Below are 461,373 nucleotides of genomic sequence, written 5' to 3'. Positions count from 1 at the left end.
GCGACCTATCGCAGGCAGGACGGCGTAGTCGTCTCCTCCTTCGATCACAAGGCATTGGCGAGGCTCAAGCAGGCAGCGCCGTCGCTGCGAATCGGTCTGCTGTATGCGGCTGACTTCCGGCGTCATTCCCTGATCGCGACTTCGTTCGGGAGCGAGGTATACTCGCTGCATCCTGACCATCGATGGCTAGGGGACGAAGATATTGCAGACGCGATGCGCGCGGGCTTAAGGGTGTACCCGTACACGGTGAATGGCAAGGCGGAATGGGACGCATTGATCGCAGCGGAGGTATCCGGCATTATTACGGATTATCCCGGCAGATTGAGGGCGGTTCGAGATAGGGCGTTATGAGCGGACGGGCTGTTTTTTGAGCAGGCGAAAGAGACCTTGAGGGGCTTGCCCCCCAAGGTCTCTTTTCGCCCTTAGGCGGTTGCTATGGCGACGATGACGCGGCCGCGCATCTCGCCGCGCAGGATGGCGCGAAGCGCGCCCGGCAGCTCCTCGAGCGTCGCTTCGCGCGCGATCGCGTCCAGCAGCCCGGCGGGCTTCAGATCGCCGGCCATCCGCTCCCAGACGCGCAGCCGCTCGGGCATCGGGCAGAGCACCGAATCGATGCCGAGCAGCCTCACGCCGCGCAGGATGAACGGATAGACGTTCGCGGCGAAGTCCGCGCCGCCCGTGAATCCGCTCAGCGCGACGCCGCCGCCGTAGCGGACCGTGCCGAGCACGTCGCGCAGCGCCGGGCCGCCGACGGGGTCGACGACGCCGGCCCAGCGCTCGCGCGCGATCGCCTTGCCTTCCGGCATGCGCAGCGCCTCCGGCGGCAGGAGCTCGCTCGCGCCGAGCCCCCGCAGGAACGCCTGCGCCTCGGCGTCGGCCTTGCGCGAGCTGGCCGCCACCTCGTATCCGAGGCCGGCGAGCATCGAGACCGCGACGCTGCCGACGCCGCCGGTGGCGCCCGTCACCAGCACGGGGCCTTGTCCGGGCGCGAGGCCGGCCTCCTCCAGGCGAAGGACCGACAGCGCGGCCGTGAATCCGGCCGTGCCGAACGCCATCGCCTCCTGGGCGGCGAGGCCGGCGGGCAGCGGGACGACCCAGTCGGCCGGCACCTGCGCGAACTCGGCGTAGCCGCCGTCCGCGGATACGCCGAGGCCGAAGCCGGTGACGAGCACCGGATCTCCTTCGCGGAATCGCGCGTCCTTCGAAGCTGCGACCGTGCCGGCAAGGTCGATGCCCGGCACGTGCGGATAGCGCTTCACCACGTTGCCGCGCGGGCTGACCGCGAGGGCGTCCTTGAAGTTCACGCTGGAGTACGAGACCCGAATGCGCACATCGCCGTCCTGAAGGGGCGGTATTTCTAATCGTTCGACCGAAGAAAGTACCTCTTCGCCGCTTAATCTCGCTACCAAAGCCCGATATTGCTCCATATCGCATGCCTCCCCCGGCGGTGATGGCACGGCCATTCCCGCGCTTCGCTGCAAGCGCAAGACCGTATTCCTTCATTTTAACCGCTCGGGAACAGGTTGCAATGGCATTGCGGCGCCGGCGCACGGCGCTAACGCCGCTCCGCTAACCCCGATCCGCCGGCTTGAGCAGCGCCTCTATCCGCCGTGCGAACTCTTCCTCGCCGAGCGCCCCGAGCGCTTCGTCCGCGACGACGCCTTGGGCATCGATGAACAGCGTCGTCGGGATCGGACGGATGCGGTACAGCTCTCCCACGGTGCCCAGGCGGTCAAGCAGCACGGGAAACGCGAAGCGTTGATCGGAGGCGAAAGACCTCGCGGCGGATTCGTCGTCGGAGGCGGTCAGATTGACGGCCACGACGGTCGCTTTGTCTTTGTACTGCGCTGCGGTCTTGACGAGGGCAGAGGCCTCCGCTCTGCACGGACCGCACCAGGAAGCCCAAAAGTTCAGGACGACGGGCTTGCCCCGATAGTCGGACAAGGAATGCGTGACGCCGTCCAAGCCTTCGAGCGAGAAGTCCGGGGCCATGGCCAGAAGCTTTGGCGCCGCGGGACGGGCCGAGAGCGAGACGTTGCGAACGACAGCCGCTGCGCTGACTTGCTCGTTCTGTACGGACGACTCGCGGCTCTGCGCAGCTTGCGCGGGTCCGCGGTGAAATAGCAGCAATCCAATCGCAGCCGTCACGAAGACGGCGAGCATCACCCAATCGCGTATCACTGGCTTTTGCACGTTCGGCCCTGCCTCCCATTGTCATTATCAAAGAAACGTCCTTGGTCACGAAGCAGAAAGAGCGTCTCATTAGTCAATATGTCCGCTTCCCAGGCCGACAATCCCTCAACGGTTTGTTAGAGGCACAGGACGCTTCAAGCCCCGTCGGGTTAGGAATGCTTTATTCCGATGGCCCCGATCGATATTCTTCGCTTGACTTCGCGGCCTACGGCTCCTAAACTTTAATCTCATCAAACGGAAAAACCCGAAAGAAGGAATCATTCATGGCATCCACCGTATCGACGCGCGCCGAGCCGGGCAGCGCCCGCGACGCCTCTCTCGCCGTCATGCCCGTGCTGCTCTGCATCAGCTTCGTTCATATGATGAACGATTCGATGCAAGCGGTCGTACCCGCGATGTTCACCGTTCTCGAAAAGTCGCTGAGCCTGTCGTTCGCCCAAGTGGGCTGGATTACGTTCGCGCTCAATATGACGTCGTCGGTCATGCAGCCGGTCGTCGGATCCTATACGGATAAGACCGCGCGGCCTTACCTGCTGCCGCTCGGCATGTGCCTCAGCCTGATCGGCATGGTCGGCATTGCCTTCGCGCCCGCGTTCTGGAGCGTGCTGCTCGCGGTCATGTTTATCGGTCTCGGGTCGTCCATCTTCCACCCCGAAGGCTCGCGCGTCGTCTACTTCGCGGCGGGCGGCAAGCGGGGACTGGCCCAATCGATCTACCAGGTCGGGGGCAACGCCGGCAGCTCGCTCGCGCCGCTCATGGCCGCGGCGATCTTTATCCCCTTCGGTCAGCACGGCGCGATCTGGGGGACGCTGTTCGCGGCATTCGCCATCGCGGCCTTGCTGTGGCTGACGCCATGGTACAAGGGACAGCTGAACGCTTGGCGGGAGAAAAGCGAGGCGGCCACCGCGAAGCGCAAAGCCGGAGCGGCGGGCGTCGCCGAGCTGACCAACCATCCGCGGGCGCTGTTCGCCATGACGCTGCTCGTCTTCATCGTTTTCGGCCGCTCCTGGTATCATTCGGGCATCAGCGGGTTTTACCAGTTTTACCTGATCGATCACTACGGCTTGTCCAAGTCGTCCGCCCAGATCCCGCTGTTCCTGTTCCTCGCTGCCGGCGTGGCGGGCACCTTCTTCGGCGGCGTCATGGCGGACCGGATCGGGCTGAAAAAAATGATCGTGCTCTCGATCGTGGGCGCGCTGCCTTTCTCGCTTGCGCTGCCGTACGTGCCGTTGTGGGCCGTCTATCCGGTCATCGCGATCATGGGCTTCATCCTGCTGTCCGGCTTCTCCGTCGCCGTCGTCTACGCGCAGCACCTGCTGCCCACCAAGGTCGGCATGGCCTCCGGCCTCACGACCGGCCTCGCCTTCGGCATGGGCGCCATCGGCGCGGTCGTGCTCGGCAAAGCCGCCGACGTCTACGGCATGTCCGAGGTCATGCGCACGATCGGCGTCCTGCCGCTCGTCGGCTTCCTCGCCATGCTGCTGCCGTCCGACCGCAAGCGAGCCGCTTAGTTATATAGATTGCGGGCACCTTCGTCTTCGCCGATTAGCGGAGAGAGGGTGCCTCTTTGCGTTCGCATGCTATTTGCGTCCCCACCTGCCTCGCCATAGTGGAAAAAAGCTCAGCTATCGCACCCGTAAACCGCCATCTGCTCCGCCATAACGGAAGAAAGTTCCCCTATCGCACCCGCAAGCCGCCTTCTGCTCCGCCATAACGGAAGAAAGTTACGCTAACGCACCCGCAAGCCGCCTTCTGCCCCGCCATAACGGAAGAAAGTTCCGCTATCGCACCCGCAAGCCGCCTTCTGTCCCACCATAACGGAAAAAAGCTCCGCTATCGCACCCGCAAGCCGCCATTTGCTCCGCCATAACGGAAGAAAGCTCCGCTAACGCACCCGCAAGCCGCCATTTGCTCCGCCATAACGGAAGAAAGCTCCGCTAACGCACCCGCAAGCCGCCATTTGCTCCGCCATAACGGAAGAAAGCTCCGCTAACGCACCCGCAAGCCGCCTTCTGCTCCGCCATAAAGGAAGAAAGTTCCGCTAACGCACCCGCAAGCCGCCTTCTGCTCCGCCATAAAGGAAGAAAGTTCCGCTATCGCACCCGTAAGCCGCCATCCGCCCCGTCATAACGGAAAAAGGTTCCGTTATCGCAATGACGGGAGCAGAGGCGAGACAGGAATCGTAGCGGGGTGGGACCGCATACTGAGATTCTTCCTGTGCGAAGGGGATATCGTTCAAATGCGTCAAAATAACCGGCAAGCCGCCGCAGCCGACGAATTTCCCACCAAGACTGCGCCTGGAAGTGGGCCATCCGTCGCTTCATCCGTCGCCGAAGGTAGAATTTCGTGCACGCGGGGAGGAATTCCGTTCGATGTCTCGCGACGGCTGTCGCGAACGCAAAGACCGTTTTGTATCCCCTTACATAGGCCGCGCTATATACAATAAGAAGCGTAGAAGAGAGGGAAGGGCTCCCGCAGTTGTCGCATGGAAAACGATTTCCACCCATCCGTGAGCCGCAACGCAGCCCTCGCGCCTCGCAAGCTTGTCGGCCGTCAAGGTTGACGCCGCAGGCGGCGCCTCGCCACCCAGAAGGAGGAATCTTATGAATTCGGCTGCCGGCACCTCGCAGCATCCTCAGACCGTCGCCCAGCCAGCCGCACGAAGACGAGGCATCACGGAACGTTACAGATTGTTTTTGTATGCGCTTCCCTTCCTTGTACTCGTGTTCGTTTTCAGCTATATGCCGCTGTACGGCTGGATTTACTCGCTTTACAATTATCGCCCGGGCTTCAAGCTGAGCGACACGCCGTTCGTCGGCCTGCAGTGGTTCCGCTCGATCTTCGCCAACCCGACGCAGACCCAAGAGGTGCTGCGCGTCATGAAGAACACCATCGCCATGAGCACCCTCGGGATCGTGACCTCGGTACTGCCGGTCGCCTTCGCGATCCTGCTGTCCGAGATCCGGTCGATGCGCTTCAAGAAAACGGTGCAGATTCTGACGACGCTGCCTAACTTCATCAGTTGGGTGCTCGTCTATGCAATCGCCTTCATGATGTTCAACGTGGACAACGGCCTCATCAACCGGCTCTTCATCGAGCTCGGCCTCCAGGACCGCGGTTTCAACTACTTGGCGAACGATAGTCACACCTGGCTCGCCATGATTCTGTGGGCTACCTGGAAGGGACTCGGATGGGGCGCGATCATGTACATCGCCGCGATCACCGGGATCGACCAGGAGCAGTACGACGCGGCCAAGGTCGACGGCGCAGGACGGTTCCGCCAAATGTGGAATATCACGGTGCCTGGCATCATGCCGACGTACTTCGTGCTGCTGCTGCTCTCGATCGCCAACTTCATCAACAACGGGATGGAGCAGTATTTCGTCTTCCAGAACCCGATCAACAAAGACCATATCGAGGTGCTCGACCTCTACGTCTACAATACGGGCATGCTGGGCACTAACTTCTCGTTCGCGACGGCCGTCAGCATGCTGAAGTCGATCATCAGCATCGGGCTGCTGTTCTTCGCCAACCGGCTGTCGAAGTGGGTCCGCGGCGAATCGATCATCTAAGCAAAGGAGGAGCCGAACTTGAAGATCCGCAGCTCGACCGGGGACAAAGTATTTCACACGTTCAACTATCTGGCCTTCGCCATCTTCACGCTGCTGTGCCTGTTCCCGTTCTACTATCTGTTCATTAACACGATCAGCAGCAACGATTTGAGCTCGAGAGGGCTCGTGATGTGGTACCCGAAGGAGATTCACTTCAACAACTACATCCAGGTGCTGAAGCTTAAAGGGCTGTCCCAGGCCGCACTCGTCTCCGTCGGACGAACGGTTATCGGAACCGTCGCGACGGTAGCGGGCTCCGCGTTCCTCGGCTACATCTTCACCAAGCGCAAGATGTGGGCGCGCACGTTCTGGTACCGGTTCATCATGATCACGATGTACTTCAACGCGGGCATCATTCCGTGGTACGTCATCATGCTGAAGCTGCACATGACGAACAACTTCATGGCTTACATTTTGCCGATGATCGTCTCGCCGTTCTACGTGATCCTGGTTAAAACGTTCGTCGAGTCGCTGCCCGACGTGCTGCAGGAATCGGCCGAGATCGACGGCGCGGGGACGATGACGCTGTTCTTCCGCATCATCATGCCGCTCATCATGCCGATCGCCGCCACCATCGCCATCTTCGCCGCCGTGACGCAGTGGAATTCGTTTATCGACACCGTGTTCCTGATGACGAACCAGAAGTACTATACGCTTCAATTCGTGCTCTACAAGTACCTGAACGAATCCAACTCGCTCGCGGCCATCATCCGCAGCAGCGGGGGGAGCGGCGAACGTCGACCTGTCCAAGATGCAAACGGCGACCTCGATCCGCACGACCGTCTCGATGATCGTCGTCATCCCCATTTTGTTCGTGTATCCGTTCTTCCAGCGTTTCTTCGTCAAAGGCATCATGATCGGCGCAGTCAAGGGCTGAGGAGCGAATGACGGCTCCCAGCCCCCCGGCGGGCCCATTTAAGGAGGTGAGTCCGGAGCCCGCGATGTGACCGGAACGACAGACCGCTCCACGTTAAGCCGCGATACCAATAGCTATCAATCAAAGGGAGGACTACCCCGTGGTTCAGATGAAAAAGAAAAAAGCGCTAACCGCATCCGTCGCCGTCCTGCTCGCGACGAGCCTCGCAGCCTGCTCCGGCGGCAACAGCAACAACAACGCTTCGCCGTCCCCCGCGCCGTCCGGCTCGGCATCGTCAGGCGCTTCTGCAAGCGCTTCCGCATCGAGCGCGCCTCAGCGCGACGACTATAAGATCGACGTGTTCTCGATGTTGTCCAACTTCTCGGGCGAGCAGCAAGGCTGGTTCGCCAAGGTCGTCAAGGACAAGTTCAACCTCGACCTCAACATTATCTCCTCGAACCTCGAGGGCGGCGGCGACGTGAAGTTCTCCGCGATGATGTCCGCGGGCAGCCTGGGCGACCTGGTCGTATTCGGCGACGACGGCCAAAAGTATCAGGATGCGATCAAGGCGGGCATGCTGCTCGACTGGACGAAGGACGGCATGCTGGACAAGTACGGCCAGAACCTTCTGAAGTATGCGCCCAAAGCGATCGAGAAAAACAAGGTCAACTTCGGCGGCGGCTCCAAGGTATACGGCATCGGCTTTGAAGTCGGCGAGGGCGAGGGCCCGTCCGAAGGCAAGGACATGACCTACAACCCGAACCTGCGCTTCGACCTGTACCAGAAGGCCGGCAGCCCTAAGATTACGAAGATGGAAGACTACCTTCCCGTGCTCAAGAAGATGCAGGAGCTTGAACCGAAGAGCGATTCGGGCAAGCCGACCTACGCCTTCTCAATGTGGCAGGATTGGGACGGCAATATGATGATGAACACGAAGGCATGGGCGGGGCTGAACGGCTTCGACGAGGGCGATGGCTTTAACCCCGGCGGCTTCACGCTGATCTCGGCTGACAAGAACGAAGTACAGGGCGTCCTCGACGAAGACGGCTTCTACATGCGCGGCCTGAAGCTGTATTTCGACGCGAACCAGATGGGGCTCGTCGATCCCGACTCCATGACGCAGAAGTTCGACGACGTCGTCAACAAGATGACGGACGGCCAGCTCCTGTTCACCTGGTTCCCGTGGCTCAACACGTACAATACGCCTGAGCGTCTGGCGGAAGGCAAGGGCTTCGCGCTCGTGCCGTTCGAAGAGGAGCGCACCTTCTCCTACGGCTACAATCCGTACGGCGGCAACCGCATCTGGGCGATCGGCGCAAAGGCGAAGCATCCGGAGCGCGTGCTCGAGTTCATCGACTGGCTGTACAGCCCGGAAGGCACGATGGTCGCGAACTACGGACCCGAAGGTATGGCCTGGAAGCTTGAAGGCGGCAAGCCGGTGCTGACGGACTTCGGCAAGCAGGCGTTCCCGTCCAATCCGACGCAGGTGCCTGACGAATACGGCGGCGGTACTTGGAAGGACGGCATGAACCAGATCAACAACTCGACGCTCAAGCTGACGAGCATCAACCCGGAGACCGGCGATCCGTACGACTACACACTGTGGACATCGACGCTGTCGCAGGCGCCGAACAAGCTGGAGGAAAACTGGCGGGCGGCGATGGGCGGCGCGACGAGCGCCAAGGAATACCTGCAGAAGAACGACATGATCGCGATCAACAAGCAGATCTTCACCGGCACCGCGCCGGAAGTCATCTCCGACGACCTGTCGCAGAAGCAAGGTCAAGTCGCGCAGGTCATCAAGCAGTACTCCTGGAAGATGGTGTTCGCGAAAAACCAGGCCGAGTTCGACAAGCTGAAGAAGGAAATGATCACGAAAGCCAAAGGTCTCGGCTACGACGACGTCTACAACTGGAACAAGGCGCAAAACGAAAAGGTATTCGAGTACCGCGCCAAGTAAAAAATAAAGCCGCAGCCGCTTGAAGCTTATCGCCGCCCTCGTTCGAGGACGGCGGTAAGCTTTTCCGGCATTGCGGCGAGGAAAAGGCTTCCGCTGTCGGGAAGCCCCGCAATTTGTTAAACTAGAAAGCGTATACAGGGGCGGCGAGCCCGACGCGACGAGAGGGGATGCACGCAACTGTTTCTGTCACGATACCTGAAGATGCCTCATCCCTTCAAGTCCGGCACCCTGAGGCGGACGCTCGTCATCTACTTGCTGATCGCCTGCCTGTTTCCGCCGATCCTGTTTTCCGCCTATACGTATTCGTCGCTTCACTCCATCTTGACCGGCAAGATTCGCAGCGGCATCGACGCCAGCCTGAAGCAGGAAGCGACGGGGATGGAGAACATGCTGAACGACCTGGACTTCGTCTCCAAGCAGTTCGCGCTGGACGGGCGGCTGGCCGAGCTGGTCAATCGTTATCTTAAGACGAGCAAGACCTATGACAAGGCGGAGATCAAGCAAGATATCGAAGACAGCCTGAACCTGGTCAACTTCACGAGTCCGAACGTGGGACTAACCGTATACTACATGCCGAAGGCCGCGGATCCGGTGCTGTTCAACAATTTGCCGGTAGCGGACGGCTTCTCGATCGACAACCTGCCGCCGTTCGTGCAGTACAAGGGCGCCGTTTTCCACGGACCGCACCGGACGCAATACAAGAACAGCGACAATACCGTCATCTCGTCCCTGCGCGTCGTGCGCACGGAGCAGCAGACGCCGGTTTACATTTACCTGGAGTCGAACTACAATTTGTTCCGCAAGATCCTGAACAGCGCGCTTTACGGCATGAAGGTATCGCATTACGTATTCGACGAAGAAGGCGACGCGCTGTTCGCGGACGACGGCGAGCCCCCCGCTCGATCCGAAGCAGCTGCGCTACGAAGAGATCGCCGCCTCCGGCGGCGGGCCCTATCGGGGCTATTATCTGTTCGGCTACGAGAGCCCGCAGGGCTGGAAGCTGATGACGGCCGTCAGCAAAAACGAATTCAATCGGGAGATCAACGACTGGTTCCGGCGGCTGGCGCTCTTGTTCGCCTTCGCTTTCGGCTTCGCGATCATGCTCGCGACGCTCGTCTGGCGCAAGGTATACGGCTCGATCCGCAAGGTGAACCGAGAGATCGTCCGCATGACCCGGGATCGGGAAGCGCCGGTCCAATATATGAAGGTGGAAGAGTTCGATCAGCTCCTCGGCAGCTTCCAGGACATGAAGACGACGGTCAACGGGCTGATCAGCGAGATCGGCCACAACGAACGGGCCAAGTATCAATTGGAGACGGAAAAGCTGCTGAGCCAGATCAACCCGCATTTTCTCCATAACACGCTCAACACGGTGCAGTGGGTCGCCAGAGCGGGCGGCCAGGAGGAGATCGACCGGATCGTGACGCTGCTCGTTCAGGTGCTTCAGTACAACATGGGTAAAAACAGCTTGATCGTCAACGTCGGGCAGGAGCTCGAGGCGCTGCGCCATTATATCGAGCTGCAGAGCTATCGCTACGAGGACGAGCTCACCTTCAGCATCGACGTGGAGCCCGGCACGGAGTCGGTCGCGATGCCGCGCTTCCTGCTGCAGCCGCTCGTGGAGAACGCGATCTACCATGGGCAAAGCGAGGAAGGCGGGGAGATCCGCGTCGTCGTCGAGCGGCAGCCGGACGCACCGGGCATGCTGACGCTCCGGGTGACGGACAACGGGCCGGGCATGAACGAGGAGACGCTCGCCGGGCTGCTCGAGGACGAGGGCGCTTCCCGCGGAGGGATGGGCATCGGCCTCAAGTACGTCAAGCGGCTGCTCGAGAGCTACTACGGCAGCGGCGACCTGCTGCGCATCCGCAGCGCGCCGGGAGAGGGCACGACGCTGTCCGTGCACATACCGATTCGAAGCGAGGTGGAGCTCTATGATCAAAGCGCTGGTCGTTGACGACGAGAAAAGGGTGCGCCGGGGATTCATCGCGCTGGCGGACTGGTCCGCTTACGGCATCTCGATCGTCGGCGAGGCGAAGGACGGGGCGTCCGCGCTGGCGCTGCTCGGCGAGCGCGAGGTCGACATGATGTTCGTCGATATCGGCATGCCCGGCATGTCCGGCTTCGAGCTGATCGACCAGGCCCGGAGCCGGTATCCGAAGACGAAGGCCGTCATCCTGACCTGCTACCACGAGTTCGACTACGTGCAGGAGGCGCTTCGGCTCGGCGCGATCGACTACATCGTCAAGACGCTGCTCAACAAGAGCAACGTGGACGAGACGCTGAACCGCATCGTGAAGCGGTTCGAATGGGAGCGGCGCCATACGGCCGGAGGCGCGCAGCGGCCGTTCGAGGCCGCGATGGTGCTGGCGCCCAAAGGACGCGCGGCGAGGGACGAGGCGCCTCCGGCAAGCCTGGCGGCCGAGAGCAAACCGCGCCGCCTTGAAGGCGGGCTGTGGATCTGGACCGCGGAGGCGAATCAGGCCGAGGCTTGGCTGCGCGAGCTGCCGGCGCACGTCGCGGGCAGATGGCACGCGGCGCTCGTGACGGCGGGCGCGGACGACCGCGTCTCGGCGCGGGAGGCGGAGCGCGCGATCGCCGAGCGGCTGCCGGTCCATCTGTTCTACCGTGGGAGCGGCGAAGCCGGCGAACGCGCGATCGCGCTGGGCGAGCTCAAGGCGGAAGCGGGACCGACGCCGGCGGAGCTGGACGCGGCGTTCAAGGATTGGTCCGAGTGCCGCTGGCTGCTGTACGGCGAGGACTGGCGCAAGTTCGCCGCGCAGGTCGAGCAGTGGCAGGTCGACCCGGGCCGCCTGCAGGACTGGTTCCGAACGCTTGCGGCAGAGTGGGCGCCGTACCTGGGATGGCGCGGCGATGCGGGAGATCATGCCGGGCTGGCGGACACCCTCGGGGACCCGGGAGAGCTGTACGATTGGAAGCAGTGGAAAAGCTGGCTGTCCGCCGCCGCGCTCCTCACCCAGCAGCGGCTGGCCGAGCTGTCGCTGTCGCGGGAGGTGTTCGGCAGCCTCATTCGCGCCGTGCTCTATATGAAGGGCCATGCCGGCCAAGACCTGAACCAGGACGAGGTGGCCCGGCGCATCGGCATGAGCCGCAGCTACTTCAGCCAGTGCTTCAAGAAGTTCGCGTCGGGCGAAGCGTTCGGCGACGCGCTCCGCAAGCTGCGGCTGGCCGCGGCGAAGGAGCTTCTGATCGGGACGGACCTGCCGATCCGCGACATCGCGGGCCGGGTCGGCTTCGAGGACGACAAATACTTCAGCCGCCTTTTCCGCGACCGTACGGGGCTCCTCCCGTCCGAATACCGGAGCGCGGGCCAGGAGCTGCAGCACCAAGGAGGCAGGCCGTGAACGCCGACGCGAATACGCATAACAAGGTTCGCTTCGCCGGTGAGGGCCGGGAGGGCGTTCGCGCCGCCGGATCTCCCGGGATCATGGCAGCATCGAAGATCGCCTGCGCGCTGGCGATCTTCGCGCTGACGTTGACCGGTTGCTTTGGCGGTGGCGGCAGCAAGGCCAAGGACGCCGCCAGCGCGAGCGTCGATCCGGCAGACCGGCAGGCGTTTGCCAAGTACGATACGCCGGTCACGCTGCGCATCCCGCATCAATACTCGGATATCGCCCTGCCCGAAGGGGATACGAGCGAGAACAACTTCGTAAGCCGCTATCTCGGCGAACAGACGGGCATCTCGATCAAATACGCATGGGAGACGCCAAGCGGGGTACAGTATGCGGCCACGATGAACTACGCCATCCGCAGCGGAGACTTGCCGGACGCCTTCGTCGTCGACCGGCAGCAGTTCCGGGAATTGAAGGAGGCCGGCGAGCTGGCCGATCTAACGGATACGTACGGCCAGTATGCGTCCACGCTCGTGAAGTCGATCTATGACGCGACCGGCGGCAAGGCGCTACAGGAGGCGTCGATCGACGGCCGCTTGTACGGGCTGCCGAACGTCGCGATCGAGGCGGACGCGCCGACGTACCTGTGGGTGCGCCAGGACTGGCTGGACAAGCTGGGACTCGCGCCGCCGAAGACGTTGGACGATATCGCCGAGATCGCGAGGGCGTTCCGGCAGAGCGATCCGGATGGCAACGGCAAAGACGATACGGTCGGCATCCCGGTCGATCGCGGCATGGTCTACGGGGAGAAGACCGGCAATAACGGTCTGAACGGCGTCTTCGCGGCGTTCGGCGCCTATCCGCGCAAGTGGATCGCGGGCTCGGACGGAAGGCCCGTGTACGGATCGGTCCAGCGCGAAGCCAAAGAGGCGCTCAAGCTGCTCGCGCAGTGGTACAAGGAGGGCGTGCTGGACCAGCAATTCATGCTGCGGCAGGATTCGCAAGACCTGGAGGCGGATAACAAGGCGGGCATCTTTTTTTGGACCTTGGTGGGCGCCTTATTATCCGTTGTCCAAGTCGATCGCGCAGGATACGAAGGCGGATTGGCGGGTTTACGCCGTGCCGCTGGACGAGGCGGGGCGGTTCAACGTGAGCGAGTCGCCGGTCACCGATCGCTATCTGGTCGTCCGCAAGGGTTACGAGCATCCCGAAGCCGCGCTTAAGCTGCTGAACGTATTCACGCGGATTGAGCGCAATCAGGATCCGGGCGCGAAAGACTTGCTGGCGGCGACCGAGCAGCTCGATACGCAGCTGCGCAATTATTATCCGTTCGACCTGCTGCTCGACTATCCGGATGCGATCGCCCAGCGGCACGACCGTCTGGCGAAGGCGCTGGCCGGCGAGCTCGATCCCGAACGGCTCGACCAGGAGACGAAGCGTCTGTATGACGATTCGCTGACCGAGCGGGAGTATCCGCGCAAAAACCTGGACGCCTGGGCAGGCTCGACGGCTTATCAGCTGTGGGGCGGCGTCGGGAGGGCGGAGACGGTCAAGGTCGAGAGCGTCTTCGCGGATCCGCCGCCGTCGCTCGCGACGATGTGGACGAACTTGCAGAGCCTCGAGACGGAGACGTACGCGAAGATCATCACGGGAGAGCTGCCCCTGTCGGCGTTCGACGATTACGCGCAGCGCTGGCACGCGGAGGGCGGCGACAAGATGACCGAGGCGGTGCGGGAGGCCTCGGCCGGGTCGAAGTAAAAGCCGCCCGAAGGCGGCGCGAACCACTAACCATTCATCCGCGAGGCAAGCTTCCGCAGCGCGGCCGACGGCTCGGCGTCCAATTCGGCGCCGAGCCTTTCCGCGTATTGCGTATAGTGCCGGTGGAAGAGGGCCGATTCGCCGAGCTCGGCCATCAGGCCAAGCAACGCTTCGTTCATTTCTTCGTCGAGCGGGGACTCGGACAAGTAGGCGAACATAAGCGACTTGGCTAGCGAAGGATCGCTTTTCTGCAGCTTGGCGGCCAACCTCCGCGTTAGCGCGGCCTGCTGCGATGCAACCTCGACAGCGAGGCCCGCGCTCCAGGCGTAATCCTTGCCGGCGAATAAATCCCCCCTTGATCAGCATGAGCGCCCGTTCGTGTTCTTCTCGGTCGACCGCAAACGCATCCGGCTCGCTTCTCCCATATTCCCTCAGCAGTTGCAGGTCCGAGAGCCCGGCCTGCGCGCGGAAGCGGTATCCCTGATTGCCGTGCGCGAGCTCGATGTCGACGCCGGCGCCCTTGAGCGACTTTTTGAGCCGGTAAACGGTATTGTGCAAATTGTGCAGCGCCCGCTCCTCGTCCAGCTCCGGCCATAGCAAATCGGCTAGCTGCCATTTCCCGTGCAGCCGGTCAGGATAGGCGAGCAGGTAGGCGAACAGCTCCTCCGTCTTGCGGGTAGGCCAGCTCATCGGGCTCCCGTCGGCGCTGCGCGTCTCGAACGTGCCCAGACAGCGTACCGCGGGGGCCATCCCCGAGAGAGCGGCCGGCTTCAGCGCCGAACGAATCTCCTGATTGCGACCGAAGCGAAGGGCGACGCGCGCCAGGGCGTCGGGCGTCACCGGCTTCAGCAGGTAATCGACGGCGCTGACCCGGAAGGCTTCGACCGCGTATGCCGGATAAGCCGTCGTAAAGGCGATCTGCAGCTCCCCGTCGATCGCCTTGAGTTTTTCCGCCAGCTCGATGCCGCCCATTTTGGGCATCTCGACGTCGAGGAACGCGGCGTCCGGCCTCGTGTCCGCGAACCGTTCGAGCGCTTCGAACGGGCTCGCATAAGCGCCGGCGAGCTCCAGCATGGGGTGGCGTCCGACGAGCAAGGTCATCAGCTCCAGCGTCGGTTTTTCGTCTTCGACGACGATGACGCGTATCATCGGCTATCCACTCCTCTTTCGGCAAAAACAAAGTGACCGTCGTTCCTTGCTCGAGCTTCGATTCGATCAGCAGGCTCGTGCCCGCCATGGCGGCCAGACGCCGCCGGACGTTCGCGATGCCGATGCCCGCGCCCTCCGGCGCGTCGCCCGTGCGAAGCCGGTACAGCAGGTCGTCCGCCATGCCGACGCCGTCGTCCGCGATCTCGCAGCGGATGTAGCCGTCGCCGTCCGCGATCGCGAGCGTCACCGTTCCGGGACCGTCCTTGTCGAACAAGCCGTGCCGAATGGCATTCTCGACGAACGGCTGTATCGCAAGCGAGGGGATCAGCTCCGTCTCGAGCCCCGGATCGCACAGGAGACGGAAGTTCAGGCGCTCTCCGAAGCGGGCCCGCTCGATCTCGACGTAGGCGCCGATCAGCTCCAGCTCGATGCCGAGCGGCACGTCCGCCGTTCGCTGGTCCCGCTGGAACACGATGCGCAGATAGCGGCTGAGCATCGAGAGCAGGTGGGCGGCTTTTTCGCCGTCCGTATAGCAAAAGGAGACGATGCTGCTGATCGCATTGTACAAAAAGTGCGGCTTGATCTGCGCCTGCAGGAAGGCGATCTCGCTGCGCAGCGCCCGGTCCATCGACTGCTTCATGGACAGCAGCGTACGAACGCGCGCCGCCAGCGTTCGCGGATCGAAGGGCTTCGCGATAAAGTCGTTGCCGCCCGCGCGGAAGCACAGCTCGATATCGTGCAGGGAATCCTTCGCGGTCGCGAACAGCACGGGCAGCTCCATGGCCGGGAACCGCTCCCGGACGATCCGGCAGAGCTCGAGCCCCGACATTTCCGGCATCATCACGTCGAGTATCATCAGGTCCACGCGCTCCGCCCGCTCCAGCTTGGTTAGCGCTTCGCTTGCCGAGAGCGCGGCCAGCACGTTGTATTGCTCGCCGAGCAGGTTGAGCAGCACCCTCACGTTGGACGGCTCGTCGTCGACGATGAGCACGGTCTGCGTCCGCCGGCCGTCTACGAGGTCGAGCGTCGCCGGCGCGAAGCGAACGGGCGGCTCCGCCGCGGCCGCCGCCTCGGTCGCCGCGCCGTCCGTCGCCTCCGACGCTGCGGCGGCCGGCAGCGTAAACGACATCCGCGTACCCTGCCCGGGCGCGGACTTTTCTACCCCAATCGTCCCGCCCATGCGCTCGATGAGCTGGCGGCTGATATAGAGGCCGAGCCCCATGCCGGTGTAGCCGTCGTGGCTCGGCGCCGGCTCTCCCTGCTCGAAGTAACCGAAGATCGCCTCGTGATTCTCTTTCGGAATGCCGACCCCCGTGTCCTCCACCCACACATTGACCAGCTCGCCTTCCGCTGCAGCGCCGATCTCGATTCGACCCTGCCGCGTGTGCTTGATCGCGTTGTGGATCAGGTTATACAGCACCTGACGCACCCGATTCTCGTCGGCCTGCACGCAGGTGCCCGGCGGAATGGCGTTGTCCCAGCGCACGTCCTTGCCGGCGAGCTCGTATTCCAGCACCTGATAGGCCGTGCGCGCGGCGACTCTCAGATCGAGCACGGTCCTTTTCAGCTGGAAGTCGCCGTGCTTGAGCCGCACGACGTCGACCAGATCGTTCACGAGGCTCGCCAGCTTCGTGGACGTGTCCTGAATCAGCGACAGCTCGCCGCGCTGCCGGTCCGTGAGCCCGCCCGCCTTGCCGTCCAGCAAGTAGGCCGTCATGTTCTGGATGCCGTGCAGCGGCGTCTTCAGCTCGTGCGAGGTCTGGGCCAGAAATTCGTCCTTGAGCTTGTCCCGCAGGATCAACTGCTCCGTTAGTTGCTCGGTGCGTCCCGTGGCATGGACGAGGCGAAGCGCGAGCAGCGCGTTCATGAACGAGATGACCGAGAGAAAGGAGATTCGGCGAATGAGATCGGTTTCCAGCAGGCCGAGCGCGTAGAACAGGCCGGACACCTCGATTGCGACGATCGACAGGATCATGCCGGCGAGCAGCGCGGTCTCCTTGCGGTCCAATTGTCCTTTCTTTCGGAAAAGATGCCTTATCGTCCGGTACAGAAAATAGGATACGAGCAGCAGTACGTAGCTCCATGGCCAGTTGCCGGCGTAGGAAAACAAACTCCAGGGCAGTGCGAGAACGGCGAGGATCGCTAGCGCGAGCGGCGCCGATGCGATCGCCAGCTGTCTTCGCGGCAGCAGTCTGTGGTCCAGGGAGTGGAGGAACAAGCCGAGCACGACGATATTGCCGAAGCCGCCGACGCTGTATATTTTGCGCGATGCTTCGTAGGGGAAGCCCGGAAACAGCTGGAGCGCTAATTTGTCCCCGTCCATCATGATTAAGGCGAGCAATGTCAGAAAGAAGAGTGCGCTGTACAGATAAGCCCTGTCCTTCGGCCGCAGCGCGTAGATGTTCAGGTGGTATCCCGCGAACAGCAGGAGGATAAAGAGGCCCGAAATTTCTACGGCGAATTGGATGTGGCCTTGGAATTGCATCGCGTCCTGAAGGCCGAGCTGCATGTCTTCGAAGCCGCCCTTGGACTTATAGCTGTCGTTGGCCACCTGAAGAACCACGTCCAGCACGCGCGCCTCGGTCCGGATGAACGTCGTGTACGGCTTGTTGCCCGTCACGTAAGTGTGCGTATCCGCTGAAGGGACGCCGCCGCTGCCGACGAGCTCGCCGTTCACGTACAGCCGATGCGCCCGATTCACGTTGGATACCCGAATGCCGTACCCGCTCTCCGTTCCGCCCAGCAGCACCTTCAGCCTGTAGGTGCCAAGCCGCGCTCCGCTTGCCGCATCCGGCGCCTTGCCGCCTCCCCAAGCGTTCGGAATGCGGATAAAAGTATCCGGACGTGCAGCAGAAGCGCCTGTCAGGTCATCAGGCGTCAGCAGCCGGTCCGCGTAATAGGCCCATTCCCCGTCGAGGTTGACGAGTCCGCGCGCGCCCATATTCCAACCGCTGAGGTCGATCGTCCCGCGGACGGCCTCCGGCGCATCCCGGTTCGGCACCGTGTATTGATACATCCAAGTCAAAATGGCGAAGGACAGCAGCGGAATGATCGTCATTCCCAGCGTAATATAGAAGATTTTCTTTCCCGCGCCCGCTTCCCCGCGCCTCATCGTCATCCCGTCCTCGCCCCGCTCCACTCGTCTACCCGATAGCTTACAAGCCTGCGCTCTCAAAACGCTCTCAACGCTATTATGGCAAATCTCTCGTTCTTTTGGGAGCGATTTGTGAGCGGCCGGTGCTATCTTCGACAAATGCAGACAAAAGTCCGAATCGGACGAAGAGGAGAGATCGGTTCATGAAAGGTAAGAAGAGATTCCGGCCGCTGTTCGCGGGCCTTGCGCTTGCGCTGCTCTTGCAGCCTGCGGCTGGATGGGGGGCGGCGAAGAAGGCCTCGGCTTCGTCCGTCCGGGCGTGGCAGGACGTCGGCGGCGCGTTGCCCGTTGATAGCCCGCGAAGCTACAAACTGGCCGCTTCAGAACGCGGGCCGTACATGTCGTACTTGACGTCCGGCGACGGCTTGGCGGTCTATCAACTGGCAGGCGGGAGCTGGGAGCTTGCTAGCCAAGATACGTATGCGCTTGAAAATGTATGGGACTACGATCTGTTCGTCACCGCCAGGGGCAGGCCGTATATCGCATACGAGGATCGCGCCGACGGCAACAAGATCGCCGTCGCGTCGCCGGACGGCAGCGGCGCCTGGCAGAAGCTCGGGGGAACGATCCCGCAAGGCGCCTCCGATTCGCCGCCCGGCATCGCGATCGATTCGCAAAGGGGCGTCAGCATCGTATACAGCGACAAGAACAATGGCGGAGCGGCAACCGTGCGCAAAATGGAAGACGGCGTCTGGAGCGAGCCCGAAGTCTTATCGGGCAACAACGGCTTCCGTCCCGCGATCGCGATCGATCAGTCCGATCGGACGTTCGTCGTCTACGGCAACGGCGCCAGCGCATACTACGAGCCGGTCGTCAAGTCCCGAGAAGCGAACGAGCCGTGGAGCTCATTCGGACTATCTACGTACATCATCGGAAATTATTACGCGTTGAAGCCGGCTCCACATGGCGAATTGTACTTGTACTACAACGGGGGCAACGGCACCAACAACAAAAACTACGTGTGGAAATGGGCCCAAGCCGAAGGGTGGAGCCTGATCGGCCAATTCGATGGATTCTTCGGCGCGATGGACATCGACCCCACGGACGGCAGGCCCGTCGTCGCGTATCGGGATACGTACGATCCCGGAGGAAGCGTGCAAGTCGTCAAGTGGAACGGCTCGGAATGGTCGGACCTAGGCGCGCCGTCGCTGCAGGACTATTCCTGGTATATGCCGTTGTCGGTCGCCATCGGCCCGGACGGAACGCCCTACGTGGCCTATGTATCGGCAGACAACAAGCTCCGCGTCATCGGATACATGGATACGACGCCGCCGTTGATCATCGGCACGTTGCCTGCGGACGGCAGCGAGAACTCCACAGCGCCTGACGCGCTGAAGCTGACTTTCGACGAAGCGGTTAGGTCCGTCGAAGGGAAATCGATCCGGGTCTATGCCAAAAAAGGGAGCGGCCCCGACACGCTGTTCGCCGAGATGGATGCATCCGAGGCTGCGATCGACGGTGTAACAGCGACGATAAACTTGTCGGGCCGGCTGCCTGTCCAGTCAACCGTCTATGTATTAGTCGATCCGGGCGCGTTCGAGGATCTGTCGGGGAATCCCTTTGCGGGATACGTCGATGACCAGGACTGGCGCTTCGATACGGCGGCCGCAACGGCACCCGAGGCGCCGGCGTTAAGCGTCGCGCATGTCGGGGACACGCAGGCAGAGATCCAATTCCTGCCGGGCGACGACGGCGGCAGCCCGATCACCGGGTACGTCGTGACGGTCATGCTCCCCGATCAGAATGACCAGATCTTTAAGACCGTGGAAGGCGAAGGAAGCCCGATCGTCGTCACCGGACTGACCAACGGGTATGCGTACACGTTTAAAGTACAGGCGAAAAACGCATTGGGCTTGTCGGATTACTCGCTGCCGTCGGCACGGGCGGTGGCGAGCGGCAAGCCGGAGCCGCCCTTTGTATCGGCGAATCCGCTGGACGGCGGGGCGAGCGTGGATGTGCTGCCCAGCTGGAACAACGGGGCGAAGGTCACGCGCTATCAGATCACCGTATACGACGAGACCGGCGGGTATATCAGAGACCTTTATATTGACCCTGACGGCGAAGGTGATTTTCAGCCTGCTATCGTTGACGGGCTGACGAACGGGACAGCCTACAAGTTTTCCGCCAAGGCGTTGAACGCCAACGGCTGGTCCGCCGAATCAGGCTTGTCGGATCCGGTCGTCCCGCTGGGCAGGCCGGGGCTTCCGCGCAGCGTGACAGCATTGCCGGGCAATGGGAACGCCACGGTCACGTTCGAAGCGCCCGAGGCGGACGGGGGCACGCCGATCGTGGCTTACCGAATCCGCGCGTTGAAGGAAGGCGTGGAGATCTCTGCGAGAACCCTCGCGCCGGACAAACGTTCGGGCACGATCGGCGGACTGGAAAAGGCCGTTTCCTATACGATTGAGGTGGCTGCCGGAAATGACATCGGCTTGTCAGCCTTTGCCTCAGCCGCGCCCGTCGTGCCGTACGGCGCGCCCGATGCGCCCACGGCGTTGATCGCGGTTGCCGGCAACGGCTCCGCGGACATCAGCTTCGTTCCCGGACAGCTGTATGGAGGAACGCAGGTAAGCTACGAGGTCGCCGCCTGGGACGGCAGCGAGCAAGCCGGCAGGGCGACTGGCGAGTCGAGCCCGATCGTCGTGCCGAATCTGATTAACGGGCACAACTACACGTTTACCGTTAAAGCGCTGACGGAATACGGCGAGTCGGCGTCGTCGGCGCCTTCGAACGCGGTCACGCCGGCGGCGCCGGTCGTGCCGGATACGTCTACGGTGCCGGATGCGCCGACCGGGGTCATCGCATCGGCGGGCGACGCGTCGGCGACGGTGACGTTCGCCGCGCCTTCGAACGACGGCGGCAGGCCGATCACGGGCTACAAGGCGACCGCGTGGTCGAACGGCACGGAAGCGAAGACGGTCGAGAGCGAAGGCAAGGTCGCCGACGGCAAGATCGCCGTCGCCGTGACGGGGCTCGCGAACGGCACGGCGTACACGTTCACGGTGAAGGCCTTGAACGCGAAGGGAGCATCGCAGCCTTCAGCCGCCTCCAACGCCGTTACGCCCGCAAGCGCATCGATTGGCGGAGACGGCGGGGGCTCCGGGCCTGGCTCCGGTCGGGGCTCCAGCCCGGGCCCAAGCCCGGGCCCAAGCCCGAGCCCAAGTCCGAGCCCAAGCCCAAGCCCGAGCCCGAGCCCAAGCCCTGGACCTGGTCAAACAAGCGGAGACCTGGCGGACAAGGGGATCGCATACATCGGCGGCTATCCCGGAGGCCTTTTCAAACCGAATGCCGGCCTCACTCGGGCAGAGATGGCCGTCATTTTAACGAAGCTGTTCGGCAACGTCGATACCGGCGCCGAAGCGCATTTCCAAGACGTCCCTCAGACGCATTGGGCATCGCAGGCAATTGCCCAAGCTGCGAACCGCGGTTGGATGAGCGGCTACCCTGACGGGAAATTCCAGCCGGACGCTGCGCTTACCAGGGCGGAGATGGCCGTGCTCCTGCATAAGCTTGGAATGAAGACCGCGCAGCAGGCCGGTACCGGCTTCACGGATATTCAAGGCCACTGGGCAGAATCCGCGATCGTTCAAGCGCAAGCCTCGGGCATCATCGGGGGCTATGCGGACGGCCGGTTCCGCCCGGACAGGCCGCTGACGCGCGCGGAGGCGGTCACGATTTTGAACAAGGTGCTTGGACGTCAAGTCGATCGATCGCCCAAGCCGCTTTATACCGACGTTTCCGAGGAACATTGGGCATATGGCGCGATCCAGGCCGCATCCCGTACCGAATAGGCACGACCATATCGTTTTATGGCACTCGATCTTCATTGCCCGCATGCGGTCGATGAAGATCTTCTTTTCAAGAGACAGCTTGCACCCGATGCGCTATACTGTGTTAATATGCGAGTACGCCGGATGGAGGTGTGTTTATGGCAATCGATAAATGCGGAGGCGTGGCGACGCCGAGATGGTTCGGTTACGCGCTGCAGTCCCTCGTTTACTTGGCCCATCACGCCGACCGGGACGATCGCTGTCCGAGCGGCGAGATCGCGGGGAATTGCGCTACGGAGGCGACGCTTATGCGGCGAATCCTCTCGCGCCTTGCCAGGGCGCAGATCGTGGGAGCGCGCGAGGGCAGAGAAGGCGGATACTTCCTGCTCAAGCCGCCCGAGGCGATCACGCTTGGCGAGGTGTACCGGGCGCTCGAGATCGCGGAGCCGCTGCACAGCGGCATGCTGGACAGCGCCGACGACTGCACCGCGCTCGGTTCGGGCATGAAGGAGGCGTTCGGCGACGTGATTCGCGAGACCGAGCGCAGGATGATGGAGGTGCTCGACGGCCGCACGATCGCGGACATGATCGGGCAGGTATTCGGGCAGAAGGTTTAAATACGCGGGCGGCGGCGTCGCCCTTTATATTGGCTGCCGACGTCAGGATGCGCGGCTATTATCGGTCTGAGCGGTCGGGCCGATTTTATTTTTTGACGGCGAAGAACGGCATACGCTCGAGCCGGGCGACGCAGGATCGGCGCGCAGGTGATATCGGACGCGTTGACGGACGCGCCCATTAAAGACAAGTCCGACCGCTTCGGTTATACTGGCAGAAGACGGCAGAATCGGGCGCTCCGGCATGCGTGCCGGGGCATTTGTCCGGACGGGCGGCCCGCGCGTTCTGACCGTGCGCATGCACAGAAGCCGGCGGGAGGTCGATGGGATTGTTGAAGGGGATTCCGGCGATATTGTCGCCAGAGCTGCTTAAGATTCTGATGGAAATGGGGCACGGCGACGAGATCGTGCTCGGCGACGGGAACTTCCCTGCGGCCAGCCACGCGCAGCGTCTCGTGCGCTGCGACGGCCACGGCGTTCCCGAGCTGCTCGACGCGGTGCTCAAGCTGATGCCGCTCGACCAGTACTCGGCGCGGCCGGCCGCGCTCATGCAGATCGTGCCCGGCGATACGGCAGAGACGCCGATCTGGGGCCGGTACGGCGAGATTATCCGCGAGCGGACCGGTCTGACGGAGCCGTTCGAGGAAGTCGAGCGGTTCGCTTTTTACGAGCGGGCGAAGCAAGCGTACGCGGTCGTGGCGACGGGCGAGAGCGCCTTGTACGCCAACATCATTCTCAAAAAAAGGCGTCATCGCGGCCGAATAGGCCGTCGGAGGGAACGTCGAGCCCGAAAAGCCGGATATGCTCTCCTTTGCGCACGCGGTGCGAGGAGAAGATATCCGGCTTTTGGCGAATAAGCGAAGGAGCGTGGTCTCGCGTGGCGAAGGAGCCGCATCTTCATGAACTGATAACGCTCAAGACCATCGCAGAGAAGCTTAATCAAATGAACGAGCTGCAGCCGCTGCTCGGCGAGGTGCTGGAGAGCCTGCTGGCGCTCACGGGTCTCACGACCGGCTGGATCTACGTCGAATCCGGTCCCCGCCAATTCAGGCTCGCGGCGGATCGACGGCTGCCGCAGGCGCTGTCGCTCGACGACAAGCTGCCGATGCAGGGCAACTATTGCTGGTGCCTGAAGCGTTACGCGGCGGATGAACTGCCGGGCGCCGTTAACATTTTAAGCTGCAAACGGATCGAGATGGCGATCAGGGATTCGACGGGAGATACGGAAGGCATCACGCATCACGCCACCGTGCCGCTTCGCGCCGGATCCCGGCAGTTCGGCGTGCTGAATGTCGCCGCTCCCGGCAAGACGCGGTTCGACGACGAGGAGCTGGCGCTGCTCGAATCGGTCGCCTACCAGATCGGCAGCGCCGTCGAACGCGTGCAGCTGTACGAAGCGGAGCGTCGCCGGTCCGCGCACTTCGCCCAGCTCGGCGAGCTGGGCAGGGCGATCGCCGCGGCGGAGGGGGGAGCGCTCCGGGACGCCGCTCGCGACGCGGATCGTGGAGGAACTCGGAACGCGCTTCGAATGGCCGTACGTCGCCATGATCGGCCTGGAAGGAGCTGACATGCGCATGCGGGCCGTCTTCGAGGCGGGCCGCGCTAGGGAACAGTCGGACGTTCTGCCCGCGCATACGGCCGAGATGTTCCGCGGCGGCATGGCGAGGCACAGATACGGTCTGGGCTCCGGCTGCGCGCCCGAGCTGCGCGGCACGCCATTGAGCTTGCCGGGCGAGCCGGAGGTGCGGGCCGCGTTTATCGTTCCGTTCGCCTACGCGGACGATACGTTCGGCTTGATCCTGGTCTGTTCATTGCCGGGAGCGGAGTTGGGCAAAGTCGACGTCGAAGTGCTCGAAGCGCTGTCCGAGCAGATCGCAGCGGCCTTCGTAAGCGAGCGGGATGAGGAGAGCCGCAGAGAGCTCGCCCGTTTGGAGGAGCGCAACCGGCTTGCCCGGGATCTGCACGACTCGGTCACGCAAATGCTTTTCTCCCTGTCGATGACGGCCAAGGGCGTGGAGGCGCAGCTCGCCGCCGGAGAGCTGGACGCCGCAAGGGACAACGTGGGCGACATGCGCACGCTCTCGCAAACCGCGCTTAAGGAGATGCGTACGCTCATTCGCCAGCTGCGTCCGTCCGACCTGGAAGAAGGCGTGCTGCAGGCGCTCGCGGTCTATGCGGGCCGTATCGGACTGCGCGTGCGGACGCGCCAATCCGGCTCGGTCAGACGGCTGCCGGACGGGATGGAAGAGGCGCTCCGCGGCATCGGACAAGAGGCGCTGAACAACATCGTCAAGCACGCCGGCGTCCGCGAGGCCACGATCGAGCTGGATCTGCGGAGCGGGGAGGTCTCGCTGCGCATCGCGGACGGCGGACGGGGCATGGAGGCCCGGCAGAGGAGCGGGAGCGACGACGGGGTGCCGGCAGACGGGCATTCGATCGGACTCGCCACCATGCGCGAGCGATGCGAAGCGTTTGGGGGCAAGCTGCATATTTACGGCGGAGACGGTCTCGGGACGACCGTCGAAGCGATCTTGCCGATAAAGGAGTTCAGGACTTGAGTATCCGAATACTGCTTGCGGACGACCATGCCGTCGTTCGTCGCGGCTTGCATGTCATGCTGTCCACCCAAGGCGGCCTTGAATTGGTCGGCGAAGCCTCGAACGGCATCGAGACGCTGGAGCTGGCGGAGCGGCTGGCGCCCGACATAATCCTTATGGACCTGCAGATGCCGGTGTTGGACGGACTCGCTACGATGGAGCGGCTGCGGGATAACGGGTCGCAGGCGAAGGTCATCGTGCTGACGTCTTACGCCGATCAGGACCACGTACTGCCTGCCGTTCGCGCGGGCGCGCGCGGCTACCTGCTCAAGGACGTCGAACCGGAGGATCTCATCCGGGCGATCAGGCGCGTGCACGAAGGCAAGATCGAGCTGCATTCCGAGATCGCCGGGCAGCTCCTTGAGCTGGTGACGGCCGCAGATCATCCGGCGGTTGAGCCGCAATTGCCGGCAGCCAAGCCTGGCGCCTCGCCCTTCGGCGAGCTGACCAGGCGAGAGCGCGAGGTGCTGGAGCTGCTCGCTTCCGGCAAGAACAACAAGGAGATCGCCGCCGCCTTGTACATCTCGGAGAAGACGGTCAAGACGCACGTCAGCCACGTCCTGGATAAACTTGGCGTGCCGGACCGGACGCAGGCCGCCCTGCTCGCCGTGAAGCACGGTCAATAGCGTCGCCGAATCGGGCTTCTCATCCTTTAGTCGCAAAAATAGTCGCAAAAAAAACTCAGCCCTCGGCTGAGTTTTTTGCGTTGTACGCCCAGCATGGGCGTCATCTTTAGGGTGAAAGTCCCGAACGGGGGCTGGCGAGCGCCTACCGTAGCCAAGGGCAAGGGTGTCCGTCGCGAGGCGGAATCTGAAGGAAGCCGGAGGCAAATGCACGGGCCAAGGTATACGAACTGGATTCGAGGCAGGGTTAGCCGGATGAGTTGTCAACACACAACGAAATCCAAAGCCGCCAAGGGCTAACCCTGTAAACTCCAGTGGTCGCGGGCAGACAGATGGCGTTCTTATCTGGGGAGGCCTGCGGGATGAAAAAAAAAAAAAAGCGAAGTCATTTCGTAACCGCAACCGGGAGGTTGCGCTGAACCCGCAGGAGTCAGCAGAGGCCATAGTACGCAGACTGTTGCAACAGCTGCGGAAGGGCCGAACCGAAAGGAGAGAGGAAACCGATGCGTTCGCGCGATGAGCAACGACAGCCGAATATCCCGCAAGGGAGCTTGCTGCAAAGAGAAGCGGTGAAGCCGCAAGGGTATGCAGGAGCGCCGAGTTCATCGCCGGCACAAGTCGCCCCTTCCTCTCGCAAAGCCAGTAACGACTTGCTGGAGCGGATGCTCGAGGGCGCAAACCTGAGGGACGCGTACAAGCGAGTGGTCCAAAACGGAGGAGCGCCCGGTGTGGACGGTGTAACGGTAGCGCAGCTACAAGCTTACCTGAAAACGCACTGGGAGTCGGTGAAGACCGAACTCCTCGCGGGAACCTACAGACCTGCGCCCGTCAGACGGGTGGAAATCCCCAAACCCGGAGGCGGCGTACGGCTGCTTGGCATCCCGACCGTGATGGACCGACTGCTACAGCAAGCGCTTCTGCAAGTGATGAATCCGATTTTCGATGCCGAATTCTCTCCAAGCAGCTACGGCTTTCGGCCAGGCAAGCGTGCGCACGATGCGGTGCGGCAGGCTCAATCCTACATCCAGAGCGGACTGCGCTGGGTCGTAGACATGGACCTGGAGAAGTTCTTTGACCGGGTGAACCACGACATGCTCATGGCCAGAGTGGCACGTAAGGTGACGGACCAACGCGTCCTGAAGCTGGTTCGCGCCTATCTGAATGCCGGCGTCATGGAGAACGGGGTTTGCCAGCGAACGGAGGAAGGGACGCCGCAAGGCGGACCGCTTAGTCCACTACTGGCAAACATCCTGTTGGACGACCTGGACAAGGAGTTAACGCGCAGAGGACTGCACTTCGTCCGCTATGCGGACGATTGCAACATCTTCGTAGCCAGCAAACGCGCCGGAGAACGCGTCATGGGGTCGGTGGTTCGCTTTGTAGAAGGAAAGCTAAGACTGAAAGTGAACCGGGAAAAGAGTGCGGTAGCCAGACCGCGGGAGCGAAAGTTTCTAGGATTTAGCTTCATGAACAACCGGCAAGCGACGATTCGATTGGCACCAAAGACGATTTCTCGGTTCAAGGACAAGGTCCGGGAACTGACGAACCGTACGAAGTCTATGCCAATGGAGGAACGGATAAACCGGCTAAACCGCTATACGATGGGGTGGCTGGGCTACTTCCGGATGGCTGCTGCGAAGAAACACCTCGAGCAATTCGATGGCTGGATTCGTAGACGGCTGCGCATGTGCCTGTGGAAGCAATGGAAGCGAGTGCGAACGCGCATCCGCGAACTAAGAGCGCTGAATGTACGGGAGTGGGCCTGTTATGTCATGGCCAACTCCCGGCGCGGCCCTTGGGAAATGTCCCGGAACATAAACAACGCCCTTCCGACCTCCTACTGGGAGGCAAAAGGGCTGAAAAGTCTGCTTACTCGTTACAAGGAGCCTTGTTAACCTTTTGGAACCGCCGTATGCGGACCCGCATGTACGGTGGTGTGAGAGGACGGAGGCTAGCCGCCTCCTCCTACTCGATTGCATTTCCGTCTTTTCGCCGACGAGGCCGGCGCGCAAGCAGGCTACAATGAAGACATCCCTTAAGAGACGGAAGGATGATCGAGGATGAACATCGCCATTATCGCAGGCAGCAACAGGCAAGATTCGAACAGTACGCGTCTGGCGCGTTATGTAGAAGAAGTCATCGCACAGCAAGGACATACGGTGTCCTTTTTCGATCCGAAACAGACGCCGCTGCCGTTTTTCTCGACCGATGAAGACTTTGCGGGGCATTCCGGCCTGGCGGCGCTCAGGCAAGCGGTATCCGATGCGGACGCCATCGTCCTGTCCACGCCCGAGTATCACGGCGCGGTATCGGGCGTGCTCAAGAACGCGCTCGACTTTCTGGGGCAGCCGCACTTCGAGGGCAAAACGGTACTCAGCATGAGCTCCGCCGGAGGCGCGGTGGGCATCGGTTCGCTGCATCAGCTGCATGCGATCGTTCGCTCGCTGCACGGCGTGAACTGCCCCGAGTGGATCTCCGTTTCTGGATTCCAGCGCGACCTGCCTTGGGGCGACGACAAGGACACGGAGTCCGGCAGAAAGCTCGAGACCCGAATCCGCGTCGCCGTGAACGCCTTCCTCGGCATGGCGGCGCGATTGAGCGCGCGCGATTCCGGGCGGACGGCGTGACGCTTAACGGATCGTCCCGCGCCAAACAGACCGTTTCCTCGCCGCAACGGTCTGCTTTTCATAGGAACGACATTCAAGCGACCGGCGCTTTAAGCCGACCGAAGCCGCTTGAAAAACGCGGCGATCGCGGTCTCCGCGGCGCCCATGACGGCTGAGCGGTCTCCGAGCTCGGCGAAGAGCAGCCGGATGCCGCGCAGGTGGAAGTTCAGCGCGCGGGCTTCGGTCGTCCGGCTCATCGCCTCCTCGAGCCAAGGCCGCGCGCGGCTCATCGTGTTGCCGATGACGACGGCTTCAGGATTAAAGACGTTAACGATGTTGGCGACCCCGACGCCGAGCGACTCGCCGATGCCGGCGAACAGCGCGCGCGCCTCTTCGTCGCCGCCTTCGGCAAGCGCGAGGAGGCTGTCGAGCGTACCCTCGCCGATGCCGGCCTCCGCCGCGCGGGCGAGCAGCGCCTGTTCCGAGGCGTACAGCTCCCAGCATCCCCGGTTGCCGCAGCGGCACGGCGGGCCGCTGGCTTCGATGGACAAATGCCCGAGTTCCCCCCGAAAAGCCCGCCGCTCCCTTATAAAGCTCCTTTTGCAAAATAAGCCCGGTCCCGATGCCCATGCCGACGCTCACGTAGATCATGCTGCCGATGCCGCGTCCGCTGCCGAATTTGCGCTCGCCGATGGCGCCGACGTTCGCTTCGTTGTCGATGAGGACGGGAATGCCGAAGGCGCGGTTCAGCGCGTCCTGCAATGGAACGTCGCGCCAGCCGAGGTTGGGCGCGTACAGCACGGCCCCGCCCCGGTCCACGAGCCCGGGCACGCCGACGCCGATGCCGACGACGCCGAACGCGCTCTCCGGCGCCTCGTCCGCGAGCGCCTGGATAAAGGGCCGCAAAATGCCGAATACTTCATCCGGCGATGTCTTGGCCAGCCGCGCCGTACGTTCGACCGCGACGCCGCCACGCAGATCCGTCAGCACGCCGCGCACGTAGTTGACGCCGAGATCGACGCCGACGGCGTAGCCCGACTCCGCCACGAATTCGAGCAGGACCGGCTTGCGGCCGCCGCTGGATTGACCGGTCCCGATCTCGCGGACCAGGCCGCTGTCGATCAGATCCTGGACGAGGCTGGACACGGTCGCCTTGTTCAGGCCGGTGAGCGCGGAAATATCCGCTCGGGAGAGCGGAGCGCCCTGCAGCACCGACTCGAGCACGATGGCGGTATTCATTCTTTTGATAAGCGCTTGATCTCCGGTCGGGCTCTTCATGCTGGATGCGGCTCCTTCGCGTCGGGGCGTGGGTTCGTTCGGTTCGTTCTTTCGTCCCATTAATCGTTAACGACATCATAGCACAAAACTTAGTTTATCCAATAGACAAACTAAGTTTCGAATGCTATGCTTAACTCAGCTTGTAACCGAATTCAACAACCCTACATCCTTAAGGAGGCATTCCGTTATTATGAGCCTGTTTTCGAATGTGCCGCAGATCAAGTACGAGGGCCGCAAATCCGACAATCCGTTCGCATTCAAACACTATAACGCCACCGAGGTCGTCCTCGGCAAGACGATGGAGGAGCACCTGCGCTTCGCCGTCGCCTACTGGCACACGTTCAACGCCAACGGCACCGACCCGTTCGGCGCCGGCACGGCGGTCCGCAGCTGGGACTCGCTGTCCCCGCTCGATCGGGCCAAGGTTCGCGTCGAAGCGAACTTCGAGCTGCTCGAGAAGCTGGGCGTGCCGTTCTACGCGTTCCACGACGCCGACATCGCGCCTGAAGGCGCTACGCTCGCCGAGACGAACAAGAACATCGACATCATCGTCGCCAAGCTGAAGGAGTTCCAGCAGTCCACCGGCAAGAAGCTGCTCTGGAACACGGCCAACCTGTTCACGAATCCGCGCTACGTATTCGGCGCCGCGACGAGCAACAATGCGGAAGTGTTCGCGTACTCCGCGGCGACGATCAAGAAGATGCTCGAAGTCGGCAAAGAGCTGAACGGGGAAAACTACGTTTTCTGGGGCGGCCGCGAAGGCTACGAGTCGCTGCTGAACACGGATATGGGCCTCGAGCTGGACAACCTGGCCCGCATGCTGCACATGGCCGTCGACTACGCCAAGGAGATCGGGTTCGGCGCGCAATTCCTCATCGAGCCGAAGCCGAAGGAGCCGACCAAGCACCAGTACGACTTCGACTCCGCGACGACGCTCAGCTTCCTGCGCAAGTACGGCCTGAAGGACCACTTCAAGCTGAACATCGAAGCGAACCACGCGACGCTGGCCGGCCACACGTTCGAGCACGAGCTCCGCGTCGCCCGCCTGGACGGCGCGCTCGGCTCGATCGACGCCAACCAAGGCGACTACCTGCTCGGCTGGGACACGGATGAGTTCCCGACCGATCTGTACTCGACGACGCTGGCCATGTTCGAAATTCTCAAAAACGAAGGCGGCATCGGCAAGGGCGGCGTCAACTTCGACGCCAAGGTTCGCCGGACTTCCTTCGAGGACGACGATCTGTTCTTCGCGCACATCGCGGGCATGGATTCGTTCGCGCACGGCCTGAAAGCCGCCGCCAAGCTGATCGAGAACAAGACGCTGGACGCCATCGTCGACGGCCGCTACGCCAGCTTCGGCGAAGGCATCGGCGCCGAGATCGTCGCGGGCAAGCATACGCTTGCATCGCTAGAAGCCTACGTGCTGAGCGGACAGAAGCCGATCGTGAACCGTTCCGGCCGTCTGGAACAGATTCGCCAAGCCGTGAACGAGGTTATTTTCAGCGTATAAAGCTTGCAAAGCTTATAAGTCGACCGAAGGAGACGGGCCTACATGAACTATGTCATCGGCATCGATCTCGGCACGAGCGCCGTCAAGGCGCTCCTCGTCGGGCAGGACGGAGCGGTGGCGGCCGAAGCTTCCCGCGAATATCCGCTGTATCACGAGCGCTCGGGCTGGAGCGAGCAGGATCCGGAGGATTGGGTCCGCGCGACGATCGAAGTATTGAAGGAACTCGGGGAAAAGACGGCGGCAGCGGGCGGCGGCATCGACGGCATCAGCTTCTCCGGCCAGATGCACGGCCTCGTGCTGCTGGACGGGAACCGCAAGCCGCTGCGCAGGGCGATCCTCTGGAACGACACGCGCACGACGGCGCAATGCCGCGAGATCGAGCGCAAGCTCGGCGATTCGCTGCTTCGCCTTACCCGCAATCCGGCGCTCGAAGGCTTTACGCTCCCCAAGCTGCTGTGGGTGCGCGAGCATGAGCCGGAGCTGTACGACAAGGCAGAATCGTTTCTGCTGCCCAAGGATTACGTGCGCTATCGCCTGACCGGCGCCGTGCATATGGATCTGTCCGACGCTGCGGGCACGCTGATGCTGGACGTCGCGGGCCGCGTCTGGAGCCAAGAGGTATTGGCTGCGTTCGGCATCCCGGCCTCGTTCTGCCCGCCGCTCGTCGAGTCGGTCGCCGAGACGGGAACGCTGTCCGACGCGGCGGCGCGCGAGACGGGCCTGCCGGCTTCGACGCGCGTGTTCGCCGGCGGCGCGGACAACGCCTGCGGCGCGATCGGCGCGGGCATCCTGAAGCCCGGCCTCACGCTGTGCAGCATCGGCACGTCCGGTGTCGTGCTCACGCACGAGCCGGACGCGTCGGCCGATTATGCGGGCAAGGTGCACTTCTTTAACCACGGCAAGCCCGGCGCGTTTTACGCGATGGGCGTGACGCTGGCGGCGGGCTACTCCTTGAGCTGGTTCCGCAATACGTTCGCAGCGGGCGAGCCCTACGAGCGGCTGCTCGCGGGCATCGGCGACATCGCGCCGGGAGCCGGCGGACTGCTGTACACGCCGTACCTGGTCGGCGAACGGACGCCGCATGCCGATGCGGTTATCCGGGCGAGCTTCGTCGGCGTCGACGGCTCGCACACGAAGACGCATTTTGCGCGCGCGGTGCTCGAAGGCATCACGTTCTCGCTGAACGAGTCCGTCGACGTTTTCCGCCAAGCCGGCAAATCGGTGACGAAGGTCGTCTCCATCGGCGGCGGCGCGAAAAATCCCGACTGGCTGCAAATGCAGGCGGACGTGTTCGATGCGGAAGTCGTCCGGCTCGAGAGCGAGCAGGGACCTGGTCTCGGCGCGGCGATGCTGGCGGCGACCGGCGCCGGCTGGTACGGCAGCCTGGAGGCATGCGCGGACGCGTTCGTCAAGCACGCGGCAACGTACGTGCCGGACGCGGCGCGTGCGCGGCGCTACGGCGAGCTGTTCGGCGTCTATCGGGACGTGTACGCCGCGACGAAGCCGCTGAACGAAGCGCTGCAGCCTTTTCGAACCTAAGGCTGCGGTGATAAGATAGACGGGAGGAGCTTGTCTTCGCGGACGGGTCGCCTCCCTATAGTGAGAGAGCCCCTCGTATTTTCCGGCCGGTAACCGGATGAGGGGCTTTTTTGACGCGGCTCCGCTCAGGGCGAATTCGAGCAGGAGATGCGCAACTCTCTGCCGTGCCGCCCCGTAGTAGTTTTAAAAGGATTGCGGAGGTGGGGGCCGATGACCGGCGAAAATTGGCTGATGCGCGCCGCGATCAGCGCGGCGGGGTACGAGCAAGGCAAGGCCGTGCTTCGCGACGTGGCGATCGAGGTGAAGCCTGGGGAGCGCGTCGGCCTGCTCGGGCCGAACGGCGCGGGCAAGAGCACGGTGATGAAGGGATTGCTCGGCCAGCTTCCATATTGGGTGGCCGACGTCGAATGGAGAGGGACTTCGGGCGCGAAAAGCGAGGCGCCGGGCGGCGCCATGAACCGCAGGCTCGCTTATATACCCGAGCAGCCGATTCTCTACGAGCGCTTCACGCTGTGGGAGCATCTGCAGCTGGCCGCCGCGGTCTGCGGCATCTCCGAGGAGCGGCTCGCGGAACGGGCACGGGGGCTGCTGGCCAGATTCCGGCTGGAGCGCGTGAAGGACGATTACCCGATCAAATTTTCAAAGGGCATGCAGCAAAAAACGATGCTCGTCGCCGCCTTCTTGCTGGAGCCGAGCGTGTATCTGGTGGACGAGCCGTTCATCGGCCTCGATCCCGCCGCGGTCATGGAGCTGCTGGAGGCGCTCGACGAGGAGCGTGCCAGGGGCGCGGGCGTGCTGCTCACGACGCATGTCCTGGACTCGGCGGAGCGGTTGTGCGACCGGTTCGTGCTCGTGCACGAAGGCGGTGCGGCGGCGTCGGGGACGGTCGCCGACATCCGAGCGGCGGCGGGCATGCCCGACGGTACGCCGTTGTTCGATTGTTTCCATCGGCTGACCCGTGCTGCCGCGGCGGAGGGGCCATGAAGCCGGAGGGCGACAGGGTCGGTCGACTGCGCGGAAAAAGCGGGCCGCTGCGGCTGATCTGCATGCGCTGCGGCGCCTTTTGGCTCAAATCAATTCGCGCTTGGCGGCTCACGCTCGACTGGACCGTGCTGCTTTATATCGTCTTGCCTGGACTGTGGATCGCCGGAGGAATGTACCAGGATCTGCTTCGGCATCCGCCGGATTGGATCGGTCGCTTACCCGGGCAGATGCCTGTCGCGATCTTGGCGATCCTTATGGTGCGCGGCAGGCTGAGAACGTTCGCCGAACATGGAGACGGATTGTTCCTGCGCGCGAGCGGCGGATGGGTGAGAATGATGACGAAGGCGGGCCTTGCTTACACGTTGGCAGCGCGACTGGCCGTGTCGGCAGCGGGTGCCGGATTCATGCTGCCGCTGATGTCCCGCGCGACAGGGTGGAGCTTCGAAGAGGGCGCCGCGCTCGCGTTGTCCGCCGGTCTGATGGGCTTCGTCTGGACGCTCGTCCGCGACGCGGCCGAACGCAGATTGCAAGGCGTGCGGCGCTTGCTGGCCGTATACGGCTTGCGTGCGGCGTTCATCGCCGGGTGGGTGCCCGCTGCGGCATGGATGATGATCGGGGACGAGCCGCTGCCGGCCGCGACGGTGATCGGCGCGTTGATCGTGGGAGGCGCTTGGCTCGGCTGGCGGCGCCTTCATCGCACGGGCACTTTTACGCAAGAGCTCGAGGCGGAGCAGCGGGCCTACGGAGACAACGTGGGCTGGGTGCTCAAGGAGACGGAGCAAGCGAAAAGGCCGCCCGCCGGTCGCCGGCCTTGGGTGCTGCGCAAGCCGCGTCCGTTGCTGAAGCGCCGCGACGAGGCCGCCCGGATCGCCGAGCTGTGGCTGCGCGCCATGCTGCGGGAGTCTGAATGGATGCGATTGTTGCTTCAATTCGCCTCGCTTGGCATGGCGGCGATCTGGCTGTCTCCGCTCTGGCTGGCGGCGATCGCTTGGCTCGGCATGTGTACGCTGCTGCTGTTGTGGCTGAACGGCTTGTGGGGCAAGTGGGAAACGGAGCGTTATATGGCGTTGTACGATTGGCGTCGGGAACTCCGGAGCGAAGCGCGGGAAATCGGACGATCGCTGATTCTTCGTCCGGTTGCTCTGACATGGTGCGCGATTCTCGGCTTGCATGCCGGATGGACGTACGGCGGATTATGGTGGCTCGAGGTCGCGCTGCTGCCTGCAGCCGGCTACCTGCTGCTGAGCCGCATCAATCGCGCGGCTTCGTCCATGTTGGCGGCTCGCAGGGCGGGCCGAGGACGGCCGGATGCCGAAGAGAGTGAATGAGGCTACATGATCGCGGCCGCGGGCGGATATGCTACAGACATTCCAATCCGCTAACCGAGAAGAGGCGATTCTGATGGCTTACAGAGCACTGATGTTTCAGTTTCCGGACGAAGACAGCGCGCACAAGGCATGCGGGACGCTGGATGAGCTGGGGTACGAACCGCAGCCGCACGGCGTCGGCCGGCTACACATTCACGTCGACGGGGAAAATCTCGCGAGCGCGCTGGAAATCGCCCAGAGCCACGGCGGCGAGCTGTTGTCCGAAGCGCCGGCCGACGACGCAGATTTGGCGGCGACCGCATACGCGCTGGACGAGCTGCAGATTCCCGCGCACACCGTGAACGAGGACTGGGATCCGACCTACTTCGGCATCGAACCGGACGCGGCCGTCGCGGCGAATCGGGCCCAAGGCGATACGGCAGGCGGCAGCGCGGCGGACGACGGCAGCTACAATCATTTTGAAGCGTACTAGGGTGACAATGTGTTGCAAATGCATGCCTGTGTGCAGCAAGGGGAAGGTTGGCGACTAGGCGTTTGCTAGCAGGGGAAAGTTTCCGCTGTCGCACCGCGGAGCCGATTCGGGAGCGGCAATAGCGGAAAAAAGTTCCGCTATCGTGCCGCAGACCCGCCTCGCGAGCGGCAATAGCGGAAAAAGGTTCCGCTATCGTGCCGAAGACCCGCCTCGCGAGATGACGTAAAGTAGTTTGTGTACCAGGTTTTGGAGCCTAGCCAGGCAACAAAAAAGTAGGGTATCCTCGGGACTGCGACATCACCAAGGAGGAACCCTACTCGATGACTACTATACCCGAAAACCTGCTGTCTGATCTATTTGAAAATGTTGTCACTCAGTTTGTAAAAGCCAATCTGGAATCCATCATGAAGGCGGAAATTAAGCACTTCATGGAGGACGAGCAGGAAGGCCAGCGCAATAGCCGTAACGGCTACTACAAACGCAGCCTTCACACGAAGTACGGACACATTGAGGATCTCGAAGTGCCACGGGATCGCAATGGCCAGTTTCAGACGCATGTGTTCGAGCCATACCAGCGCCGCGACGGATGGCTGGAGGAAGCCGTGATCCAGATGTACAAAGGCGGTATGGGGACCCGAGACGTGGCGCGCTTTATCGAGGGCATGTTCGGCAGCCACTATTCGCCTACAACCGTCAGCAACATTACGGCAACCGTGCTTGAAGACATTCAGGCCTGGCAGCAGCGTCCGCTGCAAAAGCGTTACGCCGTCATCTACTTGGACGGCCTCTATGTGAAGCTCAAACGCAGCACCGTGAGCGGCGAAGTCATTTACTTTGCCATGGGCGTCGACGAGGACGGACGCCGTCAGATCCTCGGCTTTTACGTCGGTGGCCAGGAGAGCTCAAACGGCTGGCGCGAGGTACTTAAGGATCTGTACAACCGCGGCGCCACCGAGGTGCTGCTCGGCGTTTTTGACGGCTTGTCGGGGCTCGAGGAAGCCTTCCGCGAGACCTATCCGAAGGCCGACGTGCAGCACTGCGTCGTGCACAAGGTTCGAGCCACTTTCCCCAAGATCCGCGTCCAGCACCGAGCGGATGTGATTGCTGATCTCAAGACCATCTACACGGCTGCGGACTACGATGTGGCGCTCGCTGCCTTCGACACCGTAACCGCCAAATGGGGAAAGCTGTACCCCAAAGAAATGAAAGCGTGGAAGGAGCAGTTGCCGACGCTGCTTACGTTCTACAAATATCCGTCCTTAATCAAGGACGCCATCTACACCTCCAATCCAATCGAGCGGATGAACAAAGAAATCCGAAAACGTCTTAAACCGATGAACAGTTTGACCAACATGGACGCTGCCGAAAGATCTCGAAGCCGCAGACTACAACGAACGCTTCGAGAACCGCGTCATCCGTGGCTTTGGCGATTCTGTTGTAAAGAAAAAACTCGCTGAGATGTTTGAGGAACGGTACCCTGCTGATGCAAAGGCAATGGCGGAATAGAACTCCCGCGCCTTCGCTTGAGCTACGCTCCCCAACTTCACGACATCTGGTTGCCCATAACGATGAGATACCTTACTTACACAAACTTCTTGACGCTACCCCTCGCGAGCGGCAATAGCGGAAAAAAGTTCCGCTGTCGCACCGCGGAGCGAATCGGGAGCGGCAATAGCGGAAAAAAGTTCCGCTATCGCGCCGCAAAACCGCTCGCGAGCGCCGTTAGCGGAAAAAAGTTCCGCTATCGCGCCACAATGCCGCTCGCGAGCGCCGTTAGCGGAAAAAGGTTCCGCTATCGTGCCGAAGACCCGCCTCGCGAGCGCCAATAGCGGAAAAAAGATCCGCTATTGCGCCGCAGACCCGCCTCGCGAGCGGCAATAGCGGAAAAAAGTTCCGCTGTCGCACCGCGGAGCGAATCGGGAGCGGCAATAGCGGAAAAAAGTTCCGCTATCGCGCCGCAAAACCGCTCGCGAGCGCCGTTAGCGGAAAAAAGATCCGCTATCGCGCGCCTGTGGCGATGCTCGGGAGGCGGACCTGCAGGCCTAATGCTCGTCAACGGCAGCCTCCGCATGCAGGGCGGCGTTCAATCCGGCCACATAGCCGGTGGAGAATGCCGCCGTAATATTATAGCCGCCGGTGTAGCCGTGAATGTCCAGGACTTCGCCGGCGAAAAACAAGCCTTGCATGAGCTTCGACTGCATCGTCTTCGGATCGATCTCCTTCAGGCTGACGCCGCCGCCGGTCACGAACGCTTCCTCGATGGACAGCGTGCCGTCGACGTCGACGGGGAATGACTTCAGCAGGCCGGACAGGTTCTGCCAGGCCTGCTTCGGAATGTTGGCGTGCGTCGTATCGCCGTCCAGCCCCGCCCGTTCGAGCAAGAGCGGCAGAAGGCGTTCGGCGGCGACGCCTTTTAATATGTTTTTAACCGCCTTCTTGGGCTCGGCCTTCGCCAAAGCGTACGTATCGTCGTACACTTCCGCCGCGCTCTTGTCCGGGAACAGGTCGAGCGTGAGCCGAACCGGCCCGCCCCCGGTCTTTTTGCGCTGCTTCACGACGAATTGGCTGCAGCGGAGCGCGATCGGCCCCGACAGGCCGAAGTGCGTGAAGATCATGTCTCCGCGGTGCGCGACGAGCGGCTTGCCCTTGTCGCCCCACGCCGTCAGCGTGACGTCTCGCAGCGACAAGCCCTGCAGCTCGCGGCTGCGGATGAACGGCTCCGATGAAGTCAGCGGCACCTCGGTCGGGAATAGCTCGGATATCGTATGGCCCGCCTGCTCGGCCCATGCGTATCCGTCGCCGGTCGATCCCGTGTGCGGAACCGACTTGCCGCCGACCGCCACGATAACGGATGACGCTGCGAATTCGCGACCGTCCGCAAGCCTTACGCCCGTTACGCTGCCGTTATCGTACAGCACCTCGGCCACCGGCGCGTGGGTCTCGATCCGCACGCCTTGTTCCCGGACTTTGCGCACGAGCGCGTCCACGACGGTCTTGGCTTTGTCGGATACGGGAAACATCCGCCCGTTGTCCTCCTCCTTCAGCCTGATTCCCATTCCTTCGAAGAAGGCGGCGATATCGCGGTTGCCGAAGACGGATAACGCAGAGTACAGAAATCTCCCGTTGCCCGGGATATGCCGGATGAGCTCGTCGGTTTCCTTGGCATTCGTGACATTGCACCGGCCTCCGCCGGAGATGCCGAGCTTGCGCCCGAGCTTGTCTCCCTTGTCGAGCAGCAGGACGCTGGCGCCCGACCTGCTGGCGGCGATTCCGGCCATCAAGCCTGCGGACCCCCCCGCCGATAATAATGATGTTATAATGATCTTCCATTCGGTTATTTAATTTATACTCCACGTGCTCGTTCCTCTCCGTTTGATCACCGCAAGCAATGCACGATATATAGTCTAAACTATATTCCTATTATTGTAAGCGGAATGTTTATATGTTTTAATCAGAATGAATTGTTTAAGTATAAAGGACGATCGTGCGGGGGGATCCCTTTGGTCAACAACCTGCTTCTCCAGGTTCTTATCGCCCTGCTGCCTGTCGGAACCTTTCAGGTCTGGTTCTCGCGCCAACGCCAGCTGCGACATTCCCGCCTCTTCATCGGCATCGTCAGCGGACTTTGCATGCTGCTCGGACATGTCTATATGATACAAAATGGTCCGGTTATCCTCGATCTAGGCTTTGTCGCCGTCATTACCGCATCGTTGTACGGCGGATTTCCGTTTGCGGTCGTACTCAGCGCAGGTTTTCTGGCACTGAAGATTCCCGGCGAGGAGCCGGCCGAAATCGCCGGATTTTTCGTCTTTTTTCTCGTCTATCTCCTTATCCTTTACAAGGTTTCCCGGACCTTCCGGCTCAAGGGCCGCGTCGCAAAGATGCGGAGCGTCGCTATCTTGTGGGCTGTCGCCACTTTATCTTTTTTTAATCCCCGCGGTCACGTCGGCCTTGGACGGCAGCGTAACGCCGGACTCGCAGTTTTTCATGGCTTGCGCCGCGTATTCGATCGCATTCATCCTCATCACGCATCTATCCGTTTACTTCATCGAGATCGCCTACGAGCGGGTCAGCCTGCAATCGCAGCTGCTCGATTTGACCCGTCAATATAAACTCGAATCGATCCGCATGCGCCGATTTCTCGATATGGTGCCCCTCGCGGTCATTTTTATCGATGCCAAGGGCATTATCACGCACGTGAACGAGATCGCGCTGGAGATGGGCAAGCATTCCGCCGGCAATGTCGTAGGCCTGCATTACACCGAATTGGCCCGACTCACGGGACTGGATGCAACCGCCTCCATTATTCAGCTTGTCCTGAACAAAGGGGAGCGCGTGTCTTCGGAGATGTTCAAAATTCAAGGGCGAACGATGCTCGCGACAGCTTGCGCCGTCAACGAATCCGGAACCAGGGGGATACCCGAGGGCGTCGTCTACATCGCGCAGGACGTGACGGATACGCAGCGGCTCAAGGACGAGCTGGATAAAATGGAGCGGCTAAGCTTGGTCGGACAAATGGCGGCCAGCATCACGCACGAGATTCGCAATCCGATGGCGGTTATCCGGGGATTCGTCCAGCTGCTCAACGAGCGCAGTCCCTCGGAGCAGCGTTCTTATTTCCGCATCGTCATGGAGGAGCTAGACCGGGCCAACGCGATCATCAACGACTTTTTGTCGCTGGCGCAAAATCGCATCGTGGAAAAGGAAACGAGCAGCCTTCAGTCGGTGTTGAAGGACATGCTGCCGCTCATCTGGGCGGACGCCAACCTGCGCGGGCAATCCGTGGAGCTCGACCTGTGCGAGGAACAGGACGTGCTGGAGCTCAACGGCAAAGAGATCAAGCAGCTCATCCTGAACCTGGCGCGCAACGGCCTCGAGGCGATGGACGAGAAAGGGGTGCTCCGGATCGAGACGCGCGATCTGGAGGACCGGGTACAGCTGTACGTATCGGATACGGGCAACGGCATACCCCCGGAAAAGGTCGAGCGTCTGTTCGAGCCGTTCTATACGACGAAGGAGCAAGGAACCGGCCTCGGACTCGCGCTCTGCCTCAGCATCGCCGAACGTCATGAAGGGCGTATCGAGGTGCAGTCGAAGGTGGGCGAAGGAACGACGTTTATCGTTACTTTTTGCAAGAGCGGCTACGCGTGCTGGGTCGCCGCCGAATAAGCGGGCCATCCGCGGCTTACACTACCTCCGATCACATCATAAGACGCGGGAGGAGGGATAGCGATGGCCAAGCAGCCCAAGCAAAATGGACGCGCCGACGCGCCGGCTTCTTCGAAGGGCAAAGAGGACGCGTCTCCGCTGTCCGAGGGATACGACAAGAAGCTCGACGGTCCCAACCGTCCTTCGACTTAAGCGCATGAATCGCGGCGGGTCCGGCGCATGCCGGGCTCGTGCCGCTTTTGACGGTTCGCGCATGGCCGCGCTATAATAAGGTAAGCGGTTTGCCCGCCGAATAGCGATTCTATCGAAAGCGAGGGATAGACATGTCGATGTCATTCGAACGATATATGCTGGACATGGTCCAACCGATGCGCGACGACCTGACCCGGATCGGCATCACGGAGCTCAGGACGCCGGAGGAAGTCGAGCAGGCGCTGCCGGACAGCAAGGGCACGACGCTCGTCGTCATCAATTCCGTATGCGGCTGCGCGGCAGGCCAGGCGCGCCCGGGCGTAGCGGAGGCGCTTCGCCATGAAGTGCTGCCGGATCACCTGTACACCGTGTTCGCGGGACAGGACAAGGAAGCGACCGCGAAGGCCAGAGAGTACTTCGCGCCGTATCCGCCGTCTTCGCCTTCCATCGCGCTGCTCAAGGACGGAGAGCTCGTGCACTTCATCGAACGCCATCAGATCGAGAACCGCAGCGCGGAAGATATCGCCGCGGATCTGACCGACGCTTTCGACCGTTTCTGCCGCTGACATGAGCGCCGCCGCGGATGACTTTGCGCATCCGCGGTTTTTTCGTATGACGACGACGGCAGGCCGAGCTTGTTTCACGCGAGCCCGGGCCGTCTTACATAACTAAAGGAACCTATAGAATGGAGGCGTTCGTATGAGTTTGCAGCAGGACATCATCTCGCTCCTCGGCGTGAAGCCGTCGATCGACCCGGAAGGCGAGATCGCGAAGCGAGTCGGCTTTTTGAAGGAGTACGTGAAAAAAGCAGGCGCGTCCGGCTTGCTGATCGCGATCAGCGGCGGCGTGGACAGCGCGGTGGCGACAGGTCTGTGCAAGCGCGCGACGGACGAGCTGACCGCGGAGACGGGCAAGGAATACATGACGCTGGGCGTGTTCCAGCCGTACGGGCAGCAGGAAGACATCGCGCACAGCTACGCCGTGGCCGAAGCGTTCGATCTCAAGCATAAGGTCGAGACGAACATCGAGGAAGCGGTGGACGAGATCTCGCTCGAGACGGAGCATGCGTTCAAATCGCTGGGCATGTCCCGTCATATCAGCCGCGGCGGCAAGGGCAACGTCAAGGCGCGCACGCGCATGGTCGTGCAGTATGCGCTGGCGTTCGACCTTAATCTGCTGGTCGTCGGCACGGACCATGCGTCCGAAGCGTTGACCGGCTTCTATACCAAATGGGGCGACGGCGCGGTGGATATCACCCCGCTGAGCTCGCTGAACAAGCGTCAGGTTCGCCAGGTGGCGCGGGCGCTCGGCGTGCCGGCCGAGGTCGTGGACAAGGCGCCGACGGCCGGCCTGTGGGCGGGCCAGACCGACGAGGCCGAGCTGGGCGTGAGCTACGACGACAACAGCGACTACCTCGAAGGCAAGACGATCCCCGACGCCGCGCGGGAGATTCTGGAGAAGCATTATCAGCGCACGCAGCACAAGCGTCAAGCGATCCCGGGCATTTAAGCAAGGATGATCGAGGGGATCGGGATCGACGTCGTCGAGATGGAGCGGATGGCCAAGCTGCTCGCGGGAGATACCGGGGGCAGATTCGCGGCGCGCGTGCTCACGAACGGCGAGCTGGAGCGGTACGCGCAGATGCAGCCGCGCCGAGCGGTCGAATTCGCCGCCGGCCGGTTCGCGGCCAAGGAAGCGGTCGTCAAGGCGCTCGGCTGCGGCATCGGCAGCTGCGTCGGATTCCGCGATATCGAGGTGCTGCCCGACGAGCGCGGACGGCCGTCTTGCCGGCTATCGCCCGAGGCATGGTCGCGGCTGGGGATGGCCGAGACGGCCTATCGCGTGCACGTGGCGATTACGCATGAACGGCGGCTCGCGGCTGCGACGGCTACGCTGGAGCGAATCGAATAAGGCAAGCCGAGCCCGGTCCTCGTTGACCGGGCTCGGCTTATTATGATTTTGCCCGCTAGATTGCGATAAATGAATGGGTCCTGAGAGAATATTCAATAAATTAAAATAATTTGGGTAAATGACCAGATAAATACCAGGACGATTGTTCCTGGCAGTTGTATGATGTGAGAGAGAAGCGAATCAATGCAAGCCGGCCAGCCAAGAGGCGAGCTTGTCGATCTCCTGCGCGGTCAGGCGATCCTTCAGCGCAGGCATCCTTTCGCCTCCGTTCGCGATCTGCGCGGCGATCTGCGCCTCCGTCAGGCGGGAGCCGACGGACCGAAGATCCGTCGCCGGCCCCATCATGCCCTCAAGGCCGCCGCCGTGGCAGGAGATGCAGTTGCTGCGATACAGCGCGATCGTATCCGCCGGGCCGGCAGGCGCCGTCGGTTTGGCGTTTTCTGCGGACTTGTCTTTGCCGCAAGCCGCCGTCAGCAGCAGCGTTCCAGTCAGGGCAAGCGCTGCGGCGATCCGCAGTCCGCGGCGCGCAAAGGCATATTTTTGCAAATTTACCCGACTCCCAATGTTAAGTATAATAAATAAAACCTACTAGACATCTTAAGACAAGCTTCCTGGAGTGCAAATGATGACCATACGCTATTTTAACATATTAATGAATCATCTCGAAAAGATGCAGTTCGAGGTCGCCGCCGCCTCTTTCGAGGAACATGCGGGCGTAGAGGAGGGACGGCCGGAGGTTTACGACTGCAATCGTGCGCTGCTCGTGACCGGCGGCAGCGGCCTGCTGCACATGGACGACCGGTCTTTTTCTATGGGCGCGGGGACGTTCAGCTTCTTGCTGGCGGGCAACGCGCATTGGATCGAGCCGAGCCCCGGCGAGACTTTGTCGTATTGGTGGTGCCACTTCCGCGCGAGCTATACGGACCGGGCGCTCTACCAAGCGATCGGCATGCCCGAACACGTGACCATCCCCGACCCGAGCGAAGCGATCGCGATGTTCGCCCGAATCCGGGGCAGCCTGCTCTCGCCGCAGCCTTCGGCGAGGCTTCGGATCAAGACTTCTTTTATGGAGCTCATCGGCATTTATATCGACTACTTCGTCGCCGATTCCGCGCGGCGGGCGTCGCTTTCCCCGGAGTTCGAAAAGCTGGAGATCGTGCTGAGCTACGTGGACGAGCATCTGGCCGACACGATTACCGTCGAGCATTTGGCGGGACTCATTTATTTGCACCCGAACTATTTTATCGTTTTCTTCAAAGGATTGATGGGCTGCTCGCCGATACAATACGTGAACCAGCGAAGGCTGGAGGTCGCCCGGACGCTGCTCGCGGATCCATCGTACAACGTTTCGGACGCCGCGGCGCGCATCGGCATGAAGATCTATTACTTCTCCAGAATGTTTAAGGCCTACACAGGACTTACCCCGAGCCGTTATAAAAAGCTGGTGCTGGGACTCGGCGCAACCGGAGCCAAAAACGACGAGGGCGGCTCCGAATCGCAAAAGAAGGGAGGATCGGAGGCTTGAACGAACGCGAGATCAAATCGTTTTTCAGCGGCGAACTGCTGCAGTGGTACAAGCAGGCGAAACGGGACCTGCCCTGGCGGCGCAGCAGGGATCCGTACCACATCTGGGTGTCGGAGATCATGCTCCAACAGACGCGCGTCGATACGGTCATCCCTTACTTCACTCGATTTATGGCCAAGTTCCCGACGGTGACGGCGCTGGCCGAGGCGCCCGAGGAGGAAGTGATCAAGGCGTGGGAGGGGCTGGGCTATTACTCCCGCGCCCGCAATCTGCAGGCCGCGGCGCGCGAGATCGCGGAAAATCACGGCGGCAGGCTGCCCGACGACAAGAGCGTCGTAGCGGGCCTGAAGGGCGTCGGCCCCTATACGTCGGGCGCGATCCTCAGCATCGCCTTCGGCAGGCCCGAGCCGGCGGTGGACGGCAACGTCATGCGCGTGTTGTCGCGCTACTTTTGCATCGACGAGGATATCGCCAAGCCGGCCACGCGCATCGGCATGGAGGGCCTCGCACGGGAGCTCATCCCGGAAGGGGAGGCTTCCGACTTCAACCAGGCGCTCATGGAGCTAGGGGCGCTCATCTGCACGCCGAAGTCGCCGAGCTGCCTGCCGTGCCCGGTCATGGCGCATTGCCAGGGACGGCTGGCCGGCCGCGAGACCGAGCTGCCGGTCAAGAGCAAGGCGAAGCCGCCCCGGCCGGAGCATCGCCTCGCGGCGCTCCTGCAGGACGCGGAGGGCCGCGTGCTCGTGCGCCAGCGGCCGGAGAGCGGCCTGCTCGCGCGCATGTGGGAGCTGCCGCACGTGGCGGCGCCCGAGCGAGGCGTCTGGGACTCGGCCTCGGAGGGAAGCGCGCTGCTCGCGGCATCGATGCATGCCGAAGGGCTCGCCGGCGTCCGCGCCGAATCGCTGCGCCACGTCGCCGACGCGGAGCATGTGTTCACGCACCTGCACTGGCATTTGCGCGTGCTAGGCGCCGGCGGCGGACAGGGACGCGATGCTGAAGCGGCGGTAGCGGCAGAGGCGGTAGTAGCGGCAGCAGCGGCGGAAGCGGCGGCCGAAGACCAGGCCGGCTATCGGATCAATGCCAGCGCCTCGCTGCCGACGGGCTATCGCTGGATCGACGCGGCAGACTTCGAGCGCCTCGCCTGGCCTAACGTATTCAGCAAGCTGCTGAGCGCGCACTTTAGCGGCACGTTATACGAAATCGCGCCGAAGCGCTGACGCTTGTCCGATCGGATCGGACCCTGGGTCCCGCACAACCGCTGCGCTAGGCGCCAGGTTCGCAAGCCGCGCGGCAAAAAGTCAGACCGCACGCAAAAAAGCCAGCGCCGCATGAAGCATGAATTGAGCTGCACCCCTTAGAATGGACATTGAGAAAAACCCTCTCAATGACGATCTATTCTAGGGGGGTGCTTTCGTTATGGCGAAAAAAGGGCAGAAGTTGCTTACTTACAGTTTTGAAATGAAAAAGAGAGCCGTGGAAATGCGACTTCAAGGAATGACGAAGCAGCAAGTGGCCGACAAGCTGGGGATCGTTGATTTAGATCGTTTAAAAGTATGGTTGAGACGTTATAAGCAGATGGGCGAGTTTGGGCTTATGGATGGGCGTGGGAAACGGAAGCAATACAGTGATGAGGAGCGTTACGTCAAGCGATTGGAAATGGAGAATGCTGTCCTAAAAAAGTGGTTGGCCATTACGAAGGCGGAGGTGTATCAGAGAAATACCGGCTCGTCCATGAATTGCGTGGAAGCTTCAGCGTTACAGCGCTTTGTAAAGAAGTAGGCGTCTCGCGGAGCGGTTATTACGACTACCTGGACCGGATGAACGAGGATAAGGACGCGGAATCTAAGGCGCTTATCCAGAAGACTTACACGCGTTACAACGGCATTTACGGCTACCGGCAAGTGCAGCTTTTCCTACATCAGGACCACGGTGTATGGATGAATCATAAGAAGGTATTGCGACTGATGCAAGAAATTGGGTTGAGCGCTAGAATACGCCGAAAGTACCGTCACCACGCGCGTACTTGGAACACGGGCGACCGCGTCGTGAAAAACGTCTTAGCGCGCAAATTCGAAGCGGATGCACCGAATCAAAAGTGGGTAACCGACGTCACCCAATACCGCGTAGGAAACGAATGGCTATATTTGTCCGCTATTAAAGATTTGTATGACAACTCCATTGTGGCGTACCACATGAGTGAGCGCAATGACCTAGAACTTGTGCTCACGACCTTTAAGAAGGCCTTTAAAGGGAAGAAGGACGTGGCCGGAATGGTCGTTCACAGCGACCAAGGATCCCAGTACACGTCCTACAAATACCACGACATGCTGCCAAAGGTTGGCGCCCAAATCAGCATGTCTCGCCGAGGCAATTGTTATGACAACGCCTCAATGGAGAGCTTCTTCTCCCATTTGAAGACAGAAGCACTCTATCCTTATCATATTCGATCCGTTCAAGAAGCACAAAGACGAATTAAAGCTTATATTCATTTTTATAACAACCGTCGACCGCAAAGAAAACTAAACAAGCTGACCCCGGCTCAATACCGGAACCAGCTTGTGGGGTAGGGCTTTTCTTACATGTCCGCTAAATGGGGTCTTGACCAAATCGGCACTGGCTTTTTTCGTAAGGAAAATTACTTGGCAGCGTCGTAACGCTTGCCGACTTCTTCCCAGTTGACGACGTTCCAGAACGCGCCGATGTAGTCCGGACGCTTGTTCTGGTACTTCAGGTAGTAAGCGTGCTCCCATACGTCGAGGCCGAGGATCGGCGTCTCGCCTTCGAAGATCGGGCTGTCTTGGTTCGGAAGGCTGTATACCTTCAGCTTGCCGTCCTTGCCGACGACCAGGAACGCCCAGCCGGAGCCGAAGCGGGTCGTAGCCGCGGCAGCGAACGTTTCCTTGAACTTTTCGAAGCCGCCGAGCTCGCTGTCGATCGCTGCAGCCAGCGCGCCCGTTGGAGCGCCGCCGGCGTTCGGGCCGATCGTTTCCCAGAAGAGGGAGTGGTTGGCGTGGCCGCCGCCGTTGTTGCGAACGGCAGTGCGGATGGACTCCGGTACGGCGTTCAGGTCGGAGATCAGGTCGTTCAGGCTCTTGTCCGCCAGTTCAGGAGCGGATTCGAGGGCTTTGTTCAGGTTCGTTACGTAAGTATTGTGATGGCGGTCGTGGTGGATCTCCATCGTGAGCGCGTCGATATGCGGCTCGAGTGCATCGTTGGAGTAAGGAAGAGCGGGCAATACGTGTGCCATAATGGAACAGCCTCCTTAGATTATGAATCTGGTGGAAATCTACTTCTGTATTATCCCCGATTTTAAATACTAAATCAACATGGGTGTTTAGAAAGTCTCCGGTCCGGTTCGTACGGCGGCTCCATCAGCATGGGCATTTTTGCCTGGTTTAATCCGGTTAAATTTATCCATCCTCTCATACCTTAGCCATTGTTTGCATATTCTTTAAGTAGTGCCAGCAATACCATAGCTTTTTAAATGAAACCCGATTTAAGCTCATATTCGGCGAAATTCGGCAATAATTTAGATAAATTCATATGTAAACGCTTCAAATAAAGCGTTTACACGCTAATGCGAGCCGAATCTCCGAAATTATTTATGCGATATTCCTAAAATAGCATGAAATTATCACGAATTTGTCGTAATATAAAAAGACGTTAAAGCGATGTTCACAATTTAGCCTCTACTTTAACTGAATCCGGGGAGACAGGCATATGCAGATTCGGACTTTTCAATTGTCGGATTATCGTTCCGTATCCGAGCTTCTGAAGGTAGCTCTGTCGGAGGAATGCTGTGAAGAGACCATGTCGGCTTTGTCCCGCCAATTGTCCTGGGACAGCGAGCTCGTGCTCGTGGCGCAGCGGGACGGCGAGATTGCGGGCATCATGATCGGCACGATCGATCACAGCAAAGGTTATGTATACCGCGTCGCCGTACATCCGGATCTCCGCCGCCAAGGCGTAGGCCGCGCGCTCGTCACCGCCATGAACGCGCGATTCCGCCAGCGGAACGTCCTGAAGGTGTTTGTCGCGGCGGACAAGCACAACGAAATGCTGCTTCCGTTCTACCAATCCTTGAGCGAAGAGATGCTCGATCTCGTGACGCCGCAGCGTCCGCTGTCCATCGTAGCAGGCTGAACGCCCATCGCAAGGTCCCTCGCTAGACGGCTTTACAATCAGGAGAGCATATCTTACGTGTCGACAGGCGCCGAAAATCGGTTGCTTTTGGCCATAAGATATGCTTTTCTTATATTATCTTAAATGGTTCTACGGCAGGGGGGCTTGGCATGGAGCGCATCGGCGGCTTAATATCTACATCTATATACGAGAGCTGTACGATCAAGAGCTTTAAGCACAACGGCTCGCTCCACCGCATGTGGCTCGAGAACTGGAAGGTCCCGGAGGACAGGCTTCATCCCGCGCATCGGGACGCGGGCATCATGGTATACGTGAACGATCATACGCCGATTCGCGAAGCCGACGGCAAAGAATGGATCAGCCGGGTGCCGGCCGTTTCTTTTTTTCTGCCGGGCGAATGGTTTAACGTGGTCGCGCTGCTGGAGGACCGGGGCGTGCGATATTATTGCAACGTGGCGTCTCCGCCCTATCGTTACAACAATGTGCTGACCTATATCGACTACGACTTGGACGTCGTGCTCCTGCCCGGCGGTTCGGTGCTGGACCTTGACCGGGACGAATACGACAAGCATAAGGAAGAATACCGCTACAGCGCATCCGTTCGCGGGCAAGTGGAGGATGGGCTGCGCGCGCTGCATGAGCGCGTGGCGACGTTCGGGCAGCCGTTCGGCGACGAGGAAGCCAGACGTTATTATCGCGAGTGGAGAGACAGCCCCCAGGCGAAGGAGAATGAGCCGTACCCATGAAGCAGACATCGAGCATTCCGCAGCCTGGCAGATCCCGCTCGGTCAAGCCCCAATCCGTCTGGCGGCGCGAGCTGTGGGAGTGGCTGCGCGCCCTGGGCATCGCCTTTACGATCGTCATTCTGTTGTGGGCTTTTGTGTTCCGGCTGTCGACGGTCAAAGGGGGAGTCGATGGAGCCTACGCTCTACGAGCACGAGTGGCTGTTCGTCAACAAGGTCGCGTACGAGCTTGGCACGCCGAAGGCGGGCGATGTCGTCATCCTGAAGGATCCGAGCGAGGGGCCGGACAAGAAGAAGTTTCTCGTCAAGCGGATCATCGGCGTGCCGGGCGATACGATCGAGGGCAGGGGCGGTCAGCTGTACGTGAACGGAGAGCTGCGCGTCGAGCCGTATACCGATAGCCCGATCGAGGACGGGGACTTCGGACCGGTTAAGGTCGAAGACGGGAAATACTTTATTATGGGAGACAATCGCCGTCTTGGCGCGAGCAAGGACAGCCGGACCTTCGGAGAAGTGCCGAAGTCGCTGCTGCTCGGGCGGACGGAATTCATCATGTGGCCGATTGTGCGCTGGAAGAGCCTGTAGCGCGAGGAGGGAGATCTGACGTTGGATAACAAGGGTGTCGCGACGCCTAGCCGCAGCCCCGAATATTGGTCGTCATTGAAAAGGGATATGCTCGCGGCGGCGAAGTCGCTCGGCATCGACCGGATCGGCGTGACGTCGGCCGAGCCTTTCCCGGAGCTGCGGGAGAGGCTCGTCTTGCATCGGGCGCTCGGCTACGAGTCGGGCTTCGAGGAGCCTGATCTGGACAAGCGGACGCAGCCGTCCCTGTCGTTCGAGGCGCCCCGCTCGATCGTCGCGATCGCGGTCGCCTATCCGTCGAAGCTGAAAAACCCGCCCGTTTCCGAGCCGGGTGCCCGACGCGGCATCCTGTCCCGCTCGGCATGGGGCGAGGACTATCATCGCGTGCTCGGCAGGCGGCTCGAACGGCTGGCCGAATGGCTGGCGGAAAGGGCGCCGGAGCTTCGGTGGCTGTCCATGGTCGATACCGGCGCGCTCTCCGACCGGGCGGTCGCCGAGCGCGCGGGCATCGGTTGGAGCGGCAAAAACTGCATGATCATGAACGATGAGCTCGGGTCGTGGATGTACCTCGGCGAGATGATCACGAATTTGCCGCTGCCGCCGGACGCGCCGCTCCTGGACCAGTGCGGGGACTGCACGATTTGCATCGATGCCTGTCCGACGGGCGCGCTGGTCGGTCCCGGACAGCTGAACGCGCAAAAATGCATTTCTTACCTGACCCAGAGCAAGGGACTGCTCGACGAGGACGCCATGGTCAAAATGGGCAATCGGCTCTACGGCTGTGACACCTGCCAGATCGTATGCCCGATCAACCGGGGCATCGATTCCCGTCATCAGCCGGAGACGCTGCCGGATCCGGACGTGGCGAAGCCGTTGCTACGCCCGCTGCTGCAGATGGGCAACCGCGAATTCAAAGAGACGTTCGGCGCGAGCAGCGCGGCCTGGCGCGGACGCAAGCCGATCCAGCGCAATGCGCTGATCGGGCTCGGCAACTTCCGCGACGAGGCGTCCGCCGGGGACGTCGCCCGCGTGCTGCGCGAGGATCCGCGCTTCGAGCTGCGCGCGACGGCGGCCTGGGCGCTCGGACGCATCCGCGGCGACGTCGCGCAGGCGGCTCTCGCCGAGGCGGCCGAAGCCGACGCGGACGAGCGCGTCCGCGAGGCGGCGAGCCGCGCCTTGGCCGCGCTCGCCGAGCCGGCGCCGAAGCGGGGCGGCGTCCGGGATTGAAGACCGCAGATGACGGACGACTTGTCGCCGGCTGCGGTCTTCCTCATTCGCTCGCATTTTCACTTTTTTTATACGTACAAGCGCTTGCAAGGTAATCTTTATTTGCTATAACCGAGGGCCGACGGCTAATATATTCATATAGGAAGAAAATCCAGCCTATTACGTCAGGCGCATCCACGGGAGAGCATGAGATATGAAGCTGGTTGACATCGATAACCTCGAACCGGGGCAGCTGCTCGGCAGGACGCTCTTTTCGGAAAACGGCACCGTGCTTCTGTCGGCGGGCGTTCAGCTGACCGTATTCATGATCAGCACGCTCCGCAGGCTCGGGGTGCCGATGGTCTATATCTCGGAGCCGGGCGAGCAGCAGATCCCGCTGGACGAGGTGCTGACCGAGCAGACGAAGCAGGCGGTCATCGCGCAGATGTCCGCCACCTTTAACGCGCTGCGATCCGGCAAGGAATTCAGCGCGAGGGCGATCAGCCTGTCCGTCGATCAACTGATGGACGACGTGCTGCGCAATCAGAACGTGCTCGTCCAGCTGTCGGACATTCGTACCGCGGACAACGCGTTGTACATGCACAGCATGAACGTCTGCATGATGGCGACGATGGTCGGCGTCAACATGGGGTTCAACATGCTGCAGCTGAAGGAACTCGCGATCGGGGCGCTTCTGCACGACATCGGCAAGCTTGGGGCGACAGGCGCGGAGGAAGGGCGTACGCACCACGCATGGCGGGGCTTCGAGCTGCTCAAGCTGAAGCGCGAGTACAGCCTGTTGACCGCCCACGTCGCTTTTCAGCACCACGAGGCGCCGGACGGGAGCGGCCAGCCCCGCGGCTTGTCCGGCGAGGAGATCCATGCGTATGCCAAGATCACCGCGGTCGCCAATATGTACGACAATCTCGTGCACGGGACGGCCGCGCTTCCCCGCCTGCAGCCGCACGAGGCGATCGAGAGACTGCACGCGCTGTCCGACACGGCGCTCGACCGCGAGATTCTCATCGAATTTCTGAAAATCGTGTCCGTCTATCCGAACGGCGTCTCGGTCAGGCTCTCCAACCGGCTGATCGGCATCGTCGTGGCGCAGCACAGGGGACTGCCCGGCAGGCCGATCGTCCGCGTCATCGCCCGGGAGGGCGAATCTTCGGCGGCGCGCGAGCTCGATCTGGCCAGGCTGCCGACGCTGTTCATCGACGCGGTCATTAATTGAGCTTGCACGCTGGCGGGTCTTAGCTGCCGCGGGCCGCAAGCGCTTGCGACCGGGTTGATTACCCGGCCAAGCTCATGCTATTATAGGCTGGCTGTCCCGCGTTTCGCGCGGATCGCATACACGCTTTCATGCGTACAATTTGGAGGTATGGCAGATGAGCTTTTGGAATATTCTGATTCCGGTTCTGACGTTGATCGTCGGACTTGCGCTGGGCTTCCTCGGCGGCGTATTCTATCTGCGCAGCCAGATGACGAAGATGCAGAACAATCCGGACATGCTGGCCAAGATGGCCAAGCAGATGGGTTACAATATGAACAAGCAGCAGCTTCAGAAGGCGCAGCAGATGATGAAAAACCAGAATCAAAACGCTAAACCCCGCAGATAATCGATAGGCGGCGCGCGGGTCCGCGTCAGCCGCCGCGAATGAAAGAAGGGCGTACGATGGCCGGTCTGAAGGACTATCTGAATACGAACGTCACGCGCAACCGCGAGCAGGTGGAGCACCATGTCCGCGAGATTCTCAAGCTGATCGGCGAAGACGTGGAGCGCGAAGGCCTGCTGGACACGCCCGCCCGCGTCACGCGCATGTACGAGGAGATTTTCGGCGGATACGCGATCGATCCGCGGGACGCGCTCGGCGTCACGTTCGACGAGCGGCACGAGGAGCTCGTCATCGTCAAGGATATCGTGTACTACAGCCAGTGCGAGCATCATATGGCGCCCTTCTTCGGCAAGGCCCATATCGGCTACATCCCGAGCGGCAAGATCGCGGGGCTCAGCAAGCTGGCGCGGCTGGTAGAAGCTGTCACGCGAAGGTTACAGGTTCAGGAGCGCATCACCTCGCAGATCGCCGACATCCTGGACGACGTGCTGAAGCCGAACGGCGTCATGGTCGTCGTCGAGGGCGAGCATCTGTGCATGTGCGCGCGCGGCGTGAAAAAGTACGGGAGCAAGACCGTCACTTCGGCTGTACGGGGACAGTTCCGGGGCAGCTCCGCGCTTCGCTCCGAGTTTCTCTCCTTGCTGAAGGAATAAACGAATGAAGCCGCGTTACCGGCCGCATACTGCGGTTAGGAACGCGGCTTTTTACATGGCGCGCCGGCGGCGCGACTTTACGGCCAACGCACGCGATACCAGTAGTCGTAAAGCTTCTCGTATCCAAGCTTGGCGTACATACGCTGCGCGGGCACATTGCCGTCCACCACCTGAAGGTAGCTCGTATGCGCGCCTCGCGACTGCCCCCATCGCAGAATCTGCCTGACGAGGCGCTCGCCGAGCCCGCGTTTCCGAAAAGCGGGGGCGGTCGCGATGTCGAACAGCCCCAGGTAACCGTCGTCGACGACGCCGATCCCGATCGCCGCGGGGACGTCCCCGGAGCGAAGGAGGAAAAAGGCCCTGCGCAGCGGGCTGTCCGTCAGCATGGCCGAGGCGGCCTCCCGTTGCTCCGGCTTGAGCGACAGGAGTTCGGAGGCGGCGCTCATCCACTCCGCCGTCAAGCCGGCGTCGACGCTTAGCCCTTCCAAGCAAGGCGTGTCCTGCGTCTCGCTCAAGGAGCGGAACAGCACCTGGGAGCGGTCGACCGACGCGTAGCCGTATTCGTCCAATCGGCCGTCGAGACCGCAAGGCGCGCACAGCGGCGTGATCTTGAATATCGTCGGCAGGCCCGCGCGATGATAAGTATCCTCGCAATAGCCGACCATGGCGCGTAGATCGGCACCGGGATCGGTCCGCAGCGGCTGTACGGAATTAGAGCGCTTCGTATAGCCCTTCGACTGCCTGAGCAGCCAGCCGTCATGCCCCGTTTGCTGCAGGGCGGGCCAGGCATTCAGCGCTTTGGTCTCGACGACGCGGATGTCATCGCGCACGGCGCACGCTCCTCCCTCAAGAAAATAAAACGCGGTAAGAATAAATATACATAAATATTAATAAATATGCAAATCGAGTCGTGCGGTGCCGTGCGAAGCCTAACACGAATAAAAACTGGGCTAAATCGCTCATCGCCCGTCTAAGGAAATTGGGCTATGATAGCGGTATCGCAAGCATTTAAAATAAAGCAATCCATTGGAGGCTACCATGGGAAATTCGAATAAAGTCCGCATCGGCCTGATCGGCGCGGGCAACATCGGCAACGTTCACCTTCAGGAGTTCGGCAAGCTAGCCGAGCTCTGCGAGATCGTCGCGATCACGGATACGTATTTGCCGCTGGCGGAAGCCAGGGCCCAGCAGTACGGCATCGAATCGGTGTCGCCGACGCCGCAGGCGCTTATCGAGCGTCTCGACATCGACGCGGTCATCGTGGCGGTGCCTAACCTGAGCCATGCTTCGCTCACGATCAGCGCGCTCGAGCATGGCAAGCACGTGCTGGTCGAGAAGCCGATGGGTCTCGACGCGGCCGCGGCGAAGGACATCGTGCGCGCGCAGCAGAAGAGCGGCAAAACCGTCATGGTCTCCCATCAGATGCGCTGGGAGTGGCTTCCGCAGCTCGTGAAGTCGCAGATCGACCGCGGCGAGCTGGGGCGCATTTATACGGCGAAGACCGGCTGGTACCGGCGCAAGGGTATCCCGGGCTGGGGCACTTGGTTCACGCAGCACGGCCAGTCCGGCGGCGGACCGCTGATCGATATCGGCGTCCACATGCTCGATCTCGCCTTCTACCTGATGGGCGAACCGAAGCCGGTGTCGGTATACGGCTCGACGTATGCCGAGTTCGGTCCCCGCAAGAAGGGGATCGGCAGCTGGGGCAAGCCGGATTGGAACGGCATCTACGACGTCGAGGATCTGGCGACCGCGATCATCAAGATGGAAGACGGCTCGTCGCTCACGCTCGAGGTTAGCTGGGCGGTCCATATGGACACCGACAGCACGCCGTTCGTCCACCTGATGGGCTCGGATGGCGGCGCCTTCCTCAAAGGCAACGAAGGCAAATTCCTTACCGAGCGTTTCGACCAGCCGGTCGACATCCCGCTCATCGCCCCGATCGAGGACGAAGGCGCGCGCGTCAAGATGAGCCGCCATTTCATCGACTGCGTGCTGACCGGCCAGACGCCGATCACGTCGGCCGAGACCGGGCTCCGCAGCAATTTGATCATCGACGCGATCTACGAATCGTCCCGCAGCGGCGGCGAAGTCAAGCTGGATTGGTCGCTCTGATTCACCGTAATTAACGTCATGCCAACATGCTCCGTCCCGCTTTCCCAACCATGAATCGAAGCCGCCGGCTTCGGTCCATGGTTGTTTTTTACTTTAACTATATTGATCTAGCAATGTGTGGTAGAATACGGATCGTTGGATTGTTGTCGAATGCTGTTTATAGTACGCTTTTTCTTTACTTTGATTACTGGAGAACGTCCATGAATAGATTAAGGATTCGGCGGGGCAAGGGGATCCATCTCTCCGTGATCTTCACCGCCGTCGTCGTACTGTCCGTCACGTTGACGGCCGCGCTGAACACGATCGTGGGCTTCGAGGCGCAGAAGGATTCGCTGTCCACCAATACGCTCGAGCTCAATCAGATCACGGCCAACGAACTGAGCGTCGCCGTCGATACGATTTTCGGCTCCATGACGCAGTCGCTGAACTCGGCGAGCGCCCACTTTTCGAATGCGGAAAATCGGGGCAGGCAGGCGAGCGCCTGGCTGGATCTCGTCAGGGGCAGCACGTCCTTCTTCAACTCGCTGGCGCTCTCGGACGAGAATGGCAAAGTCACCGCCGCGTCTCCGGACAACGGAGACCTAGTCGGGCATGTGCTGAAGTCGGCTGCCGCCAAGCAGGCGCTGACCGAACGCAAGCCGCTCGTGTCCGAGCCTTACGTGGCCGTCACCAGCCGGCTGATCGTGCTCGTCAGCCAGCCGATCTTCGACAAGGACGGGACATATCGCGGGTTTATCAGCGGCACGATCTACCTGCACGACAACAACGTACTGCAGAAGATTCTTGGCAAGCAAGAATCGAATCTCAACGGCTCCTATTATTATGTCGTCGATCATATGGGCAATATCATCTATCATCCAGACAAGGACCGGATCGGGGACAACGTCGCGTCGAACCCGGCGGTCGCCGAGATCATGGCAGGCAAAGGCGGTCACATGAAGATCGTTAACACCAAAGGCATTCCGATGCTCGCGGGTTATGCCATCGTGCCGTCCGTGCAGTGGGGCATCGTCTCCCAGACGCCTACCGCAACCGTGACGGACAGCGTCAGGGGCATCGTGGCCCGAATGGCGCTGGTGTCCATGCCGTTCATCCTGCTGCTCGCGCTGCTCGTCATCGGCGTATCGCACCGGCTCGCCTTTCCGCTCCGCCGGCTGGCGGTATACGCCTCCCTTCTTAACAAGGGAGAGACGGAGATGGAGAAAGTTCCAGTTCTTCGTATGCGGCATCATCTGATCTACGAGGCCAACGAGTTGAACCGGGCGGTGATCGACGCCTTCCGCGTGATGGGCGACCGCACCGAAGCCCTTTCCCTCGAAGCGCATACGGACGCGCTCACAGGCTTGCACAACAGGCGTTTTTTCGATTCGCTGCTCGCGTCTTGGGACCGTCAGCAGATGCCGTACGCGGTCATTCTCATGGATCTGGACCGCTTCAAATCCGTTAACGACACGTTCGGTCACCTGAAAGGAGACGAGGTGCTGCGCTTTCTGGCGGCGCGGTTGAACGTGGCAAAGCGGGACGGCGACTATGCGTGCCGGTACGGCGGCGAAGAGTTCGTCCTGCTGCTTCCTTTCGGAGATAAGGAACTTGCCTTTCGGCTTGCCGAAAGCGTTCGCATCGGTCTGATGAAAGCGGACTCGCCGATCGGCAGGCCCGTCACGCTGTCGCTTGGCATCGCGGCCTTTCCGCAGGACGGTGCGAGCTCGGCCGAGGTCGTGCACTGCGCGGACCTGGCGCTCTATCGGGCCAAGGAGGAAGGGCGGAACCGGACGGCGACGTACAGGGGAGAGACTGCGGACGTTTAAGCAATTATTTTTGGCCGATTCGAATAAATAGGACTTTAAGACTGACGTCGTTGCGACGTCAGTCTTATTTTTTCTGCACAATTCTCTTTTTTTCTACAGTAATCTTCCAAATTTTTTTAGTGTTTTTTAAGCGGATTTTAATATAATGGCGCATATCAACGGGGCTCAAGGAGGGGCATGAACGAAGTTCGCAGGCGGTTAAGGGCAGTAAAATAGATGCATTAGAGAGAGGGAGACTATCTTAATGAGGATCTTCACGGCAATCGGCAGCCGGCGCAAGATTGCGGCCGTGCTTGCGTTTTTGCTTATGTTCCAAATAATGCTGTCGGGATTCGCTTCCGTTGGGAGTACGGCCCATGCGGCGGATAAGCCGTCGAAGTATATTACGTTTTTGTATAACGATTTTAAAGAGGCGGCCAACCGGCTGTCGTTTAACGGCGCTTCCACGTTTATGCCCGATGGCAGCTTGAGGCTGACGCCGGCTCAAGGCAACCAATTCGGTACCGTGTTCAACTGGGACAAAGTGTCGCTGCGCGATAACAGCGGCTTTAGTACTTATTTCACGTTCAATATGAACGGCGCAGGCGCTTTGTCCGGCGTGCCGCAAGGCGCAGACGGACTCGTGTTTGCCGTTCAGACCAAATCGAACAGCGCGGGGAGCCTCGGGGGCGGGATGGGCTTCGAGAACATCCCGAACAGCGTCGGCGTCGAGTTCGATACCTTCAACAACGGATCGTCCCAATGGGGCAACAACGGCGATCCGAGCGATAACCATGTCGCGGTCGATTTGAACGGCGTCGTGTCCCACGGCAGCCAGGGCGTATATGCCGAGCCCAGCAATGGCATCGACTTCAATTCGGGACAAGACGTGTACGTCTGGATCGACTACAAGGCGGCGGACAAGACGCTGTCCGTCTATTACAACAATTCCAGTACTAGGCCGGCCCAGCCTAAGCTTACGTATACGGGGCTCAACTTGGAAAACGTGATCGCTTCTAAGGACGTCTATGTCGGCTTCACCGCCGCGACGGGCAGCGCCTGGCAAAATCATCTGATTAAACAGTGGTACTTCACGAACAAATACGATCCGATCGACCTGAACAGCGCCACCTACGTGGAAGCGCCGAGCATCATGTCGGTCAACGCCGCGGTTTATAATCCGCCGACAGCAGATAACACGGGAAACAGTGTAGAAAATGCCGTGTACTACAAAGCGGATCTGAATCTGAAGGATTCCAAAAAAAATCCCGGCCAAAATATCGATTTGTTTGTGGAAAAACCTGATAACGTGACGTTCCTCGATCCCGACAACGAGTTTGCGCCGCTCTCTTCGGCGCCAAGCTTGAAAACGGACGAGAACGGAAATGCGACCTATTACTACACCGCGATCGATGCGACGAAGCCGATACCGAGCTTCCGGATCTCGACGGAATATGGCGCTTATTACGACGTCAAAGTGACGACGCCGCCGCAAGTCGAGACGGGTACGCCAACGCCGCTGTACAATGCGGACAATGCGAACGAGCAGCGAGCCCTAATACCGGTTAATATCATCAATACCGGCGGCGCGAGCTCGACATGGGGCGTCAAATATAGAGAGAAGACGGATGCCGGCAATGGGGCGTGGCTCTCCGCCGGTGGTACGGTTCCTTCGGTCGTGAATTCCTCCGGCAACTACAGCCTCACGCTGGAGCATCTGAAAGAAGACACGTATTACGAAGTTAAAGCCGTTGCATCGAATAACAAGGGACCGGCGGAAGGCGATCCGGTACAGTTCGCCGTGCAAATGCCGATGCCGCAGGACGGCGTCAAGTATTCGCGCGTCGGTCCGTCCAAGGTTTACTACGAGGACGCCGAATCCGTGCAGGTCGTCGGCGAAAATCTGTACTGGCTGAAAAAGCGCCTGCCGTACACGGACCTTAAAGTGACGATCAGCAAAGGCAGCGATTCATACGTCATTCCGCGATCCGATATCGAAACGGTCGGAACCTCGGGACTGAAGATCAAGCTGCCCAAGCCGGAAGGGAAGACGCTGCCGCTCGGCAAGTATAATGTCAGCATCGAGCATGCGTTTTTCGACGATAAGACCTTTACCGACGCGATCGAGCTGACGGACGACAAGGCTTACCGTTCGATCAATTACGAAGAAGTTACCGTCGACAACCCGAAACCGCCAAGCAAGCGCACGGCGTCCGAAGTGGACGAAATCACACTGCGCGGCCCCTTTGTCGTCAACGCATCAGAGCCTGGCGTATATCGCCTTCGGGATACCAATGCGGTCGTGACGATCAACGACAATCTGCTGTTCAAGGGCACCGAGCTCGTGATAGACAATCACAATAAACTTGCACCACCGACGATTTCGGGCAAAGGCCGTTTGTATGTGAACGGCAAAAATACGATTCCGATCTTGTCGACTTATACGATTCTTGAGGGCGACTTCGAGTTCGATCCGGAGAGCTTTTCTTTCCCAGTATCCAAAGCATTTGATTATACCGGAATGAACATGCCGGTCAGTATTAATTCGTTCACCTTCATCAAGGGCGGCATCCGCATCACCGGCAACGCCGATCTCGGCTTCAAGATCGGCAGCACCAAGATTGGCGCAAATGCCAACGTTACGGCGCTGGATTTCATGAAAAACCGCTTCGATCTGGCGGCCAACCTCAAAGCTAGCGCCGACTTCAAGAGCGGTCCGCTCGAAGCGGCCGAGCTGCGGTTCAGCATCGACACCCGCACGCCGGAGTTTGGCGTCGGCGCGTCGGCCGAGCTGAAGAAGGCAAAGGTCGGCTTCGATATCGACCTGCTGCTCAAGGACAAGAAGCTCGACTCGATCAGCTTCGCCGTCAAAAAGGAGATCAAGATCGGCTCCACCGGCGCGCAGATTACGAAGCTCGGCGGGGGCGTCTCCAACATGACCGCGCTGTCCGAAGCTCCGCTGACGTTCTCCGTGCTTGGCGGCCTGTCCGACTACTTGACGCCTAAGCTCGGCGGCAACTACATGGTCAACGGCAACGACCTGCGCATCGACCTGTCGGCCAATCACTTCGGCGCATCTGGCAAGCTCGCGATCTACTCAATCAACGTAGCCGGCGTCGACATGTTCATCGTGTTCAATCCGACCGGCTACCGCGGCTACGACCGCGCGGGCTTCGATATGGGCGCGACCGTCAACGTGCTCGACATTCTCGTCGGACAGGTGGTCGTCAAGTACTTCCAAGGCTCTTCGTTCACCGGCTACGCGAAAACGGCGGTCCAAATCCCGCGGTCGGTACCGCTGGTCGGCGGACAGCGTCTCTCCAGCGCGGAAGTCGGCGTCGATTCTTCGCGGTTCAGAGCCGCGCTGTCGGTCATCGGCATCGGCTTCGTCGTGAAGTATCCGTTCGCGACGCGCAGCTTCGACTGGGATGTCGATATGGCCTCCACCTTGAAAAATATCGGAAGCGCGGTCGTCAACACCGGCAAGGCGGTCGTCAATAAAATCAAGAGCTGGTTCTGGTACGTCGACCCGAACGGCGTATTCGAATCGACGGCAGCCGACTTCGGCGACGTGCCTGGGGTCCTCGGCGAAAAGATGTTCAGCCAAAGCGGCATTCGCGCCTCCCTCTTGGGGACTTATGTCAAGGGCCAGATCGCGACCGAAGTCACGGAGACGAATCCGACCGTGACGAAGACGGCGGACGGCAAGTTCTCGCACGCTTTTGTCGCAGGCGAATCCTACGAGGCGCTTATCGCCGTCAAGGGCGATACGGACGGCCTCAAGCTGATCTCGCCGTACGGCTCCGAGTACGAGATCCGCTTCGAGAAGAAGGACGACAAGGCGCCGAACGCTTATTACGACGCGGAAAAAGGCGTGCTCGTTATTGAAGCGGCTTTGACGCCAGGCGCTTGGAAGATCGTCGCAGGCGCCAGCCTGGGCATCACGGTGCACAAGGTTCTGTATGCAGGGGACAACGATAGCTCGATCGGCGACATCGCCGCCGAACTGAACGGCGCGACCGCCAAGAACTTGGTCCCGCTGGACATCGTCCGTCAAGGCAAATACCTCGTCGAGATCGTCGGCGGCGCAGCCGATGCCGCGCTGATCAAGGCCGACGGCAGAGTATATGCAACCGAAGCGAATGCGGCGAACGCGGCTTGGAACGTCAAGCGTGACGAAGCGGACGGCACGACATGGATGCTCGTCGAGGCGCCGGGCGCAGAGCGCTGGTACGTCGATGCAGGCGCGGACGCCAAGGTGAATCTGTACCGCATGCGTACGGATGCGACGATGAGCGAGACGATGGCATGGCGCGGAGGCTCCGAATTTGCGGCTGCCGCGAATTTCACGGGACTCAAAGGCTTCCAGGCGACGCTCGATATTTACGGCGGCAATGAGGACACCAAGCTCTACCGTCCCGACGGCACGCTGTACCCGCTCGTCTTCGACAAGAATTCGTCGGATTGGAATGCAATCTACGACCAGCAGCACGGCGTAGTCACCGCCTTGGTCGACGTGGATAAGGACGGCATCTGGATCGTGAAGTCGGGCGGCTTCACCGATCTGGACGCGATGACCTTGTCGCAAAAGTCGACGATGGCCGATCTGTACGGCCCTGACGCCGTATATACGTACAACCTGTCGATGATGGAAAAGGGTAAATACCTGCTCGATATCGCCGGAGGCGATCTTGGCACGAAGATTTACGGCACGGACGGTGCGGAAATCAAGCTCAACGCGACGCCGGACGCGGCGGGCCGCAACGCGATTCTCGACGACACGGGACTTAAAGTAACGGTGGACGTCAAATCGACGGGCACGCTGAGCGTCCAAACGAAGGGTTATGCGACGATTCAGCAATATGCGTTGGCGCCGATCCCTCAGGTGGCCAAGCTGACGGCTTCGGCCCAAGCGGAGCGCAATGCCTACGAAGTGACCTGGCAAGTCGACAATGCCAAGCCGGACACGAAGGTCAGGCTGATCATGGCGAACGACGCCAATGAGCCAGTCGGCCAAGTGCTGGCCGACAATCTCCCGGCCTCGGGCATTACTACGGTAACGCTGCCGGCGAACAACCTGCCTGGCGACTATTACCTAGCGCTCGTTGCGGACAGCGAGTCGTATGCGCCGGTGTTCAAGACGCTGGAGCAGCCGATCTCCTACAAGGCTTCGCAGATGCTGGCCAAGCCTGCCAACATCAAGGCTGTAGCAAGCGGAGATGCAGGCGTGACGATCAGCTTCGCGGATGCGGGATATGCGAGCACGACCGCTTACCGCGTTTATCCGGCCGACGCGAACGGCAACGTGGATTACAATGGCACGTCCTATGAATTCCAGCCGAACCCTGCGCTGGGCGCGAATCAGCGCTTCGTGCTGGCGGGACTCGACACGGAGCAGACGTACAAGCTGCGCGTGATGATCGTGCGTGCGAACTACGCGTCCGACGGCGAGACGCTGTCGTCGCTGCTCGTCAGCGAACTGTCCGATGCGGCAGAAGTATTCCTGCCGAAGCCGAAGCCGGCCAAGCTGGACGTATCTTACGAGGCGGGCAAACACGCGCCGTCGGAGCAGAAGTACTATCCTTACGACGTGAAAACGGAAGACCTGGAAAGCCTCAGTGACGAAGAAAAGCAGGCGCTGCAGCATACGCTGGTCGTGACGGATTCCGATCATGTCGTCGTTCATGTCGACAGCGATCAGGCTGCGACGTACAAGCTGTACAAGGATGACGCAGAAGTCGCGCCGACTAGCGGCGATCCGGCCGCATTCGATCTGGGCACCTTGAAAGAGGGACAGTACCGGATCGAGATCCAGGCGACGAACGCAGGCGGTGACACGAGCCATAGCTATAGCCAGCTGATCGTCGACCAAACGGCGCCGTACCTGTACTTGAAGACGCCGACCAACGGCGCGATCGTAAACGGCAGCCGCGCCCGGCTCGAAGGCGCGACCGAAGCCGGCACCGTGCTGACGGTCAACGACATCGTCGTGCCGGTCGATGCGATCGGACACTTCGTCTACTACGCGTCGTTCCCTGAAGACGGCGTGCTGCCGCTCGAGCTCAAGGCGACCGACGCCGCGGGCAACGAGACGGTGAACAAGCTGGAAGTGCTCGCCAGCGGCGTGGCCGCAACGGATGAGACCAATGCGGATCTGGCGGCGTTCGGAACCGGTGAGGGCGTGCTGGACGCGCCTTTCATCGCAAGCCTGACGACGTACAAGACTTCGATCGACGTGCGCGAAAAGCAAACCCGCGTATGGGCGGTACCGGTCGACAAGGGGGCGCAAGTCACGATCGGCGGCAAGCCTGTCGACGATCAATTCTCCGCCGTCGTCGACATCTCGAACGGCAGCGCCGTTCAAGCGGTCGTCAAGTCGGGAGGGACTACCCAGACCTACAACCTGAACGTGACGACCGAATCGGGCCTTGCGGGGCTCAAGTCGCTCGAGGTATCCGGTCTGGATGCCGGCGGAGCGGCGGCTGCCGAAGCCGTCGAGCTTAGCAAGGACTATGGGGCTCCGTATGAGGAAAACACGGTCTTCTATTCTGCGCAAGTCGACAATGCGACCGCATCCGTTCGCATTACGCCTGAAGAGGCTTCGCCGGGTTCATTGATTCGCATTAAGACCGGCGCGGACTCTCAGACTAAGATCGAGACGGTATCCTCCGGTCAGCCGTCCAGTCCGATCGCGCTGAACGTAGGATCCACCAAGATCACGATCGAGGTACTGTCGCCAAACGATGCGGCGGCCGTAACGAAGGATTGGACGCTCGCCAAGAAATACGTGGTGTCGTTCGACCGCAAGGTCGCAGCGGACGCGAGCCTGAGGCAGCTGGCGCTGTCCGGCATCGCGCTGACGCCGGGTGCGTTTGACGGCGCCGTGCTTGACTACAATGCTCGCGTAAGCGCCAATACGTCTTCGGCTCAGCTGAGCTTCGCCGCTGCGGACGCCACCTCCGTCGTGTGGATGAACGGCACGGCCAAGGGCTCCGCAGGAAACGAGACGCTGACGCTCGCGACGGGAACCAACCGTTTTGTCTTTGAAGTTCATGCGGCAGACGGCACGGTCCAAACGTATTCGCTCGTTATTTATCGCGATACAGCATTCAACACCTCGCTGCTGCTCGGCGAATTGTCCGTCAAAGACATGGAGCTGACGACCGAGTTCGAGCCGCTGACGAGAAACTATAAGATTAAGGACAGCACCTACAATGCATCGATCACGGTCATTGCCAAGCCGCAAACGCCGGGCGCGACCGTGAAGGTGAACGGCAAGGCAACGGACGAAAACGGTTCGGCGACGGCGATGCTTGCCGCAGGCCTGAACGCGGTCCAAATCCAGGTGACCTCCGCGGATCAAAAGGAGACCAACCTGTACTCCGTCTCCATTATGCGCAACGTAGCGGCTTCGGAGCCGACCGATGAATTCGTCGTCAAGATCAACGACGACGAAAACAACAAGGTCGCGACGGGCAAGAAGACGGAGGAGAACGGCAAAAAAGGTGCTTCGCGTATCGTTCGTGAAGGCTGAACTGAACAAGCTGCTGGCTTCGAGCGCAGGCAAGCCGGTCATCAAGATCAACGCAGGTACGGGAATCGATCGCGTCACGACCAGCCTGACCGCCGATCTGGTGAAGAGCATGCAGCAAAAAAGAAGCCATCCTGTATATCGATACGGGCAGCTCGTTCTACACCCTGCCGTCCGCTGCGCTGGATATCGCGCAAATCGTAAATACGTTCGCGCCCGACGACCTGTCGAAGGTCGCGGTATCGATCGATATCAAGCATCCTGGCGAGGACGAGCAGGAAGCGATCCGCAAGCAAGCGTCCAAGACCGGCGCTTCCGTCATCGGCACGCCGACGGACTTCAGCGTGACGTATACGTACAACGGCAAGACGATCGCGGCCGATCGCTTCTCGCAGTACGTAGAACGCGCGATCGAACTGCCGGCTGCAGACGAAGGCAAGGTCACGACCGGCGTTCGCATCCTGGAGGACGGCAGCCTGTATCACGTGCCAACCTACGTGAAGCGCGTCGACGAGCGCGACTTCGCGGTCATGAACAGCTTCACGAACAGCGTGTACGCGTTGATCGTCAATAAAGCAAGCTTCAAGGATACGGCGGGCAGATGGTCGCAGCAAGCGATCGAGGACCTGGCTTCCCGCACGATCCTGACCGGCACCGGCAAAGATACGTTCGAGCCTGCGCGCGGCGTCACGCGCGCCGAGTTCGCGGCGATGATCGTCCGGGCGCTGGGACTGCCGGCCAAGACCGACGGCGTCTACAAGGACGTGAAGGCGGCCGACTGGTACGCGCCATTCGTCTCCGCGGCCAAGACGTACGGCCTGATCAGCGGCTATCCGGACGGTACGTTCCGTCCGAAGCAGACGATCACCCGCGCCGAAGCGGTCGCCATCATCGGCAAGGCCTGGACGCTGGCCGGCCAGACCGCTGCCGGCGACAGCGAAGCGGCCGCGGCATTGGCCGGCATCTCGGACAACGCGGACATTCCGGCTTGGGTACGCCCGGCATTCGGGTCTTCCTTCAAGTTGGGCCTCATCTCGGGCTACGAGGACGGCAGCGTCAAGCCGCTCCGTACGGTAACCCGGGAAGAGACCGCGGCGATGCTGCGCAATTTGTTGGTACGGTCCGAACTGATTGAATCCAAGTAAAGAGAGAGCCGCTGCGCATCAAGCGTGCGGCGTACAGAAAAGGGACAAAAGAAACGGGATGAGGCAGCCATACGCTGCTTCATCCCGTTTTACGTTTCGTTATTGCAACTTCTCTTCAGCTTGGACGCTCGTCGATGCCGACCGCGGTCCACGCATCCTTCACCTTTTGCGCTACGGTCGCTTTCTGATCGGCCGTCAGGCCGGACAAGCGGCCAGCGGCCGCGATATAGCCTTCCCGCGCCTCATAAAAGTCTGCCGTCGGGGAGATCAAGCGATCCCGCAGCAGGATGTAGGTGAGGCGTCCCAGCGTATCCCGGCCGCCGATCCCGATATCCGCGTTGTCGATCTTGAGCGCGGTAAGGTAGGCCGCATGCGCCGGGATGCCGCTGTTGACGTGGACGCCGCCGTTGTCGTGCTGCGCGTCGATCGGCAGGTTGACGAAGTCGTTCATGTGCGCGGGCTGACCGTATTTGCCGGGATCGGCGAGGCTGCGCGATGCCGCGCCCGTATCTTCGCCGATCTCCCAGTCGTTCGCGTCCATGACGGCAGCCATGATGTCGGAGATGGCTTCGTTCAGCGCGCCGGCTTGTCCGCGGTACTCGAGCCCGACAGTATACTGGGTGACGCCGTGGGTCAACTCGTGCGCGACCAGGTCGTAGGCGCAGGAGGTACAGTTGACGCCCCCGTTTTTCAGGCCCGTACCGTCCCCGTAGTACATCGCCCAGCCGGTCCAAAAGGCGTTGTTCCGCGTTTGCGCGCTGCCGTTCACGTGGACAAACGAGAGGATGTCCATGTTTTTGTCGTCGATGCTGTTGCGGCCGTACTTGTTCTTGTAGAACAGGTAGACCCGCTTGGCATTGACGTGCGCGTCGACGGCGGCGGCGTCGCCGTAGGTCTTGGAACCGGAAGTCACATAGTCGTATCCTTGAGGCAGGTCCTTGCGCGTCGACGGCTTGCGAAAATCGAAGGTGCGGATGGCGGCGGGCCGCGTGGCGTCCAGCAGTTGATAGACCGTTTTCCCAGCATCTATGCGAGACTTCACGTAAAACGATTGCAGCGTGCCGGCGCTTCCTTTGCCGTAGCCGATAGGCGCGGTCTGGGCCGCTTGCGCAGTCGCAGCGCTTAAGCGGTTGTAGCGGTCGATCACCCCGCCCGTCGCCGCGTCCACGTAGCCGACCCAGTCGCCCAGGACAGGCCGCGTGAAGCGGAGCTGCACCTCGTAGGCTAAGTAAGCGCGGCCGTTAAAAGGATAAATAAGAAGCGAGGCTTCGGGTGCAGGGACGTCGCCGTCCTCGGGCAGCGTGCCGATCTCGCCTCCCAGATCGCGCTGAAGGAGGGAGCGAAGGGCGCCGATCGCGTCGTTCGCGCCGATGGCAGGCGTCGTATTTAAGCCGGCAAGGTCCGTCTTCATGCCCGACGCGTACTGTTCCTCGTACCTGTTCTCCCCCGGGATCGCTTCGAGACGCACGTAGCTTCCGTAAATCGGGATGCCGCGATATTGCGCCTGCAGTTGGAGGGACGTGCCGCCGTCCGGTTGCCCGGATCGGCCGACGAGACGATAACCGGCATAAGCAGCGGGCAAAGGCGCGTCTTGCGAAAGCACGGCTTGTCCGGCAAGCGGCTCTGCGGAGACGGATTGCGCGGCAGCGGAAGGAAAGACAATCGCGGCGGTCAGCGCGATCAGCGGCGGGAACATGCGGGCGAGTAAGGGCGTTCGGGATGTGCTGCGGCGTTGAAGCATGATGGGGATCCTCCTGATGTGGGCTTCCATGGCACGACGGCCACGCCAATTGTTCTATTGCTTTAAATATACATCATATTAAGGATATGGGGCATCAAATAAATGCGAGGCATCCCGGCCGCCGGCCGCACAGGCGCTCGCGGCAAAGCCCCGCAGCGCCGCCGACGTTGCGTCGGCGCTGCGGGGCTTTTTGGGCACATCCGGCAAGATCGACTTAGTAAGGCGGCCACTTCAGCTTGCGCGCCTCCTCGAACCGGGCGGCGGCGTAAGGCCAGTTCACGACATTCCACCAGTCTTTGACGTAGTCGGCCCGCTTGTTCTGATGCTTAAGATAGTAGGCATGCTCCCAGACGTCGATCGGGAGGATCGGAACGTTGTCCCATTGCGACAGATTCTGGTGCTTCTCGGCGGTCAGAATCTCCAGGCGGTGGGCTCGCGGGCTCCAGACGAGAATCGCCCAACCGCCGCCCTCGACCTTGCCCGCGGCTTGTGTGAACTGCCGCTTGAAGGCGTCGACGCTGCCGAAGTCCTTCGCGATCTGGTCCGCGAGAGGGCCTGTGGGATTGCCTCCTCCGCCCGGTTTCATCGTATCCCAGAACAGCGTGTGTAAATAATGGCCCGCGCCGTTGAACGCCAGCTCGCGCTCCCAATGCTTGACGAGCTCGAAGTCGTTTTTGCGCCTTGCTTCCGCAAGCTTGAGCTCGGCCTTGTTGAGATCGTCGACGTATGTCTGATGGTGCTTGTCATGGTGAATGCGCATCGTCGTCTCGTCGATGTAGGGCTCGAGCGCGTTATAGGCATAGGGCAGCGGCGGCAGCTTGTGGCCGCCGATCGGCACGGGCGCCGCGTTAGCGCTCGCTGCGGCGGATACAGGCGCGGCAGCCCCGTTGCCAGGCGGATTTCCCGCGCCCGCCGGCGCCTTTTTTGTTCCCCCGGCGCCCGAGCGGCGTCCGCTGGTTCCGGCCCGTCGTAGTCGCCGCTCTCCGTGGTGTCGGATTGCTCGGCAGGAAGCCGAATATCTTGGCCGAACCGACGCACGGCCTCGCTGCCGCTCCCCATGAGCAGCAGATGCTTGCCGAATTCGCGGGTTTGGAGCATCGCCTCGGCGATCAGGCTCCGGAGCCGCGCCTCCCTGGCCGGGGCTTCGACGTAGACGCCCTGCGCGTCGTCGGCCGCCTGCTCTTGCGCGGCGAACTGCGCGGCCGCGATCGTCCTGCCGAATGCGGCTTCCCACTGGCGCAGCAGCTCGGCGTATGGCGGCTCCAGATCGGGCACTGCTTCAAGCAGCGATTCCGCGTGCCGGTATTCGTGCCATTTACTGTCGATCAACTGGGCGAGCACCTTGCGTGGCAGCATAGGACCAGCCTCCCTTCGTCCCTGATGATGGCTTCGTTCCCATCGTATGCGGGAGGAGAGCTGTCCCATGCCGGGTGTGGTCAGGCGGACTCGAGCATGCCCATATTGGAGGCGCGGCTAGCCGCGGAGTCCGTATCGACGGTCTGCAGGAAGGCGGTCGTGCGCGCGACGTACTCCTCCGGATGCGTACGGAATACCATCTCGTGAATCGCGTCCTTGACAAGCCAGAGGGACGAGTCCGCATTGGTCTGCGCCTTGGCGATCCGTTCGGAGATCTCGTACGGGGCTTTGTCGTCCCGCGTGCCGTGGATGAGCAGCAGGGGGAAGCTATAGGCCGTGGACTGAATCTCGTCGGACGGGATCTGATCGAGCCGGATGCCCGCCCAGAGCGGCGTGAAGAGAGAGAGCAGGTCCATCGTCAGACGGGAAGGCAAGGCGCCGTAACGCTTCAGATTATAGGCGATCGTGTCTCCGTTCGTCACGAAGGTGCTGTCGAGAATCATGCCGTCGATCAGGGACGTATGCAAGGCGGCTTGAAGCGCGGTGCCGGCACCCATGGAGAAGCCCCAGACGATCAGCTCGTTCGAGCCCTGCGCGCGCGCATATTCCAAAGCGCCGATGAGCTGCTTGGATTCGCCTATGCCAAAGGTCGCGGCCGACCTGGCGTTAGGGTCCGCGTAGCCGTAGTCGAACATCAGCACGTTATAGTTCTGTTTATGCAGCATGTCGGCGATATCGTACATAGGGACCCAGTACTCTTCCCGATTGGCGCCGAAGCCGTGGCTGAGCACGACCGTACGGGCGCTGGCGGCAGAGGCGGGAATCCACCAGCCGTCCGTCATGCGGCCGCCGTCCGCGGCGGGGAAGGAGATGTCGTCGTACGGCAGCCCTTTGGCGGACATCGGATTCGCGTTAAGCGCGGCGACGGGCGGATGGGTGAAGACCCAGCTCATATAGCCATAGGCTCCGAAGACGATCAACACGGCGGCGAATGCGAGCGAGGCGGTACCGATCCCGAAAATACGGGCGAGACGACGGGCGGCGGTGAGACGCGGGGAATCTTCTTCGAGGTGAAGCGATCCGGCGTGAAGAGGCATAGGCGTCAGGACAGTGGTGCTCATGGGATCGCCTCCTATCAATCTAGCGCAACAATCTATTATTGAAAGCGCATTATTATCTGATAATTTAAATTTAGGGCTTACGTCCTAAAGCGTCAACGGACATTGTCGTTTTGTTAGGTACATGTAATCGAACTGTAATACTAGCTTTGGAGATTTACGTTGGGACGGTAGTGAGTTATACTCAGTGTAACAAGGTTTCATGCAGTGAAACGGAGGTGGGCCCGTTGGAAGAGGAAAAGAAAACCGTGCGCGCCGTCGAGCGCGCCCTCGACATCCTGCTCGTTTTTACGACAGGGAGCGAATGGAGCCTGACGGAGCTGGCTGCGAAGTGCGGGCTGCACAAGAGCACCGTTCATCGGCTGCTCGCGACGCTCGAAGAGAAGGGCTTCGTCATTCGGGACGACGCGACGGACAAATATAGGCTCGGGCTGCGCGTATTGGAGCTGTCGGCGCACTTCGCGCGGTCGGACGATCCGACGGTCGTGCTCATCGGCGAGATGGAAAAGCTGCGGGATCAGATGGGGGAGACGGTCAGCCTGTATATCCGCGACCGTCTCGAGCGCGTGCGGATCCAGGCGGTGCAAAGCCGGCAGGCGATCCGCCGGGTCGCGCAGGTCGGCATCCGCCTGCCGCTGTCCGTAGGCGCATCCAGCAAGGTGCTGCTGGCTTTCGAGGAGAGCAATACGCGCGAGGCGCTGCTGAGCGATCCGGCGTGGCCCGCGGGGTTGCGGAGTCCGTCCTATGCGAAGCAGCTGGACGAGGTCGTCGCGGCCGGCTATGCGACCAGCTTCGAAGAGCGGGAGCCGGGCGCTGCTGCTGTGGCGGCGCCGATCTTCAGCCGGTCGGGCAAGCTGGTCGCCGCGCTCGCCGTCTCCGGCCCTTCGAACAGGCTCACGCCCGACGTCATGGAGGAGCGCGCGTCTGCGATCATCGGGGCCGCTACGCGCATGGGCGCGCTGCTCGATTAGCAGCGGCCGCAAGCAGATCGGCGAGTTAGCCGGCTTCGCTGCTCAGACGGTTCGGATCACCCGAGAGAACCGGGTGAAGCCGAGCCGCATCTCCTTCTCAACCGCCGCAACGGCACGATCAACCGGTCAACGCAACACCCCGCTGCCTTATTCGCAATCGTTTGCAAACAACTTTTTTACAAACCATGTGACATTTGCGCTGATAGTGCCCTAATGCGCTCATCGTCGCGACCCAGCGTGCTATAACTGCACGGATAGTGCCATTTTGCGCTGATCGCGGCTGTTCGTTGGTCCCAAGCCCGCCCCACGCGACGACTGTTACAAACAGTTCCGCAAAAAAAAGAGCCTTGATCGCCGGCTTCATCGGCGCTCAAGGCTCTTTTTAAAGCATTCCATTCCAGGTCAGGACGCTTTGGCGCTCGGCGCCGGGCTGGCCGCGCTCTCGTCCTTTTTCGGCTCCAGGCCGTTCAGGAAGTCCAGCGCGTCCTGCAAAGACGCAACAGGCACGAGCTTCGGCTTTAGCTTCAAGTCGGCGACCGTCTGCTGCGCAAGGCTCCAATTGCCGAAGCCGTTCAGCACGGCGTTGATCGCGTCCTTCGGCGCGATTTTTTCGTTGTCCTGCCAGTGGTCTGCTGCTACGCGCGTGTATGGAACGAGGAAGTAGTCCGCTTTTTCACGGTCGGCTGCCATGAGCTTGTATTGGATGCCGCCGATGAGCCCGACGCTGCCGTCGGCTGCGATCGTCCCCGTGCCCGCGATTCGGTAGCCCTTGGTCAGATCCTTGTCCTGCAGCTGGGAGATGATCTCGAGCGTCATCATGAGGCCCGCGGAAGGGCCGCCCGTGTCCTCGAAATCGAACTTGACCTTGTCCGGCGGCGTCACCTTGAGCACGGTCTGATTGGTAAAGCCGACGCCAGCCTTGCCCGTGCCGGGCATCTCGATGAGCGGTACGCTCGCCGCAAAAGATTTACCCCCGCGCGTGCCCGCCAGCTTGACCGTATCGCCGGCCTTTTTTGGACGACAGGTACTTGCTGAGCTCCTCCGCGTTGTTCGCTTTGACGCCGTCCACCGAGGTGATGATATCCCCCTCCTGCAGACCGTGCTCCCGCGCCTTCGTCTCTTTGATGAACGAATTGACGATGATGCCCTGTTCCTTCACGTCGATCTTCTTGTCCATCGCCGTGTAGGCGGCGAGCAGGGCGTTGGCCTCGGAGCTGTCTCTCATCCAGGCCATCAGGTTGCGGTAAGCGCTGAGGCTGACCGTGCCGCCCGTCGCCTTGGCCTGCGTCTGGATATCCATTTTGGGATTCAGCCAGGCATATATGATGGAGAATACGTTCGGTTTGGAGTAGGACGATACGGTCGTGAAGAGCAGCTCGCCCTTCTGATCGACCTTGTGGTCCGTCTCGACGCGTGGGTGCACGGGCTCTGCCGAACCCGGTCCGTACAGGACGTACGGCAAGGACCAGTTGCTGGCGACGATCACGACGACGATGAGCGCCGCGATGATGATCGCCGGTCTATAACGCCGGATAAAACCTTTATTCTCGGTTGTCAATGCGATCGTCACCTCCGTCCTTCATTATAGCGCATCATAATCCCGTTTCCCAAACCGATCAAGTCAGCCCGACGTTGCCGCATGAAAAAAGCCGCATCGCCGGGAGCGACCCCGGGATACGGCTGATTGCAATACGAATTATTGGTTCGCGATCATCTGGCGCAGAACGGTCTGAAGGATGCCGCTGTTGCGGTAGTAGTCGACGTCGACCATCGAGTCGAGGCGGACGATGACCGGGAAGGAGAAAGTCGTGCCGTCTTCGCGCGTCGCGGTAACGGTGATCGTCTGGCCCGGCTGCACGTCGTTCGAGAGGCCTTCGATGTCGAACTTCTCGTGGCCGCTGATGCCGAGCGTCTTCCAGCCTTGGCCAGGTTGGAATTGCAGCGGCAGCACGCCCATGCCCACGAGGTTCGAACGGTGGATCCGCTCGAAGCTCTCGGCGATGACCGCCTTGACGCCCAGGAGGAACGTGCCCTTGGCCGCCCAGTCGCGCGAGGAACCGGTGCCGTATTCCTTGCCGGCGATAACGACGAGATTCGTCTTGTTCTTCTGGTACTTCATCGACGCGTCGTAGATCGACATGATCTCGCCGGTCGGCAGGTACGTCGTCACGCCGCCTTCGGTGCCCGGAGCGACTTGATTGCGAATCCGGATATTGGCGAACGTGCCGCGCATCATGACCTCGTGGTTGCCGCGGCGGGAACCGTACGAGTTGAAGTCCTTCTTGTCGACGCCGTGCTTGATCAGATACTCGCCGGCAGGGCTGTCGACCTTAATGTTGCCCGCAGGAGAGATATGGTCCGTCGTGACCGAATCGCTCAGCAGAGCCAGCACGTTGGCGCGCTTGATGTCGCCGATGTCGCCCGGCTTATCGCCCAGGTCGGTGAAGAACGGCGGGTTCGCGATGTAGGTCGACTTGTCGTCCCACTCGTACAGCTCGCCTTCCGGCACGGGGATCTTGTTCCACTGCTCGTTTTGCGTAAAGACGTTCTCGAACTTCTTGCGGAACATCTCGGGATCGAGCGAAGCGGCGACGGCTTGCTGGATCTCCTCGTTGGTCGGCCAGATGTCCTTCAGGTAAACCGGCACGTTGTTAGGGTCGTAGCCGATCGGATCGTTGGCAAGGTCGATATTGACCGTACCGGCCAGCGCGTATGCGATAACGAGCGGCGGCGAAGCGAGATAGTTCGCTTTGACCTGCGCGTGCACGCGGCCTTCGAAGTTCCGGTTGCCCGAGAGAACTGCGGCCACGGTCATGTCGTTGTCGGCGATCGCTTGGCTGACTTCGTCAGGCAGCGGGCCGGAGTTGCCGATACAGGTCGCGCAGCCGTAGCCGGCGACGTAGAAGCCGAGCTTCTCCAGGTAAGGAAGCACGCCGGCCTTCACCAGGTAGTCGGTGACGACGAGCGAACCCGGGGTCAGCGAGCTCTTGACGTAAGCAGGCTTCGTCAGGCCGCGTTCGACGGCTTTTTTCGCGACGAGGCCGGCGCCGATCATGACGCTCGGGTTCGACGTGTTCGTGCAGCTCGTGATCGCCGCGATGACGACGGCGCCCGTCGTGAGCGTGCTCGCTTGGCCGTTGCGGTGCTTCACCGGCGCGGTCTGCGCGATCTTCTCGTCGGAGAGGCCGTAGCCGCCCTTGTCGATCGGCGTGCGGATGATGTTGTTGAACTCTTCCTTCATCGCCGTCAGCTCGACGCGGTCTTGCGGACGCTTCGGACCGGCAAGCGAAGGCACGATGGTGGAAAGGTCGAGCTCGATGACGTCCGTGAACGTCGGATCCGGCGTGTCGTCGGTGCGGAACATGCCTTGCGCTTTGTAGTAAGCTTCGACAAGCTCGATTTGCTTCTCGTCGCGGCCGGTCAGGCGCAGGTAGTTCAGCGTCTCATTGTCGACCGGGAAGATGCCGATCGTCGCGCCGTACTCAGGCGCCATGTTGGCGACCGTCGCGCGGTCGGCCAGGCTGATGTTGGAAAGGCCCGGACCGAAGAACTCGACGAACTTGCCGACGACGCCCTTTTTGCGAAGGATCTGGGTGACGGTCAGCGCAAGGTCGGTCGCCGTAGCGCCTTCGGCGAGACTGCCGGTCAGGCGGAAACCGATGACTTCAGGCATGACGAAATATAGCGGCTGGCCGAGCATGCCGGCTTCGGCTTCGATGCCGCCGACGCCCCAGCCTACGACGCCGAGGCCATTGATCATCGTCGTGTGGGAGTCCGTGCCGACGAGCGAGTCCGGATACACTTCGGTTACGCCGTCTTTGGTCTTGGTTGCAGCCACGGATGCCAAGTACTCCAGGTTGACCTGGTGGACAATACCCGTAGCCGGAGGAACGGCTCTGAAGTTGTCGAATGCGGTCTGCGCCCAACGCAGGAAGCGGTAGCGCTCTTCGTTGCGCTCGAATTCGAGGTCCATGTTGATCTGCAGCGCGTCCGCGGTGCCGAATGCGTCGACCATAACGGAGTGGTCGATGACGAGGTCGACGGGAACGAGCGGGTTGATGCGCTTCGGATCGCCGCCAGCTTGCTTGACGGTCTCGCGCATCGCGGCGAGATCGACGACGACCGGTACGCCGGTGAAGTCTTGCAGCACGATGCGGGCAGGGATGAATGGAACTTCCTTATCTTCGCGGCCGTTCGCCCAGTTGGCGATTTGCTTCACATGCTCCAGCGTGATGGCGCGTCCGTCGAACTGGCGGACAGCGGCTTCAAGCAGGACTTTCATCGAGAAAGGCAGCTTGGACACGGGGCCCAGGCCTTGCTCTTCCAGACCTTGCAGGTTGTAGTAGCGATACGAATTGCCCGCTGCCTGCAGGTCGGCCTGTACGTTGTACGGAAGGGTGGACAAAATAATCGGCCTCCTAGATAAGATTGCACGGATTCCAAAATAAAGGGCGTCGCGAGGATGAGAAGCATTCTCGTTTACGTTTCATTCTGTGAAACCCGATTTCAAAATTAAACCTTCCTCATTATTATAGCGCTATCCCGGCGCGCAGTAAAGAGAGATTGTGTCTAGTTTGTTGCCAATGAGGGGAAAAACGGCCGGTATGGCATGAGGTTTAGCATGCCGCAAACGGTGGGGATCATCCGTGGCGGGGCGACATCGCATCGTTCATGCGCTAGCATGGAACCGCCGCGGCGGGCATACATTTGAACGGATGCATTCTGTGTCGTACGGGAGGGGAGTCCGGTGCCGGAATTGGACGAACGGATAAAGAAGGCGCTGGTTGAATACGTGAACGTGGTGAACGAAGCGGAATTAAACCGTTCGCCGGAGGCGCTGGCGCGGATCGGCGACGAGGCGCACCGCTGGCGGTTGGAACGCCGGACGCGCGCGCTTCGGCGGCGCGACGCTTTTTCGGCTGCGCGGCCGCGGCGGGGCGAGATTCGCGCCCGCGTCTTGCGGTGGAAAGCCGGAGAGAAGGAGGCCTACGTCGATCTGCAGCTGCTGATCGCCAGAGCGTTCGGCGCCGGCGCTGCCGGCTATGCCGAAGAGCGGATCGAGCGCGAACGGATCCGGCTCGTTCCCTTCGGCGCCGAGTGGCGATTGGACCGCGCGGAGCCGCTGGGCGACGAGCGGTCGTCCGCTGCATTGCTGGGAACCGGCGCCGAGGGAGCGTTTGGCCCGGGGGACGAGTGGCCGGTGGCGCCGTCCGTTCCGTTTATTCCGGCTCGGGACGGGTATGCGGCTTGGCAAGGGATCGCGAGCGGCGTTCTAGCCGCGCCTTGGGCGAATCCCTACGGGGGATCGCCCGCGCGCAGCGGGCCCTACGACCGTGAAGCCGCCGTCGCGTATGCCGAGTCATGGTGGGATAAGGCGAATCCGGCGTACGAGCTTTTCGAGGTGAACTGCACCAACTATGTCTCGCAGTGTCTCTTTGCAGGGGGGCGCGCCCATGAACTATACTGGAAAAAGAGAATCGGGCTGGTGGTATCACGGGTTGTCGAGCGGCCAGGAGCGCTGGAGCTACAGCTGGGCGGTCGCGAACAGCCTGCAGCATTTTTTGAGCCAGCCGCGGCCAGCCGGGCTTCGGGCCGAGCGCGTCGAGCGCCCCGAGCAGCTGTCGCCGGGCGACGTTATTTGCTACGATTGGGACGGCAACGGCCAATTCAGGCACAATACGATCGTGACGGCGCTCAATGAGGACGGCATGCCCCTGGTCAATGCCAACACCGTGCCCAGCAGGCACCGGTACTGGGACTATCGCGATTCCTACGCCTGGACGGAGAATACCCGGTATCGTTTTTATCGTATCGAGGCGATTTTTTTAATTCAAAGGGCGAATTTACGAGGCAGTCGAACTAGGCGGAGGTCAAGCTGACAATGGGAACTGGACAGAAGATTCGCGTCGGGCTCGTCTACGGCGGCCGCTCTGGCGAGCATGAAGTATCGCTTCAGACCGCGCTGGCGGTGCTGAAGGCGTTCGATTACGACAAATACGAACTTATTCCTTATTATATAACGAAGGAAGGCAGGTGGCGTTCGGGTTCGCTGCTCGCGTCGCCGCCTGACGCCGTCGCGGAGCTGCAGTTCGAGAAGACGGGCGAAGCGGGAGAGACCGGCTCGTCGCTCATTCCCCTCATGCAGGGGATGTCGGAAACGGCGGTATCGGAAGCCGGCCGCCGCGAGGGCATCGGTTCGGTGGACGTCGTGTTTCCGCTGCTGCACGGCACCTTCGGCGAGGACGGAACGATTCAAGGCCTGTTCGAGATGGCGAATCTGCCCTATGTAGGGGCGGGGGTGCTCGCCTCTTCGGTCGGGATGGACAAAGCGGCGATGAAGACGATGTTCGCGGCGGCCGGCTTGCCGCAGGTCGGGTATAGAGCGTTCACGCGGTTTCACTGGAACAAGGAGCGTGAGGCGCTTCTGGACGGCATCGAGCAGAATATCGGCTATCCGAGCTTCGTCAAGCCCGCCAATCTCGGGTCCAGCGTCGGCGTGTCCAAAGCGCGCAATCGCGAGGAGTTAGCTGCTGCCGTTGAAGAAGCTTTGCGGTTCGACCGCAAGGTCATCGTGGAGGAGTTCGTCGACGCGCGGGAGATCGAGGTCGCCGTCCTGGGCAACGACGAGCCAAGGGCGTCGGTCGCCGGCGAGATCGTCAGCTCGAACGAATTCTACGATTACAAGGCCAAGTATATCGACGGCAAATCCGCCATGATCATTCCGGCGGAGATCCCCGTGGAGACGGCGCAGGCCGTTCGCGAGATGGCGGTTCGGGCCTTTCTGGCGATCGATGGTTCAGGGCTGTGCCGTGCGGACTTTTTCCTGCGCAAAAGCGACGGCGCGCTGCTGATCAACGAGGTCAACACGCTGCCGGGCTTCACGCCGTTCAGCATGTATCCGCTGCTATGGCAGGAGACGGGCGTCTCCTACCGGGAGCTTCTCGACACGTTGATCGAGCTCGCGCTCGCCCGTCATGCCGAGAAGCAGTTGATCGATTACGGCGGCTGATCGGGAAGCTGGCCGGCAGATCATCGTGGCGAGTTAGCCGAAAAAACCGTGCAACTGCGATGACGGAGCTGCGATCGGTGCGAGTTAGCCGGAAATACCGCGTAACTGCGATGACGGAGCGCGATCATGAGCGAGTTAGGCGGAAAAACCGTGCAACTACGACGTTGGAGCTGGGATCGGGGCGAGTTAGCCGGAAAAACCGTGCAACTGCGATGACGGAGCTGTGATTGGGGCGAGTTAGCCGGAAAAACCGTGCAACTACGACGTTGGAGCTGGGATCGGGACGAGTTAGCCGGAAAAACCGTGTAACTGCGATGACGGAGCGCGATCATGAGCGAGTTAACCGGAAGAACCGTGCAACTGCGATGACGGAGCTGCGATCGGGACGAGTTGGCCGGAATAACCTTGCAACTAAAAAAAGCACCGCCGTCAGCGATGACGGCGGTGCTTTTGTCTAAATCTCAGTCAAGGAAATCCTTCAGCCTGCGGCTGCGGCTCGGATGGCGCAGCTTGCGTAGCGCCTTCGCTTCGATCTGCCGGATCCGCTCGCGGGTGACGCCGAACGCCTTGCCGACTTCTTCAAGCGTACGCGTATGGCCGTCGTCGAGGCCGAACCGGAGGCGCAGCACGCTCTCTTCGCGCTCGGTGAGCGTATCGAGCACGTCTTCGAGCTGCTCTCGCATTAGCTCGAAAGCGGCCGCGTCGGCAGGCTCCGGCGCGTCCTGATCCTCGATGAACTCGCCCAGCCGGGAGTCGTTCTCCTCGCCGATCGGCATCTCAAGCGACACGGGCTCCTGCGAGATCTTCATGATCTCGCGGACCTTGTCGATCGTGATGTCCATCGCCTGGGCGATCTCTTCGGGGGTGGGCTCGCGGCCGAGCTCCTGCAGGAGCTGCCGGGAGATGCGGACGAGCTTGTTGATCGTCTCCACCATATGCACGGGGATCCGGATCGTGCGCGCGTGGTCCGCGATGCTGCGGGTGATCGCCTGGCGGATCCACCACGTAGCGTACGTGCTGAAGCGGAAGCCCTTGCGGTAATCGAACTTTTCGACAGCCTTGATCAGGCCCATGTTGCCCTCTTGAATCAAGTCCAGGAACAGCATGCCGCGTCCGACATACCGTCTTGCTATGCTGACGACCAGCCGAAGATTGGCTTCGGCCAGACGCTGCTTGGCTGCTTCGTCGCCTTCCTCGATCCGATGAGCGAGCGCGATCTCTTCGTCGGCCGTGAGCAGAGGCACGCGGCCAATCTCCTTCAGATACATGCGGACCGGGTCGTCCATCCGAATGCCCGCGGGCACCTTCAGGTCGTCGTCCATGAAGTCGACAACGGGAGAATCGGTATCCATCGTCAAAGCGCATCCCTCCATCCGGTAAAAGTGCTGGGGCGGAACGGTGTAGAATAACGGAATTGACATCCGGCGGGATATGTGCTATCCTGAAGTAGGAATCTTATGCTTTGGATGTCTTATAAGTACCATTTCTCATTATATCACGAAGTAGGCATTTATACAACAAGTAAATCAAATAAATTTGGACCGGATCTTACGCCACGTTTTCGGACGAGCGATGGAGCCGGTCCTTTTTTGGTTGGATCGCGCGGCGTTTACTTTCATTGCGAGCGGTCTACGGTTTATAATAGCAGCAAAAGTCCAAGGGCGGAGGGATGCAGATGGGATTCCAGACAGAGTTCAATTCGGTGTGCAAATTCAAGTCCGAGCAGGAGCTCTACGAGCTGCTTGAATACGGACGGGGCAAAATGGTCAAAAAGCAGTTCCGCGTCTTCCCTACGGGCCAGAAGGTCATCGCGTACGCGCCTGACAACCGGGCGGTCGCCATCGTCCGCATCGTCGCTTCGATCGCAGAGATCAACTTTCAAGGGGAAGAAGTGACGGAGGTCGAGATGGAGCTGATCCGCAAGCTCACGGACGAGGAGTCGCGCGTACAGACCGCGCTCGCGCACGAGATGTTTTTCGGAGAACAGCACGCCTAGACGTTCATGACGGGAGGCATTCGCCATGGGGACGAAGTGGGAATACTGCACGTTGAAGTACAAGACCGGCGGCTGGCTCGGCGGCAAGGTCGACGAGCAGGAGTTCCAGGACGAGCTGAACCGGTACGGCTATGAAGGCTGGGAGCTGGTGTCCTGCTTCGATACGAGCCAGGGACAGGGCGCTTCCCGAGACATCATCGTCGTCTTCAAGCGACAGTTATAGAAGATAGAGAGCGGCAGACCTGCTCGCACTACATAAGCGCACTGCCCTCGGCCTGTAGGCCGGGGGCTTTTTTTGCATCCTTAAAAAATGTAAAAATCCTTCGCAAAAAACGTCAACTTCTTTCGGGACGAAGTTGCTATAGTAGAGAAAGAAAGCGCTACACGAAAGGAGCCTTGCGAGTGTTCTTAAGCAGATTGGGCGTGCTGACGGATGAAGTGTCGGACCGATACGAAGAAGCGCTGGACTGGGCGGCTGAGCAAGGGCTTGCGCACGTGGAAGTGCGCGTCGTCGACGGACGGAATGCCGCGAGCTTGAGCGATGAGGAGGCAGCGGAGGTCCGCCGGAAGGCGGAAGCGAGGGGACTGTACATATCCGCGATCGCCTCGCCGGTGTTCAAGTGCGCCCTGGATCCCGCGAGACCGGTCGCATCCGGGGATACGTTCGGCCAGCGGGAAGAGAGCGTCGAGGCGCATTTCGCGAAGCTGTCCAGGGTCATCGAGCTGGCGGAACTGATGGGCACGAAGCGGATCCGGATTTTCTCTTTCTGGCGCGAGCGGGATCCGGAGCGCTACGCGGAGGAGATCGCAGGGCATCTCCGGCGCGCGGCCGGCATCGCACAGGACGCGGGGGTAGAGCTGCTGCTGGAAAACGAAGCTTCGTGCAACGGCGGATCGGCGCGCGAGGTCGCGGAGCTCGTCCGCGCGGTCGATTCGCCGGCGCTGCGCGCGCTGTGGGATCCGGGCAACGAAGCGCATGCGGGCAAGGAAGCGTACCCTCGGGGCTACGAGACGATCAAGCCGTATGCCGCCCACGTACATCTGAAGGACGCATGCTTCGGGCCCGACGGCCAGGCGCGCTGCGTGCCGCTCGGCTCCGGGGATGTGCCGGTCATCGCGCAGCTGAGGGCGCTCGATGCGGACGGTTACGAAGGGCTTTTTTACGATCGAGACGCACTACGTGCCCCGAGACGGCAGCCGGATGACCGGGACCCGGATGACGCTCGACGCGCTGCGCGCGCTCGCGAAGGAGGTATAGGCGGATGGCGCAATGGGGATTCGGCATCATCGGCTGCGGCGACGTCGCGGAAAGGCATGTCGAGGCGATCGGGCAGATCGAGGAAGCGAAGCTGGTCGCCGTCTCCAGCAGGACGGAGAGCCGGGCGAGAGCGCTCGCGGAGCGGGAAGGCTGCGAATGGGTCACCGACTACCGGGACCTGCTCGGCCGAGAGGATATCGATATCGTCTGCGTGACCACTTCGAGCGGCAGCCATGCGTCCGTCGGGCTCGACGTGCTGAACGCGGGCAAGCACCTCATCGTAGAAAAGCCGATGGCGATGAGCGCGCGGGAAGCGCGGAAAATGACGGATACGGCCCGCGAGCGCGGCGTCGTCCTCTCGTCGATCGCCCAGCGCAGATTCGAGGCCAATAACCAGTTGATCAAGCAGGTGCTCGACGCAGGCGCGATCGGCAGGCTGCTGCTGGCGGAGATGACGCTGCCTTTCTACCGCAGCCAGGCCTACTACGACAGCGCCGATTGGCGGGGCACGATCGCCGAGGACGGCGGCGCGCTCATGAATCAGGGCATTCACGGCCTGGATCTGATGCTCTGGTTCGCCGGGGACGCGCGCACGGTGTTCGGCAAGACGGCCACGCTTACGCACCGCATGGAGGCCGAGGACCTGGGACTGGCGATCTTGCAATTCGAGAGCGGCGCATACGGGACGGTGATGGCGTCGACCAGCATTCAGCCCGGGTATCCCGCGACGATCGCGCTGTACGGCGAGCAGGGCGCGATCAAGCTCGAGGGCAGCTCGATCGTGCGCTGGTCCGTACCCGGCTGGGAACAGCCGAACTGGGCGCAGGAGCAATCGTACGGCGGGGTGACCGATCCGAAGAGCATCGTCGCCGAATTTCACCAAAGCCAGTTCCTCGACGTCATCGCCGCCATCGAGACGGGCACCGAGCCTTTAAGTTCGGGCGAAGACGGCTGGCGGGCCGTCAGGCTGGTCGAGGCGATCTACGAGAGCGCGAGCCGAAGGGCGGAGATCGTGATCGGGGAAGAGCGAGAAGGGGGGGCAGCCGGATGACGACCTTGCAACAGCCGGTAATTGAAGCGCAAGCGGGCGACTTAAAAGTCCGGGTGTACCGGTCCCGCGGCGAGATGGGCGCGGCGGCAGGGTCCGACGTCGCCGCCAAGATCAAGTCGCTGCTTCGAACCAAGCCAAGTATCCGCATGATCTTCGCGGCGGCGCCGTCTCAGAACGAGATGCTGGATACGCTTGCGGCCGACCCGGATATCGAATGGTCGCGCATCGTCGCCTTTCATATGGACGAATATCTGGGATTGCCTCCGGACGCTCCCCAAGCCTTCGGGCGCTATCTGCGGGGCAGGCTGTTCGACCGGGTGAAGCCGGGGGCGATCCATCTGATCGACAGCGCGAACGACAGCGAGGCGGAGTGCAGCCGATATGCCGCGCTGCTGGCCGAGGCGCCGATCGACATCGTCTGCCTGGGCATCGGCGAGAACGGGCATATCGCCTTCAACGATCCGCCGGTCGCCGACTTCGATGATCGACTGCTCATTAAGCCAGTCGAACTCGACGAGACGTGCAGACGCCAGCAGGTCAACGACGGCTGCTTCCCGGACATCGATGCGGTGCCGACGCATGCGCTGACGTTGACGGTGCCCGCGCTTCTCTCCGGCGCGCATCTGTTCTGCGTCGTGCCGGGGCCGACCAAGCGGGAGGCCGTAGGCCGAACGCTGAGCGAGCCGATCGCGACGGCTTGCCCGTCCACCATCCTCAGAAGCCATCCGGACTGCACCCTGTACGCGGATCTCGATTCGTACGGGGCGGTGGGACGATGATCCTCAAGGCGCTCCACTATCGTACGGGCGAGCCCGTGGAGATCGAAGTCGAAGCCGGAAGGATCGCGCGGATCGCGTCTGCGGAGGCGGAGCCGGCGGAGCGGGACGCGCTGCCGTACGCGGCGCCGGGACTGGTCGATCTGCAGATTAACGGCTTCGCCGGTCACGACTTCAACCGGTCGCCGATTCCGCCTGAACTGCCGGGGACGGTGGCGCGCGAGCTTCGAAGGGAAGGCGTGACCGCCTTCTATCCGACCGTCGTCACGAACGGGCCCGCGGCGATCGGTTCCCAGGTCGCGGCCATTGCCGAGGCTTGCGAGCGTGATACGGACGCAGCCTCGTGCATCGCGGGCATCCATCTGGAGGGACCGTTCATCTCGCCCGAAGACGGCGCGCGAGGCGCCCACGCGTTGCGATTCGTCAGGGCGCCGGACTGGGAATTGTTCTGCAAGTGGCAGGAGGCGGCCGGCGGCCGCATCGCCATCCTCACGCTGTCGCCCGAATGGGAGGGGGAGCGGCGCGTTCATCCGCCGCTGCACGGATAGCGGCGTGACGGTGTCTATCGGCCATACGGCCGCCACCGCGGAGCAGATCAAGGAAGCGGTCGCGTCCGGCGCGCGGATGTCGACGCACTTCGGCAACGGCGCTCACCTCATGCTGCCTCGCCATCCGAACTATCTATGGGAGCAGTTGGCCCAGGACGAATTGTACAGCTGCTTGATCGCGGACGGGTTCCATCTGCCGGACCAGGTGCTGAAGGTCGTCCTCAAGGTGAAGGGCGAGAAAGCGATGCTGGTCAGCGACGCCGTGTACCTGAGCGGCATGCCGCCGGGCGAATATACGACGCACATCGGCGGCCGCGTCGTTCTGACGCCCCAAGGCCGGCTCCATCTGGCGGAGCAGGAAAAGATCCTGGCCGGATCGGCGCAGATGCTCCTCTGGGGGATTGAGCAGCTGGCGGGGCGCGGCATCGCGAGTCTGGCCGACGCATGGGACATGGCGTCGGTCAGGCCGGCGGGCTTCATGCGGCTGCCTGCGGCTGCGGGATTGTCCGCGGGCGCTCCGGCCGACATCGCGCTGTTCCGCCGGGACGGCGGCAAGCTCCGGATCGAACGGACATGCAAGGCGGGCGAGATCGTATATCGTGACGACTCAGGCAAGGGCGACCGATGAGCCTTTATCGAGGACAGGGGGGAACGAAAATGAAATTAGCGGCATTCAGCGGAGTCTTCATCTCGCACAGCATTCAGGAAGCCATGCACCTGACGAAGCGGCTCGGCTTGGACGGGATCGAGATCGCGGCGCGCGAGCCTCATATCTCTCCGTCCAGCAGCATGGAAAGAGTCAAAGAGGTCAAGGCGCTATCCGACAGCCTGGCGCTCCCGATCCCCGTGCTGGCCAGCTATATCGGCGGCTTCTCCGATGCCGACGACAGCCAGTCGGAGAGTTACTTCGAGGAATTCAAGCGGCTGCTCGAGATCGCCGACGTGCTGGGCACGCGCATGATCCGCGTTTTCCCCGGTGGTCCCAACGCCTTCAAGGCGCAGGACTATCACTATGCCAAAGCCGCCTACTGGATGAATCTATGCGCCGAAGAGGCGAAGAAGCATGAAGTGAACGTGCTCATGGAGATTCACAACGACTCGCTCGTCGAGACGGTGGACAGCAGCCTGCGACTGCTCGGCATGATCGGAAGCGACAACGTCGGGATGATTCACGACGCGGGCAATATGTATATAACCGATACGGATTATGGACGCGACTCCGTCCTTCGGCTGGGGCGCTATTTGATGCATGTGCACGTGAAGGATGAGCTTCGCATCGCGGAGCTCGGTGCGCCGGGGACGTTCGCCAGTACGACGCGCCACGGCCGGGAGCTGTTCCTGCAGAGCCGGCTGGGCGAGGGCGGGGCCGACCACAAGCCGCTGTTCGACGCGCTGCGCGAGACGGGCTACTCGGATTGGGTAACGCTGGAATGTCATGCCCCGTTTCCGGCGTACGAACGTTTGGAGCACGACCTCGAGGCGCTTCGCAGGCTGATCGCAACAGCGTAAAGACAGGCGGTGTCGTATGAACGAAGACTTGGACCTGCCGCTTTTTCAAGGCCGGGATGAGCTGAACAGGGATTTTCCTTTCAAAATATTCCGATATGCCAGTCCGCTCATGAAGCAGAGCCTGCACATGCACGACTACGTCCAGATCGCCTACGTCCGTCAGGGCATGTGCAATCACCAGCTGCTCGGCAAGTCGCTGACCGTCAGCCAGGGAGATCTGTTCATCATCGCGCCCGGCAACGGACACAGCATCAGCGCCATCGAAGATCAGGCGTTCGAGCTGATCATGGCCGACTTCTTGCCGGAACTGCTGGAGGGGCATCTGGGGCCAATGGAGGATTACCTCAAGCGTTACCTGACGCCGGGACCGGCGGCCGCGCCTTATTCCTGGCTGCATGTCGGCAAGCACAGGCAGCCGCTCGTCTTGCAGCTGCTCCAAGACATGCAGGACGAATACGACCACAAGGAGGTCGGCTACGAGTTCGCGATCCGGATCTCCCTGCTGAAACTGCTGACGGTGGCCGAGCGCGAATACCGCGCCGTCCGGCGCAGCCCGGGCAGGCAATCCGTCGCCGCCGACCGGGAGCCGATCGAAGAAGCCAGACGGTACGTGCACGATAACTACAGCCAGGACATCCCGCTTGAGCACGGCGCTTATATCGCGAATATGGCGCCGGCGTATTTCAGCCACATGTTCAAGCACGTGACGGGTCAGTCGTTCATCGACTACGTGAACGAAGTCCGCATCGAGCGGGCGAAGGAGCTGATCCGGCGGCAGTCGCTCACGGTCACGCAGATCGGGTTCCAAGTCGGCTATCGGCATCTGAGCCACTTTATCCGCACCTTCAAGAAGCGCACCGGCATCACGCCTACGGAATACAAAAAAACGTTCGGCGGCTCCGCCGAGCCTATCGGAGAAAGAGGGATGAACAAATGACGGCAACTCCATTGAAAGTCGGCATCATCGGACAGGGACGCAGCGGCCGCGACATTCACGGCAAACTGCTCGTGCAGCTCCCCGCACAGTACCAAATCGCGGCGATCGCCGATTCCATCCCGGAGCGCCGTGCGCTTGCCGAAACGGAATTCGGCTGTCGCGCCTATGGCACGTGGGAAGAAATGATCGCGAGCGAGCAGCTTGACCTGGTCGTCAACGCGTCGCCGAGCCATCAGCACTTTCCCATCTCGCTGGAGCTGCTGAACAAAGGCTTCAACGTCCTGTGCGAAAAGCCGCTGGCCAAATCTCCCGAGGAGGTCGATCGGCTGATCGAAGCTTCCAAGCGCTCGGGCAAGCTGCTTGCCGTCTTTCAGCAGTCCAGATACCACCCCGCTTTCCAGCAGATTCGCCAAGTGATCGATTCCGGCGTGCTCGGCCGCATCGTACAGGTAAGCATCGGTATGAACGGATTCGCCCGCCGATGGGATTGGCAGACGCTTCAGAGCAACAACGGCGGCAATCTCATGAACACCGGTCCGCATCCGGTCGACCAGGCGCTGCAGCTGTTCGGCACCGACGCGCTGCCGCAGATTACGTGCATCATGGACCGGGCGAACACGTTCGGGGATGCGGAAGACTACGTGAAGCTGCTCATGAGAGGCCCCGGCCGTCCGACGATCGATATCGAGATCTCGTCCTGCTGCGCGTATCCGCAGGATTCGTTCAACATCCAGGGCACCAACGGGGGCCTGCATGGCAGCCCGGAACATCTGGAGTGGCAGTACTTCAAGCCCGAGGAAGCGCCGGCGCAGCAGCTCGTGAGAGAGCCGCTGTTCAATGCGGCGGGGCTGCCCGCCTACTGCAACGAGGAACTGACATGGTACAACGACGAATGGTCGATGTCGCTGCCGGAGGGGCAGAGTCTGTTCGGCTACATGACCGAAAGGCTATACCTGATGCTGCACCGCTCGCTCACGGAGGGCGCGCCGCTGGAGATCACGCCGGAGCAAGTGCGCCAGCAGATGTGGGTCATGGAGGAGTGCAGGCGGCAAAATCCGTTGATTTACAGCGCGTAGCATAGGGGCAAACCTTTTCATGCGAAAAAACCGTTCTTCGGCCAGGACGCAATCGTGCGTCTGTGGGCGAAGAACGGTTTTTTGAATTTAAGCTACTTTGCCCCGCCGACCGTAGCGCCGACCGCGATAAGTTCCTCGTTGGGACTACTTCGCCCAGCCGACCGTAGCGCCGACCGCGAGAATTTCCCCGTTGGGACTACTTCGCCCCGCCGACCGTAGCGCCAGCCGTGAGAAGTCCCCGTTGGGACTACTTTGCCCCGCCTACCATTGCGCCAGCCGCGAGAAGTCTCCGTTGGGACTACTTCGTCCCATCGATCGGTGCGCCTGCCGCGAGAAGTCTCCGTTGGGACTACTTCGTCCCATCGATCGGTGCGCCTGCCGCCAGAAGTCTCCGTTGGGACTACTTTGTCCCATCGATCGTCAGAGCGCGACCCACGCTACCAGCCCGTCCGGCCGGTCGGGATCGATGCTCTTGCGTTCCGCGCGGCACAGCGCTGCGATCTGCGAGAGAAAGAGGAAGGGAATACCCTGGACCGCAGGATCCAGCGCGAAGCCGGAAAAGACGGCGTAGTCGGCGATCGCTTCAAGCTCCGCGTCTGCCGCGTCGGCGTAAACGATGACGGTCGCCCCCCCTGCGCTTAAGGTCGCGGAGCAGATTGTGCCGGTGCCGCGCGCCCCCGGCGTCGCCGGATGCGGCGGCGATGACGAGCGTGCCCGGACCGACGACGACCATCGGCCCGTGGCGGACGTCAAGCAGATGATACGACTGGGCCTGCACGGCCGCGATCTCGGTCAGCGCGATCGCGCCTTCGCCCGCCAGGCCCTTCAGCTCGCCGTCGGCCAGCACGACGGCCTGGGTCCAGTCGAATCCCGCCGCCGTGCGGATGCCCGCCTCGACACGCGCCATGAACGCTTCGCCGTCCCGGATCGCCGCGTCGATCGAGGCGATCAGCGCTTCGTCGCCGCCGAGAAAGGCAGCGATCAGCAGATCGGCCGTATACAGGTTGATCACCGTTCGGGTCTGGCAGACGCTGGCGTCGAATGCCCAGGGAAGCTCCAGCGCCAGGTCCGCCTCGGCCGATAGCGGGGAGCCAGCGACGCAAGAGATGGCCAGCAGCGGGACGTGAGCCGCGCCGCGCAGCAGGCGGACGGCCTCGACGATCTCCGTCGTGCTGCCCGAACGGGAAGGCGCGACCAGCAGTGTGCCCGTCAGCGCGGTTCGATAGCGCTCGCCGTTCAGCAGCAAGTCGCCGCCGGCAAAAGCCTGCGCCGTCAGGCCCGCGCGCAGCCGGACGGAAAACGCGGCGGATTCGCAGAGGCAATAGCTGGAGCCGCAGCCGAGAAAGGTGATCGAGGAGGGGGCGATGCTTTTCACGAACGTTTCGATTCGCCCTCGCTCGCCCAGCATGTATTCATAGGTTTGTCGCAGCGCCGCATATTGCTGTTTGGTCTCCCGATAAGTCAGGCTCATTGGACGGCAACCTCCACATATTGATTTATAAGATCATAATAATCAAATAAAATGATTATTACAATCATTTAATGATTGAAAAAATCATAATTATTCTCTATATTATAAACGAACGCGATGGATCGACTCGCGCACGAACACCATTCAAGCAGGCCGGGAGGAACCAGTCATGGCTCTAACATCGACGACGGCGGTGCTGCGGCACGCGAGAAAGCACGGATACGCCGTAGCGGCTTTTAACGTTCACACGCTCGAGATGCTGCAAGCGGTCGTGGATGCCGCGATCGAGAGCGACGCCCCGCTCATTCTCCAGACGACCGTCGGCACCGTCCAGCATCTGGGCGCCGACTACATCGCCGCCGCGGCCGAGGTGGCCGCGAGCCGGACCCGTCTGCCGATCGGTCTCCACCTCGACCACTGCACCGACTACAACGTCATCGTAAGGTGCATCCGGGCGGGCTATACCTCCGTCATGATCGATGCGTCCATGCATCCTTACGAGGAAAACGTCGAGCGCACAGCCCGCGTCATCTCGGTGGCCGCGGCAGTCGGCGTCAACGTCGAAGCGGAGCTTGGCAAAGTGGGCGGCGTGGAGGACGACATCGTCGTCGACGCCCGCGACGCGCTGCTGGCGGACCCGGAGGAATGCGTGTCGTTCGTCGCGCGCACGGGCGTAGACACGCTGGCGCCGGCGATCGGCACCGCGCACGGCATCTACAAGGGCGATCCGGACATCGACTTCGACCGGATCGCCCGCATCGCCGGAAGCGTCGACGTCCCGCTGGTGCTTCACGGCGGCTCCGGCATTCCGCCTGATCAGGTCAGGCGGGCGGTCGCGCTCGGCATGGCCAAGATGAATATCGCCACCGAGCTGCGCATCGCGTTTTCGGATGCCATCAAGCGCGTCTTCGAGGATCGGCCGGGGGAGAACGATCCCCGCAAGTACATGGTGCCGGCGAAGGAAGCCGTCAAGCGTCTGGCGCTCGAAAAGATAGCGCTGTGCGGCTGCGCCGGACGGGGCGGTGAGGCGGTGTGATCGTCACGGTCACGTTAAACGCCGCGGTCGACAAAACCTACTACGTGTCCGGCTTCGCGGCGGGCGCCGTGCAGCGGGTCAGGCGGCAGATCGCAGAGCCCGGCGGAAAAGGGAACAACGTCGCCAAGATCGTCAGGCTGCTCGGCGGCGAAGCGGCCGCGACCGGATTCTCGGCGGGCGGCGCAGGCGCCTTCATCGAGGAGCGGCTCGCCGCGAGAGGCATCGGGACCGCCTTCGTCCGCATCGCCGGCGAGTCCCGAACCTGTCTGAATATCGTCGACGAGGCGAGCGGCGCGTCGACGGAGCTGCTCGAGGAGGGGCCGACGGTCGGGGACGCGGAGCTTGCCGAGATCAAAGAAGCCGTCGGCCGGCTCGGCGCCCAGGCGAGCGTCGTCGTGCTGTCCGGCAGTCTGCCCGCCGGCGCGCCGGCGGATCTTTATGCGGAGCTCGTAGACACCGCGAGATCCGCGGGCGCCCGCGTCTACCTGGACGCGAGCGGCGAGGCGCTGGCGCTCGGCATCCGGGCGAAGCCGGACTTGATCAAGCCGAACGAAGAGGAGCTCGCCCGGCTCACCGGCCGCCGGCGCCTGGAGGCCGATCATTGGACAGAGGCCGCGGCGAAGCTTCACGGCCAAGGCATTCGCCAAGTGTGCGCGACGCTGGGGCGTCAAGGCGCGGTCGCCTGCATGGACGGCAAGCTGTATCGCGTCATTGCGCCGAGCGTCAGCACGGTCAGCGCCGTCGGCTGCGGCGACGCGTTCATGGCCGGCATGGCCTATGCCGACGAGCTGGGGCTGCCGGCTGCGGATCGGCTTCGCATGGCCGCTGCTGCGGGTGCGGCGGCGGCCATGACGGACAGGGCGGGCGAGCTCGATCCTGCCGTCTATGAAAGGCTGCTGGACAGCGTGGAGGTCTTGCCGCTGTAATGCCGCAGCGCCGCAGCGCCTCGCGTGCGAAGCGGCGCAAATGGTTGCAATCCGGACGGCTTCTCCTGCACAATGTAGAAAAATACGCGGATGACGGGCGGGGGAGTCGGGACATGGAAGCGACGTCGAAGGGCGAAACGCGCAGGGCGAAGATGCTGGAGCTGATCAAGGCGAACGGGAGATTGTCGATTCAGGAGATTACGAGCGCGCTGCAATGTTCGGAGGCGACCGCGAGGCGCGATCTCGACCTGCTGGAGCGGTCGGGTCCGATCATCCGGACGATCGGCGGCGCCGTTTATGAAGGAACGACGGCACAGCCGGCAGCCGAGCTGCCTTTTGCGGATAAAAGACAGGCTCAGCTGCAAGAGAAGGAACGCATCGCGGAGACCGCGGCGGGACTCGTATCCGACGGGGACGTCATCTGCCTCACGGGCGGAACGACGACATTCCTCATCGCGCGCGCCCTCAAGGCCAAGCGCAATATCACGGTCGTGACCAACGCGGTGAATATTGCCTATGAGCTGGCGGACGCGGAGGACGTTCAGGTCGTCGTGGTCGGCGGCGTCATGCGGGCCAAGAGCTACGAGCTGATCGGGCCGCTTGCCGAGACCGTCGCGGACCGCATCAACGTCACCAAGATGTTCCTTGGCGTCGACGGCGTATCGGAGACGCACGGATGGACGATGCATTCGGAAATGGAAGTTCGCATCGCGCAAATTCTGATCCGGCGCTCGGGCGAGGTGTACCCGGTGTTCGACGACAGCAAGCTTGCGAAAACGGCCCTCTTCACGATCATGCCGCTGGCCGAAGCGACGGGCATCATCACGAACCGCCAGCCGGACGGTTGGCTGGCTCGCGCCTGCCAAGAGCATGGGATGGCCGTTTACGTACCTGAGCAAACCATTAATTCTGTCGGCTAAGGAGCGTAATCATGGTACAACCGGCGTTCTCGATCATCGGATGCCAGCACGGGCACATCGCCTCTTTTATCGAAAAGATGCTAGGCATGGGCTATCGCTGCGCGGGTATTTTCGAGGAGGACGGCGAGGACCGGGGCCTCGCGATCGCGCTATCCGACCGATTCGGCGTGCCGCTGCTCGATGCGATCGACGACGCCTTGGCGGAGGACGTGAGCGTCGCCGGCTGCGCCGCGGTCAACAGCCGCAAGATCGACGTCGCCGAGCTGTGCGAGGCGCGGAGCAAGCACATCATGCTCGACAAGCCGGCCGTGACGAGCAGGACGGGTCTTGAGCGGCTGCGCGGCATCGTCGGACGGGGACGGATCGAGGTCGGCATGCTGCTGACCCAACGCTTCCATCCAGGCGTGCATACGCTCAAATCGCTGATTGACGAAGGCGCGCTCGGCCGGCTCGTGTCGCTAGACATGCGCAAGCCGCATCGGCTGAACGCGGGCGACCGGCCGGACTGGTTTTTCGATCATGCCCGCTCCGGGGGCATCATTCAAGATTTGCTCGTCCACGACCTGGACCTGCTGCGTTGGCTGACGGGCAGCGAGATCGCAGATATACAGGGGTATATGGCCAAACGAATTCTGCCGGAGCATCCGGGCTTTTACGATGCCGCGGCGCTGAACGCGAGGCTAGCGGACGGTACGCTCGCCCAGCTTTACGCAGACTGGCATACGCCCGTCCGCAACTGGACCTGGGGCGACGGGCGCATCTTCGCCGTCGGCACGGCGGGCAGCGCCGAACTGCGTCTGCAGGGAGATCCCTGGGGCGCCCGGGAGCCGATGCTGCTGCTGTCCAGCGATGCGGAAGCGATCCATCCCGTGCCGCTGCGGCAACCGCCGGTCAGTCTCTACGCGGATTTTATGAATCGGCTCCGCGGCGGTGATTCCGTATTGTCGGGAGAGGATGTGCTGCTCGCCTCCGCGGCGGCCGTGGACGCGGACGAACGGGCGGCGCGGATCGAGCGGGCTTAGTCGGGGCCGGGAATACGCGCTCCGCGATTACGGCGCCGAAGCGTCCCGCGCCGTCGAAGCAGCCCCGCGGCCCCGCGATCCCGTCGCCCTTAAGCGCAAGATCCAAGCAACGCGATATTCGAGAGGGAAAGGGGGAAGCGACATGTCGGTACGCAAAGCCCTATTGATCGGCGCAGGCGGCTTCGGCCGCGTCCATCTGAACGAGCTGGTCCGGCTCACGGACGCAGGCTTGGTTGAGCTGGCTGCGATCAGCGACGTGCGGCTGACGGAGAGCGCGGCGGCCCTCGTCGCGGAGCGGGGCATTCGGCACTATGCCGACTACCGCGACATGCTCTCGGCGGAGGCCGGCGCCGACTTCGTCGTCATCTCCACGCCGATCCCGCTCCATGCGCCGATGAGCATCGGCGCGATGGAGGCCGGCTACCACGTCCTCCTGGAAAAGCCGCCCGGCGCCCTGCTCCAGGATGTCGACCGGATCGCGGAGACCGCCTCCCGGACGGGCAAATTATGCGCCGTGAACTTCTTCGCGCCTTCGCGCAAGGCGCAGTCGCTGATCGCGCACGCGATCGCCTCCGGGGAGATCGGCCGCGTCAAGCGCTTCAAGGCGATCGCCCTGCTGCAGCGCACGGCTGCTTACTACGGCCGAACGCCTTGGGCCGGCAAGCTGACGGCCGCGGGAAATGTCGTCCTCGACGGTGCCTTTCACAACCCCGCCGCGCATCTGCTCTACAGCATGCTGAAGCTGGCGGAGACGGCGGCGGACGCGGTCGGCCGCGAGTCGCAGCCGGTCAGCGTAGCGGCCGAGATGTACCATGCCAATCCCATCGAGAGCGACGATACGACCGCGATGCGCATCGAGATGAGCGACGGTACGCCGCTCTGCTATTACGTGACGCTGTGCGCGAAGGAGACGGAGACCCAGCGCGTCCGGATCGAAGGCACCGAAGGCGCGATCGAATGGAATTATGACGACCAGGTCAGGATCTGGCGGTACGGTCTGGGAAAATCGTACGACTGCGCGGAAGGCGGGTTCGTCGAGAGACGGTACAGAAACTTGATCCGTTCGATCGACGGTCAGGACGGCCTGGACGTCTCGCTGGATTCGGCGCGGCGCTTCACGCTCGTGGCCAACGGGGCGTTCGAATCGGCCGGGGTGATCCGCGGGATTCCGCCTGCCTTCGTGCGCCTGTCGGACGCCCAGGACCAGCCGGGCGCTTATATCGAAGGGATCGAGACCGCCATCAAGGATGCTTTCGCGGCGGGCAAGCTGCTATCCGAGACGGGCCTGCCGTGGGCGGCGCAACCGGAATCGTTCGATCTGCGCGCGTATCGCCGTTTTCCCCAGCGTTTCCGCATGAACGGCGCCTAGCATCGGCCGGACCGCAGAGGAGGAGCGTGCTATGAAATTTTATATCAGCGTCGATATGGAAGGCATCGCAGGCATCGCGCTCAAGGAGCAGATCTACCGCGGCGAGATGTTCTACGAGGAGTCCCGCCGTCTGCTGACGGACGAGGTGAACGCCGTCGTCGAGGCGCTCGTGCAGGCAGGCGCGACCGAGGTTTTCGTAAAGGACGCCCACGCGTCAGGCTTCAATCTGCTGTGCGGCAGCCTGCATCCCTTAGCCACGCTGGCCGTCGGCCCGCTGCCGCTCTCGAACCGGTTTCCCGGCTTGGACGGTACGTTCGACGGCGCGCTGCTCATCGGTTATCATGCGATGGCCGGCACCCCGGGCGCGCTTCTCGAGCATACGTTCAGCTATGCGGATATTAGCGAGCTGGCGCTTAACGGCGCGCCGATCGGCGAGATCGGGATCGACGCGCTGCTGTTCGGCCGCTGCGGCGTCCCGGTCGTCTTCGTCTCCGGCGACGACAAGGCCTGCGCAGAAGCGCATCGGCAGCTGGGCACGGTGGTCACGTACGAGACGAAGAAGGGGACGGGCCGGCACGCGGGCCTGCTCAAGGCGCCTCGGCGCGTCCTGGCTGAGATCGGCGAGTCCGTCAAGGAGGCCGTTACCCGCAGAAGCGAGTGCAAGCCCTACGCATTACCGGGACCTTACGAGATGCGGATCGATTATACGAGCACGAATCTGGCCGACGCGCACGCTTTCGAAGCGGACGGCGTTCGCCGTCAAGGCGGCAGGACTTTGAAGCTCGAGGACGACGATTTGATGCGGCTGCTCGTCCGGACGTTCAGATAAGCGAAAAACGGCTTGGCCTGTCTCGGCGATGAGGCAGGCTTATTTGTCGTTTCGGCGCATGGAAACGACCGCGAAAAAGGCCGTTTACGCCCGAATTGCGATAGAAGTGGAGCAGGATGAAATTGACCAAGTATAAGACAATTTACCCTAATGGCGATTCGCTCGGGACTATGGCAGGCTTAAAGAGAAGCGCTTACATAGCGGGGAGGAGGGAAGGCGTTCAGAGGGCGCTTCCGGCAGCCCATTAAACTGTAGAAAGGCGGTAGAGATAACGAGAGGTAAGCACGATGCAAATCGAGCACGCTCTGTAGCAGTGGAATGACCATTCAACGGAGGGAGTGTAAGAATGCTTACGATTGTTAAAAAATCAGGGGCGTCGTTACTCGTCGCCAGCCTATTGTCCGCCTCGTTTCTGTATCCGTCCGACTCCAAAGTCTACGCGGACCCGACGGAGACCAACGTCGCGCTCGGCCATGCAACCGTGTCGACGAACGGCGTCGTCTCGAATGCCGCATCGTTGAATCTGCTTGTCGACGGCGACCGTCAAACGAGCAACTATGCGATGATCGACGCCTCGACAGGGCCCAAGTGGGTACAGCTGGATCTGGGCGAATCGTTTCCCGTCTCGAAGGTGAACGTCCTGAACGACTTCAACCCGACCGCTACGAGAACCGGACGCGATATCATTGTTCAGCTGTCGAACGATCCAACGTTCGCTAGCGGCGTATCCACCATTTTCAACAATGATTCGGACAATACCGCGGGCCAAGGCGCCGGGACCGATTCCGTTTATCTTGAACCGACTGACGGCAGCGGCAAAACGATCGCGCTCAGCACGCCGGTCTCCGCCCGCTACGTCCGCTCTTGGGCGAACGGGCATATCCGCACGGCTGATGGATCGATTAAAAATGTGAACACGCCGGTCGAGCTTGAAGTCTACGCCGCAACCCCCGCAACGAACGCATCTCTCCCGATCAATGTCAATTTAACCGCAAGCAACGCCACCGTAAACAGCGCTACGCTAAACTGGACCAGTCCGGGACCGTCGGCGGTTACCGGCTATGACATTCGCTATTCGACTTCCCCGATTACAAGCGCCAACTGGGACGACGGCTTGACAGTTAAGCGCGTCTTAGGCGAACCGGCTCCGGCTGCGGCATCTTCCGCCCAGACGATGACGGTGAAGCGATTGCCGTCCGGGGCGACCGTGTATTTCGCGATGAAAACGATCGGAACCGGCGGGCAAGTATCCAACCTGTCATCCGTCGCCAGCATCGCGATCAAGCCGGTCGCGAATGTCGCGTTCGGCAAGACGGTAACGTCGAACGCCGCCTCGCCAAGCGGTCAGCCGCTCTCCGCGCTGACGGACGGCGTGACGGCGTCGGACAAATACGTGCTGTATGGCGTATCGGACGGCCCCAAGTATGCGCAAGTCGATCTGGGCAAGGCGTACGACGTCACCCGGGTCAACATCCGCAACGACTGGGGCACCGCCACTACGTATCGAACCGGCAAGGATCTGATCGTGCAGCTGTCGAACGACTCCACCTTCGCCAGCGGCGTGACCACCTTCTTCAACAACGATGGCGACAACAGCTCCGGGCTGGGCGCAGGCACCGATGCGGAATACGTCGAGCCGGGCGACGGCAGCGGCAAGGACATCCTGCTTAACGATACGGTTAACGCCCGTTATGTCCGCTATTGGGCGAACGGCCATGTCCGGATCAACGGCACGGTCAACCTGGTCGATACGCCGGTCGAGATCGAGGCGTACGCGGATCCGCAGGACAGCGTGCCGCCGGCGGCCGTCACGAACCTGGCCGTCACGAGGACGACATGGAAAACCGTAGATCTCAGCTGGACGGCGCCGGGCGACAACGGCAACGTCGGCAAGGCGAGCGCTTACGAGTTCCGCCGGTCGACTTCGCCCATTACGGCGGCGAACTGGGCGAACGCGACCGTCGTGACCGGAGCGCCGGTGCCGCTTACGGCCGGGACGATCCAATCGTTTACGGTTAGCGGGCTGACCCCCCTCCACGACTTATTATTTTGCGATGAAATCGAAGGATATCATCAACGACTCGCCGCTGTCGAACGTCGTCAGCAGCACGACGCCGGCTGCGGATACGGAGGCGCCTGCCGCCATTTCCGATCTTCAGGTGTCACAGGCGATATTCCGCTCCGCGAAGCTGACCTGGACGGCGCCGGGCGATGACGGCACGATCGGGACCGCAGCCGGCTCCGAGGTGCGCTACTCCACCTCCCCGATTACGGCAGCGAACTGGTCTTCGGCGTCGCTGGTGGAAGACAAAATGCCGCAGAAGGCATCCGGTTCGGCCATGGCCATGAAGGTGAAGGAGCTGACCGCAGGGACGACCTATTATTTTGCCGTGAGGACCAAGGACTCGGTCGGCAACTTGTCGGCATTGTCCAACGTGGTCAGCGCTACGATCGCCACGCCGACGGCGGACGCCGTGACGGTCAACTCGCTGAGCGCGCTGCAGCAGGCGATCACTAACGCGCCTGCGGGAGGCCGTGTCATTACGCTAGCGGCCGGCACGTATAACCAGACGACGACCATCCAGATCACCGGCAAAAACAACATCACGATCCAGGGCGCTACGTCGAACAGAGCCGATACGGTCATTAAAGGGCCGGGCATGTCCAACTCATCCATGGACATCAACATCAAGATCAATAACTCGGACTACGCCACGATCAAGAACATGACCATTCAGGATAGCTACTACCACTCCATCCAGATTAACGACGGCTCGAACTATTTCCATGCCGACAATCTGAAGACATGGGACAACGGAGAAGGCGGCTTCAAGACGACCTTTGACGTGAACGGGATCAACGGCTATACCGATTACGGCTTGATCGAGAACTCTTTAATCGGTTATACCACCAGCGGCATCCAGAGCGTCGTCGAAGGCATCGATATTATCGCCGGCAAAGGCTGGATCGTACGCGGCAACAAATTCGAGAACGCCCAAGGCTACTCCGCCGGCGTCGGCTATGCCGTCTTCGCCAAAGCGAACTCTCTCGACACGATCATCGAGAACAACGTATTCACGAACAGCTTTATCGCCATGTCGTTCGGCGGCGGGGCTCCGGCCCATCGTTTTTCCGCAACCAGGACACCACCTATGAGCATCGCGGCGGCATCATGCGCAACAACGTGGTGTACGGCACGGTAGACGCAGGCGTTTATCTGAACAAAGCGACCGGGTTCAAGGTGTATAACAACACGATTCTGAAAACCGGCAGCGGTCTGGGTTCCATCGAGCCGCGCTTCGTCGAGACGAGCGGCGACATTCGCAACAACCTGCTCGGCGCCGACGTCAAGCTGCGCAACAGCGCGACGGCGACCCAGGGCAACAACCTCACGGGCGCGGACGGAAGCTGGCTTGCCAATCCGGCGCAAGGGGACTATCATCTCCATCCGTTCTACGGTGCGGGCGCGCGCGATATCGGCGCTCCGCTGACCGAGGTGCCGACCGATATGGACGGTCAGACCCGTCCTTACGGCAGCGCGCCGGATGTCGGCGCGGACGAGTTCGTTCCGAACGAGACGACCCCGCCTTCGGCCATCTCCAACCTCGCGTCAAGCGCAGTAACCGCGCGCACGTTCAAGTTGACGTGGGCCGCTCCGGGAGATGACGGCAATGTAGGCAAGGCTTATCTGTATGACATCCGATATGCCAATGCGCCGATTACCGAAGCGAACTGGAGCAGCGCGCAGAAAGTCGAAACCTCCCTGCTTCCTGCGACTTCCGGAACTTCGCAGTCGATGACCGTGACCGGGCCAACCGCAGGGACGACCGTCTATGCGGCAATGAAAGCGGTCGACGATCAAGGAAACGTTTCGGCGTTGTCGAACGTCGTGTCCGTCACGATGGCGGCTTCTTCAGCCACCGAGTTCAGCCCGGCGGACGACGTGCAGAATTCGTACGGCAATATTTACCCCAATCAGCAGACGCTTGCCGTTTCAAACAATGGAAATTACATCTACACCGCTTATTTGCAGGGAAATTTCAGTACGTTTTCGGGAAGCTCGGCCGAGCGCGCCATACTGAAGCTGTATACCAACTACAATAAACCCATCACGATGAAGGTTACGGTTACCGGCCTGCAGGACAATTCCTGGACGGAAGGCTCCGTCACGGCCTCGAACTTGCCGAGCGAGACCGGAGCGGTCGATCTGGGCTTGCTCCCGGTCACCGGACCGGGCTGGTACGATTTCGACATCACGGATTTCGTGAACAGTCACATGGGCGACAAGAAGGTTTCGTTCAAATTGAGCGATCCTCTGAAACAGTCAAACCCCGTGAACTTTAACAGCTCGGAGAACCCCTACAACAGGCCGATTATCGTCATTGACAATACGGATGCGATTGCGCCTGACGCGATCGCCGATCTGGCGGCCGGCGATCGCACGATGAGCAGCGTCGTGCTTAAATGGACGGCGCCGGGCGACGATGGCAACGTGCGTACGGCTAGCGAGTACGACGTGCGTTATTCGTCGTCGCCGATAACGGCAGCGAACTGGAGCTCGGCTACGCCTGTCGTCGGGGAGCCTACCCCGCAGGTTGCCGGCACGAAGCAGCAGTTCAGCGTGCTGGGACTGACGCCGGGAGCGACCTACTACTTCGCGATGAAGACGCGCGACAACGCGAATAATTTCTCGGGCCTCTCCAACGTCATCCAAGTCGTCATGGAGACGACGATCAACGTGGCCAAGAACAAGTCGGTCACGTCGAACGGAACGGTATCGAACAACGTGCCGCTGTCCATCCTGACCGACGGCGTGACCGCTCGCGATCAGTATGCGCTGATCGGCGTATCGACCGGTCCGAAGTGGGTTCAAGTCGACCTGGGTCAGGCATACGGCATCGAAAAAAATCAACATCCGCAATGACTGGGGCGCAAGCGCCGACACATACCGGACCGGGCGCGACCATGTCGTCCAGGTGTCGAACGACCCGAACTTCGCCACAGGCGTGACGACGGTGTTCAACAACGACCAGGACAACAGCTCCGGACTCGGGGCCGGTACCGATGCGGAATATCAGGAGCCGGCAGACGGGTCGGGCAAGACGATCGCGCTTTCGTCGACGATCAATGCCCGTTACGTCCGCTTCTCGGCCAACGGGCACGTTCGGGTCAATCAGACTTACAATGCGGTCAATACGCCGGTCGAGATCGAGGTCTACGCCGATCCGGGCGATAGCGTCGCGCCTGCCGCGGTCGCGAATCTGTCCGGCAGCCAGACGACCTGGAAGACGACGAAGCTGAGCTGGACCGCGCCGGGCGACGACGGGTCCACGGGAACGGCGGCTGCCTACGATATCCGCTATCATACGGCGCCGATTACCGAAAACAACTGGAACGATGCGGTGAAACTGACGAACGCGCCGGTCCCGCAAGCCGCCGGCACCGCGCAGACGCTGGCCGTATCCGGACTGACGCCGGCGACGACGTATTATTTCGCCATGCGCGCCATCGACGAGGCGACCAACGTATCGGCAATCTCGAACGTGTGGTCGGTGTCGACGCCGGCATCCGATCCGACGCCGCCTGCCGCGATTGCCGATCTGCAAGCCGTGGCGCCGAACATCCGCAGCGTCCAACTGACCTGGACCGCTCCGGGCAATGACGGTATGTTGTATAAGGCTGCGGGTTACGACGTTCGCTATTCGACGTCTCCGATCACCGATGCGAACTGGGCGACGGCTACGCAAGCCGAGGATGAGCTCGCGCAGAAGGATGCGGGCTCGGCGATGAAATTCCAAGTCAATCAGCTGAATACCGGCGTCACGTACTACTTCGCCGTCAAAACGTTCGACGACGCCGGAAACTATTCGGCACTGTCTAACGTCGTAACGGCCACGACCAATACGCCTGTATCGGATGCGGTGACCGTCACCTCGCTCGCTCAGCTTCAGCAGGCGATCGATGGCGCGCCGGCCGGCGGACGGGTGATTACGCTCGCTGCAGGCACGTACAATCAGACGGCTACCATTTCGATCGACGGCAAAAACAACATTACGATTCAAGGGGCGACGACGAACTACAACGATACGGTCGTCGTCGGCATGGGCATCAACAACTCTTCGCTCGACATCAACTTCAAGGTGAACGATGCGGACTATGTCACCATCAAGAACATGACGATTCGCGATTCGTACTTCCATTCGGTTCAGGTGAACAGCGGCTCGGACTACTTCCACGCCGATCATCTGAAGACGTGGGACAACGGCGAAGGCGGCTTCAAGTCGACTTCGGGCGGCAGTCCGGACCTGCCTTACGCGGATTACGGGGTCATCGAGAATTCGGTGATCGGCTACACGACCTCCGGTCAACGCGGCGTCGTGGAAGGGATCGACCTGGTCGCTTCGAAGGGTTGGGTCATTCGCGGCAATACGTTCCAGAACGCCAAGGGCCTGAATGACGGCGTAGCCTATGCGTTCTTCGCCAAGGGCAACTCGATGGATACGATCGTGGAGAACAACGTATTCCTGAACAGCTTCATCGCCATGTCATTCGGGGGCGGAGGCACCGGGCCGACCTTGTTCCGCAACGGCGACACGACTTACGAACACCGCGGCGGCATCATGCGCAACAACGTGGTGTACGGTACGTCGGATGCGGCTGTCTACATGAACAAGGCGAACGGCTTCAAGGTGTACAACAACACGATGCTTAACATCGCGCCGACCGTGAATGTCGGCGGCGTCGAGTCTCGCTACGCGGAGAGCAGCGGCGACATCCGCAACAACTTGATGGATAAGGATGTCAAGCTCCGCAATGGAGGTACCGCGACATCCGGCAACAACATCGTTAACGCTTCATCGAGCTGGCTGATCAACCCGGCCGGAGGCAACTACCATCTCAATCCGTCCACCGCGCAGCTCGCGATCGATGCAGGCGCTTCGCTGCCGGCGGACGTCCCGACCGACATGGACGGCCAGCAGCGTCCGACCGGCGCCGCCTACGATATCGGCGCGGACGAAGTGAGCGCGGCGCCGCTGGCGCCGACCAGCGTCACGGGCAGCGTCTACGGCGGCGCCGTCCAGCTGAGCTGGGACGTCTCGGCCGGCGCGACGAGCTACAACGTGAAGCGCGCGACGGTCAGCGGCGGCCCTTACACGTCCCTGGCGACAGGCGTCACGACGAACGCTTACACGGATAGTACCGTTGCCGCAGGCGCGACTTATTATTATGTCGTCGCGGCCGTTAGCGCCGGCGGCACGAGCCCGGATTCGGCGGCAGCGTCCGTCACCGTGCCCAATCCCGTGCCGACGGGCGTCACGGCAACAGGGGGCGGCGGTTCCGTGACCGTCGGCTGGACGGCAGTGAGCGGCGCGACCGGCTACAACCTGAAGCGAGGCACGGTCAGCGGCGGTCCATATACGACGATCGCGACGAGCGTCACGGCGGTCACGTACACGGATCAGACCGTGACGAACGGGACGACGTATTATTACGTGGTCAGCTCCCTTTATAACGGAGGCGAGAGCGCGAACTCCTCGCAAGCGTCCGCAGCGCCTCTTGCCAATCTGGCGTTGGGGAAGACGGTCACGGCAAGCAGCACTTACAATAGTACGAATTGGGCCGTAGGGAAAGCGGTTGACGGCGAACGCAATTCCATAGCCGGCAAATTCGGGTGGACCAGCAACAATTCGCTTACTTCCAATCATACCGAATGGATCATGGTGGACTTGGGAACGGCGGCGGCGGTTAGCCAGGTCAGCTTATACCCCCCGTAACGATACGGGGAACGCGGGATATGGCTTCCCTGTCGATTTTACGATCCAAGTTTCCACCGACGGAACGACTTGGAACGAAGTCGTAAGCCGCACTGCCTATCCGATGCCGGGAGGAACCGTACAGTCCTTCAGCTTCGCATCGGCACAGGCCCGTTATGTCAAGGTGACGGGGACCAGCTTGCGTCAAAATCCGAGCGATTCCAATTACTACAGAATGCAGCTTGCGGAGCTGGAAGTGTACTGAGTGAATAAGCCGTAAACGAAAGCAAGAAAAAGAACCGCCGGCATCAGCTTAACGGCTGATCCGGCGGTTCTTTCTTTTGGCGGGCGCGGTCAAACCGACGCGGTCAGGCGAGGTGCCGCCTCCAACGGTGCAAGCTCCATGCCATCAGGCCGACCGTCGCGCCGGCGAATAGGCAGATGGCGGGCAAGAGGCCGAGCCGCTGCGCGACGATGCCGAGCCCGAGGATCGGAAGGCTGACGCCCATATAAGTCACCCCGTAATAGATCGATACGGCCTGCGCGCGATACGCATCCGGCACGGATTCGTTGACGTAGCGAAGGCTTCGGGCGTAGCAGGGGCCATGGCCCAGCCCGAGCATGACGGCGGACAGCGCGAGCAGCGCGGGAGATTTGGCAGCCGCGGCGCCGAGAAGCACGGCAAGCCCCGTCGCGAGCAGCAGGTAGCCGACCGTCAGATTGGCGAGCAGCGGGTAGCGACCGCTCCGGATCTGGGCCCAGGCGGACAGTCCGAGAACAAGGGCAAGCCCGACGCCGGAGGCGATCAGGCTCGATTCGCCGACGATATCGGGGAGGTAAGCCGGGAGGATCGCCGTGACCAGGCTCATGATGGACCAGGAGATGAACGATGTCCCCGCCGCCGTATACAGCGCGGGGCGAATCGCGCGCGGCACGGAGGGCCATCGGATCCGTATCTTGCCGCTCGCCGGCTTGCCTTTATTTCCGATCAGCCAGAGCCCGACGATGCCCGGAAAGACCAGTATCGCATGAAGCGCGAAGGGAAGGCGCGTCGGATACGCGGCGAGCTCGCCCAGGAAGCCGGATACGACAGGGCCGAGCGCATTGCCGGCGGTCACGGCCGCGGAGCCCGCGAGAGCGGCCTGGCTCCGCGCCTGCAGGCCGCCCAGCTCCGTCATGGCCGCCACCGCGACCCCGTTCATGATGCCGACCGATACCCCCCTGCAGCATGCGGGACAGCACCAGCATGACCGGTCCGTCGGACAAGAGGAAAAAAACCGAGCCGAGCAGGGCGAACAGGATGCCGGAAAGCAGCAGCTTGCCCCGTCCGATTCGATCCGACAATGGCCCTGCGACGAGGATGACGGGAATGACGACGATGGCATAGGCGGCGAACAGGAGCGTCATGGCCGCCGGCGGCAGATGCCACTGCGCCCGGTACAGCGCGTAGAGCGGGGCCGGCAGATTCGTGCCGAACAGCGTGATGAACAAGCTGTAGGCGACGATCCAGAAGGCGGCGGTCCTGCCGATCGCGATCGGCTCGCGCCAATGGCGCCGCGCTTTGGTCTTGACCTGGATCACGTCGAGCAGCCCCGCCAGACGCGCGGTCACGCCTTCCAGACTGCCGGCATCGATCGAGACCGCCACCTTCATCCGCGCGATAGCCGGCTTCTTGCCGGAACGGACCGACAGTTTCTCGATATTGCAGCCGATTCGCCCGAACAGCTCCGAGACGCTCGCCAGCACGCCGGGCCGATTGTTTACCGTTAATGAAACGACATGGGTAGCCATGAGGACATGCGCTCCTTTCCCGCTTTCGCAGAAAGCCGAAAAATGTCCATTCATTGTAGCATCCGCGCCGGAAGGCTTCCTATAGGGCAGGTTTATCATTTAGGGGGTCAGTTTTGACCCCCCTAAATGGATTCTTCCCGAAGTTTAAAAATCACCTAGTAAACAACAATTTTAAGAGATATAAAGCGGTTCTCGCCGGATGATAAAATAGGTCCAACAGGATGGAGGAATGGGAATGAGCATGAAGGCTGTTTCAGAATTGAAAACGATTCCAACAAACAGCAGGAGGACATCGCGGCTCTCTCTGTTTTGGAAGAAGATCAAAAAAACAGCATGTCCTATTATGGATGTCCGTTCCGATCATGCTGCATCTGGCGCTGTTCCAGTTCGTGCCGCTGTGGGGCTGGCTTATGGCATTCAAGGATTACCATATCGGACAGAGCTTGTGGGGCGCCGAATGGGTCGGATTTAAGCATTTTAAAGCGTTGCTCGGGCACAGCGGCTTCCTCCAGGACTTGCGCAACAACATCGTCATGAATTCGATGCAGCTGGTATTGGGGACCGTTTGCGCCATCGGGCTCGCCATCGTCCTCAGCGAGCTGAGAAGTAAAGGGTTCGTCCGCGTCGTTCAGACGATGACTTACTTGCCGCACTTCGTCTCCATGGTCGTCGTCGCGAATATCTTCGTCATGCTGCTCTCTCCGGACGGGGGGATTGGTCAATCAGCTGATGATCAAGCTGGGCTGGATTAACGAAGGGATCTTCTTTTTCGGCAAGGCCAAATGGTTCTGGGTTCTGCACACGATCATCATGACGTGGAAAGGATTCGGCTGGGGCGCGATCATCTACTTGGCGTCGATCTCCGGCATCGATCCCGGCCTTTACGATGCGGCGCAGGTGGATGGAGCGAGCCGCTGGCAGCGCGTGAAGTATATCGTCATCCCTTCGATCGTTCCGACGCTGGTGCTGCTGACCATCCTGGACATCGGCTACCTGATGACCGGCGGCTTCGAATCTCAGTTCCTGCTGGGCAACGTGATCAATGCCGAATATTCGGAGGTCATCTCGATTCTGGCACTGAGGATCGGTCTTAACGAAGGAGACTTCTCGTTCGGTACGGCCGTCGGTATCTTCAATTCCGTCGTCAGCTTGACGCTCGTCCTGATTGTGAATGCCGTTGCCAGAAGGTACAAATCCAACCTCTTTTAACTGAAAGCGGTTTATCCTTAACGATTGGAGAGAATCCGAACATGCTTCTTCATCGGACTACGGGTGAGCGAATCTTCGATGTCGTGCTCTACGCGCTGTTGGCGGTGGCTGCCTTAACGACCGTATACCCCTTCATTTATTTACTCATCATTTCGCTTAACGAGACCTCGGATGCCTTGAAGGGCGGACTGTATTTGTTTCCCCGCAAGTTTACGCTCGAAAATTACGCTTATGTTTTCGAGAACGGCAAGCTTGCCCGGGCGGCAGTTAATTCCGTCCTTCGTACGGTGATTCATACGGTCGTGACCGTTTTCTGCTGCGGAATGCTCGCATACGTGCTCAGCCGACGAACGTTCGTATTCCGTAAGCTATTCAGCTTTACCCTCATCATCACCATGTACGTCAGCGGAGGGTTGATTCCTACCTACCTGCTGATGAGGAATTTGGGACTGATGAACACCTTTCTCGTTTATATCGTTCCCGGTATCGTGAGCGCTTTCTACGTCTTCGTCATGAGAACGTTTTTCGAGCAACTGCCCGATGGACTTGTCGAGTCGGCTCATATCGACGGCGCGAACGATTTTCGGGTCTATACGCAGATCATTCTTTGGATCAGTCTTCCAGTCGTGGCGACCGTTGCGCTCTATGCCGCCGTCGGCGCATGGAACTCTTGGTTCGACAACTACCTGTACAACAGCCGCAACGAGAAGCTCGCCGTCCTTCAGTATGAACTGCAGAAAATGATTCAGACCGTCGAAACCAGTAATGCGGAATCTGGAGATGGCTTGGGAAGGCGCATTATTTCGCCGCTCACCATCAAATCGACGTTAACGATACTCGTTACCGTACCGATCCTGCTCGTCTATCCGTTCCTGCAAAAATACTTCGTCAAAGGCATGACGCTCGGGGCTATGAAGGACTGATTTCATTGCCGTCTCGGGCTAGCAAGCGAAGAGAACGGTATGAAATAATAAATCAATAAAAAAATCGGAGGTCGCAACAATGCGGAAAAAGAGCAAGCTTAATTTGTTAAGCGTCTTACTGTTGACCGCGATCATGCTGGTGACGGCATGCTCCAAGAGCAATAACGGCGCGGAGTCCTCGCAGAGCGCGAGCCCAAGTCCAAGCCCGACTGCTTCTGGAACCGCTTCCGCGTCGGCGGAGCCATCTGCGTCGGCTACCTCGGCCGAGAAGCAGCCGTTCACGTTCACGATGAACACCGACAACCCGAACATGAACTGGTCCAGCGACGTGGCGAAGGAAATCACGAAACGCACGGGCGCAACCATCAAGTGGGATATCATCACCGGCGACTTCCGGACGAAGATGAATGTATGGCTCGCGGCAGGAGATTATCCGGAAGTCATCAACATTCACGACAACACGCTGCAGTCGTACATCCAGGCGAAGGCCGTACTCGATCTGACGGATCTCATCAAGGAACATGCGCCCAACATTATGAAAGCGTATCATAACGACTTGTCCTTGCTTCAGGATAAAAACGACGGGAAGATATACGGCCTGCTGCAGCCTCCGACCGATAAGGTGAATAATCTTTTGGAAAAGGGATGGATTGCGATCCAGACCGCCGTTCTGAAGGACGCCGGATATCCGCAGATTAAAACGCTCGAGGACGTTCATAAAATCGTCGCGGATTATATGAAAAAAAATCCGGAGATCGGAGGCGGCAAGACCATCGGCTTCTCCAACTTCGGCGAAGCGAACCAGCTGTTCAACAATTTCGATAGCGCGGCACGCCAGTATGCCGGCTTCCCGAATACTGCAGGCTATTACGTGGACGATCAGTGGAACGCTAGATATCGCTTCTTCGAGCCAGGCTATACCGACTTCTTTAAATTCTTGAACCAAATCAACAAGGAAGGGCTCTTCGATCCCGAATCGCTGGTGCAGACGCAAGACCAATTTACGACGAAGTGCAATCAGGGCCGCGTACTCGTCATATTCGGAGGCGGATTCGATTGTAACGCTTCTCTGGAGAGCAACAATATGGCCGACCACTCCTATGTCTGGTTCGACATCGTGGCGCCGGGGAAGACGAAAATGGTCGCGACGCCAGTCACCTATGCGAATCGCGGCGGCGAAATGTGGCTATCGATTACGAAAAACGCCAAGGATCCGGTCCGCATCATCGAGTTCTATGACGATATGTTCAAGCTGGAAAACCAAATTCTTGTCGGCTGGGGCTTCGAAGGCAAGTACTATACCGTCGAGAACGGAAAACGTGTCGTGACGGATTGGCTCGTCGATCAATACAAGACGCACCCGGATACGTTCTGGGAGGATGTGGGCCTCGGCTATGCCCGTCAAATGTCGGCCAACTATGGTGCCGGATTTACGCTGTCGGACGGCGATTTTGCGATGTGGCAATTCTCGGAAAGCTGGATTCAGAAAACGACAAGCCCGGTCGTGGTCGATACGCTGGCGAAATACGGAGCCAAAACGCAAGCCGATCTGCTCGTTAAGGGCACAGAAAGGACTTATCCGCGCACGGCCGGCAAGGGCACGGACGAGATGAAAAAGTTCAATACGGAAGCCATTGCCGAATGGGGCAAAACCCTTCCGAAATTTATCCTCGAGAAGGACCCGTCCAAGCTCGACGGCATCTGGCAAGGACTCGAGAAAACGCTTAAGGATAAAGGACTCGATAAGATCAACGAAGCTGCAACGCAAATTTACAAAGAAGCGGCAAAAGAGCAGAATATGTAAACGAGTCGAAGAGCTTCACAGTCTGGCAGTAAGCAAGGCCGGCGCCATTCCTCCGGGAGGCGCCGTTTTTTTCTGCTATACACTTACCGCTGCACAAAAAAATCCCTTCAGAAAATTAGCCGCGATAGTACAATGTATAATGGATAAAACGCCTGATTGGACGATGACCTTTACGGCGATGCGACCGATGCCGATTGGGATTCTGATCCTTTGGCCGTACAAAGTATACGAAGTTTGCGAGAGGGGCTGCAGCGCATTGGATACGACAAAGACGTGGCAGGCGAAATGGATTCAGGACACCGACTTCGGCGGGCTCGCGCCGCTTCATTTGCTGCATAAGGAGCTAGAGACGATCGACCTGCCGGAGCACCCGGTCGAGCTGCTGAATCGGCATATGCTGGTTCGCCGGGTCTTTACGCTCGGGGCGGAAGAATGCGCGGGCAAGCGGTTGTGGCTCGATATTTCGGCGGACGATTATTTCAAGCTGTACCTGAACGGCGCGTTCGTCGCGCAGGGTCCGGCGCAGGGGTATGCGTTTCATTACCCGTACTTGCGCTTGGACGTCTCGCCATGGCTGCATCCGGGCGACAACGTGATCGCCGTGCACGTGTATTATCAAGGCTTGATCAATCGCGCGTACAATAGCGGCGACTTGCGGCAGGGCATGATCGCCGAGCTGTTCGCCGACGAACGGCTGCTGCTCGCGAGCGACTCCACCTGGAAATATACCGTCGCCCGCCAATACGGCGACGGAACCGCGGAGACGGTCGGTCTCCTGACGCAGTTTCTCGAGCATATCGACAGCCGGCTCGAGGCGCGCGGCTGGCGGGAGCCGGCATACGACGACAGCGCATGGACGGCTTGCCGTCCGGCGGAGAACGACGACCATCGGCTGGCGCTGCAGCCGACGCCGCCGCTTGCCGTGTATCGGCGCACTCCCGCGTCGGTAGCCAATCCGGAGCCCGGACGTTACCTGATCGATTTCGGCACGGAGCTGACCGGCCAGTTCGTCATGGAAGCGCGCGGCACGCGCGGCGAGCGGCTGGAGATCCGATGCGGGGAGGAACTGGACGATACCGGCGAGCATGTTCGGTACGACATGCGCTGCAACTGCAAGTACCGCGAATGGTGGACGCTGTCTGGCGAGCTTGACGCGCTGGAGCCGTTCGAATACAAAGCGTTTCGCTACGTCGAGGTCATCGGCTCGCCCGCCGCGATCCGGTCGGACTCGTTCGCCGCGATCGTCCGCCATTATCCCGTTGACAGCGACGCCTGCAAGTTCGACGCATCGGACGAAATGCTTAAGCAGGTGTGGACGATCTGCCGGAACGGCCTGCGCTACGGCACGCAGGAGCAGTTCGTCGACTGCCCGAGCCGCGAGAAAGGGCAGTATCTGGGCGACAACACGGTGATCATGCACGCCCATCTATATGCGACGGGCGACTTGCGGATGGTTAAGAAGGCGCTCGCCGATTTTGCGATTGCCGCGCAGCATATATGCCCGGGCGGCATGGCGGTAGCGCCGGGAAGCTACATGCAGGAGATCGCCGATTTTTCCTTTCAGTGGCCCATGCAGCTGCTCGAATATTACCGTCATAGCGGAGACTTGGATTTCCTGCGCGAGATGGAGCCCGTCGCAAGCGCGATGATCCGGTATTTCGATCGCTACCGCGGACCCAGCGGGCTGCTCGAAAATGTCTACGACAAATGGAACCTCGTCGATTGGCCGGACGGGCTGCGCGACGGCTACGACTTTACGCTCACGCGTCCGGTGGGCCCCGGCTGCCACAACGTGGTCAACGCCTTCTACTACGGCGCGCGCAAGACGCTTGCCGACATCCGCGCGGCATTAGGGATGGACCCGGATTCGGATGAATCAACGGACGGGCTGGAGCGGTATCGCGACGAATTCCTGCAAGCGTTCTACGACGCAGGCAACCGGCGATTCGTCGACGCGGTCGGGTCGCAGCACGCTTCCCTGCACGCGAACGCGCTGCCGCTGCTGTTCGGGCTCGTGCCGGACGACGCCGTGTCGTCCGTCATCTCCTGGCTCAAGAGCAGGAATATGAACTGCGGCGTTTACTTTTCCTACTTCCTGCTGAAGGCGCTGGCGGCGGCAGGCGAGACGGATTACGTGTACGCCAGGTTGACGGCCGAGGACGAACGTTCATGGGGGGAACATGGTAAAAGAAGGTGCGACGACTTGCTTCGAGGCGTGGGGCAAGGAGCAGAAGTGGAACACCAGCCTGTGCCATCCATGGGCCAGCGCGCCCATTCCGTTGTTCATCGAAGAAATCATGGGTCTGAAGCCCGCGGCTCCGGGGTGGAAAGCCATCAGGCTGGCGCCGCGGATCCCGGACGAACTGGAGCGCTTCGACTTCGCGTGCCGCGTGCGTACGGGCACGATCCGTATCGCTTACGCGCATGGGGAGCTTGCGATCGAGGCGCCGGAAGGCGTGCCGGTCATTCGAGCATAAAAGCTGTCGCGAGTCGCGGGAAGGGGAGCATGACTTGGAAACTTCAACGGCGGTCGAACATCTGAACCGAATGGTACGACAAACGTTGGCGCTGAGCCAAAAATACGGCCAGGACGAGCACGACGACCTCGAATGGCGCTGGGCGCGTTGGGACTGGAGCATCGGGGTGGCCTTCTACGGCATCGCGGAGGCGCACGGCATCGTCCCTCATGCCGGCTGGCATGAAGAGATGCGGCAGTGGATCGACGCCAAGATCGACAGCGGGATGAACAACGTTTGCGTCAATTCGACGATGCCGCTGCATGCGGTACTGTCGCTTCGCGAACGCATGAACGACCCCGAATACGAGCGCATCTGCGACCGATACGACCGATACCTCATGCGGGAACAAAAAAAGAACGCCAAGCGGCGCGATCCCGCACTTTATGAGCGCCGGGGGCGCTGCCGCGGAGATCTGGGCGGACACCTTGTTCGTAAGCGTCATCTATCTGGCCAGACGCGGCGCTGCGCTTGGCGACAAAAGCTACGTGCGCGAAGCGGTGAAGCAGCTTGTCCTCCACATGACCAAATTAAAAGACGAGTCGAGCAAGCTGTATTTTCATGGATGGGACGATGTCGCGTCCAAGCCCCTCGGATTTCTCTGGGGCAGAGGCAACGCCTGGGTCACGGCCAGCGCGGTCGACATTTTGCAGTACGAACCGGAAGACACGCAGGAGAAGAGGCTGGCCGTCGGGATGTTGAACGAGCAGCTGGAAGCGCTTGCGCGCCTGCAGGATGAATCGGGCATGTGGCGCACCGTGCTGGATCGGCCGGACAGCTATCTGGAGACCTCGGTCACGGCAGGCGTCGCCTACGGCATCTTGAAAGGCATCCGTCTTCGTCTTGTGGACGAGAAATTCAAGCCGGCGGCGGATCGGGCGATGGCGGCCGTCCTCGCGAACGTCGACGCTGAAGGGAATGTCCTGGGCGGATCGTCAGGGACCGCGGTCCAGACCGATCTGGAAGGCTACCGCACGATTCCGCTCCAGGTCACCGCTTTCACGCAAGGGCTAGGGCTGCTGGCCGTCAGCGAATGGATACGCTCCCAACGGACAAAAGCTTCTCAGTAAAAGCCAGCAATGTCTCGTTTATAAAGAACGGCGTCCTCTCTAACATGATAGATAGCTGCAAAACACAAGGCGGTTCGAGGCGAAGGCCGGGAAGGAATGGACGATGATACCGATCAAGACGAACGCTGTAGAGCTGGACCGCGATTGGAAAATACAAGGTTTCGACGGCAGGGAGAGCATTCCGGAAGCCGTGCACGGCACGAGCTTCGACGATGCGGAATGGCTGGCGGCCGCGGTGCCGGGGGACGTGCATTCGACGCTGCTGGCGCACGGGCGCATCGAGGACCCGTACTACTCGACCAACGACCAGGCTTGCCTGTGGATCGAGCGGAAAACGTGGGTATACCGCACGCTATTCGACCGTCCGGACGCCGCGGAGAACGCCGGGCTGCTGCTGGAGCTCGACGGCTTGGACACGCTCGCGGAGGTGTTCGTGAACGGCGAGTCGGTCGCCGTGTCCGACAATATGTTCGTGCCCGTCTCGGCCGAGCTGTCCGGCAAGCTGAAGGAACGGGGCAACGTGCTCGTCGTCCGCTTCGATCCGGTCGTCGAATACGCGGCCCTGCAGGACGTATCCCGCTTCTGGTCCAAGGTCAATTACGAACGGATCTGGCTGCGCAAGTGCGCATGCAATTTCTCGTGGGACTGGAGCCCGCGCATCGTGACCGCCGGCATTTGGAAAGAAGCCCGCCTGAAGGTGATCCATGCGGCGCGGCTCGCGCACTTGAACTTCAAGACGCTGTCGATCGGTCCGGACCGCGCGGAGGTCGAGGTCGAGGCCGAAGTCCGGCACCGCGGCGCCGACGCGAGGCTGACGGCCGAGACGATCCTGCGCGGACGCGACGGCGAAGTCCGGTGCGAGACGGACGTGACGGACGGCAAGATCGGCGTCCGGTTCGCGGTGGAGCAGCCTTCGCTCTGGTGGACGTTCGATCACGGCGAGCCCTTCTTGTACGACCTGACCGTGAATCTGATGGCGGACGGCGAGCTCGTCGATACGCTGTCCGAGGAGGTCGGCATCCGCACGATCGAGGTCCAACTTCGTTCGGAGAACGGCAGCCCCCGCTTCCATTTCGTGCTGAACGGCAGGCCGGTCTACGCCAAAGGCGCGAACTGGATTCCCGCCCACAACTTCATCGGCGCGATCCCGGACGAGCGGTACGAGGATCTCGTGACGCTCTCGCGCGAAGCGAACATGAACATGCTGCGCGTCTGGGGCGGCGGCGTCTATGAAAAGGCCGCGTTCTATCGGGCATGCTCCCGCCAAGGACTGCTCGTATGGCAGGACTTCATGTTCTCCTGCAGCGAGGTTCCCGATTACGACGAGGCGTTCATGGCCAGCGTACGGGCGGAGATCGCGGCGAACGTCAAGGCGCTGCGCAGACATCCGTGCATCGCGATCTGGGCGGGCAACAACGAGAGCCAGGCGATCCACAGCGAAAAAATGCACTACCGCAGCGACACCCGCTTCTATGGCGCGAAGATTTTCCACGAGCTGATGCCCGAGCTTCTGGAGAAGCTCGACCCCACTCGGCTGTATTGGCCCAGCTCGCCTTGGGGCGGCAACGATCCGAACAGCTTCGACGAAGGCGATACGCACAACTGGGCCGTATGGGCAGGGGACGTCTATCCGCGGCATTACGGCGAAGCCTCCAAGATGGACGTCTCGCCGTACGGCATCTCCTACCGGCGATTCGCGGAGGATACCTCCAAGTTCAGCAGCGAGTTCGGCATTCACGGCAGCACGGTGAAGGAGACGCTGCGGCGCAACATCCCGGAGGGAGAGCTCTACTACGGCAGCTTCGAGGTCGATTACCGCAACAAGGATTACGAGCCGGAAAAGGCGACCATCACGATGGCGGGCTACTCGGGGCTGCCGCGCGATCTGGACGAGTACGTCGACTTTTCGATGCTGTGCCAGGCGGAGGGGCTTAAGTTCGGCGTCGAGCATTTCCGCAGGCGCAAGCCCGAGAACGGCGGCTCCCTGATCTGGCAGCTCAACGACTGCTGGCCGGGCATCAGCTGGAGCCTGATCGATTATTACTTGTTCCCGAAGGCCTCCTACTACTATGCCCGCCGCTTCTATCATCCGCTGCTGCTGTCGTTCAAGGAGGACGAAGGACGGATCTCCGTCTGGATGACCAACGACAGCAACGAGGCATACGACGATACGATCGCGGTCGGCGTGCGCAGCTGCTTCGGCCAATCGATCTACGAGCAGTCGTTCGAGGTTCGCGTCGCGGCTAACGCGTCCGTTAAGATCGTCGAATACGCGCCGGCCGAGATCGAGTGGCGCCTCGGCGTCATCGACAAGCGGTCCCGGTTCATGTTCGCGCGCAGCGCGAGGGAAGACGTCTACGACAACCATTTCTTTTTCGCCGAGCACAAGGATCTGCGGTTCAGTCCCTGCCGGCTGCAGGTGACCAAGGAAGAAGGACCCGAAGGCGTGCGCGTCACGATCGAGACCGATACGTTCGCCCGGTTCGTCAAGCTTGAATGTCCGATCGATCATACGATGTTCTCGGACAACTACTTCAACCTGCTGCCCGGCGAGCGCAGGACGGTACTGGCGACGAATCGCAAGGGGACCCGCGTCCCCGCTTCGGACATCGCCGTCTCGGCGCTCAACGCCAAACAAACGCAGCGACAGGAGGTTAGGGCATGAGCAGCAGCTATCTAATTCACGATATGGTCCGCGTCTGTCCGCAGACCGGGGAGGTGCTCGAGGAGCAGGCCCGCATCCGGTCGTTGGCCGAGCTGGCCGAGGTTTCGTCGAATCCGGTTTCTCCGCGCAACGCGTACGTATCTTTTCAGTTGATCGTCAGGCTCGATGACGCGGGTCCGTCCGCGATCCGCTTCGAGGCCGATCCCCTGCGGGGCGAGCAGGGCGAGATCGGCGCCGGCGAATTCGTCTTTTACGCGCAGTGGTATCATCGCGTGCAAGGGCGGTATTATCCCGACGCCTTGGTGCCGCTGGACGGCGGAGACGCGGGACCCCGCACCTTGGCCGCGATCTCGGCCGCGAACGATGTAGAGGGCCAAGCTTATGTTGCCGTGTGGGTGGACTTGTTCGTCCCTGCCGGCGTCCATGCGGGAGATTACCGCGGCGCGGTCCGCGTGACGACGGGGGAGCGGGACCGATACGCACGAGATTCGGCTGCGCGCGCTTCAGACGGCCGTGCCGGACGAATCGCTGGTGATCGCCGACCTGAACAGCTACGCCGACAACCTGTCGCGCCGGATCGACAGCCTGAGGCGTAATCCGGACCGCTACGAGGACGGCACGTATTTCAGGACGGAGCAGGCCTACTTCAGAATGGCTCACGAGCACCGCTGCCTGCTGCATTATCTGCCTTACGAGCACTCGGGGCGCATTCCCGCGGCCTTTATACCGGAGGTCGAGGGCCGGGGCAAGGAGATGCACGTCAAGGATTGGTCGACATTCGACGAGCACTTCGGCCCCTATCTGGACGGTTCGGCATTCGAAGGCACGAAGCGCGGCGCGATCCCGATTCCCTACATGTATTTGCCGTTCAACTTCCACTGGCCGGCCGATTACGTCAAGTTCGGGACGAAGGGCTATCGCACGGAATTCGCCGGGATCATGGAGGAATTCCACCGTCACTTCACCGAGCGCGGTTGGCTGCGGACGAAGTTCGAGCTTTTCCTGAACCACAAGAAGCGGTATAAGCTGTTCCCTTACGACGGAGACGAGACGCGCTTCGTCTGGGACGAGAAGGTTAACGACATTTATTACGATCTGGCGAAGGACGTGCTGGAGAAAGAGAGCGGCGCGAAGTTCGTCTTCCGTACCGATGCCAGCTGGAGCTACGGGCTGCACTTCGGGAAGTACGCGGACCTCATCAAGCTGTGGGTCGTCAACCATCAGATGTTCTCGTGGTTCCCGGAAAGCCTGGACGTGCTGCGCGACGCCGGCTGCGAGGTGTGGACGTACGGCTCGGCGGAGCGCATCTCGCAGCCTCTGCTCGCCACCGCGATCTCGCCGCTGGCCGCCGTGGCAAGGGGCGTAGACGGGTTCGTGTACTGGGAAAACACGTTGTGGGGAGACGACTGGCACGTGACGCCCGATTCGGAAGGCAGCACCGCGGTATTCTACCCCGGGGACCGGCTGTTCGGCCTGCAGGAGCCGATCCCGTCCATCCGGCTCAAGGTGCTGCGCAACACGATGCAGGTCGCGGACTGCATGGAACAGTGGGTGCGCGCGCAGCCGGATTCCGGCAGGGCGCGGATGGGCGAGGCGATCGCCGAGGCATTCGGCCTTGCGCCGGGAGCCTGGTGGCCGGGCAAGCCGGACTTCCTCGACAAGCCGCCGTACGAGTGGGAGAACGCGATGTTCAGCGAAGCGCCGATAGCGTCGCTGCACGAGGGCCGGCCGTCGGAAACGCTGAACGACCTGAAACGAAGCCTGTGGGGAATCCTGGGATAAGGAGGCAAAGACCGCGATGCCGAAAACGTATAGCTTGATGGAAATCGCAAGGCTGGGCGCGTTGTTTCTGCCGGGCGACTTTCTCGAAGACGTCATGCCGCCCGAGCGGCGCGAATATCCGCTGAAAGTCGCCGGCACGGACAGCCAATTCGCGCTAGGCGATGAAGTCGACTTCGTTGAAGACCACTTCAACGCCTTGAAGCGCGTACTCCTGCTGACGGAGCGGATCGATCCGCTCCGGCGTCCCTACGCGGCGCTGTGGATCCGGCGGCCGGAAAACCCGGCGCTCGGCGAGGTCATGGTCGCGGGCGGCTCGCTGCCGTCCGAGGGCGCCGATATCATGCCGCTCTGGCCGGAGATTTTGCGCGCGTTCTCCGGGCGGCCGACGCGCCGGGACCGGGGGGGCGGACAGACGGTCTACTTCCCGGTCCGCAATTCCGACGAGGATATCGTAGGCGTGCTGGAGCTGACCGAAAACGTACCGCCTCTATTTATCTAGAAAGGCAGCTGCCAAAGCTGCTCTGCCTTTGCAAACGCCGATACCGAAGGCGTCCGCATCGTCTCTTGCGGATTTCATCGGAATCGGCGTTTTTCACTCTTTTGGGAAGGAATGGATGGCATCGAAGGAGAAATATTGAGCCAGGAGACGAACCGGCATCCTAGCGTTGCAACAGAGATAAAAACGCCCTGCATTCGTCTAGAATGGCTCATAGCGGCGCCGGGAGACCCTGCGCAAAATGGAGATCAAAGCCTCATTCCCGTTATCTACGCGCAATAGGACAGTGAAAATTCGAGGAGGCGGCGAGATGGTCCGGATCTTGATAGTCGACGATGAAAGGGAAATTCGCAACGGTCTTGTTAAACAGATCCCCTGGTCGGCGTGGGGCGTCGACGAGGTGCTGGATGCCGACGACGGCGATACGGCGCTGGAGCTGGCGCTCGCGCGGCGGCCGGACCTGATCGTCACGGATATCCGCATGCCCCGCATGTCCGGCTTGAAGCTGATCGAGACGCTCGCGCAGGAAAAGTACGGAGGCGACATGATCGTCGTCAGCGGCTTCGACGATTTTCATTATGCCAAGGAAGCCTTCAAGCTCGGCGTATCGGATTACCTGCTCAAGCCGCTGGACAAGAACGATTTGTTCAAGGCGGTTACGGTGGCGCTCCAGCGACAGCGCGAGAAGAGTGAAAGCGAGCTGCGCCGCAGCCTCATCCGGCAAGGATACGAGTCGGCCGTCCCCAAGATCAGGGAAGAGCTTCTGCGCCAGCTGATCAGTCGCGCCTACCGGGAGGATCCTGCGTCGCGGACCGAGCACAAGCTGGGGCAGCTGGATCTCGCTTGGCTGCTCGACGCGCGGCTCCGGCTCGCTGTATTTGGCGTCGACAGCTTGAAGGCGCTTACACTTAAAATGCCCGTACTCGACAAGGACGCGCTGCTCGCGGACGTCGGAGGTCTCCTCGCGCAGACGATCGCCGAGCGGCATCCCGGCCGTCACGCGCTATTCAGGTCCGAGCAGGACGACTGGATCGCGATCCTCGAGCAGTCCGAAGCGGACATCGGGGAGCCCCGCGCGGACCTGCTAGAGGAAGCGCGCGAGCGGATCGGGCGCACGCTGGATATCCGGCTGGACATGGGCGAGGCCAACGGGAAAGGCGGGCTTCAGCAGCTGTCCCATCTGTACGGCAGCGCGATGGAGTCGCTTGTCAGCCGAAGGCTCCAAGGAAGCGAGGCAGAGGAGGCGTCCGAGGACGACTTCGGCGACCGTCACGAGTACCAGCTGGCCAATCCAAAGGAAACCGTGGAGATCTTGAAGTACGGTACCGACAGGGAGATCCGGGAGACGATGGCCGGGTTCCCAAGGCTGGCCAAGTCCTGGGAGGTCAAGCATCCGAAAGACCTGCAGCAGCGCACGTTCGAGTGGCTGCTTGACGTATTTCGGGCCGCGCAGAAGACGGCGGGCTGGAAGGAAACGTCCTGGGAAAAGCATCCGATCGCGCTCTGGGAGCATCTCGAACGCTTCGACACGCTGGAGTCGCTCAGGGAGCAGGCGACGGAACAGCTGCTGAAGGCGGCGGAGAGCATCAAGGCGCAGTCCGGATCGCGCAGCCAGATCGTAGACGAGGCACAGCGCATCATCCATGAGCGATATCAGGAAAACCTGACGCTGCAAATGGTCGCCGACCGGGTGCACGTGACGCCGGTATGGCTCAGCAAGCTGTTCAAAAAAAGAAACCGACATGAACTTCCTGGAGTATCTGACCGACGTACGCCTGAAAAACGCGGCGGACCGGCTCGGCGATCTCAGGTACAAGGTTTACCAGATCAGCTACATGGTCGGTTACCAGGATCCCGTCCACTTCGCCAAGCTGTTCAAACGCGCGTACGGCTGCACGCCGCAGGAGTACCGCAACAGCCGGAGCGGCCGGCATGATTAGAACGGTTCGAACCCAGTTGGGCCGATTCTCGATCCGCCGCCAAGTGATTCTTTTGTTTTTCCTGATCGTCGTGCTTCCCTTTTTGTTCATCGGCTACTTTGCCTATTCCAAGTCCATCAAGGCGATTCAAGACGTAAGCTCGTTCGTGTCCATGGAGATGATGGTCAAGAACGCGAAGGTGCTGGACAATTATCTCGACCTGGTAGACAACGCCCAGAGCGAGATCATGTATTCTCAGGATATGCAGGAGCTGCTCAGCATAAGGCCGTCGGGGGGAGCTGGAGGAGCTGGAGATCACGTCCAGGCTCGTACAGTATACCAGCTTGCTGAACAGAAACACGCATGCGTACACGATCCGGATCTTCCCGATCGAGCCGTCGCGTTATCCGACCTTTACGCACACGATCTACCAGGACGAAGATATCGAGAGCCAGGCCTGGTTCCGTCTGGCCAAGGAGATGAAGTCTCCTTACTGGCAGCTGTTCCTGCCGCAGGACAATCCGATCCTCTATAAGGAGCCGTTCCTGTCGAAAATCAAGCAATTGTACGGACTGAACCAGTCCAAGCCGCTGGGCTTCGTCATCGCCGACATCAAGGCAAGCACGCTGAGCGAGTATCTGGCGCCGGTCAAAATGGTAGATCGCCAGCAGGTCGTGCTGCTGAACGAAAACAATACGATCGTCTATCACCAGGAAGCGGAACGGATCGGGACCCGATTCGATTCGCCCGAGCTGGATGATTTCCTCAAGCAGTCTACGGAGGCCGCGAGCCGGCTCACGATCGAAGGCGTGCAGTATATGGCGACGTACGCGACGCTGACCCATAACGATTGGAAGGTGCTCAGCCTCATTCCCGTATCGGTGCTCACGAGGCCGGTATCGGGCATCGAGCGCATCAGCTTTCTCTTTCTGCTGTTTTATCTCGCGATTTCGGTCTTTACCGTCGCCTTTTTCACTTATAGGTTCACCAATCCGATCCAGAAGCTCGTCAAAGCGATGCGCAAAGTAGAGCACGGGGAGACGGTGCACAACTGGCCGCAGCTTAAGCGTTCGGACGAGATCGGCTGGCTCTATATGGGCTTCGACAATATGGTGCGGAAAATCGATGAACTGGTCAGCAGCGCGGAGAAAGAGGCGAAAGACAAAAAAAGAACTGGAGTTTCAGGTGCTCACGCATCAGATCAATCCGCACTTTTTGTACAACACGCTCGAGGCGATTCGCTGGAAAGCCGAAAGCAGGCAAGCGTCCGATATCAGCGAGATGGTCCGGTCGCTCGGCAACCTGCTGCGGCTGAGCTTGAACGACGGACGGGAACTGACGACGGTCGAACGCGAGATCGAGCACGTCAAGGCTTACGTCGCCATCCAGTCCGCGCGCCAGGATACTTCGATCCGGGTCGTCTACATGATCGACGAAGACATCCTGCAGCTGCCCTGCATGCGCCTGATGCTTCAGCCGCTCGTGGAGAACGCGATCAAGCACGGTACCCGGCATGCCGGAGACGGAGAGGCGGTCAAGATTCTGATTCGGGGCAGCCTCGAGCCCTACCGGCTCCTGTTCGAGATCGTGGATAACGGTCCGGGCATTCCGGAGGCGCTCCGCGCCGGGCTGCTGACCGCCGAGCGCAACGTCCCCCATCAGCGCAAAGGGGTCGGCTTGCGCAATGTCCATGAACGGCTGGCGCTCTATTTCGGCGAACGGTACGGACTGCAGATCGAGAACAGGGACGAGGGCGGGACGGTCATCGGGATCTCGCATCCGATCCTGGACACTGAGCCCGCGCAGCGGGATGCGATCTGAGGATAGGCGAAGCTGAAAAAAAGAATCTTAAGCAAGACGGGATCGTGCACGACCGCAAGAAAGCCGTTCCAGCAGCGGCGCCGGAACGGCTTTTATTTATTCATGCCGCCCGCCGGGCTCCCAGTGGTCGTGCGTCCGCAGCGCGCAGCCCGCGAACTTGTTGTCCCCGAGCGTGATGCTCGACGTATGCGGTTCCAGGCAGATGCCGATCGTCCGCTCCGGCGGCGCTTTGGCGAAGGAGATCCGGTTCGATACGAGCTCGACGTCGTGCGTGTATCCACGCATTCGGATGCCGATGTAGCCCATTTCATCCGAGCCGTTGTCTTCCAGCGTATTCCCTTCGACCCGGTTGTAGCTGGCCGACATCGGTTCTTTTTCGTTGCGGAAGAAGATGCCGTAGTAACGGTTGTCCGAAAAACGGTTGAAACGGATGACGTTGCGAACATCCTTGTGACCGATGGAAAGGCCGCTCATCCCGTTGCCGACCGCCGTGCAGCCTTCCACGACGCTGTCCTGCACGCGCCAGCAGAGGAAGATGCCGTCCAGGCCATTGCCGTCGAAGCGGCTGTTCACGATCCGCGTGCGTGACGTGCCGCTGCCGGGGTGAACGCCCTTTCCGGCGTTGCCGACGGCTTCGCACTCCTCGACGGCGATGTCCGCGCAGTGCTGGTAGCTGATGCCGTCTCCCTTGTAGGCGCGCACGGCGCAGCGCTCGATCCGCGCAAGGGCGACGCCGTACAGGTAGATGCCCGCGCTGCGGCAGCCCTCCGCCTGCGTGACGTTGTTTTCGTTTCCTTGGACGGTCAGTCCGTACAGCTCGATGTCCGCGCAGTCGTAGGCCGCGACGACGGGGGACTGCGTCGTCGCGATGCCACCCTCGTCCATCAGCACGGTTGCGTGCAGTTCGCGGTCGAGGTGCAGCACTTGCCCCTCTTTGCCGACGATGACGGCGACGGTGTCCCCGAATAGCATGCTCGACGCGGCTTTGCGGATCGTCACGGTCTGTCCGATCTCGAAGCGGTCGGGATGCAGGACCGCTGCCTGACGCTCGTGCCGGTCGGCGTCGCACGCCAACTCGGACAGCCGCTCCTCGCCCTGCTGCAGCACGGTCCGGCCGGGAATACCTTCGAGCCGGACGCCCGAACGCAGATGAAGCGTGCCGTCCAGCGCATAGACGCCTTCGCCCAGCTTGACCGTGCCGCCCCCGAGATTGGCCGCATAATCGATCGCCGATTGAATGGTTCGGGTCGCCCAGCCTGCCGCGGCTGCGGACGAGGGAGGGGGGCCGACTTCGATGACGATTTTCTCCATCTCTTTACAGCTCCTTGTAGGGAATCCCTTATGATCCAGTCTAGTCTACTTCAGGCGCGGCGCCGTGACGATGAGGCGTTCGCGTTTTTTACTGAGTGGATCTTAATCACTCCGGGCGCGGCCGGACAGCACGGGCTGTAGCGCCGGCTAGGTAACTTGAGGATAAGAGTTCCGCAGTATAAATTAAAAACGGCCTGTATGCCGGCAGCCTGATTCGTTCTACCATAGAAGCTATACTAGGCGTTCGCGCGACGGAGGTCTGCTAGGATGGCGGAGATGGAAAAGTCTGGTGCGGCCTTTATCGGCGCGGATATCGGAGGGACGAACACCGTAATCGGCCTCTTCGACGAGCGCGGCTTGCCGATCGGCGAGCGGCGGATCGCGACGATGCGCGCGGATCCGCGTCGCCCGACGTCCGATCCGGCCGAATTCATCGACCGGCTGGGCATGGAGATCGCGGCGCTCGCGCAGGCGCACGGATACCGCGATATCGCCGCCGCCGGGTTCGGCGTTCCCGGCTGGGTGGATACCGCGAGCGGGATGGCGCTGGACGCCTCGAACATGGGCTGGAAAAACGTGCCGTTCGCAGAAGAGATGAGCCGGCGTCTGGGGGCGCCTGTCTATATCGATAACGACGTCAGGCTCTATACTTTGGGCGAAGCCGCGGCGGGGGCGGGCGAAGGCTGCGCCGACCTGGTCTGCATCACGGTAGGGACGGGGCTGTCGGCTGGCATCATGATGGACGGCGTCTTGGCGCGGGGGGAGCCGTCTCCTGGCCGGCGAGATCGGGCATGACCGCGTGGACGGACTGGACGCGCCGTGCAACTGCGGCAAGCGGGGCTGCCTCGAGACGATCGCGTCGGCGCCGGGCATCGCGAGGCTCGCGGCCGAGGCCGTACAAGGCGGTCAGTCAACGTCTCTGGCGGATCTGACGCGTCCGATCACCGCGCTCGACGTCTTCCTGGCCTGCCAGGCGGGCGATGCCGTGGCTGCGGATATCTTCCGGTTCGTAGGCCGCGCCCTTGGACGCAAGCTGGCCGCGCTCGCCTTTGCCGTCGATCCGCGGATGATCATCGTCGGGGGAGGCGTGGCCGCCGCGGGCGACTGCCTGCTGCAGCCGATCCGCGACGAGCTGGCCGTACACATCCCCGAAGCGGAGTGGCGGCCGATCGTGGTGCCCGGCAAGCTGCAGGACAAGGCCGGCCTCGTCGGCGCCGTACGCTTCGCGATCAAGAATTGGTCAAGGGAGAGGGGCATTGCATATGACGAATAGTATCGGCCGCCTGCTGGTGACCAATGGGACGATCTACGCGGGCGGCCGCAGGATCGACGGCGGACGTTTGCTGATCGGCGCCGACGGACGGATCGAAGCTGTCGGCGGTTCGGAGCTAGAAGCCGCGGAGGCGAAGATCCTTGATCTGGGCGGAAACGTCGTGATCCCGGGGTTGATCGACCAGCACGTCCACGGCGGCGGCGGCTGGCAGGCGATGGACGCTACGTACGAGGGCTTGAACGGGATGAGCCTGTACCACGCGGCGCACGGCACGACCTCTTTTCTGGCCACGACGGAGTCCGCCGCCGAGGCGGAGATTGCCGATGCTTTGCGGAACGCCGTTCAGGCAGCCGCGCGGGGGCTCGAAGGCGCGGAGCTGCTGGGCCTCCATCTGGAGGGCCCGTTCTTGAACCCGATCCGCTGCGGGGCGCAGGACAAAGGCAATATTCGTCCGGCGCGTCCGGACGAGCTGGGCCGTTATCTCGAGGCGGCCGGGGGCCTTCTCCGGATCGTCACGCTCGCGCCGGAGATCGAAGGCGGCATGGTGGCGGCGGAGCGACTGTCCCGGGCGGGCGTCACCGTGTCCGTCGGCCATTCGGACGCGACGCTGGCGCAGATGCGCGAGGCGATCGGGCGGGGGGCGACGCAGACGACGCATCACTTCAACGGCATGAGCCCGTTCCACCATCGGGAACCGGGCGTAGCCGGCGCCGGACTGATCTGCCCGGAGCTGGCGACGGAGCTGATCGCCGACGGGATCCACGTGCATCCGGATGCGGTCAAGCTGTTGTACGACGTCAAAGGGGCGCGCGGCGTGTGCGTCATTACCGACGCCGTCTACTGCGCCGGATTGCCCGACGGAGAATACGGAGACACGACGATGAAGGACGGGCAGGTGTGGTTGAAGGACGGTTCGAGTCTGGCGGGCAGCAGCCTCACCATGCTTCAGGCCTTGCGCAACGTCCTGCGGTTCACCGGCCGCCCGCTGGAGGAGGTGCTGCCTTCGCTGACGGAGGTCCCGGCCCGGCAGATCGGCGTATCGGGTCGCAAGGGGGAAGCTGGAGGCGGGCATGGACGCCGACTTCCTCGTGCTGGACGGCGCGCTTGCGCTGCAGTCTACCTATGTCCGGGGCCGGAAGGTCTATTCGAAGAAGGCGGCTGACAGTCCGATCGGATAAACGCCGTCGTTAAAGCTGCGGCACTCCTCTAAAGTTCGCGTCACTCCGTTCGAGCAGCGATGCTTGGCGGGGTGGCGTTTTTTTTCATACATAAGGATCTATTGCGCATGCATGGGTGGGCCGCGCCCGCGCGGGGTACACTTCATGTAAAAAGGAGGCGGTTCCGTGCTCGTCAGGTTCGGCTTTGTCGCGATGTCCGTGCTGCTGGAGAATGCATCCCCGTCGCGCACGATGACTTATACCAACTTCAGCAAGCTGCCGGACCGCGAAGGCGCGCTGCTTCGGCTTGCGCGCATCGCGCAGGAGAACCTGCAGCATACGCAGCGCCTGCTCAGTCACTGCAAATACTCGGACATCCACCTCTACCGGCTCACGTCCAAGCTCATCCCGCTCGCGACGCACGACGCGCTGGCCGACTGGGATCCGTATGCGATCCTGGCGGACGATTTTGCCGCGGTCGGCGCCTATGTCCGCGAGACGGGCATCCGCGTTTCGTTCCACCCGGACCACTTCACCGTCTTTAGCACGCCGAGGCCGGAGGTGCTGCGCAATTCGATCAAGGACTTGCGCCATCACGTCCGGATGTTCGAGCTGATGGGGCTGGACGAGCGGGCGACCTGCAACATCCACGTCGGCGGCACTTACGGCGACAAGGAAGCGGCGGGACGGCGCTTCTCTCGCAGTTCGGCGCGCTCGAGGCGCGCATCGTCCGCCGGATGACGCTCGAGAACGACGACAAGACGTTTACGGCCGCCGAGACGCTCGCGATTAGCGAGGAGGCGGGCGTGCCGATGGTACTCGACATTCACCATCACGCGGTCAACAACCCGGAGGGCATCGCGCCCGAGTCGCTCTGGGACCGGATTCAGCGGACTTGGCGGGAGTACGGCTGGAACGGACTTCAGCGCGAGGCCGGCGGCGTTGCGGAGGGAGCGCCTTCGCATGCGCCGCTGCCGCCTAAGATTCACGTCTCCACCCCCAAAAGCGCGACCGATCCCCGGGGACATGCCGATCACGTGTCTTTGGAGCCGCTGCTCTCGTTTTTGCGCGCGATCGCCGGATCGACGCCCGCCGTCGACGTGATGATCGAAGCCAAGCGGAAGGACGAGGCGTTGTTCAAGCTGATGGACGAGCTTCGCGCAGCCGCGGAGGCCGGTGCCGGCGATATCCGGATCGTGGACGGCGCCAGCGTAGAGATCGAGGGGTGAGCTGGGCAAGGCGCGAGCCGCTGACTTCCTTGAACAAGAGCTAACTATAACCGATGCTTCGCTTCCGGGTCCGGTACAGGTATAATAAAGTGAATCAACCAACAAACGACCAAATAGGGAGCATGGCAGTTGGCTACTACTATCCTCGTACTGATCGGCATCGTCGCCGCCCTGTTTGGCAGCATTGTCGGGCTGGGGGCGGCATCATAATCGTGCCCGCGCTCGTGCTGCTGGGGCCGAGCCTGCTCGGCCAGGAAGTGTCGTCGCAGACGGCGGTCGGCACCTCGCTGGCCGTGCTGATCTTCACGGCTTTGACGTCCACCTGGACGTACCGCAAGCAGGGCAAGGTCGATTTTCGCAGCGGCTGGCTGTTCTTCGCCACGAGCGGACCGGCCGCCATGATCGGCGCGCTGGTAACCGACTACATCCCGCAGGGGCCGTTCCAGCTGGCGTTCGGCCTGTTCATGCTCGCGATGTTCGGCTTGATGCTGGCCCGCGAGCGGATGAAGCCGCTGCGCATCGATTGGCCGATCAAGCGATCGTTCGCCGACGGCTCGGGCGCCGTGCACGAATACGGCTACAACCTGCCGCTGGCGCTGACGATCGGCTTCGCCGTCGGGCTCTGCTCGGGCTTGTTCGGGATCGGCGGCGGTTCGCTGTTCGTGCCGATCATGGTCATATTGTTCAGGTTTCCGCCGCATGTCGCCACGGCAAGCTCGATGTTCGTCATTTTCCTGTCCTCGATATTGGGCAGCGCCGTGCACCTGTGGAACGGCAATATCGATTGGCCGCTGTTCCTGGCGTTAGCGCCGGGCGCGCTGATCGGCGGCCGCGCCGGCGCGGTCATCGCATCGAGGCTGTCCGGGCCGCAGCTGATGTGGCTGCTGCGCGTGACCTTGCTCATCATGGCGGGATATCTCATCTTCAAGGGCGCGACCGAGATGTAGCTTCGAGCCCTTCCTTCAAGGGGCGGGGCCAAGCGCCGGAACGCCGCGCCGCGCCGTCGCGTATAACTAGAGAGATCAACGGTAGACAAGCGGTAGAAGCGATACGAATTCATAATGCGTAATGAGGGATGAAGACATGAGCGACAATTCGAATACGATCGGGGGCAAGAGCTTCACGGCCGTCGCGATCAACTGCGCTTCCAAGGCGGGCGAGTGGATCAAGAGCAGGATCGGGCAGTTCGCGGCGCCCGATCTTAAGTTTTCGAAGCACGATCTCGTCACCGAAGTGGACAAGGGCTCCGAGCGGCTCATCCGCAACCTGCTCGCGACGCACTACCCGACCCACTCGTTTTTGGGCGAGGAGGGCGTAGAGCCCGGGCCCGAGGCTTCGGCGCAATCGATCGCCAAAATGGGCGGCAGCGAATATCTGTGGATCGTGGATCCGGTCGACGGAACGACCAATTACGTGCACGGATTCCCGTTCTACTCGGTGTCGATCGCGCTCGCCTATCGCGGGGAAGTGATCGTCGGGGTCATCTACGATCCGTCGCGAGACGAGCTGTTCGTCGCCGAGAAGGGGAAGGGCGCCTACGTACACGGCAAACGGATGCAGGCGTCAGCCGAGCCCGCGCTCGCGCAAAGCTTGCTGGCCACCGGCTTCCCGGCGGACCATCTCTCCGCGCTGCCGCGCAATCTCAAGCAGACGCTGGCGCTCGCGCCGCAAGTACGCAACATCCGCAGTTCCGGCTCCGCCGCGCTGCACATGGCCTATGTCGCCGCTGGCCGGCTCACCGGCTTCTGGGAGGTCGGTTTGAACGCCTGGGATTTGGCTGCCGGCGCGCTGATGATCGCGGAATCCGGCGGCGTCGTCACCGACCAGAACGGCCAGCCTTATTCGCTCGGCGTCCGCGATATCGCCGCCAGCAACGGCCTGATACACGATGAATTGTTGAAGGCGCTTGCGGACGCTTAAGCGTCTACGCTCGCAGTATCGTTTCCACACTTAAGCATTCGATCCCGCTTGGGGTACATGAGAGTAGGGCGTAAGGATCATGCTACTTAAGAAAGGAGTGCGACTACGATGCGAGACAACCGATCGGACGGAAGATTCGACCAATCGCAGCCGATGCCGGAGCGTCCGGAGGGGCTCGCCGCGCGGGCGGCCGAAGATTACGTGGACGACGAAGCGGCCTTTATGTCCGGCGCGGAGGCCGAGCTCGTGAGGCAGCTGACCGAGGGCGAACCGGCGACCGGCGATCCGAACGAAGAAGCGCTCGCGCGCTTGTCCCCGAGATGGGAGATTCGGATCCAGACGGAGCGGGATCCCGTCGCCGAAGAGACGGAGGCATACCGCAAGCTGGCGAAGGAAGCGGACGGGCGGTACGACGACCGTGCCAAGTCCGAGTGAGCAGGCAATGAAAAAGACGGCCCCGAGGGTCGTCTTTTTCGTTGTGCGTCCTTTAGAACTTCGCGGAGCTTGGGGCGCGCGTAAGCTCTTAACGCGCCAGCGCGTATTTAAGCTGCACTACGCCGCCTTCGAACGGCTTGGATTCGATCAAGGTGACGTCTTGGTATGTATATTTCTCATAATCGAGCAGGATGTTCATTCCCTTGCCCTCCAGAACGGGGGCGATATTGAAGATGAGCTCGTCGACGAGCCCTTGGCGGAGAAAGGCCTGGTGAAGCGCGCCTCCGCCGGACAACAGCGCGGTCGAATGCCCCTTGCCGCGCAGGTAGTCAAGCGCCTCCTGGGGCGTGTCCGCGATCGTGGCGCCCGGCAGCTCCTTCGCGCTTGCGGAGACGACGACGATGTCGAGATCCGCGAACGGTCGGCCTCCGCCTCCGTTGCCCGCCATTGCTTCGTATGTCCGCCGGCCTACTATCGCGTGCGCTTGAACGCAAGGCTCTATGCCGCGTGCCCGCGCCGCATGCACAAGAACCGCACAAGAAATGTGCGGTTCCGCGCCGAGCTCGTGTTTCCTTGTCCTCTTCCGGCGACTACCGAATCGACTTAAAGCTCTCCTCCGCCGCTTCGAGCGTCCGGTCGATGTCCGCATCAGTATGCGCGGTCGTCAGGAACCACGCCTCGTACTTGGATGGCGCCAGATAGATGCCCCGCGACAGCATCTCGCGGAAGAACGCCGCGAAGCGCTCGCCGTCGGTATCCTGCGCCTCGTCATAGTTCGTGACGGGGTGGTCGCAGAAGTGCGTCGAGATCGCGCCGGCGATGCGGTTGACCGTCAGCGGCACGCCATGGCGCTCCGCCGACTCGCGCAGGCCGTCGGCCAGGCGCGTGCCGAGCGCCTCCATGCGCGCATAGACGCCCGGCTCGCGCAGCACCTCGAGGCAGGCGATGCCCGCCGCGATGGAGGCGGGGTTGCCGGCCATCGTGCCCGCCTGATAGGCGGGGCCGAGCGGCGCGACCTGCGCCATGATCTCGGCGCGGCCGCCGTAGGCGCCGATCGGCAGGCCGCCGCCGATGATCTTGCCGAGCGCCGTCAGGTCCGGCTCGATCGCCGCAAAGTCCGCGAACGCAGCCGCGTAAGTCTGCGTCGTGCCGTAGTGGAACCGGAACGCCGTGATAACCTCGTCGTAAATGACGAGCGCGCCGGCCGCGCGGGTCATGCGGCACACGTCTTCGAGGAAGCCGGACTTCGGCATCACCATGCCGAAGTTGCCGACGATCGGCTCGATCATGACGGCGGCCACGTCGTCGCCCCAAGCCTCGAGCGCGAGCCGCAGCCCTTCGGTGTCGTTGAACGGCACCGTGATCACTTCGCTCGCGATGCTGACCGGGATGCCCGCGCTGTCGGGAATGCCCAGCGTCGAGGGACCCGAGCCCGCGGCGACCAGCACGAGGTCGGAGTGGCCGTGGTAGCAGCCGGCGAACTTGACGATCTTGTTGCGCCCGGTAGCCGCGCGCGCGACGCGAATCGTCGTCATGACGGCTTCGGTGCCCGAGTTGACGAAGCGCACTTTATCCAGCGACGGAATCGCTTCCTTCAGCATGCGCGCGAGCGTGACCTCGCCTTCGGTCGGCGTGCCGTACAGCGTGCCGTTCTGCGCGGCGCGCACGATCGCCGAAGTCACGTGCGGATGCGCGTGGCCGGTGATGATCGGGCCGAACGCGGCCAGATAGTCGAGGTAGCGGTTGCCGTCCACGTCCCAGAAGTAGGCGCCTTCGGCGCGCTGCATGAACACGGGGGCGCCGCCGCCGACGGCCTTGAAGGAGCGCGACGGGCTGTTGACGCCGCCGACGATATGGCGCTGGGCTTCTTCGTATAGGCGCGCGGATTCGGGTCTTAGGTTCGAGCTTGCTTGAGGATTCGACATATAAGGGGCCTCCTGAGCGAATGGGATAGGGGTATGAAGCGAGCCAACGTGAAGAGACCGCCGAATCGGCGGTCCCCATCTTGGCGAACGTGAAATTTATGGCGTAGCGCTCGCGGATGCCGACGCGGAGCCCGAAGGCGATGGCGACGCCGCGGACGAATCCGAAGCGAGCACTTCCTGGATGTACTCGCGCAGTTTGTCCTCGTCGCGAATGCCGATCGTCGAGCCTCCGATGTTCTGCTCGACCAGGTTATCCATCGGCGGCAGCTGCGCGGAGCCGGCCTGATGCGACTTGTAGCCGAGGCTGGCGAGCTTCCACATGTCGTTGACCGACATGTTGGTCTCGATATAAGGCACGACCTTGTTCAAGATGGTCGGCAGCTTGATCAGATTCCAGCCGGACTGCAGCTTGTCGGCGACCGCGCCGAGGAAGGCGCGCTGGCGCTCGGTGCGCGTAAAGTCGCTGAGCTTGTCGTGGCGGAAGCGGACGTACTGCAGCGCATGATCGCCGTCAAGATGCTGCTGCCCCTGCTTCAGATCGATATCGTAAAGGTGCTTGTCGGCTGCCGACGTATATTTCATGTCTTTTTCCACATAAAAGTCCACGCCGCCGATCGCGTCCACCAGCTTGATGAAGCCCTGGAAGTCCGCGTACACATAATACTGGATATCAAGACCGGTCAATTCGGAGATCGTCTTCATCGACAGGTTGGGTCCGCCGATCGAGAGCGCCGCGTTGAGACGATCCGAGCCGTGTCCCGGAATCTTCACGTACGTATCGCGCAAGATCGAGAAGAGGTGAACCTTCTTTGACGTCGGATCGAACGAAGCGATGAGCATCGAGTCGGATCGAGGCGCTTCTCCCTTCGTAAGTCCCCGGTTGTCCCCGCCCATAAGCAGGACATTGACGCGCTCGGTGCCGGTCCATTCGGGCGGCTGTTCTTCAGGCTTCTCGGGCACGTTGCTGAAAATCGAGTCTTCCTTCGGTTTGTCGAGCCGGTCAAGCGCGTGGTAACCGCTGTATACGTACCACGAGGCAAAGGCGATCACGATCGCTAATATGGAGAGACCCGTATAGAGGGGCCACCTTCTCTTTTTTCGCGGCTGGCTGCGCATCCACATGTTCCCTTCGTTTTACGTTAAGATCAATCTCCTGTAAGATAACATATTGAATTATATCGTTCCCGCACGACTCGAATCAAGTTAAGTCGAATGACGGAGGAATATGGAATGTTAGCCATCGACGTACGCGATCTGCGCAAGCAGTTCAACGTTCAGAAAAACCGCGAGGGCATCGGCGGCGCGCTGAAGGATCTTTTCAAGCGCGAATACACGGAAGTGACCGCGGTCAAGGACATCAGCTTCGCGATCCCGCAGGGCGAGATCTGCGGCTATATCGGGGAGAACGGCGCCGGCAAGTCGACGACGATCAAGATGCTGACCGGCATCCTCGTCCCGACGTCCGGACATATCAAGGTCAACGGCTTCGTGCCGCACAAGGAAAGGGAAAAGTTCGTCCAGGGCATCGGCGTCGTGTTCGGCCAGCGCAGCCAGCTGTGGTGGGACATCGGCGTCATCGAGTCGTTTCGGCTGCTGCGCAAGGTGTACGGCGTCGGCGAAAACGACTTCAAGCGGCTGCTCGACGAGCTCGTCGAAACGCTGTCGCTCGGCGAGCTGCTGAACCGGCCGGTGCGCAAGCTGAGCCTCGGGCAGCGGATGCGCTGCGAGCTGGCGGCCGCGCTGCTGCACAACCCGTCGATCCTGTTCCTCGACGAGCCGACGATCGGCCTCGACATCGTCGTGAAGACGGAGATCCGCGAGTTTCTGAAACGGATCAATCGCGAGCGCGGCACGACGATTCTGCTCACGACGCACGACCTGCAGGACATCGAGGCGCTCTGCTCGCGCGTTATTATGCTCGACGACGGACGCATTATCTACGACGGCGGGCTGGAGGAGCTCAAGACCCGCTGGGGCAAAGGCCGCGAGGTCGTCTTCACGTTCGGCGACGCCGTGCGGGCGGACAGGCTGGCCGCGCTGACGGACGGCATGGACGTCAAATGGAGCGTCGGCGACGCCTTCACCGCGACGGTATGGATTCCGCTCGAGATCAACGTTTCGGAGGTGCTGTCGCGCGTCGTCGGTACGATGGAGATCAGCGACATCAAGATCATCGAGACGAATACGGAGGAGATCGTGCGCGAAATTTACCGGACGGGCAGCGCGCAGACGCCGGAGGAGACGCTGGCGGGCGGCGGACCATCAGGCGGCGGACCATCAAGCGGCGGATCGGCGGGGACATCGGCAGGGACAGCGGCAGACAGAGGAGCATCTGACGACATACCGGCTGGCGATCGATCTGGGAACAAGGCTGACGCCGATTCGAGCGCCGACAGTTCGCGGCCCACCGCACGGGCGGAGGCGACCAAGCCGTGAACGCCGCTTACTTCGAATTTATTCGCATCCGCTTTTTGACGATGCTTGCTTACCGCGTTAATTATTATAGCGGCATTATCGTTTACGCCATTAACATCGGCGCTTATTATTTCCTGTGGCAAGCGATCTACGGCGACGCCGGGACGCTGGCCGGCTTCACGGTCGAGCAGATGACGACGTATGTGGCCGTGTCATGGATGGCGCGCGCGTTTTACTTCAACAACCTCGACCGCGAGATTTCGAACGAGATCAGAGACGGCAGCGTGGCGGTGCAGATGACGCGTCCAATCAACTATTTAATGGTGAAAATGATGCAGGGCTTCGGCGAGGGCGTGTTTCGCCTGCTGCTGTTCATGGTGCCGGGGATGATTCTGGCGACGCTGCTTTTCCACGTGACGCTGCCGACGGACCCGATGCGCTGGATCGTGTTTTTCGTCATGATCTGGTTCAGCTTTCTGATCAATACGCAGCTCAACATCTTGACCGGCTTGTTCGCCTTCTTCGTCGAGAACAACGAGGGGCTCATGCGCATGAAGCGGGTGCTCGTCGATCTGCTGTCCGGCGTCGTCGTGCCGATCGCCTTTTTCCCGGCATGGGGGCGTGCGGCCATGGATTGGCTGCCGTTCCAGGCGATCACGTATTTGCCGAGCTCGGTGTTTACGGGCCGGACGAGCGATGCCGAGACGTGGCACGCGCTGCTCATCCAAATCGGCTGGTTCGCGGTCCTCGTCGTACCGATCGTGCTCATGTGGCGGTCAGCGCGCCGACGGCTTTTCGTGCAAGGGGGCTAAAATAAATTGAGACTGTCTAGACTTGGATACACGTTCGGACTATTCAAAGAATACATCGCCAATTACGCCAAGGTGAAACTGACCTATCGCGCCGATTTCTGGGTGGAGGTCGTGAGCGACCTGCTGTTTTCGCTGACGAATTTGCTGTTCATCTTTATCGTCTTCCAGCACACCCCGACGCTCGGGGACTGGAGCGAATCCGAAGTCGTGTTCGTGTACGGCTACTTCATGATCGCGCAAGGGGTGTTCGGCGCCTTTACGAATCTGTGGAACTTCGGCGATCGCTACATCATCAAGGGGGAGATGGACCGCGTATTGACCCGGCCCGCCCACTCCCTTGCCCAGGTCATGCTGGAAAACGTAGACCCGCCGTCGCTCGTCTCCTCGCTCGTCGGGCTCGCGATCATGGGCACGGCGTGGGGCAAGCTCGGGCTCGCGTTCGACTGGTACGACCCGTTCGTGCTCGTCGTGATGGTGCTGGGCTCGGTGCTCATTTACACGGGAATCTACGTGACACTGGCGGCGATCTCGTTTTACTCGGACGCGCCGACGGGCATCATCCCGCTCATGTACAACATACAGAGCTACGGCCGTTATCCGGTGCAAATCTACAACCGGGGCATCCGCTTCTTGCTCACCTGGGTGCTGCCGTTCGCCTTCGTCGGCGTATACCCGGCCATGTTCTTCCTCGAAGCGCATCGCAGCGTCTTCATGGCCTGGATGACGCCCGTCGTCGGCCTGATCGCGGCAGGCATCGGCCTCGCGGTCTGGAACCGCGGCGTGAAGCGCTATCGGGGGGCGGGGAGCTAGCGGAAAGGAGTTTGGGGAAACACCGCTATCTCAAGCGAGTCGCGAGCTCAATGCTCTTCGGGACTATAGCGGAATAAAGTTCTGCTATGGCCTGCAGGCACACTGTCCCCGAGCCAATAAAGGAAAGAAGTTCCGCTAAGAGCCCGAGGGAAACTTCCCCCTGGACCGATAGCGGAAAAAAGTTCCGCTAAGGGCCCGCAGACACACTGCCACCTGGGCCGATAGCGGAAAAAAGTTCCGCTAAGGGCCGCAGGCACACTGCTCCTGAGCCGATAGCGGAAAAGAGTTCCGCTAAGAGCCCGAGGGAAACTTCCTCCTGGGCCGATAGCGGAAAAAAGTTCCGCTAAAGCCGGCCGGCACACCACCCCCTGGGCCGATAGCGGAAGGAAGTTCCGCTAAGAGCCCGCGGGCACACTGCCCCCCGAGCCGATAACGGATAAAAGTTCCGTTAAGGGCCGCAGGCACACTGCCCCCCGAGCCGATAGCGGAAAAAAGTTCCGCTACTTCGCACAGCATTTAAACCACGGAGACCCAAAACCTTTGCTCCCTGTTCTCACAACAATTTACCTTTTTCTCCAAGCCGATAGGTTCTTATTCGCTGGTGTCCGCCAGCCTGATCGAGCCACCCCTGCTCGGTCATCTCGTGCAAAATCGTTCGTGCATGCCGAGTACTGATACCCAGCAAATCGCCAGCCTCGGCAGGCGAGAACGGCCGTTCCAGTTTATTTGCGAATCGGACGATCTCTCGCTGTTTAAGCGGAAGGGAGAGCTCCCTTTTATCTCCGAAGTCGCCGTACATTTTCCCAAGCGTAAGCAGAACGAAACGCCTGCACTTGTTAGGCTGATCTCGGATCATATCCAGGGGCATACGGAATACGGTCCAGCCGTTCAGAACGAGGTAATTTTGTCGCTCCCGCTCGTATTCAAACGTGCGCCGGCTCGTGTGTAATCCATGCGTCTTGAAGTCGTCGATCTCCCAACCGATCTTGTACGGAGGTCTCAGGTAAGCATGGTCGATGTAAAACGAGCCCTCTCCAAATCCGGGCACCTCATAATCGGCTTGTAGATTATTCAAATTACCAACGCCCTTAAGCCATATTTCTTTTGCAAACAGCGCTTCATTAAAAGCGTGTCCTTCAAGCAGTCTGCGCAAGGATTCGCCCGACCGTCCCAGGCGCTGTCGCTCCAGCCACTTGGTATATACTTCATCCATCCAGCACATCTCCTCCTTGAAAATGGCAACAAAAACACCGCCAGCTCCGGTAGGAGAGGCGGTGTTCTTCACGCGCTAATGTTTATAGGGCAAGTATACGTTTCAGGTTCATTGCGATCAAGAAGAAATATTTCTATGGCTTTCGGGGAGTTGTAGGCGCTGGCATGGGAATGTGCAGGAAGAGGAGAGGCCGGCCCTCCAATCTCGGCCTAAGGAGGAAAACCGATGCGAATGACCGATACTGAGCTTCCTGCCGCGGCTTAACCACTTTCTCAGCCGCCACTTCGGCCGCTTCGTTCCAGTTAGTTGACCCATCCGCAAGATTGGATCGGCTACGTCAAGCAGCGGCATCCCCATACGCAGCTCCATGTTGTGGGCTGCACCTCCGTCATCCGCGGCGCCGTCGACTTCGGGCGGCTGGAGTGCGCAATACGCCGGTTTGGAGCTAGCGCGATGCGTCCCGGCTCGCATTCGTGTCGGGGAAGGCGACGGGCCGTTCGGCTTCGTCTCCGACAGGCCGCCGAGATCCGCGCGGGTTGACGGCGAGGATGTCGAAGTTAGAAGCGCCTGCGCGCGCTTTTACACCGTCGAATTGCCTGAAGGCAATGGAGAATGCTGCCTGGGGATCGAGCTCGCCGCAGCCGAAAACCCTTGAGTCGAACGGGATTCCACTCCATGACCGGATTCGCCAAACCCGCGAGGGGTGGCGAATCCGGTTGTTCTTTTCCCGGGAAATAACGTCAATTGCCGCGCCGCCGCCGACATGCTTTTACTCCTTTAACGACATCTGATACGCTATGGGGAGACCTGTAGATAAAAAGGAGAGAAGCAAGTGGAAGCAGCGCTTCAAGTCGGCTCGCCTGCGCCCGAATTCGAACTGGAGAGCGCGGAGGAGCAGGTCAGTCTGAGCCAATATCGCGGCCGCAAGGTCGTGCTTTACTTTTATCCGAAGGATAACACGCCGACGTGCACGCAGGAATCGTGCGATTTCCGCGACGCGCATCCGGCTTTCGGCGATTCCGGCGCCGTCGTGCTCGGCGTGAGCCCGGACGATCTCAAAGCGCATCGCAAATTCGCGGACAAATTCGGCCTTCCCTTCCTGCTGCTGTCGGACCCCGACCATCGGGTGGCGGAGCTATACGGCGTGTGGCAGCTCAAAAAAGTTGTACGGCAGGGAATACATGGGCATCGTTCGCTCGACCTTTCTCATCGACGAGGACGGCATCTTGCGCCGGGAATGGCGCAACGTGCGGGTGAAGGGCCACGCCGAAGCGGTGCTCGCGGCGGTCCGCGGCGAAGGCGCGTAACATCCTTTTATTTTCGCCAATTCGCGCCGCGCCGGACAAATAAAACAGCGCCATTGTCTTATTTTCCGTCGCTAATTTCTACTCACCCCAGACGGCGTTCGACCGCTTCCGCAAAAGGCCGAATCGCCTTGACGCTGTCGAAGCGGCGAAGCTATAATTACAACAATCGATTTGCGTGTATCCGGCACAGGCGCGCCCGGCGACTCGTTCGTCCGAAGCGGCGCCTGCAGACCTATTCAGGAGGCTCTGTTCATCCAGTGACTAAACATGAGCATGAAATGATCGTGGTTCTCGACTTCGGCGGCCAGTACAACCAGCTCATCGCCAGGCGGATCCGCGATCTCGGCGTGTACAGCGAACTGCTTCCCCACAATACCCCGGCGGACAAGCTCCGCGCGCTCAATCCCAAAGGCATCGTCTTCTCCGGCGGCCCTGCCAGCGTCTATGCGGAAGGCGCGCCTTCCGTCGATCCGGGCGTCTACGAGCTCGGCGTCCCGATCCTCGGCATCTGCTACGGCATGCAGCTGATCACCCATCAGCAGGGCGGCAAGGTCGAACCGGCCTCCAAGCGCGAATACGGCAAGTCGGACGTCGACTTCGTCGCCGGCTCCGATTTGATCCGCGATCTCGAGACGCGCCAGACCGTCTGGATGAGCCACGGCGATCATGTCACCGAGCTGCCTGCGGGCTTCCGCGTCGACGCCAGCACGCCGCACGCGCCGGTCGCGGCCATGAGCCACCCGGAACGCCGGCTGTACGCCGTTCAGTTCCACCCGGAGGTTCGCCACTCCGTCTACGGCAATGAGATGATCCGCAACTTCCTTTATAACATCTGCGAATGCAAGGGCGACTGGAGCATGGAGTCGTTCATCGAGGACATGATCGAGGAGATCAAGCGCGAAGTCGGCGACCAGAAGGTGCTCTGCGCGCTGTCCGGCGGCGTCGATTCGTCCGTCGTGGCTGCGCTTATCCACCGTGCGATCGGCGACCAGCTGACTTGTATGTTCATCGACCACGGCCTGCTGCGCAAGGGCGAGGCCGAGAGCGTCATGGACACGTTCGTCGGCAAGTTCGAGATGAACGTCGTCAAGATCGACGCGAGCGAGCGGTTCTTGGGCAACCTGAAGGGCGTGAGCGATCCGGAGAAAAAGCGCAAGATCATCGGCGGCGACTTCATTCGCGTTTTCGAAGAAGAATCCGCGAAGTTCGACGATTTTGCCTTCCTGGCGCAAGGCACGCTGTATACGGACATCGTCGAGAGCGGCACCGCGACGGCGCAGACGATCAAGTCGCACCACAATGTCGGCGGCCTGCCGGAGGACATGAAGTTCAAGCTCGTCGAGCCGCTGAAGGCGCTCTTCAAGGACGAAGTCCGCAAAGTCGGCGCCGAGCTGGGCTTGCCCGACGCGATCGTCATGCGCCAGCCGTTCCCGGGCCCGGGCCTCGCGATCCGCGTGCTCGGCGAAGTGACCGAGGACAAGCTCGAGATCGTCCGCGAGTCCGACGCGATTCTGCGCGACGAGATCGCGAAGGCGGGTCTCGACCGCGAGATTTGGCAGTACTTCACGGCGCTGCCGGGCATGAAGAGCGTGGGCGTCATGGGCGACGGCCGCACGTATTCGTACACCGTCGGCATCCGCGCCGTCACCTCCATCGACGGCATGACCGCCGACTGGGCGCGCATTCCGTGGGACGTGCTGGAGAAGATCTCCGTGCGCATCGTCAACGAAGTGCGGGACGTCAACCGCGTCGTCTACGACATCACGTCGAAGCCGCCGGCGACGATCGAGTGGGAATAACAAGCGAATCCCTTTTATTTGCGCCATCGGCAAATAGAAGGGATTTTTCATGACCGGTCGAGGGGAGGGCATCAAGCTGATTTATATCATTAAGTTCATTTACAGCTTCGTGCTGCCGCCGGGAATCTTCGTTCTGTCGCTGCTCGCGGCTTCGGCCTGGCTATGGAGAAAGTCGCGTCGGCCGGCGCTGCTGATCGCCGCCGTCGCGCTGCTGCTCTATCTCTCGGTCATCCCGTTAACGAGCCAGCCGCTGATCAAAGGGCTCGAAAGGCAATACGACCAACCGAACGCGGTGAGCGGCGACGTCATCGTCGTGCTGGGAGGCGGGGCTACTCGCGGGACGCCCGACCTCGGCGGCGAGGGCAATCTGTCCGGCGGCGCGGCCAACCGGCTGCTGACTGCGGTCCGGCTTCACCGGACGACGGGGCTGCCGATTCTTTTCTCGGGCGGACAAGTCTTCTCCGACAGCGGCAACGAAGCGGATATCGCCAGAAGGCAGCTGATCGAGCTTGGGGTGGCGGACAGCGACATCCTCGTGGAAAACCGCTCGCTGAACACCGAACAGAATGCCGTCTACACGGCGGCATTGCTTCGGGCGTCCGGCTTGACGCATCCGATTCTCGTCACTTCCGCTTTTCACATGCCGCGGGCCGTACGGGAATTCCGTCTGGCCGACGTCGAAGCCGAACCTTTTCCGACGGACTATCTCTCGAGCAGAGGTCGGTTCTCCTTTTACCCCGGCTTGCTCGCGCCCGGCAGCTCGGCTGCCGCCACGACGGGGACGGCCCTCAAAGAGTATCTCGGTTTGCTGGCGCTTAAGCTGCGGTGAGGCGGCAAGGATGACGGCGCAGTTCATTCCAATGTTCACTTTGATTCCGCTTTCATTATACATTTACAGTCGATTGTTTGATATATTTGCTAATTCATTAACGTAAACAATCGTTTTGGTCGTTAATATTCAGTTTTCTGTTGACACCCGACAAATTTCGGCTCTAGAATAGGCGAGTGACCATAACTTAAAACAATTGCATATCGATTCGTATATTTCCGGGGATTGGCCCGGATGTCTCTACAAGGTCACCGCAAAGGACCTGGCTACGAAAAACGCGCAAGGCGGAGCGGCGATCGAAGCGATCGCGCTCCGCGCATGAGAACGCGTTTTTATGCGGAACCTAGGAGAAGCATCTTCTAGGTTTTTTTTGGTTGTGGCGCCAATTTTAAAAGGGCGAAAGGGGGAGCTTTGGAGACGATGGAACGTTTCTTTAAGCTGAAGGAGTTCGGTTCGAACGTACGCACGGAAATCATGGCGGGCATCACGACGTTCATGACGATGGCGTACATCCTGGCGGTCAATCCGCTGGTGCTCGGGGGGATCGGGGCTCGACACGTACGGCATCTTCCTCGCAACGGCGCTCGGCGCCGGTATTTTCACGCTTGCGATGGGCTTGTTCGTCAATTTCCCGGTCGCGCTGGCGCCGGGCATGGGGCTCAACGCCTACTTCGCGACGACGGTCGTAGCGTCCAAAGCGACAGGGCACGAGATATCGCCGTCCATGGCGCTGGCCGCGGTATTCATTTCGGGGATTATCTTCATTATTCTGACCGTCACCAAGATTCGCCAGATGCTGATCGTCGCGATCCCGGACAGCATCAAGTATGCGATCACGGTCGGCATCGGCCTGTTCATCACGATCATCGGTCTCAAAGGCAGCGGCCTGCTGACGATCTCGCTGAGCCCGTTCGCGGATTACGCGGCCGGCTCCTATAGCAACCTGAACAGCAACGAGACGATTTTCCACCTTGGCGACATTACCGAGCCTTCCGTATGGCTGACCGTGCTCGGCCTGCTGATCATCAGCGCGCTGATGGTGCTCCGCGTTCGCGGCGCCATTCTCTACGGAATCCTGCTCACGACGCTCATCGGCGCCATCCCCGGCGTGGACGTCGTCAGCTTCGACTCGCTGAAGTCCGCGGACTGGGTGCCGAACTTCAGCAAGCTGAACTTCTGGGACTTCGACTTTGCCGACCTGCTGACGACCGGTCTGCTCTCGGCCATCGCGACATTCACGTTCGTCGAGCTGTTCGATACGTTCGGCACGATGGTCGGTACGGCCAACCGCGCGGGCTTCTTCAAGGACAAGGAAAAGGGACGCAAGCTCGTCGGCAAAGCGATGCTCGTCGACGCCGTAGCCGTCAGCGGCGGCGCCATGCTCGGCACGAGCACGATGACCGCGTTCGTCGAGAGCTCCGCCGGCATCGCCGAAGGCGGCCGTACGGGTCTGACATCTTCGACGACCGGCGTGCTGTTCCTGCTGTCGCTGTTCCTCGCGCCGATCGCGCTGCTCGTGCCGTCCCCGGCGACGAGCGCGGCGCTCATCATCGTCGGCGTGCTCATGATGCAGTCCGTCAAGGAGATCGACTTCGAGGATCTCGTCGTCGGCATTCCGGCGTTCCTGACGATCGCCATGATGCCGTTCACCTACAACATCGCCAACGGCATCTCTTTCGGCATTATCTCGTACGTGGTGCTGGCCGTCATCGCGAACCTGGCCGGCAAAAAGAAATACCAGGTTCACTGGCTGATGTGGGTGCTGTTCGTGCTCGTCATCGCGCGTTATGTGTTCATCGGCGCTGAAGGGTAAGCATACTTTATCAGAAAAACTCCAAACCTTTCCTACAAAGGCTTGGAGTTTTTTTTTGTGTGTGTAAAAAAGCGTTTGTTAGATAAAATGATGCCATACGCCTCTATTCATCATTTCGGTTCATTTTCTTTCAAAGGGAGCGGAGCGAGCGAAGTGAGTCAAAATTCCGTGTTGCTATTGATTCAATCATTTGATACGGCTGCCATTCAAGCGTGGGCGTCGAAGTCAAAGCTGCAAGTCTATGCCTTTCCGGCGGGCGGCAAATGGACTGCGCTTGCGCTTAAGAACGGACTATATAGTTCTCCTAAACGCGCACAATCGCTGTCTTTAGCGCTGAACGCCGTTGTCATTGACTTTAAATTTTTTGCCGATTACTATATGGAGCTTTCTGTCTTTGATCATGGGGAGCAAATCGCTTATGATCATCGCGAAATGGGCGAGGCGGAAGGCAACAAGACAAAAATCTCTTCCTATGAGCGGTTAAAGCCCTATGCGGAAAACCCGGGCGAGATCGACTTGATTCAAGCCGAGACGGAGCATTACGAAGTGCTCGCGATTTTAAAGAGGGCATTCGCTTGGCGGGATATCGAACAATTTGAATACGATTTTTTCGCCCAATCCGATCCGGAGACACTGGAGAGGTATGAGGCACAGCAATTATCGGGGAAAAAGCCCATATCGGTCAGCAAAATAATCGTTGACGTTTGCGGGGAAGAGCTGCGAATACAAGGTTATGTGGAAGACCCCGAGAAGTCGGAACGACACGGCAAATATCATAACTTGTATTTCAAAAAAATGATCGGCGAATTTATGTATTATGTATCTTTCCATTTTGGCGAGGGTGAACTGAAGGTCGGATATCATTATCCAAGTGACCTACCGCCGGAGGAATATTTTAAGCAGGAGGCCGCAGGGCTCAAAGAAACCTACGTATATAAATCGGAAAAAGCGTTGAAGCAACAGCTGAAGCTCGCGTTGGAAAAAATACTTGCCATTGGAATTCCTTATTTGGAAGCTCAGATTCATGAAAGCTTCGATCTGAATGAAGCGCTGGAGCAATCTGCCGATCCTTATTATGAGAGCATAGGGTTTTCAGTCCGAAGAGAGACGCTCGCACAATGGATGTCTCAGGGGGCCGAATTTGGATATGAGAACAATAAATTTCGCATTATTTATAAAATGGAATCAAATCGAACCTGTCTAAACATATACCTGACCCATCAGGAGGAAAGAAGCTATTTGATTTCCGTGTTGAGTGAGATGATGGAAAACGGGCTTCTTCCTTTTAAGTTCAAGAATTATCGAGCATTGGAAGTGGAAGCATACTTTCTCGCTTTTCGCAATAAAGCCGAATTCATATCCAGACTGGAAGGTACGTACCCTTATATCGAGTTGGCATTGAACTACCTGCAAAAGAATCCTGCAAAAGCTTAACCGGATCTCACTGATCAGATCGTCATTTCTTTCGCTATGAAGCGGTAGACCTGTCAGTCTGCCTAGCGCCTCTCTGTCTCCGTTTTCGGGCAGAGAGGTTTTCTTTTTTTGTCGGTCCGACAAGGATTGACACTTTTTGAAATGGTAAGCTATGGTTGATCTATCAAGCGATCAACCGCTCGCAACGGCAAGGGAGAATATATGCTGAAATATTTCACCGCCTACAGAGGGCTGCTCGCCCTGCTCCTGCTCTGCCTCCTGATCGAAGCCGCGTACGCGGTCGCCGCTCCGCTCAGTCTGAAGTATCTGGTCGACGAAGCGTTCGTCCCCAAGGACGGCGGCGCGTTCGCCCTGATCCTTGGGCTGCTGATCGGAGCGGGCCTGCTGTCGATCGCGGCCTCCCTGTACGGAGACTATGCGCTCGGAAAATTGGTCGGCCAAGGCACCGCGAAGCTTCGTCTCGATCTGTTCGAGCGCCTTCAGCGTCAATCGATCTCCTTCTACCGGGATTACGGCACGGGCGACTTGGTCGCACGCTTCACGACGGATACCGCTTCGGTCGAACGCACCGTAGGGGCGACGGTGCCGATGCTGTTCGCGCAGACGCTCAGCGCATGCCTGGGGATCGGCATGCTGTTCGCGCTCGATTGGAGGCTGACCCTGATCATGCTCGCGGGCGCCTCGCTCATGATCGCGGGGCCCAAGCTGCTGCAGCGCAGGGCCGAAGCCGGCCAGCAGCTGCTGAAGTCGTCGCAGGAGCGCTTCATGAACGCGATCGACGAGACCGTGAAAGGACACAAGACGATCCGCAGCCTCCATCAGCAGGAGCGGGTGCGCCATCTGTCCGCTCGTCTCATCGGGGAGATGCTGAAAAACGGGTTGCGGCTCCGCCTCGTCACTTCTTGGATGGAACGTCTGCCGCTGGTGTCGCTCATGGTGCTGAACGGCGCGATGATCGGGTACGGCGGTTACCTGATCTTCCGCGACCAGCTGACGATCGGCGGCTTTATGGCTTTCTTTACGCTGTTCATGACGGTCGGCCAGTCCGCGACCAACCTGACTTATCTTATTCCAGGCATCATCGAGGCGCGGGTGAGTTTCGCCAGGATCGGCGAGCTGTTGACGCGAGAACCGGAAGTGCCGGAGCCTGCCGAGCCTCGTTCGCCCATGGCTCCGATTCGGGAGATCGCGATGGACGGCGTCACCTTTGGCTACGAAGCGGGAACTGACCAGCTTCGCGGCGTGTCGCTCGGTATTGCGGGCGGCAGCTACACGGCGTTCGTCGGGGCCAGCGGTTCAGGCAAGAGTACGGCGCTGCAGCTGCTTGCGCGGCTTTACGACCCGAGGCAGGGGCAAGTCGCGATGGACGGCGTCGACCTGCGCGAGATCGGGGAGCGGCGGCTGCGGGAGCTGGCGCTTCTTGTCGGACAGGACACGTTTTTGTTCAATGCGTCCGTCCGGGACAATCTGCTGCTGGACAAGCAAGGCCTGAGCGAGGCCGACGTGAACGACGCGGCGCGCAAGGCAGGCTTGCAAGAGGCGGTCGCGCGTTGGCCCGAGGGACTGGATACGATGGTTCGGCAAGAGGGCGGCAGCTTCTCCGGCGGCGAGCGCCAGCGCATCGCGCTGGCCCGGGCGCTGCTTCGCGATCCTGACGTGCTGCTGCTGGACGAAGTGACCTCGGCGCTGGACCCGGCGTCAGAAGCGCTGGTGAACGAGCTAATCTTGTCGTTGCGCGGGCGCAAGACGGTCGTAGCGGTGACGCACCGGCTGTCTGCGGTCGTCGAGGCGGATCGCATCCATGTGTTCGACCGGGGCGAGGTGGTCGAGAGCGGCACGCATGAGGATCTGCTCAGCCGCGGCGGCGCTTATGCGCGGTTGTGGGAGAAGCAGCAAGGCTTCCGGCTGTCCGAGGACGGCTTGCATGCGGACGTGAATACAGGCTGGCTGGCGCGGCTGCCGTTTTTGGCCGGCGTCGATGCCGGACTGCTGGGCAGTCTGTCCGCCGCCTTCTCGACGCAGACGTGCCGGGAAGGAGAGGCGATCGTCCGGGAAGGCGAGGAAGGCCATACCTTCTATATTATCGTGCGCGGCAAATTCGAAGTGACCAAGCAGTTTGAAGATTCCGGCGAACGACGCGTCGCGACGCTCCAGGACGGCGATTATTTCGGCGAGATCGCGCTTATGAAAGAAGTGCCGCGGACCGCCACCGTGCGCGCGTTGGGTCCTTCCGTGCTGCTGTCGATGCGCCGGGAAACGTTTCAGCGGCTGCTGAGCGGTTCGACGCAGCTTCGCGACGAATTGAGCCGCGCCCTCGAGCGGAGAGCTTGAGCGGCAGGATGCGAAAGGAGAGGTTTATATGACGGCGCTGCAATGCGCGGTATGCGCGACGGATGACGATTTTGCGCAAGCCAGCCTGTTTCTGCTCGAACATATGCGCGACGTGCATCCTTCCTTTTCGGTGCTCGATACGGTTACCCTCGCCTATCACTACATCGCCGAGGGATCTATCGTGTTGGTGAGAGAAGGCGAAGAAGCGGTGGGACTGGGCGCTTACTACCACGGGACGAGGGAGGAAGCGTTCAACGACAAAGAGATCGCGCTGATCGACCTGGCACTCGCCGTCCGCTCGCATCGGGGGGACCCGCGTATTTCTGGACGGCTTCGGCTTTACGATTCGATCGATCGCGGAGCGGCATCCCGAGGTGCGGGAAGTACGGCTGTCCGCGCAATCCGACAACAAATACCTGAACCGGCTTTACGCGAAGTTCGTCCGGCCTTACGGCGCGCGTAACGGCGCTTTGGGCGAAGAGACGCTTTACGCAGGCGATATCGAACACATTCTGTCTATGCTCGGCAAATGGAATCGTGTATAGTTGAGATGGATGCATATCCAATTTTTGTCGAAGGAGGTCGAGAACATGTTCCCGGTTCCCCCAACGATCGATAAGGGCGACAAGAAGGGCAGCGGTTTCGGCAGAATCGTCATCGTGAATGACAATCTCCGCGCTAAGCCGCAGCAGTAAGAAGTCGGGCCGCTCCGCGCAGAAGACGGCGGAGCAGCTTCGTTCCATCAAGAACGGGAGGTAGAGACGGTGAACGGCAGAGCGTTTCTCCATGCGAACTGCATATTCAGGCGCTGCGAGCTGGAGATGGACCACGCCTCCTACCTCCGTTATTTAATATCGCGTCACGCCAGTCTTCGTCTCCCTTATTCGTTTGCGGTCAAACTAAGCTTTCTCGCGAGTCCGCTCGTGCTCGGCAGGTCGACGATGATCCATTGCGAAGATACGTACGAGAACGTAGGCGCCTATGGATTCGCTTATGGCACCGGACCGGGCGAATACGAGGATCGCGAGAACTGTCAGCTTGAAGTGTTTTTTTATCGAAGAGAAGCGCCGCACGCCGGACTTGCTGCTGGCCGCGGCAAGCGAGCTTGTCGACGATATCCGCGACGGCGAGCGGCAAGTCCGGCATATCCAGTTCTGGGTGCCGTCGTTGCCGGGAGCGGACGCGGGACGCCTGCTGCGCAGAATCGCGTCTTTGCCCGGGGCGTCAAGGACCGAGGCGGGGGCGCTGACGTTGTACAAGCTCCCGCTCGACGAGCTTGAGCGATGGATTCGAATGCTGGCGTCGAAGCGGGCGGATAGACGGAAGATTCGTTAATCGCAAGACATGAGGGGTGCCGAAGGCCTTAGGGCCGAAGGCATCCTTTTGCATGACGGGCGGCGCGAGCGGGAGGCCCCTTTTGTTTAACCTCCATAATATTAAATTTACTGAAAATTTCTTAATCTAACCTTCGGCCTCGGAATTGTATGGCCAAAATCCGAACATTCGTTTTTTCAGCAATCAATAGCGTTCGCCTTTTCGTTTGACAGAGATGTGAGGTTTGGGTTAAACTAAAAACCGGCAAACACAATCGGAATCGCTCGTATATTATCGGGAATAAGGCCCGATCGTCTCTACCCGGAGACCTTAAATTTCCGGACTACGAGCTCTCGGACGGACGATAGGCGGAATGCGGGACGATCCCTCGCGGGAAGGAACGCGTTGCGCCTTTGCGGCGCCTGGGAGCGAAGCCGGGAATATAGGGATAGAGACGGGGTTAGACGGAGGGCCGATAGCGGCCGGAAGTCGCCCTTTTTTTGCGCTTTAAGCCGGTTCGTGCCGGAGGATCGCCGCCTCGCGCGGACGGATTCGCGGACCGGACAGGTTGCGCCTGAATTTGTGCAATAATGACAATGAGGAAAGCTAACGGGGGAAAGGGTGGAACCATGTCGGCAATCGTCGGGGTCATCATGGGCAGCACGTCCGATTGGGAGACGATGAAGAAGGCGTGCGAGGTGCTGGACGAACTGAACGTCCCCTATGAGAAAAAAGTCGTATCGGCGCATCGTACGCCGGATCTGATGTTCGAATACGCGGCATCCGCGGCTGATCGCGGGCTTAAGGTTATCGTCGCCGGAGCCGGCGGCGCGGCGCATCTGCCCGGCATGGTCGCCGCGAAGACCGTCCTGCCCGTCATCGGCGTGCCCGTGAAGTCCGCCGCCTTGAACGGGCTGGATTCGCTCTTGTCGATCGTGCAGATGCCTGGCGGCATCCCGGTCGCGACGGTCGCGATCGGCGCGGCCGGCGCCACGAACGCCGGCCTGCTGGCGGCGCAGATCGTCGGCGCGTTCGACGCCGACGTGCAGGCGCGCGTCGCCGCGCGTCGCGAGCGGATCACGCAGGACGTGCTGGACAACGCGGTGCTGCCATGAGCGGCCTTAATCGCGAGCTTGAAGGACTGCTGAGCGGCGAAGGCGAGGCTTGCGGCGTCGACGGCTGCGGGCCGGCGGGCGGCATGCAGGACGCGGGAGCATGGGTCGACGCCGCGCAAGGCGGAGCGGCGCACGAGCGTGCCGCGGAGGGTGAAGCCGGCATCCAGCCCGGCGAAGCGACGGCTGCCGGCGCGAAGCCGGCCCGGCCGATTCTGCCCGGCGCCACGATCGGCGTGCTGGGCGGCGGGCAGCTGGGCCGGATGCTGGCGCACGCGGGCAGCCGGATGGGCTACCGCTTCGTGGCGCTCGACCCGACGCCGGACGCGCCATGCGGCCAGACGGCCGAGCAGATCGTGGCCGGCTACGCCGACCGCGACGCGGCGCGCGAGCTGGCGCGGCGCAGCGACGTCATCACGTACGAGTTCGAGAACGTGGACGCGGACGTCGCGGCGATGCTGGAGGCGGAATCGTACGTGCCGCAGGGCAGCGCCCTGCTGCACACGACGCAGCATCGGCTGCGCGAGAAGCGCGCCATTGAGGCGGCGGGCGCGCGCGTCGCGCCTTATGCCGAGATCGCGAGCCTCGCCGACCTGCAGGAGGCGGCCGAGCGCCTCGGGCTGCCCGCCGTGCTGAAGACGGCGACCGGCGGCTACGACGGCAAGGGCCAATGGGTGCTGCGCGGGACGGACGAGCTCGCTCCCGCCTGGGACGAAGCGAGCCGCGCCGGCACCGAGCTCGTGCTCGAGAAGTTCATCGACTTCGAGCGGGAGATCTCGGTCATCGCCGCGCGCAGGCCGTCGGGAGAGATCCGAACGTTCCCCCCCTGCCGAGAATATCCACGTTCGCAATATATTGCATTTGTCCATCGTGCCCGCGCGGGTGCCGGACGCCGTCATCGCCGAGGCGGAGCGCCTCGCGGTGTCGATTGCGGAGACGCTCGGCGCGGTCGGCTTGATCGCGGTCGAGATGTTCGTCGCGAAGGACGGCACGCTGTTCGTCAACGAGCTGGCGCCGCGCCCGCACAATTCCGGGCACTATACGATGGAGGCGTGCCGCACGTCCCAGTTCGAGCAGCATATCCGCGCGATCTGCGACCTGCCGCTCGGGGACACCTCGCTATTGTCGCCCGTCGTGATGGGCAATATCCTAGGCGAGCATGTCGCGCCGCTGCTGGACTGGATGCAGGCGCGCGATCCGGAGGCCGCCAGGCTTGGCGTCGCGCCGAAGATTCATCTGTACGGCAAGGCCGAGGCCAAGACGGGACGCAAGATGGGCCACGTCAACGTGCTGGCCGCGGACACCGAAGCCGCGCTCGCTTGGATCAACGAATCAACCATTTGGAGGGTCTAATCCATCATGATCGAACGCTACAGCCGCCCCGAGATGCGGGCTATCTGGACAGAAGAAAACAAATTCAAGGCATGGCTCGAAGTCGAGCTGTGCGCTTGCGAGGCTTGGGCGGAGCTCGGCCATATCCCGAAGGCGGACACCGTGCTGCTGCGCCAGAACGCCAAGTTCGACATCGACCGGATCAACGAGATCGAGCTGGAGACTCGCCACGACGTCATCGCGTTCACGCGCGCCGTATCCGAGAGCCTTGGCGAGGAGCGCAAGTGGGTGCATTACGGCATGACGTCGACGGACGTCGTCGACACCGCCCTCGGTTACGTGCTGAAGCAAGCCAACGAGATTCTCGAGCGCGACCTCGTTAACTTTATCGCGATCCTTCGCGACCAGGCGATTCAGTACAAGTCGACTCCGATGATGGGCCGCACGCACGGCGTGCATGCCGAGCCGACGACGTTCGGCCTGAAGCTCGCGCTGTGGCACGAAGAGATGAAGCGCAACCTGGAGCGCTTCCGCAGAGCCGCGGACGAAGTCCAGTACGGCAAAATGTCCGGCGCGGTCGGTACCTACGCCAACCTCGACCCGTTCGTCGAGCAGTACGTATGCGACAAGCTCGGCATCAGCGCGGCGCCGATCTCCACGCAGACGCTGCAGCGCGACCGACACGCCGAATACATGGCGACGCTGGCGCTCATCGGCTCTTCGCTCGACAAGTTCGCGACCGAGATCCGCGCGCTGCAGAAGAGCGAGTTCCGCGAAGTCGAAGAGCCGTTCGCCAAGGGCCAGAAGGGCTCGTCGGCGATGCCGCACAAGCGCAATCCGATCGGCTGCGAGAACATCAGCGGCCTCTCCCGCGTCATCCGCGGCCACATGATCACCGCCTACGAGAACGTGGCGCTGTGGCACGAGCGCGATATCTCCCACTCCTCCGTCGAACGCATCATCCTGCCGGACGCGACGATGCTGTTGAACTACATGCTGAACCGCTTCGGCAACATCGTGAAAAACCTGCAGGTTTTCCCCGAGAACATGAAGCGCAACATGCGCAGCACCTACAACGTGCCGTTCTCCGGCCGCATCATGACCAAGCTGATCGACAAAGGCTTCTCCCGCGAGCAGGCGTACGACACCGTGCAGCCGCGCGCGATGCAGGCCTGGGAAGAGCAGCGCGACTTCAAGTCCATCGTCTCCGAGACGAAAGAGATCACCGACGCGCTGAGCGCGGAAGAGATCGAGGACGCGTTCAACCCTTCGTGGCACCTGAAGCACGTCGATACGATTTTCAAGCGGCTCGGTCTGGAATAATCTCTTCCATATAAAGAATGCAGGAGGCTGACATGTCTACAGAAGCGTTATCTACCGCGGAAGGGCTCGTCAAGGCGCCGCTCATCCATAAGGGCAAGGTCAGGGAGCTGTACGACCTCGGCGAGCATCTGCTCATCGTCGTCACCGACCGGATCTCGGCGTTCGACTACGTGCTCGACCCCGCCGTTCCCGAGAAGGGCAAAGTACTGAACGGCCTTAGCGCCTTCTGGTTCGACAAGACGAAGGATCTCGTTCCCAACCACGTCGTCCATACGGACGTCCGCAAGCTGGGCGACCTCGTCTCCGAGCCGGACAAGCTGGCCGGGCGGATCATGGTCACGAAAAAGGCGAAGCGGATCGACATCGAATGCGTCGTGCGCGGCTACATCACGGGCGGCGGCTGGCGGCAGTACCAGAAGAACGGCGAGGTCAACGGCATTCCGCTCCCCGCCGGCCTGCGCAAGAACGCCAAGCTGGAGGAGCCGATCTTTACCCCCCGCCGGCAAAAACGACGTCGGCCACGACGAGGACATCTCGTTCGAGGAGATGGAGCGCCGCATCGGTTCGGAGCTGGCCGCGGGCCTTCGCAAGCGCAGCCTCCTGCTGTACGATTACGCGCTCGCGGTGTGCGAGCACAAGAGCATCATCCTGGCGGACTGCAAGTTCGAGTTCGGTCTGCTGGGCGACGAGATCATCCTGATCGACGAGCTGTTCACGCCGGATTCCTCGCGCTTCTGGGCCGAGGAGAAGTACGAGCTCGACATCGAGATCGACAGCATGGACAAGGAACCGGTCCGCACGTACCTGCTCAGCACGGATTGGGACCGCGACAGCACGCCGCCGCGTCTGCCGGACGATGTGGTGGATGCGACTACGGCGCGCTACCAGGAGATCTACCGCCGGCTGACCGAGCCGACGAGCTACGGCTTCACCGCTTTCCAGCCGATCAAGTACTAGCGGCCTGCGAGCCATCGTCGCCTTCCGTCCGCCGTCCCGTTCAACGCTCGCCGTTCCTCTGCCGCCGACGCTCTACTTTCGACCATACAGCCCCTAACCCATGTCCCTATCCAGGAGGAGACCCGTCCCATGAAAGCAACGGTATACGTGACGATCAAGGAAAATGTGCTCGACCCGCAAGGCAACGCCGTCCAAGGTTCGCTGCAGACGCTCGGCTTCGACGAAGTCGCGAAGGTCCGCATCGGCAAGTATCTGGAGCTCACGCTCGACACGACCGACCGCGCCGTTGCCGAAGAGCGCGTGAAGGCCATGTGCGAAAAGCTGCTCGCCAACACCGTCATCGAAGACTACCGATTCGAACTGGAGGGCTGAGACCTCATGAAATTCGCGGTCATCGTATTCCCGGGCTCCAACTGCGACCTGGACATGTACAACGCGGTCGTCGACGTCCTGGGCGAGGACGTCGATTACGTCTGGCACACCGCTACCGATCTGTCCGCCTATGACGGCATTCTCGTGCCGGGCGGCTTCTCCTACGGCGACTATCTGCGCTGCGGCGCGATCGCCCAGCTCGCCCCGGTCATGAACGAAGTGCGCAAGGCCGCGGCCGAAGGCAAGTTCGTGCTCGGCGTGTGCAACGGATTCCAGGTGCTCACCGAGGGGGGTCTCCTGCCCGGCGCGCTCATCCGCAACGACAGCCTCAAGTTCCGCTGCCACCCGGTCGGCCTGCGCGTCGAGAACGCGAACACGGCATTTACCCGCGATTACGAAAAGGGCGAGGTCGTCACGATTCCGATCGCCCACGGCGAAGGTAACTATTACTGCGACGAAGAGACGCTGGCGAGCCTCAAGGCGAACGGCCAGATCGTCTTCACCTACGACGGCGTCAACCCGAACGGTTCGGTCGGCAACATCGCCGGCATCTCGAACGAAGCGGGCAACGTCGTCGGCATGATGCCCCACCCGGAGCGCGCGGTCAGCGAGCTGCTCGGCTCGGCGGACGGCGCGAAGATGTTTACGTCAGTACTGAACGCTTGGAGGGAACGTAATGGCGCAGCAAGCACCCGCTAAAGAACCGACGGTCCAGCAGATCGCCGAGCAGAAAATCTACAAGCAATTCGGCGTCTCCGATTCCGAATTCGAACTCATCTGCGGCTTCCTCGGACGCCAGCCGAACTACACCGAGATCGGCGTATTCAGCGTCATGTGGTCCGAGCACTGCGCGTACAAGAACTCCAAGCCGCTGCTCCGCCGCTTCCCGACGACCGGCCCGCGCGTCCTGATGGGACCGGGCGAAGGCGCCGGCATCGTCGATATCGGCGACAAGCAAGCCGTCGTCTTCAAGATCGAGTCGCACAACCACCCGTCCGCGGTGGAGCCGTACCAAGGCGCCGCAACCGGCGTCGGCGGCATCATCCGCGACATCTTCTCAATGGGCTCCCGCCCGATCGCGTTGCTGAACTCGCTGCGCTTCGGCAAGCTCGAGAGCGACCGCGTCAAGTACCTGTTCGAGCACGTCGTCAGCGGCATCGCCGGCTACGGCAACTGCATCGGCATCCCGACCGTCGCGGGCGAGGTCATGTTCGACGAAGCCTATGAAGGCAACCCGCTCGTCAACGCGATGTGCGTCGGCCTCATCGACCACGACAAGATCCAGCGCGGCGTCGCCAAGGGCGTCGGCAACCCGGTATTTTACGTCGGCCCGGCTACCGGCCGCGACGGCATCCACGGCGCGACGTTCGCGTCCGAGGATCTGACCGCCGAGTCCGAAGCCAAGCGCTCGGCCGTCCAGGTCGGAGATCCGTTCATGGAGAAGCTCGTCATGGAAGCGACGCTCGAGCTGATCGACTCCGGCATCGTGCTCGGCATCCAGGACATGGGCGCCGCGGGCCTCACCTGCTCGAGCGCCGAGATGGCGTCAAAGGCGGGCAACGGCATGGAGCTGTACCTCGACGAGGTGCCGCAGCGCGAAGAAGGCATGACCGCCTACGAGATGATGCTGTCCGAGTCGCAGGAGCGCATGCTCTTCGTCACCGAGCCGCAGCACGAGGCGCAAGCCAAGGCGATTTTCGAGCGTTGGGGACTGCACTGCGCCAAGGTCGGCAAGGTGACGGACGACGGCCGTCTGCGCCTGTTCCACAAGGGCGAAGAGGTCGCGGACATGCCGGTCAAGGCGCTCGTCGACGACTGCCCGGTTTACAACAAGCCTTCCAAAGTGCCGGATTATTATCTGAAAAACGGCTCCATCGATACGAACCGCTACGAGCAAATGCTCGACCTGACGGATTCGCTCAAAAAGGTGCTCGGCTCTCCTTCGCTCGCGAGCAAGGAATGGGTTTACAGCCAGTACGATTACCAGGTCCGCACGTCAACGGCAGTCGTGCCGGGCTCGGATGCCGCAGTCGTCGCGATCCGAGGCACGCGCAAGGCGCTTGCGATGACGACAGACTGCAACGGTCGCTACGTGTACCTCGACCCTGAGGTCGGCGGACGCATCGCCGTCGCCGAAGCGGCGCGCAACATCGTCTGCTCGGGCGGCGAGCCGCTCGCGATCACGGACAACCTCAACTTCGGTTCGCCGGAGAAGCCGGAAGTGTTCTGGCAGATGGAAAAATCGGTGGACGGCATGGCCGAAGCCTGCCGCTTCCTCGAGACGCCGGTCATCGGCGGCAACGTGTCGCTGTACAACGAGAACGCGAAGGGCGCGATCTACCCGACGCCGGTCGTCGGCATGGTCGGCCTGATCACGGACATCGACCATATCACGACGCAAGAGTTCAAGGCCGAAGGCGACGTCATCTACCTGCTCGGCGAGACGAAGGCGGAGATCGGCGGCAGCGAGTTCCAATACGCGGTGCACGGCCTGACCGAGGGCCGCCCGCCGGTCATCGACCTGGCCGTGGAAAAAGCGCTCCACGGCGCCGTGCTCGGCGCGATCCGCCAAGGACTCGTCGCCTCGGCGCATGACCTGTCCGAAGGCGGACTGGCTGCGGCTGTAGCGGAGTCCACGTTCGGCCGAGGCCTTGGCGCGAAGGTGGACTTCACGACGAACCTGCGTCCGGATCTGGCGCTGTTCAGCGAATCGCAGTCGCGCATTCTGCTGTCGGCGAAGCCGGAATCCGCTGCGGCGCTCGAAGCTTGGCTGTCGGAACAAGGCGTGCCGGCGCAGAAGCTCGGCGTCGTCGGCGGCGAAGAGCTCGTCATTGCGGTCAATGGACATACGGCAATTCAGGCATCCGTGAACGAATTCCGCAAAGAATGGAAGGAAGCGATCCCATGCCGGATGAAATAATCGCCGGAGCGGGCCGCGTGCTGCCTGTCGCCGAGGGTGCGAGAGCCCCTGGCGACATGGGCATGTATCCGCACGGTCAGACCGCGAGCATCCAGCCTTACGACATGAGCGTCCGTACCGGCGAACTGCCGTCTTCGCAGACGGAGGGCCTGCCGGCCGCCGAGGCGCGTTTCTGGACCGGGGATTATTATAATCAGGGCAACGATCAGGCGTCAGGCATGATGGACAAGCTGAAGGAAGAATGCGGCGTGTTCGGCGTGTTCGGGCATAAAGACGCCGCGGAACTGTCCTACTACGGCCTGCATGCGCTCCAGCACCGCGGCGAGGAGAGCTGCGGCATCTGCACGTCGGATCTCGGCGGCGACTTCCACTATCACCGCGGCATGGGCCTCGTGAAGGAAGTGTTCGATCGCGACCGGCTGGATTCGCTCGTCGGCGCCAACGCGATCGGCCACGTCCGTTACTCGACGGCCGGCGCGAGCCGGCTGGCCAACGCGCAGCCGCTCGTCTTCAAGTACCGCGGCGGCGACCTGGCCGTCTGCACGAACGGCAACCTCGTCAACGAGCCCATCATCCGCCGAGAGCTGGAGGAGTCGGGCTCGATCTTCCAGACGACGAGCGACACCGAAGTCATCGCGCACATGATCGCCCGCTCGCCCAAGGACCTGGTCGAGGCGGTCAAGGACGCGTTCGCGCGGCTGATCGGGGGCTTCGCGTTCCTGATCATGACCAAGGACGTCCTGATCGCGGCCTGCGATCCGAACGGCCTGCGTCCGATGGTCATGGGCCGGCTCGGCGACGCCTACATCTTCGCTTCCGAGTCTTGCTCATTCGAGGTCATCGGCGCCGAGTATGTTCGCGACGTCCTGCCGGGCGAGATTATCGTGCTGGACCGCAGCGGCATCCGCGAGGAACGCTACGCGGTGCTGCAGCGGCGCTCGGTATGCGCGATGGAGTACATTTACTTCGCGCGTCCGGACAGCGACATCGGCACGATCAACCTGCACAGCGCCCGCAAGCGCATGGGCCAGCAGCTCGCGCTGGAGTCGTTCGTCGACGCCGACATCGTGACGGGCGTGCCGGACTCGAGCATCTCGGCCGCGATCGGCTACGCGGAGCAGACAGGCATTCCGTACGAGCTCGGACTTATCAAGAACAAATATACCGGACGTACCTTCATCCAGCCCTCCCAGGAGCTGCGCGAGAAGGGCGTCAAGATGAAGCTGTCCGCCGTCCGCAAGGTCGTGCAGGGCAAGCGCGTCGTCATGATCGACGATTCGATCGTGCGGGGCACGACCTCGCTGCGCATCGTCAACCTGCTTCGCGAAGCCGGCGCCCTCGAGGTGCACGTGCGCATCACGTCGCCGCCTTTCGCCAATCCTTGCTATTACGGCATCGATACGCCGGATCGCCGCGATCTCATCGCGTCGAGCAAAACGGTCGAGGAGATCCGCAAGGCGATCAACGCGGATTCGCTGTATTTCCTCAGCAAACCGGGCCTGCTCGAGGCGGTCGGCGGGGCGGAGGGCGAGTACGACCGGGGCCTGTGCCTCGGTTGTTTCACCAACGACTACCCGACGCCGGTGGAGTTCGAGGACGCCAAGGCGACGAGCTGCAGCTGCGACTGAGGCATGGCGGGGGGAGAAACTGGGGGGCGCGTGCATTGAAGGCGCGGAATTGCGGCATTAGAGGCCGCTAAATGCCCGCGCCGAGGTGCCGTGGGGCGAATAGCGGAACTTATTTCCGCTATGTGCCTGCGCAAAGGATGCGCTGGAGTGAATAGCGGAACTTATTTCCGCTAAGTGCCCGCGCCGAGGTGGCTGTGGGGCGAATAGCGGAACATATTTCCGCTAAGTGCCCGCGCCGAGGTGGCTGTGGGGCGAATAGCGGAACATATTTCCGCTAAGTGCCCGCGCCGAGGTGGCCATGGAGTGAATAGCGGAAATTTCCGCTATGTGCCTGCGCCGAGGTGGCTGTGGGGCGAATAGCGGAACATATTTCCGCTATGTGCCCGCGCCGAGGTGGCCATGGAGTGAATAGCGGAACTTATTTCCGCTATGTGCCTGCGCCCAAGTGGATATGATGCAATTACGGACTGTTTGGTTTTACAATTCTACCCAAGGGGGCTTAACCCAAGTGTCCGAAGCTTACAAACAGGCCGGCGTAGATATTGCCGCCGGCAACGAAGCGGTCGAACGAATGAAGAAGCACGTGAAGCGCACGATGCGTCCGGAGGTGCTGACGGGACTCGGCGGGTTCGGCGGGCTGTTCGGCCTGAACAAGGACAAGTACGAGGAGCCGGTGCTCGTCTCCGGCACGGACGGCGTCGGCACGAAGCTGAAGCTGGCGTTCGAGATGGACAAGCACGATACGATCGGCATCGACGCGGTAGCGATGTGCGTGAACGACGTGGTCGTGACAGGGGCGGAGCCGCTGTTTTTCCTTGACTACCTGGCATGCGGCAAGCTGGTACCCGAGAAGATCGAAGCGATCGTCAAAGGCGTCGCGGACGGCTGCGAGCAGGCCGGCTGCGCGCTGATCGGCGGCGAGACGGCGGAGATGCCGGGCATGTACCAAGACGGCGAATACGATATCGCAGGCTTCACCGTCGGCATCGTGGACAAGCCGAAGGCGATCGACGGCAGCGGCATCGCGGCCGGCGACGCGGTGATCGGCCTTGGCTCGAGCGGCGTTCACTCCAACGGCTTCTCGCTGGTTCGCCGGCTGCTGCTGGATACCAAGGGCTACAAGTTCTCTGACAAGCTGCCCGAGCTCGAAGGCAAGACGCTGGGCGAAGCGCTCATCGAGCCGACGCGCATTTACGTGAAGTCGGTATTGAAGCTGATCGAGAGCGTGCAGGTGAAGGGCATGGCGCATATTACCGGCGGCGGGTTCATCGAAAACATCCCGCGCGTGCTGCCGGAGGGCGTCAACGTCGACATCGACCTAGGCGCATGGCCGGTGCACCCGGTTTTCGGGCTCATGCAGCGCGACGGCGCGATCAGCGACCGCGACATGTACACGACGTTTAACATGGGCATCGGCATGGTCGTGGTCGTGCCCGCAGACCAAGCGGAGCAGGCCGTCGCACTGGCTGGCGAGCTCGGCGAGAAGGCATACGTCATCGGCCGCGTCACCGAAGGCTCGCGCGTCGTGACATTCGGGGGGCGCCGAATTCGAATGAGCCGCGACAAGCTCCGCATCGCCGTATTCGCATCCGGCAGCGGGAGCAACTTCCAGGCGCTGGCCGAAGCGGCGAGGGATGGCGATCTCGGTCCCGCCGAGATCGCGCTGCTCGTGTGCGACAAGCCGGAGGCCAAGGTCGTATCCCGTGCCAGCGAGCTTGGCATCGAGACGTTCGTCTTCCGGCCGAAGGAATACGCGTCCCGAGAGGCGTATGAGACCGTAATCGCGGCCGAGCTGGCCGCGCGCGGGATCGGTTTGACCGTGCTGGCCGGCTATATGCGGATCTTGACGGACGTGCTGGTCGGCGCTTACGCGGGTCGCATGATCAACGTGCATCCGTCGCTGCTGCCCGCTTTTCCCGGCATTCGTGCGATCGAGCAGGCGCTCGACTACGGCGTAAAAGTTACCGGCGTGACCGTACACTTCGTGGACGGAGGCCTCGACAGCGGCCCGATCATCGCGCAGCGGGTCATCGAGCTCGAGACCGGTGATACGGCGGAAACGCTCGCAGCCCGCATCCACGCGGTCGAGCACGAGCTCCTCCCGCGCACCGTGCGCCTTATTGCAGAAGGTCGCGTCTCGCTGGCGGGCCGTATCGTTACTGTGGATGGGTAGTACGGGTTACTGAAGTAAACGTTATGTTGTATCCTTATTTGCCGGTAACGGCGCCGCCACCTCAGAATAACGATGCACCGTATCGCTATTCCATCAGGAAACTAGCATGCAGCCGTCTTCAAGTTTCACCCCAATTATCGCGCGATCGCCCCGGGGTGGGCTTATCCCGTTCGCTCAGGTACCGCGCAGCCGTCGTCCTGTGTGAAGGGGATAACCCCACCCCGTCAGCATTAATCAACCCTATTAGGAGTGGATGAACAGTCATGGCAATCAAAAGAGCGCTGGTCAGCGTATCCGACAAGACGGGCATCACCGAATTTTGCCGCGCGCTCGCCGCGCAAGGCGTGCAGATCATCTCGACGGGCGGCACGCATGCGCTGCTCGAGCGCGAAGGCGTGCCGGTCATCGGCATCTCCGACGTGACGGGCTTCCCGGAAATTCTCGACGGCCGCGTCAAGACGCTGCATCCCGCCGTGCACAGCGGCCTGCTCGCGATCCGCGACAGCGCCGAGCATGTCGAAGCGATGGAGAAGCTGGGTCTTGACTACATCGACCTCGTCGTCGTGAACCTGTATCCGTTCAAGGAGACGGTCTCCAAGCCCGACGTGAGCTACGAGGACGCCATCGAGAACATCGACATCGGCGGTCCGACGATGCTGCGCTCCGCGGCGAAAAACCATGCGTTCGTCTCCGTCGTCGTCGACGCAGGCGACTACGCCGAAGTTCTCTCGCAAATCCAAGCCGGCGGCGACACGACGCTCGAGACGCGCAAGCGCCTTGCGGCCAAAGTGTTCCGTCACACCGCGGCATACGATGCGCTCATCTCGGAGTATTTCGCCGAGCAGCTCGGCGATCCGCTTCCCGAGAGCCTGACGTTCACCTACGAAAAAGTGCAGGAGCTGCGCTACGGCGAAAATCCGCATCAACAAGCCGCTTTCTACCGTAAGCCGCTCGCCAAGAAAGGCCCGAGCATCACGACGGCGAAGCAGCTGCACGGCAAGGAGCTGTCCTACAACAATATTAACGACGCTAACGCGGCGCTCGCTATCGTTTCCGAGTTCGACGAGCCGGCCGTCGTGGCCATCAAGCATATGAACCCGTGCGGCGTCGGCATCGGCGCGGACATCGACGAAGCGTACGTCAAAGCGTACGAGTCCGACCCGACGTCGATCTTCGGCGGCATCGTCGCGGCGAACCGCACGATCGAAGCGCAGACGGCGGACCGCCTCGCGCAAATTTTCCTCGAGATCATCATCGCGCCGGATTTCACGCCTGAAGCGCTGGAGATTTTGAGCCGCAAAAAGAATATTCGCCTGCTCGCCACCGGCACCGACAGCCAGGTGCAGAGCGCGGCCGAGCGCAAGCCGGAATGGCTCGTGACGAGCGTCGACGGCGGCATGCTCGTACAACAGAGCGACGTCCATTCGCTGGACGAGGCCGACATCCAGGTCGTCACGGAGCGCGCGCCGACGGCCGAAGAGCTGAAGCAGCTTCTTTTCGCATGGAAGGTCGTCAAGCACGTGAAGTCGAACGCGATTCTGCTCGCGGCGGACAGCATGACGGTCGGCGTAGGCGCAGGCCAGATGAACCGCGTCGGCGCGGCCCGCATCGCCATCGAGCAAGCCGGCGAAAAAGCGCGCGGAGCCGTGCTCGCCTCGGATGCGTTTTTCCCGATGGGAGACACGGTAGAGCTGGCTGCGCAGGCAGGCATCACGGCGATCATCCAGCCGGGCGGTTCGGTGAAGGACGCGGAATCCGTAGCCGCGGCGAACGCTGCCGGCATCGCGATGGTCGTCACGGGCGTTCGTCACTTTAAGCATTGATCGGCGAGGGGAGAACGAGTACATGCGCATTTTAGTCATTGGCCGCGGCGGCCGGGAGCATACGATCGTCTGGGCGCTCCGCAAAAACCCGAAGGCCGAGCACATCTTCTGCGCGCCCGGCAACGCGGGGATCGCGCAGCTCGCCGAGCTGGTGCCGATCGGAGAGCTGGAGTTCGACAAGCTCGTGCAGTTCGCCAAGGACAAGGCGATCGACCTCGTCGTCGTCGGACCGGACGATCCGCTGGCGGCGGGCATCGTCGATGCGTTCGAAGCGGCGTCGATTCCGGTATACGGTCCGAACAAGGCCGCTGCGGAGATCGAAGGCAGCAAGATTTTCATGAAGGATCTGCTTCACAAATACAACATTCCGACCGCGAAGTACGAGACGTTCACGGATTACGCGAAGGCGCGCGATTATCTGGCTGCTCAGCCGGTGCCGATCGTCATCAAGGCGGACGGACTGGCTGCGGGCAAAGGCGTCACCGTATGCTTCACCCGCGAGGAAGCGGAGCAGGCGCTCAAGGACACGATGGTCGACAAGTCGTTCGGCGCGGCCGGCGACAAGGTCGTTATCGAGGAATTCATGACCGGGCAAGAGATGTCGATCCTGGCATTCGTGGACGGCGAGACCGTCCGGGCGATGCCTGCGGCGCAGGACCATAAGCCGGCGTACGACGGCGACAAAGGCCCGAATACGGGCGGCATGGGCACCTACTCTCCGCTGCCCCACATCCCGCAGTCGATCATCGACGAGGCGATCGAGAACATCGTGAAGCCCACCGCGCGCGCGATGGTCTCCGAAGGCCGCCCGTTCCGCGGCGTACTGTTCGGCGGCCTCATGCTGACGCCGGAAGGACCCAAAACGGTCGAGTTCAACGCTCGCTTCGGCGATCCGGAGACGCAGGTCGTGCTGCCTCGCCTGAAGAGCGATCTGCTGGAGATCATCCTGGCTTCGCTCGAAGGACGTCTTGGAGACGTCGAGATCGAATGGAGCGACGAGGCTGCCGTATGCGTCGTGCTCGCGTCCGGCGGTTACCCGGGTTCCTACCCGAAGGGGCTGCCGATCGACGGGCTCGATGCGACCGCCGAGGGACTCGTTTTCCATGCCGGCACGGCGGAGATAGACGGCCGGATCGTGACGGCAGGCGGCCGGGTGCTTGGCATCGTAGGCCTTGGCGCCGGTATCGCCGAAGCGCGCGAAGCGGCTTACCGGACTGCGTCCGGCATTACGTTCGAAGGCAAGCAGAACCGCACGGACATCGCCGCGAAGGCATTGGTTTAATCGTTTTAAATATAAGGAGCCGCTTCCGCGCTTTCACAGCGCCGGAGCGGCTCTTTCCTTTACTGCTTGTAAAACAGGGCTTTGCGGTTCGCGAAAACGAACACGACGGCGATGACCGATCCGACGATCAGCATCGACGTAAGTACATGCGCGGACACCCATGCGGTGAAAGCTTCCATTCGGCGACCTCCTCGTTGGTTTTGCGAATCGAGATGGTTAGTATTCCCCGGTTCCGCCTTAATTTCTCTCCGGCCGTGTTGACAGGAGGGACGACTGGCGTTATATTTAATGCATAGTAAATTAATCGGAATTAATGGAAAAAGGGAGGACGTTCTTATGGAGCGCTCTTTAACGATACGATACGGCGATTTGTCGCTGGCCGCTACGATTCATTATCCTTCTCAGGAAGGGAAGACCGCGTGCAACAAGCTGCCCCTCGTCATCATCAATCACGGCTTCGTGGGCAACCGTATCGGCGTGGACCGGCTCTTCGTACTTGCGGCACGCGAGTTCGCCGGCCGAGGCAACTTGGTCATCCGTTTCGACTTCGCGGGATGCGGCGAGAGCGAGGGCGCTTACGGGGACCACGGGCTCGATTCGATGATCGAGCAGACGCGGGCAGTGCTCGACTATGCGCTGGGCCTTGATATCGTCGACCCGACGCGCGTGACGCTGCTTGGCCATAGCCTGGGCGGATCGGTCGCGCTGCTGACTGGCGTGCGCGATCGGCGCGTCAAGTCGCTGGCGCTCTGGTCGCCGGTCGCTTATCCGTTCAACGACATTCTCCGCATCGTGGGACGCAAGGCGTACGACGAAGCCGTTACCAAAGGCCATGCGGATTACCTCGGCTATTCGATCAAGCCGGCGTTCTTCGATGCATTGATGAAGCATCAGCCGTTCCAGGAGACGCAGAAGTTTCCTGGCGACGTGCTCCTCGTGCACGGGACGGGGGACGAGACGATTCCGGTGGACTACACGTTCCTGCTAGAGAAGACGTTTTGGCTTCGCGGCGAAGGCCGCTGCGAGAAGTCGATCATCTTCCAGGCCGATCATACGTATTCGAAGGGCGAGCATAAAGAACAGCTGTTCAAGGCGACGGGGGACTGGCTCGGCGGCTATGAGCAGCGGCAGAGGGATTGGCAGCATTGGAGCATTTGATCCATACGAAAGAGCAGCGGTCCCAGGCCGCAGCTTTTTTTTTGCGCGGCGCGTCTGCGAACTGATTCGCTGGATGGACGGCTGCCGCCGCTGCGGATAAACTGGCATTAGACGATCAATCGATGCGGGTGCGTCAGGTGAGGGACGCATCCGACAAGGAGCGAGAGCGATGATAGTTTATCCTGAATTGCCTCGGCCGGCTGCGATCGGGGTCACGGCGCCGTCTTCGGGCGTTTCCGGGGGAACGGCATGGGTTCGTGCGCCAGGCGGTCGCGCGGTTTGAGCAGCAAGGCTATCGGGTCGACGTAGGCGAGACGACATGGACGCAGCGCAAGGCCAAGTCGGCGCCGGCGCGGGTGCGTGCCGCAGAGCTGAACGCTTTTTTAAAAGACGATCGTACCGATCTCGTTATCCCGCCCTGGGGCGGCGAGCTGTTGGTCGAAGTGATCGAGCATCTGGAATTCGACAAGATTGCGCCGAAATGGATCATGGGCTATTCGGATATCAGCGTGCTGCTGCTCGCGGTGACGCTCCGGACTGGATTGGCGACGGCGCATGGCACGAACTTCGTTGATCTGCGCGGCGAATGGACCGATCCGACGACCGCGGCTTGGGAGCAGGTGCTGCGGACGGGCGAAGGAGAATCGACCTCGCAAACGTCGTCGACGTTTCATCAGGTGTCATGGCGCGAGGCGGCTGCCGCGCACGGCGTTTATCATTTGACGGAGCCGACCGTCTGGAAAGTCGTGCGCGGGGGAGCGGATGATGGCGAGCGGCCGGTTGCTGGGCGGCTGCATCGACGTCATTCGTCATCTGATCGGTACGCCTTATGGCGACGTGCGGGCGTTCCGCGAGCGGCATATCCCGGGCGAACCGATTCTTTGGTACCTGGAAAATTGCGAGCTGTCGACGGTGGATATGCGGCGTTCGCTCGTTCAAATGAAGCTGGCGGGATGGTTCGAAAACGGCTCGGGCATTTTGTTCGGCCGCAGCGGCGCGCATATTCCGAGAGAAGGCTACACGGAGCTAGACTTGTTCGAAGAGATCGCAGACGAGATCGGCGTGCCGGTCGTGTACGACATCGACTGCGGACACAAGCCGCCGCAGCTGACGCTCGTCAACGGCGCGTACGCGGAGGTCGTGATAGAAGCAGGGCGGGGAACGGTCGTGCAGACATTCAAGCCGTAAGAAAATGTCGTGAAATCACGTTCTAGGCTAACCAAGGCAGCTGTAAGCGAGAAAAGCGCGGCTGCAGCGGGACATGCAAATCTAAGCAGGGGAGCAAACGCACCCTGCAAAGCACGAAGAACCTCGGCAAAGCAAAAAAGAACCGCTTCGTAGCGGTTCTTTTTTGCGCGCCCTTCTCTCATCGATTCCCCGACCAATATCCGGCTTCCGCAAGCATGGACACGGTCAGCACGAACATCGCATGCGACCAGGTGAGCGGCACGATCCAGGCGGGCGCGCCGGTATCGCGGTCGGCCTGCTCGGGCAGGAGGCCGGTCTCGGTGCGATGGTCGAGCGCCCACTGGAGGAGCTCGCGGGCTTTGGCGAACTGGCCGTTCTGCACGCGGTATTGCGCCAGCCAGAGCGTCGTCAGAATCCACGGGTTGCCGCCGATATAACCGTCGTCCTCGTAGCGCTTGATGCCGCCGACGCCCGGCACGGTCAGCTTGCGCTCGATCGCGTCGGCCGTGCGGCGCATGTAGTCGTGGTCCGCCGGCAGAACGGCGAAGGGCACGGACACGCCTAGCAGGCTGATGTCGACGATCGGATCCACGTCAAGCGTGAACCGCTCGTAGCCCTTGGCGTCGCGGGATGCGGCGCCGGAAACGCCGAGTGCGGCCGCGCTGGCGAACCTGCCCGCGTCGACGGACAGGTGGAGGCCGCGGTAGAAGCTGCCTTCCGCTTCGTTCCAGCAGCGCGACGCGATGGCGGAGGCGATGCCGGCCGCGATCTTCTCCCAGTGCGCCGCGGATACTTCGTGGCCCATCAGCCGGCCGAAGGCGGCAGCGGCTCTAAGTCCGCCGCACACGGCGGAGGCAGAGTAAGTATGCTCGCCTTTGCGCTCCTCCCAGAGATCCATGCTCGGCAGCGGCAAACCCGTCTTCTCGTCGATAAAGGAAGCGAGGAAGACGGCGCCGCGCGAGATCGCCGGCCACATCCGCTCCGCGAAGCCGCGGTCCCCGGTCTGCTCGTACAGCTGCCACATGCCCCACAAAATCGAGGCGCCCTCGTCGATTTGCAGCCCCCACGATGGCGCAAGGCTGCCGTCGTGATAGTGCCGCTGCTGCCAGGAGCCGTCCGGCTCTTGGGCGGTAAGCGTCCAGTCGTAAAACTTTTCCGATACGCCGGTCAATCCGGCTTTATTGAGCGCCGTCGTGATAAAGGCGGCGTCCCGCCCCCAGCAATACGCGTACCCGCCGCAGCGCGAGAAGGTCTCGTCGGGCTCGGGCGCGGCCAGCAAGCTGCCGGTCTCCTTGTCTGCCATCAGGCGGAACGTTAGCAGCGATCGCTCGTACGCTTCGGCGATCTCGGCGTCCGCACCCGCAGGACAAGGCCCTGCGGCCTTCAGGTAGGCGTGCCAATAGGCCTCGGTCTCCGCGCGCCAGTCTTCCGCGCGTTTCGCCTTGGCGACGGCCATGACCTCAAGCGCTTCGGACTGCGTCGCGCCGGCGGCGATATAGACCGGCATCGAGACCGTCTCGCCGGGCGCGACGTCCGCGAAATGCCAGACGAGCGACCCGTCCGGCTGCATGTCGATGTCGTTGCCGGCCAGCCAAGCGTGATTCGCGCCCTCTCGCGCATGTCCGCATTGATATCCAGCGCAAACGTTTGCGCTGGAAATCGCAAAAAAAGGTGCGCTGCCGATAATGAATCAAGCTGTCCGACCCGGCGTGGAACATCGTCGTATTGTACAGCGCGCTCTCGGTAATCTGAAAAGAGGAATACCAGACGAACGAAAACGATACGGCCGCATCCGACCGGTTCGTAATCGCGTAGTCCCGTACGACAATATCGGCATCGGGCACGGCGAAGTCGCGTTGGGCGACCTCCAGCGGGTAACGGTCCGAGCGCGCGTCGATCTGTACGATATTCGTGCGCGGCACGTAGGCGATCTCATGCGTCCAGCCAGCGTCCGCTTCGTCGAACCAGACGGTGCCGTCGCCGAAGCCGTCCATTTTGAGGCCCGTCCGGATGACGTCCACGTGTTGCGGAAAATCGATATGCGGCCACCACAGCCGATAAATACGTCCGGTGCGGCCGATCGAAGCGAGGGTGCGGCCGTTGCCGATGACCGCATCCACGAGATAGGGCTTGTTGTCGTTCATGGTAGTCAGCTCCTTTTAAACGTCGGGTTCATCGAGGATTCCCGCACGATAAGGCGATGCGGGATAATGACGGGATTTTGATGGATCGGCTCGCCGCCGATGACGCGCAGCAGCGACTGAACCGCCGTATAGCCGAGCAAATACGTCCCGATATCTACGGAGGACAGCGGAGGCGAGGCCATCTCGGACAGCGCGATATTGTTGAAGCTGACGAGACTGATATCGTCCGGCACGCGGTAGCCGAGCTCCGACAATCCGCGAAGCACGCCGAAGGCGACATTATCGTCGATGACGACGATCGACGTGGGCCGTTCGGGCAGGCTCATGAACTGGGACATGGCGCGGAAGCCGCTCTCTTGCAAAAATTCGCCTTCGACGATCCATTCGGGGCGCGTCTCCAGGCCGTGCTCGCCAAGCGCTTGCCGGTAGCCGAGCAGCCGATCGTGCGACAACGTGAGGTCGGGCGGACCGCTCACGAAGCCGATTCGTTGGTGTCCTTGGGCGATCAGGTGTTGGGTGGCATCGTATGCCGTTTGCACGTTGTTATTGTCTACCATGGCCGCGTCGGGGTATGCCTCGCTTCTCCCGATGAGCACGAAAGGAAACCGCTCCTGGCTCAAAAAAGCGATCAGCGGGTCGTCCCGCTTGGAGGCGAGGAGCAGCACGCCGTCGACTCTGCGTCCGCGGACGAGACGTGAAATCGTATTCACTTCATCGGACGAAGAAGTGGCAGTCGTCATGAGCAGGTCGTAGTTCATGCGCGTCGCCTGGGTGACGATGCCGCGCAGCAGTTCGCCGAAAAAATAGTTTTGAAAAAGCTCCTCTGCCGGCCTGGGCAGCATGATGCCGAGCGTTTGCGTCGTTTTGGATACGAGACTCTTGGCCATCACGTTAGGGTGATATCCTTGCTCTTCCATGATCGCTTTTACTTTGCGGGACGTCTCCGGGCTGATCCGCGGATGGTTGGACACCACTCTGGATACAGTAGAGGGGGGATACGCCAGCGAGTCTCGCGATGTCTTTGATGGTGACCATATCGGGTACCTCCGCGAGGGGCGCAGACATTTATGCAAACGTTTGAACTTATGATGCGCCTAAGATTAAACAACTATAACCATCCTATCTCAGCCGATTATCAAAGTAAATAGAAAATTCAAGGACAGGGAGTAAGCATCAAAAACGAAGGAAATCGTGCGAATCAGAGCGTTTCTGAAAGTAAAGACGCGATTGAGTAGGAAAAAGGCTTAAAAATGAGTTGTGCAAACGTTTTTACATGTTGTATGGAATGCGGTATAGTGAGTGACGTAGATCAAGCGCTTTCAAGGGTTTAACCGCAAGATTGATGGAATTTAGTCGGGGTATGCCGCTGTAAATCCGTCGGTTTACGCTTTAAAATTGCGTTTCATACAAACGTTTGCACACACATATTTCCAAATGTTCATGCGCAAACTAGTGCGAAACGCAAGCGGCAAACGAATGTCGAACCGCGTAAATCGACGCAATGTCCAGAACGAATTAATGCCGTTCGGGCCGCATGTCTTCATCGCAAGTTTCTATCTATGAAAGGGGTCATTTGCAAATGGAAATCAAAAAAGGTGTCCGCGCTTCTCGTATCGACGGCTCTCGTAGCCGGATTGACGGCTTGCGGAGGCAGCAACAATAACAACAACGCCGCGTCTTCGGCGCCGGCTAGCGAGTCGGCTTCGCCGTCCGCATCGGCATCCGCGTCCGCGCCGGCATCCGAAGAAGAAACGTATGCGCCGGAAGAAGGCGCGAAGCTGACCGTGTGGTACAGCGCCAGCGAAAAGGGCATCGTCGACGAAGCCGCCAAAGTGTTCAAGGAGAAGTACAATATCGACGTCAAAGTCGAAGACGTAGGTCCGGACAAGTCGATTGAAAAGATGATCACGGACGGCCCGGCTGGCGTAGGCGCCGACGTATTCTCCGCGGTGCACGACCGTCTGGGTTCGGCCGTGCAGGCCGGCGTCATCCTGCCGAACGACCTGCATGAGGAAGAGACGAAGGCGAACAACTCCGACAAGTCGGTCGACGCCTTCACGATGGACGGCGTGCTGTACGGCTATCCGATGTCCGTCGAGACGACGGCGGTCTTCTACAACAAGGACCTGGTGCCTAACGGCGAAATGCCGAAGACTTGGGACGACGTCATCAAGTTCGCGAAGACCTATAACGACCCCAAGGCTAACAAATACGCTTATATGTGGGAGCTCGGAAACGGCTACTGGAGCTGGGGCTTCTTCGGCGGATACGGCGCGTACGTATTCGGCAAGGACGGCACCGACGAGAGCGACATCGGCATCAACAAGCCGGAAGGCGTAGAAGCCGCGAAGTTTTTCCAGAGCCTGAAGGACATCCTGCCGATCAAGGCGGCGGACGTGAAGGCCGACATCAAGACGAGCCTCTTTGGCGAAGGCAAGCTGGCCATGAACGTCAGCGGTCCGTGGCAGACCGAAGAGTTCAAGAAGAGCGTCAAGAACCTCGGCGTCGCCGAATATCCGACGCTGCCGAACGGAAAGCCGATGATGCCGTTCTCGGGCGTCAAGGGCTTCCTCGTCAACGCGAACACGAAGTACCCGATCGCATCGAAGATGTTCGCCGAGCTGATCTCCTCCGAGGAATTCCAAGCGAAAAACTTCGAAATGTTCGGCAGCCTGCCTGCGAACAAAAACGTAGCCGCTAGCGAGAAGGTCACGAGCGATCCGTTCGCGAGCGTCTTCCTGAAGCAGTTCGACAACTCCACGCCGATGCCGAAGGTCGCGGGCATGAACGCCTTCTGGTCGACACACGAAGCCGCGCTGTCCTCCCTGTGGAACGACAAAGCGGACGCGCAAAAGACGATGGACGACTGGGCAAAGAAAATCAAGGACGCAATCGCGACCGCCCAATAAGCCGCTTAAACCTCTAGAAAACAACATCACAACCATTCACCCGCCGCAGCCCGGCGGGTGTAATGGCTTTAAGGAAGGAGAGGGCCTGATTGAAGCGACAAGCGATGTCGGCGGCCTGGCTGTCGGTTTTATTTGCGGGACTCGGCCAGTTCTACAACAAGCAGCACAAAAAAAGCGGCGATGCTGCTTCTTACGCACGCAGCCGGCATTTATATCGTAGCGGCGCAGCTGTTTCCCTATCTGGAAGGGCTCATGACCCTTGGCGACAAGGGACGCCATTTCGAGAAAAAAGGCAAGATCAGCGTCATGGTCGAAGGCGACCATTCGATTTTCATGATGATTCACGGCGTCCTCGCGGCGCTCGTCGTCCTGGTATTCCTGCTTATTTACATTTTGAATATTCGCGACGCTTATCGGGTCGGACTGCGCATCCAGCAGGGCAAAGAGATTCACGGCCTGAAGAACGACGTATTCCCGTGGCTGCTGCTCGCGCTGCCGTTTCTCGGCGTGCTGTTCTTCACGGTCATGCCGATCATCTTCACCTCGTTGATCGCGTTCACCAACTATGCGTCGCCCAACCATATACCGCCCAAAAATCTCGTCGATTGGGTCGGCTTCGCCACGTTCCATAAGCTGTTCAACCTGAACGTCTGGAGCAACACCTTCTTCGGAGTATTGACCTGGACGATCATCTGGGCGATCCTCGCCACCGTGACCTGCTACTTCGGCGGCATTCTCGTCGCGCTGCTAGTCAACCAGAAGGGCATCAAGTTCAAAGGCTTCTGGCGCATGCTGTTCATTATTCCCTATGCCATTCCTCAGTTCGTTTCCTTGCTCATTATGAAAAACATGCTGAACGAAAAATTCGGTCCGATCAACGCCTATTTCCGGGCATTCGGACTCGAAGGACTGCCATGGCTGAACGACCCGTTTTGGGCTAAGTTTTCCGTCGTCGTCGTCAACATGTGGATCGGCATCCCGGTCTCGATGGTGCTCGTCATGGGTATCCTGACCAATATCTCCAAGGACCTGTACGAGGCGGCGGACGTGGACGGGGCTTCGGCCTGGATGAAGTTCCGCAACATCACGATGCCGTATATCCTGTTCGCGACGGCGCCGCTTCTGATCACGCAGTTCACCGGCAACATCAACAACTTCAACGTCATCTTCCTGCTGACCGGCGGCAATCCCGCGACGATGGATTACAACAACGCCGGCAGAACGGACTTGCTCGTCACGTGGCTGTATAAGCTGACCCTGGACTTCAACCAATACAACATCGCGGCGGCCGTATCCATCTTGATCTTCCTGTTCATCGCCACGATGGCTATTCTGGTATACACCCGTACTAAATCGTTCAAGGAGGAGGACATGATTCAATGAAACGTTCGAAACTGGCACTCAGCTACGTGCTGCTCATTCTGATCGGATGCGCGGCGCTGTACCCGGCGCTCTGGACGCTGCTGTCCTCCTTCCGGGTGGGCAATTCGCTGTTCAGCGACACGTTTATCCCGCGGCACTGGACGCTGGATCACTACCGCGACCTGTTCCGCGACCGCGCGGACCGAAGCATCCCGTACGCCACCTGGTATTGGAACACGCTGAAGGTCGCGACGATCAGCATGGTGCTCGGCACGCTGATCCAGCTGCTGACCGCTTACGCTTTTTCCCGATTCCGGTTTAAAGGACGCAAGACGATGCTGACGGTCGTGCTGATCCTGGGCATGTTCCCGGGCTTCCTCGCGATCACGGCGCTATTCGTCATTTTCAATATGCTAAACCTGCTGGATACGCAGTGGGCGCTTATCATCGTCTACTCGGCGGGCGCCGCGCTCGGCATGTTCGTGGCTAAAGGCTTTTTCGACACGATTCCGCGCAGCCTCGAGGAGGCGGCGGTCATTGACGGCGCGAGCCATATGAAAATTTTCACCAGCATCATTCTGCCGCTGTCCCGGCCGATCGTGACGTATATCTCGCTCACGACGTTCGCGGGCGCCTGGGTCGACTTCATCTTCGCGCGCATGATTTTGCGGACGCCGGAGAAGTGGACGCTGGCTGTGGGACTGTGGAATATCATCGACGCTTACAATAGTACGGAATTCACGCTGTTCGCCGCGGGCTGCGTGCTCGTCGCGATCCCGATCACGATCCTGTTCATGTACACGCAGCGCTTCCTGGTGGACGGCTTGACGGCCGGCGCGAGCAAGGGCTGATCCGCTCGATGAAAAGACGGCGGGATCTGGCGGGGGCGGTAGCCGGCGGGATGCAGGGGGAGACGGGAGCGAATGCAGGAACGAGCGCAGGGGAGAGAAGCGCGGCGGCGCGAAAGCTTCGGCGCATTGTCGCGGTCGCGGCGACCTTCGCGGCGCTCGCTTCGTTGCTCGCTTCCTGCTCGTCGGGCAAAGCGAAGGACGCGAAGGGATCTTCGGGCGTCTACTACGAAATCTTCGTGCGCTCCTTCGCCGACTCGAACGGCGACGGGATCGGCGATCTGAAAGGGATCGAGCAGAAGCTCGATTATCTGGAGGCGCTCGGCGTCGACGGGCTCTGGCTCACGCCGATCCAGCCTTCGCCGAGCTATCACGGCTATGACGTGACGGATTACTACGGCATCAACCCGCAGTTCGGCACGATGGACGATTACAAGTCGCTGCTGGCCGCGGCGCACAAGCACGGCATGAAGGTGCTCATGGACCTGGTCGTCAACCATACGAGCGCGGAGCATCCCTGGTTCGCGGCGTCCGCTTCGGGCAAGGATGACGCGCATCGCAACTGGTATACCTGGGCCGAGGATCGCGGATTGTCGACGTCGGCGATGAGCGCGACGGGCGGCGAGGCCTGGCATGCCGCCAAGGGCGGGGACCATTACCTCGGCACGTTTTGGAGCGGCATGCCCGACCTGAACTTCGACGAGCCCGCGGTTCGCGCCGAGATGATCAAGATCGGGAACTTCTGGCTTGATCATGGCGTCGACGGCTTCCGGCTCGATGCGGCGAAGCACGTATACGAGGACTTCAAGTCGCAGGCGAACAGCCCGGCGATAGCGAAGAAAAACCAGGCGTGGTGGCAGGAATTCCGGCGCGGCCTGGCCGGGAAGCATCCGGACGTCTACCTTGTAGGCGAGGTGTGGTCGAGCGCCGGCGCGATCGTGCCGTATGTGAAGGACGCGCTGGACTCGACGTTTGACTTCGACTTGAGCGACTGGATCCGGGACGCGGCGGTCAAAGGGACTGCGTCCGACATGCCGAGCCGGCTCGAACGGACGAGCGAGATTTTCGCGCGGGAATCTGGCGGCAAGTACGTCGACGCGACGTTCCTCGACAACCATGACCGCGACCGCTTCATGAGCCTGGCCGGCGGCGATGTCGCCAAGGGCAAGCTGGCGGCGGCGATACTGCTCACGATGCCGGGCCGCCCCTTCGTTTACTACGGCGAGGAGCTCGGCATGCAAGGCGCCGGCGCCGACGAACGCAAGCGCGAGCCGATGCGCTGGACGAAGTCGGGAGCGGATCCGAATTCGACGAAGGCTGGACAAGGGCAGTCGAAGGCTGGCGAAGGCGAGATGGGCCGGGCGCCTTCGGGGGCGGCCGCTGGACAGACGCGCTGGGAGTCGTCGGTCGCCAATACGGATCCGGCCGTAAGCGTGGAGGCGCAGGACGGCGATGCCGGCTCCATGCTGAGCCGGTATCGCGAACTGATCGCGCTTCGGGCGCGGTCGGCAGCGCTGCGCGACGGGGCGATCGTGCCGATAGAGGCAGAGCCTCCCGCGGGCACGGTCGCCTATGTCAGGGCGACGGCAGAGGAGCGCGTCTACGTCGGTCACAACCTGACTGCAGAACCGAAGACGCTTGCGCTCGACGCGGAGACTGCGAAAACGTACCGCAAGCTATGGTACGCAAGCGAATCGGGTGCGAGCTTGAAGGACGGCACGATTACGCTGCCCGCGTACGGTACGGTTATATTGAAGTAACGTGTCGCGGGCTAGGAGGAGCGAGACCGCCTACGCGAAGAGAGACGACGCATCCGGCGGTGCCCCGCCAGCGGCGGCGACCGCCTAATCGGAAGCGATGCGTTTCACGATGTCGCTCAAGCGGCGAATGTTTCGCAGGCTGAGGCATCGCTCCGACATGTCATGCAAACAAAGAGCTTGCCCGATCGTCACGTGAACCCGCGTGACATTCGGGCAAGCTCTTTTTGCCGTGGAAGAATCGTGCGGGTTTAGGCGCCGTCGACCTTGAACGTAATCGTCGCGTCGAGCTTGTAATCGGTTTTCTCGCCGCCCTTGGGCTGCACGTAAAAGTCCGCGAACCCGTTCACGACGTAAGTCCCTGTAGGGAAGTCCAGCTTGCCGATTCGCTGTATGAATTCAATATACGGCTTCGGATCCTGGCTGCCGTATCCGCCGCTGCCGACATACGCTTCCCGGAGCGGCTTGCCTGGAGCCAGCTCCGTAGGTACGAGCGGTTGGTTTATCATGTAGGCGATCCCGTAATTCCGGGACGTCTCCTCCATCGGGAAATAGAACGGAGAGGCCGAATGGAAGATCGTTACCGAGGACTCGGTTCCGGTATATTCGAGCTCTGCGTACAAGTTCACGCGTTCACCCTCTGCGTACACAGGCTTCTCGCTCACGAGTCGGTACACGAAGTCTCCTTGCCGGCTTTCCGCCGACGCCGCGGCGCTGACGCCTGTCGGCGCGTCAGGCTGAGACGGGCTTGGCGAAGGCAACGGCGTTGTCGAGGACTGCATCTGGCTGTTAATCGGACCGTACGAGCCCGCCGGATCAGTCGGTTCACAGCCTGTGAGCCACGTGAGGCCGGATAGAAGCGTAAGCGTATGCACTTTATATCGCATCCTGGTCATCCCCTCTCTTCTAACTAACGATCGATCCCAGCCGGAAGTTGCTGAAAGAAGGGATGGATGGGGAATTATGCCAGCATGCGCTTGCAGATTCCAATGCAAAGAAGGTGTCCCCAAAGTCATATCTTTTGACTTCGGGGACACCTTCTTTTTTGGCTTCGCGTAGGACGGCTCAAGTGTTGACGTACGTCTACACATCCCGCCAGGCGGCGGCGCGAACGGCCCAAATGTTGACTTACGTCAACACATCCCGCCCGGCGGCAGCGCGAACGGCCCTGACGGTTATACTTGCCGCCACACCGCGTAGCCGAAGGCGGGCAGCACGGTCCGCAGGCTACCGTCCACGACGAGCGCCGGCTCGCCGCTGTATGCGTCCTGCCAGGAGCGGCTGTCCGCAGAGGCCGATACTTCCGCGGGCAGTACGCCTGCGTTCATCGCGACGATGAACCGGCTGCCGTCAGTGCCGCGGCGCTCGTACACGAGCGTGCCGCTGCCGCGCTCGGCCTGAAGGAACGCGATATCGGCGTCGCGGAAGGCGCCGTACGTCCTGCGAAGCGCGATTGTCTCGCTGTAAAAGCGCAGCAGGCCTGCGTTTTGCCCAGCCTCGTCCCACACCATGCAGCCGCGGCAACCCGGATCGCCGCCGCCGGCCATGCCGACTTCGTCGCCGTAATAGATACAGGGAACGCCCGGATAAGTGAGCTGGAACAGCGCGGCGAGCTTCATGCGCTTCTCGCTGCCGCCGCATAGCGTAAGCAGGCGAGCCGTGTCGTGGCTGTCGAGCAGGTTGAAGGCGGCTTCCGTGACGGTCTGCGGATAAGCCGCGAGCTGCCCGCCGATCGCGTTGGCGAAGCCGGCAGCGTCGATGCTGTCCTTGGCGAAGAAATCGAGCACGGCGTTCGTAAACGGATAGTTCATCACCGCGTCGAATTGGTCGCCCTGCAGCCACATCATCGAATCGTGCCAGATCTCGCCGAGGATATAGGCTTCCGGATTGGCTGCCTTTACCGTCTGCCTGAACTCGCGCCAGAAGGCGTGATCCACTTCGTTCGCCACGTCCAGCCGCCAGCCGTCGATGCCGATCTCCTCGACCCAATACCGGGCGACGTCGAGCAAATATTTTTTAACGTCCGCATGCTCGGTATTCAGCTTGGGCATGATCGGCTCGAAGGCAAACGTCTCGTACGTCGGAATGCCGTCCTCGATGCGAAGCGGAAACTCCCGTACGTGGAACCAGCCCGCGTATTCGGATTCCGCTCCCTTTTCCAACACGTCGACGAACGGCGGGAAGGTCTTGCCCGCATGGTTGAATACGGCGTCGAGCACGACTCGGATGCCGCGGCCGTGGCATTCCTCGACGAGCGCCTTCAGATCCTCGTTCGTGCCGAAGTGCGGATCGACCTTCATATAATCCGTCGTATCGTACTTGTGGTTCGTCGTCGCTTCGAACACCGGCGTGAAGTAGATTGCGTTGACGCCGAGCCGCTCCAGATGATCGAGATGGTCGCGCACGCCCTTCAGGTCGCCGCCGAAAAAATTGCGCGGCGTCGGTTCGCCGCCCCAAGGCTGCACGTCCTCCGGATCGAGCGATGGATCGCCGTTCGCGAACCGCTCGGGAAAGATCTGATAGAAGACGGCATCCTTCACCCAGGACGGCGGCGCGAACACGTCGACCGGATTGATATAAGGGAAGTCGAAAAATTCGTCCGGGTTCGGGGCAAGCCGGTCGGCGAAGCCTTTTTCAGTCAAATACACCGTATCGTCTTCGGCGGTCAGCTTGAACGCATAACGCAGCCGGCGATAAGGAGGGACGACCGCGGTCTCCCAATAGTCGAACAGCTCGTCGCTTGCGAAGAGGCGCATCGGCACGGACGCCGCGGTCCGCTCCCAGGCATACTTGTCTCCGACGATCGCATCGGCGCGCACAAGGTCGCCCCGCTTCGCGCGCACGCGCAAATGCAGGGTCTGGCGGTCAGCCGCGTAGGCGAAGTTCTGCTTCGGGCGGTGATAGACGGCTTCTCTTAAAAACATGGTACAGGCTCCTTTGCGAGGGATATGGACAAGCATCCGTGAACGTAAAAAAGGCACAACCCCGAAATGCTTGTCGAGGTTGTACCTGTCGGTAACATTGCCTTTGAGTTGTGCTGCGTTTTATTATAAACGAATTGGCGCCTCATGCCAACCGGTGCAAAGCCGGATTATCGGCTGCCGTAAGTCTCCACGATTTCCTGTCGCCGATCGTTCAGCGCCGCGATCCGGCCTTCCAATTGTTTCTTTTCCCCCTGAAGCTTGCCGATCAGCCGCCCGATGTCGCGGTTGCGGGCGCGAACGGATTCAAGAGAACTGTCGATGCGTCCTTGGACCGCCCAATCCGCGAGCAGCCCGTCAAAGAAATAGTCCGAAAATTTGAGCAATCCGCTCACTTGCGGGACGGAGGTGTCGTGCGACTCGTTTAAATCCGCTAGCTCCTTGCCGAATCGGCGCAGCGCATCCTCCGCATGGTGAATGTGAACGGATGCTTCGTCGATATGCCCGTGCTTCACGGCCGTGGCGATCAGGCCGCCGCCGAGCATGTCGTACGTTCCCCAGCCTTTGGCCGAAGTCAGCTTCTCCTCCGCCTGCCCGAGCGCGCCTTCTACCTCCAGCCCGGCGCGAATCGCTTCGTCGAACTCGATCTTCATCGACTGCAGCTGACCGATTTCCGCCGAGATTGCTTCAAGTTCCTGCCACGTCGCTCCGTCGTACTGCCGGATCCACTGTTCCTTCTTGGCAAGCAGGTCGCGGCATTGACGCTCGGCATGCTCGACTTCGACCAGTTTGCCGATGACGTCCGCTTGCTCGCGCTCCAACGCGGTTACCGCAGCCGCGGCGGCATCGCGCTTCAGCTTGACTTCGGCCGCTTCGCGTTCTTCCTTGGACAGCTTTTCGTCGAGCTTGCCGAACAGCTGCAGCACGAATTGCGAAAAGCTGGCCGCGCGTAAACGCTCGACGTCGTGCTGCTCGCTCGCGAGCCGCTCGGACCAATACGACTCTTCCCTCCGCTGATGCTCTATTTCTTGGACAAGCTCGGTTCGCCGCTTGATCCATTTGGCCCGCAGCGCCAAGTCTCTTTTCGCCTGCTCCAACTGCTCGTTCCAGGCCAGCAAGGATTCGTTCATGCAGGTCACCTCGTCTTTATCAAGTCGGATGCGGTAATTCATTAGACGGATGAAGGGCGAAAAGGTTTCTTTTGGAAAAGGGCGTTGCGTCCCGGGCGGGACAAGTTGGCGAGGGTTGTGGTTTAATGGAAATACTATATTTAATTATCGTTTGGAGGCCACCGAATGACCGCGAACACTTCGAGCGCGATTCGTACCGCGATGCTGGCACTGACGCTGGCCGCCGCCACGGCCGTACTCGGGGCCTGCGGCGGGGAGAGCGAGCCCGCGACCGCGCCGATCGGGACCGCGTCCGCCTCGTCCTCGTCCGCTCCGTCCCCGTCCGCCACGGCGACCGATTCCGCAGAGCCATCGGCCGCTTTTCTCGCGCCGCTCACGGGACTGCCGACGGACCAAGCCGTCGTCCGCAGGCCGCTCAGCGTCATGATCAACAACTTCAAGGCCGCGCGTCCCCAATCCGGCCTCACCCATGCCGACACGGTGTGGGAGATCCTCGCCGAGGGCGGCATCACGCGGCTCGTCGCGATCTTCCAGAGTCAGACGTTCGACGATCCGATCGGTCCGATCCGCAGCATCCGTCCTTACCTGATCGACATCGGCGAGACTTACGGCGGCATCCTCGTTCACGCGGGGGCCAGCAACGACGCGCTCGCCATCCTGCAGCATTCGGGCAAGGCCGACATGGACGAGATCAACAACGCCGGCGCCTACTTCTACCGCAGCAAAGACCGCAAGGCGCCGCATAACCTGTATTCCACGCAAGAAAAGCTGTATACGGGCGCGCAGAAGTTGAAGTACGACGAGACGGCGACCGTGCCGTTGGTGCAGTTCGACCCGACGCCTGACGTGATCGGAGAGCCCGCCGCTACCCAGGTCGACATCAAGTTCCAATTGTCGGACTACAAGGTGTCGTACGCATACGACGCCTCGACCCATCTATACGCTCGCTCGGTCAACGGACAGCCGCATATCGACCTGAACAATTCCCGCCAGCTCACGGCCGCCAATCTCGTCGTCCTGTCGGCCAAGCATCATGCCTACGACGATTACGGCAGATTGGTGATCGATCTGAACGGCGGCGGCGAAGCCGTCTTGTTCCAGGAAGGGCGCGCGATCGCTTGCGAGTGGAAGCGAGCGCCTGGTGACATCGTCCGCATTTACCGCGACGGTCGCGAGCTCAAGTTCGTGCCGGGCACGACCTACTACCACGTGGTGCCAACGGACGGCGGGTTCGCGAGCCATGTGAAGTATGAATAATAGGAGGCCGGCATTCGCATACGGTATCGCACGGATCGCGTCTTCGGCGCGCGGGTGCTGCGCAACGGCGACGGCAGCCGAAGCTCTGCCTGCCCCGAGCTTTGCGCCTTCCTGACCAACGCGAGCGGCACATCGCAAATGACCCCGGAGATACGGCAATGCCGTACTGCCGGGGTATTTGCGTCGTAAGGCAAGCGCTTGATATGGGAATGGACACTTTGTCGATTTATGCGATAAAATGAAGCCACTTCCTTAATTTTCGCATTCAGTCCTTTCGGCGTGAAAGAAGTGAGGACAAGATGAGCCTGCAGCAAGCTCTCATACCGCTATTTACGCATCTCCTGCCTATTGCGCTATTCATCTGCATGGGGATCGACGTGTTGATCCGCAATCCGAAGAAAACGGAGCACCGGCTGATCAGCCTCGTGACGCTATGTTATTCCTCGCTGTTTCTGGAGGAGTATGTCCGTCAGCTGCTTCCGATTTCTTACAGCCCCGCGCTGGCCGCCTTTTGGTTCAGCAATACGGGCATCCTGATTCCCGGTATCGGCTTTCATTTCACGGCCAGGCTGACGGGGCTTCACCTGCGGATGCCGAAGTACCTCTATCCTTACGTTTTTTACTTGCCGGCGCTCGTCCCGCTTTTCTCGATTTTCGGCGCGAAGGAGATGGTCTCCGCCCAGCGCTTCGTGGAGAGCGGGATGTGGAAGCAACCGGTCTACAATTCTTCGTACTATATCGCGCTGATCGTCAGCACCTGCATCAGCCTGCTGTATCTGCTGCCTCTGCTGAAAGCCAGAGCGCGCGCCGCGTCCGCCGAACAGAAGTCGCTCTATGCTTTGACCATCTGGGGCGTCGTCTTGACGGCAGCGTGGATCCTCGGATTCGGCCTGTTTAATTACGGCAGCTTCATGCCGCCATACCCCTATATTTACTGCGGTCTGCTATGGTGCTTCGTCCTGAGGCTCACGATGAGGCGGCACGATTTCCTGAACTTTGTGGACAAACGGTATGAAAAACTGTTCCAGCTCAATCCGGCCGCGATCGTACTGCTCGACCAGACGGGCACGATTCGTGAGGCCAATCCGGCCGCGGAGCCGTTCGTCGGTCCGGCGGCCAGCGACCGCGAGCCTTTTCAAGCGCTGCTGAGACAGGTGGCGCGTAGCCATTCGCGCGATGCGCGCGCCATCACAAACTACGAGTCGACCGTGCAGGGAGCGAGCAAGCGGCTGAACGTGCTGCTCGACGGCGATGCGATCACGGTTGACAACGAACCGCATCTCATTTTGATCATGCGCGACGTGACCGCCCAGCGGGAATACCAGGAGGAGATTCAGTATCTGGCGTATCACGATCCGCTGACGCGTCTGCCCAACCGAAGGTACTTCTACGGACAACTGGAGGCGGCCTTAATGGCGGCTAGACTGCGCGGCGGAATGACAGGCATCATCCTGATCGATCTCGATCACTTCAAGAGCATCAACGACAGATATGGACACAAAGCCGGGGACGAGGCGTTGGTCCACACCTCCAGGCTGCTGAGAGAGGCGTTGCCGCCCCGGGGGCTGGCCGCCAGACTCGGCGGAGACGAGTTCGTGCTGCTCCTGCCGGATGCGGCGTCGGACGATGTTCTGCTGGAGACGATCGGGCGGCTGCGCCAGTCGATCGAGGTCAACCGGCTGATCTACGAATGCCAGGAGATCCCTATCTCGATGAGCATCGGAGCGAGCCTGTATCCGCAGGACGGCGACGACGGCGACACGCTGATGAACGGTGCCGACAAAGCGATGTACGCGGTGAAGAGGCGTGGTCGCGACGGCTACGGACTGGCGGGCAGGCAGTAGGCGGCGAGGGCGAATTCCGATCGTAAGCCGGCGATGACGACCGGTGATGACGACCGGCGACAACGGGTTTTTGGATGTTTTGCGGCCGAAAAAACTGCCGACCAGTGACACATGATGAAGTACATGCAGATGTACATCTATTTTCGAAGCCTTGAGCCGGAAATCCGCTACATGAAGGAAAGTAGATTTATTTTTGCACCTTTGCTGTCCCAAAGGTCGATCTCGACAGAAGTAGACGTATTTTGGCAGGCATTGCTGCGAAAGAAAGACGAGGGCGCGACCTTTCTTCGAAATTGGCGGCGACGGGTCCCGATCCGTTAGAGTCGCGAACGTTCCTTTTGGTCGCAATGCGACTTGGCGAATAGACGACGGCGGACAGGGCATGATAAATGCCTGTTGACAACCGCTTCTCGGGCGGCCTATAATTACCGATAACTTCATAAGCCAAATGTGTTGATTAGAACCAGTAGATGTGAAGACGCCTTTCAGAGAGCCGTTGGTTGGTGCGAAACGGCAGCGCGGATCACGTTGAACTCCTCTATGAACAGTTGCCTGATATGTAGGGTAAACCGGGATTCCGCCGTTACAAGGATAGATGGTGTTGGCCATCGAACGAGATTGTTTCCGCATGCCGGAAACGAATTAGAGTGGTACCGCGGGTTAAACCCCGTCTCTATAACAGAGACGGGGTTTTTTGTCGTTTAAATTCCGGGTTTAAACGAGCCTGCTTCACATAGATTTACCCATCAAACGCCAATAAGGGGGATTTCCCATGAGCCGCAAAATTATCGTATTGGACACGACGTTGAGGGACGGGGAGCAGGTGCCGGGAGCCAAGTTGAACGCCGTGCAGAAGGTCGAGTTCGCCCGCCAGCTGGAACGCTTGAAGGTCGATATCGTGGAAGCGGGATTCCCCGCATCGTCCCGCGGAGACTTCGAGTCCGTGCAAGCCGTCACCCGCGCGGTCGGACGCCAGATGTCGGTGACCGCGCTGGCGCGCGCCGTCAAGAGCGACATCGACGCCGTCTACGAGAGCATTAAGGAAGCGGATCAGCCGCTCATTCATATCGTGCTCGGCACGTCGAACATTCACGTCGAGAAAAAATTCAACCGTTCGAAGGACGCGGTCATGGAAATGGGGGTCGAAGCCGTCCGCTACGCCAAGACGCTGCTGCCGCACGTGCAGTACTCGACCGAGGACGCGTCGAGATCCGATTTCGATTATCTGTGGCGCACGATCGAAGCGGTCGTCAAAGCCGGCGCGACGATGATCAACGTACCGGATACGGTCGGCTATGCGGAGCCGCACGAGTTCGGGGAGCTGATCCGGCGCATCAACGAACGGCTCAAAAACCTTGACGAGCGCGTCATTCTGAGCGTGCACTGCCACAACGATCTGGGCCTGGCGACCGCGAACACGCTGAGCGCGATCCGGGGCGGCGCGGACAAGGTCGAAGTCACGGTGAACGGCCTGGGCGAGCGCGCCGGCAACACTTCGCTCGAGGAGGTCGTCATGGCGCTGAAGGTGCGGGAGGCGCTGTTCGGCTGCTCCACCGGCATCCGCACGACGGAGTTGCTCCCGACTTCCAGGCTGCTGACGCACCTGACCGGTCTCGACGTGCAGGTGAACAAGGCGATTACCGGCGAAAATGCGTTTGCCCATTCCTCGGGCATTCATCAGGACGGCCTGCTCAAGGATAAGCGCGTGTACGAAATTATGTCTCCGGAGGAGGTCGGGGCCGAGAGCATGGAGCTCGTGCTGACGGCGCGCTCCGGCCGGCACGCGTTCAAGCACGCCGCGGCGCGCATGGGCTTCGAGCCGAAGGACGACGCCGACTTCGAGGCGCTGTTCGAGAAGTTCCTGGCGCTCGCCGACGCGCGCAAGGAAGTATACGATCACGACGTGTTCGCGCTCGTGAACGGGCACCGCGAAGCGCAGCCGAAGGACGAAGCGGTCGCCGCGCGCTTGTTCGAGCTGGATTCGTTCCAGGTCGTCACGAACGAGCTGTGTCCGACCGCCACGGTCAAGCTGCGCAGAGGCGCGGAGACGCTCAAGGGCAGCGCGGTCGGCGACGGTCCGATCGACGCGTTGTACGGCGTCATCAGGGAGTTGGCCGGATACGAGGTGCGGCTGAAGCATTACAAGATCAACAGTCTGTCCAGAGGGGAGGAAGCGGTAGGACGGGTGAACATCCAGCTCGAATACGACGGCAAAACCTTCGCGGGGCGTGCGATGGACACGGATATTATCAAGGCCAGCGCGCTGGCCTTCCTGAACGGCATCAATGCCATCGTGCTCGATTCGGCGCCGGGCGAAGAAGCGGTGCAGGCGATCGGATAAATAAGAAGCGGGCAGTCGCGAGGTTCGATGGGGAGGACGCGCGGCTGCCCGCTTGTTTTAGCGTGCCCAGGTGGCGGGCGGATAGCGGAAAAAACCTCCGCTATGGGTTCCTCATAGCCCAGGTGGCGGGCGGATAGCGGAAAAAACCTCTGCTATGGGTTCCTCATAGCCCAGGTGGCGGGCGGATAGCGGAAAAATACTTCCGCTACGGGTCCCTTATAGCACAGGTGGCGGGCGGATAGCGGAAAAAACTTCCGCTAAGCGTTCAAAGAGGTTACACGAAGAAGATGCGCCAGTACCGGACGTCTTGCGTTCAGTAGAGGATTACAGCTAAACCCCGCTCCGCACCTGCCGCCGGTACGCGGAGGGCGTCTGTCCCGTCAGTTTTTTGAACGACTTGGAAAAGTAGAGCGGGTCGCTGTATCCGACGGACAGGGCGACCTCTTCGACGGAGAGCGGCTCGGCGAGCAGCGAGCCGGCGCGCTCGATGCGCAGCTGCTGCAGGTAGGCGACGGGCGTCATGCCCGTCTCCCGCTTGAACAGCTTCGTCAGATGCGTGCGGTGGTAGCCGAGCTCGGCGGCCATCCGCGCGATCGTGACGGAAGGGTCGGATTGCTGCGCCTGCAGCCAGCGCGCGGCCCGGTCCGCCTCGACGGCGGCCAGGCTGCGCGGTTCGGCGCCGGCGGCGGGACCCGCCGGGCGATTCGCCTTGGCCCAGGCCGCGAATGCCAGCCGCAGCCAGCCTTCCGCCTCCCAGTCGGCGGTCCAGCTTTTTTTGGCGAACGCGCCGTCAACCGCCCGGATTGCCCGCAACGTGTCCTCGCTACCGCCTCGCACGATGGGGTGCAGCGCGTCGACGCCCGCCGCGGCGAGCCAGCGCTCGGCCTCGGGTCCTTGGAAGGCGATCCAGCGATAACGCCATGGCCGCTCCTTGTCCGACTCGTAAGCGTACATTTCCCCGGGCAAAATGACGAAGCTGTCGCCCTCCCCCGAGATCGTAGTGCCGGTCGCGGCACTTGAACCACCCTTTGCCCTCGGCGACCGTATGGATGAGGAAGTGGTCCAGCTTCTGCGGTCCCATCCGGTGCTCCGGCTCGGTCTGCGAGTGCCCGGCGAACAGGACGGACAGCGTCCCGGACGCGCGGGGATTCGGATGCACGGACGTGCGGCTGAACGGATTGGACATGATGGTTACCTCCACAGGATAGACTACATTATTCCATAAGTTGAACGTATTGTTCCATATTCCCGGAAGCGCTTTTTATTTATTATAAATCGCAGATAGGCTTAATACTACCGGGAATCAGGGAGGCTATTATCTTATGTCCAAGATCACGTTCCTCGGCGCAGGCAGTACGGTATTCGTCAAAAATGTACTGGGCGACAGCATGCTTGTGCCCTCGCTTCAGGGCTTTGAACTGGCCTTGTTCGATATCAATCCGGAGCGGCTGAAGGAATCCGAGAGCATGCTTCGCAACATCCAGGCTTCGAACGGCAGCAAGTGCCGCATCGTCGCGTATTCGGACCGCAAGGAAGCGCTGCGCGGCGCTAAATACGTGGTCAACGCCATTCAGGTCGGCGGCTACGACCCTTGCACGATCACCGACTTCGAGGTGCCGAAGAAGTACGGGCTTCGCCAGACGATCGCGGATACGCTGGGCATCGGCGGCATCTTCCGCAATCTGCGCACGATTCCGGTCATGATGGACTTCGCCCGCGACATCCGCGAGGTTTGTCCGGACGCCTGGTTCCTGAACTATACGAATCCGATGGCCGTGCTGACCAACGTCATGAATACCCACGGCGGCGTGAAAACGGTCGGCCTGTGCCACAGCGTGCAGGTATGCGTGGATCACTTGTTCGACGGACTCGGCATGGAGAAGGAAGGCGTGCGTTCGCGTATCGCGGGCATCAATCATATGGCCTGGCTGCTTGAGGTGACCAAGGACGGCGTAGACCTGTATCCGGAGATCAAGCGCCGCGCGGCCGAGAAGCAAAAGGAAAAGCATCACGACATGGTGCGCTACGAGCTGATGCTGAAGTTCGGCTACTATGTCACGGAGTCGAGCGAGCATAACGCCGAATATCACCCGTACTTCATCAAAAAAAAATTATCCGGAGCTGATCGAGCGCTTCAACATTCCGCTGGACGAATATCCTCGCCGCTGCATCGAACAGATCAAGGGCTGGCAGGAGATGCGCGACAGCATCGTGAACAACGCGACGCTGACGCACGAACGCTCGCACGAATACGCCTCCTACATCTTTGACGCGATGGAGACCAACGTGCCGTTCAAGATCGGCGGCAATGTCATGAACACCGGCCTCATCACGAACCTGCCGAAGGAAGCTTGCGTCGAGGTGCCGTGCCTGGTAGACGCTTCGGGCGTTACGCCGACGTACGTGGGGGATCTCCCGCCGCAGCTTGCCGCGCTCAACCGGACGAACATCAACACCCAGCTGCTCACCATCGAAGCCGCCATGACCGGCAAGAAGGAGCACATTTATCACGCCGCGCTGCTCGACCCGCACACCGCCGCCGAGCTGTCGATGGACGACATCGTATCCCTGTGCGACGACCTGATCGAAGCGCATGGCGACTGGCTGCCGAAGTTCCGTTAAGCAGCGAGAGGCATGCACGCGAAGCAGCCTTCATCCGGCCCGCGCCGAATGAAGGCTGTTTTTCTTTGTGTGCTATCTCGATTGTTCGAGCTGGCGGATCATAAACGATTTGATGGAGGCGAGCTCCCGGACCAAGTATTCGGAAGCGGCGGAGAAGAACGTCAATTCCGCCTCCGTAAACGCTCGCGGGCATCGCGCGGATATGAATTGATAGCCGATAGACTCGCCGCCGTTCAACAGCGGCAGCGTCACGAACGATTGGATCGCCGCTTGCTTGTACATCTCGCGATGATTGGCCGCGACCGGATGGTCGGACCGGAGCACGTCTTCGATCCTGAACACGGTTGACGTGTACACGGGGGCCGGGTAATGGTCGGGGACGTCCTGTTCCACGCTGAGACCCTGGGTGTACTCATTGAACATATCCGGCAAATGCGAGACCGAAGCGTTCCAGATTCGCAGCGCGTCCATGTCATAGAAGTATAGTCCGCCCCTGAGATCGGGATAACGTTGCCGCATGCGGCCGAAGTAATGTCCCATCAAGACCTTGGCCCGAATGGCTAGATATTCGGCACGGCCGATCAGGTCCTCTTGATAGAGCCGCAGCAGATTCGTCGACACGTTATATTCCTGTCCGCCGCCTCCGTCGAGTCTGGCGAGCAGCTTCTCCAGTTCCTTGGACGTCTTGAATTTTTTTAAAGAGATGATGACTTCCTCCATAGGCAGCCCCTTGAATCCGTCAGGATGATCGTTCTTCTGATGTTCTGCGCTTGTTTTTCGCGACGATCGACGCAATGAAATCGCGGATGGTCCGCAGCTCCTGCTCGTCCAGCTCCGCGCCGTTCCAGTGAAAAAAGGGCGCTTCCGCGCTTGCATCGGCGGTTGGCGACAGGAATGGCTGTTCTTCGGCGTCCGTGATGCCGAGCAGATAGTCGGCCGTCGTCCGGAGCGCATGGGCCAGTTTGGTGATCACGGCGAGCGGAGGCTCGCGGTTGCCGTTTTCATAGCCGGAGATCGTCGTCTTCGCTACGCCTACCGCGGCACCGAGCTTTTCCATCGTAAATCCTCGTTTTTTTCGCAACAGCTTTAATCGATTGCCGAATGGATGAGTCATGATAATCCCCGCTGATCATTGAAATTAGGACAATTATCCTGTATTATACGGATAAGTATTCGAAATGAATACTTTTCTTCCTGATTTTAATATATCATGCGCTTTCATGTTCCGTTAACTGGTTGAATAAAGATTTTAATACATTTTAATGAATGGATAATATAGGCCGTCCGGACCAGTTCCGGGCGGCTTTGCTTGCCCAAGCCGTGTGCTTCGCTTCGGATGGATCTCATCATGAAGCGGCAGGTCCGGCGGACCGGGACGGACTCGAAAAATGGATGTGACCGCATGGTACAGGAGCGGGCGGAGACGCCTCAAGTCAAGCAATTCGTGCAGAGCGCCAGGATGATGTTCGAGCATCATTCCGAACCTGCCTGGTGGGTTGACGTCAACGGCATCCTGCTGGGGGGGAACGAAGCGTTCCATGTTTTATTCGGCCGTCCATCGAAAGATTCGAACGAGTTCCATTTAAACCGGATGGTTGCCAAAAGGGATCTGCTTCGGGCAACGAGGTGCATGCTCAAAGCGAAGGCGGGCCGCGCGCAGCCTGTCGAAGCGGCCTGCATCGGCAAAGACGGCGGGGAAACGGCGATGTCCATCACGTTCGTGCCGGTTTATGCCGACCGTGCGCTAGTCGGCATTTACGGTCTCGCGACGCCGTTGGCGCGCGATTCGGCAGCGGGAATGGACGCCGCCGAATCCGCTGCGGGTCGGGCTGCCGCTTTGGCAGGCGCTCCGCTTGTCGAGGCGTTGAGCCGGGCGATCGATCAAGATCAGTTTCTCGTGTATTATCAGCCGCATCTCGATATCCGAACGGGGCGCATCGTGGGAACCGAGGCGCTTCTTCGTTGGCGACATCCCGAACGCGGCATCGTAGCGCCAAGCGATTTTATTCCGGCCGCCGAAGCGTCGAAGCTCATCTTGCCGATCGGCGAATGGGTGCTTCGAACGGCATGCGCCCAGAATAAAGCGTGGCAGGATCAAGGCGCCGGACCGCTCACGATCGCGGTCAATTTATCGCCGCGTCAATTCGAACAGGACCACGTCGTCGATATGGTCGGGCGCGTCTTGGCGGATACGGGATTGGAAGCCGCGGTATCTGGAGCTGGAGATCACCGAAGGCATGACGATGGACGTGGAGCGTTCGATCGCCACGCTGAAGGAGCTTAAACGCCTTGGCGTTAAAATCAGTGTAGACGACTTCGGCATCGGGTATAGTTCGCTTAACTACCTGAAGCGGTTTCCGATCGATACCTTAAAGATCGACCAATCCTTTGTGCGGGATTGCACGGAGGACGATAACGACGCGATGATCATCAAGACGATCATCGCGATGGCGCATCACCTGAATTTGAACGTCATCGCCGAAGGCGTAGAGAAGCCCGAGCATCTGATTTTTCTGCAGCAAAATCTATGCGACGAAGCGCAGGGCTACCTTTTCAGCAGACCCGTCCCTGCCGAAGCGTTGATGGAGAAGTTCGAGCAGGTCAATGCCGTCGTTGCTAACCTGGGCATCAAGGCGGAGCTGACGGACCAGATGTTGATGCGGGAACAGGTGCGCGCGACCCGAAGAAATCTCGAGACGACGCTCCGCAAGCAGCAGGGCGTGACGATGAAGTTCAAAAAAGGAGAAAGACCGATTCGTTCATACGCTGTGCGAAGGGGAGCTTGTCTACCGTATGGGCTTTTCGCCCGAATATATCGTGGGCAAGACGCTGCGCGAATTTCTTCCCCCGGACGTCGCGGACCGGATCGAAGGCTACTATAAAAAAAGCTTGGCTCGGGGAAGAACACGTATCGTATGAGGCGGATGTCGGCGGCATCTGGTTCCTCTCGTCCTTAAGGCCGATTCGACGTGGCGGCCAAGTCGTGGAGGTGATCGGCTCGGCGATCGACATAACCGAGAGGAAGAGAGCGGAAGACGCGCTTCGGCAGGTGTACGCGCGCTACCGGCTGATCGCCGAAAATTCGACGGATTTAATCTCCGTACTCGATGCCGCCGGTCGTATGCAATACGTTTCCCCCTCGCACGCGCTTTTTCTGGGAATCTCGCTGGACAAGCTCGAAGGCCATACGCTGTCCGACCTGATCCACCCCGAGGATCGCCAGCATGCGATCGCGTTTTTCGACGAAATGATGAAGCAAAAAAAAGCCGAGCCATGGCGAGTTCAGACTCAGGCACGGGGACGGGAGATGGCTGTGGGTCGAAACCGGCTGCACGCCGGTGCTCGGCGGGGACGGGCAGGTCGAACGCGTCATCAGCGTCGGACGCGATATCACGCCGAGGAAACAAGGGGGGAAGCCGGGATGAATCCTGAAAACGACAAGCTTGCCCAAGCGCTGCGTGAGATGGAGGAACGCTATCGCAGATTGGTGGAGTCGTCGCCCGAGGGGATCATCGTTCAGCGCGAAGGCACCATCCTGTACGCGAATCCTGCATCGCTCCAATATACCGGGGGCGCGAATCCTGTCGGCGATACGATATTCGATTACTTGCACCCCGATTATCACGACATTGTCAGTCAGAAGGCAATCACGCCGGAGATTGGAAGAGAGCTGCCGTTCAGGGAGATGAAAATCGTTCGGCCGGACGGCCATGTCATTGACGTGGAGATCGGGGCCATGTTTATTCCGTACGAGGGGCAGCCGGCTACGATGACGATGCTTAGAGATATCTCGGATCGAAAGCGGGTCGAGCAAGAACTGAAGGAGAGCGAAGAACGCTACCGGCTGCTGGTGGAAAAATCGCCGGAACCGATCGTCGTTCATACGGAAGGCAAGCTTCGTTACGTGAACCAGGCAGGGATCGAACTGCTCGGTCTGAACGTGGCGGAGGAGCTGATCGGACGTTCCGTGCTCGACTGCGTTCATCCCGACGACCGGGAGGCTTCGCTCGAGCGGATGCAGCGACTTTACAAATCCGAAGGAAGCACGGAAGCGCTTCTCGAGCAACGAATCGTCCGACCCGACGGAACGATCGTATTCGTGGAAGTGATGGGTATCGGCATCTCTTACGGCGGCGAGCCTTCGGCCCAGATGATATTCCACAATGTCACGGACAGGAAAAAAGCCGAAGAAGCGCTGCAGCGGAGCGAGGAGAAGTACCGGTTCATCGCGGAAAACATGCATGACGTCGTCGGCATCTGGGACGTCGACGGCATCGCCAAGTACGCGTCGCCATCTATTCGGACCGTGCTCGGCTATCCGCCGGAGCACTTTGAAGACAAACCGGTGCTGAACTTCGCTCACCCAGAAGACTTGCCGCGGACCCGGCAGCTCCTCTCCGATATGAGGCGGACGAAGGAGACGCGAGCGCTCGAATGCCGCTGCGAGCATCGGACGGCGGGATGGCTGTGGCTCGAGGCGAAGGTGACGCCGGTCCTCGACGATCGGGGAAGGATCATCCATTTTCTCGCGGTGGCAAGAGACATCACGGAGCGAAAGAAACTGGAGTCCCGGCTCACCGAGATGGCTTATCACGATACGCTGACGGGCCTTCCGAACAGGCGTTTTTTTCTCCGAACATTTGCAGCGGGCGCTTTCGGACGCGAAGCGGAACGGGAGAAAGATGGGGCTCATTTACCTGGACTGCGATCGCTTCAAGCAAGTCAACGATACGATGGGGCATGATACCGGCGACTCGCTTCTTAAAGGATTGGCCGGGCGATTAAAGCGCTGCGTGCGCGATAAGGATCTGGCGGCCCGTATCGGGGGCGACGAGTTCGCCATCGTGCTGACCGAGATCGAAGACGAGGCGGAAGCCGAGCGTATGGCGTCGGCGTTGATGAAAGCGCTGCAAGAGCCGTGGGCATTCGGCGCCAATCGATTCTTCGCGACGACCAGCATGGGCATCTCCGTATTCCCCCGGGCAGGCAACACGGTCGAAGCGTTGATCAAAGAAGCGGATGCGGCCTTGTATCGATCGAAAAATTAGGCCGGAACCGATACTGCATGTAGTCGTTGCCTTAGTCGTTCGTAGTCGTTGTCCCTGGCGTCGGCGTTCCGGCAAAACACCTTGCGTTATATAGGGTGGGGGAGTATAATGAGGTCAACAAAAGGGGGCCGCGATCTTGAACGATAATTCCGAACCGCATGTGCCGGTGATAGGCAGCGACGACGCGGAGTCTTGCCATCACGACGGCGCAGCGCGCAAAAGCCACCACTCCGACAAAGTAAAAAGCAGTCTCGTCAGCAGACTGAACCGTATCGAAGGACAGGTTCGCGGGATTAAAGGCCTTATCGAGCGGGATACTTACTGCGACGACGTCCTCAACCAGATCGCCTCCGTCCAATCCGCGCTGAACGGAGTCGGCAAGCTGCTGCTCGAGCATCATCTCAAGAGTTGCGTCGTCGAGCGAATTCAGGAAGGCGACACGGACGTGCTGGCAGAGCTGATGACGACGATGAACAAGCTGATTAAGTAATTCAACGACTACCTGCGGCGATATCGCCGTTTTCTTATGGCTTTCGATATAGGGTTGGGGGGTATCGTAAAATGGATTCTAAACAGCAAGGCACGGCACAGGCGACGTTGGCGATCGCGGGCATGACCTGCGCGGCTTGCGCGAACCGCATCGAAAAAGGCCTCGGCAAGCTCGAAGGCGTCGACGCCGCCAATGTTAACTTCGCGCTGGAGAAGGCAAGCGTCAGCTACGACCCGTCGCGCGTCGGCGTCGATGCGATGGAGGAAACGATCCGCAAGCTGGGCTACGATACCGTGAAGGAGACGGCGGACTTCGTCATCGAGGGCATGACCTGCGCGGCCTGCGCCGCCCGGATCGAAAAGGGACTCGGCAAGTTGCCCGGCGTCAGCGCCGCGTCCGTGAATCTCGCGCTGGAGACCGCGCGGGTCGAATACGTGCCGGGAGCGGTATCGTCAGCCGATATGCAAAGGAAGGTCGAGCAGCTCGGCTACAAGGCGACGTTAAAGAAGGACCAGGGGGATGCCGCAGGAGCGGACCGCCGGGCTGTCGAACGAAGCCGCCAACTGCGCAAGCTGCTGATCTCCGCCGCGTTGTCTTTGCCGCTGCTCTGGAGCATGGTCGGCCATTTTTCGTTCACCTCGTGGATCTACGTGCCGGAGCTGTTCATGAATCCTTGGTTCCAGCTGGTCTTGGCTACGCCGGTTCAGTTCTATATCGGCCGCGGCTTCTACGTTGGCGCATACAAAGCGCTGCGGAACGGCAGCGCGAACATGGACGTCCTCGTCTCGCTGGGCACGTCGGCCGCTTACTTCTACAGCCTGTACCTGACGATCGACTGGTCGTCTTCGGGGATGGGCGTCCATCACGCGCCGTCGCTTTACTTCGAGACGAGCTCGATTCTGATCACGTTGGTGTTGCTCGGCAAATGGTTCGAGCGGCTGGCCAAAGGCCGTACGTCCGAGGCGATCAAGTCGCTGATGGGCTTGCAGGCCAAAACGGCCCTGGTCGTAAGGGACGGCGCGGAGCGCTCGATTCCGGTCGAAGAAGTCGTGCGCGGGGACGTCGTCCTCGTGCGACCGGGCGAGAAGGTGCCGGTCGACGGCGAAGTGCTCGAAGGCGAATCGTCCGTCGACGAATCGATGCTGACGGGGGAGAGCTTGCCGGTCGGCAAAAAGGCCGGCGATGCGGTCATCGGCGCGACCATCAACAAGAACGGGCGGCTGCGCGTCCGCGCGACCAAAGTCGGCAAAGACTCGGCGCTCGCGCAGATCGTCAAGATCGTCGAGGAAGCGCAAGGCTCGAAGGCGCCGATCCAACGGGTGGCGGACGCGATCTCCGGCATATTCGTGCCGATCGTGGTCGGCATCGCGGTCGCGGCATTCCTCGTCTGGTACTTCTTCGTGCAGCCTTGGGACTTCGCCGGGGCGCTGGAAAAAGCGATCGCGGTCCTCGTCATCGCCTGTCCTTGCGCGCTCGGCTTGGCGACGCCGACTTCGATCATGGCCGGCTCGGGCCGCGCGGCCGAATTCGGCATCCTGTTCAAGGGCGGCGAGCATCTGGAGACGACGCAGGGCATCGACACGGTCGTGCTGGATAAGACAGGTACCGTCACGAAGGGCAAGCCGGAATTGACGGACGTGCTGGTCGCGGACGAAGCGGACGTACGGAGCGGCATGAAGGGCACAGACCTCGCGGTGGCGTTGCTGAGCGAAGGGGATAAGACCTGGAAAGAGGCGACTGGGGTTCTGAGCGAGGGGGATAAAGTCGCCCGGTTGCTGAGACTCGTCGGCGCGGCGGAAAAAAACTCCGAGCATCCGCTCGCGGAAGCGATCGTAGCGGGCGTTCGGGAACGGGGAATCGCCATTCCTGAAGCCGCGTCCTTCGAGGCGATGCCGGGCTACGGCGTGCTCGCGGTCGTAGAGGGCAAGCGGGTACTGGTCGGCACGCGGCGCCTGCTGGAGCGCGAGGGCGCGACGATTGGCGCGGCGGCATCGGAGGCGATGACGCGGCTTGAAGAAGCGGGCAAAACCGCGATGCTCGCGGCGATCGACGGCCGCTACGCGGGAACGATCGCGGTGGCGGATACGGTGAAGGATACTTCCGCGGCGGCCGTCGCCCGTCTCCGGGCCATGGGCATCGAAGTCGTCATGATCACGGGCGACAACGCCCGCACGGCGGCGGCGATCGCGGGCCAGGCGGGCATCCCCCCGCGTGCTGGCCGAGGTGCTGCCGGAGGGCAAGGCGGCGGAGGTGAAAAAGCTGCAGGCGGCGGGCCGGAAGGTCGCGATGGTCGGCGACGGCATCAACGACGCGCCGGCGCTCGCTACCGCCGACGTGGGCATGGCGGTGGGCACGGGGACGGACGTCGCGATGGAAGCAGCCGACGTGACGCTCATGCGCGGCGACCTGGCGAGCATTCCGGACGCGATCGAGATGAGCCGGCTAACGATGCGCAACATCCGGCAAAACCTGTTCTGGGCGCTCGGCTATAATACGATCGGTATCCCGGTTGCGGCGATCGGCCTGCTCGCGCCCTGGGTCGCCGGCGCGGCGATGGCGCTCAGCTCGGTGTCCGTCGTGCTGAACGCGCTTCGGCTGCAGCGCGCGAAGCTGCGGCCGTGATCGGCAGTGAAGCCGGTTTATAAAGCAGCCGGCATACGCAGAGCCCGCCTCAATTGAAGGTGGGCTTTCGTATGTCTGCGGAAACAGCGCCGGACGCTTCTCGTCCGATCCGAAGCAGGGTCTTCGCCGAACGGACGGCGTTTGGGCGGCGATGGTCGTCGTCCGACGCCAAGATCCGCTTGCTATTTTTCGTACCTAGGATAATGATCGTAATATAGATTTAATTATGGGCTCAATCACGCGAAGTTCGGCGTTTTCATAGCGCGGGATTGATGAGGCAAGGTGATGATGAAATGAACGAATGGAGCGAAAAATACGGCAAATACGGCGTGCTAGAAGCGAAGTTGCTGCCGCTCGGCGATTCGGCGGTCACGGTGCAGTTCGGAGAAACGATCTGCCGGCAGACGCACGACCGGGTGCGGCAGCTCGCCGAGCATCTTGAAGGGCACAGGTTCGCCGGCATGATCGAGTATGTCCCTGCCTTCCTGTCCGTGACGGTATACTTCGATCCGTTCGAGGCGCTCGCGGGTCTCGGAGACGGGGCAGATCCGTCGGGGGGCGCCGATCCGCTTGCCTTGGTCGCCGGGTGGCTCGGCGATCAGCTGGCGAAGCTGGAGGACGCGCCTCAGCGCACGCCGAGCGTGACCGAGATTCCGGTTTGCTACGGCGGAGAGCTTGGTCCCGATCTGCCGGAGGTGGCGGCAGCGCACGGATTGTCGGAGGAAGAAGTGGTCGAGATTCACGCCTCCGCGGATTATCTGGTGTACATGCTCGGCTTTGCGCCGGGCTTTGCCTACCTGGGAGGATTGCCGAAGCGCATCGCGACGCCGCGCAGGCGGACGCCGCGATTATCCATACCGGCGGGGACCGTCGGCATCGCAGGGGATCAGACGGGCGTGTATCCGATCGCCACGCCGGGCGGCTGGCAGCTCATCGGCAGGACGCCCGATCCGTTGTTCCTGCCGGACGCCATGCCGCCGGCGCTGCTGCGGGCGGGGGATATCGTACGGTTCCGCCCGATCTCCCGGGCAGAATTCGATCGGCGGGAGGCGGCGCGGAGATGAGCATGATCATCCTGAAGCCCGGGCTGCTGACGACGGTTCAGGACCTCGGCCGATACGGCGCGCAGCAGTTCGGCGTTATCGTCGCCGGCGCGATGGACGCCTTCGCCCTGCGGATCTCGAACCTGTTGGTCGGCAATGACGAGAACGCGGCGGGGCTGGAGATCACGATGGTCGGACCGGAGATTTACTTTGCGGAGCGCACGCTTATCTCCGTCTGCGGCGGCGATCTGTCGCCTGTCTTGAACGATCGGGAAGTGCCGCTTTGGAAGACGGTCGTGGCGCCGGAAGGCAGCCTCCTGAGGTTCGGCCGGGTTCGGCTGGGCTGCCGCGCTTACCTGGCGGTCGCGGGCGGCGTGGACGCGCCGGTTCGAATGAACAGCCGCTCCACTTACTTGCGTGCGGGCATCGGCGGCTGGGAGGGACGCTCGCTGCAAAAGGGCGATCGGCTCCCGGTCGGCGCAGCCTCTCCGGCCAACCGCGCGCTGACGGCGCTGCTTGCCGACGAGGCGGAGGCGGACGGCGTCGCATTCAGCCGTTGGTCGGTCGCTCCGGATCTGCTCCCTTCCTATACGGCGAATCCGGAGGTGCGAGCGGTCCCCGGACAAGAGGCGGCTTTGTTCGAGAAGGATAGCGCAGTACGTTTTTTAAATGAGACCTATCAGATACGTACCGAATCCGACAGGATGGGCTACCGATTGACAGGAGAAATCCTGAGACTGCGGGAGAAACGGGAACTCGCTTCCGCTGCGGTGACTTTCGGGACGGTCCAGGTACCGCCCGACGGCCAGCCGATCGTCCTCATGGCGGACCGGCAGACGATAGGGGGCTATCCGAAGATCGCACAGGTCGCGTCCGTGGACTTGGCGCTGCTGGCCCAGGCCAACCTGGGCGAACGGATTCGGTTCCGGAGCGTCTCATGGAGAGAGGCGCAGCGGCTATACCTGATACGGGAAAACGGGATTCGAATGCTGCGCAGCGCGTTGGCACACATAAATGCCGGCGTGGACGGCAAGGTGTGAAACGATGGCGAAAGACGACAACGGCTGTACGGAGGCATGCGGCAGCGTCGCGCATGCATGGCGGCGAAAGGAAGGAGTGCTTAGCGATGAAAACGGTGGACCTGAACTGCGATCTGGGAGAAAGCTTCGGCGCCTACAAGCTGGGAAGGGACGAGGAGATGTTGAAATACGTGACATCGGCCAATATCGCCTGCGGATTCCATGCCGGCGATCCTGCGACGATGCGCCGCACGGTCCGGCTGGCGCTGGACAACGGCGTCGCGCTCGGCGCCCATCCGGGATTGCAGGATCTGATCGGCTTCGGTCGCAGGGATATGGATATCGCCCCCGACGAAGCTTATGATTTGGTCGTCTATCAGCTCGGCGCGCTATGGGGCTTCGTGAGGGCGGAAGGCGCGCGGCTTCAGCATGTGAAGGCGCACGGTTCCCTATATAACATGGCGGCGCGCCAAGCCGGACTCGCGAACGCGATCGCGGAGGCGGTCTACCGGGTCGACCCGTCGCTGATCCTGTTCGGCCTGGCGGGCAGCGAGCTGATCTTGGCTGGAGAACGCATCGGACTGCGTACGGCGAGCGAAGTGTTTTCCGACCGGACCTATCAATCCGACGGCTCGCTCACGCCCAGGCGGCTGCCCGACTCCATCATTGACGACGAAGAACGCTCGCTAGCCCAGGTGGTTCGGATGGTCGCCGACGGAATGGTGCTGACGCAGCAGCAAGTCGACGTCGCCATCCGGGCGGATACGATTTGCGTGCACGGCGACGGGACAAACGCGGTGGAGCTCGCCGGCAAAATCAGAAGCAAGCTCGTCGAAGCCGGCATCAAGGTGCAGGCGATCGGAGCGGCGCTGGCAGCTTCCGGAGAGGGAAGATGAGGCGACATTGCAAGCGGAAGCCCGCTCGCTGTGCGCCAAAGTTGATCGCGGCGCGCGGCGCAGCCGAGGAGACGGCATAAGGCGGAACGGGACGATGCAGGAATGACCTGCCGCGTCCCTTTTTTGTACGCCGTTGGTGGCGGCCCCGTCTCCGTGCGTCGAAGCTGGCTTTTGGATGAAATAAATGCCTTTTGACAGCTGTTTTGCGAGGCAATCGACGCAACGGACGCAGACTTGTCTTCGACGCAGAAAATGCCCGGCGATCGCATCGCCGGGCATTCTACATGAGCGTTAGCGCTAATAATCAAACCGGCTTAAACGTAAACCGGAACGCGTACGGCCGGTTCGCCAGCAGCGTGTAACGTTCGTGCGTAGGCGCGCCCCAGCTGTCGTCGCCGCCGACGCCCATCTGCTTGAAGTTCACGCGCACGATGGTGCCGCGGCTCGGCGGCAGCTTGTACGGGTGGTCACTCGCCTCAAGCTCGGCCGGCGACCAAGGAAGGGCGTTCAGCTCGAACGGCAGCGCGCTCTCGAAGCGCAGGCCGCGCCCGTCGTCGCCGGTCAGCTCGGCGTAGCGTACGTCGGTCTTGTTGCCGCATTCCTGCGGACGCAGGTACGGCACGAACTGCTCTGCGACCTTGCCCGCGTAACGACCCAAGCGCGCGCTGGTGCGGCGATCCCAGTAGTTCTCATGGGGACCGCGGCCGTACCAGGACACCGTGTCCAGCGCGCCGTCCAGCTCGAACATCAGGCCGAACGCCGGCAGCTCGGGCAGCGCGTCGCTGCCTGGGCTTAGCTCCTGCGTCGTCTCGACGGCGCCGTCCGGACCGATCGCGTAGCGCAGCGTGACGACGCTCGACGCATCTTCCGCGAGCCGATAGGCGGCGGTCACGACGTGCGACGCTCCCGACGCGCGCGCATCCAGTCCGACGAGCTGCAGGCTGCTGCCCGCGTCGCGCCAGATCGCGCAGCGCTCGCCCATCTTGTTGCCGCGGTCGTTGTCGGTCTCGGGCCGCCAGAAATAAGGGCGCAGCGGCGCGATGAGCAGCTCGCGACTGTCTACCGCGTAGGAGACCAGCGCGCCGGTCGTCCGGTCGAAGCGCAGCGCGAACCGTTCGCCGCTCACCGTCAGCGCGCCGCCGGACTCCGCAGCAACTACCGTAGCAGCTGCGACAGCAGCGCTTTCGCTAGCTGCGGCTGCCTGCGCGTCTACAGGCGAACCGTTGCCCGTGCTTACGGACGTTTGCGCCTTCAGCACGAACTGATCCCACGCGACCTCATGACCCGCTTCTGCCCATGCCGTATCGGCTTTCAATACGAGCGACAGCAGCAGCGTCGCTTCTCCTTCGCCCGGCAGCGCGTCCCAAGTATACGGAACGACGATCTCGGCAGTCTCGCCCGGCGCCAGCGCCAGCTCGAGCGTGCCGTTCTCGCGCGTCTCGCCGTCGATCGCGAGCTCCCAGTGAAGCGCGTATGCCGACAGGTCGGTGAACAGATGCTTGTTGCGGACGCTGAAGCGCCCTTCGCGCAGATCGACTGCCGTCCAAGACGCGTTCTGATAGCACTTTTTGACCTCGAGCAGCTTGGGCGTGACCGTGCGGTCCGCGAAGAGCAGGCCGTTGCCGCTGAAGTTGCCGTCATGCGGGGACTCGCCGAAGTCGCCGCCGTAGGCGAGGTACTCCACGCCCTCGGGCGTGCGCGTCCGGATCGCCTGGTCGACCCAGTCCCAGATGAACGCGCCCTGCAGGATGTCGTACTTGTCGAACAGTTCCCAGTACAAGTGAAGTCCGCCGCAGGAATTGCCCATCGCGTGGCTGTATTCGCACAGGATATACGGCTTCTTGGGCTTGTTCTGCGCGTAGTGTTCGACGTCCGCCGGCTTGGCGTACATCGTCGACTCGATGTCGGACGCGGCATCGTACGCTCTGTGATGGAACGTGCCCTCGTAGTGCACGAGGCGCGACGGATCGGCCTGCTTGAGGAAATCGTGCATCGCGATGAAGTTCTCGCCGCCGAACGACTCGTTGCCGAGCGACCAGATGACGATCGACGGGTGGTTCTTGTCGCGCTGCATCATCGAGTTGGCGCGGTCGAGCACGTTGTCCCGCCACTCCGGCTTGCTGCCCGGCACGTTGAATTCCTTTTCTTCCTCCTGGCCGTACTCCCAGCTGCCGTGCGTCTCGAGATTGGTCTCGTCGATGACGTACAGGCCGTATTCGTCGCACAGGTCGTACCAAACCGGCTGATTCGGATAGTGCGACGTGCGGACGGCGTTGACGTTGTGGGTTTTCATGAGCAGGATGTCGCGGACCATGTCCGCTTTGCCCAGCGCACGGCCGGTATCGCAGGAAAATTCGTGGCGGTTGACGCCTTTGAAGAGAATCCGCTCTCCGTTGATTTTCATGAGTCCGTCCTTGAGCTCGAACGCGCGGAAGCCGACTCGGCAGCCGGTCGCATGGAGCAGCGCGCCGTCGTCGCCATATAGCGACAGCACCAGCGTGTATAAATGAGGCGACTCGGCGCTCCACTTGAGCGGTGCCGTCACCGGGGCGGTCAGCGTCAGCGCGAGCACTTCCTCGGATGCGGAAGCGACGGCCAGCGAGTGCGCGGCATCCCATACGGCATGGCCGGACGCGTCGTAGAGCTGCAGGTCCAGTCGGCTCGCGTCATAGCGGTTGCCGTAGTAATTTTCCAGCTTCACGTCCACGGCCAGCACCGCGTCGCGATAGTCCGCGTCCAGCGTCGGCTTCGCGAAGAAGTCCGACACCCGCAGCGCCGGGGCGGAGTACAAGTACACGTCGCGGAAAATGCCGGACAGCCGCCAGAAATCCTGATCCTCCAGCCAGCTTGCGTCGCACCAGCGGTACACCTCGACGGCCAGCTTGTTTTCTCCTTCGGTCAGGTAGGCCGTGATGTCGAACTCCGCAGGCGTGAACGTGTCCTCGCTATAACCTGCCAGCTCGCCGTTGACCCAGACGTAGAAGGCAGACTCGACGCCTTGGAAGCTTAGAAATACGGGCTGTCCTGCCCACGAAGCGGGCACCTCGAACGAGCGGACGTAAGAGCCGACCGGGTTGTAGGCCGTAGGCGCGAACGGCGGCTTGAGCTCGGGTTCACGCTCGGCCCAAGGGTAGCGTACATTCGTATAGTGCGGGTAATCGTAGCCCTGGAACTGCCAGTGCGAAGGCACCGGCATGTCCGCCCAGCCGCTCAGGTCATAATCTGTCCGGTAAAAGTCGGCCGCGCGCTCGTCGGGCGTGTTCGCGAGGGCGAATTTCCAAGTGCCGTTCAAGGAAAGGAAATAGGGCGAGGCGGTCGGATCCCCTGCGAGAACGCCTTCGGCGGATGGAAATGCCATCATATGGGAATGCGCTTCCAACCGGTTCAGCTGGAAGACGTCGGGGTTGTTGTTCCATTCGGGATAGCCGTTGGACGGCGGGGTATATTGCAGCTTCTGACGCACTGGCAGCGCTCCTCTTCGGTGGTGTCGTTAATATATTCACATTATAGTCTCTATGATAGAGTGGTTATATAAAAGGATTTTATTCAGAACTATAAAAATATGAAACGAGCGATGCCAGTTGAGAAGCAAAATGCTGTTCTGCCGGACGGACCGGACGTCGCTGCTCCCGGTGTACGTGACTTCGATCGGTTATTGGGAGCACCAGCCGGAGACCGAGCGCGAGGACGGCTTCCCCGACTATCAGCTGCACCAGACGATTCGTGGCGCAGGCGAGTATATCGTGGAGGGGCGAACCATCCGCGTCGGTCCCGGTGAAGCGTTCGTCCTGTATCCCGGCGTCCGGCATTCGTACCGCCCCGTCTCGAAGCCGTGGGAGATGGCGTGGGTCGCGTTCAGCGGCAGGGAAGCGGGCGCGCTGCTGCATTACGCCGGTTGGCGTGCTTCGGGAGGCGGCAGGCTGGCGGAAGGAGGGCTGCTGGGACCGTTCGAGGCGATGCTCGAGGGCGATTCGCTCTCGTACGAGGCGAATCTGGAGCGATCTCATGGCCTATATGCCCTGCTGCTAGAGTTAGGACGCATGCAGACGGCAGGCAACCGGGAGCAGGACCTGAACCGTATGAAGCCGATCGTCGCTTATATCGAGGACAATCTGCACCGGGCGCTCTCGCTCGGCGAACTCGCGGAGGCTGCGGGGGTGTCGCCGCAGTATTTGTGCCGTCTGTTCCAGAAGACGGTTCAAATGCGGCCGCTGCAGTACGTCAATCTGCAGCGCATCGGACGGGCCAAGCAGCTTATGTTCGGCGCGCCGGGCAGGCGGATGCACGAGGTCGCGCGGGATGTCGGGTTCGACAACGCCAGCTACTTCGGCGCCGTGTTCAAGAAGGCGACGGGGTTCAGTCCGGAGCAGTTCAGGCGGCTGTACGGTCTGCCGGGAAACGATTGAACGCTTCCGGTGAACGGCAACTTTTAACCGTCGCGTATCGTTGAAGGGTCAAAGGGGCGATGATCGATGGAGCGACGATGCGAAGACAAGAGAAGGGGCCGGCGTATTCGCTGGATGGCTGCAGCTATTCTGCTGTCCGTGATATTTTTGTCCGCTTGTCAGTCAGGCGCGCAAAATGGAGCGGCTTCCGGCAGCAGCGCGGTAAAAGGGGGCGAAGCGTTACGGACGGAGGAAGTGGTAGCGGCCGTACCGTCGTACAAGCCGGTGCCGAGCGTCGGTCCTTCGGCCGAACCGAAGCCGGAGTTGGCGTCCCGTGTGCTGAGCGAGCGCGCCGAAGCTTCGGACATCAAGTGGATCTATATGACATGGCCCCTCCTGTCCGATTTGGCTGCGACGCTGTACCCGGATCGCGACGAAGAGCGCATCTCGCTGCTGACCGGCTGGATCGAAGCGGCGCGGCCGATCGAAGGTACCGGACTCGCCACTCCGATCAAAGACCGCAGTATGGCGGTTAACGTAGAGCTTCGGGACGGACGCCTGATCGTCGTACGGCCGGCTTGGCGCTGCACGACAACAAAGTTTGAGAAGGGCAACGTGAATTTACGCTGCGAAGATGCGGTCGATCGCGTAGTTATCGAGGATGGAGCAGCCGGATCGGAGTCGGCAGCCGTTTTCGCGGAGTCCGCCGAACTTTATCGGTTTTTAAACGAGGATTACAAGGTTTGGATGCCGTCTGTACAGAAATACGAGTATCCGGAAAAGTTGAAATTAGGGGAGGCTTTTGCGGTGAGCGGGCATGGCAGCCGTTCGCAATCGGCGACCGTGACGCTGTCGAAGGGCGACGCCGTTCTATGGACCGGAAAATCCGACGTGCGCGACGGCGAGTGGAAAGTGGCGGGCAAGCTGCCGGACGCGCTCGCTTCCGGAAAGGATTACAGCCTTAAAATCCAAACCGACGAGGGCGGAACGACCGTTTATCCCGACGTCGAGTAGAGACGCATAAGGCTGCCGATCGCGATCAATCCGGCAGCCCGCCGGGCGTCAGCGCCGCGGCGCCGCCGAGTATGACGGCAAGCAAGCGATCGGACATGTCTTCGGCCGACACGGCTTGCTTTTCGCGGGCCCATTCGTTGGCCGCCCCGAAGATCGCCCAGCTGGCCGCGGATGCCACGGTCATGGCAGGGACCGGCCAAGCTTCTGGAGGCGCGGGCACGGCTGCGAGCCACCGTCGGAACAGGGCGGCCAGCTCCTGTTGGACCGCCTGCTCGAACAGCGGATGGAACGATTCGCGCCGTCGGCAGCCGCTGTAAACATCCGCGAAGTGGTCGAGCGCGGCGGCGATCGCGAGCCGCAGGTCGCTGCGGCGCCAGCCCGCGTCCGGCCCGAGCCGGCTGCCGAGCAGCGTATGCAGCTTTTCGCGGATGATCAGATCAAGCAGGCCGTATTTGTCAGGGAAGTGGGCATAAAAAGTGCCCCGATTGACGTCCGCACGCTCGGCGATATCCCGCACCGTCACGGCCTCGAATCCCTTTTCCTCGACCAGCTCGCGGAATGACTGCTTCAGCAGTCTGACCGTCCTTCTGGAACGTCTGTCCCGTTGACTCGCAGCTGCGTTAATGCTCGTACCCCTGTCCGCATCCATGTCCGTACTCATGCCCGCGACCTCCGTTTCCCGACAATATCGGGGTTGTGTCCGTTAACGGCCGAATCGCCGTCATTGCCGATTGAACGCGATGCGTTCGGCACGCTACATTATAAGCGAGCGCGCAGTTGGCGCACAATGGAGCGGAAAGAGGGAAAAGGGATGGACAAGAAATGGACGGATATTACGGGATGACACGGATGAACGCAGTGCGCTTCCACGCATACGGCCCACCGGATACGCTGCGCTTGGAGCAGGTGGCTCGGCCGGTAGCAGGGCCGGGCGAAGTGCTCGTGCGCGTGCGCGCGTCGGGGGTCAATCCCGGAGACTGGCAGATGCGCTCGGGTTGGGCCATGGAAAAGTTCGGCTTGGCGTTAACGCTGCCGTTCACGCCGGGCTACGATCTGGCTGGCGTCGTCGAAGCGGCAGGGCCGGGAGCTGAGCGATACCGCGCCGGAGACCGCGTCTATGGAATGACGGCGACGGCAGGCGCTTACGCGGAATATGCGGCCGTTCCCGAGTCACGACTTGCGCCGCTGCCGGGGGCGCTCGACGACGAACAAGCCGCGGGCGTGCCGATGTCCGCATTCACCGCATGGACCGCCGTGCATGAGCAGGCGCTGCTCGCGCCTGGCCGGACGGCGCTGATTAACGGCGCGTCCGGCGGCGTCGGTCACTTCGCCGTGCAGTTCGCGAAGCTCGCAGGCGCTCGCGTCATCGCCGTGACGTCGGGCCGCAACCGCGCATTCGCGGAGTCGCTCGGCGCCGACAGCGTCTTTGACTATACGACGGACGATTGGAGAGAGCTCGAAGGAGCGGCGGACGCTGTCATTGATACGTTCGGCGGGGAGCGGACGGACGACCTTGTCCGGGCCGTTCGCAAGGACGGCACGCTCGTGCCAATCGGTTGGGGGCAGTACTCGGCGGAGCTGGCTGAGAACGTCGGGGCTCGCGTGCAGGCGCTGCGCATGGCGCCATTCGACGCTGACAGACTCAAGTGGATCGGAGAGCTGATCGTCACCGGAGATCTAAGGGTCGAGATAGGCGCATCGATGCCGCTCGCGGAATCGGCGAGCGCGCATGCGCTAAGCGAAAGCCGGCGGGCGCGCGGCAAAATCGTGCTTCGAACCGACGCTTAGAGGGCGGGGCTGCCTGGATATAGAAGAAGCGCGGACCGATAGAAAATTCCGATAAGCCCGCAGATTGACGCCGGGACGCCGGGGTGGTACAGTCGTGACCATATAAAACATAGTAAGCGGGTGGGAAAAATGGTTTTATCGGCTAATCCAGTGTCATCGACAGCTTCGTGCAGTCCCGAGTCGACAGGCTGGGAGCAGACGCTTCATGTGGTGCAGGGGAGTCCTGGCTTGGACGTCGACGCCGTCTGCCGCGCGATCGAGGAGCGGGAGGCGGAATGGATCTCGCTTCGGCGGGAATTTCACCGTTTTCCCGAGCTGCTGTTCGACGTCGGCAGGACGGCCGCACGCGTCGCGCAGCTGCTGCGCGAGTATGGACTGGAGGTGCAGGAGGGCGTCGGCGACCACTTCGGCAAAGGCGTCGTCGGCGTGCTGCGTGGCGGCAAGCCGGGACGGACCGTGCTGCTGCGCGCGGACATGGATGCGCTCCCGATCCGGGAGATCGAGGGCCGCGAATACGGGGCCGAGATCGAGGGGGGCGATGCATGCCTGCGGCCATGACGCGCATACGGCGATGCTGCTCGCGGCCGCTTACGGTCTAAGCCGGGAGCGCGAACGGCTGGCGGGGACGGTACGGTTCGTATTTCAGCCCGCCGAAGAGGGAGCCGCGCCGAGTCCGGTGGACGGCGAGCTGCGCAGCGGCGGACGCGATCTCGTCGAGAGCGGGGCGGCGGACGGCATCGACGCGGCATTTGCGCTGCACGTCTGGCCGGGACTGGAAACCGGCGGCTTGGCGATTCACCGGCGAGAGGCGATGGCGGCATCCTCGCATTTCCGCTTCACGTTCCGCGGACGGTCCGGCCATCATGGGGCCCCGCATCTGGCTGCGGACGCGCTGCTCATGGCCGCGCACTTCGCCGTTGAGGCGAATAGCGCCGTCGCGGTCGCGTCCGACCCGCTCGAGCCGGTGTCCTTCGCATTCGGCAAGCTGCAAGCGGGTACCGCAGGCAATGTCATCGCGGACACCGCGGAGGTGCTCGGCACCTACCGCGCCTTCAGCGATGCGACGGTGAAGCGGATCCGGTTCGTGCTCGAGCGCTGCGCGTCTGCTTGCGCCGACCGCTTCGGCGGCACCGTCGAGCCGAGCTTCCGCATGGGCAAGGCGCTGATCAACGACGCCGCCGCGGTCGAACTCGCGGCGGGTGCGGGCGCGGACGTGTTCGGCGCGGATCAGGTTCATGTGCTGGACCAGCCGAGCCTGGCCGGCGAAGACTTCGCCTACTATCTCGACAAGGCGCCCGGCGCCATGCTGCTCATCGGCGTGCGCGACGAGGCGCGGGGTATCGTCCATCCGCTCCACCATCCGTCGTTCGACCTGGACGAACGCGCGATCGCGCTCGGAGCCAAGCTGCACGCGCGGGCGGCCGTTGCTTTTTTTGGAGCGGGGCTGGGAATAAAAGAACATATAGGCTTTTATGTAGTGAAGCCGACGCAAGAAAGACCCTGCGTCGGTTTTTTTTGTTATATCGATAGATACTGCCCTCCGCATAGGAACGTGTGTGTTTCCGCCGTTTGAACGGTATCCCCTTCGCACAGGAATACACGTTTTCCACCGTTTGAACGGTATCCCCTCCGCACAGGAATACACGTTTTCCACCGTTTGAACGGTATCCCCTTCGCACAGGAATACACGTTTTCGACCGTTTGAATGGTATCCCCTCCGCACAGGAATACACGTTTTCCACCGTTTGAACGGTATCCCCTTCGCACAGGAATACACGTTTTCCACCGTTTGAACGGTATCCCCTCCGCACAGACAAACAGACAGGAAGGCTGACAGTCATCCGGCATTGCTATCGCCATTGCCCTTACCCCCGTGCACGTGTCTGTTCCCGGCGAAATGACGCAGCAAGCTTGTCCGATCCTGGGAAAAGATGACGAATCCGATGACCTGCGTAACTGTCTGAATGACAGGCAGTGGAGCTAGAATAGTCCAATCAAAACAGGGAATGCGGGGGGTTGAGGCCCGTGCCTGAGTGAAGGGGATATCGTTAAAAAAGGCAAAATCCGGCTCGCGGTACAGATGGAAATTAACGGTTCTATGCGCGATGAAGAGGGGGGAGGGGATGTCGACCGTCTAAGCGGTTGAACGGCTTGATGAGCCGACGCGCATGTCTGCGGGAGCGGCTGCAAAAGGGAACAGAGTGCCAACGCTATTATCAAGATTATTGCGAGACAATGTATGGAGGAGATCCGATGAAGATACGCAAACGCAATCAAAAAAAGCCTGTTGCTGGCCTTGTTAAGCCTATGCCTGTTCGCGGGCAGTTGGCCGGCGCCCGGGGCGAAGGCCGAAGCCGCCGTGCCCGGGGCCACCGTGCAAAAATATATCATGATCGACCAGTTCGGCTACTTGCCGGACGGAGACAAGACGGCCGTGCTCGTCGATCCGCAGGTCGGCTACAATGCCTCGGACGCTTATACGCCAGGCGGGACGCTGGAGGTGCGCCGGGTGTCCGACGATTCGGTCGCGTTCAGCGGCGCGCCGAAGGTTTGGAACGACGGAAAGACGCAGGAGAAGTCGGGCGACCGCGGCTGGTGGTTCGATTTTTCCGAAGTCACGGCGACCGGGGATTACTATATATACGATCCCGCGAACAATTTCAAATCCTATGACTTCACGATCTCGCCCGACGTCTACAAGGACGTGCTCAAGGCGGCGATCAAGACGTATTACTATCAGCGGATCGGCACGCCTCACCTGGCGCAGCATGCCGGCGCGGCTTTTGCGGACGATGCGGCGTTCGTCGGACCCTATCAGGACACGCAGGCGCGCAGCGTGCTCGACCGCAACAATGCCGCCACCGAACGCGACCTGTCGGGCGGTTGGATGGATGCGGGCGACTTCAACAAGTACGTAACTTACACGGCGCAGCCGATCAACGAGCTGCTGACGGCGTACGAGCAGAAGCCCGACATTTTCACCGACGACTACAACATTCCTGAATCCGGCAACGGCATTCCCGACGTCATCGATGAAGTGAAGTGGGAGCTGGATTGGCTGAAAAAGATGCAGGAGAGCGACGGCGGCGTACTTATGAAGGTGGGCGTCCCCTCGTCCGGCAAAATCGGCGAATTCAGCAATCCGCCGAGCAAGATTACCGTTCGCCGCTACTATCTGCCCAAGACGTCGGCGTCGACGATCGTTACGGCGCTCAACTTTGCCCATGCGGCGGTCACGCTCGGCCAGTTCCCGACGCTGCGCGGCTATGCCGACGATCTGAAGGCCCGCGCGATCAAGGCGTGGAGCTGGTACCAGAACAATCCGAAGACGGCCAACGCCGACCATGGGGAGATCGAAGCCGGCGATGCCGACATGGCGCTCGCGCAGCAGGCGCAGGTGGCGACGGTCGCGGCCGCGTACCTGTTTGCGCTGACGGGCGACCAGTCGTACCATACCTATTTTAAAACCAATTATACGACGACCTGGCCGATGTCAGACGCTTATTGGGGCCTGTACTACGGCGAGCAGGCGGACGGCGTCATGTTCTATACGACGCTGCCGAACGCCGATCCGGCCGTCCGAGCGCATATTCTGGAGCGCCGCGATCTGCACGACTTCACGCAGGCGTTCGTAGACAACGAGGATCTGTACCGCTCCTACGTGCCGGACTTCTCGTACCACTGGGGAAGCTTGCAGGTGAGAGCGCGCGCAGGCGCTTCTTCCTACGATTTCGTCCAGTACGATATCAATCCGCAGAAGCGGGACAACTTCAATAAAAAAGGCGCAAAACGTACTTCATTACTTCCACGGCGTCAATCCGCAAGCCTATACGTACCTGACGAACATGGGCGCTTACGGCGCGGAAAACTCGATCAAGGAAATCTATCACAGCTGGTTCGCGGACGGTTCGCCGTGGGACAGCGCGCCTCCGGGATTCGTGCCTGGCGGACCGAGCGAGCAATATTCGGGCAACCAATCGCCGCCGCAGGGGCAGCCTGCGCAGAAGATGTACAAAGACTGGAACGGCATCGTCATGAAATGGCCGGGCCACATGGACAATTCCTGGGAGATTACCGAGAACGGCATCTATTACCAATCGGGATATATCAAGCTGCTCGCCAAATTCGTAAGCGCGCCGGCCGCGCCGACCGAGCCGCCGGCCGCGCCGGCTGCCGTCTCCGCCGCAGCCGCGGGTACGACGTCCATGCAGGTGAGCTGGAGCCGCGCGCCGGGCGCGACGGGCTACGATATCGAGGTGAACGGCACGGTGCGGGACAACGGACCGGCGCTCTCCTTCACGCATGAGGGCCTGTTGTCGGGTACCGAGCACGCCTACCGCGTCAGAGCGAGGAATTCGCTCGGCACAAGCGACTGGAGCGCCTTGGCGACCGGCAAGACGGATGTTCCGCCGCTGCCTCCGGCTGCGCCGCCGGGTCTTAAAGCCGAGCCCACGAGCGCCTTTGCGATCGCGGTGAGCTGGGGCGAAGCCGAGCGGGCGACCAAGTACGAGCTCGAGGTAGACGGCACGGTCGTAAATGCGGCCATGCAGACGGCTTATGCGCACAAAGGGCTGGCGGCTGTCTCCACGCATACGTACAGGGTGCGCGCTTCCAACAGCGGCGGCACGAGCGGGTGGAGCGCGCCGGTAACGGCGAAGACGCCGGTCGCGCCGCCGACGAGCGTCATCGACCTCTCGCATGCCGGGACCGACGGCTACACGTTCGGCCAATCTTCCGACCAGGTAAGACGTTATCAGACGTTTGTCGCCGATTCGTATCCGGTACTGACGGGCATCGAGGTCATGCTTCGCAAGTTCGGCAATGCGGGCAACGTAACGGTATCGCTGTACGCCACGAGCGAGAGCAAGCCGACGGGCAATCCGCTGGCGACCGCGACGATCGCGGCCGGCTCGGCGAACGAAGACTTTAAGGCGCTGCCGGCGGCGCTGAAGTACAGCGGCCTGCAAAGCGGCAAAAAGTATGCAATCGTGCTCGGTCAGAGCGGCTCGGGCAACGATGGCATTTACGAATGGCTCGCCGGCGCGGATGTGAGCGGCGACTATGACTTCGGCAAGTTTACAGGCTCGGCGTATGTAGACGAGTCCAATATCGGGGACGGCTGGACGAAGCTGTACGTTGCGCAGAGCGCGGATCCGCAACCGCAGCCGCCGGCGGTGCCGACGGGTCTGACCGCGACGGCGGCGAGCAGCACGTCGATCTCGCTCGGCTGGACGGCCGTCACGGGCGCGACCGGCTATCAGGTTGAGATCGACGGGGCGGCGGCATACATTTCGACGACGGCCGCGTCGTACACGCACGGCGGTCTTGCCGCCGGCTCGACGCACGCGTACCGGGTACGTGCTGTAAATGCGGCCGGCGCAGGCGCCTGGAGCGCAGTCGCAACTGCGAAAACCGGCCAAAATCAGCCGCAGCCGCCGGCGGTGCCGACGGGTCTGACCTCAACGGCGGCAAGCAGCACGTCGATCTCGCTCGGCTGGACGGCCGTGACGGGTGCGACCGGCTATCAGATCGAGATCGACGGTTCATCGACATATGTGTCGTCGACGGGCGTGTCTTACACGCACAGCGGCCTGACGGCCGGCTCAACGCACAAGTACCGCGTGCGTGCAGTCAACGCCGCGGGCACGAGCGGTTGGACCGCATTGGTCACCGCGACGACGCCGGGGCAGTCCTCCGCGTCCGTCATCGATATTTCGCATAACGGTACGGACGGCTTCACGTTCGGCGAGACGAGCGACCAGGTCAAGCGCTATCAGACGTTCGCGGCCAACGCCAACAAGAAGCTGACGAAGGTCGAGGTCAAAGTTAAAAAGTACAACGGGCCGGCCGACCTCACCGTCAGCCTGTACGCGACAAAGGACAGCAAGCCGACGGGCAGCGCGCTCGCGACCGCGACCGTCAAAGCGTCCGCGATCGGCGAAGACTTCGCCGTCGTGAGCGCACCGCTGGCGTACAGCGGTCTTGCGAGCGGCACGACGTATGCGATCGTGCTCGGTCAATCCAAAAACTCGGACTACGCCAACTACGAGTGGAGCACGTCCGAGGTGAACGCCAGCCTGAAGTACGGCAAGTACAGCGGCGGCAAGTGGATCGACGAGTCGGGCATCGGCGACGGCTGGCTGAAGGTGTACGTCGGACAGTAAAGGTTCGGAGGGGCGTCCGGGAGATCGGACGAATCCGAAGCTGGAATGAAGCAGAGAAATTGGTGCGACATGCGCGAAAAAGCCGCCGCGGGAGCGATCCTGCGGCGGCTTTTCTCTTCTCGCATCATTCGAATGAATAAGGCAAGCCGAGCAGTTCGGCGCCGTTTCGATACAAAATCCGCTCGAGCACGCCTTCCTTCCATTCCTGGCTTCGGAAATGGGACAAGGCGAAATCGTAAGGAACGTTGGGGTAGCAGGTGCCGAACAGGATCCGGTCGCTCAACTGAAAATTGGCCGCCTCTACATACAGCTTGCTGCCGGGGAAGCCGAGGTACAAGTCCGGGGACAGATAGACGTTCGGACAGAAGATCGCGAGCGAGATCGCTTCGGAGACGAAGGGCCAGGCGCCGTGCGAGATGATGATTTTCAAATCGGGATAAGCCAGCGCCGCCCGCGCGAGACCGCCCGGTCTGGCGTAGTCGTAGTCGACCTGCGAGCCGACGAGGCCGAGAAATCCGCTCAGCGTAATGGACAGCGGAAGCCCATGCTTCAGGCACGCTACGAAGATCGGATCCCAGGAAGGATCGCCGACCGGGACGCGCGGCTGCAAGACGGCGGGATTGATCGATACGCCGCGAAACAGTCCGGTCGCCGCAAATTGCTCGATGACTGCCACGGCTCCGGCCACCTCCGGGCTATCCGCGCCGATAAATCCGATGAACCGGTCGTCCGTGCGGCTCGCCAGGAAGGCGGCCAACTCCTCGTTCGACGACCCAGGCTCGCTGCCTCGTCCCATGATGACCGAGTGGGCGAAGCCCAGCGCTTCGCCTTCGCGGATGACCTCGTCCAGCGTTTCCGACCGCACGGGCTCGAGCCCCTTCAGATTCAATAAGCGGCTGAGCGCATTCTTGCCTTCCGCAAACAACGGTTCCCATGCGGGGATCGGCGGCTTCATGCGAAAATCGATGATCACGTCGCGATTCCTCCTTAATCGATGCTCGTTTACTAGAGAATCTATCACCCGGCTCCGCCCGGGTCTAATCGAATAATCGAATCGAAGGATTAACAAACTCGATTCAAATCGCAATCTTCTATTTTAGCGATCGATGTATTGGAAAACTCTATTAGACGCTGCGACTCGGCTGGGCGTATAGTAGGTGCATCCATTTGTAAATCTGACTAAATTACCTGGAATAATAAAAGGATTCGAGCTGATGCCATTCCCGAGGAGGTCCGCCATGAAATTTGCTTTATTCAGCCTGCTGATGAACATTCCGAACGCGGTGACCGGGGAGACGCTGACCGACCAGGAGAAGTTTCAAAACGTGTTGAAGCAGGCCGCGCTGGCAGAGAATTTAGGCTTCGACGCCTATGGCGTAGGGGAGCGGCACGGCGAGCCGTTCTTGTCGTCGTCGCCGGCCGTCGTGCTGACCGCCGTCGCCGCGCGCACGTCGCGCATCCGGCTGCTGACGACGGTGACGGTGCTGAGCGTGCTCGATCCGGTGCGCGTCGCCGAGGATTATGCCACGCTCGACCATCTCTCCGGCGGTCGGCTCGAGCTCATCATCGGCAAAGGCAACGATCCCCGCCACTATCCGTTGTTCGGCATCGGGGAGGAGGAGCAATGGGAGTCGCTTGCTGAGCGGTACGCGCTGCTGAAGCGGCTTTGGACGGAGGAGAAGGTGACCTGGGAAGGCAAATACCGTCCGCCCCTCAGCGAGGTGACGACCTATCCGAGACCTTTTCAAAAGCGGATTCCCGTCTGGCATGGCAGCGCGTCGAGTTCGCTCTCGACGGAGCTGGCGGCGAAGTATGGCGAGCCGATCTTCTCGTCCAACACGTTCCATCCGATGGCCAAGTATCAGGCGCTGATCGACCATTACCGCGAGAGATGGGCGTATTATGGCCACGATCCGAAGGACGCGCTCGTCGGCGCCGGCGCAGGCCAGCTCTATCTGGCCGATACGAAGGAGGAGGCGATCCGGCGGTTTCGGCCCTACTACGACGCCTTCAACGCGACGGCTTCGTCGCAGCACAACCAATCGCCGTTCACGGGTCTCGAGGACACGATCGAGCGCGGGTCGGCGCTCGTCGGCAGCGCGGACAGCGTGATCGAGAAGGTGCTGCGCTACTACGAGGGTTTCGGCAACCAGGTGCTGGCGATCAGCGTCGACGGGCTGACCGAATCCGAGCAGCGCGAGCAGGTGGAGCGGTTCGCCGCGGACGTCATGCCGGTGCTGCGTCGGGAGATCCCGAGCACGGTGTGGAGCGATCGGCCGTTGACGCTGCAGCGGGTTTGAGTTTCGGATCAACTTTTAGCGGCGGTTCTTGAAAATGATGCGCCATCTCGGCCGCAACGATTAGCGAAAGCCGCTATCGTTGCGGCTTTTCGCGCGCTAAAAAAGGGCGTCTATACACTCATGGCAGCCAGGACTCAGCGCAAGTACAGAAACAGCGGGGCCAGCGCCAGCTCCCGCACGCGCTGGACGACGAGCGCCGCGACGGCCTCGGCGCCGCGCTCCTGGAAGTGCGTGTCGTCGGCGACGCCGGCGGGATAGTTCGCGAACTCGCCCGGCGCGCCGTGCATGAACAGCGACTCGGTGCCGCTCGGTCCGAGCGACTCGAAGAGGCGCGCGCTCATCGCGGCCAGGTCGACGAGCGGGACGCCTTCGTCCGCGGCCAGCTCGCGGACCGCTTCGACGTACGCGCCATGCGTATCGAGCAAGGCGCCGCCCGGCGCGAACTTTCTCCGGTGCACGGGCGTGACCAGCACGGGATGGGCGCCGCGTTCGCGGGCCGCCTCGATGTACATTTTTAGATGAAGCTTGTAAGTCGAGCCGGGATCCGTATGCCGCGCTTCGTCCGATTTCTGGTCGTTGTGCCCGAATTGGACGAACAGCCAGTCTCCCGCGCGCAGCTTGGCCGCGATCTCGTCCAAGCGGCCTTCGCCGGCGAAGCTCTTCGAGCTGCGACCCGAGACGGCGTAATTGGCGACCGCGACATCGTGCTTGAAGAAGCGCTGAAGCATTTGTCCCCAGCCCGCATAGGGGAAGCCGTCCTCGGGCTGATCGGTCACGGTCGAGTCGCCCGCGAGATACAGCGTGATCGACTCGGGCGCAGGAGCGATTTCCAGCGCGTTCAGACGCGGCGCTTCGCCCGAAAAGGCGAGCCGCAAGCAACCGCCGCGAACGTGAACGGCGAACGACTCTCGCGCGAATTGGCCGGCGGGTAAGTCGAGACGCCGCAGCACGGGCCGTCGCGGCGACGCGGTCACGAACGTGCTGGAAGGCGCGATGGGGTCTCCGCTCAGCAGCGATACCGCGTAGTTGCCGTCGGGCAGATCGACCCTGAAGACCGCGCCGGCAGGAATGCACAGGTCGCGCTTCAGCGGGCCCGGCTCGCCGCGGTCGCGCGCCGTGACGACCCCAGCCTCTTCGAAGCCGTAGCCTCGTTCGGCGGCATAGCGGCAGTCCGCGTCCGCTTTGGCGAAGCCGGGGGCGGGCGGCGCGCTCCCGAAGTCTAGTTGAAGCGGAATATCCGTCATGGCAGTCGCTCCTTTTTTAAGCGCGCGGTCGGGTCATTTTCAATCCGTTTTAAGCCGGCGCCTCTACAATGGTTATAAGTATAGTAATAGAGCCGTACACCTTAAAGGCAATATTCCGCGGATCTTGTTCAAAAATCCGGGAAGGGAGCGACGAATTGTCCGCCGCAGCGGGCCTGGACGGATTAGAAGATCGGTGGAAGGCAAAACTAATCGTAATCCTTGCCTTGCCAGACTCTATACCATGCTTGTCCGCTGTGATAAAATATGTTAGGCAATTTGTGTCATCGCTGTGTAAACACGTGACGAAGCATGCAAAATCTAGGCATCCATTGGTGAAAGAAGGGGCTTAAACGTGTTCCGAAAAAAAAGACATTTTTTTTAAAACGCTCGAGGATATGGCCGATTTGATTATGGAGACGACCGAACGGTTCCTGTCCGCCGTTGGCAGCGAAATTCCCGATCCGAGCGCGTTTTCCAAGGAAATGAAGGATTACGAGCACCGCGGCGACCAATTCGCGCACCTGATCATTACCGAGCTGAACAAGACGTTCATCACGCCGATCGAACGCGAGGATATTTTGGAGCTGACCAAGCTGCTGGACGACGTGCTGGACGGCATCGAGGCCGTCGCTTCCCGATTCGATATGTATCACGTGAAAAAGCCCGACGGCAACATCCGCAAATTCGCGGACTGCCTGAACCGTTCGGCCGTCGAGATCAAGTCGGCGATCTACCTGCTCGGCCAGAAGAAGCTGCTCGCGATCCAGACGCATTGCGTGAAGCTGAACGAGCTGGAGAACGAAGGCGACGACCTGCTGCGCGAAAGCGTGAAGACGCTGTTCCTGAACGTCACGGATCCGATCGAGCTGATCAAGCTCAAGGAGATCTACGAGCGCCTCGAGCAGACGACGGATTCCTGCGAGGACGTCGCCAACACGCTGCAATCCATTATTATGCGCAATTCTTGATGCGCCCGGGACAGGACTGAATACATCGCATGGATAACACCATATTAGTCGTCATCATCGTCATCCTGGCGCTGGGGTTCGACTTTATCAACGGCTTTCACGACACGGCGAACGCCATAGCCACCTCCGTATCCACCCGGGCGCTCAAGCCTCGCGTGGCCATCCTGCTCGCTGCGGTCATGAACCTGGTCGGCGCGCTTGTCTTTACCGGGGTCGCCAAGACGATCGGGGGCAAGGTGACGGACCCGTTCAAGCTGGAGCACGGGCTGACGGTCGTCATCGCGACGCTGATCGCGGCCATCATCTGGAATTTGATCACCTGGTGGAAGGGCATTCCGTCGTCCTCCTCGCACGCGCTGATCGGCGCGCTGGCCGGCGCGGCGGTCACCTCCGAGGGCTGGGACGGCATAAATGTGGGCGGATTTTCGACAATCGTGCTTGGATTGCTCCTTTCGCCAATCATCGCGTTCATTTTGGGGTATATAATTATGTTCTTGCTGAAGCATCTCTTCGCGAGGACGAGCCCGCATCATGTGAACAAGGTGTTCCGGACCGGGCAGATTCTGACCGCGGGGCTGCAGTCGTTCACCCATGGCACGAACGATGCGCAGAAGGCGATGGGCATCATTACGCTGGCGCTCGTATCCGCGGGCTGGCAGGATCATCTTGAAGTGCCGCTCTGGGTCAAGATCTCCGCGGCGCTCGCGATGGCGCTCGGGACGTCGGTCGGCGGCTGGAAGATCATCAAGACGATGGGCACGAAGATTTTCAAGATCGAGCCGATCAACGGCTTCTCGGCGGACGCGAGCTCCGCGGCGGTCATCTTCACCGCGACGCTCACCCATCTGCCCGTGAGCACGACGCACGCGATTACTTCCTCGATCCTCGGGGTCGGCGCGGCAAAGCGCTTCTCGAGCGTTCGCTGGGACATGGCCGGCCGAATCATCATGACGTGGATCATCACGATCCCGATCTCGGCCCTGATCGCGGCGGCCATCTACGCGGTATTGAGCCTGTTTCAATAAAAAAATGGGCACCGATGCACGCGCCAATGCAGCCGTTACCACATTACAATATAGAGAAACATGGTGTTCTCCACGGGACGGAGTCTGGAGGAATTCACGCCTATGATCCAAGCATCCGCACAGCAAGCCAAATCATGCGTCGAACTGCTCAAGGAGTTCCGCCTCAAAGGTACGGACGCCAGGGGCGAAAAGCTGTTTTTCGCCGGAGTGGGCAGACGCGACGTGTATAACGTCACCGCGCCGTTCCTCGACGAAGGGGGAGTGGGTCATCGCCGGCCGGGTCGAAGACCGCGCGAGCGAACGTTCTTCCATCATGTTTTTCGTGGAGAAAACGGGAAGTGGACGCCGCGCGAGGGCGCGCCCGTCTTTGAACTTCAGGATCCTTTCTTTACCTTCGTCCGCGGCGAGCTCGTGCTCGGCGGCGTTCAGGTGTTTTTCGATCCCGACGATCCCCACTACGTCACGACGTGGCGCACGGTGTTCTATCGCGGCTACCGCGTTCGCGAGCTGCGGGAGTTCGCTCAGGGGCCGCTGACGATGAAGGACGTGCGTCTCATCGACCAGCAGAACGGCCGTATCGGCGTCTTCACGCGGCCGATGCCCGTCGGCGACGCGCGGGCGATGATCGGCTACGCCGAGATCTCCGATCTCGACGAGCTGACCGAGGACCTGATGGCGAACGCCGAGGTGCTTAAGGGTCAATTTCTTAAGGTCGAGTGGGGCGGCGCCAACGAGGTCCATCTGCTGAACAACGGCAAGCTTGGCGTGCTCGGGCATGTCGCTTGGATGGACTACGGCAACATCCGGCACTACTACCCGATGGTGTTCGCGCTCGATCCCGCGACCCGCGCGCACACGCCGCTCAAGATGATCGCCACGCGCAGCCTGTTCCCCGAAGGCCCGGCCAAGCGGCCAGACCTCGAGGACGTGCTGTTCAGCGGCGGGCTGCGCCGCAACGGCGACGGCACCGCGACCCTGTACACCGGCGTCAGCGACGCCGAGGCCGCGCGGATCGTCATCGAGGACCCGTTCGTCGAGTACGAGGCGTAAAGGGTTTGCGAGTGCAAGGCATGCGCGTTATCAAGAACAGGTATTAGAGTTGGCAAGAGCAAGGCGAGTGTCAGGGACCGCTCCGGTTGGGGCGGTTTTTGTCGTTGAAGGGGGGGCTCTGCGAAGGTGGGAGCGGAGATCATGGACAGAAAGTGTGAGTATGACGTCTGATTTTGGGACAGGGTGCCATGTAGAGTAACAAATAAGATAAGGCGCTAGTGGGAGGAGAGCGTCGGAGTAGGGCTGTATAAAGCAATATTGATGCATGAGGCGGGAGAGAGCGTCGTAGTAAAGTCTATAGAGTAATATAGGAGTTGAAAAACGGCAGAGTCGAGCGGCGTTGGAGCGAGAGATCCAGGAGCGAGGAGTGACGATACGTTGGGACAAGCAACAAGAATCGTAGTGGACCGGCTTGATCATCTTGTGTTGACGGTGGCGGATATCGAGCCAGCGGCAGCGTTCTACGGCAGGGTGCTCGGCATGGAAATAGTGCGCTTCGCCGGGGGGCGTTACGCGCTGAAGTTTGGGCGTCAGAAGATCAATCTGCACGAGCGCAACAAGGAGTTCGAACCGAAGGCCTTTGCGCCGACGCCGGGCTCTGCGGATTTATGCTTCATCGTAGAGACGCCGCTCGAGGATGCGATTGCCCACTTGCAGGCATGCGAAGTCGCGATCGAGGAAGGGCTTGGGCCGAACGGGTAGTAGCCGCCATTTTGCGCAGAAGCCATACGATCGTCCGCCCATCGGCCCGGGGAGCCGCTATTCAACGGTTCGGCGGCCGGATAGCGGCTTCACCGAGAAAAAGCGGCTGCTGAGTCCGTAGTCGAGTAAAACGGTCCATTAGAAAGCGGAGTTGCACGGAAAAACCTTGTAACTGCCGCAGAAAGCGCCAGATGGAACAGAATTGCACGGAAAAACCGTGTTACTGCTGCAGAAAGTGCCAGAAGGAACGGAATTGCACGGAAAAACCGTGTAACTGCCGATGAGCGCAGCAAAAAAGGCATTAACGCCCATCCCCCTGAGACGCCGGACTGCGCCGATCGGAGCAAATGGGTCCTAATGCCGGCTATGATGTCACGTTCTTTGTACAGGAATTGCCCGAAAACTGGAAATAGCGGCTCTCGGGTCCGCTCACAGCGTGGCGCAAAAGCGCACGCCGCATCGAATGGACACCGCAGCCGCTATGGTGACTGATCGCCGCGCGATCGGACGCTCATCGGACCCAGCCGCTATGCGGCATCCCGGAGTCCCTGCATCCCGGCGGCTGAAAGGCATCTTCGGCTCAGGAATCGTACATCCCGAGTCCGAAGTCGAGCCATATGGACCCGATGAGCGGAAATAACGGCTCCCGGGTCCACAGACGATACATCCGTCCGGCTGCGAAGAGCGACAGGCGATGTTGGACTGCCGCTTTTCGCTTCATCGCCGCCGGCTGCCCGCGCGCCGTCTGGCGCCGCCGTCCGTGCGCCGTCTGCGGCTGCCCGAACGCCGGCGTAACGAGCGTCTGCGTCTGCGGCGCCGCCTGCGGGGCGCATAATCCTCATCGTCGTCGGCTTCCTCGGATTTTTTGCTTTTGGACGTGAAAATCTTGATGAGCGGCGCGATCTGCTGGACGGACGACATAATTTTTTTGGATCTTGCCGATGTTGCTGATCAAGCCTTCGATGCCGCCCATCTTGTCGATAAAGCCCTTGACGCTCTCCAGGTTGGCCGCGTTCAGCAGCGAGCCGAGCCCGCCGCCCTTCGCGGCCGGCGCGGCTGCCTGCGCCGCGGCTTGAACGGGGGCTGCGCCGAACAGCGCCGGCGGTCCGGAGACGGGGGCGCCGCCTCCGAGTCCGGGAAAACCGCCGCCGGCAGCGCCCGTGCCGAACCCGCCGAGCCCGCCGAAGGCGTCGAGGCCGGCTCCGCCGCCTTGCACGGGGAAGCCGCCGGGACCGCCGGTCCAGTTGCGATTGTACGAAGACGGTATGCGGTTCATGCCATCACTTCCTTCTCTGCTCTGAATCGCCGCGCCCGCCCATGCCGCAGGGCAGGATCAACCTATGGCGGCGTCCGATGATACAACATATGTGCGATGGCCCGGCGCCGAATGGACGAATGCCCGCCCAGATGCTTAAATTTGCGGCGTTCGCCCGATTTTAGCTCTGTAAAGCGCGAATACGTTACAGGTTGAACTGCTTAACCAAACGCAGTACAATAAAGTGAACCGCCATTTATGTTCCGTTCCTATAACGGAGCTACTCGTTAGAAACTGAGGTGTGCCCGAATGCAGCTGAAGAAGCTGAATGACAAGTCGATCGACCAATTGTTCGAAGCGATTCTGACACTGAAGTCGGTGGAGGAATGCTACGTTTTCTTCGACGATCTGTGTACGGTCAACGAGATTCAGTCGCTGTCCCAGCGACTCGAGGTCGCGCGGATGCTCGGCAAGGGTCAGACGTACAACCAGATCGAAGCGGAGACTGGGGCCAGCACGGCGACGATCTCCCGCGTGAAGCGGTGTCTGAACTACGGCAACGACGGCTACAAGTTGACGCTGGACCGTCTGGGCCGCTTCGGCAAGACAGCCGACGAAGCGGAGCAAGAGACGGAGATTAAGCAAGTCTAGCTCGTCCGGCGAGCCCCCGCCCAGGGACGCTTCGCGGAGCACGTATAGGATCACCGATCGAATGGAAGCAGGGGTGTTCGCACAGCGCCGGGGGGCGGCTGACGGACAGCCCTTTCTTTAGTTTGCGCCTTGCCGAGCTGCGGCCCCGGCTTCCCATCATTTACATATTTGGCATTGCCGGACTGCCAGGCGGCAGTTATTCTATTAACATACGCGTCAGTCCGAGGAGAGGCATCCATGCGAATCTGGCAATCCGTGCGGTTCAAGATCGTATTCGGCTTTTTTTGTTGTAATCGCTCCCATGGTCGTCTTCCTGATCTACAACAACCTGTACGCGATGAAGGTCGTCCGCCAGCAGATCTCCGCCCACTACGACAACCTGCTTCAGACCAATATTACTGAAAACGACAATATCCTCCACGAGTACATGGTTTATCTCAACCGGCTCGAGAGCAATCCAGACGTGCCGCTCATCCAGGCGCTGACCACCGCCGACAGCGATTTTACGCTGGCGAAAATCCGGCTGCTGAACCAGTTCGTTCGCGATTCGAGCGGCATTTACTACGGCATGATGGACACGCTGTTCCTTTTCGACCGCAAGGCCGACGACCTTTACTACGTCACGCAGGACAACAGCACCTATACCGAAAAAAAAGACGTGCTGCTCGGCTGGTCGCGCAATTATTTGCGAGGCACGGGCCGCCTGCAGCCGGACGCCGGCGGGTGGACACCCATCGTGATCGGCACCGATCCGGATTCGCGGTATCTGATGTGGACGAACGACCTCGGGCTCGACGTTTACGCCGGCGTCCTCGTCCGGGACCGCAGTTTGCTGCGCGTGCTCGACGGCTTCGACGTCGGACCCGACGGCGGCACGTTTCTGCTGAACAAGGAGGGCGAATTGCTCGCGAACAGCGATTCGACGCTCATGAACGATAACGTTTTCCGTCGAGCGATCGCGTCTCGCGCGGGCGATTACGGCGTCGTGAAGCAGGGCGGCAGATCCTATCTCGTCCTGTCTCAAGCATCCGACCAGGTGGACGCCGTCTACGCGATCGTCATGCGCGAGGACTATATTTTGCAGAACCTCCCGTTTTTCCAAAAGGTACTCTACTACTGGATCCCGCTTCTGGTCGCGCTGCTGCTCATGATCTATCTCCTCTTCCTGCAGCGCATTATGTTCAAGCCGCTGGTCGACCTCATCCGGGGCATGCGCAAGCTGGGCCAGGGACGCTTCGACATCCGCCTGCCGACCGACCAGAGCAGCGAGTTCGCGTTCATGTCGGGCACGTTCAACAATATGGCCGAACAGATCGAGAAGCTCAAGATCGACGTGTACGAGGAGCAGCTGCGGGTGCAGAAGGCGGAGTACAAGCATTTGCAGGTGCAGATCAACCCGCACTTTTACATGAACAGCTTGAATATCGTGTACAACCTGGCTGCCCTCAAGGACTTCAAGTCGGTGCAAAAGCTGTCGCTGCATCTGGCGGATTACTTCCGCTTCCTCATGCAGAGCCATCGGCAGACGGTGCGGCTCGAAGACGAGCTGCGGCACATCGGTCACTACCTGGAGATTCAGAAGATTCGCTACGCAGGCAAGCTCGACTTCGACGTGCGCGTGCGGCCGGAGCATCTCGGCTGCGAGCTGTCGCCGCTCATGGTGCAGCCCTTCGTAGAAAACGCGGTCATCCATGGCTTCGGCAAAAAGATGCCCGACGGCACGATGTTCCGCATCGACATCGAGACGGAGGCGGACGCCGAGGATCCGGAGGCGCATATGCTGCTGCGGATTCGGGACAACGGAATCGGGTTCCCGGCCGGGATGCTGTCGGATCTGGCGGCCGGCACTTACGCGGAGGGGACGGGCGAGGAGCACCTCGGAATCTGGAACATACTGCGGCGCTACCGGATGCTGTACGGGGACGAGCGGGGCATCGCGTTCGCGAACGCGCAGGACGGCGGCGCGGTCGTGACGATCCGGCTGCCGTGCAAGGGAGCGGCGGCTGCGATCGGGAACGGATCCGGCGAGGAAGCCGGCGACGAGGAACGAACGGGCTAGGACGGGGCGAAGCAGGAACAGGAAAGGCGGACTAGAATGGAGCGATCCGGGGTCGAAACGAACGGGCCGACGGATAGTTAATTGGTCGCAGGGCTCGATATTCGAAGGGGGGAAACGCGATGGTGACGATGCTGGTCGTCGACGACGAGATCTATGCGCTCAAGGGAATCACGCAAGGAATCGAGTGGGGGGATCTGCCGATCGCGCGCATCCTGGAGGCCGACAGCGTTCCCGAGGCGCGGCGGCAGCTGGAGGCGCACCAGGTCGACCTGGTCATCTCGGACATCGAGATGCCGGGCGCGAGCGGCATGGAGCTGCTGCGTTATATCAGAGAGGCGCGGCCGTCTACGCTGACGATCTTCCTGACCGGGCATGCCCGCTTCGAGTACGCGCAGGAAGCGATGCGCCACGGCTGCTTCGAATACGTGCTCAAGCCGGTGGATCACGATGCGCTGAAAGAGATCGTGCGGCGGGCCGTGGCGGAGATCGAAGAACGACGGGCGCAGCTCGCGTTCGAGGAGACGCTCGATACGTACCGCCGCCAGTGGGCCAGCCAGCTCCCCATTCTGGTGGAGCGGTTCTGGCAGGAGGCGCTCGCGGGCGGGCTGCCGGCGTCGCCGGAGCGCCTGGCGCGGGAGTACGCGACGTACGATATCCCGCTCGCCGCCGGCGACAAGGTGCTGCCGGTGCTGCTGAGCGTCGAGCAGTGGGACATGGCGCTCGACGGGCGGGACGAGCGCATCATGGAGTACGCGCTTCGCAAGGCCGCGGCGGAGATCATCGTCGGTCCCGAAGGGGCGGGAGCGGCCCTGCAGGATCGCGCCCAGCAGAGCCTTGTGCTGCTATATGGCGCTTGCGGCGAACGGGAGCGGACCGCGCTGATGGCGCGCTGCCGGGATTATATTGCGGCATGCCGCGAATATTTCCACTGCGCGGTATCCTGCTACGTGGGTGAGCCGGCGGCGCCCCAGGCGTTGGCGGGCGAGCTGGAGCGGCTCTCCAGGCTCGAGCGGGCGAACGTCATGCAGCCGGAATCGGTCGTCGACGCGGCGATCGGCGCGGAGCATGGGGGCAGCGGGGCCTTCGCCGGGAGTGCGAGCGCCGGACAGACGATGCCGCCGTTCATGGAATGGGGCATCCTGCTGGAGGGCGGCGGCGTGGCCGAGCTGGAAACGGCGATTGCGGATACGCTGCGGCGGATGAAGGACGAGGGGGGCGGGACGCGAGGGTCTGGAGCTATTTTACTACGGCTTCGTTCACTTGCTGTATCAATCCGCGCTGCGGCGCGGCGTGCCGGCCGGCGAGCTGCTCTCGCAGCAGGAGCTGGCCGAAGGCCTCTCGGCGCGTACGCCGGACGGCATGGCGGCATGGGCGCTGCGGCTGCTCGCCAAGACGCATGCGGCGCTGCTGGACCGGCAGCGGGACGCGTCCGCCGTCATCGCCAAGATTCAGAGCTTCGTTCAGGATCACCTGAACGAAGAGCTCGGCCGCGACGAGATCGCGAAGGCCGTCTACCGCAATCCGGCGTATCTCTCGCGCCTGTTCCGCAAGGAGACGGGCATGTCGCTCACCGATTATATCGCCCAGGCGAAGATCGAGCGCGCCAAAAGGCTGCTCACCGACACGAACGACAAGATCAGCAACATCGCCGAAGGGCTCGGCTATATGCACTTTTCTTATTTCGCCAAGCTGTTCAAGAAAGTGACGGGCGTGACGCCGCAGGATTACCGGAAGAAGCACCAGTCGATTTAGACGCGAAAATCAAAGCCGCCGGACGCGAGGAAGCGTCCGGCGGCCTTATTTTGCGAGCAGGTGCCGTTCTACGGCATCAGCGAGCTGCATCTGGATTCGCTGGCTGCGGACAAGCCGCGGTTCATCATCGTGCCGAGCGCGCACAGCTTCAGCGACGAAGCACTAACGCTGCTGCTCGCTCACGTCGAAGTTTACGGCGGCAGCCTGCTGTTCACCGGCCCGATCGAGACCATCCCGTCGCTTAACGTACGCAGCTCGGCAGGTGCCGTGCTAACAGCGACACGCGCCGACGAATTCTATCGGTACCGACATGCAAATGGTAAAATATCGGAAGCAAGTCACAATTGTGCTATCTCGGTCATCCCAGTAGATAGATGGCGCGCAGGCGCGCCCTGTACAATGACATCACAGACCAAAAGTAAGGAACGTGATGGAGATGGAACAGGCCACGCCGACCGTGCCGGCCGCGATCGACAAGCCCGCGCGCAAAGCGATCAAGGCGAAGACGCTGAACCAAGGCTACTGGAAAAGGTACGGCGTATTTTACCTGATGATGGCGCCGGCCTTGATCGTGCTGATCGTCAACAACTATATTCCGATGGCGGGCGCGCTGATCGCGTTCAAGCAGATGACGTACGCGTCGCCGAGCTTTATGCAGAACTTCATGGACAGTCCGTGGGTCGGCTGGGATAACTTCAATTATTTGTTCGCGAGCAGCGACGCCTGGGTCATTACGCGCAATACGATCCTTTACAACGCCGTATTCATCTTGCTGAACGTCGTCTTCGGCGTCGGGATGGCGCTTATGCTGAACGTGATGCGCAATCGCTTCCTGTCGAAGCTGCATCAGACGATTTTGTTTCTCCCTTACTTCATGTCGTGGATCATCTTGTCCTACCTGGTCTACGCCTTTCTCAATCCGGATATCGGCATCATGAACAAGTTCGTGCTGCCGTGGTTCGGCGCGGAGCCGATCGACTGGTATTCGGATCCGAAGTGGTGGCCGATCGTACTCCCGCTCGTCAATACGTGGAAGGGCATCGGTTATTATGCGGTTATCTATCTGGCGGCGATCGTAGGCATCGACAACGAGTATTACGAAGCGGCGCATATGGACGGCGCGACCAAATGGCGGCAGATCTGGACGATCACGATCCCGCTCATCCGGCCGGTCATCACGATCATGACGCTGCTGCAGATCGGCCGGATTTTTTACGCCGACTTCGGGCTGTTCTTCCAGGTGACCCGCAATGCCGGCGCGCTCTACGACAAGACGCTGGTCATCGACACTTACGTATATCAGGGGTTCCTCGTCTCGGGCGATATCGGGATGTCCTCGGCGGCCGGCCTCTATCAGGCGGTCATCGGATTCATCCTCGTGCTCACCGCGAACCTGGTCGTCAGACGCATCAGCAAGGAAGACGCCCTGTTCTAGGCTATCGCCGCCCCAGAATTCCGAAGGAGGATCAACCCCATGGCAACGACTGCGCTTCGAAAAAGAAAATTTAACGCCAACGAGATCTCAAGCGGCACGAATGCCGTCATCAATACCGTGTTCTGGATCTACAGCGCGCTGTGCGTCATCCCGCTGCTTATCGTCATCGCCGTCTCCCTCTCCGACGAGAAGACGGTCGCCGTCGGCGGCTACAAGCTCTGGCCCGATCAGTTCAGCCTCGGCGCCTACAAGTTTCTGCTGGACGACTGGAAGCCGATCGTGGATTCCTACGGCGTCTCGATCTTCGTCACCGTCGTCGGCACGATCGTCGCGCTGTCCATCATGACGCTTTACGCTTATCCGATCTCGCGGCGCGACTTCAAGCATCGCAGCATCTTTTCCTTTATCGTCTTCTTCACGATCTTGTTCAACAGCGGACTTGTGCCGTTCTATCTGACTTACAAGCAAGGGCTTCATCTGCAAAACACGATGCTCGTCCTCATGCTTCCGATGTTCGTTCAAGGATTTTTCGTCATCCTGATCCGCACGTTTTTCTCGGGCTCGATCCCGCCGGCGCTCATCGAATCGGCGAAGATCGACGGGGCCGGCGAGCTGCGCACCTTTATCCAGATCGTCCTGCCGCTGTCGCTGCCGGTGCTCGCCTCGGTCGGCCTGCTGTGTACGCTGAACTACTGGAACGACTGGTTCCTGAGTCTGCTCTTCATCAACCAGGACGGACCGATGAGCATCCAGTTCCGCATGTACAAGACGCTGCTCGATATTGCATACTTAAGCTCCAACTCACAGGCCTACTCGGCGATCATGCAGGCCAATCCGAACTTCCAGATGCCGAGCGAGACCGCCCGGATGGCGATGGCCGTCGTCGGGATCGGGCCGATTATCTTCATCTATCCGTTCTTCCAGCGCTACTTCATCCAAGGTCTTACCGTCGGCGCCGTCAAGGGCTGACCTTGAATCCGGCCGTTGCCTGACGCGGCGGCGGCCGGCTCCATCCTGCAGGCTGAACCCGGTTACCGGCCGGTTCAAGCATATACGATTTACTCACTAAGAAAAGGGAGGCAATACCCATGCTCGTACAGAACAAGCTCGGAAAGTCCGCTCTCGCGCTTGCGGCGCTCTCCGTCGTGCTCGCAGGCTGCGGCGGCAACAACAACAACAAAGGCGCTGACGCATCTCCGTCGTCTTCGGCGTCCGCTTCGCCGTCGGCATCCGCCAACGCATCGGCATCGCCTTCTGCATCGGCGAGCGAATCGGCGTCCCCGTCCGCCTCGGCATCGGATCTCAAGGAATACAAGCTGACGCTGTACCTGCCCGGCACGCCGCCGAAGGACGAAGCCAAGGTCGAGGCCGAGATCAACAAGTATCTGAAGGAAAAGATCAACGCGACGCTCGATCTGAATCTCGTCGACTGGGGTCAGTGGGACAACAAGATGAATCTTGCAATCGCTTCCCGCGATCCGATGGACGTCATTTTCACCGCCGCCTGGAACGGCCACGCGACGAATGTCGCCAAGGGCGCATTCCTGCCGCTGAACGATCCGAACGGCAAATACGGCAATCTGCTGGAGCAGTACGGCCAGGATATTCTGTCATCGCTGCCTGAAGCGTTCCTCAAAGGCGCCAAGATCAACGGATTCAACTACGCCGTGCCGACGGACAAAGAGCTCGCCGAGCAAGGCGGCATCGTCTACCGCAAGGATATCGCCGACGAGCTGGGTCTCACCGACAAGCTGAAGGCCGTCAAGACGATCGCCGATCTCGACCCGATTCTGGCCGAAGTGAAGGCCAAGAAGCCCCAGATGATCCCGCTGTTCCTGCGCGACGGCGACAACTTCAACGCGCACTACTTTGCCAAGTACGACTATCTCGGCGATGCGACGATCGAAGGCGTCATTTTGAAGAACGCGCCGGACACGACCGTCATGCCTCGCTTCGAGCTGCCTCGCTACAAGGAGACGCTGACCGTTACCCGCGACTTCTTCAAAAAAGGGCTACATCAACAAGGACGCAGCCACGACGCAGCTAAGCGGCAACGACGCGCTGAAGAAGGGCAACGTGTTCATGATCACTTCGGCGCTCAAGCCCGGCAAGGACGCCGAGACGGCGAACGCGACCGGCCTCGCAGGCAAGCTGGCACAGCTGGAGATGACGGATCGCACCGTCGCCACGAGCGATACGGCCGGCTCGATGCTCGGAATCTCTACGACGTCCGGCGATCCCGCCCGCGCGATGATGTTCATCAACCTGCTGCATAGCGACAAGTACCTGAACAACCTGATCAACTTCGGCATCGAGGGCGATCACTATACGAGAAACGGCGAGATCATCTCGCCTACGGACAATTCCGGCAACTATGCGATCGGCGCGACCTGGATGCTCGGCAACCAGTTCCTGAACTACGTCTGGAACACGGAAGCCCCGGACAAGTGGGAGCAATTCAAGAAGTTCAACGAAGGCGCGCTCAACTCGCCGGCACTCGGCTTCACGTTCAACGCAGAGCCGGTCAAGTCGCAGGTGTCGGTCGAGACGAACATCCGCAAGCAGTACGATCCCGGTCTTGACACCGGCTCGATCGACCCGTCCAAGGCCGACGAGTACTACAAGAAGCTGAAGGCGAACGGCCTCGACGCGATCATCGCCGAGAAGCAGAAGCAGCTGAATGCTTTTCTGGGCAAATAAATAGCCGGTCGGACGATGGGGCCGCCGGGCGCGAGAGCGCTCGGCGGTTTTTTCGCATGTGCAGGGGAGCGGTGCGATGTTCGGACCAGGTAGTCTTAGGTAGGAACAATCGTGCCCGCTCGAAGTGTCGCGCAGACTAGGTAGTCTTAGATAGAAACAATCGTGCCCGCTCGAAGTGTCGCGCAGACTGGGTGGTCCTAGGTAGGAACAATCGTGCTCACTCGAAGTGTCGCGCAGACTAGGCAGTCCTAGGTAGGAACAATCGTGCCCGCTCGAAGTGTCGCGCAGGCCAGGTAGTCCTAGCTAGGAACGATCGTGATTGCTCATTTCTACGTACCAGCACTTAAAGGCTAAACCTGTTATCCTTAGCTAGCTCAAACAGCGATTAGCCAAGATCGCTGCCCGGCAGCGAGCCCGGCCGGTGACGCTCCATCCAGTCGACGGCCCAGTCGACGAAAGGCCGCATCTCCAGCAGCCGGACGGCGGCGCTGCCTACGCCGTGGATCGGCGAGCGATGCTCGCGCTCATACGCGAGGCCGAGGCGGGCGAAGTCTCCGTCGTGTACCTCCTGGGTCGGGTAGGTGACCCACTCCCGCCGCCCGTCGATCAGTACGGCGCTGCTCTCCTCGACCAGCCGCTTGCCTTCGAAGCGGGCGCGCGTCTCGGCGAGGTGGAGGGAGGTGTTCTTGTCGTGCCCAACGCCGATGAGCAGGATGCGGCCGCCTAGCCGATACAGCCGGTCAAGCGGCGAGTCCTCTCCGAAGATATTGGAGAGATCGTGGTTCGCGGTCAAATAGTCGGCTTGACGGCCGACCGCCGCAAAGGAGCGCACGGGGTGGTCGCTTCGTCGCGCGCCGGGCCAGCAGCGCAGCATTTCGGCCGAAGCCCCCATGCCGATCGCGGGGGCGATGCGCTTGTCGTAGGCCGGCCACCCCGCGCGGATGGCGGGCCACCATGCCGGCGGCACGTCGCCGTGTACGCCGGTCGACGGATCGAGATTTTTCCACGTCTGCGCCGGCATCATGATCGTGCCCTCCTCGCCGACGAGCGCGAGCAGCGCGCGTACGAGCGTCTCCGCGCCGCCGACGACGAAGCCCAGACTCGACAACGATGCATGGACGATCAAATGTTGCCCTGATTTAATGCCGCCTTCACCAAGCTGACGCTGCAATTCTTCGGCCGCGATCATCGTACGGCCCTCTGAGTTGTTCCAAGTTCGAACGCCTCCGTATGCGGCGATGCGCGCCTGCGACAACCGGGCTCCTTCACGCTAAAAAAGGTTCAACCTCTGCGCGACGGGAGAGGTTGAACCTGGCGTTCGTTGCCTTTAAGTTTGGTCTCAATGTACCGCACTTCGGCGGGCGGTGCAAGGCTTCAATTTTACAGATACCGTGAGAAAAATGAAGAGAATGGGAGTTAGAGGCAGAAAACATCCAGAAATTATATAAATATTTTCCATTTTCGGGATTTGCAAACGCTTTAACGGCTTTTGTATGATGAAGTTGATCCGGATCAGCGATGCAGGATTTTTCCAACTTAAAGGCAATGTTACCTGTTAAGGGTACAACCTCGGCACTGATGTGCGAATGAGGCTGTGCTCTTTTTTTGTTGTCTACAAATAGGAGAGGGCGGCTGTCATGAACGGAACCGGAAACGAAAAACGAACGATCGATCGCAAAACGAGAACTTGGGGAGGCCTCCTGCTCCTCAGCCTGGCGCTCGCCGCTGCCGGCTGCAGCTCGGGCAACGGGGGAATCCGCGGAGAGCGGCACGGCATCGCAGTCAGCTACCGGTACGGCATCCGGCACCGCCCCCCGCTGCGTCTTTGCCTGAAGCATCCGGGGATCAAGCCGAAGATACGGCGCCTGAGCCAGGCGCGAAGCTGGTCGTCTGGGAGGCCAAGGAGCAGCAGGCCTACATGAAGGAGCTCGCGGCCGCCTTCGAAGCCAAATACGGCGTATCCGTGAAAATCGAAGAGGTCGCGGGCGGCGATCAGGGCGGGAGGCTCGCGACGGACGGGCCGGCAGGCCTCGCGGCCGACATCCTGACGCTGCCGCACGACCAGATCGGGCAGGCGGTCAAGGCGGGGCTGCTGCTGCCGAACGACCTCTTCGAAGAAGAAACGCGCGCCTCCGCCGTAGAGGCGGCCGTCGCGGCTTCATCCTACGACGGCGTGCTGTACGGCTATCCGAAGTCCGTCGAGACATACGCGCTTTTCTACAATAAGGACCTGATCGCCGAGCCGCCGCAGACGTGGGACGACGTCGTCAAGTTCGCAGGTACTTATAACGATGCCAAGCAGAACAAGTTCGCGATCATGTGGGAGTTCGTCGGCTACTACTCCTATCCGTTCATCGGCAGCTTCGGCGGATACTTCTTCGGCGACGGCAATACGAATCCGAAGGACATCGGCCTAAGCAACGAAGGCGCCGTGAAGGGCTTTAAGTTTCTGCAGAGCCTCAAGCCGATCCTGCCGCTCAACGCGGGCGACGTCACGTACGACGTCAAGACGCAGCTGTTCCAGGAAGGGAAGCTCGCGATGAACATCGATGGCCCGTGGTCGGTCAGCGCGTTCAAGGATCAGGTGAATCTCGGCATCGCGCCGCTCCCGAAGACGCCGGACGGCCAGCCTTCGATCTCATTCTCGGGCGTCAAATCTTACTATGTCAACTCGTATACCAAGTATCCGATCGCGGCCCGCTTGTTCGCGCAGTTCGCGAGCGGCAAGGATAACCAGCTCAAAAACTTCGAGATGACGGGCGCCATCCCCGCGAGCCTCGAGGCCGGAGAAGCGCAGCAGATCAAGGACGACCCGATCGTGAGCGGCTTTTACGAGCAATTCAAACACTCCGTTCCGATGCCTTCCCTTTCGGAGATCAATGCGGTATGGGAGCCGCTCAAGGCCGCGTTCATCACCTTGTGGGATCACCCTGAACAGGACGCGAAGACGACGCTCGATCAGACGGTCAAGACGATTCAAGCCGACCTGGCATCGAAATAACGAATAGGTGGTCGACCCGATGCGCAAACGAACGACAGCCGCCCTGCTATCGGCCCTTCTGATGGGGCTCGGGCAGCTCTATAACCGCCAGCCGGTCAAAGGCCTGCTGCTCCTGCTCTTCGGAGCTGCCGGCCTGTACGGAACGGTCTACAAGCTGCCCGCCTTCGTCAGGGGCCTCTTGACCCTCGGCGAGCGGCCGAGCGGCATGGTCAAGGTCGGCAAGCTCACCAAGATGGTCGCGGGCGACCATTCGATCTACATGATGATCGACGGGCTGATCGCGACGTTCTGCTTCGTCCTGTTCGCAGGGCTGTACGCGCTCAATATCCGGGACGCGTACCGCACCGGGCTGCTGCGGGAGGCTGGGCAGCGGGCGCCGGGCTTCGCCCGGTCCGTCGCGGGGCTGGGGCGCCGCCACTTCGCCTACCTGGTGCTCGCCGTGCCGTTCGTGACGATCACGTTCCTCACGGTGCTTCCGCTCGTCTTTTCCATCCTGCTGGCCTTTACGAACTACGCGGACCCGATCCTGCCCCCCCGCCAATCTCGTCGATTGGGTCGGATTCGGCAACTTCAAAAAGATGTTCGAGCTCAAAATGTGGAGCTCCACCTTCGGAGGCGTCGTCTCCTGGACGCTCCTATGGGCGGTCATCGCCACGTTCACGACGTACGTGGGCGGCATCGTCGTCGCGGTCGTCATTCACCAGCCCCGCATCCGCTTCAAGAAGCTGTGGCGCACGCTGCTGATCGTGCCATTCGCCATCCCGAACATGATCTCGCTGCTCGTCATGCGCAACCTGTTCAACAACCAATTCGGACCGGTCAACGGCTACCTGCGGTCGCTGGGACTCGACGGCCTGCCGTGGCTGACCGATCCGTTCTGGGCGAAGGTCACGGTCATCCTCGTCAACATGTGGCTCGGCATCCCCATCACGATGATTCTCGTCCTCGGCGTGCTGACGACGATTCCGGGCGATCTGTACGAGGCGGCGGACGTGGACGGCGCAGGGTCGCTGCAGAAGTTCAGGCTCGTCACGATGCCTATGGTGCTATTCGCGACCGCGCCGGTGCTCATCATGCAGTTCGCCGGCAACATCAACAACTTCAACGTCATCTTCCTGCTGACAGGCGGCGATCCGGTCAATCCGGACTACCAGTACGCCGGCCACACCGACCTGCTCGTGACGTGGCTGTATAAGCTCGCGCTGAACCAGTCGCAGTACAGCTTCGCTTCGGTCATCGGCATCGTGATCTTCCTGCTCGTCGCTTCCTTCTCGATCTGGAGCTATCGCCGCACGCGATCCTACCGAGAGGAGGACATGATCGCATGAACAACCGACAGGTCGGCTGTACGGCCAAGCTGGCCGCCAGCTATGCGTTTCTGATCGCGCTCTGCGCGCTCAGCCTGTTCCCGGGGATCTGGATCGTCATGTCGTCGCTCAAGGTCGGCAACAGCCTGTTCAGCGACACGCTCATTCCGCGGACGTTCACGTTTGCGCACTACGAGGAGCTATTCCGCAAAACTCAGTATGCGACCTGGGCCCAAAATACGTTGAAGGTCGCGATACTGTCCACGCTGCTCGGCACCTTTCTGCTGCTGCTGTCGTCGTACGCGATCTCCAGGTACCGGTTCGCGGGCCGCAAGACGTCGCTGACCGTTCTGCTCGTGCTGCAGATCTTCCCCGGGTTCATGGCGATGATCGCGATCTACGTGCTGCTTAACACGATGGGCCTTCTCAATTCGCACTGGGCGCTGATCCTCGTCTACAGCAGCGGGGCCGTCATCACGCATGTGTTCGTCGCCAAAGGCTTTTTCGATACGATCCCGAAGTCTCTCGAGGATGCGGCCAAGATCGACGGCGCCGGCCATCTGCGCGTATTTTTCGCGATCATGGTCCCGCTGTCGACGCCGATGCTGACGTATGCGAGCCTCATGATTTTCTATGGCAGCTTCGTCGACTTCATCTTCGCGGATCTCATCCTGCGCACGGAGGACCAGCGCACGCTCGCCGTGGGGTTGTACCGGATGGTCAACCAGCGCAATTCGACAGAGTTCACCTTGTTCGCGGCCGGCGCGGTGCTCGTCGCGATTCCGATTACCGCCCTGTTTTTCTTTTTGCAGCGGTTTCTGGTGGATGGGCTGACGGCGGGAGCGAATAAAGGGTGAGCGGGTCAACGGAAAAGACGAGGCGATCGGCGGGAGAAACATAGCATGCGGCGATAGCGGAACTGATGTCGCTGGTGCATAGAACGAACTTGCCGTCAGCCCGATTCGCGGTCGGCCGAAGCGCCGAAAACCTCGAGCTGCTTGGATTTGTCCGATATTGATACGATGCGCTTGCCCTTGGGCAAGCGTTTCTTGTTTTCCCGATATCGCCCGATTAAAGCTGGAAAAAAAAGGTTTAATACGTGAGGAGTCTGACATTTTTTATCAAGGAGGACATTCATGTATCGGCAACTGCGCGCGCTTGGGGTCGCTCTTTTTTGGAATAGGATTCATATGGTCGCTCGGACATCCTGCCGGCTCCGCGCTGGCTGCGTCAACGGGAACAGCGGGGAACGCGAAGGCGGCCGCGTCGGTAACGGCTACCTTTAAGGACCGGGATCCCGAGGCGGGGGAGATCGGCGGCATTTTCTATTGGAACACGACCGGGGCCGAGGCCGCGAAGGGCTATGAGGCTTACCTGGTGGACGATAAAGGCAAGCGGTACGGCAAGGCGCTCGGGAGGTACGTCGCGGAACGGCAGTCCATCGTTATCCCCGAAGGAACGAAGGTAACCGGCAAAGCCGCGGCGCTCGGCCTCTTCGAAGCGGCGGACCGGGGCAAATCCGCGGCTGTGCCGATCGCGAAGGCGACGCTGCTGGACGACCCCGCCTATCGCGTCGGGGAGCTGTCCTACAAGGACTCCAATCCCGGCGCAGGCGTCTGGGCTTCGATCGCATGGACCGATCCGGGGGGACGGTACGGCGTACGACGGCTACCAGATCGAATATCCAGGCGGCACGGAGAAGGTCGCGAAGTCGGCGTCCGGCCGCTATAAGCTGCCGCTGCGCGACCTCGACATTCTCGGCGAGGTGACGGTCGTGCCATTTCGGAAGGGCGGCGTGTTCGATTATAGTGCCAGCGCGCGGGTGCAGGCTTATGACGATATTCGCGACGAGGCGACGAGCTGGGTCGATCCGAAAGATGCAAATTCTGCCAGTGCGCCCGTGTCTGATATTCACTTCAAGCCGGTCCTGTCCAGCGGCAAGACGCGCGTCTCCGGCGAGCTGAGCTGGTACGACGCGAACAGCTCCACGGCGGTGAGCTACGTCGTGTACAGCGCGGATGAAGCGGGTCGTCCGATCCAACCGCTCATCGACGTGACGAACGACTATCCGTTCGACGGGAGGGCGTGCCGCGTGACGCTGCCCGAATTCAAACTGGAGGGCGTTGATCGCATTGGCGTTTTCGCGATCCGCGACGGGGGCCATTCCGCAGCCGTGTCCGTCCCGGTCGGCGGAGATCCCGATCCCCTCTTCGTAGATACGGACGAGGCGAAAGGAAAGATCGGAGGCACCGTCTATGTGAAGCCGCGCTTCCCCGACTACGGGGCGACGCTCCACTTCGTCGACGAATGGCAGCAGCCCGTCGGCGATACGCTCGACACGGTCCTTGGCGAGAGCCGTTACTTCGAGATCCCGGCCGGCACGGCCATCCCCGAGGGCGCGTGGAAGCTGGCCATCTACGACAACGGCGGCCTCGAGGGCAGCGAATTCGAGAAACCGCCGCAGTACATTGCGTTTGAGGATAAATTTGTAGATAAGTGATGCGGGATAGCGAGTTTGTAGGTGTATGCTTGAAGGATCAATAAGAGGCGAATTTTGTGGGACGCTATCGCGCAAATCTGCTCAATAGCCTGGCTGAATTCGCGTTCAAGAGGCGATTATCGGGATGCATCCTGCAGATTTGCGCGACAGACGCCGCAAAGCGCTTTTTCAGTTGATCTATCGCGTACAATTGCAGGATACGCGCCAACCGTGCGAGACCGTGACTGGATGCACGTGCCGCGCCGTCTCTTCGTTGACACCGGCCACTGCGTTGGATAGCATGAAGGAAATAGCTGTCTAGCCGGAGGTGCGCAAGCAGGATGAAGGATTACGTCGGAGGAAATGAGAGAGAGCGGGAGGAGCGCGGCGGGACAGACGGAGCCGATCGTCCCGGGATCCTCGTCATCAGCCACGGCTCGCGCGAGCCGGGCTGGGTGGCGCAGGTGGACGAGGCCGTCGCGGAGGCGCGGACGAAGCTGCCGGCGGACTTGCCGGTCGTGGCATCGTACTTGGAGTTGGTCGAGGGCCGGCTGATCCAGGACGGCGTGCGCGCGCTGGAGGCGCTGGGCGTGACCGACATCTACGCGCTGCCGCTGTTCGTCTCGTCGGGCAGCACGCATGTCGACGAGATCGGCTGGGCGCTGGGCGCGTATGCGGAACCGCGGCGCGAAACGGATCTGGAGCCGGTCGCCGTATCGGCGCGGCTCTCTTACGGCGAGCCGATCGGCAGCGATCCGGAGATCGCGCGCGCGCTGGCGGACAAGCTCGCGGCGCGATCGCGCGAGCCGGCGGCGGAGTGCGTGCTGCTCGTCGGTCACGGCAGCGACGAGCCCTGGTTCTACGAAGCGTGGCGCCGGGAGCTCGAGGGGTTGGCGGCGGAGCTCGCGCGCATCGGCGGCTATGCCGGCGCGGAAGCGGCGCTGCTGCGCCCGGACGAGCCGGCGGCGCGGATCGCGGTCTTGCGCGCGCGGCATCCGGAGGCGAGGATGCTGGCGGTACCCGTTTTCCTGAGCGAAGGGTACTTCACCTCGTCGGCCGTGCCGAACCGGCTAGCGGGGCTGGATATCGACTACGCTGAGAGCGCGCTGCTGCCGCATCCGCTCGTCAGCGACTGGATCGCCGGCAGGGTCCGGCATTGGCTATCGCGCCGCATGGAAAGGCTTGAAGTTTGACCGAATAGATAGGGCGAATGGAGGCCCCCGCTTGATGAGAAAAGCGGGGGGTTTTTGCCGTTCAATGTCAGGATGGCGTGAGTTGTGTCCGAGGGTGCGCGCCGCCCGCCGGCCGCGTTGACATTGGCATGACGATTCAGTAGCATGAATAGGTAAAGGTTGAATCGGATCGGATAGAGAGCGATAGAAGAGGGGATTCAAGTTGGATATTGTGAGAGCGCGGTTGATCTACAATCCGACCTCGGGCCGCGAGGAGATGCGCCGGAGGCTGCCGCAGATTCTGCAGCGCCTCGAACGCGGCGGGATCGAGACGTCCTGCCACGCGACGGAATCGGAGGGCGACGCCGTCCATGCCGCTTCCGAAGCGGTTGAACGGGGCTTCGACATCGTCATCGCGGCAGGCGGCGACGGCACGCTGAACGAGGTGATCAGCGGCATCGCCCCTCACGAGCGCCGTCCAGCCATCGGCATTCTGCCGGTAGGGACGACCAACGATTTTGCCAGGGCGCACGGCATCCCCAAGAAGTGGGACGAGGCGTGCGACCTGATCGTCAAGCGCTACGCGAAGCCGGTGGACATCGGACAGGCCGACGGCAAGTACTTCATTAATATCGCGGGCGGCGGCTCGCTGACCGAGCTCTCCTACGAAGTGCCGAGCAAGCTCAAGACGATGATCGGGAATCTGGCCTACTACATACGGGGATTCGAGAAGATCGCGCGGCTGCGTTCCTTCCATATGAAGATCTCGATGGACGGCGTCGGCGATTTCGAGGACGAATACATGCTCATGCTGATCGCCAATAGCAACTCGGTCGGCGGCTTCGAGAAGCTCGCGCCAAGCGCCTCGGCGAGCGACGGCATGTTCGACGTGCTGCTCATGCGCAAGTGCAACCTCGGCGAATTCATCCGTATCGCGACGCTGGCCATGCGGGGCGAGCATCTGCAGGATTCGCACATCACGATGTTCCAGACGAACCGGGTCACGGTCGAGTCGGATGCGGACCTGGACATGAATCTCGACGGGGAATACGGGGGGCAGATGGCCCGGACGTTTACGATGCTGCCTGGACACGTGCGGATCATTATGGATGAGCTGGGAGAGACGAAGTATCACTGACGGACAAGTGAGATGAAGTATCTCACTGAGGGACAAGTGAGATATAGCATCTTTAAGAGGCCATCATATTTATATAGAAGCGGAACCTATGAACGGGGCTGGACAGCATGAGTGACAAGGACAAGCGCGGCGGTGCGCGGAGCGGAGCGGCGAATCAAGGCGGCAAACCCAGGAGCGACGTCGGGAAAGAAGGGCGGCATTCGTCTGGCGGAGCAGGCGATCGCGGTCGAACGAGCGGCGGCCAGCAGGAGCGGGGGCAGTCGAGCGGGGCGATGGTTCGAGCGGAATCGCGCGGGCACGGCGGCGGCCGCGTGGCTTCGGGTGCGAGCGGCGGGCGACCGCAGGATCGCCGCGAGGGCGAGGGTGCGAGCGGCGGGCGACCGCAGGGCCAGCCGCAGCATTCGCGCGGTGCGCGGGAGCGCCGTCAGGGCGAGGCGCCGCGCCAGATCGCGGGCGTGCCGGTCGCGGTCGGCGATTCCGTCGTCATCGACATCGTCGGGATGACGCATGAGGGGCAGGGTGTAGGCCGGGTCGAGGGCTACACCCTGTTTGTGTCCGGCGCGGTGCCGGGCGACCGGGTGCAGGCCGAGGTGCAGAGCATCGGCAAGTCGTTCGGCCGCGCGCGCATGGCCGCGCTTGTCACGGCGAGCCCGGACCGCATCGCAGCGCCGTGCGAGATCTATGAGGCATGCGGCGGCTGCCAGCTGCAGCATTGGGGCTACGCGGCGCAGCTCCGCTGGAAGCGGGAGCACGTCGCGGGCGTGCTGGCGCGCATCGGCAAGCTGCCGGTGGCGCCGCTGGAAGAGGCCGCCGGCGAAGCGGGCGGCCTAGAGGGCGCGGCCGCCGCGCAAGCCGGCGGCCGCGAGAGCGCGCCCGATGCGGGGCGCGCGCCGGTCGTCGTCCATCCCGTCATCGGGATGGACGAGCCTTGGCGCTACCGTAACAAGGCGCAGGTTCCAATGGCGGCCGGCATCGGCGGCCACGGACTTATCGGCGGCTTCTTCGAGCAGGGAAGCCACCAGGTCGTGGACATGGAAGCCTGCCTCATTCAGCAGGAGCAGAACGAAGAGACCGTGCGTGCCGTCAAGCGCATCGCCCGGTCTCTCGGCTATGCCGCCTACGACCGCGCCACCGGGCGCGGCCTGCTTCGCCATGTCGTCGTCCGCCACGCCGAAGCGACCGGCCAGCGCATGGTCGTCCTTATCACCAACGGCCGCGACCTGCCGCATGTCGACGAACTCTGCGGACTTATCCGCGAAGACATCCCCGGCGTCGCGAGCATCTGCCAGAACATCAATACCAGCCCGACGTCCCAGGTATTCGGCGAAGAGACTCGTGTCCTCTGGGGAACCGACGTCATCTATGACGAGATCGGCGGCATCACCTTCGCCATCTCCGCGCGCTCCTTCTTCCAGGTCAATCCGACCCAGACCGAGCGCCTCTACCGGAGCGCCGTCGACTACGCGGGCCTGACCGGCGAAGAGACCGTCATCGACGCCTACTGCGGCATTGGCACAATTACTCTCTTCCTCGCCCGCCATGCTCGTCGCGTGTACGGCGTCGAGATCATCCCCGAAGCGATAGAGGACGCCCGACGCAATGCGCTGCTTAACCACATCGCCAACGCCGAATTCGCCGTCGGCCCGGCCGAAGTCATCATGCCGCAGTGGCAAGCCGAAGGCGTCGCCCCCGACGTGATCGTCGTCGATCCGCCGCGCAAGGGGTGCGATCTGGCGCTGCTTGCCACGATGCTAGAGCTTCGCCCGGCGCGCATCGTATATGTCTCCTGCGATCCGGCCACGCTTGCGCGTGATCTACGTGTGCTTGAGGATGGCGGCTATCGGACAGTGGAAGTGCAGCCGGTGGATATGTTCCCCCCATACCACCCATGTAGAGTGCGTATCGCGGTTAATCAGAACAAGGATGACTCCATAAGTTACTCATCAAACAAGAAGACCATTTTACTAAATTAAAGTTTTAGCTTTGCTATAATCAGATTCAAATGAGACTGATGTAACGGGATGGTGAGTTACATGAATCAAATAAAAGAACTGCAAAAACTAATTAGACTTACGGGCGATCGCGCAAAATTGGATGCCAAAGCCAACGGGACATATATTGTATATAAGACAAAAGATGGTCAGATCGTAAAAGAATACTATAACGGAGATATTGTTCCCCTTTCCGACGAGGATGTCCCTCATGCATGAGTGGGCACCGATCATGTATGTGTTTGCAGGAAATAACGGAAGTGGAAAAAGCACGATTAGAAACTTGATCGCAGATCGGCTTGGAATCAGCGTTAACATAGATCCCGATGCTCTTGCCCGGGGAATAGATCCTGTTCACCCTGAACGCCGAAAAGTATTTGCAGGGAAATTAAACTGGCTAGAGATTGTATTCATAACAAACGTGATTTTTCAGCCGAAACAACACTCGCTGGAAAAAATGCCATCCGCCTTATGCTCGATGCAAAGGCAAAACTTTGTGCGATTTACGATTTAGTACGTTCACGGCGGATGGCAACGACTTCAAAATAAGGTGCTGAAGGATAAAATTGAGGTTTCTGTCGTTCTGGACCTAGATTTGGGCGTCGTATGCGTAGATATGTCGTAGCAGATCATCTGTTGGAGCTGTAATTTACAGGGACGTAGAATCATATCTACCGTTCATTTTTTATTCAGTTTTGAGTGACACTAAGTTTTGAACAATCTGTCAAATTGGAGCGGCTGATCATCGAGATTGGCCGTTCCCTTATATTGCACGGATTTCCAACATGAATGCAGTGCGCCAGAACGTAAGAAATCGGCTCGGTCTTAGTCATCTTTAGCACATTTTTAGTATAATATCCATATAAAAAAGGACTTGTGTTTTTGGTTTGAAGCACTTTGCGCATATGCATTATTCTTATAGCACGATATGCCATAATATTACTACTTGCAAGGTCGAGGAGGTGTCGTTATGAAGCAAGAAACAAAATCTCATGTAACTAACGAAGTTCTAACTACGAAGCTAGAGAAGCCGCCCTCACGGCAATTGATGGTTGATCGAAACCATTTGCTTGATCTGCTTAATAGAGGTCAGGATAAAAGGCTAAGTCTTGTTTCAGCGCCTGCAGGCTTTGGAAAAACAACCGTAGTGAGTCAATGGGCGTCGATTTGTGACCGGCCTGTTGCATGGCTTTCGTTAGATGAAAGGGATAACGATGTTATACGCTTTCTCACATATGTAATAGAGGCGATTCGAATCGTTTTTCCAAACGTAGGAAATGGAATTCTCATTTCGCTAAGATCCCCTCAATTGCCACAAATTGATGCAGTCCTAAGCCAATTTATCAATGAACTTAACACCATGCAAAAGGCTTTTACGATGGTCATTGATGATTATCATTTAATAAATAACCGTTCTATTGAGCAAGGTCTACGCTTTCTAGTCGCACAAATGCCTTCTCATATGAATTTAACCATCGTATCACGTGACATTCCCGATCTACCGTTATCCAAGCTGCGTGCTAAAAATCAGCTGATGGAGATAGGCGTTAAGGATTTGCGTTTTACAGGCATCGAAACGGTATGTTTTCTAAATCAAGTCATGGGGCTTAGCCTAACAAAAAAAAATATTATCGAACTTGAAAAAATAACGGAAGGATGGGTTACAGGCCTTCAACTCGCAGCACTTTCCATTCAAGGGAATAAAGATGGCACCTGTTTATTGGAGACGGACTTCCTAGCGGGGAGCCGCCATTTTGTTATGGAGTATCTATTTGATGAAATTCTTGTCCAACTGCCCGAACACATACTAAATTTTTTAATGGCTACTTCCATGCTCGAACGGTTTTCTGCACCTCTTTGTGATGCTCTATTATCGGATGAATTGATTCCTACTGGTTGGAATAGCCAAAAAAACGATTGAATATCTGGAAAGAAAAAATTTGTTTATCATTCCCTTAGATCAGGAACGGCGGTGGTATCGCTACCATCATCTTTTCGCTGAGCTATTAAAAATGAGATTTGAAAAAAAATAGAGAACAAATTGCCGACGATCAGGATATTATCTCCAAGCTACATAAGCGGGCAAGCCTTTGGTATGAGAACAATCATTTCATACTTGAGGCTTTTTATCATGCGGTGGAAGCAAAGGATATTGAAGGTGCTTCCAGACTTGTAGAAGGAGGCGGCGTTCCTTTACTTTATCGTGGCGCAGCAACACCGGTTGTTCATTGGCTTGAATCGCTACCTTTATCCGTTTTAGATGCTAAACCCTCGTTAAGAGTGCTATATGCCACAACGCTATTGTTTCTGGGTAGAGTTGGAGAAGTTGAGAAAGTATTGGTCACGGCGGAGAACGCTCTACGCGCACTCCCTCAAAACGAAAATAAACAAAATTTAATGGGACATATTTCCGCGACCAGAGCAGCGGTGGCTGTTTCGCAAAACAATTTATCTCGCATTATGGAATGCTCTCAACATGCTATCGAAAACCTTAGTCCTCTAAACCTGCCGGTACTTGCTGCTACGAAGTGGACATTGGGCTTCGCTCGCCAGATGCAAGGCAATCCTAAATTGGCACGGGAAGCTTATGACGATGCGCTGAGGAGTAGTGAAACTATAGGTCATTTTATTATCATAATCTTGGCTTCAATTGGATTAGGCAACATTTATGAAATGGAGAATCAACTCCACTTGGCTAAAAGTAGCTACATGAAAGTTCTGAATTTAGATGGACACTTAGCTTTTCCGGCTTCCGCTGTCGCTTATCTCGGTTTATCACGTATCGCTTACGAACAAGATCACATGAAGGAAGCGTTAGATCTCATTCAAGAAGCCATACAATTGGCGCGGCACTTGAACAATATGGACACCCTTGCAGTTTGCGAGCTATTCCTTGCAAGAATAAACCTTGCTCAAGGAAAAGTAGGAGAGACTTTGAAATTACTCAAACAAGCAAGCCAGTCCCTTCAAAAAAATAACTTCTCTAAGAACATGTACAAGGTTGCACAAGTTGAAGTGCTTACCCGACTTCACATCAATGATATCCCATCGGCACAATATCTTGTTCAGAAATACAATCTGACCAATGAGCAAATTCGTGTGCACTTGGCTGCAGGTGAAACAGATCAAGCCTTATTAAAAATAGAATCGATGTCTCCAGCATCAATGGAAAGGCTGATTCTGCATGCATTAACCTATTTTCAGGCAAAGGAAATACAAAAAGCTGTTGTGCCTTTAATGGAGGCCATTGAGATCGCTAAAACAGAAGGTCACCTGCGTGTTTTTTTAGATGAAGGAGCTCCAATGGAAGCACTTTTAAAAGCTTCTCTGCGATTTGAAATTATGACAGATCATATAAACACGTTACTTTTACATTTTTCAACGAAACATCCATCTGTGGCTCCCTTAACTCAAAGAGAATTGGAGGTTTTACGCCTAATTGCTCAGGGGCTTTCCAATCATGAGATCAGCAAGATGCTTTTCGTCACTCTCAATACCATTAAGGGGCATAATCAACGTATCTTTTCTAAGCTGCAAGTCAAAAGCCGCGCCGAAGCAATCTTACGCACACATGAGCTGCGTTTGCTATAAGTTACTGCTCTTGTGAATTTGAAAAACAACACTTTAGTGTCTAGGTATCCATTCTCCCTCGTGATAAATTGTTTCTAACAACTTTTGATTTATGAGAGGGAGATTACGATGAATACGCAAAATAAAGCACAAAGTGCGCTAGAAGACATCAAAGTCAATGTGAAACTGAAGATTGCTACACTGTGGACGAGTTTTATGTTTCTCTACGTTTATGTTGATTATTTTCACTTGTATATGCCTGGCAAGATAGAAGATATACTGGCAGGAAAAGTATTTACATTTGACATTACTTTTGTCTTTCTATTGATAGCTCTTGTTTTGGTGACAATTCCAGTTCTTATGATTTTCCTTTCTGTTGCCCTGCCGGCTAAGGTAAATCGCCGGGCAAATATCATTATTGCCGCGGTGTATATTCCGTATATGTTGTTTAATTTAGCAGGAGAGGCTTGGGCGCACATGGTGTTTGGTGCCGTTGTTGAAGTTGCTCTTCTTTGTCTAATTATCAGGTATGCATGGAAATGGCCGTCTTCGTTATCATGATCATCCAGTTCGCCATCGTTAGGCGAGACAGCGCATAAGAATCTCGGGACCCTCGTTATGTTGTATTTGATAACGGGGGGATTTCTATTTGCTAGGTGGCCTACTATTTGGCATCGGTACGCTTTTTGCCCGCATTATGTGGAACTATAGGAGGATGTATGAAAACCATTCGACTAGCAATCATCATATATCTTATGCTCACAGCGGCGGCATGCAGCAATGCGAGCGACAATGTTCAGAAAGGGCCGACGGGGAGTTCCGCTGTTTCCCCAGCGGAGTCGCCAAGCGGCAATACAGGATCCGCTGAAAAAGTTGAAATCACGAAGGAAAAATACGATAAAATCAAAAATGGAATGACCTACAAAGAAATCATTAAGATTGTCGGCGGCGAAGGAGAAACAAAAACGGAAACGGGCGAGGAAGGCAGCGACTTGCATGGCATTGGTGTGATGTATAGAGGCAGGGGCGAGGTTGGGGCGAGTGCCACCTTCGTTTTCGTGGGCGACAAATTGCAGGCTAAATCGCAATTTGGGCTCCAATAGTTTCTCTTGGTATTCATACTCGTACTGCTTAATTCCTTCTTATTAATGAATGGCTCTGTCACATTATATCCAATGGACCGACATATAAGGACTACCGGTGCGCACCTTGATGTCAAACTGAGTGCTATTTGACGCTTATGGTTATCGAGCATTGTTGCGACGTTCCGCATAACACTGCTTTTATTTTGGGATTAGAAGGGATGTTTTACATTGTGATAATTTCTGAAAACGAGCCTCTTGCGGTCACCTTGCGCGAGGTAATCCGCACCGGCGATATCCCGGGATTGCAGAAGCTGCTCACCGAGAATCCGGGATTAGCTACGGCGAGAATTATAGGAGGCGATATGCGTAACGGTAACGTATCACGTACGCTGTTGCATGTGGCTACCGACTGGCCCGGCCATTTTCCAAACGCTGCGTCAACGATAGCCACATTGGTCAAAGCTGGCGCTGAGGTGAACGCTCGAATCGCCGGTCCTAATATCGAGACACCTCTTCATTGGGCCGCGAGCAGCGATGATATCGAGGTGCTTGATGCGCTTCTCGATGCCGGCGCTGATATTGAGGCGTCGGGTGCGGTCATCGCCGGTGGAACGCCGCTGGACGACGCAGTGGCGTTTGGGCAGTGGAGGGCTGCACATCGTCTGGTTGAGCGCGGCGCAAGTTTCGCTCTCTGGCATGCGGCTGCGCTCGGACTGTTGGATGACATGGAAGCCCACTTTACCGGGACCACACTTGAACAGCGATATCCGTGGGGAGCCGGGCACAATCCACCTCCTGATGAAGTTACCGTCGCCTTCTGGTGCGCTTGCCACGGCGGACAGCAGCACTCTGCCGAGTATTTGCTCGAACGAGGGGCCGAATTGAACTGGATTTCCGTGTGGGATGGATTGACCCCCTTGGATGCAGCACAACGAAGCGCTACTGACGATTTGGTTCAATGGTTGCACAACCGGGGTGCTAAATCCGCCAAAGAACTACATCGTTAAGACATTGACTCTTGAAGGTTGTTCTCATCAGTAGATGACCACCTACACGCTTGCCGCAGCTGACGAAGAAAAGCAACGCTTGTTTGTCGAAACCACCCTGCCAAGGTTAAAAAAAAATTACGAGAACGGCGAAAATGATCATTTATTGTTTGAAGATGAGAGCATGATTCGTGATTATCAAGCGCTGGATGGGTAGAACAGGTTGAAAGAAGATATTTGAAGTGATTGCAGTCGTACGATATAGAGTGAGTGATCCATGTTCCTATTCTCAGAACAACCGAGCTTCTTAAAGAAGTGGGCCAATCGCGTGAGGAATGGAATGCATGAGCAGAGGGTATCTCCTGGACACGAATATTGCGATCGTGATTCTTATTAACGAGAGTAATGTAATCGATTTTGTTCAACAGGCCTCCCGTAGTAAAATGCCGATTTATTTTTCGGCAATTACGATTTCTGAGGTATTTGCAGGGTTAAAGCACGAGGAACAACTACGCGCAGAAAACTGTTTACATCAAAAAAGATGTATAGATGTTTCATCCGAAATTGCAAAAATAGCTGGAACGCTACGTAGGGATCTTATAAGCAAGGGACGTAAGTTAAAAACGCAGGATGCTCTTATTATTGCTACAGCGTCAGTTCATGAACTTACATTAGTTTCTAGAGATTCTAATATGAACTTTGTCGAGCAAGAATTGGGTATCCCGCGATTAAATATAGATATAGTTTAAGCTTAACCGTCTCTTCTACTATAAGTTGGAGAGCCGGTTTTTTAATATCAATTTACTCCCCTATATACGACCAAATCATTTAATTCAGGAGACGGTATGAGTAGCGATCTGGAGCAACAATTATTTAGGGCTTTGAAAGACATAGAAGCTCTTAAACAGGAGAATCGTTCCTTGAAGCTCCAACTTTCCAACTATACAAATCTTGAGGAAACGGCACCTCCGGCACAATATTTACCTAAAACTGCAAATGAACAAGAACCAACATCATAAATTCCTGTGACTAAAGTTATGACCGCTGTCACTACTCGACTTGAGTTGAAAAACATAAGATCAAAAAAGATAGGAATACTTATCCAAGTTTGTAAAAGCTAGAGGAGGAGCAAAAGGATGTTATCACATAATAGCTAAAATGCGCGGGAAGCGTTGTCGTGAGCATGCTGCTGATCGCAGCATAGGTTACAGGGAATTGGAAAACCGGCGGTCTTGTCGGCGTAAATGAGGGCTTGATCATCTTCAGCTATGTCTCTACAAGCTACGCTACAGGAAACGTGACCGGACTCTTTAAGTTAAATTTTCGACAAACATTCTGTATCGCACAATTTGGAGGGAACTGTATGAATCGTTTACATGGCAAAGTTGCATTCGTATCGGGAGGGGGGCCGCGGAATCGGCGCGGCGGCGGCGCTGGAGCTGGCCAGGCTTGGGGCTAAGGTTGCCGTAAATTATGTGCGCCAGGCGGAGTCGGCGCAAGCTGTCGTGGATCGGATCCGGCAAGCCGGGGGAGAGGCGGCGCTTGCCAAAGCGGACGTGCGCGATCCTGAACAAGTAAGGGAAGCACTGGATTCCATTCGGGCAGCATGGGGCGACATCGACATTCTGGTGAACAATGCGCATATGTCATTTGTTATGAAGCCGGTAATGGGGATGCAATGGGAAGAGTTAGCCCAGAAGTTGAACGACGAGATGAAGGCTGCTTTTACATTGACGCAAGCCGTATTGCCTGCCATGACCGAACGGAAATACGGAAGAATGATTTACGTTTCCAGCAATGCGGCCGACACCCCGGTGCCTTATATGGCCGCACACGGCTCGGCCAAGGCGGCGCTTGAAGCGTTCGTCAAATATGTGGCGCTGGAGAGCGCGCCTTATGGGGTGACCGCCAACATCGTTTCACCCGGGCTGGTCGAAACGGAAGCGTCAAGCGTAACCCCGGAAGCGGTCAAGCAGCAGCTCGCGGCGATGACTCCGATGCAGCGGGTAGCTTTGCCGGATGACCTGTCGGGGGCGATCGCCTTTTTTTGCCGGCGAGGAGAGCCGGTTCGTCACCGGCAGCTGCATGAAAGTGAACGGCGGCATCCATATGGATTAGTGCCTCCAGCGGACACGTGACCGACAAGGCGCGTTCCCGGGCTCGCAGTCGCCTTTGTCTGGCTCAGTCAGCCGGACAAGGGCGATTTTTACATTCAATTTGCTCTCTCCGTATCGGCGGCAAAAGTATAGGCTTATGTCCAGATCGCAGCTCATGCGCGGCTGTCCCATTTCGCTCATCCCGCTTTCAGATGCAAAAAAGGATTTTGGAGCTGTTGCGGTGAATCGTTATTTTGGGAAAATGGACTTCGCATATGCCGAAGAAACATCGGGAACGGACTTGGATCGAGGCGAACGCATTGGCCTTCATCTGTATCGTACCTGTGCCCGTCCGGGAACTCTCAAGCCAACGAATTGAGCAAAGATGAGCAACATCCACTTCATAGGAACCTTGCAGCATAGACGGAAACCTTATGTCGACCATAAACACCCCCCGAAACGCATACGGTTTCGGGGGTTCTGTTTTGCGCTCATTTTTCGTCATACAGCATTTCTTAGGCCAAGGCTTGTTCGACTTCTTTTATTAACCCGCTTGCATCAATTTCATCAGGGTATTGGATTTCATTGCCGTTAATGAATACGGTCGGCACCATCTTCACATGACGTTGAATGGCTTCTGCAATAATGCTTAAACTTAAGTCGATGTTATCAGGTTGTTCCTGTAACCCATACGCTTCGGTTAACATTTTTTTTAATCGAATGGCTGTCGGCTTCGCTCCACTGGCTTTGTTTGGCGAATAAATCCTTCATCAGCTCGTAGACTCGCTCCGGATCCTTGTAGTCTAAAAAAGGCGTTCGCGAGCGAGCCGTAGAAAAGCATTTCGCGCGGTTTGTCATAGTGTTTAACCGCATATTGAACTTGTCCGTTCTCGATATAAGAAGGCAATGTTTCATCAGCAGCTTGAAAGAATGTTGCGCAATACGGGCACGCCAAATTTAAAAACACTTCTACTTTTACAGGTGCATCTTCCTTGCCATAGCTTAAAAATGCATTTTCGATAACTCGTGTCATGTTCAATCCCCTTTTTTGCTGGCTTGCCATGATTATAACATCAATACCCCCTCGTCAAATTTCTTGATTCCGCACACGATTTCTTGAACCAGCCTGCTAGTTCCCCCCCATAAGCAGCACCTATAATGAATTCAAGTAAACGCTAACAAGTTAGGTAGCAGCGCATAGGGGATCAGGTCATGTTTACGAACAACAGCGAACAGAAGGGTGTTGGAAATGGATGAATAAAAAATGGTTAGCGATCGGCTTGACAGCTATGGTTGCGCTTACAGCGTGTTCGAAGGACAACTCGAATGCTTCGAATTCTTCAAATGCTTCGAATTCTCCGAAAGCCTCGGAAAACGCAAAGCAGTCCAAGCTATCGCTGAATTGGTCGGTTACGAGCGCATTCCTGGCGAATGTCACGCTGCCGTCGGCAGACAAGGATTTTGTAAAGAAAACGATCGAAGACAAATTCAATGTCGATTTGAAAATCGATTATATGGTCGTCGGCAAAGAGTATCATGACAAGCTGAACGCTACGCTCGCCGGCGGAAGCGCGCCTGATTTGTTTATCGCAGGCGCCGCCGAATCGCAAAAGTACATTCATGACGGCATCACGACCAATCTGGATTCGTTCGTGACGCCGGAGACGATGCCGAACTACTTCAAGTGGGTCAGCAAGGAGGAAGTGGATGCGTTCCAGCTGAAGCAAGGGGGAGTTCTCGCGCGCCATGCTGCCCTTCCAGCGCAATACGTATGCTTCTTGGTACATTCGGCAGGATTGGCTCGATAAGTTGGGACTGAAGGCGCCTCATACGTACGCGGAGTTGACCGACGTGATGACCAAGTTCACCAAGGACGATCCCGACGGCAACGGCAAGCAGGATACGTACGGATTCTCCGCGGCGGGAAGCGGCCTGAGTTTGCCGCTGGATTTTCCGCAGTGGCTCAATAACGGTTTTGTCGCCGACTTTATGATCGCGGACAATCGCTTTGTCGATAACCGGACGGATCTGAAAGTGCAAAACGTAATCGATCAAGTGGTGGCGTGGAACGAAGCCGGCATCGTCGATCCCGACTGGTTCCTGAACAAGCCGCCGGCCCATATCGATAAAGCGGCGCAAGGCAAGGTAGGCATGATCTTTACGCCGGGCGACAAGACCGTCGCGCTGGACAGCGTGGCGACCTCGCTGCAAAACCGCACGAAGGCGCTTGATCCGAATGCGGATTGGCAGCCGATCTTCCCGCTTGATCAGCCGGTGATGTGGAAATACAACGTGCCGGAGAGTACCATTCTGATCAGCAAAGCGACAGCCGACAAAAATCCGGAAAAAGTGAAGCGATCCCTGGAAATCGTGGACTGGCTGACCAGCGAGGAAGGCTTCTTGCTCACTCACTACGGGCAAGAAGGCAAGCACTATTCGAAAGACGGCAACAAAATCACGCTTAACGTGGATGCTTTCGAAAGCGATATCGCGAAAGCCGGCAACTGGCTGAACGTGTATGCGGTGTTCACGCCGGACGAACCGAACGTGCTCGGGCTGGAACTGATCGACTCCCGCGTATCCGAGCATGACCGCGCGATTCTCAAGACGGTGGAAGGCTTCCCGAAACACAACGCACTGCCGCCGGTTAGCCTGGTTCCGCCGGATGGCATCAATATCGGAGATTTCCGCAGCCAGATGAGCAAGTTCCACGCCAAGGCCGTGCTCGACGACAAGAGCGGCAAAAACTGGCCGCAATACCGCGAAGAGCTGATGACCAAGTTCAGAGGGCGCGACATTTTCACGGAGTATACCAAACAAATCAACGCAGCGCTGAAAGACAAGAAGCTGGACGATTTTAAGTAATCGTTCCGGGAGGGAAGGGAACTCTGTCCAGCCAGAGTTCCCTTCGGTATTCAGGCGAAGCTTGGGCAAGGAGGAAACGGCGATGACCGAAATGACGGGCGCAAAAGTGAAGAGTTCCGCTGTGCCGCGCTTGGTCAAGCGGGACAGATGGCGCAACGTTTACCGCAGAAAATGGTTCTATGTCATGATGGTGCCTGGCATCATCTATTACATCCTGTTTCACTATGCGCCGATGGCAGGTGCGTTAATCGCTTTTCAGAAGTACAACTTGATGAAAGGAATCTGGGGGAGCCCTTGGGTCGGTTTCGATAATTTCCGCGTGATCTTCGATAGCCCCGAGTTTCTGCAAATCATGCGCAATACGTTGTTAATCTCCATCTATAAAATCGTAGGCAGCATGGTGCCCGATGTCATCCTGGCGCTCATGCTCAACGAGATTCGCGTACGATGGTTCAAGCGCTTCGTACAGACGATAACGTACGGTCCCTATTTTCTATCTTGGGTGATCGTTTATGGATTGGTTTTCTCGTTTCTCGCGCCGGGATCCGGACTCATTACGAATTTGGTTCGGGATATGGGCGGGGGGCAAATCGATTTATTAACGGATCAGAACTTCTTTCGGCCCCTGCTCGTTCTGACTGAAATATGGAAAAACACCGGTTTCGGCGCGATTATCTACCTCGCGGCGATCGCCTCCATCAATCAGGAACTGTATGAAGCCGCCGTCGTAGACCGGGCCGGCCGTTGGCGCCAGCTCTGGCATGTCACGCTGCCGGGCATTCGCGATGTCTTCGTACTGATGCTCATTATTCGAGTCGGCGGTATCCTGGATGCTGGATTCGACCAGGTGTTCATTTTTCTGAATGCCCGCGTGTACGATGTCGGCGACATCGTAGATACCTGGGTATACCGATACGGCTTTGAACGGCTGGAGTTCGGGGTAGCTGCGGCCATGGGCGTTTTCAAATCGGTGGTAGGACTTATTTTCGTGCTGGGGGCCAATCGAATCGCCAAAAAAAGTCGGAGGTTCGGGGATCTGGTAATGAACCGACGTGAAAAGGAGGCGACAACGGATGTCGCTGGTCGTTCATAAAACAAAAGGAGATAAAGCAGCGGACGGAGTCATCTACGCTTTGTTGACGCTGTTTGCGCTGCTTGCCTTGTTTCCCTTGTATTATGTCTTTATTGTCTCCGTTACGCCTTATGTTGAAGTGATGCGTCATGGCGGCTTCGTCATCTGGCCCGATCATTTTACCTTCCAAGCCTACAAGGAAATTTTCGGCAGCCCGCGGATTCCGAATGCGCTTAAGGTAACGGTTTTTATCACCGTCGTAGGCACGCTGCTCAATATGGTCGTAACGACTTTGCTGGCGTACCCGCTTTCCAAAAAATTCGTCCCGGGAAGAAATTTCATTCTCATGGCGCTTGTATTCACCATGCTTTTTAGCGGCGGCATCATTCCGCTCTACATGATGGTGCGGAGCCTGGGGTTGTACGATTCGGTATGGGCACTGGTCGTGCCGGGCATGGTATCTACCTTTAACTTATTAATCGTCAAAACCTACTTCGAGAATTTGCCGGAGGAAGTGGAAGAGGCGGCAAAGGTCGACGGTTCAGGCGATTTTTCCACCTTGTTCCGGATCGTGCTTCCTTTATCGGCGCCGATTATGGCGACCATCGGACTGTTTTACGGGGTCACCCATTGGAACGAATATTTTAAAGGGATCTTCTATATTTCAGATAAGTCGTTAATGCCGATGCAAGTGGTCCTTCGAAGCATGATCCAGTCGCCGAACGTGAGTACGGAGCTTTCTCTCAATTCGCTGGTGCTCGATGCGCTGCCTCCCGAAACGATCAAAATGGCGGTCGTCGTCGTGGCCACGCTGCCTTTATTGATCATTTATCCGTTCTTGCAAAAGTATTTCGTTAAAGGCGCGTTATTAGGCTCGGTGAAAGGATAATGCCCGGAAGGTCTGAGCCGCCGTACGAGGGTGTTGCAGGGAACGCTGTCGCTTGAGCGTACAGAGCGGCAGCGGCCATGCTATAATATTGGAAATATTGTACATGTCGCTGCTGGAACGGCGTGCACAACAAGGAAGTGGTCATGCATGATACGCCGCAGGCGAACCGGAACCAGCTTCTCGTCCAGCGTCAGTTCCAAGCTATTCGTTCTTACCTTTTTTATCCGTCGTCGTGGTCTTCTTCGTGATTGCCTTGTTCGGATACCAGCGATTATTCGCGCCGATCCGTCTCAATAACGAAAAGCAGCTGCAAAGCTCCGTCGTGCAGATTGAAAATTATATTAAAACCGTGATGAATTCGCTCCAAAGCCAACTTCTATTTCTGGCCAATCCGGTTCTTTATGACAATAAGGATGAGACCGTTTACAGCGGGCTGATCGACAACATTATGACCTATCATCAAGATCAGCTTCAAAGTATCTATCTCATTGAAAACGACAAGGTTCGGTACAGCTCCCCCGTACGGTTATCAATTCTTTATATCGCCTGAGACCATTGATGGCATCCGGCAGCAGACGAGCAAGACGGGCTTCTGGTGGAGTCCGCCGCATAACGTCAGCCAGCGCTCGGTCATTACGGTTGCCAAGCAGGTCGACGATGCGCGCTTTGTCGTGATGGATCTGAACCTGGATGCCCTTACCGGTCCCCAGATTGTTCAGAACGAGCAGCAGCGCATTTATCTGTTCACGGACGAAGGGGAATATATATCGACGAACACCTATCTCGCCTATCCGAAGACCTTCCAGGATCACCTCGAGATGAAGGAAGCGCTGCAAGCGCTGGCGAAAAAGAGCGGGACCTCCTACAACAACGTTCAAACTTCTTTCGGCCATTATGCCGTTCTTAGCAGTAACCAGAATCGCTGGAATTGGACCGTTTTTTCCGTAATCGAGCAGTCGCAGGCGTTTCCGCTGCTGGAGCCTTTGAAGCGGCAGTTGACCTTTGTTCTGCTGGCGGCGATTCTGCTGGCGATTATCGTGTCCGTCTGGATCGCAAGCTACATCCGCAAGCCGGTCACGCTCATCACGCGTCAATTCAAAGCCGCGGCAAGAGGCGAATTGGAAGCGCGGATCACGCTGCGACGCAATGACGAGTTCACGTTCATTGCCGACGGCTTCAATCGGATGATGGGCAATATACAATCCTTGTTCGAGGACTTGCGGGCCTCCGAAGAAAAGAAGCGTCATCACGAGCTGAAAGTGCTGCAATCGCAAATCCATCCGCATTTTTTAAATAATACGCTGAATGCGATCTACTGCTTGGGAGAAGCTGGGCGGCCCGGGCAGATGGGGGAGATGCTGCGGTTCCTGATGGGACTGCTCCAATATTCCACCGACAAGGTCGGAGATATCGTTACGGTTGAAGATGAGCTCGGACAATTGGAAAACTACGTTCACTTAATGAACCTGAGATATGGGGATGTGTTCGAAATGGACATTGCGATTCCCGAGCGTTTTTACGATACGCCCATTCCGAAGCTGACGATCATTACCTTGGTGGAAAATGCGATTTTTTACGGGCTTAGCAAAAAAAGGAGTCAATCATATTATCGTATCCGGGAAAGAGAGCGGGGACGATCGGGTTGAACTGGAGGTCTCCGATACAGGACCGGGTATCGATCCGGTCAAGCTGTCCGCGATGATGACGGAAGAGGAAACGCCGAATCCCCATAAAGGGTTGAATAACTTAGGGCTGCGGAATGTGCACGAACGGCTGCGTATGACCTTCGGTCCTGCCTATGGCCTGCATTTCCACAACGAACCGGAGGAAGGGTTGACGGTGACGATCCAACTTCCTTCCGAGAAGGCTTGGGCGCATGAATCCGGCCGGAGAGGAGGAGCCTGATGTTAAAGCTGCTGATGGTGGACGACGAACAATGGATCAGGGAGCGCTTTTCCGAACGCATTCCGTGGTCGGAAGCGGGGTTCGCCTTTTTGGGGGCGGCTTCGGGCGCCGAAGAGGCCATTGCGATGATCGAACGGAATGCGCCGCATGTGCTGCTAACCGACATTACGATGCCGAATATGAATGGATTAGAGCTAGCCGCCTATGTCCGCAAGAGATGGCCGCGAATCCGGATTGTCATATTGACCGCTTACGGCGAATTCGAATATGCCCGGCAAGCCATCGAGCTTGGCGTCGACAATTACTTAATGAAGCTGGCGCAGACGCCGGAGCAGATCGTCGAGGCTTGCCGCAAAATCGCGGAGTCCATCGAGCAAGAAATGGATGTCGATCAGAAGCTGGCTATGCGGCTGGAGCTTGAAAGAGAGAAGGACTGGCTGCGGAAGCGTCAGTGGACGAAGCGATTATTGGAGGTTGAGGGAAGCGTCTCGCCGCAACCCTTGCCCTCCGAGTGGTTCGACGATTTGCAGTCCGCGAGTTACGTGGCGGGGCTCACGCTTGGTTGGCGTATGCCGGACAGCTTCGAGCAGGGCGCATCTTTTGAAGAGGCGCTTGTCCAGTTCCAAAGGCAGCTCGGCGAAGCGCTTGAGCGAAGATTGGATTCCGGACTGTTGGGCAATGAGAGCATGGTAGTTGCGCTCCCCTTGCCCAATCGCAGACTATGCTTGATCATCGGTTCGAAGCGACCCTTGACCGCTTCCAAGCTAAAGGGCGTGGCGATGCATGCGCTGGAGGCCTTGCAAAGCTATGCGCCCGCTCATGCTTATATCCATGTTAGCGCTGTACGCGAGCTCGCTAAGCAACGACCGGACGAGAAGCTCCTTGTTCAGCTGATTCGGGAAGGTCTTGACGGCTTGGCTATTTATTTTTACAAACCGGATACGGCTTTGATCGGTACGCAGACAGTATCTCTAAGAAGGCTGGACCCGGATGCGGGCCGGGAGTGGATGGCCGCTGTCGTTAAAGCGCTGCAGCGCGGGAACGCCGAGGCATTCCGGGACAGCGCATGGCGTATGGCCGAGCGGACGGAGCCTCCGATTCATCCGAATGATCTGCTGCGCTTAACGAAACAATTATTTCAGCTGGCGCTTGTTCAATTGCCGGATGCTGTTCTCGCCTGTGTCGGCGAGGTCGATCGGCTGGAAACCTGGGAAGAGTTTGGACGATGGTGGACAACGACGATCGACGCCGTCGTCGAATGGATGAACCAGCGCCATCAACCGCTAACCGCCGTGCGCAAGGAGATCCAGCTCATGTGCCGCTATATCCGCGAGCATTATATGGAAGACGTGCAGGTGGCGGAGCTTGCGAAGCTCGTGCACATGCATCCCTCCTATGCGGGGCAGATGTTTAAGCAGGAGATCGGCGAGAACCTATCGGACTACGTCAATCGCGTGCGGATGGAGAAGGCGAGCGAGCTGCTGGAGAACACGACGATGAAAATCTATGAAGTATCCGGCGCCGTCGGCATTTCGGATTACCGATATTTTTGCAAAGTGTTCAAAGGCTATACCGGATTCACGCCTACGCAATTTAAAAGCAGGCAGGGCTAACGGCGCTTGGATTCTTCCAGGCGTTTTTCTTTTTGATTTTAATGACACTTTATTGAATTGACCGCATAGATTTGCTCGTTTGAGGAGGTATAAAATAGAATATGTAAGCGCTTACCTAAAAGGGAGAAAGGGATGACAACTGATGTATCGAAGTCGATCGAAGCAATGGCTCTCCGTAGGTTTGTCGTTTTTGATGGTTTTTTCCGCGCTTGGCGTATGGCCCGGACAAGTACGGGCGGATACCCCGCCAGCTCTCCTTAACGGCGGCTTCGAGCAAGCGGGTTCGAATGGCAGGCCTACCGGTTGGGGGGATTGGAGCGGGGCGTGGACGACGGTCGCGCGGTCTACGGCCAAGGTACATGGCGGCGCCTACAGCATGCAGTTCACGGACCCTGATACTACGACATCAGTCGACCTGCGCAGTCAGGCCATTCCGATTACGGGAGGAAAAGAATACGAGGCTTCCGCTTTTTCTTATAATATGCCGGGCATGCAAGGCGGCACTTATCTTTATTTCGATTTCCTGAATGCGGCCGGCGCATCGATCGCAAGCGTCACGCCCCGAGACACGAATTCGACTACAGGTCAGTGGAAGCAGCTCTTCGTTTCGCAGGTTGCCCCTGCCGATGCGGTTTCGGTCCGAGTAAGGCTTTATTCAGGCAAGGCCGACATCGGGACCTCCTATTTTGACGACGTTACCTTCGGCGAAGTGATCTCCGATCCGAATAAGCTGCCGAGAAATGGCGACATGGAGCTGGTGGCGAACAACATGCCGAGGTTTTGGACCTCCCTCTATGGCGGGGATATCGCTGCTTCGCAAGAAAAGAAACGTTCGGGAGACAGCAGTTTGCGAATCGTGGATACGGACGCCAAAAACGGCTTCGGCGTGCGAAGCCAACTCATTCCGGTGACGCCGGGGGTCAACTACCAGGCGGAAGCCTTTGCCTATTTCGAGTCCGGCAGCCCTGCCGTTTTCCTGGAATTTTGGAACGATGCCAGCACGAATACCGCGAACAACCTATCGAACGTGCTTGCGTCGGGCAGTACCTTGAACGCATGGAAGCCCATCCGCGTTTCGGGCGTTGCGCCAGCAGGAGCGAAGTATGCCTCGGTAAGGTTATGGTCGGGCGCGGCCAACGTAGGTACGACTTATTTCGATGACGTTGCCTTCGGCGAGGCCCCGCCGGATGCAAGCGCCAACTTAAACAATGGTGCCTTCGAAAAGCTGGACAACGCCAGACCGAGTCAATGGCGCGCCGTCGACGGCACCGTGGAGCTAGCGGGCGCGCCCGTATTCGATGGGACGCACAGCGTAAAGGTGACGAATGCCGCGGGCCAGAAGGCAGCGCTTCGCAGCCATCTCGTTACCGTATCGCCAGGTATGACCTATACGGCAGGAGCGGAAGCCTTCGCCGCCTCGGGAAAGGCCCAGCTGGCGCTTGAATTTTGGGATGCGGACAAGGTTTTCCTGTCATCCGTCTCTCAAACGGGCGAATCGAGCAATAAGTGGGAGACGATCGCGCTTACGAATGCGATCCCGGAGCAAGCCGCTTATGTCAGCCTCCGGTTAGGTACGTCAGCGGCAACGGGGGGCACTGTTTATTTCGACAATGCGACCTTCGTCAGATCCGGAACGGTCACGAACAGCAAAACCAGAACGACGCTGTACAGCCCCGAGAAAGTCGAGGCTGCGCGCCAGAACGTTGCAGAATTGCAGTGGGCGAAAAGCATGAAGGATGCCGCCGTTTCCAAAGCGGATACCTATTTGGCTAAAGGATTGGATTTTCTATGGAACGCGGTTCCGGGGCAGACGCTTCCGAGAAGCTATGCCGTCAATCAGGCGTTAGGCAGCCCCGTGACGGGCAAAGCCATCGAGCAATTCGGCAATTATCCGTATCGGGCGGACCCTTTGAACGAGCCGTGGAAAATCGTAGACCCTTCCAGCGGCTACAAATTTCCTACGAACGATTTCGGCGCCTATTACAAGAGCGGTCTGGACGAGCACGGGATGTTCCGGCCGGAGCTCGCGGATCGAAGCCTGCTTGTCAACATGTTATATCCCGACAAAGGGCCGACCTGGGGCGTAGACGACGGGTTCGGCTGGGTAGACGATCAAGGAAATCGCTACACCTTCATCGCCTACTACGTCCACTGGTTTGTGTGGTATCGGGAAAACGCGTTGATCACGCAGGCGTTGACGGCCTTCCGCGACGCTTACTTATATACCGGGGATGTCAAATACGCCCGGGCGGGTACGATCATGCTGGATCGCGTGGCGGATATGTATCCGGAGATGGACGTCAGCAAGTTCGATCGGACGGCCTTCATTAATTCGTGGGGCAAGTCGGTCGGACAAGGCAAAGTCGTAGGCGGCATTTGGGAAACGGAGAACGTCAAAACCTACTTAAGCGCGTACGATGCCTTTTTCCCGGCGATGGACGATCCGCAGACGGTTCAGTTTTTGCAGCAGAAATCAGTCGAAAAGCGGATGACCAACGCGAAAAACAGCGGGTCCGCGATCCGCCGCAACATCGAGGACGGCATTGTGAAGCAAGTGTATCCGGCGGTCCAAAAGACGCAGATCCTGGGCAACGACGGCATGCATCAGAGCGCTTTGGCCATGGCCGCCGTCGTCTACGATACGCTGCCGGATACGAAGGAATGGCTGGACTTTATTTTCAAATCCGGGGGGAGTCTTGCTCAATCCAACGCGTCTGACCGGCGGCAACATCTTAAACTCTCTGGTATCCAATGTCGATCGGGACGGGAACGGGAATGAAAGCTCCCCCGGGTATAACTTGCTGTGGCTCCAAACCCATCGGATGACGGCCGATATATTGGAAGGCTATGATTTGTACCCTGGCGCCGACTTGTATCAAAACGTGAAGTTTCAAAAAATGTTCTCGATGTTGAACCAGCTTATGCTGAGCGAGAAGTACTTCGCTAACATCGGGGATACGGCACGCACGGGCAATCCGGTTCTCCTCTACCGCATGTCGGATCTCGTCAAAGCGTTCGATAAATACGGCGATCCGATCTATGCCCAACTGATCTATTTCTTGAACAACAATACGACGGACGGTATTCATACGGATATATTTGCAGCTAATCCGAACGCGATCGCCGATCGGATCCAAGCGGCCATTGCGCAATACGGTCTTCTGGATTTGAAAAGCGTGAATGAAAGCGGGTACGGCTTTGCGGCATTGCGGGACGGTGAAAGTCCTGACGTAACGTATGGGACGCGGCTTGGTTTTGGCGGCATGAACGTGACGGAGCAGAGCGAGCCGCTGCAGTTCGTAGAGGAATCCGGTTCTGTTCTGCTGAATGCGGCGAATAACGGGGAGAAGGCAACCTTTGCGTTCGAGGTTCCCCAAACCGATGAATATGATCTTGATGTACTTGCAATCAAGTCGCCGGCATCGGGCATCTACCGGGTTTCGGTTGATGGAGAATGGATCAAGGATCTGGATTTCTATGGGCAGGATTCGAGTGCCTATGTCACGCTGACGCGGATGAACCTGACGAAGGGCAAGCACCTGATCTCCTTTGCAGGCAACGGGAAGAATACGGCCTCCGGCGGCTATAGCATGGGGGTTCGCGTATTGAACCTGCTGGATGCGGATGCACGGAGCTTGCGGGATGCACAGTCGGTTGCCAAGAACACGTTGAGAGACGTATGGATGTTCTATGGACGCGACTCCACCCATGGCCATCGCGATACGTTTAACATCGGCGTCCATGCTTTTGGCTTGGACTTGTCGCCGGATTTAGGGTATCCCGAATATGCGGACAACGTCGATATGCATCGGGCGCAGTGGGTGGTCAATACGATCAGCCATAATACGGTCGTCGTCGATGCGCGCAAACAGAACGAGAATGTGGCGGCGGCGGATCCGAAGCATTTTGACAGTACGGACTTGGTGAAGCTGATCGACGTGGAATCCCCGGATGTATATCCGCAGACAAGTCTGTACAAGCGAACGACGGCCATGATTAAGGCGGACGAGGAGAACGCCTATACCGTCGACCTGTTCCGGGTAAAAGGAGGGAGCGATCACTACTTCAGCTTCCACGGCGCGGACGGAACCGTAACGACGGAAGGATTGAATCTCGCCGCGCAGCCGACAGGCACGTATGCGGGACCTAATGTGCCTTATGCGCAGCGTTATGACGATATCGACGGGCCGCTTTATATGGGCAGCGGCTTTCATTATTTGAAGAACGTGGAACGCGACGCTGCTCCTGCGGATCAATTCAGTATCGACTGGAACGTGAAGGATACATGGAACGTGTTCGGCCAAGGCAGCGGGGCTGCGACCGATGTTCATTTGCGCTTAACCATGCTGGGCCAAGTGGACGACGTCGCGCTGGCCGACGGCGTGCCGCCGACGAATAAAGCGGGGAATCCGGCAACGCTGCGGTACATGATCGCGCACCGCAATGGCACGAATTTGGATAGCCTGTTTACTTCCATTATCGAACCGTATAAAGGGGAGCGCTTTATCGCCTCCATCGCGCCATTGGTCGTGAGAGCGAACGATGAGGTCGCGCCGGACAGCGAGGTTCGGGCTGTCCGCGTGACCCTGCGGGACGGCAGGACCGATTATATCGTCAGTTCCCTGGATGCAAGCAAAGCCTACACAGTCGAACTGCCGGGTGCAGACTATACGCTGGCGTTCAAGGGCTTCCTGGGCGTATATTCGGTGCAAGCCGACGGGAAGGTCGACACGTATCTTCACGACGGCTCGTATATCCGCAAGAGCGGCGACAGCGGGCAGGAGCGGGCGGGGGCAATCACTGGAACGGTTGCAAGCTTCACGCAAACCTTGTCGCAGCATAACGAGATCGTCGTTGAAGTTCCAGGTCTTTCTGAACTGCCCGCCGATTTGGCCGGGAAGAGCGTCATCGTCCAGAATGACGGCGTCGGCAATGCCGCCTACACGATTCAAGGCGTCACGAAGGTGGACGATACGCGCCTGAAGCTCGACATTGGGGACATTACGCTGGTTCGATCCTATATGGATCCAAACGATTTCAGCAAAGGGTTCATCTACAATATAGCAAGCGGCGCGTCTTTCCGGATTCCGCTCACGTATACGTCAAGCCAAGTCCCGCACGTCGAGCCCGCCAATAAAACGGCGCTTGCGGCCGGCATCGCTTCCGTTCAATCTCTGTACAAGGAGGATTATACCGCGGCCTCTTGGACGAACGTGCAAACGGCATTAGCGCAAGCGATTGCGGCGAACGACGATACGAAAGCGACGCAAGCGCAGGTGGATACGGCCGCAGCCGGCTTGCAAGCCGCCCAAAGCGCGCTCGTGCCGAGCGCCGCCGCGGTTCCCGGTAAAGGCGTGCTGTCCAGCGACAGCGGTTATGCAAGCGGGTTGCATAACGGCAATTACAAGGTCACGATGAACCTGTGGTGGGGTCAGAACGGCACCAGCTACACGCTGTACGAGAACGGCGTTGCCATCGATACGTCGCGTCTTGCCGACGGATCGCCGAATGCGCAAAGCGTGGTAACGGCCGTGTACGGCAAGCCGAACGGCACGTATGTGTATTCGTGCGAACTCCGTAATGCGCGCGGAGCCACCGCCTGCGAACCCTTGACGGTCACCGTCAAGGATGCGAATCCCGGCAAGCCGGTGCTCTCCCACGACAACTGGGATATGAACGGGGATTATACGATCACCATGAATATGTGGTGGGGCACGAACGGCACGACCTACAAGCTGTACGAGAACGATGTGCTGATCGATACGCAGCAGCTAAACGCGAATTCGCCTTCGGCCCAATCGGCCGTCAAGCGAATCTCGGGCAAAGCCGCCGGCACTTATCGCTACAAAGCCGAATTGATCAACGCAGCCGGTATAACCGAAAGCCAGGAAGTAACGGTCATCGTTCAATAGTTTTACGCAACAAGGCCGCGGCTAAAGCGGCCTTGTTGCGTTGATTGAAAAATCCTTGACCTGCTAGAATCGACTTCCCTGTGAGCGGGCTACCTTTTGCGACTTTTCGGCAAATGCAAGGTAAAGGTCGCCCCCCTCGCCTTCGCTGCTTGACACCTCGATGCTTCCGCCGTGCTTCTGGGCGATCAGATAACAATAAGACAAGCCGAGACCGAAGTTCGCGTCGCTTTGCTTCGTTGAATAGAACGGATCGAAAATTTGCCCTTTGGCCTTCTTAGCCATGCCTTTGCCGTTATCGGCAAAATCGATCAGAATCCCGCCCTTGCCATCATAAATTCGAATAGCTAACCTTCCGCCGATCTCATCCACTGCTTCAACCGCATTGCCGATGATGTTGCTGAACACTTCCTGCAGATGGAGTTTATCGCATAGGATGTCATAGTCTACGGCGTAATCCGTGGTAACGGATACGCGCTTGCTTTCGAGCAGATAATGATTGGCATGCAAAGCCTGCGTCATTAGATCGATTAAGTTCGCCGTACCTTCCACAAGCTCAACGTCTTCGATTTGCTTCTGAATCCGTTTGACCATTTGCATCACTTGCTTTGTTTCCGCCAATATTCGTTCAATATCTTCGTCGATCTGACCGTTGCTTTGGGCTTGCACGAGCTCCTTCACTCTCCTGGTCAGCAAGTCAATATTGGTGATGCGATTTTTCACGGCATGGTTAAACATCGCGGCACCGGATGCAATCCCTTTGATCTTCTGATCATGCAGTTGTTTCTCGAACCTTATCCTCACCCCAAGGACGCCGAAACGAATGGCAGCAATGATGAAAAAAGCAAAGGCGATCCAAACGACGACGGAAACGTTAAAGTATCCATCAAAATGCTGATGAACAGCCCTGCTAATATGATTAAATACGACAATGGCGAGTATCGGCGGAACAAAGAAGCAGGCCGTGATGAGTCGAAATTTTCTCTTATCGCGATCCCTTTCCTTTAAATAGGAAGAAATCAGCAAGAAACACCCACCCAAATAATAAGGAGCCGTCCATAGGAGCATAAGACTAAAATCAATTTGTATTTCAGGGCGCAGCGGGCTAATGAACAACGTCACGCATAGCGGAATAAGAAGCGCGTAAGCTAAGATGTTCTTGATTTTTGAGGTGGCTGCATCGGAATAGGTCATCGCGAACATAACAAATCCATAGGGAGAGCAGGCTTGCAGGAGGAAGAAGAAAAAGCTGCGCAGCGCCGTCTGCGTAACCACGTCGGAAAGACTGCCCAATCCCACAAAAAGTAAAAACAAAACAGCCCATCTGTTCGATTCCTGCCTCGGACCATAGTGGAAAAGAAGCCCGGCAAGCAACAGATCGAGGATGGATGAATAGATCAAGCTTATACCCCCCCGCTAACGAACCCTACATCGCATTTCCGCTAATAGGCGCGGCTAGATTCGTCATTTCCATCTAAACATTTTTAACTAAATATTGACAATAAAAATCTCGATGGTTAAGTTTAAACGGAGGGCTTCTTCATATCCCCAGTCATTCGGGATTTCAGCGGAAGCAGCAAGGCAAGCACCTGAACAATATCGCTGCCGGCTACCCCCGATTCGATGAGCGCATCGCTCAAGTGGCCCAACACATCGTCAAAATGCGCCGGCGTAATCTTCAGGTGTTCATGAGCTTGCGTCAAGCTCTTGCCCGCGTAATAATCCGGGCCTCCCGTCGCAAAAGAGAGGAATACCGTTTGATGCTCCATAAGCTTTGCATAATCGATATTTCTGAAATAATGAGATACGTTCGAATCTTCCTGGATTTTTCCATAAAAGCGTTCGACGACCGAATGAATGCCGTTTTTTCCTCCGAGACGCCCGTACAAGGATTGCGTTGGTTCGTTTCCTTTCTCCATAAACAGCCCCCTATTCGTGAATATCAATCTGAAAGGAGAGAATCATGAAACCCATTCAAGTGTTCGTATGCGACGATGATCCGTTATTTCGCGAATTGATCGTTGACTATCTGTCCCGCGAGCCCGATCTGTCTATTTCCGGTTCTGCCGCGAATAAGCACCAACTGCTCAAAGCAGTCGGAGAAGCGCCGATCGACATCTTGCTTTTGGATATTAATTTGACGGGAAACAATTATGACGGACTTGAAATCGCCTACGAATTACAATCCAAAGCGCCTGAGCTGAAGATTATCGTTCTCTCCTCGATGGACGAGGAGGTCGTCGTGACGCATGCCATCGCATACGGGCGAGTCAGTAATTACATTACGAAAGAACATTACCGGGATATTCCCGACGCCGTTCGCGGCATTGCGGCAGGCAAGGGAAACCTGCATCATTCCTCTGCCGGTACTTTAATGAGAAGGGTATCTTCTTCCTATGAAGAAGAGCTGAAGAGAAAGTTAACCACGCTGCAAAAAGAAATTTTACGGTTTCTTCAGCAAGGTAAAAGCAGCAGCGAAATTGCGGAGCTCTTGTACTACAATGAACAGTCCGTCAACAACGAGCTGTGCAAGATTACCAAGCTAATCAAAGGCAGGTTCCCCTACTTGGAGTGGCTTCGGATCAAGAAGCACAACCGCCAACAGCTCTTGGAGATGACGATTCAGCTGAGGCTGTTGGATTGAAGCATAAACCGGGCGTAGTTAACGTCCGGTTATGTCTTTTATCTAACATCAAGGGATCAAGTATGTGGGCGGATTATGAAACATGGGCGGATTATGAAGGTCTACGGGATCACGGTACGTGGGCGGATTATGCGCATCAATGATGGGCAGCTGAATGGTCCCGATGCTTTGCGAGGGTGCGGTTAAGATCTCGACCCGCAAAGGCGTTTCGGCGCTTGCGGCCACCGGTACAGCCAACATCGCAGAAGCTAAGGCACTTAGCAAACCTAATTTGAACCTGTTTTTCATGAAGAAATGCCTCCTCTTATTTTTCCCCTATGGGGTACTTGCATCCACTCTTTAAACTGGCGGCAAGCAATAGCCGATCGGTTCCACGTTGATGAGATAGTAGCCGCACTGGCCTTTGCTATTGAAGAAAATCCATCTCATTGTTGTTTTGGACATTAAAGAAGTGCTGAACGAGACTTTGGTGTCGTTATGCGTGAATTTCAATTTAGAGGCCCAGATATAGGGGCCATCGGGGCGGAAAGAAGCGACATCATACATAAAGGCTGCCGGCAAATCCACCTCAACCGTATCCGAAACGCCTTTGGCCGGGTGCAAATTCACGATACCTAATAAATGATCGACCGCCGGCGGCGACACCTTAACGACAAAATATCCCCACTCTTTCTTGTTGTTCGTAACCTTAATCGTTACCGTGGCTGCCCCGCCCAGCGAATAGAAACTGATACCTGCCTCGTTACCATATTGCGAATAGGGGTTCGCATACCAGTCAAGCGGGTGGTATACATTCCAAGTTTGGGCATAAACAAGATTGCTGTTCGGACCCGTGATTTCAACTGAATTCACGCTAAAATTAAAATTTTCGGGCAACATCCTGCTATCCTTCGTTCCGAACCCCTCCGAAGTCAAATTTACTGTCCCCCAATAATGGTCGAGCGTTAGCGGCACCTCTTGCACCTGTAGGGTTGGATTGGGTCTGGTTAAGACCCCGTTGGGTTGGGCGCTCGCCTCCGGCGTCTGGTCAACCGCGACGACTTGCGTTCGGGATTCAGCGCTAGCCGCCACCGGTAAAGCCAACAGAAGCGTTGCTACCGCGCTTATTAATCCTAATTTGAAGATGTTTTTCATTTACCGCGTACCTCCTCATTTTCTCCCCTTTCCGGGGGTTCCTTGCTACAAAATCATCATAAGCCATTTCCAGGGAGGGAAATATACTCGTAAATCAGAGTAGTTATGCTGTATCATTTAGACAGCGATAAAGCATTGTGAGAACATGTGCTTCATTAAGTTAAGAGAGGTTTTCGATATGACGAATCATTTCTGGCACGATTTGCCGCGGCCTTTTTTTTATACTGGCACCCATGGAAGACGTGACGGATGTTGTTTTTCGCCATGTCGTGAGCGAAGCAGCCAGACCGGATGTGTTTTTTACGGAGTTTGCGAATACGGAGAGCTATTGTCACCCGGAGGGGAAACATTCCGTGCGCGGGCGTTTGACTTTTACGGAGGATGAACAGCCTATTGTGGCTCATATCTGGGGGGGACAAGCCTGAATACTTCCGTCAAATGAGCATCGGTATGGCGAAAGAGGGATTCAAAGGCATTGATATCAATATGGGTTGTCCTGTAGCAAATGTAGCGGAGAACGGGAAGGGAAGCGGCCTGATCTGCCGTCCTGGGATCGCGGCGGATATCATCCAAGCGGCCAAAGCCGGGGGACTGCCCGTCAGCGTAAAAACGAGGCTCGGTTTCAGCGAAGTTGACGAGTGGCGCGGCTGGTTAACCCATATTTTGAAGCAGGACATCGTGAATCTATCTATCCATCTGCGCACGAGAGAGGAAATGAGCAAAGTAGATGCGCACTGGGAACTGATTCCGGAGATTAAGAAGCTTCGCGATGAAGTGGCACCGGATACCCTGCTGACCATTAACGGGGACATCCCTGACCGCCAGACCGGCCTTAAGCTCGCTGAACAATACGGCGTGGACGGCATTATGATCGGGCGCGGTATTTTTCATAATCCGTTTGCTTTCGAGAAGGAACCGAAGGCGCACGGCAGCGAGGAATTGCTGGATTTGCTGCGGCTGCATCTGGATCTCCATGATCAATATTCGGAGCGGGAACCCCGTTCGTTCGGGGCGCTTACCCGATTCTTCAAAATATACGTCCGCGGCTTTCGGGGAGCGAGCGAATTAAGAAATGCCTTAATGAATGCAAAGTCCACAAGCGAAGCGCGTGCGCTGCTTGGCGAGTTCGGAATTAAGGTGCATGATGAGACCGAGGAACGTGGGGACTAGGATCGGTTGATTAGAGAGGGTGGAGGCCACATGTCTTGGAGCAAATTAAAGCAACAACTGGAGGGCTTTCTCAGTCCTGCGTTAAATTACAGAGTAGAATACCGCGCGCAGGGTTACTGTATTTACCCGATAAATCAGGGGTTTGTTAAAAATTGGCTGGAACGCTTCGTAGGGATCTTAAAGGTAAGGGACGTAATTTAAAAACACCGGATGCTCTTATTATTGCGACAGCGTCAGTTCATGAACTTACATTAGTTTCTAGAGATTCTGACATGAAATTTATCGAGCAAGAATTGGCCATCCCGCGATTTAATATAGATTCAAAATAAGATAAACCGTCTCTTCCATAAGTTGGAGAGCCGGTTTTTTAATATCAATTAAGGGAGCCGCACTTCGCTCTACACGAAGCACGGCTCCTATTCGCATTGTAGGTATAGTTAAGGCAGTTTGGGATTTTCAATAGCTTTGTGATATTCCGTATTTTCAACTGCCCTTGTAAGCCGCGGCAAAGGGATGCCTAACTTTATTGCTTCTCTCACAACTTCAGCTACCGCAAAACCTGCTTTACTATTGTTGTATTCCACGAAAAGCCGCGGTAAGCTGCCTTTTGCAAAAATAACCTTGGTAAAAAGAATGCCAAGAAGGGCCGGTGGAGTTTTAGTCAACAAGAGAGAAATGGCATCAAGCTTTGCGCCTCTTGCTTTAAGTACAGGAATCATTTCCCTCATGCTCAACCCAACATTGGAAAAGGAGTCCTTTTTGGTTCAGGATCGCTGGGAAACTTCCCCCGTTTTAACACCTCGGCTTCCATCGCTGCGTTCCTGGCAAAGTGATTCCATAACCAGTTTTGCATATCCTTTACCCAATTAATTTTAAAATGGGCACTTTCAAATAACGCTTTGACCTTGTTGTTAATAGGCTCAGTGCCTGCCCGTGGATTTTCTAGCAATACCATTTTCAAAAAGCCGCCTCTAAGCTTATTGTCCGCGATGCCGCCTCCTGCTCCGGGGAAGCCAAAGACAACATTGTTCATAGACAATGGCGCGATCGATGATTTCAAATCTTGCCAAATGTTATTGAATAGGAGGATCGGGGTATTTCCTGCGGCAGTCGATAGGAATTGTGCTGCTTCCGGAAGTTGTTCCGTATTGACGCTCACAATAATGAGATCATAGTTGGGAAGGATCTCCTCATGCAGGTTGACGTTCCAGCTTTCTTTTATAAGTTTTTTCCCTTTTCGTGCGTCCCACATTTCTAGCTCGATACGGCTTCCGAAGGTTTCTTTCCTCCCCTTTCTAACGTAAAACTCGACGGTATGACCTGCCTGTTCGAATGCCCACGCATATTGGGTCGATACTACGCCTCTACCGAAGAATAAAATTTTCATGTTAGACTCCCCCAAAGCGTTGATCATCCTTGTTGATGATCCAACAACGTGTTGTATAATGATATTGTATGGATTCACTATACAGTCATCAACCATCAGATTTTTAATATCTGTCGGATCATCTATTGAACCTGAAATGGGGCCAAACATGAACAAGCAACCTGAAATGACGGACAAAACCAGGCAGACCTTTATAAATGTGTTCTGTGATTTATATAGCCAAAAGCCAATTGAAAAAATATCGATTCAAGAGATTGCCAACAAGTCAGGATATAACCGCAGTACATTTTATCAATACTTTACAGATATTTATGAGCTGCTGAACGACGTTGAAGAGAAAGTTTTGAAATCCATTAAAGAGGAAATGGCGAGTAGGGAGCTTTCGACGCATACTTTACAAGATGCGCTTCAATGCTTGGAAAGTACAGAAGATATTTCTGTCCTAAAAGCCCTCCTCGGTGACTATGGTTCTGTACATTTTGTTGAACGCCTGAAAAGGGAAATTCCCTTTGAGAGATTGATTTTGAATCTTCCAACAAATGATGTCTTGGCGCCGTACATGATTGAGTTTTATATATCAACATTAATATCGATGTTTCGCCTTTGGATACGCAACGGCAAAGATCTATCGTCGGAAGAATGGGTCAAGCTGATCGATAGCCTATTCGCGAATGGGATAAAACCGTATCATATCTTAATCAAAGGCGAGGGTTAGTTATGCCCAATAAATACAATTATATTTTCAGATTCCTATTGATTATTTTCATAATGCGCACCGACATGAGTTATGTTACACTCCTCCCATCGTCCGATTTTACCATTTAATTCCGAACTTTGGGAGGGACTCGCGTGCTGCTCCGCCGCAAGAGTATCTTTTGGACCCTTTGGCTTTCCTACATCCTCATCTTGCTTATTCCCGTTACCGTTACATTCGTGCTCTACTCCAATATGGAAAAGACGCTGATCGACAACGCCAACCGCGCCAACCTCGCCATGCTGGAGCAAGCCCGCCAGGTGGTGGACAGCAATCTGCAGGAAATGGAGCAATTTGGCGTCCAGATCGCCACGCAGCCCAAGCTGCAAACCCTTTTGGACGATTAAGGACGGCGAGAAATACATTCAATACGAGGAAGCCGTCCGCGCGCTTAAGAATATGCGTAACGGATCGCGCTTTATTGATGATTTCTACATTTATCTGCGGGAAGACGATACGGTCATTTCCTCCAATCTGAAAACGGACGCGGCTACGTTCTTTAACGATTTGTATCCGCTTCCAGGCTGGAGCCTCGAACGCGTACGCTCCGAAGTCTTATCCGGCTATCACTACATGGACTTCTGGGCGGCGCCGCAAGGCCAACAAGATCACGCGGCAAACGTGATTGCCAGCGCCTTTACTTTACCGCTCGGAGAGGGGAGCAACGGGAAAGGCACCCTGATCATGCTCATTAATGAACAACAGATCTTCAACCTGCTCAAGCAGATCCAGTGGGTGAACAAGGGAACGATGCTTATCCTTGATTCGAAGGGACAAGTCATTGTCTCGACAGCCGGCCGGCACGAGCTCCCCGACGGGTTGTCCGCAGAGATTTCCGATGCCGGTGGTTACAAGACATACCCGATGGACGGCCAAGCGCAGATGCTCTCTTATACGACCGGCCAAAGCGGCTGGAAGTATGTATCTTTAGTGCCCAAAAACGTCGTGCTGGAAAGGGTTAATGAAATTAAAGCCTGGGCGCTGGGCTTGCTGGCTTTCGTTGTCGTCGCCGGCAGCGCGGCGGCTTACTGGATGGCCAACCGCAATTATAGTCCGATCCGCGAACTGGTTTATACGATTAATAAAGGCAGGAGCGTGCCGCGCAGCGGATCCGCGAACGAGTATGAGTTCATCCGGACCTCCATTACGGAATCGTTTGCCGAGAGCATGGATCTGAAAACGAAGCTTGCCGGTCACCTGCCGGTCGTTCGCGCCCATTTTTTGAGCAGGCTGCTGAAGGGACAACTGGACCCGGCCGAACTCACGCCCGACGCTCTCGCTTTTACGGGTATGCATTTCCCGCATCCTTGCGTTGGGGTGGTGCTGATCGAGGTGGATGAGAGCAAGGAATTCCGAGTCGAAGAAAGCGAACGGGATTACGCGCTGGTCCGCTTTATTCTATTGAATTTGAGCAGCGAGCTATTAAGAGATTCGGGCTACGCCACGGAAACCGACAGCAACCGGTTGGCGCTGGTTCTGAACGTTCCCGACCCATCGGCAGAAACGCTGCTTCAACGCGACCGGCTCATCGCCGAGCTCAAAGAGATCATCGAGGGAAGGTTCCGCATGAAAATCACGGTAGCGACCAGCTCCATCCATCATGGACTGCCGGAGGTTTCCCGCTGCTACAACGAAGCGCTTAACGCGCTCGACTATCGCATCATTCACGGAATAAGCTCCATCATCCATTATGACCAAATCCGGGACATGGAGCGCGCAGATTACGACTATCCGACGGAAGTCGAAGCGCGGTTCATGAACGTGCTCAAAAGCGGCGAACTGGAAGCCGCCGAGTCGATTCTGGACGACCTTTACGAACGAAATATAGGCTCCCGCGACACGACGCCCGAATTGGGCAAGCTGCTGTTCATGAACATCCTCGGCACCTTGCTGAAAGTGACGAATGCGCTCAAGATCGAAGAGAAGCTGTCGCCGGATACGGATGCCGATCCCGTAAAGCAGATTCTGAACAGCACTTCGGCCGACGAGATGGTCAGGAAAATCAAAAAGTGGATCGCGTTTATTTGCAGCCGCGTAAGCGAAGCGCGTTCCGAGCAGAACGAGCGGTGGCAAGAGCGTATGAAGCATTATATCGACCGGCATTACGCAGACCCTTCGCTTAGCTTGACCAACGTCGCCGATCACTTCGGTTTAAATTCGGCATACATGTCCGCCCTGTTCAAGAAGCAGTACGGCATCAATCTGACCGATTATATGATCGAGCTTCGGATGGCCGAAGCCAAGCGCCTGCTGGCCGATCCGGGAATGACCGTCCTCCAGATCGCTCAACAGGTCGGCTATTCCACCGACATCGGCTTCATCCGCACGTTTAAAAAAATAGAAGGCATTACCCCCGGAAAGTACCGGGAAATGCTGCAATTATCAAGGGATCCAAAGGAAGGTTAGGCACTGTAAAAATCGGTTTGTTCTTCATCTAAAGCGGCGTTTATCCTTCATTCGAACGTTATGTAGGCAGCCGGAGCCGTCTCGACTATATTCAAATGGCGGACGGCGCAACCGCAATACAATCGTACATGGGAGGGTCATCGAAGGATGAACCGAAAACAGAAATCGCTTCAACTCACGTTGGTCTCGGCAACCTTGCTTGCCGTCTTGGCAACAGGCTGCAGCAGCAACGGCAACAGCAATTCCTCCGGAACCGCAACGTCTCCGGCACCGGCAGGGACAGCGACGGGGACGGGGACCGCCCAAGCCAGTCCGTCAGCCGCGGATGCGAATTATCCCGCTTCTATGACGTACTGGGTACAAATGAACGGCAATGCGGGCGCGATCATGAAGACGTACAACGAGATGGCCGCCTATCAAGAAATCGAGAAAAAAACCGGCACGAAGGTTGAATTCCAGCATCCGCCGACAGGACAGGAGAAAGACCAGTTCAATATCATGCTCGCTTCGGGCAACCTGCCTGACGTGGTGGAATACAATTTCGGCTCGACCGTGGGGTTGTCCGCTTCCCAAAGTCCCGATGCCCTGATTAAAGGAAAACAGCTCCTGCGTTTGAACGAGTTAATCGACCAGTATGCGCCTAACTTGAGCGAAGTATTGAAGGAACATCCCGAGTTTAAGAAAATGATCACGACCGATGAAGGAAATATTTACGTGATGCCGTTCCTGCTGGGAGACGAGCTGTTAAGCGTCGTGAACGGCCCCATTTTCCGCCAGGATTGGCTCGATAAATTGAATTTGAAGGTGCCGACTACGATCCCGGAATGGGAAGCGGTTTTAACGGCATTTCGCGATAAAGATCCGAACGGCAACGGCAAGCAGGACGAGATTCCCTTCTTTATGAATCTGAACAGCGACTACGATTTGAACCACCTTTTCGTCGGCGCCTGGGGGATTACCACGGATTTCTACAACGACAACGGGAAGGTAAAGTACGGTCCGATCCAGCCCGAGTACAAGGAGTTCCTGGCCACGCTCGCGCGCTGGTACAAAAACGGCCTGATCGACAAGGACTATGCCAGCATCACGGATGCCAAGCTGAAGGACAATAAGATCCTTAATAATGAAGTCGGGGCCTACTCGGGATTTGCCGGCTCCGGTCTGGGCCGCTATTTGACCCTGCAAAAAGAGACGAATCCGAGCTTTTCCCTGGTGGGAGCGCCTTACCCGAAGCTTACGGAAGGCGGCGCGAATCCGCTCGGTCAATATACGAACCCGTTCACCGGCTACGGAGCGGCCATATCGGCCCATGCCAAGAACCCGGAACAGATCGTTAAATGGCTCGATTACAAGTATGGCGAGGAAGGCCATATGCTGATCAACTTCGGGATCGAAGGCGTAAGCTACAAGATGGAGAACGGCTATCCGAAGTATACGGACGAAATCATGAACAACCCGGATAAGCTGCCGATGTCGCAAGCGATGGCGAAGTATTTCCAATCCGGCTGGAATGGACCTTTTGTTCAGGATAAACGGGTAATCGAGCAATATTACACCATTCCCGCGCAGCGCGAGGCGCAAAAAACGTGGTTCCAGGCGGACCATTCCAAGCAAATGCCGAGCATATCCCTGAATGCCGACGAAAGCTCGAAAACCGCTTCGATCATGAACGACGTCAAGACCTACCGGGACGAGATGTTCAATAAATTCGTCATGGGTGCCGAGCCGATCGAGAACTTCGATAAATACGTGAAGACGCTGGAAGGCATGGAGATCGAAGAAGCGATCAAGGCTCGTCAGGCTGCCCTGGATCGTTACCTCAGCAGAAAATAAGAAAAGCAGGGAGCGAACATACGGCGAGAGGGAGAGCCTTCCCGCCGTATGGCGTCTTTTTGCGCCCATTTTGACACACTCATTTCGCGCAAGGAGGAGCTCGCGATGTCCACAGCGATCCAGCGACCATCCGATTCTATCAAGCCCGCGGTCGACAAGAGCGGGTTCAAGTACCGGTTGATCCGCGATGCCAAAATCAATAAATACGTTTATCTCATGCTGCTTCCCGTCGTAGTATATTATGTGGTTTTCTACTATGTGCCGTTGTACGGGCTGCAGATCGCCTTTAAGGATTACTCGCCGGGTTTAGGTATTCTGCATAGCGACTGGGTCGGTCTGAAGCACTTCAAGGATTTCTTCGGAAGCCACTACTTTTCTCGTATTTTGCGCAATACGCTGCTGATCAGCTTTTATGATCTGCTGTTCACGTTTCCGGCCTCGATTGTCCTTGCGCTTCTGCTGAACGAGCTGCGCAGCGCGATGCTGAAGCGAACGGTTCAGACGATTACCTATATGCCGCATTTTATATCGATCGTGGTCGTCTCGGGCATGCTGGTCGACTTCCTGGCCCGCGACGGGTTAGTCAACAATCTGCTCCACGCCTGGTTTGGCGTTCAGCCGATTACCTTTCTGCAGGAGAGCGGCTGGTTTCGTTTCGTTTTTATATCCTCGAACATCTGGCAGAATATCGGCTGGGGCTCCATCATTTATTTGTCGGCCATGGCCGGTATCGACCCCTCGCTCTATGAGGCCTCCCGCGTTGACGGCGCCAGCCGCTTGCGGCAGACCTTTCACATTACATTGCCGGGTATCATGCCTACGGTCGTCATCCTGCTTATTCTCCAGATCGGCAACTTCATGTCCGTCGGCGCGGACAAAATCCTGCTGCTGTACAACCCGACGACGTACGAAACCGCCGATGTCATCGGGACCTTCGTTTACCGAAAAGGGATACTTGAATCCAACTTCAGTTACAGCGCCGCCGTAGGCCTCTTTAACTCCCTCATTAACTTTACGCTGCTGCTATCGGCCAATGCGCTAAGCCGGCGAACCAGCGAACATAAACTTTGGTAAAAAGGAGGCCGTTCAACATGAGCAGAAGCCGGGGGGAACATCTTTTCGACCTGTTGAATTCCCTGCTCTTGATTCTTTTGTCCCTAATCACCTTATATCCGTTCTTGTTCGTATTGATCGCCTCTCTAAGCGATCCCAAGTGGGCCATTCAAACGCGCGGACTGATCTGGTACCCCAAAGGCTTCACCTTGGAAGCCTACAGGCTCGTTTTCCAGAATCCGTCGATTATCACCGGTTATTTGAACACCCTACTGTACGTTACTTTGGGCACTCTACTTAACATACTCATGACCTCCTTCGGCGCTTATGCCTTATCCAGGCAGCAGGTGATGTGGAAAAACCCGGTCATGTTCCTGATCGTATTCACCATGTTCTTTAACGGCGGCTTAATTCCCACGTACCTGCTAATCGAGGATTTAGGCATGGCAGACACCCGTTGGGCGCTGATTATCCCCGCTGCGATGAGCGCTTATAACCTGATTATCATGCGCACCTCGTTCATGAGCGTTCCGTCCAGCCTGGAGGAATCGGCCAAGCTGGACGGCGCCAACGACTTTACCGTCTTATTCCGCGTCATTCTGCCGCTGTCGATGCCCGTGGTTGCGGTCATGATTCTTTTCTATGGCGTGGCCCATTGGAATTCCTGGTTCAGCGCGCTCATCTACTTGCGCACGCGCGACCTCTATCCGCTCCAGCTCATTCTGCGGGAGATCCTGATCACGAGCAGTACCGAAACGATGACGACCGGCGTCGGCGGCTCCGACAAGATGCTGTTCGGAGAGACGATCAAATACGCGACGATCATCGTAGCGACAGGGCCGATCCTGCTTCTGTATCCTTTCCTGCAAAAGTATTTCGTTAAAGGCGTGATGATCGGGGCGATTAAGGGGTGAAGCTTTCCCTTGGCCCTGTCGGATACAGCAAAAAAAGCCGTTAGCCTTGGACGCGTAGTCCTCGGCATAACGGCTATTTTTGTTTACTCGCTGTAAACCATCACTTCCATAATACTGGTTGCCGTCGAGAGGTTGTTGCCGGATACGGCAATCCGAAGATACCGCGCCGTCGTATCTGGGATATCGTAAATCTCATAATCGTCGGTCACTTTCCCCCGAGCTCGGCCCTTGATAGACCTTCGTCCAAGTCTGTCCATCCGTCGATGTCAGTAGATCAAAGTAGAATTGACGCTGATTGCCGAGCCGCCAGGAGATGCCGACATACGTGGCCGTCGTCTCGGAGCCGAGGTCGAAATCAATGGTGTTCGGTCCGCTGACGGACCAGTACGTTGTCAGATCGTGATCCGCGGCGCGCGGCCCGGGCCACTGGTTGTCAACAGGTCCGCTGTCGGCCAAGTACGTGACAGGCAATGCCGGGACATCCGTGAGCACGCCCGAGAATATGCCCCGGGTTATATCGATGAGATATTTACCCGGTCGATTGACGCCCTGGTCATCCGTTACTTCCACGACGGCCGTTCCCGGTATGCCGGAAGCGGGCGTAATGGTTACCGTGTCGTTCGGGTCCGCAGCGACAGCCGTGATCGCAGGTACAGTCTGGGTCAGGAAGGGAACTTCCACCGCGTATTTCATTTTCAACGAGCGGAAGCCGGCAACCGGCACGCCATCGACCTTGAGCTGCGACAAGAGCGCGGTAGGCGTCGAATCCAGGCTCCACGCTTGCAGCGGCGTCACGGCCGGCACGTCGGCAGGCGGCGCTTCAATGACGGACAACGGCGTGAAGCGAACGGCAATCGTCAGTTGATCCTTGGCAGCCGGGATGTGAATCGTCAGCTTCCTCACATTGGCATTCAACGTCTGGCCGGCGTAACTATCCGTTGTCGGGAGCGGGGTCGCCGTCCGGACCTCGAAGGTAGCCGCGCCAGGGGACAGGAGCTGGGCATAGAGCCGTTTGCCATTCTTCGTGAGGATCGCCGATTTGCCGTCCGGTGCAACGGTGATCTCCGGCGCATCCGTATGCATGAACCAATACAAGTCCGAAGGGGCTTTCAGCTGAAGCTCATCCTGAAGGAGGAAGCTGCTGCGGTATTGGCCCAGCATCATGCCCCGCTTCGCGTACACGACGTCATCCTTGTAGGCCGACGTCATATCGACGACCGCGTAGCCGCCCTCGGGCTTGGAATCGTAAGCGATGATCGGCGCGTTGGCGTCGAGCGCTTGATCCGGTCCGTCGTCCGGGTTGATCACCAGCGTGTTGGAGCCTTCGGCCCTCGTGCGGTACCAATCCCATCGGTTCGGATCGGCCTCGGGGTTGCTCGTGAAGTACCCCTGCACGTTATAGTCCTTGTCGTCCTTCCCGAGATCGACGGCCCACCGGACGCCAAGCGCATCCAGAACGAATGTCCCGACGTCGAGATGGTTATGCAGGGTATTCGTTATCGCATAATCGTTGACCCCGCCCTTGATCGCGACGTAGTTGGCGCCGGGATCGCTCCAGGAATCGCGGAAGGCTGCGACATTGTTCTTGAGCGGATGATCGTACAGCACGTCAAGCTGCTGCGGATCAACGCTGGCGCCGTACAGTCCCGGACGGTACCAGATCAGATCCATCGGAAGCGCTTTATGATTCTCCTTGTAGCTGAATTGCCTGTACCAGGACACATCCGGGTCTTCGAGCAAATCCGCGAACAGCAGAAGCTGCGGCGTATCGAGAATCGTCGGATGCGCATCCGCATAATTGAACGGACCTTTCGGGCCGTGCAGGTTTGCCATATACTTCGCGGTCTCGCGGACGCCGGCCTGGTCCATAAAGCCGTAATCGGTGCCCAGCGTCGTATGGAGCGCCGACATCATATACGCGAAATATTCGGTCGCGTAATTCCAATACCCGGTCCCTTCCGGCCAATCGCCGTCGGTGGCGAAGGCGCCGAGACCGTATTGCGTGGAGGACAGCGCCGACTCGAGCACCGACTCGGCGATCGGAACCTGGAAGCGCGGATCGGAAGCTTCCGTATGGACGCGATTGGCATCCGCTTCGTCTCCGATGGCGAGAACGGTTGTCACGATGCCGCCATTGACTACCAAGTTCCAGTTAGATGGGGAAACCGTCCACCAGGCATTGTTCTTGGCCCCGCCTTCCAGGTATTCATACTTTGCGTTGATCAGCACTTCCTGAATCATTTTGGCGCGGAGACTGTCCCGCTCCTGCTGCGTCATCGCATCGTACAGCCAGTCATAGCCGATGGAAGCCACGACGCCCATTTCCGAAATGCTGAGGAAGTTTTTGACGCCGCCATGCCAATCCGGATAATCCACCATCACATTCAACTGATTGATAGCAGGAACCGAATATTTGGTGTCGCCTGTCAATTGGTACATCAGGGCAAGCTTTTCAATTCGCGGCCTCAGTTCATCCGCCAGGTTGACGATATTGATGTTGGAGCCCGAGCTGGTCGTATAGTATTGGATCGAAGGCTTGGGGACTTCGAGGTCCGCGTCGGCCTTCACTTTGGCGTACCACTCCTGCATGATCGGATCCGTCTGAATAAGCCCGCGAATGCTCGTAAAATCATCGCTTGTTGCAAACAACCTAGGGTGAGCCGTCCCCGGTGCAGAATGCCTGGAGACGAGGGACGCAATCATATCCGCTCCCGGCAGGCCGACATACACGACGATCTTGGTGCCGGACGTACCGCCATGTCCGTCCGAAACCCCGATCTGGAAGGAATCGTAGCCCGTATATCCCGCTGCAGGCGTATACGTCCAATCGCCATTCGATTGAACGGCAGCGCCGCCGTGCTGGGGCTGGGATGCCGGATCCGCCTGGAGGGCGAACGTCAACGGATCGCCATCCTTGTCTTTGGCCGTCACGCGACCCGACAGGACTTGATCCCGAACCGTACCTACGTTGACTTGCAGCTTATCCATGGACGGGGCATCCTGCTGCGACCCGACATTGACCTGGATGACCGAGAAAGCAAAGTGATCATGGCCGTCGGCGATCAGCAGCGTGAACGTATCCGCTCCGTTATATTCGGCATTCGGATAATAGGTCCATGTTCCGTCGTCGCGCGCGGCGACCGTACCATGCGACGGTGCCAGGAGCACGGATGCGGTAAGCGGGTCTCCCGCTGCGTCGGTTGCCAGAATCGGACGGCTGATCGATTGATCCTCGTTGACCTCGACGGTTTCGTCGGAGGCGGTAATGTCCGAATCCGTCCCCACGACGACGGCATAAGTTGCATAAACATGCGGGTCTTCTATTGCTTTCACGCTGATTGTAGCGATGCCGGGAGCGATCCCCCTGACCGTAGCCTTGGAGGGGTCGGTACCGTTCGCCTCCACGACGGCTACCGCCTCATTCTTCGATTCCCAGGACACGACCGGATTGGTGGCGTTCGCGGGCAGCGCCGTTGCCGTCAAGGCCACGCTCTCGCCGACGCCGATCAGCCCCTTGTTTTTATCCAATTGGATGCCGGATGCCGGAATCCACGGGATCACCTGGATATCGTCCGCCCACAGCGTACCGGTACCGAGCTCGAAGGCAACCTCAAGCCGCGCCTTCGTGGCGCCCGCAGGGACCGTGACGATTTTTTCGTAAAAGCCCCAGCCGTCCGCGCCTGTCGTTCCGATGGCGGGTAGCTTCTCGTAGACATTGCCGTCCTTCGAAATAATCGCATTGTTATCATCCTGGTAGACCAGTCGCAGGCTGACATTCGTACCGCCGTTCTCCTGTTTGAGCCAGCCGCCGACCCGGTAGCTCTTGCCGGCCGCGGCCCCTACGATATTGTTGTACAGAACCGCCTTTCCTTGGGAGGAAGCTTCAATCTTGAGCGACTTCGCGCCTTCCTTCTTCACGGTCGAATCAAGCGATAATTGGGGATGGGTCCCCGTACCGAAATAGTTGATCCAGGTGCCCGGTTTGGTCCCGTTCAGCCAATCGGTCGAGGAGGTAGCGACGGTCGTCTCGAAACCGCCGTTGGGAAAGGCTGCCGAGACGATAACGGTATAAGATTTGGTCCAGCCGCCTTCTGCGGACGCAGCGGTAATGACCGTTTGGCCCGCCGCTTTGGCGCTGACCTTGCCGGATGCGTCGACTGCGGCGACCTCAGGCTGGGAGGACGACCAGTACACCCGTCTGTCCGTCGCGTTCGAGGGGGCTGCATAAACGGCATGCGTTACGCTTTCGCCAGGGCTGAGGGCTTGATAAGAAGGTACGTCTCCGGTAAGCCCTGTAACGGGAATCCATGGCGTGAGCTGCACGTCATCGAACCAGGCTTGTCCCTTTGCTTTATCATAATTCGCGTATAAGCTGGCCCCGGTCGCACCCAAGGGCGCTTGAACGAGACCCTCGTAGCTCTTCCAGGGCTGGGTGCCTTTCACGGCTGTCGCCGGCAAGTATTCCGTGCTAATCGCAGTCCCTCCGGATCCATTCCATTTCAACCGGAGGGAGGCTCCGGTGCCGGTTAGCGATTCTGTCGCGATCAGGCTGCTCCAGCGATACCAATTGCCTTCGGTCACCGGCATATTATACTGCACGGCGGAAGCATTGCTGTTAACCGCTGCACTGATGCTGAGCGAGCGGCTTCCTGCTCCGTATACGGCTTCATCGACCGTGACGACCGGGCTTCCGTAAGGGGTTAAAGCCGACCAGAAGGAAGGGGTCTTATCCGTAAAGCCGTTCTGCGAACCGCTCGTCACCGTTTCAAAGCCGCTGTTCTTCACAAGCCCGGCAGGGGCTACCGTCACGAGGTAGGACGCCGTATAGCCGCCTTCGGCCGAAGTGGCCGTAATCGTGGCAAGGCCCGGCGCAACCCCGGTAATCGTGCCTTGTCCGTCAACGGTCGCCACGCCGGGGGCGGACGAAGCCCAGCTCAAGCTGGGATTGGACGGATTGGCGGGCGCGAGCTGAACGGGCGCCTGCTTCGTGCCTCCGACGGGGATCATGGTTCCCTGCTCCTGGAAGGAGAGACCCTTGAGGGATGTCCATGGTTTGAATTGAATGTCGTCAAACCAGGCGTTGCCCGTTACTTTGTTGTAATCGAGATCGACTCTGGCCGTTGCGGATCCCGCGGGCGCAATTGTCGACGTTTCGTAGCTAACCCAGTTCGTATTATTGCCTCGGACCGGTTTGTTGGACGGAAGCAAATAATCCATCCGCAGCAGCTGTCCTGCCGGGTCGAGGTAGGCAACCCGGATATTTATGCCATAAGCGCTGGTGTCTCCATTGATCTGCTGGGTTTTGAACGCGCCGGATAACCGGTACTCCTGACCGGGAACGACGGGGATATTCCCTTGATACACCGTTAACCTGCTTTTGTTCGGAGCGGGCGAGCTGATCTTCACGGAACGGCTGCCCGCGCTTGAGTGGTACAGTTCTACGGTGACCGTCGGCGCAACCGGCGTGGATGCCGTGTCCACCCATATGCCCCAGTTGGCAGCCCTTCGGGTTGTCCAGCCGGCTTGGGAATCCGTGGTATAGGTCTCGAACGAACTGTTCTGGATCAGATTCTCTCCCGCTGCCTGCGCGGAAGAGAATCTTGCCGGACCCCAGCCAGGGGGGACCAGCAAGCCGATCGTCAGAATAGCTAGCAAGACCAGTCGTACTCTTCGAAGCATCAAATCAACCACCTTCATATTGGATTTGCGCTTTTGTAAGCGCATACAACCAATATAGAAGAAACGTTTATTCCTGCCTACTGGACGATCTGAACAACGACAAACCCGGTTTTATGTAGCGCATAAACCGGTTTTTACAACGGCTAACTTTATTTTGTATTCGGAGAAGAGACTCGCGACCTCAGGGCAACGACGTTATCTTAGAAAAGATCGGCGGCATCACCTTCGCCATCCCAGCGCGCTCCATTTTTCCAGATCAACTGGGCCCAGACCAATCATTGGCGAACTATGGAAGCTAATGTATGATAGTTTAGGGGTGAACGATATATGGATAAGGACAAAATACTCATAGTTCCGAAGGACAACGGTAACGGATGGGAAGAAATAAACTTTACCGATAAGCGAAAAAGGGCGAGGTCTGATCTACAATCTGAATTTAGTAAGGCTTTGGAAGAGCATGAAGAGAATGAAGCCAATGTATCACTAGTTGTGCTTCAGGTTTTACTGTTCCTATTTTTAATTGGATACATTACTCATTCTTTTTGGGCTGTATTTTCGGGCATAACGCTCATCGTAATCGTTTTTTGGTCTATTTCTTTCTTTGTATCAAGAGTTTTATTGTTTTTAGCTTTTGTAGGGTCTGCCGGTGTAGGCGCATGGCTTATTGGCGCCCAATTCGGTTTCGCCCCCCTCTATAGCGTTAAGTATTTTATCGTTGGTCCTTTGTATTAGGCTTAATTTAGATATTATAAGATGATTAAAGGCACCTTTGGGTGCCTTTTATTTTAGAGTTTGCGGAGATCATAAGGATTCATTGCCGACTGGAATAGAGGAGCATTAACGCACTTAAAAGGTGGCAACCAATGGGGAGAGAAGACACTGCAAAGCCATCATTGAATGGAATAAGTACAAGGACCCGAGCAAATATCCATTAAATGAATGGCTCCGCGATATTGTCGTCATATTTGGAGAGGTCGTTGGCAAGATCATTCATGGCGATGCATGGACCTCTTGATTCGGGTCCAGAATTGATTGATGAATCGCATACTTATGCGGATGTCGCTTTTATCGTAGACATGGCATCTTGGCACTTGCTTGAACAAGGATACAGCTTCAAGTTAACGTAACCCTAAACAACTTCCTTCTTCCGAGCTCTTATCCAATTACTTGTGCGACTGCGATTCCAGCGTCAAGCCAATCTCGCGCGTTGCAGCGTCCCATGAGACGTCAAACCCGAGCGCTTCCCCAAGGAAGCGGAACGGCAACATGGTGCGTCCGTTTGAGATATAAGGGGCGCCAAGCAACCGTTGTTCCTTTCCGTTTACGACAGCTGTCTTTTCGCCGATCGTCAGCTTCATCGATACGTGAGCGGTGTCCAGCCGCACGGTGTGCGTGGCCGCTTCCCAGCGAATGTCTCCGCCGACAGCCTCCGTCAGGAAACGAACCGGCAGGTAGGCGCTGCCGTCGATCAAGGCTGGCGCCGTGCCGTAGCCGGGATCGATCTCGAACGTCTCGCCGTTCAGCTTAAAGTCGCGATCCCCGATTCGAAGCGTAAGGCGGCTTTCTTCGGCAAAGGGGTTGATTACCTTTTTTGTCGCTGTACAATACCATATAATCGATAATGATTTTGGCGGCTTCAGGCCGCATATCCATCTCCAAGTCCGGATCGAACGCCACGTCTGCGACGGTTTTCCACACTTGCGGCCAGCCGGCGACCTTCATCTCCTCTTGCGCTTGGACAATGGCATGAATCAACGCAGCGGTAAAGCTATCCGGCAGCAGCTGGCGTGCATCATCCAGCCATCGCTCCGCCTCGCGCGTATCCAGATAATCGTCCATCGCCAGCAAATAGCCGATGACAAAGCGTTCGTCGCCGCGCAGCTCGGACTTTTTGAACGCTGCAAGCGACTTGCCGTACGCCTGCTGCGCATAGGCTTCCGCGCGTTGGGTCGGCTCGGTGTCCCAGCCTATGGCATTGATAACGGCGGCGCGCAGCGCAAGCGGCGAAGATTTATCGGCCAGGTAGGCCGCCAGCTCGGCCGTCATGCCGCCCGCTTGGAGGGCCTTCTGGACGATCGGTTCGTCCTTATACGCTTCATAAAAGTTGGTGGAGGTGACAGGCGAATCTGCATGCGCCGCCGGAAGAGGCGTTAACGCGAACAGCATCGCCGTCAAAGCGCATAAAAGGATGAACGGATTCTTCTTCATATAATGAGATCCCTTCCCTCATCTTTTTTATGAATTAGCCGAAAGCGCGCATATCGAAACGGACGACAATCGGAGGGAGCGGCAACCCGCGGATGCATGCACGGATCGCGGTAATTTCTCCGTCCTAGCGGACATAGACGTAGACAGGCGTCCGGTACAGATCGGCGCAGACGACCGTTCGCGCCGGCGTCCAGCCCGGCAGCGCGAAGCAGACGCTGATGACACAAGCGCCTGGCGCGAGATGCTGCCGGAGCAGCGGCGCCAGGCGATTCATCGCGCCGGGATAGAGGTAGCAGATCACCGCGTCGGCGTCCTCGTAGGGGTACGCGAACAAGTCGCCGCGCATGAATCGCATGCCCGGCTGTCCCCTAGCCAGCAGCCGCGACACCGCGAGCGGCAGCGGCGAGTTCTCGATGCCGATCAGCCGCCAGCCGGGACAGCGTCGCGCCGTATGCAGCGCCAGGCTGCCCCAGCCCGAGCCGGCCTCTACCGCCGAGCCGCGCGGGCCGAGCCGCAGCAGCTCCGCCGCTACCGCGCGGCGGACGGGGCCGGACGCCGGCATCGGCGAGATGCCGTTGCGCCAGCTGTGCCAGACGATGGACAACACGGCCAGCAGCGCCGCTCCGACCGCGATCATGCCGACCCACCATCCGGCCGTATACGCAGCGGCCACGTCAGCGCGCCTCTGCCGCGAGCCGGCTGGGGCAGGCCGATTCGATTGCCGGCTCGTCCTGGTCAAACCTCCTGAGCGTATCGCTCATTTTCGCTAACCGCCCCTTCGAAGTAACATGTCCCCTAACCCCGCTCCAACATCACCTTAAACACGCTTCCCTCTTCCGAACTCGACTCCAATTCAACGGTTCCCTCGAAAAAGCCAAGCAAATGTCGGACGATTGACAGGCCGAGGCCGGCTCCGCCATGCCTGCGAGCCCGTGAGGCATCGACGCGATAAAACCGCTCGAAAATCAGCTCCCTGTTCGAAGGGGATATTCCTTTCCCGGTATCCGCCACCCGAACCGTTACGCGTCCATTCTCATGCGCCACCAGCAGCGTCACGCTTCCGTTCGGCCGATTGTACCGGATGGCGTTGTCCAGCAGGTTTCGGAACACCAAGAACAGGAAGCTCTCGTCCCCTTTAACCGAAGCAGTGAAGGGCTCCGTCAGATGGACCTGCACGCCGTATTCGACGGCCATGGGCGCCATAAAGGAGACGGCATCCGTAAGGATATCGGCAAGCTCTACCGCATGGTGCTCACTGTCAGTGCATTCGTACGAGCCGTCGGCCAGCAGCAGCAAATCTTCCGTCAGCGACTCCAGCCGTGACAACGTCCGCTCCGTGGTCGCTCTATAATCCTGCCAATCGCTCGGATCGATGCGATCGCCGTCTCCGGACACTTCCAGATTCGTGCGCAGGATGGACAGCGGCGTTCTTAATTCGTGCGCAGCCGCGGATACGAAGCGGGCCTGCTGGTCGAAGGCGCGTTCCAGCCCGTCCAACATCTTATTAAACGTAATGCCGAGCGTCTTCAATTCGTCGTGAAGCCGGTCGATCTCCAGCCGTTTGTCGAGGGTGGTCGCCGTGATGCCGGCGGCGGTCTCGCTCATTCGCTTCACAGGCTTGAGAATCATGGATGCGAGCCATTGCGCGCTGAGGATCATGCCTGCGAGCGCAACGAGTAAGCTGATAATCCGCCCTTGCAGATGCGACACGATCCCCGAAGCCGAGAAAAAGAACTCTAAGACCGCATACAGAGTAATCATGGCCGCCAAATTTAGAATGGCAAACAGCGTCAATCTGAAGCGCAGCGATAGACGATTCCAGGGTTTCATGTCGTTGCCTCTTTCTCTTCGGCCGCGCGCAGCGTCCACCGATACCCATGGCCTTGAACGGTCTGGATATACGCCTCTCCTGCTTCCGGATCATGCTGCGAGAGCTTTTTGCGCAAGGATTTGATGTGAACCCGGACCGTTGAGGTGAGCGGATCCGCGTTGATATCCCATACATGCTCGAGCAGCCGCTCCGACGATATGACCTCGCCGGGATGGAGCATCAAATATTCGAGCAAGCCGAATTCTTTTTTTTGTCAATGGAATGAGCGCATGTTCGAACCAGACTTCCTTTGTCTTCGAGTCCAGGGCGAGCCGGTCGAACCGCAGCACCGAACTGCTCACGGACGAACGCCGGCGCAGGAGCGCCCGAATGCGGGCGAGCAATTCATTGAACACGAAGGGTTTGCGAAGGTAGTCGTCCGCTCCTGAATCGAGTCCTTCTTCCACTTCGTCCGGATGGCTGCGCGCGGTCAGCATCAGGATACATACGTCGTGATGGTGCGAGGACCGGCGAATGCGTTGGCAAAGCGAGATGCCGTCCAGCTCCGGCAGATTGATGTCGAGGAGGATCACGTCGTATTCGTTGGTATCCGCCAGCTCCCACCCGGTCAGCCCGTCATACGCGCTGTCTACGGCATAACCTTCTTTTTTTTAACCCCTTGGCTAACGCACGCGAAAGGTCTTCCTCATCTTCGACGATAAGGATTCGCATAAGACCACTCCTTCCTGCTACAGAGAATAACATAGCATTCGCGTTTCCGCGATGCGAGGAAAATCATGCAATCCTTCGCCGCGTTTCTTAACAAGGATTTAACAGCCCGATCTCTATAATCAAAGCTAATCTTCCTTTTGCACGGAGGATCTTGAACAGGAGAGATGAAGGAGGGGATCTTTTGTTAATCGAGGTGGTATCAGCCGGACCGGGGTGTTCCATTTGTCAAAAGGCGCTGAGTCTTGTGAAGCAAGTGGCGGCGGAATTTTCGCAAATCGAGATTCGGGAGTTACATGTGGTTGAAGAATTCGAACGTCTTCAGGTACTGAACATTTTCAGCGCAGGCGCGATTCTCATCAACGGGAAAACGGAATTCGGCACTTTGCCCAAATTGTCCGAGCTTCGCGAACGCGTGTATGCTTGGCTCGATTATGAAGAGGAACGTTAGATAAAAGGAGACGCGTATGGAAAACTTATATCATTTTACGATTACGGGCGGCATTTCCGCCGCGACCTACATCCTTGTGTTCATCGTCGGTATCGTGAGCGCGGTGTTGGCCTGCTATTTGCCGGTGCTTGCGATGTTTGCGGGTTATGTCCAGCGAGGAGCTGCCGGCGATAAAAGGAAAGCGATGCTGATCGCGATCAACTTTATTCTGGGTATGGCGGTCACTTCGCTGGCGGCCGGTTTGATCATCGCGCTGCTCGGCCAACAGTTCCTGCCCTTCGTCGAGAAATACCGGCTGCTGACATGGGTTCCGCCGATCTTCGACATCTTGGCCGGACTTCAGCTGCTTGGCGTCATATCGTTCGCCATGCCGAATTTTCAAAAGCCGATGAACCAGCCGGAACGCCCGCAAGGCGCCGTGGCCGCATTCAAACTAGGAATTCCGTATGGACTCGTCATTTCCCCCTGTGCCATTCCGATCTTTTTTGCGCTAATCAGTTATATTGCCCTGCAAGGAAGCCCGCTTCACGGCGCGCTGCTCATGACGGCGTATTCGCTCGGGAAAGGCGTCATACTCGCGGCTGTTGCAGTCTTTTCCATTTCGATTATGCGAAGGTTGGCAAAATGGGGCGGTCCGGTCAAGAAAGTTGCCGGCTATGTTTCGATCATGCTTGGCATCCTTTTCCTCGCGATTGGATTTATGAAATAATAGAGTGATCACATAGGAGGGGAATCATCCATGTCCTTAAATCAAACGCTGGAAGAAATGAAGCAGCAATTTGTCGCCCATTCGCCTATGGAGGTACAGGCCGCGATGTTCCGTTCGATCCGGGAGCAGCAGGAGTCGGGCGTGCAGTATGGGCTGCAGGAAGGGCAGAAGGCGAAGGATTTTACGCTGAAAAACGCGCAGGGCATCCCCGTTCACTTGTACGACGAGCTGGCTAAAGGGCCTATCGTGCTCACCTTCTATCGCGGCGGCTGGTGTCCGTACTGCAATGCGCAGCTTCGCGCTTACCAGAAGGTGCTCCCGGAGATTCACGCGCTGGGCGCCAGGCTCATCGCCGTCAGCCCGCAAAGCCCGGACAACACGCTGTCCCATCAAGAGAAGGAGGACCTGCAGTTCGAGGTGCTCAGCGATACGAACGGTCTGGTCGCCGCCTTCTACCATATTTTGTACGACGTGCCGTCATACCTTCAGGAGCTGATGTCGAACCAGTTCAAGATGGATCTGGCCGAGTACAACGCGACCGACCGGTGGATCCTGCCCATTCCGTCCACCTTCATGATCGACGAATCCGGCATCGTCCGTTCCGCGTACGTCAACCCGGATTTTATGAAGCGCCTGGCGCCGGAGGATATTCTGGACGAGTTGAGGAAGCTGTAAGCTGGAGCGGGACGCGGCGCTTTGTTGCATGCAGACTAACGAAGGCAAGCCGAGAAAGCCGATTATTCATCGGCTTTCTCGTTTTTTTTGCACATCTGCTGGTAATCGCTCGGAAGCATGCCGGCATGACGCGTGAACAAACGAGTCAAAATTTCGGTATTGCATCCGACCTGATCCGCGACATCCTTGAGCCTGAGATCGGGATTGTCCTGAATAATGGCGCAGGCCTGGCGGAACCGGTATTCGCCGATATAATCCTTGAAGTTGCGGCCTACCGCGTTTTTGAATAGCGTCGATACGTAATTGCGCGACAGATTGAGGTAATCCGCCAGGTCGTACAAGCTGATCTCGCTGCGGTAATGCTCGTGGATATAAGACAGCATCTTTTCCGCCAGGCTTGAATTGGACTTGTCCTGCGCCTTGGCGAACGAGGCTTCGAGCCTGCCGAACGCATGCAGCGCCTTCTGGTGCAGCTCCTCGAAGGAACGGCAGGCGCGAAGCTGCAGATCGTCCGCATGATGCGTCCCGAACGCCTCGGGCGCCGACAGGTCCGTGCCGTCGATCATCCGGTTGACGGTGACGTCCAGCATGAGCGCCAGCGTGGGCAGCAGGTTGCCGCGCTTCTGGCGGTTGGCGGCGATCAGCTCCTCCAGGGAGCTTTGCCAAATGGCCGTTTTGCCGTGAATGACGGCGTTGATCAAGGTCTGCTCTTGCTGCAGCGGATAGTCGACCGTGTTTTTGTCCGCCGTCTTGACGTCGTCGGCCTGTATGACCTTGGCGTGCATGCCGCTGTAGCCGAGCATCTCCGCCATTTTAACGGCTTTGCGGTAGGAAGTTGCAATGGAGGTCAGCGTGTCGCAGGGCGTGCCGATCACGGCGCTGATCTCGAGACCGCTCTCCGGTTCGATGCCGATAATGCTGTTGCGGAGCTTCTCCGCCAGCTGCTGCTTCGCGTCCCATTGCAGAATAACGGCCTGCGTCTCGAAGTTCAGGTCGATCGTCCGCTGCAATCGGCTGTCGGCGAACTGGCTGTCGAGCAGGGCGTTCAGCCTCTGCTTGACGTTGTACGTCATGCCGTGCAGAAAATCGCCCGTATATTGACCGGTCTCCCGGTAGTGAATCAGCACGATAACGAAAGGACCCTCGGCATTCAGCTTCGGGAAACCAAGCAGCCGCTCTTGAATTTCCTCCAAGGGAACGAGACCCGTCAGCAATTCGTGCAAAAATTTGTTTTCCGCGGACAGCTTGAACTGCTCCAGCGACTGCGACATCGTCTCGACATTGGAGGAGAGCGATCGGATGGTCGATTGGATATGCGCGAATTCATCGCCGGAGGTAAACGCTTCGCCGGTGCTCTTGAGCACGCCTTCAATCGGCGTGTACATCCTCCTCGTGACCAGCGCCATCAGCCACAGGCTGACCGTCATCGCGACGAGACCGCACGCCACGATCATAATGAGCGTAGGCGTAAGTATCGCTTGCGGCTCGGTCAAATACACATAGCGGTATCCCGGTACGCTGGACGAAGTGTCATATTGGATATAATCCGATTTCTGAAAACCACGGTCGGCGAGCTTCTTCACGGCATCGGGTTCAAGCATTCCCGAAGAGGCGACCAGCTCGTTGTTGAAAAACAAAGCGAAGGATCCTTTTGTAAGCGTATTCAAATCAAAGAGCTGCGATTCATAATAAGAGGTAAAAGTATAGATCGGCGCCGCTCTTCCGAACCACTCCTGCCGGGCAATCACGTACGTCTTATTTTTGCCGGAGAGATCGGCGATAAAAAATTGCGACAATACGCGGGGGTTCTCTTTAAAGTATTGAATGGCCGCGTCCAGCCGCTTTTCGCTTAATCTGAAAATACTTCGGAAATACGGAATGCCTCCGGTTTCGTTGTTCATGATCACGTAATTGTCATCGTACTTCGTGACGGCGAGACCGAAGTTTTGCGTTGCCGTCAATCCATGGATATTCTGAATGAACTTGATGAATCGAAGTCTTTCGTAATTGGTAAGCGTATTGCTCGCATACTTGCTCGTATAATCCGACGCGTTCAGAATGATGCCGATCTCGAGCGGCGACTTCAGCCTGGAATCGGTATATTCGGAAAGGCTGCGAGCCGTCGTCTCCACGTTCTCCGCGAATTCCCGCCGCGAAGGAATCCAGTAGAGCCCGACAAAAATAATTTCGATCAGCAGGGTATAGGTGATCGCGATCGCCGCGAAAACCCGAAACATTTTTTTGTAGTAATACAAACCCCACCGCCCCTTTTGTTTGTGTCCCTTAATAGTAATGAAAATGCGCCCAAAAATGAACCGCTTTTATGCACGTAAAAATTCCGAACCGCAGGATCGTAAGAAATAAAGGCCTGAAATCCGTATTTTTCGGGCCGTTCAGAAAAAGAAAGGGCTTACATAAAGCGGAGATCAGGTTATGTTGAAAAGGCAAAAAGTCATCGTCGGCGAATGCAACAGATAGGTTTCAAGCGCTTTCGCGAACGCTTGGGGCGATATGGGAGGGAGAAATTTGAAACCAGCTGCGAGCCTGAAGCCATCGCACCGCAGCAAGCTACGGCTTAGCGAGGCAGCGACCAACATCATAGCCAGCAAACACTTGTACATGATGCTGACTCCGTTCGTGCTTTATTACATTATCTTTTATTACATGCCTTTCGGCGGGCTTCGCATGGCATTTATGAATTACAAACCCTTCCTCGGCATGGACGGGAGCGCATGGGTAGGCTTTCAAAATTTCGTCGACTTTTTTTAACGGACCTTATTTTTGGCGTTTGATGCGCAACACGGTGCTGATTAGCGTCTACAATCTGCTGTTTGCCTTTCCGATCCCGATTATTCTGGCGATATTGTTCAACGAGCTTCGCAGCCGCAAATTGCGTACCATTGCCCAGACGATCTCGTACATGCCGCATTTTATATCGACGGTGGTCATTGCGGGACTTGTCGTTAACTTTCTGTCGCCGTCGACCGGCATCGTGAACGTGCTGCTGGAGAAGCTTGGCACAGGCAGCGTCTACTTCCTGACGAAGTCGGAATATTTCCGGACGATATTCGTCGCGCAAGGCATTTGGGCAAGCGCCGGCTTCGCCTCGATCATTTATTATTCTTCGCTCATGTCGATCGACAGCGCCCAGTACGAGGCCGCGACGATCGACGGAGCGGGGCGCTTCCAGCAGATCCTGCGGATTACGCTGCCCAGCCTGATGCCGACCATCGGGATCATGCTGCTTCTGAACCTCGGCAATCTTTTAAATGTAGGCTACGAGATGATTATCTTGCTGTATCAGCCGATCACGTTCGAGACCGCGGATGTGCTCGGAACCTACGTATACCGCGTCGGGACGGGCGCCAGCACCGGCCAGGGAACCGCCGGCACGACGCCGAACTTCTCGATGGCGACGGCCGTAGGCTTGTTCAACGGCGTCATCTCGCTCATCCTCGTCTTGACGGCGAACCGGATCTCCAAAAAAATAAGCGATGTATCCATCATGTAGAAAGGGGGGAGCGTCCATGTTCCAAACCCGGGGCGAAAAAGTATTCAATGTCATCAACGTGTCGTTCATGCTGCTGCTCATGGTCATCATGCTGTACCCCCTTTATTACGTGGTGATCGCCGCGTTTTCCGACCCGCTGGCCGTATCGACGGGGGAAGTGACGATATTGCCTAAAGGCTTCGCGATGGATTCCTTTCACCGCGTCGCCACCATGGACAGGATTTGGACCGCTTACGGAAATACCGTCTTTTATTCGGTGATCGGAACGGTGATCAGTCTGACGCTGACCGTACTCGGCGCTTATCCGCTATCGAAGCGAAAGCTGCCCGGACGCAAGCTGATTACCTTCTTCGTGCTGGTCACCTTATGGTTCAATGCAGGCATCATGCCGACCTACTTGAATTTTCAGCAGCTTGGTTTGCTTGACACGCGTCTTGGCATCCTGCTTTGTTTTGCGATCGACACGTTTCTGGTCATTCTCATGCGTACCTTCTTCGAGAACGTACCGGATTCGATGGAAGAGTCGGCCAAGATGGACGGCGCCAACGACTGGACGATTCTGAGCCGCATTTATTTGCCGTTATCGGGGCCGGCCATCGCGACGATTACGATGTACTATTTCGTCGGGCGCTGGAACGCCTTTTTCTGGTCGATGATGCTGCTCAAGGATCAAGACAAGGTGCCGCTTCAGGTACTATTGAAAAAGCTCATCGTCGAAGTCTCCTATAACGTGAATGAAGCGGTCGATATGAGCGCTTCCGCCATGACCGAGCAGACGATCGTCTACGCGACCATCGTGATTGCAGTTATCCCTATGCTTGTCCTGTATCCGTTCATTCAGCGCTTCTTCGTGAAGGGCATTATGGTCGGGGCGATCAAGGGTTAACATACAGCAGGGCCAATCCAAGTAAAAGGGGAAAGCAAGCATGAAAAAGAAGCATTTGATCGGTTTAATGTCTATGGCGCTGACCGCATCGCTGGCGGCCGGGTGCGCCAAGGACAACAATGAAGGCCAGGCGTCTTCGTCGCCATCGGCGAAGCCGTCGGCGTCCGCTGCCGCAGAGGCGCCGAAGGGCTACAACGGCGCGGACCGGCTGCAGATTTCCGAAAAGCCGGCCAAGGTAACGCTGTTCTATCCGTTTTCCGCCAACGGCGCGCCGAAGGGCGACATGCCGGTATGGAAAAAAGCGGCGGAAATTACGAACGTATCGATGGAAAACGTGGCGAACGAGTCGATCACGGAGGAAGTACAATCCTTTAACGCGATGCTGGCCGCGGGCAAGCTGCCGGACATTATTCAAGGTCAGCGGACGACGCTCGCTCCGGCTGTCAGCGATGGCGCCTTCATTCCGCTGGATGAGCTGATCGAGAAGTATGCGCCCAATATCAAGAAGTTTCTGGAGGACTTCCCCGAAGCCCGCCGCGCCGGCATGGGCACCGACGGCAAGCTCTATACGCTGACCGGAACGCTGGGCGGCGAACCGGGCAAGACGCTTCCTTCGATGGGGTACTTTATCCGTAAAGATTGGCTGGATAAGCTGAACCTGCCGGTGCCGACGAACTTCGAGCAGTTCGAGCAAACGCTGTACGCCTTCCGCGAGAAGGACCCGAACGGCAACAACAAGAAGGACGAGATTCCGTTGTTTTCCCGTAACTCCGGCTTGTGGTCGCTGCTCGAGATCTGGGGCGCGACGAACGGCTGGTATATCGGACCGGACGACAAAATCTATCACGGCAAAACGTCCGATCAGTATAAAGCGGCATTGACCGACCTCGCCAAATGGTATAAAGACGGCATTATCGATCCGGAAATATACACAAGAGGCGCTCAGGCCCGTCAGTTCATGCTGGGCAACAATATCGGCGGGGCGACGATCGATTGGTTTACCTCCACCGCCGCGGTGAACGACACGGTGCGCGCGCAGGTGCCGGATATTAACTTCGTCGCGATCGCGCCTCCTGCCAACAAGCAAGGCGTCGTGCAGATGATGGCGGGCCGCGAACCGATTCATTCGTATGCATGGGGCATCTCCCGCGATGCGGCCGACCCGGAGATGGTAATCAAATATATGGATTTCTTCTTCACCAAAGAAGGCGAGAGACTGACCAACTTCGGCATCGAAGGCGAGCATTACGACCTGGTGAACGGCGAGCCCGTATTGCGCGACGTTGCGCTGAAGTACGAGACGGGACTGCCGAACTTCCTCCGAAGCATCGGTGGCGGCTACGAGATCGGCAGACGCGGCAGTCTGGTGGGCGAATTAAGCAGCATGAACGAGATCGCCAAGGCCGGCTTCAATATGTACGCCGAGAGCGATTGGATCAAACCGCCGTTCCCGGTGCTGACCTTCACCGCGGAAGAGCGTAAAGCGATCGACGATGCGCTGGTCAACCTGAATCCTTATATGGATGAATACGAGCAAAAAGTATTTATGGGCGCACAGGACATTAACGCGACCTGGGATGCGTACCTGGCCGAGCTGAATAAGCTGAACCTGCAAAGCGCGGTCGATGCGTACAACAGCGCGTACGCGCGCTACAAAGCGGAGTCGAAATAAGAAGCGGGCTATCAAGGACATCCGAATATCTGGCGGAAATACGGATTTCTCCAATACTCGGGTGTCCTGCTTTTTTATGGTTTCTGTAAGCGGTTCCAAGGAGGATTGGCGAATAACCGGATTCGACGAATGATCATGCTCAAAAGGAGGATTTAAGAAATGAAATTTTCCTGGAAAAAAGCGGTGAGCGCGGCGCTCGTCATGGCGCTGCTCATCGGTCTTGCCTTCCCGGCCGCATCCGGGCGGGGCGCCGTGGCTTCGGCAGCTTCCGCATCGGTCGTCGAGCTTGTTCCGACGGACGATGCTTTCACTTCCGCCGTTGCCAAGGATACGAACGCCAACGGGACCTGGATGCAATTAAAGGGCAGCACTGGCGGACAACGATACATTTACATGAAGTTCGATCTGACGGCGCTTGCCGGCGTGGAGGCCGACCGGATCGAAAACGCGAAAGTATGGCTGAAGAAAATGGGCACGAACGGGACCGCGATGACGGTCGGTCTGAGAGCCGTCGACGATACGAGCTGGTCGGAATCGACGTTGACCTGGAATAATGCGCCTGTTTACGGGAGCCAGGTACTTAGTCAGCAGTCCGTATTGAGTACGCCGGATGTTTACTATCCATTCGATCTCGCCGATTATTTGAAAACGCAGCTTGCCGCTGGCAAGTCCACGCTTGCGGTCGCATTTGTACCGATAACCACTTTAAATGAGAACATGGAGTTTTACGCCAGAGAAAGCACCGCCAACACGCCGAAGCTTGTCGTTGAATTGAAGGACGAAGCGCCTGCGCCGACCGGGCTCATGCAGCTTGTCCAATCGTTCGGCGGCAATAACAAGGGTCATCTGCGCGTCGTTGAATTCGATGCGACGCCTGCTTCGACTACCGGCAACGGCACGGTAGGCATTACGGCGGACGGAGCGGCGCCTGCCGCCACGGCGGACTTCCCGATCGCGCTGCGCTTCGGGACGGATGGCACCATCAAGGCCGCGAACGCAGCCGGCTTCGAGTCGAAGACGCCGGTCAACTATACAGCGGGACAAAAATACCATGTCAAAGCGATGATCAATCTGTCGCTGGGCACGTACGATCTGTGGCTGACGCCGCCGAATGCCGGGCAGCCCGTCTTGCTGGCGGCCGATTATGCGTTCGCTGCGAGCGCGCCCGTCCTGAGCGACATCGGCGGCGTCCATGCAACGGCAGATGCGCAAGCGACCGATGTCCCGGCCGTTGCGAATGCCAGATTGATTGCGGACCATTTTGTATCCAAGGTTCCGTTCAAGGACGAGCAGGGACAAAGCCTGGCGATACGCCTGGAATCGGACAATAACCTCGCGAACCGATCCTATGCCATTAAATTCGACCTGAACCTGACGGGCAATCCGCAGGAGACGGACGCGCTGATCAGCTATGCGGACCGCTCGGTGACGCTTAACGGGTTCCCGGATCTGGCTTATATCGTTCGTTCCAACTTCGGGAACTTCGACGTCCGCAACGACAACGCGTACGCCTCTTCCCATCCATTGACCGCCCAATCGAACCGTACCTATCAGGTGGAGGTGCGGATCAACCCGGCAAGCGGCACGGGTCAGCCGACACGTACTTACGATGTATGGATCGCGCCCGAAGGGGAGCAGCCGGTTCAGTTGGCCGATCAATTCAAAGCGCGCAACTATGCGAATACGGGCTATGCGCTGAACAATATCGGGCAAGCGTTCGTTTACAGCCAGGCCGACGGGCTGCTGTCGATCGACAACCATGTCGTGCAGGACGGACAGCGTCTGGATGAAGCGCTGGCCCGCGTCAATGCCGCGAACGACAATGCGGCGATGACTGCGGCGTTGGAATCCAACGCGCTGGGGCTTCCGATGGAACGTTATCGGCTCATGGATGCGGCCAAACGTTCGCAGGTTGCGCAGGACGTTTTGGCCGGCAGGCCGGCCGCAGGCTACGCGCATGCTTTGAGCGTGCAGGCCGTATTCGTATCCGCCGTGGCCAATCGACTGGATACGGAGAACCCGACGGCCCCCGCGAACGTGCAGGTCGCGATCTCCAATACGATGCAGGCGCGCGTCAGTTGGACCGCATCGACGGACGATACGGGCATCCTGTACTACAAAGTTTTCCGTGACGGCGCCTTGGTCGGTACGGTTACGAACGCGACGAGCTTCGTCGACAACGGACTTGCGCCGGGAACCGAATATACGTATCTCGTCAAAGCTTACGACCTGGTGTTGAAAGAAGCCGTATCGCAGCCTGCGACCGCGACCAGTCCGGGCGAGCAGGCGCAGGTTCGCATTCCGTTCAGCGCCGAAGCGATCGCGACGGCTTTCGGACAGCCATTACTAGACTACAATCTGGAAACGCATTCAGGCACGTTGAAATGGGTCATGGAATGGCGGGAGGAATACGAAAAGAGCGCCAACGCGCTTAAACTGTTGACGCTGCTGTCCGCGTCCGCTCCGGACTATATCGGTCCCGACGGCGTTACGACCGCTTCGGCCAAGGCGCTGCAGCATCTCCGGTCCGTGATGGCAGGCGGCAACGAGCCCGGCTTCGCCGGCAACGGCCTGTCGGGGCAAGGCTATATGCCGCTGCTGAGCGCGATCGTGATGGCCAAAAAGAAGGCGCCCGCGATTTGGAACGCGCTGACCGCCGCCGAGAAGGAAAAGCTCGATCTGATGATTCTGGCGGGCCTCTATGGCGCCAAGTTCGCTTACGACGACGAAAACGACAATAAAACGGGCATCGACGCCACCGGGAACTTCGACAAGGAATGGAACCCGAATCATCGGTCCGGCATCGCGGGCGCCATTATGGCGATGTATTATTTCGAAGACGCCCAGTGGTTGAACGACCAGATGCGCAACTTTAACTACGACGACTGGCTGGCGAGACTGACCGCGGCCGGATTGACGAATATTCGCACGATCTACCAGAACTCGGGCAAGACGCTGACCGAACGCGAGATTCGTAAGGATGCCACAGGCGACGGCTTCGTTTACAAAGGCCATCCGCTAAACCAGCCGGGCAAAATCATGGCCGAATTCGTAAATTATACGTTTTCGCATCCCGTCTCTCCGGTCGGCGGCTTTGACAGCGGCATCGGCAAATACCGGGGCTACATCGTCGACGGCCAGGACGACCTGCCGAATCTCGGCGCGGACAGCATGGGCTTCGAATTCGATACGCTGGACGCGAACGGCAAGCGAAGCAGCCTGACTTACGTCTTCATGGGCTGGAAGCCGAACGTGGATGCGATCACGCCCGTATTGCTGCTCGATAACATCGACTCCGGGTTGACGAGCGCCGAAGTGCGGGATGTCGTAAGCAGGCTTAGCATCGGAACGACGGATATGCTGTACAAGAACGAGCATGGCTATATGACTTACGCCAAGGGCGTGAATGAAGGCGTGACGTCGCTGAACGGACCGATTCTGAAGATCAACGAAGAGATATGGAACCGGATCCTGAATAACCCTGCGGCGCCGATGGAAGCGGTCAATCAAGCTTCGAGCGCGGGACAGATGCGTACGGCGCTGGAAGCGAGTGCGCTCGGGATGATTCTGTACGGCTACGGCGCCTTGTCGGAGACGGGCAAAAACGCTGTCGCGCAGCATGTGCTGGACGCGCGCCCCGCAGCCGGCTATGCGAATAAAGCGGCAGCGCAAAATGAATTGAACGAAGGCGTCCGTCTGCAAGCCCTGCTCGCCTTGACCGAGGCGCAGACGGCCGAGCAGATGCGTTCGGCGCTGGAATCGAGGGCGCTCGGCCTTTACAAGCCTAAGTATGAAACGGCCAGCCAGGACAAGAAACAGTTCGTGGCCCAGTATTTGCTGGACAACAAGCCGGCGGACGGCTACTTGACGAAAACCGAGGTGCGCGAGCAGGTCGAATCCGCGCTGGAGCCGCAGGGCAATCAGCTTCGGAATCTGCCCCCGCTCGCATCCGGCGAGAAACGGATCAATCTGGCCGATTACGACCACTGGCCGCAGCAGCACGGCGACGCGGAAGTGGCGCTATGGGCCGATGACAAGACGGGCGCCTTCTCGCTGACGATCGACGACAATTTTGAAAACGAGCACGATACTTGGCGCAGCCTGGCCCAGCAATACGGCTTTAAATTCAGCTGGTTTGTCATTACGAGCTTGATCAAAGACCCGAACAAATGGCGTACGCTTGCCGCGGAAGGGCATGAGATCGGCTCGCACACCGTCACGCACGAAGACAAAGGCAGCACGCTGGACCCGGCGCATCTGCACAGCGAATATGCCGACTCGCAAGCGCTGCTGGACACGATCGAGGGCGTTCGCGCAACGACGCTGGCGTATCCTTTCGGCAGCGGCAACGAAGAGATCGCCGCCCAATATTATATCGCCGCCCGGGGAACGCTCGGGCTGCCGAATCCGGCGGACAGCGTCAATTACATGAACACGCAGTCGCTAAGCGTTCGTCCGGGCAGTCTTGACTTGACCAATCAAGCGGCGAACGGCAACAGCGTAGAGGCGATGGTGAAGACGCTTATCGATCCCAATCGCAAAGTATGGAGCGCCTCGTATTATCGCGGTTGGAGCAATATGCTCGTCCATAGTCTGAATGAATCCGGCAAGACGCCTTCGGACGGCGTGACGCGGACGAGCCGCGATCTGACGCAATACCTGCTGCAGCTTCTCGATACGTATCGCGACCAGATCTGGGTGGGCCGGTATGGAGACATCGTGCGCTACAGCCAACAACGCGATACGGCTCACATCGTCGTGACGCGGAAGGACGATCGGAAAATCACCTTTAACCTGACCGACCGCATGGACGATACGTTGTACGATTACCCGCTCACGGTGAAGGTTAGAGTCGACGATGCATGGAGCGATATCGGCGCGACGCAAGCCGGCGAGCCGATTCCGTTCGTCGAGAAGATCCGGGACGGCAAGCGGTATTTGCTCGTTCAGGCCGTGCCCGACAAGGGCAGCGTCAGCATCGTACCGGATGCAGCGTCGCCGCTCAATGTCGTCAATGGAGCCGTTACGTCCGAACAAATGCTGACGGCCATCGCCGCTCCCGGTCTGGGACTCGATCTTGGCGAATTTAACGCGCTTGGCGCAGGGAAGAAGCGGATGGTCGGCAGCCGCCTGCTGGAGGTGCGTCCGGCCGACGGCTTTGCGGATGCGGCAGCGCTGCAGGACGCGCTTGACGCGGCAGTGGAGGAAGCGAGCAACGCGCCGTCCTTAAGCGAGAACGCCAGCTTAAGCGATTTGAAGGTCAACGGCGTTACGGTTGCGGGATTTGCGCCGGAAACGTATGCGTACGACATCATGCTGCCGGAAGGAACGACGGCGCTGCCGGTCGTCAGCTTCAAGGTGGCGGATACCGGCAAGGCGACGGCCGTGCTTCAGAATGCGTCGGCGCTTCCCGGAACGGCGAAGGTGACCGTGACCGCGGAGGACAAGTGGACGGTGGCGACGTATACGCTCCGCTTCCAGGTTCGCATATCGGCGCTGCAGCGGGTCAATACGGCCCCGGACGCGGCGGCCATGCGAACCGCCGTCGAGAACGCTGCGCTCGGGCTTGTGCTCTCCGCGTACAACGGCTTGACGAACGAGCAGAAAAACAGCGTAGCGGCTTCCGTGCTGACGCATCGTCCCGCGTCGGGCTATGCCGACGCCCAGGCGGTGCAGGCGGAGCTGAATGCCGCGATCCCGAAGATCAATGCGCCCCTCCTGGCGCACGCCATCGTGGACCAGGCGAATCCGGGCACCGTCAGTACCGCCAGCTGGACGAATCTGTACGGCGGAACCTCGAGCCGCAAGGGCGGCGTTTATATGAAATTTAATATTGCTTCGTTGGCGGGCCTGGAGGCCGACGCGATCGGAGACGCGAAGGTTCAGTTTTTTACAACCCGGGAAGGAACCGTCATCGGTTACGCCGCCCCGAGTAACTGGGAAGCGCCGCTGACCTGGAATACGCAGCCGCTTGCCGATCTGAAAAACAGCAATATGGCGGCTCTCGCCGAGATCGGCAGAACTGCGGTTCAGGCGACGGGCGCCAATTACGAATTGAACATCACGCAGTACGTGAAGGATGCCGTAGCGGCAGACAAGACGGAGCTGTCCCTCGTCCTTCTGGGGTCGAACAATACCAATATCACCATGCAGAAGATTCCGTCGGCATTCGCCATGTCCGTCACGCTGGCGACATACGGCGAACCGAATCCCGAGCCGTCTCCGCTCGCGGCCGTCAACGAGGCAAGCGATGCGGCGGCGATGCAGGCCGCGATCGCGGCAGTCGGGCTCGATCTGAACCTGACCGCCTACGACGGCTTGACGGCGCAGCAGCGGATCGACGTTGCGCAGGCGCTGCTGGACCATCGGCCGTCAGCAGGCTATGCCAACGCGCTCGCGGTCCAAGTCGCGCTCGATGCCGCCGTGGCGGCGGCGCAGCCGGCGAATCAAGATCCGGGCGGCACGCTCGCGGCCAGCGCAGAACAACTGCAGCCGGGGCAGCAGCTTGAACTGACGGTCGGCGTTAGCGATGCAAGCCGCTTTACCGGCGCGGATATCCTCGTCCATTACGATCCGCAGGCGCTGGCGTTCGATACCGAACTGTACGAAGGCGTCCGGATGCTGAAGGACGAAGCGATCGAGTCGCTGCAAGCGAACTACCAGGTGGCGGCCGCGATGGCCGATCAACCCGGGACGCTGAAGATTCTGCTGTTCACGGCGGGTGCCGGGCAGCAGCTCGCAGGAACCGTGCCGCTGTTCAAGCTGCACGCATCGGTCAAGGACGACGCGCAGACCGGCGTATCTACCGCCGTGTCGCTGTCCGACCTGGAGCTTACCTTCGAAGGAGAAGATTCGGTCCGGCCGGATACGACGGGAGCGACCGTCTCCCTGCAGATTGTGGCTCATCCGGTTGAAGCGGACAAAACGGCGTTGATCGCCAAGATCGCGCATGCGCAGGCGCTGCTGGGCGATGCGACGGTCGGCGCGAATCCGGGACAATATCCGCAGGCGGCTTATGACGCGCTGGCGGATGCGATCGGGCAGGCCGAGGCGAAGCGCGATCTGGCGGGCGTATCCCAATCGGCGGTCGATGAAGCCGTCGCCTCGCTGGGGACCGCCGAACAGCAATTCCTGAACGCGGTCATTCCAGGCGCACCGGCCGACTTGACGGCGCTGAACGCCGCGATCGCGAAGGCGCAGAAGCTTCACGACAACGGACCGTACGGAGACAAGATCGGCCAGTATCCGCAATCGGCCAAGGCCCCGCTCAAGTCGGCGCTCGACGCCGCCAAGGCCGTCGGCGGGAGCAGCGCCTCCAGCCAGGAGAGCGTCAATGCGGCAGCTGCTTCCCTGAACGGGGCCATCCAGACGTTCGAGCGCTCGCTGGTCACGCTCGTCGGGGGCGGTGCCACCAAAGTCGGCATTCGCGACCTGTCCATCGTTGCCAAGTACTACGGCGTAACGAATTCGGACCCGAACTGGGGCAAGGTGTCGGCGGCCGCGATCGACGGAGGAAATGAAATTACGATCGAGGTGCTGGCTGCCGTCGCCAGAATGATTCTGGCTGATTGGGCAGCGGGACAATAGCGGAAGACTGCGGCAGGCATGCAGATGAACGGGATACCGGATGCGGCTCGGCGAGCCGCGTCCGGTCTTCATGCCGCGAAGGGTGGAGGCGCACGGATGAGGATCAAATTCACGATTGCAATGCTGATAGGCTGTCTGTTCATGATAGGCGGGCCCGCCGCATTCGGCGCGGCGGCCAATGAATCCGCGGCGTTCGAGATGACGAGCGGCGGCGACGGTTCGCTGGCGGTCGTCATCGCCGCCCGCGGGACAAGCGACGTCTATGCGTATGAATTAAAGCTGACGTTCGACGAGCGGCGGCTGAAGCTGGAGAAGGCCGAGGCGCCGCCTAACGGCTTTCTGGTTGACCCCCTGGTGGACGGAGCGCGGATTCGCGTCGCTTACACGCTGATCGGACCGAAACAGGGGATGAAGGGCGATATGAAGCTCGCGACTTTGCGGTTCAAGCGCCTCGCTCCCGGCCCCGCCGAGCTGGAGCTGAACGAGGTCAAGCTGGTCGATTCCTCCATAGAGAGCACCCTGTTCAAGCCCGCGCTGAAGACGAAGCTGACGGATGGGCCGGGACTGACCGATATGAAGGGACACTGGGCGGAGCCATCCGTTTTGGAAGCCGTGAAGAGGGGGGATCGTCACCGGATACGGAGACGGCACGTTCCGTCCGGAGCGCACGGTGACGCGGGCCGAGTTCGCCGCGATGCTCAGCCGGGCTTTAGGACTGCAAGGAGGCCAAGGGGAGCAAGCTGCGCACACCGCCTTTGCGGATGCGAACCGTATTCCGGCTTGGGCCGCGGCTTCCATCTCGGCCATGGCGGAAGCGGGCATCCTTACAGGCTATGACGACGGCACTTTCCGCGCCGATCGGCAGATCGCGAGGGCGGAGATGGCGGCGATGCTGGCCCGCGCGGCCGGGCTGAAGCCGGAGCAGGAGCAGGAGTCGGCGCTGCCGGCGTTCGCCGACAGGGACCAAATCCCGAATTGGGCGAGGGCGTCCGTCGCTGCGGCTGTCGAAGCCGGAATCGTTCGCGGCAAGACGGGGAACCGCTTCGCGCCGGCCGATGTCGCGAAGCGGGCCGAAGCGGTTGCGGCGATCATGAATCTGCTTCATTGGCAAGAGAAGTAACGGACGGAAGCGCGTCTCGAGGAGGAGAACGAAACAGTTATGAAGTGCAGCTTTTCAACCTTGGCGACGCCGGATTTGAGCGGCGTCGAAGCGATCCGGCTGGCGCGCCGGTACGGCTACGACGGCATCGACTTGCGGGTATCGGAGATCAAGGGGGGAGCTGACCCTCGATTCGTCCGCCGCGCATATCAAGGAAATCGTGCATGCGCTGGAGGCCGAAGGGATCGCGCTGGCAAGCTTGTTCCTGTACCCGCACTACGATCACCTTCGATCGGATGCAAAAAGGATCGTCGAGGATACGTTAAAGCGAAGCATGGAGCTGGCGAACGAGACGGGCGCCCGCGCCGTTCGCCTTCAGGTGCACGGCCATGCCGATCCGGCGTATGCAAACGTCAATCTGTCATCCGTCGCCGAGCTGCTCGCCGGGCTGCTCCAGCGGGACCGGTCCGGGCTTGAGGTCATCATCCAGAACCATAGCTTGTACGCAAGCGCGCTGGAGGTCGCCGCGGCGGTCCGGCTGATCGGGGACGCCAGAGTCGGCATCGGATTTTCGCCCGATCATTTACGGCTTGGCGGCGAGGATCCGGACATGGCGCTGGCTGCGGTCCAGCCTGCGGTCAAACGCTTGTACGCGGCGGATCTTCAATCGACGAATGAGGGCTATAGAAGCGTATTGCCGGGAACCGGGGAGATCCCTTTGGAAAAAATAATCGATGCGTTAGGCGGAAAGAAATACGGCGGGTGGATCACTTTTAAATGGGAAAAGCTGTGGCATCCCGAGCTGGCCGACCACGACGTGGCGCTGCCGCACTTCATCTCGTACATCCGCCGGCTGGAAGGGAAGATGGCATGAACCTATTCATTACGTTGCAGGAAGGCGAATGGAAGGAGCGGTTTTTGCCGAAGCCGGTGCTGGACACGCTGCGCCGGATCGGCGACGTTCGGATGAACGACTACGGAAGGGCGATGACCCAGGAAGAGCTGGGCGACCGCCTGCGAGACGTCGACGTCTGCTTTGCGCTCGGCTGGCTGTCCTGTCCCCCGTTTACGGAAGCCGTTCTTGAGCGGGCGAATCGATTAAAGCTGATTGTCAGCCCGGGTGCGAGCGTGGCGGGATTTATTACGGATAGCGTGTATGAAAGAGGAATAAAGGTGTGCAGCGCGAACGATGTCATGGCCGAATACGTGGCCGAAGGAACGCTCGCCTACATGCTGACCGCCTTGCGGCAGATTCCGCGCAGGGAGCGCGATGTAAGGGCGATGAATTGGAACAATGGGGAATGCGAGAGCCTGATCGGCAAGACGGTCGGACTTGTCGGTCTGGGCGCCGTAGGGCGCCATTTGATTCGAATGCTGCAGCCTTTCCGGGTCCGCATCAAGCTGTATGATCCTTACGTGGATATGAACAGCTTGGCCTACGACGCTGTCGAACCGTGCTCGCTGCATGAAGTGCTGTCTCATTCCGACCTCGTCTCGATCCACGCCTCGAAAACCGACGAGACCTATCGGATGATCAATCGGGACAATCTGAAATGGATCAAAGACGGAGCCGTATTGATCAATACCGCGCGGGGCTCGCTGATCGACGAAGAAGCGTTGGCCGAAGCGCTCCGGACGGGACGAATAACGGCCGTGCTGGACGTATACGAGTCGGAGCCGCTGCCGCCGGACAGTCCCCTGCGCGAGCTGGACAATGTTTATTTGATGCCGCATGTGGCCGGGATGGTGAAGCTGGAAAATTACGCGTGGGCCATGGTGAAAGAGATCGAACGCTTTGCCGCGGGGCAGCCGCTGCAATACGAGATTCCCTACAGGCAGTTCAAACGGATGACCAAATAGGCGTTCGCCGTTGATCGCTCTTGTACGAAAAACGCCCTCCGGCTATGTGTATTCGACATAGACGGGAGGCGTTTTTGCTTGACATGAAAAGCATTTCATCAAACTGGAAAACGTTAATGCAACTGCGTATGCAGGTTAAAATGAAGGGTTCCCTAAAGCCGGCTGAACAAACGCCGATACAAAAAGATAAGGTTAACGAAAAAGGGGGAAATCGTAAGATGAATGGACAAGTGCAAACGATTTTGAATCGGCTAAAGGAGCTTTGGTTTATACCTTTTACGGTTTATGCGATCGGCTTCATATTCGTCCAAGGGTTGTTTGCACCCTACTACAACGATTTGTTTATTATCAATAACTTTTTGCGAGCCCAGCCCATCTCGTACTCCATGTATTTGATAAACGGTATTTACGTGTTCTTTGTCGTTGGGGTTGGAGCGGGATTAGCTTATTCTGCAGCTGCCGCTATTCCTGCAAGATTAATAAATCTCCTGAAACGGCAAAAGATATGGTTTAACGCGTGCCTGATTTTTGGCATACTTTTGTGCGGGGGGAGTGTTGTTCTTCCAAATGAATTGGGTTAGCAGGGGCTGGATACCGGCGATACCCAATATGCTCGTCTATATTACGTTTTATTTTCTCCTATTTTTGCCGTTTCTTATTGTTACGAGATTGATACATAACAAATACCGCTCGAGGTCGATCCCTCTGAATCTGCTCGTTTTGTTGCTATTTATTTTCTTATTTGTGCTTTCTTTATTTTTGTACGGTTTTCACATGCAAGAGATTGAAGCAATGAACTATAACAAAAGCAAAGGACAACTGGAGCTAGCTAAGGTCTCCGTGGGGGAGAAATCAGCCAAAACGTATATTCGAATGGATATTTCCTCTGACTACTTTATTGGTTACGATACAAGCGAGCGGAAGACGGTCCATATTCCTAAGGATCAGATCAGTGCCATTCAAACGTATCGCGCTGAAAATTTCGGATCGAAGATCAAGTATACCGAATCTCGTGTTCCTCATAACTCTGATGGCGGACACATGATTCAAAGCTTACGATCTTATTATGACATCATGACCGGAAGCTCCGTAAATCTTGAACGCGTCGAAACGCTTCAATCCATCGTAATAGATCCGTTCAGTAGGCGTCAAAGCTTCGACGTGGAACCGAATATTCTGCTCAAGTACATGGACGACGGAAACCTGCATGGTCGGGACATAAAGAACTTTTATGGAGCGGAAATGTCGGTGCCGGAGAAAGCGGAAAAAGAGAAGAACGGCACTTTTCGAGTTTTGTCAGGGAGTATTGGAAAGATGAAATTTTAGACTACGTTTATTTATTGGAACCAACGGCGAGCAGTTCTGCAGGATGGGCTATTGCCGATAGGAAGGAAGCGGTATTCCAATTTTAAAGGGGAGTACCGCTTAGGACGCAAAGTACGGTCAAATAGCCCTCATCCGATTTGATTTCCAGATGGGGGCTATTTGCGTATAAAGGCCTCAATCAAGTCGCCGACGCTTATATCGCCGAGCTCTTCGGCGATGAGATCTGCTTTAGACTTTTTCCTGATTGAACCTACCAGGACAATTTCAATTCTCTGATCCTTATCCAGAAGCACAGAGTCAACCTCTAAGGCGTTGGTCAACAGCCCGATGACGACAGCGATTTGTTGGGGAGTCAGTTTGGGAGGGGGGGGGCTTTTTTCCGTTAATGCACTTTCCGTTATTTCGGCGATTGCTCAAGTTTGATCCCCACCTAAATCAAACGATTATGACGTCTGGGCCTCCTCCAGTACTCCCGTTTTCGCCATTTCCCATGGCAAATGAGTATAGAATGACCGCGACCACAATCATCGTGATAATTCGCTTGTTATCCTCTTTTTTCATTTATCAGTACCTCATTTAAAAATCGTATGTTGAGACATCATATTCCGGCATTACTTGGTCTGCTACAAAGGTACGCGCTTGCACACGTTCTGGTCGCTTTTGTTAAAAGGCGTTTTACGTATTTCATTAGGCGTGAGTGTGAGGGCTGAATTTGCTGTTATTTTTGAGCGTATGCAAGGAAAAGAAGCGACTTTGTTGAATAGTTTTGTTGAATAGTATCATAAATTGACAAATGGCGAGGGGGGATACGAGAAGCGAATGGCCTTGCATTTAACTGGAGATCCGGGTTGTCGATATTCGAGTCGCGGAAAAAGGAGGACGATGATGCTCGCCATGTGGGCCAGACTGCTTGCCGTGACGCTTGTTGTCGGGCTGCTTCAGCCTATGCAGTCGTTATCCGGAACGGTAAAAGCCGCTCAGCCGGATGCAAGCGCAGCAGCGATTTCCTTGTTGGCCTTCGGCCAAAACGACCGGGGGCAATTGGGGCTCGGGCATACGACCGATCAAACCGTCCCGGCAGCCGTCGATGCAGGCGCCCCGGTGCGGGCCGTAGCGGCTAGCGGCAACTTTACGCTGTTCGTAACGGATGGCGGCGATGTGCTCTCGACCGGCAACAACACATACGGCCAATTGGGACTTGGCGACACCGCCACGCGCCAGGCGCCGCAAGCGGTCGCCGGGATCGCGGATGCGATCGACGCAGCCGTGGGCAGAAACCACTCGCTGGTGCTGACGGGTAACGGCGACGTTTATTCGTTCGGTCTCGGCGGCGACGGGCGTCTTGGGCATGGGAATGCGAATTCCTTAAACGCCCCCGTCAAGATCGCGGGCCTTCCTCCGGCCAAGGCCGTAGCGGCAGGCGGCAGCCACTCGCTGGTGCTCACGGTGAGCGGAGAGGTGTACGGATTCGGCAGCAATGCGTTCGGCCAGCTTGGTCTTGGAGAAGCCGTCTCCTCCGCTGCAGTACCGACCAAACTTGAGCAGCTTCCTCCTATAGCGGCCATTAGCGCGGGCACGGACTTCTCGCTGCTTCTGACGGAGGATGGCGATTTCTATTCTTTTGGCCTGGGCGTGAACGGACAGCTTGGCCTCGGCGCGTCGGGGGAAGAGGAGATTCGCTATACGCCGACGCGAATTACAGCATTGGATGCGGAAAATAAACGGATTCGGCAGATTGAGGCAGGCGGTTCGCATGCGCTGCTGCTAACGGTGGACGGCGAGGCCTACGCCTTCGGGCTAAACGGCTTTGGACAGCTCGGACTGGGCGATACGCTGGATCGCTCGGTGCCTACGAGGGTGGCCGGCCTCCCCAAGCTTGCGACGATCGCGGCGGGCGGGTATCATTCGTTTGCGGTGGACGAGGACGGCGCGTTGTATGCCTTCGGCTACGACGCGTTCGGCCAGCTTGGCGACCGGGACAACGAATCGCAGCTTGCGCCGAAGCGCATTAAAGGACTGTGGAACATTCAATTCATCGAAAGCGGGACGTATTCTACTTTTATATCGGGCAGTCTTGCGTCGCTGATCTCGCCAACCGAGGCGACCTTCGAGAAGTACGAACCCGACCGGCGGGACATCGCCGTATCGCTGGAGCTGAACGGCCATACGCTGACGGCCATCCGCAACGGGCCGGCCGACCTCGTTCCCGGAACGGATTACACGCTCGAGGACGGCGGGACGAAAGCGATCATTAAAAAAAGCTATTTAGCTGCGCTGAATGTCGGCGACGCGGTGCTACAGTTTGAATTCGATCAGGGACCGTCGGAACAGCTGAACTTGTCGGTCATCTACACCGCGAGCAAGGAAAAACGCGCCTTCGGGTTCGGGGACAATGCATACGGACAGCTGGGACTGGGAGATTCAGCCGATCGGGCCGCCCCGGCCGCGCTGAATGCGCCAGCCGATATTAGGGCGGCAGCCGCCGGGAGCGGCTTTACCTTCTGGCTGACGGAGGAAGGCAAGCTGTATGCGGGAGGCTGGAATGCCAACGGCGAGCTGGGAATCGGCGGCGGTGGAGATCGGATTGTGCCGCAGCCGGTCATTGCGCTGCAGAGCGTTCCGGTGAAAAGCGTCGCATCCGGCTATTATCATACGCTCGTCGTGTCGGCAGACGGCGATGTTTATGGGTTTGGCATCAATTCGAACGGTCAACTGGGATTCAGTGCAGGCACGACGCAAAATATACCTGTGCGGCTTGGATACTTGCCGCCGATCGCCGCGGCCGCAACGGGGATGGATCATTCGCTGCTGCTGTCCGTGGCGGGAGAGGTTTACGCAGCCGGCTCGAACCAATACGGACAACTGGGGCTTGGACAGACGGCGTCCAGCTCCAGCTTCGTGCGGATTCCCGGCATTCCCGAGATCAAAGCGATCGCGGCCGGCCAACAATATTCGCTGCTGATCGCGGCAAACGGAGACGTCTATGCGTTCGGGCGCAATCAAGGCGGACAGCTGGGGCTCGGACATACGACGGACGCCAACGTGCCGACGTTGATCGAAGCGATGGACAAGCCCGTCAAAGCGGTCGCCGCGGGCGCAACGCATGCGCTGCTGCTGACCGACGACGGAGAGGTGTACGCCGCCGGCAGCGGCAATCGCGGCCAGCTTGGCCAGGGCAATACCGCAAGTCTGAATGTGCCGACGGTCGTTGCCGGCGCGGAGGACGCAGCCGCCGTTGCGGCGGGAAGGGATTTTTCGTTGTTTACGACGAACGACGGCCAGGTCTATTCGTTCGGGCTCGACGATCAGGGCCAGCTGGGACATGGCGATACCGCGAATCGTCTGGTGCCGGAAAAAATCGCCGCGATGGACGGATACTACGTGAAGTCGGTCGCGGCGGGAGCGATGCACGCGGTCTTGACGATCGCGCCGCGTCCGGCGCGCGACAGCGCGATCAGTCCGACGCAGGCTCCCTTCGACAAAAATCCGTCGAATCAAACGGATATCGCCGTCGCATTGAATTTGAACGGCAATGCTTTGACCGGCATCGCGAACGGCGGTACCGAGCTTCAGGCCGGGACAGATTACACGCTGTCGGCCGATACGGTCACGATCCACCGCGGCTTTCTATCCGGCTTGGCTGCGGGCTCCGTCAACCTGACGTTTACGTTCAGCGCAGGCGCGCCGCAGACGTTTGTCGTTGACGTCACGGACAGCTCGCCGGTCACGCCGATCCCGTCGCCTGCTACGCCTACACCGTCGCCACCCACGCCGACCCCATCGCCGGTCGAGCCGACCCCGTCGCCGGTCACGGCGCCGGGCGCGCCGACGGGCGTGACGGCGACGGCGGGCGTGAAGGAGGCGACGGTGAGCTTCGTCGCGCCGACCGAAGACGGAGGCAGCCCGATCACCGTCTATCGGGTCGTGTCTGCGCCGGATGGCATAGAGGCGACCGGCAGCGACAGCCCGATCACGGTGACGGGACTGCGCGCAGGCGTGTCCTACACATTTAATGTGCAGGCGATCAACGCCGCGGGCAGCGGTCCGATGTCGGCGCCGTCGAACGCGGCGACGCCTGAAGCGCCGCAGGCCACGCCGACGCCATCGCCTGCTACGCCGACACCATCCCCGGCCACGCCGACACCATCGCCGACGCCATCGCCGGTCACGACGCCGGGCGCGCCGACGAGCGTGACGGCGACGGCGGGCGTGAAGGAGGCGACGGTAAGCTTCGTCGCCCCGAGCGTCGATGGGGGCAGCGCGATCACCGGCTACCGGGTCGTGTCGGCGCCGGATGGCGTGGAGGCGACCGGCAGCGGCAGCCCGATCACGGTGACGGGACTGCGCGCAGGCGTGTCCTACACATTTAATGTGCAGGCGATCAACGCCGCGGGCAGCGGTCCCATGTCGGCCGCGTCGAATGCGGTGACGCCCGAAGCGGCCCCCGGCTCGAACGGCAGCCCTTCCCTTTCGGATATGACCGGCCATTGGGCGAAATCGGCTGTAGAACGAGCCGTCACGCTCGGCATCGTCACCGGCTATCCGGACGGCACATTCCGGCCGGACGCGAACGTGACAAGACAGGAGATCGCCGCGATCTTGATTCGTTCGCTGCCCGTCGATACCGGCGCAGCCCCGCCCGCTTTCCGTGACGCCGGCGCGATCGGCGACTGGGCCTCCGAAGCGGTCAACCAAGTCGCCGCGCTTGGACTTATAGTCGGCTACGAAGACGGAACCTTCCGTCCGAACGAACGATTGACAAGATCTGATCTGGCGGTTCTGATCTGGCGTGCTCACGCGCTGAACGGCAAGAAACAACACAAGCCGGTCGATCCCGCCATGCCTGCGTCATACGCTGACGAAGAAGCGATTCCGCCATGGGCAAGAGAGGCGGTTCACGATCTGAAACAGCTGGGCATCATGAGAGGTCGCGACGAAAACCGCTTCGTACCCGATGCAAAGGTCACCCGGGCAGAAGCGATCGTCGCGCTGATGAGATATTTGGAAGAGATCCGCGAGGTTTGAGCAAGAATTGGGGCTGTCCAGAGAGCCAGTGAATGCTGGCATCTGGATGCCCTATTTTTTGTGGAGCGAAAATTTAGATGAATGGGTCGCATTGTCGGTAAATCGCACAAAGGGAAGGGGATTGTCGAATCTGGGCGAATATTAACGATAAGACGTTAAAATAGAAGCGGGTATCTTTGGTGGAATATGAAAATGGGACGGCAAACGGTTACGATGCGAAAACAATTGACGGTATTGCTCGGCATGATCGGTGTATTTACCGTCGTGTCATCGCTATTTATTTATGAGTGGCTCAAACCCACGTTTCAGTACCCCGAAGCGCGAGCAGGGGTGTTGGACGCCAGGGAATGGAGTTTTGCGAAGCAGGGGATCGTGCCGCTGCGCGGAGAGTGGGAGTTTTACGAGAACAAGCTGCTGACGCCGCAGGACTTTCTCGCAAATGGCAAGGCACTCGAGGCAGAGCGCCGAATCGTTCGCGTGCCGGGCGGCTGGAAAAGTTCCGGCACCTCCGGCAGCGGTTACGGCGCGGGGACGTATCGCCTGCGCATCGCGGTGAGCGACCCGAATTTTTATAGCTTCAGAGGCAAAAAAGATTCGCTTGTCCAGCCGCGTCTACATGAACGGAGCGGACCTTGGCGGTACCGGCAATCCCGCTCTGTCGGCGGACCGGTTCGTACCGAGCAACCTTCCGTTTATCGGTACGATCAAAGCGGATAACGGTACCGTCGATATCCTCATTCAGATCGCCAGCTACCGCTACATGGAAGGCGGACTGGTGCAAGCGCCGGAATTCGGTCTGATGGACGATGTATGGGCCAGACGAGATAACGCGCGGCTTGCGGATATGATCGTCATTACCACGATGCTCGTATTCGGCATTTATTTCGCAGGTACGTTCAAGCAATGGAGGAAGGAGCCTTATCTCCTCTTTTTCAGTCTGTTCTGCCTGTCGTTGGGGTTGTTCTTCAGTTTCGACAACGAGATCGTCATGGCGTCCATGTTTCCCGCGATGTCCTTCCTATTTTTGCAGAAGATGCTTTTTATTCTGCCTTACGTTTCGATCCTGTCGTTTGCGCTCTATGTCTATTTGTACCTGGACTATAAGGGAGGCTGGGAATACAAGTGGCTGAGCCGGGTTTCCATTGCGTTTCTGGCCGTGCTGACCGTCATTCCGAACGCCTATTTAGTTCATATTCTTTGGCTGGGGATCGCCCTTCATATCGCCGCCTTCGCTTTCGTGATCCGCTGGATTTTCCGTTACCGGAACAGCGGGGTTCAGGTTTACTATATTTTGACGGGATTATTTTTTCTTATTATCAGCTGGGTGTATGCGCAGACCCGCTATCAGTTGGCGTTGGACAACCCGTATTACATGATCGTCACGCCGCTGCTGCTCGTTCTATCGCAATCGTTCCTGATGTCGGACCGGGCTCGCGAGGCGTTCGTGCGCAACGAGCGATTGGCCGAGCAGCTCATTGCCTACGACCGCCAGAAAGACGAATTCCTCGTCCACACGTCGCATGAGTTCAAGACGCCGCTCCACGGCATCATCAATTTGGCGCAGGTTGTCATCGATCAGAGCGGCGCGGGGTTAACGAAGCGGCATCGCGAAAATTTGGATTTCATTATCGGCCAGGCGAACCGCCTTTCTACGCTGGTCAACGATATTATCGATTTTCAGAGCTTGCAGCGCGGCAGTCTGGCGTTCCACGACCGGCTTTTCGATATCGGCGGCACGGTGCAGGGGACGCTCGAAGCGCTTAAGTACATGCGCAAGAACGATCAGGTACGGCTCATCAATCGGGTGCCTCCGGGAACCCACTATCTGTTCACCGACGAGGACCGCCTGAAGCAGATTATCGTGAATCTGGTCGGCAATGCGTTGAAATATACGGAGCAAGGAAACGTCTCGATCGCCGCCGAGTCTCGAGAGGGCTGGCTGCATCTGACGTTTGCGGACACCGGCGCCGGGATGAGCGAAGAGAGGCAGCAGGGGCTTTTCAAGAATGACGCTTATGCAAGCGAAGGAGAACCGGCGGGTTCGGCATTCCAATCGTCCGGCCTGGGACTTAAGATCTCGAAGGCGCTTGCGCTGCAAATGAAAGGCGATCTGGCGCTGAAGCGCTCGGAGCCGGGAAAAGGATCCGCATTCGAGCTGCGGCTGCCGGAGGCGGATGCGGCGCAGCGGGAGACGGGGGCGGCCGCGGCACAAGTCGCTGCCGGTCCGGAGCTGCAGCCGTCGGCCGGGATGAGCCCGAAGACAACTGAAGAGACGCCGACGCATGAGGCGGTGCCATCCGGCAAGGTAAAGATCTTGCTGGTGGATGACGATGCCTCCAACATCAAGGTGCTTCAAGAGTTGTTTGCGCCCAGCCGGTATCGCCTTCTCGCGGCGAACAATGGAGCCGACGCGCTTAAGCTGATCCGGCAGCATCGCGGCGATCTGTCGCTCGTTCTGCTCGACGTGATGATGCCCGAGCTCTCCGGGTATGAGGTGTGCAGGCGCATTCGGGCGGAGTACCCGCTCTATAAGCTGCCCGTCTTGCTGCTCACGGTGCGCAACTCGCCGGCCGATGTCGCGATGGGCTTCGAGGCGGGAGCCAACGACTTCCTGGTGAAGCCGTTCAGCGGCAAGGAGCTGCTGGCCCGGGTCGAGACGCTGCTTCAATTAAAGGGAGCGGTCGAGCAGGCCATTCGCATGGAGACGCTGTTTTTGCAATCGCAGATCAAACCGCATTTTGTCTACAACGCGCTCAGCGGCATCATCTCGTTATGCTACAACGACGGCGCGCGGGCGGGCAAGCTGCTGGGCGAGTTCAGCAATTATTTGCGGCTCAGCTTCGATCTCGATCCCCGTCACGCCAAGGTCAGCCTGAAGCGCGAATTGTCGCTCACCAAGTCCTACATCGAGTTGGAAAAGGCTCGTTTCGGCGCACGTCTGCATGTGGAGTGGGATTCGGATGTCCAGGCGGAGCCGCTGATTCCGGCACTGACCCTGCAGCCGCTCGTTGAAAACGCGATACGCCACGGCATTATGAAGCGGCTGTCGGGAGGCACGGTGGTCATTCGGGCGAAGGTGGAGCGGGAGGGGGTGCGAATTGCCGTTCAGGACGACGGGGTCGGCATGACCGACGAGCAGTTGAATCGGATGCTGAAGCCGGAGCGGATGGATGGAAGCATCGGCTTGATCAACGTGCATAAGCGGCTGATGAATGAATATGGGCAAGGCTTGCGGATCGAGAGCTTGCAGGGCAAGGGAACAACGATCTCCTTCCTGATTCCTTCCCTCGCAAGGGCGGAAGAGGAAGATGCATGGGGAGAGGCGGGCGAAGGACGATGAGAGCCGTTATCGTAGACGACGAGCCGTTGGTTGCGGAGCAGATCGACCGGATGCTGGCCGGCGCCGGCGTGGCGGTGCTGGGCTGCTGCGCGAATCCGCACGAGGCGCTCGGAATGGCCAGAGCGCTGCAGCCCGACGTACTCTTTTTGGATATCGAAATGCCGGAGCTGAACGGACTTGAGATCGCGGAGCGGCTATATGCGGACAAACTCGACATGGAGGTCGTGTTTATTACCGCCCACAATCAATATGCCATCGATGCGTTCCGGGTCAATGCGCTCGACTACTTGCTCAAGCCGGTAATGGAAGAGGATTTGCGGCGTTCGCTGGAACGAGTCGCAAAAAGGCGGCAGCACCGCACAGGCGCCGCAGACGGCGGCGAGCAACGGACGGTTGCCGTAGAATTGTTCGGGCAGTTCGCGCTTTATTTGGACGGAAGTGCGGAGCCCGTACGCTGGGTCACTTCCAAGTGCGCGGAGCTGCTCGCTTATATGCTTCTTCAGCCCTGGGAGAAGGAAGTCAGCAAGTGGGATCTGTTCGAGGCGCTCTGGTCGAGCCAGAATGAGGAAAAGGCGGGCATCAATCTCCGAAGCACGGTGAGCAGAATCAACAAGACTTTACGGGATGGCGGCTCGGCGCTGGCGCTGGCTTCTGTGAAAAACGGCTACAGGCTGGTCTTGCCCGAAGAGGAGCTGGGGGTAGACGCGGTCGAATTGGAGCTGTTCGTGCTGGACGCCGTCGAGCCCGGGCCGGACAACCTGGCGCATATCGAACAGCACGTTCAGCGCTGCAGCCGACCGTTCCTGCAAGCGTTCGACGGCGCCTGGTGCGAGCCCTGCCGCAAGCAGTATCGCCAGTATTTTCTGCACCTGGGGAAAAAGCTGCTCTCGTATTACGATCGAACCGATACGGAGCCGCTCAAGACATTGCTGCTGGCCGAGCTGCTGATCGAACACGACCCTTACGACGAAGCGTTGCGGATGTCGGCGTTGAAGCTTCATCATCGCATCAGCGGCGTCCAACGCGCGGCCGCTTATTATGAGGGGTACGCCAAGTTGCTCCGTGCCGAACTAGGGACGTTGCCGGGCGGCACGCTGACCGCGTTTATTCGCGACTTAACTGAATGACTCTATTGCATGGAGGAACCTGCTTACCGAAGCGGGTTCCTTTTTTTTGTTTTGCAACAATTTTGCAACATCGCTCCCGCTATAATGACCTATGCATGTATCAGCATGAAGGCGAGTGAACAAAACAATGGCACGTACCGACCAAGATCGTGCTCGTCGATGGTCGGTACAATGGGAAAATCAACAGCCTAACCAACAGCACGTACGCGGTCGTTTGGCATCCGCTCGAATTTTCCGATGTCGCGAATCACTGGGCGAAAGCCGCCGTTAACGACATGGGCTCGCGGATGGTCATCGACGGTACGGGAGACGGGCGATTCAGTCCCGATCGAGCGATTACCCGAGCCGAGTTTGCAGCTATTGTTGTACGCGGATTGGGTCTGAAGTTGGAAAACGGGACGGCGGCATTCTCCGACGTGAAGGCATCGGATTGGTTCGGCGGCGCGATCGACGCGGCGTCCGCTTATGAACTGATTCGCGGTTACGAGGACGGCACCTTCCGGCCGAACGACGAGATTACGCGGGAAGAGGCCATGGCGATTGTGTCCAGGGCGATGGCGATCACCGGACTGAGGGCGAAGCTGCCTGCGCAATCGGACGATGCCATGCTTCGGTCGTATAAAGATGCGTCAGACGTGTCCGGCTGGGCGCGAAGCGGCGTTCAAGACAACGTGCAGGCCGGTCTTGTGTCCGGACGTGGTACCGCCTTGCTTGCGCCGAAGGCATCTATTACAAGGGCTGAGGTTGCCACCGTGATTCAAAGACTTCTGCAAGCTTCCGGGTTGATTTAAGGAAGGATATCGCTCAATAAAAAAGGAGACAACGATGAAATCTATGACGAACCAATCGAAAAAATGGGGAATTCTTTCAAGCTTGCTGGCCGTCACGCTGCTGATGCCGTCCGGATGGGGAGGCGGCAAAGCGTATGCCAGACCGACGCCGCAGGCTCCGGCTTACACCGGTTCTCTCACGTGGGTGAATTATACGGATCCCGCGTATCAATTGTATCCGCCTCAGCTTCCTGCGAATCCCGGTGATATCTACATTCCGTTGTTTATGGACATCGACAATGCCGATCATTTTTATATCTCCAAAGTACGGTCTCCGTTATCCCTCGGCAGCGTCAGCTCTCTTCATTCCGGCAAAATCGAGAAGCTGTCGGATAACGGTCAAACGTCAAGCGATATTACTTACGATTCCGGCGTGACGACGCCGATCGGCATCGCGGTGAATGACGCCGGCGATGTATACGTTGCCGACAATACTTGGTCGATGGGTACTTCTAATAACACGACCCCCAATACAGCCAGACTGTTGAAGTTGACTCACGATACCACCGCTTGGCAGTCGATCACGCCGCCGGGATTGAAGTATGCCATGGGCGTCGACGTAGACAAGCAAGGCAACGTATATGTGATCGACGGCAAATCCGACACCCAATCGACCGTTACGCCGCGCATTTGGAAATGGAATCAAGCCCAATCGACTTGGACGGATATCGCGACGAGCGCTGTCACCTATCCGATCGATATCGCAGTCGACAGCGCGGGAGACGTCTTTATCACCAATATGAAAATGAACCAGAGCAGCGGCACGACGAGTCCGTATCAGGTTCTCAAGCTGGCGGCGGGCGATACGAATTGGACGGATATTACGCCTGCGTCTTCGTCTTCCCCGAGCGCTGCGATTCCGTTTATGGCTTACGGAATCGGTATCGACAGGTACGATAACGTATGGGCAGCGAATATGGCAGGGCTCCAGGGCCTATCCAAAGTCATGAAGCTCGAAAGCGGCGGCGGCTCCGGGGATTGGGCGGAGATCGGCATCCTTTCGAATGCATCTAACCTCTATCAAATTTTTGACGTCGCGGGCGACAGCGCCGGCTATGTTTACGGAACCAACTATTTAGCGGGCAATATCTCTACGCTGAGAGCGGCTCTCGTCTATGACGGCAACGGCGGCACAGGCATGTCCCTGGCGGCGACGCCCGAAGGTTACCTGCCGAACGAAACCGCGATCGTGGCCGATCAAGGCGACCTGGCCAAACCGGGATATGTGTTCAAAGGCTGGAGCTCGCAGGGCGGTACCACTGTCGAATATGCGCCCGGCGACACGATCGTGATGACCCAAACGAAGGTTCTCAGCGCGGTATGGGGGCTCCCTGCCGCCATAACGAGCATTAAATTGGATAGCGCCGCCTATTCGCTGAACGTCGGCGGGACGCATCAATCGGCAGCGACCGCCGTCTATGACGACGAAAGTACGAAGGCGCTGAGCTCCGGCGTGACCTACAGCTCCAGCCATTCGGAAGTCGCCACGGTTGACGCTTCGGGTATGGTGACGGCGGTCGCGGCCGGCGAAGCGGTGATCACGGCCCAGTACGGCAATTATCAGGCTCAGGCGACCGTGACGGTCAGCGACACGCCGCTCCCTCCTGCCATAACGGGCATTACGCTTGATAGCTCCGATTATTCGCTGGATGTCGGAAGCACGCACCAATCGGCAGCGACCGCGGTCTATGCCGATGACAGCACATTCGTGCTGAGCGCCGGCGTTGCCTACAGCTCCAGCCATACGGAAGTCGCTACGGTTGACGCTGCGGGAATGGTGACGGCGGTCGCTGCCGGTCAAACGGTCATTACCGCCGTTTACGGCGATTACCGGGCCGAAGCGAACGTAACGGTCAACAATGCGCCGCAGTTGCCTTCTTCGTCGACGACACCGGCGAACCCGGGCGTCGAGATCTGGGTAGACGGCGTGAAGCAGGATCAACTGGCGACTTCTCAGCAGCAAACGCTAGGCGGCCGTACCGTCACGACGGTTAAGCTGGACAACCAGAAGGTGCTGGACAAGCTGTCGCGGGAAAACAACAAGCTGTTGACCATTCCGGTCGGCGGTAGCAGCGACGACGTCATCGGCGAGCTGAACGGAAGCGTGGTCAAGGCGCTGGAGGCCAACGCTGCGCAGCTTCAAATTCAAACCGGCAAAGGCACGTATACGATCCCGGCATCCCTGATCGATATCGGCGGACTGTCCGCGCAGCTTGGTGCAGGCACGAACCTTCAGGATATGGCGATCCGCATTCAAATTTCCGCATCGTCCGCCGATAAGACGGCTCAAGTGCGGGAGGCTGCGAAGACCGGGCAACTTCAAACGATCGGAAATCCGGTAGACTTCGAGATTACCGCTGTCTACGGTTCGCAGACCGTTCCCGTGAACAAGTTTAACGGATACGTCGAACGGAAAATCGCGATTCCGGACGATGTATCGCCAAGCGGCATCACGACGGGCGTCGTGCTGACTGACGACGGAGCGCTGCATCACGAGCCGACGGTCGTCGTACAAGAGAACGGCAAATATTACGCGAAAATCAGCAGCTTGACCAACAGCACCTATTCCGTCATTTACAATCCTCGCGCAATGGAGGACGTGAGCGCGCATTGGGCGAGCGCCGAAGTGAACGACATGACTTCACGTCTCATCATCGAAGGCGTAAGCGACAAGGAATTTATGCCTAACGCGGCGATTACGAGAGCGGAATTTGCGGCGATCGTGACGCGGGGGCTTGGGATTCAACCGAAGAACTATACTGGCGGTTTTTCGGACGTTGCGTCAAGCAGCTGGTACGCGGGAGCCGTTCAAGCTGCGGCCGACTATGACCTGATCGACGGATATGTCGACGGGACGTACCGTCCGAACCGGAACATTACGCGTCAAGAAGCGGTGGCCGTGCTGATTCGTGCGGGTGCGATCGCCAAGCTGGACGCCTCGCTGACGACGGATGAAGCGAATCGTTCGCTGAGCGCCTTCGCCGATGGCGGCGACGTGCCAAGCTGGGCGCGTTCCTCTATCGCTAGCGCTGTAAACCTGAACCTCTTGAAGGGACGGGGCGGCAAGCTTGATCCAGAAGCCAATCTCACGCGCGCGGAAGCCGCCGTGATCGTACGCCGACTGCTTCAGGCCGCCGATCTGATCCATTAAGCGCAAAAGCTGAAACAACCTCGTTTCCGTTATTATCGGAAGCGGGGTTTTTCGCTTGGCTGTTCTTCAGGGCGCTTCTTGGCAGCAGGCTGCCCCTTATAAGGCTGGAACCTGGCTCGGACAAGCTGGTTCGTTGCCGGCAACCAAGAGCAAGTAGGACGATCGTCTCCGCGCTAATAGAAAGGAATAGAAAGTAAAGCTGAACAGACGCGCTGAAGAGACGCCGGGATTCCCACGCGTCTCTTTGCGATTGCAGTACAGTGCAGAACAGAAATCAAACGCTTCTTCGCTTGACCGGCCGGGTTACCCGTTTTACGGATTTGGGGAGCGGATATACTCTCGCTTTTTCGACATACGTAACGCCGGCGTATTTTTTTAAGCTCCAATTTTAAACTTGGCGAATCGCTGTTCGGATTTTTTTACTAGCCAATGGTAGATCCATACTTCGTTCGGAGGCAGGTTTCCGTTTTTGATCGGACAGAGCAATCTGCCGTTCTTCACTTCCCGTCCTGCGGGGAATGCGGGCGATGGCGTCACTTTGAATTTGACGGCAACGCAGGATCCGGCCGGGATCGCGGGCGAAGGGATCGATCCGGTGCAGCGCCCGTTCTGGTCGCTTTTATTAAATGGCGTTTTACGGATTTCAATAGGCGTGACCGTGATCAGTTGGCGAAAAAGATGCCCCGTTTTCCTGTCGATGTTGTAATGCAGGATGGTAACCGGCCCATTATAAGTTTTAGGATCCAGACTGCTAGGCGCAACGAGAACGCCGTCATGAACGGTAGCCGGCGCCCCCATCGTAGTGAGATATAAAATGCCCACGCAATCTCCAGCCTTGATGGCAGCCAAATGCACCACTCCTCATTCGTTGATCCTAAATCATATGAGGTTGGCCGCAAGAGGCTTGTGTATATGACATAAAGATGCCGTATAAATTTGAAGACAGGCCGCGCTGTTTCACGTATAGAGATAGGCAGATGCCGTTGCGGCGCCTATCTCCGGTTCATACGATGGGCACAGACGAACAGAAAGGAACGTGATTCCTATTGCGTTTAAAATCCCGGGCGACGATGAATGCGGCATCGTTGTTCCAAACCTCCGCGCGGCGTCTTCGATGCCAGGTGCGGAAGTTGAAAAATCCGAATGAATTCACGTTCGTTTTTATGGGCGACGGCTGGGCGGGGGACGGTCAAGCGAGCAATACCATTTTTGGGCTGGCTCTGTCGGCAGTCCGTTCCTTGAAAAAGAAGCCGTTATTTATATTGCATAGCGGGGACGCGGTATTTACGGGGACAGCCAAGGAATTTAAAACGGGAGGAATCTACACCGACAAACTTCCCGTCAAAAGTCTCCTTCAACTGATTCAAGATCCGAAAAAAAGGCGTGCCCGACATCCCTTTTTTTTATCACGCCGGGCAACCACGATCGGACCGGCATCAACGGACCGCTGAAAAATTTCCGAACCTTTATCGGACCTACGCGATTCGGAATCAACCTGCCGCGCATCAAAACAACGATCATCGGTCTTAACAATATTCGGCAATTGGGTCTGGATAAAAATAACGAGCCGATTTATGGTTTCCCGCCAACGGAATTGAACTTCCTGAACAGGAAGCTGAAAAAGGCATCGAAAAACACGCTTGTGCTGATGCACGTTCCGCCCAGAATCGGAAAGTGGGGGGAACCCGAACTATTTTAAGGATCCCGAATCGACCTTCGGCAATCAGAACGGGCAATTGACGCGATTTCTGAATACGATCCGCGGCAAGGCAGGTCACGTTCTGCTCGGTCATGTACACGCTTTTGATTCGTTGACCTTCCAGGGAACTCGCTACGTCATATCCGGAGGAGCGGGAGCGCCGCTCGTGAAACAGGGGTTTTTGAAAGGAACGCGGACGCCAATATTCCACATCGTGGAGTTCACCGTGCGTAACGGGATCGTCGTTAAACGGCGCGTCATCCCGATCGGGTATACGGCTTGACTTGTTGACGCGGACGTCAGGTCGGGAATCTGATCAAAGGCTCCGTTCGAATATAATAATTCGCTCTTACTTCTGCCGCCCAGTTTGCAAAAACTTCTCTCCATTGAACGCTGCCAAAAAACTGATCGATGGACTGATTGTCTGAATCCCACTCGACCAGAATATTGAGCGGCGCGACGCCTCCTTGCCATAATCCATTATTTACATCGGTCCCCTTTTCCCGTACCAATAAGATGGGAAGACCGAATTGAAAAGCCATTGATGGTTCGATTTGTAGAAAAACGGAACCTTGCCAAAACGGATTCGCGGCAGGCGGTTGTCCCGCGTTGGTTTTCAAGACTTGAACGAAAAATCTTCGGAAGTCGATTGCCAGAAGTCCGTAGCTGGATAGGACTAAACGGCGAATGTTGGTTAGGACGGTTTCGGGGTATTGCTCGCTGTCGGGCAACGTTCGCGGGAAAAGCAGAGCGTCCTCGATTTCCAAAATGAGACGGTTCAAAAATGATTGCTGCAGATTGTTTAACGTACCCGTCGTGCTTAAAAAAATCGGAATTCGAAAAGCGCGATCGACGCATTTTTCCAATCCGGCCATTGCATTTTCTCCTCTGTTCGAAAGGGGGGCAAAGGAGGCCTCGCCTGGCTTAGAATCTTGGGGTATTCTTCGGCCATGCTTAAGCCGGGGAGTTTTTTTAAAGGGATGCGCCGGTATTTTTCCTTCAAATTTTGATTTTTCATTTCAGGACTCCTCTATACGAATTGAAATCGACCACAGTATATGTGCATTCGCCCACACCTGTTAACGTCCGGTCAGTAACTTGTAGGAGACATGTAGAATGGACCTGATGACGTCTGTCACCAGGTCCATTCAATCTGTTTATAAAGCTTGGGCAGCTTCGCCGGTCGAACCGCAATCCGCATACAGGCAGGGAAATGCGAAGTCGCCGTACGAAGCTTGCTCGAGCTGTCTGGTATCCACCCCCAATTCCTCCAGCCCAAGCAAGATACCTCCGATGACGGGGTCGAACTTCGGCGGGAGGATGACGACGTGCGGGTAACTTGCCTGCACGCGCCGGCCGAACGCCTGGAAGAGCAGCGGGCTTGACTTCCATACGCCACCCGATACCGTAAGCGGCAATTCTTGCGCGTTGGTCTTCCCGATTAAGTGAACCATTTGATCGGCGAGTTGTCCGGCGGCGTCGTTCAGGATACGGACGGCGACCTCGTCGCCCGATGCGGCGCATTGCCCGACGAGCGGGCAGAGTGAGGCGACAATCGTGCGCTGCACGTTCAATTTCATCGCATAGAGCTTGATCATCACGTCCAACAGGCGGGGAAGATGCCAAAGGCGCAGAATATGCTCCAATAGCATCGTGGGCGGACCGCGCCCATCCGTCATGAGGGCGCAAGCCGCCAACGCCTGCTGGCCGATGTACGTCCCCGAGCCCTCGTCTCCGATCATGGCGCCCCAGCCGCCGACAGCCGAAAAACCGTCGCGATTGCGCACGCCGGCGAACGATCCGGTGCCCGCCAGCGCGAGGCTCCCATGCCGCTCTTGGATGGCGCCGAACAGGGATAACGTAAATTCGTCCGAGATATGAAGGGCCGTATTCCCGCCGACAAGCGTGTCCAGCGCTTGTTCGACGATCTCGATCTGAAGGACGGGCATCGCGGAATATACCGTGGAGAGGTCTGAAGCCGCGATTCCCGCGGACGCTAGCGCGTCGGCAACGCCCAAGCGAATCGCGGACTGAATTTCTTCAACGCTATCGAACTGGGAGTTCGTCGAGCCCGCGATCGCCCGGCCCACCAGCTTCCCTCGTTCGTCGGCGATCAGGCAGCTAAGCTTCGTGCCGCCCCCATCCAACGATGCGACATATCTCATCGGACATCCTCCGCCTACGTCAGGTTAGCGACCCGAATATCGATTCCTTTCTGCTGAAAAAGGCTGTTGAACGGCGCTGTCAGGGCTTGGTTTGTGACGACGTGCTGAACCTTGTCGAAGCTGCTGATGCTGAAGACGACGTTCTCGTTATTGAACTTGCTATGATCCGCGAGCACGACAACCTTGTCGGCGGACGCGATCATTTTGTGGCGAATGGCCGCTTCCTGCACGATATTGTCCCGCAGCCCTTCCGGCAAGATGCCTTTCGGCGCGATGAAGGCTTTGCTCACCCTTAGCTTCGACACCATCTCTTCGGCGAAGGGGCCGACGAACGATTGGGTGTACGGATTCAAGGTGCCGGATATGCCGATCACCGTTCCGTTCCGATATTCCTTCAGCTTGTCGAAGATCGGGATGGAATTCGTAATGACCGTCACATGGCTCATCTTGGCAATCGCGTCGGCCAGCAGGATAGTCGTCGAGCTGGAATCGAGGAAGAGGCTGTCGCCCTCTTCGATCAAAGCGGATGCCTCATGCGCAATCGCGGCTTTTATATCGCTCAATAATCGGGATGTTGTAGAAAGCGGCTGCACGTCTTCTCTGAAGATGGACGCGCCTCCGTAGTTTTTCGTAATCTTGCCTTGCTGCTCCAGCAGCTTGAGGTCGGACCGGATGGTGACTTCGGATACCTGGAACATACGGCTTAGCTCGGCAACCGAGATGAATTGACGATCCTGGGCCAGCTTATAGATCTCGTCTCTTCTTTGCGAAGCGAACATCGTCGATCACTCCTTGCGCGAGGCGATATACAGGCGGATGTAGGATAATTTTATATTAAAACCTTACGATTAACAATGAAAACGAAATAAATATAAAAATTGACAGTGTAAAAGCAGGGAAATATAATAAAATCGTTAAATAACGAAAGAAAATGAAAGCACTTGGTCTATTTCGAATTTTTATTTTGTTCTGAGGGAGGCGTATGGTTATCCTTGCACAACCGTTCGATCTCAAACAAGTTTACTTTCAAAAGATTAATGAATTAATACAACGGGTGGAGGAAACGCAAAGTACGGCGATCGATCAGGCGTCGGCACTCATCGCTGCGGCAATCGAGCAGGGAAAAGGCATTCACGTATTCGATACCGGCCACATGCTGGACAGCGAATTGATCGATAGAGCGGGAGGGTTATACAGCTTCAAACGGCTCTCCATGAAGTTCGAAATGAACAACGACGTCCGCAAGCGCCCCCAGGACGGGGAGAAGGACCGCAACCTTGAAGGTCTCATGAAGCATGCGTTGAAGTCGAGCAACGTCCATCCCGGCGATGTCCTTGTCATCGGCAGCGTATCGGGCAAAACCGTATTTCCCGTCGACCTCGCGTTCGAAGCGCGGCGGTCGGGCGTCACGGTCATCGCCCTCACGAGCCTGTCTTACTCGCGGCTCTTGAAGAGCGACCATTCCAGCGGCAAAAGGTTGTTCGAAATGGCCGACCTGGCGATCGACAACTGCGCGCCTGCGCTGGATGCCATGATCGAGGTGCCGGATATGGACGCGCCGATCTGTCCGGCATCCGGCATCTCGTCGGCCGTCATCATGTGGGCGATCGAAGCCAGGACGGTTCAGATCCTCCTGCAGCGAGGGATCAAGCCGACCGTGCTCAAGTCGATTAATAACCCTGGCAGCGACAAGTTTAACGAAACGCAGAGGCAGCGTTATCAAGAGACGGGACATTGAGATGGACCCGATCTCGGAATACTGCCAAAGCGTCGCCGAGGCGGTACGGCGGATTCAGAGCGAGCAGCGCGATGCGATGACCGCCGTCGCGGCGCTGCTCGCGGATAAGGTAGAGAGCGGACGATCGATTTATATGACGGGCTGCAGCCATTCCAGCCTGTTCGCCCAGGAAGCGTATTACCGGGCCGGCGGTTTTTTTGCTCATCAATCCGATTTTCCTGCCCGGCATGACGCTCGACGTTCGTCCGGTGACGCTCACGAGCCGATATGAACGAATATCGGGAATTGCGGAGGCTGTTTTGTCGGACTCGCCGATCGAATCCGGGGACGTATTGATCGTCGCTTCGGTGTCGGGACGCAACGACGTTCCCGTAGAGATGGCCTTATGGGCGCGGGAGAGAGGAATTTCCGTCATCGCGTTAACTTCGATGGCGTACTCCCAAGCCGTTGCCAGCCGGCATGCCAGCGGACATCGCCTGTACGAGATCGCGGATTTCGTCTTGGATCTGATGTGTCCGGAAGGAGACGCGGTATTGGAGCTCGCGGGACTGCCGGTCAAGACGGGAGCCATCTCCACGGTTACCGGCATTACGATCATGCACGCGGTCATCTCGGAGACGCTTCGGCTCCTGGTCGAACGCGGCATGACGCCGCCGGTGTTCATGTCGGGCAATCGGGATGGCGGCGACGCCTATAACCAAGCGCTGCTTGCGCAGTACCGAACGCAAATTCACTATATGTAGGCAGGGGGGATCAGGACATGGGCAAGGCTTCTTTTGTCGGCGAACAATCGTTTCCGGTCGGGATGTGGGTGCCGCCTCCGGCTTCCGAGATTTCGGTCGAGCGTTATAAAGAAATACGCGACGGCGGCTTTACTTTCGTCATCGGATTCAGGGAGATCGAGGATGGCGAGGAGACGGTCATCAAGGCGCTCGATTGCGCCCAGGCGAACGGCCTCAAGTACCTGGTCAGCGACCCGCGCGTGAAAAACCTGGCCTTGTCCGAGTTGTCGGAAATGGGGCCGCTCGTCGCCCCGTATGCCGGGCATCCCGCCTATATGGGGCATTTGTTCTTCGACGAGCCGGGCGCCGAGGAATTCGAACGGTTGGCCGCGCTTGCCGACAGCTACTACGCCCATGTGCCCGACGGCCTGGCGTACGTCAATTTGCTGCCGACGTATGCGAAGCCCCCGATGTGGGGGACGGATACTTACGCGGACTATTTGGAGCAATTCCTCAGCACGTTTAAGCCCAAGGTGTTGTCGTACGACCATTATCCTTTGCTCATGAACAAGAACAAGCCGGATTATTTTAGTAACCTGTGGTCGATTAGCGAAGCTTGCCGCCGGCACGGCGTGCCGTTTTGGCTGTTCATTCAGACGCTGTCGTTCAACGGCAAGTACAGGGAACCGAATGAGGCGGAGCTTCGTTGGCAGGTCAATCTGAGCCTTGCGTTCGGCGCGGTGGGGATCCAATACTTTACCTATTGGTCGCCCGAGGATTGGAATAACGAGACCTTCGGGGAAGCGCTCATCCGCAAGGACGGCTCCAGAACCGAACAATACGAAAGGGTAAAACGAATAAACAACGAGCTTGCCGTCGTGGGTCCGGTTCTGCAGGCTTTGCAGCCGGAAGGCATGCTCGTATGCGGGGACAAACCGGAGGGCGTCGAACGCGTCTTGCCGTCCTTCGGACCGGTAATCGCATTGGAAGGAGACCCGGTCATATCGGGTTGTTTCTCCGCCGACGGACGGCCCGATGCGTTGTTCGTGGTCAACCGCAGTCACGACGATCCGGCCGAAGCCGTCATCGTCTTTGATCAGGCACCTGCGGTGACGATTCGCCTTGAGCCGGGCGAAGGCAAGCTGGTTCGGCTGCGGGGAGCGGACGGCGTGTAAGGCACGGATGGAGAGCATGAGCGCATAATAGCATGAGAGCATGAGAGCATGAGGCGTCCCTGACGGGGCGCTTTTTGGTTGCCGGCAGAGATGAGTGGAAAGTTGGGCAGGGCGCAGCGTGTTGCTTGTTAGAAATGAAGCCTATACTATATAGAATGGATGCGTATCACAATGCGCGAACAATCATAAGGACGGGATGGATTCGATTGAGCATAGATGAAGTAAAGAATGAGTTGCCTCCGAATTATGAAGAGCTGAAGGGATCCGCGAATCGAACGTCCAGCTGGAGAGAACGTTTGAACGCCGTGGAGGAGCTAGGTCGGTGGAACACCCCTAAAACGATCGACGTGCTCAAACACAGGTTGAATAACGACACGGTCTATCAAGTTCAAGAGGCGGCATATCATAAGCTCAAGCAATTGGGCGAAGACGTTCAACCGCCGACGAGGAAAAAAGGCGACCTGATAAAAGGCGTTACCAAAATTCTGGTGCGAATTAAGAAAAGCTTGCCGGCAGGTCACTCCTTCGAAGAATTTAAAGAGAAGCTAAAAAAAGATGAGGCTCGACGTCTACGATGCTTACGAAGGCGAAAGAGGCGCGGACTTTGATACGTGGCTTGAAAAAGTGTGGGCTTCGTTATGACTCGTCAACATCGCTCCAAACCTTCCGACCAGGTTCACTCGGAAGGTTTTTTAATGCAGAGAGACTTCGTCCCTCAGCTCATATATACGTTCACCTTATACTTCTTCGGACTAACCCCCCGTATACTTCGTGAACACATGCGTGAAGTAAGCCGGCGTATCGATCCCGACGGCGCTGGCGACTTCGGATACTTTTTTTGGAAGGGTCCTTCAGCAATCGCTTGGCGATCTCGATCCGGTGCTTGTTGATCGCGTCGACGATGGATTCGCCGGTCTCCCGCCTGTACAGGCGGCTGAGATAGCTGCTGTTGACGTGGATATGGTCGGCGATGATCTGCAGCGTCAGATTCCGGTTGAAGTTCTCGCGGATAAACTTCTGCGTCTCGATGACGATATAATTGTGCGGCCTGTCGCTGGATAGGACGTCCGAGAGCTCGACGATAAGTTTCTCGACGATATGCAGCAGGCTATGGATGCTCTTGCTCTCCTGGATTTGCTTGTAGAGAGAGGATTCGTCCCCGGCCTGGATCGAAGCCGCCGGCTGCCCGGTCTCCAGCAGCTTGAAGCAGTACGTGCCGATCAGCAAGCACGCGGCTTTGATGTTCTGAACCGGCTCTTTGGCGAGCCTGTACTTGTCCATCCATTGGTTCAATCGCTGGATGGCCGTGTCGTATTGTCCGGCTTGCAGACATTCGTTGACCTGCTGGGCGACATTATACGGTCTGGCTTCGATCGCCGGGACGCGTTCGGAGCGGGGCGCATAGACCGATACATGATTTTCGTTGTAAAAGCTGCCCTCCATGGCCTGACAGGACTCCGCGTAGGCGGAGGCGAGGGTCGTCACGTCCCGATGCATGCCGCTGATGCCGATGCTGACGGAGAAGCGCATGAAGCTCTCGGCCATGAGCAGAATCTCGTCGCAGGTCTCGGCGAGCGTTCGGAGGCAGTCGTCGGGCCGGCGACCCGGGTAGGACACGATGGCCGACAGCGAATGGGGATTGAGTACGAGCATATCGTGGGGATCCGCTTGAAAAGCGAGAGATAGATACTGCTGAATGGCGTCGGCAAATTTGTGGAAGTCCTCGGAGGCAGCTATGTCCGTCTCGCGGAGGTCCGAGCCGTCATGAATCTCGACGTGAACGATAAAGTAATCGGCCAGCTGAACGCCAAGCTCGCGGACGCCGTTCAAGAGCGCCGCCTGATCGGCCACGATGCCGCACAGCGCGTCCTTTAGAAACTTCTCGCGGACTTCGCTTCTGCTGTCCTCGATCATATTCTCCAGCTGGATCAGCTTCCGCTCGCGGTCTTTTTCCTTCAGCAGCAGCTGCTTGGCTTTGCGGATGGCATCCGGGATTTTCTCGCTCGGATTGGTCTTCACGACGAAGTCGACGGCCTGGTATTGGATGGCGGATTGCGCGTACGTAAAATCGGCGAACGCCGTGAGCAGGATCACCTTGATATGCGGATCGTTCTCGTAGACGAAGCGCGTCAGCTCAATCCCGTCCATGCCGGCCATGCGAATATCCGTCACGATGATGTCCACTTGATGCGCGTCAAGCAGCTTCACGGCCTCGAGACCGTCGCCGGCCTCGCAGACCACCTCGCAATCCAGCGCGGCCCAATCGATGAAGCAGATGAGTCCCTTTCGAATGACCGCTTCGTCATCGACGATCATGACTTTATACATAGGACAATTCCCCCCCGATCTGCAGGTATGCGAACCGTTACTTTGGAGCCTTCGTTCATACGACTCTCGATATCGATGCCATAGGCATCTCCGTAGATCAGCTTGATTCGCTTATTGGTGTTGTTCAGGCCGATATGGTGATGTCCGGGCTTTTTCTTGGCAGCGCTTGGCGCAGGGTCGCCGTCCATCAAGCCGCCTTCGAATCCCAGCCCATTGTCGGTGATCTCGAAGAATATCGTATCGTCTTCCCTGCGAATACGGAGGGTGAGCGTGCCTTTGCCCACTTTTTTCTCAAGTCCGTGTACGATGGCATTTTCCACGAGAGGCTCGATGCTGAGCTTGGGCAGCCGCAGGTCCAGAATCGACTCGTCCTCGACTTCGATCGCGTATTCGAATTTATCGTCGAACCTTTCTTTCTGGATGTACAGGTAGAATCGGATGAACTCCAGCTCCTGGCGAATCGGAATCATGTCCGAGCCGCCGGAATAGATCCCTGCCTGCAATAGCTCGGTCATGGCGGTCACCATCTTGTACACCGTCTCGTCCTTGGACAGCCGGGCTTTGTAGCCGATCGTGATCAGCGTGTTGAACAGGAAATGGGGATTCATCTGCGACTGCAAAAATTTGATCTCCGATTCCTTCACGAGCAGCTGCTTCTCGTATACCTCCCCGATCAGATGCTTGATCTCGCCTGTCATTTTATTAAAGGTGCCGCTGAGCAGATTGAGCTCGATATCTTTGTAAGACGGCATGACGGTGTTGTAGTCGCCCTGCTTGACCTTGTTGAAGCTGTGAAAAAAGGTCGCGGATGAACCGGGTAAAGCGAAGCGATATCAGAATGCCCGCCGCCGTGGACACGGAAGCGATGAGCATAATGATCCATACGTAATTCCGGATGCTGTCGGACAATTTGGAGAGGATCTGCTTTTTGGGAATGCCGACGATAAACGTCAGTTCGGTGCCGCCGATGCTTTGCGACGCGAATATGTAGGGCTGTCCGTCCAGGTTGACATCGTTCACGGTCGTGCTGTCTTTGAGCTGCAAGATCGACGGTTGAACCTGGCGCCCGAGCTGACGCTTATCCGAGCTGGAGTACACGAAGCCCCGATTGTCGATGATGTAGGCCATCGAACCCGGAAAGCCGATGAGCTCCGCGTATTTGGCGGACAAGTCCGCCTCGCTGGTACCGAAGATCAGGACAAGACGCTGCGTCGGAATGTCGATATTCGATACGATGCGAGTGAAGTAAAGGGTCGGATCGCCGGCGCTGGGCGGCAGAATCTCCTTTCCCCTCACTTTGTTTTTGCTAACCGTCCGGTATACGCTCAGATTATGTTGGTTGGTCTGCTCGATATTAGGCTGCGACTTCAGGACGGAGATGAAGTTATCCGCGTCAAAAAAGACATAGGCTGTCGACAGCAGGCTGATATTCCAGGCATTGTTGAACATGAGGCTGTACTTGAGATCCTCCTCGATCTCGCTCTTGTTCAGGAACTTTTTTATAAAAGTCGTCGCCAAGGGAAACGTCCTCGACGGACCAGGTTCTGACCGCTTTGTTGGATAGGAAATGCAGGGACGTATTATCGATGATTTGAAAGGAGTTTTCGATATTGTCGTTGGTCTGATGAATGAGCTGGGATAAATTCTCGTTCGCGTTCTTGGTCAGCATATAAGAGATGCTCCAATGAAAATAAAAGCCGGCCAAGGTCATCGGAAGGAGAATGAGCAGAAAAACGGCAGCGATGATTTTATGACGGATCGGAATTCTCGCCAGCGCATTCAATTGTTGTAAGGGTTTACAATTACGGACATTCGGCATGATGACTGCTCCTCGGCGAACGATACTGAAAGCAAAGCTATTATAATACCATTTGCGCTTCTCCGGATAGGAGAACGTGGTCCATTGGGCCGCGTAGCGGACAGGAAGTCAAAAAAAACATAAGAAAGATAAAAATAACGGCAGAAAAGCCGTGCCGGCCTCTCCGCTTGGATCCTTCCCGGCGCAAGGCATCAAAATAACGCAACACATGATGTCGAAAATCGATTCCCCTTATGTCTTATAATGAGCTCGTAGCGCTACGAGGAGAAACAAGCAAGCGGTTGCAATAGGCATCGGAAATTCTGGAGGGGGAAGAAAAGTGAAAAAAACGATCTATAAAACGGGCGCCGCCATGGCAGGCGCAGCGGTGCTGCTGGCGTCCGTGACGGCATGCGGCTCCAACTCTTCGTCGGGCAACAATGCGCAATCGTCCGCCAGCCCGGCGGCTTCGTCGTCCGCTTCGGCGACGGCTTCGGCGCAAGCGAGCGAACAGACGGCTTCGAAGGCGCCGGTCAAGATCAAGTATTTGACATACCGGGTCGGCACGCACGCTTCGGCCAAGCTGGAAGCGGAGCAGATCAAGCAGTTCAACGAGAAGTACGGCAAGGAAGTCGAAGTACAAGTCGAAGAGATTCCGAGCGATTCGGCTTATGAAGATAAGATCAAGATTCTGGCGGCCTCGGGGGGACATTCCCGACGTGGTCATGGGCAAGAACGGGATCAACGATATTCTGATCAAAGGCAATCTTGCAACCCCTTTCAACGATTACCTCAGCCAGGATCCCGAATGGGCGAAGGAGATCGGCGACGAGGCGCTTGCCGCCAATACCCGCGACGGCAAAGTCTGGTCGATCAGCGACCAGAAGCAGACGGTCGGCTATTTCTACAACAAGGAAATGTTCGACAAGGCCGGCATCAAGCCGGCGCAGACCTGGGACGAGTTCATGAGCAACAACGAGAAGCTCAAGGCTGCAGGCTTCGTGCCGCTGGCGCTGATGACGGGCGAAAATGCGTGGACGACAAACCTGATCCTGGCTTCGATCGTAGGCACCAGCGGGGATGCGGGCAACAAGTTCATGAACACGCTGCACCCGTCGGATTTCAATACGCCCGAGATGATCGGCGCGCTTAATCAAGTAAAAACGATGCTGGAAAAATACACGACCAAGGACGCGCTTGGCGCCGGTTACGCGAACGCGGCCAACAACTTCTGCCAGGCCAAAGCAGCCATCATCGCGAACGGGCCTTGGATGATCGGCGACTTCAGCGATACGACGAAGTGCGCCGCGGGCTTCGACCAGAAGGTCGGCATCGCCGCCTTCCCGGGGAACGGCATGATCTCTTCCTATGAAGTCGGCTACATGAACGGCGGCAAGACGCAGGAGACGCGCGACGCGGCCGAGAAGTTCATTCGCTTCAAGACGGGTCTCGAAGGACAGCGGATCGCGCTCGAATTCGGCAACGTCGTGCCGGTATCCGATCAGGTGCAGCCGTCCGAAGCGCTGAAGCAGAAGTATCCGCTGCTGGTGGAGTCGATCGAGGTCGGCAACCAATCGCAGGTGCACTACGGCTCGCTCGATTCTATCGTTTATCCGAATGTGACGGACGCGTGGAAGCTGCTGTATCCGGAGCTGGTATTCGGCAAGTCGACCGCCGAGGAGATCGCCAAGAAGTTGACCGACATCGCCGCCAAAAACAAATAATTGGCGCAGGAAGCCTGAATCGCGATCGTACGCTCCCGGTTGGCCGGGGGCGTCCGATCGCCCGAAAGGATTTTGAAGAATGACGAATTATAAAGGCTATATCACGCTGTTTTTGTTGCCGACGATCGCGCTTTTTATGCTCGTTTATGCCGTATCCATCGTCATTTTGTTCGGCACTTCGTTTACCGAGTGGTCGACCGGCTTGAAGCCGGCGTTCGTCGGTTTCCGCAATTTCATCGATATGTTCGCGAAGGATACGAGCTTCAAGGAAGGCTTCTGGAACACCGCTATATGGGTGCTGCTGCAGTCGACGCTTCACGTGCTCATCGGCCTCGTATTCGCCATCATCCTGAACATGAAGGAGTTCTATTGGAAGTTTGCCAGAACGGTATTTATGTTTCCCAACATCATCTCGGGGGCGGCGGTCGGCATGCTGTTCCTGTGCATGCTCAATCCCAACTTCGGCGCGGTCAACAGCATCGTCCGGCTGTTCGGCGATTCTGAATACGCGCAGAACTGGTTCATGGACTACGCGACGGCGTTCCTGTCCGTTACGATGACCTGGCTGCCCTATGCGGCCGTCGTGACGATCCTGATCCTGGCGGAGATCGCGGCGATCCCGGACAGCCTGTTCGAATCGGCCCGAATCGACGGCGCCAGCGAGCTGAAGATCAACCTGTTTATCGTCATCCCCATGCTTCGCAACATCATCGGCACCTGCGTCATTCTCGCCGGCACAAGCATGCTGCAGAAGATGGATATCATCATGATGACGACCGGCGGCGGTCCGGGCAATACGACGCTGAACTTGCCGATGTACATCTACAAGACCGCCATGATGGACAACAACTTCGGCTATTCGAATGCGGTGGGCGTCTTCCTCATCGGCTTCGGCATCGTCTTTGTCCTGCTGGTCCGCTATTTATTCAGAATAGGCAGCTCTTCCACGTGAGCGGGTCGATTGGAGTAATCGAATGAAAATCGCATTGGCTATCTGCAAGTATTTGTTCGTTTTCGTTATCGTGCTGCTCTCGCTCGGCCCCTTTTTGTGGATGTTCATGGCTTCCTTCAAGACGAATGCGGAGATTTTGACCAATTCGCTTGCCTGGCCTTCCCACTTTCGCTTCTCGAATTATTCGATGGCCTTCAAGATCGCGCCGTTATCACGCTTCTACATAAACAGCGTGATCGTCGGCATCCTCGGAACCGCCGTTAACCTGCTGATCCTGGGCATGTCCGCCTATGTGCTGGCGCGGTTCCAATTCCGCGGGAAGAAGCTGCTGACGGTCCTGCTGTCTTTATCGCTGCTCATTCCGGGCGCCGCGATGCTCCAACCGCTCTACCTGACCGTGAATACGATCGGACTGTACGACAAGCTGATCGGACTGATCATCGTATATGCGGGGTTCGGCCTGCCAGTCTCGTTATATATTTTATCCAGCTACTTCCTCACGATTCCGAAGGAAATGGAAGAATCGGCTTATCTGGACGGCGCGGGGTTCATCCGCACCTTCTTCAAGATTATTCTGCCGATCTCGCGGCCGGGCTTCGGTACGGCGGCCGTACTGCAATTTCTGCTCTGCTGGAATGAATTCCAGTTTGCGATCATCCTCACGACAGGCAACCAGAGCCGGACGCTGCCGCTGGCGCTTTATTACTTCAAGAGCCAGTTCGCCAGCGACTACGGCGTCATGTTCGCCGCCACGATGGTTGTCATCCTGCCGAGCATCCTGGTCTACATCCTCATGCAGCGACAGGTCATCTCGGGGCTCGCGGCGGGCGCCGTCAAGGGCTAATCGCCGACCCGACCGGCAACGGTCAAAAATAAGAGAGAGAAGGAGATTTCGATGCGGAAAATCAGTTTGACGATGCTAGCCTTGACGATCGTCCTTGGATGGTTGCTGCCGAACGCCTCTTATGCCGAGGTCACTTCCAACTACCAGAACCCGCTCACGGGCGGGGCCGATCCGACCATCGCGCGGGCTGCCGACGGCTATTACTATTCGGCTTCTTCGGGCGATAACAATATTACCTTAAAAAAGACATGAAACCCTTCTCGGCGTAGCCACCGCCAAAAGTAAAATGGTGTGGAAAAAGCCGGATAACTTCGGGTATGTGTGGGGCCCGTACATCTATCGGCTGGACGGAAAATGGTATATTTACTTTTCCTCCGGTCCCGAGAACAGCTTCGGATACGGACATCCCAGCTCCTATGTGCTGGAGAACCCGTCCTCCGACCCTTTCGAAGGCACCTGGACGCTAAAAGGAGAGTCCGCGAACGCGGACGAAGACGGACAGGCGACGACAAAGCAGGGGCTGCTGAATACGCAAGGCTACGGCCTGGCGTGCGGCGTGGTCACCTTGAACGGCGAACCATACTTCACGTATACGAAATACTATTATTTCGACGACCCTAAAAATCCCGGCAACCTGAAGTTCGACGAGAGTCCGACGATCGTCAAGATGAAGAACCCGTGGACGCTCGAAGGCGACGAGACGACGGTCGCCATGCCGCAGTACGACTGGGAAAAAAAGAACGATAACATCAACGAAGGCGCCGCGGTCGTCGAGCGAAACGGCAAAATCTATTTTGCTTATTCCGCGAGCAGCTTCATGAACGATAACTATGCGGTCGGCGTCTCGGTAGCCGATGCGTCCTCCGATATTACGAAAGCGGAATCATGGATCAAACACCCTGTTCCCGCCCTGAAAAGATCGGATGAAAACAGCTCCTACGGACCGGGCTCGCCGCTATTTCTCAAGTCCGAGGACGGTACGGAGGATTGGATTCTGTACCACGGCATACCGACGCACGGACAGGGCGGAGGCAACCGCGGCATCCGGGCCCAGCAGATTCATTGGGACGACGACGACTTTATCAATCTCGGCATTCCGTCCAATCCCGGCACGGTGCTGGGCAGACCTTCCGGCGAGGAAAAAAGCGAAGTTTACGAGGCGGAAGCGGCCAGGCTGTCGGGGGCTTCCAAAGTCGTCGGCAACAGCGCTTATGCGTCGGACGGCGTCTATGTCGGCTTCGGCAACGGCAGCGTGGACGACTACGTCGAATTTACGGTGAATACGAACGCCGAAGGCACGTACGCGCTTGATTTTCGATATAACAACAGTTCGGCGACACCGGTTAATATGCAATTAAGCGTGAATGACCAGGCGCCCGCTCCGGTTGCGTTTGCATCGAATGCCGGTTCCGTCGCCAACTTCAATCTGAAGACGATATACAACGTCAAGCTGAACGCCGGAAGCAATACGATCCGTCTGTCCGGTCAAAGCGAACTGGCGCTCGACGCCATGATCGTCAAAAAAACGGCGCTGTACGAAGCGGAGGATGCGCAACTGTCGGGCAACGCGCAGACCAATACGGACCATCTGGGTTACAGCGGCACCGGGTTTGTCGGCGGGCTGTGGATCTCGGAATCCGCGGCCGCCTTTACGGTCAACGCGCCGCATGCAGGCAGCTACTCGGTGAAGCTACGTTACAGCCTGGGCTTTAACGACGCCAAAGACAGAACGCTCAGCCTGTACGTCAACGGCCAAAAGGTCAAGCAGGTCGATTTCTTTAGCCTGAAGAATTGGGACCAATGGGCGGATCGCTATGACAATGTTTCCTTGAAAGAAGGAACCAATACGATTGCGTACAAGTACGACGACGGCGATACCGGCAACGTCAATCTGGATTATATCGCCGTGACCGAAGCCACGACCTGGACGTACGAGGCGGAAAGCGCCAAAACGACGGGCGCGAAGGACGCGAAGGTCGTGCAGGCGAAGGAAGGCAATACGGGGATCGGATATGTGAACGGGCTGTCCAAAGCCAATTCGTCGGTGGAGTTCGCCGTAGACATGGAGAATGCGGCTTCCTACGACGTCAAGCTCAGATACGCGAGCGAAAATGCGGGCAAAACGTTGGCGCTGTATTTGAACGGCGCATTCGTGAAGCAAATGACGCTTCCGGCAACCGGCGGCGCCTCGGTCTGGAAGGAGCAGATGGAGACGCTTCGCCTGGAGGCGGGCAGAAACACGATCGCTTATAAAAGCGACTCCGACACGGCAACTCTGATCAAAATCGACAGCATTCACCTGAACAAGCGTACGCCCTGGAAGTATCAGGCGGAGGATGCGGCAAGAGAAGGCAGCTTAAACGTAGCCAAAGATCATCTGTGGTACGAAGGCAACGGATTCGTAGGCGGCTTCGAGCAGGAGGGCGACTCGATCCGGTTCGAGGTCAACGTGCCGAATACGGCGTCCTATACGACCACGCTCAGGTATTCGGGCGCGCAGTCGTCCAATATTACGATGACGATGTACGTGAACGAAGACAAGATCAAGCAGGTATCGCTGCCGCCGACGGCGGACTGGGATACGTGGACGGATGCGACGGAGTCGGTTAACCTGAAGGCCGGCAAAAACATCGTCGAGTTCATTCGCGAGGACGGGGACAGCGGCCGCTTCAATATCGACAGCCTGACGATCGATAAATTCAGCGGCGGCTTCATGCGCTCTACGGCTACGAAGATCATTCCGGAAAAAATGGTGAAAATCCAGCCGAAGCACAGCGGAAAAGCGCTGGACGTCGATCGCGTGTCGAGCGACCCGGGCGCGGTGATCAATCAATGGTCCAACGGCGACGGCAACAATCAGCTGTGGCGGTTCCTGGATCTCGGCACGGGCTACTATCAGATCCAATCCGTTCAAAGCGGCCATGTCATCGATATTCTGGCAGGCTCGCCGATCGGGCAGATCGCTCAAAATACGAGAGCGACCGGCAACGCGATACCGGATACGCAGCAGTGGCGCTTGGAACCGGACGGCGACTACTACAAAATCGCGAACAAAAGCAACGGCAAAGTCATCACGGTACAAGATGCATCGACCAAAGACGGCGCGAAGGTGATGGCGGCCGATGACGAGGCGAAGGACAACCAGCGGATGAAAATCGAGATCCGCAACCTGAGCGACAGCGATTTCCGCGCAGTGACGGACATTACGGCCGTGCCGGCCGCCATGAAGACCGGGCAGGCGCTCACGCTGTTCGGAAAGGTGTCGCCCACGAACGCCACGCGCAAGAGCATCGTTTGGCGCGTGAAGGATGCCGGCAAAACCGGCGCCGCGCTCAATGGCAATGTGTTGACCGCAACGAAAACAGGCGCCGCGGTCGTAACCGCCACGATCGAAGAAGGAAGCGCGGTCGGCGCCGCGTACGCGAAGGACTTTACGATCAACGTCACCAGGGACGATGCGGAGCTCAGCTCCGAGCGCGCGGACTACGATCTCGTCGCGCCGGGCGATGTCAGCACCGCGATCGTATGGAATCAAGCAGCCTCTGTCACGGGTGTCGTCTATGGCGGAGCGGACGGGCAGCCGGTTAACCTGTCCGAAGAAGATTACGCGGTTGCGGACAACGTTTTGACGATTAAAAAAGACTTTCTGGCAGCGCTTGGGCTAGTGAACGGCAGCAAGGTCGAATTCACCGTCTCCTTCAACAAAGGCAATCCGGCCGTCTTTACCGTTAACATCACGGACAGCACGGCTCCGATCAGTCATGGCATCACGGTCGAGACCGAGGGATCCGGCACGGCAAGCGCCGATGTGGAATCGGCGGTCAAGGATGCCGTGGTGACGTTAACGGCGACGCCTGAGGCAGGCTACGTTTTCAAGGAATGGCAGGCGATCAGCCCGGCCGATCTGAATATCGCCGGCAACGCCTTCACCATGCCGAACGAAGCGGTTATCGTAAGGGCCGTATTCGAAGAAGTCCCTGCGGCTAAGTATGCGCTGGCCGTGAAGGAAAGTTATGCTTCGGCGTCCGGAACCGGCAGCTATGCCGAAGGTGCGGCCGTTACGATCCAGGCGGGCAGCCGAAGCGGTTATACGTTTGCGGGCTGGAGCTCGAGCGACGGGGGAATCTTTGCAGACGCCGGCAATCCGACCACGACGTTTACGATGCCTGCGCACCCTGTGACGCTAACGGCTGCATGGATCCGTGTCACGGACGGCAGCGTCACGCCGAACGACGGCGGAAGCACCACGCCTGCCGCTCCGAACTATACGGCGGCGATCCGGTTGACGGACGCATCGGGCAACGGCTCCAAGGAGATGACGCTGCCGATTAAGGTTGACACGAAGACCGGAACGGCAGTGCTGGATACGACTTCGAGCAGCGGCCTTGTGCCGAACGTCGGGACCTCGGTCATCACCGTGCCGGCCATCCCGGCCGTAGGAACGTATACGCTGGTCATTCCCGTATCCGAGCTGTCGACGGCTGCCCGGCAGGGCGCGCTGAAGGTGAATACCGACAAGGGCAGCCTCGAGATTGCGTCGAATATGCTGACGGGCGCCACGGGCGTAGCGGTTGCGGCCGGAGCTAGAGCGGAAATCTCCATCGGCCAGGGCGACAAATCCGCACTGTCCGAGGCTGCAAAAACAAGCATCGGCGAGCGGCCGATGATCAGTCTGACCGTAACGGTCGACGGGAAGCCGATCGCCTGGAACAACCCGGGCGCGCCAGTGACGGTGACGATTCCTTATACGCCATCGGCGGCCGAGCTTGCGCATGCCGAGAGCATCGTCGTCTGGTACGTCGACGGCAGCGGTCAGGCGATCGCGGTGCCGAGCGGTCATTACGATGCGAGCGCCGGTAAGGTGACGTTTACGACAACGCATTTCAGCGATTACGCCGTAGGCTTCAATCCGCTCAGCTTTGCGGACGTCGCGGATAATGCCTGGTATAACCAAGCGGTGGGCTTTATCGCAGCAAGAGGCATCACGACCGGCACGGGCAACGGCAGCTTCAGCCCGAATGCCAGCCTGACCCGCGGCGATTTCCTGGTCATGCTCATGCGGGCTTACGCTATCGCTCCGGATGCGAGCCTGCCAGATAACTTCGCGGACGCAGGCAATAAATACTACACCGGCTATCTTGCTGCGGCCAAAAAGCTGGGCATCGCAGACGGCGTAGGCGACAATCGGTTCGCGCCCGACAGAGCGATTAACCGCCAGGAGATGTTCACGCTGCTGTACAATGCGTTAAACGCGATCGGCAAGCTGCCGCAGGGCAGCTCCGGCAAGACGCTGTCCGGCTTCGGCGACGCAGCACAGATCGCGCCTTGGGCGATGGACGCGATGACCTTGCTGGTCGAGACCGGCACGATCGGAGGCCGCGGCGGACAACTGGCTCCTGCGGGCAAGACCACCCGGGCAGAGATGGGCCAGGTACTGTATAACCTGCTGACTTAAAGCTCTTGCATGCAGTGATAGGATGCGACACCGAGGAACCAAATAAGTCAAAACGGGATGAAGCAGAGCTGTCTGCTTCATCCCGTTTTGCGCGTATGGCCATTGCGTAAACCACTCTCAGCCTCGCGCCATCGTCAAAAAAGGCGCTGTAAGAGCCAAAAGTTACGCTACAGCAGCGTAATCCTTAAATGTCCGTTTCCGCCGCTTGCATGCCCACGATCCGGTCGCGGTAATCGCTCGGATGATAGCCGGTTGCCTCTTTAAATATACGGCTGAAATGCTTCCAGTCGCTGTAGCCGACTTGCGCCGCAATATCGTAGATTTTGGCTTTGGGATCGGCCAGCCGCTTCTTGGCCTCCTCTACGCGAACGTTCGTTAAATATTCCAGAAACGTCGCATTCGTGCGAGCCCGGAACAAGCGGCTGAGATGACTCGGGCTGACATAGACGGCCGCCGCGACGTCGCCGATGTTGAGCGCTTCCGCAAATCGGGCGTGAATGAACGACTTGGCAAGCGCCACGATGCCGTATTCGGCTTGCTCGGGGAGAACGGTTCCGAGCCATTCGTTCATTTCGGTCAGGAGCAGCTGAAGGAATTGCTCTTTTGTCCTTGACCATAACAGTTTTTCGACCAGCTTCGGAATCCGGTTGGAGAGGGGAAGACTGGCCGACGGGTAGCTTTTGGCCAATTGGGCGTACAGGAACTGGATCAGCCCCTCGGCAGCCGGGATGGGGGAAGCCGCGTTGCCCTCGAAGAAGCGCAGCAGCTCCGCCTTGAGCGCCGAGAGGACGGTGTCCGCATCGCCGACTTCAATCGCGGATTGAAGCGAAGTTTTGGCCTGAACGGAGAGCGGCGGGGCCGCCATCGAAGCGAAACGATAAATGCCGCTGCGCTGAAAAAGGCGATCGGACAGGGCGCTGCAAGCTTCTCTCTCCAAAGCGCGAAAAGGCGCCGTCCCGCCGGCCGCAGACAGGCCGAAGCTGATCTGGAGCTTGATGCTGTCGGACCAGAACGCGCGAACGGCCGCCGCCAGCGTATCCAGCTTGCCGCCGGCCGCTTCGGGCGTCTCGGCGCCGGCGCCGATCAGCATATTAAAGCCGTCCAGCGGGGAGCTTGCCGGGATAAAATAAAGATCCTCGATCGCATCCGCAGCCTCGTAAATCACCTTCCTGTACATCCATAGGATCATCTCGTCGTTTCCGAGCTGAGACCGTCTCTCCCGCCGCCTTCATCGAGATCGCACGCGACGATCCTTTTCGCCGGATACGCAAGCGCGTCGAACTGATCCTCGCGGACAAACCGGTCGCGCTTGCGGTCGGTCGTCTTCCGCAGGTCGATTCTTCGGAACATGCTCGCTAGATCTTCCTTTTTTGACGGGCTTGAACAAATAATCCTCCGCCTTCAGCCGGATCGCTTGCTGCATGTAAGAGGAATCGTTGTAGCCGGTCAGCAGCACGACCGGAATCTCGGGATGGCGGTACCGGATCGTTCCCGTTAAGGATAAGCCGTCGATCCCGGGCATATGAATGTCCGTGATGACCAAGTCCACGGGACGGGAAGAAAGGATATCCAAAGCTTCGGCGCCGTTCAGCGCGCCGTAAATCTCCCCGCCCGCCGCCGCTTCCGGCAATTCGGAGATGAGCGCGGCCAAGCCCTTCAGAATCGTATCCTCGTCGTCGACGATCAGCACGTTCATCGCGCAAGCCCCTCTCCGTAGTCGAATTTAAGCGGGATTTTTAAGGTCACGATCGTCCCGTTATGCGGCTCGCTCTGAATATACATTTCTCCTTCATCCTTGTAGATCAATCGAATTCTGCGGTAGACGTTCAGCAGGCCGACGCTGCCCGTTTGTCCCGAATCGGCCCCCAGGTCGCTCCAGATCTCGTTGAGCTTTTCCGGGAGTATGCCCCTGCCTTCGTCGATGACGGAGATGGTCAGTTGACCCTCCCTGGCTTTGATGCGAATCGTCACGGCGATCGTGCCCTGCAGGCTGCTGCCGTGAACGATCGCGTTTTCGACGAGCGGCTGGAAGAGCAGCCCCGGCAAATAGGCGGAGAGCGCCGCATCGTCGACGTCGTATTCGATTTGCAGTTGATCGCCGAAGCGAAGCTTCTGCATGTGCAGATAGTTTTTCATAAACGCCATCTCCACGGCGAGAGAGACCATCTCGTGCTCCCGGACGGCGTGGTATCGGAACAAATCGGCCAGCGCGATCAGTCCTTGCTCCGCGGATTCGGCCCGGCCGCTCTTGACGAGATAACGAAGCGTCTCGAGCGAGTTGTTCAGGAAATGGGGGTTGATCTGGCTCTGCAACGAACGGATCTCCGCTTCCTGCTTCAAGATTTTCGATTGATACACCTCGTTGATCAGCACGTGAATCCGGCCCGCCATTCTGCTGATCGCTCCCCATACCCGTCCAACTTCGTCGGTCCGCATCGGGGGAAACGGCATCTGGAAGTCGTTTTTTTCCAAATCCCGCAGACTGACGACCAGAAGCCGCAGCCGCCGGGTCATGCTGTACGCCAGCAAAATGGCGGCAATGACGGCCACGGTCGTGCCCGCCGCGATGCCCGCGATCGTCCACCACTTGACCTGGCTGACGCCTTTGGTGAGGTACTCGGCCGGGATAACGGCGATGACCTTCCAGCCCGTCTGATCGGACTTGGTATAGCTGACGAGATGCCGGATCCCGCCGATCGAGACGAAGCGGGAGTTCCCGGATCGCGACCAATCGCCTCCGCTCAGGCCGAAGTCGCCCTTCCATTCCTCGCCCGCGCCGACGCTTGGATCGCCTTTGGCGTACATCAGCCGATCGTGGTGATCGAGGACGAATAGACGGGTGTCCGGCCCGAAGTTCACGTCGAGCAGCATGGTGTTGATCAGCTGCAGGGAACCGTCGACTTCGAGAAAGCCGGCCACGTTCTGGCCGTCCGGGCTGCGGATGGGCTGAACGATCTTGAATACGGACGGCGTGCCCGGCGTGTCCATGAGCGCTTCGGTGCCGAAAATGACGGGGACCGGGTTGCTCTCGTCGATTTCCGGATACCACGACTCTTTCCTGTAATTCCGCTGGTCCAGCCACACGCCTCCTTCCCCGATCTGATAATAGAACGCGCCGGCATCGTGGGTATAGAGCGTCACGCCGCTTACATATTGCCGCTGCTCGATGTTCAGCTGCCGAATCGCGTCGTTGAGCAGGATGGAAGTCATCAGCGATTGCGGCCTTCGCGCGCCGTCCGATTCGGCTTGCCGGATCGCGCGGCGGATCGCGGCGATGTTCTGCTTCGCCAGCGCCGTTCGGGTGACGTATAGCAGCTCCCCCTGATACGTGTCCAGATGGCGGCTCGTCTGGCTGAGCAGCTGAGGGATATACGCCTTGATCTGATTTTCCATGGAGAGGCTGTAGTAGTAATAGGAGACGATGCCTACCGTGGATACCGTCCCCGAGATCAAAAGAGAATAGACGACGATCAGCTTGGTGGCGATCGGCCAATTGTCGATGGTCCATCGTTGATTGGGGCGCTTCGACGGCTTCGGCGGTTTCAACGGCTTCAAAGGCTTCAAAGGCTTCAACGGCTCTCCTCCCTGAACCGGAACCAAGTGGACGGCGCGGTTATCTTCTATGATGTTTTCAGTTAATCACGATCGGCGGGAATGCGCAATTTGCGGCGCGCGACAAGGTCGGATCGTCCCCCCCATGCGCAAGGATTGACCTATTTCCATGCGCCGTTCTTTTCCCTAACATTAGGCGTATACAAACGGCGGCGAAAGGGGAGGGACGCGTGCTTCGGTCGAAAATAGGGAAGCATAAAATTCTCTATCTGCTTTTTTATCCCGGTCATCATCTACTTTATAACGTTTCGATATTATCCGATGTTCGTACAGGTGCTGCTGGCGTTCAAGCAGTACAATCTGACCGGCGGCATCTGGGGGGAGCGGCTGGGTCGGCTGGGACAATTTCAGCGCGCTGCTTCATCACAAGGATTTTAAGAGAGTCTTTTTTGAACACGGTGGAAATCAGCCTTTTGCGCATCGGGTTCGGATTTTTCCCTCCGATCCTGCTGGCCATTCTGTTGTTCGACCTGGCTTCCTCCCGGTTCCGCAAAGTAAGCCAGACCGTGCTTTACATTCCGCACTTTTTCTCCTGGGTTATCGTGTATGCGATCGCCTATGCGATGTTTTCGAACACGGGGTTCGTGAACCAGGTTTGGAAGGGGCTGACGGGTCATACGATCGCCTTCTTGACGTCCGAGTCCTGGTTCCGGCCGATCCTGATCGGCACCGGGATCTGGAAGGAGATCGGCTGGGGAACGATCATCTACCTGGCGGGCTTAACCGCCCTCGATCCATCGCTCTACGAAGCGGCGAAGATCGACGGAGCGGGGCCGGTCAAGCGCATTTTCCACATCACGCTGCCCGGTATCTCCTCGATTATCGTTTTTCTGTTTACGATCCAGATCGGCTCGATTCTGTACGCGGGCGGAGAGCAGGTCCTGCTTTTCTACAATCCCGTTACGTATTCGGTAGGCGACATCATCGATACGTGGATTTACCGCCAAGGCGTTGCGCAGCTGCAGTACAGCATGGCGACGGCCATGTCCCTGTTTCAATCTTTCTTCGGTCTGCTGCTCGTCCTGGCGGCGAACAAAGCAGCCAGAAAATATGCCGGCACGGGCATTTGGTAGAAAGGAAGCGTGGGTATGAAACCGTTCCGGGGCGAACGCCTTTATCAGATTTTCTCTTTTGCCATCATCGGGCTGCTGTCGCTGGCTTCGGCGTATCCGATCGTATACGTAGTCTCGATGTCGCTCGTCAGCGAACAGGAGTGGATTCAGCGCAATGGCTTCATCTTCATTCCCTACCATCCGACGTTTCTGGCGTACGAGCGGTTGTTCGTCGGAAGCGTGTTTACGAACGCGCTGACGGTCAGCGTGCTAAGGGCCGCGGTCGGCACCGCGCTAACGCTGACCATGACGATGATCGGCGCCTATGTCGTATCCCGCAAGCGGCTGCCGGGGCGGAAGGTTTTCTTGTTTCTCATCCTGGTCACCGTCCTGTTTAACAGCGGGCTTATACCAACTTATCTGGTCGTTAAGGATCTGCATCTGCTCGACACGTTCTGGTCCCTGATCGTTCCGGGCTTGATCGACAGCTGGAGCCTGCTCGTGCTGAAGCAATTTTTCGAAGGCATCCCGCAGGAGATCGAAGAGTCGGCCGAGGTCGACGGGGTGAACGACTGGTCCTTGATGACCCGCATCATCCTGCCGATGAGCAAGCCGGCGCTGGCCGCCATCGGGCTGTTCATCGCCGTGGCCCATTGGAACAGCTGGTTCGACGCTTTCATTTATATCAACCGTCCGGATTGGATGCCGCTGCAATTGATCATGCGGAACATGTTCGCGAACGCGAATATCGGCTCCGACTTCAATCCGACTTCCGTGCTGAATCCCGCGCAGCGCGTCTCGACGGAATCGCTCAAGATGGCGGTCGCGGTGATCGGTACGGTGCCGATCTTGCTCGTTTATCCGTTTCTCCAGAAGCATTTCGCCAAAGGAATGTATCTGGGCGCGGTGAAAGGATAAATGCAGAAACTGACAATGGGGGGAGCAGCAAATGACGAAAAAGCTTGCAAGCGCACTAATGACGATGGCTTTGTTCAGCACGGCGGCATTGACGGCATGCAGCGGAGGCAAATCGGAGACGGACGGTACGAGTCCGAGTCCGTCGTCCGCAAGCCAGACGGCCAGCCAGTCAGCCGGCCAAGGGACCGCGACAGCATCGGATTCTTCTTCGAAGAAAGTGACGATTTCCTTTATCGAGAACGGTTGGGTCAACACGCCGACCGACGACAACGATCCGTGGAGAAAGTGGATGAACGAGACATACAACGTCGACTTCAAGCTGTCCGCCTATCCCGAATCCGATCTCGAGAGCAAGCTCATGGTGCAATTCGCTTCGAACGATCCGCCCGATATGATCTACGCCTGGGATCTGAATACGATCAAAAAGTTATACAAGCAAGGCGTGCTGCTCGACGATTGGACGCCGTATCTGGATAAGCTGCCGACCATGTCGGGAACCTTCTCCAACCAATCCAAAGCGTACGTGAACGAGGGCGGCAAAATGATCGGATTGCCGACGCTGCCGAATCCCAACACGTTTTCGTTCAAAATCAGGCAGGATTGGCTCGACAAATTACAGTTGAAGCAGCCGACGACGCCGGAAGAACTGCTAGACGTTTTGCGCAAATTCACGCACGACGACCCTGACGGCAATCAGAAAAACGACACCTGGGGCATCAGTTCGGCCGGCGCCGGCGCCAATCTGGGCGAGCTGAAAAACCTGGAGCTGATGTTCGGCAAAACCCGAATCTTCGCGGGCAGCGGCCAGGCGGAAAGCGCGATCGTCAACGGCACGCACAAAAAAGCTGCTCGACTACGTCAAAACGATCGTAGACGAGAAGCTCATCGATCCCGATTGGTATACGCAGGGCTGGGAGCAGCGCAAGCCGAAGCTGTTCGCGGGCAAGGTGGGCGTGACGTTCTATCCGGGCGTACTCGTCAACGAGGTGGAAGGCGGCACCGGCTCGACCGGGTCGACGATCGGATGGTTCGAGAACCTGCCGATGCCAAAGGGAGGTCCGGAAGGCGGCAACCTCCCGCCCGGCGCGATTAACAGCGGGATCATCACCGTCTCCAAGGCGGCCGCGCAGGATCCGGAGAAGCTGGAACGCATCCTCAAGATCATCGAAAACACGACTTACCCAAATGACGGCTACTGGGCGCTGCGGTGGGGCGTCGGCGTCAACGGGCAGAAGGTCATGGATGTCGAAGGCGGCGGCAAGTTCGTCAGCCTCAAGGGAGAACTATATCGTCAGGACAACAAAGGCGCCTATGACTGGGGAACGTGGGTCGCCACGGGACAGGACGGCGTGGTGGAGAGCACGAACGAACAACCGGCAGAATCGGATAAAAAGCAGATGAGGCTGGACAAAGAAACGATGCAAATGCCGGCCAATCCGAACGATATGGCGATGCTGACCCTTGATCCGCAGATTGTGTCGGACCTCGATACGCTGCAGAACGAGTTCGACATCAAGTACATCCTGGGCGGCACCAAGGATTATGACGGGTTCGTGAAGCAGTGGCTGTCCGCCGGCGGACAGACCTTGCTTGACGAGGCGACGAAGCAGTTCAAGGCAGCAGGCCTCATCAAATAACGGGGACGCTGGAAGCCCAAGGCTCCGGAGATGGCGGATGCCGCTCCCGGCCTTGGGCACCAACGCTTCGCGGGGGCTTCGCGAGGGAATCGTTAGAACAGGGGGAGAGCGCTTGAAGGTGGAAGAGGGAATGGACTTTGCAGCGTGGCGTACGGATTATAAATGGGGAGCGCCGCTCATCGCGGCGTCCGGTTTGCCGGGCCGATTCGACAGTCACGGCGTCGATTGCCCGTTCGTGTTTTACCACCGGGGCCGCTACATGATGACCTATGTCGGATTCGACGGCTGGGGCTACCAGACCGGACTTGCGGAAAGTGACGATTTAATTCACTGGAGAAGCCTCGGGACGATTTTGTGCCGCGGCGAAGGCAGCGAGTGGGAACGCGTCGGGGCGGCGGGCACTTGGCTGCTGAAGGCAACGAATGACTTGTCCGAGCTCCCCCGTGCTCAAGAAGGTGGACGGGAAGTACTGGATGGTTTATCACGCGTACCCGGAAGAGGGCTATGAAGCCGGACCGGCCGAGATGGGCCTGGCTTGGTCGACGGACGAGGAACTGCGGGAATGGCATCGCCTGGAGCGGCCCGTGCTCTCCTGGAAGGACGGAGCGGACTGGGAACGAGGCGGCCTGTACAAGGCCTGCCTGATCGAGCATGAAGGCATGTATTACTTGTTCTACAACGCCAAAAACGCCGATCGGAGCTGGCGGGAGCAGACGGGCGTGGCCGTGTCCGAGGATCTGCTGCACTGGCGGCGGTACGAGAGCAACCCCATTCTGCCGGTCGTTCCGGAGAGCTGGCAGTCGACCTTCGTGTCGGATCCGTGCGTCGTCAAGGACGGGGACCGATGGCTCCTGTTTTATTTCGGCTACGACGGTTCCCATTCGCAGGAGGGCATCGCCGTTTCCGACAACCTGCTCGATTGGAAGCGCAGCGAAGAACCCATTCTCAGGCACGGCGCACCGGGAGAGCTGGACGAGATCCATGCCCACAAGCCTTCCGTGGTGCGCCGCAACGATGTCCTCTACCATTTTTACTGCGCGGTACGGCCCGTTCGCCCCGATGACCGGACATTAGGCGGAGAATTTCGCGCGATTGCCGTAGCGACTTCATCGCGGATCGATTGAGTGTTTGCCGGAGCGAAGAGACGCGCAGGCGCGATATCGGCGTGCCGGCGTTTTTCGGAACATTGTGCGGGTAGTAAAAACCCGCATCTATACATGCATTTTTAACCGACTCGCGCCACTTGACCGGAAGGCTATCGGATGAATGTTCGAAAAGCGTCTTGGATATCCGTCAATCCATAGGAACGTCAGGGAGATCTGCCCCTGACGTTTTTTTAGGTTTAAGGTTGATTTAAGCCGCAGCCCGCATGATCTAACTAAGACATGAAGCAGTAGACGTTGTCTAATCACTATATGCTCGGCCGCCGAGCGTTCGAGGAGTGTTGATCAATGAAAACGAAAAAAGTAAAAACCCTAAGCGCAGCGACGATGGCCGTATTGCTGAGCGCTGCGATTGCAGGGTGTTCCCAGGCGCAAAGCGGCGGCGGAAATGCCGCGGCTGCGCAAGCGGCGAGCACGCAGGCGGTAAGTACGCAATCTGCGGGCACGCAGTCGGAGTCGACGTCGACGACAAACACGACGGCGGCCTCCGGCGCGGCTTCGGCAGCCGGAACGACCAAGCTGGATACGTCGACCTTGTTCAGCGACCGGGATCTGGAGCAAACGGCGGACCTGACGGCGGCGACGCAAGTGAAACTGGAAAACGGTAAAGACGTGACGATCGACGCGGACGGCGTCTATGTCCTGAGCGGCGACGCGACCGATGCGACGGTCATCGTGGAGGCGCCCGACGATGCCAAAGTGCAGCTCGTCCTGGACGGCGTCAGCATCACCAATGCGGACGCGCCTGCCATCTATGTGAAGGCGGCGGATAAAGTGTTCATAACCTCCACCGACGGTACGAACCATTTGGAAGTCACGGGAACTTATGTGGCGGATGGAGAGACGAATCTGGATGCGGCGATTTTCTCCCGCTCGGATCTGACGCTGAACGGAACCGGGACGTTGGACATCGTATCGAAGGAAGGGAACGGGATCTCGTCGAAGGACGATCTGAAGGTGACCGGCGGCGTCTATAACGTTCAATCGGCTGCCGATGCGCTGGAGGCGAACGATGCCATTTTGATCAGCGGCGGCACGATGACGATCGATGCGGGGAAGGATGCGCTGCACAGCGAAAATGCCGATGATGCCACGCTCGGATATATCTATATGCAAGGCGGCACGCTGAACATCACGGCAGCCGACGATGGCGTTCAAGGCACCAGCCTGGTTCAAATCGACGGCGGCACGATCGACATTACGAAAAGCGAAGAAGGCATCGAAGCGAACTATATCGTGATCAACGACGGACAAATCTCACTGTATGCGAACGACGACGGCATCAACGCCGCGCAAAAGGCGAGCGGCGACGTCGCGATCGAAGTCAACGGCGGCACGTTGGACGTGACCGTGGGCAGCGGGGATACGGACGCGTTCGATTCCAACGGCGATCTATATGTGAACGGCGGCACCATCAAGGTGACGGCGCCGACCTCTTCGTTCGACGCGGACGGCACGGCGCAGCTCAACGGCGGCGATGTCACGGTCAACGGCGAGAAAATCACGGAGATGCCGGTATCGCGCATGGGCGGCGGCGGTGGCGGCAGAGGCGGCAGAGGCGGCATGAGAAGGTAAGGGAGAGCCCCAAATGATGGCTATACAGTGAGATTGCCAGATTTATGCATCATTTTCGCTTCCCCGGGAACGCTATTAATCAAACAATGGGGAGCGACTACAAAATGTGGATAAAGCCGATTCAAGATCCGGACAAAATTAAAAAAGGTTGGCGACATCTACGACAAAGTCGTACAGGCCCATAAAGAATACTTTGACTATTGGCTGCATCACACCCTGTTCCATTGGGACTTCTGGATATCGCTGGCTCTCACGATTTTGCCGTGGGCGGTGTGGATAAAAGTCAGAAATAAGGAAAGCGAGGACCGTTCGTTATTCGTTATTTTCTTTACGGTGATCGTGACTTGCTGGCTGGACTTCGTCGGCACCGATTACGGGCTATGGTTTTACACGGGCAAGGTAATCCCTACGATTCCCGTTTATTTCCCTTGGGATTTCTGCATCCTTCCCGTTTTCATCGCTTTGCTGATCCAGTACAAGCCGCATTTCTCTCCTCTGATCAAAGCATTGGTATTCGCGGCCGTGAGCGCCTTTATCGGCGAGCCTGTCTTTCTTTGGCTCGGTTTTTATGTCATCGTGAAGTGGAATATTCTATATTCGCTGCCCATTTATTTTTTCATTTATTTGGCTTCGCACAAGATCAGTAAAAGAAAAGGCTTTGCGGCGTTTTGACCGCGCGGCTTTATAGACGGGCAGGGACTTAGGTCCCTGCCCTTTATTTTAAGCGGAAGGCTGTTCTTGGAGGTGGGAGGCGCAACTTTATGATCTCGGCACGATGAGACGGGGCGCGATGATTGTTGAAAGGGTTTCAACCGCTATTTGGGATAAGCGGCGAGCGCAAGGACGCCAAGCCCACGGGCTTGGCGTTGCTCACGGTTTTGTCGGCAGCTGTCTTGACAATCTCTTTTATTTAAGTTAGCCTTTATATAAGTAATTTCTTGTATAATAAAATGCTTGTATAAATGCGTTTTTTATGGAGGTGAGCGCTATATTTAATTTGGAATCCTGTTTAGGCGCCGTTACCCGCACGGTATCGGAGCTCGAGAGAGAGGGAAAGCCCGCGCGCAACGTTACGCTGGAGCGCGCTTACGACACGACGCTGGACGATCTGTGGGATGCCATGACCAATCCGGAGCGCCTGCCTCGCTGGTTTGCGCCGGTCGGCGGCGAATTGCACATGGGAGGCCGGTATCAGATTCAGAACAACGCCGGCGGCATCGTTACCGAATGCGATCCGCCGCGTTTTTTCGCCTTGACCTGGGAATTCGCCGGGGGGGTTAAGCTGGGTCGAGGTGCGATTGTTCGCCGAAGGAGAGGATCGGTCCCGCCTGAAGCTGTCGCACATCTGCCCGATCGACGACCATTGGAGAAAGTTCGGGCCCGGCGCGGTCGGCGTAGGCTGGGATTTAAGCCTGGCCGGTCTGACATTCCATCTTGCCGACGGCGATGCGGAGCGGATCGATGAAAATGAATTCGGCGCCTCCGTCGAAGGGAAGGCGTTTATGGCCGACTGCAGCGAGGAATGGCGGCGTGCGGCGGTCGCCGGCGGAGAGAAGGAATCGCAGGCCGGGGCGGCGGCGAACCGGGTTACGGCCTTCTATACGGGCAGCGAGCCGCCGGAGGCCGAATGAACGCATTCGACGTGCTCGGCGATCCGGTGCGGCGCCGCATTCTGATGGCGCTCGCCGAGGGCGAGCGCCGCTCCGGCGATATCGTCGAGATCGTCCAACGCGAGTTCGGCATTTCCCAAGCCGCCGTCTCGCAGCACCTTCGGATATTGCGGGACAGCGGATTCGCCCGCGTCAAGGTCGACGAGCAGCGACGCATCTATTCGCTCGATACAAGGCCGCTGCAGGAGGTCGACGAATGGCTCGATCGTTTTCGCGCCTTCTGGGAACCGAAGCTCAGCGCGCTCGACACCGAGATCGCGAGAGGCAAGAAAATGCGGCAAACGAAAGGGCAGCCGAAAGAATGAAGCTTCATGGGCTTTTCGCGGACAGAACGTACTTGAGATCGGGAGGCATATAAAAGATGGACAAGGTGATTCCTTTCTTAATGTTTCAGGACGGCAAAGCGGAAGAAGCGATGAATTTTTACGCCTCGCTCATCGAAGACTCCGCCATTACGAGCATCGTTCGGTACGGCGCGAACCAGGGCGGGGATGAGGGCACCGTCATGCAGGCGACATTTACGTTAAAAGGCCAGGAATTCATGTGCATCGACAGCAACGTCAAACATCAATTTGCGTTCACGCCATCGTTCTCCATCTATGCGGTCTGCCATACCGAGGAAGAAATCGACGCGCTCTACGAGAAACTGAAAGAGGATCGACAAGCGCTGATGCCATTGGGCGATTACGGGTTCAGCAAAAAGTTCGGTTGGGTGAACGACCGTTACGGCGTGTCATGGCAGCTTAACCTGGTATAACGGCTTATTTGGAATCGGACATGGAGAGAGGCTGCCCGCCTCTCTTTTTTGTTACCGGTAATGGTTCATGATCTCCGCTACGTAGCGTTTAAATTCCGCTACGTAATCGGCCGGCGCCACGAGCTTTATTTCCGTGCCGAAGCCCGCCAGATGTCGAAACCCGATTTGGCTTTGCGGAATCCGGATGGTCGCCGACAGCCACTCCGCGCTATGGGGCGTCAGGCTGCTTCTTCCGTATCTTTCGATGAATTGATCCCTGATCGCGGGCGAGACGAGCGCCTGGACTTCGACGAGCTGCGGCGCGAAGTCTTCGGCGGTCTGCCGATTCATGGCGTCGTCTCGCGGAACGAATGTCTGCTTGTCCAGCGCCAGATTGTCGGTTCTGGACAGCTTGAACGTTCGATACCCCGCGCGCGTCAAGCAGAACCCGATCAGGTACCAGCTCGATTCGCTAAAGTGAAGCTGATACGGCTCGACGGTTCGCTTCGTGGACATGCCGTTTTTATCGATGTAGTCGAAAGTCAGCCTTCTGCTATGCCGGATCGCCTCCTGGCACAAGCGCAAGATGTCCGCGATCTCGTCGCGGCCGCTCCAGTCGTAGAAGGAGAGACGAACGGCGCTTTTTAAACGCCCGGCGTTTACCATCGATTCGATTTTTTTTGATCGTGACTTCGACTTCCCGGTTCACATAGATTTGTCCCAACCCGCCCAGGGCCACCAGTATATTCTCCAGATCGCCGCTGTTCAGAAGGCGCTTGTCGATCTTGTATTCGTCCATGATGCCGTAGCCGCCGTTCGCCCCATGGATCGAATAGATCGGTATATTCGACAAGCCGAGCGTCTCCATATCGCGGAGGACGGTTCGTTTGGAAACGTTGAACAAGCGCGACAGCTCCGTCGTCGAGACGGTTTCCTTTTGCAGCAGAATCATGACGATTGCGATCAGCCGCTCGATTTTATCCATCTTTTTTCTCCCGCCCGGTTGGAATGATGACAATATGCTGTCACCTATCATAGCTTATGCTTCTCTTATAACAAAGAGGAGGCTGTACACATGTCGGTTATCGCATACTTGAATTTTGACGGGAACGCTGCGGAAGCGATCGATTTTTATGCAGAGGCGTTCGAAGCGGACGAGGTCAAGCAAGTGAAGTTCGGGGATCTCCCGCAGGATCCGAACTACCCGTTGCCGGAGCACGAATTGAACATGATCATGGAGTCGTCGATCGCGTTTGCCGGCGGGAAGCTTATGATATCGGATCTGTTGTCGGCGATGAAGCAAGGCTCCGGCGAACTGGTCCGAGGCAACAACGTGCTTATCAGCATCGCGAACGAAAGCCGATCGACGCTGGAACGCTGCTTCGAGCGACTGTCGGTCGGCGGCCATGTGATCATGCCGTTGTCAGATACGCCCTGGTCCTCCTGCTTCGGCATGCTGGCCGACCGGTTCGGCATCGTATGGAAATTCAATAGCGACGCGGACAAGTTTCTGGATCGCGTGCTCGCGATGAAGCCACAGTAAAAAAAGGAGCTGCACGGCTTGCCTATGGAAATTAGAAATTTGCTGGCCGTCAAAACGGCAGCGGAATTAAGGGCCTGGCTCCGCGAAAATGGCGGGACCGAAAAAGAATGCTGGGTGATCGTCGGCATGAAGCCGGCTGCGGATACGTTGCTTTATCTGGACGCCGTTGAACAAGCGTTATGCTTTGGATGGATCGACGGAACGAAAAAGAGGATATCCGAAACCGGGCTTGCGCAGAGACTGTCTCCGAGAAGCAAAGGAAGCGCCTGGACCGAGCTGAATAAAGCGCGGGCCCGCCGGCTCGAAAGGCTGGGGCTGATGACGGAGGAAGGCAGGCGCGTCCTTCCGGATATGCGTCCGGATGCGTTTAAGATCGATCCGCTGATCGAGCAACGGCTTAGGGAGGACGCGGCGACCTACGAGAACTTCACCCGATTCCCGGCTTTGTACCGAGCCGTCCGGATCGATACGATTCAAAGCTATAAGAAGGAAGCCGAATTGTTCGACAAGCGATTGACGAAGTTTATTCAACATACCAAGCAAAATAAGATGTATGGCGAGTGGCATGATGACGGGCGGCTGCTGGCGGATTCGGATTCATACCGATGAAGCCGATCGCTTAGAATGATGCCCCAATCGTCAAACGGGACGAAGCAGAAAAATTTCCTGCTTCGTCCCGTTTGCGTTTCGTGGCTATGGCTACCTTCTTGATGATGGGCGCGGCAAAGCTATGTGACCGCAAGGCTTCCTTTACCGAAACTCGAAGGTGCGTGGCGCTGCGTTTGCGCAAGAGAAGCCAGAAGCTAGATTGTGCTTCAAAGGGACAGATGCTATCATTTCTTTTATATTAAACTCCGTTTACTATAATAAACGCTTTGCTGCGTGCGGACGTCCTCGGATTGACGGATCGGGACCCGGGAATTAAGGTAAAGAAGGGACCGTCCGGCGCGAGGCGTCCGCCTCAGCCACATTTTGTAAACGGTTCCATTTAGCTTGGCAGAACGGGGGATACAATGCGCAAGTTTCGTCTGGCGAACGTAGATAAGAGTCTTTACATCCGGATGCTCGTGCTGATCACGGTGCTGCTGCTAAGCAGCGTGCTGCTCATCTCGCTGCTGACGTATTCGCTTGCGAAGAAGAACAGCTTCGAGAATGCGCAGCAGTCGAACGCGGCCGCGCTGACGCAGCAATTGTCGCTGATCGATCAGGAGCTGGAGTCGGTGAGCAGCCTTGCGGCCAACATTTTGATGACGCAGTCCTATATGTTCGCCGAGTGGGAAAATTCGCTGTCCGTCGGCTCGATCATCGATTTGAACAACTACCTGAAGCAGCAGCGCTCGCTCATCCCGTATATCGATTCCATCTACTTGTACTACGACAAGCTGGATCAGATCATCACGAGCGGTCTGCAAGCGCGTCCGCTTGCCGAGTTCGCGGACCGGGGCTGGACCTCCGCTTACGGCGGCAACGTCCAGCGCACGCAATGGCTGGTGAATCGCGAGACGCACCCGGAAGGCACGGTCGCCAAGGCAGCGGAAGCGCCCGCCTCCGAACGACGCTGGATCACGCTGGTGCAGACGATGCCGCTGATCGGCAAGCCGATCGGCGCGATCGTGATCAACATCGATCAGGACAGGCTGCTGGACGATTACCTGCAAGCCTATTCGTCCAGCGCCGGCGAGATGCTCGTCCTCGGTCCGTCCGGCGAGTTCCTCTACGGCGGCGACGAGCTGCGGACGAACGGGGACCGGATCGTCAAGATCGCGCTGGCGCAGCGCGGCGGGGATTCGATCGTCGCGACCGTCGCGCATCAAAAGCAACTGATCACGACGCTGGAATCGGGGGCGACGCATTGGCGCTTCGTGCATCTGGTGCCGGTCGCGCAGCTGCTCGCGCACATCGACAAGCTGAAAACCGTCGTGTTTTCGGTCTCTCTCCTTTATGTGGCGATTGCAGGCGTGAGCGCCTGGTATTTTTCCCGGCGCATCTATCGGCCGCTGGCGCAATCGATCGCTTATATTCGCAGGCTGGAGGAGGAGACGAGCGACAGCCGCAGCGAGGCGGAGCTCATCGTTTCGGTGTACGATCGCTTGCAGCGAACCCGGCAGCAGGAGCGGCAAAATCATGAGGACATCGTGCGGCAAAGACTGCTGCTCGATATGATGCAGGGGCTGGGCTTGACCCAGTACAAGCACCTGCCGATCGCGCCTTTAGAAAAAGAAGTTTGGTCGGCTTGGGAAGCCCAATATACGCTCATCCTGTTCGAGCCGGAGAGCCAGTCGGACGGCCGAAGGGCGGAGGACAACATCCAACAGCAGCTGTCGCTGCTGGAATGGAGCGATTCGCTCCGCAAGCAGGTGTCGGGCGAGGTCGTCCTGCGCGACGACGGACAGATCGTCGTCATCGTCGGCGGCGAGCCGGCGCCCGACATGGCGGCGCACTGGCAGCGGCAGGCGCTGCATTTCGGCTTGCCGCCGATGACGGTCGGGATCAGCGAGCTTCACCGCGGGATCGACCGGCTCGAGCATGCCTACCGGCAGGCGAACGAGGCGCTGCGCCGCAAGCTGTACGCGGGCCGCGGCGCGATTATCCGCTACGAACGGCTGCAGGACGACGGCGCGGACCGGCTCCAATCGTATCCGGGCGCGATCGAAAAGCAGCTCGTGCAGGCGATTAAAGATAAAGATGCGGAAGGCGTCAGGCAAGGGCTCGACAGCCTCAAAGACTGGATGCTCGAGCACAGGCCTCACCCGGTCGTCATGCAGCAAGCGATGACGCAGATTCGCGGCGAGATGCTGAAGCTGATCGCGGGCTTCGGCGCGGAGGAGCAGACGCTCATCCTGCAGCTCTCGATGCCCGAGCGCCACGACATGACGCTCTACGAATACATTCGGCTGCTTCAGCACATCGCGGACGCCCTGATTGAGCAGTACGCCCGAATGTCGTCCCGGGCGCACGACGCCACTTTGGAGCGCGCCGTTCGCTACATCCAGGACCATTATGAGCAGCAGCTGTCGGTCGAGCAGGTGGCCGAGCATGTGCGCCTGAGCGCCTCCTACGTGAACAAGCTGTTCAAGGAGCGGCACGGCACGACGATCAACGAATACATCATCGAGCTTAAAATCGGCCGGGCCAAACGCTTGCTGACGGACACCGACCTCGTCATCGAAGAAATCAGCCAGCAAATCGGCTACAATACGCTCAGCTATTTTACCAGACTGTTCAAAACGAAAACCGGGATGACGCCCGGACAATATCGCCGGCAGCATGGCGCGAAGCCGGAAAATACCTAGAGAATCAGCGATGATTCTCTTTTTACATAAGAAAACGCGAAAAAGACAAAGGCAAAATCGGCCGATATTCACGGAAAACGCAAAAAAAATCGGAATAACGAAATTGTGAAAGCGCTATCTATTCCGTTACGCTGTGCCTTGAATCGATCGCGATTCCATTTAAGCCAAGGGGGGAAATTCCACATGCAACAAAACATGCGTTGGTGGGCAAAGGCGGCCGCGACGGCGACCATCCTGACATCGGTGCTGAGCGCCTGCTCGTCGGGCAACACGTCCGAGTCGTCGCCCGCTTCATCATCGGCAGCGCCCGCGGAGACAGCGGGCAGCAGCGCGAGCGCCACGGCATCCGCCGAAGCGTCGAACAACGAGCACTATACGATTAATTGGGGCATTCACTTCCAGGCGCCGGGCGTCATCGCCGATACCCGCGTTCAGAAGGAGCTGGAGAAGCGTTACAACGTGACGATCAAGCCGGTCAAAATTACCGATGCGAGCATCGCCGGCGGCGAAGTGCCGGACGTGTTCACGCTAAGCGATCCGAGCGCGGTCGCGGCCTATCAGACGCAAGGCGTGCTGATGCCGATCGAGCGATCGCTGATCGGGGAGCGGCTGCCGGAATACGAAGCCGACATTCAATCGGTGCCGGGCAATTTATTCGCGCCGGCCACCTTCGACGACAAGCTGTGGGCGATTCCGATGTTCGTGACGCTTCGCGGCTACGATTTTGCCGGCCTGTGGCGCACGGATTGGCTTAAGAAGGTCGGCATCGAGAAGACGCCGGAGACGCTCGAGGAGTTCGAGAAAGCCGTATACGCGTTCGCCAAAAACGATCCGGACGGCAACGGAAAGAACGATACGTACGGCTTGACGGGCACGATGACGACGACATGGTCGTCCGGCTTCTACAACATATTCGGCGCGTACGGCGTGGAGCCGACGATGTGGCATGTCCGCGACGGCAAGGTCGTCAACGGCTCCGTCATGCCGGAGACGAAGGAAGCGCTCGCCACGCTGCGCAAGTGGTACGCGGACAAGGTGATCGATCCCGAATTCATCACGGATACGCAGGAGTCGTACCGGACGAAGCTGTTCAACGGCCGCATCGGCTTCATCGAAGAGACGATCGGCCGCCTGTATCGCGATGACGCCTCCACCATCGCCAGCATGAAGGAGATCAACGCCTCGGCGACGCTGGCGCCAGGCGTGAATCCGACCGGTCCCGGAGGCAGCGGCTCGTGGAGCTGGGGCTCCAAGAGCAACTACGTCGTGTTCGGCTCGCAAATGGCCAAGGACCAGGGCAAGCTGGATCGCATTCTGCAGATCATGCGGGATTACAGCACCGACCGCGGGCTGTACCTGCTGCTCAACCAGGGCTATGAAGGCGAGCAGTGGAAATACGTATCCGGCACGAGCGGTCCGACCGAATACCTCGACGGATGGGCCAAGGTCGAAGACAGAGATCAGACAGGCGCGCGCATGTTCGCCCTGGGCGCCATCAACACGAACGCCATGCGCACCGACCTGACGGATCCGGACCTCACGGCCGCCATTCAAAAATACGGCGCGGGCGACAACTGGACGGACGCCACCTACTTTATGGTGCTGCCTTCGGAAGGCATGTACAAAGCGGATCTGACCCTGCTGATGCAGCGCACGTTCGCCGAGATCATCACCGGGCAGAAGAGCCTGGACGACTATGACGCCTACGTGAAGCAATGGTACGCCAAAGGCGGTCAGAAGCTGACCGATGAAGCGAACGGACTGTATGCCACGCTGAAGTAAATCGCCTGAAGCGGTGCGCCTCTTCGCCGGGAGAGCGAAAAGGCGCGCCGTTGAATCCGAATCCGCAGGAGGAATAATGATGAAAGTCAGAATTTTCAGGCGAATTGCGGTTTGGACGGTTTTTCTGACTTTGCTGTGGGGGCTGCTGCCGCCCGCGGGCGGTGTCATTCGGACGGCAAGTGCCGAAGAGAGCGGCAGCTTGACGATTCAAGCCTCGCTGTATCCGAAGCTCGAATGGACCGAGGACGCCGGCGCGTCGCAATACCGATTGACCGTACAACGGCAAGGAGAAGCGACGCCGGAGGCCGTGTACACGTTGCCTGCCGGCGTGCGTTCCCTCGCATTGCCGAACCGTCTTCAGCCGGGCGCGACCTACGACCTGACGGTCGAGTCGGGCAGCGCCGGGAGCTGGACGGCGTGGGCCGAGGATTCGCTCGCGACGCCGGCCGATCGGGAGCAGCTCGTGTCCGACGCGTTCGAGGACGATGCGGTCGGCACGCTGCCGGCGGGCTTCACGAAGTACACCCCGGATGCCAACAACACCGTACAGGTCGTCGCCGACGGGACGCAGCACCGGATCGAGCTGAACCGGTCGGTAGGCTCCGCCGTATACGGGCCGGCGTTCACGTATCCGTTCGGCGCGCCGCTGACGGACGGCATCGTCAGCGCGGAGTTCAGCGTGAAGCGTTCGAGCACGCAGCGCTTCATCTTGTATTCGCTCGGCTACAGCCTGACGCGCTCGCAAAATGCGGCTTGGGCGTTCGTCGACTACAACCGCCATTACTTGAACGATCCGACGTACCGCGACGTCGGCGCGATGAACGCCGATACGTGGTATCACTACAAGCTGGTCGCCGATATTGATGCGGGGACCTACGACTTCTACATCAACGGCGTCAAGGCGAACGCGGCGCCGGTCGCGTTCCAGGCAACCCAGCCGATCCGCGAGTTCACCGTGTACAACTCCGCCGGGCGGGGCGGCGGCGATCTGGCGTATCAGACCGGCCCGTACTGGGTCGACGACGTGACGATCCGCCATTCGCGGACGCCGCCGCGGGCGGTAGCGCCTGCATCCGGCGCGAGCCAGCTCGGGTTGACGGAGACGCTGCAGTGGCAGGACAGCGGCGCCGAGGACTATTCGATCGTGATCGCGCGCGACGCGGCGATGACCGACATCGCATGGAGCGGCGCGGCGGCCGGTACGGCGGACAGCTTGAGCATTCCCGCCGCCGCCGGGCTGGACTACGACACGACGTACTACTGGCGGGTCGTCGCCCATGACGACGGCTGGAGCTGGTCCGCCGACACGGCCAGCTTCAAGACGATGAAGGATCCGGCGGGCCCGCAGGACGTGAGCCGCTATCCGTCGCTGACCTGGACGGCGGTGCCGGGCAGCGACGCGTACACGGTGAGCATCGCGTCGGTCGACGGCACGCCTCAATCCTACGCGTACAACGGCATTGCCGGCACGCAATTTACGGTGCCCTTCGCGCTCGACGCTTCGCGCAGCTATAGCTGGCGCGTGCTGGCGGACGACGGCGTCACCGAAGCGGGCAGCGGCTTGTGGCGGACGGAGGCCGACGACAGCGTCTGGGTGTCGGAGGACTTCGAGACGGCCGCGACGGGCAGCGTTCCCGCGCCGTTCGCGGCATTTGCGCCCGGCACCGTCAGCACCGTGCAGGTCGTCGAGGCGGGCGGGGAGCGCTATGTCGAGCTGAATCGCTCGACCGGATCGACGGATGCGGGCCCGGCGCTCATCTATCCGTTCGGACGGACGGTCGCGAGCGGCACGCTGGACGCGTCGTTCCGCGTCAGACGCGATGCGACCCAGCGCTTCCTCACGTATGCGATGGGCAACAATCTGACCTACAATCAACAGCCGGTATGGGCCTTCGTCGACTACGGCAACGTGTACGCGACCGACCCGACCTACCGGTCGCAGGGCAAGATGGATGCGGATAAGTGGTACGACTACCGCATGGTCGTCGACGTCGATGCGGGCACGTACGACCTGTATATCGACGGACAGAAGACGAACCAGCAGCCGATCGCGTTCCAGGGCGCGAATCCGCTGACCCAGTTCATGGTCTTCAACAAGTACGGCAGAGGCGGCGCGGACAACGGGTATCATACCGGCGCCTACGACGTGGACGACGTGACGGTCGCCTGGCAGCCGACTTCGCCGTCCGCAGTCGGTCCCGTCGACCGCAGCGAGGACACGTCCGTCACGCCGGCGTTCGAATGGCGGGACGCCCACGCCGATTCGTACACGCTCGTCATCGGCAGAGACAGCGGACTGACCGAGGTGACGCAGGTAATCGACGGCATTACGGACAACGCGTACACGCTGCCTGCGTCCGCGGCGCTCGATTACGACACCGTCTACTACTGGAAGGTCGTCGCACACAAAGGAGCCGACAGCTGGTCCGGCGGCAGCGCGGCGAGGCTGACGACGCAGCTCGACGCCAGCGGCAACCGCATGCCCGTGCTGTTCTCCGCGGCGCCGACGGAGGCGAAGCCGGGAGAGATGTTCCAGCTGTTCGGAGCAAGCTTCGATACGGACGACGTGCGGCTGCTGCGTCTGGACGATACGCCGGCGGCCGGCCTCGAAGCTTTGATCGGCGCCGCGGCCGATCCGGAAGCGCTGGACCGCGACGAAGCGGCGGCGATCGGCGAGCCGTACGGCAACGATACGGCGCTGCGGGCGGTCGTGCCGGCTGCGGAGACGCCGGGCATGTACGCCGTATGGGCCGTGAACGATACGCAGTGGAGCGCGCCCAAGCTGCTCAACAAGACGACCGTTTACTTCGCGTCGCCGAATCGCTTGAACACGGCTTCCTCGCGCGAGGTGCGGATCATCGGCAAGCAGCTTGCCGGCGATTCGAACGCGGCTTATGTATATCTCGTCGACGAGGAAGGAGACGCGACGGCGGTCACGCTCGAGGAAGCGGGACCGTACGAGCTCGTGTTCGAATGGCCGCTGGCGCTGGGGCCCGGCACGTACGAGATTTGGACGCACAACGGCTACGGCGGGGCGTACGGCTGGGGAGAGACGCAGACGATCGAAGTCGTCGACGAGCCGTTCTCGACCTACTCGGTGTCGATCGCGACCTACGGCGCGATACCGGACGACGGTCTCGACGACCGGGCGGCCATTCAGGCGGCGCTGGACGCGGCCGACGGCAGCGGCGGCGGAACGGTTTTGGTGCCGGCGGGCACGTACGATATTTCAAATACGCTTCACGTCGGGGAGCATACGGCGCTGAAGGGGCTTGGCAAGGACGCCGGCGGCGAGCATCAATCGGTCATCAAGTTTATAACCGGCGATCCCGTCGGTCCGTCGACAGGCGGCATCGGCAAGGCGATCGTTCGCGTCGGACCCGGCTCGGGCGTCGAAGACCTGAAGCTCGTCGGCAGCGTCAGCGTCGACATGGGCATCGACGTCGAGGACGGCGCGGACGACGTATTTATCCGCAACAACGAGGTGCGCAACTACTTCCCGACGAGCGGGATCAAGGGCTATTACAGCGGCGTCTCGGGCAGCAGCGGCACGACGGATTATTTCGAGCGGCTGCAGATCGTGGGCAATACGTTCGAGGGCTACAACGGCATCAACTTCGACCTGTCCGAATACGGCCGTTTTATCGACAATACGGTGCTGACGCGGCGGTATACGCCGATCGCGTTTACGAGCTCGTCCAAAAACATCATCGAAGGCAACACGATCGACGGCCGCAACGCCTCCGGGGTGAGAGAGGCGAGCCGCGGCATCACGTTCAACACGGGCTTCGACCGTCCGGGCCTGAAGCCGAACGAGATGAACTATGTGTCGGATAACAACATCACCTACGTCGGCAACCAGGCAGCGCCCACCAACGACGGCGAATACGTGCTGTTCGACAACAACGGCGACGCCCCGTTTCCGAACACGCATTATTACGGCGCGGTGGCGGACGGCACGCCCGAATCCTTGACGTTCGCCAACGTGAGCTGGACCGCGAACCAGATGAAGGAGCTGTACGTGCTCGTCGTCGACGGCCGCGGACTCGGGCAATACCGCAAGGTGACGGGCAGCAGCGGCGGCACGATTTACGTCGACAAGCCGTGGGTCGTCACGCCGGACTATCGCTCGAAGGCGGTCGTGGCGCGGTTCCACACGCTTAACCTTGTCGTAGGCAATCATGCATACCTCAACAAGGGCAACAATTTCGTGCTGTGGGGCAACGTGCTCGACAACATCGTGGACGGCAACGAAGCGGAGCAGGGCGGCTCCACCGTGTCCGCGCTCGATCATTCGTCCCATCCGAGCCAGTACGGCGCGGCTTACTACAACCTGATCCAGAACGCGGATTCGCCGGAGGCGGCGATCACCTATTCCGAATACGGCTACGGCAGCACGGCGCGCGCGTCGGTCATCTCGTACGGCAATACGCTGCGCCGCAACGACACCGACAGGCTGTCGTTCCGCACCAACTCGGTGCAATCGGCCAGCGGGAGCGTGCAGGCGAATCTGCTGGAGCACAACAAAGTCGGCAGCGCCATCGTCGTCACCCCCAATGCCAGGAACAACGTGCTGCGGGAAAACGCGGTGTCCGGCGCATGGCCGCTCGTCGCGGACGGCGGCGAGTCTACGATCGTCATCGAGCGCGGACTGCTCCCGGCGCCGTCGGAGGTATCCGTCATCCCGGCCGTATACGGCGTCCAGTTGAACTGGTCCGCGGTGACGGGCGCGGACGGTTACTATGTCTTCCGCAAGCTTCACGGCGCGGCGACTGCAGCGTACGAGCGGCTGGACACCGGCACGGGCGCCGGCCCGCTGGCGGCGACGAGCTGGCTCGATGCGGAGGCGGCGGTCGGCGAGCTGTACGATTATCGCGTGGCCGCCTATGCGGATGGCTTCGGGCAGGGTCATGCCGGGCAGCCGCAAGCCGGGTTCAGCGGCGCGATCACGGCGACGTCGCTGACGGCGGCGGAATGGCAGTGGACCGCTCCGTATGACGGGGAGGTCGAGGCACTCGCTTCGCTCCGCAAGCTGGACGGCTCCGACTACGGCTTCGAGCTGCGAGTCAACGGCAATCCCGCAGTCGGCGCATCCGTGCTGACTTCGGTGTACCAGGCGCACGAACGGATCTCGCTGCAGGCCGGCGACGAGCTGACGTTCGTCTGGACGTCTGCCGATCCGGCGGCCGATGTGCAAGCGCACTACGGCGTGCTGTTCACGCGGGACGCGCCGATTCCGCTCGCGCCGCAGCAGGGTTCGCACGACGTCGTCACCGACGGGGCGGCCTTCTCGTGGACCGACGTGCCGAGCGCCGAATCGTATCGTCTGCTGATCGGCACCGATCCTGCGCTGACGTCGCCGACGTTCGTATACGAGGACATCGCGACGAATTCGTTCACGATGCCCGCCGCAGACGGGCTCGACGAGCTGACGACCTATTATTGGAAGGTGCAGGCGGTGGACGGCTCCGACGTCTGGGAGCGGGCCGACGCGGTGCAGCAGATTCGCACGGCGCCGTACGGACGCGAGCTGCTGTACGCGCAGAACTTCAACGCCTTAAGCGGGCTGCCGTCGGCCTGGACCGTTCGAACGGGCACGACCAGCAGCATCGGCATCGCGGAGGTGCCGGGCAGGTTCAACCGTTCGCTGGTTATCGCCTCCGAAGGCCAGCAGGACGCGCCGAGGCTGACGATTCCGCTGCCGTCGACGCTCGATAGCGGCAAGGTGCATCTGAGCTGGGACGTCATGCATACCGGCAACCAGACGGCCCACTTCCAGCTGTTCCCGGCCAAGGCGCCGGTGACGGCCAGCGGTCTGAGCGGCCTGTTCTCGGCCTACGGCTACTACTACGTAGACTGGAGCCCGGCGTCGACGTATCCGAGCCTGCTGAACCAGTGGAGGCATATCGACATGCTGCTCGATCTTGATACGAATCAGTACACGGTCGACATCGACGGCGTGCGGCTCAAGCTGAACAACGGGACCGAAGTGTTTACGTACGCGCCCGGGGCGATCGATACGCTCGTCCTGCAGTTTTCCTCCGACCGCTGGCCGGCCGTCGTCTACTTTGACAATATCGCAATCATGGCCGTAGAGGAGTAGAGAGATTTGAGCCAGATCCGACTGTTCTGGAAATACAAAGAGCTGAGCGTCATGCTGCTGGTTGCGTTGTCGGCCTTCATTTTGTTCAAGTTCGGTCCGATGTACGGCCTGCTGATCGCGTTCAAGAACTTCAAGGTGGTGGAAGGGGTGTGGGGCAGTCCGTGGGTCGGACTGCTTCACTTCCGCCGACTGTTCGCCGACCCGAACTTCTACACGCTGTTCCGCAATACGATGCTGATCAACGTCTATTTCGTGCTGATCGTCTTTCCGGCACCGATCGCGTTCGCCATTATGCTGAACGAGCTTCGGCATCGTTGGTTCCAGCGGATCGTCCAGACGACGACGTATTTGCCGCATTTTATCTCGTGGGTCATCATTTCCGGCCTTTTCATCTACTTCTTGTCCCCCCAGCATGGGCGTCGTCAATTATGTGATCCAGCTGCTCGGCTTCGATCCCGTCTTCTTCATGGGCGAAAAGCAATATTTGCGGCCGCTGCTGGTGCTGTCGATGCTGTTCAAGGAGCTGGGCTGGAACTCGATCATTTTCTTCGCGGCGATCGCCGGCATCGATCCGCAGCTGCACGAGGCGGCCGTCATGGACGGCGCCAAGCGGTGGAAGCGCATCTGGCACATTACGCTGCCGTGCCTCATGCCGACCGTCGTCGTGATGCTGATCCTGAGCTTGGGCGGATTTTTGAACACGAACTTCGAGCAAATCTACAACTTTCTCAATCCGCTGAACTACGACCGCGGCGACGTGTTCGAGACGTACGTGTACCGCATCGGCCTGCAGCAGTTCCAATACAGCTACACGGCCGCGATCGGGCTGTTCAAGTCGGTCGTCGGGCTGACGCTCGTGCTGCTGACGAACGCGATCGCCCGCAAGGCCAGCGGAGGCGAGCAAGGACTATGGTGAGGAGAGAGACGCAATGAACTTAAAATCTCCGGGCGAAAAGGCGGTCGACGCGGTGCTGTATGCGGTGATCGGGGCGGTGCTGCTCATGGTGCTGTACCCGTTCGTCCACGTCCTGTCGGTATCGTTCAGCGACCGCGGAGAAGCGCTTCGCTACGGGTTTCACTTTTTCCCGAGATCGTTCAGCCTGGAAGCCTACGAGCAGGTGTTCCAAGCCCGCAACATCTGGGTCGGCTACAAGAACACGCTGTTCCGGATGATCGTCGGCACGGCGGCGAGCCTGCTCGTGACCATCCTGGCCGCCTATCCGCTGTCCCGCCCTTACTTTCCGTACAAGCGGGCGTTTACGCTGGTCATTCTGTTCACGATGCTGTTCGACGGGGGGCATCATTCCGACGTACCTGCTGCTGCGCGATCTGGAGCTCATTAATACGCGGGGCGTCTACGTCGTGCTGCATATGGCCAGCGCGTTCCATGTGCTCGTCATGATGAGCTTCTTCCGCACGATCCCCAAGGAGCTCGAGGAGTCGGCGCGCATCGACGGCGCCGGCGAGATGCGGACGCTGATGCGGATCATGCTGCCGCTCACCGTGCCCGTGCTGGTGACGCTGACGCTGTGGAATCTCGTCATGCATATGAACCAGTTTTCCGACAACCTGCTGTACGTGACCGATCGCGGCAAATTCGTGCTGCAGTACGTGCTTCAGGAAATCTTGATCCAGGACCGTCAGGACTCGTTCGGGTCGTTGACGCAAACCCAGGAGCCTCCGGCGCCGGAGAGCCTCAAAATGGCGTCCATCATGGTGGCGATCACGCCGCTGCTCGTCATCTATCCTTTCTTGCTGAAGTACTTCGAGAAGGGCACGATGGTGGGCTCGGTTAAAGGCTGAGACTGCCGGAGCAGGAACAGGTTCAGGATCAGGATCAGGATCAGGATCAGGATCAGGATCAGGATCAGGATCAGGATTAGGATTAGGATTAGGATTAAAGACAGGCGCTTATTCAGCAAAGGGATGAGGGAGACGAAACATGATAGCGATACGCAGTACGCTGCCGCTTGTCGAACCGCCGACATGGGCGCTGCTGGAGCGGGCGCTCATCGCGCGCATGAACGAGGCGGCGGAGCTGGCGATCTCCCGGTACGTCCGCGAGGACGGAACGATGCTGTGGCCGCCGGACGCAGATCACGAGGACATCGACGCGCTCGACGATATGTTCGAGAGCTTCCACAACTGGCCGCTCCTGTATATGCTCGGCGGGGACGAACGGCTTCGGGGATGGTCGCTGCGGCAGTACGACGCGATCGTCAAGCAGTTCGCGGGCGTTCAGACGGGCCACGGCCATCCGATGGTCGTGGACGAGTACGAGCAGGGATACGACTGGTTCCACCAGGGCGAGGGTTACATCTTTTTTTTACTTGCTGAACATGATGGATCCGACTGTTGCGCGTAACCGCGAACGCTCGGTCCGATACGCGAACTTGTATGTGGAAGAAACGGCCGGCAACTACGACGCGGCGCGCAACGTGATCCGCAGTCCGCACAGCGGGAGCATGGGGCCGGGCTGGCGCAACTTCGCCGGCAAGTCGTGGGGCTATGCGAACTGGAAACGGTTCTACGGCTTGCCGTTCCAGGACGTGCCGGGCGTCGGGCGGCTGGACGACGTGAAGGAAGAAGCGGCGGCCGGGGCGATGGGCCAGGCGCTTGAAGCGCGGCAGAGCCGCGGCGACGCGGCGGTGAATCTGGCCGTCACGTCGATGGTGGCGCAGGCTTACCTGCATACGGGCGACGACAAGTACCGCCTGTGGATCGAGCGCTACGTAAGCGGCTGGATCGAGCGGGCGGAGGCGAACGGCGGGGTCGTGCCCGACAATGTCGGATTGGGCGGGCAGGTCGGCGAGTATACGGGCGGGAAATGGTACGGCGGCTACTACGGCTGGACGTGGCCGCACGGCTGGCATGCGGTCGGCTGCGCGGTGATGGCGGCGGCGGAGAACGGCTGGCTCGTCAGCGGCGGCGACGGGCGATACTTGGATTTCGCGCGGCGGCAGCTCGACGCGCTAACGGAGCGGGGCATTGTGCACCGCGGCACGCTGCATGTGCCGTACAAGTACGGCGATCCCGGCTGGTACGACTACGATTTGTGGATCGACAGCGTGCTGCTGGCGGACGGGAGCGCGTCGCGTCCGCACGAGCCGACCGGCAGTCCGGTGCTGTGGCGGGACGGCTGGTTCGAATTTCAGCCGATGGAGCCGCACTTCCCGGCGCATCTGTGGCATGCGTCGATGGCGGAGGCCGACTGGGACCGCGCGGTCAAGCTGCGGCACGCGCACGAAGACGACGCGCGGCGCGTCCGGTCCGGCTTCCGCGTCAAGAAGGACTTCGGCGGCAACGACGAGCCGTGGGCCGCTTACTTGCACGGGGAATACCCGGATTATCCGCTGCATATGCTCCGGCACAGCCTGACGCTGCTGTATTACCGGCTGGCCTTCATCCATCACGATCGGGAGGATCCGGCGTCGTATCGCGAGACGTACTTCCAGTATCGCAATCCGGTCGTGACGGAGGCGCTGTCGCAGCTCATGTGCGGCGCGCCGCGCATGATCTACAACGGCGGGCTGTGGTTCCCGCGCGTGCGGTATTACGATGCGGAGCTGCGGCGTCCCGGCGTGCCGGACGACGTGGCGGCGCTCGTCAGCCGGCTGACGGAAGACGAGGTGGAGCTGGAGCTGGTCAATCTGCATCCGTCCCGCGCGCGGCGGCTGATCGTGCAGGCGAGCGGCTACGGCGAGCACCGGATCGTTCGCGTCCATGCCGGGCAGCTGTCCGGCGAGCTGAAGCTCGCGACGTACGTAGAAGCCGGGGCGCCATGGCCTGCCGCCGAGCGGACGACGCGGACGACGGAGATCGGCGCGCCGGCGTTCGAGGTCGAGCTGGCGCCGGCTTCGCGGCTGCCGCTGGTGCTCGAGGTGGAGCGCCATGCTTACAAGCCGAGCTATCGGCAGCCCTGGGAGAGGGCATGAGTAGAGTGCTTGCGGGAGAGCACTTGAGGAAGCGGATTTCTGGAAGAGGACTTGCAGAAAAGTGCCCGCGGAAGAGGCTTTGCTGAAGAGTACTTGAGGGAGGAGGACTGGAGCGGAAGTGACAGCCATGATCGAGGATATACGAAGCTTTTATTTGCAGCACGGCCGTCGGGACCCGATCCCTTACGGCATCGGCTGCGCGTACGTGAGGGATGCGGCGGTTCACCGCGCCGCCTACGGGAGCGGAGTCCGGTATTTCGATACGTCCTATAACTACGGCAAAGGCGCGAGCGAGGAGGTGCTCGGGCAATTCATTGCCGAGACGGACAGGCGGACCGTGTTCATCGCGACCAAGGCAATCGTCGTGCCGCTCCGGTTAAGCGGTCCGGAGGCGGCGGCGCTTGTCCGGGCGAGCCTGGAGGCAAGTCTCGGGCGGCTGCGCACCGACTATATCGATCTGTATCAATTGCACGAGACGACGTCGCTCCATCAGGCGTTCGCCGAGGACTGCATCCTGCAAATGCTTCAGGCGGCGCGGCGGGAAGGCTTGATCCGCTATATCGGGATCGGCACCGCCAGCCACGAGGTGCTGGGGGGAAGCGGCGGCAAGCGGGGCGTTCGACAGCATTCTGACCTATGGCGACTACACGCCATTGGAGCAGAGCGCGCAAACGCTCATTCAAGAGGCCGCAGCCTCGGGCGTCTGCGTCGTCAACGGCAGCCCGCTCGCCGGCCGGCTGATCTCGCGCGAAGACCCGCTCAGCCTGGCGCTGACGGAGGACGATCATCGGCGGCGGCGCTTGCCCGCCGCGGTCGCCTACCGGGGCTGGTGCGCGCGCGGCGGCGTCGATCCGGTCGGCTTCGCCTTGCAATTTCCGCTCGGCTGCTCGGATATCGCGCTGAATTTATTCGGACCGGCATCGCTCGACCAGCTTGAGGAAAATCTGGACCTGCTGGCAGAGCCGTTCGAGCAGCAGGCGTACGATTCCTGGCTCCGATGGTATCGGGCGTGGCGCGGCGGCGGCTCCGGTCCGGAAGATCGCCGGGAGGGGGAAAGTGGTCATGCGCTATCTTGACAGCCACGTGCACTTCTGGCAGCTCGCGCGGGGAGATTACCGCTGGCTGAAGCCGGGCAATGCCGCGCTCTATCGGGACTATGTACCGGACGATCTGTTCGCCGCGGCGTCGGGGTGCGACATGGAAGGCTTCATCGCCGTACAGGCCGCGGCGACGACGGCAGAGACGGCGTATTTGCTGGCGCTGTCCGACCGGCATGAACGCATCGCCGGCGTCGTCGGTTACCTGAACCCGCTGGCGGATTCGTTCGCAGAGGACTACGGCAGGCTCCGCCGCCATCCGCGATTCGCGGGCATCCGCATCGACCGCGCCATCGTCGAACCTTGCCGCCAGGAGCCGGCCCCGGCGCGCCTGCTGGCCAATCTGGCTCTGCTGGAGCGGGACGGCCTTGCCGTCGATCTGCTGATCGGACCGGCGGACATGCCGGTCGTGGCCGGATGGCTGGCGCGACTCCCCCCGGCTAAAGGCGGCCATCAACCACATCGGTTCGCCGGACGTCCGCCGGGGCGAGCTGGAGCCGTGGGCCACGCGGATGGGCGAGCTGGCGTCGTTTCCCCGCGTTTATTGCAAATGGTCGGGGCTGATCACCGCGGCGGGGGGCGCGGATGCCGAGGCGCTCGCGCCGTATATTGGGCGGACCGCGGAGCTGTTCGGTCCAAGCCGCATCCTGTTCGGCAGCGATTGGCCGGTCGCCTTGACGGCGGGAACGTATAGGGACGTCGTGCGGCTGTTCGAGCGGCTGCTGCCGCAGGCGTGGAGCGAATCGGAGCGGGACGGCGCGAGACGGGCGAACGCGCGGCGATTTTATATGGAAACGGGAGACCGGTCGTTATGAGAGAGAGGCAGCTACATTATGCCCAGCTTCGCGAGGGAGCGGAGGTCGCGTTCCGTCAGCAAGTCGAACGTGAGGCCGCCGCGCTGCGGGAAGGCTGGGAGAGCGAAGGCTTGAGGGAGATATCCGTATTCGCCTGCGGCCCGTACGTGTGCATGTACGCCGAGCGCTTGGACGCGGGGGAAGGTGCCGTCTGGGATTGGCCGCGTTGCTACGAGTCGTATTTGGAGAAATGGCCTCCGGCGGCGCCGGCCGGGAAGCGGACGGGCGGCGCGGACGAGGCGCCGTTCAGGCTGGCGGTCCCGATGATCGATATTTTCCACGACGGGCTTGCGGAAGAGCTCGAAGCCTCGGGCGTCCGGCATCAGCCGGAGGAACGGATCGGCACCCTCGCGCGGTTGAAGCCGGCGCTGGCGTCGAGCTACATCTACTATCACTATCAGCGTCAGGAGGAGACGCCCGGCAGCTTTAATGCAAGCTGCGTCATCGGCAGCGCCGGCGCGCTTCTGTTCAACTACCGCGAGCTGCCGGCCGTCGCGGGCGCGGTCAAACGGCAGGGGCTGCTGAAGACGAATCATTCGCCGGCCGACTGGCACGAGGTCATGGCGCCGCATTTCGATCCGTGGGCGGATGCGAAGGCCGGAGAGGAGCTGTGGCGCGGGATGGAGCGAATCGTATGAAAAGCCTGCTCCTCGATATCGGAAGCACTTCGATCAAGTGGGCGGTCTACGACCGGGAGAAACGGCTGAAGTCCGAGGCTGCTTCGGTGCCGTTTCCGATGCCCGTGGAGAATCGTCCGCCTATACACGAGGTGAGCGCCGAGGATATCGTCCGGCCTGTCATGGACATGTTGCAGCGTTATGACGCCACGGTGGACCGCCTTTACATCTCCACGCAAATGCACGGATATTTGCTCGGCGACGGCAGCGGCGGCTTGCTAACGCCGTATATCTCCTGGCAGGACCGGCGCAGCACGCTGTCCGCGAACGGACGGAGCTGCCTGGTGCAGCTCCCCGTTCGATTGCCGCCGTCGTCGGGCAGCAGCGTCAAGCCGAACTCGCCGCTGTGCGGCTTGTTCGCGATAAAGCTGCTGGAGCCCGAACTGTTTTCGCGGGCGCGGCGCTTTTACACGCTGGGATCTTATATCGCCTGGCGGCTGACGGGCGCGAATGCGACGCATATCACGGATGCGGCAGCTTGCGGGATGTACAACAAGGAAAACGGCACGCCGCAATTTAACCCCTATCCCGAGCTGGAGCTGCCCGAGGCGACGATGAAGGTGCTTCCCATCGGCTTTTGGGGGCATGTAGCGGTGTACAGCCCGGTCGGCGACCACCAGGCTTCGGTGCTTGGAAGCGGGCTGCAGGACGAGCGCGAATACTTGCTGAATCTGGGGACGGCGGCCCAGCTTTGCGTCGTCGCGGAGTCGCATGCCGAAGGCGCGTTCGAGAGCCGGCCGTACTTCGGGGGCCGGACGCTGTGCACCGTGTCCGGCCTGCTTGGCGGCCGGGAGATGGCGGCCCGCTCCGGCACGGCCGGGCTTGCGGACGAAATGACAAGCGGCTACGAGTCCGCGATGATCAAGCTGCCCGCCAGAGCGCGGCTGCTCGTGACCGGCGGAGCGGCCAGGCATCATGGGGCGCTCGTGTCCGCGGTCTGCGATCGGCTGAACGTGCCCTATCGGCTGCGTTCGGATCGCGATGCGCTGGACGGGCTGATCGAACTGATCGATCGGACGGATTGATCGGACGGATTGATCGGGCGGATCGATGCACATTTCGATGAACGGGTTGATGAACGGATTCGTTCGAGCAAATGAAGAAGGTGAAAACGATTTGAAACCCAACGAGATATATGCGGGCACGATGCTCAGCGAGATTCCGCTGCCCAATATGGCCGTGCTGTTCAAAAGCGGCGGACTGGACTTTTTTTATCGTCGATACGGAGCACGGCGGCTTCGACCACGCCGCGCTGTCGGGACTTATCATGACCGCCCGGCTTGCCGGCATCACCGTACTGGTGCGGCTGGCGGATCATGCGCGCAGGGATATTACCCGGCTCATGGACATGGGCGCCGACGGCGTGCTGCTGCCGATGACCGGCAGCAAGGAAGACATCGCGGCCGTCGTCCGGCATGCCAAGTACGCGCCGGTCGGGCGGCGCGGCATCTCGACGACCCGCGGCCATACCTTTTATGCGCCGCCGGCCTTGCGCGATTATATGCGACAAGCCAACGAACGCACGCTTGTATTCGCGCAGATCGAATCGAAGGCAGGACTGGACGCGATCGAGGAGATCGTCGGCCTGAACGGCGTTGACGGCGTCATCGTGGGACCGAACGATCTGGCCTGCGATCTGGATTGCCTCGGGGAGGCAGCGCCGATCCTGGACGCGATCGCCGCCGTCGCGGCGGCGGCCCGCCGCCACGGCAAGGTCGGCGGCATCATCACGTCGGAGCCGGCCTTTCTGCGGCATGCCAAAGCGAACGGCATGGGCATTTACTGCATCGGCAGCGAACTTCATATGCTGAAGCTGGCATGCCGGGGCATTACTCAACAAGTAGAGGAGCTGCAACGATGAACCGAATTCGTCTCGTCCACCGCGACCATCTGAGCTGCGAGCCGATCCTTCGGCGCTGTCCGAACGGCGAGCTGATCTGCGTCGGCCAGGTCGGCGACATCACGGAGCCGGCGCCCGGCAATCGGGTCGTCGTTTTTCATAGCAAAGATAAAGGAGAGACCTGGTCGGAGCCGTTCCCGATCTATCCGGAAGACGGCCGGGCGGTTTACGCCACGGAGCTGATGCTGCTGGACGGCGTGTTTTACGCTTTTTTTGACGCTGCACAACGGTCATTTCGTCAACTGGCAGTGCACGACGATGCAAAGCCGCGACAACGGCTATACGTGGGAGGACATCGGCATCCATCCCGCCCTGCCGAACTACGCCTTCGCGCGCGGGATGATTCGGCTGAGCAACGGCGACATCGTCATTCCGTATCAGCACTACCCGATCTCCCCCGAGGAAAACGACCGTCTGGCGCAGAGCGGCCTGAAGATATGGGAAGCGCGCATCTCGCATGTGGAAAACGGGGTGCTGATCAGCAAGGACAACGGCCGGACCTACACCCGGCACGAAGGGCCGCGGACGCCGATCAAGGGGGGAGGGTCAGCCCAAGTGGAACTGGCCCGAACCGACGCTCGCGGAGCTGTCCGACGGCACGCTCGTCATGCTGCTGCGCGTCAACGAGTCCGGCTGCCTGTGGCGAAGCGAGTCGCGGGACGGCGGAGCCGTCTGGAGCGCGGCCGAGCGCACCGACATCCCCAATCCGTCCAACAAGCCGAAGCTGATCGCCATGCCGGGCGGCCGAATTGCGCTCATCCACACGCCGAACGGCAGGCACGGCATGCTGGAGCGTACTCCGCTGGCGGTCTGGATCTCGGACGACGACATGCGGACCTGGGGCTACAAGCGGACCGTCAGCGATTTTCCCGGGGGCTTCTGCTATGCGGACGGCATCTGCGAGGAGGGGGGCAGGCATATTCGATTCACGATCGAGTACAGCCGCTTCAACATTTTGTTCGTCGATCATGAGGTAGAGTTAGAGGTCGAGGTCGAGGCAGAGGCAGAGGAAGAGCCAAAGGCAGAGGTATAAGGCACAGCCCGGCGGCGAGGAGGGGGAGAGCGAGCGATGAGCGATAACGGACGGCCGATCGAGACCGTCATCTATAAAGAAACGAACGGCGCGCGCCTTAAGCTGCTGGTCTGCAAGCCGGACGGCTGGCACGAAGCGGACGGCCGCTCCGCGGTCGTATGGATTCACGGCGGCGGGTGGCATAGCGGCGCACCGGAGCAATTCTTGCGGCACGGCCGGATGATGGCGGACCGGGGCGCGGTATCCTTCAGCGTGGCGTACAGGCTGCTGCCGAGCCCGGGTACGCCGGATACGGCCGGACGCGCGTCCTCGCTCGAGGATTGTATGGCGGACTGCCGTTCGGCGATCCGCTTCATCCGTAAGAACGCCAGCCGGTTCGGCATTCGCCCGGATCGAATCGCCGTCGTCGGCGATTCGGCCGGCGGCCACCTGGCAGCCAGCCTCGCGGTCGGCCCTGCGGTCGGCCTCGTTGATGGCCGCGACTCTGAGCAGGCTAGCGCGGACGCCGATCGCGAGGTTTCCGCCAGGGCCGATCTCATCGTCGATTGCAACGGCATCGTGGATTTTACGGGGAAATGGAAGCAGATGATTCCGGCGCGGCCGCCTGTCGCCGGATGCGAGGACGACGCTGTTCGCGCCTGGATGGAGAGGCATGAGCGAGCCAAGGCATGGTCGCCGCTCTATCGCGTGTCGGCCGGACAACCGCCAATGCTGATCCTGCACGGCCTGGCCGACGACGTCGTCGCGCCCGAGGATGCCGTCCGCTTTTATGACGCCTATCGATCTGCCGGCAACGACGCGGAGCTGGCGCTGTACCCGGGCTGGCGGCATGCATTTATCCTGTTCGACTATACGGCGGCGGAGACCGAGGTGCTGCGCGCGATGGGGCGGATCGAGGCGTTTCTGGCGCGGCATGGATATATACAAAACTGAGTGGAACGGGAGATGTCGTATAAGGAGCGGCTGATAAAGCAGCAGCAGCAGCTAGTGCTATCCTGCAAAAGCTTTTGCGCGATAGACGGAGCGACGAACGGGTGCGGCTCTCGATCGTGTACTTTTACGCGATAGCCCCATCGATGACGCTTCACTCTTAATCGATTGATCATTTACGCCATGCCGGACTCGTTTGATTTTCGCTAGGACAGGTCAGCCGGATGTTCCGGCTGGCTTTTTTTCTGCGAGAGGGCACCGGACTTGATTCGGACCGGAGGGACGTTATTAACCCGGATCGAGGCTAAAAAAGACCGGCAACCCCGAAATAACGGCCCCTGAGTCCGCAAGCATCTCCCCATCCGTCCGCTACGCCAATGCGCAAATCCAAAAGCCGCAGGCGCTTTTTCCAATGCTCGCATTTGCGACGGAATTTAGCGATCCAAGCAGGAAATGCGAGATTAATGTCGAATTCCTGTGGGTCGAGAAGCCGGATGAGTCATCTTCCTATTTTTCTAAAATGAAAGGGGCGGACTTATTGCGTTATGCGATCGGAAGCGCGGTAATCAGCGCATGTCTGCTGCTCGGTACGACCGGGCCGTCTATTGCACAGGCGGCTTCCTCCCAGTCGAAGAGCGGCGCCGCGGTGAAAACGGCTGACGTGAAGGCGAGCAAAACGTATGCCAGTAGTACCGTCGACCGTCTGAACGTACGGACGTCGCCGAAGCTGACTGCGTCGGTCATCCAGATGATCGGCAAAAGCGGCAGCTACGAGGTGCTGGACAAGCAGGGCGAGTGGCTGAAAATTCAACTGTCGGACAAGCAGGCGGGCTGGGTATTCGCCGATTATATGAAGCAGACGAGCGGAGGAACGACGGGGCAAGTCATCCCTGCGGTCGTCAAGACGAGTAACGAGCCTGCGGTCGTGAAGATCACGGACGTTACGAATTTGCGCAAAGGTCCGAGCACCGAGGACGATATCGTAGGCAAGGCGCAGCCGGGAGACACGTATCCCATTCTCGCCAAGGTAGGGGACTGGTATCGCATCTCTCGCGGTACGAAGGGAACTGCCTATGTGGCTGCATGGGTCGTATCGACGGGCGGCACCGGCAATTCCGGGACGAAGACGGCGACGTCGGTTAGCGGCCGGCAGGTTTATATTTATCATACGCATAATCGGGAATCCTGGAAGAACGTCGCGACGCAGACCAAAGGCTCGTCCATCGACGACCCCAAGGTCAACATCACGCTGGTGGGCGAACGGCTGGGAACCGCGCTTGGGAAAAGAGGCGTCTCGGCCTTCACGGCGGACGACGATATTACGGAGCGGCTCGCTACAAAAAACTTGAGCTTCTCGCAGTCGTATACCGAGTCTCGTAAAATCGTGCAGACGGCGATGAAAGAGAACGCGTCGCTCGGCTACTTTTTCGATATTCACAGGGACGGCGACGTGCCGCGCAAGCAGACGACGGTGACGATCGGCGGCAAGACGTATGCACGAGTGCTGTTCGTCATCGGCATGGGCAACGCGGATTACAAAGCCAACAAGCAATTCGCGGAGGCGCTAAGCGAACGACTGGAGAAGAAATATCCGGGATTGTCGCGCGGCGTGCTGATGAAGGACAAGGCGCACGGAGACGGCGAATACAACCAATCGCTGTCGCCGAACAGCATGCTGCTCGAATTTGGCGGCGCCAACAACACCTTGCAGGAGGCGCTGAATACGGCCGACGCGTTTGCCGATATATTCGCCATGTATACGGGGACGGAGATATAGCAGGATAAAAATCATCCCGAAATATATGGGAGAGCCATGAGCAACCTTTCCTGGAGAGGTGCGTTCATGGCTTTTTCTTCGTTTTTGCCGTTTTATATTTGAACATTCATTCCAATTAGGTTATACTCCCTTCAGAGGGGTTGAGAAAATATGGTTCGCACGAAAGCCTTCGAGCCGTCGCAGGCGTTGGACAAGGCGATGAAGCTGTTCTGGCGCAACGGGTACGAGCGAACGTCCGTCGGCGAATTGGTCGCGGCGATGGGAATCAACCGGGGGAGCCTATACGACACGTTCGGCGACAAGCAAGCGTTGTACGCGGATTGTCTGAACCGATACGCAGAGGTTTATGCGTCCCGAATCGTCGACACGCTGTCGCGTCAGCTGCCGGTCTATCCGACCTTGAAGCTCTTGTTCGACAATGTCGTCGATCTCGTCCATGAGGATCGCAGCAACTGGGGCTGCCTGATGACGAACACGGCCAGCGAGCTTAGCCTGCACGACGACAGGGCGGCCGAGCTGGTGAAGGCGCATTTTCTAAGATTGGAGCAAGCGTTCACGGGATTTCTTGAGCGGGGAAAGGAAACGGGGGAGCTCGCGGCCGACCTGGATGCGCGCGCTTACGGCCGCACGCTGACCGTCTCGTTCACGGGACTCGCCACGCTTGCCAAGACGCAAGTGCCGCGAGACTTTCTGAAGGACGTTATCGAGACGACGCTCCGGCCGTTCAGCAGATGAAGGAAAGGACCTGTCCCTGCCAGGATAGGTTTTTCTTTTGGCTTTAATGGAACGATCATTCCAAATAGAAGGGGGTGACCGCTGCCGTCCAAGGTGACGGGATTCGCAGCTTCAAGATTGGTAAGGAATCATCGTTGATCTCATTCGGAGAGGGGTAACATCGTCCATGAAATCGCTAGGCGAGAACGTTAAAAAGCTGGCCGTCGTCACGGCATCCTATTCGGGCATCGGCTCGGAAATCAGCAAGCAGTTGGCGCGGGAGGGATACGACCTGATCTTCATCGGCAGGGACCGCGGGCGTATGGAGAAGCAGTGTCAAGCGCTCAGAACGTTGGCTCCGGCCAGCTCGATCCGCGCGGTGGCGGCGGATCTGTCCGACCACGGGCAGATCCGCGAAGCCGCGCGTCAGGTGTCGGAAATCAGCTCCAAAATCGACCTGCTCATCCACAACGCGGGTATTCTGCTCGATGGCGTACGTCTCTCTCCCCAGAAGCAGGATCTCCACTATGAAGTGAATACGTTCGCGCCGTACCTGCTCACCGAGCTGCTTCGTCCGCGACTTCGGGCTGCCGGCCGGTCCGTCGTCGTCTTGGTCGGCTCCAGCGCGATGAAGATGGCGAGGAAGCTGGAGCTGGCGGATCTGCCGTCTCCGCGCAGGTTCAAAAAGTTCAAGCCTTACGCGCAATCCAAGCTGGCCGGTGCCGCCGCCTTCTTCGCGATGGCCGACGATTACGAGAAAGACGGCATCGCGCTGCGCGTCGCAGATCCCGGCATGAACCGGACGGCGATGTCGAAGAACCCGGGCGTGCCGGGGCTTTTCCGCATGCTCAGCTTCCTGTTCCAGACGCCCGACGGCGGCGCGAGGCGGATCGTCGACGCGGCGACGAATCCGGGGTTCGGCGCGCGAGGCGGCATCTACATCGAGAAAGGAAGAATCGCCCGCACGCCGCCGCCGGTGACGGATCACGCCGTGCAGCGGGAGCTGCTCGACTTGCTCAGCAAGCATCGATAGCCGGTCCGGCACTAAAGGAACAGGGGAAAACCTTGCTTTTTCCCTGTTTCTATTTCCCCGCCGCTCGATTAAGATGAAAGCGATATAGGCGGAATATGAGGCATCGAATCTAGCGAAGAGGACGTGGCGTCCGTGCATATGATGCTCATCGAGGATGAACCTGACGCGCTCGCGGGCATGACCCGGATCGCGGCCGGCTTGAACCTGCCCGACCTCACCTTGCATACGGCGGACAATGCGGAGAGCGCCCTGCCGCTCATCCATGCGTTCCAGCCGGAGCTTATCGTCACGGACATCATGCTGCCGAGAATGACGGGCTTGGAATTGATCGAGAGCGTCGTGGACGAAGGCGGCTATAAGCCTAAGGTGATCGTGGTCAGCGGATTCAACGACTTCGAATATGCGCGCCAGAGCATTCGGCTTGGCGCGTTCGATTATTTGCTCAAGCCTTTCCGGACCGAGGACTTCAAGGCGCGAATCGAAAAAGCCATCGGCCTGGTGCTGGCGGAAAAGAAGCTGGCGGCCGAAAATTCGAAGCAGCAGTCGCTCGCGGAGAGAGGCAATCATGCGATGCGCGACGAGTATCTCATCGAGTTCTGCACCCGTCCGACGAGCTTGGAGGAGCACCTCTATCAACGTCTTCGATTGTGGCAGATCGCGTGGCTCGCGGAAGCGCCGTACACGGTCATGCTGATGGACGTCAAAGGCTATCCGGACGGCAAGCCCCTCCATCGGGATCACGCGTTGCAAACGTTCGCGATCGGGAATATCGTGAGCGAGCTGGCCGAGGCCCGGTCGTCCTCCGTCCTGCTGAAGGATCCCAAAAACAGGTGGATGCTCATCACGGCCTCCGACCAGCCCGAGCAAATGGCCAAGGAAGCGGTGGCGTCCGTCGGCAGCTATCAGCGGATTACGCTGGCCGTCGGCATCAGCGCAAAAATGCAGCGCTTCGATCAGTTGCACGAAGCTTACGCGCAGGCACAGCGGGCATTTCAAATTCATTCGTTGTCGGACGAGGCTCCGATGCATTACGAGTCTCCCGCCGCGTCCGCCGCCGCTGCGGCCAATTCGATTCCCGAAGCGATCGGGGCCCTGATCGTGAGGGGGGGACAAGGAGACGCTGAAGGACGCCGTATCGGCGTATTTCCGGCAAGCGGTCCTGCAGGGCGCGAATTCCTACGGGCATGAAGAAGTCGTCCGCATTTTGCTCGGCTTTCTCTCCCGGATCCATCTGGCGCTCAAGGACGCCGAAGGCTGGCAGCTCGAAGAGGTCCCCATGCGGGTATGGGAGGAGCTCGACGCGTGCAGGACGTTGGACCAATATTCGAACGTTCTTGTTCAGTACGTGCTGAATCTCTGCCGCAAGACGACGCAAAATGCGGTCATCGCCAGGGCGATCCGAATCATCTCGGAGCACTACGCGGAGGATCTGACGCTTCAGACGATCGCCGACCGCTTGTCCATGCATCCGGTGTGGCTAAGCCAGTCCTTCAAGCGCGAGACGGGGCAGACGTATATGGATTTTCTGACCGAGACCCGGTTGGCGCACGCGAGGCGCCTGCTTACCGAGAGCTCGATGAAAATATACGAGATCGCCGAAGCCGTCGGGTATCGCGATCTGCAGCATTTCGGAAGCGTCTTCAAAAAAGCGCGTAGGCCTGACGCCGAAGGAGTTCCGATACGGCAAATGAAGTGGACGCGAATCGCCGCGGGCGACCTATACCGGAAAATGATCCTGCTCATGTGCCTCTCCGTGCTCCTTCCCCTGGGCGCGCTCGGCTACTTGTCGTACGAGCAGTCCAAAAGGCAAATCGGGTTCGTGACGACGCAATTTCTCGAGGACAACCTGCGGGTCAACGCCAAGGCGGTCGACGACTTTCTCCAAGGCGTGGAACGGCAATCGGAGAGCATCATCGGCTCCGGCGAGCTGCAGTCTTTTCTGCGGCAGCCGGAGCCATCCGCCTATACGGAGGAACTGACCTTCATCAACCGGATGAACGCCTTGATTGCCCGGCTGAAGGGACCTTACGAGCTCTACATCAGGCCTAAGAGCCTAAAAGCGTACCCTAACTACCGGAATCTGATGGGCTTGTCCCGTATCGACCCCGAGTCCGCCTACTTCGAGGAGGCGCTGACGAGGAACGGCCAGGGCAAGTGGGTTCATCTGTGGGACGAGCGGATTCGGCAGCCCGTCCACCTCTACGTCCGGGCCATCCGTTCGCTCGACGACTTCGAGCCGATCGGCATCCTGGCGATTCGCGTACCCGAGTATCTCGTACGAACCGAACTGATCCCGCCTTCTTCCTTCAAAAATTACCGTTTTATCATGGTCGACGAGAAGGATCGCATCGTCTCGCAGCCCTACGAAGGGACGTATCTTGCGCCTTATCGGCCGATCGAAGGCTGGTCGAGCGCGCAGATCGGCCTTCAAGACGGGGGCAGGCTGATCGCGATGCTGCCCGAACGGGATTTGACCGGCAATATCGGCCGCATCAAGAGCTTCACGATCGGAACCGTCATCGCGAGCTTCCTCGTGATCGCCCTGTTCGCGGCGATCGTCATTCGCAACTTCACGCTGCCGATCATGCAGCTGGTCAAGCATATGAAGCAGGTGCGCAAAGGGCTGCTGGAGCCGTTCCGCGCGCAACGTACGCGCGACGACGAGATCGGACAGCTGGTGAACGGGTACAACCGAATGACCCAAGATATGTCGGACCTGCTGGATACGACCAAACAAATGGAGTCGGACAAGCGGCAGCTTGAGATGCAGTCGCTCATCCATCAGATCAACCCTCACTTTTTTTACAACACGCTGGACTCGATTAAATGGAGCGCGGAGCGGGCGGACGTACCCGATATCGCCATGATGGTGACGAAGCTCGCCAATCTGCTTCGCTTCAGCCTGAACAACGGCGAAGAGTGGACGACCGTCGGACGCGAGATCGAGCATGCCAGGAGTTACATGGAGATCGAGCTTCTGCGAAGCAAACGGTCGTTCCAGTTTTTCGTGCAGGCGGATCCGGACGTGCTGGGGCTTCGGCTTATCAAGCTCATTTTGCAGCCGCTCGTAGAGAATGCCGTGAAGCACGGGATGAACCGGATGCCCGAAGGAAAGGGCAAGATCCGGCTTACTGCGAGGAGATCCGGCGCCGCCTTGGTCTTCGTCGTCGAGGATAACGGACCGGGCCTCGGCCAACGCCAGGCGATCGCAGCGGAAGTCGACGCTAATGAAAAAGAGCGCCGGACGGGCGGCTTCGGCCACGGCATCGGGCTGTCCAACGTTCATAAACGGATACAGCTTCATTTCGGCGAGCCGTACGGGATCGAGATCGAAGCGGGCAGGACGGAGGGCTTTCGGATCGCGATCCGCGTGCCGGTTCAAGAGGTCCGGTAGCGCGTCGGGGCCAACCCGCCAATCCATCAATCCAAGGACGATCCTCGGCGAGCCGAGGATTTTTCGCATTATCAGGCCAGCCAGCGTTTTATTTTCCGCGCCTGAAGTCGATAAGAATCCAATGCCAAACCTGAAAATTGCCGTGTTCATCTTCGGCAGGCCAACGGCTACGATGAGAGTGCCCTATCGGATTTCATAGATGAACCATCGAATGGAGGCTGGGATTGATGAGAAAAAGAAAAGCATGGCTGGGCTTGCTGCTCGCGATCGCGATCGTCGTGAGTTTGTGGCAGGTGCCGGGGAAACAAGCTTATGCATCGGGCGAATACGACACGCTAAGGGCCAAGTGGAAGGAGATGCTGACCGGTGGGACGAGCTACAATCCGTCCGACCCCGAGATCGCGCCGAAGATCGCTTCGATCCAAGCGGATGCCGCCGGCGATATGAACACGATGGACGTATCTCCGGCGCGCACGAGACTATGGGCGTTCAACGGAGCCACGAGCGGCGAGATCGCGAAGCTGTCTTACCGGAAGCTGAAGGAGATGGCGCTCGGCTATGCCACGAAAGGCACGTCCATGGAGGGAGATCCGGGCTACCGCGACGCGATCGTCTCCGCGATGGATTGGATGTACGCGAACCGGTACAACGAGACGATCGCGGAATCAGGCAATTGGTGGGACTGGGATATCGGCGCCCCGATCGAGATGACCAATATCGTCATCTTGATGTACGACGATTTTACGTCCGCGCAGCGAACGAATTATATGAACGCGATCGAACATTTTGCAAACGCTTCCCTATATGCTTATTCGGGCGCCAATCGGGTATGGCTGTCCTACCTGATGGCGGTACGCGGCATGATTCTGGAGGACGGCGGCAGAATCGCGGCGGGCAGGGACGGCTTAGGGGACGTCTTCGAATATGTCGCGTCCGGCGACGGCTTTTACCGGGACGGCTCCTTCGTCCAGCATACGAGGTTCGCCTATACCGGCGGATACGGCAAAGACATGCTGAAGGATATCGCCAACCTGATGTACGCGCTGAGCGGTTCGTCCTGGGCGGTGACCGACTCCCGCAAGGACAATCTGTTCAAGTGGGTCTACGACGGCGTCGAACCGCTCCTCTACAAGGGCGCGATGATGGACATGTCTCGCGGCCGCGAGATCTCGCGCAATAAATTCCAGGATCACGTCGTCGGCCACGACGTGCTCCAGACGCTGATCCGCATCTCGCAGTTCGCGCCGCTAGCCGACCGGCTCGCGATTCGCTCGCTCGTCAAGCAAGAGATCGGAGCGGACGCGTACCGCAGCTTTTACGACGACGCCAGCATCGATATGATCCTGCTCGCGCGCCAGATCATGAACGACGCCGCGGTCGTCGCTCGCGGCGAGCTGTCGCTGAACAAAGTATTCTCGGGGATGAATCGCGTCGTGCACGACCGGCCCGGCTTCGGCTTCGCCGTCAGCATGAGCTCCAAGCGCATTCTGCCCTACGAGTCGATTAACGGAGAGAATCGCAAGGCCTGGCACACCGGCGAAGGCATGACATATCTCTACAACGGGGATCTGGGGCAGTTCAGCGACGATTTCTGGCCGACGGTGGACCCTTACCGGCTGCCGGGAACGACGGCCCAATTCGAGACCCAGACCCAGACGGCGAGCGGGCAGGGCGGCGACGTGGCCGGCGGCGCAACGCTCGGCGAATACGGCGTGGCGGCGATGCGCCTTGCGCCGTACGCGCAGACGCTCGACGCGAAGAAGTCGTGGTTCATGTTCGACGACGAGATCGTCGCGCTCGGGGCCGGCATCTCGGCATCGGACGGCAAAGTCGTCGAGACGACCGTCGAGAACCGGAAGCTGAACGCGGCCGGCGACAACGCCTTTACGGTAAACGGCACGGCGAAGTCGACGGCGCTCGGCTGGAGCGAGACGATGACCGGCGTCAATTGGGCGCATCTCGACGGGAACGTATCCGGCTCGGGAATCGGCTATTACTTCCCGTCCCCGGCGGCGTTGAAGGCAAGCAGGAAGGCGAATACGGGCGCTTGGAACGCGCTGAATACGTATGTCGGCTTCAACGACGCCACGCCGGTCACGCGGAACTATTTGAACCTGTGGTTCGATCACGGCACGAACCCCGCTTCGGCGGAATATGCCTACGTTCTGCTGCCGAACCGCACGGCGGCGCAGGTCGGCGCCTACGCGTCGAGCCCGGACATCGCCGTGCTGGAAAACTCGGAAGACGCGCAGGGCGTACAGGAGGCGGGGCTCGGCATCAAAGCCGTGCAATTCTGGAAAGACCAGCCGAAGACCGTGAGCGGGATCACCAGCGACAAGGTCGCCTCGGTCGTCGTGAAGGAGACGGCGAGCGAGATCTCGGTATCCGTCGCGGACCCATCGCAGCTGAATACGGGGACGATCCAGATCGGATTGAGCGCGACCGCGGCCTGCACGATCGAGAGCGATCCGGGCATCGTCGTTCAGCAGACCGCCCCCGGCATCCAGTTCACGGTCGACGTGAACGGCAGCGCAGGCAAATCTTTCGTCGTCTCGTTCAAGAAGAGCGGCACGTGCGGCGGGACGCAGCAGACGACGTACGAGTCGGAAAATCTGCCCTTCGATTCGTCCGGCGACCCGTCGCAGATCGTCGTGTCGGATTCAGCGGCCAGCGCCGGCAAGTGGAGGAAGTATGCGTCGAACGCGGTCGGAGACTATGCGGAGCATGCGCTGAACGTGCCGCAGGCCGGCACCTACAACGTATCCGTGCGCGGCAAGCTGTCGACGGACAGAGCGACGGCCCAGTTGACCGTGCAAGGCATCGCGGTAGGCGTCCCCGTGGACTTCTACAAGTCGGGCACGGCATCGTTCCAGACGATTCCGGTCGGCACGATGTCATTCGCTGCCGGGGGACCGAAGACGTTCCGCTTCACCGTCACGGGCAAGAACGGCGCCAGCACGGACTATGTGCTGCCGCTCGATGCCATTATTCTGGAGCGTATAGGACCGATGCCTGCCGTATCGAGACAGGAGGCTGAGCTGCTATCCGCGTCGAGCTCTGCCGGCGATACCGTAGTCGCCGTCAACGACGGCGGCGCGAGCGGGGGCAAGATGTCGAAGCTGAACGCGAACGCGGCGAACGATTATGTCTCCTACACCGTGAACGTAGCCGCGCCCGGCACGTACCGGATTTACGCGAAAACAAAAAAACTATACGGATCGCGGCATCTTTCAGCTCTATGTAGACGGCGTGGCGCAAGGTACGCCGGTGAACCAATACGCCTCCGGTCAATCGTTCCAAACGGTCAATCTCGGCACGATCAATTTTTCCTCGGCCGGCAGCCGAACCTTCAAATTCCAGGTGACGGGCACTTCGGGGACGGGGTACATCCTCGTATTCGATCGGCTCGAATTGGTGCCGGAGTGACCGCGAGGCGCGGATAACCGCCAATCGATTCGGCGAAGGACGCTCGCGGCCGCCGCGAGCGTCCTTTTCACTAAAAGACCAAGGGGAAACACTTAGAACCCCCTGTTCAAACGAGATCCCCGGGCAGGTAACATGGAGTCAGACCATGAAAGAAGGAGTGACCCCATGAACACGGTCGTCAAAGCCGTTCCCCGCGCAAGCCGCGCGCCGAGTGTCCCGCTGGCCCGATTCGGCAGAGCGGTATGGAAGCACAAAATTTTATACTTGTTTCTGCTGCCGGGGTTGATCTATTACCTGACTTACAGGTATACGCCGATGCTGGGCGCGATCATCGCGTTCAAAGACTACAACATCATGGACGGCATCGCCAAAAGTCCCTGGGCCGATCCCTGGTACAAGCATTTTCAAACCTTTTACGAGTCGCCGTACTTCTGGCAACTGCTGTCGAACACGCTGCTCATCAGCTTATACAAGCTCCTGTTCGGGATGATACCCGGCATCGCGCTAGCCGTCCTGCTGAACGAGATCAAGAACAAGGTGTTCCAGCGATTCGTTCAGACGGTCACCTATTTGCCCCACTTCCTGTCCTGGGTGATCATCTACGGCATCTGCGTCGCCTTCTTGTCGGAGACGAACGGACTGGTGAATCACATGATCAAAGAGCAAGGCGGGCAAGCGATCAACTTCCTGTCCTCCACGCAGTGGTTCCGCAGCATCCTCGTCGGCTCCGAGATCTGGAAGGACACCGGCTGGAGCGCCATCATCTACCTGGCCGCGATCGCGGGCATCGATCCTTCGCAGTACGAAGCCGCGCGGGTAGACGGAGCGGGCAGGATGCGCGGCATCTGGCACGTCACGCTGCCGGGGATCCGGAGCGTGATCGTCCTGCTGTTCATCCTGAAGCTTGGCCAGATGCTGGACGCGGGCTTTGACCAAATCTACATCATGTACAACATTCAAGTTTATCCGGTCGCGGACATCATCGACACCTGGGTGTTCCGCACGGGACTCGAGCAGTTGAACTTCAGCATCGCGGCCGCCGTCGGGCTGTTCAAGTCGCTGGTCGGATTCGTGCTCGTCGTGTCGGCGAACCAGGTAGCCAAGAAATGGGGGGAGCAAATATGGTAACGAGTCTTAGAGACCGCTTGTTCGACTGGACGGTCATCGTCATTTTAAGCTTGTTCACCCTGGCGATCATCTTCCCGCTGCTCTACGTCGTGTCCGTCTCGCTCACGCCTTACAGCGAGGTGCTCCGCAACGGCGGGTTCATTCTCCTTCCGAAGAAGCTGACCTTCGACGCCTATGCGGCCTTCCTGAACGATTCGCTTATTCCGCGGGCTTACGGCGTTACGATCTATATTACGGTAGTCGGCACGTTCCTCAATCTGTTATTCACTTCGTTAATGGCCTATCCGCTCAGCAAAAAAATATTTGCCCGGACGCAAGCCGCTGCTGTTCTTCGTGACGCTGACGCTCCTGTTCAACGGCGGCGTCGTGCCTACCTACCTGGTCGTCAAGTCGACGGGCATGATCAACTCGCTGTGGGCGCTCATCATCCCCAGCGTCATCTGGACCTTTAACCTGCTGATCGTAAAGACGTTTTTCGAAAATCTCCCGACGGAGCTAAGCGAGGCCGCCCGGATCGACGGCGCCGGCGAGGTGCGGATCCTCACCACGATCGTGCTCCCGCTATCGATGCCCGTTCTCGCCACCGTCGGCTTGTTCTACGCGGTCGGCCATTGGAACGAATTTTTCCAGGCGGTCATGTACATCAACGACAACAACTTGAAACCGCTGCAAGTGATTCTGCGCTCCATATTGGCGAGCGCGCTCACGCCGCCGATGGATGCGGAGGACGTCCTGCCGTCGCAGTCGCTGCAGATGTCCGCGGTCGTGCTCTCGGCGCTTCCGATCCTCGTTGTTTACCCTTTCCTCCAGAAGTACTTTACGCAAGGGATGCTTCTGGGCTCGATCAAGGGTTGACATAGACTTTAACTAAGAAAAGGGGAAATCGTATGGGACAAAATTCAAATGGGGGCAAGAGCGCGATCTTCGTCCTTCTGCTCGCCACCGCCCTAACCGGCTGCGCGTCGGGCAATAACGACGGACAAGCGAGCGGCGGAGACGCCGGCCAGAAGGAGGGCAAAGAGAGCGGGGCGCCCGTCAAACTGAACCTGTTCGTCAGCGGCACGAATCTGCCTGCGCCGCAGGAAGACTTTATTCTTCAGAAGCTGAACAAGGACTTGAACATGGACCTCTCGTTCAACGTCGCGGCGCCGACCGAATACGAGCAGCAATTGAACGTGAAAATCGCGGGCGGCAGCGCGCCGGATATTTTCTCCGTATCGAAGGCGCAGTTGCAAAACTACGTGAAGCAGGGCATCCTGCTGGACCTCGATCCCTACCTCGATAAGATGCCGAACGTGAAAAAGATGCTCGGAGAGAACGACTTGAACAAGACGAAAGTGGACGGCAAGCTCTACGGCATTCCGAAACGCGCTTATCTGCCGATGGCCACCTACTGGATTCGAAAAGATTGGCTCGATAAGCTGAAGCTCGGGATGCCCAAGACGACCGACGACTTCGCGAAGGTCGTCCAAGCGTTCACGGAGCAGGACCCGGACGGCAACGGCAAGCGGGATACGTACGGCCTCACGGGCAGCGGCATCGGCAGCCCGGACGCGGTGAACGCGCCGTCCACGTTCGATCCGGTCTTCTCCGCCTTCGGCGTCGCCACGCCGGGTCAGTTCATGATCAAGGACAATCAAGTCGTCTATTCGACGCTGCAGCCGGAGATGAAGGACGCGATCGCCTACATTCGCGATCTGGTCGAAAAAGGCTACGTAGATCCCGAGTTCATGAGCAACGTGATGACGAGGAGCCAGGAGAAGGTGTTCCAGGGCCAGGCGGGCATCGTGTACCTCAACTGGGCCGAGATGTCCAAGGACGAGTTCGTCAAGCAGTACAAGGCGATCAATCCGAACGCGGAATGGGTGCAGCTGCCGGCGTTGACCGGTCCGGGCGGCACCTATCAGGGCAGCTTCGATATCGGCAGTACCGGCGGACGGTATGCGTTCCCCAAGCAGCTGGCCGACGATCCGCAGAAGCTGGACAAGGTGCTGGCGTATATCGACTATATTACGGCAGGACCGGGATCCTTCCTGGTCATGTACGGCTTGGAAGGCGTTCATTTTAACCTCGAAGGCGACAAGGTCGTCCCGACCGACCGCATCTCCGAGACGGGATATGCCTTTAACCATCAGCTGACCGGACGCGACGAACGAAACTATTTGACGACGAAATTTCCGAAGCAGCAGGCTTTGATCGATTTTGCGGCCAATGAACCGCGAATCGAGACGTACAATGAAATGATCCCGCTCCCCGCGGACTTCCAGCTGGCGGACAAGACGCGGTTCGAGATCGAGGAATTGACGAAGTTCGTGTTCGGCAACAGGCCGATGGCGCAATTCGAAGATTATACGAAGACGCTGCAGTCGCAATACGGACTCGATGCCTATCGGCAGGCGGCGGCTGATACGCTGAAGTCGCTCGGGTACTTGAAATGAGGAGGATTCTGGAACCGGCCAGGGAGATTCCCGTGTGGCATGAAGCGGACATCTGCGTGCTCGGCGGCAGCTGTACCGGCGTATTCGCCGCGGTCCGCGCGGCGAGGCTGGGCGCCAAGATCGTCATCGTCGAGAAGCAGAATGCGTTCGGCGGCGTCGCGACCTCGGGCTTGGTCAACATATGGCATACGTTGTACAATACCGAGTTTACCAAGCAAATCATCGCAGGGCTGACTTGGGAGACGATTGAAAGGCTGAAGCGGGTAGGCGCCGTCTCGGAGGAGCAGAAAAGCCATTCGGTCGGGTACGTGCTCAATACCGAGGAGCTGAAGATCGAGCTGGACCGCATGGTCGTGGAAAGCGGGATCAAGGCTTACCTGCACACGATGTTCGTCGCCCCCCTATGCGGAGGATGGCGAGCTGACGGCGATCATCGTGGAAAACAAGTCCGGAAGGGGTGCCATTCGCGCCAAAGCGTTCATCGATGCGACCGGAGACGGCGATTTGTGCGCGCGGCTGTCGCTGGCGCATCGCATGGCCTCGCATTTCCAACCGTCGACGACTTGCGCCAAGATCGCGGGATGGGGCTCGAGCGGAGACACGCAGGACGACGTGACGGGTAGCGACCGCCTCATCAACTTCGATCTGCAGCAAGCTAGGCTTGCCCATCGCGAGGAGTTCGAGCTCCCCGAAGGTTTCGGTTGGGGGAGACATGTGCCGGGAACCCGGGACGTCTACATGTATGCGGGCACGCGGATTTATCACGCGAACAGCGCGGACGGCGACGACCTGACGTACGGCGAGATCGAAGGCCGCAGGCAAGTGCGCGCCGTCATGGATCTGATTCGCAAATACGGTCCGGACAACCGCCTTGCATTGGTATCGCTGCCCTCCTACATCGGCACGCGGGAGACGCGGCATATCGATTGTCTCTACCGGCTTCAAGGGAGCGACGTTCTATACGGCAAGCCGTTCGACGACGCGATCGCCTACGGAAGCTATCGGGTCGATATCCATCATCAGGATAAACCGGGGCTGACGTTCAAATATTTGAACGGCGAACAAGTCTACGTCCGCCCGGGCCATCCGAACGAGGCAGGAAGATGGCGCGGCGCGCTGGAGAAAGATCCGACTTTTTATCAGATTCCTTATCGCTCCCTGGTCCCGCAAGGCCCCTTCGGCAACGTGATCGCGGCCGGACGGATGATCGACGCGGACGAAGAGTCGTTCGGGGGGCATCCGGGTCATGGTGAACATGAACCAGACCGGCGAAGCGGCTGGCGTCGCCGCTTATCTGGCGCTGCATCGTTCGACAACGCTGAAGGACGTTGAAGCGGTCGGACTCCGCAAGGAGATGCAGGCGGGCGGCTCGATCGTGCTTTGAATGATTCGGGCGGCGAATGAGGTTTATCGAATATCATCGAACAAGCGCCGGGCTTCCCTGACCGGCGCTTGTTCTTATTTTCTTCGGTAGTACTTTCCCAATCATTGATCCATTCTTCCTGGTCCCTGGCGCGTCTCCATGCCCAACGTGAAGTTTCCCATTCATGGATCGCTTGCCGCTTCGTCTGGTAGAATCGATAATCGCAAATGTTCCAGGAGCAATACACTTTCCGATACCATTTGCCGTTTGCGGCTTCGTCTCTGTAACGACGAACCGCCTTGCAGGATAGGTTTAGCGCGGGTTATCAAAATAAAGTCGCAACATTCCTTAAACTATGAATGACATACTTCGGGCGAACATCCGCATCGATCGGTTGACCCTGTCGGTTGTAGTAACAAAAATCGATGCCGGCATTGATCGCGCCATAGTAGTCGTCCCGCAACGAATCGCCAATGAACAAAGCCTCGGTACGATCGATGCCTAATTGCTTGAGCGCTTCGTCGAATATTTTTTTTATCCGGCTTCCAGTAACCCACTTCATCCGAGATAATCAGCGCGTCAAAAAAGTGATTCATCCCTCCCGCAGCAAGTCTGCTTCTTTGCGCTTCGCCGATGCCGTTGGAGATGACGGCCAGCTTGTGCCTGCCGTGCAAGTGAGCCAAGACTTCCATGGCGTGGTCTTCAAAGTCGCAAGCAAGGCAGAACGTTTCCCAGTATAACGTAGACAGCAGGTTAGCTTCCGAGTGATCCAGCGCAAGACCTTGAAGCGTATCCCGGAACGAATATTCTAATACTTGATGAATCGTATAGTTGGATATGAGGCGCTCATTCCAATATCGGAAGTTGACGTCGCTGAAAAGCGCCCAAAAAGCGTCCCACGAAAAGGCTTCTTTATGGATGAGTCCGTGCTTTTCTACGGTGTTTTGCATGGATTTGAGTTCGCTCATCGAATAGTTTAACAGCGTATTGTCGAGATCGAAGAGAATCGCTTTGTAGCTCACGTGCTACCTCCCGGAAGGCGATGCTAAGATTTTTAGATACATAGTATGATTATAGTAAGATTATACCTATGAATCGTTCGTTAGGAGGAGGCCGCTTGCGAATTATTTATGCGACTGAGTCGGACTACGACTACATCAAGAAGCATGATCATCATTTGTTAGAGAGCTTAATTTCCCAAAAAAATCAGACAAAGGGCGAGATGCTTGCTGCTCGAGCAGGAACCTTTAGCGATTTTATTTACGAAAAACCTCTCCTAAAAACCTCTGGTAGAAGGAGTGAACGAAATGCCCGTGAGTAATCATCGGTTCCACGCCAATATGTCCGACAACACAGTCGTAAATTATCAATTATTTCTTCCCCGGGACTATGCGTCGACCGAAGCCAATTATCCTTTGATCCTATTTCTTCATGGCATAAACAGGCGGGGAAGCGATATTCAACGGTTGGATGGTTATGGCCTTGCTTGGGTCGCAGAAAACAAACAAGACTTCCCGTTCATCGTCGTGACTCCGCAATGTCCGGCCGATTCCGATTGGACGAAGGAATATGATTCGATCCTGGCATTGGTCAGCGATATTCAAGAGAATCATCGCGTCGACGAGGATCGGCTATACGTAGCCGGATTCAGCATGGGCGGACATGGAACGTGGGATTACGCATCAAGGTCGCCGCAGCTATTTGTTGCTTTTGTGCCGATGTCCGGCTGGTTCGATCCGAGTAAAGCCATGCTGCTAACAGAGGTCCCGATCTGGGCGTTTCATTGCGTGGATGACGACAAAGTCCCCGTATCCGAAACCAAGGATATGGTCCAAGCTTTAACGGCTATCGGAGCGCACGTAAACGTTACCTACTTCGCCGGCCTGCGGCACGATGCGTACAAAGTTATATTTGAAACGTTTAGTAATGCTGTGTTGTTCGAATGGTTGTTAAAGCAAAAAAAAACCGTACAGAGCGGGGAGTGTCGCTGTGATTAGCCTGGGCGCCGATACGATCGTTCTTTTTAAGCAATTCACCGATTGGACGGATACTTTGCGGAAGATCGATGAGCGGATATGGATAGGGCCTATTGCCGAGGGGAAAGCAACCGTAGCGGAGATCATCGCGCATCTGCAGCATTGGGATCGGTATCTTATCGATACGGTTATTCCGGCGTTGAAGCGCGGCGAGGGAATAACGTTTCCCTCGTTCGATGCGTTTAACCGGATCGCGTATGACTATGCCCGGTCGGGAGTGGCAAGGGATCGCCTGCTCGACGAATTTAAGCAAACGCGTCATGCGTTGGTTGAACGCTTGCTGGCCGAGCCTGACGTTGTAGTCAAACACGTAACTGTAAATGGCGTAGAAACTTGTCCGCACACCGGTACGCCCTATTCGCTGCTCTACATCATCCATGAGTTTAACGACCACGACCGTCATCATCAAAATCAAATATTGGCGGTCATCTGACCGGTTTGTAGGGTGTGCGCAGCCGAGATAGCCGGAAAAACCGGCTAACTGGACTGAAAGTCGGTGTGCGCAGCCGAGATAGCCGGAAAAACCGGCTAACTGGACTGAAAGTCGGTGTGCGCAGCCGAGATAGCCGGAAAAACCGGCTAACTGGACTGAAAGTCGGTGTGCGCAGCCGAGATAGCCGGAAAAACCGGCTAACTGAGCCGGATGCGGACGCGCGGAGCCCGAGATAGCCGGAAAAACCGGCTAACTGAGCCGGATGCGGACGCGCGGAGGCCGAGATAGCCGGAAAAAACGGCTAACTGGTCTGAAAGTCGGTGTGCGCAGCCGAGATAGCCGGAAAAACCGGCTAACTGGACTGAAAGTCGGTGTGCGGAGCCCGACATAGCCGGAAAAACCGGCTAACTGGACTGAAAGTCGGTGCGCGCAGCCGAGATAGCCGGAAAAACCGGCTAACTGAGCCGGATGCGGACGCGCGGAGCCCGAGATAGCCGGAAAAACCGGCTAACTGAGCCGGATGCGGACGCGCGGAGCCCGAGATAGCCGGAAAAACCGGCTAACTGGACTGAAAGTCGGTGCGCGCAGCCGAGATAGCCGGAAAAACCGGCTAACTGAGCCGGATGCGGACGCGCGGAGTCCGAGATAGCCGGAAAAACCGGCTAACTGGTCTGAAAGTCGGTGCGCGCAGCCGAGATAGCCGGAAAAACCGGCTAACTGAGCCGGATGCGGACGCGCGGAGCCCGAGATAGCCGGAAAATCGGCTAACTGGACTGAAAGTCGGTGCGCGGAGCCCGAGATAGCCGGAAAAACCGGCTATCTGGACTGAAAGTCGGTGCGCGGAGCCCGAGATAGCCGGAAAAACCGGCTAACTGGACTGAAAGTCAGTGCGCGCAGCCGAGATAGCCGGAAAAACCGGCTATCTCCGCATCCGGTCCAGAGCCGGCATCGCGCATGCCGATCAATCGTTCACCTGCTGCAGCCAACGCCGCAGCACGCTCCCGACGGCGTGCGGATTTTCCTCCGCCAAGTGATGGAAGCCTTTCCCGATATCGCTGAGGGTCAGATTCGGCAAGTTCGCGGTGCACCAGGCGAGCTGCGGCTCGCGTACGGTACATCCGGGCGTGGCGTAGAACAGCAGCTTCGGTATCGGTGAGGACGTCAACCATTCATTGCGCGCGTTCACCGCTTCCACGACCTCGGCCGGGCGGCCTTCGATCGGGATTTGGTTCGGGAACACCCACATCGGCTTCCGGTCCTCGGGCCGGCGGAACGGCTCGCGATACTGCTCGTGCTCCTCGGGCGAGATCGTCCGGTTGATGATCGTACTCGTCATCCCTTCGACGAATACGCTGTTGTCCCGCATGAACGGCCATCCTTCCGCAGGGTCGCGCAGCTTCTGGAACAGGGGCTGCGCCTCTGGGGGAGAGAAGTCGGACCAAGCCGCATTCGGATACAGCGCCTGCGGTTCGAGCATCGCGATCGCTTTGATCTTCCCGGGATGCCGCATCGCATATTGCAAGCCGATCGCCATTCCCCAGTCATGCCCGACCAGCGTGATGTTGTCCAGCTCGAGCTGCTCGATGAACCGGGTCACATAATCGACATGCTCCAGAAACGTATAGCCGATGTCCGGCTTGTCCGAACGGCCCATCCCGATGAGATCGACCGCGATGCAGCGGCGGGTATCCTGCGCATACGGAATGATGTTGCGGTACATGTAGGACCAGGTGGGATTGCCGTGGAGAAAGACGACGGGATCGCCGGCTCCGAGGTCGACGTAATGCAGCCGATGGCCCTTCACGGTCATATAACGCGATTCGAACGGGTAGGCGGCGCCGATCGGCGGCGTATCAGGGGTAGTCAAGGCGAGACAGCTCCTTTTTGTATGGGCGATGGATAGTCATATCCTATCATTTCCCTCGAAGCGCTCATTGTAGAAATGCGACAACCTCCATTTCAGTAATATAAATGTTGGCGGTTTTTCTCACCGTCCTCGTCTTCGCCTTCGTTATACGACTTTTTAAGCTCCGGCTGCACTTCGCTGCGGAAGAACGCGTCTGGCCGGATGCCGGCGAACGATTTGAAGTCTTTGGCAAAATGGGCGTGGTCCGTATACCCGCATGCCTGCACGATGTCCAGGTAGTCGTAGCCGGCATGGCGAAGCCGGATCGTATGCTGGAACCGGACGATACCCGCAAATTGCTTAGGCGACGCGCCGATCAAGGCGTTGAACTTGCGTTCCAGCGTACGCCTGCTTACATACCATTGCGCGGCCAGTTGGGCGATCGGCAAATTTCCCTGCCGCTTCATGATTTGATGCGCCGCGAGCAGGGTCCATCGCTCCTCCTCTTGGTCGCGCAGCGCCGAGATTAGAAATCGCTGCACGATCTCTACGCGCTCCTCCGCTCCGGAAGCGCCGGCCAGCCGCTCCTCCATTTCCCGCACGCTAGATCCCGGAAACACAAGCTCCAACGACACGTCCGCATTTTGAAACTCATGGAGGGGATAACGGGTAAACCGGGACAAGCCCCCCTGGCTTGAAAGGGACGATAACGGTGCCGATGGCGCCGGTGCTGACGTATTTCTTCACCGCCCCGTGCATGCCGGTAATGCCGCTGGAGCCGAGCGGCACCGCGCCTTCTGGCGTCAGCGTCTTCATCGGCTGTCCGTATTGAATGCCGATGACCGTCATCGCGGTCGGCAGCACCTTCACCGGATTCCGGTTGGCGAAGTTGGCCGGGTTCATATCTTCTTGCACAAGAATGCCGTCCACGTAGGGCTGGAGAATGGGCATAGGCGCGAATCGTTGAACGAACATACGCAAGTCCTTTCGCGCCGGCGCCAACGCCGACTGGAAAATGATCGTTCTTCTAAGCTCTTCTAAGCTCTTCTAAGTTCTTCTAAGTTCCATTCTATCCGAACCGGCGGGCGTCATCATCGCCGAATGTCAAAAAATGCTTCCCGAATGTCAAACGGCTCCCCTATGATTCCGAATGGAGCGCGCCTCGCATCTACGGATGCAGGCGCGTTTTATTATGGAAGCCGGCAAGCAGGGTTCCTTCCCCGTCCGTCGAAGTTTTAAAAAAATTGACGACCGCGCTGTCGAATAACGCCTGGCCCGCTCGTCGTCTTCATAGAGGTCAATATCAATCGGGGGGACGCTATGAAAACAGTCATTTCGAAGGACGGCACGAAGATCGGATACGATCGGATCGGCGAAGGGTTGCCGCTTATATTAGTTGACGGCGCGCTGTGCAGCCGGACGAACGGCCCCAACGGCGCTTTGGCCGCGCTGCTGAAGCCGCATTTTACCGTGTACAAGTACGACCGGAGAGGCCGCGGCGAGAGCGGCGACCGTGCGCCTTATGCGGCGGAGCGCGAGGTCGAGGATATCGACGCGTTGATCCGGGAAGCGGGCGGATCAGCATATGTGTACGGCATCTCCTCGGGCGCCGCGTTGGCGCTCGATGCGGCGATGCGACTGCCGTCGATCCGGAAGCTGGCTTTGTACGAGGCGCCGTTCGTGACCGACGACAGCCGCGAGCCCGTGCCTGCCGACTATGAGCGTGCGATGGAGGCGCTGATCCGAGAGGATCGGCGCGGCGCCGCGATCAAGCTGTTCATGCGAAAAGGCGTCGGCCTGCCCGCGCCCATCGTGGCGATGATGCCGCTGATGCCGGCCTGGGCCAAGCTCAAGGCGGTCGCGCATACGCTCCCGTACGATACGCGGCTGACGATCGAACAGCAGCAGGGCCGCAAGGAGCCGCTCGACCGATGGTCGACCGTCCGGACGCCCACGCTGGTCGCGGTCGGCGGCAAGAGCCCGGCCTGGATGCGCCATGGCATGGAGGCGCTCGCCGAGGCGCTCCCGAATGCGCAGCACCGGACGCTGCCCGGCCAGCCGCACATCGTCAAGCCCGCCGCGCTGGCGCCCGTACTGGCGGATTTCTTCCGATAATTCGGCACAAGCATCTCACTCATCCCTAGCGCGAACCGCCCGAAATTCCTCGGGCGGATTTTTTTTATAAAAAAAATTCGCCGGTCTGTCGATTCCGTCGTCAGCCGTTCGTCGCCTATATAGAAGCAGCCAAACCAACCAAATTCGAAAGGGACGTTAAACATGAAAGCACAATTGAACGCTTATATTCATTCTGAGGATGCAAGAGCGCAGGCGGGCTTTTACGCGGAAGCGCTCGGCGGGCGGATTCTGTCCGTCATGACGCTCGGCCAGATGCCGGGCACGCCGTCCGATATGCAGGACAAGGTGATGCATCTGGCGCTCGAGGTGGCGGGCGGGAACCTGTTGTTCCTGGCCGACGCGTACGTCACGGTGCCGAGCGGCGGACGCGCCGTCACCCTGGCGCTTTCTTTCTCGGGCGAAGACGAGGCACGCGCGGCGTACGCGAACTTGGCGGACGGCGGGACGGTCAAGTTCCCGTTCGGGCTGCAGCCATGGGGCGGCCATCATGGAGAAGTCGAGGACAAGTACGGGATCCATTGGCAGATCGTGAAGCAATAAGTCCGCAGGCTCGCAAAATCATAATCGAAGGGATGATTAATCATGATCATCGAACGGGAAATAAACTTGCAGGCAACCGCGCATCGGGCGGATATCTCGAGCGCGAGGCGCTGGACGGCGCGGGTATTGGGCGGCATCGCGATTTTGTTCATGCTATTCGACGGGCTCGGCAAGCTCGTCGGACCGGCGCCGGTCGTCGAGGCGACGCGCGAGCTCGGATTCGCCGAGCACCACTTGGCGATCATGGGCATTCTTAGCTTGCTGGCCACCTTGTTATACATCGTGCCGCGCACCGCTTTCCTGGGCGCGCTGCTGCTAACGGGTTACCTTGGCGGCGCAGTGGCGGCGCAAGTGAGGATCGACGCACCGCTTTTCTCGAATGCGCTCTTCCCGGTCTATGTGGCCGTCATCGTCTGGGGCGCGCTCTGGCTGCGGGACGAACGGCTGCGCAGGCTGCTGACAGGCGGCGCGTGATAAGTAGATGTAATCGACAAGCCCTCGCCGTCAGGCGGGGGCTATTGGTTGTACCTACACCACAGGACCCCCCAGGATGTCAGCCCGCGCACGCCGTGCTGGTTGCGAACATCGGGTCGCGGACCGCGGGTGGGGCTTTTCTTCTAACGCATAGGGAACGCGTCTCGCATTCACGGATGCAGGCGCGTTTTTTTAGGGGAAGCCGCTTGAAGTATGCACGTAGATCAATAGTTCGAGCATTCGTGCGGAATCGGAGTCTGAAGTGTGCACGTAGATCAACAGTTGGCGTGGCTGCTGGAATTTTGCGTTCGAAGTGTGCACCTAGATCAATAGCTGGCGTGTGCACCGGAGATCTAAGTCCGAAGTTTGCACGTAGATCAACGTCTCAGCCCTCCTACAAAAAATAACCCGGGAGCAGTTCCCCCCGGGACCTCTGTCAAAACATCCGCTCCAGCTCCTCCACGATGGAGCTCACGTATCCGACCGCGGACCGGATCGCCGCGGGGCTGTTCATGTCGACGCCGGCCAGCTGCGTTAGCTCCAACGGCGATCGCGTGCCGCCCGCCTTGAGGACGCGCAGCCAGCGGTCCACGGCCGGCTGGCCTTCCGCTTCGATCATTGCCGCGACCTGCGTGGACACCGTCAGACCCGCTGCGTACGTATACGGGTACAGACCCATATAATAGTGTGGCTGCCGCATCCACGTCAGACCCGCGCCAGGGTCCAGCTCCACGGCGTCTCCCCAGAACTCCCGCAGCACCGCTTCCTTCAAGGCAGTCAGTTTGGCCGCCGTCAGCGGCGTGCCGAGCTCCGCCGCCTCGTATACCCGGCGCTGCATGTCCGCCTCCAGCAGATGGGTCACGAAGTTATGATAGTAGGTATTTATGAGCTGCAGCAGCACCCAGCGTTTCAGACGCGGGTCCTCGGATTGCCTGACGATGTGGCGCGCGAGCAGCAGTTCGTTTAAAGTTGACGGGGCCTCGATGAAAAACATAGAAGATCGGGAATTCACGTAGCGCTGCGCCCGCGCAGCCAGCATGAAATGCCCCGCATGACCCAGCTCGTGCGCAAGAAAGAAGACGCTGCGCATCGTGTCCGCCCAAGTCAGCATAACGTAGGCATGCGCGCCGTAAGGGCTGGAGCAGAACGCCCCCGTCGACTTGCCGATATTGTCCGCATAGTCGACCCATCGCTCCGTAAGCGCCGCATGGATGATGTCCGAATATTCCGTACCCATCACGGCCAGGGCTTCCTTAATCAGGCGGCCGGCTTCCTCGATGGTGACGGGGGGACTGAAGTCCGGATCGAGCGGTGCCTTCAGATCGGAGAACCGCATTCGGTCCAGCCCAAGGACCCGCGCCTTCAGCTTGGCAAACCGTCGCATCGCCGGCGCAAGCTCGATTCGAATGGTATGAATGACGTTCTCGTAAATCTCCTGCTCGACCTCTTGCGGTTCCAGGAGCATATGGGTGACCGAGGGGTACCCCCGCAGCCGCGACAAGACCGTCTGCTTCTTCACTTCCGTCGCATAAGCCGCCGCGACCGTATGCCGGTAAGCCGTCAGCGTCTGCGTAAACGATTCGAACGCCGCCCGGCGAAGCACGGGGTCCGGCGACTCCTCATAGTCCGCCTCGAATAAGGCGAACGACACGGGCTTCTCCGCTCCGGCGCCGTCCTTAACCGGGGCGAACGTCATATCCGACAGCTTGCTCCGCTGATAGACCGTATACGGCGAGCCGAGAACCTCGCCGAGCGCCGCGATCGCCGCCTCGGTATCCGGGGATAACGCATAGGGCTTCGTTCGAATCAGCTCCAGCAAGCTTTTGCGATACGCGCCAAGCGCCGGTTCCTCCTCCAGAAGGCGCTCCAGCAGGCCGTCCGGCATGCCCTGCAGCTCCGAGCGAATAAAGGCCAGCGAGGAATTAACGGCGGAGATCAAATCCCCCCACGCGCGCGGAATTCGCTTGAAATTCCGAATTCGTCCCGTCCTGCGCCTGCTGAAGCCTTGCGTACGTGGAAGCCCGCACGAGCTTGACGTGCAGCGTCTCCTGGGCTTGGAGACATTCGGCAACCGTAAGCGCCCCTTCCCCCTAACTTCCCGCGGTAGGCCTGCAGGGCGGGCAGCATTCCTTCGATCTCGACCAGTGCCGCTTCCCAAGCCGCATGATCCGCATACAAATCCGCCAGGTTCCACGTCAGCTCCTCCGGAGCCGACTCCCTCGTCATCCGCACCTTCGTCCCTCCCCGCATTGTTTTCGAATCCCTTTCCACATGCTATCTTGATTGTAAACGAACTTCCGTCCGTGCGACGAAGTTTTTCGCCCTCGGCTTCGCTTGAAGACCTACTACGCGATGGAGCTCATGGAAGCGATCCGGGCATTCATTCAATAAATTTAGATAAGGCGGGGATGCAAAAGTGGAAAGGCAGTTGCCCTTATTTATCGTCACAGGCGCAAGTGGTTCAGGGAAAACATATGTCATCGATGAACTACGAAGAATGATGCCTGATTTTGATATTTTCGACCCGGATCATCTGAATGAATTCATTGGGCACGATTGGGAGAAAAATCGGAATATATGGCTTCGAGTGGCGCGAAATATTGCTCAAAGCGGACGCATGACGATCCTATGCGGAACCATGATGCCTTGGGATATTGAAAGATGCGCGGACTATCCCTTTTTTTAAACATGTATATTACCTAAACCTGCATTGTGACGAAGAAACCCGCGAGAAACGTTTGCGTGAGAGGGATTGGCCGGAGGAAGAGATTCAAAACCACAAAAGCTTTGCGACACGATTGCTTGAGATTGCCGACGAGGCCTATAACCCGCCTATGCCGACTATCGATACGACAGATACGGATGTAACCGAAGTTTCCGCTCGGATAAAAGAGTGGGTTCTCCAATACGTTTGAATAAAACGGAGGGGCAGCTGCGATTACAGATTGGCTTGAGCCGCCATTGCAATCGCCGCCTCCCGCACGCTATAATACTGAATAATTGTTCAGTATTATTCAGCATTCAGGCATTCGTCCCGAAGCGAGGTGATTCCCATCAACAAAAAGCAGCTTCAAACCGAGCAGACCAAGAAGAAAATCGCAGACGCGTCTAAGGCGCTCTTTATCAAGAAAGGCTATAAAGCGACCGCGATCGAGGAGATCGTGAAGGCGACCGGTTGCAGCGCGGGCAATATCTATTACCACTTCAAGAGCAAGGAAGGGCTGTTCCTGCACTTGGTCGAGGAATGGGACCGGGAGTGGGAGGGGACATGGCGCGCGAAGGAGTCGCTCTATGCGACGACGGCCGACAAGTTGTACGGCATGGCCGAGCATCTGGCGCTCGAGCAGCTCAACCATCCGCTGACCAAGGCGATCGACGAGTTCTATCACAATGCCGAGAAAGGCTCGGAGGTGGAAGAACGGATCCGCCAGATGATAAAAGGGTACGTCGACTTCAACAAGCGGCTGCTGCAGGGGGGGCATCGACGCCGGGGAGTTCAAGGCGACGAACGCGACCGCGCTCGGCATGATTCTCGATAGCTTGCTGTTCGGACTGAGCCAGCACGCCCGGCATATGGAGCGAAGCGAGGCGCTGGCGGCCTATCGGCTGGCGGTGGACGTGTTCCTGCATGGGATCGCCTGACCGCCGCTTTCCTTTTTTTTGCCCGCATCTAGAACGAATATTCAGTATTCGTGAACGACATGGAGGACGTTAGAAAATGGCTATCTTAGTTAAACAACAGGGCGCGCTGCTCCTCTTAATGCTGAACCTGTTCCTGGTATTTACCGGCATCGGCCTCGTCATCCCGATCATGCCGAGCTTTATGAACGAGCTTGGCGTGAGCGGCAGCATGATGGGGCTGACGATCGCGGTTTTCTCGCTCGCGCAGTTTCTCTTCTCGCCGCTGGCCGGGCGACTGTCCGACACGGTCGGCCGCAAACGGATGATCGTCGTCGGCATGTTCATATTCGCTGTCTCCGAAGGCTTGTTCGGCATCGCGCATTCGCCGACGCTGATGTTCGTATCCCGGGCGCTCGGCGGCCTGAGCGCAGCGATGATCATGCCGGCCGTCATGGCCTACGCGGCGGACATCACGACGGACGAAGAGCGCGCCGCGGGCATGGGGTACGTGAACGCCTCGATCACGACCGGCTTCATCATCGGTCCCGGCATCGGGGGCTATCTCGCCGAGTTCGGCATCCGCACGCCGTTCTATGCCGCGGGCGTCGGCGGCATCGTCGCGGCCATCGTGACGCTGCTTTTCCTCAAGGAGTCGCTGCCGGCTAAAGGAACCGAGGCGTCGCAAGCCGAGGTTGCCGAGCCGAGGAGCGGTCTGCTGGCCCAACTGAAGCATTCGTATCGCGCGCCTTATTTCCTAAGCCTCGTCATCGTCTTCGTCATGTCTTTCGGTCTCGCCAACTTCGAGACGATCTATTCGCTCTTCGTCGATCACAAGTTCGGCTTCGATCCGAAGGACATCGCCTTCGTCATCACGTTCGGCTCGATCGCGGGCGCCGTCGTGCAGCTCACGATCTTCAGTTGGCTGCTGAACCGGTTCGGGGAAAAGCCGATTATCGCCGCCTGTCTGCTCGTCGCCGGGATCTTCGTCCTGCTGATGCTGTTCGTGCACCGGTTCTGGCTGATCTTCGCGGTCACCTTCGCCGTGTTCCTGGCCATCGACATCCTGAGGCCGACGATCGGCACCCAGATGTCCAAGCTGGCCAAGGACCAGCAGGGCTACGTCGCGGGCCTCAACTCCGCCTTCACGAGCCTCGGCAACATCGTCGGACCGATCGTCGCCGGCGTGCTGTTCGACTTCGAGATTAATGCGCCGTATACGCTAGCGGCCGTGGTGCTGCTGATTTGCTTCGCGGTGTCGATGAAGGGGCAGAGAAGGAGAGGCGTGGCGCTTGAATGAGTATGAGGAATGATTGCTGCGCCGGTATGGTATAATTTTAAGCAAATATAACTAATGTGCCTGGATGGTGAGGTCAATGGATCAGATTAAAGATCTTAAAAAGCTCATTAAACTAACGGGCGACCGCGCTAAGTTAGACGCGAAGGCCAATGATAGTTACATCGTATATAAGACATTAGAAGGACAGATTGTAAAAGAATACAGTGACGGCCATGTTGTAGCTGTAAGTGAATGGTCCCCAAATGCTTGATTGGACACCTATCATGTAGGTATTTGCCGGGTTTGATTACCTTTCAATCGCTGTCGGCAGGAGAGTGGGCATCCATCATCGTTCAAATATTACAGCGATCCTAAGGATGTATTTCAGTTGAAATAACGCTAGGAGAAATAAAAGCCTAGCGTTTTTATGTTCGTTCTATAAATCTATATTTTTTGAAATGCATATTTTAGGACTTAATTCCCTCACGGGATCAAGAAAAACAAACGAATCTCCGCGACCGCTCCGTCCTTGACGTCAAACTCAAGATTTCGCCCGTCCTTATCGCTTAGACGGTAAGCGGCGTTATCCGGATCCGTACGTCCATCGCCAATCGCGATGCCCGGGTAGGTCTTTTTCACCTCTGCAACCGTGCTCCCGACGGAGATTCCCGCAGGTGTCCGATAGGGCTGCGCAGTCGCTTCAATCGATAGGATCCAGAAGGATTTGCCGTTTTGCTTAGGCGAGAACAACTCCACGCGCAGTCCTTCATAGGTCAGTTCCTTTACGAATGAGCCGGTGAGCGTATCAGCGTTTTTCAGCGCTTCGGTCTTCTGCGAGAGCGGCTTGCCGAGCAGGCCTTCAAGATCCGTGCGGTCGTCCCAATCCTGCAGATGAAGCAGCTCATCTCCTACTTTTAATGCAAATGCGGAAGTCTCCTGCGACGCCTCAATGGGGGCTGACGCCGACGAGGTGGATGGCTGAATCGTCTGATCGGCTATAATAGAGGCGCTCTCTGTAGCAACGGCATTCATTTTCGGATTCGATTCGGAAGATGCGCAGCCGATCGCCGTCACGAGAACGCCCGCTAGGATCGCGACGGCGAGCAATCGGTTGAAAATCATCATATGAAATCGGGCTCCCTTACCATCGTTTCCTTAAATTAGACGCTAACGATGAATTCAAAGTTGCTCTCGCGACACGCGAGATTCGTTAAGTCTGAGTATCGCCTACGGGGTAAAGGAACGACATACGCAGCGGGAGGTGAGGGCGATGGCCGAAGCAGACAGCGGCGACACCGGCGAGCGCGTCGTCAGCCGGCATTCCGACCTGCAGTGGCGGAGACGGCGAGCGGAGCTTGCCGAATGGACGGAGCGGCCGAAGGTCAGGCGGAGGGCCAAGCGGACGGCCAGGCTCGGGCAAACGGAGATCGACGCGGAGTTGCACGGCGCGCTGACGCAGTTCAAGCGAATCGGGATCGCGACGGAGTTTTCCTGCGCAGGGGTCAGCGCGCTCGACGAGCCGGAGGATCACTCCCTGTACGCCTACATTACATTCATTTCCACTCCGCTGGCCGATCGGTTCGTGCAGGCGGCGATGGCATACATGAAGCATCGCTTGCTGGTCACTTTCGAGCCTGCGCGCGGCAGGTACGACTGTTCTTCTTTTCTGGTCGGGCACAATCGATCCTTTTGCATGCTGATGGAGAAGTGCGCGAAGGACTTTGCGATTCATCAACTTTAATCCGGGACGAAGCAGAGCGGTTTTCTGCCTCGTCCCGTTTGCGTTTTTTTAATGCTTCTTCGCGAACTTGCTCCGGAATCCCGACGGAGAGAGGCCCTCTTTCTTGGAGAAGAAGGTCGAGTAATGCGAGACGTGATGAAAGCCCACCTCTTCGGCGATCCGGGCGATGGACCACGGCGTTTGCAGCAGCAGCCGCTTGGATTGTTCGAGCCGGTAATATTGGAGGTACGCCATGGGGGTCATCCCGTACACCTTGAGCATCATTTTGGCCAAGTAGTTGGGATGGTAGTTCATTTTCTGCTGCAGCACGGAGTTCGTGATATCGCTTGCATAATTTTGGCGAATGAACAGCTCGATCCGGTCTGCGAGTTGAATCGCGGTGTTGTTGGCGGGCGAGGAAGATTCGCGATTGAGATGCTGCAGGAACGATTGGAAGGTCGCCTGCCGCTTCCAGTTCCGGAGCGATTGCGGCTCGTGCGCCTGCTGGAAGAAGGTCTCGAGCACCTCCAGCGCTTTGGCCGACAGCTTCATATGCTTGGGGATGAAAATGGAACTGACATCGGCGTGATTGAGATACGCCAGCTTTTTTGTGCTCCTCGATTAAGGCCATCTGATTGCCCATGCATTCGTCCATATCCGGGCACACCTGCCAGCTCCCGAAGGTCTGGAAGTGAATCCAGACGATCTCCGTATCCACTTTGCATGGCGCGCTGCCGTAGTGATGGCCGTTCGGCAGGAGAATGAAGGCTTCCCCTTCGCGGACCTCCCAGGATTGGCCGTTCTCGCCGATCGGGAGCACGCCTTTTTGGACCACGATCAGATCGAAGACCCGAATGTCGCTGCGTTCGATATGGGAATCCCCGACCCCGTAATTGGCATAGCCGAAGTCTACGAAATAGGGGATCGGCGGAGAAATGAAGTGCAAGATCGCGGCGTCCATACGCGTTCCTCCCGGGGCTCGAATCGCTCATGTCCGTTTGGCAGGCGATTCTATTTTTATGATACTAGATGCCTTTCGTTATAAAAAGATAAAAGGTTGAAATTATTAAAATTTAGGTTGGATTCATTTGTTTATTTTGAAGATCACTCATGGCACAATACGATTAAAGCGCTTACCAAATTCTTCTTGTCAGAAGACGAACAAAGCTTGCGGGCTTGAAGCAGGCGGGCGCTCGACGTTTGGCTCATATGCTTGGGTATTCCTGGGGGGATGTGTCGAACGGTTAGGCAGTCATGATGCGAATATTAAAGGGAGAGTGGGGCCATGAACACGGGGAAAAGGCTTGGGGCAGGCGTTCTCTTGGCAGCAATGGCAGTGAGTGCCGTCGGCTGCGGGAGCAACGGCAACGACAAAACAAACGCATCATCGCCGGCAGCGACAGGCGGCGCCAGCACCAAAGCGGCCGAGACGTCGACCGCCAAGACGAAGAAGGTCAAGATTACGTATTCGATGTGGGGCAGCGCGGAAGAAGGAAGCGTAACGCAGAAGATCGCGGATAAGTTCAATGCCTCCCAGGACAGGATCGAGGTCGAAGTGGTCGCGATTCCTTGGGAAAATTACATGACGAAGCTCAATACGCAGGCAACGGGCAATCAGCTGCCGGACACGGGGATGCTCAAGGAAGACGGCGTCATCCAGTGGTCCTCCGACGGCATGCTGAACGACGTCAGCGCGATGTACGAAGGCAGCGACAGCAAGCCGCTGGACAGCCTGGCGTACAAGTATCAAGGCAAAACCGTCGCCTACGCGGCCGCCAACGAAGTGCTCCTTCTCTATTACAACAAAGACATGTTCGACAAAGCCGGCGTCGCTTATCCGCCAGCCGCGCTCGATAAGGCGTGGACGTGGGACGAATTCGTAGCGACGGCCAAGAAGCTGACGAACGACAAGAAGGGCAAGCATCCCGGCGAAGAAGGCTTCGACGCGGACGGCATCGTGCAGTATGGCGCATCCGTCGAAAACCTGCCCTGGCAGCTCGAAACGTGGACGCTCAGCAATGGCGGCGGCTTCTATTCCGCCGACGGCACCGAAGTGAAAATCGGGGAAGACGCCAGCGTCGAAGCGATTCAGCGCGTCGCGGATCTGTACCTCAAGGATCATGTCGCGCCGCTGTCCGTCGGCCAGACCGACGACGGCATTCAACGCACCATTATCGCGGGTACGGTCGCCATGGCGACGAACGGCGCGTGGAACGTAGGCACCAGCCTGAATACGGCTAAGGAAGGCGGCCTTAAATACGGCGTTGCCGTGCTTCCTTACATGAAGGATAAAGTGACGCTCAACACGGGCGGCGCGAACGTCGTATTCTCCCAGACCAAGCATCCGGAAGAAGCGATGGAATGGCTCAAATGGTACAACTCCGAGGAAAACAACTGGGGACTCATCAGCTCGGGCATCTGGATGCCGACGCTCGAGAAGTGGTATAAGGACGAAGCCCTTACCCACAAGTGGGTCGACAATCCGAACTTCCCTCCGTACGAAGAATACAAGTCCGCTGTCGTCGATTATGCGCAATCGTCCGCCGCGAGACCGGCCTCCTGGTTCTACACGAATCACACCACGGATTTCAACACCTTGCTCGGTTCGGTTCTGGGAGACGTATGGACCGGCAAGACGACCGCCAAAGACGCGATCGCCAAAAATCTCGACGCCCTGAAGGCGGCGCATGCCGGCAGCAAATAAAAGCTAGAAAGGATGACCGCCGCGTTCGCGCAAGCGGCGGTCGTCTTTTAAACATGAGGTGGGGAGCGAGATATGGACACCATCAATAAATCGGTAAAACGCCGTTCCCGAATCTATTCCGCCGAGGCGCGCGTCGCTTATATTTGCTTGATTCCCGCTTTTATCGGCCTGATTTTTCTAACCTACGCGCCGCTGCTTAGCGTGCTCGGCATCAGCCTGACGAATTGGACGGGGCTGTCCGCGCCCAAGTTTGTCGGCTTCGACAATTACAGGAAGCTGTTTACGACGGACCCTTATATCAAAGATTCCATTGTCGCGACGATCTACTTTGCCGTTTTATCCGTGGCAGGCAGCATGATTTATTCGCTTTTTTGTCGCCATGCTGCTCAATCGCCAGATTCCGGCCAGAGGGTTTTTCAGAGCCGTATTTTATGTGCCCTATGTATTGCCGGCTGCCGCTATATACGTTGGATGGTCCTGGCTTTACGAGGCGAACTTCGGTTTTTTCAACTATCTGCTCTCCGAGGTCGGCCTGCACAAGGTTCTCTTTATCGCGGATTCCAGCCATGTCGTTCCTTCGCTATCCTTAATCTCGGTCTGGTTGGCCGGGAACCTGATCGTCATTTTCCTGGCCGGACTTCAGAACGTGCCGAGCGTCTATCATGAAGCGGCCGAGATGGACGGCGCGAACGGCTGGGCGCGCTTCCGGCATATTACGCTGCCCTGCATGACGCCGATCATCTTTTACAACCTGCTGATGAGCCTGATCGCCAATCTCCAGGTCGTGACCCCCGCGCTTTCCCTGACCAACGGCGGTCCGGGCAATTCTTCCAGATTCATGACTTATCTGATGTACGATCAAGCCTTCGTGAATTACAAGCTGGGCTATGCCTGCGCGACGACCTTTATCATTTTTGCGATTCTTGCGGCTTTCACGGCCGTGCTGTTCAAGACGTCCAAAGGATGGATTTTCGACGAAGGAGGCGACGACGACAAATGAGCGAGGCGGCATACGGAAGAATCAGGAGCAAGAAACGCAAGGATCGGACGGCAAACCTTATTGCGTTGGTCGTCGTCGTTTTGTTTGCCATACTCGTGCTGTTCCCGATTTGGTGGATCTTTCGGACGTCGCTCATGACGAACGCGGAGATTTACAAGTATCCGCCTTCGCTGCTGCCTGCAGACTGGCTGTTTTCCAACTATGAGAAAACGCTGGAGGTTTTCAAGTTTTGGAAGTACTTGTGGAACACGATGATCATTATCGTTCCTTCCTGTTTGGCAGGGACCTTTACGGCCACGTTGTGCGGCTATGCCTTCGCCAGATTGCGGTTTCGCGGGAAAAAATGGATCTGGGCGCTTTGCGTCGGTTCGATGCTGCTGCCTGCCATGGTCACGCTCATACCGCTGTATATCGGGTGGACGCGAGGCTTGGGACTCCATGACAGCTATCTGCCATTGATTCTGCCGTATTTTTGCGGCGGCGGCGCTTTTAATATCTTTTTGATTCGGCAGTTTATCGTCTCCATTCCAAGAGAGCTCGATCAGGCGGCGACGATCGACGGCGCCGGTTACTTCCGCATCTTGTTCAGCATCATCATGCCCGCGATTCGGCCGGCCATGATCGTCGTCGCCTTGTTTATATTCATCGGGCTATGGAACGACCTGCTCCAGCAGATGATCTACATTAACGCCAGCGATAAATTTACGATCGCGCTCGGGCTGACCAACTTCAGAGGCCAATTGAAGCAGGACTGGTCGTTAACGATGGCGGCTACGTGCATGTCCTTTGCCCCGGGCGTCATTTTCTACGTGATCGGTCAAAAGTACTTCGTCGAAGGAATCACGCTGACCGGCATGAAAAGCTAGTCCAAGCCCGCGTCTCCTATCGCACGGTCCCATTGCTGTCCCATTGAAGGAGAGATCGACATGCAGGTTAGACTTAACGATCAGTTTTGGCAGCCCAAGGTGCGACAGACCGCCCTCGTCACGATTCCTTATCAGTGGAAAGCGTTGAACGACGAGATCGAAGGCGCCGAGCCCAGTCATGCCGTGGAGAACTTCCGCATCGCGGCAGGCGAGCAGACGGGCACGTTCTACGGGATGGTCTTTCAGGACAGCGACGTCGCCAAATGGATCGAAGCCGCAGCCTACAGCCTGCGCCAATATCGGAACCCGCAGCTCGAAGGCGTCATCGATGCGGTCGTGGATCTGATGGGAAGGGCCCAGCATCCTGACGGTTATTTAAATACTTACTTTTCGGTCGCTAAGCCCGAGCAAAGGTGGAAGGACTTCGCATTCGGTCATGAGCTGTACTGCGCCGGTCACTTGATCGAGGCTGCGGTGGCTTATTACGAGTCTACGGGCAAGCGGACCTTCTTGGACATCATGTGCCGTTACGCGGATTATATCGACGGGAGTATGGGGCCGGAATCCGAGCAGTCCCATTTGTATTGCGGGCATGAAGAAATCGAGCTGGCGCTGGTCAAGCTGTACCGGGTGACGGAGGAAGAACGGTATCTGAAGCTGTCCCGGCACTTTATCGAGGAGCGAGGCCAACAGCCGAGCTTTCTCAAGGAGGATCCCGGATTCGGCTTCGATTTTAAAGACCGTTGGTTCGAGCTGGACTATCATCAGGCGCACGCTCCGGTGAGAGAGCAGGAATCGGCGGAGGGCCATTCGGTACGGGCGATGTATCTGTACGCGGCGATGGCGGATCTGGCGATCGCATACGGCGACGATACGCTGACCGAAGCGCTTCGCAAGCTATGGGATCAGATGACCTCCAAGCGGATGTATATTACCGGGGGGACTCGGCTCCCAAGAGCATGGCGAGCGGTTCACGCTCGACTACGATCTGCCCAACGATACGGCGTACACCGAGACTTGCGCGTCCATCGGGCTGGCGATGCTGGCTGCCAGAATGCTCCGGCTCGAAATGGACGGCCGATTCGGGGACGTGATGGAGCGCGTACTCTACAACGGGGTGCTGAGCGGCATGTCGCTGGACGGGACTCGTTATTTTTACGTCAACCCGCTGGAGGTTCATCCTGCCGTCGCGCATTATCGATACGACATGCAGCATGTCAAAACCGAGCGCGTACCGTGGTTCGGCTGCGCTTGCTGTCCGCCCAATATCGCGCGGCTGCTCGCTTCCCTGGACACTTATTTCTTTACGCAAGCGGATACGGAGATCGCCATGCATTTGTACGGATCCAACGAGAGCAGCTTTCAGGTCGAAGGCCGCCAGCTGAGCCTGCGCACGGATACGCGTTATCCATGGGACGGCAGCATTCAGGTTCGCGTGCAGGTCGATGAGCCGGCCGATTGGACCCTTTCCTTTCGGATGCCGGCTTGGTGCAGGCAACCTGGCATCCGGGTGAACGGGGAGCTGGCAGCGCTGGATGCGGTCGTCACGCGCGGCTATGCGCGCATTCGCAGAACGTGGATGGACGGCGATGAGATCCAGCTGCATTTTCCGATGGCCGTCGAACGGATCGAGTCGAATCCCAAGGTGCACGAGAACGCCGGCAAAGTCGCGTTGCAATACGGTCCGATCGTTTATTGCCTGGAGGAAGCGGACAATGGCGCCGACCTCACGGACATTTGCCTGGCCCAGGATGCCGAGTTTGTGCCCGAATACAGAGAAGACGTGCTCGGCGGCGTCGTCGTCTTGACAGGCGAAGGACAACGTTCGGACGATTCCTGGCGAGGCGAACTGTACAGGCCTGTCAGCCGGGGCAAGAACAGCGTTCGAATCACGGCGATTCCGTACGCTTACTGGGGGGAATCGGCAGCCAGGCGAGATGACGGTTTGGATTCGGGAGAAGTAAGATGATGGAGGTAAGCCATAAAGGCTCCTACATGACCATCGGACGTGCGATTGCCGACGAAGACGCGGTGCACAAGCGCTAGCGGTTAGTTAGAGCAAAAGCCCCGCCGCCTAGGCCGCTGAAGGCCTACTCGAAGCGAAAGGTACAGTCCCTTGAAAGCTTTGGGACTGTACCTTTTTTTCGCGCTTATCGGCGTTGATTTCTGCGAGGGCTATCCATCGCCATGGCGATACGGCCCCAGACCGTTCATGACATAAGGTCGTACGAGGTCTACAAGCACGTCGGTTCGATCTTTTTCCTCGACATTTAACCAAAAATGCGCAGCGCCATAGATCGCCGAACCTGTCATGGCCGCCATGATTTGTATACGATGCTTGTCCGCCCCATGGGGAAGATCCCCTTTCAGGAAAATGCGGGCTATCGTTTGCTGAAGCATTTTCTTTATTTTTTCATCGACAAGCGTCGCCATCGAATGGGAATCCATCCTGCAGTTCCGATAAAAATCAACGATGTAGCGGTGCGTCGCCAAGATCAACCGGTCGCATATATCCTCCGTGAACGCCTGCGCCTGCGCGACTTGCTCAGGAATCATGGCATCAAAAGCCAGCTCCGTGACTTCGTCGAGCAAAGCGTATTTATCTTCAAAATGGGCATAAAAGGTGGCGCGGTTAATGGTTGCTTTCTGAGCGATATCTTTGATGGTGATGGCATCGAATCCTTTTCTCCGCAATAAATCCCTGAACGCCGCCCGAATGAACTGCCGTGTGCGCAGCACCCTCGGATCTTCCTGATTGACCATTTTCATATCTCCTTGTTACACATCAGATCTTACAATGTGTTGCCTATGCAACGTTCATCCGACTCTGCCGGTTGAATCCATATGCCTGCGATATTAATATCCTATCAAACAGGTGTTGCTTAAACAATCTGTGACTGATTCCATGAAAGGATGGAGCACATTGAACACCAAGCCCTATCGACTTTTGATTTTTGGCGCCGGCGTGATCGGCAGCGTCTATGCACTCCGATTCGCGCAGTCGGGACTGGATGTCACGATACTGGCACGCGGGAAGAGACTGGAGGCGCTGAAAAGGGACGGCATGAAATACAACGATCATGGAACGATTAAGCAAATATCGATCAAGACGATAGAAAAGCTGGATAACGACGATATTTATGATTATGTGTTTGTACCCGTACGATACGATCAAGCCGAATCCGCCCTGTCTGCGATCAAGCACAATCGGAGCAAAACTATCGTCACCTTGACCAACACTATCGGCTATGACGCTTGGCTTGATATCGTGGGCGATCGCTTGCTTCCCGGATTCCCGGGCGCCGGCGGAGACATTAAGGAAGATGTCCTCTACGCCCAATTCGGTTCCGAAAAACATCAAGGAACCGTTTTTGGCGAAATAAACGGACTGACGACCGAACGCGTGAAAGAGCTTGCCCAACTATTTGAATCGGCGGGTTTGCATTACGAAATCCAAAAAGGATATGCTGGCCTTCCATATTTCGCATACGGCGCTCGCGATCGTCAACAAGCATTTCTATACGAACGACGGCATGGCGGATATCGAGACGGCAAGAAGCGCAAGCACGCTAAGCAAGATCGCCGCAGATATTAAACGGAACATTCGCCTGGTCGCGCAAGCCGGAATTCCGGTCATCCCACCCGAAACGAAGGCAATGGGGGGAGTTGCCCGAAAGCGAGATTATTTCCCGTTACCGGCAGATGCTGAGCAATGACTTCATCATCGATGTGAAGCTTGGAAACCATGCCGTCAGCCAAAAAGCGGAAATCTTGATGTTAGACGAGAAGTTCCATCAAAGGATATCCGCCCGGCGATGACTGCAACTTCGCGCCGTCCATTGCGTCTGTATGAATAACAATAAATGGGAGGCGATACATTGAACGTAAATGGAACGAAGTGGGCGTTATGGACCGGAGGACTCTGCGTGCTTGTGCTGGGAGGTACGTTCGTCGTCCAAGCCCTTAGTTATGCCAAGGCCGATCATGCCGGCGTTGTTGTCGCAAAGAAACCTTCCCCCGCGTCCGCAAGAAGAGCGCTCGCATTTTACATGGGTAGATCCTAAGCCGGTGCCGTTAGGCTACGCGCTCAGCCATCCGGCGATACCAGCCGATTCCGATCCGGGACGATAGAAACTCGGTGTACCGCAGCGCTTCTTTCGCAGAGGCGCTTTTTTTGCGCGAACGGCCCCGCTTTTTTGTCCCAGATTGTCCTCTCCTGTTACGAAACAGGTCATTTGCGGTTATATATTCTGTGACCATTAACAAGAGGGGGAAGGGATATTTTTGAGAAAAGCAGGATTCCGTACTTTAATGCTCGCCCTATTGATGGCGCTCGTCGTTCAATCGACGCCGACGAACGCCGCCACTGCCACCTATGCAGACCGTTTGTACTCGCCGATGTTCATCACCAAGATTTCGGGACTCTACTTCATCACGGATTCGTGGAATCATAGAATCATTTACAGCAGAGACGTAAAGCTGCCGATCAGGGAGTGGAAGGTGCTCGACGAATACATAGCCGCTCCGCACTCCATCGCGGGCAACGGCACCATCTTCATCGCCGAAGACACCGGCCGGGATCGCTTGATCGTGTATACTTTGACAACCAAGGGCTTCGTCAGAACCCAGGCGATCAGCGGCATTGCGGGCAGACCGCACCGAACCATCTACGACCCTGCTACTCAGAAGTTCTATGTCCTCACCTCGGACACGCAGAACATGTACACCCTATCCGTCAAGGACGGCCACGTCGTGATCGACAGCAAGAAGAACCTCCCGTATATGGAGGCGTCTTATGTCAGATCCTTCTCGATCATCGACGGATTGATGTACTTTGTAAGCGGACCGAACCAGATCCTGGTCGCCAACTACAAAGACGGCACTTTCTCCTTGCAGCAGAAGTACGATGTCCCGGAAGGCTACCGGGCGATGAACGATATTAAGAAGATCGGCTCCTACTATTACATCACGGTGTACTACAATCGCTTCATTCGACTGAAGGACTTGTCCGACTTTAGCACGGCAGAGGATCTTTATACGAAAATGGGCTTCAAAGGCGTGCCGTATTACATGTCGTACTTCGACGGAAAAGTGTATGTCACCGAGATCGACTCGTATTCGGCCATCCGCTCGTTCAAAGTGTATAACGATGAGATCTCGAAGGTCGACGTGATGCACGATTACGGGCCGCCGAATGCGGCGGTGCTGAATCGGAAGCGTATACTCGGGACGTAAGGCGAATCCCCCTGAACGGTCATCCCGTTTTGGGGGATTTTTTGCGTGCGGCGAATCTTTTACGGCCCCGTTCCGACGGAGGTTACTCGCCAACCTAACCCTGTTTTTTTTTACATAAATCAATGACTCGCCGATATCCGAATCCATCACTTCGTAGAGGGTTCCGTACTTAGGATCGTTTTTGATGTTTCCTTGCCGGACTTCGGCAGCTATGGCTTTGATCGGGTGGAAGGAGATCAGCAGCTGTTTTCTCACGGCTAATTGAGGCGTTATGGACGGGAAAAAGAGAAAATAGACGATGAGTAGGATGATCGCGGCAAGCGCGATTTTACGGGTTCCTTTGGACACGGAGTTCACCTCCACAGAATGAAAAAGCGCTTTTATACGCTTATCATAGCAGGCTTGCGATGGTCAAGGTACGTTTACCCACTCTAGGCATAGGATGAGGTATCCAATCATGAAGGGATGAATGCAATGCAAGCTTTGCCTCAATCCGTTTCGAACCCTACTTATGCCCAATATGTATGGCAGCTGTACCAGCAACCTTATCGCAACTTCGCCTATCCTTACTACAACACGGGGTATTCGCCTTTATATCCCAACCCTTACGGCTATGAGCGGTTCAGCTCTCCACCCCCAGCCGGGCTTGCCATCCAGGATTATGGCAAGCAGCCGCTCGTCATCAACATTGAAAAGGCGACGGAGCAGAACGATACGTTCCGTACCGCCATATGGACCGGGGATCACTTCCAGGTGACCGTGATGAGCATCCCCGTCGGCAGCGACATCGGTCTCGAGGTGCACCCGCATACGGATCAGTTCATTCGGATCGAAGAGGGACAGGGACTCGTACAGATGGGGAAAACGAAGGATCGGCTCGATTTCCAGGCTCCGGCAGCAGAAGGCGATGCGGTCATGGTCCCAGCCGGTACTTGGCACAACGTGACCAATACCGGCAGCAAGCCGCTTAAGGTATACGTCATCTATGCGCCGCCGCAGCACCCGTTCGGCACGGTTCATCCGACGAAGGCGGATGCCGAGGCCGCCGAACGAGCGCGATAAGCTTGAAAGGAACGGCAGCCGACCCTAGCGGTCGGCTTCTTTGCTTGGAGAGGACAAAAATGTATAAATTAGCGAAAAGGGAACGCCTTCTTCCCAAGATATTGGCGATCTGTTGTCCTATACTTGAGGGGGAATGCTCGGAAAGACCCGTAAAGTAAAGGAGAGCGGCGAATGAATCTGTCATCTGAAACGCGAATGTCCTACGATGAGCCGGCGAAGGACTGGAATTCGGCGCTGCCGGTGGGGAACGGTCGACTGGGCGCCATGGTGTTCGGCACGGTCGAAGAGGAATTGATCCAGTTCAACGAAGACTCCGTCTGGTACGGCGGACCGCGGAACCGCAACAATCCGGACGCCTTGACCTACCTGCCCGAAGTGCGGAAGTTGGTGTTCGAAGGCAGGCTCAAGGAAGCGCATCGACTGGCCGAAGCCGCGCTGTCGGCCACGCCGCGAAGCGAGCGGCATTATCTGACGGCGGGCAACCTGGTTATCCGGTTCGATCATCCCGAGGGCGAGCCGTCGCATTACCGCCGGGAGCTCGATCTGGCGTCGGCGGTCGCTTCGGTCGACTACCAATACGGCTGGGCGAAGTACCGCAGGGAAACGTTCAGCAGCTACCCGGATCAGGCGATTTTCATTCGCTTTACGGCGGACCGCCCGGGGCGATCTCCTTTAATGCGCGCTTCGAGCGAAATAAAGGGCGTTACATGGACCGGTCGGGCCGAGCGGGCACGGATACGGTCACGATGAGCAACGATTGCGGCGGGCGGGACGGCTTGACCTATACGGCCGCGGTCAAAGCTGTCGCCGATGGCGGGAAGGTCAGCATCATCGGCGAGCATCTGTTCGTTGAAGCCGCCGATGCGGTGACGCTGATTCTGACCGCGGCAAGCACGTTCCGGTATCCGGAGCCTGAGCTGCGATGCCTGGACGTGTTGAGCGGCGCGGCGGCAGAGACGTATGAGCGGTTAAAAGCGAGGCATATCGAGGATTACGCGCCGCTGTTCGATCGAATGAAGCTGACGCTTGGCTCGCTAGAGGAGGCAGCGAACGACCGATCCGTGGCGCAGCGGCTGGCCCAGGTCGCACAGGGCGCGGAGGATGCCGGGCTGGTCACGTTGTATTTCCACTTCGGCCGGTATCTGCTCCTCTCCGGCAGCAGGCCGGGCTCGCTCCCTGCCAACTTGCAGGGCATCTGGAACGATTCGATGACGCCGCCGTGGGACAGCAAATATACGATTAACATTAACACGCAAATGAACTACTGGCCGGCGGAGTCCTGCAACCTCGCGGAGTGCCACGAGCCGCTGTTCGAGCTGGTCGAGCGCATGCGGGAGAGCGGCAGGGTGACGGCTCGCGAGATGTACGGCTGCCGCGGCTTCGTCGCTCACCACAATACGGATATATGGGCGGATACCGCGCCTCAGGACATTTACGGTCCGGCGACGCAGTGGGTGATGGGCGCGGCCTGGTTGAGTCTGCATCTTCGGGAGCATTACCGGTTTCATCCGGACGAAGCATTCTTAAGGCGCGCCTACGATACGATGAAGGAGGCGGCGTTGTTTTTCGTCGACTTCCTCGTGGAGAGCCCTGAAGGGTATCTCGTGACGAATCCGTCCGTCTCCCCGGAGAATGTCTATCGGCTGCCGAACGGCGAGACCGGCACGCTGTGCTACGGGCCGGCGATGGATACGCAGATTATTACGGAGCTGCTGGATGCATGCATTCAGTCCAGCCTCATCCTGGGCACGGACGAGGCGGACCGCCGCATATGGAAGGAGACGAAGGCGCGTCTGCCTGAAATGAAGATCGGAAGTGGCGGCCGGCTTCAGGAGTGGCTGGAGGATTATGAGGAGCAGGAGCCGGGGCACCGTCATATCTCTCACTTGTTCGGCCTGCATCCAGGCACGACGATCAGTCCGGCTGCGACGCCGACGCTCGCGAATGCGGCTCGCGAGACACTGCTGCACCGATTGGAAAACGGCGGCGGCCATACGGGATGGAGCCGCGCCTGGATCATCAACTTCTGGGCGAGGCTCCTGGACGGGGAGCAAGCGTACGATCACACGATGGCGCTGCTGCGCATGTCGACCCTGCCGAACCTGTTCGACAACCATCCGCCCTTCCAGATCGACGGGAACTTCGGCGCGATCGCCGGCATCGCCGAGATGCTGCTCCAGAGCCATCTCGACCATGTCGCGCTGCTTCCGGCGCTGCCGTCGGCATGGGCGGACGGCGGCATCACGGGCCTCCGCGCGCGCGGCGGCTTCGATGTCGATCTGGCCTGGCGCGACGGCCGCCTGACGGAAGCGCGCGTGACGTCGACCGGCGGCGAGACGCTCCGGCTGCGCACGGGTGCAGGTGTGCCGATCCGGGCGCTGCGACCGGACGGCAATCCGATTGACGCGGCGGCGCAGCACGCCGACGGCTTGCTCGCGCTGCCGATGCGCGCAGGCGAGACTGTGGTCATCCGGCCGCTGTAGCCGGCGAACGACGAAAAACGCTCGTACCGGGGATGGAAATCCCGGAACGAGCGTTTTTGCGTACATGAAGTGTCGATACGACTTGAGCCCTTGGCCTGGCGCGGCGAGCTGAGGCGTGTCGCGGATGGTGCAGAAAGTGCTGGTTGGGACTACTTCAGTTCGTGCCACGTCGCGGATGGTGCAAGAAGTGCTGGATGAGACTACTTCAGCTCGAGCCACGTCGCGGATGGTGCAGAAAGTGCTGGTTGGGACTACTTTAGCCCGAGCCACGGCACGGATGGTGCAAGAAGTGCTGGATGAGACTACTCCAGCTCGAGCCACGTCGCGGATGGTGCAGAAAGTGCTGGTTGAGACGACTTCAGTCCGAGCCGCCTTCCGATGGGCGCAGCTCGAGCTGAACGAAACTGATTAAGACTTCGGCTTATTCGCGTACCAAGCCGAGAACTGCTTCTGGTACTCCGCGATGTATTTGTCGAGCCCAGCGGCCTTGAGCTTGTCGAGCGCCTTGGGGAAGTAGGTGTCGTAGTCGACGAAGCCGCTGGAGATTGGCGCGATGAACTCGGTGTACACGCCGTTCAGCTTGGACTCTTCGTTTTTGACCGCCGTATTGTCGAAGTTGAAGCCCGCCGTCTTGGACAGGATCGCGTCGTCGTCCCAATGCTTGTACTGCTCGATGAAGTCGTCCGGCACGCTCTTCTCGAAGCGCATGAACTTGTCGTTCATCATCATCCAGTCGTCCAGGAAGAGGTCGGACGTCAGCTTCGTGACGCGTCCGTTTTCGTCGATCGTGTAGTCCTTGTCCTTGATGCCGTAGGTGAACAGGTCGTAGAGTTCCTGGTTTTTCTGCAGCAGGTTGAAGAAGGCGACGTAACGCTCCGGGTGCTTGGCGTTGGCCGATACGAAGTAAGCGGTATTATACGTGCCGCGGCTGATCTTCGGCCGGTCGTTTTTGCTCAGGAAGTAGTTCTGTAGCTTGGCCGTCGGCACTGCCTTGGTGATGCCTGCGATGCCTTCGATCGGACGGGTCGCCGTGCCCGGGAAGAACATCGCCTTGCCCGCGTTCCAGTCGGACATGAGCTGCGGCTGGTTCGTGACGGCATACTTCGGAATGATGCCTTTTTTGTACCAGCCGTTCATCAGGCCGGCGTATTTCTTGAACTCGGGCGTTTCGTACCAGCTGATCAGCTTGTCGTCCTTGGCGGCTTCGTTCACCGCGATGAAGTTGTTGATCCAGTTCAGGTTCTGGTCGGTGTACTCGTACATCAGCATGTACGTGGCGTCCGTCGAGGCGAAGCCGATCATGTCCGGATACTTGGCGTGCACCTTGTCGTAGTACTGCTCCAGATCCGCGAGCGAGCCGATCGTCTTCATGCCGACTTCCTCGAGCAGATCCTGGCGGACCATGACGCTGTAGAAGGCGGCCGAGCTGGCGCGGTTGCCGACCGGAATCGCATACTGCTTGCCGTTCTGCTTGAAGGCGTCGAACGAAGCGGCCGCGACGTTGCTCTTCAGATCCGGCGCATACGTATCGACGTACGGCGTCAAGTCCGCATACAAGCCCTTGGATACGGATTTGGACATATAGTTGATGTCGGTGTACGCGGCGAACTCTTCGCCCGAGGAGAGCATGAGGTCCGTCTTGCCGCCGCCGTATTCGGACCAGGGCAGGTAGACGTATTCGATCTCGGCGTTGATTTCTTTCTTCACGAGATCCTTCAGTTCATTGCCGGCGAGCTCGGCCATGCGCTTGGACTGCCCCGTGTAGAACAAGAGCTTCAGCTTGACGGGTTCGGAAAAGTCGGGTTTGGACGCATCGTTCGCGTCGGAAGACGCTGCGCCGGACGATGCCGCGCCGGACGATGCCGCCGGCGAGCCGGACTCGGCGGCGCCGCCTTCGTTCGATTTGGAGCTGCAGGCGGACAAGACGAGCGTGAGGGTGAAGACGAGGGCAAGCAGGGCCCTCGAAGCATTGCGACGTACCATGGAACATGACCTCCTGGATTTGTTTTTGGCGTTTCGGGAAGCGATTTCAGAATACGTTTACATTCCCGCCGCCGCTATCTCAAGAAAGTGAAAATCGTTAAAAATCAACGGTTTGAAGGCCTTAAAAAACATGAAATCGCTTTAGTTTTCTGAACGGAGCGCTCCGTCGTCAGCCTTTAACCGATCCGACGACGATGCCTCGGACGAAGTAGCGCTGCAGGAACGGATACAGAATCGCGATCGGCAGCACGGTGAGGCAGGTCATGGCGAGCTTGGCCGTCTCGAGCGGAGGCGCGATGAGGGCGCCGCTGATCCTTGAAGCATTCCCCGAAGCCAGAAATTGAATGTTAGCCATCATATAGTACATCATGTACTGGATCGTAAACAGCTTTTCGTCCGTCACGAGCATAAGCGGGAGGAAAAAGTCGTTCCAAAACTGCAGCGCGTAGAAGAGCGAGATGGTGACGAGTCCGACGCGGCCGAGCGGCAGCATGATGCGGAAGAAGATCAGGTAATGCCCCGCCCCGTCGATCTGCGCCGACTCGACGACCTCGTGCGGGATGCTTTTAAAATAGTTGGCCTGCAGGTACATCAGGAACACGTTGAGCAGATACGGGACGAACAGCCCCGCCAGCGTATCGTTCAGATGATAGTACTTGGTCGTCAAAATGTACCAGGGGGAGCGTCCCCCCCGCTGAACAGCATCGTGAAGTAGGCGAAGAAGGCGAAGGCGCCCCGGAAGCGGAAGCCTTTGGCGGTGATGACGTAGGCGTAGGCTGACGTGACGAGCACGGCGGATACGGTGCCCAGCACCGTGATGCTCGCCGAGTTCAGGTAGCCGCGGATGATCTCGTCCGATTTGGAGCCGAACATGAATTTATAAGTATCAAGCGTTAAGCCCTGCGGCAAAAAAGGAGTAGCCGTTCGCCGCGATCTTGGCCTCAGACGAGAGCGAGCCCGATACCGCGAGGATGAACGGGATTAAGCAGATAGCGGCGAACACGCCGATGAAGACGTAGAAAAAAATCAGCAGCGTTCGATTTTCCCGAATGGCCATGACGCGTTCCCTCCTGAGAATAGTTTGCTGTCTCTGTCGTACCAGCCGGCCAGCTTGTTGGCGATCAGCACGAGCAGAAGCCCGAAGACGGACTGATAAAGCGTGATCGCCGAAGCGAAGCCGAATTCGCCGGAGCGGATCGCGGTACGGTACACGAAGACGTCGATGATGTCGGTCGTCGGCAGCAGCAACGGATTGAGGAAGGTGACCCCCATGATCATGCTGAGGTCGCCCTTCAGCATGCCGCCGATGCTCAGCAGCGTGAGCAATATTATAGAAGGAATCAGCATCGGAAGCGTGATCTTCGTGATGAGCTGCCATCGGGACGCGCCGTCGATCCGGGCCGCCTCGTAGTAAGACGTATCGACGCCCTGAAGCACCGCGTAGTAGATGATCGCGCCGTGGCCCGCGCTTTTCCAGATGTTCGCCAGCACGAGGACGACGACGAACAGCCATGGATGCGCGTACCAGTCGATCGGCTGCATGCCGATGCCTTCAAGCATGCGGTTGACGATGCCCTTCTCGAAGTCGAGCAGGGAGAACAGGATGGCGCCGATGACGATCCACGAGATGAAGTACGGGAAGAACATCACGCTCTGCGTAATTTTGATATAACCCTTGCTTCGCAGCTCGTTCAGCGCGATGGCGAGCGCCACCGAGAAGAAGGTGCCCGTCAGCATGTATAGCACGTTCAGCATGACCGTATTGCGCGTCGCGCGGATGGCGCTGTCCATGCTCGAGAAGAAGAAGTCGAAGTTGTCGAAGCCCGCCCAGGGACTTCCGAAGATGCCGCCGTTAAAATTGTAATTTTTGAACACGAGGATGAGCCCGCTCATCGGCAAATAAGCAAACAGGATCAGCGCGATCACGCCGGGCAGCGCCAGCAGGAATAGCGAGCTGTCGTTGCGCAGCGACCGCAGCCATTTGCTTCGCCCTTGCGTCTTGGGCTTCGGATAAGCCTTTTCCGTCATCGAGATTCACTCCTTGTCATGCGGTTGGTGGATGGGGCGCCAAAGCAGCTTCGCATCGATGCGTGGACCGAAAGCGCTTTACTGACCCAAGCTTATTCACCCTGAAGGCAAAGCGCCATCTCAAAGAAATGAAATCGCTTAAAAAAATCGAAGCGAAACCCGCCTTCAAATAAATGAAATCGCTCAAAAAAACAAAAACCCCGGATCCGGCGCGGATTCGGGGCTTGCGGTCATCCGAGGTTTGGCGTTAAACGAGGCTTGCGGTCACGAGGCTTGCAGTCATTCGCTATGCTGCACGATATGGTTGAGCCGCCACTTCGTCGGCGTCATGCCGTACCGCTTTTTGAACAACGTCGTGAAATAAGTGCTGCTGCCGTAGCCTGAACGCTCCGCGACAGTGCGGATGTCCAGCTCGAGCTCGTCTACGAGGAGAGAGCGCGCATGTTCCAGCCGGACGAGGTTGACGAAGTCGGGGAAGCTGCTTCCGGTCGATTCGGTGATCAGACGGCTGAGGTACGGCGGGCTGATCGCGAGCTTGTCCGCCAGCGCGTTGAGCGACAGCATCGGATCGGCGAAGTGCCTGCGAATATGGGCGATCGCTTCCCCGGCGACGTCCCGGGTTTGCACGGCGTTGCGTTCCTTTAATTTCTCGTAAGCCCTGAAGCTCAACTGCTCGAGCCAAGCTCTGAGCTCCTCGTAGCCGGCGAAGCTCCAGATTCGCTGGTACAGCTCGAGGAAGTCCGCGTGCCGCGGCATGCCGCCGGCCGCGCCGGTGTCCGCGATCGCGGACAGATCCGAAGCGATCCGCGACAGCGCGATCGTCGCCTGCTCGGCGCGATAGCCGCCGGCTTCGGCAAGGACGCGCTCCACCGCGCGGGGGATCAGCTCATGCTTCTGTTCGCGGACGACCTGCAACACGGCCTCCAGCGTCTGATCCGGCATCGGCGCGTCCGACAGCTGCGCGGCGTCCTCGGCGTAGACGATAGGCGTCCGGTACTGGAACTTCATGTACTGCAGGCAATCTCTCGCCTCTTCGTACAGCGCCTTCAACCGGGAAGGATCGGCGGACAGCCGGCTGACGCCAAGCGCGCCTTGCGTCCCCGGCCAAGCGCGGACCAGCTGCTCGAGCTCCTCCCAACGCTCGCGGGCGATGCCCTGATCGCCGAAGCTGCCTTCGCGCGCCTCGCTAACGATCAGCACGGCCGTCCCCGGGTGCGGGAAGAAGCCGCGGCACGCGCATGCGCCCTCGAACAGCGCTTCGACGGCCTGCGGCAGATCGCGAAGCCGCGCCATCCGCTCGGCGTCGGTCATCGCCTCCGCTTCGCCGATGCGCTCGTCCAGCCGCAGCACCGCGACGCAGAAGGCGGCGCTGCCGGGATCGCCGCCCTTCAGCAGCGGCAGCGCCGAAGGCACGGCTTCGCCCGAGCGGTACGGCGTCGTGAGCCAGGACAGCAGCGCGCTGTCCTCGTTTTCGCGCTTGAGCTCGCCGAACCGGCCGGCGATCCGCTCGAGCTCCCGGTTCGCCTCCTCGAAGCCGCCCGCGCCCGCGAAGGCGAGACGCTCGCCCGACAGGCTGCGGATATTGCCGAACAGCGCGCCGATCGGCTTGTACATGCGATGCGACACAAACGCCGCCACGCCCGCCGCGGCCGCCGCGAGGACGACGCACAGCGCGATCAAGAGCACGAGCGCGTTGGAAATATCGCGGATGCTGTTGCGATAAGACGTCTCCGAGAGGTACCAGAGTCCCTGATTGGCGGCCATGCGATACGTTATCAGCTGCTTGGGGCCGCGGTCAGGCTTCCAGACCATCGTGCCGGACGCGCTGCGCCCGCCGACGATTCGCCGCAGCAGCGCATCGTCGTAGCCGTCGCCGGGCGGACCGCTTTGCATCAAGACGGCGCCTTCGGGGCTGAGCACGGCATAGCGCGTATCGCTGTCCGCGACATCCGAGAAGATGTTCCCCTGAAGCTTGTTCAGATTGGTCGAGATCGCGATGGCGCCGGTGTATTCGCTGTTCGCGTACACTTTGTCGTTGTAGTACGTCATCATAACGGTTTCCTTGTCGCCGTTGTTGAGCGTCGCGGTCCACAAGAAAGGCGAATCCTTGATCAGGCCGTTCCGGATGCGTTCGTATAGCTCCTGCTTCGACGCCTTGCTCAGCGGATTGTTCTCGAACATCATAACCGGACCGTTCGCGCCCATGATATAAGCGTTTTCAAGATAAGGATTGACGGTGAGCGTCCCCTTGATCTGGCTGAGCGCGCTGAACAGCTGGTCGCTCCAGCTGCTGTCGCCGCTCTGCATGACCGAGTTGATGTTCGGGTGGCGGTAAAAGGCGAGCGTATAGTTTTGCACCGAATCCATATATTTGGCGAACACCGTCTCCGTGTTCAGCAGCACGCTATCGTTGGCTTTGTTGACATAATCGATCGTCTTGCCGCGGAACCAGAAGAAAAGGGCGGTAGCCAGCACGAGCACCGAACAGATCGAGATTAACGTCAAGCTCATAAAAAAACCGGATTTTCAGCCGTCTTTCCCCGTTCATGACCATTCGCTCCTTTGTAGAATTACTATAAAGGAAGACGAGGAGAATGTTAACTGTCTATTGCATGGTAAAGGTATGCGCAAAGACAAGAAAGTATAAAAAAATTGAAAAATGAGCACGGGAATGCCAATATTTTAACGTTTTCATCAACTATACTAAAGCTGCTTCTTCAACGTCAGGCAATGGAGGCCGCAGCATGCGCACGTTCCGCAATCCCTTACTCCCCGGCTTTTATCCGGATCCGTCGGCCATACGCGTCGGCGACGACTACTACCTGGTCACCTCGAGCTTCGAGTATTATCCGGGCGTGCCGATCTTCCACAGCAAGGACCTGGTCAACTGGCGCCAGCTCGGCCATGTGCTCGACCGCCCGTCCCAGCTGGACCTGGACGGCATTCTGCCTTCCAAAGGCATATGGGCGCCTACGATACGTTATCATGACGGCGTGTTCTATATGATCACGACGTTTGTCACGAATGACCTCGAATGCCGCAACTTCTACGTCACGGCGACCAATCCGGCGGGCAGCTGGTCCGATCCGGTGTGGCTGGACGACGCGCCGGGCATCGACCCGTCGCTGTTGTTCGACGACGACGGCAAAGTTTATTATACGGGCAACCGGCGACCCCCCCGAGGGCCAGCAGTACGCGAAAGAAATGGACATCTGGCTGCAGGAGCTGGACCTCGCGAGCGGGCGGCTCGTCGGACCGAAGGTCAGCCTGTGGCGAGGCGCGCTCAAAGTCGCCCATGCTCAGGAAGGGCCGCATCTGTACAAGATCGACGGCATGTACTACCTGACGATCGCCGAGGGCGGCACGGGCCACACGCATGCGATCACGATCGCGCGCAGCGCGTCGCCGACCGGACCGTTCGAGGGGTACAAAGGCAACCCGATCCTGACGCATCGCCATCTGGGCCGCGGCTATCCGATCGTGAACGTCGGCCACGGCGAGCTGATCGAGACGCAAAAAGGCGATTGGTGGATGGTATGTCTCGCGTCCCGTCCTTATGGCGGCTACTACCGTAATCTCGGGCGGGAAACGTTTCTCGTGCCCGTCGCGTGGGAGGACGGCTGGCCGGTGGTCAATCCGGGCAAAGGGGTCGTGGAGCTGGAAGGCGAAGCGCCGGATTTGCCGGAGATGCCGTGGCCGGCGGCCGCAGTGCGGGATGATTTCGACGGGCCGGCGCTCGCGCCGTACTGGAACTTCATTCGCACGCCGCGCGGCGACTTTTGGAGCCTCGGGGCGCAGCCGGGCTCGTTGCGGCTTGCGCTGAAGCGGGCATCGATCGCGCGCGACGACAATCCGGCGTTCGTGGGCCGCAGGCAGCAGCACATGTCGTTCGCTGCGGCGACCGCGATGCGCTTTGCGCCGAAGGCGGAGAGCGACGAGGCCGGGCTCGTGCTGCTGCAGAACGCGGACAATCAGTTCCGCTTCACGTATGGCAGCTTCGGCGGGGGCGCGGAAGCGGGCACGGCGCTTCGGCTGACGCAGCGCCGCCGCGGCGAAGAGACGGTGCTGGCGACGGCCGCGTTCGCGGGCGACGCGCTGGAGCTGCGCGTGTCGGCGAACGGCCAGCGATACGCATTCAGTTGGCGGGAGCCGGGCGCATCGGAGTGGCGGACGCTGCTCGAAGACGCCGACGGCACGGTGCTAAGCACCGATATTGCGGGCGGGTTTACCGGCGCTTACATCGGGATGTACGCGGCGGGCCGGGAGGCTGGCCGCGGGGCAAATGGCGAGACTGGCCCGGCGGCAGGTCATGCGGCAGATCCCGAGACAGGCCGAGAGACGGGCAACGACATCGACATCGATAATTACGCGGACTTCGACTGGTTCGATTATGAGCCGGCGGACGCCTAAGGGAGGGGAGCGGGAAATGACGGCACAGATTCATTCGGCACAAGATCAAGCAATAGACCAACAACATCAAGAAAAAGACCAAGCATACCCTGTCCCCGCGCTGCCGGACATCCCGGACCGGACGTTCTCGCTCGCCGACTACGTCGAGGCGACCGATCCGCTCGCGCTGTGCACGGACGCGTTGCAGCGCGCGATCGACGACTGCGCCGCTGCGGGCGGGGGGAACCGTGCGCATCCCGGCGGGCATCTGGCGCACGGGACCGCTCCGGCTGCGCAGCCGGCTGGCGCTGCACGCCGAGGCGGGCGCGATCGTGCGCTTCGAGGCGGATACCGCCCTGTATCCGCTGGTCGCGACCCAGTACGAGGGCCAGTCGGCCGTGCGCTGCCTGTCCCCGCTGGACGGCGAAGCGCTGGAGGACATCGCCTTCACGGGCAGTGGCGTGTTCGACGGCATCGGCGAAGGCTGGCGCCCGGTCAAGCGGTTCAAGATGACCGACGACCAATGGGGCAAGCTGCTGCAGTCGGGCGGCGCGCTCAGCGAAGGCGGCGAGATGTGGTGGCCGTCCGCCGAAGCGCGGGACGGGGAAGAGCTCGTCCGCACGCTGCGGGAGCAGGGCGTGACCGATCCCGAGGCGTACGCGCCGGCGCGGGCGCATCTGCGTCCCGCGATGCTCAGCCTGCGCGGCTGCAAGCGCATATTGCTAGAAGGACCGACGTTTCAAAATTCGCCGGCCTGGTGCCTGCACCTGATGGACTGCGAGCAGGCGACGGTGCGGGATATCCGCGTGAAGAACCCCTGGTACTCGCAAAACGGCGACGGGCTGGACCTGGAATCGTGCCGCCACGCGCTCGTTGAGCGAAGCATGTTCGACGTCGGTGACGACGCGATCTGCCTGAAGTCGGGCAAGGACGAAGAGGGGCGGCGGCGCGGGCTGCCGTGCGAGTTCGTGACGATCCGCGACTGCACGGTATATCACGGGCACGGGGGCGTCGTCGTCGGCAGCGAGATGTCGGGCGGCGTTCGGGCGGTGCGCGTCTCCGACTGCCTTTTTTATGAACACGGATATCGGCATTCGCTTCAAGAGCGCGCGCGGCCGGGGCGGCGTCGTGGAGGACATCGTCATGGAGCGGATCCATATGTCGGGCATTCCGCTCGAAGCGGTGTCGTTCCATCTGTTCTACGCGGGCAAGGAAGGCTCGGAGGGCTACGACGAGCAGACGTACGAGGTGACGGAGGAAACGCCGGTCATTCGCAATATCACGCTTCGCGATCTCACCTGCGTCGGCGCGCAGACGGCGCTGCTCATCAACGGTCTGCCGGAGCTGCCGCTCGAAGGCTTGACGGTGGAAAATTTCATAGCGGAAACGGCCAACGGCGTCGTCGCTCGCCATGCCGACCGGCTGACGCTGCGAGGCTTGCGGCTGCAAGTCGCAACAGAGCCGGAGATCCGGCTGCACGCCTGCACGAACACGGATATCCGCTAGACTTCGGCTTGTCTCGCCGGGTCGGCCTTGGCGAACTTGCGGTACTGCATGGGCGTCAGGCCGCACGCCTGCTTGAACGCTTTGTTGAAGTGCGACAGATGCTCGAAGCCCACGTCGAGCGAGACGTCGGAGATGCGCTTGCGGGTATGGGCCAGCAGGCGCTGGGCCTCCCGAACGCGCAAATGAAGGATGTATTCGCGAAAATGAAAGCCGGTCAGCCGGTGGAAGACGCGGCTCAGGTACGAGCTGCTCAGGTAGAAGTGCTTCGCCGTATCCGCCAGCGTCAGCGATTCGCGGTAGTGCCGCTGCAAGTATTCGGCGATCTCCGATACCTTCGCATGCAGGGCGTCGCGGGAAGCGCCGGCCGCCGCCGATCGCTCGGCGCGTCCGAGCAGGATGGCGAGCTCCGCGAGCAGCGACACGCAGCACGGCTCGAAGTAAGGCCTCGCCAGCGCGCATTCTTCCAGCATCCGTCGCATCAGGCGCTCGGCCTCTTCGCGCTCGCGCAGGTTGAGCGCGAAGACGCGGCACGATTCGCCCGCCTCGAACAGCACTTGGCCGCGCAGCGCGCCGGGCAGCGCGGACGCTTCGTAGTGGATGAGGACGCGCTCGAACTCTGCGATCTCGGAGCTGGCCGTCGAATGAATGACGCCGCCGGCGATGGCGATCAGCTCGCCTTTTCGCAGCGTGATCACCTTGCCGTCGACGAAGTAGACGCGCTCGCCGTCGAGCAGGTAATACAGCTCCACGGCGTCGTGGCTGTGCGGCCGCGGCATCGCGGTCACGCCGTGGCGTTTGATGCGCTGAATGCTGACGCTTCCATTTTCCACGAAATATTTGGGCGTAGCGTCCATCGAGGCAGACATCGTCATTCCTCCGTATCCGGGCAGCGGTTCTTGATCCTAGATTATAATGAATAAGGTTCGCATTGGAAAGGAGTTCATGCCGTGGTGATCACTGTATCCGCGCAAGGAGACGCCGATTATATCCGTTTGCAAGACGCCATCGATTCGCTCGCGACAGCGGGCGGCGCGCCGGTCACGATCCGCATCAAGCCAGGCGTTTACGAAGAGAAAATCACGATTCCGGCCGCGGCGCCGCCGATCCTGCTGCTGGGCGAGGACCGGGATCGCACGATCCTGACCTGGTCGGACAACGCCCATACGCTGGGCGCCGACGGGCAGCCGCTCGGCACGTTCCGCTCGGGCACGCTCAACGTGCTGGCCGAATCGTTCACGGCGGAGAACGTGACGATCCGCAACGCGTCCGGACCGGGCACTGGCCAAGCCGTGGCGGCGTTCGTCGACGCAGGGCGGGCGGTGTTCCGCAACGCCGCGCTGCTGGGCGATCAGGATACGCTTTATACGGGCCAAGGCCTGCAATATTATAACGACTGCTATATCGAAGGGGACGTCGATTATATTTTCGGCGCCGCCACCGCCGTGTTCGACCGGTGCACGCTGCACAACAAGCGGTCGCGCGGCTATATTACCGCCGCTTCGACGCCGGAGGGAACGCGGTTCGGGTACGTGTTCCTTGACTGCAAGATTACGAGCGGCGAAGGCGTGCGGGACGTCTACCTCGGCCGGCCATGGCGTCCGTATGCGCATGTCGCGTTCATCCGGACGGTCATGGACGGTTCGGTAGCGGCAGAAGGCTGGCACAACTGGGGGCAGCCGGACCGCGAGGAGACGAGCCGGTACGAGGAATTCGCGAGTAGCGGATCAGGCGCTGACGCGGCGGCGCGGGTCGCATGGTCGCGGCAGCTGTCCGCGGCGGAAGCGGCGGATTACCGGATTATCGAGATTTTCCGCGGCTGGCATCCGGAAGGGTATTAAGCGAAGGCTGCCGATGAGAAAAGGAAGTGAATCGCGATGAAGCTGGAGCACTATCTGGACGCGCTGAAGCGTCAAGCGGCGGAGAAACGGGCGGCGCGCGGCCTGCCGGTAACGGACGAGTCAAGAGGCAGGCTGGTCGCAGCGTTCGATCGGCTGCTCGGCGAATTTCCGGAGGCCGGTGACGATCCGGAGCCGCAGCTGCTGGAGCGGGTTGCGTGCGTCGGCTACACGCGCGAGCTCGTGGAGATCGGGACAGTCGAAGGACTGCGGATGCGCGTGTATGTGCTGATTCCGACTGGCGGGGGGTTCAGAAACGACGGGGCTTCCGGCGGTCGTCGCCCTGCACGGCCACGGCTACGGCGCGCGCGAGATCGTCGGCCTGAAGCCGGACGGGAGCGAGCGGGCGGGGGCGGCCGGGCTGCACAAGGACTTCGCCGTGTCGCTGGCCCGGCAAGGATTCGTCGCGATCGCGCCGGAGCTGGCCGGATTCGGCGACCGCAGGCTGGATGAGGACATCGCGCAGGGGCCGGGCCAATCCTCGTGCTTCCGATTGGCGGTTCATCTGCTGATGACCGGGCGGACCGTCGCCGGCCTGCGGGTGCGCGAGACGAAGTCGGCCATCGATTATGCGCAAAGCCGCGCCGAGGTGGATTCGTCGCGCATCGGCATCATGGGTATTTCCGGTGGCGGCCTCGTGGCAAGCTTCGCGGCGGCGCTCGATCCGCGCGTGCGCTGCGCGGTCGTCAGCGGCTACGCGAGCTTGTTCGAGGAAAGCATTCTGGATCGCAACCACTGCCTCGACAACTACATCCCAGGCCTGCTGCCGGAAGCGGAGATGCCGGACCTGCTCGGGCTGATCGCGCCGAGAGGCTTGTTCCTGGAGTCGGGCGATACCGACCGCGTATTCCCGCGGGAGCCGGCGCTCAAGGCTTACGAACAATTGAAGCGTATCTATGCCGACTTTGGCGCAGCGGACGCGGTGCAGGCAGACTTTTTCACGGGCGGGCATGAGATTCACGGGGAGCCGGCGTATGCCTGGCTGCGGGAGCAGCTGCAGCTCACGGCAGCGCCCGATACGAAGAGAGGGGAATAAGCGATGACTACCGAAGCTTTGACGAAACAGGCAGGAGCCATGTCGACGAAGATCGCGGACACGATTATGCGGCAGTGCGGGGAGGACGGCTACCATCCGTATCCGCTCGAGCGCTGGGCGTACGTCCCGGGGATGCTGCTGATGTCGATGTCGCGGGCGGGCGCGCAGCTCGGCGACGAGCGCTATTTCGAATTTATGCGCCTGCACATGGACCACTATATCGCCGAGGACGGCACGATCGCCACGTATTCGCTGGAGGAGTACAACCTCGACCAGATCAATCAGGGCAAAAATCTGTTCCCGCTGCTGGCGCGGGGCGGCGAAACGCGTTATGCCAAGGCGGCGGATACGCTTGCGACCCAACTGATCGGGCAGCCCCGCACGTCGGAGGGCGGCTTTTGGCACAAGAAGATCTATCCGTTCCAGATGTGGCTGGACGGCTTGTATATGGCTTCGCCGTTTCTGGCGGAATATGCGAAAGTGACGGGGAGCCCGGAGCTGACGGACGAGGTCGCCCACCAGCTGCTGCTGGTCGAACGCCGGACCCGCGATCCGCGGACGGGGCTGCTCTACCACGGTTGGGACGAAGCGCGCGAACAGGAGTGGGCGGACTCGGTCACGGGCCTGTCCAAGAACTTCTGGAGCCGGGCGATGGGCTGGTATGCGATGGCGGTCGTCGACTGCCTCGACCACATCCCGGTCGCGCATCCGAAGCGCGGCACGATCATCGGCATTTTCGAACGGATGTGCCATGCCTTGGTCCGCGTGCAGGATCCGGCCAGCGGCCTGTGGTACCAGGTGCTCGACCAAGGCGATCGCAAAGGCAATTACCTCGAGGCGTCGGGCAGCATCATGTTCGTCTATGCGATGGCCAAGGCGCTGCGGCTTGGTTATCTGAGCGGCGGCTTCCGCGATGCCATGCTGAAGGGCTGGCAGGGCATTCAAGAGCGGCTCGTGACGGAGGACGCGGACGGCGTGCATCTGCATCGAATCTGCAACGGCGCGGGATTGAGCAAGGACCGCAATGGCACGTTCGACTACTACATTTCCGAAGCGATCGTCTCGGATCACTATATGGGCATCGGTCCGCTGCTGCTGTGCGCGCTTGAGGTCGAGCGTTACTTGGCGCAGGCGTAGTCGGCCGGGTCAGTCATTTTCGCAGCAAAAAAGGAGGAGCTCGCGTGGCGCAGCATCCGTGGGTGCCCGATCAGGGCGACGGCACTTATCTCAATCCGATCGTGCACGCGGATTATTCGGATCCGGACGTCATTCGGGTCGGGTCCGACTTCTATATGACGGCATCGAGCTTCGGGCATCTGCCCGGGCTGCCGATTCTGCATTCGCGGGACCTGGTCAACTGGCGGCTGATCAATCACGCCGTTTCTCGTATGCCGTTAGCCGGATACGACGTGCCGCAGCATGGGGGCGGTGTCTGGGCGCCGAGCCTGCGCTACCATGCTGGCAAGTACTGGATCTACTACGGAGATCCCGACCTCGGCATCCTGATGACGACCGCGGACGATCCCGCCGGAGCGTGGGCGCCGCTGCATCTGGTGAAGCCGGGCAAAGGGCTGATCGACGTCTGTCCGTTGTGGGACGACGACGGCCGGGCGTATCTCATCCATGCGTACGCGCACAGCCGCAGCGGCATCAAGCACAAGCTGAACGTATGCGAGATGTCGGCGGACGGCCGGACGTTGCTGGACGAGGGCCGGATCGTCTACGACGGGACGGACAAGCATCCGACGCTGGAGGGGCCCAAGTTCTATAAGCGCGACGGCTATTATTATATTTTTGCGCCTGCGGGCGGCGTTGCGACGGGGTGGCAGACGGTGTTCCGCTCGGCGAGCGTCTGGGGGCCTTACGAGGACCGGATCGTACTGCATCAAGGTGAAACGGAGGTCAACGGTCCGCATCAAGGCGGCTGGGTGGAGCTGGCGTCGGGCGAGTCGTGGTTCGTGCATTTCCAGGACAAGGGGCCGTACGGCCGAGTCGTGCATCTGCAGCCGATGAGCTGGGACGAAGACGGCTGGCCGGTCATGGGCGAGCGGCGGGCAGGCGAAGCGATCGGGGAGCCGGTGCTGCGCTGGCGCAAGCCGGATGTGGGCGAAGCGTGCGCGGTAGAAGTGCCGGCCACGTCGGACGAATTCGACGCGCCGAAGCTTGGGCTGCAATGGCAGTGGCAGGCCAATCCGGACGTGCGCTGGTATAGCCTGTCGGCGCGGCCGGGCTTTATTCGGCTGCATGCCGTGCCGCGGGCCGGGGAGGGTGGCGGCTTGTATCGGTCGCCGAACCTGCTCATGCAGAAGTTTCCGGCGCCGGCGTTTGCGGCCGAATGCCTCGTGGACGCGACTGGCCTTAAGGGCGGAGACAGCGGCGGATTGATCGTGTTCGGCTACCGGTACAGCTGTTTGGCTGTGCGGAGAGGATCGGCGAACGCTGGAGATGCCGATCACGCCGAAGACGATGCCGATCGCGCGCTGACCCTCTATCTCGCCGCAGGCGACAAAGCGGGTGAAGCCGAGCTGTGGTCGCTGCCGCTGACCGGGACGGAAGGCATCCGTTTGCGGGTCGAGGTGTCGGCCGATGCCAGCTGCGTGTACAGTTACAGCCTGCACGACGGTGCGTCATATGCCGCGATTCCGGCGGAGGCGTTTCAGGCGTCCGAAGGCCACTGGGTCGGCGCCAAGCTCGGCTTGTTCGCGTCGGGTTCCGGCGGCGGGCAGGTGGAGTTCGACTGGTTCCGCGTGTCGGCGCGGGTCGACGGTCAGAATTAAGGAGGGGCCTCGCAGATGATGGAGAAGCCTGCATTGAAGTTTAATTTTACCGAACAACCCATTCCCGGGTATGTGGCCGTGACGCTGGACGCGGATGGCCGCGCGCCGCTCTATGAACCGGCCGTCGGATACGGCTTTGTCGAGGAGACCTGCGCGCTGCCGCCCAGAACCGTACATACCGAAGGCATCATGTCGGATGGCGCAGGCTTCTCGATCGTGGAAACGGCGTTCGACGCCGAACCCGGATTTGAGAGCGACGGATATAACCGCTACGGCATGGCATTCCGCATCGACGCGCCGCCGGGCGCCTATCGCATTCGCGTCAAGCTGACTTCGAACGCCGCGGATGCGACCGTCTCCGTATCGGGCATGCACGGCGACCGCTTGCTCCAGGATGGACACTGGGATGCGGCGAAGCGGCTGCCGACGTGACGTTCATGATCTCTTGAAGGGGTCTCCTTAAAAAAAGTGACCTACACAGGAAAGGCGGGCGCCCAATCGTCGATGTAATGCAGGGTTAATGAACTTACGATCAGGTCGAAAGTCTCGTCCGCAAACGGCAGAGGATCGGTCATGTCGCAAGCGAAAACCGATGCGCGATCGCAGACTCGCCGTTTACAGGCCTCGACCATTTCAGGACTTATATCGATCGCCGTTATCTGCGCCCATCTTTTGATAAACTGCTCCGTATACCATCCCGCTGCTCAACCGGCATCCAGGACGGACATGCGTTCCATATCCGTCGGCAACAGGTCCATCATGGCGGGGCGTTCGTAATACGCGTTATGCCCGCTCTGCGTATCCACCCCTACCTAACAGCAAAACTCTTATTTTCTATTTTTCAAGGGTATCACTAGTTTTAGTCCCGACCATACTTCATCGACGGCACATACCTTGACGTCCACCAAACCAATGCTTAATGCATAGTTCCTTATGTTAACGTCACTTAAATCAGTCAATATCTTTGAAGCTTTCTTCGGCCAAGAAACCCAAATCACGCCTGATTTATTGATCCTGTCCTTCAACTCGTTCAATAAAGGAAATAACTCCTCTTGCGATGTGGAAAATAAATGAACAAAATCAATCTCATTCGAGATCGCATCGCTATGTAATCTCTCCACCGATGGTACTTCGCCGAGTAAAGTGAAATAATGATCAGGCTCCTTCATAAACAAAACCTTTGAACCTGCTTTCATTCCAAGCTTTTTTTACGAGCGGCGTGCCTGAATAACCAACGCTCATCTATTTTCTTGCCTCCTGTGTGTTCAGTGGTTTTCGCCAGAGCTGCGCGATTCCCTCGTTCATTCCGAGGTGACGTTCATCATCGCTTGCCCCTCGTTGTGCTAAAGCCTCGCGAACGTGATGTAATCGACTTGGACAGGCGCGTCCGATGCCATTCGAAGTCCCCGGTTGATCTGTCCCCGGTGATATTGCCCATGCAGGAGGACTTGCGACAGGATGTCTCGGATCGACGTTCGGAACGGAACCCCGCTCTGATTCGCATAGTCGACCATCTCGTCCAACGCGGATTCCTCGAGCCCCTCGATATAGACGCGATATTGCTCGGCGTTTTCCTCGAACATTTTTCGGATCGCCGTCAGGTCTTCCGTTTCCTCCCACAACGAATATTGCGCGCTGCCATTGCCCTGCAAGCGGGACAGCCAGACTTGCTCCGCGACCGCGATGTGCCGTGCCAGCTTCAGAAGGTCCTTGTCCTTCGTCTTGCTCTCCTCGAGCGCATCCAGGATGCGTCCGTCCGCCCAATACATGTGGTCCATCATGCGCTTCATCGTCTTCATTTCCGTTTCCTCCTGTTCGACCAGTCAACGCTACATCCGTTCCTGCTTCGGAGATGACACTTGGATATTTAATCCTATTTATATTCAAATTTGTTAGTCGAACTCCTTCCTTTTCAAGAAAAAAAGCGAACGGTAGGGGGTTACTGCAAAGCGAACGACGATATCAGCAGTCCAGGCTTAAAATATGGAGACAAAAGATTGAGATGTGTGTTGCAGGCATCTCCCAAAGTTTTTCTGTTAACGTTCAACAAGCTGCCGATTTTCTCGGCAGCTTGTTGGTCGCTGAGCTAGCGGTCAGACGATCACGCGGTAATGGAGATGAACGACGCCGCTTCGGAAGCGGCGCTCGCCAAGCAGCTCGAGCCGCATGCGGAGGCTGTCCGGCAATGCGCGCTTACCTCCGCCCAGGACGATCGGATTAAGTCGTAGATGACACTCGTCAAGCAGTCCCGCGCTCATCGCACTCGCAGCAAGCTCGGGGCCGCCGATCGTCATGTCGGCATCTGAAGACGCCTTCAGCCTTCGAATCGCGTCAGGATCGAATTCCCGTTCGACCTTCGTCTTGGCGCTTGCTGCCGCCGGCAGCGTCCGGGAATACACGATCTTCTCGGCCGCTCGCCAGATCTGCGCGAATTCCCGCGTTGTCTCCGGTTGTGCGGCGCCTGCGTCCGCCGTTTCCCAGTACACCATGGACTCGTACATTTTGCGCCCGTACAGATAGGTGCCGATCGTCCGCTGGAAGCCCGTCCAGAACGCATACGTCTCGTCATCGGAGATCGACCAATCGAGCTCGCCGCGCTCGTCCTCCATGTAGCCGTCCAAAGATAGGTTGACAGGATAGATCAGTTTGGCCATTTGAATAATCCCTCCCATTTAGCGTTGCCGGTTAACGGATAACTCGAAAAAATGTTTTAGACGGCAGCTACTTTTAATCGTATCACAATGAATTTTTCCAATTTCTTATGGATTGCTATATTCATGGGTATAGGCATCCGCACAATCCGCTAGGTACCGACCTACATATTTGTAGGCATAAGGCATTTGACCGCGAATAGGGGATGTTCGAATGCACGACGCTCACTCACGAAGCATTGTGTTGCTCGATGTGAAGCAAGGAGACGTCAACGGGGACGGCGTACTTGATCACGTGTATTTATACGGGAATCAATCCGATGGACCCTTTGCCGATCACATTACGCTGATCATTCAAGATGGACGTTCGAACCGCAGCACGGCGGTCAATCTGCCGAACAACGCGGGATACAACGCGAGGCTCTTCCTCGGGGATTTTTCTAAGGATGGCGTACAGGACATTTTAGTCAGCATCGATACCGGCGGGAGCGGGGGATACGGGATCTTCTATCTGTATTCCTTCAAGAACAATATTGTTTACGAGATGTTTGACTTTGAAAAATATAACGAGGCGTATAAGTTCAACGTAAATTATGAGGACTTCTATAAAGTGAGCGTTAGTAATCCGCAGCTTGACGTGCTATTCACCATAGACATTAGCCAAAAGGGATATGACTATTTGTCGCAATATTACGATGACGACGGCAAGCTTAAACGGCCTGTCCAAGGCGAGGTCCTCGCTTTAGGCGGTCTGTTTCCAATCGTGACAAACGAGAGAGGCGTGGGGTACGATTTATTTGCGATACAACGCATTATTGGGACGAGGAACGCCGATACGTTAGGCTATGTCGAGAATCTTTTAATATGGAATGGCACGCAATTTGCATCCTCCAGACTGACAGTAGCTATTCTGGGTTCGAAGTTGATCAGTCTTTTCTAAGACTGTTTCTTCCGCTAAATGGCTTTTCGCTCAACAAGCTGCCGATCCTCTCGGCAGCTTGTTTGTCGCTTTGCTAGCGTTCCGCGGGCTCTTTGATCCGTCGAATCCCTTGCGCGATCGGTTCCCGTTCCCACGCTTCCAGCGAATAGAGCACAGGCGGCGCAGGAATGTCGAACTTCAGATGCGAGTGGGGAATTTCCGTCAATAAGGTGCCGATGGGCTAGAATTAGTTTTAAATCAGCGCGCCGTTTTTTGAAAGAAATGCAAAGCCGTCAGGCTCTGAGAAGTAAGCTAAACGAATCGGAACAGCAGCAGCCATGGATGAGAAAATAAAGTCCTAAAGCTGCTGCTGTGTTATTGAACTAGCGTTCCCCGTGAGTAGTGCAATAATCTAATCTTTAAAATATCCTCTGATAATAAGTAAGAGCCCTAGAATAATGAGAACTATTGAACCTATTAGGAAAATCGGGCTTATATTTTCAATCACATAAGAACCGCCCCCACTAATAGGTCTCATGCGAGCTGCATCATATATTACACCTGCAACCAAACGTAGCGAATAAAGAATGATTCCACTTATAAAGAAAGTGCATCCTACGTAAATATTTTTCAATTAAGTACCTCCTCTGTATGATCTGTTAGTTTGCTCTCAGCCAGTATACAACTTTTTGCGGTTTTCTTTAGTAAACTTTTCAGGACAAGGCGGGCACGAAACCACACCACCCGAAAATTCGGAAGCGTGTTGCAGCGGCCATCAAATACCTCCGGTTACGTCTAAGGTTACTCCACGGTTCCCTAGCTTATACCATCACACTTGTTGAATATTCAATGCCGAGCCCGTACAGTAGTAGTCGCAGCTACAACTCCATAAAAAAATGCCCTTTCGGGCATTTATTGAGTTTCACCTTATTATGGTGTTTTAATAATCATAAGCAAGTGTTTGAGTCGGCGATGAAAACCAGTCTCTATTAGTTGGATGATAAAAGTCACTATTTCCAAACTGCATGCTTGCATAAGCTAACAATGCTGTTCCTGAGCTCTTAATAAAGGCACTGTGTTGAAGCTCTGAGGAGACCGTGAATCTGAAGCAATCGATTGCCTGTTTAGAATTACGGAACATCGAGGATACGAGGAAGCTCGTTGAAAGGATCAAAGCTTACCTGGATAAAACGATCAGGCTTCAAATGAAAGGACTTTATTTTTTATATCGCTTGATGCAAGTGGAGGGGGAAGCTCTCCTGAACGGTGGACACTCCATAAACAGAACTTTCAAGTGGACCCGTCAAGCAGCGCATTCCATCGCAATCGCATTGCGCGCTCTATACTGGCCGCGACGGCGCAGGCCCCGAGCACGACGTTGAGCCACGCCGGCAAATGAATGGGCGAGATGAAAATCCCAAATTGCTGAGCGACCGGAGGCACCTTGGAGACCGCTTCGAGGACCTGTGGAATGGCGAGAACCATCGGAACGATGAGCATGAGCAGCGACACAAATCCGATCCATCGGCTCAATACCGGGTGCGTGCCGTCAAGACGAGCGCGATAGCCTTCCGCGGAGCGTGCATCCGGGATCAGCTGCTGTAAGCTTCCCTCGTCGGTCACAAAGTGGCAACGCTTCATGCCGAACGCTGAGGTCTCTACGATGATCGTTCCTCCCGGCACGGGGAAGGCCGCAGGAAGCTTGGACATCGCGTGATGTTTGCCATCGAGGTACAGGTGCGCTTTGCCCTTGCCGTCGTCCGATTGAAGCTGCTGCCAATGCGGAACGTCGACGGCATAGACGGTCTGTCGGCCATCGTCACGGGTCAACGGAAGATAGAACAAGCTGCGGGCGAACAGCTGCCACCAGCGGATCGGCTTTAGTGGACGCCCATTACCGGCCTGGACGCGTTTTGCGGCTCTGCGCCACTTACGCTTCTTGATCATATTGGACTCCTTTTAACAGGTTCACCGGATGAGAATATTACCCGAGGTTGCCCGTACTTTGATCTTGTCCGTCGTCTCTTGCGGGGGCTCAGGCGCGTTGACGCGTCCGGTCGTGGTCTTCAGGTCAAAGAATCCTTTGAACGCCGGATCGAGCGACAACGTGACGTCGCCGGTACGCACGGAAATATCCAGGTGATCCGAACGCTGCTCCGTCAAATCAATGCTGCCGGACGTTAATTTAAATACGCCGTCTCCGGTAAACCGATCGAACTTGATCTGGCCTGTGCGCAAGGAGACATCGGCCGAACCGTCGACGTCTGCGGCGGTAATATTGCCGAAAGTCCCCTCCACGGTCAAGGCGCCCTGCAGCCCGTCCACCTTGACGTCGCCGGAATGAAAGGAGACGTCGATATTTTCGGCCTTCAAATCGGTAAAGCTGGCATCGCCAGCTTTTGACTTGTAGCTGACCTGCTTCAACCGGGTATCATCCGCCAATGCTACGGTCATCTGCAGCTTGGTGGACTTGTAGTTGGGGGCGACTAATTTCACATCCTTATTCAGCTCCACCTTCAGCGTATTCCCCGCGATCTCCGTCGCTTCCAGCTGATCGATCGTGTGCTGCTGCATGTTGCCGCTGATCTCCACATAATTGGAGCCGTCGGCGCTCGCGATGAACGCCATGCTCACGTCATATTCGCTGTCGACGACGAGCGAATGCAGCTTGCCTTGCGTGAACGTCCACTTTTGCTCGTGAGCAGGCAGCTTGTCGACCAAATCGCGCGATTGACATGCCGTCCCGATGAGGCTCAGAACGATCAGCACCAATATTGGACCATACCGTTTATGATGGGTCATCGATTATTTCCTTTCCCTGTTCGAATGTGTATCAGCGAATCATTTTCAAGATGCTCTTGATCACCTTTTCACTGTACGATTCCAGGCTTAACGCATCCCCCCTTTTGAGGAAGTCCCCTCGCCACAACAATCGCACCCCGAATAATCATGGCAGTCACCTGGGGATCGAAGTCGCCGAATTCTTTCGTCTCTTGTCCTTTGCGGAGAATCTCCTTCAACAAAACGATTAATCCGTCTTCCTCATGAACTTCGGCCTGGTAATACGGGACGTTATCCGGTGTACGGCCATTAATAACGATTTCGAGCAAAGCGTTGCTATTTTCGCCGTTCGTACCCAGATAGGCCAAGCTTGCTTGGATAAAAGCGGTTAATTTCTCCATATATGTTGGCTGCGGCGCAACTTTTTCCTTGATATAGCTTCGCTCATGCTCAACCAGATACATCAGGGTGTTTCTCATCAAATCTTCCTTGCCGGAGAAATGGTAAGAAATGAGTCCTGTGCTAATCTTTGCTTTATTTGCGATCTTGGAAAGACTTGTGCTGTGGTATCCGATGTCCGTCAGAACCTTAATAGCTGCTTTGATAACCTGTTCTCTGCGCGCTTCAGCGATCAGATATTGTTTGGTTTCCATTCGATTCATCCCCTAAAGTTGATTGTTCATTTAAAATCCTGATCGATCAATATTTTTTATTTTATACGCGCCATTTCCTCATGTCAACCAACCCAAACCAGCATTGAGACGATCATGGCTTTCCATCGGGAAAAGGCGAGTTAAGATCATCTATTATAAGAGTTGCAATCCTACGCGGCAGGCATTCAAGCGACTTCTGCTGATGCAGTTATTAGAATTGCATCCGTATCAGGATCCTTTGACTAGTGTCGTTCCTATCTCTTCAAGACGGCAGGCAAATCTAGTTTGTTTTATCAATCATCGGTGCAGTAATATTTTTCAGCTTCAATTTTTCTATTTTCCCGTTGGATTTGATCGTAAGCTCGAACACGCCATCCGTAGTCGGTTTAACGGAAATAAAATCTGAATTCGATTCAGAGGACGTGTGAAAACTTCTAACGCCATGCAATTCCTGAGGATATTGGCTTTCAAACTTGAACCCGTCTCCGCCGACTAGCCGATACTCAATAGGTCCGAATTTTGCGCCTCTGTTTTCTGAAATATTTTGAATGTATATCGAATCAAACAATGAACTGTTGGCTTTAAATATCGAAAAAGGTGGCAAGCCATTCTTCTCCTTTACCATCGTAAACAACTTCATCCGATCGTTCTTTTGTATCGTTATCTGCTTCTTTGCTTGTACATGCTGAAAGAAATAATTGAAAAGATAATACGAGGAATAACAATATTCGATATTTCAAGCGTGCATTCACCCCTCTAATGGATGTTCAAAGCGGATCTGACACTAATAGCCTAAATCGATTAGCCCAACGATTACGTTTTTTTTACGGATCAAACTCCCCACCTTCTGAATCGGAACGCTGAAGATGATCAGCAATGCCGCGAGATAGTCCGTCACCGCCAGCCTCTCGCGCAGCAAGAAGACGATAAAGACAAGCGTGACAAACGGCGTGAAGAAGGTAAAGCTTGCGATCAACGAGGCCGGAGAGTACCTCAGCGCCCGGAAATACAAGAAAAAGCCGAGTACGATATTGCTCATGCTCAGCCATACCACGCCGTAAAAGTCCGTTCGCTGCGGAACGATGAAGCGGGAGGACAGCAGCGTAGCGCCAATCGATAAAAGAAAGGCAACGCTCGTGATCACAAAAGTGCTGACGATCGTATCTTTCTGGTTCTTCTTAATGAAGTTCGTAAATAATCCCCAGCTCACCGCAGCCAAAACCGCGTAAAGGTCCCCTCTGAAGTTCGTGAAATTGATATTGGCGATATCCCCTTTGGTCAGGAGCAGAAGCGTTCCCAGGAAGCCCATCGCGACCGAGAGCATCTTATACCGGTTCAGCTTCTCCTTATGGATGGGAATCGCGAGCAGCACGATAAAGATGGGAAATAAATAATTCAGCATGGACGCTTCTACCGCAGGGATGCGTTCGAGGGATTTTAAATAAAAGAAATCGTATAGAAAAGCGAACGTGCCGCACATAAGCAGCAACGCCAGCTCGGAAAGCTTCCATGAGAACAGGGCGCTTAATTTGCCTTTGATCAGAAAGATCGCTAAAAAAGGAAATCACGCCGATCCCATACATGTAGAACATGACTTGATAGCTGTCCAGATGATGCAAGAGCAGCTTGCTAACGGCAGCCAACGATCCCCACATTAACAGCAAGATCGGCATTAATAGGAAGGGGCTTTTTTGAGACTTCGCTTTTCGAGACTTCGCGTTTCTCGGTTTGCTTGCTCATTGGCGTTGCTGCTCCTTCGCAATCCAAACTTCGCTGTTCAGTTTACCGTAAAGTCGGCCTTATCGGCTACCTGGAATATTAAATGCCCTTTTTCCCCCGACCAGTTTCGTTATTTGTTGTAAATCTAAAAAAGAGTTGTATATTATTTCCTCCTCCTCCCGACTTAAAATAAAAGCAGGAAGCCAAACCGCTGACGGGCCGAGGGGGGAATGGAAGTGCAGTTAAAGAAGAAGCGCTTGTTCGGAACGATGGGATGCATCTTGCTCTGCTCCGCCATGGCGACCGCGTGTTCTTCGGATACGCCGAAGGAGAGCGCCGGCGCGCAGGCAACGCAGACAGCTTCGGCGCTGCCGATCGACCACGCGCAGCAGGCGAAGAAAAAGTTCGATCCGCCGGTGACGATCACGACCGCGATCATTCAGGATCAGAAGGACAATGCGTTCAAGCCCGGCGAGACGATCGAGAACAACGTCTTTACGAAGTGGCTGAAGGACAATATGGGCATCGAGGTCAAATTCGACTTCGTCGTCGGCAAGCAGTCCGACTACGATACGAAGTTCCGTCTCCTGCTGGCGAGCGGCTCGAAGCTGCCCGACGTCATCACGGGCTTGTATGCGGATCAGCTCGACGCCGGCTTGCTGATGCCGCTGAACGATGCGATCGAGCAGTACGCCTCGCCGAACTTGAAGAAGCTGTTCGCGCAGTACCCGCAGGCGTTCGAGTCGGTGACCCGCGACGGGAAAATCTACGGCATCCCGAGATTCCTGTCGGCCGACGAAGGCGGGGTCATGTGGCTGCGCGAGGATTGGCTGAAGAAGCTGAACTTGAAGGCGCCTGCCACGATCGACGAGCTGGAAAAGGTGCTGGAGGCCTTCACGAAGCAGGACCCGGACGGCGACGGCAAAGCGGACACATACGGACTTGCCGTCTCGCTCAAAGAAGGCATGTATACGTGGATGGCCAGCGCGGACCCGATCTTCGGCGCGTTCAGCGACTACATGGCCCCGGAATTCCGCTCGATCGGCGGGTGGTGGAATCCGGACAAGAACGGGAAGCTGATCTACAGCGCCGTCGATCCGTCCGCGAAGCCGTTCCTCGAGACGATGGCAAGATGGAAGAAAGACGGCTATATGGATCCCGAAGCGGGCGTCAAGGATGCGATGAAGGCGATCGAGCCGGCGGTGAACGGCACGGCCGGCGTCATCTTCGGACCGAACTGGATGGGGCAGTGGCCGCTGGAGGATACGGCGAAGTCCGATCCGAACGCCGTCTGGAAAGCGTACCCGATACCAGCCGGCCCGGAAGGCAAGATCGGCCGCGTCGTCCAGATGATCGGCGGCGCGATGTCCTTCAGCAAGGACTTCAAGCATATCGACGCCTGGTTCGCGTACATCAACAAGATGTATGCCCGTCAATTCGGCAAGGACGACCCGTATTACGATCCAACCTTTGACGTCGGCTTTTTCGAAGGCTATGACTATATCAAGTACGACGGCAAGATTATCAAGAACGGCTTCAAGGATAAGGGCGTTCCGGAAAACCTGTGGCCGCTCGCGAGCGGCAAGGAAATGGACATGAAGTACGCGCTGTACGCGCTGAACGGCGCCTTCACGCCGACGGTCCCTTACCTTGGGGATCCAGGGTACGCGAAGTTCGCCGCCGATCCGAACGCGCAGGCTGCCAACGCGGCGGAGGAGCGGGTGAAAAACCTGACCAAAGTCCAGCTGGAAGCGGGCAACGTACGCCAGACGCAGAACGAGGCGGACAAATACAATTCCTTCGAGGGCGCGGCCACCGAGACGATGAAGTCCAAGGGCGGACTGCTGACCAAGCTGGAGTCCGAAGCGTATCTGAAGATCATCTACGGCGACAAGCCCGTCGATTACTTCGACGAATTCGTGAAGGAATGGAAGGCAAGCGGCGGCGATCAAGTGACCGCCGAGGTGAACGCCTGGTACGAGAGCACGAAGAAGAAGTGACGGCGCACGCCTAAACAAAGGGGGGCTTCGGGAGAGGCCCGGTCTCTCGCGACGGCCCCCAAACGAGGAGAAGAGAGTGCGAGCATGAGAGAGACCGGTATTCCGACTGTGCCGGCGCCGTCCGCCACCCGGGCGCGATCCGGTCGATTCGTTTCCTACTGCAGAAGAACCTGGCCGCTCCATCTATTGGTGCTCCCCGCCTTCCTGATCACCCTGGTCTATCAATATTTCCCGATGCTCGGCGCCGTCATTGCCTTCAAGGATTATAAGCCGTGGCTCGGCATATGGGGCTCGGATTGGGTCGGCCTGGGGCAGTTCAGGTACTTGTTTTCATTTCCCGATATCAAGCAAGTCATGTGGAATACGATCGTGATCGCCGTTCTGAAGCAGATCTCCAATATCGTGATCCCCGTTCTGTTCGCGCTGCTGCTGAACGAAGTGAGCAGGGCGGCGTTCAAGAAAACGGTCCAGACGCTCGTATACCTGCCGCATTTTCTGTCGTGGGTCATTCTGGGCGGCATCCTGGTCGACGTGCTGTCGGTCCAAGGGGGGCATCGTCAACCGCTTCCTCGCGCTGTTCGGCATCGATCCGATCTTCTTCCTCGGCAACAACCAATGGTTCCGGCCGACGATCGTCGTCACCGACATCTGGAAGGAATTCGGCTTTGCCGCCATCGTCTTCTTGTCGGCGCTCACGAGCGTCAATCCGAATCTGTACGAGGCCTCGGAGATCGACGGCGCCAACCGGTGGAAGCAGGCGATCCACATCACGCTTCCGGCGATCATGCCCATCCTCGTCGTCGTATCGACCCTGGCGCTGGGACGGATCCTGAACGCGGGCTTCGATCAAATCTACAATCTGTACAATCCGCTCGTCTACCAGACCGGCGATATTATCGATACGTTCGTCTATCGGGTCGGACTCGAGGGCGGCCAATTCAGCTTCGGTACGGCCGTCGGCTTGTTCAAGTCCGTCATCGGCTTCGTGCTCATCGTGATCTGCTACCGCATTCTGTATAAGGTGGCCGACTATCGAATTTTCTAAGGAGGTCGGCCGACATGCTGTACCGCTCCCCTTCCTACAAGGTGTTTACGATCTGCAATTATATCCTGCTCGGCCTCGTCAGCCTGCTCTGCATCCTGCCGGTGGTGCACGTGTTCGCCGTGTCGCTCAGCTCGAGAGCGGCCGCGACCGCGAATATCGTCAACTTCTGGCCCGTCGGCTTCACGACGGACGCCTACAAGCAGACGCTCGCCAACGCCCACTTCCTCCGCGCCCTCTCGATCGGCGTCGAGCGAACGGTGCTGGGGACGGGGATCACGATCACGCTCGTGCTGCTGGCCGCGTATTCGCTCTCCAAGTCGGACCGCTATTTTGCCGGCCGCACCGCCTACGCCTGGTTTTTCGTCGTCCCGATGCTGTTCGGCGGCGGCTTGATCCCGTCCTATCTGGTCGTCAAGGGCACCGGCCTGCTGAACACCATTTGGGCGCTCGTCATCCCGGGAGCGGTGAGCGGCTACTTGCTGATCCTGATGCTGAACTTTTTCCGCACCGTGCCGGTCGAGCTGGAGGAAGCCGCCTTGATCGACGGGGCAGGACATTTCACCACGCTGTTCCGAATCTACTTGCCCGTGTCGATGGCGGGCATCGCGACGATCAGCCTGTTCGAGATGGTGGGACACTGGAACGCCTGGTTCGACGGCATGATTTATTTGAAAAATACGAACGACTACCCGCTCGCCACGTTCCTGCAGTCGATCATCGCCAAAGAAGACTTTAACCTGGCGGGCATCCGGGGGAGAGGACGTCGCGAACATTTCCAGCCGCACGGTCAAAGCTTCGCAAATCTTTATCGGCGCGCTGCCGATCATGGCGGTGTATCCGTTTTTGCAAAAGTACTTCGTCAAAGGCATTGTGCTCGGTTCCGTGAAGGGCTAACATTTTAAGTAAAACACGGAACATTGAGGGGCTGTAGCCATGCCGTCCAAGCTGAGCATCTTTAACAAAATGTTGATTCTGCTGTGCCTGCTGCTCGTTCCGATCGTATTTCTCTATAGCTATGGCAATCAGGTGGGTACCGATGTCATTGAACGGGAAATCAAAAAATCGAACGGCAGCCGGCTTTCGTTTTTTATCCAGCAAATGGATGCGACGGCGGACCAGCTATGGAAGGCGGCCTTCAACCTGAGCCGGGACCCGGACATGCCGAAGCTGACGTTCCCTGCGGTGAAGAATGCGTCCTACGACACGTTAAAAACGAAGGAACTGCTGCAGGAAAAAGCCGAACTGCAGAGCAACACGTTCGGCTGGTCGAACGAATTCACGATTTTCGCGCCCGAATCCGGACAGACCCTCTCGACCAACGCCAAGCTGGCGTACGATGTGTCTTATCTGCAAGGGGCCGAGACGAAGACTTGGAACTACCGGAAGATCGCGACCGACAGCGGGGAAGGGTATTATTTCATTCATTATCTGACGGAGCCTTACATGACGAAGCTGGACCGCAGCAAGGCGACGCTGATCGTCGAGGTCGCATTCGCCGCGGACAATATATCGGCGATGCTCGATCAGCTGCAGCACGGGAGCAGCGGGAACCCGTTTCTCTATCATCGCGGCTATGAACCGATCACGGGCCAATCGGTCGATCGCGAGCTGCTCGCGCAGGTCATGGATCAGTTTCAATCGCTGGAGCCCGCGCATTCCGGCTATAAGGAAATGACCATAGACGGGCGGAGCTACATCATCACGTACGAGAAGTCGGATACGCTCGATTGGTACCTGATCGATTATATCCCGCTGGGGGGAGCTGATGCAGCCGATCACGAACAGCCGCCACCTTTTCTATATCTCCACGGGCCTGCTGCTCGCGCTCAGCTTGCTGGCCGCCGCCTTGCTGTACCGCAACGTGCAGGTGCCGATCCGGGAGCTGATCCGCGGCGTGCAGAAGCTGAAGCGCGGGGATTACTCGGCGAGACTATCGGCCAAGACGAACAACGAATTCCAATATTTATTCCTGCAGTTCAACCACATGACCGAAGAGATCCAGCGGCTGATCGAGAATGTCTTCGCCGAGAAGCTTCGCGTTCGGGAAGCGACGCTCAAGCAGCTTCAGTCGCAGATCAATCCCCATTTTCTGTACAACAGCTTCGCGTTCATCCAGAGCATGGCCCAGCTGGACAACCGGGACGCCATCATCGCCGTTACCCAGCACCTGAGCAAATATTACCGCTATACGACGCGCGTGGAAAAGCAGACGGGCAGCCTGGAAGAAGAGATGGCGCTCATCCGCAACTATCTGGAGATTCATGCCATGAAGATGCATCGGCTGCAGTACGCGATCGACATCGCCCCCGAGCTGCTGCCGATGGAGCTTCCCCGTCTGCTGCTGCAGCCGATCGTGGAGAATGCCATCATTCACGGCATCGGCATGAAGCCGGGCGCCGGGATCATCCGCATCGCGGCCGAGAAAACGGAGACGGGCGCGGATATCGTCGTGGACGACAACGGCGCGGGGCTCGATCCGGACGGCTTGGCGAGATTGCGGGCGAAGCTGCTGGCGACAATGGACGACGAGATGGGCTGCGGTCTATGGAATATCCGGCAGCGGGTCGTGCATCAGTTCGGCGCCGAATCCGACCTGCTGTTGGACGCTTCGCCCCTGGGCGGACTGCGGGTCACGATTCGGATGGTCCAGCATGGGCAATAGCCGCATTTTCTCGATTGCATTCAGGGGGGGATTCGATTTGTTTCATCTGCTGATCGTAGACGATTATCCGGACCAGGTGGAGAGCATCGCCGCTACGATTCCGCTCGAGGAGCTGGGCATCGGCGAGGTTTATAAAGCGTTCTCGGGCGCCGAAGCGCTGGATATGGCGAAGAGGTGTACCGTCGATATCGTGATCACGGATATTCTCATGCCCGGCATGAGCGGTCTCGAGCTCGTGAAGAAGATCCGGGAAGGGTCGAAAACGACCAAATGCATCTTTCTGTCGGGCCACGCCGATTTCGATTACGCGAAGCAGGCCATCGAGCTGCAGTCCTCTCATTATTTATTGAAGCCGGTGGAGACGGACGAACTGATCCGGACGCTGACCGGCGTCGTCGCCGAGCTGCACGCGGAATGGCAGGAGATCGCTTCCCGCCGGCGCGCCGTTAATACGCTGCGGGAGCACCTGCCGCTGCTCGGCGGCGAGCTGCTCAATCATCTGCTGCAGGACAGACGTTATCCGAGAGGGGTGATCGCGGACAAAATGAAGATGCTCGATCTTCCGTTCGCGAGCGGAGATCGGGTCGGGATGTTCATCGTGCGAATGGAGGACGGATTTGACGACTTTGACGATTACGACTTGTCGCTGATGGAATTCGCGGTCGCCAACATCGCGGAGGAGATCTTCGGAGAGCTGTATCACATCTGGCACTGCAAGGATGCCTACGACAATCTGGTCTTTGTGCTGAAAGCGAAGAAGTCCGGAGAGGAGGTGAGCGCGCTACCGAACGACAACGGAGAGGAGGAATGGCGGCCGATCGAGAAGATGGCGGCAAGCTTGCACCGAAGCGTAAGCGTTTACTTAAAGCGCAGCGTATCCATCGCGGTGGCCGAACAGACCGGCTTGCTGCCCGAAGGACTGTCCCGGATGCACCGGATCTGCCTCTTTGCCGTGCGCAGGCAGATCGGCGGCGAATCCGATTTCTTCGTGACGGCCCGGGAGGAGCCGGAGCAGGCGATCGAAGGCGGACTCCGGGTGCCGTACCAACCCCCGCTGCTTCTTCATTTGCTGGAGACCGGCAGCTGGGAGCGCGCGGCGGGCAAGCTGAGCGATATTTTCGCGGAGCTGGCGGAGAAGTGGCCGGAGTCCCCGGAATACGCGCAGGAAGTGTACTTCAACGTCATGGGCGCGTTCCATTACGCGGCTCACCGGAACGGCAAGCAGCTCGGCGACATCGCAGGCGGCGCGACGGATGTCGGGGCGGACGGCAGTATGCAGGTCTCGTCCTTGAAGCAGCTGCGGGATCGGATCCATACCGTCTTCGCCAGGCTGATGGCGGATGCCGAACACAATACGAAGGACTCTCGGTCGATCGTCGTGAGGCGCATCCATCAATTGATCGCCGAGGACGTGTCGCGGGATCTGTCGCTGCAGGCGATCTCCGATCACGTCAGGCTGCATCCGGCCTATATCTCCAAGGTGTATCGCATGGAGACCGGCATGAATCTCGGCGATTACGTCCTGCAGCAGCGGATGGAGCTGGCTGCGGCGATGCTGCTTAAGGACCCGAACGACAAGATCTACGAGATCGCCGAGCGGACCGGGTATATGACGACCCACTATTTCAGCAAGGTGTTCAAGGGCTACTTCGGCATGACGCCCCTCGAGTATCGGGAGAGGCTGAACAAGTAGAGGAGGAATTCATGGGATGCTTCATAGCGGCGTATCGGCAAGGTGGAAGCTAGGCGGTCTTGGTGCACTATTAATTCTTGTCGTCGCGATGGTTGTCTTGTACGCTTCGCCCGTCAGAGCCGCCCAGACGGAGCCGTACAATTGGCAGTCGGTGAGCATCGGCGGCGGCGGCTTCGTCACCGGCATGGTCGTGCATCCGACCGAGCCGGATCTCGCCTACATCCGGACCGACGTCGGCGGCGCTTACCGCTGGGACGCGGTCAATCACAAGTGGATCCAGATGATGAACAAGATTCCGAGCGGACAGTCCAACCTGTACGGCATCGACGCCCTCGCGATCGACCCGTCGGACCCGAACGTGGTCTATGTCGCCGCCGGCAAGTACGATTGGAGCAACGGGGATATTCTCAAGTCGACGGATCGGGGCGCGACCTGGACGTCGAGCGGAATCAACGTCCGTATGCTCGCCAACGGCAGCGGCAAGGATCAGGGAGAGCGGCTCGTCGTCGATCCGAACAACGGGCAGATCCTTTTCATGGGCACGCGGTACGACGGGCTGTGGAAAAGCGCGACCGGCGCCAGCAGCGGCTCCTGGCAGAAGGTGACCGGCTTCCCGGCCGCCGGCACCGCGCCGGACGGCGTCAGCTTCGTCGTGTTCGACAAGAGCGCGGGGACGGCAGGCCAAGCGACGCAGACGATCTATGCCGGGGCTAGAGGCCAAGGCGTGTACCGGAGCCTGGACGGCGGGACGACGTGGACGCCGATGCCCGGCAGCCCGACCAACTTCAGCCGGGCGGTCGTGGCGTCCAACGGCACGCTGTATTTGAGCTGCGACGACGGCGTCGTCAAGTATGCCGGCGGCGCCTGGACCACGATCACGCCCCCGAAGGCGGGCAAGTACGTCGGCATCTCGGTCGACCCGACCAACCCGAATATCGTGATGACGGCGTTCCAGAGCGGCACCAGCTTCCCCGCGCCGATCTACCGTTCGACGAACGGCGGCGCGAGCTGGTCGCAGATCTCGTTCGTCAAGCATCCGGACGTCCCCTGGTGGACGGGGAACTGGTTCGCGGCGGCCGTCTCCAGCCTGACGATCGATCCGGTCCATCCGAACCGGGTATGGTTCACCGACTTCTTCGGCACCTGGCGTACGGACGATATCACCGCGAATCCTTCGCACTGGTATACGTACGAGCAAGGGCATGAAGAGGTCGTGACGTTCGCCCTCCGCAGCACGCCGATCGGGGCGCCGCTGCTGAGCGGACACGCGGACGTCGACGGCATGCGCCATACGTCGCTGAATACGTTCCCGGCCTCCAAGTTCGGCAATCCGTATATGGGCGACACGGTGTCCATCGACTTCCAGGAGAGCAACCCGAACTTCGTCGCCCGGGTGGGCTCTACCCGGTATCAGAACTCGGGCGGGGGCGCCTACAGTACCGACAACGGCGCGAACTGGACGGCGTTCCCCAATCCGCCGGGGATCGCGGGGCGCATCGCCGTATCGGCCGCCAGCGAGACGATGGTGTGGGTGCCGATGTACGGCAGCCCGCTCTACTCCACCGACCGCGGCCAGACATGGACGGCCAGCACGGGCGCGCCGGCCTATACGGTGCCGGACTTCTGGATCTGGTGGCAGCCGCTGGCGTCGGACCGGGTGAACAACAATACGTTCTACCTGATCGAGCGCGCGTCCGGCAACTTCTATCGCAGCACCGACGGCGGAGCGACCTGGTCCACCGCGTCCACGCTGCCGGCATCGACCGCGAATCTGGCGTTCCTAAGCGTCAAGGCGGCGCCAGGCATGGCGGGCGAGGTGTGGGCTGGCCTGTACACGAACGGGCTGTGGCGCTCCAGCAACGGCGGCAACTCGTGGACGCAGCTCCCGAACGTCCAGGAGGCGAAGCTGTTCGCCTTCGGCAAGAACAAGCTCGGTTCCTCCAACCCGACGGTGTTCGTATACGGGAAGGTCGACCATACCGAGGGCATCTTCCGCTCCGACGACCTGGGGGCGACCTGGGTGAAGATCGACGTGCTCGATCCGACGGTCGGCGACGAGGCCAATACGATGGAGGGCGACCGCCAGGTATGGGGCCGCGTCTACATCGGCACGAACGGCACCGGCGTCTTCTACGGCGAGAGTCTGGTGAGCGAAGGGACCGATACCCAGCCGCCGACGGCGCCGGCGAATCTGGCCTCCCCGTCGCAGTCGGCGACGACCGTCAGCCTGACCTGGACGGCATCGACGGACAATACGGGCGTAGCCGGCTACAACATTTACAACGGGAGCGCTTATCTGGGCACGACCACGTCTCCGTCGAGCACCTCGTATACCGTGAGCGGGCTGACCGCTTCGACGGCGTACGCGTTCACCGTGAAGGCGAAGGACGGCGCGGGCAATCTGTCGCCGGCCAGCAATACGGTGAACGTCTCGACCAAGGCGCCGCCCGCGGCGCCGACCAATCTGACCCTGTCGCAGGCGACGCTGACCAGTCTCAGCCTGAGCTGGAATGCGCCGTCCAATATGGCCGGCGTGGCCGGCTACAAGATCTACGTCAGCGGCAAAGAAGCGGGAGCCACGACCGGCACGACGTATACGATGTCGGGCTTGCTGCCGGATCGTACGTATTCGGTAACCGTGCGTTCCGTCGATGCCGCGGGGAGTCCGTCGGCACCGAGCAATACGCTGGCGGCCGCGACGGCGGCGGGTCCGGGCACGGTCTCCTTCACCGACAACTTCGAGGACGGCGCGGCTGACGGATGGACCACGCAGAACGGGACATGGGAGATCGCGACGGTAGGCGGGTCCAAAGTTTACGGGCAGTCGTGGTGGCTGGCGACGCCTGCGTTCAGCACGGTGGATGGCAGCGCCTACGGCAATTACAGCGTGGAGACGACGATCAAGCTGACGATGAGCGACGTCGATCTGGGCGCGGGCATCGTGGCCCGCTATCAGGATCCGAACAACCGGTACAGCTTCCAGATCCGCGCAGGCCGGCTGCAGATCGTCAAGGTGGTGAACGGCACGACCACCGTCCTGGCTGAGAAAAACTTCAACATGGCGACGAATTCCACGTACACGTTCACCGCCGTGCTGAACAACAGCACGCTGGACTTCTACGTGGACGGGTTCAAGGAGCTGTCCGCCACGGACTCGGCGCTCGCCTCGGGCAAGGTCGGCGTCTACGCCTTCAAGACGTCGGTCGAATTCGACAATGTGAAGGTCGTGCGCGACCGCGACTTCACGCCGCCGTCGCCGCCCGCGAATGTGAGGGCGTCTTCGAAGAGCGAGACCTCGATCAACCTGGCGTGGGACGCCTCCGCGGACAACATCGGCGTCACGCAGTATCAGGTGTATCAAGGCACGACGCTGCTGGCTACCGTGACATCTCCCGCCTATGCCGTGACCGGGCTCACGCCCAATACGTCTTATACGTTCAGCGTCAAGGCGAAGGATGCGGCGGGCAACGTGTCCCCGGCGAGCGCGACGCTCACCGTCTCGACGGACGCCTATCTCGTTCAAGCCAGCAAGACGCTGGCCGCCATCTCCGTCGACGGTTCCTTGAACGAATCTGTGTGGTCTATGGCGAAGCAGCTGAAAAAGCCGATCATCGGCACGCCGAACAACAGCGCCGAATTCGGCGTGCTGTGGGACAGCACCTATCTGTATGTCGGGGTCAAGGTGCTGGACGGCAATCTGTACAATTCGGACGTACTGCCTTACTACGACGACTCTATCGAAGTGTATATCGACAGCAACAACAACAAGGGCACGACGTACGACAGCCATGACGAGCAGTTCATCAAGGGCTGGAACGACAGCGCGCTGTGGTTGCAGAAAATGACGGTCAGCGGCACGCTGCACGGATGGGCACCGATCACCGGCGGCTACACCGTGGAGCTGGCGATTCCGTGGAGCTCGCTCGGCCTCACGCCGGCCGCGGGCCTCACGCTCGGCTTCGACGTGGCGAACAACGACACCGATACCGGCGCCGGCAGAGAGAGCCAGCTCATGTGGGCCGGCACGAACGACAACTGGACGAATACGTCGGCATTCGGCAGTCTGACGCTCTCCTCTACCGTCACGGGGGATACGCAGGCGCCGACGGCACCGGCGAATCTGACCTCGCCGTCGCACACCGACCGTACCGTGCAGCTGTCCTGGAGCGCTTCGACTGACAACGTCGGCGTGACCGGGTACAACGTCTACAACGGCACCAATCTCGTCGCGTCCGTCGCTTCGACGACGTACACGATCACGGGCCTCACGCCCAGCACCGCCTACAGCTTCACGGTCAAGGCGAAGGACGCGGCGAACAACGTGTCTGCGGCGAGCCATACGGTCAACGTCACGACCGATGCCTCGTACACGCTGCTGAACGTGAGCAAGACCAACGCCGCCATGACGATCGACGGCAGCTTGAACGAAGCGGCCTGGTCCGTCACCAAGCCGGTCACCAAGGACGTATCCGGCACCTCGAACAACACGACGAAGTTCGGCGTGCTGTGGGACGACACCTACTTGTATGTCGGCGTCTCCGTCACCGACGCGGATCTATTCAACAACTCGCCGGATCCCTACGCCGACGATTCCGTCGAGATCTACATCGACGGCGATCATAACAAGGGCACGACCTACGACAGCTACGACCGGCAATTCATCAAGGGCTGGAACGACAGCACGCTATGGGAGCAAAAAAGCCAAGACGACCGGCGTGCAACACGCCTGGGCCGCGACGACGGGCGGCTACACGGTCGAGCTGGCGATCCCCTGGAGCTCGCTCGGCATCACCCCAACCGTCGGCATGACCATCGGCTTCGACCTCGCCAACAACGACGAAGACGACGGCAACGGCCGCCAGGTCCAGACCGTCTGGTCCGGCGAGTCCACCAACTGGACGAATACGGCTGGGTTTGGGGAGTTGGTGCTGGCGCAGTAGGGTTGTTGGGAGTTGCTAGGCGGTAGGGTGATGGCAATCGAAGATTAAAGAATGAATGAGCGATGAAAAGGGGCTGTCCCAAAAGCCCTTCTGAAGTTGAAGCAGATAGCTGAAATGAAGCCGGAAACGTCAAACGGGACGAAGCAGAGAACTTTCCTGCTTCGTCCCGTTTGCGTTTTTGGTCTATTGCTACTTTTTTTGAGCAGATTATGGGCAAGGCAAAGCCACCCGACCTCTAGGCTTACCTTCTCTAAGCCTCGAAGCAGAAAGCGCCGGAATCCCCGGTTGTTCTTCACCTGGCCGAATACGCTCTCCGGCTCGATCATGCGGCGGACGGACAACTCGTAGCCTTTCTCGCTCCGCAGTCGTTCCCGCATTTCATTCTTTTGCCGCCAGTACCTCAGGCTTACGGATATCTCTCGGTTTCCTTTGGCTTTGGTGCATGCGGCCCTTAGCGGGCAACCTTCGCAGTTTGCGCTCCGGTAATGGCGCGTGCGTATTTCGTAGCCACTCTCCGTCGTCGTTGTGCTTTCGTAACGGAACGTAAGCTTTTGACCGGCTGCGCAGGTCCAACTGTCTTCTTCTTCATTGTAGCTCCAGTTGTCGATCTTTCCGATATCCTTCTTCCAGGCTCTACTCTTTTCTTTGTGGTAGGTACCGTACTTCACGAGCGCGTGTATTTGCTCCTCTTCCAGGTACGCGTAGTTCTCCTCACCGCCGTAGCCTGCGTCCGCAATGACGGTACCCGGCAGCTTGCCCAGCTTTTCTTTAACGCCTTCCAGATGTGGCTTTAGACATCTGGTGTCTGTTGGCCGCTGATGGACGCTGTATCCGAGCACGAATTGATTCTCCGTTCCGATCTGCACATTATAGCCCGGCTTCAGCTGGCCATTTCGCATATGATCTTCTTTCATTCGCATGAATGTGGCGTCCGGATCGGTCTTACTAAAGCTGTTTCGGTCGCCGAATAGCGCCTCTTGATGCTCGTACTTTTGAAGACGCGGCAACAGGTCCTTTCGCAGCAAACGAACCGCTTTCTTGAGCGGCTTGTCTTTAGGCCTCTCCTGCAGTTTTTCTTCCAATCGCTGAACCGCCTGCTCGAGCCGGTCCGCCGTGAACGCCGACGATTCTCCAAGCTCCAACAGATCTGCTCCGGCATGCTCGGCGTCCTCTTGCGCTTCTGCGGCTTCGATGGCCCCGAACAGCGTCCGGACCTTTTCTTGCAGCTTGGCGTGCTGCTTCACAACAGCCTTTTTCCAGACGAACGAATAGCGATTGGCGTTGGCTTCGATCTTCGTGCCGTCGACAAAATAGTGCTCCAGCTGCACATATTTTTCTTCCAAGAGCAGCGCCAGCACAGCCGTAAAAATTTGCTCGAGCACGTCCTTCATCCGTTCCGAACGGAAACGGTTGATGGTGCGGAAGTCTGGCTGCTGGCGACCGGCGAGCCACATGAACATGATATTTTCCCGAATGGCTTTGGCGATTTGGCGAGAGGAGTAGAGGCGCTGGGTATAGGCGTAGATGATGATCTTGGTGAGCATCTTGGGATGATAGCTATGGCGACCGCCGCCGGGATAAGCTGCGTCGAAGATGGCGTCACTCAGACGGTTCACCGCGTTATTCACGATGCGAACGAGATGATTTTCAGGAATATCTGTTTCCAAATCCATTGGCAGACAAAGTTGGTCCATGCTATATTGAATGTACAAAGAAACCGTTCCTTTCGTAGATGGTTGCTCGACACTTCCATTTTACCAAAGGACGGTTTCTTTGTATGTTTTTAAAGCAAAAAACAGGGCTATCTCTCCAGGTCTATTTATGACCCTTTTGAGACAGCCCCTTGTTTGTGGTACGCCCAGCATGGGCGTCATCTCTAGGGTGAAAGTCCCGAACGGGGGCTGGCGAGCGCCTACCCTAGCCAAGGCCAAGGGTGTCCGTCGCGAGATGGAATCTGAAGGAAGCCGGAGGCAAATGCACGGGCCAAGGTATACGAACTGGATTTGAGGCAGGGTTAGTCGGATGAGTTGCCCATACACAACGAAATCCAAAGCCGCCAAGGGCTAGCGCTGTAGACTCCAGTGGTCGCGGGCAGACAGATGACGTTCTTATCTGGGGAGGCCTGTGGGACGAAAAAAAATGCGAAGTCACTTCGTAACCGCAACCGGGAGGTTGCGCTGAACCCGCAGGAGTCAGCAGAGGTCATAGTACGTGAGTACGGGACGCCGGAAAGCGAAAGGACCGAACCGAAAGGAGAGAGGAAACCGATGCGTTCGCGTGATGAGCAAAGACAGCCGAATATCCCGCAAGGGAGCTTGCTGCAAAGAGAAGCGGTGAAGCCGCCAGGGTATGCAGAAGCGCCGAGTTCATCGCCGGCACAAGTCGCCCCTTCCTCTCGCGAAGCGAGTAACGACTTGCTGGAGCGGATGCTCGAAAGTACGAACCTCAGGGACGCGTACAAACGAGTGGTTCAAAACGGAGGAGCGCCCGGTGTGGACGGTGTAACGGCAGCGCAGCTGCAAGCTTACCTGAAAACGAACTGGAAGTCGGTGAAGACCGAACTCCTCGCGGGAACCTACAGACCTGCGCCAGTCAGACGGGTGGAAATCCCCAAACCCGGAGGCGGCATACGGCTGCTGGGTATACCGACTGTGATGGACCGTCTGCTTCAGCAAGCGCTTCTGCAAGTGATGAATCCGATATTCGATGCCGAATTCTCTCCAAGCAGCTACGGCTTTCGGCTGGGCAAGCGAGCGCACGATGCGGTGCGGCAGGCACAAGCCCACATCCAAAGTGGACTGCGTTGGGTAGTGGATATGGACTTAGAGAAATTCTTTGACCGGGTGAACCATGACATGCTCATGGCCAAAGTGGCATGTAAGGTGACGGACAAACGTGTCCTGAAGCTGATCCGTGCCTATCTGAACGCCGGGGTGATGGAAAACGGGGATTGTCAGCGAACGGAAGAAGGAACGCCGCAAGGCGGACCGCTTAGTCCGCTGCTGGCAAACATCCTGCTGGACGACCTGGACAAGGAACTCGCGCGCAGAGGACTGCACTTCGTCCGCTATGCGGACGATTGCAACATCTTCGTGGCAAGCAAACGTGCCGGAGAACGCGTCATGGCGTCGGTGATTCGCTTTGTAGAAGGAAAGTTAAAACTGAAAGTGAATCGGGAGAAGAGCGCGGTAGCCAGACCCTGGGGACGCAAGTTTCTAGGGTTTAGCTTCACAAACCACAAGCAGACGACGATTCGGCTGGCACCGAAGACGATCTCTCGCTTCAAGGACAAGATCCGAGAACTGACGAATCGTACGCGGTCCATGCCGATGGAGGAACGGATAAACCGGTTAAACCGCTATACAATGGGGTGGCTGGGCTACTTCCGACTGGCTGCGGCGAAAAATCATCATCTTGAGCAGTTTGACGGATGGATTCTCAGGCGTTTGCGCATGTGCTTGTGGAAGCAATGGAAGCGAGTGCGAACGCGAATCCGTGAACTGAGGGCGCTCAAGGTGCCGGAATGGGCCTGCCTTGTCATGGCCAACTCTCGGCGAGGTCCTTGGGAAATGTCCCGGAACATAAATAACGCCCTTCCGACCTCCTACTGGGAGGCGAAAGGGCTGAAAAGTTTGCTTTCTCGTTATTTGGAGCTTTGTTAACCTTTTGGAACCGCCGTATGCGGACCCGCATGTACGGTGGTGTGAGAGGACGGAGGCTTGCCGCCTCCTCCTACTCGATTATGTTCGCCTTCATGAGCGGATGTTCAAGCTTAGCTGTGCCTGACTTTCACTTTCAATAAAAATTGGATATATAGCCCGAAATCTAATATATAAATTCACTATTAAAGCAAGGAGGATGACCATGGTTAAGGTAACATTTAGCCTTTTAAAAGAAAGCCAACGCTCGTGATCACAAGTGCTGACGATTGCATCCTTCTGGTACTTCTTAATGAATTTCTTAAACAACTCCCAACTCACCGCCGCTAGAACCGCGAATAGGTCCCCTCTGAAGTTCGTGAAGTTGATATTCACGTTATCCCCTTTGGTCAGGAGCAGCAGCGTTCCCAAGAAACCCATCTCGACCGAGATCAGCTTATATCGGTTCAACTACTCCTTATGGATGGGGATCGCGAGCACGATAAAGATGGGAAGTAAATAATTCAGCATGGTCGCTTCTACCGTCGCGATGCGTTCGAGGGATTTTAAAATAAATGAAGCCATAGAGAAAAGCGAACATGCCGCACAAGAGCAACAAGACAAACTCGGAAAACTTCCATGAGAAGAGGGCACTTAATTTGCCTTTGACCAGAAAGATCGCTGAAAAGGAATCCACGCCGATCCCATACATATAAAACATGACTTGATAGCTATCTATATGATTCAAGCAGCTTACTTACTAACGGCAGCCAAGGAGCCCCACATCAGCAGAAAGACTGGCATTAGTAGGAAGGAACTTTTTTGATACTTCAAGTTTCTCGAGTTGCTTGCTCATGGGGGTGTTGGTGCTACTTCGGAATTTAAAACGTTGGTGTTCAGTTTGCCTGATGTTTGGGTTTGGGGCTACTTAGAATATAAAGCATAGTTTATCTTTAAGATGTTTTCGCCAATCCACTCTAACGTACTAAGTGGATTTATAGAATTTAGGTTTTTGTTATTTATTTATTTATTTATTTATTTATTTATTTTTATCCCTTCCTTGCGGATGACCGACAGCACAGACATAGCCATCACGGAATGTTGAACGAATCAGTGCGGTCAATGACGAAGCAACAGAGTGAAGCTTCTTGTTCATGCTAACGGTCGGGATCACCCCGATGAACTCTAAGAAATCATGGTAAATTATTTGAATGCTTGTCAGAAAAACTTGAATTGTTCTGAAAATGTCATTGACAATATGTATGGCTTACATTTTAACATGATATGTGGAGGTAGATATATCACCATCGACGATATATATGAAGTAAATTGAGATTATTACAAGTAGATACGGCCTCTTAGTTTTACAATTATAAATCGTTAAAGAGAACTACAATAGTATGCCGAAATAAATAGCTTGAATGTGGATTGTTGAGTTATGTAAAGAAAAAGCATTAAAAAGAAATTATTGATGTTTTGAGGCGTGGGAAATATGATTTTGTCTAAACCTAATAAAGAGGAGCAAGTTTAATGGACAATCAAGTTTACAATCAAATCGTAAGTTTCATTTGGGGTATTGCAGACGATTGCCTTCGTGATGTTTATGTGCGCGGAAAATACCGCGATGTTATATTACCTATGACTGTAATCCGCCGTTTGGATGCGGTGCTTGAGGAAACCAAAGATGAAGTGCTAAAAATGAAAAAGATGCTCGACAACGCTGGTGTTACCAATCAAACAGAGGCTCTATGCAATGCAGCAAAGCAGTTTTTTTTGTAATGGGTCTGAGTTTCGTCTTCGCGATCTGACTAGTCGTGTAAGCCAACAGAAATTGAAAGCCGACTTTATTGCATACTTGGACGGTTTTTCACCTAACGTTCAGGAGATATTGAGCAAGTTCAAATTTCGCAATCAGATTGATACCATGGTAGATGCCGATATTCTGGGTGCAGTTATTGAGAAGTTTGTATCTCCAACCATTAATCTTGCCCCGTTTCCAGTACTGGATGACAACGGTCGTATTCGTATGCCTGCGTTGGATAACCACACTATGGGGACGATTTTTGAGGAGTTAATCCGCCGCTTTAATGAGGAAAACAACGAGGAAGCTGGAGAACACTTTACACCTCGCGACGTTGTGGAATTAATGGCGGACTTGATCTTCTTACCAGTTGCCGATCAAATCAAAGACTCTACTTATTCGGTATATGATGGTGCAAGCGGTACGGGGGGGATGCTTACGGTGTCTCAAGACCGTCTGCAAGAGCTTGCTCAGCGTAATAATCGTACTGTATCTATCCACCTTTTTGGACAGGAAATTAACCCCGAAACCTATGCCATAACAAAAGCCGATATGCTTCTTAAGGGCGAGGGCGCGGAGGTAGATAACATTGCTTATGGCTCTACGCTAGCTTCGGATGGGTTCCCAAGCCGTCAATTTGATTTTATGCTCTCTAATCCCCCGTATGGTAAGTCATGGAAAAATGATGCTGAAAAGATGGGGGGGAAGAAGGGCATCCAAGACCCGCGTTTTGTAAACAATTTTGCAGGGATTTCTGATTTTAGCATGATCCCACGCACGAGTGATGGTCAGCTTTTGTTCTTACTCAACAACGCCAGCAAAATGAAGGAAACCACTGAACTTGGCAGTCGTATTGCCGAGGTGCATAATGGCTCAAGCCTGTTTACCGGCGATGCAGGACAGGGCGAGAGTAATGCCCGCCGCTATCTTATCGAGCGTGACTTGGTTGAGGCGATTATCTCCTTGCCTGAAAATATGTTCTACAATACGGGCATCGGCACTTATATTTGGGTACTTTCAAACCGCAAAGCTGGAACACCACGAGAAGGAAAAATTCAACTTATCGATGCGACAAATATGAAGTCACCATTGCGTAAAAATCTAGGTAAGAAAAATTGTGAAATAAACTCTACTATTCGCCATAAGATCCTAGAGTTATTTTTGGATTTTAAGGAGAACGAGTACTGCAAAATTTTTGACAACAGTGCATTTGGATTTTACAAGGTCGTCGTTTTACGTCCGCAGTTGGATGATAGCGGAAAGCCATTGCATGATAAAAGAGGCAAGCTGATCGCTAACAAAGATCTGACCGACACCGAGCAAATTCCGTTGGACTATGAAGGCGGTATTGATGCGTTCATTTCCAAAGAAGTACTCCCTTATGCGCCTGATGCGTGGGTGGACGAAAAGCAGACTAAGATTGGCTACGAAATTAGCTTTACAAAGCATTTTTATAAGCCAGTACAATTGCGCGAGCTTTCGGAGATTGTTGCAGATATTCGTGCTCTGGAAGTTGAAACAGATGGCTTGCTTGGGGAGGTTTTGGGATGAGAGAATGGAAAACTGTGCCGTTTTATGGGATTGCGAAGCCTAAGCAAGTTGTGAATTGCCAAGACCGTGAACTGCTGTCGGTTTATTTAGGAAAAGGTGTAGTACCTTTTTCAAGTCAGACGGCCAAACGGACAAATGTAACCAGTACGGATTTGTCAAAATATCAAGCTGTAGATTATGGTGACTTTGTGCTGAACAATCAGCAAGCATGGCGCGGTTCTGTTGGTGTGTCGAAGCACCACGGAATTGTTAGTCCTGCTTATATTGTCCTTGCGTTAAGTAATGATATATCGAATGACTACGCAAATTACCTTTTTCAAAGTCGAAGTATGGTTGATAAATATGTTGTTTGTTCAAAAGGCGTAGGATCCATACAGCGTAACATCTATTGGGATTATCTTAAACGGGTAAATCTTTTCCTCCCCCCCACTTGCCGAACAAGACCGAATTGTACGTTTTCTTGACTGGAAGGTGGCACAAATAAACCGTTTAATAAACGCCAAGAAAAAGCAGATTGCACTTTTGCAGGAGCAAAAGCGGGCGGTAATTAATGCAGCGGTGAAAAAAAGCAGCGAGGGATGGGAAAGAAAGTCGCTTAAATATTGGGTTAATAGCAATCTTACGTCGTTAAGTTCAAATACAGACCCTGATCTTGAAATTGATTACTTAGATATTAGCGCTGTTGGACATGGCTATATAAAACAAGAACCAGTGCATCTAACCTTCAGAGAAGCTCCTTCAAGGGCAAGACGTGTTGTCAAATATGGAGACACAATAATTTCCACCGTTCGCACGTACTTGAGGTCGGTTTGTTTTATAGACCACGCATATGAACATTGCATTGTTTCAACAGGATTTTCCGTTTTATCACCAAATAAAAATGTCGTTCTTCCGGAGTTGCTTTCGTTTGTACTAAGTTCAGACGAGTTTATCGACGATGTAATTAAAAATTCAATAGGAGTTTCATATCCGGCAATCAATGACAGCAAATTATTGAGTCTAAAAATATCGCTACCTCTTTCGATAGAAGAACAGGAACTTTTGTATAAAAGCATTAAAGAAAAGTTTGATGTCTTTGATAACCTAATTGAGAAAATAAAAAGCCAAGTATTCCTCCTCCACGAATACCGGACTCGCCTTGTTTCTGATGTTGTAACCGGCAAATTGGACGTGAGTGGCGTAGTAGTGCCGCAATACGAAGTGGTGGAGGAAATAGCTGAGAATGACCCGATGGATGATATTGAAGAAGAAATTGATGAATAAATGACAGTACGGGGGTGGTTATAATGCTTGATATAAAAGAGTGGAAATGGGAAAAAGTAAGACCTAAAGATAAGTCAGAGCATACATTGTCATGCCCGTATTGTAACGTGAAGGTTCGCGCTGTATCCGATATAAGAATATTTGATGCTGATACAGGCGCAATAAAGTATCACATTTATAAATGTCCAGAATGTTATATGCCTATCACGATTGGACTCGATGGGAGAGTAATACCGACATCTCAATTTTTGCCTTTTGAAGATATTCCGTATCTGCCAGCAAGAATTGAAAAGATGTATTGTGAATGTAGGAAATGCTTCTCGAATGATTGCTTTTATTCGGTCATAATGGTAGCCCGTACAATGATAATGCATGTAGCCGCAGATCTAGGTGCAGCATCAAATCTTAGATTTATAGAATATATAAACTATTTAGAGAATCAAGGATATATATCCAGACACAGTAGGACTTGGGTCGATAAAATAAGAACATTAGGTAATCAGTATATTCATGAGTTGGATGAAGCTACTAAACAAGAGGCTGAATTGGCAATTGTCTTCATTATGCATTTACTGATCGATGTATATAAATTACCGGAGATGGCGAAATAGGAGGTTGTTTATGGGTACTAACATTAAAGAACAAGGTTTTGAGTCATTAATTATTAATCACCTGGTCACGCAAAATGGTTTTGAGCAGGGTGAAAGCTCAGACTACAACCGCGAATACGCCATAGATGAAACACGATTGTTACGCTTTTTTAGAAGAGACTCAAATTGAACAAATTGAGTTGCTTGAGATTAAAAAAAAACAGACAAAAGTACAATCAATTTCTTAACCGTTTAAGCGGTGAAATCGCTAAGCGCGGTGTAATTGATGTACTTAGAAATGGGGTGAAAATTTATCCTGCAAACCTTGTAATGTTCTATATGACTCCGTCGGCTAAAAATACAGTAGCAAAAAAAATGTTCGAGCATAATATCTTCAGCGTAACACGTCAGCTAATGTACTCCAGGGATAGCACCACTCTTGCGTTAGATTTTTGTATCTTCATCAATGGCCTACCCGTCGTCACTTGCGAATTGAAAAATCAGTTTACCAACCAAGATGTCGAAGATGCAGTACGGCAGTATAAAACCGACCGTGACCCAAAGGAACTGTTGTTTACTTTCAAAAGGTGCATGGTTCATTTTGCTGTAGATGATGCGAAAGTGAAATTTTGCACAAAGTTAAGTGGCAAAAGCTCATGGTTCTTGCCCTTTGACAAAGGCTATAATGACGGCGCAGGTAATCCGCCGAACCCAGACGGTATTATGACCGATTATTTATGGAAACAGATTTTCACGAGGGCAGAGCTTGCGAATATAATCGAAAATTACGCTCAAGTGGTGGAAAGGGTTGATCCTGAATCCAAGGCGAAATCATTTATACAAATTTTCCCGCGGTATCATCAGCTTGCAGCGGTTAAGTCTTTGCTTGCTGATGTAAAAGCGAAAGGAGTAGGACAACGGTATCTAATCCAGCACAGCGCGGGTAGCGGCAAGTCAAACTCAATCGCGTGGCTGGCACATCAAATTATAGGCTTGGAGCGTAATGGAGGAAATATAATCGACTCGGTTATCATAGTTACCGACCGCGTGAATCTCGACAAGCAAATTCGTGACACAATTAAGCAGTTTATGCAGGTCTCCAACACTGTGGCATGGGCAGAGCATTCTGGAGATCTTCGCAAAGCAATCGCTGGGGGTAAGAAAATTATCATCACCACCGTTCATAAATTTCAATTCATCTTGGAGGACATCGGCACGGCTCACAAAGGCCGTAATTTTGCTATTATCATTGACGAGGCGCATTCCAGCCAAAGCGGCAACATGTCCGCTTCTATGAACATTGCTCTT

At 58.8% G+C, this 461,373-nt stretch carries 365 protein-coding genes, 53 pseudogenes, 2 riboswitches and 1 other annotated feature (2 of these 421 only partly in view); of the genes and pseudogenes, 312 read left to right on the top strand and 106 right to left on the bottom strand.

Going from position 1 to position 461,373, the window contains the following annotated elements:
* Positions 1-351: the final stretch of a glycerophosphodiester phosphodiesterase gene (locus OMP38_RS18325; RefSeq protein WP_277566394.1), read on the top strand. Its footprint begins 384 nt before the window's first position; the window shows 351 of its 735 coding nt (coding positions 385-735); the start codon falls outside the window, past its left edge; the stop codon is at positions 349-351.
* A gap of 71 nt (positions 352-422) precedes the next feature.
* Here OMP38_RS18325 and OMP38_RS18320 read toward each other — a convergent pair whose 3' ends face one another.
* Positions 423-1,427 carry an acrylyl-CoA reductase family protein gene (locus OMP38_RS18320; RefSeq protein WP_277566393.1) on the bottom strand — a complete coding sequence of 335 codons (1,005 nt, stop codon included), beginning with the start codon at positions 1,425-1,427 and terminating at the stop codon, positions 423-425.
* Between the two features lie 142 nt (positions 1,428-1,569).
* A complete protein-coding gene (locus tag OMP38_RS18315) occupies positions 1,570-2,193 on the bottom strand; it encodes a peroxiredoxin family protein (RefSeq protein ID WP_277566392.1) in 624 nt (207 codons plus the stop codon).
* Between the two features lie 263 nt (positions 2,194-2,456).
* On the opposite strand from OMP38_RS18315, the gene OMP38_RS18310 reads away from it, so the two are divergent.
* From OMP38_RS18310 to OMP38_RS18270, 9 genes are all read left to right on the top strand, one after another.
* Entirely contained in the window at positions 2,457-3,704 is a 1,248-nt protein-coding gene (locus OMP38_RS18310) for an MFS transporter (RefSeq protein ID WP_277566391.1), read from the top strand.
* A gap of 1,092 nt (positions 3,705-4,796) precedes the next feature.
* Complete coding sequence (locus tag OMP38_RS18305) at positions 4,797-5,765, top strand: ABC transporter permease (RefSeq protein ID WP_277566390.1); 969 nt, start codon at positions 4,797-4,799, stop codon at positions 5,763-5,765.
* An 18-nt stretch (positions 5,766-5,783) separates the two neighbouring features.
* On the top strand, positions 5,784-6,692 hold the full coding sequence (locus tag OMP38_RS18300; RefSeq protein ID WP_277566389.1) for a carbohydrate ABC transporter permease: 909 nt from the start codon (positions 5,784-5,786) through the stop codon (positions 6,690-6,692).
* 137 nt (positions 6,693-6,829) lie between these two features.
* The gene (locus OMP38_RS18295; protein WP_277566864.1) at positions 6,830-8,620 is read left to right on the top strand and encodes a type 2 periplasmic-binding domain-containing protein; all 1,791 of its coding nucleotides are present in this window, start codon (positions 6,830-6,832) and stop codon (positions 8,618-8,620) included.
* 201 nt (positions 8,621-8,821) lie between these two features.
* The gene (locus OMP38_RS18290) at positions 8,822-9,979 is read left to right on the top strand and encodes a hypothetical protein (RefSeq protein ID WP_277566388.1); all 1,158 of its coding nucleotides are present in this window, start codon (positions 8,822-8,824) and stop codon (positions 9,977-9,979) included.
* Entirely contained in the window at positions 9,867-10,577 is a 711-nt protein-coding gene (locus tag OMP38_RS18285) for a sensor histidine kinase (RefSeq protein WP_277566387.1), read from the top strand. Before OMP38_RS18290 ends, OMP38_RS18285 begins: the two co-directional genes overlap by 113 nt.
* On the top strand, positions 10,555-11,985 hold the full coding sequence (locus OMP38_RS18280; protein WP_277566386.1) for a response regulator transcription factor: 1,431 nt from the start codon (positions 10,555-10,557) through the stop codon (positions 11,983-11,985). Before OMP38_RS18285 ends, OMP38_RS18280 begins: the two co-directional genes overlap by 23 nt.
* On the top strand, positions 11,982-13,196 hold the full coding sequence (locus OMP38_RS18275) for an extracellular solute-binding protein (protein ID WP_277566385.1): 1,215 nt from the start codon (positions 11,982-11,984) through the stop codon (positions 13,194-13,196). Before OMP38_RS18280 ends, OMP38_RS18275 begins: the two co-directional genes overlap by 4 nt.
* Entirely contained in the window at positions 13,123-13,731 is a 609-nt protein-coding gene (locus tag OMP38_RS18270; protein WP_277566384.1) for a type 2 periplasmic-binding domain-containing protein, read from the top strand. Before OMP38_RS18275 ends, OMP38_RS18270 begins: the two co-directional genes overlap by 74 nt.
* 26 nt (positions 13,732-13,757) lie before the next feature.
* Here the strand turns inward: OMP38_RS18270 and OMP38_RS18265 are convergent.
* Positions 13,758-14,027 (bottom strand): annotated as a pseudogene (locus OMP38_RS18265) (BTAD domain-containing putative transcriptional regulator); the annotation flags it as partial.
* 37 nt (positions 14,028-14,064) lie between these two features.
* Here OMP38_RS18265 and OMP38_RS18260 point away from each other — a divergent pair.
* Positions 14,065-14,328 (top strand): hypothetical protein, encoded by a 264-nt coding sequence (locus OMP38_RS18260; RefSeq protein ID WP_277566383.1) that lies wholly within the window; start codon positions 14,065-14,067, stop codon positions 14,326-14,328.
* A gap of 282 nt (positions 14,329-14,610) precedes the next feature.
* Here OMP38_RS18260 and OMP38_RS36000 read toward each other — a convergent pair.
* Positions 14,611-14,832, bottom strand: a pseudogene (locus tag OMP38_RS36000) (LytR/AlgR family response regulator transcription factor); the annotation flags it as partial.
* Between the two features lie 73 nt (positions 14,833-14,905).
* Positions 14,906-16,747, bottom strand: a pseudogene (locus tag OMP38_RS35995) (ATP-binding response regulator); the annotation flags it as partial.
* A gap of 1,430 nt (positions 16,748-18,177) precedes the next feature.
* Here OMP38_RS35995 and OMP38_RS18250 point away from each other — a divergent pair.
* The 8 genes and pseudogenes from OMP38_RS18250 (at position 18,178) to OMP38_RS18215 (ending at position 28,265) form a co-directional block, all read left to right on the top strand.
* A complete protein-coding gene (locus OMP38_RS18250; protein WP_277566381.1) occupies positions 18,178-21,825 on the top strand; it encodes a fibronectin type III domain-containing protein in 3,648 nt (1,215 codons plus the stop codon).
* Positions 21,826-21,962: 137 nt separating this feature from the next.
* On the top strand, positions 21,963-22,421 hold the full coding sequence (locus OMP38_RS18245; protein WP_090109055.1) for an RrF2 family transcriptional regulator: 459 nt from the start codon (positions 21,963-21,965) through the stop codon (positions 22,419-22,421).
* Positions 22,422-22,747: 326 nt separating this feature from the next.
* Positions 22,748-23,161 (top strand): annotated as a pseudogene (locus OMP38_RS18240) (RbsD/FucU family protein); the annotation flags it as partial.
* Positions 23,162-23,295: 134 nt separating this feature from the next.
* Positions 23,296-23,985 (top strand): GAF domain-containing protein, encoded by a 690-nt coding sequence (locus OMP38_RS18235; protein ID WP_277566380.1) that lies wholly within the window; start codon positions 23,296-23,298, stop codon positions 23,983-23,985.
* Positions 23,921-24,976 (top strand): sensor histidine kinase, encoded by a 1,056-nt coding sequence (locus OMP38_RS18230; RefSeq protein WP_277566379.1) that lies wholly within the window; start codon positions 23,921-23,923, stop codon positions 24,974-24,976. The genes OMP38_RS18235 and OMP38_RS18230 overlap by 65 nt, the downstream gene beginning before the upstream one ends.
* Complete coding sequence (locus OMP38_RS18225) at positions 24,973-25,641, top strand: response regulator (RefSeq protein ID WP_277566378.1); 669 nt, start codon at positions 24,973-24,975, stop codon at positions 25,639-25,641. The genes OMP38_RS18230 and OMP38_RS18225 overlap by 4 nt, the downstream gene beginning before the upstream one ends.
* A 500-nt stretch (positions 25,642-26,141) precedes the next feature.
* A complete protein-coding gene (gene ltrA / locus OMP38_RS18220; RefSeq protein ID WP_277564517.1) occupies positions 26,142-27,533 on the top strand; it encodes a group II intron reverse transcriptase/maturase in 1,392 nt (463 codons plus the stop codon).
* A gap of 165 nt (positions 27,534-27,698) precedes the next feature.
* Positions 27,699-28,265 (top strand): NADPH-dependent FMN reductase, encoded by a 567-nt coding sequence (locus tag OMP38_RS18215; RefSeq protein ID WP_277566377.1) that lies wholly within the window; start codon positions 27,699-27,701, stop codon positions 28,263-28,265.
* An 89-nt stretch (positions 28,266-28,354) separates the two neighbouring features.
* Here OMP38_RS18215 and OMP38_RS34800 read toward each other — a convergent pair whose 3' ends face one another.
* Together OMP38_RS34800 and OMP38_RS34795 are read right to left on the bottom strand one after the other, a co-directional pair.
* Positions 28,355-28,834, bottom strand: coding sequence for an ROK family protein (locus OMP38_RS34800; protein ID WP_338130585.1), 480 nt, complete (start codon positions 28,832-28,834; stop codon positions 28,355-28,357).
* Positions 28,835-28,919: 85 nt separating this feature from the next.
* Positions 28,920-29,483: pseudogene (locus OMP38_RS34795) on the bottom strand (ROK family transcriptional regulator); the annotation flags it as partial.
* Positions 29,484-29,712: 229 nt separating this feature from the next.
* Here OMP38_RS34795 and xylA point away from each other — a divergent pair.
* The 6 genes and pseudogenes from xylA to OMP38_RS18180 all read left to right on the top strand — a co-directional run bounded on the left by xylA (position 29,713) and on the right by OMP38_RS18180 (position 36,861).
* Entirely contained in the window at positions 29,713-31,032 is a 1,320-nt protein-coding gene (gene xylA, locus OMP38_RS18205; RefSeq protein ID WP_277566376.1) for a xylose isomerase, read from the top strand.
* Between the two features lie 42 nt (positions 31,033-31,074).
* The gene (xylB, locus tag OMP38_RS18200) at positions 31,075-32,571 is read left to right on the top strand and encodes a xylulokinase (RefSeq protein WP_277566375.1); all 1,497 of its coding nucleotides are present in this window, start codon (positions 31,075-31,077) and stop codon (positions 32,569-32,571) included.
* A gap of 210 nt (positions 32,572-32,781) precedes the next feature.
* Positions 32,782-33,555, top strand: a complete 774-nt coding sequence (locus OMP38_RS18195) for an ABC transporter ATP-binding protein (protein WP_277566374.1) — start codon at positions 32,782-32,784, stop codon at positions 33,553-33,555.
* Positions 33,552-34,883 (top strand): ABC transporter permease, encoded by a 1,332-nt coding sequence (locus OMP38_RS18190; protein WP_277566373.1) that lies wholly within the window; start codon positions 33,552-33,554, stop codon positions 34,881-34,883. Before OMP38_RS18195 ends, OMP38_RS18190 begins: the two co-directional genes overlap by 4 nt.
* Positions 34,884-34,956: 73 nt before the next feature.
* A complete protein-coding gene (locus OMP38_RS18185) occupies positions 34,957-35,355 on the top strand; it encodes a hypothetical protein (RefSeq protein ID WP_277566372.1) in 399 nt (132 codons plus the stop codon).
* A gap of 320 nt (positions 35,356-35,675) precedes the next feature.
* Positions 35,676-36,861: pseudogene (locus OMP38_RS18180) on the top strand (IS256 family transposase).
* Positions 36,862-37,397: 536 nt separating this feature from the next.
* Here OMP38_RS18180 and OMP38_RS18175 read toward each other — a convergent pair.
* Positions 37,398-38,685 (bottom strand): annotated as a pseudogene (locus OMP38_RS18175) (BaiN/RdsA family NAD(P)/FAD-dependent oxidoreductase).
* A gap of 170 nt (positions 38,686-38,855) precedes the next feature.
* Here OMP38_RS18175 and OMP38_RS18170 point away from each other — a divergent pair.
* The 6 genes from OMP38_RS18170 (at position 38,856) to acpS (ending at position 42,627) form a co-directional block, all read left to right on the top strand.
* Entirely contained in the window at positions 38,856-39,467 is a 612-nt protein-coding gene (locus tag OMP38_RS18170) for a hypothetical protein (protein ID WP_277566371.1), read from the top strand.
* Positions 39,364-40,524, top strand: a complete 1,161-nt coding sequence (locus tag OMP38_RS18165; protein ID WP_420869707.1) for an ATP-binding protein — start codon at positions 39,364-39,366, stop codon at positions 40,522-40,524. Before OMP38_RS18170 ends, OMP38_RS18165 begins: the two co-directional genes overlap by 104 nt.
* A 63-nt stretch (positions 40,525-40,587) precedes the next feature.
* Positions 40,588-40,716, top strand: coding sequence for a hypothetical protein (locus tag OMP38_RS18160; protein WP_277566370.1), 129 nt, complete (start codon positions 40,588-40,590; stop codon positions 40,714-40,716).
* 131 nt (positions 40,717-40,847) lie between these two features.
* Positions 40,848-41,282, top strand: a complete 435-nt coding sequence (locus tag OMP38_RS18155) for a BrxA/BrxB family bacilliredoxin (RefSeq protein ID WP_277566369.1) — start codon at positions 40,848-40,850, stop codon at positions 41,280-41,282.
* Positions 41,283-41,415: 133 nt separating this feature from the next.
* A complete protein-coding gene (gene nadE / locus OMP38_RS18150; protein WP_277566368.1) occupies positions 41,416-42,225 on the top strand; it encodes an ammonia-dependent NAD(+) synthetase in 810 nt (269 codons plus the stop codon).
* Positions 42,226-42,231: 6 nt separating this feature from the next.
* Positions 42,232-42,627, top strand: coding sequence for a holo-ACP synthase (gene acpS / locus OMP38_RS18145; RefSeq protein ID WP_277566367.1), 396 nt, complete (start codon positions 42,232-42,234; stop codon positions 42,625-42,627).
* 180 nt (positions 42,628-42,807) lie between these two features.
* On the opposite strand, the gene OMP38_RS18140 is transcribed toward acpS, so the two are convergent.
* Complete coding sequence (locus tag OMP38_RS18140; protein ID WP_277566366.1) at positions 42,808-43,173, bottom strand: c-type cytochrome; 366 nt, start codon at positions 43,171-43,173, stop codon at positions 42,808-42,810.
* A gap of 79 nt (positions 43,174-43,252) precedes the next feature.
* Between OMP38_RS18140 and OMP38_RS18135 the strand changes: the two genes are divergently transcribed.
* The 4 genes from OMP38_RS18135 (at position 43,253) to OMP38_RS18120 (ending at position 46,719) form a co-directional block, all read left to right on the top strand.
* Entirely contained in the window at positions 43,253-44,152 is a 900-nt protein-coding gene (locus OMP38_RS18135; protein WP_277566365.1) for a helix-turn-helix domain-containing protein, read from the top strand.
* Positions 44,149-45,369: an A/G-specific adenine glycosylase gene (mutY, locus tag OMP38_RS18130; protein WP_277566364.1), complete on the top strand. Its 1,221-nt coding sequence runs from the start codon at positions 44,149-44,151 to the stop codon at positions 45,367-45,369. Before OMP38_RS18135 ends, mutY begins: the two co-directional genes overlap by 4 nt.
* A gap of 199 nt (positions 45,370-45,568) precedes the next feature.
* A complete protein-coding gene (locus OMP38_RS18125) occupies positions 45,569-45,931 on the top strand; it encodes a helix-turn-helix domain-containing protein (RefSeq protein ID WP_277564414.1) in 363 nt (120 codons plus the stop codon).
* Entirely contained in the window at positions 45,832-46,719 is an 888-nt protein-coding gene (locus OMP38_RS18120) for an IS3 family transposase (protein ID WP_277564413.1), read from the top strand. The genes OMP38_RS18125 and OMP38_RS18120 overlap by 100 nt, the downstream gene beginning before the upstream one ends.
* A 68-nt stretch (positions 46,720-46,787) precedes the next feature.
* Here the strand turns inward: OMP38_RS18120 and OMP38_RS18115 are convergent, their stop codons facing one another.
* Positions 46,788-47,399, bottom strand: a complete 612-nt coding sequence (locus OMP38_RS18115) for a superoxide dismutase (RefSeq protein ID WP_277566363.1) — start codon at positions 47,397-47,399, stop codon at positions 46,788-46,790.
* A gap of 473 nt (positions 47,400-47,872) precedes the next feature.
* Here OMP38_RS18115 and OMP38_RS18110 point away from each other — a divergent pair, with 473 nt between their 5' ends.
* The 7 genes from OMP38_RS18110 to folE all read left to right on the top strand — a co-directional run bounded on the left by OMP38_RS18110 (position 47,873) and on the right by folE (position 53,095).
* Positions 47,873-48,295 (top strand): GNAT family N-acetyltransferase, encoded by a 423-nt coding sequence (locus tag OMP38_RS18110; RefSeq protein ID WP_277566362.1) that lies wholly within the window; start codon positions 47,873-47,875, stop codon positions 48,293-48,295.
* Positions 48,296-48,444: 149 nt separating this feature from the next.
* The gene (locus OMP38_RS18105) at positions 48,445-49,041 is read left to right on the top strand and encodes a DUF402 domain-containing protein (protein ID WP_277566361.1); all 597 of its coding nucleotides are present in this window, start codon (positions 48,445-48,447) and stop codon (positions 49,039-49,041) included.
* Between the two features lie 168 nt (positions 49,042-49,209).
* Complete coding sequence (gene lepB, locus OMP38_RS18100) at positions 49,210-49,623, top strand: signal peptidase I (RefSeq protein WP_277566360.1); 414 nt, start codon at positions 49,210-49,212, stop codon at positions 49,621-49,623.
* 87 nt (positions 49,624-49,710) lie between these two features.
* A complete protein-coding gene (gene queG, locus OMP38_RS18095) occupies positions 49,711-50,847 on the top strand; it encodes a tRNA epoxyqueuosine(34) reductase QueG (RefSeq protein ID WP_277566861.1) in 1,137 nt (378 codons plus the stop codon).
* A gap of 193 nt (positions 50,848-51,040) precedes the next feature.
* A complete protein-coding gene (locus OMP38_RS18090; protein WP_277566359.1) occupies positions 51,041-52,060 on the top strand; it encodes an HD-GYP domain-containing protein in 1,020 nt (339 codons plus the stop codon).
* A 154-nt stretch (positions 52,061-52,214) separates the two neighbouring features.
* Positions 52,215-52,445, top strand: a complete 231-nt coding sequence (locus OMP38_RS18085) for a YneF family protein (protein ID WP_277566358.1) — start codon at positions 52,215-52,217, stop codon at positions 52,443-52,445.
* A gap of 56 nt (positions 52,446-52,501) precedes the next feature.
* Positions 52,502-53,095: a GTP cyclohydrolase I FolE gene (gene folE / locus OMP38_RS18080; protein ID WP_277566357.1), complete on the top strand. Its 594-nt coding sequence runs from the start codon at positions 52,502-52,504 to the stop codon at positions 53,093-53,095.
* Positions 53,096-53,172: 77 nt separating this feature from the next.
* On the opposite strand, the gene OMP38_RS18075 is transcribed toward folE, so the two are convergent.
* Positions 53,173-53,925 (bottom strand): GNAT family N-acetyltransferase, encoded by a 753-nt coding sequence (locus OMP38_RS18075; protein WP_277566356.1) that lies wholly within the window; start codon positions 53,923-53,925, stop codon positions 53,173-53,175.
* A gap of 208 nt (positions 53,926-54,133) precedes the next feature.
* Here OMP38_RS18075 and OMP38_RS18070 point away from each other — a divergent pair, with 208 nt between their 5' ends.
* The 3 genes from OMP38_RS18070 (at position 54,134) to OMP38_RS18060 (ending at position 64,531) form a co-directional block, all read left to right on the top strand.
* A complete protein-coding gene (locus tag OMP38_RS18070; RefSeq protein WP_277566355.1) occupies positions 54,134-55,210 on the top strand; it encodes a Gfo/Idh/MocA family protein in 1,077 nt (358 codons plus the stop codon).
* 200 nt (positions 55,211-55,410) lie between these two features.
* Positions 55,411-57,018: a sensor domain-containing diguanylate cyclase gene (locus OMP38_RS18065; protein WP_277566354.1), complete on the top strand. Its 1,608-nt coding sequence runs from the start codon at positions 55,411-55,413 to the stop codon at positions 57,016-57,018.
* Between the two features lie 244 nt (positions 57,019-57,262).
* A complete protein-coding gene (locus OMP38_RS18060; RefSeq protein WP_277566353.1) occupies positions 57,263-64,531 on the top strand; it encodes a cadherin-like beta sandwich domain-containing protein in 7,269 nt (2,422 codons plus the stop codon).
* A 157-nt stretch (positions 64,532-64,688) separates the two neighbouring features.
* On the opposite strand, the gene OMP38_RS18055 is transcribed toward OMP38_RS18060, so the two are convergent.
* Complete coding sequence (locus OMP38_RS18055; RefSeq protein WP_277566352.1) at positions 64,689-64,895, bottom strand: hypothetical protein; 207 nt, start codon at positions 64,893-64,895, stop codon at positions 64,689-64,691.
* Here OMP38_RS18055 and OMP38_RS18050 point away from each other — a divergent pair.
* A complete protein-coding gene (locus tag OMP38_RS18050; protein ID WP_277566351.1) occupies positions 64,873-65,673 on the top strand; it encodes an S-layer homology domain-containing protein in 801 nt (266 codons plus the stop codon). The two genes, OMP38_RS18055 and OMP38_RS18050, sit on opposite strands and share 23 nt — an antisense overlap.
* Positions 65,674-65,788: 115 nt before the next feature.
* On the opposite strand, the gene OMP38_RS18045 is transcribed toward OMP38_RS18050, so the two are convergent.
* The 3 genes and pseudogenes from OMP38_RS18045 to OMP38_RS18035 all read right to left on the bottom strand — a co-directional run bounded on the left by OMP38_RS18045 (position 65,789) and on the right by OMP38_RS18035 (position 69,891).
* On the bottom strand, positions 65,789-67,414 hold the full coding sequence (locus OMP38_RS18045) for a M4 family metallopeptidase (RefSeq protein WP_277566350.1): 1,626 nt from the start codon (positions 67,412-67,414) through the stop codon (positions 65,789-65,791).
* A gap of 214 nt (positions 67,415-67,628) precedes the next feature.
* Positions 67,629-68,258 (bottom strand): annotated as a pseudogene (locus OMP38_RS18040) (superoxide dismutase); the annotation flags it as partial.
* Positions 68,259-68,850: 592 nt separating this feature from the next.
* Positions 68,851-69,891 (bottom strand): alpha/beta hydrolase, encoded by a 1,041-nt coding sequence (locus tag OMP38_RS18035; protein ID WP_277566349.1) that lies wholly within the window; start codon positions 69,889-69,891, stop codon positions 68,851-68,853.
* Positions 69,892-70,115: 224 nt separating this feature from the next.
* Between OMP38_RS18035 and OMP38_RS18030 the strand changes: the two genes are divergently transcribed.
* Positions 70,116-70,859: an IclR family transcriptional regulator gene (locus OMP38_RS18030; RefSeq protein ID WP_277566348.1), complete on the top strand. Its 744-nt coding sequence runs from the start codon at positions 70,116-70,118 to the stop codon at positions 70,857-70,859.
* 118 nt (positions 70,860-70,977) lie between these two features.
* Here the strand turns inward: OMP38_RS18030 and OMP38_RS18025 are convergent, their stop codons facing one another.
* The 4 genes from OMP38_RS18025 to acnA form a co-directional block, all read right to left on the bottom strand.
* Positions 70,978-71,223: a hypothetical protein gene (locus OMP38_RS18025; protein ID WP_277566347.1), complete on the bottom strand. Its 246-nt coding sequence runs from the start codon at positions 71,221-71,223 to the stop codon at positions 70,978-70,980.
* A 38-nt stretch (positions 71,224-71,261) separates the two neighbouring features.
* The gene (locus OMP38_RS18020) at positions 71,262-71,795 is read right to left on the bottom strand and encodes a S16 family serine protease (RefSeq protein WP_277566346.1); all 534 of its coding nucleotides are present in this window, start codon (positions 71,793-71,795) and stop codon (positions 71,262-71,264) included.
* Between the two features lie 31 nt (positions 71,796-71,826).
* Positions 71,827-72,417, bottom strand: coding sequence for a PDZ domain-containing protein (locus tag OMP38_RS18015; protein WP_277566345.1), 591 nt, complete (start codon positions 72,415-72,417; stop codon positions 71,827-71,829).
* 138 nt (positions 72,418-72,555) lie between these two features.
* Positions 72,556-75,270, bottom strand: a complete 2,715-nt coding sequence (gene acnA, locus OMP38_RS18010) for an aconitate hydratase AcnA (RefSeq protein WP_277566860.1) — start codon at positions 75,268-75,270, stop codon at positions 72,556-72,558.
* An 891-nt stretch (positions 75,271-76,161) separates the two neighbouring features.
* Between acnA and OMP38_RS34785 the strand changes: the two are divergent.
* A pseudogene (locus tag OMP38_RS34785) lies at positions 76,162-76,738 on the top strand (amidase domain-containing protein); the annotation flags it as partial.
* 2 nt (positions 76,739-76,740) lie between these two features.
* A complete protein-coding gene (locus OMP38_RS18000) occupies positions 76,741-77,868 on the top strand; it encodes a D-alanine--D-alanine ligase (protein ID WP_277566344.1) in 1,128 nt (375 codons plus the stop codon).
* 461 nt (positions 77,869-78,329) lie between these two features.
* Here the strand turns inward: OMP38_RS18000 and rpoD are convergent, their stop codons facing one another.
* Positions 78,330-79,220: an RNA polymerase sigma factor RpoD gene (gene rpoD, locus OMP38_RS17995; protein WP_277566859.1), complete on the bottom strand. Its 891-nt coding sequence runs from the start codon at positions 79,218-79,220 to the stop codon at positions 78,330-78,332.
* A gap of 323 nt (positions 79,221-79,543) precedes the next feature.
* Here rpoD and OMP38_RS17990 point away from each other — a divergent pair, with 323 nt between their 5' ends.
* From OMP38_RS17990 to OMP38_RS17945, 10 genes and pseudogenes are all read left to right on the top strand, one after another.
* A complete protein-coding gene (locus OMP38_RS17990) occupies positions 79,544-79,864 on the top strand; it encodes a hypothetical protein (protein ID WP_277566343.1) in 321 nt (106 codons plus the stop codon).
* A gap of 25 nt (positions 79,865-79,889) precedes the next feature.
* Positions 79,890-80,087: a DUF4177 domain-containing protein gene (locus tag OMP38_RS17985; RefSeq protein ID WP_090108999.1), complete on the top strand. Its 198-nt coding sequence runs from the start codon at positions 79,890-79,892 to the stop codon at positions 80,085-80,087.
* 179 nt (positions 80,088-80,266) lie between these two features.
* Positions 80,267-80,965 (top strand): annotated as a pseudogene (locus tag OMP38_RS17980) (sugar phosphate isomerase/epimerase family protein); the annotation flags it as partial.
* A gap of 161 nt (positions 80,966-81,126) precedes the next feature.
* A complete protein-coding gene (locus OMP38_RS17975) occupies positions 81,127-82,173 on the top strand; it encodes a Gfo/Idh/MocA family protein (RefSeq protein ID WP_277566342.1) in 1,047 nt (348 codons plus the stop codon).
* Positions 82,170-82,952, top strand: a complete 783-nt coding sequence (locus OMP38_RS17970) for a glucosamine-6-phosphate deaminase (RefSeq protein WP_277566341.1) — start codon at positions 82,170-82,172, stop codon at positions 82,950-82,952. Before OMP38_RS17975 ends, OMP38_RS17970 begins: the two co-directional genes overlap by 4 nt.
* Positions 82,949-83,497: a hypothetical protein gene (locus tag OMP38_RS17965; protein WP_277566340.1), complete on the top strand. Its 549-nt coding sequence runs from the start codon at positions 82,949-82,951 to the stop codon at positions 83,495-83,497. The genes OMP38_RS17970 and OMP38_RS17965 overlap by 4 nt, the downstream gene beginning before the upstream one ends.
* Before the next feature lie 4 nt (positions 83,498-83,501).
* Positions 83,502-84,125: a hypothetical protein gene (locus OMP38_RS17960; RefSeq protein WP_277566339.1), complete on the top strand. Its 624-nt coding sequence runs from the start codon at positions 83,502-83,504 to the stop codon at positions 84,123-84,125.
* Positions 84,126-84,154: 29 nt separating this feature from the next.
* Entirely contained in the window at positions 84,155-85,006 is an 852-nt protein-coding gene (locus tag OMP38_RS17955; protein ID WP_277566338.1) for a sugar phosphate isomerase/epimerase family protein, read from the top strand.
* 16 nt (positions 85,007-85,022) lie between these two features.
* On the top strand, positions 85,023-85,943 hold the full coding sequence (locus OMP38_RS17950; protein WP_277566337.1) for a helix-turn-helix domain-containing protein: 921 nt from the start codon (positions 85,023-85,025) through the stop codon (positions 85,941-85,943).
* On the top strand, positions 85,940-87,019 hold the full coding sequence (locus OMP38_RS17945; protein ID WP_277566336.1) for a Gfo/Idh/MocA family protein: 1,080 nt from the start codon (positions 85,940-85,942) through the stop codon (positions 87,017-87,019). The genes OMP38_RS17950 and OMP38_RS17945 overlap by 4 nt, the downstream gene beginning before the upstream one ends.
* Positions 87,020-87,602: 583 nt before the next feature.
* Here OMP38_RS17945 and OMP38_RS17940 read toward each other — a convergent pair.
* The gene (locus OMP38_RS17940) at positions 87,603-88,490 is read right to left on the bottom strand and encodes an SIS domain-containing protein (RefSeq protein WP_277566335.1); all 888 of its coding nucleotides are present in this window, start codon (positions 88,488-88,490) and stop codon (positions 87,603-87,605) included.
* A 169-nt stretch (positions 88,491-88,659) separates the two neighbouring features.
* On the opposite strand from OMP38_RS17940, the gene OMP38_RS17935 reads away from it, so the two are divergent.
* The 10 genes from OMP38_RS17935 (at position 88,660) to OMP38_RS35990 (ending at position 102,611) form a co-directional block, all read left to right on the top strand.
* The gene (locus tag OMP38_RS17935; protein WP_277566334.1) at positions 88,660-89,526 is read left to right on the top strand and encodes a class II fructose-bisphosphate aldolase; all 867 of its coding nucleotides are present in this window, start codon (positions 88,660-88,662) and stop codon (positions 89,524-89,526) included.
* Positions 89,523-90,452, top strand: a complete 930-nt coding sequence (locus OMP38_RS17930; protein WP_277566333.1) for a 1-phosphofructokinase family hexose kinase — start codon at positions 89,523-89,525, stop codon at positions 90,450-90,452. The genes OMP38_RS17935 and OMP38_RS17930 overlap by 4 nt, the downstream gene beginning before the upstream one ends.
* Before the next feature lie 113 nt (positions 90,453-90,565).
* Complete coding sequence (locus tag OMP38_RS17925; RefSeq protein ID WP_277566332.1) at positions 90,566-91,372, top strand: DeoR/GlpR family DNA-binding transcription regulator; 807 nt, start codon at positions 90,566-90,568, stop codon at positions 91,370-91,372.
* A gap of 11 nt (positions 91,373-91,383) precedes the next feature.
* Entirely contained in the window at positions 91,384-92,394 is a 1,011-nt protein-coding gene (locus OMP38_RS17920; RefSeq protein ID WP_277566331.1) for a Gfo/Idh/MocA family protein, read from the top strand.
* 142 nt (positions 92,395-92,536) lie between these two features.
* Entirely contained in the window at positions 92,537-93,763 is a 1,227-nt protein-coding gene (locus tag OMP38_RS17915) for a Gfo/Idh/MocA family protein (RefSeq protein WP_277566330.1), read from the top strand.
* A 31-nt stretch (positions 93,764-93,794) separates the two neighbouring features.
* The gene (locus OMP38_RS17910; protein WP_277566329.1) at positions 93,795-94,592 is read left to right on the top strand and encodes a M55 family metallopeptidase; all 798 of its coding nucleotides are present in this window, start codon (positions 93,795-93,797) and stop codon (positions 94,590-94,592) included.
* 346 nt (positions 94,593-94,938) lie between these two features.
* Entirely contained in the window at positions 94,939-96,807 is a 1,869-nt protein-coding gene (locus tag OMP38_RS17905; RefSeq protein WP_277566328.1) for a galactose-binding domain-containing protein, read from the top strand.
* A gap of 957 nt (positions 96,808-97,764) precedes the next feature.
* Positions 97,765-99,516, top strand: coding sequence for a CBM96 family carbohydrate-binding protein (locus OMP38_RS17900; RefSeq protein ID WP_277566327.1), 1,752 nt, complete (start codon positions 97,765-97,767; stop codon positions 99,514-99,516).
* A 52-nt stretch (positions 99,517-99,568) separates the two neighbouring features.
* Entirely contained in the window at positions 99,569-102,367 is a 2,799-nt protein-coding gene (locus OMP38_RS17895) for a fibronectin type III domain-containing protein (RefSeq protein ID WP_277566326.1), read from the top strand.
* Positions 102,279-102,611, top strand: a complete 333-nt coding sequence (locus OMP38_RS35990; RefSeq protein ID WP_420869706.1) for a discoidin domain-containing protein — start codon at positions 102,279-102,281, stop codon at positions 102,609-102,611. The genes OMP38_RS17895 and OMP38_RS35990 overlap by 89 nt, the downstream gene beginning before the upstream one ends.
* Positions 102,612-102,714: 103 nt before the next feature.
* Here OMP38_RS35990 and OMP38_RS17890 read toward each other — a convergent pair whose 3' ends face one another.
* Both OMP38_RS17890 and OMP38_RS17885 read right to left on the bottom strand, forming a co-directional pair.
* Complete coding sequence (locus OMP38_RS17890) at positions 102,715-103,548, bottom strand: MFS transporter (RefSeq protein WP_277566325.1); 834 nt, start codon at positions 103,546-103,548, stop codon at positions 102,715-102,717.
* A gap of 31 nt (positions 103,549-103,579) precedes the next feature.
* Positions 103,580-104,137, bottom strand: a pseudogene (locus tag OMP38_RS17885) (MFS transporter); the annotation flags it as partial.
* Positions 104,138-104,484: 347 nt separating this feature from the next.
* On the opposite strand from OMP38_RS17885, the gene OMP38_RS17880 reads away from it, so the two are divergent.
* From OMP38_RS17880 to OMP38_RS17805, 16 genes and pseudogenes are all read left to right on the top strand, one after another.
* Complete coding sequence (locus tag OMP38_RS17880) at positions 104,485-104,889, top strand: hypothetical protein (protein ID WP_277566324.1); 405 nt, start codon at positions 104,485-104,487, stop codon at positions 104,887-104,889.
* Positions 104,852-105,346 (top strand): ABC transporter permease subunit, encoded by a 495-nt coding sequence (locus OMP38_RS17875; protein ID WP_277566323.1) that lies wholly within the window; start codon positions 104,852-104,854, stop codon positions 105,344-105,346. The genes OMP38_RS17880 and OMP38_RS17875 overlap by 38 nt, the downstream gene beginning before the upstream one ends.
* A gap of 41 nt (positions 105,347-105,387) precedes the next feature.
* Positions 105,388-106,269, top strand: coding sequence for a carbohydrate ABC transporter permease (locus OMP38_RS17870; protein WP_277566322.1), 882 nt, complete (start codon positions 105,388-105,390; stop codon positions 106,267-106,269).
* A 79-nt stretch (positions 106,270-106,348) separates the two neighbouring features.
* Positions 106,349-108,073, top strand: coding sequence for a type 2 periplasmic-binding domain-containing protein (locus OMP38_RS17865; protein ID WP_277566321.1), 1,725 nt, complete (start codon positions 106,349-106,351; stop codon positions 108,071-108,073).
* A 256-nt stretch (positions 108,074-108,329) separates the two neighbouring features.
* Positions 108,330-110,615: a family 78 glycoside hydrolase catalytic domain gene (locus tag OMP38_RS17860; RefSeq protein WP_477100075.1), complete on the top strand. Its 2,286-nt coding sequence runs from the start codon at positions 108,330-108,332 to the stop codon at positions 110,613-110,615.
* Positions 110,498-110,893 (top strand): annotated as a pseudogene (locus OMP38_RS35985) (hypothetical protein); the annotation flags it as partial. The gene OMP38_RS17860 and the pseudogene OMP38_RS35985, both read left to right, overlap by 118 nt.
* Positions 110,894-110,963: 70 nt before the next feature.
* The gene (locus OMP38_RS17845; RefSeq protein ID WP_338130583.1) at positions 110,964-111,659 is read left to right on the top strand and encodes a glycoside hydrolase family 88 protein; all 696 of its coding nucleotides are present in this window, start codon (positions 110,964-110,966) and stop codon (positions 111,657-111,659) included.
* Between the two features lie 103 nt (positions 111,660-111,762).
* Positions 111,763-114,324: a beta-mannosidase gene (locus OMP38_RS17840; RefSeq protein WP_277566318.1), complete on the top strand. Its 2,562-nt coding sequence runs from the start codon at positions 111,763-111,765 to the stop codon at positions 114,322-114,324.
* Entirely contained in the window at positions 114,321-114,920 is a 600-nt protein-coding gene (locus OMP38_RS17835; protein WP_277566317.1) for a hypothetical protein, read from the top strand. The genes OMP38_RS17840 and OMP38_RS17835 overlap by 4 nt, the downstream gene beginning before the upstream one ends.
* Positions 114,838-116,106, top strand: coding sequence for a glycoside hydrolase domain-containing protein (locus tag OMP38_RS17830; protein WP_277566316.1), 1,269 nt, complete (start codon positions 114,838-114,840; stop codon positions 116,104-116,106). The genes OMP38_RS17835 and OMP38_RS17830 overlap by 83 nt, the downstream gene beginning before the upstream one ends.
* A 16-nt stretch (positions 116,107-116,122) precedes the next feature.
* Positions 116,123-116,605, top strand: coding sequence for a hypothetical protein (locus OMP38_RS17825; protein ID WP_277566315.1), 483 nt, complete (start codon positions 116,123-116,125; stop codon positions 116,603-116,605).
* Between the two features lie 238 nt (positions 116,606-116,843).
* Positions 116,844-117,248 (top strand): annotated as a pseudogene (locus OMP38_RS35980) (response regulator); the annotation flags it as partial.
* Between the two features lie 1,096 nt (positions 117,249-118,344).
* Complete coding sequence (locus OMP38_RS35975) at positions 118,345-118,542, top strand: helix-turn-helix transcriptional regulator (RefSeq protein WP_420869672.1); 198 nt, start codon at positions 118,345-118,347, stop codon at positions 118,540-118,542.
* A complete protein-coding gene (locus tag OMP38_RS17815; protein WP_277566313.1) occupies positions 118,535-119,056 on the top strand; it encodes a hypothetical protein in 522 nt (173 codons plus the stop codon). Before OMP38_RS35975 ends, OMP38_RS17815 begins: the two co-directional genes overlap by 8 nt.
* Positions 118,947-119,633, top strand: a pseudogene (locus tag OMP38_RS35970) (HAMP domain-containing protein); the annotation flags it as partial. The gene OMP38_RS17815 and the pseudogene OMP38_RS35970, both read left to right, overlap by 110 nt.
* Positions 119,634-119,706: 73 nt before the next feature.
* Positions 119,707-120,342, top strand: a complete 636-nt coding sequence (locus OMP38_RS17805) for a sensor histidine kinase (protein ID WP_277566311.1) — start codon at positions 119,707-119,709, stop codon at positions 120,340-120,342.
* A gap of 96 nt (positions 120,343-120,438) precedes the next feature.
* Here the strand turns inward: OMP38_RS17805 and OMP38_RS17800 are convergent, their stop codons facing one another.
* Positions 120,439-121,653 carry a right-handed parallel beta-helix repeat-containing protein gene (locus OMP38_RS17800; protein ID WP_277566310.1) on the bottom strand — a complete coding sequence of 405 codons (1,215 nt, stop codon included), beginning with the start codon at positions 121,651-121,653 and terminating at the stop codon, positions 120,439-120,441.
* Positions 121,654-121,920: 267 nt separating this feature from the next.
* On the opposite strand from OMP38_RS17800, the gene OMP38_RS17795 reads away from it, so the two are divergent.
* The 7 genes and pseudogenes from OMP38_RS17795 (at position 121,921) to OMP38_RS17765 (ending at position 127,667) form a co-directional block, all read left to right on the top strand.
* Entirely contained in the window at positions 121,921-122,448 is a 528-nt protein-coding gene (locus OMP38_RS17795; RefSeq protein ID WP_277566309.1) for an ROK family protein, read from the top strand.
* A 4-nt stretch (positions 122,449-122,452) separates the two neighbouring features.
* Positions 122,453-122,926 (top strand): ROK family protein, encoded by a 474-nt coding sequence (locus OMP38_RS17790; protein WP_277566308.1) that lies wholly within the window; start codon positions 122,453-122,455, stop codon positions 122,924-122,926.
* Positions 122,916-124,088, top strand: coding sequence for an N-acetylglucosamine-6-phosphate deacetylase (gene nagA, locus OMP38_RS17785; protein ID WP_277566307.1), 1,173 nt, complete (start codon positions 122,916-122,918; stop codon positions 124,086-124,088). The genes OMP38_RS17790 and nagA overlap by 11 nt, the downstream gene beginning before the upstream one ends.
* A gap of 181 nt (positions 124,089-124,269) precedes the next feature.
* A pseudogene (gene uvsE / locus OMP38_RS17780) lies at positions 124,270-125,312 on the top strand (UV DNA damage repair endonuclease UvsE).
* A gap of 212 nt (positions 125,313-125,524) precedes the next feature.
* Positions 125,525-126,259, top strand: coding sequence for a sulfite exporter TauE/SafE family protein (locus OMP38_RS17775; RefSeq protein ID WP_338130537.1), 735 nt, complete (start codon positions 125,525-125,527; stop codon positions 126,257-126,259).
* 136 nt (positions 126,260-126,395) lie between these two features.
* Positions 126,396-127,232 (top strand): inositol monophosphatase family protein, encoded by an 837-nt coding sequence (locus OMP38_RS17770; protein ID WP_277566306.1) that lies wholly within the window; start codon positions 126,396-126,398, stop codon positions 127,230-127,232.
* 108 nt (positions 127,233-127,340) lie between these two features.
* Complete coding sequence (locus tag OMP38_RS17765; RefSeq protein WP_420869671.1) at positions 127,341-127,667, top strand: hypothetical protein; 327 nt, start codon at positions 127,341-127,343, stop codon at positions 127,665-127,667.
* Between the two features lie 88 nt (positions 127,668-127,755).
* Here the strand turns inward: OMP38_RS17765 and OMP38_RS17760 are convergent, their stop codons facing one another.
* The 3 genes from OMP38_RS17760 to OMP38_RS17750 form a co-directional block, all read right to left on the bottom strand.
* Positions 127,756-128,115 carry a dihydrofolate reductase family protein gene (locus OMP38_RS17760; RefSeq protein WP_277566305.1) on the bottom strand — a complete coding sequence of 120 codons (360 nt, stop codon included), beginning with the start codon at positions 128,113-128,115 and terminating at the stop codon, positions 127,756-127,758.
* 142 nt (positions 128,116-128,257) lie between these two features.
* The gene (locus OMP38_RS17755; RefSeq protein WP_277566304.1) at positions 128,258-129,592 is read right to left on the bottom strand and encodes a glutamate-1-semialdehyde 2,1-aminomutase; all 1,335 of its coding nucleotides are present in this window, start codon (positions 129,590-129,592) and stop codon (positions 128,258-128,260) included.
* Positions 129,593-129,688: 96 nt separating this feature from the next.
* On the bottom strand, positions 129,689-130,708 hold the full coding sequence (locus OMP38_RS17750) for an LCP family protein (RefSeq protein WP_277566303.1): 1,020 nt from the start codon (positions 130,706-130,708) through the stop codon (positions 129,689-129,691).
* 114 nt (positions 130,709-130,822) lie between these two features.
* On the opposite strand from OMP38_RS17750, the gene OMP38_RS17745 reads away from it, so the two are divergent.
* The 3 genes from OMP38_RS17745 to OMP38_RS17735 are packed head-to-tail and all read left to right on the top strand — an operon-like array spanning position 130,823 to position 133,629.
* A complete protein-coding gene (locus OMP38_RS17745; RefSeq protein ID WP_277566302.1) occupies positions 130,823-132,028 on the top strand; it encodes an ABC transporter ATP-binding protein in 1,206 nt (401 codons plus the stop codon).
* A gap of 41 nt (positions 132,029-132,069) precedes the next feature.
* Positions 132,070-132,819: an ABC transporter permease gene (locus tag OMP38_RS17740; protein ID WP_420869705.1), complete on the top strand. Its 750-nt coding sequence runs from the start codon at positions 132,070-132,072 to the stop codon at positions 132,817-132,819.
* A 12-nt stretch (positions 132,820-132,831) separates the two neighbouring features.
* Positions 132,832-133,629 (top strand): ABC transporter permease, encoded by a 798-nt coding sequence (locus OMP38_RS17735; protein ID WP_277566856.1) that lies wholly within the window; start codon positions 132,832-132,834, stop codon positions 133,627-133,629.
* A 553-nt stretch (positions 133,630-134,182) separates the two neighbouring features.
* On the opposite strand, the gene OMP38_RS17730 is transcribed toward OMP38_RS17735, so the two are convergent.
* Positions 134,183-134,914, bottom strand: a complete 732-nt coding sequence (locus OMP38_RS17730) for a DNA-binding response regulator (RefSeq protein ID WP_277566300.1) — start codon at positions 134,912-134,914, stop codon at positions 134,183-134,185.
* 760 nt (positions 134,915-135,674) lie between these two features.
* Here OMP38_RS17730 and bcp point away from each other — a divergent pair.
* The 22 genes and pseudogenes from bcp (at position 135,675) to OMP38_RS17620 (ending at position 162,937) form a co-directional block, all read left to right on the top strand.
* Positions 135,675-136,149, top strand: a pseudogene (gene bcp, locus OMP38_RS17725) (thioredoxin-dependent thiol peroxidase).
* Between the two features lie 278 nt (positions 136,150-136,427).
* Positions 136,428-137,948, top strand: coding sequence for a glutamine-hydrolyzing GMP synthase (gene guaA / locus OMP38_RS17720; protein WP_277566855.1), 1,521 nt, complete (start codon positions 136,428-136,430; stop codon positions 137,946-137,948).
* A gap of 76 nt (positions 137,949-138,024) precedes the next feature.
* Positions 138,025-138,777 (top strand): YdcF family protein, encoded by a 753-nt coding sequence (locus OMP38_RS17715; protein ID WP_277566854.1) that lies wholly within the window; start codon positions 138,025-138,027, stop codon positions 138,775-138,777.
* A gap of 188 nt (positions 138,778-138,965) precedes the next feature.
* Positions 138,966-139,066, top strand: a riboswitch (purine riboswitch).
* A 131-nt stretch (positions 139,067-139,197) separates the two neighbouring features.
* Positions 139,198-140,590, top strand: a pseudogene (locus tag OMP38_RS17710) (NCS2 family permease).
* A 57-nt stretch (positions 140,591-140,647) separates the two neighbouring features.
* Positions 140,648-142,024 (top strand): hypothetical protein, encoded by a 1,377-nt coding sequence (locus OMP38_RS17705; RefSeq protein WP_277566299.1) that lies wholly within the window; start codon positions 140,648-140,650, stop codon positions 142,022-142,024.
* Between the two features lie 201 nt (positions 142,025-142,225).
* Positions 142,226-144,355, top strand: a complete 2,130-nt coding sequence (locus tag OMP38_RS17700) for an ABC transporter transmembrane domain-containing protein (protein ID WP_277566298.1) — start codon at positions 142,226-142,228, stop codon at positions 144,353-144,355.
* A 28-nt stretch (positions 144,356-144,383) separates the two neighbouring features.
* On the top strand, positions 144,384-144,818 hold the full coding sequence (locus tag OMP38_RS17695; RefSeq protein WP_277566297.1) for a hypothetical protein: 435 nt from the start codon (positions 144,384-144,386) through the stop codon (positions 144,816-144,818).
* Positions 144,819-145,393: 575 nt separating this feature from the next.
* The gene (locus tag OMP38_RS17690) at positions 145,394-145,690 is read left to right on the top strand and encodes a hypothetical protein (RefSeq protein ID WP_277566296.1); all 297 of its coding nucleotides are present in this window, start codon (positions 145,394-145,396) and stop codon (positions 145,688-145,690) included.
* A gap of 243 nt (positions 145,691-145,933) precedes the next feature.
* Positions 145,934-146,035: riboswitch (purine riboswitch) on the top strand.
* Between the two features lie 263 nt (positions 146,036-146,298).
* Positions 146,299-146,784: a 5-(carboxyamino)imidazole ribonucleotide mutase gene (gene purE / locus OMP38_RS17685; protein ID WP_277566295.1), complete on the top strand. Its 486-nt coding sequence runs from the start codon at positions 146,299-146,301 to the stop codon at positions 146,782-146,784.
* Positions 146,781-148,134 (top strand): annotated as a pseudogene (gene purK / locus OMP38_RS17680) (5-(carboxyamino)imidazole ribonucleotide synthase). Before purE ends, purK begins: the two are co-directional and overlap by 4 nt.
* Before the next feature lie 6 nt (positions 148,135-148,140).
* Positions 148,141-149,436: an adenylosuccinate lyase gene (purB, locus tag OMP38_RS17675; RefSeq protein WP_277566294.1), complete on the top strand. Its 1,296-nt coding sequence runs from the start codon at positions 148,141-148,143 to the stop codon at positions 149,434-149,436.
* Between the two features lie 32 nt (positions 149,437-149,468).
* A pseudogene (locus OMP38_RS17670) lies at positions 149,469-150,393 on the top strand (phosphoribosylaminoimidazolesuccinocarboxamide synthase).
* A 129-nt stretch (positions 150,394-150,522) separates the two neighbouring features.
* Complete coding sequence (gene purS / locus OMP38_RS17665; RefSeq protein WP_277531880.1) at positions 150,523-150,765, top strand: phosphoribosylformylglycinamidine synthase subunit PurS; 243 nt, start codon at positions 150,523-150,525, stop codon at positions 150,763-150,765.
* A 6-nt stretch (positions 150,766-150,771) separates the two neighbouring features.
* Positions 150,772-151,464, top strand: coding sequence for a phosphoribosylformylglycinamidine synthase subunit PurQ (gene purQ / locus OMP38_RS17660; RefSeq protein ID WP_277566293.1), 693 nt, complete (start codon positions 150,772-150,774; stop codon positions 151,462-151,464).
* Positions 151,442-153,685: a phosphoribosylformylglycinamidine synthase subunit PurL gene (gene purL, locus OMP38_RS17655; protein ID WP_277566292.1), complete on the top strand. Its 2,244-nt coding sequence runs from the start codon at positions 151,442-151,444 to the stop codon at positions 153,683-153,685. Before purQ ends, purL begins: the two co-directional genes overlap by 23 nt.
* Entirely contained in the window at positions 153,670-155,313 is a 1,644-nt protein-coding gene (gene purF / locus OMP38_RS17650) for an amidophosphoribosyltransferase (protein ID WP_420869670.1), read from the top strand. Before purL ends, purF begins: the two co-directional genes overlap by 16 nt.
* Before the next feature lie 508 nt (positions 155,314-155,821).
* Positions 155,822-156,853 (top strand): annotated as a pseudogene (gene purM, locus OMP38_RS17645) (phosphoribosylformylglycinamidine cyclo-ligase); the annotation flags it as partial.
* 12 nt (positions 156,854-156,865) lie between these two features.
* A complete protein-coding gene (gene purN, locus OMP38_RS17640) occupies positions 156,866-157,486 on the top strand; it encodes a phosphoribosylglycinamide formyltransferase (RefSeq protein ID WP_277566852.1) in 621 nt (206 codons plus the stop codon).
* 263 nt (positions 157,487-157,749) lie between these two features.
* On the top strand, positions 157,750-159,309 hold the full coding sequence (gene purH / locus OMP38_RS17635) for a bifunctional phosphoribosylaminoimidazolecarboxamide formyltransferase/IMP cyclohydrolase (protein ID WP_277566291.1): 1,560 nt from the start codon (positions 157,750-157,752) through the stop codon (positions 159,307-159,309).
* 22 nt (positions 159,310-159,331) lie between these two features.
* Positions 159,332-160,591: a phosphoribosylamine--glycine ligase gene (gene purD, locus OMP38_RS17630; protein ID WP_277566290.1), complete on the top strand. Its 1,260-nt coding sequence runs from the start codon at positions 159,332-159,334 to the stop codon at positions 160,589-160,591.
* A 336-nt stretch (positions 160,592-160,927) separates the two neighbouring features.
* Positions 160,928-161,749, top strand: coding sequence for an alpha/beta hydrolase family protein (locus OMP38_RS17625; protein ID WP_277566289.1), 822 nt, complete (start codon positions 160,928-160,930; stop codon positions 161,747-161,749).
* A gap of 169 nt (positions 161,750-161,918) precedes the next feature.
* Positions 161,919-162,937 (top strand): annotated as a pseudogene (locus OMP38_RS17620) (S66 family peptidase).
* A 178-nt stretch (positions 162,938-163,115) separates the two neighbouring features.
* Here the strand turns inward: OMP38_RS17620 and OMP38_RS17615 are convergent.
* The 3 genes and pseudogenes from OMP38_RS17615 to OMP38_RS17605 all read right to left on the bottom strand — a co-directional run bounded on the left by OMP38_RS17615 (position 163,116) and on the right by OMP38_RS17605 (position 166,116).
* Entirely contained in the window at positions 163,116-164,507 is a 1,392-nt protein-coding gene (locus OMP38_RS17615) for a glycoside hydrolase family 15 protein (RefSeq protein WP_277566288.1), read from the bottom strand.
* A complete protein-coding gene (locus OMP38_RS17610; protein ID WP_277566287.1) occupies positions 164,398-165,081 on the bottom strand; it encodes a hypothetical protein in 684 nt (227 codons plus the stop codon). Before OMP38_RS17610 ends, OMP38_RS17615 begins: the two co-directional genes overlap by 110 nt.
* 5 nt (positions 165,082-165,086) lie before the next feature.
* Positions 165,087-166,116 (bottom strand): annotated as a pseudogene (locus OMP38_RS17605) (LacI family DNA-binding transcriptional regulator).
* A 560-nt stretch (positions 166,117-166,676) separates the two neighbouring features.
* Here OMP38_RS17605 and OMP38_RS17600 point away from each other — a divergent pair.
* The 4 genes from OMP38_RS17600 to OMP38_RS17585 all read left to right on the top strand — a co-directional run bounded on the left by OMP38_RS17600 (position 166,677) and on the right by OMP38_RS17585 (position 171,960).
* The gene (locus OMP38_RS17600) at positions 166,677-167,990 is read left to right on the top strand and encodes a sugar ABC transporter substrate-binding protein (RefSeq protein WP_277566286.1); all 1,314 of its coding nucleotides are present in this window, start codon (positions 166,677-166,679) and stop codon (positions 167,988-167,990) included.
* Positions 167,991-168,170: 180 nt separating this feature from the next.
* Entirely contained in the window at positions 168,171-169,373 is a 1,203-nt protein-coding gene (locus OMP38_RS17595; protein WP_338130536.1) for a carbohydrate ABC transporter permease, read from the top strand.
* Complete coding sequence (locus tag OMP38_RS17590; RefSeq protein WP_277566285.1) at positions 169,370-170,203, top strand: sugar ABC transporter permease; 834 nt, start codon at positions 169,370-169,372, stop codon at positions 170,201-170,203. Before OMP38_RS17595 ends, OMP38_RS17590 begins: the two co-directional genes overlap by 4 nt.
* Before the next feature lie 8 nt (positions 170,204-170,211).
* Positions 170,212-171,960: an alpha-amylase family glycosyl hydrolase gene (locus OMP38_RS17585; RefSeq protein WP_277566284.1), complete on the top strand. Its 1,749-nt coding sequence runs from the start codon at positions 170,212-170,214 to the stop codon at positions 171,958-171,960.
* A 248-nt stretch (positions 171,961-172,208) separates the two neighbouring features.
* On the opposite strand, the gene OMP38_RS17580 is transcribed toward OMP38_RS17585, so the two are convergent.
* From OMP38_RS17580 to OMP38_RS17570, 3 genes are all read right to left on the bottom strand, one after another.
* On the bottom strand, positions 172,209-172,832 hold the full coding sequence (locus OMP38_RS17580) for a hypothetical protein (protein ID WP_277566283.1): 624 nt from the start codon (positions 172,830-172,832) through the stop codon (positions 172,209-172,211).
* Positions 172,833-173,132: 300 nt separating this feature from the next.
* Complete coding sequence (locus OMP38_RS17575; RefSeq protein WP_277566282.1) at positions 173,133-174,881, bottom strand: glycoside hydrolase family 13 protein; 1,749 nt, start codon at positions 174,879-174,881, stop codon at positions 173,133-173,135.
* Between the two features lie 167 nt (positions 174,882-175,048).
* On the bottom strand, positions 175,049-176,008 hold the full coding sequence (locus tag OMP38_RS17570) for a hypothetical protein (protein ID WP_277566281.1): 960 nt from the start codon (positions 176,006-176,008) through the stop codon (positions 175,049-175,051).
* 165 nt (positions 176,009-176,173) lie between these two features.
* Here OMP38_RS17570 and OMP38_RS17565 point away from each other — a divergent pair, with 165 nt between their 5' ends.
* The 3 genes from OMP38_RS17565 to OMP38_RS17555 all read left to right on the top strand — a co-directional run bounded on the left by OMP38_RS17565 (position 176,174) and on the right by OMP38_RS17555 (position 181,450).
* Complete coding sequence (locus OMP38_RS17565) at positions 176,174-177,265, top strand: DUF3048 domain-containing protein (RefSeq protein WP_277566280.1); 1,092 nt, start codon at positions 176,174-176,176, stop codon at positions 177,263-177,265.
* 299 nt (positions 177,266-177,564) lie between these two features.
* Complete coding sequence (locus OMP38_RS17560) at positions 177,565-179,109, top strand: sensor domain-containing diguanylate cyclase (protein ID WP_277566279.1); 1,545 nt, start codon at positions 177,565-177,567, stop codon at positions 179,107-179,109.
* A gap of 444 nt (positions 179,110-179,553) precedes the next feature.
* Positions 179,554-179,787: a binding site (T-box leader), on the top strand.
* A 94-nt stretch (positions 179,788-179,881) separates the two neighbouring features.
* Positions 179,882-181,450: a 2-isopropylmalate synthase gene (locus OMP38_RS17555; protein ID WP_277566278.1), complete on the top strand. Its 1,569-nt coding sequence runs from the start codon at positions 179,882-179,884 to the stop codon at positions 181,448-181,450.
* Positions 181,451-181,780: 330 nt separating this feature from the next.
* Here OMP38_RS17555 and OMP38_RS17550 read toward each other — a convergent pair whose 3' ends face one another.
* Positions 181,781-182,404 carry a helix-turn-helix domain-containing protein gene (locus OMP38_RS17550; protein WP_277566277.1) on the bottom strand — a complete coding sequence of 208 codons (624 nt, stop codon included), beginning with the start codon at positions 182,402-182,404 and terminating at the stop codon, positions 181,781-181,783.
* Between the two features lie 64 nt (positions 182,405-182,468).
* Positions 182,469-182,636 (bottom strand): annotated as a pseudogene (locus OMP38_RS17545) (cupin domain-containing protein); the annotation flags it as partial.
* Between the two features lie 136 nt (positions 182,637-182,772).
* Between OMP38_RS17545 and melA the strand changes: the two are divergent.
* Positions 182,773-184,072, top strand: a pseudogene (gene melA, locus OMP38_RS17540) (alpha-galactosidase).
* A gap of 72 nt (positions 184,073-184,144) precedes the next feature.
* Here the strand turns inward: melA and OMP38_RS17535 are convergent.
* Positions 184,145-184,792 carry a GAF domain-containing protein gene (locus tag OMP38_RS17535; RefSeq protein WP_277566276.1) on the bottom strand — a complete coding sequence of 216 codons (648 nt, stop codon included), beginning with the start codon at positions 184,790-184,792 and terminating at the stop codon, positions 184,145-184,147.
* Positions 184,793-184,811: 19 nt separating this feature from the next.
* Positions 184,812-185,186, bottom strand: a complete 375-nt coding sequence (locus OMP38_RS17530) for a helix-turn-helix domain-containing protein (RefSeq protein WP_277566275.1) — start codon at positions 185,184-185,186, stop codon at positions 184,812-184,814.
* A 234-nt stretch (positions 185,187-185,420) separates the two neighbouring features.
* Here OMP38_RS17530 and OMP38_RS17525 point away from each other — a divergent pair, with 234 nt between their 5' ends.
* The 9 genes and pseudogenes from OMP38_RS17525 (at position 185,421) to OMP38_RS17485 (ending at position 195,190) form a co-directional block, all read left to right on the top strand.
* A complete protein-coding gene (locus OMP38_RS17525) occupies positions 185,421-186,356 on the top strand; it encodes an EAL domain-containing protein (protein ID WP_277566274.1) in 936 nt (311 codons plus the stop codon).
* Complete coding sequence (locus OMP38_RS17520; protein ID WP_277566273.1) at positions 186,310-186,954, top strand: EAL domain-containing protein; 645 nt, start codon at positions 186,310-186,312, stop codon at positions 186,952-186,954. The genes OMP38_RS17525 and OMP38_RS17520 overlap by 47 nt, the downstream gene beginning before the upstream one ends.
* 101 nt (positions 186,955-187,055) lie before the next feature.
* On the top strand, positions 187,056-188,816 hold the full coding sequence (locus OMP38_RS17515; RefSeq protein ID WP_277566272.1) for a PAS domain S-box protein: 1,761 nt from the start codon (positions 187,056-187,058) through the stop codon (positions 188,814-188,816).
* The gene (locus tag OMP38_RS17510; protein ID WP_277566271.1) at positions 188,755-189,120 is read left to right on the top strand and encodes a diguanylate cyclase domain-containing protein; all 366 of its coding nucleotides are present in this window, start codon (positions 188,755-188,757) and stop codon (positions 189,118-189,120) included. Before OMP38_RS17515 ends, OMP38_RS17510 begins: the two co-directional genes overlap by 62 nt.
* 166 nt (positions 189,121-189,286) lie before the next feature.
* Positions 189,287-189,610 (top strand): metal-sensitive transcriptional regulator, encoded by a 324-nt coding sequence (locus tag OMP38_RS17505; protein WP_277566851.1) that lies wholly within the window; start codon positions 189,287-189,289, stop codon positions 189,608-189,610.
* Between the two features lie 71 nt (positions 189,611-189,681).
* Positions 189,682-192,232 (top strand): annotated as a pseudogene (locus OMP38_RS17500) (heavy metal translocating P-type ATPase).
* Between the two features lie 293 nt (positions 192,233-192,525).
* Positions 192,526-193,296, top strand: a complete 771-nt coding sequence (pxpB, locus tag OMP38_RS17495; protein ID WP_277566270.1) for a 5-oxoprolinase subunit PxpB — start codon at positions 192,526-192,528, stop codon at positions 193,294-193,296.
* The gene (locus OMP38_RS17490) at positions 193,293-194,315 is read left to right on the top strand and encodes a 5-oxoprolinase subunit C family protein (RefSeq protein WP_277566269.1); all 1,023 of its coding nucleotides are present in this window, start codon (positions 193,293-193,295) and stop codon (positions 194,313-194,315) included. The genes pxpB and OMP38_RS17490 overlap by 4 nt, the downstream gene beginning before the upstream one ends.
* A gap of 86 nt (positions 194,316-194,401) precedes the next feature.
* Positions 194,402-195,190 carry a LamB/YcsF family protein gene (locus OMP38_RS17485; RefSeq protein WP_277566268.1) on the top strand — a complete coding sequence of 263 codons (789 nt, stop codon included), beginning with the start codon at positions 194,402-194,404 and terminating at the stop codon, positions 195,188-195,190.
* A 304-nt stretch (positions 195,191-195,494) separates the two neighbouring features.
* Here OMP38_RS17485 and lacZ read toward each other — a convergent pair whose 3' ends face one another.
* Positions 195,495-198,653: a beta-galactosidase, LacZ type gene (gene lacZ / locus OMP38_RS17480; protein ID WP_277566267.1), complete on the bottom strand. Its 3,159-nt coding sequence runs from the start codon at positions 198,651-198,653 to the stop codon at positions 195,495-195,497.
* Between the two features lie 118 nt (positions 198,654-198,771).
* Here lacZ and OMP38_RS17475 point away from each other — a divergent pair, with 118 nt between their 5' ends.
* The gene (locus OMP38_RS17475; protein ID WP_277566266.1) at positions 198,772-199,596 is read left to right on the top strand and encodes a helix-turn-helix transcriptional regulator; all 825 of its coding nucleotides are present in this window, start codon (positions 198,772-198,774) and stop codon (positions 199,594-199,596) included.
* Positions 199,597-199,710: 114 nt separating this feature from the next.
* The gene (locus OMP38_RS17470; RefSeq protein WP_277566265.1) at positions 199,711-200,589 is read left to right on the top strand and encodes a hypothetical protein; all 879 of its coding nucleotides are present in this window, start codon (positions 199,711-199,713) and stop codon (positions 200,587-200,589) included.
* A gap of 25 nt (positions 200,590-200,614) precedes the next feature.
* Here the strand turns inward: OMP38_RS17470 and OMP38_RS17465 are convergent, their stop codons facing one another.
* Entirely contained in the window at positions 200,615-201,250 is a 636-nt protein-coding gene (locus OMP38_RS17465) for a TetR/AcrR family transcriptional regulator (protein WP_277566264.1), read from the bottom strand.
* A 161-nt stretch (positions 201,251-201,411) separates the two neighbouring features.
* Here OMP38_RS17465 and OMP38_RS17460 point away from each other — a divergent pair, with 161 nt between their 5' ends.
* The 5 genes from OMP38_RS17460 (at position 201,412) to OMP38_RS17440 (ending at position 208,541) form a co-directional block, all read left to right on the top strand.
* Positions 201,412-202,377, top strand: coding sequence for an NADP-dependent oxidoreductase (locus OMP38_RS17460; protein ID WP_277566263.1), 966 nt, complete (start codon positions 201,412-201,414; stop codon positions 202,375-202,377).
* Positions 202,378-202,605: 228 nt separating this feature from the next.
* Entirely contained in the window at positions 202,606-202,935 is a 330-nt protein-coding gene (locus OMP38_RS17455; protein WP_277566262.1) for a zinc-binding metallopeptidase family protein, read from the top strand.
* Positions 202,916-203,950, top strand: a complete 1,035-nt coding sequence (locus tag OMP38_RS17450; RefSeq protein ID WP_277566261.1) for a M20 metallopeptidase family protein — start codon at positions 202,916-202,918, stop codon at positions 203,948-203,950. Before OMP38_RS17455 ends, OMP38_RS17450 begins: the two co-directional genes overlap by 20 nt.
* Positions 203,951-204,673: 723 nt before the next feature.
* Positions 204,674-206,683: a glycoside hydrolase family 9 protein gene (locus OMP38_RS17445; protein WP_277566260.1), complete on the top strand. Its 2,010-nt coding sequence runs from the start codon at positions 204,674-204,676 to the stop codon at positions 206,681-206,683.
* Positions 206,583-208,541 (top strand): fibronectin type III domain-containing protein, encoded by a 1,959-nt coding sequence (locus OMP38_RS17440; protein ID WP_338130582.1) that lies wholly within the window; start codon positions 206,583-206,585, stop codon positions 208,539-208,541. The genes OMP38_RS17445 and OMP38_RS17440 overlap by 101 nt, the downstream gene beginning before the upstream one ends.
* Positions 208,542-208,665: 124 nt before the next feature.
* On the opposite strand, the gene OMP38_RS17435 is transcribed toward OMP38_RS17440, so the two are convergent.
* The gene (locus OMP38_RS17435) at positions 208,666-209,514 is read right to left on the bottom strand and encodes an amidohydrolase family protein (RefSeq protein WP_277566259.1); all 849 of its coding nucleotides are present in this window, start codon (positions 209,512-209,514) and stop codon (positions 208,666-208,668) included.
* Positions 209,515-209,779: 265 nt separating this feature from the next.
* On the opposite strand from OMP38_RS17435, the gene OMP38_RS17430 reads away from it, so the two are divergent.
* The gene (locus tag OMP38_RS17430) at positions 209,780-210,841 is read left to right on the top strand and encodes an LLM class flavin-dependent oxidoreductase (RefSeq protein WP_277566258.1); all 1,062 of its coding nucleotides are present in this window, start codon (positions 209,780-209,782) and stop codon (positions 210,839-210,841) included.
* A 134-nt stretch (positions 210,842-210,975) separates the two neighbouring features.
* Here OMP38_RS17430 and OMP38_RS17425 read toward each other — a convergent pair whose 3' ends face one another.
* A complete protein-coding gene (locus OMP38_RS17425) occupies positions 210,976-212,085 on the bottom strand; it encodes a rhamnogalacturonan acetylesterase (RefSeq protein WP_277566257.1) in 1,110 nt (369 codons plus the stop codon).
* Between the two features lie 371 nt (positions 212,086-212,456).
* On the opposite strand from OMP38_RS17425, the gene OMP38_RS17420 reads away from it, so the two are divergent.
* From OMP38_RS17420 to OMP38_RS17405, 4 genes are all read left to right on the top strand, one after another.
* Complete coding sequence (locus OMP38_RS17420) at positions 212,457-213,053, top strand: DUF47 domain-containing protein (protein WP_277566849.1); 597 nt, start codon at positions 212,457-212,459, stop codon at positions 213,051-213,053.
* A 29-nt stretch (positions 213,054-213,082) separates the two neighbouring features.
* Positions 213,083-214,078: an inorganic phosphate transporter gene (locus OMP38_RS17415; RefSeq protein ID WP_277566256.1), complete on the top strand. Its 996-nt coding sequence runs from the start codon at positions 213,083-213,085 to the stop codon at positions 214,076-214,078.
* A 102-nt stretch (positions 214,079-214,180) separates the two neighbouring features.
* The gene (locus OMP38_RS17410; RefSeq protein WP_277566255.1) at positions 214,181-215,128 is read left to right on the top strand and encodes a DUF1861 family protein; all 948 of its coding nucleotides are present in this window, start codon (positions 214,181-214,183) and stop codon (positions 215,126-215,128) included.
* A 378-nt stretch (positions 215,129-215,506) separates the two neighbouring features.
* Positions 215,507-215,830 (top strand): VOC family protein, encoded by a 324-nt coding sequence (locus OMP38_RS17405; RefSeq protein ID WP_277566254.1) that lies wholly within the window; start codon positions 215,507-215,509, stop codon positions 215,828-215,830.
* 580 nt (positions 215,831-216,410) lie between these two features.
* Here the strand turns inward: OMP38_RS17405 and OMP38_RS17400 are convergent.
* Complete coding sequence (locus OMP38_RS17400; protein ID WP_277566253.1) at positions 216,411-216,551, bottom strand: hypothetical protein; 141 nt, start codon at positions 216,549-216,551, stop codon at positions 216,411-216,413.
* Positions 216,552-216,668: 117 nt separating this feature from the next.
* On the bottom strand, positions 216,669-217,106 hold the full coding sequence (locus tag OMP38_RS17395) for a hypothetical protein (protein ID WP_277566252.1): 438 nt from the start codon (positions 217,104-217,106) through the stop codon (positions 216,669-216,671).
* Between the two features lie 288 nt (positions 217,107-217,394).
* On the opposite strand from OMP38_RS17395, the gene OMP38_RS17390 reads away from it, so the two are divergent.
* The 8 genes and pseudogenes from OMP38_RS17390 to OMP38_RS17360 all read left to right on the top strand — a co-directional run bounded on the left by OMP38_RS17390 (position 217,395) and on the right by OMP38_RS17360 (position 225,682).
* A complete protein-coding gene (locus tag OMP38_RS17390) occupies positions 217,395-217,736 on the top strand; it encodes a YerC/YecD family TrpR-related protein (protein WP_277566251.1) in 342 nt (113 codons plus the stop codon).
* Between the two features lie 301 nt (positions 217,737-218,037).
* On the top strand, positions 218,038-219,795 hold the full coding sequence (locus OMP38_RS17385) for a cache domain-containing sensor histidine kinase (protein WP_277566250.1): 1,758 nt from the start codon (positions 218,038-218,040) through the stop codon (positions 219,793-219,795).
* A 119-nt stretch (positions 219,796-219,914) separates the two neighbouring features.
* A pseudogene (locus OMP38_RS35955) lies at positions 219,915-220,250 on the top strand (response regulator); the annotation flags it as partial.
* A 904-nt stretch (positions 220,251-221,154) separates the two neighbouring features.
* Positions 221,155-221,547, top strand: coding sequence for a helix-turn-helix domain-containing protein (locus OMP38_RS35950; protein WP_420869702.1), 393 nt, complete (start codon positions 221,155-221,157; stop codon positions 221,545-221,547).
* A gap of 436 nt (positions 221,548-221,983) precedes the next feature.
* Positions 221,984-222,982, top strand: coding sequence for an ABC transporter permease (locus OMP38_RS17375; RefSeq protein ID WP_277566248.1), 999 nt, complete (start codon positions 221,984-221,986; stop codon positions 222,980-222,982).
* 39 nt (positions 222,983-223,021) lie between these two features.
* Positions 223,022-223,951 (top strand): carbohydrate ABC transporter permease, encoded by a 930-nt coding sequence (locus OMP38_RS17370; protein ID WP_277566247.1) that lies wholly within the window; start codon positions 223,022-223,024, stop codon positions 223,949-223,951.
* A 119-nt stretch (positions 223,952-224,070) separates the two neighbouring features.
* Positions 224,071-225,258 (top strand): extracellular solute-binding protein, encoded by a 1,188-nt coding sequence (locus OMP38_RS17365; protein WP_277566246.1) that lies wholly within the window; start codon positions 224,071-224,073, stop codon positions 225,256-225,258.
* Positions 225,233-225,682: a DUF3502 domain-containing protein gene (locus OMP38_RS17360; RefSeq protein ID WP_277566245.1), complete on the top strand. Its 450-nt coding sequence runs from the start codon at positions 225,233-225,235 to the stop codon at positions 225,680-225,682. Before OMP38_RS17365 ends, OMP38_RS17360 begins: the two co-directional genes overlap by 26 nt.
* 385 nt (positions 225,683-226,067) lie before the next feature.
* Here OMP38_RS17360 and OMP38_RS17355 read toward each other — a convergent pair whose 3' ends face one another.
* Both OMP38_RS17355 and OMP38_RS17350 read right to left on the bottom strand, forming a co-directional pair.
* Positions 226,068-226,871 carry an AAC(3) family N-acetyltransferase gene (locus tag OMP38_RS17355; RefSeq protein WP_277566244.1) on the bottom strand — a complete coding sequence of 268 codons (804 nt, stop codon included), beginning with the start codon at positions 226,869-226,871 and terminating at the stop codon, positions 226,068-226,070.
* A 76-nt stretch (positions 226,872-226,947) separates the two neighbouring features.
* Positions 226,948-227,490: a hypothetical protein gene (locus OMP38_RS17350; protein ID WP_277566243.1), complete on the bottom strand. Its 543-nt coding sequence runs from the start codon at positions 227,488-227,490 to the stop codon at positions 226,948-226,950.
* Between the two features lie 17 nt (positions 227,491-227,507).
* On the opposite strand from OMP38_RS17350, the gene OMP38_RS17345 reads away from it, so the two are divergent.
* The 20 genes and pseudogenes from OMP38_RS17345 (at position 227,508) to OMP38_RS17255 (ending at position 244,549) form a co-directional block, all read left to right on the top strand.
* Entirely contained in the window at positions 227,508-228,683 is a 1,176-nt protein-coding gene (locus OMP38_RS17345; protein WP_277566242.1) for a sugar ABC transporter substrate-binding protein, read from the top strand.
* A 19-nt stretch (positions 228,684-228,702) separates the two neighbouring features.
* Positions 228,703-230,011 (top strand): annotated as a pseudogene (locus OMP38_RS17340) (carbohydrate ABC transporter permease).
* A complete protein-coding gene (locus tag OMP38_RS17335; RefSeq protein WP_277566241.1) occupies positions 230,008-230,847 on the top strand; it encodes a sugar ABC transporter permease in 840 nt (279 codons plus the stop codon). The pseudogene OMP38_RS17340 and the gene OMP38_RS17335 overlap by 4 nt, the downstream one beginning before the upstream one ends.
* A 301-nt stretch (positions 230,848-231,148) precedes the next feature.
* Entirely contained in the window at positions 231,149-231,721 is a 573-nt protein-coding gene (locus tag OMP38_RS17330) for a hypothetical protein (RefSeq protein WP_277566240.1), read from the top strand.
* Between the two features lie 43 nt (positions 231,722-231,764).
* The gene (locus OMP38_RS17325; protein WP_277566239.1) at positions 231,765-232,490 is read left to right on the top strand and encodes a hypothetical protein; all 726 of its coding nucleotides are present in this window, start codon (positions 231,765-231,767) and stop codon (positions 232,488-232,490) included.
* 320 nt (positions 232,491-232,810) lie between these two features.
* Positions 232,811-233,662 (top strand): sirohydrochlorin chelatase, encoded by an 852-nt coding sequence (locus OMP38_RS17320; protein ID WP_277566238.1) that lies wholly within the window; start codon positions 232,811-232,813, stop codon positions 233,660-233,662.
* Positions 233,663-233,864: 202 nt separating this feature from the next.
* Positions 233,865-234,779 carry a diacylglycerol kinase gene (locus OMP38_RS17315; RefSeq protein WP_277566237.1) on the top strand — a complete coding sequence of 305 codons (915 nt, stop codon included), beginning with the start codon at positions 233,865-233,867 and terminating at the stop codon, positions 234,777-234,779.
* Between the two features lie 107 nt (positions 234,780-234,886).
* Positions 234,887-236,752: a 23S rRNA (uracil(1939)-C(5))-methyltransferase RlmD gene (gene rlmD / locus OMP38_RS17310; protein ID WP_420869669.1), complete on the top strand. Its 1,866-nt coding sequence runs from the start codon at positions 234,887-234,889 to the stop codon at positions 236,750-236,752.
* Positions 236,753-236,812: 60 nt separating this feature from the next.
* Entirely contained in the window at positions 236,813-236,989 is a 177-nt protein-coding gene (locus OMP38_RS17305) for a hypothetical protein (protein WP_277566236.1), read from the top strand.
* Positions 236,982-237,256: pseudogene (locus tag OMP38_RS17300) on the top strand (zeta toxin family protein); the annotation flags it as partial. The gene OMP38_RS17305 and the pseudogene OMP38_RS17300, both read left to right, overlap by 8 nt.
* Positions 237,257-237,740: 484 nt before the next feature.
* Positions 237,741-238,691 (top strand): AAA family ATPase, encoded by a 951-nt coding sequence (locus tag OMP38_RS17295; RefSeq protein ID WP_277566235.1) that lies wholly within the window; start codon positions 237,741-237,743, stop codon positions 238,689-238,691.
* 19 nt (positions 238,692-238,710) lie between these two features.
* Entirely contained in the window at positions 238,711-238,803 is a 93-nt protein-coding gene (locus OMP38_RS36645; RefSeq protein ID WP_477100074.1) for a winged helix-turn-helix domain-containing protein, read from the top strand.
* Positions 238,790-240,361, top strand: coding sequence for a LuxR C-terminal-related transcriptional regulator (locus OMP38_RS17290; RefSeq protein WP_277566234.1), 1,572 nt, complete (start codon positions 238,790-238,792; stop codon positions 240,359-240,361). The genes OMP38_RS36645 and OMP38_RS17290 overlap by 14 nt, the downstream gene beginning before the upstream one ends.
* Positions 240,362-240,469: 108 nt before the next feature.
* Positions 240,470-240,901: a DUF6326 family protein gene (locus OMP38_RS17285; RefSeq protein WP_277566233.1), complete on the top strand. Its 432-nt coding sequence runs from the start codon at positions 240,470-240,472 to the stop codon at positions 240,899-240,901.
* A gap of 158 nt (positions 240,902-241,059) precedes the next feature.
* Positions 241,060-241,443 carry a DUF3862 domain-containing protein gene (locus OMP38_RS17280; protein ID WP_277566232.1) on the top strand — a complete coding sequence of 128 codons (384 nt, stop codon included), beginning with the start codon at positions 241,060-241,062 and terminating at the stop codon, positions 241,441-241,443.
* 137 nt (positions 241,444-241,580) lie between these two features.
* A complete protein-coding gene (locus tag OMP38_RS17275; RefSeq protein ID WP_277566848.1) occupies positions 241,581-242,432 on the top strand; it encodes an ankyrin repeat domain-containing protein in 852 nt (283 codons plus the stop codon).
* A 40-nt stretch (positions 242,433-242,472) separates the two neighbouring features.
* Positions 242,473-242,619, top strand: a pseudogene (locus OMP38_RS17270) (IS630 family transposase); the annotation flags it as partial.
* A 136-nt stretch (positions 242,620-242,755) separates the two neighbouring features.
* Positions 242,756-243,160, top strand: coding sequence for a type II toxin-antitoxin system VapC family toxin (locus OMP38_RS17265; protein WP_277566231.1), 405 nt, complete (start codon positions 242,756-242,758; stop codon positions 243,158-243,160).
* A 96-nt stretch (positions 243,161-243,256) separates the two neighbouring features.
* A complete protein-coding gene (locus OMP38_RS17260; protein WP_277566230.1) occupies positions 243,257-243,430 on the top strand; it encodes a hypothetical protein in 174 nt (57 codons plus the stop codon).
* A gap of 357 nt (positions 243,431-243,787) precedes the next feature.
* Positions 243,788-244,549, top strand: coding sequence for an SDR family oxidoreductase (locus tag OMP38_RS17255; RefSeq protein WP_277566229.1), 762 nt, complete (start codon positions 243,788-243,790; stop codon positions 244,547-244,549).
* 473 nt (positions 244,550-245,022) lie between these two features.
* Here the strand turns inward: OMP38_RS17255 and OMP38_RS17250 are convergent, their stop codons facing one another.
* Complete coding sequence (locus OMP38_RS17250) at positions 245,023-245,214, bottom strand: hypothetical protein (protein ID WP_277566228.1); 192 nt, start codon at positions 245,212-245,214, stop codon at positions 245,023-245,025.
* A gap of 5 nt (positions 245,215-245,219) precedes the next feature.
* Positions 245,220-245,570: a thioredoxin domain-containing protein gene (locus tag OMP38_RS17245; protein ID WP_277566227.1), complete on the bottom strand. Its 351-nt coding sequence runs from the start codon at positions 245,568-245,570 to the stop codon at positions 245,220-245,222.
* Positions 245,571-245,760: 190 nt separating this feature from the next.
* Here OMP38_RS17245 and OMP38_RS17240 point away from each other — a divergent pair, with 190 nt between their 5' ends.
* From OMP38_RS17240 to OMP38_RS17200, 9 genes are all read left to right on the top strand, one after another.
* Entirely contained in the window at positions 245,761-246,315 is a 555-nt protein-coding gene (locus tag OMP38_RS17240) for a type 2 periplasmic-binding domain-containing protein (RefSeq protein WP_277566226.1), read from the top strand.
* On the top strand, positions 246,254-247,372 hold the full coding sequence (locus tag OMP38_RS17235) for a type 2 periplasmic-binding domain-containing protein (RefSeq protein ID WP_277566225.1): 1,119 nt from the start codon (positions 246,254-246,256) through the stop codon (positions 247,370-247,372). Before OMP38_RS17240 ends, OMP38_RS17235 begins: the two co-directional genes overlap by 62 nt.
* A gap of 61 nt (positions 247,373-247,433) precedes the next feature.
* Positions 247,434-248,465 carry an ABC transporter permease gene (locus tag OMP38_RS17230; protein WP_277566224.1) on the top strand — a complete coding sequence of 344 codons (1,032 nt, stop codon included), beginning with the start codon at positions 247,434-247,436 and terminating at the stop codon, positions 248,463-248,465.
* Positions 248,446-249,333: a carbohydrate ABC transporter permease gene (locus OMP38_RS17225; RefSeq protein ID WP_277566223.1), complete on the top strand. Its 888-nt coding sequence runs from the start codon at positions 248,446-248,448 to the stop codon at positions 249,331-249,333. Before OMP38_RS17230 ends, OMP38_RS17225 begins: the two co-directional genes overlap by 20 nt.
* A gap of 488 nt (positions 249,334-249,821) precedes the next feature.
* Positions 249,822-250,979: a sensor histidine kinase gene (locus tag OMP38_RS17220; protein ID WP_277566222.1), complete on the top strand. Its 1,158-nt coding sequence runs from the start codon at positions 249,822-249,824 to the stop codon at positions 250,977-250,979.
* The gene (locus OMP38_RS17215; protein ID WP_277566221.1) at positions 250,897-251,238 is read left to right on the top strand and encodes a sensor histidine kinase; all 342 of its coding nucleotides are present in this window, start codon (positions 250,897-250,899) and stop codon (positions 251,236-251,238) included. Before OMP38_RS17220 ends, OMP38_RS17215 begins: the two co-directional genes overlap by 83 nt.
* Positions 251,238-252,851 carry a response regulator transcription factor gene (locus tag OMP38_RS17210; protein ID WP_277566220.1) on the top strand — a complete coding sequence of 538 codons (1,614 nt, stop codon included), beginning with the start codon at positions 251,238-251,240 and terminating at the stop codon, positions 252,849-252,851. The genes OMP38_RS17215 and OMP38_RS17210 overlap by 1 nt, the downstream gene beginning before the upstream one ends.
* Before the next feature lie 142 nt (positions 252,852-252,993).
* Positions 252,994-255,630, top strand: coding sequence for a carbohydrate binding domain-containing protein (locus OMP38_RS17205; protein ID WP_277566219.1), 2,637 nt, complete (start codon positions 252,994-252,996; stop codon positions 255,628-255,630).
* On the top strand, positions 255,548-258,763 hold the full coding sequence (locus OMP38_RS17200; RefSeq protein WP_277566218.1) for a heparinase II/III domain-containing protein: 3,216 nt from the start codon (positions 255,548-255,550) through the stop codon (positions 258,761-258,763). Before OMP38_RS17205 ends, OMP38_RS17200 begins: the two co-directional genes overlap by 83 nt.
* A gap of 63 nt (positions 258,764-258,826) precedes the next feature.
* Here the strand turns inward: OMP38_RS17200 and OMP38_RS17195 are convergent, their stop codons facing one another.
* On the bottom strand, positions 258,827-260,161 hold the full coding sequence (locus OMP38_RS17195) for a sensor histidine kinase (RefSeq protein ID WP_277566217.1): 1,335 nt from the start codon (positions 260,159-260,161) through the stop codon (positions 258,827-258,829).
* Positions 260,162-260,283: 122 nt separating this feature from the next.
* Positions 260,284-260,679, bottom strand: coding sequence for a group I truncated hemoglobin (locus OMP38_RS17190; RefSeq protein ID WP_277566216.1), 396 nt, complete (start codon positions 260,677-260,679; stop codon positions 260,284-260,286).
* A gap of 44 nt (positions 260,680-260,723) precedes the next feature.
* On the opposite strand from OMP38_RS17190, the gene OMP38_RS17185 reads away from it, so the two are divergent.
* Entirely contained in the window at positions 260,724-261,404 is a 681-nt protein-coding gene (locus OMP38_RS17185) for a response regulator transcription factor (RefSeq protein ID WP_277566215.1), read from the top strand.
* Between the two features lie 48 nt (positions 261,405-261,452).
* On the opposite strand, the gene OMP38_RS17180 is transcribed toward OMP38_RS17185, so the two are convergent.
* Both OMP38_RS17180 and OMP38_RS17175 read right to left on the bottom strand, forming a co-directional pair.
* A complete protein-coding gene (locus OMP38_RS17180) occupies positions 261,453-261,692 on the bottom strand; it encodes a hypothetical protein (RefSeq protein ID WP_277566214.1) in 240 nt (79 codons plus the stop codon).
* Positions 261,693-261,743: 51 nt separating this feature from the next.
* Positions 261,744-262,538, bottom strand: coding sequence for a hypothetical protein (locus OMP38_RS17175; RefSeq protein WP_277566213.1), 795 nt, complete (start codon positions 262,536-262,538; stop codon positions 261,744-261,746).
* Between the two features lie 178 nt (positions 262,539-262,716).
* Here OMP38_RS17175 and OMP38_RS17170 point away from each other — a divergent pair.
* The 3 genes and pseudogenes from OMP38_RS17170 to OMP38_RS17165 all read left to right on the top strand — a co-directional run bounded on the left by OMP38_RS17170 (position 262,717) and on the right by OMP38_RS17165 (position 264,037).
* Positions 262,717-263,708, top strand: a pseudogene (locus tag OMP38_RS17170) (tRNA dihydrouridine synthase).
* Between the two features lie 30 nt (positions 263,709-263,738).
* A pseudogene (locus OMP38_RS36640) lies at positions 263,739-263,854 on the top strand (SF0329 family protein); the annotation flags it as partial.
* A 6-nt stretch (positions 263,855-263,860) separates the two neighbouring features.
* Complete coding sequence (locus tag OMP38_RS17165) at positions 263,861-264,037, top strand: type II toxin-antitoxin system VapC family toxin (protein WP_277566212.1); 177 nt, start codon at positions 263,861-263,863, stop codon at positions 264,035-264,037.
* 108 nt (positions 264,038-264,145) lie between these two features.
* Here the strand turns inward: OMP38_RS17165 and OMP38_RS17160 are convergent, their stop codons facing one another.
* Positions 264,146-264,436 (bottom strand): hypothetical protein, encoded by a 291-nt coding sequence (locus OMP38_RS17160; protein ID WP_277566211.1) that lies wholly within the window; start codon positions 264,434-264,436, stop codon positions 264,146-264,148.
* 2 nt (positions 264,437-264,438) lie between these two features.
* Positions 264,439-265,245 carry a ketopantoate reductase family protein gene (locus OMP38_RS17155; protein ID WP_277566210.1) on the bottom strand — a complete coding sequence of 269 codons (807 nt, stop codon included), beginning with the start codon at positions 265,243-265,245 and terminating at the stop codon, positions 264,439-264,441.
* Here OMP38_RS17155 and OMP38_RS17150 point away from each other — a divergent pair.
* The 6 genes from OMP38_RS17150 to OMP38_RS17125 all read left to right on the top strand — a co-directional run bounded on the left by OMP38_RS17150 (position 265,244) and on the right by OMP38_RS17125 (position 272,055).
* Positions 265,244-265,810 carry a TetR/AcrR family transcriptional regulator gene (locus tag OMP38_RS17150; RefSeq protein WP_277566209.1) on the top strand — a complete coding sequence of 189 codons (567 nt, stop codon included), beginning with the start codon at positions 265,244-265,246 and terminating at the stop codon, positions 265,808-265,810. The two genes, OMP38_RS17155 and OMP38_RS17150, sit on opposite strands and share 2 nt — an antisense overlap.
* A gap of 134 nt (positions 265,811-265,944) precedes the next feature.
* The gene (locus OMP38_RS17145; RefSeq protein ID WP_277566208.1) at positions 265,945-266,196 is read left to right on the top strand and encodes a hypothetical protein; all 252 of its coding nucleotides are present in this window, start codon (positions 265,945-265,947) and stop codon (positions 266,194-266,196) included.
* A gap of 52 nt (positions 266,197-266,248) precedes the next feature.
* Entirely contained in the window at positions 266,249-268,255 is a 2,007-nt protein-coding gene (locus OMP38_RS17140; protein ID WP_277566207.1) for a helix-turn-helix domain-containing protein, read from the top strand.
* 147 nt (positions 268,256-268,402) lie between these two features.
* Entirely contained in the window at positions 268,403-270,088 is a 1,686-nt protein-coding gene (locus OMP38_RS17135; RefSeq protein WP_277566206.1) for an extracellular solute-binding protein, read from the top strand.
* A 105-nt stretch (positions 270,089-270,193) separates the two neighbouring features.
* Entirely contained in the window at positions 270,194-271,162 is a 969-nt protein-coding gene (locus tag OMP38_RS17130; protein WP_277566205.1) for an ABC transporter permease, read from the top strand.
* Positions 271,163-271,179: 17 nt separating this feature from the next.
* Complete coding sequence (locus OMP38_RS17125) at positions 271,180-272,055, top strand: carbohydrate ABC transporter permease (RefSeq protein WP_277566204.1); 876 nt, start codon at positions 271,180-271,182, stop codon at positions 272,053-272,055.
* Between the two features lie 192 nt (positions 272,056-272,247).
* Here OMP38_RS17125 and OMP38_RS17120 read toward each other — a convergent pair whose 3' ends face one another.
* The gene (locus tag OMP38_RS17120) at positions 272,248-277,710 is read right to left on the bottom strand and encodes an Ig-like domain-containing protein (protein ID WP_277566203.1); all 5,463 of its coding nucleotides are present in this window, start codon (positions 277,708-277,710) and stop codon (positions 272,248-272,250) included.
* 351 nt (positions 277,711-278,061) lie between these two features.
* Between OMP38_RS17120 and OMP38_RS17115 the strand changes: the two genes are divergently transcribed.
* Entirely contained in the window at positions 278,062-278,466 is a 405-nt protein-coding gene (locus OMP38_RS17115) for a hypothetical protein (RefSeq protein ID WP_277566202.1), read from the top strand.
* 431 nt (positions 278,467-278,897) lie between these two features.
* On the opposite strand, the gene OMP38_RS17110 is transcribed toward OMP38_RS17115, so the two are convergent.
* The 6 genes and pseudogenes from OMP38_RS17110 to OMP38_RS17085 form a co-directional block, all read right to left on the bottom strand.
* Positions 278,898-279,206 (bottom strand): copper amine oxidase N-terminal domain-containing protein, encoded by a 309-nt coding sequence (locus tag OMP38_RS17110; protein ID WP_420869668.1) that lies wholly within the window; start codon positions 279,204-279,206, stop codon positions 278,898-278,900.
* 52 nt (positions 279,207-279,258) lie between these two features.
* Complete coding sequence (locus OMP38_RS17105) at positions 279,259-279,942, bottom strand: hypothetical protein (protein ID WP_277566201.1); 684 nt, start codon at positions 279,940-279,942, stop codon at positions 279,259-279,261.
* A 124-nt stretch (positions 279,943-280,066) separates the two neighbouring features.
* Complete coding sequence (locus OMP38_RS17100) at positions 280,067-280,615, bottom strand: class I SAM-dependent methyltransferase (protein ID WP_338130535.1); 549 nt, start codon at positions 280,613-280,615, stop codon at positions 280,067-280,069.
* A 122-nt stretch (positions 280,616-280,737) separates the two neighbouring features.
* Positions 280,738-281,772 carry a sensor histidine kinase gene (locus tag OMP38_RS17095; protein ID WP_277566200.1) on the bottom strand — a complete coding sequence of 345 codons (1,035 nt, stop codon included), beginning with the start codon at positions 281,770-281,772 and terminating at the stop codon, positions 280,738-280,740.
* On the bottom strand, positions 281,769-281,993 hold the full coding sequence (locus OMP38_RS17090) for a winged helix-turn-helix domain-containing protein (RefSeq protein WP_277566845.1): 225 nt from the start codon (positions 281,991-281,993) through the stop codon (positions 281,769-281,771). The genes OMP38_RS17095 and OMP38_RS17090 overlap by 4 nt, the downstream gene beginning before the upstream one ends.
* A 205-nt stretch (positions 281,994-282,198) precedes the next feature.
* Positions 282,199-282,369: pseudogene (locus OMP38_RS17085) on the bottom strand (response regulator); the annotation flags it as partial.
* Positions 282,370-282,677: 308 nt separating this feature from the next.
* Between OMP38_RS17085 and OMP38_RS17080 the strand changes: the two are divergent.
* The 3 genes from OMP38_RS17080 to OMP38_RS17070 are packed head-to-tail and all read left to right on the top strand — an operon-like array spanning position 282,678 to position 284,316.
* Complete coding sequence (locus tag OMP38_RS17080) at positions 282,678-282,932, top strand: thioredoxin family protein (RefSeq protein ID WP_277566844.1); 255 nt, start codon at positions 282,678-282,680, stop codon at positions 282,930-282,932.
* 16 nt (positions 282,933-282,948) lie between these two features.
* Positions 282,949-283,641 (top strand): cytochrome c biogenesis CcdA family protein, encoded by a 693-nt coding sequence (locus OMP38_RS17075; protein ID WP_277566199.1) that lies wholly within the window; start codon positions 282,949-282,951, stop codon positions 283,639-283,641.
* Positions 283,642-283,671: 30 nt separating this feature from the next.
* A complete protein-coding gene (locus OMP38_RS17070; RefSeq protein WP_277566198.1) occupies positions 283,672-284,316 on the top strand; it encodes a peroxiredoxin-like family protein in 645 nt (214 codons plus the stop codon).
* A gap of 62 nt (positions 284,317-284,378) precedes the next feature.
* Here the strand turns inward: OMP38_RS17070 and OMP38_RS17065 are convergent, their stop codons facing one another.
* Positions 284,379-286,571 carry a helix-turn-helix domain-containing protein gene (locus tag OMP38_RS17065; protein ID WP_277566197.1) on the bottom strand — a complete coding sequence of 731 codons (2,193 nt, stop codon included), beginning with the start codon at positions 286,569-286,571 and terminating at the stop codon, positions 284,379-284,381.
* Between the two features lie 271 nt (positions 286,572-286,842).
* Between OMP38_RS17065 and OMP38_RS17060 the strand changes: the two genes are divergently transcribed.
* The 16 genes from OMP38_RS17060 (at position 286,843) to OMP38_RS16980 (ending at position 315,730) form a co-directional block, all read left to right on the top strand.
* On the top strand, positions 286,843-287,085 hold the full coding sequence (locus OMP38_RS17060; protein ID WP_277566196.1) for a hypothetical protein: 243 nt from the start codon (positions 286,843-286,845) through the stop codon (positions 287,083-287,085).
* A 34-nt stretch (positions 287,086-287,119) separates the two neighbouring features.
* A complete protein-coding gene (locus OMP38_RS17055; RefSeq protein WP_277566195.1) occupies positions 287,120-287,827 on the top strand; it encodes an ABC transporter permease subunit in 708 nt (235 codons plus the stop codon).
* A gap of 16 nt (positions 287,828-287,843) precedes the next feature.
* The gene (locus OMP38_RS17050) at positions 287,844-288,713 is read left to right on the top strand and encodes a carbohydrate ABC transporter permease (RefSeq protein ID WP_277566194.1); all 870 of its coding nucleotides are present in this window, start codon (positions 287,844-287,846) and stop codon (positions 288,711-288,713) included.
* Between the two features lie 40 nt (positions 288,714-288,753).
* Complete coding sequence (locus OMP38_RS17045; protein ID WP_277566193.1) at positions 288,754-290,385, top strand: type 2 periplasmic-binding domain-containing protein; 1,632 nt, start codon at positions 288,754-288,756, stop codon at positions 290,383-290,385.
* Positions 290,386-290,544: 159 nt separating this feature from the next.
* Positions 290,545-297,972: a CBM96 family carbohydrate-binding protein gene (locus tag OMP38_RS17040; protein WP_277566192.1), complete on the top strand. Its 7,428-nt coding sequence runs from the start codon at positions 290,545-290,547 to the stop codon at positions 297,970-297,972.
* Between the two features lie 805 nt (positions 297,973-298,777).
* Positions 298,778-299,092: an S-layer homology domain-containing protein gene (locus OMP38_RS17030; RefSeq protein WP_277566190.1), complete on the top strand. Its 315-nt coding sequence runs from the start codon at positions 298,778-298,780 to the stop codon at positions 299,090-299,092.
* A gap of 160 nt (positions 299,093-299,252) precedes the next feature.
* Positions 299,253-299,945, top strand: a complete 693-nt coding sequence (locus OMP38_RS17025) for a sugar phosphate isomerase/epimerase family protein (RefSeq protein ID WP_338130581.1) — start codon at positions 299,253-299,255, stop codon at positions 299,943-299,945.
* Positions 299,942-300,931 (top strand): hydroxyacid dehydrogenase, encoded by a 990-nt coding sequence (locus OMP38_RS17020; protein WP_277566189.1) that lies wholly within the window; start codon positions 299,942-299,944, stop codon positions 300,929-300,931. Before OMP38_RS17025 ends, OMP38_RS17020 begins: the two co-directional genes overlap by 4 nt.
* Before the next feature lie 83 nt (positions 300,932-301,014).
* Positions 301,015-301,512, top strand: coding sequence for a hypothetical protein (locus tag OMP38_RS17015; RefSeq protein ID WP_277566188.1), 498 nt, complete (start codon positions 301,015-301,017; stop codon positions 301,510-301,512).
* A 211-nt stretch (positions 301,513-301,723) separates the two neighbouring features.
* Entirely contained in the window at positions 301,724-302,257 is a 534-nt protein-coding gene (locus OMP38_RS17010; protein WP_277566187.1) for a hypothetical protein, read from the top strand.
* A gap of 882 nt (positions 302,258-303,139) precedes the next feature.
* On the top strand, positions 303,140-307,282 hold the full coding sequence (locus tag OMP38_RS17005) for an RCC1 domain-containing protein (protein ID WP_277566186.1): 4,143 nt from the start codon (positions 303,140-303,142) through the stop codon (positions 307,280-307,282).
* Between the two features lie 192 nt (positions 307,283-307,474).
* Complete coding sequence (locus OMP38_RS17000) at positions 307,475-307,999, top strand: hypothetical protein (protein ID WP_277566185.1); 525 nt, start codon at positions 307,475-307,477, stop codon at positions 307,997-307,999.
* Entirely contained in the window at positions 307,899-310,622 is a 2,724-nt protein-coding gene (locus OMP38_RS16995) for a hybrid sensor histidine kinase/response regulator (protein ID WP_277566184.1), read from the top strand. The genes OMP38_RS17000 and OMP38_RS16995 overlap by 101 nt, the downstream gene beginning before the upstream one ends.
* Positions 310,619-311,749 (top strand): response regulator, encoded by a 1,131-nt coding sequence (locus tag OMP38_RS16990; RefSeq protein WP_277566183.1) that lies wholly within the window; start codon positions 310,619-310,621, stop codon positions 311,747-311,749. The genes OMP38_RS16995 and OMP38_RS16990 overlap by 4 nt, the downstream gene beginning before the upstream one ends.
* 149 nt (positions 311,750-311,898) lie before the next feature.
* On the top strand, positions 311,899-312,540 hold the full coding sequence (locus OMP38_RS16985; protein ID WP_277566182.1) for an S-layer homology domain-containing protein: 642 nt from the start codon (positions 311,899-311,901) through the stop codon (positions 312,538-312,540).
* Between the two features lie 34 nt (positions 312,541-312,574).
* Entirely contained in the window at positions 312,575-315,730 is a 3,156-nt protein-coding gene (locus tag OMP38_RS16980; protein ID WP_277566181.1) for an S-layer homology domain-containing protein, read from the top strand.
* A gap of 375 nt (positions 315,731-316,105) precedes the next feature.
* Here the strand turns inward: OMP38_RS16980 and OMP38_RS16975 are convergent, their stop codons facing one another.
* The 4 genes from OMP38_RS16975 to OMP38_RS16960 all read right to left on the bottom strand — a co-directional run bounded on the left by OMP38_RS16975 (position 316,106) and on the right by OMP38_RS16960 (position 320,373).
* Positions 316,106-316,579 carry a hypothetical protein gene (locus tag OMP38_RS16975; protein WP_277566180.1) on the bottom strand — a complete coding sequence of 158 codons (474 nt, stop codon included), beginning with the start codon at positions 316,577-316,579 and terminating at the stop codon, positions 316,106-316,108.
* Between the two features lie 1,149 nt (positions 316,580-317,728).
* Positions 317,729-318,304: a hypothetical protein gene (locus OMP38_RS16970; RefSeq protein WP_277566179.1), complete on the bottom strand. Its 576-nt coding sequence runs from the start codon at positions 318,302-318,304 to the stop codon at positions 317,729-317,731.
* A gap of 282 nt (positions 318,305-318,586) precedes the next feature.
* On the bottom strand, positions 318,587-319,594 hold the full coding sequence (locus tag OMP38_RS16965; RefSeq protein WP_277566178.1) for an N-acetylglucosamine kinase: 1,008 nt from the start codon (positions 319,592-319,594) through the stop codon (positions 318,587-318,589).
* 14 nt (positions 319,595-319,608) lie between these two features.
* Positions 319,609-320,373, bottom strand: coding sequence for a DeoR/GlpR family DNA-binding transcription regulator (locus tag OMP38_RS16960; protein ID WP_277566177.1), 765 nt, complete (start codon positions 320,371-320,373; stop codon positions 319,609-319,611).
* 203 nt (positions 320,374-320,576) lie between these two features.
* Here OMP38_RS16960 and OMP38_RS16955 point away from each other — a divergent pair, with 203 nt between their 5' ends.
* From OMP38_RS16955 to OMP38_RS16935, 5 genes and pseudogenes are all read left to right on the top strand, one after another.
* The gene (locus tag OMP38_RS16955) at positions 320,577-321,332 is read left to right on the top strand and encodes a sugar isomerase domain-containing protein (RefSeq protein WP_277566176.1); all 756 of its coding nucleotides are present in this window, start codon (positions 320,577-320,579) and stop codon (positions 321,330-321,332) included.
* Position 321,333: 1 nt separating this feature from the next.
* Complete coding sequence (locus OMP38_RS16950; RefSeq protein ID WP_277566175.1) at positions 321,334-321,603, top strand: SIS domain-containing protein; 270 nt, start codon at positions 321,334-321,336, stop codon at positions 321,601-321,603.
* Positions 321,560-322,075, top strand: a complete 516-nt coding sequence (locus tag OMP38_RS16945) for a sugar isomerase domain-containing protein (protein ID WP_277566842.1) — start codon at positions 321,560-321,562, stop codon at positions 322,073-322,075. Before OMP38_RS16950 ends, OMP38_RS16945 begins: the two co-directional genes overlap by 44 nt.
* Before the next feature lie 17 nt (positions 322,076-322,092).
* Complete coding sequence (locus OMP38_RS16940) at positions 322,093-323,229, top strand: beta-galactosidase (RefSeq protein ID WP_277566174.1); 1,137 nt, start codon at positions 322,093-322,095, stop codon at positions 323,227-323,229.
* Positions 323,230-323,435: 206 nt separating this feature from the next.
* Positions 323,436-323,871, top strand: a pseudogene (locus tag OMP38_RS16935) (HEAT repeat domain-containing protein).
* Positions 323,872-323,961: 90 nt separating this feature from the next.
* On the opposite strand, the gene OMP38_RS16930 reads toward OMP38_RS16935, so the two are convergent.
* The 4 genes from OMP38_RS16930 to OMP38_RS16915 form a co-directional block, all read right to left on the bottom strand.
* Positions 323,962-325,557, bottom strand: a complete 1,596-nt coding sequence (locus tag OMP38_RS16930) for a response regulator (protein WP_277566173.1) — start codon at positions 325,555-325,557, stop codon at positions 323,962-323,964.
* The gene (locus OMP38_RS16925) at positions 325,542-326,309 is read right to left on the bottom strand and encodes a sensor histidine kinase (RefSeq protein ID WP_277566172.1); all 768 of its coding nucleotides are present in this window, start codon (positions 326,307-326,309) and stop codon (positions 325,542-325,544) included. Before OMP38_RS16925 ends, OMP38_RS16930 begins: the two co-directional genes overlap by 16 nt.
* Positions 326,260-327,075 carry a PDC sensor domain-containing protein gene (locus tag OMP38_RS16920; RefSeq protein WP_277566171.1) on the bottom strand — a complete coding sequence of 272 codons (816 nt, stop codon included), beginning with the start codon at positions 327,073-327,075 and terminating at the stop codon, positions 326,260-326,262. Before OMP38_RS16920 ends, OMP38_RS16925 begins: the two co-directional genes overlap by 50 nt.
* Before the next feature lie 634 nt (positions 327,076-327,709).
* Positions 327,710-327,967, bottom strand: coding sequence for a hypothetical protein (locus tag OMP38_RS16915; RefSeq protein WP_277566170.1), 258 nt, complete (start codon positions 327,965-327,967; stop codon positions 327,710-327,712).
* Between the two features lie 59 nt (positions 327,968-328,026).
* Between OMP38_RS16915 and OMP38_RS16910 the strand changes: the two genes are divergently transcribed.
* The 6 genes and pseudogenes from OMP38_RS16910 (at position 328,027) to OMP38_RS16885 (ending at position 336,330) form a co-directional block, all read left to right on the top strand.
* Complete coding sequence (locus OMP38_RS16910; RefSeq protein WP_420869666.1) at positions 328,027-329,079, top strand: ABC transporter substrate-binding protein; 1,053 nt, start codon at positions 328,027-328,029, stop codon at positions 329,077-329,079.
* A 79-nt stretch (positions 329,080-329,158) separates the two neighbouring features.
* On the top strand, positions 329,159-330,031 hold the full coding sequence (locus OMP38_RS16905; protein ID WP_277566168.1) for a carbohydrate ABC transporter permease: 873 nt from the start codon (positions 329,159-329,161) through the stop codon (positions 330,029-330,031).
* A 22-nt stretch (positions 330,032-330,053) separates the two neighbouring features.
* Positions 330,054-330,875 carry a carbohydrate ABC transporter permease gene (locus tag OMP38_RS16900; RefSeq protein ID WP_277566167.1) on the top strand — a complete coding sequence of 274 codons (822 nt, stop codon included), beginning with the start codon at positions 330,054-330,056 and terminating at the stop codon, positions 330,873-330,875.
* 51 nt (positions 330,876-330,926) lie between these two features.
* Complete coding sequence (locus tag OMP38_RS16895) at positions 330,927-331,127, top strand: hypothetical protein (protein WP_277566166.1); 201 nt, start codon at positions 330,927-330,929, stop codon at positions 331,125-331,127.
* 28 nt (positions 331,128-331,155) lie between these two features.
* A pseudogene (locus tag OMP38_RS16890) lies at positions 331,156-331,944 on the top strand (family 43 glycosylhydrolase); the annotation flags it as partial.
* Positions 331,945-332,223: 279 nt separating this feature from the next.
* Positions 332,224-336,330: a CBM35 domain-containing protein gene (locus OMP38_RS16885; protein WP_420869701.1), complete on the top strand. Its 4,107-nt coding sequence runs from the start codon at positions 332,224-332,226 to the stop codon at positions 336,328-336,330.
* 184 nt (positions 336,331-336,514) lie between these two features.
* Here the strand turns inward: OMP38_RS16885 and OMP38_RS16880 are convergent, their stop codons facing one another.
* Genes OMP38_RS16880 through OMP38_RS16870 form a run of 3 tightly spaced genes read right to left on the bottom strand, consistent with a single transcriptional unit; the run spans position 336,515 to position 339,903 of the window.
* Entirely contained in the window at positions 336,515-337,507 is a 993-nt protein-coding gene (locus tag OMP38_RS16880; RefSeq protein ID WP_277566165.1) for a helix-turn-helix transcriptional regulator, read from the bottom strand.
* A 51-nt stretch (positions 337,508-337,558) separates the two neighbouring features.
* Positions 337,559-338,026: a response regulator gene (locus tag OMP38_RS16875; RefSeq protein WP_277566164.1), complete on the bottom strand. Its 468-nt coding sequence runs from the start codon at positions 338,024-338,026 to the stop codon at positions 337,559-337,561.
* The gene (locus tag OMP38_RS16870) at positions 338,023-339,903 is read right to left on the bottom strand and encodes a cache domain-containing sensor histidine kinase (RefSeq protein ID WP_277566163.1); all 1,881 of its coding nucleotides are present in this window, start codon (positions 339,901-339,903) and stop codon (positions 338,023-338,025) included. Before OMP38_RS16870 ends, OMP38_RS16875 begins: the two co-directional genes overlap by 4 nt.
* 437 nt (positions 339,904-340,340) lie before the next feature.
* Here OMP38_RS16870 and OMP38_RS16865 point away from each other — a divergent pair, with 437 nt between their 5' ends.
* The 12 genes and pseudogenes from OMP38_RS16865 to OMP38_RS16815 all read left to right on the top strand — a co-directional run bounded on the left by OMP38_RS16865 (position 340,341) and on the right by OMP38_RS16815 (position 348,714).
* Positions 340,341-341,015, top strand: a complete 675-nt coding sequence (locus OMP38_RS16865) for an ABC transporter permease subunit (RefSeq protein ID WP_277566840.1) — start codon at positions 340,341-340,343, stop codon at positions 341,013-341,015.
* A gap of 15 nt (positions 341,016-341,030) precedes the next feature.
* Complete coding sequence (locus OMP38_RS16860; RefSeq protein ID WP_277566162.1) at positions 341,031-341,912, top strand: carbohydrate ABC transporter permease; 882 nt, start codon at positions 341,031-341,033, stop codon at positions 341,910-341,912.
* A gap of 31 nt (positions 341,913-341,943) precedes the next feature.
* Positions 341,944-343,005 (top strand): extracellular solute-binding protein, encoded by a 1,062-nt coding sequence (locus OMP38_RS16855; protein ID WP_277566161.1) that lies wholly within the window; start codon positions 341,944-341,946, stop codon positions 343,003-343,005.
* The gene (locus OMP38_RS16850; protein ID WP_277566160.1) at positions 342,956-343,549 is read left to right on the top strand and encodes a type 2 periplasmic-binding domain-containing protein; all 594 of its coding nucleotides are present in this window, start codon (positions 342,956-342,958) and stop codon (positions 343,547-343,549) included. Before OMP38_RS16855 ends, OMP38_RS16850 begins: the two co-directional genes overlap by 50 nt.
* A 112-nt stretch (positions 343,550-343,661) precedes the next feature.
* Positions 343,662-344,057: a hypothetical protein gene (locus OMP38_RS16845; RefSeq protein WP_277566159.1), complete on the top strand. Its 396-nt coding sequence runs from the start codon at positions 343,662-343,664 to the stop codon at positions 344,055-344,057.
* The gene (locus OMP38_RS16840) at positions 343,993-344,673 is read left to right on the top strand and encodes a family 43 glycosylhydrolase (protein WP_277566158.1); all 681 of its coding nucleotides are present in this window, start codon (positions 343,993-343,995) and stop codon (positions 344,671-344,673) included. Before OMP38_RS16845 ends, OMP38_RS16840 begins: the two co-directional genes overlap by 65 nt.
* Positions 344,674-345,000: 327 nt before the next feature.
* A complete protein-coding gene (locus OMP38_RS16835) occupies positions 345,001-346,287 on the top strand; it encodes a carbohydrate-binding domain-containing protein (protein ID WP_277566157.1) in 1,287 nt (428 codons plus the stop codon).
* Between the two features lie 270 nt (positions 346,288-346,557).
* Positions 346,558-346,959, top strand: a complete 402-nt coding sequence (locus OMP38_RS16830) for a CBO0543 family protein (RefSeq protein WP_277566156.1) — start codon at positions 346,558-346,560, stop codon at positions 346,957-346,959.
* A gap of 301 nt (positions 346,960-347,260) precedes the next feature.
* Positions 347,261-347,548, top strand: a pseudogene (locus OMP38_RS35945) (SRPBCC domain-containing protein); the annotation flags it as partial.
* Positions 347,549-347,585: 37 nt separating this feature from the next.
* Complete coding sequence (locus OMP38_RS16825; RefSeq protein ID WP_277566155.1) at positions 347,586-347,918, top strand: SRPBCC family protein; 333 nt, start codon at positions 347,586-347,588, stop codon at positions 347,916-347,918.
* Positions 347,915-348,262 carry an ArsR/SmtB family transcription factor gene (locus tag OMP38_RS16820; RefSeq protein ID WP_277566154.1) on the top strand — a complete coding sequence of 116 codons (348 nt, stop codon included), beginning with the start codon at positions 347,915-347,917 and terminating at the stop codon, positions 348,260-348,262. Before OMP38_RS16825 ends, OMP38_RS16820 begins: the two co-directional genes overlap by 4 nt.
* A gap of 56 nt (positions 348,263-348,318) precedes the next feature.
* Positions 348,319-348,714: a VOC family protein gene (locus OMP38_RS16815; protein WP_277566153.1), complete on the top strand. Its 396-nt coding sequence runs from the start codon at positions 348,319-348,321 to the stop codon at positions 348,712-348,714.
* Between the two features lie 51 nt (positions 348,715-348,765).
* Here OMP38_RS16815 and OMP38_RS34775 read toward each other — a convergent pair whose 3' ends face one another.
* Positions 348,766-349,278 (bottom strand): WYL domain-containing protein, encoded by a 513-nt coding sequence (locus OMP38_RS34775; protein WP_338130534.1) that lies wholly within the window; start codon positions 349,276-349,278, stop codon positions 348,766-348,768.
* On the bottom strand, positions 349,247-349,678 hold the full coding sequence (locus tag OMP38_RS34770; RefSeq protein WP_338130533.1) for a helix-turn-helix transcriptional regulator: 432 nt from the start codon (positions 349,676-349,678) through the stop codon (positions 349,247-349,249). Before OMP38_RS34770 ends, OMP38_RS34775 begins: the two co-directional genes overlap by 32 nt.
* Before the next feature lie 90 nt (positions 349,679-349,768).
* Between OMP38_RS34770 and OMP38_RS16805 the strand changes: the two genes are divergently transcribed.
* The 5 genes from OMP38_RS16805 to OMP38_RS16785 all read left to right on the top strand — a co-directional run bounded on the left by OMP38_RS16805 (position 349,769) and on the right by OMP38_RS16785 (position 361,414).
* Complete coding sequence (locus OMP38_RS16805; RefSeq protein ID WP_277566152.1) at positions 349,769-350,236, top strand: VOC family protein; 468 nt, start codon at positions 349,769-349,771, stop codon at positions 350,234-350,236.
* 24 nt (positions 350,237-350,260) lie between these two features.
* Positions 350,261-350,845, top strand: coding sequence for a YdeI/OmpD-associated family protein (locus OMP38_RS16800; RefSeq protein ID WP_277566151.1), 585 nt, complete (start codon positions 350,261-350,263; stop codon positions 350,843-350,845).
* 404 nt (positions 350,846-351,249) lie between these two features.
* A complete protein-coding gene (locus OMP38_RS16795) occupies positions 351,250-353,529 on the top strand; it encodes a helix-turn-helix domain-containing protein (RefSeq protein WP_277566150.1) in 2,280 nt (759 codons plus the stop codon).
* Between the two features lie 183 nt (positions 353,530-353,712).
* Complete coding sequence (locus OMP38_RS16790) at positions 353,713-355,311, top strand: type 2 periplasmic-binding domain-containing protein (RefSeq protein WP_277566149.1); 1,599 nt, start codon at positions 353,713-353,715, stop codon at positions 355,309-355,311.
* 79 nt (positions 355,312-355,390) lie between these two features.
* A complete protein-coding gene (locus OMP38_RS16785; RefSeq protein ID WP_277566148.1) occupies positions 355,391-361,414 on the top strand; it encodes a right-handed parallel beta-helix repeat-containing protein in 6,024 nt (2,007 codons plus the stop codon).
* A gap of 245 nt (positions 361,415-361,659) precedes the next feature.
* Here OMP38_RS16785 and OMP38_RS16780 read toward each other — a convergent pair whose 3' ends face one another.
* A complete protein-coding gene (locus OMP38_RS16780) occupies positions 361,660-361,806 on the bottom strand; it encodes a hypothetical protein (RefSeq protein WP_277566147.1) in 147 nt (48 codons plus the stop codon).
* Between OMP38_RS16780 and OMP38_RS16775 the strand changes: the two genes are divergently transcribed.
* The 26 genes and pseudogenes from OMP38_RS16775 (at position 361,761) to OMP38_RS35925 (ending at position 387,134) form a co-directional block, all read left to right on the top strand.
* Positions 361,761-362,330, top strand: coding sequence for an ABC transporter permease subunit (locus tag OMP38_RS16775; RefSeq protein WP_338130579.1), 570 nt, complete (start codon positions 361,761-361,763; stop codon positions 362,328-362,330). The genes OMP38_RS16780 and OMP38_RS16775 overlap by 46 nt on opposite strands.
* Before the next feature lie 13 nt (positions 362,331-362,343).
* Positions 362,344-362,757 (top strand): ABC transporter permease family protein, encoded by a 414-nt coding sequence (locus OMP38_RS16770; RefSeq protein ID WP_277566146.1) that lies wholly within the window; start codon positions 362,344-362,346, stop codon positions 362,755-362,757.
* A gap of 28 nt (positions 362,758-362,785) precedes the next feature.
* The gene (locus tag OMP38_RS16765; protein ID WP_277566838.1) at positions 362,786-363,217 is read left to right on the top strand and encodes a carbohydrate ABC transporter permease; all 432 of its coding nucleotides are present in this window, start codon (positions 362,786-362,788) and stop codon (positions 363,215-363,217) included.
* A 139-nt stretch (positions 363,218-363,356) separates the two neighbouring features.
* Entirely contained in the window at positions 363,357-363,779 is a 423-nt protein-coding gene (locus OMP38_RS16760) for a DUF8034 domain-containing protein (RefSeq protein ID WP_277566145.1), read from the top strand.
* Entirely contained in the window at positions 363,754-365,349 is a 1,596-nt protein-coding gene (locus OMP38_RS16755) for a DUF8034 domain-containing protein (RefSeq protein WP_477100079.1), read from the top strand. The genes OMP38_RS16760 and OMP38_RS16755 overlap by 26 nt, the downstream gene beginning before the upstream one ends.
* Before the next feature lie 127 nt (positions 365,350-365,476).
* A pseudogene (locus OMP38_RS35940) lies at positions 365,477-365,926 on the top strand (aldo/keto reductase); the annotation flags it as partial.
* Positions 365,927-366,002: 76 nt separating this feature from the next.
* Positions 366,003-366,425 carry an aldo-keto reductase family protein gene (locus OMP38_RS35935; RefSeq protein WP_420869665.1) on the top strand — a complete coding sequence of 141 codons (423 nt, stop codon included), beginning with the start codon at positions 366,003-366,005 and terminating at the stop codon, positions 366,423-366,425.
* Positions 366,412-366,870: pseudogene (locus OMP38_RS34765) on the top strand (amidohydrolase family protein); the annotation flags it as partial. The gene OMP38_RS35935 and the pseudogene OMP38_RS34765, both read left to right, overlap by 14 nt.
* A 28-nt stretch (positions 366,871-366,898) precedes the next feature.
* Positions 366,899-367,261 carry an amidohydrolase family protein gene (locus tag OMP38_RS16745; protein ID WP_338130577.1) on the top strand — a complete coding sequence of 121 codons (363 nt, stop codon included), beginning with the start codon at positions 366,899-366,901 and terminating at the stop codon, positions 367,259-367,261.
* The gene (locus OMP38_RS16740; protein WP_277566143.1) at positions 367,258-367,938 is read left to right on the top strand and encodes a hypothetical protein; all 681 of its coding nucleotides are present in this window, start codon (positions 367,258-367,260) and stop codon (positions 367,936-367,938) included. The genes OMP38_RS16745 and OMP38_RS16740 overlap by 4 nt, the downstream gene beginning before the upstream one ends.
* Positions 367,935-369,002, top strand: a complete 1,068-nt coding sequence (locus OMP38_RS16735; protein ID WP_277566142.1) for an FGGY family carbohydrate kinase — start codon at positions 367,935-367,937, stop codon at positions 369,000-369,002. The genes OMP38_RS16740 and OMP38_RS16735 overlap by 4 nt, the downstream gene beginning before the upstream one ends.
* 110 nt (positions 369,003-369,112) lie before the next feature.
* On the top strand, positions 369,113-369,838 hold the full coding sequence (locus tag OMP38_RS16730; RefSeq protein ID WP_277566141.1) for an HpcH/HpaI aldolase family protein: 726 nt from the start codon (positions 369,113-369,115) through the stop codon (positions 369,836-369,838).
* 619 nt (positions 369,839-370,457) lie between these two features.
* Positions 370,458-370,910 (top strand): annotated as a pseudogene (locus OMP38_RS16725) (exo-alpha-sialidase); the annotation flags it as partial.
* Positions 370,911-370,946: 36 nt separating this feature from the next.
* Positions 370,947-371,843, top strand: a complete 897-nt coding sequence (locus OMP38_RS16720) for an alpha/beta hydrolase (RefSeq protein WP_277566140.1) — start codon at positions 370,947-370,949, stop codon at positions 371,841-371,843.
* A gap of 535 nt (positions 371,844-372,378) precedes the next feature.
* On the top strand, positions 372,379-373,617 hold the full coding sequence (spoIIP, locus tag OMP38_RS16715) for a stage II sporulation protein P (RefSeq protein ID WP_277566139.1): 1,239 nt from the start codon (positions 372,379-372,381) through the stop codon (positions 373,615-373,617).
* 150 nt (positions 373,618-373,767) lie between these two features.
* Positions 373,768-374,352, top strand: coding sequence for a TetR/AcrR family transcriptional regulator (locus tag OMP38_RS16710; protein WP_277566138.1), 585 nt, complete (start codon positions 373,768-373,770; stop codon positions 374,350-374,352).
* A 166-nt stretch (positions 374,353-374,518) separates the two neighbouring features.
* Complete coding sequence (locus OMP38_RS16705; protein WP_277566137.1) at positions 374,519-375,364, top strand: SDR family NAD(P)-dependent oxidoreductase; 846 nt, start codon at positions 374,519-374,521, stop codon at positions 375,362-375,364.
* 138 nt (positions 375,365-375,502) lie between these two features.
* Positions 375,503-376,552 carry a response regulator gene (locus OMP38_RS16700; protein ID WP_277566835.1) on the top strand — a complete coding sequence of 350 codons (1,050 nt, stop codon included), beginning with the start codon at positions 375,503-375,505 and terminating at the stop codon, positions 376,550-376,552.
* A gap of 16 nt (positions 376,553-376,568) precedes the next feature.
* Positions 376,569-378,758, top strand: coding sequence for a histidine kinase (locus OMP38_RS16695; protein WP_277566136.1), 2,190 nt, complete (start codon positions 376,569-376,571; stop codon positions 378,756-378,758).
* 227 nt (positions 378,759-378,985) lie between these two features.
* A complete protein-coding gene (locus OMP38_RS16690; RefSeq protein WP_277566135.1) occupies positions 378,986-382,201 on the top strand; it encodes a polysaccharide lyase family 8 super-sandwich domain-containing protein in 3,216 nt (1,071 codons plus the stop codon).
* A gap of 148 nt (positions 382,202-382,349) precedes the next feature.
* On the top strand, positions 382,350-383,312 hold the full coding sequence (locus OMP38_RS16685; protein WP_277566134.1) for an ABC transporter permease: 963 nt from the start codon (positions 382,350-382,352) through the stop codon (positions 383,310-383,312).
* A pseudogene (locus OMP38_RS16680) lies at positions 383,306-384,167 on the top strand (carbohydrate ABC transporter permease). The gene OMP38_RS16685 and the pseudogene OMP38_RS16680 overlap by 7 nt, the downstream one beginning before the upstream one ends.
* A gap of 32 nt (positions 384,168-384,199) precedes the next feature.
* Positions 384,200-385,750: an extracellular solute-binding protein gene (locus tag OMP38_RS16675; RefSeq protein ID WP_277566133.1), complete on the top strand. Its 1,551-nt coding sequence runs from the start codon at positions 384,200-384,202 to the stop codon at positions 385,748-385,750.
* A pseudogene (locus OMP38_RS16670) lies at positions 385,747-386,148 on the top strand (FAD-dependent oxidoreductase); the annotation flags it as partial. The gene OMP38_RS16675 and the pseudogene OMP38_RS16670, both read left to right, overlap by 4 nt.
* Before the next feature lie 37 nt (positions 386,149-386,185).
* Positions 386,186-386,923: pseudogene (locus tag OMP38_RS16665) on the top strand (FAD-dependent oxidoreductase); the annotation flags it as partial.
* A 73-nt stretch (positions 386,924-386,996) separates the two neighbouring features.
* Complete coding sequence (locus OMP38_RS35925) at positions 386,997-387,134, top strand: hypothetical protein (RefSeq protein ID WP_420869664.1); 138 nt, start codon at positions 386,997-386,999, stop codon at positions 387,132-387,134.
* Positions 387,135-387,438: 304 nt separating this feature from the next.
* Here the strand turns inward: OMP38_RS35925 and OMP38_RS16660 are convergent, their stop codons facing one another.
* Positions 387,439-387,675: an HAD family hydrolase gene (locus OMP38_RS16660; RefSeq protein ID WP_277566131.1), complete on the bottom strand. Its 237-nt coding sequence runs from the start codon at positions 387,673-387,675 to the stop codon at positions 387,439-387,441.
* Positions 387,676-387,679: 4 nt separating this feature from the next.
* Positions 387,680-388,081 (bottom strand): annotated as a pseudogene (locus OMP38_RS16655) (HAD family hydrolase); the annotation flags it as partial.
* Positions 388,082-388,230: 149 nt separating this feature from the next.
* Between OMP38_RS16655 and OMP38_RS16650 the strand changes: the two are divergent.
* The 3 genes from OMP38_RS16650 to OMP38_RS16640 are packed head-to-tail and all read left to right on the top strand — an operon-like array spanning position 388,231 to position 389,582.
* Complete coding sequence (locus OMP38_RS16650) at positions 388,231-388,434, top strand: hypothetical protein (RefSeq protein ID WP_277566130.1); 204 nt, start codon at positions 388,231-388,233, stop codon at positions 388,432-388,434.
* Entirely contained in the window at positions 388,421-389,110 is a 690-nt protein-coding gene (locus OMP38_RS16645) for a carboxylesterase family protein (protein ID WP_277566129.1), read from the top strand. The genes OMP38_RS16650 and OMP38_RS16645 overlap by 14 nt, the downstream gene beginning before the upstream one ends.
* Positions 389,103-389,582 (top strand): DinB family protein, encoded by a 480-nt coding sequence (locus OMP38_RS16640; protein WP_277566128.1) that lies wholly within the window; start codon positions 389,103-389,105, stop codon positions 389,580-389,582. The genes OMP38_RS16645 and OMP38_RS16640 overlap by 8 nt, the downstream gene beginning before the upstream one ends.
* A gap of 961 nt (positions 389,583-390,543) precedes the next feature.
* Here OMP38_RS16640 and OMP38_RS16635 read toward each other — a convergent pair.
* The 3 genes from OMP38_RS16635 to OMP38_RS16625 form a co-directional block, all read right to left on the bottom strand.
* A complete protein-coding gene (locus tag OMP38_RS16635; RefSeq protein ID WP_277566127.1) occupies positions 390,544-391,449 on the bottom strand; it encodes a haloalkane dehalogenase in 906 nt (301 codons plus the stop codon).
* 92 nt (positions 391,450-391,541) lie between these two features.
* Complete coding sequence (locus OMP38_RS16630) at positions 391,542-392,048, bottom strand: helix-turn-helix domain-containing protein (RefSeq protein ID WP_277566834.1); 507 nt, start codon at positions 392,046-392,048, stop codon at positions 391,542-391,544.
* Positions 392,049-392,079: 31 nt separating this feature from the next.
* A complete protein-coding gene (locus tag OMP38_RS16625) occupies positions 392,080-392,403 on the bottom strand; it encodes a DUF6597 domain-containing transcriptional factor (RefSeq protein ID WP_277566126.1) in 324 nt (107 codons plus the stop codon).
* A 345-nt stretch (positions 392,404-392,748) separates the two neighbouring features.
* Between OMP38_RS16625 and OMP38_RS16620 the strand changes: the two genes are divergently transcribed.
* The 3 genes from OMP38_RS16620 (at position 392,749) to OMP38_RS16610 (ending at position 394,578) form a co-directional block, all read left to right on the top strand.
* A complete protein-coding gene (locus OMP38_RS16620) occupies positions 392,749-393,543 on the top strand; it encodes an alpha/beta fold hydrolase (protein WP_277566125.1) in 795 nt (264 codons plus the stop codon).
* Between the two features lie 162 nt (positions 393,544-393,705).
* The gene (locus OMP38_RS16615; RefSeq protein ID WP_277566124.1) at positions 393,706-394,104 is read left to right on the top strand and encodes a VOC family protein; all 399 of its coding nucleotides are present in this window, start codon (positions 393,706-393,708) and stop codon (positions 394,102-394,104) included.
* A gap of 42 nt (positions 394,105-394,146) precedes the next feature.
* Complete coding sequence (locus tag OMP38_RS16610; protein ID WP_277566123.1) at positions 394,147-394,578, top strand: DoxX family protein; 432 nt, start codon at positions 394,147-394,149, stop codon at positions 394,576-394,578.
* Positions 394,579-395,014: 436 nt separating this feature from the next.
* Here OMP38_RS16610 and pepF read toward each other — a convergent pair.
* A pseudogene (gene pepF, locus OMP38_RS16605) lies at positions 395,015-396,828 on the bottom strand (oligoendopeptidase F).
* 166 nt (positions 396,829-396,994) lie between these two features.
* Between pepF and OMP38_RS16600 the strand changes: the two are divergent.
* From OMP38_RS16600 to OMP38_RS16585, 4 genes and pseudogenes are all read left to right on the top strand, one after another.
* Positions 396,995-397,264 (top strand): hypothetical protein, encoded by a 270-nt coding sequence (locus OMP38_RS16600; protein ID WP_277566122.1) that lies wholly within the window; start codon positions 396,995-396,997, stop codon positions 397,262-397,264.
* 367 nt (positions 397,265-397,631) lie between these two features.
* A pseudogene (locus OMP38_RS16595) lies at positions 397,632-398,220 on the top strand (TetR/AcrR family transcriptional regulator).
* A 76-nt stretch (positions 398,221-398,296) separates the two neighbouring features.
* A complete protein-coding gene (locus OMP38_RS16590) occupies positions 398,297-399,496 on the top strand; it encodes an MFS transporter (RefSeq protein ID WP_277566121.1) in 1,200 nt (399 codons plus the stop codon).
* 76 nt (positions 399,497-399,572) lie between these two features.
* On the top strand, positions 399,573-399,746 hold the full coding sequence (locus OMP38_RS16585; protein ID WP_277566120.1) for a hypothetical protein: 174 nt from the start codon (positions 399,573-399,575) through the stop codon (positions 399,744-399,746).
* 212 nt (positions 399,747-399,958) lie between these two features.
* Here the strand turns inward: OMP38_RS16585 and OMP38_RS16580 are convergent, their stop codons facing one another.
* Complete coding sequence (locus OMP38_RS16580) at positions 399,959-400,600, bottom strand: hypothetical protein (protein WP_277566119.1); 642 nt, start codon at positions 400,598-400,600, stop codon at positions 399,959-399,961.
* 145 nt (positions 400,601-400,745) lie between these two features.
* Here OMP38_RS16580 and OMP38_RS16575 point away from each other — a divergent pair, with 145 nt between their 5' ends.
* Positions 400,746-401,216, top strand: a complete 471-nt coding sequence (locus OMP38_RS16575; RefSeq protein ID WP_277566118.1) for a hypothetical protein — start codon at positions 400,746-400,748, stop codon at positions 401,214-401,216.
* A 48-nt stretch (positions 401,217-401,264) separates the two neighbouring features.
* On the opposite strand, the gene OMP38_RS16570 is transcribed toward OMP38_RS16575, so the two are convergent.
* Positions 401,265-401,747, bottom strand: a complete 483-nt coding sequence (locus OMP38_RS16570; protein ID WP_277566117.1) for a helix-turn-helix transcriptional regulator — start codon at positions 401,745-401,747, stop codon at positions 401,265-401,267.
* A gap of 733 nt (positions 401,748-402,480) precedes the next feature.
* Here OMP38_RS16570 and OMP38_RS16565 point away from each other — a divergent pair.
* The 6 genes and pseudogenes from OMP38_RS16565 (at position 402,481) to OMP38_RS34755 (ending at position 407,734) form a co-directional block, all read left to right on the top strand.
* Positions 402,481-403,899, top strand: coding sequence for an ABC transporter substrate-binding protein (locus tag OMP38_RS16565; RefSeq protein WP_277566116.1), 1,419 nt, complete (start codon positions 402,481-402,483; stop codon positions 403,897-403,899).
* Between the two features lie 433 nt (positions 403,900-404,332).
* Positions 404,333-404,899 carry a carbohydrate ABC transporter permease gene (locus OMP38_RS16560; RefSeq protein WP_338130532.1) on the top strand — a complete coding sequence of 189 codons (567 nt, stop codon included), beginning with the start codon at positions 404,333-404,335 and terminating at the stop codon, positions 404,897-404,899.
* Positions 404,896-405,765 carry a carbohydrate ABC transporter permease gene (locus OMP38_RS16555; protein WP_277566114.1) on the top strand — a complete coding sequence of 290 codons (870 nt, stop codon included), beginning with the start codon at positions 404,896-404,898 and terminating at the stop codon, positions 405,763-405,765. Before OMP38_RS16560 ends, OMP38_RS16555 begins: the two co-directional genes overlap by 4 nt.
* A 60-nt stretch (positions 405,766-405,825) precedes the next feature.
* A pseudogene (locus tag OMP38_RS16550) lies at positions 405,826-406,650 on the top strand (glycoside hydrolase family 127 protein); the annotation flags it as partial.
* Positions 406,651-406,693: 43 nt separating this feature from the next.
* Positions 406,694-406,996: pseudogene (locus OMP38_RS34760) on the top strand (beta-L-arabinofuranosidase domain-containing protein); the annotation flags it as partial.
* A 105-nt stretch (positions 406,997-407,101) separates the two neighbouring features.
* A complete protein-coding gene (locus OMP38_RS34755) occupies positions 407,102-407,734 on the top strand; it encodes a glycoside hydrolase family 127 protein (protein WP_338130531.1) in 633 nt (210 codons plus the stop codon).
* A gap of 206 nt (positions 407,735-407,940) precedes the next feature.
* On the opposite strand, the gene OMP38_RS16540 is transcribed toward OMP38_RS34755, so the two are convergent.
* Complete coding sequence (locus OMP38_RS16540) at positions 407,941-408,528, bottom strand: TetR/AcrR family transcriptional regulator (protein ID WP_277566113.1); 588 nt, start codon at positions 408,526-408,528, stop codon at positions 407,941-407,943.
* 160 nt (positions 408,529-408,688) lie between these two features.
* Between OMP38_RS16540 and OMP38_RS16535 the strand changes: the two genes are divergently transcribed.
* The 4 genes and pseudogenes from OMP38_RS16535 (at position 408,689) to OMP38_RS16520 (ending at position 414,545) form a co-directional block, all read left to right on the top strand.
* Positions 408,689-409,360 (top strand): ketopantoate reductase family protein, encoded by a 672-nt coding sequence (locus tag OMP38_RS16535; RefSeq protein ID WP_277566112.1) that lies wholly within the window; start codon positions 408,689-408,691, stop codon positions 409,358-409,360.
* A 689-nt stretch (positions 409,361-410,049) separates the two neighbouring features.
* Positions 410,050-411,000: an NHL repeat-containing protein gene (locus OMP38_RS16530; protein ID WP_277566111.1), complete on the top strand. Its 951-nt coding sequence runs from the start codon at positions 410,050-410,052 to the stop codon at positions 410,998-411,000.
* A 474-nt stretch (positions 411,001-411,474) separates the two neighbouring features.
* Positions 411,475-412,062 carry a cupin domain-containing protein gene (locus tag OMP38_RS16525; protein WP_277566110.1) on the top strand — a complete coding sequence of 196 codons (588 nt, stop codon included), beginning with the start codon at positions 411,475-411,477 and terminating at the stop codon, positions 412,060-412,062.
* 171 nt (positions 412,063-412,233) lie between these two features.
* Positions 412,234-414,545: pseudogene (locus tag OMP38_RS16520) on the top strand (glycoside hydrolase family 95 protein).
* Positions 414,546-414,953: 408 nt separating this feature from the next.
* Here the strand turns inward: OMP38_RS16520 and OMP38_RS16515 are convergent.
* The 6 genes from OMP38_RS16515 to OMP38_RS16490 form a co-directional block, all read right to left on the bottom strand.
* Positions 414,954-416,528, bottom strand: coding sequence for a DUF3502 domain-containing protein (locus OMP38_RS16515; protein WP_277566109.1), 1,575 nt, complete (start codon positions 416,526-416,528; stop codon positions 414,954-414,956).
* A gap of 169 nt (positions 416,529-416,697) precedes the next feature.
* The gene (locus tag OMP38_RS16510; RefSeq protein WP_277566108.1) at positions 416,698-417,195 is read right to left on the bottom strand and encodes a carbohydrate ABC transporter permease; all 498 of its coding nucleotides are present in this window, start codon (positions 417,193-417,195) and stop codon (positions 416,698-416,700) included.
* A complete protein-coding gene (locus tag OMP38_RS16505) occupies positions 417,192-417,401 on the bottom strand; it encodes a hypothetical protein (RefSeq protein ID WP_277566107.1) in 210 nt (69 codons plus the stop codon). Before OMP38_RS16505 ends, OMP38_RS16510 begins: the two co-directional genes overlap by 4 nt.
* Positions 417,402-417,414: 13 nt before the next feature.
* Positions 417,415-417,585, bottom strand: coding sequence for a hypothetical protein (locus tag OMP38_RS16500; protein ID WP_277566106.1), 171 nt, complete (start codon positions 417,583-417,585; stop codon positions 417,415-417,417).
* Positions 417,555-418,556 (bottom strand): ABC transporter permease, encoded by a 1,002-nt coding sequence (locus OMP38_RS16495; protein ID WP_277566105.1) that lies wholly within the window; start codon positions 418,554-418,556, stop codon positions 417,555-417,557. The genes OMP38_RS16500 and OMP38_RS16495 overlap by 31 nt, the downstream gene beginning before the upstream one ends.
* Positions 418,557-418,835: 279 nt before the next feature.
* Entirely contained in the window at positions 418,836-421,067 is a 2,232-nt protein-coding gene (locus OMP38_RS16490; protein ID WP_277566104.1) for a helix-turn-helix domain-containing protein, read from the bottom strand.
* A gap of 233 nt (positions 421,068-421,300) precedes the next feature.
* On the opposite strand from OMP38_RS16490, the pseudogene OMP38_RS16485 reads away from it, so the two are divergent.
* The 3 genes and pseudogenes from OMP38_RS16485 (at position 421,301) to OMP38_RS16475 (ending at position 424,451) form a co-directional block, all read left to right on the top strand.
* A pseudogene (locus OMP38_RS16485) lies at positions 421,301-422,966 on the top strand (glycoside hydrolase family 43 protein).
* Positions 422,967-423,454: 488 nt separating this feature from the next.
* Positions 423,455-423,952: pseudogene (locus tag OMP38_RS34740) on the top strand (glycoside hydrolase family 28 protein); the annotation flags it as partial.
* Positions 423,953-424,019: 67 nt separating this feature from the next.
* On the top strand, positions 424,020-424,451 hold the full coding sequence (locus OMP38_RS16475) for a glycoside hydrolase family protein (protein WP_277566103.1): 432 nt from the start codon (positions 424,020-424,022) through the stop codon (positions 424,449-424,451).
* On the opposite strand, the gene OMP38_RS16470 is transcribed toward OMP38_RS16475, so the two are convergent.
* On the bottom strand, positions 424,448-425,317 hold the full coding sequence (locus OMP38_RS16470) for a helix-turn-helix transcriptional regulator (protein WP_277566102.1): 870 nt from the start codon (positions 425,315-425,317) through the stop codon (positions 424,448-424,450). The two genes, OMP38_RS16475 and OMP38_RS16470, sit on opposite strands and share 4 nt — an antisense overlap.
* 81 nt (positions 425,318-425,398) lie before the next feature.
* On the opposite strand from OMP38_RS16470, the gene OMP38_RS16465 reads away from it, so the two are divergent.
* The 6 genes from OMP38_RS16465 to OMP38_RS16440 are packed head-to-tail and all read left to right on the top strand — an operon-like array spanning position 425,399 to position 430,591.
* Positions 425,399-426,289 (top strand): pectinesterase family protein, encoded by an 891-nt coding sequence (locus OMP38_RS16465; protein WP_277566101.1) that lies wholly within the window; start codon positions 425,399-425,401, stop codon positions 426,287-426,289.
* 36 nt (positions 426,290-426,325) lie between these two features.
* The gene (locus OMP38_RS16460; RefSeq protein ID WP_277566100.1) at positions 426,326-426,799 is read left to right on the top strand and encodes a hypothetical protein; all 474 of its coding nucleotides are present in this window, start codon (positions 426,326-426,328) and stop codon (positions 426,797-426,799) included.
* On the top strand, positions 426,726-427,382 hold the full coding sequence (locus OMP38_RS16455) for a dienelactone hydrolase family protein (RefSeq protein WP_277566099.1): 657 nt from the start codon (positions 426,726-426,728) through the stop codon (positions 427,380-427,382). Before OMP38_RS16460 ends, OMP38_RS16455 begins: the two co-directional genes overlap by 74 nt.
* Positions 427,383-427,385: 3 nt before the next feature.
* Positions 427,386-428,519 carry a glycoside hydrolase family 88/105 protein gene (locus OMP38_RS16450; RefSeq protein WP_277566098.1) on the top strand — a complete coding sequence of 378 codons (1,134 nt, stop codon included), beginning with the start codon at positions 427,386-427,388 and terminating at the stop codon, positions 428,517-428,519.
* 44 nt (positions 428,520-428,563) lie between these two features.
* On the top strand, positions 428,564-430,159 hold the full coding sequence (locus OMP38_RS16445) for a glycoside hydrolase family 43 protein (protein ID WP_277566097.1): 1,596 nt from the start codon (positions 428,564-428,566) through the stop codon (positions 430,157-430,159).
* Positions 430,160-430,174: 15 nt separating this feature from the next.
* On the top strand, positions 430,175-430,591 hold the full coding sequence (locus OMP38_RS16440; RefSeq protein WP_277566096.1) for a hypothetical protein: 417 nt from the start codon (positions 430,175-430,177) through the stop codon (positions 430,589-430,591).
* A gap of 41 nt (positions 430,592-430,632) precedes the next feature.
* Here the strand turns inward: OMP38_RS16440 and OMP38_RS16435 are convergent.
* The 4 genes and pseudogenes from OMP38_RS16435 to OMP38_RS16420 all read right to left on the bottom strand — a co-directional run.
* Positions 430,633-430,848, bottom strand: a pseudogene (locus tag OMP38_RS16435) (class I SAM-dependent methyltransferase); the annotation flags it as partial.
* Between the two features lie 138 nt (positions 430,849-430,986).
* Positions 430,987-431,328 carry a DUF3052 family protein gene (locus OMP38_RS16430; RefSeq protein WP_277566095.1) on the bottom strand — a complete coding sequence of 114 codons (342 nt, stop codon included), beginning with the start codon at positions 431,326-431,328 and terminating at the stop codon, positions 430,987-430,989.
* Between the two features lie 174 nt (positions 431,329-431,502).
* A complete protein-coding gene (locus OMP38_RS16425; RefSeq protein WP_277566094.1) occupies positions 431,503-431,958 on the bottom strand; it encodes a DinB family protein in 456 nt (151 codons plus the stop codon).
* Positions 431,959-432,252: 294 nt separating this feature from the next.
* Positions 432,253-432,813: a dihydrofolate reductase family protein gene (locus OMP38_RS16420; RefSeq protein WP_277566093.1), complete on the bottom strand. Its 561-nt coding sequence runs from the start codon at positions 432,811-432,813 to the stop codon at positions 432,253-432,255.
* A gap of 211 nt (positions 432,814-433,024) precedes the next feature.
* On the opposite strand from OMP38_RS16420, the gene OMP38_RS16415 reads away from it, so the two are divergent.
* Positions 433,025-433,750, top strand: coding sequence for a VCBS repeat-containing protein (locus OMP38_RS16415; protein ID WP_277566092.1), 726 nt, complete (start codon positions 433,025-433,027; stop codon positions 433,748-433,750).
* A gap of 73 nt (positions 433,751-433,823) precedes the next feature.
* Here the strand turns inward: OMP38_RS16415 and OMP38_RS16410 are convergent, their stop codons facing one another.
* The 7 genes from OMP38_RS16410 to OMP38_RS16380 all read right to left on the bottom strand — a co-directional run bounded on the left by OMP38_RS16410 (position 433,824) and on the right by OMP38_RS16380 (position 438,682).
* Positions 433,824-433,967 carry a DUF6022 family protein gene (locus tag OMP38_RS16410; RefSeq protein WP_420869699.1) on the bottom strand — a complete coding sequence of 48 codons (144 nt, stop codon included), beginning with the start codon at positions 433,965-433,967 and terminating at the stop codon, positions 433,824-433,826.
* 174 nt (positions 433,968-434,141) lie between these two features.
* Positions 434,142-434,363, bottom strand: a complete 222-nt coding sequence (locus OMP38_RS16405) for a hypothetical protein (protein WP_277566090.1) — start codon at positions 434,361-434,363, stop codon at positions 434,142-434,144.
* A gap of 656 nt (positions 434,364-435,019) precedes the next feature.
* Positions 435,020-435,676, bottom strand: coding sequence for a hypothetical protein (locus tag OMP38_RS16400; protein WP_277566089.1), 657 nt, complete (start codon positions 435,674-435,676; stop codon positions 435,020-435,022).
* Between the two features lie 21 nt (positions 435,677-435,697).
* Positions 435,698-436,531 (bottom strand): DUF4097 family beta strand repeat-containing protein, encoded by an 834-nt coding sequence (locus OMP38_RS16395; protein WP_277566088.1) that lies wholly within the window; start codon positions 436,529-436,531, stop codon positions 435,698-435,700.
* Positions 436,532-436,599: 68 nt separating this feature from the next.
* A complete protein-coding gene (locus OMP38_RS16390) occupies positions 436,600-437,163 on the bottom strand; it encodes a TetR/AcrR family transcriptional regulator (protein ID WP_277566087.1) in 564 nt (187 codons plus the stop codon).
* Positions 437,164-437,443: 280 nt separating this feature from the next.
* Positions 437,444-437,803 (bottom strand): hypothetical protein, encoded by a 360-nt coding sequence (locus OMP38_RS16385; RefSeq protein WP_277566086.1) that lies wholly within the window; start codon positions 437,801-437,803, stop codon positions 437,444-437,446.
* Positions 437,804-437,947: 144 nt separating this feature from the next.
* Positions 437,948-438,682, bottom strand: coding sequence for a DMT family transporter (locus OMP38_RS16380; RefSeq protein WP_338130576.1), 735 nt, complete (start codon positions 438,680-438,682; stop codon positions 437,948-437,950).
* A gap of 436 nt (positions 438,683-439,118) precedes the next feature.
* Between OMP38_RS16380 and OMP38_RS16375 the strand changes: the two genes are divergently transcribed.
* The 3 genes and pseudogenes from OMP38_RS16375 (at position 439,119) to OMP38_RS16365 (ending at position 442,829) form a co-directional block, all read left to right on the top strand.
* Positions 439,119-440,882 (top strand): extracellular solute-binding protein, encoded by a 1,764-nt coding sequence (locus tag OMP38_RS16375; protein ID WP_277566084.1) that lies wholly within the window; start codon positions 439,119-439,121, stop codon positions 440,880-440,882.
* An 84-nt stretch (positions 440,883-440,966) separates the two neighbouring features.
* A pseudogene (locus tag OMP38_RS16370) lies at positions 440,967-441,927 on the top strand (ABC transporter permease).
* A 14-nt stretch (positions 441,928-441,941) separates the two neighbouring features.
* Positions 441,942-442,829: a carbohydrate ABC transporter permease gene (locus tag OMP38_RS16365; RefSeq protein ID WP_420869663.1), complete on the top strand. Its 888-nt coding sequence runs from the start codon at positions 441,942-441,944 to the stop codon at positions 442,827-442,829.
* A gap of 304 nt (positions 442,830-443,133) precedes the next feature.
* Here OMP38_RS16365 and OMP38_RS16360 read toward each other — a convergent pair whose 3' ends face one another.
* Complete coding sequence (locus OMP38_RS16360; protein WP_277566083.1) at positions 443,134-443,706, bottom strand: hypothetical protein; 573 nt, start codon at positions 443,704-443,706, stop codon at positions 443,134-443,136.
* Between OMP38_RS16360 and OMP38_RS16355 the strand changes: the two genes are divergently transcribed.
* The 3 genes and pseudogenes from OMP38_RS16355 (at position 443,693) to OMP38_RS16345 (ending at position 451,222) form a co-directional block, all read left to right on the top strand.
* Positions 443,693-444,589 carry a sensor histidine kinase gene (locus OMP38_RS16355; protein ID WP_277566082.1) on the top strand — a complete coding sequence of 299 codons (897 nt, stop codon included), beginning with the start codon at positions 443,693-443,695 and terminating at the stop codon, positions 444,587-444,589. The genes OMP38_RS16360 and OMP38_RS16355 overlap by 14 nt on opposite strands.
* Positions 444,590-444,626: 37 nt before the next feature.
* A complete protein-coding gene (locus tag OMP38_RS16350) occupies positions 444,627-446,282 on the top strand; it encodes a response regulator (RefSeq protein ID WP_277566081.1) in 1,656 nt (551 codons plus the stop codon).
* Positions 446,283-446,298: 16 nt separating this feature from the next.
* A pseudogene (locus OMP38_RS16345) lies at positions 446,299-451,222 on the top strand (sugar-binding protein).
* 197 nt (positions 451,223-451,419) lie between these two features.
* Here the strand turns inward: OMP38_RS16345 and OMP38_RS16340 are convergent.
* Positions 451,420-452,934 (bottom strand): annotated as a pseudogene (locus tag OMP38_RS16340) (IS1182 family transposase); the annotation flags it as partial.
* Positions 452,935-453,489: 555 nt separating this feature from the next.
* Between OMP38_RS16340 and ltrA (OMP38_RS16335) the strand changes: the two are divergent.
* On the top strand, positions 453,490-454,884 hold the full coding sequence (ltrA, locus tag OMP38_RS16335; protein WP_277566832.1) for a group II intron reverse transcriptase/maturase: 1,395 nt from the start codon (positions 453,490-453,492) through the stop codon (positions 454,882-454,884).
* A 90-nt stretch (positions 454,885-454,974) separates the two neighbouring features.
* On the opposite strand, the gene OMP38_RS16330 is transcribed toward ltrA (OMP38_RS16335), so the two are convergent.
* Positions 454,975-455,292: a hypothetical protein gene (locus OMP38_RS16330; protein ID WP_277566079.1), complete on the bottom strand. Its 318-nt coding sequence runs from the start codon at positions 455,290-455,292 to the stop codon at positions 454,975-454,977.
* A 1,098-nt stretch (positions 455,293-456,390) separates the two neighbouring features.
* Here OMP38_RS16330 and OMP38_RS16325 point away from each other — a divergent pair.
* The 7 genes in view from OMP38_RS16325 to OMP38_RS16295 are tightly spaced (at most 23 nt apart) and all read left to right on the top strand, a layout consistent with a single transcriptional unit that may run on beyond the window.
* A complete protein-coding gene (locus OMP38_RS16325) occupies positions 456,391-456,639 on the top strand; it encodes a type I restriction-modification system subunit M N-terminal domain-containing protein (protein ID WP_277566078.1) in 249 nt (82 codons plus the stop codon).
* On the top strand, positions 456,614-458,212 hold the full coding sequence (locus OMP38_RS16320; protein WP_277566077.1) for an HsdM family class I SAM-dependent methyltransferase: 1,599 nt from the start codon (positions 456,614-456,616) through the stop codon (positions 458,210-458,212). The genes OMP38_RS16325 and OMP38_RS16320 overlap by 26 nt, the downstream gene beginning before the upstream one ends.
* Positions 458,209-458,676, top strand: coding sequence for a hypothetical protein (locus OMP38_RS16315; protein ID WP_277566076.1), 468 nt, complete (start codon positions 458,209-458,211; stop codon positions 458,674-458,676). The genes OMP38_RS16320 and OMP38_RS16315 overlap by 4 nt, the downstream gene beginning before the upstream one ends.
* A gap of 7 nt (positions 458,677-458,683) precedes the next feature.
* Positions 458,684-459,475, top strand: a complete 792-nt coding sequence (locus tag OMP38_RS16310) for a restriction endonuclease subunit S (RefSeq protein WP_277566075.1) — start codon at positions 458,684-458,686, stop codon at positions 459,473-459,475.
* A 23-nt stretch (positions 459,476-459,498) separates the two neighbouring features.
* Positions 459,499-460,086 carry a DUF4145 domain-containing protein gene (locus OMP38_RS16305; protein WP_277566074.1) on the top strand — a complete coding sequence of 196 codons (588 nt, stop codon included), beginning with the start codon at positions 459,499-459,501 and terminating at the stop codon, positions 460,084-460,086.
* Positions 460,087-460,096: 10 nt separating this feature from the next.
* Positions 460,097-460,255 carry a hypothetical protein gene (locus OMP38_RS16300; RefSeq protein WP_277566073.1) on the top strand — a complete coding sequence of 53 codons (159 nt, stop codon included), beginning with the start codon at positions 460,097-460,099 and terminating at the stop codon, positions 460,253-460,255.
* Positions 460,252-461,373, top strand: partial view of a type I restriction endonuclease subunit R gene (locus tag OMP38_RS16295; protein WP_277566072.1) — the 5' portion only. Its footprint extends 1,683 nt past the window's final position; the window shows 1,122 of its 2,805 coding nt (coding positions 1-1,122); it begins with the start codon at positions 460,252-460,254; the stop codon falls past the right edge of the window. Before OMP38_RS16300 ends, OMP38_RS16295 begins: the two co-directional genes overlap by 4 nt.

The organism is Cohnella ginsengisoli (assembly GCF_029525555.1).
Lineage (GTDB): Bacteria > Bacillota > Bacilli > Paenibacillales > Paenibacillaceae > Cohnella > Cohnella ginsengisoli.
This window is presented reverse-complemented; position numbering and strand designations above follow the sequence as displayed.

Bases quoted from the DNA above. Each gene is read 5' to 3' on its own strand.
- OMP38_RS18320 (WP_277566393.1), bottom strand. From the start codon at position 1,427: ATGGAGCAATATCGGGCTTTGGTAGCGAGATTAAGCGGCGAAGAGGTA.
- OMP38_RS18310 (WP_277566391.1), top strand. From the start codon at position 2,457: ATGGCATCCACCGTATCGACGCGCGCCGAGCCGGGCAGCGCCCGCGAC.
- OMP38_RS18305 (WP_277566390.1), top strand. From the start codon at position 4,797: ATGAATTCGGCTGCCGGCACCTCGCAGCATCCTCAGACCGTCGCCCAG.
- OMP38_RS18295 (WP_277566864.1), top strand. From the start codon at position 6,830: ATGAAAAAGAAAAAAGCGCTAACCGCATCCGTCGCCGTCCTGCTCGCG.
- OMP38_RS18290 (WP_277566388.1), top strand. From the start codon at position 8,822: ATGCCTCATCCCTTCAAGTCCGGCACCCTGAGGCGGACGCTCGTCATC.
- OMP38_RS18285 (WP_277566387.1), top strand. From the start codon at position 9,867: ATGAAGACGACGGTCAACGGGCTGATCAGCGAGATCGGCCACAACGAA.
- OMP38_RS18280 (WP_277566386.1), top strand. From the start codon at position 10,555: ATGATCAAAGCGCTGGTCGTTGACGACGAGAAAAGGGTGCGCCGGGGA.
- OMP38_RS18250 (WP_277566381.1), top strand. From the start codon at position 18,178: ATGAAAGGTAAGAAGAGATTCCGGCCGCTGTTCGCGGGCCTTGCGCTT.
- OMP38_RS18245 (WP_090109055.1), top strand. From the start codon at position 21,963: ATGGCAATCGATAAATGCGGAGGCGTGGCGACGCCGAGATGGTTCGGT.
- ltrA (WP_277564517.1), top strand. From the start codon at position 26,142: ATGCGTTCGCGCGATGAGCAACGACAGCCGAATATCCCGCAAGGGAGC.
- OMP38_RS18215 (WP_277566377.1), top strand. From the start codon at position 27,699: ATGAACATCGCCATTATCGCAGGCAGCAACAGGCAAGATTCGAACAGT.
- xylA (WP_277566376.1), top strand. From the start codon at position 29,713: ATGAGCCTGTTTTCGAATGTGCCGCAGATCAAGTACGAGGGCCGCAAA.
- xylB (WP_277566375.1), top strand. From the start codon at position 31,075: ATGAACTATGTCATCGGCATCGATCTCGGCACGAGCGCCGTCAAGGCG.
- OMP38_RS18195 (WP_277566374.1), top strand. From the start codon at position 32,782: ATGACCGGCGAAAATTGGCTGATGCGCGCCGCGATCAGCGCGGCGGGG.
- OMP38_RS18190 (WP_277566373.1), top strand. From the start codon at position 33,552: ATGAAGCCGGAGGGCGACAGGGTCGGTCGACTGCGCGGAAAAAGCGGG.
- OMP38_RS18185 (WP_277566372.1), top strand. From the start codon at position 34,957: ATGGCTTACAGAGCACTGATGTTTCAGTTTCCGGACGAAGACAGCGCG.
- OMP38_RS18160 (WP_277566370.1), top strand. From the start codon at position 40,588: ATGGCCAAGCAGCCCAAGCAAAATGGACGCGCCGACGCGCCGGCTTCT.
- OMP38_RS18155 (WP_277566369.1), top strand. From the start codon at position 40,848: ATGTCGATGTCATTCGAACGATATATGCTGGACATGGTCCAACCGATG.
- nadE (WP_277566368.1), top strand. From the start codon at position 41,416: ATGAGTTTGCAGCAGGACATCATCTCGCTCCTCGGCGTGAAGCCGTCG.
- acpS (WP_277566367.1), top strand. From the start codon at position 42,232: ATGATCGAGGGGATCGGGATCGACGTCGTCGAGATGGAGCGGATGGCC.
- OMP38_RS18135 (WP_277566365.1), top strand. From the start codon at position 43,253: ATGACCATACGCTATTTTAACATATTAATGAATCATCTCGAAAAGATG.
- OMP38_RS18125 (WP_277564414.1), top strand. From the start codon at position 45,569: ATGGCGAAAAAAGGGCAGAAGTTGCTTACTTACAGTTTTGAAATGAAA.
- OMP38_RS18115 (WP_277566363.1), bottom strand. From the start codon at position 47,399: ATGGCACACGTATTGCCCGCTCTTCCTTACTCCAACGATGCACTCGAG.
- OMP38_RS18110 (WP_277566362.1), top strand. From the start codon at position 47,873: ATGCAGATTCGGACTTTTCAATTGTCGGATTATCGTTCCGTATCCGAG.
- OMP38_RS18105 (WP_277566361.1), top strand. From the start codon at position 48,445: ATGGAGCGCATCGGCGGCTTAATATCTACATCTATATACGAGAGCTGT.
- lepB (WP_277566360.1), top strand. From the start codon at position 49,210: ATGGAGCCTACGCTCTACGAGCACGAGTGGCTGTTCGTCAACAAGGTC.
- queG (WP_277566861.1), top strand. From the start codon at position 49,711: ATGCTCGCGGCGGCGAAGTCGCTCGGCATCGACCGGATCGGCGTGACG.
- OMP38_RS18090 (WP_277566359.1), top strand. From the start codon at position 51,041: ATGAAGCTGGTTGACATCGATAACCTCGAACCGGGGCAGCTGCTCGGC.
- OMP38_RS18085 (WP_277566358.1), top strand. From the start codon at position 52,215: ATGAGCTTTTGGAATATTCTGATTCCGGTTCTGACGTTGATCGTCGGA.
- folE (WP_277566357.1), top strand. From the start codon at position 52,502: ATGGCCGGTCTGAAGGACTATCTGAATACGAACGTCACGCGCAACCGC.
- OMP38_RS18070 (WP_277566355.1), top strand. From the start codon at position 54,134: ATGGGAAATTCGAATAAAGTCCGCATCGGCCTGATCGGCGCGGGCAAC.
- OMP38_RS18065 (WP_277566354.1), top strand. From the start codon at position 55,411: ATGAATAGATTAAGGATTCGGCGGGGCAAGGGGATCCATCTCTCCGTG.
- OMP38_RS18060 (WP_277566353.1), top strand. From the start codon at position 57,263: ATGAGGATCTTCACGGCAATCGGCAGCCGGCGCAAGATTGCGGCCGTG.
- OMP38_RS18045 (WP_277566350.1), bottom strand. From the start codon at position 67,414: ATGCTTCAACGCCGCAGCACATCCCGAACGCCCTTACTCGCCCGCATG.
- OMP38_RS18035 (WP_277566349.1), bottom strand. From the start codon at position 69,891: ATGAGCACCACTGTCCTGACGCCTATGCCTCTTCACGCCGGATCGCTT.
- OMP38_RS18025 (WP_277566347.1), bottom strand. From the start codon at position 71,223: ATGAAGCCGGCGATCAAGGCTCTTTTTTTTGCGGAACTGTTTGTAACA.
- OMP38_RS18020 (WP_277566346.1), bottom strand. From the start codon at position 71,795: ATGCCCGGCACGGGCAAGGCTGGCGTCGGCTTTACCAATCAGACCGTG.
- OMP38_RS18000 (WP_277566344.1), top strand. From the start codon at position 76,741: ATGGGAACTGGACAGAAGATTCGCGTCGGGCTCGTCTACGGCGGCCGC.
- rpoD (WP_277566859.1), bottom strand. From the start codon at position 79,220: ATGGATACCGATTCTCCCGTTGTCGACTTCATGGACGACGACCTGAAG.
- OMP38_RS17990 (WP_277566343.1), top strand. From the start codon at position 79,544: ATGGGATTCCAGACAGAGTTCAATTCGGTGTGCAAATTCAAGTCCGAG.
- OMP38_RS17985 (WP_090108999.1), top strand. From the start codon at position 79,890: ATGGGGACGAAGTGGGAATACTGCACGTTGAAGTACAAGACCGGCGGC.
- OMP38_RS17975 (WP_277566342.1), top strand. From the start codon at position 81,127: ATGGCGCAATGGGGATTCGGCATCATCGGCTGCGGCGACGTCGCGGAA.
- OMP38_RS17970 (WP_277566341.1), top strand. From the start codon at position 82,170: ATGACGACCTTGCAACAGCCGGTAATTGAAGCGCAAGCGGGCGACTTA.
- OMP38_RS17965 (WP_277566340.1), top strand. From the start codon at position 82,949: ATGATCCTCAAGGCGCTCCACTATCGTACGGGCGAGCCCGTGGAGATC.
- OMP38_RS17955 (WP_277566338.1), top strand. From the start codon at position 84,155: ATGAAATTAGCGGCATTCAGCGGAGTCTTCATCTCGCACAGCATTCAG.
- OMP38_RS17950 (WP_277566337.1), top strand. From the start codon at position 85,023: ATGAACGAAGACTTGGACCTGCCGCTTTTTCAAGGCCGGGATGAGCTG.
- OMP38_RS17945 (WP_277566336.1), top strand. From the start codon at position 85,940: ATGACGGCAACTCCATTGAAAGTCGGCATCATCGGACAGGGACGCAGC.
- OMP38_RS17940 (WP_277566335.1), bottom strand. From the start codon at position 88,490: ATGAGCCTGACTTATCGGGAGACCAAACAGCAATATGCGGCGCTGCGA.
- OMP38_RS17935 (WP_277566334.1), top strand. From the start codon at position 88,660: ATGGCTCTAACATCGACGACGGCGGTGCTGCGGCACGCGAGAAAGCAC.
- OMP38_RS17925 (WP_277566332.1), top strand. From the start codon at position 90,566: ATGGAAGCGACGTCGAAGGGCGAAACGCGCAGGGCGAAGATGCTGGAG.
- OMP38_RS17920 (WP_277566331.1), top strand. From the start codon at position 91,384: ATGGTACAACCGGCGTTCTCGATCATCGGATGCCAGCACGGGCACATC.
- OMP38_RS17915 (WP_277566330.1), top strand. From the start codon at position 92,537: ATGTCGGTACGCAAAGCCCTATTGATCGGCGCAGGCGGCTTCGGCCGC.
- OMP38_RS17910 (WP_277566329.1), top strand. From the start codon at position 93,795: ATGAAATTTTATATCAGCGTCGATATGGAAGGCATCGCAGGCATCGCG.
- OMP38_RS17905 (WP_277566328.1), top strand. From the start codon at position 94,939: ATGCTTACGATTGTTAAAAAATCAGGGGCGTCGTTACTCGTCGCCAGC.
- OMP38_RS17900 (WP_277566327.1), top strand. From the start codon at position 97,765: ATGCGCAACAACGTGGTGTACGGCACGGTAGACGCAGGCGTTTATCTG.
- OMP38_RS17890 (WP_277566325.1), bottom strand. From the start codon at position 103,548: ATGAACGGGGTCGCGGTGGCGGCCATGACGGAGCTGGGCGGCCTGCAG.
- OMP38_RS17880 (WP_277566324.1), top strand. From the start codon at position 104,485: ATGTCCGTTCCGATCATGCTGCATCTGGCGCTGTTCCAGTTCGTGCCG.
- OMP38_RS17870 (WP_277566322.1), top strand. From the start codon at position 105,388: ATGCTTCTTCATCGGACTACGGGTGAGCGAATCTTCGATGTCGTGCTC.
- OMP38_RS17865 (WP_277566321.1), top strand. From the start codon at position 106,349: ATGCGGAAAAAGAGCAAGCTTAATTTGTTAAGCGTCTTACTGTTGACC.
- OMP38_RS17840 (WP_277566318.1), top strand. From the start codon at position 111,763: ATGATACCGATCAAGACGAACGCTGTAGAGCTGGACCGCGATTGGAAA.
- OMP38_RS17835 (WP_277566317.1), top strand. From the start codon at position 114,321: ATGAGCAGCAGCTATCTAATTCACGATATGGTCCGCGTCTGTCCGCAG.
- OMP38_RS17825 (WP_277566315.1), top strand. From the start codon at position 116,123: ATGCCGAAAACGTATAGCTTGATGGAAATCGCAAGGCTGGGCGCGTTG.
- OMP38_RS35975 (WP_420869672.1), top strand. From the start codon at position 118,345: ATGAACTTCCTGGAGTATCTGACCGACGTACGCCTGAAAAACGCGGCG.
- OMP38_RS17815 (WP_277566313.1), top strand. From the start codon at position 118,535: ATGATTAGAACGGTTCGAACCCAGTTGGGCCGATTCTCGATCCGCCGC.
- OMP38_RS17800 (WP_277566310.1), bottom strand. From the start codon at position 121,653: ATGGAGAAAATCGTCATCGAAGTCGGCCCCCCTCCCTCGTCCGCAGCC.
- OMP38_RS17795 (WP_277566309.1), top strand. From the start codon at position 121,921: ATGGCGGAGATGGAAAAGTCTGGTGCGGCCTTTATCGGCGCGGATATC.
- nagA (WP_277566307.1), top strand. From the start codon at position 122,916: ATGACGAATAGTATCGGCCGCCTGCTGGTGACCAATGGGACGATCTAC.
- OMP38_RS17770 (WP_277566306.1), top strand. From the start codon at position 126,396: ATGAGCGACAATTCGAATACGATCGGGGGCAAGAGCTTCACGGCCGTC.
- OMP38_RS17765 (WP_420869671.1), top strand. From the start codon at position 127,341: ATGCGAGACAACCGATCGGACGGAAGATTCGACCAATCGCAGCCGATG.
- OMP38_RS17760 (WP_277566305.1), bottom strand. From the start codon at position 128,115: ATGGCGGGCAACGGAGGCGGAGGCCGACCGTTCGCGGATCTCGACATC.
- OMP38_RS17755 (WP_277566304.1), bottom strand. From the start codon at position 129,592: ATGTCGAATCCTCAAGCAAGCTCGAACCTAAGACCCGAATCCGCGCGC.
- OMP38_RS17750 (WP_277566303.1), bottom strand. From the start codon at position 130,708: ATGCGCAGCCAGCCGCGAAAAAAGAGAAGGTGGCCCCTCTATACGGGT.
- OMP38_RS17745 (WP_277566302.1), top strand. From the start codon at position 130,823: ATGTTAGCCATCGACGTACGCGATCTGCGCAAGCAGTTCAACGTTCAG.
- OMP38_RS17740 (WP_420869705.1), top strand. From the start codon at position 132,070: ATGCTTGCTTACCGCGTTAATTATTATAGCGGCATTATCGTTTACGCC.
- guaA (WP_277566855.1), top strand. From the start codon at position 136,428: ATGATCGTGGTTCTCGACTTCGGCGGCCAGTACAACCAGCTCATCGCC.
- OMP38_RS17700 (WP_277566298.1), top strand. From the start codon at position 142,226: ATGCTGAAATATTTCACCGCCTACAGAGGGCTGCTCGCCCTGCTCCTG.
- OMP38_RS17695 (WP_277566297.1), top strand. From the start codon at position 144,384: ATGACGGCGCTGCAATGCGCGGTATGCGCGACGGATGACGATTTTGCG.
- purE (WP_277566295.1), top strand. From the start codon at position 146,299: ATGTCGGCAATCGTCGGGGTCATCATGGGCAGCACGTCCGATTGGGAG.
- purB (WP_277566294.1), top strand. From the start codon at position 148,141: ATGATCGAACGCTACAGCCGCCCCGAGATGCGGGCTATCTGGACAGAA.
- purS (WP_277531880.1), top strand. From the start codon at position 150,523: ATGAAAGCAACGGTATACGTGACGATCAAGGAAAATGTGCTCGACCCG.
- purQ (WP_277566293.1), top strand. From the start codon at position 150,772: ATGAAATTCGCGGTCATCGTATTCCCGGGCTCCAACTGCGACCTGGAC.
- purL (WP_277566292.1), top strand. From the start codon at position 151,442: ATGGCGCAGCAAGCACCCGCTAAAGAACCGACGGTCCAGCAGATCGCC.
- purF (WP_420869670.1), top strand. From the start codon at position 153,670: ATGCCGGATGAAATAATCGCCGGAGCGGGCCGCGTGCTGCCTGTCGCC.
- purN (WP_277566852.1), top strand. From the start codon at position 156,866: ATGAGCCGCGACAAGCTCCGCATCGCCGTATTCGCATCCGGCAGCGGG.
- purH (WP_277566291.1), top strand. From the start codon at position 157,750: ATGGCAATCAAAAGAGCGCTGGTCAGCGTATCCGACAAGACGGGCATC.
- purD (WP_277566290.1), top strand. From the start codon at position 159,332: ATGCGCATTTTAGTCATTGGCCGCGGCGGCCGGGAGCATACGATCGTC.
- OMP38_RS17625 (WP_277566289.1), top strand. From the start codon at position 160,928: ATGGAGCGCTCTTTAACGATACGATACGGCGATTTGTCGCTGGCCGCT.
- OMP38_RS17615 (WP_277566288.1), bottom strand. From the start codon at position 164,507: ATGCAGCCGGACGGGTCGCTCGTCTGGCATTTCGCGGACGTCGCGCCC.
- OMP38_RS17610 (WP_277566287.1), bottom strand. From the start codon at position 165,081: ATGAACGACAACAAGCCCTATCTCGTGGATGCGGTCATCGGCAACGGC.
- OMP38_RS17595 (WP_338130536.1), top strand. From the start codon at position 168,171: ATGCTGCTTCTTACGCACGCAGCCGGCATTTATATCGTAGCGGCGCAG.
- OMP38_RS17590 (WP_277566285.1), top strand. From the start codon at position 169,370: ATGAAACGTTCGAAACTGGCACTCAGCTACGTGCTGCTCATTCTGATC.
- OMP38_RS17585 (WP_277566284.1), top strand. From the start codon at position 170,212: ATGAAAAGACGGCGGGATCTGGCGGGGGCGGTAGCCGGCGGGATGCAG.
- OMP38_RS17575 (WP_277566282.1), bottom strand. From the start codon at position 174,881: ATGTTTTTAAGAGAAGCCGTCTATCACCGCCCGAAGCAGAACTTCGCC.
- OMP38_RS17570 (WP_277566281.1), bottom strand. From the start codon at position 176,008: ATGAACGAATCCTTGCTGGCCTGGAACGAGCAGTTGGAGCAGGCGAAA.
- OMP38_RS17565 (WP_277566280.1), top strand. From the start codon at position 176,174: ATGACCGCGAACACTTCGAGCGCGATTCGTACCGCGATGCTGGCACTG.
- OMP38_RS17560 (WP_277566279.1), top strand. From the start codon at position 177,565: ATGAGCCTGCAGCAAGCTCTCATACCGCTATTTACGCATCTCCTGCCT.
- OMP38_RS17555 (WP_277566278.1), top strand. From the start codon at position 179,882: ATGAGCCGCAAAATTATCGTATTGGACACGACGTTGAGGGACGGGGAG.
- OMP38_RS17550 (WP_277566277.1), bottom strand. From the start codon at position 182,404: ATGTACGCTTACGAGTCGGACAAGGAGCGGCCATGGCGTTATCGCTGG.
- OMP38_RS17535 (WP_277566276.1), bottom strand. From the start codon at position 184,792: ATGGAGGAAGTCATCATCTCTTTAAAAAAATTCAAGACGTCCAAGGAA.
- OMP38_RS17530 (WP_277566275.1), bottom strand. From the start codon at position 185,186: ATGACTCATCCATTCGGCAATCGATTAAAGCTGTTGCGAAAAAAACGA.
- OMP38_RS17525 (WP_277566274.1), top strand. From the start codon at position 185,421: ATGAAGCGGCAGGTCCGGCGGACCGGGACGGACTCGAAAAATGGATGT.
- OMP38_RS17520 (WP_277566273.1), top strand. From the start codon at position 186,310: ATGACGATGGACGTGGAGCGTTCGATCGCCACGCTGAAGGAGCTTAAA.
- OMP38_RS17510 (WP_277566271.1), top strand. From the start codon at position 188,755: ATGGGGCTCATTTACCTGGACTGCGATCGCTTCAAGCAAGTCAACGAT.
- pxpB (WP_277566270.1), top strand. From the start codon at position 192,526: ATGAACGAATGGAGCGAAAAATACGGCAAATACGGCGTGCTAGAAGCG.
- OMP38_RS17490 (WP_277566269.1), top strand. From the start codon at position 193,293: ATGAGCATGATCATCCTGAAGCCCGGGCTGCTGACGACGGTTCAGGAC.
- OMP38_RS17485 (WP_277566268.1), top strand. From the start codon at position 194,402: ATGAAAACGGTGGACCTGAACTGCGATCTGGGAGAAAGCTTCGGCGCC.
- OMP38_RS17470 (WP_277566265.1), top strand. From the start codon at position 199,711: ATGGCTGCAGCTATTCTGCTGTCCGTGATATTTTTGTCCGCTTGTCAG.
- OMP38_RS17465 (WP_277566264.1), bottom strand. From the start codon at position 201,250: ATGAGTACGGACATGGATGCGGACAGGGGTACGAGCATTAACGCAGCT.
- OMP38_RS17460 (WP_277566263.1), top strand. From the start codon at position 201,412: ATGGACGGATATTACGGGATGACACGGATGAACGCAGTGCGCTTCCAC.
- OMP38_RS17450 (WP_277566261.1), top strand. From the start codon at position 202,916: ATGCATGCCTGCGGCCATGACGCGCATACGGCGATGCTGCTCGCGGCC.
- OMP38_RS17440 (WP_338130582.1), top strand. From the start codon at position 206,583: ATGCAGGTGAGCTGGAGCCGCGCGCCGGGCGCGACGGGCTACGATATC.
- OMP38_RS17430 (WP_277566258.1), top strand. From the start codon at position 209,780: ATGAAATTTGCTTTATTCAGCCTGCTGATGAACATTCCGAACGCGGTG.
- OMP38_RS17425 (WP_277566257.1), bottom strand. From the start codon at position 212,085: ATGACGGATATTCCGCTTCAACTAGACTTCGGGAGCGCGCCGCCCGCC.
- OMP38_RS17415 (WP_277566256.1), top strand. From the start codon at position 213,083: ATGGATAACACCATATTAGTCGTCATCATCGTCATCCTGGCGCTGGGG.
- OMP38_RS17410 (WP_277566255.1), top strand. From the start codon at position 214,181: ATGATCCAAGCATCCGCACAGCAAGCCAAATCATGCGTCGAACTGCTC.
- OMP38_RS17400 (WP_277566253.1), bottom strand. From the start codon at position 216,551: ATGAAGCGAAAAGCGGCAGTCCAACATCGCCTGTCGCTCTTCGCAGCC.
- OMP38_RS17395 (WP_277566252.1), bottom strand. From the start codon at position 217,106: ATGAACCGCATACCGTCTTCGTACAATCGCAACTGGACCGGCGGTCCC.
- OMP38_RS17390 (WP_277566251.1), top strand. From the start codon at position 217,395: ATGCAGCTGAAGAAGCTGAATGACAAGTCGATCGACCAATTGTTCGAA.
- OMP38_RS17385 (WP_277566250.1), top strand. From the start codon at position 218,038: ATGGTCGTCTTCCTGATCTACAACAACCTGTACGCGATGAAGGTCGTC.
- OMP38_RS35950 (WP_420869702.1), top strand. From the start codon at position 221,155: ATGGCGGCATGGGCGCTGCGGCTGCTCGCCAAGACGCATGCGGCGCTG.
- OMP38_RS17375 (WP_277566248.1), top strand. From the start codon at position 221,984: ATGGAACAGGCCACGCCGACCGTGCCGGCCGCGATCGACAAGCCCGCG.
- OMP38_RS17370 (WP_277566247.1), top strand. From the start codon at position 223,022: ATGGCAACGACTGCGCTTCGAAAAAGAAAATTTAACGCCAACGAGATC.
- OMP38_RS17365 (WP_277566246.1), top strand. From the start codon at position 224,071: ATGCTCGTACAGAACAAGCTCGGAAAGTCCGCTCTCGCGCTTGCGGCG.
- OMP38_RS17360 (WP_277566245.1), top strand. From the start codon at position 225,233: ATGATGTTCATCAACCTGCTGCATAGCGACAAGTACCTGAACAACCTG.
- OMP38_RS17355 (WP_277566244.1), bottom strand. From the start codon at position 226,871: ATGATCGCGGCCGAAGAATTGCAGCGTCAGCTTGGTGAAGGCGGCATT.
- OMP38_RS17335 (WP_277566241.1), top strand. From the start codon at position 230,008: ATGAACAACCGACAGGTCGGCTGTACGGCCAAGCTGGCCGCCAGCTAT.
- OMP38_RS17320 (WP_277566238.1), top strand. From the start codon at position 232,811: ATGAAGGATTACGTCGGAGGAAATGAGAGAGAGCGGGAGGAGCGCGGC.
- rlmD (WP_420869669.1), top strand. From the start codon at position 234,887: ATGAGTGACAAGGACAAGCGCGGCGGTGCGCGGAGCGGAGCGGCGAAT.
- OMP38_RS17305 (WP_277566236.1), top strand. From the start codon at position 236,813: ATGAATCAAATAAAAGAACTGCAAAAACTAATTAGACTTACGGGCGAT.
- OMP38_RS17295 (WP_277566235.1), top strand. From the start codon at position 237,741: ATGAAGCAAGAAACAAAATCTCATGTAACTAACGAAGTTCTAACTACG.
- OMP38_RS17285 (WP_277566233.1), top strand. From the start codon at position 240,470: ATGAATACGCAAAATAAAGCACAAAGTGCGCTAGAAGACATCAAAGTC.
- OMP38_RS17280 (WP_277566232.1), top strand. From the start codon at position 241,060: ATGAAAACCATTCGACTAGCAATCATCATATATCTTATGCTCACAGCG.
- OMP38_RS17275 (WP_277566848.1), top strand. From the start codon at position 241,581: ATGGTTATCGAGCATTGTTGCGACGTTCCGCATAACACTGCTTTTATT.
- OMP38_RS17265 (WP_277566231.1), top strand. From the start codon at position 242,756: ATGAGCAGAGGGTATCTCCTGGACACGAATATTGCGATCGTGATTCTT.
- OMP38_RS17260 (WP_277566230.1), top strand. From the start codon at position 243,257: ATGAGTAGCGATCTGGAGCAACAATTATTTAGGGCTTTGAAAGACATA.
- OMP38_RS17255 (WP_277566229.1), top strand. From the start codon at position 243,788: ATGGCAAAGTTGCATTCGTATCGGGAGGGGGGCCGCGGAATCGGCGCG.
- OMP38_RS17250 (WP_277566228.1), bottom strand. From the start codon at position 245,214: ATGTTAACCGAAGCGTATGGGTTACAGGAACAACCTGATAACATCGAC.
- OMP38_RS17245 (WP_277566227.1), bottom strand. From the start codon at position 245,570: ATGGCAAGCCAGCAAAAAAGGGGATTGAACATGACACGAGTTATCGAA.
- OMP38_RS17240 (WP_277566226.1), top strand. From the start codon at position 245,761: ATGAATAAAAAATGGTTAGCGATCGGCTTGACAGCTATGGTTGCGCTT.
- OMP38_RS17235 (WP_277566225.1), top strand. From the start codon at position 246,254: ATGCTGCCCTTCCAGCGCAATACGTATGCTTCTTGGTACATTCGGCAG.
- OMP38_RS17225 (WP_277566223.1), top strand. From the start codon at position 248,446: ATGTCGCTGGTCGTTCATAAAACAAAAGGAGATAAAGCAGCGGACGGA.
- OMP38_RS17215 (WP_277566221.1), top strand. From the start codon at position 250,897: ATGCGATTTTTTACGGGCTTAGCAAAAAAAGGAGTCAATCATATTATC.
- OMP38_RS17210 (WP_277566220.1), top strand. From the start codon at position 251,238: ATGTTAAAGCTGCTGATGGTGGACGACGAACAATGGATCAGGGAGCGC.
- OMP38_RS17205 (WP_277566219.1), top strand. From the start codon at position 252,994: ATGTATCGAAGTCGATCGAAGCAATGGCTCTCCGTAGGTTTGTCGTTT.
- OMP38_RS17190 (WP_277566216.1), bottom strand. From the start codon at position 260,679: ATGGAGAAAGGAAACGAACCAACGCAATCCTTGTACGGGCGTCTCGGA.
- OMP38_RS17185 (WP_277566215.1), top strand. From the start codon at position 260,724: ATGAAACCCATTCAAGTGTTCGTATGCGACGATGATCCGTTATTTCGC.
- OMP38_RS17180 (WP_277566214.1), bottom strand. From the start codon at position 261,692: ATGAAAAACAGGTTCAAATTAGGTTTGCTAAGTGCCTTAGCTTCTGCG.
- OMP38_RS17175 (WP_277566213.1), bottom strand. From the start codon at position 262,538: ATGAAAAACATCTTCAAATTAGGATTAATAAGCGCGGTAGCAACGCTT.
- OMP38_RS17160 (WP_277566211.1), bottom strand. From the start codon at position 264,436: ATGAGGGAAATGATTCCTGTACTTAAAGCAAGAGGCGCAAAGCTTGAT.
- OMP38_RS17150 (WP_277566209.1), top strand. From the start codon at position 265,244: ATGAACAAGCAACCTGAAATGACGGACAAAACCAGGCAGACCTTTATA.
- OMP38_RS17155 (WP_277566210.1), bottom strand. From the start codon at position 265,245: ATGTTTGGCCCCATTTCAGGTTCAATAGATGATCCGACAGATATTAAA.
- OMP38_RS17140 (WP_277566207.1), top strand. From the start codon at position 266,249: ATGCGTAACGGATCGCGCTTTATTGATGATTTCTACATTTATCTGCGG.
- OMP38_RS17135 (WP_277566206.1), top strand. From the start codon at position 268,403: ATGAACCGAAAACAGAAATCGCTTCAACTCACGTTGGTCTCGGCAACC.
- OMP38_RS17130 (WP_277566205.1), top strand. From the start codon at position 270,194: ATGTCCACAGCGATCCAGCGACCATCCGATTCTATCAAGCCCGCGGTC.
- OMP38_RS17125 (WP_277566204.1), top strand. From the start codon at position 271,180: ATGAGCAGAAGCCGGGGGGAACATCTTTTCGACCTGTTGAATTCCCTG.
- OMP38_RS17115 (WP_277566202.1), top strand. From the start codon at position 278,062: ATGGATAAGGACAAAATACTCATAGTTCCGAAGGACAACGGTAACGGA.
- OMP38_RS17105 (WP_277566201.1), bottom strand. From the start codon at position 279,942: ATGAAGAAGAATCCGTTCATCCTTTTATGCGCTTTGACGGCGATGCTG.
- OMP38_RS17095 (WP_277566200.1), bottom strand. From the start codon at position 281,772: ATGAAACCCTGGAATCGTCTATCGCTGCGCTTCAGATTGACGCTGTTT.
- OMP38_RS17090 (WP_277566845.1), bottom strand. From the start codon at position 281,993: ATGCTCCATCCCGGCGAGGTCATATCGTCGGAGCGGCTGCTCGAGCAT.
- OMP38_RS17075 (WP_277566199.1), top strand. From the start codon at position 282,949: ATGGAAAACTTATATCATTTTACGATTACGGGCGGCATTTCCGCCGCG.
- OMP38_RS17070 (WP_277566198.1), top strand. From the start codon at position 283,672: ATGTCCTTAAATCAAACGCTGGAAGAAATGAAGCAGCAATTTGTCGCC.
- OMP38_RS17050 (WP_277566194.1), top strand. From the start codon at position 287,844: ATGTTCCAAACCCGGGGCGAAAAAGTATTCAATGTCATCAACGTGTCG.
- OMP38_RS17045 (WP_277566193.1), top strand. From the start codon at position 288,754: ATGAAAAAGAAGCATTTGATCGGTTTAATGTCTATGGCGCTGACCGCA.
- OMP38_RS17040 (WP_277566192.1), top strand. From the start codon at position 290,545: ATGAAATTTTCCTGGAAAAAAGCGGTGAGCGCGGCGCTCGTCATGGCG.
- OMP38_RS17030 (WP_277566190.1), top strand. From the start codon at position 298,778: ATGGCGGAAGCGGGCATCCTTACAGGCTATGACGACGGCACTTTCCGC.
- OMP38_RS17020 (WP_277566189.1), top strand. From the start codon at position 299,942: ATGAACCTATTCATTACGTTGCAGGAAGGCGAATGGAAGGAGCGGTTT.
- OMP38_RS17015 (WP_277566188.1), top strand. From the start codon at position 301,015: ATGAAAAGCATTTCATCAAACTGGAAAACGTTAATGCAACTGCGTATG.
- OMP38_RS17010 (WP_277566187.1), top strand. From the start codon at position 301,724: ATGAACTATAACAAAAGCAAAGGACAACTGGAGCTAGCTAAGGTCTCC.
- OMP38_RS17005 (WP_277566186.1), top strand. From the start codon at position 303,140: ATGATGCTCGCCATGTGGGCCAGACTGCTTGCCGTGACGCTTGTTGTC.
- OMP38_RS17000 (WP_277566185.1), top strand. From the start codon at position 307,475: ATGGGACGGCAAACGGTTACGATGCGAAAACAATTGACGGTATTGCTC.
- OMP38_RS16995 (WP_277566184.1), top strand. From the start codon at position 307,899: ATGAACGGAGCGGACCTTGGCGGTACCGGCAATCCCGCTCTGTCGGCG.
- OMP38_RS16990 (WP_277566183.1), top strand. From the start codon at position 310,619: ATGAGAGCCGTTATCGTAGACGACGAGCCGTTGGTTGCGGAGCAGATC.
- OMP38_RS16980 (WP_277566181.1), top strand. From the start codon at position 312,575: ATGAAATCTATGACGAACCAATCGAAAAAATGGGGAATTCTTTCAAGC.
- OMP38_RS16970 (WP_277566179.1), bottom strand. From the start codon at position 318,304: ATGGCCGGATTGGAAAAATGCGTCGATCGCGCTTTTCGAATTCCGATT.
- OMP38_RS16965 (WP_277566178.1), bottom strand. From the start codon at position 319,594: ATGAGATATGTCGCATCGTTGGATGGGGGCGGCACGAAGCTTAGCTGC.
- OMP38_RS16960 (WP_277566177.1), bottom strand. From the start codon at position 320,373: ATGTTCGCTTCGCAAAGAAGAGACGAGATCTATAAGCTGGCCCAGGAT.
- OMP38_RS16955 (WP_277566176.1), top strand. From the start codon at position 320,577: ATGGTTATCCTTGCACAACCGTTCGATCTCAAACAAGTTTACTTTCAA.
- OMP38_RS16950 (WP_277566175.1), top strand. From the start codon at position 321,334: ATGGACCCGATCTCGGAATACTGCCAAAGCGTCGCCGAGGCGGTACGG.
- OMP38_RS16945 (WP_277566842.1), top strand. From the start codon at position 321,560: ATGACGCTCGACGTTCGTCCGGTGACGCTCACGAGCCGATATGAACGA.
- OMP38_RS16940 (WP_277566174.1), top strand. From the start codon at position 322,093: ATGGGCAAGGCTTCTTTTGTCGGCGAACAATCGTTTCCGGTCGGGATG.
- OMP38_RS16930 (WP_277566173.1), bottom strand. From the start codon at position 325,557: ATGTATAAAGTCATGATCGTCGATGACGAAGCGGTCATTCGAAAGGGA.
- OMP38_RS16925 (WP_277566172.1), bottom strand. From the start codon at position 326,309: ATGCCGTCTTACAAAGATATCGAGCTCAATCTGCTCAGCGGCACCTTT.
- OMP38_RS16910 (WP_420869666.1), top strand. From the start codon at position 328,027: ATGAAGATAAGATCAAGATTCTGGCGGCCTCGGGGGGACATTCCCGAC.
- OMP38_RS16905 (WP_277566168.1), top strand. From the start codon at position 329,159: ATGACGAATTATAAAGGCTATATCACGCTGTTTTTGTTGCCGACGATC.
- OMP38_RS16900 (WP_277566167.1), top strand. From the start codon at position 330,054: ATGAAAATCGCATTGGCTATCTGCAAGTATTTGTTCGTTTTCGTTATC.
- OMP38_RS16895 (WP_277566166.1), top strand. From the start codon at position 330,927: ATGCGGAAAATCAGTTTGACGATGCTAGCCTTGACGATCGTCCTTGGA.
- OMP38_RS16885 (WP_420869701.1), top strand. From the start codon at position 332,224: ATGCAATTAAGCGTGAATGACCAGGCGCCCGCTCCGGTTGCGTTTGCA.
- OMP38_RS16880 (WP_277566165.1), bottom strand. From the start codon at position 337,507: ATGTACAGGAAGGTGATTTACGAGGCTGCGGATGCGATCGAGGATCTT.
- OMP38_RS16875 (WP_277566164.1), bottom strand. From the start codon at position 338,026: ATGAACGTGCTGATCGTCGACGACGAGGATACGATTCTGAAGGGCTTG.
- OMP38_RS16860 (WP_277566162.1), top strand. From the start codon at position 341,031: ATGAAACCGTTCCGGGGCGAACGCCTTTATCAGATTTTCTCTTTTGCC.
- OMP38_RS16855 (WP_277566161.1), top strand. From the start codon at position 341,944: ATGACGAAAAAGCTTGCAAGCGCACTAATGACGATGGCTTTGTTCAGC.
- OMP38_RS16850 (WP_277566160.1), top strand. From the start codon at position 342,956: ATGCCAAAGGGAGGTCCGGAAGGCGGCAACCTCCCGCCCGGCGCGATT.
- OMP38_RS16835 (WP_277566157.1), top strand. From the start codon at position 345,001: ATGAAAACGAAAAAAGTAAAAACCCTAAGCGCAGCGACGATGGCCGTA.
- OMP38_RS16820 (WP_277566154.1), top strand. From the start codon at position 347,915: ATGAACGCATTCGACGTGCTCGGCGATCCGGTGCGGCGCCGCATTCTG.
- OMP38_RS16815 (WP_277566153.1), top strand. From the start codon at position 348,319: ATGGACAAGGTGATTCCTTTCTTAATGTTTCAGGACGGCAAAGCGGAA.
- OMP38_RS34770 (WP_338130533.1), bottom strand. From the start codon at position 349,678: ATGGATAAAATCGAGCGGCTGATCGCAATCGTCATGATTCTGCTGCAA.
- OMP38_RS16805 (WP_277566152.1), top strand. From the start codon at position 349,769: ATGTCGGTTATCGCATACTTGAATTTTGACGGGAACGCTGCGGAAGCG.
- OMP38_RS16800 (WP_277566151.1), top strand. From the start codon at position 350,261: ATGGAAATTAGAAATTTGCTGGCCGTCAAAACGGCAGCGGAATTAAGG.
- OMP38_RS16795 (WP_277566150.1), top strand. From the start codon at position 351,250: ATGCGCAAGTTTCGTCTGGCGAACGTAGATAAGAGTCTTTACATCCGG.
- OMP38_RS16790 (WP_277566149.1), top strand. From the start codon at position 353,713: ATGCAACAAAACATGCGTTGGTGGGCAAAGGCGGCCGCGACGGCGACC.
- OMP38_RS16785 (WP_277566148.1), top strand. From the start codon at position 355,391: ATGAAAGTCAGAATTTTCAGGCGAATTGCGGTTTGGACGGTTTTTCTG.
- OMP38_RS16780 (WP_277566147.1), bottom strand. From the start codon at position 361,806: ATGAAAAGGCCGGAAATGATGACCCACGAGATAAAATGCGGCAAATAC.
- OMP38_RS16770 (WP_277566146.1), top strand. From the start codon at position 362,344: ATGAACTTAAAATCTCCGGGCGAAAAGGCGGTCGACGCGGTGCTGTAT.
- OMP38_RS16765 (WP_277566838.1), top strand. From the start codon at position 362,786: ATGGCCAGCGCGTTCCATGTGCTCGTCATGATGAGCTTCTTCCGCACG.
- OMP38_RS16760 (WP_277566145.1), top strand. From the start codon at position 363,357: ATGATAGCGATACGCAGTACGCTGCCGCTTGTCGAACCGCCGACATGG.
- OMP38_RS16755 (WP_477100079.1), top strand. From the start codon at position 363,754: ATGATGGATCCGACTGTTGCGCGTAACCGCGAACGCTCGGTCCGATAC.
- OMP38_RS16740 (WP_277566143.1), top strand. From the start codon at position 367,258: ATGAGAGAGAGGCAGCTACATTATGCCCAGCTTCGCGAGGGAGCGGAG.
- OMP38_RS16735 (WP_277566142.1), top strand. From the start codon at position 367,935: ATGAAAAGCCTGCTCCTCGATATCGGAAGCACTTCGATCAAGTGGGCG.
- OMP38_RS16730 (WP_277566141.1), top strand. From the start codon at position 369,113: ATGCGGGCACGATGCTCAGCGAGATTCCGCTGCCCAATATGGCCGTGC.
- OMP38_RS16720 (WP_277566140.1), top strand. From the start codon at position 370,947: ATGAGCGATAACGGACGGCCGATCGAGACCGTCATCTATAAAGAAACG.
- OMP38_RS16710 (WP_277566138.1), top strand. From the start codon at position 373,768: ATGGTTCGCACGAAAGCCTTCGAGCCGTCGCAGGCGTTGGACAAGGCG.
- OMP38_RS16705 (WP_277566137.1), top strand. From the start codon at position 374,519: ATGAAATCGCTAGGCGAGAACGTTAAAAAGCTGGCCGTCGTCACGGCA.
- OMP38_RS16700 (WP_277566835.1), top strand. From the start codon at position 375,503: ATGATGCTCATCGAGGATGAACCTGACGCGCTCGCGGGCATGACCCGG.
- OMP38_RS16690 (WP_277566135.1), top strand. From the start codon at position 378,986: ATGAGAAAAAGAAAAGCATGGCTGGGCTTGCTGCTCGCGATCGCGATC.
- OMP38_RS16685 (WP_277566134.1), top strand. From the start codon at position 382,350: ATGAACACGGTCGTCAAAGCCGTTCCCCGCGCAAGCCGCGCGCCGAGT.
- OMP38_RS16675 (WP_277566133.1), top strand. From the start codon at position 384,200: ATGGGACAAAATTCAAATGGGGGCAAGAGCGCGATCTTCGTCCTTCTG.
- OMP38_RS35925 (WP_420869664.1), top strand. From the start codon at position 386,997: ATGGTGAACATGAACCAGACCGGCGAAGCGGCTGGCGTCGCCGCTTAT.
- OMP38_RS16660 (WP_277566131.1), bottom strand. From the start codon at position 387,675: ATGAAGTGGGTTACTGGAAGCCGGATAAAAAAAATATTCGACGAAGCG.
- OMP38_RS16645 (WP_277566129.1), top strand. From the start codon at position 388,421: ATGCCCGTGAGTAATCATCGGTTCCACGCCAATATGTCCGACAACACA.
- OMP38_RS16625 (WP_277566126.1), bottom strand. From the start codon at position 392,403: ATGTTCGTTCAACGATTCGCGCCTATGCCCATTCTCCAGCCCTACGTG.
- OMP38_RS16620 (WP_277566125.1), top strand. From the start codon at position 392,749: ATGAAAACAGTCATTTCGAAGGACGGCACGAAGATCGGATACGATCGG.
- OMP38_RS16615 (WP_277566124.1), top strand. From the start codon at position 393,706: ATGAAAGCACAATTGAACGCTTATATTCATTCTGAGGATGCAAGAGCG.
- OMP38_RS16610 (WP_277566123.1), top strand. From the start codon at position 394,147: ATGATCATCGAACGGGAAATAAACTTGCAGGCAACCGCGCATCGGGCG.
- OMP38_RS16590 (WP_277566121.1), top strand. From the start codon at position 398,297: ATGGCTATCTTAGTTAAACAACAGGGCGCGCTGCTCCTCTTAATGCTG.
- OMP38_RS16585 (WP_277566120.1), top strand. From the start codon at position 399,573: ATGGATCAGATTAAAGATCTTAAAAAGCTCATTAAACTAACGGGCGAC.
- OMP38_RS16580 (WP_277566119.1), bottom strand. From the start codon at position 400,600: ATGATGATTTTCAACCGATTGCTCGCCGTCGCGATCCTAGCGGGCGTT.
- OMP38_RS16575 (WP_277566118.1), top strand. From the start codon at position 400,746: ATGGCCGAAGCAGACAGCGGCGACACCGGCGAGCGCGTCGTCAGCCGG.
- OMP38_RS16570 (WP_277566117.1), bottom strand. From the start codon at position 401,747: ATGAAGCTGTCGGCCAAAGCGCTGGAGGTGCTCGAGACCTTCTTCCAG.
- OMP38_RS16565 (WP_277566116.1), top strand. From the start codon at position 402,481: ATGAACACGGGGAAAAGGCTTGGGGCAGGCGTTCTCTTGGCAGCAATG.
- OMP38_RS16555 (WP_277566114.1), top strand. From the start codon at position 404,896: ATGAGCGAGGCGGCATACGGAAGAATCAGGAGCAAGAAACGCAAGGAT.
- OMP38_RS16540 (WP_277566113.1), bottom strand. From the start codon at position 408,528: ATGGTCAATCAGGAAGATCCGAGGGTGCTGCGCACACGGCAGTTCATT.
- OMP38_RS16525 (WP_277566110.1), top strand. From the start codon at position 411,475: ATGCAAGCTTTGCCTCAATCCGTTTCGAACCCTACTTATGCCCAATAT.
- OMP38_RS16515 (WP_277566109.1), bottom strand. From the start codon at position 416,528: ATGGTACGTCGCAATGCTTCGAGGGCCCTGCTTGCCCTCGTCTTCACC.
- OMP38_RS16505 (WP_277566107.1), bottom strand. From the start codon at position 417,401: ATGTTCGGCTCCAAATCGGACGAGATCATCCGCGGCTACCTGAACTCG.
- OMP38_RS16500 (WP_277566106.1), bottom strand. From the start codon at position 417,585: ATGGCCATTCGGGAAAATCGAACGCTGCTGATTTTTTTCTACGTCTTC.
- OMP38_RS16495 (WP_277566105.1), bottom strand. From the start codon at position 418,556: ATGACGGAAAAGGCTTATCCGAAGCCCAAGACGCAAGGGCGAAGCAAA.
- OMP38_RS16490 (WP_277566104.1), bottom strand. From the start codon at position 421,067: ATGAGCTTGACGTTAATCTCGATCTGTTCGGTGCTCGTGCTGGCTACC.
- OMP38_RS16475 (WP_277566103.1), top strand. From the start codon at position 424,020: ATGAACACGGATATCGGCATTCGCTTCAAGAGCGCGCGCGGCCGGGGC.
- OMP38_RS16470 (WP_277566102.1), bottom strand. From the start codon at position 425,317: ATGTCTGCCTCGATGGACGCTACGCCCAAATATTTCGTGGAAAATGGA.
- OMP38_RS16460 (WP_277566100.1), top strand. From the start codon at position 426,326: ATGAAGCTGGAGCACTATCTGGACGCGCTGAAGCGTCAAGCGGCGGAG.
- OMP38_RS16450 (WP_277566098.1), top strand. From the start codon at position 427,386: ATGACTACCGAAGCTTTGACGAAACAGGCAGGAGCCATGTCGACGAAG.
- OMP38_RS16440 (WP_277566096.1), top strand. From the start codon at position 430,175: ATGATGGAGAAGCCTGCATTGAAGTTTAATTTTACCGAACAACCCATT.
- OMP38_RS16430 (WP_277566095.1), bottom strand. From the start codon at position 431,328: ATGAAGGAGCCTGATCATTATTTCACTTTACTCGGCGAAGTACCATCG.
- OMP38_RS16425 (WP_277566094.1), bottom strand. From the start codon at position 431,958: ATGAAGACGATGAAGCGCATGATGGACCACATGTATTGGGCGGACGGA.
- OMP38_RS16420 (WP_277566093.1), bottom strand. From the start codon at position 432,813: ATGGCCAAACTGATCTATCCTGTCAACCTATCTTTGGACGGCTACATG.
- OMP38_RS16415 (WP_277566092.1), top strand. From the start codon at position 433,025: ATGCACGACGCTCACTCACGAAGCATTGTGTTGCTCGATGTGAAGCAA.
- OMP38_RS16400 (WP_277566089.1), bottom strand. From the start codon at position 435,676: ATGATCAAGAAGCGTAAGTGGCGCAGAGCCGCAAAACGCGTCCAGGCC.
- OMP38_RS16395 (WP_277566088.1), bottom strand. From the start codon at position 436,531: ATGACCCATCATAAACGGTATGGTCCAATATTGGTGCTGATCGTTCTG.
- OMP38_RS16390 (WP_277566087.1), bottom strand. From the start codon at position 437,163: ATGGAAACCAAACAATATCTGATCGCTGAAGCGCGCAGAGAACAGGTT.
- OMP38_RS16385 (WP_277566086.1), bottom strand. From the start codon at position 437,803: ATGAAGTTGTTTACGATGGTAAAGGAGAAGAATGGCTTGCCACCTTTT.
- OMP38_RS16365 (WP_420869663.1), top strand. From the start codon at position 441,942: ATGCTGTACCGCTCCCCTTCCTACAAGGTGTTTACGATCTGCAATTAT.
- OMP38_RS16355 (WP_277566082.1), top strand. From the start codon at position 443,693: ATGCAGCCGATCACGAACAGCCGCCACCTTTTCTATATCTCCACGGGC.
- ltrA (WP_277566832.1), top strand. From the start codon at position 453,490: ATGCGTTCGCGTGATGAGCAAAGACAGCCGAATATCCCGCAAGGGAGC.
- OMP38_RS16325 (WP_277566078.1), top strand. From the start codon at position 456,391: ATGGACAATCAAGTTTACAATCAAATCGTAAGTTTCATTTGGGGTATT.
- OMP38_RS16320 (WP_277566077.1), top strand. From the start codon at position 456,614: ATGCAGCAAAGCAGTTTTTTTTGTAATGGGTCTGAGTTTCGTCTTCGC.
- OMP38_RS16315 (WP_277566076.1), top strand. From the start codon at position 458,209: ATGAGAGAATGGAAAACTGTGCCGTTTTATGGGATTGCGAAGCCTAAG.
- OMP38_RS16305 (WP_277566074.1), top strand. From the start codon at position 459,499: ATGCTTGATATAAAAGAGTGGAAATGGGAAAAAGTAAGACCTAAAGAT.
- OMP38_RS16300 (WP_277566073.1), top strand. From the start codon at position 460,097: ATGGGTACTAACATTAAAGAACAAGGTTTTGAGTCATTAATTATTAAT.